This is a genomic window from Pedobacter sp. NO84, assembly GCF_059703915.1.
Genome location: NZ_AP046575.1, coordinates 1,211,099 through 1,672,471, shown reverse-complemented (window position 1 = coordinate 1,672,471; position 461,373 = coordinate 1,211,099). Strand labels below are relative to the sequence as shown.

The following is a 461,373-nucleotide window of genomic DNA, read 5'->3' as shown; positions in this document are numbered from 1 at the left end:
ATCTATTTTACGGTTATGGATCAATTTGTTGACCATTTCCTTTACTGTCCCATTAACAATACTAAAGGTAACGTTAGGCGTGTCATTGCCCGTTAAGTTTTCTTCCCGAATGATCTTTTCTGCATAATTCTTCATGTACTTTTCAGTGTCAGCAGAAAATTTTGCCTCATCACTTTGTGGCCATGCTGATAATCCGGCTGTGGCACTGAGTGGAGGCCTAACCATGGCATGGCAAAGGTGTAGATCCGCTTGGGTAATTCGGGCCAACTGAATGGCATAATGTATTGCGTTATCTGCGCAAACAGAGAAATCAACGGGAATAAGTATCTTTTTCATGATCAAAACTTTAATCACTAAGTTCGGTAGCATCGTGTTCCAAAAAGTGACGCTCGTCACTTTCTACCGTGATACTTTGCAAATAGGTAGATAAATTCCCGAAACTTATTTAAACTTGCCTACCTTACACTAATCGATGTAATCACTATTAATCGGTGTAATCATAATAATGGAGAGAGAAAAATTACTGATAGCTATTATAGAAAATGCTATTGATGGTATCATTACCATTGATGATCGGGGCCTTATAGAAAATATCAACCCAGCAGCGTTACAACTCTTTGGATTTGATAGGAGGGAAGATTTATTGGGTAAAAATGTGTCGGTTTTAATGCCCGAACCGGATAGACATCGCCATGATAGCTACCTTTCCAACTATGAACATACTGGGCAAAAAAAAGTAATCGGCATTGGGAGAGAAGTTACTGGCCAACGTAAAGATGGCAGCACCTTTCCTTTTAGATTAGGTGTAAGCGAGATTAAATTTAGCGATAGGCGCATTTATACAGGGTTTATCCATGATCTTAGTCAGCTCAAAGAGGATGAAAGAAAAATAAAAAGCTATACCGAAGAGTTGGAAATCAAAATTAAGGAGCGTACCAAAGAGCTGCTCAAAACCATTAACGAAGTAGAAACTGCCAAAGAAAATATGAGCATGCTCTTCGAGAAGGAGAAAGAACTTAACCTGCTCAAAACCAAATTTGTTTCCATGGCCTCACACGAGTTTAGAACCCCATTAAGCGCTATACAGCTTTCGGCCTCGCTCATTGATAAATATGCTACCAAGGAAGATCCGGTTAGCATTGCTAAACATACAGGGAAAATCAAGAACGCAATTAACAACCTTACCACTATTCTTAATGATTTTTTATCACTCGAAAAGTTGGAGGCAGGTAAGGTAGAAGCCACCTGTACCTGGTTTGATATTATTCCGTTTGCAGAGGAGATTGCCGAAGAAATGCAACTAATGAGCAAGCAGAACCAGTTGATCGTTTTCGAACATGGTGGAAATGTGGCAATGGTTTGCATGGATCAAAACCTTCTTAAGAATTGTATCATAAATCTTATCTCTAACGCGATCAAGTATTCGGGAGAAAATACCATGATCCAGTTTAATACCACAATTACCGAAACCCAACTTTTGGTAGAAGTAATCGATAACGGGATTGGGATTCCGGCAACAGAAATCAACAACCTCTTCGAACCCTTTTTTAGGGCACACAACACTGGTGATATCCCTGGAACTGGACTTGGGCTAAATATCGTAAAACGATATGCCGAACTAATGAACGGAACGGTTACCTGCGAAAGCGAACAGCACAAAGGCACCACATTTAAATTGATTTTAGATTTAATACAAACTGATTTATCATGAAAAAGATCTTGGTTATTGAAGACAGTGATGATATTAGGGAAAACATTGTAGAAATACTGGATTTGGCGGGATACCAGACGTTTGCAGCAAAAAACGGTAAAGAAGGTGTGGATCTTGCCATCGCTAATCTTCCCGATCTGATATTATGTGATATCATGATGCCAGAACTGGATGGTTATGGGGTGCTTTACCTCTTACAGAAAAATCTGGATACGGCAACTATTCCCTTTATATTTATGACCGCCAAGGCAGAAAGGTCTGATATGCGCAAAGGAATGGAAATGGGTGCCGATGATTATTTGACCAAGCCCTTTGATGATGTAGAACTTTTTAGTGCTATCGATAGTAGATTAAAGAAAAAAGCAAAATCTGCTAGTTCTGGTAATTCAAAAGCAAATAAAGAAACGGTTTTGGCAGAGCTGAAGAAAAAGGGTAAATCGAGGAGTTTTCCGAGTAAACAGATCATTTATGTAGAAAATGATGAACCAAGCAATCTGTACTTTATCAAGAAAGGGCAGGTTAAAACCTATCAGCGTGCTGCAGATGGACGGGAGCTCTCTTCCATGTTGTATAGTGATGGTGATTTTTTTGGCTATGAAAGTCTATGTAGCGGATCCAATTATGCAGACAATGCAGCAACATTAACCGATAGCGAACTGATATTGATTGCCAAATCAGATTTTATGGATTACCTTTTGAAACATCAGGAAATTGCAAACGCGTTTTTAAATCTGTTATCGGCAAGTATTAGGGATAAGGAGTCGCAGATGCTAAAATTGGCCTATTATTCGGTACGTAAACGCGTGGCGGAAGCAATGATTAAAGTTGCAGCTAAATTTGGAGATGGAATTTCTGATAGTTGTACCATCAAAATATCCCGTGACGACCTTGCCGCATTGGTGGGTACCGCAAGCGAAACAGTAAGCCGGATGCTCGCCGATTTTAAAGATGAAAAACTGATAGAGAAAAATGGCAATGCCATACAGATTATTTCTATTAAGAAATTGAGGGATATCAAACAATAATCCAATTCATAGTGCCTAATATTGTCACCCTGAGCGTAGTCGAAGGGCGTAACGATGTCTTCTGCTACCTGCTCGAAAAGCAGGCGGGCGCTCAGACCGACATTTTAGGGTTTTCTTTTTTAGTTTAATCTAGTTTGTCACCCTGAGCGTAGTCGAAGGGCTAAGGTTAGGTTGGTCTTCGACTACGCTCAAACTGACATTTTAGGGTTTTCGGTTTTAGTTTAATCTAGTTTGTCACCCTGAGCGTAGTCGAAGGGCTAAGGTTAGGTTGGTCTTCGACTAGGCTCAGACTGACATTTCGGGTTTTCAATCATAGTTCATTTTGTGACCAATATCATATTCTAACATAACACCTAACACCTTTGCATTAGGGAGGTTACGATAGCTTTGTGTATAAAGATATACCGTATGAAAGCTATTGCTTACCACATTTCGCCTCAGCAAAAAGAACTACTTATTGTAGCCAATCACAAAAAACACGAAATTACCGTAATCGGTAACCCTCTTAATATAGATACTCTTGCTTTTGCCGCGGGAAAGGAAGCACTGCTCATCTTTAATGAAGAAGTGCTGGATGCTTCCCTTATTGACGGATTAAAACGGCTTGGAATCAAATACTTGGCCACTGCTTCTTTTGCTACTGGGCACATCGACATTGTTGCTGCACAAAATGCTAATATGAAAATCTCTAATGTACCGTTTTCAACAGGAACCGAAATGGAAAACATTCGTCAACTCATCAAAAATCTAACTAATTGGAGTGCAGGTAAATGTGTAGGTAAGGCCTGCTGTTGTGCGGGAAGCTGTGCAGTTGATCCAATTTAGGTTTAAGCAACATTATTTTCTTTTAAGATGGCCTTTTAGTTTGTCACCCCTACCTATCGGCAGGCAAGCTGAGCCTGTCGAACGGCTAGATTAGGTTGGTCTTCGACAAGCTCAGATTAACATTTTTGGTTATGGTTCTGGGTGTTAATTAATAGGTTGTCAGCCTGAGCGTAGTCGAAGGGCTTAACGATGTCTTCGACTACGCTCAGACTGACAATTAAGGTATTTAGTTTGACCTCCAAAGCCTGTCGAAAGGCTTAACTATGTCTTCGACTACGCTCAGACTAACATTTTTAGGGATATTCTTCAGTATAATTTTAAAAAGTGATGAGTATCAGTTTTCTACCTATTGCCTATCATTAAACTTGGAGTAGAACAGGGTAGGTTTGACTAACAATTTAATTCAACAAATCCAGCCATGAAAACAGTAAACAAATACAACAGAATTATTAAAATCGCTATCCTATTAGTTATGCTCTCGCCTCTTGTAACACTAGCGCAAACCACATATAGGCTCTCCCAATCGAAAGATAATAACATTAAAGTGTTAGGTTCATCAAATGTGCACGATTGGACCATGACAGCGAAAGATATTGAAAGCGCTGGGACCTTCAAGTTCAACACTCGCGAGGAACTTATTGATCTTACTTCGCTCAAGTTCACCGTAGCCGCAAAAAGTTTGAAAAGCGAAAAGGCATCCATGGATACCAGGACCTACAAGAGTATAAAAGCAGATCAGTTTCCCAAAATCAGCTATCAACTCAGCTCTGCTACGGTAACGTCGGTACAGGGAAATAAATATTCCATTCAAACTACTGGAAATCTAACGATTGCCGGAAAAACACAAACCATTTCAATGAAAGTTATGGCCGTTGTTAACACTGATCGTTCGATTAGCTGCACCGGAACAGAAAAACTAAAATTAACAGATTATGGGATCGAACCTCCAAGCTTTTTGCTAGGTGCAATGAAAGTGGGCAACGATTTAACCATTCAGTTTGATTTATCATATACCAAATCTCTTAACGCCAAATAACACAAAGATTAAAATTAGAAATCATGAAAAATAAATTTACTACACTACAAGTTGCAACGATCGCTGTTGTACTAATTACCCTGTACTCCTTTAGTGTCCAGGCTCAGGTTTCCAATCTCCGTCCATATGATAAATCAGGGATCAATGTTTTCGAAGCCCCAAAAGATACCCTTACCATTTTTGATAAATTGAAGGTGCAGTTTGGTGCCGGTTTTACCCAGTCTTTTCAAGGTTTAAAACATGAAAATGCTTCAGGTGGCCTATATAAAATGTCTCCAGGATTTAATACCGCCAATGCCAATCTGTTTATGGATGTGCAATTGGCCGATGGAATTAGATTAAACTTAACAAGTTATCTTTCTTCACGTCACCATAACGAAACATGGGTTAAAGGTGGTTACATCCAATTTGATAAATTACCGTTTAAAGGTGCCATTTGGGACGAAATCATGTCGGTAACAACCATTAAAATTGGCCACATGGAAATCAATTATGGAGATCAGCATTTCCGTAGATCGGATGGAGGACAAACAATTTATAATCCCTTCATCGAAAACTACATCATGGATGGCTTTACCACAGAAATAGGTGGAGAGATCCTAGTGAGAAAGAATTCTCTATTCGGTTTGATCGGCGTTTCTAACGGAATGATCAAAGGTAATATCGATAGTTTGGTTGCTACCGCACAAGATGCAAATATTCATAAATCTCCAGCTATTTATGTAAAAGGAGGATTTGATAAGCAATTAAACGCTGATTTAAGAGTTCGTTTAGCAGCATCATTTTATAGCAACAATAGCTCTGGTGGCCAAACGCTATATGGTGGCGACCGTACCGGATCAAACTATTTTATGGTGTTAGAGAAAGTTGGTGCAGTAAGTACAACAAACGCTTTTTCTGGACGATTTAATCCTGGCTTCACCAAAAAAGTAAATGCACTCCAGTTAAATGCTTTCGTAAAACTAAAAGGATTGGAAGTGTTTGCTACCTACGAAAATGCAAAAGGTAGATCTAAAACAGAATTGAGCGTGAGAGGAGCAGAGCAGATTGCTATTGATGGTGTGTACAGATTCGGAGCAACAGAAAACTTCTTTATCGGCGCAAAATATAACGTAGTTACTGCGGCAATGGCCGATGTGGCAGCTGTTGGAACTACCCTAGCAATAGTCTATTCAAAAGATGTAAAAATTGATAGGATGGCATTCGCTGCCGGATGGTTCATGACCAAAAATATTTTATTAAAAGGAGAATATGTTAACCAAAAGTACAAAGATTTTCCAGTGACAGATTATCGCAATGCCGGAAAATTTAAAGGCTACGTAATCCAAGCCGTTGTAGGATTTTAAAATCCCAATTATGAACTAGGCAAAGGCGTAAGCTTTTGCCTTTTTTGTTCAACCTCCTTACTCTAACCGCCTTACGCTTACTGCCTTACGCTTAGCGCTTAGCGCTTCCCGCTTACCGCCTTACGCTTATCGCTTCCCGCTTCCGCCAAACGCCCCTAAACCATGAAAACCATCCTCAGCTTATTACTTGCATTCCTCCTCACCAGTTTTACTTCAGTTCAGGTCAGTTTGCCCTCTCGTTCGTCTAAATGGGTAATTAACCAAAATAGTAGGCTAGTTGTGAATGGCCGTACTAATATCAATAGATTTTCATGTGCCATAACAGATTATTCCAAAACAGATACGGTTTTTATTACTCAAGATAAAGCAAGTAAAATTATACTTTCTGGGGCACTCAATATTGAAGTTAAAAATTTTGATTGTAGTAATACGATGATGACCAAAGAATTGAGAAAAACCCTTCGGGAAGACAAGTTTCCGACATTTCGAATTAAGTTTTTATCGTTAAAGGAAACCCCGATCCTAAATCAAAAGAACAATTATATCAAAGGCCTTGTAGAGATCGTAATCGCTGGACTAGCAAAAAGATTTGAAATTTCTTATCAGGTAACTATGGATCGTAACTCGATGGTGTTAGTGGGCAATCAGCTCATCAATTTTTCTGACTTTAATTTAATAGCCCCTAGAAAAATTGGCAGACTTATTCAGGCGAAAGACGAATTAAATGTTGCTTTTTATCTCAAAATGGAACCTGTGGATTAAAAGTGAGCAGAACAATTTCGTCAGTTGTGTTGGCTATATCTGTAGGTGGTTAATCTTTAATTTTCAACATTCCAGCTCCCGAGAGCTATCGGGACAACTGTCCAACCTTTAACCTTTCAACCTTATTGTCTGGCCATTCTATATTTTAACGCTAAGGTCAGAACAATCTTTTTAGTGGTTTGTTGTAAAGCTATATTAATTTAATAGGCTATGGAAAGCAACGAAGAAAACAGCGTGGAAGGGCAAAATGTAAATAGTGATGAAACTTCTTTTCAACCGCACACTCCGGCAGGAGAAGATCATGAGAGCGGAAGTAGGACCGAATTTATACAGTTTAGGGTAGAAGTTGCTGATGGTGATCAAGGAAAAGTTTTTACTATCAGACCCTTGGGTAATGGTCGCTATGAAATTTTAGATGATGAAGGGAGTGTAGGAAGTATTATGCTCGACGAAAGTAATCATGCTCATTGCGAAAGCGTAGGCTGCGAGATCGACACACCACTTTTACACGCTATCAGAGATCAAATACAATTTCATGAAGAGTGGACACAAAAATCTTAATGCTTTATCTGGTATAATCTAGGAAGATGTGTTTTTAAAATCCATGGGGGTGACGGGCTTCAATCTTGTCTGCCAATAAATGAAGCAGATTCTCTTTTAGTTTACCGGGGTTCTGGCAGAGATGGAGGATTTGTCGCGCATCTGGCCTGAAACTGGCCACAAACTTTCCCTCTTGAAACACTTTAAATTTGCAGGTCTCTCCATCGTGATCAAGATAATCGCCTATTTCAAACTCATAAACCTTTTTGTCTAAACTAATGGTGATGGGATAGTTGGTTTCCATATTATTTTTCGGTTTGTTTAGGTTTGCTCTTACCTTTCATACTTTCGCGGGCACGTTTAAGCCCAGTAGCTATAGCGATTCCTTCGTCGCCACTTTCCTCGAGTATCGCATTTGCAATCTCCACTGCTTTTTCCCTTAAAGGCTTAGGCAGATTCTTGTAAGATGGGGGATATTCTCCTTTAGGCCAAGGCATATTTTTATGGTTAAGTTCTGGTTTTATAACAATTGCTATTAATTTATGTTTTGGGATTTTCCTATAACATACCGTTGCATTCTACTGTCAAATTTTCAGTCGTGAAGTGAAATTTTTTCAGCTTTAGCCGGATTAATAATGGCATTTTATCATTGGCACAAGGCTTGAGATCGCATTTTTGAGATTTTTTATAGATATACATTTTTTAACAAGAACTATGTCCATTCAAAATTTTAACCCAAGCGTTAATTTAGAAAACCAAGGCGGACTGATACCAAAAATACTTGTGGTAGAAGCCGATCCTGCCTTGGCAGAAATTCTCGCTGAGCTTTTTAGATCCTCTGGTTATAGCTGCATGATGGTGAGGGAATGTGAAAACATAATTCCGATAATAGAAAGCTATCGCCCCGATCTGGTGCTCACAGAATACCTATTACCAATTGTTAATGGGGGCGAACTCTGTAACCAGGTAAAGGAAGATCAACGCTTCCGCGAAATTCCGGTAATCCTTTATTCTGCCTATCCCCAGCTACTTTGGTCGGTAAGCGATTATGGCTGTGATGAATTTATTTCAAAACCCTTCGATCTTGATGAGCTGCTTCAAAAGGTAGAAAAATTGCTATCGAAAAGAAAAGAGAAAAGAAGGTTTTCGCTCCTTGCTGATGGACTTAAAAATCGCGTTAGCTACCTTGAACGGTTCTTAGGATGCTGATTTACAATAATTCCCCAAGGCTAATTAATGCGGATGGTAATGGAGTCGTTAGAGCCGAAGGGATAGAGCCGCACATTTAAATGCATATCGAAGTAGATGGTTTCTTGAATGTTATCGCAAATATGAACTATCAGCTCATCGAAATTATGATAAGGATTGGCAAAAACAACAAGATTGTTTCTCTTGTCGAATTCTGGTAATAGAATATCTTCTTCGAAATAGTTCAAGAATGCACTACGAAATAGTTCCATTTGTGGTTTATTGACCATTTTATTTGTTTTTTTCGTTAACAGCCATAGGCGATTTTTGTTTCATTTAAGCAAGGTTTTAATCTTATTGGACAAAAACAAAATTCATTGCCAGTGGTTATTTCTAAAACAAACTCAACTATATGGATCCATTTAATATTGTAATCAAAAAAGACGGTACGCAGCTTGGCCTTAATATTCACCCAAAGGATAAGTTAAGTTACATGGTGCTTTACGAAGGAGCTCTTGTAGGCGAGGTCTTTCTTGATGAGCAAGGTAATGCCTGGGGCGCTATACCGGCAAAAGAATTAATCGGAGGAAGTTACCCCGATTATCCCTGCGATGACTCGGTTGACTGTAGAGGCTTGCTTTTAGATGTCGAGATGGTTCAGCTCTTGGGAAGAGAAATCTCAAAGGTAATGAATATCACTTCTTAAAACTTTTTGGCTATAAATTGGTTTATCTATTAAAATCTATAACATGGAAAATAATCAAGAAATCATATCAGACCTTAAGGGTCTTGTAACCATCATCAATGATGGAAAAGAAGGGTATCAATCGGCATCAGAATCAACAGATAACGTTGAACTGAAAGCAGTGTTTTTAAAGTATGTAGCACAACGTGCTCTTTATGAAAACGAGTTGAAGGCACACATCCTAAAACATGGCGGCCATTCTGATAATGATGAAGGCGGTATCTTAGGAGCTATTCACCGTACTTGGATCGATATCAAAGAAGCATTGACCGATAAAAGCGAGACTGCAGTATTAGGTGCAGTTATAACCGGCGAAAATGCGGCATTAGAAAAATTTGATATGGCCATCAAAGATCACCAATTGCATGAAGACCATCTTAATTTATTAACCTCACAGCGCAACGGCATTGCAGAAGCCCTAAAAGAAATTGAGGTTTTGCAACAGAAATATAACTACTAATAATTAATATTTATTACGTTAAGAAAGACCCTAAATGGGTCTTTTTTTGTAAGGTCTGTTAACTCATCCAATCATTTTTTTTCCTAGTCGAGCAATGAAAAGTAACTACAGACGCACAGATTTCGAATCTGCGCATCTTTGCCTAATATTTGATTTTATAATATAGATTTTTGCATATCCCTCTATTCGACCCCGCTGGGGTCATTGTTTTATGGACGGGTTGCTAGATATATATGACCTCTCCGAGGTCAGAAGGTTCTGCAAATAACTGTCGGATATGGAAAAAGTCTGTGGCGATCCCGGGGATATTAGTCTTCCTTTTGAATGCCGAAATATATAAGTTTATAAACATCAATCCCGCAGGGGTTATATAGACTAGATTTTGGCATATCCCTCTATTCGACCCCTCTGGGGTCGTTGGTTTATGGACGGGTTGCTAGATATATCTGACCTCTCCGAGGTCAGAAGGTTCTGCAAATGACTGTCGGATATGGAAAAAGTCTGAAGCGATCCCGTAGGATATTCAGTTTTCCTTTTCAATGCCGAATATATAAGTTTACGAATATCAATCCCGCAGGGATCATATAGACTAGATTTTGGCATATCACTCTGTTCGGCCCCGCTAGGGTCGTGGATTTATGGACGGGTTGCTGGATATATCTGACCTCTCCGAGGTCAGAAGGTTTTGCAAATGACTGTCGGATATGGAAAAAGTCTGTGGCGATCCCGGGGATATTAGTCTTCCTTTTGAATGCCGAAATATATAAGTCTATAAACATCAATCCCGCAGGGGTTATATAGACTAGATTTTGGCATATCCCTCTAATCGACCCCGCTAGGGTCGTGGATTTATGGACGGGTTGCTGGATATATCTGACCTCTCCGAGGTCAGAAGGTTCTGCAAGTGACTGTCGGATATGGAAAAAGTCTGTGGCGATCCCGGGGATATTAGTCTTCCTTTTGAATGCCGAAATATATAAGTCTATAAACATCAATCCCGGAGGGATCATATAGACTAGATTTTTTCATATCCCTCTGTTCGACCCCTCTGGGGTCGTTGGTTTATGGACGGGTTGCTAGATATATCTGACCTCTCCGAGGTCAGAAGGTTCTGCAAATAACTGTCGGATATGGAAAAAGTCTGTGGCGATCCCGGGGATATTAGTCTTCCTTTGAATGCCGAATATATAAGTTTACGAATATCAATCCCGCAGGGATCATATAGACTAGCTTTTTTCATATCCCTCTATTCGACCCCGCTGGGGTCGTTGGTTTATGGACGGGTTGCTGGATATATCTGACGTTTCCGAGGTCAGAAGGTTTTGCAAATAACTGTCGGATATGGAAAACGTCTGTGGCGATCCCGGGGATATTAGTCTTCCTTTTGAATGCCGAAATATATGGTTATGCATACAATCCCGGAGGGATTATATAGATTAGCTTTGCATATGGCTTTGTTCGACCCCAGCGGGGTCGAATTATTTTAGCTTAGGCGCAATGATATTTTGTAGGATCTGGCGTAACCAGGTGTTGGTATTGCGATTATCTGTGATAGTCTGCTCAATCAGTTCTCCTTCAGTTTCTAGTTCTAGCGCACTAGCCATAGGATGAAGAAATTCATAATGTGCCAGTTTCTCATTTTGGAATTTTAAGGCAGTAGCGATGATTTCTAGGTCTTGCTCTGCACTTGCCTTTTTTAATTTGATGTTGGGTAATGGTTGTGCTACGTTAGACGAAACAGGCTTTTGATCAATAGCAATTCTTAATAGTTTTATTCTTGCAAGGTGCTGAATATTGTCCGTAGACACTGGTGAGAGGCATTTGGCAAGTTCACCGGCATATGCTGCTTTTTCCATTTTTTGGTAAAGCTTTAAAAAATGCTTTTCAAGCTTCTCAATAGAAAAAACACCTTCAGCAAATTGATTGAGGAGTAGATTTTTAACGATCGGCCTAGGCATACTGCTGTACTTTTTCTATTAAATAATGGATATCAAAGGGTTTTGCGATAAACTCCTCGGCCGGACATTCTCCTTTGTCCGACGAAAAATCACGGTGCGCCGACATCATGATAATAGGAATATTCTTGGTTTCGGTTTTGGATTTAACCTCGGTGCAGATTTCTATCCCATCCCCATCGGGTAACCTCACGTCCATGATGATGATATCGGGTTTTTCTGCAATCAGGCTCTGCTTAAACGAGGTAGCGGTGGCGTAAGCCTTAACATCATATCTTTCTTCTTCGAGTAATATGGTAAAGAGTTCCCTTAGAGAATCATCATCTTCTAGTACAAAAACACATTTTTTCATGGTATTATGGTTTGTTATTCCCTTAACTAAAAAACTAGAGGTTTAGTTTCGAGTTTTTTTGTTTTTCATATTCCAAATTTGTTTATACAAAAAAGGGATGCTGTGCGAGCATCCCTATGGTTAGTTTGTGTTAGGATTGAAAAGGCGGTCTCTTATTCAAATCGTTTGCGTCGTAACTGTTGGGGCGGTCATCGTTATTGATATTATCCGCGCCGAACTGGTTACTGTTCCAATCATCAATTTTCTTAGCTTCATTATGATGGGTCGCAGCTCCGGTTTCAACATCCGCTGCATGGTGATGATGTTGGTTAGACTTATCAATCAAATCATTAATAGTAGTTTCCTCTTCCATTCGGTTAGATAGCGAAGCCGTTCCAGAAATTTCCTGGCTTGCAAGGTTTTCGCTAGATCTTCCACGTTGATAAAATCTATCCTTGTCAAAATGATGGTGGGTATAAAATTCATTTTGATCAAATTCACTGATTGTTTCTTCAATGCGTAGAGCAGCAGGGCTTCCAATTACCGAACGAATGTAAACCTCGGTATCTGGTCCGATCTCTTCGTTGTTGTAAGCTGGTAGGGCATTAAACTGATCGATGTGAACGTTTGGTAAGATCACCTCATCATCACTGGTATGTAAATGGGCAATGCCGATAGGGATCATCACTTTTTTATCGTCGAGGTTCATTCCATTATCGTTTAGATCAACGATCAGGTATCTAACCGCTCGTGTTTCTGGATCAAACAATAGATCTTTTACTTCTCCAAGATAAGTATCGCTCTCGCTTTTTACTTTCCAATTAATGATGTTAGGTTCTCCCTCTACGATCTGAAAGTCGCTGTCTTTGAGGCTTTGCAAGCTTCTATAAGTATGTTGTTCCATTTTCTTTTGATTTTAGGTTGATGTACTATTCTAGTTTTATTTTTTCGGAAAGACTACAATAGATACATTTCTGTTCTGTTGACGTCCATCTTTGGTCTGATTAGTTGCTACAGGCTCGGTTTCTCCAAGAGATCGCACCGATATGGTTTCGCTTGGAACTCTTCCATTTGAGGTTAACCAATTTTTAACCGACTCGGCACGTTCCTTACCTAGTTCTTTGTTTTCGTTTGCTGGTCCGGTAGAATCTGTACTTCCAAATACCCCAATGGTTGCACCTTCAAATCGTTTGTTCAACACATCACTTATCATTTTTAGTTTTGCTTGTCCGGTTGCCGAAACATCATTTCCATCAGTCGGGAAAAGAATATTTTCGCCGAGGGTATAAATGGTATAAGATCCGTTTCCACGGGTTGAGATATCGCTATCTGTAATGTCTGCATCTGTGGTTGCCGCCGAGTTAAAATCAACACTGTTCCAATCAGGAACGGTTGCCGCAATAACTTTGCTAGAATCAACTGCCGCTGAGTCTGGGTTTGTTCCAGTGGTTTCGCTACCGCATTTTTTTAAGAGAATTGCGGCTAATGCTACAAGGATGATAAGTAATAATACCCAGATCCACCATGGACGTGAGGGTTTTGGTTCTACTTCTAGATGTGCCATAATTTGTTTTTAGGTTGATGAAATTTTCGTTACTTGTTGTGAGGCTAGAACAAGATTTGCCCGAAATAGTTTTTCTTATGTTATTCTATTTGAACAAAATTTGGGATGAATCGTCATTTGTTGCATCCTATCATCGATCCTTCCAATTTCGATGATCATCGTAGGGTCAGTCCCTACCATTTCAACTTAATCTGTTGTTCTCCCTTAATTATGCATTCCAAATGCCCTTGCTTTGTTTTTACAGCTTCCAGTTTTTCATTATCTAAAGAAAGGCCGAATTTGCCGATGCTGGTTTCTTTAGGGATAATCCTAAAACGGCACGCTATTCTGCTGTCGCCCGCGATGTTTATGATCAGGGTAGTGTTACCTTGCTTTCTTACAGAAGTAAGTGGGTAGTCGCAATAGAGCATAAACTTTTCATCGATAGGATGGTAATGGCGAGGTAAGATGCCAAAAGCATTTCCTGCGCCATAAACTTCTTGACCAACCTCTCCGCTTTTTTCCCAACCATCATGCAGATCTTCAAGCGCTACCCAAAGTTTTTTGTCCACTTCACCAACCTTTACTTCATCAGAAAGCATATCGTTTGGTAACATTGGCGGATAATAGAACGGGGCACGATCAACTAAATATCGAATGTATTCGCTGGCCAATAAGTTGATCGATGGCAAAATAGCAACCCCTTTTGCGTGTTCTAAATAATCGTGCAGCGCACAAAAAACTTCCTGCTCTTCATAAACGGCGGTATAGGGGGCGTCAGACAAAGGAAATAAGGCGAAAAAAGTGGGGAAGTTTTTCCCATAACCGTAATTACAGTCCCAAAGTTGCACGTTCTGGAAAACATTTGCCAAACACAGATAACTCAAATTGAGGTAAGTTTCATTCTTGGTCAGCTTATATAGTCTGAGTAGCGCACCCGCAGAGAAAGTGGTATTGTTGGCTTGATAGAACAATTTGAAACCCTTTCCTACTAAAGTTTTTGCCGCTCTTTCTGCTTCATTTAGGTATTTCTTTTCGCCAGTTAATTCAAATGCCTGGAGCATCACGTGTGCATACAAGCCCGCTACATCATGTTGTCCGCCTTCACCTTCTTTGGTCTCTGCCTTGATCACTTCTAAGGTATCCATCTTATAAAACACTGGCCACTCATAATTGAAACGCTTAGCAACCTTGGTGGCATAAGGCAGAGAATCCAGAAAAAGTTTTGAGGCTGTTTTATCGCCTTTAAGCGCAAGCCGCGAAAGGTTAAGCAGTGGATGGTGTAAATACCAGGAATCCATCACCATTGGTTTTTTTTGTTCCTCTTCTCCTTTAAGTTTGTCTTCTGCAGCGGGTAGCCATCTCACTATAGTCTTTAATTTCTTATCGTAGAATTCTGGTAGTCCCTTTTTAATCTTTTCGATCATCGGTAAATCCTTTCCGCTCCATTCCGTGTAGTCGAGAAGCGGTAGTAATACTGCTAGTTGCACCATTATCTCTGGTGGGGTATCATAATCAGATATATAAGCATTAAAGTAATGCTTGCCATCAACCTGGCACCAACAGCCTGGGGCTTCGGTAAGATCATGAAGTCCCTTTTGCAAAATATCTGGCCAATGTATATAAGTGGTTGTTGGTTTTGCAATTTCAACGTAAACGAAGGCTAAAAGGTTCAAGTACTGAGCCGTGAGGTCATTTTCCTTTTTAGCAGTACGTTCATCAAAAGCGACGATCGCATCGTTAATGGTATATTCTGTATGTGCTTTTAATGGATCATCTTTTGTTGGGGGTAGCATGAATCCTATTTCTGGCCATACCCCGCCAACAAGCTCTCCGGCAGAAGTCTTGGTATCATGATTATAATCAGCCAAAGAGGTCAGGTTCTGGAAATAAAGGACGCTCCCTGCATTTGGATTGTCTAGGCTCAAATGCAACAAGCCAGATCTGGTACCTACCTGTTTAACATGAATTGTTCCGGCGATATTTTCAGGATGTTGTTTATCCGGAAAAATGATATCACGCGGCCAAAAGGGAATATGTAGATTTTTATTAGGAGTAAGTCTGGTCTTATATTTTAAGACGGGATAATCACCTTGTGTCCATTCGATGTTCACCTTAAATGTGCCCATCGATGATTCTAATGTAAAATTAATTCCGTTTTCAGTCTCGGTTTTTCTTTTGATTACAAGGGCGTGGTCGGGAGAATAGATCGGCCTAAATGCCAGCCTGCCTTTTTTCCAATGGCAATCTATATATAACGCATCACTCGAAGATAGGACAGTAAAAGTATAATTGCCAATTGTCTTTTTTATTACAGTTGGCATTGCATCATCGGCAAGTGCAGCAGCAGCAGCAGCCTGCCATGGTGAGATTCCATTCATGTTAAAAAATTATTGGTAAGATGCTCCATGAACACGGTCTATATGGAATTGTTTTGTGTTTTTTATTTTTTTAGAACCATTCGTTATGCTTGCTGTTTTGCAATATATGAAAGACATTGCTCGTCGTTTTCCAACCAATCCGATCTTATTGCCAAAGGACATCAGGCCAAGCGACGAAGGGCTCCAGGTTATCTGTCTGCTAAACCCTGGAGTATTCCTTTATGAGGGAAAGGTTTGGCTATTGGTACGCGTGGCCGAAAGCATTGCTCAAAAAGAAGGGTTTATCTTCTTTCCGGTGATGAACGAACTGGGAAAGCTTGAAATTATTGAGGTTCCGCTAAATGATCCAGATCTTGTGGCAACAGATGCTAGGGTAATGAATTATAAGGGGCTTGACTATCTAACCACGGTTTCGCACCTCCGACTGTTATCTAGTAATGATGGAATTTCCTTTAAGGAGGAAGAAGAGTTTCGGGGAATATTCGGCAAAGGCGAATTAGAACGTTTTGGAATAGAAGATTGCAGGGTTACAGAAATAGATAATACCTATTATTTAACGTATACCGCAGTTTCTGATTCGGGAGTTGGTGTTGGCCTACGCAGTACCACCAACTGGAAAAATTTTTCTGAACCAGTACTGATGCTTCCTCCCCACAACAAAGATTGTGCAATCTTCTCTGAAAAGATTGATGGGAAATTTTATGCTTTGCACCGCCCAAGTTCAAAGGAGATCGGAGGTAATTTTATATGGCTCTGCGATTCGGTAGATGGTGTGAGATGGGGAAACCATAAATGTCTGATTAAAACCAGGGCAGGAATGTGGGATAGTGCAAGAGTAGGAGCAGGGGCAGCGCCCATACGTACAGATAAAGGTTGGCTAGAAATTTATCATGGTGCCGATGCTGTTCACAAATATTGCTTGGGAGCGTTTTTAATGGACCTTAAAAATCCTTCTAAGGTAATTGGACGGACGATCGAGCCGATTATGGTACCAACTGAGGCCTATGAGTTAAGCGGATTTTTCGGTCATGTAGTGTTTACCAACGGACATGTCGTAGACGGAGATAAACTTACCATCTATTATGGCGCAGCAGATGAGTTTGTTTGTGGTGCCGAGTTCTCGATTGCTGAAATCCTTAATCTTACCCTGATAAACGAGAATGCAGTTGATAATGACTAGCTTGCAAAAGCTATTGTTAATAAATATTAGTTTTAATACCAATGCAAAACAAGACAGAACAGATTAGCCAGTTGATCGAACTCAACGAAGAGCTTGAGAACTATTTTAGAAACACGATCATTCCACAGCTATTTGTAGATTCGCAATTGGTATTGAGGAAGTTTACGCCTCCAGCCATGAAGCAATTCAATTTAAAGGATGGTGATGTGGGCAGACCAATCGCAGAAATTAAAGAAAACTTTAGATTTCCCAGCATTATCGACAATATTCAGCATGTTATCGATACAGATGAAGTATTAGAAAAAGAAATCCAAACTACTGATCTGCGCTGGTACCAAATGAACATAATACCATATATCGTACGGAAGGACAAAAAAACGAATGGGGTAATCATCACCTTCGTTGAAATTACCATGCGTATAAAGGATCTTAAAGAGCAGGAAAAACTGATTTCAGAACACGAGATTTTATTGGACACGATTTCCCATGATATTAAAACGCCACTTACCAGTTTGAGCCTAACCATCGAACTGCTAAAGAAATTGCCCGAAAAAGGAATGGAAAGATTTCCTGTCCTTCTAGAAAAAGTAGAGAATAGTCTAAAAAAAATGCAGCTTATCATTCATGATCTAACCGATGCAAGGCAGAAGGAACATCGCTACAAGGCAGTGGAAGAACTGTTGAATTTTGAACATATCATAGAAGACGTGAGATTAACATTGGCTCAACAGATTGCTGAGTCTGGAGCTGTAATTAAAAGTAAAATCGGTCTTTCAGAAATTGTGTATATCAGAAGGAAGCTACGTAGCTTGGTATATAATCTAATAAACAATGCTATTAAATACCGTTCGCCAGATCGCAATCCCGAAATATTAATTTCTACAGCAGAAAAAGATGGGTATATGGTTATTAGCATAGCTGATAATGGTTTAGGGATAGATCCTAGCGATTTTAGGAAAATCTTTACCAAGTATCAGCGTATCTCTGAGTCTGTTGACGGGTCGGGGATAGGCTTGTATCTCGTTAAAGAAATCGTTCGTGCTTCTGGTGGAAAGATCGAGGTGGAAAGTGAACTTGGAAAGGGATCTACTTTTACGATTTACCTGAAGATCGGAACATGATTAAGACAATAGCCCCAAACGAACACCACTATTTTATATATTTTTTAGCTAAACATTAATGCTTGCACAACAATTTCAACCAATGCTTGTTTAGGGAGTGAGGTTAGAAATTAAATGAAAATCGAATTCGAAAATTATTATTCAGGTACCAGCGGATTACTACTTCCAGTACCCAATAAGCTGTATTATCCAGAAGAATTCCAAGATAAAAGTAGGCTCTGCTATTACGCGTCGTTAATGGACACCATAGAGATTAATAGCTCATTTTATAAAATCCCCCAGGTTTCTACAATGAAAAAATGGGCAGCAGATGTGCCCAACGAATTCAGGTTTACCTTCAAACTGTTCAAAGAAATTACCCATAATAAGGATCTAGCGTTTGATCCTGAAGTGGTTTCTCACTTTATGAGGGTGATAAATCACGTTGAGGAAAAGAAGGGATGCCTTTTGGTCCAGTTTCCACCTAGCGTTCGCATTTCCCATTTGATACAACTAGGCAGGCTGATGGCCGTTTTACGCGACAATGATCCGTTGATGGAGTGGAAGATTGCACTGGAGTTTCGCCACCCTTCATTATATGTGGATGAAATATACGAACTGTTAGAAACCTACCAATTTGGTATGGTGGTACATGATAAGACACCTGCAAATAGTCCTGTACTAGAAACGCATCCTGATTTTATCTATCTACGCTTTCACGGCCCGGGAGGCAATTACCGAGGCAGTTATGCGGATGATGTACTTTACGAATATGCCAGTTACGTTACCGATTGGCTTTCTGAAGGTAAAAAGGTATTTGTTTACTTTAACAATACCATGGGAGAGGCACATGCTAATCTGAATACCTTAAGGCAAATTGTTCGCGATACGTATTAAACGAAACCAACGCCCAACGCTTACCGCCAACCGCTTTACACCAAACGCTCCCCGCTCAGCGCCAACCGCTCAGCGCCAACCGCCCAGCGCCAAACTTTCTGAATGCTGGTTTGTTCTGTGATAAAATATCAAATTATGGCAAAGAAAAAAGAATCTTTTTTAGGTACCGTTCCGGCTAGGGACGGACTAGACAATACAGGAACCCAAGGCTACGACTCCTTAACCGACGATGCATTTACTGGTTCTTCAAAAAAGCCGGAAGAACATCCCAATGAAGAGGAGAGTGGTACCGGAAGCTCATCAGATGATTTTCACGACGCAAAAGACGAAAAGTAATCGAAGAAAACCACCTTAGACACCTAAGGCACCTCAGGGCAATGGTAGATTTTGCCGCAATTTAGGTGTCTTAGGTGGTAAAAATTTAAACGCAAAGCCGCGCACCAACATGTTGCAGATGATACAAACTATGCCTTATATGAGCCTTATATGTCTTATATGGTTTAAAAGCTTAGCTGTTCTAAGATGTCTAACTGCCTGCTGGCAGGAAGTAAAAATTCAAACGCAAAGGGCGCAAAGAATTCGCAAAGAACGCAAATCTGTACAGCAACCTGCTGCCCAATGATGCAGACAACGCCTTAGCTGTTCTCAGATGTCTGAGATGGTGAGATTAGGCGTATAGAGAACACTACTTAGGTGTCTAAGGTGTCTTAGGTGGTAAAAATTTAAACGCAAAGCCGCGTATCAACATGTTTCCCGATGATGCTAACTTCTCCTTAGCTGTTCTAAGATGTCTGAGATGGTGAGAAAATTTAGGCGTATAGAAACATTACTAGGTGTCTAAGATGTCTTAGGTGGTGAAATTACACGCAAAGCCGCGTATCAACATGTTGCGGAGTATCAATTACAACCCTTCTTCAGTCCTTTTCTTACCCATTCTTCATCTCCTAATTAAAAAGGTACGAAAAAATTCCTAAATAAATTTGGATGGTACGAAAAAATTCCTACCTTTGAATTAACAATGGATATGCAACATCAAAATAAACCTATAGAGCCCACAAAATCCGAACTCGAAATCTTACAGGTTTTATGGGAAATTGGACCAGCAACCGTACGTGAGGTTAACGATGGGTTGCTTAAAATAAAGGAAGTAAACTATACAACAACGTTAAAATTTATGCAGCTCATGGCCGAAAAGGGCATGCTAAAGCGCGATGAAAGTAAAATGAAACATGTGTATAGTGTAGTAGAAGAAGAGCAACAAACGAAAGCGCATTTGCTCAATAAATTTGTTGATTCGATGTATAAGGGCTCTGCCAGTAAATTGATGATGCAGTTACTGGGCAACAAAAACACTTCTCAAGAAGAACTGGAAGAAATTAAGAATATGTTAAAAAAATTCGAAGAATAATAACTACCATTTAAAGATATGGATTTTTTAATTTTTACTATTCCTGAACATATCATCAGAGCAGTTTGCACTAGCTTAATCTATTCGTTATGGCAAGGTTTGCTCCTCGCAGCCTTTACAGGATTAATAATCCTGTTTACACGTAAATCAAATCCTATAGTGCGCTATAATTTTTTGATTACAGGTTTATTAATTTTTTGCAGTGCCATTATTTTCACCCTGTGCTATCAGTTGAATAAAGAAAGTAAGGGTGGAACTGGAGGGGCGGCTGTTTCAACGATGAACTTTAGTAGTAATTCTTCAATTTCGCCTCTGGCCGATGCCGAAACCAGCAATAATCCATTTTTTGGGTTTTTAACTAACCATGCTCATACCATCGTTCTTATTTGGTTCCTTATCGTATTGGCACGAACTATACAGTTGGTAACCGGCCTTTATAGTTTGAGTGAGTTACGACGGAAAGCAATTTTTAACGTTGGATCAGACTTACAAAATAATGGACTGATTTTGGCTGCCAAAATGGGCATTAAACAAGGTGTCAAAGTCGCCGAATCGGCCCTAATAAAAGTGCCAATGGTGATTGGACATTTAAAACCCTTGATCTTAATTCCTGTTGGTTTGCTGATTGCTCTCCCTCCATCGGCCATAGAAGCCATTTTGGTACATGAGTTGGCCCATATCAGCCGGCGCGATTATTTAATAAACCTGCTGATAAGTGTAATAGAGGTAATCTTTTTCTTTAACCCCGCTGTACTTTGGTTAGCCTCGTTAATTAGAGCAGAGCGAGAGCATTGTTGTGATGACATTGTAGTAGCTCAAACAAGTAATAAAACCGAATATATTAAAGCGTTAATAGCTTGTCAGGAATATCATTTGGGGCTTCCAGCCTATGCTATGGCCTTAAACGGTAATAAAAATCACCTTTTAGGGAGGGTTAGACGAATTCTTTCTAAAAATAACCAATCGTTAAACTTAATCGAAAAATCGCTGCTCACGCTTTGCCTTGTGGTAGCGGGCATGTTAACGATCGCTTTTTCTAATGCAGAAAAAATAAATAAATTTGTTAATCCACCAGAAATTATAAAAGCCAAAAACGAAATAGTTGTTAACCCTGAAAAAAAGGAGAGGCCAGAGATAACGATAGCAGATATACCATTAACTATGTTATCCATAGCTAATGGTAATAATGAAATCCCTGATACTTCAAAATACCAAATCTATCTACCTTATCAAAGCGTTGATCAATCTGCACTACCTATTACCAATGGTAATTTTCAAACCGTTTTATTAAAACAGAACGGCATCACCTATCCTATTAATGCTAAGGAAGAATATACCCGTTCATTGCAGGTTAATGGCAATACAGTTCCAGTAACCCAATATCACAAGTACGTAACTATTATCGATTCGCTTCAACGTGAGAAAACAGTGTCACCAAAGGTAAGTTCCCGAAAAAATCGGCTAGATTATATTAACTATCAAACCGACTCGGCCAGAAAATATGAGCGCTCTAAAAACCAATATCGATCAAGTACAACTGAATATGGGGGCCGATTGGCTACACCATCAACGGTTGCACCCATCGCCGATGTTGCACCCATAGCAAATGTGGCACCGGAGGGCATAAAAATGGTTCATGGTACAGATAACTCTAAAAAGTTGGTTGAGGCTATGTTGAACGATAGTTTGGTAAGTGATGTCAAATCCTTCAGATTGTCTGAATCAGAACTGATTATCAATGGCAAAAGAATCCCTAACCTAGCTTATAGTGCATTTAAAGACAAAAACATTCAATCCTTTCAAAAAGGCACTACTGTTTATTACCATTTTGACACGAATACCGTTATAAATTAACACACAAACCCACAAAAAACACAAAAATCATGAGAATAAATATTGCGGTTTTACTACTCGCCTGGATAACTTTTGCCTCAACTTTTGCTTTTGCGCAAGCTGATTTGACCCTCACCGGAAAAATTATTGCCATGGATGGTAAAGCAGTTGATGGAGCTACCATATACTTGCTTAAAGCCACGGATTCAGCTGTGCTTAAAACTGCAATTACTGATATAAATGGCGCTTATCAATTTCAAAAAGTAATGCCGGGAAACTATAAGTTGAGTGTGATGATGATGGGCTACAAAACCTACAACGGAGCAGTTTTTACGGCTGATAAAAATCATAACATCGAATCGATCATACTCCAAGCAACACAAACTACATTAAATACGGTAAGTGTAAATGCTCAGCGTCCGTTTGTCCAACAAAAGATCGACAGGATGGTGGTTAATCCTGAAGTATTGATCAGCAATGCGGGAAGTACCGCCTTAGACGTTTTAGAAAAGGCTCCAGGAGTAATGGTTGATCAAAATGGTGCCGTTACGTTAAAGGGACAAAGCGTAGCTATCTTTATAGATGATAAACCCATTCATTTGTCGGGTAGCGACCTTGAAAGCTACCTACGGTCGTTAACCTCCGCTAGCATCGATCAGATAGAACTGATGTCTAATCCGCCGGCAAAATATGATGCAGCAGGAAATGGGGGTATCATCAACATTAGAACAAAACGCACAAAAATTAAGGGATTTAACGGAGCGTTTAATCTAAGTTATTCGCAGGGTAGTTATGGAAGAACCGCTAACAGCTTTAATTTCAATTATAGAAACAACAGGCTTAATATCTTTGGGAATTTAAGTTTTAATACCAATAATGGATATAACGACCTTACCATTAATCGCCACTTCGAAGATGCTGCAGGGAACCTGAAATCTAACTTTATTCAAAACTCTTTCAGTAGGGGCATCACCGAAGGTTATGTAAGCAAAATAGGAGCTGATTATTATCTTTCGGAGACTGCTACGCTTGGGATTAATTTAACAGGCATTTATAATGCCTATCAGAAGATAGCAGAAGTAACTAGCCAGTTTTCAAATGCACTAGATAAAGCTGATTCTACAATCAAAGCGCATAATGAACAGCATCAGGTGTTCAAGAACGGGGGCTTAAATCTAAACTATCGCCAGAAGCTCAATAAAAAGGGGACCGAGCTCACTGCTGATTTTGATTTCCTGAACTATTCTACTAATAATAATCAGGAGTTTAACAACAACAGTTATTTACCTATTGGTACCCTAAAAACTAACGACCTGTTAACTGGGCTGTTGCCGGCCGATATTACCATCTTTTCTGGTAAAACCGATTTTGAACATCCCTTTAAAAATGGGCTGAAGCTCTCTGCAGGTCTCAAATCAAGCTACACAGAAACCGATAATACCGCCAATTATCAGTATACAACCCAAGGTGTAACTGCGATAGATTATGATAAAACAAATCATTTCCTTTACAAAGAAAATATCAATGCTACATATTTAAACGCAACAAGGGATTTCAAAAAATTTGCTGTTCAAATCGGACTTCGTTTAGAAAATACCGTCTCCAACGGCCATCAATTAGGTAACATAAAGAAACCTGATTCTACCTTTAAACGTAGTTACACCAATTTATTCCCAACGGTATACTTGCAGTACAAATTGGATACAGCGGATATAAATGTATTTAGCCTAAACTATGGCCGACGGATTGATCGTCCTTATTATCAGGATTTAAATCCCTTCATGTCGCCCATAGATAAATTTACCTATTATACCGGTAACCCATTCTTAAAGCCCTCCTTTACTAATGAGTTAGAACTTTCTCATACCTTTAAAAGCAAATTTACTACCTCAATCAGCTACAGTAAAACATATAATGATGTAGACGAAACTATAGAGATTGTAAATGGAATCTATTACAGCAGACCGGGGAATATTGGCGAAAAAACGGTTAAAACCTTTGCTGTCAGTTCATCATTCACGTTTACTAAATGGCTTACTTTCAATTTTAATGGGCAGGTAGCTAACATTCACTCTGTGAGCGATTTTTACACAGGACTTCTAGATACTCAGGGCACTTATTTTTTCTTTAAACCCGTACTACAGTTCAAATTTCCCAAAGAGTGGACAGCCCAGCTCGACGGGACCTATCAGAGTAAATTGCGTAGTGCGCAATTTGATCTTGGTGCAAGAGGCAGGTTAAATGTTGCGGGCTCCAAAAAGCTGTCGCCAAGTACTACAGTTAGGATTGTTATTAATGACATCTTCTACACCATGAAAAACAAGGGAGTGATCAACAACCTCAATCAAACCAAGGCCAATTGGGTTAATCTAAGTGATACAAGAACAGCAGTATTTTCTTTGAGTTACCGATTTGGTAAAACCATTTCCGACCAAAGAAAACACAATGCCGATGGCGCTGCAGACGAACAGAATAGGGTGAAGAACTAAGATTCAGCAAAGTGAAATCGGTCCAGAAGTCCAAAAGCCAGAAATCGGTGCAAAACTGAAACAAAGCATTTGACCTAGCTGTTTGTTAAAGAAAAAATCATGGCAGTAGATAATAATGAATTTCCAGATAGATTTGCAGAAAGCGATATTAAGGGAGAAAAAATCATATTTGATATTCTGATCAAGGAAAAGTTGGCACATGTAATTGTGATCAAAGAGGGACGAAAATACCACATCAACCTGGATGGTGAAGATTTAGGCAGTTTTGAAAAAGAAACCGATGGAACAGTTAAACGTTTTGAACAACCGAAAGGAGCCCATCAAGATGATGAAAACTATTTCAAGCCGATAAAGGATAAACTTGATGAACTGAATAAATAAGACTTTCGCTTACAGGTTATTTATCGAATGGGTTTGCCTCTAAATTTTAGTATAAAGCAGGTTGAAACACGTAATGGTTGAAAGGAAGAAAATTAACCATTAAGGAATTAAGATAATTAAGTAGCTGCGATCTTAAATGCTCTTAACTTCTTAATGGTAAAGAAACCCAAAATCGCTTATCGTCCAGGCCTATCGCTCAGCGCTACATGCTCCATGCTTATCGCTCTAGAAACCCACTTATTGCGTTATGTAGGGGAGTAGGCATCTTCCATTCCAACCTACGATCTAATGGATGTTGTGCCGAATTGTATTTTTCGATAAAAGTACCGGTGCTCTGTTTAAACTTAAGGTAGCCCTCCTCAAAATATCTTTCCTCAATTTCTCCAGACGAATCCATTGAGGCAAAATTGAGCGCTGAGATTTCCAGACTTTCTTTTTCAATCTTCAGCCATTTAAATTTTTCTGAAGGATGCGCATGCTCTTTAAGGTCTGTTCTCTTGACCTCAACGATATACATGTTAAAGTTTTCAAGAAAATAAAGACATTCGAAAGTGGCCATTGGATTTTTGATCAGGAAAACTAAATTAAGCTATTGCATTTTTCTTATAGAATCAAGTTTTCAACATTGATTTAAAATTGGAAACCCGCTTAAAAATTTGTCAGCCTGAGGCTCTCGAAGGCAACGTAATCTAAAGTAACCTTACTAAAAGTCAATCTTCAAGGACCAAAATGCCTTCGAGAGCCTCAGGCTGACATCGAAGGGATATTAGTTTTAAAAATTTTAAGCCTCAGGCATAGCTAATTAATTATTCAAACCGTTGTTCCAAAAAACGTTTCGCATTTTTATACATCAACCTGTCTACTATCTCGTCTGCCGGAAGCTCTAGATCGATGTTAACTTCCGTTGCGGCATGCTGTAATGAAGTTTTTAGGGCTATAGCAAAAGAACCAAACTGAGACGCGTTTTTGCAACAGTCGATCGCCTCAACCAAGCCATCAAAGTCTGATCCTATGCAGATATGATCCCATGGCAAAGGAATATTATACCATTTTGTAATTTGGTATAAACGGATCAGGTGATTGACAACCAATCTTAAGTGGGGGTAATAATTTTCTCCTACTACGGTTTCATTGGTTTTATGCATCATTTCTTTAAGCTCTTTATCCGCATCTTGCATATCATCAAAGTCTGGTTGTTGTTGGTCGACAGTATTCATCAACAGATTTCCGTTATCAATATTTCCAGATTCAAAATCAGCAAATAGTGCTTCTATTTGTTCTTCGGCATTGTTACTATTTAAGAGTTCAAATTCTTCGATGCTTAAAAAGTCTTTCTGAGTTTCACCAAAATTCTCTTTCCCACCTAAAATCCTCACGTCTAAAGAAAGTCCGATAAGCCCTTTACTGTTCAGGATAGCTAAAATGTCTTCATTGTATAAATTAATAGTTAAAGGATAAAAAGAACTTCCATCAATAGCTCCTTTCTTTTTCGGTCGTTGGATCTTATACCAATAACTTTTTTTATCTGCCTTTTCAATGTCGTCTTTAAAGAGGTTCCAGCTTTCACCTGCTAAGCCTATATGACTGGCGATGATGGGTTTAGTTGGAAAGTATTTTTCATGATATTTATAAAAAATCCTCCTAGACACCAAACTCATATGCTTCACATCGATGAGGATATTTTTAGCATAGGCATGATCTATCAGCTTCTTGCCATGAGGCGTAATTCCGATCCCCTTTGGAATTAACGGACCCTTGGTTAGGATTTTGTTGCCGTAGGCATGAGTGATAAATTCGTTGGGTGTTAAATGAGTTGGAGTAAAATAGAGCGTTAAATAGCCTTTATTAATGAAATTAGTGAAGTTTTGAAGAACTTGATTGATATCTTTAACCTTGTTTTTTAGATCGTAAAAAGTATGCCCGCCTTCGATGTTAAAAACGATATGCAGGGTATCAAAGTCGTTTTCATTGTAATCACTCCATTTTTTGAGGAGTTTTATTTTTTTAACTGGATTTATTCCATCCTCAAGGCGTGGAGCAGCAGTGATATTTCGAAGTTCCTGTTCAAAGGTTTGTTGATAAGAACTTGTTAATGAAATCATCTCATTAAGTCTCTGCTTGTTTAAATAACTACTAAATAACAGTATAGAAGCTATTTTTAATAAAATCTGGTCTATCATTCCAACTTCTGGCGGATGAAGCGTTAAACAGATCAAATTGATGTTGCCCTCTTGCATCAATAATTTTAATGAAGCTTGCGATTCTAAAATATCACCAATCACATGATCATTCGGAGATATGGTGCGCCATGCTGAAATCTGGTTGCCGTCTTGCGGTAAAAATAATGTTTTTAGTCCTGGGTGACTATGGAGATCAAAAAATGCCATAATTGTTACTTTATTTAGTGAATGATTTATTGAATTAAGCTTTTGATTTTTGAAAATAACAGAGTGAGGAGTACCCATCCAACAAGGACCCATTTGATTGCTGAAGGGATGCAGGTACATAAATAGAAGTCTTCATATACATGGTTAAAATTATGCAGCAGAAACAAATTTTCAACAGTATCAGCAAGGCCGATCAGTACCGCTATAAAAAAGTTAAATCGGAGGATTTCATTGAGTAGCAGCCACTTCTCTAATTGCATCCTAGCGTTGCTGAGAATAAAAATTATTAGTACGTAAGAAATGATAAATACAAAGTCCCATTTGGTGCTGCTTTTCGCAATTTCTAAAAAATTGCTAGTCCCGTGCGTGCTTTCGGCCCACGATTTTATCATTTCCTTGCCTTCGGGCGCTTTTGCAAATGTTAATGAAACTAGGCTATATTTACTTTCAGACAAAGTGATGGTTTGCAGGGTGAGGTAAGAAAAAAGGATTAAAAAAATGATCCACGCTATTATCTTCATGGTAATTAAGGATTAAGATTTTTTACATAATAGACAAGGTCTTGGTTAGGATTATCGTTATTGATACATTGAATAAATGTTTTACCTGTTTTTCTGAAATGCTTAGGCAGGGGATGTAATTCGTCTGTCCATCCTTTATCGCCAACAGAGTCCCTGGAATCAATATGATAAACACAGTTGAAACCCATCTTGTCGCGAAATATCGCGCCGATCTCGATCATCATTTCGTTAAATAGGTAGATCATGGCATAAACAATATCTTTTTGTGCTTCAACATTTGAAATACCTCTCAGTTCGAGTGGGGTTTTGAGCCATGACCCATGTCCTAAAAATGTTCGGGCAAAGGGCTTATACCAACGCAATGGGTTCGGTCCAAACCCTAGATCTCTACAAGGAATGGCATAATCATAACCTTGGGTGATGATTTTAATTCCTGGAAATTTGCAATTGGTAGGGCTGTTGGAGCCCCCCATTAATATTCCTTTGAAAATAAAGTAATATTGCAGATGGAAGAAGCCTAAAAGTGCAAAGAAATCTTTCGATAAATATTTAATCCCATTATTAAACCTTGTTTCGTTGTAAGGAAGCTTATCTGGCCGCGACATTAAGAACTGCGCCCATTCACTCTTGTGGTATTCTTTTGAAGTTCCCGAACTATCTACCATAGCAGCTAACCTTCTGCTGTCCACCAAGTCGTTTCCTCCGCCACTGATAATAAACACGTCGGGTTTAATAGTTGATAGTTCCTCAATATAGCTTCTGGCGCTTAGCATATTAAGTAGCCAATCGCCACCGGCTGCTATACTATAAAGGGCAATATTGTCTTCCATTGCAATCCAGTCGATCACATCACTTAAAAGGATAGGGTAATTAAACCAGGAATCGCCTTCTACTAAAACGACCTTGTTTCCTTTAACATTTCTAAAATCACCTCTAACCTTCTTTAAGAATTTATGGTTTCGTTGGCTATTTTTTAAATTGTCAACTTTTTCCATGATAGGAGCTAAAGCCGCAATTTTTCTTACCTGTTCGGTATTAAGATCATAAATCCGTTGAATAATGATCGAGAGATCAACCTCGTTTACTTTCTTGGTTAGCTTATGAAAATCAATAATAGAAATTTCATTAGCAAGCAGCTCGTTAATCAGATCCGTTTTAGATTTGGCAGGTTTAACCATTGGTTGGATAGTTAAGTCAAGTTAAAAAATAGGAATAAGGTAAATGCTTTGATCCAAGCAAATAGGGCAGCGCTATTTTAAATAGGCATTTTTGCTTCGCACGAATAGCGAAGCTTGTTGGTTTTTGAGAACATATTGGGCTGATGAGAGGTTAATACTATTTTACATAAAGCAATTTAATTATTAATTATTTTAAAATCAAGAGGTTGTGGTAAAAAAGTACGCGCTTGCCGTTTGCAATACATAACGCATAAAATCACCACCTAAGGTACTAAGATGCCTTAGATCGTGATGCATTAGCAACCGCAACTTAGGTGCCTAAGGTGTCTGAGGTGGTGGAAATAAGAAAAGTTACCGCTTAAGCAGGTTAATTAAGGTGTCTAGGTGGTAAAAAAAGCAAGAACTTAATCCCACTTTTTATACCTAAAATCTAAAAATCCAACTATCAGTATCAATATAGCATATGCGGTAGAGAGCCACAAAACAAAAGGAATTCTCGAAAAATTTTCTTTGAAATATATGAAGCCCGAAAAGTTATAGAAATATTTGTCGGCAGCTATAACGGGGAAGCCAATCATATTAACCAAACCCAAGATAGATAACAATAAGCCAATCCCGATAGGCAATAAAAAGCTTTTGAAGCGGAGGCCCAACCAAAATTGCATGGCAGAAAGCGCCAAAATTGCTGCGTACATCTGCGAAATCAGGGTCAGAAGTTTCCGCCAGTCCAAACCATGGGCATAAAATTGAAATTTAGGGTGCAACGTATGAGACACCATGCCAGAAAAGCCTGTAAAAAGTAGGTTAGCAATTATAAAAACCACTATAAAAAGCTGGAATATGAGGAATTTAGAAATGTAAAGCTTTCCGTACGACTGTGGTGAGGCAAGTACTTGTTTCCACGTATGGTTTCGATACTCTATTTGTGGCAATAAGGTACTGATCAGAATCACAAACAGGGGTAAAAAAACAAAGCTGATCATTCCAACATCCTGATAATAATAAAAATCCCATGCGCCCTTGCTAATCCTTGCCACATCATCAGAGAGTTGCCCATCATGTTCTTCTTTGAAAACCACCAGCATAAAAAGTGGAGCAAAGGCGGCCATAGCTAAGGTTAATAACCATATTGGCGAGCGTTTCGTCTTTAAAAGTTCTGATTTAAGGGAAATAGCTAAGCTCATGCGTGTTGTGTAGTTAGGTCCATAAATAATTGTTCGAGGTTGTTCTGCTGTGGATGAAGCAAATAAATATCCAATTGCTTTTCGTGGAGCATTCTATTAATTGCTGCAATTTCTTTTTCGTTTTGGTATGAAACAGATAAAACCTCGCCTAGGTTTTCGGGATGGTAAGCCTTTAGAATTTGCATTGCGGCTTGGTTATTCGAGGTATGGACGAGCAGTTTAGATTGCTTTTTTTGGAGCAGGTTCAGTTGGGTTAAAGATCCCTGAAAAATCATTTCACCCCGCGAAATTATGCCTACTTGGCTTACCATTTTCTCGATTTCCGATAGTTGGTGGCTCGACATTAATATCGTCATGCCTTCTTCCTTGTTCAATTTTTTAATCAGTTCCCTCAGTTCAATAATTCCTGTCGGATCTAAGCCATTGGCGGGTTCATCTAAAATTAGGAGTTCAGGATTGGGTAAAAGTGCCAACGCAACAGAGAGGCGTTGTTTCATCCCCAGAGAAAATTGTTTAACTTTTTTGCCTCCGGTATCTGCTAGTCCCACAATCTTTAACACTTCATTTGCCCTAGCTTTTGATGCCCCATATACTTCCCGATAAATTTCGAGGTTTTCTTTAGCGCGTAAATGCCCATATAGGGATGGATTCTCGATCAGCGAGCCAATTTTCTTTAAAATTTGAAGTCGATGTGAGTTAAAATCTTTTTCGAAAATTTCGATCGTACCATGCTGTACCTTTAGCAGGCCTAGCAATAAACGCAAAGTGGTGGTTTTACCAGCTCCGTTTGGTCCAAGAAAGCCGTAAATGCTTCCTTTTGGCACCAACATATTGATGTTAGTTAAGGTTTTGGCCAATTTCGAATGGTAATGTTCTAGGTCAGTTGTTTTGATAATGTAGTTATCCATCTTTTATTAGGCGGTTAGTTAAAGGGTAGAACCTTCAGAGACATCGTTATTATTGATTCCTTTTTTATTTTTCTTGATGCTATCTTTCAATTTACCAAAGCGATAATTTAAACTAGTTGTAAAATTGCGTTGGTAATTCTGGTTATAGGTTTCTTGGGTAAAGTTTGGACCAGTGGTATAGTTAATTGCTTTTCTATACTTGTTAAAGGCGTTATTAGCAGCAAGAGAAAGGGTAAGTTTATTATTCAAAAAGTCTTTGCTTGCACTAAACGATGAATATATAAATGAGTTTGAGGTACCTTGTATCGAGAGGCTCGGCCCATTATAATTTACATTAGCACTCGCTTGCCAATTTTTGTTTGGGCGGTAAGCCAGAGAAGTAAAGGCACGCCTCATTAAACCCCTCTTCTCTAATGCCGAACCATTGATTTCGGCTTTTACAACCCCATAATTCGCCATGGCTCCAAGTGTACCCCTTAATTTGCTGTTAAAAGGATAGTTTACATTCACATTTAAACCAACTAAAATAGCACTTCCAGTGTTTGCAAAGCTGGTACGCGTAATTTGCGTAAGAGGATCTGTAACTGCACTTGGCATAATGATGTTAGTTCCATAAAGGGCCCGCATTCCAATATTGAGTGAAGCTTTTTTAAATCTACTATAACTAGCTTCTATACTATATCCTTTCATGGCTTTAAGCCCGGGGTTACCAGACGATTCGAAATTTGGGTTGGAACGATCAACGAATGGGTTCAATTGATTAATGCCTGGGCGTTGGATTCTAGACGTAAAACCAAAGTTAATACTGCTCATATCCTTAAATTTTCGGTTAACTGAAATAGAAGGAATCAGGTTTAAAGAGCTTTTATCAAGTTTTGTGGTGGTTCCGGTAAAATCAGCATCTATTTCGGTTTGTTCTGCTCTCAGCCCTGCTTTAACTCCCCATTTCTTAAGATTAAATTGATAGGAATTGTATATTCCATACACATTTTGGTTGTTATCAAATCCATTTGTCCTAGAAGGATCTGCGATAAAAATCCCAGAAGAATTGAGGGTTAGATACTCAAAATTACTCGTGTTATCCCTGAAAATCGCTTTAATCCCCGCTTCAATGGTAACTTTTTTTGAGGGATAGGTATAATCGATCTGAAAAGTGGATTCATCTGAGCCTCCAGTATTTTCTTGGTTGTAATCTGAAGCTGTGTAAGCAAAGGGATTAGAAATATCAACATTGTTAAATTGATTATTACTGAAACTATAATATCGATAAGAAAAGGTTAATAAACGGTTTTTGTCTTTCTTAAATCCAAGTTGATAGTTAACCGCGGCATCTATCCCGTTTCCTGATCCTTCTAAGGTATTTGCCAATTCATAGCTTTGCATTAATGAGGTCCCATTACGAAGTGCCGAGAATTGGTTGCTAAAACTGTCGTTTCGGTTTGCATTATAGTTAATTTGTCCAGAAATCAAATTCAGGGTATCAATTTCATAGCTTAGTTCGACGCCACCGTATGCACTTTTTCCCGAAAAGTCACGGGTTCCTGTTTGCAATAAGTTTGTAGGCGTTCCACCTTGGGTTAGTCTGGTAATGCTGTTATCTAATAGGGGCGAACTGTTGAGGCTTCCTCCAGCGCTAGCTGCAACTCCGAGCTTGCCATTTTTTAAAGTAAATGTTCCGCCGATACCCGGGCCTCCCACAGGGAAACGGTGATTTGCGTTAATGGTGCCATTTGATCCGTTATCAGCGTTTTTATGAGTAACAATATTGATTATTCCAGCTAAACCTTCGCCATCATATTTTGCGGGAGGTGTGGTAATTACCTCAATTTTTTCGATACTTGAAGCGGGCATGCTTTTTAAAATGTCTTTCGGATTTCTTTCCATCATGCCAGAAGGCCTACCATTAATCAAGATTTTATAGTTACTGTTTCCTTGAAGTTGAATATTATCATCGCCATCTACTGTTAATAAAGGTACTTTACGCATCATTTCTAGCACGTTATTTACCTTGCTTTCTGGATCGGCCTTCACATCATAGGCAATACGATCTATTTCTTGCCTAACCAATGGACGTTCTGACGTAACAGTTACTCCTTTTAATTGGGTAGGAGAGGCGGTTAGAGAAATGTTATCCATGGTTTTAGAAGTTTCTCCTAGCGTAACTGGGATAACTTTCGTTTGATATCCTACATTAACTACACTTAATACATACTTTCCGGCAGAAAGTCCTGTAAGGATAAAAGATCCATCCTTTGCTGATGCGATTGATTTTACCGGTACTTTTTTGTCGTTCTTAAGTACGATAGTAGCAAAGCTGATGGGTTTTTGCGCCACAGAATCAGTTATCCTACCACTAATTTGCAGGGTAGGGTTAGATTGACTAGTTGCGTTTAAGCTTATAAATAAGCAACAGAGAAGAAAAATTAAAGCTCTCATAATGATAAAGGTATGTTGGTTAATTAGTGTATTAGTTATATAGTACACAAGGATAGTGCAATTTTTTATTATTTCAAAATAAATGTGATAAATCATCAAAAAAATGTGATGGAATAGCGGTTATCAAAATTAAATCTAAGGATGTCCCCTTGTTTGGCTATTAAATCAGATGCAAATCTACAAAAGTACTTTGAATTACAAAGTAGTTTGTGTAATTTTTATTTTACATAAATGTTATGACGGAGATGTTTTAAAAACAAAGCCAAGTAACCCGTGTTGTATCCATACAATTGGGTAACGAGCTTAATGTTACCCTTTTTTTATAAATAAAATTATGGGCGATAGAACTTCATTGGTGCTTGGTATTATTTCTACTCTTGGTGGGCTTTTTGTGTTCTATACCATTTTTAAAAAAGAGAAAGAGAAGAAGTAGAGTTGGGATAAGGTAAGATGGAAGATGTGAGATGGAAAAGGGAAGATGGAAAAGGGAAGATGGAAGATGGAAGATGGAAGATGCCTGCCTGTCGCCTAATGTCACAACATCTATGTGATCTATGTTTCTATGTGGTGAAAGAAATAACTCCCAAAAACCTGCGCATCTGCGGCTATAACCACATAGACACATAGAAAACATAGCCGAAAAGCAGTTAATCTCACAATATCTATGTGATCTATGTTTCTATGTGGTGAAAGAAATGACCCTCTATAATCTGCGCATCTGCGGCTATAACCACATAGGCACATGGAAAACATAGCCGAATCTGTTAATTTAGCAATATGCATGTATTCTATGTTTCTATATGGTGTGCAGAGTTACACCAACCACACAAAAAAAGGGGATGATTTTTAAATCATCCCCTTTACTAAAATAGCGCTCACATTTACTCTATTGGATCTTCCAAATTCAATCCAGCGTATTGTCTAAAATCTGTCTGCTCAACATAAGCTTTAAAGTTTTGGATATCTTCCCTAATCATTCTTTCGAAAATTCCATTAAATAGTGATGTAATGCCACGGCCAACACTTCCCGCAGGTGGGAAATAATTGATTTCTACGTGTAGTTCGGTGCCAATGTTATTTAATGTATCGGTAAAAGTAACTTTCCCTGCGTTTTCTATCATAGAGCCCTCAATAGATTGCCAGCCGATATAACTGCCATCTTCCTCATGGGTAATTTCCGCATTCCAGTTTAAGCCGATAATATTACCCGGTGTATTTGCGGTCCAGTGCGATTCTGTTGCACTGGTTTCAACTACTACCTTCAAATGCTTCATAAATTTGGGTAAGTTGGATAGCTCACGCCAGAAAGCATAAACCTTTTCTCTCGAAACATTTACCGTAATGGTTTCGGTAATGTTGATGGCCTGAGGATCAGTAGTATCAATATTTAACCTTTTGTATATCGGGCAAATTCCAGTCGCGCCTCTATATAGTAGAAATCCACTAGCCGCCGCTCCATGAATTGCAAGTAAAGGGTGCTTGATGATGTTCTTTAACGATTTATAGAGTAAATAGCTTCCTCCAATAAGCGATAGGGCCCGTTCGCCCTGATCAATGTTGCCTTCTTTTGAGGATTTGATCTCGATATCCTTTAATGTACCGATGTTTTTTGCAAATGTGGTGTTCATGTCTTCCATAGGTTTATATAGAAGATGAACAGTTTTTTAAGACTAATGTTTGGATTTTCTAATGTTATTACTCAACTTTAGGATGACTTTGATGTGCTATTAAATACACCTATAAATAATTTGATATGAAAAGTAAAATAATTTTTGTGCTTAGTCTATTGTTTGGGTTAATGTTTATCATCATGGGCCTTAATAAGTTCTTTAATTATATGCCCATGCCTAAAGAAATGCCTGAGAATCTGGTAAAAGTAGGTGCCGCCTTTGCAGTAATAGGTTGGTTAATGCCGCTTGTTGGTTTTATTGAAGTCCTTGGCGGTATTCTTTTTATCATTCCAAAAACCCGAGCATTGGGTGCATTAGTTATATTTCCAGTTATGGTGGGGATCGTATTAACAAATACTGTTACCGAACCTTCTGGGGCACCTCTCGCCTTGGTATTGTTTGCGGTAAATTTGTGGGTGATTTATGAAAATAGAGAGAAATATCGCCCAATGATAAGTTGAGCTAATTGAATTACCTCTACTTAGATATCGGAATAATCGGTTGGATATAGAAATTTCGTGTCGTTCTTAGATACGTTATTTTTATAATTGGGCATAGCCGAAAGTTTTTTCCACTCTGCATCCGCCCCAAAGTTTTTCCAGTGTGCATCTCTATCCGCTCTATTTTCGAATGTGGTTAAATACATTAAATTGGGCATGCGACTGCCTGATATCACTTCTGCATAAAATACGGCGTTAAAATTAAGACGTTTAAATAAGGCAATTTCGCCACCTTTATTAAACATTTCAATTTTATTTTTGGAGATATACTCCGTATGGCTTTCATAACTTCTCAACTCATAAACTCTCTCTTTATGTGGAGAGCTGAGTCGTGGCATTGTTAATTTTGGATGACCTTCAAAAGCATTCAGAAGCACGACTTCTAATCTTTCGTATGGTGGATCAAGGTAAATAGCTTCGAGATAGGCTTTACCATCACCAGCATATTGTGGGTCTTTTGCCAGCTTTTTTTCAAGGCTGGAAAAATCACGATATGAATTAAAGGGAATGAATACATAGATCAATTTTTCAATAGGAGCCACATCGCCACTGGCAATTGGTTTAAAAACCCCAATATGTGATATTCCAGCTCTATGCAAAGCTGGAAGATATGCCCTCTGTAGAAAATTATCAACCATTTCTTCTTGTTGTGGTGTTTTGAGGTGATATATCTTTAACTGATAAAACTCTTTTTGTGGAGATAAAGCAGATAACTTAACAGTTAATAGCACCAGGAAGGTTAAGAAAAGCAAACTATTTTTTGACATGGGAATTGGTCTATCAGGTATAAATTTAAGCCATAAATGTAATAAATAACAATCTATTGGAGTTGATTAAAGGATAGGGAATAATCAAAAGTTAAAAATTCATATACATAACTGTTTGATTATTATTTTGTAAGAAAGTGATTTAACAAGAATAAAACTATGTGCTCTTAACGTTGTTTATGATAAAAAAATTAATAGCTTATTATGGAAAATCAGTTAATACCAGTACAAACGTCTGGAAGTGAGATGGATGCGATTTCTGAGGCAAAATTTGAAACCTTAGCGGAAGCAATTGTATTTTACGAACTTGCGAAAAGACGCTTGGCAGACGTGAGCAATTGGGCAAAAATATGCGGTACCGATTCAACCATCTTTGAATTATTAGATAGCAAAGGGGTGATTCCTGGAGAACTAGTAGAGGGCAACCTGATTAAAATTGATATTCCAGGTCCGGGTACGAGAGCCGGAGATGGCTATGATTGGGTTCGCATCGACGAAGTTGCAGAAGGAAATAATGTAAATGAACAATACTTTGGCTTTAGGGTTAAGCCTTGTGCTAATCCAGAAAAGCCTTTAGAAGGAACTGCACATTTCTTTAAGGATACCGCTAGTTCTACTTTTTTGATCCGTTTATCGGGCACAAGTGTTTTTGCAGAAATGCATGGTCGTAATGAAGAAGTAAATACCGTAGACCCTGATTTCTTTGATGGATTACGGAACATGGCGGTTGGTTATAGTGCTAAAATCGGACTTTCCTTTCCGCAATGGAAATTGCTCGTAGATGGACTTGTGAGTAAAGAACAAGCGCTTACTAATTAATCACTTATCATAGAGGTAAAGGAGAGATTATAAAATCTTCGTTCATCTGTGGTGACATGTTTACTTGGAATTGAGGGGAGATGTATAATAATATCTTTGTGCATCTTGAACATCTCTGGTGAAAGCTTAAATGCTAAACAATTTGTAGCTATTCTTGTGTTTTAAACATCCTCACCGTACCTTTATCTTATAAATTAGAAAATATGAATACTGAAAAAGCCATACTTGCTGGCGGTTGCTTTTGGGGAGTAGAAGAGTTATTTCGCCATTATCCTGGGGTAATTTCAACAATTGTTGGATATACGGGAGGGGATGTCCCCAATGCAACTTATCGAAATCACGGCACACATGCTGAAGCAATCGAAATTATATTTGATCCCGCTAAGTTAACTTACAAGGCACTACTCGAATATTTTTTCATGATCCATAACCCTACAACCAGGAATAGACAGGGAAACGATCTAGGCACTTCTTATCGTTCTGCTATTTTTTACAGTGATGAAACCCAACGTGAAACTGCTAAAGCCTTAATAGCTGAGATGGAAGCTTCTGGCAAGTGGCCCGGACAAATTGTAACCGAAGTTGTTCCTGAAGTTGATTTTTGGAATGCCGAAGAGGAACACCAAAATTATCTTCAAAAAAACCCTTATGGGTATACCTGTCATTACGAGCGACCTGAGTGGAAGCTGGAATAGGCTAATCTTCTTTGCCTTTGCGAGCTTTTCGAGAAGCAATCGTTCGTCTGGTTGAAATAAATTTTTAATTGATTATAATTGGTAGAATTTAGCTATAAATAGATTATGCATTATATAAATTAGAATGAATAAAATCTTAGGTGTTTTTCTAATGATATCTCTTTTGGCCTGCTTAAACAAAAAATCAAATGATGATAAAGGTAAGCAGCATTATGAAGTATCAGATAAGAAAACCGGTCCCGCATTACTCACTACGCAGTCGATTCACATTATGGACTCGCTAAATATTGTTAAGAACAAATTAGACAGTTTAATTAGCATTCAAAAAAATAATAAGAATGGTTACTATTATTTTCAAAGGGCTGATTGCCTAACTGCGATGGAAGATTTTAAAGCGGCCATCTCCGATTTGAAAATTGCTAAACAGTTAAATTACTTACCAGAAAGATGTAATGAATTAATTGAGTTCAATGGAAAGCTCCTTGAAATTAGGAACAGTTATAATTAGCGTTCCTTTGCGAGGCTTCATTCAAGCCGAAGCAATTTCCCGTCCGGTTAGCTACCTTATAACAGCAAGAGATTTCCGCGCCCTACTGATGGAGAAGGGCCCGAAAAGGCAACACCCCCGTCTACGTCAACCCTCTGTGTACTAAAATGTCAGTGGTGCTATCATCGGACTTCCCGACTCTCGGACTTACGGACTCTTGAACTCTACTTACATTCACTTAAATCTTTAGCAACCTGTTCATAGGTGTACATCCCCTGCTTATTGCCAAAAGAATTGGTGATATAAACCATCACTTGCGCAATATCAATATCCGCCATTTTTGGGAAATGCGGCATTTTTCCATCATATGATTTCCCATTGATTACCATAGGTATATGGGAGCCATTTTTAATGATACAGGCCAATTGCGCTTTATTTGCTTTTAAAAATAAACTATCAGTTAAGGGGGGATAGAGCTCTCCTAAACCGTTTCCTTTTTCGCCATGGCAATTCTGACAGTAGATTTTGTATAGATCTTTCCCGTTGGTGATATAAGTGGCCAGCTCTATCTCACTTGGGTTCTGACAAGAATAGACTATACTGATCAGGCTAATAAAAAAAACGGTGATTAGGATAATTTTCCTCATATTAATCTTCTTTTTCGGCCAATAAACTAGCTATATCCTTTTTCAGTTTTCCCACTTCAATAGAATCGGTACCGTTATAGGCTCCACGCATTCTTTTATGTTTATCGATCAGGGTTAACCAACCTTGGTGAATATACCCGTCGGGTGCGGTTCCATCTTCTTGAACAACAGTGAGGTAACTATGTTCAGCTATATGATAGATTTCGTCTTTCGGGCCGTATACAAACTGCCATTTCTTTCCATCGACACCTAATTTTTGCGCATATTTCTTTAAGACAGAGGGCTTATCATATTTGAAATCAATGGTATGCGATAGGAACATAACCTCAGGATTGTCCTTAAATTGATCATAGATCACTTTTAGGTTTCTATGCATAGTTGGGCAGATCGTAGAACAAGAAGTGAAAAAGAAATCGGCAACATACACTTTATTCTTAAAGGTGTCCTGCGTAATATAAATACTATCTTGGTTCAGGAACCTGAATGCTGGAATGGTTTGATATACGGTATCCACACTGGTACTGCCATCGGCATGTTTAATGGTTTTGGCTTCTCTCTCGCCATAAAAAGGGAGTTTTTTTTCATTATTGCATGAAACAACACTAATAAATAACGAAGATAAAATAATAAAACCTTTAATGTTTTTGATCATAATGGGCTAGAATTAAAACAAACTTACGTTAAACGCTTTGAAACATTTAACGTAAGCTTTAAATTGTTAAGATTTAAGTAAATAATACAATTGGTTAAAGTTATAGGTCACTCCTAAATAAACTTTGCCAACACTTTGCGGGTGGTCTGTGGTTGCCTGCCAGGCGTTCTTTTGAAACCCAACATTAAAAGCGATATTTTTAAAAAATAGATCTGCTCCAACTCCCGCCATAAAATTATTCATTTCATGTTCGCCAGTTTTAACGCCCTTATAAGTTTCGCCGGCAGAGTTTTCATAAAAAAATTGTACAGATGGCATTACCTGCCAGTTCTTACTCAAGCGCTGGGTTAAAAAGAAGTTTACAAAGGTTGTACTGCTGTTAGCAATCCCTTCTTGGTCTTCATTTTGTCCATTAAATCGATATGAGCTGTTGATGCTCATCCCAAATTTTTTATAGCCCAGTAAATAATTGGCATACACAAATCCATCCGTACTGCCTGTCCCAGGTTGCATTAAGGCCGAATATCGGTTTCCACCATCGGAGGTAATGCTGTTCTTGCCCGTGGCTAACTTAACTCCCGCTCCAACAATTAAGCGCTGGTTTACAGTTGCCCGATCTAATTTCCTTATCAGATGATAGCCCGCGTATAAGTTGATATCGCCAACGCCAGCAATCGTAGACACATTGCCGTTGGATTGTTCACTATTGCTGTTATAAGGTATTATCGCATTTAATTCGATCCGTTTGTGCAAAAAATACCTTCCCCTGATTTCCATGGTGCGGTAAACTTCATAATCGGTTGGATTACCGCTAGCCTCGCTTAAAGGTGCATTTTTAACTGTATTTGGGATAAAAAAATGGCTTCCTGTCGGAAAAACGGCATGTGGTTGGCCCGTATATCCGTTAAAAGAACGGTAACGATATAATAAACCGAAACTACTTTGATTGTCATAGGGCGTTAAACCCATAAAACAACCGCAGATATCACAGGCGTTTGCGGTGGTGCTCAGCATTATAAAAAGAAATAGAAGTTTAAGTCGTGGGAATTGGTTTTTGTTTAATAGATACTTCATTTTATGTAAATAGAAAGATAGGCCTAGCAAAGCTTAGGTTATCTTAGTTAATGTAAATGTTAATTGAAAATTCTGCGCTGAAATGCTAGATAAATTTAAGCGCGATACAAGAAACTAAACCTGTTGGGGCGGCTGGAAGATGGGATTTACCGCTTTTGTAGTTTTTTTGAGGAGATACTTGATAGTTAAATCTGCCAGAGATGCCCGATCATCTAACGTAAGAGAAAAATGCACAGGCTTAATCGTTTCGATCATTCTTTTTATTAAATCCTGATCCTGTTTATTTTTCTGCTCCAGTTCCCTCAGTTTTAGATGTAAGATGCATTTACCTTCGCAATGCGCTTCTGGGTGACTTCTATTAGCGCAAAGTACGGTCGAAATGTATTTCTTGTTTAAAGAATAGGAAGAATACAGAATCCAATAGCTGAAACAGTTGGTTAAAACCGCAACTAAAAGCAAGATTGCGATAAATTGCCTATAAAATTTCATCTTGCCAAAACTACGATTTTATAGGTTGATTATCTGAAAAATTGTATATTGATTCCGAAATTTGACATGATGATTAAACCCCTTGTAATTACTGCATCTCTAAGTCTGCTCTGCTTGGTGCTAAATGCCCAGGAGAAGATCGAAAATCAGGTATTAATTAACTCTAACGATAGTAAATCAGAGATTATTAGAAAAGCGGCCACTGTAAAACCATCAGTCAGACAATTAAGATGGCAACAGCTAGAACTCACCGCATTTTTTCATTTTGGGATCAATACGTTTACCAATAAAGAATGGGGGGATGGAAAAGAAGATCCAAAGTTATTCAATCCCACCAATCTGGATGCGCGTCAATGGGTTCGTACGATGAAAGAAGCTGGCTTTAAACAAGTAATCTTAACCGCTAAACATCATGATGGCTTCTGTTTATGGCCCAGTAAATTTACCGAACACAGCGTAAAAAGCAGCCCTTGGAAGGCCGGGAAAGGCGATGTCGTAAAAGAAGTTGCAGCAGCATGTAAAGATTATAAAATGGGTTTTGGGATTTATTTATCCCCTTGGGACAGGAACCATGCAGATTATGGCGATAGTAAAATCTATAATACTTATTTCGAAAATCAGTTAACCGAACTTTTAAGCAACTACGGTAAGATTGATGAAGTGTGGTTTGATGGAGCCAATGGAACCGGACCGAACGGTAAAAAACCAGAGTACGATTTTAATGCTTGGTATAAACTGATAAGAAAACTGCAGCCGGACGCTACTATTGCCGTTATGGGTCCAGATGTGCGTTGGGTAGGCACCGAAAGCGGATATGGCAGGGAAACAGAGTGGAGTGTTTTGCCTGCAGACGAAAATATGCTTACTGCAATTGCCAATAGCTCGCAACAAGAGGTAACATTTGTGCCGTTAGGCGATAAAATGAACGAAGATTTAGGAAGCCGATCACAAATTTTAAAAGCTAAAGGTTTGGTCTGGTATCCTGCAGAAACGGATGTATCTATCCGGGAAGGATGGTTTTATCATCCCGCACAGGATAAACAGGTTAAAACGCCAGAGAAATTAATGGATATTTATTTTGCATCAGTAGGGAGAAACAGTGTGCTCTTATTAAATGTACCTCCGGATATAAATGGTTTAATTAACCAAAATGATATGAAGAGCCTAAAAGAATGGGCATTTTTAAGGAATGAACTCTTTGCAGATAATCTGGCACAGCAAGCCAAAATTACGGTCTTAACTGGCACAAATGCAAAAGATATGCTTGATGGAAAGCTCTCTACATTTTACAGTACCAACACAAAAGATACCACAGCAACGGTTGATTTTACTTTTGTGAAACCCATCACTTTTAACATTTTATCGCTACAAGAAAATATAGCTATGGGTCAGCGGGTAGAAAAATTTACATTGAGCTATAAAGATGGTGCAGATTGGAAAATTGCCGCTGAGGGAACAACGATTGGATATAAGCGTTTGCTGAAATTCAAACCCATTACTGCAAGCGAAATCAAGTTGCACATTTCCTCCTCGCGGCTTAACCCTTTGATTGCGGAGTTTGGAATTTATAATAGTATAATTAATTAATAGCAGAAATTGAGAATTAAAAAACAGCTGATTTTAAGTAGTGTCTTTATTTTCTTTGTAGTTAAGGCTGAAGCCCAGCTTGTTCAAAAGATAAGCAACAATTGGATATTCCAACAAGAAAAAACGGCAAAATGGTATCCTGCAAAGGTTCCAGGAGAAGTGCACTTAGATTTATTGTCAAATAGGTTGATTCCCGATCCATTTTTTCGTGATAATGAGAAAAAAGTGCAATGGGTAGAGAAAAAGAACTGGGATTATAAGACTTCTTTCCCAGTGTTACCTTCTGTGTTAAGTAAAAAGCACACAGATTTGGTATTTGATGGACTAGACACCTACGCCGATGTTTACTTAAATGGTAAATTAATCTTGCAGGCTGATAATATGTTTCGACAATGGAAAGTAGAGGTGGGAAAATTACTTAAGGCGAAAAATAATGAGTTATATGTTCATTTTCGCTCTACGCAAAATACAGTTGATTCAATTGCGAACTCGAGACTTCCTTATTTCGTTCCGGATAATCCGAGGACGTACGTACGCAAGGCGCAATTTCATTTTGGTTGGGATTGGGGGCCAAAACTAACAGGATGTGGTATTTGGAAAGAGATTAGATTGGAATCCTATGATGTTAAACCTATTGAGAAAACTTTTATTCCTCCAGTTAAGGTAGAACTGGTACAGCAACCTGATGCTAGAGGAACTTCATTTTATTTTAAGATCAATGGGAAAGCGGTTTACATGAAAGGCGCAAACTATATTCCCTCAGATGCTTTTGTTACACGGATAACCAAAAATGACTATCGCAAGATAGTGATGATGGCGAAGGAAGCAAATATGAATATGTTGCGCGTTTGGGGCGGAGGGATCTATGAAGACGATTATTTTTATGAGCTATGCGATTCGCTAAATATCCATGTTTGGCAGGATTTTATGTTTGCAGGAGCGATGGTACCTGGGGATAAAGCATTTTTTGATAATGTAAAAGCCGAAGTGAAGTATCAAGTAAAGCGATTACGGCACCATAAAAGCATTGTTCTCTGGTGTGGCAACAATGAAATTGATGAAGCCTTTAATCGATGGGGCTGGCAAAAACAGTTCAATATCAGCGCGATGGATTCGGCAAGATTGTGGAATGATTATACCCGACTGTTTAGGGATAGCATTCCCAAATGGGTAAATGAAGTAGATGATAGTAGGCCGTATATCTCTTCGTCGCCAAAATATGGTTGGGGGGTAAACACGAGTTTTACCGAAGGTGATAGTCACTATTGGGGAGTGTGGTGGGGAGGTGAAGACTTCGAAGTCTTTGTAAATAAAACCGGAAGATTTGTAAGTGAATACGGAATGCAAGCCATGCCTAATTATTCGAGCGTATTAATTTACACGAAACCAGAAGATCGGTATCTATTTTCGGATGTGCTCCTTGATCATCAGAAAGCTGGAAACGGCTTTAAAAAACTGGAAGGCTATTTGAAAAATTACATGATAGATTCTACCAAAATTAATCAGCTTTCGGTAGAGAATTATACTTACCTCACACAATGTGTGCAATATTATGGCTTTAAAAATATGATCGCTATTCAAAGAAGCAAACCATACAACATGGGGACATTACTTTGGCAATTAAACGATTGTTGGCCCGTAGCGAGCTGGAGCATTACTGATTATTATTACAGAACACCAAAGGCTGCTTGGTACGCAGTAAGGGAAGCCTATCGGGATAATAGTGTACCCAAGAGAGATCTAGTACGTCCGAAGGACCTTAAATTAACTAATCCGAAAATTACGTTTAAAGTTAAGGGCAATCAGATCTGGTTAAAATCATCGGCCTTTGCCAAATACGTTTTTGTTGATATCGCAGGTTACAAAGGAAAATTTAGCGATAATTATTTCGATCTGGAGGCAGGCAAAGAGAAGATGGTCACCTTTGATAAAACGGATTTGAAAGCAAAACAAGTAATAATTAAATTAAAATCCCTTTGGGATATAAAATTTTAAGGCAGGAGAAAAGAAATTTAGATCAATCCGAATACAATAGGTAGTATTAAAATTTGTGGTATCCCTAAAATTTGGTTAACTTAATTTGATTGTAGCAATTTAACAAATCAAAAATTATATGACGTCAAACACAGTAACATTACACCGGGTCCTCACGGCAAGTCCCGAAAAGGTATTTCGAGCTTTTTCTGACACCAATGCATTCATATCCTGGCTTCCACCATATGGCTTTTATTGTGTGGCACAGCAAAGAGATTTTAAAGTAGGAGGTACCTACAAAATGACTTTTACCAATTTTACTTCAGGCAGCGACCAATCTTTTGGTGGAGAATACTTGGAAATTCGCACAAATGAATTTTTGAGATACACCGATAAATTTGACGACCCTAATTTGCCGGGAGAAATGATGACTACTGTAGTAATTAATAAAGTTATATGTGGCACAGAACTCAAAATCACCCAAGAAGGTATCCCTTCTGCTATACCAGCTGAAATGTGCTATTTAGGGTGGCAGGAATCTTTAGAGAAATTAAAAAAACTCGTTGAACCGAATATTCCAGATGCTTAAATTAGTGAGCAGATAAAATTTAAATTGACAAAGTAAAGTGGTTCCTTTAAATTATGACCAAAACAGAAATTTCGGGAATTGCTCCATTTTTCATCGTAAGGGATGTGCCTCTAGCTTTATCTTTTTACCGTGACAGTTTAGGGTTCGATATCACTTTTCAAGGACCCACAAACAGAGATATCTTTTTCGGCATCGTGCAACGAGGTGCAGCGATGATTATGTTGAAAGAAGTAGGGGTTGATCCGGTCCCAAACTATACTCGAGATGTTAAAAAAGGCATTGCCCGTTGGGATGCTTATCTGCATGTGCCAGATCCTGATGCGTTGGCAGTAGAATTCTTGTCGCGTGATGTCATATTTTTTCAAACACTTGCTAACAATGACGACGGTTTGAGGGGATTTGAAGTTAAAGATGCCGATGGATATCTATTGTACTTTGGCCGCCCGATTTAAATTGGAAAATGCTATTCAGTACTATGGCATTACTAGAATAATTTCCAGTAATCGAGCACATATTATTGACTTTATAAAGTGGAATGATAAGCAATATTAATTTAAAACAATAAAAATGAATATCATCATTATCATCGTACTAGTGGTTGCAGGCCTCATTATCTTGCTCTTAGTTATTGGCTTTTTTATGAAGAGAGAACATAGTGTTAATCGGGAGATCATTGTTAATGCTCCTCGGCAAAAGGTATTCGACTTCTTAAAACTGCTTAAAAACCAAGACCAGTTTAACAAACATGCAATGACGGCACCAGACAGGAATAGAGAATTTAAAGGAACAGATGGAACAATAGGCTTTATTTATGCCTGGGGAGGGAATAAGGAAGCCGGTGAAGGGGAAAAAGAAATCAAAAATATCATCGAAGGCAAACGAATTGAAATGGAAATCCGTTTTGTAAAACCTATGGTAACCAGTGCTAATATAATTCTGGAGACAGATTCTGTAACTGATAATCAGACCAAAGTATCTTGGAGCAATGCTGGTATATTAAAATATCCAGTGAACATTATGATACCAATGATGGAAAAACATGTAGCGAAAGATATGGATGCGAGTTTGTTAACTTTGAAAACCATTCTCGAAGAAAACTAGCAATCGGTTGCTGTATAAATAGCGTTGTTATAAACTTAATGCTTGAAACTTTCTGTGTAAATGACTATTAACAAAAGCTTTTTAAAGAAACATAAAACAACCCTAATTTACAGTTTAAGTTTAGCTGCCCTGCTATTTTTTCTCAAGTGGTTGGAACTTCGTTTCCTCATTTTTAACCATTTTTTTGAAATTTATATCGGTTTTATTGCCATCATTTTTACCGGATTAGGCATATGGCTTGCGTTAAAGCTGTCGAAGCCTAAAACGGAGAACTACCGTGTAGAAACGATCGTTGTTGAGAAAGAAGTGTATCTGATTAGAAAAGAGGATTTTGTTCTCAATACCTCATTAATTTCCCAATTGGAACTGAGCAAAAGAGAGTTAGAAATTCTTGGTTTAATGGCACAAGGTTACAGCAACGACGAAATTGGTGCAAAAATTTTCGTTTCACTGAGTACGGTCAAAACCCATATCCAGAACCTTTTTGTAAAATTGGATGTAAAGAGAAGGACACAGGCAGTTGAAAAAGCAAAAAGGTTAAATCTAATTCCCTAATCTTCAAAAGGGGAAAAAAATTGAGACGATAATAAAAAATGGCCGAAAGTATGAGTGATAAATGGCGCACAACAGTCATATTTGATCACAAAAATTAAATAAAATGAAAAAGAATATTATCATTTATGGCCTTATTGCTGGTGTTATAGTAACTACACTAATGCTTTTCTCTTTGAACTACTATAGCTATTGCAGTGGCAATGTAGACATGGTCACGAGTATGCTCATCGGCTATGCGTCTATGCTACTCGCCTTTTCATTAGTGTTCGTAGGCGTCCGCAATTACAGGGATAAGTACAATGGAGGGGTGATTAGTTTTGGAAAAGCTTTTAAATTGGGAGGCATGATTGCATTAATAGCCTCAACCTGTTATGTGGTTGCCTGGCTTATTTATTACTTTAATTTCATGCCTGATTTTGCCGATAAATTTGGAGCCCATGTAGTTGCGGATCTAAAGGCAAGTGGGGCAACCCAAACCGAAATAAACAAAGAAACCAAAGAAATGGCTGATTTTGCAATCAAGATTAAAAATCCTGTCTACAACGCCATGATGACGTATATGGAAATATTACCAGTTGGATTGATTGTAACATTAATCAGTTCCCTGATCTTAAGAAGAAGAGCAATTAATCAAGCATAAAATGAAAAAAACCATCTTATTACTAGTTGTAGCAGCTATTGCGTTCTGTTCCGGTTTCGCATTTAAGACAATCACAACTGCACCATCAACCGATAACACAAAACTCAAAAGGGTAACCGGTATTGGTGGAATCTTTTTCAAATGTAAAGACACCAAGAAAATGAAAGAATGGTATAAAACTCACCTCGGACTTAATACCGACCAATATGGGGCAGTTTTTGAGTGGCGACAAGCTAGCGATTCGACCAAAAAGGGCTTTTCTCAATGGAGTCCGTTTACAGAAAGAACAAAATATTTTGAACCTTCAACCAAGGAATTTATGATAAACTATCGCGTTGCCGATCTAACATCCCTTATAGAAGAACTCAAAAAAGAAGGAGTAACTATAACCGATACTATCGAAACTGCAGAATATGGAAAGTTTGTACATATTATGGATATCGAAGGCAACAAAATTGAACTTTGGGAACCCAATGATATCGAATATGAAAAATTAGGTAAAAAGATGGGGAGCAAGACCACTTATTAATCGCTGTTCGATGTGAAAACCTCATCTGGGTTGGGCGCATGGCGATAAGCGTTAGTAAAGCTATAAAGAATCTATATTTGAACACAAAGTGCTAACTAGTACTTTAAAAATGACATACATACATGGAAGAGCAAAAAAACGAAACAACAACTAACGATATCCCGAAAGTGACAGGGATTGGTGGGATTTTCTTTCTATCAGACAACCCAAAAGAGACTAAAGAATGGTATGCTAAAAATTTAGGATTTGAAATGAATGAATGGGGTGGAGTAAGTTTCGAGTCCCGAAACATTGATCGGCCAGATGTGATCATTCCACTTCAATGGACACTCTTTAAGAAAGGAAGCGAATATCTCGAACCTTCTAAAAAGGAATTTATGATCAATTACACCGTTCAACATATCGAAGAACTGGTTGAAAAGTTAAAATCGAATGGAGTAACCATTGTGGACGAAATTGTAACCTATGATTTCGGGAAGTTTGTTCACATCATGGATTCTGAAGGAAACAAGATAGAACTGTGGGAACCAAATGTAAATTAGACTTACGAAGTATTAAGACTTCGTAAGCTTTAATCTTGCAAATCGTTCATGATCACTTTTATCTTTTCCGCCAATTTAGTCTCTGTTGCTTTAAAATCAGCAGCGCTTGCTAATGGTGCGTTTACACTGCAATAGAATTTAATTTTAGGTTCTGTACCACTAGGACGTGCAGAGATGATGCTGCCATCCGCTGTAAAAAATTGCAATACATCTGATTTTGGAAAACCTAAATCTTTGCTTGATTTTGTCTTAATATCAGTTTCTTTATTAAGTTCGTAATCTTTTAATGTCACTACCTCCGACCCGCCGAGTGTGGCAGGAGGGTTGTTCCTGAACGTTTCCATCATCGCTTTGATTTCTTCGGCTCCGGTTTTCCCTTTTTTAGTAATCGATACCAAGTCTTCTTTGTACATGCCATAGGTTACATACATATCGATCATCGCTTGGTAAAGACTACTACCTTTGTCTTTGTAAAAGGCTGTCATCTCTGCAATAAATGCGCAAGAAATGATCGCATCTTTATCCCTCACTAAATCGCCGATTAGATAGCCATAACTCTCTTCGCCACCGGCAATAAAGGTTTTTTTGCCTTGTAAGCTTGTCATCACCTGTCCAATCCATTTGAATCCTGTTAAGGTGTTAAAATATTCAACTCCTTTCGCATCGCAAATGGCTTTGATTAAACTAGTAGTTACAATGGTAGACACCACATATTCATTCCCAGTTAATTTTCCTTTTTCTTCCCAGGCACTTAACATGTAGTTAATAAGCAGACTCCCAGTTTGATTTCCATTTAATAAAACGAACTCACCGTCATTGTTTTTAACCGCAATTCCAACGCGATCTGCATCAGGATCTGTGGCTAACACGAGGTCAGCATCTACTTCTTCAGCTTTTTTTAATGCTAAGGTTAATGCCTCTTTTTCTTCTGGATTAGGATAAACAACCGTAGGGAAATTTCCATCTGGTTTGCTCTGTTCCTCAACTATAGTAACATTGGTAAAACCAAATTGGGCCAATGCGGCTGGTACCATGGTAATACCTGTTCCATGAATGGGCGAATAGACAATTTTGAGATCATGCTGATTTTTAATCGCTTCAGGAGATACAGAAAGTGTGGTTATTTGATCAAGGTATAGTTTATCAATTTCATCACCAATTAACTTGATGTTACTTTCTACCCTTGCAAATTTAACTTCATCAATACTTTTTATCGCTGCAACTTCATCCATTACCATTTTATCATCTGGCGAAGTAAACTGGCCCCCATCATTTCCGTAGGCCTTATACCCATTATATTCCTTCGGATTATGCGAGGCCGTAAGCATCACGCCACTTTTACAACCCAATTGGCGGATGGCAAAAGAAAGCTCTGGCGTAGGGCGCAAGGCCGAAAAGAAATGCACCTCAATCCCATTTGCAGAAAATACATCAGCCGTTATTTGGGCAAAATAGTCGGAATTATTTCTACTGTCGTGAGCAATAGCCACACTAATTTTTTCGCCCTTATATTTCTTGTTCAAATAGTTAGCTAGCCCTTGAGTGGCCGTTCCGATGGTGTACTTATTAATGCGATTGGATCCAGCACCCATTATCCCTCGTAAGCCACCTGTACCAAACTCTAAATCTCTATAAAAAGAGTCGGTTAGTTCTGTATAAGCCTCTTGATCTAATAAAGATTGGATCCCTTTTTTAGTTTCTTGGTCGTAATTACCATTAAGCCATTTATTTATAGTAGCTAATGTAGATTCTTCTAGTTGCATATTCGATTGGATTGGATGTTATTTAAGACAAAACAGAATTAAAATTGTTCGAATCATTTTTTTTAAACGTAATCAGTATTTTATTTTGTCATTTAGTCGGAATTTAACGGTCTTTTCGTTATTTTCACGCCCCATTACAATAATAAGAAAAATACGCATTCTATAATTAAAATGAAACCTTTATAATTTTTTGTTTGAATAAAATTATAATAACCCAATGAAAGATCGGGGGGTAAAAATCATTAAATAAAAAGCAATATCTGAATAAATGAAAATATTAAAATTTGGTGGAACGTCTGTAGGAAGTCCAGAACGTATGAAAAAATTGTTGGATATCATTGATCCAACAGAATCGCAAATTGTTGTTTTGTCAGCTGTGTCTGGTACAACAAATAGTTTAGTAGAAATTTCAGCCAAATTATTAAAGGAAGATAAACAAGAAGCCACGCAATTAATTACTTCATTACGAGAAAAATACAACGATTTTGTAGAAGAACTTTTACCCAAAGGTGATTTTAGGGAACAGGGTGAAGAAATTGTTTCTTATCACTTTAATTTTCTTTTATCATTAGTTAATGATCTATTTACCAATATAGAGGAGAAGGTAGTATTAGCGCAGGGCGAACTGTTATCTACAACGCTGTATCACATCTATCTGAAATCTATCAATGTACCATCTGTACTTTTACCAGCATTGGATTTCATGAAAATTGATGAAGATAATGAGCCTGATATTGCCTTTACGACGCAACATTTGATCCCATTACTGGAAAGTCATACTTCTAGTAACCTGTTCATTACCCAGGGATTTATTTGTAGGAATAGCTTTGGAGAGGTTGATAATTTACGTAGGGGAGGAAGTGATTATACGGCATCTTTATTAGGTGCCGCAATTATGGCCGAAGAGGTTCAGATCTGGACCGATATTGACGGGATGCACAACAATGATCCTAGAATTGTGAAAGGTACAAAACCCATTTCTTATCTCTCATTTGATGAAGCTGCAGAGTTGGCTTATTTTGGAGCAAAGATTTTGCACCCGCAATCTGTGTTTCCTGCTCAAAAATACAAAATCCCGGTACGCTTGTTAAATACCATGGAGCCTAAAGCATTGGGTACGGTGATTAGCACAGAGAGCGAAAAAGGGAAGATCAAATCAATTGCTGCAAAGGACGGGATTATTGCGATCAAGATCCAATCGAGCAGAATGCTATTGGCTTATGGCTTTTTAAGGAGGATTTTCGAAATCTTTGAAAGGTATAAAACACCAATTGATATGATTACCACCTCTGAAGTTGCGGTTTCTTTAACCATTGATTTTACCGATAACCTGGAAGAGATTACCAAGGAGCTAAATTCATTCGGAACTGTTGAAATAGACAAGGACCAATCTATTATATGCGTAGTTGGTGATTTCGGAGCAGAAAAACATGGTTATGCCGCTAAGGTTCTGGATTCGATAAAACACATTCCAATCCGAATGATTTCCTATGGCGGAAGTGCCTATAATATTTCCCTATTGGTAGGAACCGAAAATAAGATAGAAGCATTGAGGAGTTTACACAATAGGATTTTCGAATAGGTTATTTTTTTCTTATCCAGAAATAAATAAAAGCCAGTAGGAACAAGAGGAGAATGGATAACCGTGTTCTTTTTACATATTCTTTACTGTTAATTCGTCCCCGTTTGAAATCGACGTAATTACCAATAAAAACAATTGATATAAATACCAAGAAAATTATAATTAGAAATTTCACAGCGTATGTTTTCCGATAAAGATATAGCACATTTTGCCAAATTAGAAACTCCATTTTACTATTACGATCTAAATCTATTAGAGCGCACCTTAAAAGCCTGTAGTGATGCATCTAGTGCCTCTAATTTTCATGTTCACTATGCGATGAAAGCTAATTTTAATCCTGTTGTATTAAAAAGGATTGAGAAATTTGGCTTTGGTGCTGACTGTGTGAGCGGAAACGAGGTTAAAAAAGCAGTTGAAATAGGGTTTAACAAAAATAAAGTTGTTTTTGCTGGAGTAGGTAAATCGGATAAGGAAATAAATTCGGCTTTGGATCTGGACATTTTTTGCTTTAATGTAGAATCTGTACAAGAGTTACAGGTGTTGAATGAATTAGCGGAAGCAAAACAAAAAAAGGCTAAGGTGGCGATCAGAATAAATCCAAATGTTGATGCCTATACGCACGCAAACATCACCACTGGTTTAGACGAGAACAAATTTGGAGTAAATGCCTGGGATTTACCGGCCTGTGTGGATATCTTGAACATTTCTTCCAATTTAGAATTTATAGGGATCCACTTCCATATAGGATCTCAGGTTACCAATCTGGAAGTTTATAAAAATCTTTGCGTAAGGGTTAACGAATTTGCCGCGTGGTTTGAGGATCACGGATTTAAGGTAACTATTTTAAATGTTGGAGGAGGCTTAGGGATTGATTACCATAATCCAAACGGACAAATTCCAGATTTTGAATCCTATTTTAAAATCTTTACTGATTTCTTAACAATCAAACCTTACCAGGAGGTTCATTTTGAGTTGGGTAGGGCATTGGTTGGACAGTGTTCATCGCTTATTAGCAAAGTACTCTATGTTAAAAATGGAAAGAAAAAGAATTTTATTGTGCTAGATGCTGGCATGACCGAGTTAATGCGGCCTGCGTTGTATCATGCTTATCATCAGATAGAAAATATCAGTTCTCAGTTGCCGGTTGACGGTTCTCAATTGGCGCTCGGTTTAACTAAGTATGATGTAGTTGGGCCCATTTGCGAAAGTACAGATTGCTTTGGTAAGGAAGTGCCTCTGCCTGAAACTTTTAGAAATGATTTAATAGCCATTAGAAGCACAGGTGCCTATGGAGAGGTTATGGCATCTCATTATAATCTACGGGAAGATGTATTGGTAGTTACGAGCGAAGAATACTAGGCTTTTTTCTTCGATCCAAGAAAAACCACCACTCCAGCTATAAGAACAACCCCACCCACATAAGGTGGCCAGTTTACTGATTTTTCTTTATCTGCAGATACTTGTATTGGCCCAGCGTCTATTACTTTTTCCTTTTTGGTGTACGTAAAACCTGTCCAAATTAATAATACAATACCGAGTACAATTAATATAATTCCAATTGTTTTTCCCATGGGTTAATTTTTTATAAAGGAAAAACAGTTAAACAAAGGGATATGTTTGATAAATTTAAAATGCATAGCCTAAAGTACATTTAGCTGCAAGGCCATTTGCGCCCCCAGCATCTAAATTCCCAAAAATACGATTCGATTTAAAATATAAGGTCCAGCTCCCTAATCCACCTAAGCCCTCATTATCTTTGGTGTTATAACTCTTTGCCAGTCCTAAGGTTTTGCCAACAGACAATCTGAGCGCAATCTGGGTATCCTTATTTTGGTTGGTATGCCAAATGAGTTCTGTTGACCACCCTGTACTGAAAAGTGTGGTCTTAGTTGAAGTGATGATGTTGGGATCGTTTAAAGCTGCAAGTTCTTTTCTAAGCGAAGCATAAGCTCCATTTTCGAAGCTTAGGGAATTCTCTAGGCTAAAAATTCTGAACTCTAAATTTTTACCTACTTTATCATAAAGTGCAATCGAAGTTCTTAATCCCGCGCCGGTAAACCCCCGATAAGAGTTTATCGACTGTGTATTGGGTTTTTTAAATTGATTATCGTATCTAGTTTCGCCGACTGCGCCAAAAGCCCCGTATGAAATGGTAATATATTTGAATGTGTTTGATCGGCTTACATTTAAAAGTCCCATATTAATCTGACCGGTTGAATAGGGTAACGTTAATCCAGCGAAACTTCCGCTCACATAATTTTTAGACTTAATAGAATCGGTACCCATGGGTTTGGGCATATAGGCCATGTTGTTTCCACTCAATGCGGGCGAAAAAAAAGACATCGTTGTGCAAGAACTGATGTGCATAGAAATTAAACAAATGATTAGGAGAGCGGCTAATTTTTTCATTTAAATATTGATTTTGTTATCGTAAATATAAAGGGCTTCTGTTAAGATAGCATTAATCTTTTTAATGGGTAAGTCATTTTCTACGTCAAATAAAAAGATTTTGATCCTCGCCCTATCTTCGGCGATCAGGTCCTCATTTTTAATTAAAAATCCATTATAAAATCCTAAATATGGCTTTTTAAATTTTTTATGGAACCAGATATAGCACAACAGTTTTCCTTTGTAGCAAAAGAATGGCAATTTATATTTCCATTCGTGCGTAATTAAAGGATTGTGCTTGAGGATTATTTCTTTAACTGCCAGTAAACAAGCCCTTGTAGGCTCTTCCTGTTCCAGATAAAACTGATCCAAATGGCTTAACATTTTATTCTATTTCAAAGAAATCAGCTAATCCTCCTAAAAAATATTCCTCAATTCCGGCCGTAAAATCTGCAAAATCATCAGCTGGAATATTTGTTTGCACAAATTCTAAGGAAGTACCTTTTTTATCTTCGTGCAATTTAATGGTAACAATTGATGGCTCCATTTGATCGCCAAAATACCATTGCTGCACAATTTTTTTAGGGGGATCAAACGTTATGTTTTTTCCAATAATATCACCTTCCCAAAAAGAAAATTCTGTACCGGCCTCTTCCGTGAACACCACTTCTGCACCAGTCCACAATTGGATGCTCTGTGCCTTAGTTAACGCTAGATAAACTTCCTCCGGAGGCGCGGGAAGGGCTAGATATTTTTTGTAATTCATACTGATTTTTAAGATTAAAGGATTGGAATTTTCGATTTTTGGATGGTTAAGTTGTTATATTGCCCAGATTAGTTTTGTTTTCTGGAGGTTGTGAATCTGTACTGGGTGTGGATTCTGTAGAATTCGGTTTTTCTGAAATAGATGGATCAAGGTTTGGAAAAGGAACATTAATGTTGGCAGACAGGTCTTTAATTAGTTCAGTTCTCCACGCATAACTTGGGTAAGTAAATACAAACGTTTGTTTAACTCTGGTTGATTTAAGAAAGTAAATAATCCAGATGATTGAAAAGGCAAGAGTAGTGAAAATACGGGTAAAATCAGCAATCATAGTAAACTTATTAACTTCATCGGTTGAAATTATATTTACAATTATCACATCAATTAACACGATAAGAAATGCCGCACTTCTAAAAATAATGTAAAATTTTGGAAATATTTTCCGCTTAGCAAAAAATAAAACAATAAGCAAAAGGCTCCCAGCTATTATAGCCACGTTCGCGACCACTTCCAAAGCAAATACCCATTTCCAGATGAGTGCAGCAGCTGATGGATAGTTAGAAAGGCTATCCCATGCGCTTTGACTGAACATATTTGAACTATAGGTAGTACGAATTAAATTAAAAGGACTAAAAATTAAGCCTATGGCAACTACAATGAGCCATCCACCAATCTTTGGGGCATGTTTTATTTCTTCTAAATTAAATGGTTGCTTATGGGTATAAATAAAAAATCCGCCGACCGCACAACCCAGAAATACAAGAATCGCTAATAGGGTCATCCCAAGATTTAGATCACTAGTTGTTTCATCTACCGGACTTCCATCCCAAGAAATACTATAGCTTATGGCATCATAAATGGCTGCTCTATCCTTTACATACTGTTTAGTTTCGGCACCTGAAATTTCATAGCTCTTGTTCTCGTACTGATAGTCCAAAATCAGCGTATCTAGGTTATAAAATCGGTGATAATTAAACCTATAGCCCTTTCTATCTATAGTAGTTTCCTTAGATTCTATGTCGGATTCAACAGGGATTAAAATTTTTAAAACTTGATGAATATTAACAGGATATTTTAGCGCAAAAGGAGTTGCTCTGGCCTTCTTTAAAGTTCTTAACTCCCCACTAATCATATCTCCATAGAAGTCGGCAAAGTATTTTGAGGATACAGAATCATCTTTTATCCAAATATTTTCAATGTCATAGTTTTCTTCTAATGAAATAATATTATTTTTTCTGTCATCATTGATTACTATATCTTTAACCTTGGCTATGTTCGGATATATTTTGGTGTAGTATTCCAAATAATCCTTTTCGATTTTATCCATACCCGATGAGCTGATATAGTCTCTCATATCATCTGCATAATTGGCCGTATATCTTGATTTTATGGTTACTTCTGCTTTCTTGCCATTAGCTGTATCGGGAAGTATGATAACGGTAGAGGAGCTTAGTTGACCAGTTGGACTTGGATTTATCCATTCTAACTTGTCGTTCCCGGGTTTAACTACCAAGACATTTGCCGCATAGGGAAAGTAATTTTTCTTGATCGATCCCCCTTGATCAGCAATGGTAGGGTCTATCCAAATTTTCCTCCCTTCAAATTCAACCAATACAACGGCATGGTTAAACGCCCCTGTGGTTGGCAGAATTTCTTTCGTTTTATCTTTGAGATAGGTGTTGATATAGACAGGGAACGCCGTAATTCCATTTCCGTTTAACAAGGCGATCAGTAGCAAAGATTTGTCTTTACAATCGCCATATCTTTGTTTCAAAACCTTTTCGGGCGAGTTGGGGCGATGTGAATATTCGCCCATTTCTATGCCCATGTACCTTACTTCATCCTGTACAAAACGGGTAGAAAGTTCCAAATATTTTTCTTTGCTACCGTTAGACTTAAGTTTAAAATCTTTGATCTTAGCACCTAATATTTCTGATTGGCTTAGACTATAAGTATTAAGAACAATAGACCAATCAACAATCTCTTTCCAACTTTTAAATTCGCTTACCTGTATTCTACTATAGGGATCGTACCACGAAGGCTCAAAATCTTCACTTTTAACGGTTTTGGTAAGGGTGCCTTGCCATTCATAGATTTTCAACCCATTTTGTTCTTTAACCTTTAGTGGCGGAACAGCATTGAAATTTTTAAATTGGATTGCTCTTTCCTTCTTTGTGATCAGATTAAAATATACGTTGGCTATTTGATTATCACCATCAAAATAAAACGTATCACTATATCGATTAGCAAAAACCGGATTTGCACCTTTTTTAGTAAAGGAATATTCAATTCTATCTCCTTTTCTAACATCGTCTAAAATTAAATAGGCGTCAAAAGTTCCGCTATAGATAAATTTTGATAGCTCCTTTTCGTTCTGCATCACCTTAAAATGGCTGGCATCCAATTTATCTATTGGCTTATTATTCCTCCAAATAATAACATTGTGAAAGGTAAGTTTTTCATAAGATGGATCGTAGGTTACACTTATCTCTGAACCATTTTGTACACCATTATCAGAAACGATCTCTCTAATTACATGGATGTACTGTTCCTGGCTTTCAACATTGTTCTGTTGTTCAAATAAAAACAGGTAAAAACCATCTTGGATGTCTCTATTGGCGGGCCTTTTATCAACGGTATTAACTTTTTGAAGCCAACTGGGGGTGGTTTTTAGCGTATAGAAATTTCTTTTTTGAGCAAAAGCAGAGATGGAGATAGCAATGAAAAAAGCGACTAAGAACGTTTTAGGTTGAAGTTTTTTAAACATTGGCGGTAATTTAGATTTGAGAGATTTATTTAAAAGCGTTTAGTCCTGTTACATCCATGCCAGTAATTAGTAAATGTACATCATGAGTTCCTTCATAGGTAACAACAGACTCTAGGTTCATCATGTGGCGCATAATCGAATATTCGCCCGTAATGCCCATTCCGCCCAACATCTGACGGGCATTTCTTGCGATGTCGAGTGCAATTTCCACACTGTTACGTTTCGCCATAGAAATTTGTTCGGCACTTGCTCTATTCTCACTTTTTAACACGCCTAATCGCCACACTAAAAGCTGGCCTTTGGTAATTTCTGTGATCATTTCTGCCAGTTTCTTTTGTTGCAATTGAAATCCGCCTATTGGTCTACCAAACTGAACCCGTTCTTTCGAGTAGCGTAGTGCAGTATCGTAACAATCCATCGCTGCTCCTAGCGCTCCCCATGCAATGCCGTATCGAGCTTGGTTTAAACAGCCCAAAGGGCCTTTTAGTCCTTTAATATCAGGAAAAATATTTTCTTTTGGAACTCTTACATTATCGAAAACAAGCTCTCCGGTAGCTGAGGCCCTTAAACTCCATTTTCCATGGGTTTCTGGGGTAGTAAATCCCTCCATGCCACGTTCAACTACCATTCCTCTTATTTTTCCCTCCTCATCTTTAGCCCAAACCACCGCGATATCAGCAAAGGGCGCATTAGAAATCCACATTTTTGCGCCGTTTAGCAGGTAATGATCTCCTTTGTCTTTGACGTTGGTTACCATCCCGCCAGGATTTGAACCATGATCAGGTTCTGTTAAACCAAAACAGCCCATTAATTCGCCTGTGGCTAGCTTAGGTAAGTATTTTTTGCGTTGCTCTTCGGTTCCATAGGCATAAATAGGGTACATAACCAATGAACCTTGTACTGAGGCTGTAGAGCGGATACCCGAATCACCGCGCTCTATTTCTTGCATAATAATCCCATATGCAGTATAATCCAATCCGGCCCCACCATATTCAACTGGAATTGTTGGTCCAAACGCGCCAATTTCACCCAGTCCTTTAATTAAATGTTTGGGAAATTCTGCCCGTTGTGCAAAATCTTCGATTATTGGGCTCACTTCCTTTTTTACCCAATCCCTTACACTTGAGCGAATTAATAAATGTTCTTCTGATAAAAGTTCATCCAATAAGTAATAATCTGGGGCTTCATAAAGGTCTTTCTTGGTTGATTTGTTCATGTTTTACACTATATTTGAAGGATTAATAGGTCGAAACCAAAGGTAATAATTTAGTGTAATGACTAGTTAAAACCGTGTAAAAATTTAATTTTAACGCAAATTGTTGCTTTAAATAATTTAAACCGAATGTTTATACAGACCGTTGCATTAAGAGACGTTAAATTTTATGCATTTCATGGATTTTATCCTGAAGAACAGCTTATAGGAAATCACTTTTTAGTGGATGCAGTTGTAACTTTTGTGCCATCGGGCGAAACGGAAGATATTTCTGCAACTGTAAATTATGAAATTATAAATGAGGTTATCAGTGCAGAAATGAAACAGACCCAAAAACTATTGGAAACCGTGGTTAAAAACATTCTTAACTCATTGAATGCTAAATATCCACATCTTCGTAGTGCAAAAGTTGGGATTACAAAGCTGAACCCCATTATGAAAGGTGAGGTGGGTAGTTCGTTTGTAGAGTTAAGTTATATTGCCCAACATTAGCTAATCAGCTATTAATTGTTCAAACTCCATCATCTTATTTCTTTCTTTAGTAGGAATGGCTGCAGGTTTTTTTAAGTTGTAATCAAATGCAACACAGACCGTTTTACCTCTGCTACAAATAATTTCTTTACCGTTAACATCTTTAACGATAAGATATTCAAGATCAAAACTGGTATTGCCTATCCGCGACGTGCGTACATACATACTCACTTTATCATCTAGAAAAATAGGCATGATGTAATCAATGGATGCCCGGCCAATAATAACCCCTGTAGCTTCCCAATTCCAATTAATGGCATGTTTCCAATATTTTGTTCTTCCAATCTCCATGTAGGTGAAATAACTGCATTGTTAACATGGCCCATCATATCCAGATCTGCAAATCGCTTCTCTATGATTGTTCTATACTTAAAATCGTCAGTATGACTAACAACAACTGACTTTTTGTCTGATTCACTTTCTTTTTTGCGCCAAAATGACTTAAAAAACATATTTATTTGGTTTGGAATGGGGTTTGAATATGAACAATTATAATTTAAAAAATAATAACGGAGGATATAAAAATGACTTTAGTAAAATTTAACAACAAAACCCGTAACACAGCACCATACTTTAACAATGTTTTTGATTCTTTGTTTAGTGAGGCATTGAATAAAAACTATGGTGTTAATAAGGTGCCTAACGTAAATATCTATGAAGGTACGGAGGAATATAAAATTGAACTGGCTGCCCCTGGTTTAGACAAGGAAGATTTTAAGATTGATCTTAAGAAAAATAATCTTTCTGTATGGGTAGAGAAAAAAGCAGCCGAAACCGAAACACAAAAAGATTATACCCGTAAAGAATTTAACTATACCTCTTTCGCAAGATCGTTTGTTTTGCCAGAAGGTATAGATACTGATAAAATTAGCGCAGCATATATCAATGGAGTGTTAAATATTACCATTGTTAAAGACGGAGCAAAACCAGCGCATAAAGAGATTGTAGTGTCTTAAAAGGAAATTTACGAAGTCTTTGATGCTCTTGGGCTCGGAAACTTTGTAAGTTTAATAAGTTGAGTGATTTTAGTTTTAAGGTTAAAAGGAGCCCATTGGATGATGGAGCTCCTTTTTTTTTGCGTTAATGGGCAAACGTTTTGCGATAAGCGAACCAACCGCTTTAGGCCATACGCTTTTCATTTTCTTGCCGCTTTTTTAGTTTATTAGCTCATTTGTTCACTTGTTCAGTAGTAGACGTATTGCAAAAATGAACTAATGAACTAATGAACGATTTTGCTATTTTTGTATCATGGAAAGAGAAATCTTAGATACGAAACGAAAAGCATTAAAAATAAACCTTAACGAAAAAATTTACGGAACTTTTGCTGAAATAGGTGCTGGACAGGAAGTTGCTCGTAATTTTTTTACTGCTGGTGCTGCTTCAGGAACCGTTGCTAAGACGATGTCGGCCTATGATATGACATTTAGTGATGCCATTTATGGTGCCGAAGCTTCTGGAAGATATGTAAGTCAGAATAGACTTTTAAGAATGCTCGACCACGAATTTGGTTTGTTAAATGAACGGTTGTCTGGAGAAAAATACGAGAGCCGAACGTTCTTTGCATTTGCTGATACCGTAACCACACTCAACTTTAAACGTACCAATGAGCCTCACGGTTGGGTTGGGATCCGGTTCCAAAATGAACCAGGAGGATTGGCAAATGAAATCTTTTTTCATATTCGTTTGTTGGATACCGACGTAAATATGCAACAACGTGTGTTGGGTATTATCGGGGTAAACTTGATCTATGCCGCATTTTATTTTCAGTCTGATCTAAAAATAATGATCGAATCTCTTGCAGATAATTTAACTGTTGGTTCGGTAGAAATTGATTTGATCTCTGTTAAAGGACCGGCATTTGGAGAGGTAAACAACACCTTGTTAAACCTTTACCTAATCATGAAAGACTTTTCGGCAGCGGCCATATTTGATGTAGATGGACATCCCCGCCAGGCAAAAGATTTACTCTACAAGAAAGATATCATGATTTTGCGTACCAAATATGGTCAGAAATCGAATCCCAATTTTAACTTGTTCAATAAAGCAACTGAACAATTTGTAAGGACCAATCACGTAGAGCCTGGAAATTTAAGCGTTATGATTGAGGTACTACTAACAAATGTGCTCACAGACGAACAGGAAACACCTGATGATATCGATTTGGAAGCTGTAGCCAAAAGAGCCGAAGATATGTGCAAAACAGGCAACTTAGTTATTGTTTCTAACTTCACGCGCCATAACCGATTAGCGAAATATTTGGATCGTTGTAAGCCAAAAAGTGTGGGGATTTCTACAAACATCAATAACCTTAAATTCGTGTTTAATTCAAGCAACTTTGGCGAAAATTATTCAAGTCAGCTTTTAGCTTATGTAAGCGATATGTTTACCAAAAACGTAAAGCTATTTGCCTATCCATTTTTAGATAAGGAAAGCAATACGGTAATTTCTACGGCTAATATGCCGGTTACTCCCGATGCTAAACCATTATTTGAATTTTTGTTAACTAATGGTTACATAACTGATATCAAGGATTACAGTGAAGAGGATGTAAAAACTGCTTAATGAAACCTGCCCCTGATAAGAATACGCTCCATCCGCGCAACAAACATCGATCTAGATATGATTTTAAAGCATTGATCAATTCTTGCGCCGAATTGGGAGTCTTTGTTTCGGTGAATAAATATGGTGATGAATCTATTGATTTTGCTGATCCCTTAGCAGTTAAAACTTTAAATAAAGCATTACTGAATCACTTTTATGCTATTCAATTTTGGGATATTCCCGATGGATTTCTTTGCCCACCAATCCCCGGCAGGGCCGATTACTTGCATTACGCGGCTGATCTACTAAGCTCTGGTAACAGCAAAAATATCCCAAGGGGGAATAAGATCAAGGTGTTAGATATTGGCACTGGAGCAAATTGTGTTTATCCGATTATTGGTCACCAAGAATACGGTTGGCGTTTCGTAGGTTCTGAAATTGATGAACTTGCGGTTCGCAACGCAAAACATATCGTTGAAGTTAATCCATCGTTAAGAAAGGCAGTCGACATTAGATTTCAGCCCCATAAAACAAAGATATTTGCAACTATTATCCATAAGGAAGAGCATTTCGATCTTGTAATCTGTAACCCCCCTTTTCATGCATCCGCAGAGGAAGCTTTGCTAGGTTCGCAAAGAAAGGTACGTAATTTGGGAAATAAAAATTATTCAAAACCAGTACTCAATTTCGGTGGTCAGGGCAGCGAATTATGGACTGAAGGGGGAGAAGTATCCTTTGTTGGTACAATGATAGTCGAAAGTAAATTATACAAAGACCAGTGTTTGTGGTTTACCAGTCTAATCTCAAAAAGTGAACACCTTGATGCAGTCTATGCTATGCTTAAACGGGCCGGAGTAACCGAAACAAGGACCAATGATATGGTTACAGGAAATAAAATTACCAGGATCGTAGCATGGACTTTTCTTACGGGGAAGGAACAAGAAGACTGGGTTAAAAGCTGGGAGTTGTAGTGTCTGAAAAAGGGGGGGGGTGAATATACTTTTCTCACCACCTAAGACACCTTAGGCACCTCAGTTGCCGTCTGACGGTCATTATTGTTACATCATATTCTAAGGTTTCTCAGGTGTCTAAGGTGGTGATTTTTTTGATATAGGTGGCAAATCTTTATTATCTTGCAGTATGAAACTCTTACGCACTGGCCTCATTCTATTTCTAGCCATACCCTTGTTTACCAACGCCCAAACATCGGGCAATCCGGTTTTCCCGGGATGGTATGCAGATCCCGAGGCACAAATTTTTGGCAAAACCTATTGGATTTATCCTACCTATTCTGCAAAATATAAGGAGCAGGTGTTTATGGATGCTTTTTCATCCAAAGACTTGATTACATGGACTAAGCACGAAAAGATAATCGATACCTCAAGTATTAAGTGGGCTAAAAAAGCGATGTGGGCTCCATCCATTACAAAAAAAGATGGAAGGTATTATTTATTTTTTGGTGCCAATGACATTCAGAGCGATCAGGAAATTGGAGGAATTGGCGTAGCGGTGGCCAATAAACCCGAGGGACCATTTAAAGATTACTTGGGTAAACCTTTAGTTGATAAATTCTACAATAAAGCACAACCGATCGACCAATTTGTTTTTAAGGATAAAGACAATCAATATTATTTGATTTATGGGGGCTGGTCGCACTGTAATATCGCCAAATTAAATTCAGATTTTACCGGATTTGTTCCTCATGCTGATGGTTCTATCTTTAAGGAAATCACTCCAGAAGGATATGTAGAAGGTCCATTTATGTTCATTAGAAATGGAAAATACTATTTCATGTGGAGTGAAGGTGGGTGGACAGGCCCTGATTATTATGTGGCTTATGCCATGGCAGATTCTCCGATGGGACCTTTTAAAAGAATCGACAGGATCTTAAAACAGGATCCATCTATAGCTACAGGAGCAGGTCATCACTCTGTAATCCGCGACGAGAAAAAAGATCTTTGGTATATCGTGTACCACCGCAGGCCATTAGGCGAAACAGATGGTAACCATCGCGTAACCTGTATCGATGAAATGAAATTTGATGAAAATGGATTAATCGTACCAGTTAAGATTACGAAAGAAGGGGTTAAGAAGAATAAACTGTAAAAGAATGTAAAATGGAAGATGGAAGACGGAAAATGTGGCAAAAATGCACTTTTTATCCTATTTCCATTTTACATGTACAGATATTGATGTAAGATCGAAAATGTAACCTAACACTAAAGTCCATCTTCCATATTACCTATTCCATCTTCCATGGTTAAGTAAATATCTTTCATCACAATCTCCATCCTTCTCTCAGGGGCGGCTAAAGATTTAAAACCAAATTGTTCGTAAAGCCCATGGGCGTCTAATGTACCTAACGTGTAAGTTCTTAATCCTTGAAGATCAGGGTGGAACATCATCAGCGACATTAATTTTTTAGATAGACCCAGACCCCGAAAGGGTATTTCGATATACACATCGCATAAATAAGCGAATGTAGCACGATCTGTAACCCATCGCGCAAAACCTATTTGTTTTTCGTCTTTATAAACTCCGAAACATAAAGAATTTGCGATCGATCTTTTTACGATTTCAAAAGGAATTCCTTTTGCCCAATACGATTCTTCACTTAAATAGCGATGAACTGTTTTTGCATCAATTAAATTGCTGTCGTCTGAAAAGATAAATCCGTTTTCGATGATTTCCATATTATAGCTAATTAGCAAATTAGTGAATTAGCTAATTAATTTCTCATGTTTATAAACTGCAAAGGCAATCCAAAATCTTCACTTTTACACAGCGCAATTACTTTTTGAAGATCATCTATATTTTTACTTTGCACCCTGAGTTGATCGTCCATAATTGACGCTTGAACCTTGGGGTTGCTTGCCTTTATCTTTGCTACAATTTTCTTTGCTGCTTCTTTGTCAATCCCCTGTTTAATCTCAACTTCTTTTCTGATCATATTCCCAGAAGCGGCATGTTCTTTTTTGAAATCCAAACTTTTTGGGTCTAAATTTTGTTTTACCATACGAGAGATGATAGAATCCGTTATTGCTTTTAAACGCATATCGTCTTCAGTTACGATAGTGATGATATTTGTTTTTTTGTCGAGCTCTACTGTACTCTTTGAACCGTTAAAGTCATAACGGTTTAAAATCTCTTTTTTTGCATTGTTTATGGCGTTATCTAAAGTTTGCGCATCTACTTTGCTTACGATATCAAAAGTTGGCATGATTGTTTTTAATGGATAAAATTAATTAGATTTAATATATTCTATTATAACAAACAAAAAACGCAAAAAAATATATGAAAACCAATAAAATTAAACCTCAGAAAAAAGCAGTTAAAAAGGCGGTTAAAAAGCATATTGAACATAATTTAACCGAAAGATTTTTAGAAGCTGTAAAAGGTCTTGGCCATAATGCCGAGCTTATTGCCGAAGATATTGCCAAATTAAGCAAGGTTGCCGCAAGGAAATTAGCCAAGAAGTACCGAGAAGTAAAGGCTTCTGTTGAGAATAAAATTGATGATACGGCGATTTCAACCAGAAACTTGGCCGTAAAAAAGGTAAAATTAGCTAAAAAAGACGCTTCTAAACTGATGAAAAAAGTAGATAAGTCGGTAACCAAAGTGGTTAAAAAGGCAGTTAAGAAAGCAAAACCGGTGGCTACTAGTGTAAAGGTAGAAGGTATCGCAACCGCACAGAAAGCTAAAGCTGCAATTAAACCCTCAAAAAATAGAGCCATGGCAACCAAATCAAAAACAACGAGCAGTGCTAATCTGCCATCTGGACAGGAAAAAAAAGCCGTAGTAAAAGCGGTGAGTAATAATCCTGTTAAAAAAGTAACCACCAAAGCCATCCCCGCAAAAAAGAATACTACACCTAAAAAGTAAATTAACCTGCGTAATTAGCTATTAATTAACATTAACTTAACAGTAAAATTTGCAGCTTTGAAAATCTCCAGATTATTCTGGAGATTTTTTTAATTTAATCGTTATTCATCGGGTGAGGTTTATCGGATGGGCAAAAAAAATGCATAGAGCCAATGGCTAAGAAGAAATTTCCATTTTTAAATAGAGAAATAAGTTGGCTATATTTTAATGAACGGGTTTTGCAGGAAGCTGCAGACGAGACTGTTCCATTAATTGAACGCATTCGATTTCTGTCTATTTTTTCCTCAAATCTGGAAGAATTCTATCGCATTAGGGTGGCCACCTTGAGCAGATTGGTTAACCTAAACGACAAAGCTAAGGCCTTACTTGGCTTTAATCCCAAAAAGGTATTAAATGAAATCAAGAATATTGTTGTAAAACACGAGCGCAAATTCGAAAATCTTTTTCAGGCCACCTTGATTAATGAGCTTGCCCAGAATAGAATTTTCATACTCAATGATACCCAGCTCAACGTAACCAGGGGCGAATTTGTAAGAAACCATTTCCGGTCTAAAATCCTTTCCAACCTCGTACCAATATTGCTCAATTTGGAAGATCCTTTTCCCGAATTAAAAGATAAATACCTGTATTTCTTTGTCAGATTGATAAAAAAATCCGGCAAAAAGAGCGAAAAATACGCGCTGATTGAACTTCCAGAAAATTTGCCCCGCTTTTTAGTACTGCCAGAAACTAATGATCTGAAATTTATCATCATGGCAGAGGATATCGTAAAGTACTGTTTGGACGATATTTTCTACATATTCAACTACGACCAGATCGATGCGTTTTCTATCCAGTTAACCAGAGATGCAGAATTGGATATCGATAAGAATATTAGCGATAAATTTATAGAAGAACTCAAAACTAGCCTGGATAAGCGTAAAAAAGGTAAGCCAATGCGTTTGCTTTACGACACCGAAATGCCATTCGAAATGTTGAGTGTACTGGTTAGTAAGCTCAAAATAGAGGCAGAAGGCTTAATTCCGGGTAATCGCTACCATCGTTTTGGGGATTTTATCGCTTTTCCTAACGTGGGTTCGCCCGAGTTGGAATATCCTGCCGTAGAACCATTGAAAGTAAAAGGATTGCACAGTACCGAAAGTATTTTCAATAAACTATCTGAACGGGATTACCTCATTAATTTACCTTATCAATCATACGACTACATCATTCTATTTTTAAGGGAAGCAGCTATTGATCCAAAAGTTACCGAAATTAATATCACCCTTTACAGGCTCGCGGAAAACTCTAAGGTGATCAATACCTTAATTAATGCTGCAAAAAATGGTAAAAAAGTAAACTGTGTGGTAGAGTTAAAGGCACGTTTTGATGAAAAAGCCAATATTTTTTGGACAAATAGATTGATGGAAGAAGGGGTAAACGTTAACTATGGGTTAACCGATTACAAAGTTCATTCTAAAATTTGTTTAGTTAAACGAATGGAGAAAGGTAGGGCTGTTTACTATGCCAATTTGGCGACTGGTAATTTTAACGAAAAAACAGCTAGAATCTATTGTGATCACAGTATTTTCACGGCCAAGAAAGAAATTACAACAGATCTGCTAAAGTTGTTTAATGCCCTAAATAAAAAATCAGTGGCTAAAGATTTTAAGCATCTGATCGTCTCCCCTTTAGAATCAAGAAATAAAATATATGCCTTGATTAACAGAGAAATCAAGTTTGCTAAAGCAAAAAAACCAGCGTATTTAATCCTTAAAGTAAACAGTTTAGCCGATGAAGGTATTGTTGAATTGCTTTATGAAGCCTCCAATGCGGGTGTTCAGATTAAACTCATAGTTAGGGGCATCTGCTGTTTAGTGCCTGGAGTGCCAGGATTTAGTGAAAACATTACGGTAATAAGTATTATTGATAAGTTTTTAGAGCATGCTAGGGTATTTATTTTTGGTAATAACGGAAAAGAGGAAATGTTTCTTTCATCTGCCGATTTAATGAGCAGGAATTTTGAGCATAGGGTAGAAGTAGGTTTTCCGGTTTTAGATGTGCAGGTAAAGCAGGAAATAAGGGATATCATCGAATTTCAACTTCAGGATAATGTTAAAGCTCGCGACATTAATAAATTAAATAACAATAAATACCATAGGAATCGTTTAAATGCAAAGGTTAGGGCGCAAGTTCAAACCTATCATTACCTTAAAAATAAACATCAATAGCCCATGTTGAGATACGCCGCCATAGACATTGGCTCGAATGCTGTTAGGTTGTTAATAGCCGATATAATCCAGAACGAAAAAGGATATACCTATAAGAAAAATACGTTGGTTCGGGTGCCTTTACGCTTGGGCGATGATGCTTTTTTAGATCACCAGATCTCTCCCAAAAAAATGGTTGATCTAGTAAAAACTATGACCGCTTTTAGAAATCTAATGGACGTGTATCAGGTTACAAAGTACTTGGCTTGCGCCACTTCCGCCATGCGAGAGGCTGAAAACGGAAAAGAAATTATCGAAAAAGTTAAAAATGATGCGTTTATTGATCTAGAAATTATAGAAGGACAACGTGAAGCAAACATTATTTACGCCAATCATATAGAACAAAATCTGGATCCAAACAAAAGCTATCTCTATATCGACGTGGGTGGAGGTAGTACAGAACTTTCTGTTTTTGTAAGTAAGCAGCTTGTGGCCTCAAAATCATTTAATATTGGTACTATTCGGATATTGGATAACCAAGATAAGGCAGAAACCTGGGATGAAATGAGAGATTGGGTTAAAGAGCAAACCAGAGGGCTTAAAAACCTGGCAGGTATCGGAACCGGTGGAAATATCAATAAATTATTCCGGATGTCTGACGAAAAAGAAGACCTTCCGTTAACCTACATGAAATTAAATTCACTTTATAAAGAGTTAAATTCTTACTCGTTAAAGGAGCGGATCACCAAAATGAAGCTTAACCAGGATCGGGCAGATGTAATTATTCCCGCTTGTGAAATTTATTTAACCCTAATGAAATGGACAGGGGTGAAGCAAATTTATGTGCCTAAAGTAGGTCTGGTTGATGGAATTATCAATTTATTGATCGAAGAGAATTTAATTAGCTAATTAATCAATTAGCTAATTTGCTAATCCTTTCAATCGTTCTAAAAGTTAAATTAATTCTTGGCTGATGGGTTAATTTTGTAGGAGGCAAGCGATGCAGCCAATGGGTTTGGGTGTTATCTTTCATCACTAATAAACTTCCATTTTCTAAGGTTAACGAAATCCGTTCCTTGGTCTGTTTATGTTTAAAAGAGAATTTTCTTACCGCACCAAAGCTTAAAGAGGCAATCGCACCATTCTTTTTCAGGTCTTTTTCTCCATCGCTATGCCAGGCCATACCTTCATCACCATTGTGATATAAATTGAGAAGGCAAGAATTATAGGTTTCTCCACTTGCCTGCTCACATAGCGCTTTTAATTCCAGCAGCTCTTTTGTCCATAATAAGGCTTGTTTGGTTACATTAGAATAGGTGTAAGAAAAAGTTTCGTCTGCATACCAAGCAACTTTTCTTTTGGTTAAAATGTGTTTTCCAAAAATCACAGCTTCATCGTTTTTCCACTCGATGGTTTCTAATAAGAGCGTGTAATACCGCTGTGCACTTTCGTGGGGCATTATTTTGCCATAATAGTTTACGGTTCCATCCTTAGGAAGCAGATTTTTAAAAACGTCTATTTCACTACTAAATAAATCCATGGACAAATCAATAAATGAGGGCGTTACATACCCAAAAAATTGGCTGCTTTTTCATCGGTAAACCAGTCTAAAGTTCCATTAACGGGCTTAATCAGCTGCGCTGGATAAGTTGAATAGTCTTTTTGCTCATCACCAATAACATGTTTAAGCGCTTCCGCTTTGCTTTCTCCGTAAGTAATAAATGCAACATGTTTGGCTTTATTAATTAAAGGTGCGGTTAGGCTTATTCTAAAGGTGCTTAATTTTTCGACCCATACTGCACAAACATTTTCTTCAGAGTTGTTTACTATATCGGTATGTGGAAATATGGAGGCAGTATGTGCATCATCGCCCATACCTAAAAGAATGAGGTCGAAAATAATGGGTTCGTTATTGAAATGAGCATCCAATACTTTTTTATATGCTTTAGCGGCCTCTAAAGGCTCAAGTGTAGTATCTACCAGAAAAATATGATCGTTTGCTATCTCTAGTTCATTTAACATTGTTTCTTTCGCCATAAGGCCATTATAGTCTTTATGGTTTGGCAAAACATTGCGTTCATCCCCAATAAAGAAAAAAACTTTCGACCAATCGGTTCGATCACGGTAAAGCGTTGCTAAATTCTTATAAAGCACTTTTGGCGAACTTCCACCAGTTAATACAAAATTAAAGCGCCCATTTATTGAAATGGCTTTATTGGCAATTTCGATTACATAATTGGCCAAACTCTCGTTTAACTCATCAATTGTTTTGAATATTCTTAGGTTCATAAGATTAATTTGTTTGGCGTGGAGCGAAGGGCGTAGAGCCTTTAGGATGCGTAATCGCCAAACGCCTATCGCTTATCTCTACTCCTTATCTTCTTTCAACGGCAAGGTAAACCAATGATATCCGTCTTTTGCAATTAGGGCCTCAGCGCTTTCTGGCCCCCAGCTATCGGCAGAATAATTTGGAAAACCCAACGACTTTTTACTTTCCCATGTGTCAATAATTGGCATTACCAATTCCCACGCTGCTTCAACCTGATCGCCACGCATAAACAAGGTCTGATCACCCGTCATTACATCCAACAACAAGGTTTCGTAAGCTTCTGGCGTATCCGCATCATAAGTTCCCTTATAATCAAACACCATATCAACGGGGTTTAATACCATTTTCAATCCTGGTCTTTTGGCTTGCACCTGCAAACGAATGCTCATTTCTGGTTGGATACTAATCACCAACCGGTTTTGTTGCCAACTTTCTGTTGCTCCAGACGAAAAAATATGATGTGGAACATCTTTAAATTGTATGGTAATGATAGAAGAAGTTTGGTTTAACCGTTTCCCGGTTCTGAGATAGAAGGGGATGCCCTGCCAACGCCAATTATCAATAAAGAATTTAACGGCGGCGAAAGTTTCGGTGTTCGAATCGGGATCAACTCCAGTTTCATGACGGTATCCTGGAACCTCTTTTCCTTCAACCCATCCTTTACTATATTGACCACGAACGGTATTTCCACTAATTTCTTCGGGTTTAAAGGGACGCATTGCTCTTAGTACTTCTACTTTACGATTTCTAATTTCATCGGCATCAAAGCTAATTGGAGCTTCCATGCCCACTAAACAAAGCAATTGCAATAGGTGGTTCTGTATCATATCACGTAATGCGCCAGCGCCCTCATAATAACCCCCTCGATCGCCAACACCCAATTGTTCGGTTACCGAAATCTGGATGTGTTCTATGTAGGATCTGTTCCACAAAGGTTCGAATAGAGAATTGGCAAAACGAAAGGCCATCATATTCTGCACTGTTTCTTTGCCAAGATAATGGTCTATTCTGTAGATCTGTTTTTCGGTAAATATCCCGCTTAATAGTTCGTTAAGCTCTTTTGCGCTTTCTAAATCATGGCCAAAAGGTTTCTCTATTACAATTCTACTATTATCAACATCCTGTGTTAGTTTGTATTTGCACAGTGATTCGGCAATAAGTGGGAAGAAGTTTGGAGCTACTGCCAGGTAATATATAATTTGCGTAGTTGCACCAAATTCTGATTGATATTTCTCGATGCTTGTTTTAAGGGTTTCAAAAGTTTTTGGACTATTGATATCAGTTGCACAATAGCGAACATTATCGCTAAAGGAGTTCCAACTGTCTTTTTTTACCTTGCCATTTCTAGAAAACTCATTCACACTTTCTAACAACACTTCTTGATATTTCTTGTCGGTAAATGTGGTTCTTCCTGTGCCTATAATAGCAAATTGGCTTGGCATATAACCCTCTGTAAACAAGTTATATAGAGCAGGGGCTAATTTGCGTTTGTTTAAGTCTCCCGTGCCTCCAAATATTACAAATATGGTAGGTTGGAGTTTGCTTTTCTTTTTCATTATTTTTTTAGCTAAAAGCTAAAAGCTGAAAGCTCAAAGTTTAGGCCTATGGGGCTTTTAGCTTTAAGCTGTGCTTTATGCTTGTTTATTTCTTTTGGTTCCAATCTGCGTGGAAAATTCCTTCACTATCTATTCTTTCAAAAGTATGGGCTCCAAAAAAGTCGCGTTGTGCCTGGGTTAAATTAGAAGGCATTCTACCCGTTTTTAGGGTATCGAAATAGGTAAGCGAGGCAGCAAAAGCGGGAATTGCGATGCCTGCATTTATAGCTGCACATACTACATTTCTGGTACCTTTTTCGCTTTGCTTAATTTTTTTCTGGATATTTTCGTCGGTATACAGATGTTGAAGATCGGGATGTTTTTTATAGGCCTGATAGATGTCCTCCAAAAATTCGGCCCTGATGATACATCCACCCCTCCAAATCTTTGCAATTTCTGCCAGGTTCAACTCATATTTATACTGGATGGACGCTTGCCATAATAAATGCATTCCTTGGGCATAGGCCGATGCCATGGCAAAGTAAAAGGCTTCTTCTAGGTCTGCAATAAAATCTTGATCTGCTTTTAGAGGATTAGATGGTCCAAAAGCTTCTCCAAGCTGTACGCGTAACGTTTTTAATTTTGAAAGGTTTCTGGTTGAAACCGCCGCATCAATGGTTGGGATGGGGAGTTCAAGATCCATAGCAACTTGTGAGGTCCACTTGCCGGTGCCTTTAGATTTTGCTTCATCCTTAATTTCATCCACTAATAAATTATCGGTTTTAACATCCTTGAACAAGAAGACATCTTTGGTAATTTCCATTAAAAAAGATTTCAGCCTACCGTTATTCCAGGTTTCGAATACTTTTTGAATTTGATCATTTTCATAATCTAAACCATTTTTTAGAATTTCGTAGGTTTCGGCCAAGAGTTGCATAATCGCATATTCGATGCCGTTATGCGTCATTTTCACAAAGTGGCCCGAGGCGCCTGGTCCGATATAGGTAACGCAAGGATCATTACTTACCTTGGCTGAGACTGCTTCCAACATATTCTTTACAACAGCATACGCGGTTTTATCGCCGCCTGGCATCATGCTCGGACCAAACCTAGCGCCTTCTTCGCCTCCAGATATTCCCATTCCAAAGAAATGAATTCCTTTATCTTTCAATTCTAAGGCCCTCCGGCTCGTATCGGTAAAGTGCGAATTCCCACTATCGATTATAATATCACCTTTACTTAAGAGGGGTTGCAATTCTGAAATTACACTGTCTACAATCGCGCCAGCCGGCACTAAAAGAATAATGGTTCTTGGCAATTGGAGGCTTTCCACAAAATCACCGATTTCGGAAAATCCTTTGAGCTGATGGGAGGCGCCTTCTTCTTCAAATATTTTAAGCATTTGCTCGCTTTTGTCGTAGCCCGTTACCTTAAAGCCGTTATCTGCCATATTTAATAACAAATTGCGTCCCATGGTACCTAAACCAATCATTCCAAAAGTGTATGGTGCTTTCTTAACGTTACTCATTTTATGATCTATTTATACTTTCTAAAATTATTTTGCTTTGCTCAAAACTTTGATGAACGTGAGCATTAATGCCCATTTGTTTGGCTATTGCCACATGAATTGCCCTATCATCGAAATAAAGGCAGTTGCCCGGTTTTTCTTGAGCAATGCCCAAGGCCAATTTAAAAATCGACGGGTCAGGTTTCGAAAAACCAACTTCACATGAAGAAATAAAGGCATCGAAACAGTCGTGCAGCCTAAACTGCCTGATCCTGTAATCGTTAAATTCTTTTCCCTCATTATTGATAGCAAAGATCTTAACGCTGTTCTTTTTTTTCCAATCGATTAACCAAGGTAAAAATTGAGGTAATTGCGCTGATTGGGCAAACATAAAATCGGTAAATTCTTGTTTAGAGAACGATCGCGGTACATTGAAAATTACGGCATCCAAATATTGCTCTAGAGTTAATTTACCATTTTCAAATAGAGGAAATGCTACTGCATGGTCCTTTTGGAACGGGATAGTGGCCAGTCCAAATTTATCTACTGCCTGCATCCTTGCGGTATGGTTCCATCCATCGCTCAATAGCACACCGCCGATATCCAAAAAAACAATATTGATCTTATCCATTTTTTATTTCGGGGTAGGTGGTAAAAATATGGTATTTTTCTTTAGCTAGCCATAATTTCGCGCCACCTTTTATGCCATCCTTATTAGAAACTAACGTAATGTTTTTATCTAGATCGAAATTAATTTCGTTCGAATTTCCTCCACCAATATAGAGCTTATCGTAATTGAAAACGGTCTTATAAATTTCTATGATATATTTTAATCGCTTATTCCACTTCTTTTTTCCAACTTTTTGAAAACCTCTATCGCCAATAAAATCATCATAATCCTCTTTTTTGTTTACGGGAAGATGCGAAAGCTCTAGGTGTGGAAGCAATTCGCCATCAAAGAGAATGGAAGTCCCAAAGCCTGTACCCAACGTAAAAACAATTTCTAATCCTTTACCGCTAACAATGCCCAAGCCTTGTTGATCAGCATCATTAATTAACCTTACAGGCTTTCCAAATAGGTTACTTACCTGTTGGGCGAGGTTAACGTTTGCCCATTTATTTTCTGCCAGATTTGGTGCGGTTTGCACAATGCCATTTTTTACATAACCAGGAAATCCAATCGAAATCTTTTCGAAGGATTTAAAACCTGAAGTTAATGTTGTAATTCCTTTTAAAACGGCTTTTGGGGTCGAATCTTTGGGAGTGGGAGTTTTTTTAAAATCTGTGAGTAGTTTCCCTTCTTCGCTTAAAAGACAGGCTTTGAGATTTGTTCCACCGATGTCTATTGATAAAATATCACCTTGTGGAACTGTAGTTTGAGCTGGCATAACTGGTTTGATTTTTAAAAGGTTTTTATCGCCTGTCAAAGAAAACAAAAATATAACCAAATAGTTAGCGCAGGGGCGAAATTATCGTTTAATTTATTAACAAAAGCACTAAGATGTTAATTAGCCAATTGGTGAATTAGCTAATTAACTAATTATAGATAACGCAACCACCACTGCGTATGACTAGCCTTGTATTTTTGAAACCAGATGCATGGCCGATATAAGAGGGCAACCACAGTTAACCATATCAGGTACGTTATGCCTAAGCTGAACCCCAAACTTTGTGGGTGGAACAAGAATGGGATCTGTGGGTTAGCAATGTCTTTCACACCATATCCACTTGCAAAAAATACAATTACTAATACCAGATGGAGCAGGTAAAAGTGGATTACATAATAAAAGAAAGGTACATTTCCATAGACCATCAATATTTTTGTGAACCTGTTTTTTATATTTTCTATCCCAGCTAATAGCATTAAAGAGATTCCTAGTGTCATTCCGTAATATTGCAATGAAGGTGGATACTTGCTTACGTTTAAGAAAGAGAAGAAGTTTTTGAGTGCATCAACATATTCTTTTCTAGGTGTTGGGTTGCCATATAAACTGAAATAACGTAGTACGATAAATGCAATAAATAAACCTAATCCACAATAGAATAAGTAGCGTTTGCGTTTCTCTGCACCAAAATCTGCATTATACCACTTGCCAATAGAAAAGCCGAGCAACATGGCTCCTGTCCACGGTAGAATAACGTAAAATATGCCCAAAAAATGATTTGCGCCTAAAGGGAGAAAAGTTCCGCTCGTCGTAAGTAATGATGAATAGATCACCCCAGCTGTAGAATTTGGATCAGGAACTGGAAGATAATTGGTTAAATTATGTCCAAAAAACAAAATCAAACCTATAATTAAAACTAAGCGATGAGAGAGGCGACTTAAAATTCCGAGTAAAATCATACTCCATCCAATTGCCCAGATCACCTGTAATATCAGTACATTATAGAATGGATTAAACGTTAAACCAAATGTAATTAATACTAATTCAACTACTATCAACCATAAGCCACGCTTAATTAAGAATTTACTAGCTTGTTTAGGGTCTTTGTTTCGTGATGATAGGTAAGCAGATATTCCAGATAGGAAAACGAAAGTAGGTGCACAGAAATGGGTAATCCATCTCGTGAAGAATAAAAAAATTGTGGTGGTGTCGGGGTTCATTGGGTCGGTTGTTAATCCGCCAACATAGAAAAAATCACGGGTATGGTCTAATGCCATGATGATCATAACCAATCCCCTTAAAATATCGATCGAAAGAATTCTTTTGTTTGTAGTTGTCATAAGAGAGCGGTTTTAATTGAGTACAGAGCATGGAGCATAGAGCAATGGGGCATAGAGCAAGTGAATATGAAGTATACGCTATATAAACTACCCTCCAAGCCCCATGCCCCATGCTTATTAAGCTTAAATTTACACTATTCCCCTGAATTTTAAAACTTTAGATTTGCCATTGCTCAGCGTTCCGATTAATTCTTCGGTAGTAATATCTTTAAAATACAACTTTTCTGATTTCTTAAATCCTCTTTTAATGATATAATAATGTTGCAAACAGTTGATCCAATTGGCTGCACTTATTTTATTTTCCCAGAGCTGGGGACTAAGAAAAATAGTGTCGTCTGTTAAACGGACCAATTCCTTTTTTTCTAGAGCACTAATAGTTGAAATAATCTGTGCCGTTTGTTGCGCAAGATTCCCTTTTTGAAGAACTTTTTTATTAGCGTAGATCATAATGTAACTATTGTTGGATTTATGTAGAACAAAAATAAATTAAAATCAGAATTTATCAATTCTTAACAGCCTTTAAACGTTGAATTAACGTTTAAAAGGCATTTTTGCTGAAAATCAAGATTAAAATATTGATTTATAGTTAAATAGCATTTTTAGAAACGCTTTGAAATATAATGAAAGAGAATGTAATCAGAATTTGAAAGTATTCACAATAGTTGTATTCTGCTTTTTTAGCTAAAAAATATCAAAATCCGTCATGACAGTGCATAACAGATAATACCATGCCTACTTATAGCTTTATCCTAACCAAATATAATTATTATGAGAAAAAATCTTTACAAAACACTCTATTGTAAAACATTAAGTCTAACTTTTCTCCTGTTTACATGTATCACGATGGCATTTGCTCAAGATAATTCGGGAACGGTAAGAGGAAATGTTTCAGACGACTCAGGTTTTTTGCCTGCTGCTTCAATTCGTGTAAGCGGAACAAACAATGGAACCACAGCCGATGCCAATGGAAACTTTAGTTTAAGGTTGGCTCCTGGAACCTATACGTTAACCAGTACTTACGTTGGCTATGCCACATTAGTAATTAAGGATGTTAAAGTAACTGCTGGGAAAGAGACCATCGTAAATTTTAAGATGCAGGGTAATACCGATCTTAAAGAAGTAGTGGTAAGTTATGGTAAACAAAAATCACGAGAGGTAACAGGATCGATTGTAACCATCAATGCTGCCGGTTTAGAAGATATGCCTGTAGGGCAATTTGCTCAACAGTTACAGGGAAAAGCAGCAGGTGTTCAAATAATGCAAAGCAGCGGTCAACCAGGCCGAGGTGTCGAATTTAGAATTCGTGGTGCTGCATCATTCTATGCCAACAACCAACCTTTATTTGTAGTGGATGGAGTTCCAGTAACGGGTAGTATAAACAACATTAATCCAAGCGAAATAGAAAGCTATAGTATTTTAAAAGATGCTTCTGCAACTGCACTGTATGGTTCAAGGGCTGCCAATGGCGTTATCCTTATCACCACCAAGCACGCAAAGGCCGGCGATAGTAAGATTGAACTAAATGCTAATTATGGCGTTCAGAAAATTCCTACGGGCAAACTCCCAAGACCGATGAATGCTTTAGAATTTGCCACATTCATGAACCAGAGAATGCAGGATGCTGCAAAATATGAACCTACCGTAGTCTTTGCTGCTGATTATCACGCTGCATACGATAATCCGGCTCAATACGGCGAAGGAACAAATTGGTTTGATCTGTTAACAAGATCAGCGCCTACACATAATTATGATTTAACCATCCAATCTGCTAGAGATAAATCTTCATCCACTTTAATCGCCGGATATCAAGAGCAGCAAGGTGTAGTAATCAACACCGGAACAAAATTATTTTCATTGCGCTTTAATCAGGATATTTCATTAATTAACAATAAAATGAAAATCGGATTTAACGTTGCTCCAAGCTATCGTTTAGATCATAACAATAGGTTAACAACCGATGGAGTTGGTGGCCTGTTTGAACGTTTTTTTGAAGCTAGCCCTTTAATTTCGCCTTATGATGCCAATGGCAACTATATCAGGAACGTAGCTTCTCCGGGAATGGTAACCTACGTTAATCCTTTAGCTACCCTTAATTTAACGAAAGATGATTATAAAACCACGCGTATTCTAGGAAATGCGTATTTGAACTATGAATTTTTAAAGGGATTAACCTTTAAGGCAAACTTAGGAGTAGATAAGGGTGCCGAATCCAATGATTATTTCCAATCCGGACAGGTAACCGGTACGGCTAATAATGCAACAGGTACAAGCAAATATGCTGATAATGGATCGTACACCGCCGAAGCTAACTTAATCTATAACAAAAGCTACAAGGAACACAATTTCGAAGCCTTGGTAGGTTATTCTATCCAAGAGTATAGTGGAACAAACAATACGCTCACAGGACTAGGATTTGCTGGAGAAGAAATTCCTTATCTTTCTGCTGCAACAAGTTTAACTGGAAGTAGCGGTTATAGTGCTTATCGTTTGCTTTCAACGATTGGTAGATTAAATTATAACTACAAAGGGAAATACTTATTATCTGGAGCAATAAGAAGGGATGGATCTTCTCGTTTCGGATTAAATGAACAGTTTGGTAATTTTCCTTCGATCTCTGCGGGATGGATTGCTAGCGACGAAAGTTTCATGAAAGGTTTAACATTTGTTGATCTTTTAAAAGTGAGAGCAAGTTATGGTATCACCGGAAATAACTTCTTTACTGGTAATTATGATGCACAGGCAACTATAGCAAACTATTATTATGATTTCAACAATGTAATTACGCAAGGATCTACCATTAATAGATTGGCGAATACCGAACTGCGTTGGGAAAGAAATAAGCAGTTTGATATCGGTCTAGAATTGTCTATTTTAAAAAACAGGGTTAATTTTACCTATGATTATTACCATAAAATATCTGATGGACTGATCCAGCAAAGACAGATCCCAAGAGCATCGGGCTTTACACAGATCTTATTTAATGTGGGCGAAGTAGAATTTTGGGGCCATGAATTTACCGTTAACAGTACCAATACAACCGGAAAATTAAAGTGGAACACCAACTTAAACGTTTCATTCGATAGAAATATCATCAATAATTTAGTAGATCCTGGCTTTATAAGAAGAAATACCGGGGTTACGTCAGATTACTTCCGCCAGCAGGTAGGCCATCATTTAGGTGAGTTTTATGGTTTTGTTTTCTTAGGCCTATACAAAGATGCAGCAGATTTAGCAAGTTCGGCCAAGTATTTGGCAACTGCGGCAAATCCTAACGGGATTTCGGATATTGGAACCATCAAAGTTCAGGATCTTAACGGAGACGGTGTAATTGATGATGTAAACGATAGAACTTTTATTGGTGATCCTACGCCAAAGTTTACTGGCGGAATTACTAATAATTTTAACTACAAAAATTTCGACCTTAACATTAGCATGGCATTTTCTGTGGGAGGTAAGATCTTAAATGCAGCTAAATGGGCGTATCAAACTAATTTGGATGGCTCTCGTTTGCCCCTAGCTGCTTCTGCAGACCGTTGGAGATCAATTGAAAATCCTGGATCTGGAGTTTATCCGAGAACTAAAACGGGTACAACCGTAATGGGACGAAATGTGAATACTCAATGGTTGGAAAATGGATCATACCTTACTGCAAAGAATATTTCGATCGGTTATAGATTTAACATGAAAGAAAATATGGCGCTTAAAAATCTTAGGATCTTTGCTTCGGTTCAGCAGGCATTTGTAATTACCGGTTTTTCGGGCCTCAATCCTGAAGTAAACCTTACCGGCTCAGATGCAACACTGGGTATTGGTGTAAATGAAGAGGCGTATGCGGTTCCAAGAACGTTTTCAATAGGCCTCTCAACAACATTTAAGTAATCATCTATTTAAACTAAAAAAATGAAAAAGATATATATCATCATTGCCCTGCTAACTCTTACAGTAACATCATGTAAGAAAAGCTTTCTGGAAATTTCTCCTGAAGACGCATATACAGATGTAACCTATTACAAAACAGAAGCGCAGTTTAAGGCCGCTGTTATAGCTGCGTATGCTCCACTTAGAGATGTGCTGCTCAATGATTACTTTACCTCCGAGATGCACTCAGACAATACCATTTACCAGCCTATTCCCTCAAACCGGGGCCAGGCCTATATAGATAGAGAAAATATTTCAGATTTTAGAAATACCTCTGGTAATGCTTACGCTGCGGCCACATGGCAACATAGCTACACCGGCATTTCACGTTGTAATATTGTAATTGAGCGATTAAAAACCGCATCGCTTTCTGCATCAGCAACAGCAAATATCGACGGGCAGGCAAAGTTTTTAAGAGCGTTAAACTATTTCAAATTGGTACGCTTATATGGAGGTGTCCCTTTATTTTTAAAGGAGGTGACAAAAGCAGACGATGCTTTTTTACCCCGTTCTTCAGAAGCTGAAGTGTATAATCAAATCATAGCCGATGCTAAAGATGCAATTACTGAGCTTGCAGCCCCCGTTTTTACTGGTAATAAACAAACTGGTGAGGCAACCAAAGGCGCTGCAACCATGCTCTTGGCAGAAGTATATGCTACACAAAAGAAATGGGTCGAAGCAGAGGCACAGTTGATTACCCTTGCTGCAATGGGCTATCAGTTAAATACAAATTATGGAGATGCCTTTACCGTTGCGAATAAAAACAGCAGGGAATCCCTATTTGAAGTACAGTTTTTAGAAGGTACTGCTACGGGAACTACACCTAATATTTTACCTACACATTTTTTACCACGTGCGTCGACCAATACCGCCTTGATTACAGGTGTTGCCGTAACCAATAGCTCAACAGGTGGTTGGAATACCCCCTCATCAGATCTGATCAATACCTTCGAAGCGGGAGACAAGCGCTTGGATCTGTCTATCGGAATTGTTGAAGGCAACTATAATGGAAGTGATCTATTTGTGTATTCGGCTAGCAAAAGCGTTGTGGGCTATGTACCTGCAGCGGGTAAAATTGGAGTGCCATACATTAAAAAATATTTGCTCAGTACTTTTGCCACTAATACAGGGTCGAGTGTTAATTTTCCTATCTACCGTTATTCTGATGCTCTTTTGCTATTAGCAGAAGCTCAAAACGAACAAGGTAAATCGCCATTAACGGCCTTAAATGCGGTGAGGACTCGTGCAGGCCTAGCAAATACCACAAGCACCGATCCGAATGTTTTACGTACGGTTATCGCCCACGAAAGAAGGGTAGAATTAGCATTCGAAAACCATAGATGGCATGATCTGGTAAGAACCGGGAATGCGATTGCGGTAATCAATGCATTTGGCGTAACAGCAAGAGCTCAGCTACCTTATTTGGCTTCAGACGCCTATGTGGTTGATGCGCACGATCTATTGTTCCCCTTACCACAAACAGACGTGGGCCTAAACCCGGCGCTAACCCAGAATCCTGGCTATTAATTAGTTAGTAACGTTCATTAAAATAATCATCATCTTTAACTAGGTGATGATTTTTACTTTAATCAGATTAGGAAGTACATCAGCGCATCATTTTCTCAAACAACTAAAATGAAAAATTTACCCAACCATAATTCTCTCAAAGCCTCATTAATAATTTGTTTAGGGCTGATTTCCATCTCCGCTTTTGCGCAACAAAAAGATGCCTTTCAAACGCCCCCAGCCGAAAACCGACCGGGTATATTTTGGGATTGGATGGATGACATGATTACTAAAAAAGGCATCACTTCGGATTTGGAAAGCTTTAAAAAGTTTGGACTTAATGGTACTTTGATCATGTTGGTTGGACGGGAGACAGGCAATTATCCCATGTGGGAAAAGCACAATATGCCCAATCCTGTAATTTCGCAAACGCCAGCATTTTTTGAGATGTGGAAATTTGCTGCCGAGGAATCCCATAGACTTGGCATGACGGTTACCACGCAGTTGGGCCCAGGTTGGTGCCATAGCGGTGGGCCATGGGTTAAACCCGATCAGGCGGTGCAACATTTGGTGTTTACAGAAACTGAACCCGTAAGTGGACCCTCAAAATTGGTATCGGTTACGCTTGGAAATGAAGGCGCAGAATTAGGAAATGCGTATCATTCGGCCATGCCCAATACCGAGACACCACATAGCATAGTGATCAAACTACCAAAAAAGGCAGTCATCACTGAGGTTATCCTGCACCCTTTCAAAAATGGGGAGATAGAAGATTTTGGATTTCCTAAACAGTTTATCATTGAAGTAGCCAACGAAGCAAATTTTAGCGATGCAACGGTATTCTATAAAACGAGTTCGGATTATCCTTCACCCAAAACAAAGAATGTATCCATTAAAGGCAAAGCTACCGGAAGATACGTAAGGTTAAAAACGATAAAAAACTACAGCGAAGTAAGGGCAGGAGCGCCAATTTATCTCCTCTCTATGGCCGAAATTGAAGTAATTGAGAAAAATCAAAATGTGGCGGCGCATGCCGAAGTTACGGCTTCATCTTCAATCGAAAAATACGATTATAGCGTTAAAGCCCTTACGGATAACCTGAATGCAATGAGTCGCCTATCCCAACAAAACAAATTCATTTTGGATAGGCCAGGCGGTCAGTATTTTACATCAGATATTTCTTTGGTTGCCTATCCGGTTAAATCGATTATCAAACCCGAGGAAATCATAGACCTTACCAAAAACCTAAAGAATAACCACTTAACGTGGAAAGTACCTCCTGGAAAATGGGTGATAAGAAGATATGCTATGCGAAATGCCCTGGCCTATAATCGCCCCGCGCCAATAGGAGGGAAAGGTTTGGAATGTGATAAGTTAGATGTAGATGCAATTGATGCCATGTTTGAGGGGATGGTTGGCCGGTATCTGAAAGAATCACCGGCTTTAGTTGGCAATACGATCAAGGCATTTGAGGCCGATAGTTGGGAAGTAGGCAACCCCGAATGGACCAAAAAGTTTAAAGCAGAATTTATTAAACGTCGGGGATACGATCCAACACCATGGATGATTACCTATAAAACAAAGTTGATAGTTGGAAGTGAAGAGCTTACTAAAAGGTTCTTAAATGATATGTATCTCACCCAGACCGACTTATTTGCCGATAATTTCTTTACCCATTTGGCCAAAAAGGCGGATAAATACGGAATGGATTTTATGACCGAACCTTATATGGCTCCCTTTGATCCGATCAGAATGGGTGGAAGAGTCCAGGTTCCTGTAGGAGAGTTCTGGGCAAGCGGCGATTACTTGAATTCGTTAAAATGGGCAAGTAGCTCAGCACATACTTATGGCAAAAAATATGTAAGCGCCGAATCATTTACTGGCAGATGGAATGATGGCAATTGGAAAATGGATCTGTTTGGCCTCAAACGTATAGGAGACCTTGCATTTTGTAGCGGAGTTAACAAAATGTTCTTGCATGGAACAGCAATGCAACCCTGGGGAAATGATGTGAAACCCGGTATGAACATGTTCTTTTGGGGCACAATGTTCGCACCACAACAAACTTGGATAGAACCAGGGCGTGTTTGGGTTGATTATCTCTCACGTTGCCAATACCTACTAAGCGAAGGGATAAACGTTGCCGATGTTGTTGGCCTGATGCCCACTTTAAATTGGCAAAATGCGATGCCTGGCGGTTTGCATAAAAAATACAATTACGATCTAATGGCCGAAGAAACCCTGTTGAACGCTATGGATTGGAAAGATGGTTTTTTCACTCTTCCTTCTGGCGCGAAATATAGGGTGCTGTTTTTGCCTAAAACAAACGGTACAATGGATATCGGGTTAGTAAAAAAATTAACCTTATTGGCACAAAAAGGAGGAATAATTGTCTGTCAGGATAAACCTTCGGCTACTCCAGGGTTAACCAATTATCCACAATGTGATATCGATCTAAAAAAAGCAGTACATATCCTTTGGGGCAACTGTGATGGAAAAATGCAAACCGAAAACAAAGTAGGAAAAGGAAAGCTTGTTTGGCTAAAACAGATCTGGACCGATGTTGAAGATCCAGAAAACAAATATTTTACAGATACGAGAACAGAGAAATGGACTTTTTACAGCAAGTTGCCATCAACAAACTACTGGTCGGCTGAATTTTTACAGCTCCTGAAATCGGTAACCCAACCTGATGTGGAGGTAACTTCTACCGGCGGAAAAGCAATGGCTTGGGGTGGATTTGAAGAAACCACTAGAGGAACAAGAACAGGAGAAAGTGCAATCGCATGGATCCATCGCAAGGCAGGGGAAAATGATATCTATTTTATTTCTAATCAGGTAGCAGTGGATAACCATGCGGAAATTACCTTTCGTATAAAAGAAAAAGTACCCGAATTATGGGATGCCGAAACCGGAAAATATTATAAACCAGAAAGCTGGACGGCTGATGGAGATCGTGTTAAGGTTAGCTTTACCTTTCGCCCTATGGCATCGGTATTCGTTGTTTTTAAACCTTCAGCAACTGCGCAAACAGATTTAACCGTATATAACAAAGTTGAAAAGGTAAAATCTACTATTGCGTTAAACAATAAATGGCAGGTTACCTTCCCAACGGGATATGGTGCCCCTGCCACTGCAGAACTGGAAACAGGTTCTTTAACTGAAAGTCAAATTTTCGGAGTTAAGTATTTCTCGGGTACAGCCACGTATCAAACTAATCTATCGCTAGTTGATGAGCAATTAACATCTGCAGTAATCTTAGACCTCGGTACCGTTAAAAAAATTGCCGAAGTGATTGTGAATGATAAGCCTGTAGAGGTATTGTGGAAGCCACCGTTTAAAACGGATATTTCTGCAATGTTAAAACCGGGAAACAATAAAATTGAGGTGAAGGTAACAAACACTTGGTGGAACCGACTGGTTGGGGATGAACAACTGCCTGAAGACTTAGTGTGGGGAAAAAGAATCAAGTATTCAGAAAATGATTATCGTGAAACTCCATTGCTGGAAATTCCTAAATGGATATGGACAGGAGAGCCCCGCCCTTCTAAAGATAGGGTAACGTTTGTTACGTGGAAATTTGCGTATAAGGATTCTCCTTTAGAACAATCAGGGTTGATTGGCCCGGTAAAGGTTTTATTGGTAGAGAAATAAGGAACTTTGTCGTCTTTGCGAGGGCTGTTCTTCACAGCGCGAAGCAATCTCCCTGCTGGCATGCGAGAAGTTAAACCTAAGCTGGGCAACGTTAAAACCTGAAAGGAGATTGCTTCTCCCGATGAAAAATCGGGATCGCAAAGGCGAATGCGCGCAACCGTTACTATTCTCCCTCTCAGTCTCCTATCCTAAACGAAATGGGAAGAACCAAAAGCAATTTCTTGTCTACCCCGTTTAATGAGGCTGGGCCTGAAAACTTAAACAGATTTACGATTCTTACCGCTTCTTTATCCAGTAAGATATTTACCCCTTTAATAACCTTAATATCCTCTACAGTTCCACTTTCTGAAATAACAAATCTTACCCAGACATTTCCTTGCAGTTCCTGTTGTATGGCCTTCTGGGGATAAGCAATGTTCCTTTGAACAAAGGTTACTAGTGAGGTTTCTCCACTGGTAAATCTTGGTCCTTTATAGCCTAAGCTATCCTTGTCTTCTAATGGATTAACATTATTTTTAATCTTGATAAATGATGCAGAATCCGACCTTTTTTCTTTAGGATCTCCGTACACCACAGTAAAATCATAATCTAATGTTCGTGGGTTTTTCTCCAAGCCTTTAAGCACCATCCACTTGCCAACAGGTTCTTCACCCTTGTAAGTTTCTTTTCTTATGATTTGTCTATTCATGCCTCTTTCTTCAATAGTTTGGGTTCCATCTGGATTTTGGATAACCTTTTCGCCTATTTTTTGAGCTTTGCAGATATTTGAAATGAACAGAAGCGATAGGCATAAGTAAATCTTCGGCAAGACTATTTTAGTTGTCATAGATAGTTGAGCTGGGTTAATCGATATCCGAATATAAAAAATACTACTGAAAAAATAAATGTCTCTTATGCAAAATAATAACTGCATGCCAATGCATCACTTTAGACTAAGAACTCCTATAATGTACATTCTGCTATTTTGGTTATACATTTTGATATTAATTAGCAGTATCGACCAATAATACGAATTGGATTAATAAATTTATGTTATTGCTTCGCAATTGAACATCAGCATAACCAAATATGGACACGTTTAGAAAATACATCAGAACCGAAGAACAGGTTGATGCTCAGCCAGACTGGGGCGTAAGTGTGCTTGATGTTGGGCATTATGTTCATGCAGCTGGAGCCCCATACCCCGATTCGCAGCACCCAGAAGACTACTTTTTCGAATGGTCTAAAGGCAGAATACTTAAAGAATATCAATTGGTTTATATCGCCTCTGGAAAAGGGACTTTCGAAGCTGAAGCGATTGGTAAGGTTGAGGTTACTCCCGGAACGCTGTTCTTTCTTTATCCGGGCACATGGCACCGTTTTAAGCCTGATGCAACGAGCGGATGGACGGAATACTGGGTTGGTTTTGAGGGGCATTACGCCAATCACTTGATGAACCAAGATTGTTTTAACCCGGAAAAACCCTTACTTCATATGGGTTTTAACGCAGAGTTTATTGCTATTTTTATTCAGTTAATTGATACGATAAAATTTGGCGGATTGGGAAGTAACCAATTGGCCGCTTGTTTAACCATACAATTGTTAGGTTTGGTATATGCTTCAGCTTTGCTCAAAGCTCAATCCCATAATCGTAAAACACAGTTGATTAACAATATCAAATATAGCATTCACGAAAACCTTAACAGTGATACCTCACCTGAAGAGCTAGCAGCAAACCATAATGTAAGCTACGCATGGTTCCGCAAGGCATTTAAGGAAATAACCGGACAGTCTCCGGGACAATACCAACTTAACCTTAAAATACAAAAGGCCTGTAGAATGTTGCACGAAACAGAATTGACCATTTCTGAAATTGCGTATCAAAACGGTTTCGAATCAGAATATTATTTTTCGCGTGTATTTAAGAGCAAAATGTCAAGATCTCCATCAAATTACAGAAAAGAATGCATCCTAAAAACAACCTTAAATGACTAAACACCCGTTTAAAATCGGATTATTTGGCATAGGCTTAGATACCTATTGGCCGCAATTTGATGGACTTGAGCAAAGATTAATTGGTTATTTAAATAAGGTGGAGGAACGCCTAGGTAGCTTCGGTGCCGAAGTTTTAAACCTCGGGTTAATTGACAACGCTGATAAAGCCTTTACTGCAGGCCACGATTTTAGAAAAGGCGATGTAGATGTAATATTTTTGTATGTAACTACATATGCACTTTCATCAACGGTTTTACCTGTGGTAAGAAGAGCAAAAGTGCCCGTAATTATTCTGAACCTGGCACCGCAGAAAGCTATCCACTATAAAACATTTAACGAACAAGATAATAGAACTAAGATGACGGGCGAGTGGCTTGCCTTTTGTTCGGCATGTCCCGTTCCCGAAATCGCTAATGTTTTTAAACGTTCTAACATTCAGTTACAACAAGTAACCGGAGTATTAGAAGACGAGAAGATTTGGGAAGAGATCCAAGAATGGGTAGAGGCAAGCAAAGTTGCTCATGTCATGAGTCATAATACCTTAGGCTTAATGGGCAACTATTACAGTGGTATGTTGGACATTTATACCGATATAACCCTGCAATGTGCTACGTTCGGTAACCATGTAGAGATTATCGAACCCGACGAGCTTTCGGCCATAAGAGAAGATGTTACAACATTGGAAATTAATGGCAAATTGGATCAATTTAAATCCGTATTCGAAATCGATCCTTCTTGTGAATCTTTAGAGTTAGAACGGGCCGCGCAAACCGCGGTTGCTCTTGATAAATTAGTAGTTAAATATGATTTAGGCTCATTGGCTTACTATCATAAAGGAACCGGCAACATAAACGGCGATACCATGAGCTCTATTATACTGGGCAACTCGCTCTTAACTGCAAATGGAATACCTGTGGCGGGCGAATATGAGGTGAAGAATGCCCAAGCGATGAAAATCATGGACAGTTTTGGTATAGGAGGCTCTTTTACAGAATACTATGCGATGGATTTTGAAGATGATATCGTTTTAATGGGTCACGATGGTCCTGGACATCTGGCAATAGCAGAAGGAAAGATTAAAGTAAAACCCTTGCAGGTTTATCATGGAAAAGTGGGTAGTGGCCTCTCGGTCGAAATGTCTGTTAAACATGGTCCGGTTACTTTACTCTCAGTAGTTGAAAATAAAGGCGAGATCGTTTTTCTTATCGCCGAAGGAGAATCTGTGGCGGGCCCTATTTTAGAAATTGGCAATACCAATAGTAGATACAGGTTTGATGGCGGCGCCCGTAAATTTGTAGAGAGCTGGAACAATGAAGGCCCTGCACATCATTGTGCAGTAGGAGTTGGACATATCAGTTCTAAATTAACAAAGCTAGCCAATCTGTTAAACATAAGGATTGTCCAAGTGTGCTAGGTTATGCGTAGGGCAATTAGCGTTCGGCATAACGAAAGCTGATAAGCGCCAACCGCAAGCATAACAGTACATGATGGATTATTACAGTTCGTAGTTTATCTTTAAATCAACCAAATATATTCTCAACCAAGTGTCAGTGAAGCCTATGACGAGATTATCTTTTTGGTTATTTTAACGTAATTATTAACCAAAAAATATACTTGATGAACACCAAAAAAGTCACTCTTTTTCTGTTTTTTTATTTCATTACCTCAGTTGTACTTGCAGTTGAAATAAAACTGAAAGCCCTTAAAACCAATTACAAAACTAATCCCGTTGGTCTTGATGCAGGATCGGTACGTTTTAGTTGGAAGTTAGAATCCCAAATCGCCGAAACCATGCAACAAAGCTACGAAATTCGGATTTCGACTAGTGAAAATGATGTTCTTAAAGGTAAAAATCTAATATGGACGAGCGGCAAGATAAACAGTGATCAATCAGTTAATGTGAGCTATACTGGTGGGGCTCTTAAAGCTAAAACACGATATTTCTGGCAAGTTAGGGTGGTAGATAACCATAAAAATTCTTCAAATTGGAGCGCTGTTCATTTTTTTGAAACCGGGATGCTAGGTCCAGGCGATTGGCATGCCAGCTGGATTGAAATGACATTGGTAACAGACGGAAAAGTGGGCGCTGCTCCAATTTTTGCAAAACAGTTTGATTTAGGCAAGCCAATTGCGTCTGCGAGGCTTTACGTTACCTCGCATGGATTATACGAGGCGACGCTAAATGGTCAAAAGGTGGGGAACGACTTTTTTACCCCAGGTTGGACTAGCTATCATAAACGCTTACAATACCAAACCTATGATGTAACACATTTATTAAAACGGGGGAGTAATCTTACCGCAGTAACCATAGGTGATGGTTGGTACCGCGGCAACCTGGAATTTAACAATAAGAGAAACCTTTATGGAAAGGAAGTTGCACTTTTATATCAACTGGAGGTTAAATTTACAGATGGTACAAGTACAACTATCGCTTCTGATGGAACATGGCTTTCCTCCTTAGGCGGGCCAATAAAAAAATCGGATATCTATAACGGTGAAACGCTTGATGCCAGGTTGGCGCAACCTGTAAATAATCTAAGCAGTACTAATTGGAAAGCGGCGAAGGAGGTAAATTACAGTAAAGATAACTTAATCGCCCCAGCTGGGCCAGCAGTAACTAAACATGAAGAATTTGTTCCTATAAATATTATTAATACCCCTAAGGGAGAAACAGTTATAGATTTTGGACAGAATTTAGTAGGGTGGGTAAAAGTAAGTATTGGCGGAACAGCGGGTGATACCATTACCATCAATCATGCAGAAGTATTGGATGCAGCGGGCAACTTTTATACCGACAATCTTAGGAACGCCAAGCAAGAAAATAAATATGTTTTTAGTGGAGCAGTAACGGATGTTTTTGAGCCTCATTTTACCTTTCAAGGGTTTAGATATATTAAAGTAAGCGGATATAAAGGAGCCATCACAAAAGATAACTTTAAAGCTATCGCAATCTACTCGGATATGCAGCCCACTGGCAAATTCAGCACTTCAAATGAATTGGTAAATCAGTTACAGCACAATATCCAATGGGGGCAAAAAGGAAATTTTTTAGATGTTCCAACAGATTGTCCGCAACGCGATGAACGGTTGGGCTGGACAGGCGATGCCCAGGTGTTTTTCAGCACTGCGGCATTTAACATGGACGTATCTGGGTTCTTCTCAAAATGGTTGGGCGATCTAAAGGTTGATCAACATGCAAACGGCAATGTACCGGTAGTTATTCCAGACGTGAGAACTATAACCAATGCTGGCTCCGCGGGCTGGGCTGATGTTTCAACCATTATTCCATGGAATTATTATTTGGCTTATGGCGACAAAGAGCTGCTTGCTAGGCAATACAGCAGTATGAAGGCATGGGTTGATTATGTAACCAGTGTTAGCAAAGACAATTTATGGAATTCGGGTTCGCATTATGGCGACTGGCTTTTTTATAGTGTAAACGATGATCGTGACGGAAAATCAGCAATCACAGATAAATTTTTAATTGCACAGATCTATTATGCGGCTTCAACCCAAAATGTGATCAACGCCGCTAAAGTTTTAGGAAATCAGGACGATATCAATAAGTATCAAGCTTTGCTTACTTCAATTAAAGCGGCCTTTATGAAAGAGTATGTTACTTCTTCGGGACGACTTACCTCAAACTCTCAAACCGCTTACGTGTTGGCTTTGAATTTTGATATGTTGCCAGAAAATTTGAGAGATCAAGCGGCAACGAGGCTCGTTGAGAATATTAACCTTTATAAAAATCATCTAACTACCGGTTTTTTAGGAACTCCCTATCTGTGCCATGTATTAAGCCGCTTCGGTTATACCGATGTGGCGTATAAACTCTTGCTTCAAGAAACCTATCCGTCGTGGCTATATCCTGTTAAAAAAGGAGCTACAACTATATGGGAGCGTTGGGACGGCATCAAGGCCGATGGAAGTTTTCAGGCCGTATCCATGAATTCGTTTAACCACTACGCCTATGGAGCAATTGGCGATTGGATGTATAAAACAATTGCGGGTATCAGGTACGATGAAGCCAGCCCAGGTTATAAACAAATTTTGATCGCACCGAAACTGGGTGGTAAGTTTTCGAGCGCTACTGCTCAGCTAGAGACCCCATATGGCCTAGTAAACAGCACATGGAAAATTGAAAACGATAAATTTATTTTTGACGTTGTTATTCCCGCTAATACAAAAGCAACTATTCAGCTTCCCTCATCGGCCAATTCAAAAATCAAGGAAAACAGCCCTACTGTACAGCAAAAAATTGATGCTGAAGGCGCATTAAATCCTACAAAAGACGTCAGCATTGCAGTAGGCTCTGGAAATTATCATTTCGAATATATACTTGCAAAGCCTATCTGAGTTCTAACCGCTAACATTATAAAACTATTTAATCCTACACTTATCCTATCATCCTTTAATCCTGCAATCCTAGTCCTAGTATGACATCAAGAAGAAAATTTATAAAAATTAGCGCCATTGCAACGGCAAGTATTCCTTTAGTAAATTTAGAGGGATTAGCAAATCCGTTAATTGCCCCGATAGAAAATAAAGTCGAAGCCTCAGGGTTAGAGCGCAACTTTTTTAGTCCGCCGCAGGCCAATAAATCTGCTTGTTATTGGTGGTGGTTTAATGCAAGGGTTGATAAAGAAGGGATAACAAGAGATCTCGAAGAATTTAAGAAGAAGGGTATTTGTGAAGTAGCGATGATCAATTCTTCGGGTGGTTTAAGTGGTGTTCCTTATCCAGCAGGAGTTCCTTTTCTGGGCGAAGAATGGAAAGAGCTATACCGTTTTGCCATGAAAGAGGCAAAAAGGGTTGGTATTGAAATCGGAATAAATATGTGTTCTGGATGGAGTATGGGCGGTCCGTGGATCAAACCCGAAAACTCTTGTCGTTGGTATCTACAATCACAATTGGAGGTAACCGGGCCAAAAAATTTTAGCGATAATTTACCTCTTCCAAATCCTAGGGATAGATATGATCATGTATTTAATCCTCCCGGATTTAAAGATTACATCGATTTGCCTTTAGATCAACTCGATTACAAGGATACAGCCATTGTAGCTATCCAAATCACAGATGAAATAAATAATAAAATTACAGGACCAAGGGCAAACGTTTTACCGGCGAAAAATAATCACAGAGATGCAACTAGCTGGTCGAGAGCGTCAGATTCGACTGGACCAACCTTATATCCATGGCAAAATAATCCCTTAGATAGGCCAATACCAGTTTCGCAGGTAGTAGATTTAACCAGCAAAGTGAACAATGGTCGGCTAAATTGGGATGTTCCCGCTGGGAGATGGGTGATTATCAGGACCGGGCATAGATTAACGGGTTCAAAGGTTATGGTAGCTCAGCCAGAGGGCGATGGATTATCGGTTGATTGGTTCGATCATAAAGGAGTTGACATTCAATTCCAAAATCTTGGAAAAGTTTTTCTAGAAGAGGCTGCAAAAGTTGGCAACAAGCCAAAATACTTCTGTGATGATAGTTTTGAAGACGGTTTCCCTAACTGGACACCAAAACTCCTAGATTATTTTAAAAAATACCGAGGTTACGACGCTTTGCCCTATTTGCCCGTTTTATTAGGCTTTAACATTGGCAGCGCAGAGATTTCTGATCGGTTTTTACATGATTATCGTAAAACCTTGGGCGATTGTATGGCCGATGAACACTACAAACATTTTGCAGAATTATGCCATAACCACGGAGTGTTGATGCAAAATGAATCAGCCGGTCCAAGTCGATCTTCAACCGTAAGCATAGACGGGTTAAAAAACCTGGGCCGCAGTGATTTTCCGATGGGAGAGTTTTGGTTAGGAATAAACCATGATAAGGAAGGTGGTTTAAGCGAAGAACTTTCGTTTGGATTAACCCGAATTGTTGGTGGCGCTGATGGGCAGAACATCAACTGTAAAATGGTTGCTTCAGCGTCTCATATTTACGGAAAAGCAACGGCATCGGCCGAAGCATTTACCAGCTATAGGCATTGGGTTGATGCACCAGGAAACTTGAAACAGGCCTTAGATCGTGCATTTTGCGAAGGTATTAACCGTATCGCCCTGCATACCTCTACAGCATCACGTCCTAGCGATGGGAAACCTGGATATGAATATGGAGCAGGAACGCATTTTAATCCAAATGTAACCTGGTGGGACAGATCAGAAGGATTTTTCAACTATGTTGTACGTTGCCAATACCTGTTAAGATCAGGAAAGTTTGTTGCCGATGTATTGTATTACAATGGTGATGGAGTCCCAAATCTGGTCGATGTAAAAAAAATTAATCCGGATTTAGGCAGTGGTTACGACTATGATGTGTGCAACGAAGAAGTGCTTTTAACCCGTTTAAGTGTTAAAAATGGGAAAATTGTCCTTCCGGATGGAATGAGCTACAGAATTTTGGTTTTGCCAGATAACAATAGAATGCCCGTAGCAGTACTAAAAAAATTGAAAACTTTGGTAAGGGATGGGGCAACAATCGTTGGCCAACAACCCATTATGGATACAGGGTTAAACAATTATCCGCTGTGCGATCAGGAAATAAGACGAATTGGAAGCGAACTATGGGGCAACGTTGATGGGAAAAAAGTAAAGCTCAATCATTACGGTAGTGGACGGGTTTTTACCGGCGTTACCACAAGAAATATCTTATTAAATGATGGTGTGGAAGCGGATTTTAGGTTTACGGGAAAGGATAATTTTATCGATTTTATCCACCGTACAACAAAGGAGGCAGAAATATATTTTCTAACCAACAGGCATAATGCTGCTGTAAAAACAGAAGTAACGTTTAGGATCAAGGGCCGCTCTCCACAACTGTGGGATGCGGTAACAGGTAAAATTTTAAAAGCTCCCACACACAAGGTTTCAACCAATGGAGTTTCGCTTTCATTGGCATTTGAAGCTTTCCAATCGGTTTTTGTGGTATTTCCTGCTCAAATTGTTTCTAAAGCCACAGCGAGTAGCGAGTGGCTTTTCCAAAATCCTGATCAGCTCACTGTTTTCGAAGACCTAACTGGAGAATGGGAAGTAAGCTTTGATCCCAAATGGGGCGGACCAGCTCAAGTTACTTTTCACACATTGGAAGATTGGAGCAAAAATGCTGACGTAGGAATTAAATATTATTCTGGAAAAGCAACATACACCAAGAAATTTGATCTACAAGCCATACCAGCTAAAGGAAAACAGATGTTTTTGGATTTGGGAATGGTGAAAGATATTGCTGGAGTAAAATTAAATGGATACGACTACGGAACCGTATGGACAAAACCATGGCGGGTAGAGATTACCAATCAACTTAAGAAAACCGGAAATATACTCGAAATTGAAGTAATTAATCAATGGCCAAACCGCTTAATTGGCGATTTATCTTTGCCTCCAGAAAAAAGATTAACCAATACGAATATTGTGTTTAAGAAAACCGATCAATTATTACCTTCGGGTTTGCTAGGCCCTGTAAGCATTAAAGCGAAAAATAGTTAAGCGTTAGGCGAATGGCGTTATGCGTTGCCAATAGTGCGGCCAAACGCCCAAACAAATTTTCATATATAAATGAGCTTTTCATAACAGTTCATAACAGTTACCACTTAATCAATTTTTAATTTCGAAAACCAAATACAAATAGATATGAATGCAATTTTAGGTGTAATCTTTCATTTTTTCGGGGGCTTTGCCTCTGGTAGTTTTTACATTCCCTACAAAAAAGTTAAGGGCTGGGCCTGGGAAAGTTATTGGATAGTGGGGGGTATTTTCTCTTGGTTGATCGTTCCTCTTTTAGCGGCATGGATAACCGTTCCAGGTTTCGTTGATATTATTAAAAACGCAGACACATCGGTACTTTTTTACACGTATTTAATGGGATTGCTTTGGGGAATTGGAGGTTTAACCTTTGGTTTGGCCATGCGTTACTTAGGAATGAGCTTAGGGATGAGCGTGGCATTAGGCTTTTGTAGCGCATTTGGAGCATTGGTACCCTCTCTATATTATAACCTATTTCCACAGGAAGGTAAAACTTCTTTCACCGATATGATTGCCACTAATAGCGGATTAGTAGTGCTATTAAGCGTGGTAGTTTGTTTAATTGGTATCGCAATTTGCGGAAAAGCGGGAATGCGTAAGGAAAAAGAACTCTCGGCCGAACAACAAAAAGAAGGTGTCAAAGAATTCAACTTATCCAAAGGATTAATTGTTGCAACTGTTTCAGGGATCTTAAGCGCATGCTTCAGTTTTGGTATCGAAGCGGGCAAACCTATGGCAGGAGTGGCGAAATTAGCCGCAGAGGCAGCGGGGAGCTCAACACTGTTTGTGAATAATGTAACTTTTGTAGTTATCCTATTAGGTGGGCTAACAACCAATTTTGTGTGGTGTATGATCTTAAATGCACGCAATAAAACCTTTGGTAATTATACAGACAATAAAGCTCCGTTAGCCTCCAATTATCTTTTTTCTGCTTTGGCCGGAACCACATGGTTTCTACAGTTTTTCTTCTACGGAATGGGTGAAACTAAATTGGGCAATGGTGCCAGTTCATGGATTTTGCACATGGCCTCTATCATTATCGTTTCTAACCTTTGGGGCATTAAATTTGACGAATGGAAAGGGGTGAGCAAAAAAACTTTTTCTACTTTGATTTTAGGAGTAGTGGTTATTTTAATCTCCGTAATTCTTGGCGGAATAGCCAAGTTGATCGATAATTAGCCTAGAGTTCCGAAGTCGAAAGTTTTGGCTCTACTCAAACAACAATATGACAATTCAACAATACAACAATAAAAAATATGCCGTTTAAAGAATATAAACATGTAAGTTACCTGTGGGATGATGGGGCTGCTGCTGCACTCGAAGGTGATGAAGTTGCCTTATTAATTTATCGCTCTAATTTATTGGGTGCTGATTTGCGATTAACCAATTATGGTGGTGGGAATACTTCATGTAAACTAATGGAAAAAGATCCGCTTACCGGCCTGCCAACCGAAGTAATGTGGGTAAAAGGTTCTGGTGGTGACCTAGGAACACTAAAGAAAAGTGGTCTAGCTGCGCTGTATGTAGATAGGTTAAGGAGTTTGAAAACTATTTACCGTGGAGTAGAGCATGAAGATGAAATGGTAGAATTATTTAACCATTGCATTTTTGACCTCAGCTCTAAAGCACCTTCAATAGATACCCCATTGCATGGTTTTTTGCCATTTAAGCACATCGACCACTTGCATCCTGATGCAGCTATCGCTATTGCAGCGGCCAAAGATGGAAAAAAAATTACCCAAGAACTTTTTAATGGTACTATTGGTTGGGTAGAGTGGAAGAAGCCAGGTTTTGAGCTTGGCCTACAATTAAAGCAATGTTTAGACGAAAACCCAGGCATCCGTGGCATTATGCTTGGCTCGCACGGACTATTTACCTGGGGTGATACCGCTTACGAAAGCTATTTAAATACCTTAGAAGTAATAGAAATTTGTTCTGATTACCTAGAGCAGAATTATGGCAAAAAAGGTCCTGTTTTTGGCGGACAAAAAATCGAAAGCGCCGCTGCTGACCAAAGAAAAAAACAAGCGGCGGCAATCGCGCCTGTTTTAAGAGGTCTTTGCTCTTCAAAACAGCATATGATTGGGCATTTTACAGATGACAGCCGAGTTTTAGAATTTATAAATTCAAATGACCTCGATCGTTTGGCCCCCATGGGAACAAGTTGCCCAGACCACTTTCTAAGGACTAAAATAAGTCCTTTGGTTTTAAGCCTGCCCAGTAATGCTGATCTTTCTGATGGAAAAGCACTTAGAGAGAGCCTTACACCGGCTTTCGAAGCCTATAGAGCAATGTACACCGATTATTATGAAACATGTAAACATTCAAATAGTCCGGCTGTACGCGATACTAATCCGGTTGTAATTCTGTATCCGGGTATCGGAATGTTTACCTACTCTAAGGATAAACAAACAGCTAGGGTTGCTGCAGAATTTTATATCAATGCTATTAACGTAATGAAAGGTGCCGAAGCAGTTTCTGAATATACGTCATTGCCGCACCAAGAGGCCTTTAATATCGAATATTGGTTATTAGAGGAAGCAAAATTACAGCGCATGCCCAAGCCTAAACCACTTACCGGTAAAATCGCCCTAATAACGGGTAGTGCAGGAGGAATTGGGAAAGCAATCGCTAAAAGGTTTGTTGCTGAGGGAGCTGTAGTGATTTTAAACGATATGAACGCAGAGCGATTAGCCGAGGCTGGAAAAGAGTTTGAAGCCCAATACGGCAAAGATGCCTATACAACCGTAACCTTAAACGTGACAAGTGCTGATGAAATTACCCATGCCTTCGATGCTGCAGCACTTGCCTTTGGCGGGATTGATATCGTGGTAAACAATGCAGGCTTATCCATCTCAAAATCTATTACCGACCATACCGATAAAGACTGGAACCTATTATATGATGTTTTGGTAAAAGGACAGTTCTTTATTACCCAAGCTGCAACAAATTCGATGCAAAAACAAAGTATTGGTGGCGATATCATTAATATTGTAAGTAAGAATGCGTTGGTAAGTGGACCAAATAATGCAGGTTATGGTAGTGCAAAAGCTGCTCAATTGCATTTGAGCAGGTTAAATGCGGCCGAATTAGGAGCTGATCATATTCGTGTAAATGTGGTTAATCCTGATGCCGTAATTAGTGATAGCAATATTTGGGCCGGTGGCTGGGCCGAAGGCCGAGCAAAAGCATATGGCGTTAAAGTAGAAGAATTACCAGCATACTATGCAAAACGTACACTGTTAAACGAAATCATCCTACCAGATGACATCGCCAATGCATGTTTCGCCTTTGTAGGCGGACTGTTAAACAAATCAACAGGTAATGTTTTAAACGTTGATGGCGGCGTTGCAATGGCGTTTGTGAGGTAGGAAGGAGCATAGGGCATAGAGCATAGAGCTTGATCAAGTTGAGCACTAAGTCTGATGCTAAACTATAAATTGGAAAAAGGTTAGGGTGATTGAAAGTCCATGCTCTACGCTCCATGCCAAAGAATAAATTGGGAAGGCTAGGGTTATCGAAACTCCATGCGCTACGCTCCATGCCAAAGAATAATTAATGAAAAGGTTAAGGTTATTGAAGTTCTATGCTCTCTGCCCTATGCCAAAGAATAAATTCAAGAAAAAGGGTTAATGCTATGAAGCTCTATGCTCTCTGCGCCGTGCCAAAAAAATAATATCGTATGAACATCCAAAAAAACCAAATCGAAACCCATAATGATTCGCTTTTAACCGCACATCAGCAAAGGTTAAACAACTTAAAAAGCGAATGGGCCAACAGTGATATAGAGCAGGTAATCCAAAAATTGGTCGATTTTCAGATCGCTATTCCAAGCTGGGCCCTTGGTACAGGGGGGACACGTTTTGGTCGATTTACAATTAATGGTGGAGAACCCCGAAATTTAGAGGAAAAAATTGCAGATGTTGGCCTTTTACATGCATTAAATAACTCGAGTGGCGCCATATCGCTCCACATCCCCTGGGATATTCCTAAAAGTCCAGAACAGATTAAAAAATTAGCTGCTGGTTACGGCTTAAAGTTTGATGCTGTAAATTCAAACACCTTTCAAGATCAACCAGGTGCTCCGGTAAGCTATAAATTTGGATCATTGCAACATATCGATAAAGCTGTTCGTAAACAAGCGATTGAGCATAATATTGAAGTGATAAAACAGGGTGTTTCTCTAGGTTCAGAATCCTTAACGGTTTGGTTAGCTGATGGTTCATGCTTCCCAGGTCAACTTAACTTCCGGCAGGCTTTCCAAAATACCTTGAGCAGTTTGCAGGAGATTTATGCCGCATTGCCATCCCACTGGAAAATGTTTGTAGAATATAAAGCGTATGAACCCAATTTCTACTCAACAACAGTTGGAGATTGGGGCCAATCTTTATTATATGCCAACAAGCTTGGAGATAAAGCCTTTACATTAGTTGATTTGGGCCACCATTTGCCAAATGCTAATATCGAGCAAATTGTGGCGCTTTTATTAATGGAGGGTAAATTAGGGGGCTTCCACTTTAACGATTCTAAATATGGAGATGACGATCTAACCACTGGAAGCATAAAACCATACCAACTGTTCTTGATTTTTAATGAATTAATAGAAGGAATGGATGCCCGTAATATGGATCATGCAACCAGTTTAGGTTGGATGATAGACGCTTCACATAATGTTAAAGATCCATTGGAAGACTTATTACAATCTATAGAGGCTATCATGATTGCCTATGCACAAGCTTTACTGGTGGATAGGAAAGCCCTAACAGCAGCGCAACAGAATAATGATGTAGTACTTTGCCAAGAGCTATTGCAGCATACTTTTAGGAGTGATCTAAGGGCAGTAGTGGCCGAAGCGAGATTAAGGGCTGGAGCTGCCTTATCACCCATTAATTTGTACCGAGAACTTGGCTGCAGAAAGGCATTAATCAAAGAACGTGGATTGGGTACGGTAGCAACAGGTTTATAATCAAGATCATGCCAATACCAGTAATTGCTATATTTGACGTCGGGAAAACGAATAAAAAACTTTTTCTGATAAACGAAAACTACACCATCGTTTACGAGCGTGCGGCGCGTTTTGTAGAAACTACCGATGAAGATGGCGAGCCTTGCGAAAACCTGGATAGTCTGATCTCTTCCGTGTACGATTCCCTACAGCAGGTACAGAAACTGAAAGAATTTGATATAAAGGCAATTAATTTTTCTACCTATGGTGCAAGCTTCGTATACTTAGACGAAATTGGAAAACCCTTAACTCCACTTTACAATTACCTAAAGGCCTATCCTGAAGAACTTAGTACTGCATTTTACGCGAAATATGGGGGCGAAGAACAACTTTCCCTAGAAACCGCGTCTCCTATATTGGGGAGTCTAAATTCTGGATTGCAGTTTTATCGTCTGAAGAAAGAAAAACCTGATATTTTCGCAAAGGTTAAGTACGCCTTGCATCTACCCCAATTCCTGAGCTATTTAATTACGGGTAAGGCAGTGGCCGATATTACAAGTATAGGTTGTCACACACATTTGTGGGACTTTCAAAAAAACGAATACCATAAATGGGCAGTTGAGGAGGGATTAGTAGAGAAATTTGGTGAATTTACCCCTGCTGATTCGAGTTTGCCCATAACATATGATGGGAAAAATTACCATGTGGGGGTGGGCTTGCACGATAGTTCTGCTGCGTTAATTCCATATTTAGCTAATTTTTCGACCCCATTTGTGCTGCTTTCTACAGGGACATGGTGCATTAGTTTAAACCCCTTTAATCAGGAACCTTTAACTGCAGAGGAACTTATACAAGATTGTTTGTGTTATATGCATTTTAAGGGTAAGGCGGTTAAGGCCTCGAGGGTTTTTGCTGGATATGAACATGAGCTACAGTTAAAACGTATTGCAGATCATTACGATAGGGCAGCTTACCTGTTTAAACACTTGAAATTTAACCCTGGGTTGTTTCTTAAGTTGGGCACTAAAATTCCTGATAATCAACATCCACAGACCACTTTTTCTGCACAATCGGCATTTGGCGAACGAGATCTAGCTCTTTTTAAGACTGCCGAAGAGGCCTATCATCAACTCATATTTGATCTGGTAAAACAACAGATCTATTCCTTAAAACTGATCTTAAATGAGGGTGTTCGAAGAATTTTTGTAGACGGCGGATTTGGGAAAAATGCTATCTATATGCATTTATTGGCTATTTCCATTCCAGATATCGAGGTTTATGCTTCCTCGGTTTCACAAGCAACCGCTATCGGCACCGCATTGTCCATTAACGATGTATGGAATTCGCATCCTGTGCCTACAGATATTATAGAACTGAAGTATTATTCGAGTATACAGAGAACTATTTAATTTGTAAATTCGTCGATTAGCTAAATAGCTAATTATTACATTCACTAATTATACTTTGAAACCAGAAGACCTTATAGCGCACATTGTTGTGGATGAATATTCATCTACCCCAAAGTATAAACAATTAACCAACGCGATTTTGTCCGCTATAGAGAGTGGTAAACTCAAGCGAAACAGTCTCTTGCCCTCCATTAACGAACTTAGCTTTAAGTTAGAAATTTCTAGGGATACCGCAGAAAAGGGTTATCGTCATTTGCGGAAGTTGGGTGTGGTAGAATCCGTTCCGGGAAAAGGCTACTTTATCGTAAATACAGATTTTGCCCAAAAACTAAAAATCTGTTTGTTTTTCAATAAGCTCAGTACCCATAAAAAAATTATCTATGATGCGTTTACAAAAGCAATTGGCGAACAGGCATTAATCGATTTTTATATCTATAATAATGATTTTGCGCTTTTTAAAAAACTGTTGATCAGCAAAAAAGACGAGTATTCCCATTATGTCATTATCCCTCATTTTATTGAAGGGGGCGAAAATGCACATGATGTTATCAATACTATCCCGAAAGATAAGTTGATCATTTTAGATAAACTACTGTCGGGTGTTACCGGGGAATATGGCGCTGTATACGAGAATTTTGCCCAGGATATCTACGCAGCATTAGAACAAGCCTTAAGTAGATTATCAAACTACCATACCCTAAAGATCATCTTTCCTAAAGACAGCTATTTCCCGAAAGAGATTTTGAGCGGTTTTTACAGGTTTTGCCAACAATATGCGTTCAACCACAAAGTGATACATAACATCAAAGAGGAAGAAATAAGTGTTGGTGAAGTATATATTAATCTGATGGAAGATGATCTAGTGATTTTAATTGAACGGTTAATTGCTTTGAAATTAAAAATCGGAAGGGATGTTGGTGTAATTTCCTATAACGAAACCCCACTTAAAACGATTATTCTAGATGGTTTAACCACCATTTCTACAGATTTTAGAGAATTGGGCGCTAAGGCAGCAGAACTAATATTAACTAAAAGAACAGAGAAGATCGAAATTCCTTTTTATTTAACGTTGAGGAAATCATTGTAATTTTTAACCACAAGTAACAGAGACGCAAAGAACCGTTAGTTAACTTGACTAACCTCATATTACCTAAAAGTAGTCAGTCTGAGCCTGAGGAAGAACAAGTAAAGCCCTTCGACAGCTCAGGGCGACAAACTTATTGGACTTTTGGACTATCGTACTATTTTTTTACCATCTAAGATATCTAAGAACAGCTAAGCATCTGCCAAACCAGCACTTTTATTTACCCCAAAATTGTCAATCTGAGCCTGTGGAAGAACAAGTAAAACCCTTCGACAAGCTCATGGTGACGAGCTTATTGGACTTCTGGACTTTCGGATCCTATGACTTTCCGACTTCCGGACTCCGCTCAATCTATTTAGGTATAAAATTCAAGAAAGATTGAAACTGTGACCGATGCTTCATTTTGTCGAGCTTAAAATAGAAAGCTCCTCTTTTTGAACTTGATTTATCCTTTTCTGCTTGTTTAATCAACAAACCACTCGCAGTAATCTTACGAATGAAATTTCTGTTGTCTATGGGCGAATCATAAACTTGCTCGTACAATGCTTGAAGCTGCGGAATCGTAAACTTTTTTGGTAAAAGCTCAAAAAGAATAGGGTGGAGTGCAGCCTGATACCTAATTTTATCCATGGCCGATCTAACCATTTCATCATGGTCAAAGATAAGTGTCGGAATTTCTTTTAACTTAAACCACTCTGCCCTATATTGATCATTGATCTGCTTGCTATATTTATTTATGTCGATCAGTGCGAAATAAGCTACAGAGACTGTCCGCTCAATAGGATCCCGATCAGGATCCCCATAGGCATGAAATTGCTCTAAATATACATCATGCAGGCCCGTAAGTTCTAAAAGAATCCGTTGCGCTGCACCATTCAAATCTTCGTTTTCTCCCACAAAACCGCCCATTAAGCTCCATTGGTCTTTAACGGGCTCAATGGCCCTTTTAACTACCAATAACTTCAATTGTTCGCCATCATAGCCAAAAACTATACAGTCAACAGCTATTAAAATGGGTTTTTGGTTAAGATATCTAGCCATGTTAAAATAGATAATTTAAAATAGGATCTTTGTAATCACTGATAAAAGCCAAGATATTATCAAAATTCCCGAATTCTTCTTTAGTGTGGGTAGTGGTAACTACAATACATTTCATTCCTGCATTTGCAGCTGCTTCTACACCTTTTGGTACATCTTCAAAAACTACACAAGCTAAAGGATTAACGTGTAAGGATTCGGCTGCTTTCAAAAAAGTTTCAGGGTGTGGTTTACTGACCTCAACATCATCTGCACTCACAATTGCGTCAAAATAGGGCCTAATATGGAGCCCATCCAAAATAAAATTAATGTTGAGAGGTATCGCAGCAGAACCGATAGCCATCTTGATTTCAGCATCCTTTCCCTTTTTTAGGAAATGATCCAGTCCCTCTATCAAAGCAAGATGGGGCAAAAAAGCCTCTTGATATCGGGTCTCCTTATCGGCTGAGATTTTTGTAAGCTGGTCGCGATCAAAATAATCCTTTCCAAAAACACGGGCCAATAACTCTTCGTTCTTCCCATACATTTCTTTTTTTACATCATCAAATGAAATCGATGAACCCAGATCATCCCTAAGAATAGCATGCCATGCTTCCGCATGAAAATTCATATCGTTGATCATTGTTCCGTTTAAATCGAAAATAAAAGCTTTAGGCTTAAAATTAAATTCCTGCATGGGCGTCTAAATTATAAAAATTGCTGCAAAGAAATAAAATTATTATCGTTATGATGACGTTAATTTATTTTTCTTACTTTAGTCCTAACCAAAATAGATCTCATGAAACATATCTTTAAACTCATTCCGGTTGCAGGTTGCATTTCCCTAGCAATTTTATCCTGTAATCCCTCTAAACCCCAAAGTGAGCAGTCATCTGCTTCTAACTCTTCTTACGATACCACGATTGCTGGCAAGAACGTGACCTTATATACACTGAAGAATAAATCAGGGGCCTCAGTTTCCATTACCAATTATGGTGGACGAGTGGTTTCACTTTTAGTGCCTGATAAAGATAATAAGCTAATAGATGTGGTTTTAGGATACGATAGCATTAGCTCATACGGCAAAAAAGGAGAGCCATTTTTTGGAGCTTTAATAGGTCGTTATGGCAATAGGATTGGAAAGGGTAAATTTACTTTGGAAGGAAAAGAATATCAGCTTCAGTTAAATGACGGTCCAAATACGTTACATGGTGGTACTGATGGTTTCTTTTCAAAGGTTTGGGATGCGAAGCAAGATGGACAAAAACTGGAACTTACGTATGTTTCTGCTGATGGAGAAGCAGCTTACCCAGGGAAGCTATCGGTAAAGGTAGTGTACACCCTAACTGATGAAAATGCACTTCAAATAGATTATACTGCAACAACCGACAAAACAACGATTGTAAACTTAACCAACCATGCCTATTTTAATCTAAGCGGAGAAGGAAACTCTACTATTTTGGATCATGAACTAATGATTGCTGCGGATGCAATTACTCCAGTTGATAGTACATTAATCCCAACCGGTAAATTACTTCAGGTTAAAGGCACAGCATTTGATTTTAATGTAGGTAAGGCGATCGGTAAAGATATAAATATGAAAGATGAGCAATTAACCTTTGGTAAAGGTTACGACCATAATTTTGCCCTTAAAACAACTGACGGCAATACAGCTGTTGCAACAGTTAAAAGTCCTGTAAGTGGCATTACTATGGAAGTTTATACGTCAGAACCTGGATTGCAGTTCTATTGTGGAAATTTTTTAACAGGTGTAGATAAGGATGGAAAAGGTGGAAAATCATATCCCCATCGCTCTGCATTTTGTTTGGAGACACAACACTTTCCAGATGCTCCAAATCATACAAATTTCCCCTCAACGGTGTTAAAACCAGGAGAAACGTATAAGACGAGTACTACGTATAAGTTTTTAAAGTAGCAGAGGGCATAGGGCAGAGGGCAAACTCCATGCGCTACGCCCTATGCTTATCCCTTTAGCAACCTTTCTGGAAACTGAGAAACTCTCTCAATAGTAACCTGTTGCATAACTTGGTACAAATGGGCCTTGAACATGTTAATGGTGTGTTCTCCGCCTTCATCGCCCAAGGCACCAACCCCATACATGAATGGGCGTCCCATAAAGTTAAAATCTGAGCCAACGGCATGCGCCCTTGCCAAATCAACACCGGAGCGAATACCGCCGTCTAACATGATTTTTAACTTAGAACGATAATGTTCATTACCAGCTAGTTTGATCAGCGAGTTGATAGATGACTCGCCTGCATCAATTTGCCTCCCTCCGTGGTTCGAAACAATTACGCCATCTGCCCCGATCTCAATAGCTGCTAGCATGTCCTCATCCGTTGTAATCCCTTTAAGTACTAATGGTCCCTTCCATATATCACGGATTGCCTTTACTTTTTCTATATCCACTTTTCCGGTAAATGTTCTATTCATAAATTGCCCTAATTGGGTCATATCCAAGCCCTTTTCCATGTAAGGTTTCAATGTTGCAAATGATGGAATTCCATGTTGTAGGGTTTTTATCCCCCATAACGGGCGAGCAACTGCCTGCAATACATTATTTATAGACATTTTTGGTGGGATGGACAGTCCACTTTTGATTTCCCTATACCTTAAACCGAAGGAAGGCACATCTACTAAGACCACTAATACAGGACATTCGATTGCCTTTAGTCTATTTAAGATATCATCTCTTAGTCTATTTTCTGTGGGATGATAGAGTTGAAACCATGCTTTACCATCAGATACTTCTGCAATTCGCTCAATACTACTGGTGGATACCGTACTTAAGGTGTAAGGAATATCGTATTTAGCAGCGGCTTTAGCTAAAATTTCGGGTGCATTTGGCCACATTAAACCTTGTAAACCTATCGGTGAAATACCAAATGGAGCGCTATATTTACGGCCAAACAATTCTACAGATAGGTCAATATCGCCCCCAACACGCAAATAATTAGGTTTAAGGTAGATATTGTCGAAGTCGCTTTCATTACGGGATAGATTTAACTCCTCATTACAACCGCCTTCTAAGTAGTCGAAAGCGAATTTTGGAATCCTTGTTTTAGCTTTACGCCGCAAGTCGGCTACGGAAGGGTATTGGGAATTATAAGTGAAAGTAATTTTTTGGCTCATGGTAAGTTTGTAATCCTACAAAAATAATTATTTTAATAATTAAGCTGTTATGCGCTGTTATGCGCTGTTTGGTAGTTTGCTCATCCGATGACTCATCCGATGAGGAGCTAATCATATTTTATAAAATCTTCTCGCATTCCCATCAAGTATTGCTTCTTGATCAGCTTTGCTAAACTGGCCAATATATTTTTTAACCAAATTAAACCACTCGGCATAGGGTCTACTGATTAACACAACTGGCCAATCGCTTCCGTACATTACTCTATCAGTACCAAAGTGCTTAAAAACTACATCAAAGCAATTAAAAATCTGCTTTTCGGTCCAGTTATGCCAATCAGCTTCTGCTAATAGGCCTGAAATTTTACAGCTTACATTGGGGTGTTCTGCAATCATTTTCATATGCTCCTCCCAATGTTTTAATGCTTGATTTTTAACATCGGGCTTCCCACAGTGATCTAAAACTAAGGGTTGATCGGCTAGTTTATCTACTAGTTTAATAAGTGTTGGCAATTGGTTGTGATAACATAATAAATCATACGTGTAGCCATACGCATGCAAGAGCCTAACTCCATTTGTAAAACCATCAGTCAGCATAAATTCATCTGGTTCAGCTTGGAGTATGTGGCGCCAGCCTTTAATCAACTTAAAATTAGACCAGTGATTTAATCTGTCTTCGAGTTGATCACTGCATAGATCTGTCCATCCTACAACACCTTTTATAATCGAATATTCTTGGGCTAAGGATAGGAGATAATCGGTTTCTGCTTCAGTTTGATTGGCCTGTACAGCTATACATCCATCAATTTGATGGTTATTGAATAAAACTGATAGGTCTTTGGGTGTAAAATTCTTGCGGATATTGCCCATATCCTCTGTTATCCAATTGTCTCTAACCGGATCGAAATTCCAGAAATGAACATGAGAATCAATCATGGTGTACTAAAGCTCGAAAATTTGATCCATCAATACCCACTTTTCACCGGGTTCAGACCATGGTAGCGACTGTTGGAAGTTCCACATCAGTTTTTCCCACTCCTGAACTTTAGAGTTTGATGAATCGGCTTTTGCTTTAGTTTCAAAAGAAAAGTCGTCATTAACATCCATGATCATAAAAAGTCGGTTGGCAACTAGATAAATCTCTAAATTTTCTATGCCCACTGCTTTAATGTTATCCTTAACTTCGGGCCAAACCGATCGGTGATACGATTTATAAGTGGAAATTAGTTTTGGATCATTTTTAAGATCGAGTGTGAAACAATATCTATCCATTAGGTTTCATTATTGTATGGTTTAACATGTTGTTTGCTACTTCCAAGTCCATCAATTCCTAATTCTACTACGTCTCCTGGCTTTAGGTACCACGGTTCGGGCTTTTGCCCCAATCCTACACCTGCAGGCGTCCCAGTGGTAATTACATCACCTGGTAAGAGTGTCATAAACTGGCTTAAGTAATGTACAATATAAGGGACATTAAAAATTAAATTCGATGTATTTCCATTCTGAAGTATTTTTCCATTCACGGTTAGCCACAAACGTAGATTATGCACATCCCCAATTTCATCTGGGGTAGCTATAAAAGGTCCGAGGGGAGCAAAAGTATCACAGCTTTTTCCTTTTACCCATTGTCCGTTTCGTTCAAGTTGAAATTCACGTTCGCTATAATCATTGTGAAGAACATATCCTGCAATATGGTGATAGGCATCTTCTTCAGAAACATATTTTGCCTTTTTTCCAATAACGATGGCCAATTCTACTTCCCAATCGGTTTTTTTGCTGTTTTTAGGAATCTCTAAATCATCATTAGGCCCAACTATTGCTGAGGTAGCCTTAAAGAACACAATTGGCTCTACTGGGAGTGGTGCATTCGTTTCTGCCGCGTGGTCTTTATAGTTTAACCCAATACAGATTAATTTCGAAGGCCTGGACATTGCCGCACCTAACCTAACGTTTTGGTCTACTGATGGTAAGTTACCCTTTTTTATATTTTCTGCTAACTGATGGATTGCATCGCCAGCAAAAAAATCTTCGTCGTAATCATTTACCAAATGGGATACATCAAAATACCTATCATTTATAATTACGCCTGGTTTTTCTTCCCCTAATTTGCCGAATCGTATTAATTTCATTTTATGTTTTTAGCAGACTTACGAAGTCTTAAGACTTCGTAAGTCTATGTTAGTTGTTTAATGTTGTAAATCCACCGTCTATAGGATAATCACATCCCGTTATAAAAGATGCTTCATCGCTGCAAAGAAATAAGGCTAATGCTCCAATCTCTTCTGGTTTTCCCATCCGGCCAATAGGCTGGGTCTTCGAAAGCTTTTCGAACATTTCAGGAATTTGATCAGGATAATTTTTCGCTAAAAAGCCATCCACGAATGGGGTATGAACCCGAGCAGGGGAGATAGAGTTACAACGTATATTCTCGCTGATATAATCTTTCGCAACACTCATGGTCATTGCCTTAACGGCACCCTTTGCCGCACTGTAGGCAAAACGATCTGGCAGGCCAATTAACGAAGCAATGGAAGCCATGTTTATGATAACCCCCCCGCCCGCCAATCGAAGCTGTGGGATAGCGGCAAAAAGACAATTATACACCCCCTTAACATTTACATTCATTACCCTGTCAAAGTCACTTTCGGAAGTGCTATCTGCTCTCCCTATGTGCGCAATTCCTGCATTGTTAACCAAAATATCGAGACTGCCAATTTGACAAAATGTTTCTATAACTAGCTTTTGTTCAGATACATCACAAGAATAACTAAAGCATTTGTTTCCATTACTTATAATTTCATCAACAGTTGAGGCCGCCAGCTCTTTAGCTATTTCAATGATGTGAACTTCAGCCCCCTGTTGGGCTAAAATAACAGCTATTGCCTTTCCGATCCCACTTCCGCCACCGGTAACAACTGCTTTTTTTCCTTGCAATGAAAACATATAGATTTTAATTATTCTAAGTTTTAATCTTATCCGAAAGATAGCATTTTGATCGCAGTTTTTGCTATAAAATTTTCCGTGTCCGAAATTAAATTAGATACAAATTAAACATTTCTCAATGATCTAAAATTGTATGTTATTAGCTAAGTATTGTGTTATATTGGCATGAAATTGAGCCAAGCGTTTGGCGTTGAGCGTTTGGCGATCGCAAGACGCTTAACGCTTAATGCCAAACGTCAATCAATCCTTTTTTATATGTTTCACATGACAATCGAGGAAATGGAAAATTGGAAGTCACAATTTGTGACTTCCAATTTTGACAAAATAAATATGGGTTTGCGAAAACTCCCCAATGTTTTTACAGAACAAGGTATCGCAATGCTGTCTAGTGTGTTAAAGAGTGATATTGCTATTGAAGTAAACATTCAAATTATTCGTGTATTTACACGGATTAGAAAGGGATTATTAGACCACAGCGAACTCCGTAACGAAGTTGAAAAGATCAAGAATAAACTAGACAACCAAGATAAAAATATCGAAGTGGTATTTCGATATTTAGATGAATTGATCGAGGGTAAAAAACAGCTAAAGTCTCGAAAAAAGTTTGGATATGAGTTTGGTCCAAAAGACTAAAGTTAACTCTAAGGATAGAAGTTGAACTACACTTAAGTATTTGACATTACGCCCTCGCTTAGCGCTCAACGCCCAACGCCTATATCTTGCATGCTAACATGCTACATAAAATTGAAGAAATGTTACAGTAAAAATACACGTGGTTTCGATAAATTTGGAATCTTATAGTTAGCCAAATATACTTAAGCTTAGATTTAAGCTATTCCTGATCCAATTGAATGAGAAATTTCTTAGTATTAATTTCCTTGTTATTCTTGTCCTCAACGGTTGCCTTAGCTGCAAAAAAACCGAATGAAATTAGAACCATAATCATCTCTGAGCAAGCTGGGCCTCGAATTGAATTTGGAATCAAGCGTTTAATGCATGCTCTTAATAAATCGGGTTTTGAGACGAAGATTAAAATAATTAATTACAATGAAAAGGTCTCTAACATTAGAGGAAATGTCATTGTTGCAAAAGTAAATGATGTAACTTTTAAAAATAAACTTCCTCAAGCAATAAAAGAAAAAGCATTAAAAGCTGGTAAAGAGGGTTTTAACATCTCAATTGCTGCCAATGGTACAACCTACATTATTGGTGCTGATGCGTCTGGAGCATTGTATGGTTGTTTAGAATTTATCGATCAAGTTAATCTAAAAGGTAAAATTCCTGCGCAATTCTCGTTTACCGACCATCCAGAAATGGTCTTGAGAGGTACGTGCATTGGTCTCCAAAAACCCGATTATTTGCCCGGTCGGGACGTTTATGAATATCCTTATACTCCTGAAACCTTCCCATGGTTGTACGACAAAACGTTATGGATTAAGTATTTGGATATGATGGTCGAGAACCGTTATAATTCGCTTTACTTGTGGAACGGGCACCCTTTTTCTTCCTTAGTTAGATTAAAGGATTACCCTTATGCAGTTGAAGTTGATGATGAAACTTTTAAAAAGAATGAAGAAATTTATCGCTTTATTACCAAGGAAGCCGATAAACGAGGGATATGGATCATCCAGATGTTCTACAATATCCTCATTCCAAAACCGTTCGCCGAAAAGCACAATTTAAAAACCCAGGATAGAAATAGGCCAATTTTGCCGCTCATTGCAGATTATACCCGGAAGTCTATTGCAGCTTTTGTTGAAAAATACCCAAATGTAGGTCTTATGGTTGCTTTGGGAGAAGCGATGGAAGGTGTTGGCCAAGATGATATCAATTGGTTTACCCAAACTATTATCCCTGGTGTAAAAGATGGATTAAAAGCCGCAGGCATTAAAGAAGAACCCCCAATTGTACTTCGGGCACATGATACCGATGCGCCAAGTGTAATGGCTGCCGCTTTGCCCCTTTATAAAAATTTATATACCGAAGCTAAATTTAATGGCGAAGCATTAACTACTTATGAGCCACGTGGAAGCTGGGCCGAATTACATCGAAAATTGAGCGCTATAGGAACCGTTCAGATCGAAAATGTTCATATCCTAGCAAACCTGGAACCTTTTAGGTATGGATCCGCAGATTTTATCCAGAAATCGGTAAAAGCAATGCATCAGATCTACCATTCAAATGGATTGCATTTGTACCCACAAGCATCCTATTGGGACTGGCCATATACTGCAGATAATGTACAGGGAAGGCAACTTGAAGTTGATCGTGACTGGATTTGGTACAAAGAATGGGCCCGGTATGCTTGGAATGCAAATAGAGAACGTCCTGCAGAAATTAATTATTGGGGAAACGAACTTGCTCAACTCTATGGAACCCAATTATCAGGAGGAAAAGCAATATTAAACGCTTACGAAGAATCGGGAGAAATTTCTCCCAAATTATTAAGACGATATGGGATAACGGATGGGAACAGACAAACTCTAACCCTAGGAATGTTGATGACACAACTTATTAATCCATACCGTTATGGACTTTTTACCCTTCTATACGAGTCGGAAGCCCCAGAGGGAGAGATGATCATAGCATACGCAGAAAAAGAATGGAATAAACAGCCCCACGTGGGAGAAACTCCCGTACAGATTGCTCAAGAAGTGGTTGTACATGGAAAAAAAGCCTTGGCCGCTATCGAGGTGGCTACACCTATGGTTACCAAGAACAAAGCAGAATTTAATAGGCTCAAAAATGATATGTATTGCTATGATGCAATGGCAAATTTTTATGCAGAAAAAGTTAAGGCATCATTATGGGTATTGCGCTATAAATACTCGAGTGATGTTGCCGACCTAGAAAAAGCCCTCCCGCTGCTTCAAAAAAGTCTAGATTTCTACGCTAAATTGGTTAAACTAACCGAAAACGATTACCTGTATGCAAATAGCATGCAAACCAAGCAACGTAAAATACCAATGAGAGGCGTAGATAAAACATTCATCACCTGGAAGGAAATGTTGCCGGTTTATACCAAAGAGCTTAACCATTTTAAAAACAGCATCGATTCACTAAAAGCGATCAAGCCAGGTGCAGTGGCTAAAATTATTCCTTTCAGCAATGCCGATGTAAAGATTTTAACTGCCAATGGCGAAAATTATCAGGTATCGAAAGCAACTTCTGCATTTACGGATACTTCGGCACTGATAATGGCAGTTACCGAGCAGCTAGTGGGTTTAAAGGGGCTTAAATTCTCAAAATCAGCACAAATAACTAATGGAACGACAATTCGGTTCAGTACCTCATCTGCTGTTAAATTGTTAATTGGCTTTTTTAATGAAAAAAACCCTAATTACCTGCCAGCCCCACAATTAGAAACGGACGCAAGTGCCAATAACTATGGGCAAGCTGAGATCAAGATTTCGAATGCACTTATGGTGAAAGGTTTTCCGCCAGTTAATGTACATGCTTATACCTTTGCTGCTGGCGAACATACTTTAACCTTAGGGAAAGGAGCGTGTATGGTGTTAGGTTTTATTGATGATAAACAGCAATTAAGGATCTATAATGCAGGTTTAGATGGAAAAGGTAAAGACATAGATTGGTTATTTGAATAATGATGAAGCGATTAAAATATATCTCAACTGGGTTGATGCTGATAATAGTTGTCAATGGCTATGCCCAAAAGAAAGAACTTTCTTCAAGCGCAAAGCTCAAAAAGTATGTGAGCTATTTTAACTCATTGGATACTGAGGCAGTTAAAAATTTTGTACCAAATGCGAATGCCTATGAATGGCTTTTGAAAAATATTCCCCTGTTGGAATGCCCAGATCAGGTTATTGAGCAAAATTATTATTATCGTTGGTGGACATTCCGTAAACATTTGGTTAAAACACCAGATGGTTTCATTTTCACAGAATTTATAGAGCCGGTAAAGCATGCCGGTAAGTACAATTCGATCAGCTGTGCTGCAGGGCACCATATTTATGAAGGCAGATGGCTGAAAAACACGAGCTATTTAAAAGATTATATTAATTTTTGGCTTTACAAAGCAGATGTTGGAGAAACCAAACCGCGTTTCCATCAATTTAGCAGTTGGGTTGATGATGCCGTTTATCAAAACCAATTGGTTAAACCCGACTTGAATTTCCTAAGGCACATTGCACCAGCACTTGATGCCGATTACACAAAGTGGGAAGCAGAACGATTGCTTAAAAATGGGTTGTTTTGGCAACATGATGTAAAGGATGGGATGGAAGAATCGGTGAGTGGATCGAGGAAGGACCAAAACAGCCGACCAACGATCAATAGTTACATGTATGGAAATGCGAATGCTATGGCTAAAATTGCTGCACTTTTAAAGGATGAAAATCTAAAAAATAAATACCAGGACAAAGCGTCCAAACTAAGAAAACTTGTTCAAGATAGCCTTTGGGATGCCAGTAATTCATTTTTTAAAACCAAATTGGCAAAAGGCGGATTAGCAAAGGCAAGGGAAGCGATTGGATTTATTCCTTGGGATTTTAATCTTCCAGCGGATCAACCCAATTATGCAACTGCTTGGGACCAGCTTTTGGATCCTGAGGGGTTTAAATCTCCCTGGGGATTAACTACAGCCGAAAGAAGAGAGCCCACCTTTAGAACCCGTGGATCTGGACATAGTTGCGAGTGGGATGGAGCGTTATGGCCATTTGCAACTTCACAAACGTTAAAAGGACTTTCAAACCTTTTAAACAATTACACTAATCACGGTAAAATGACTGCAGCAGTTTTTTATGAGGAATTGTATAAATATGCCTACTCGCACCAAAAAAATGGAAAGCCTTATATCGGCGAATATCAAGACGAAAAGAATGGAGAATGGCTAAAAGGAGACAATCCCAGAAGTAGTTTTTATAACCACTCTACGTTTTGTGATCTTGTAATTAGCGATTTGATAGGCATTAAACCCAGTACAGATAATAAATTAACGGTAAAACCACTTTTGCCAAAAGATAAATGGGCATGGTTTAAATTAAGCAACGTTAGCTACCACGATAAAACAATTACCTTGATCTGGGATAAGACTGGAAAAAAATACAATCAGGGTAAAGGATTTCAGATTTTTGTAGATGGGAAGAAAATCTATCAAAATGCTGTGCTGAAACAGGTTACCGTTGAAATGAACTAGCATGATTTTATATAATAACCACATAGGCACATGGAACGTATAGAATAGAGCACCAATGTGATCTATGTTTCTATGTGGTATACTAATAACGATGAAACCGAAAAAAGAAATTTTAATACTACGAATAGTACTCATTTTGTTTATGAGCGGAAGCATTACTGTAAATGCACAATCCTACTTTAATGTACTCGATTATGGTGCTAAAAATGATAGCTCTAAACTCTGTACAAATGCCATAAAAAATGCCATTGCAGCAGCGGTTAAAAAAGGTGGGGGAACCGTATATTTCCCGGCAGGAAAATATTTAACTGGGGCAATTGAACTAAAGAGCAATATCACCATATTAATTGATGCCGGTGCAGAACTCCATTTTAGCGATAATTTTGATGATTATCTCCCAATGGTTAAAAGTAGATACGAAGGGGTGGATGTAACTAGCTTTTCGCCCCTATTTTACGCTTACAAAGCCGAAAATATTGCTATCAAGGGGAGAGGAACGATTGATGGGCACGGCAAAAAATGGTGGGATTTTGTTGAAGGCTATAAAGATGATCAGCCCCGCTCTAAGTGGCAGCAAACTTTTGATCAGCTTAACAAAGATATTCTCTTGCCAGACGACCCTAAACAGATGAAAAGAGGATTTTTACGTCCTCCATTTATCCAGCCAATGTATTGCAAAAATGTACAGATCGAGGGCATCACCATAAGAAATTCTCCTTTTTGGACAATTAATCCCGAGTTCTGCGAAAACGTTACCATCCATGCAGTTACCATCACAAATCCACATTCGCCCAATACGGATGGCATAAATCCAGAATCATGCAAAAATGTACATATTTCAAATTGTTACATTAGCGTAGGGGATGATTGCATCACCATTAAATCTGGAAAGGATGGCCCGGGAAGAAAGATGGCGGTGCCCGCAGAAAACTATACCATAACCAACTGTACCATGCTTTCTGGTCATGGAGGGGTGGTTATAGGAAGCGAAATGAGTGGAGATGTAAGAAAAATCACCATTTCCAACTGCATTTTTGATGGCACACAACGGGGAATTCGGATTAAAACAGCAAGAGGTAGGGGCGGAATTGTTGAAGAAATACGGGTAAGCAATATTATCATGAAAAATATTCTTGATCAAGCCATCGTATTGGACATGCAGTATACCAAGACAACTCCAGAACCTATTTCCGAAAGAACACCTAAATTTAGGAATATCCACTTTAGCAATATCACAGGGGAGGTAAATCAAGCTGGATACTTAAACGGTTTGGAAGAAATGCCAATTGAGAATATCACGTTTAACGATATTAACTTTGAAGCAAAATCGGGTTTTAATATTTCGAATGCCAATCGGATAGAATTTCACAATGTGCAAGTGAATAGTACCATTGGAGCTTCTTTAACCGCAACGAAAGTAAATTATCTTGTGATAGATGGATTTAAAAGTTTTACACCGTTAGTTCGGTCGCCAATTATTGATTTGATCAATACAACCGATGTTTTTATTTATAATTCTTTCCCCATTGCTGGAACACAGGTTTTCTTAAGATTAAGCGGTCCAACTACCAAAAATATAACGTTAACCAACAATAATTTTAAGAGCGTAAAAACCCCCTTGTTAAAAGAAAAAGATATTACCGAAGAAATTGAAATAAAATAGATGATTATTCTTGCTAAGCCTTATCGTATTAAATGGATCCTAGGAGTACTGATTTTAAGTTTGGTACATACCGGTCTCCTTGCGCAAAACAACAATACTTTATGGTACGCCAAACCTGCCGAAAAATGGACCGATGCATTGCCCATTGGGAATGGCAGAATGGGGGCCATGATTTTTGGAGGAGTTAAAGTTGAGCACCTTCAGTTTAACGAAGAAACATTATGGTCTGGCAAACCTAGAAATTACAATAAAGAGGGTGCTTCTGCGTATTTGCCGATAATTAGGAAACTTTTATCAGAAGGTAAGCAACGAGAAGCCGAGGATTTAGCCCAAGCTAATTTTATGGGGTTACAAAGTGAAGCAGGTGATCGTGAGGAGTGGGTAGCATCAATTAAAGCAGGAAAGGGCATAACTGGCAATCCGGCTCTAGCAAATTTTGACGATCGGCTGTGGAGAACAATTGAAGTTCCGTCTTACGAAGGTTGGGAAACGGTTGGACTGAGCAATTTTGATGGCGCTGTATGGCTTAGGACAAGTTTTGATGTCCCCGCTAACTGGAAAGGGAAGGAGCTTGTTCTGGACCTAAACAGGATTCGAGATCAAGATTTCACCTATATCAACGGCAAACTCGTTGGGCATACTGATAGTACAGATCCCAGGAAATATACCATCCCTGCATCACTTGTGAACGTTGGAAGAAATACCCTTGCCATCCAAGTGCTAAATTATTTTGATAAAGGTGGAATTGCAGGATATAAAGACACCAAAAGAAAAATTGGCATTTATCCCATCGGGGGAGATGTAGAACATGGTGTATCATTGGTTAAGAAATGGAGATATAAGATCCAAAATTCCAACCCTCCAGCAGTTGCACAATACCAGGCAAGCTATCAGCCGTTTGGCGATTTAAACTTAAAATTTAACAATTCTACTGGTCCTATCCTTAATTATAAACGCTCATTAGATCTCAGTACCGCCATCGCACAAACATCTTACACTATAAATGGAATAAATTACCTTAGAGAATACTTTGCAAGCCAACCCAATCAAGCAATAATCATTCATTTAACTGCTTCTAAACCGAAAGCTATCAGCTTTGTGGCTGCATTAACAAGTGTGCATCACCAGATAGTTAAATCATCGCCAAACACTCATACCATTTCACTTAAGGTTAAAGTGAAGGATGGAGCATTAAAGGGCGAAAGTAGATTAACAGCAATAGTTAAAAATGGTACGATCAAGGTTATTAATAACGAAATTAATATCGTTAAGGCAGATGAAGTTACATTATACTTAACCGCTGGCACCAATTTCGTTAATGATTCGGATGTCTCAGGAAATCCTGCAAAGAAGAATACCGACGCATTAGCTCGTTTGCAGCATCAAACCTATGAGCAGATCAAAACAGCACACTTACAAGAATATCAATCTTATTTTAAACAGTTTAGCATCGATCTTGGCCACAGCCAAAATGAACAGTTGCCTACGGACGAACGAATAAACAGGTTTGCATCCCAAAGCGACCCGGCATTGGCCGCATTATACGTTCAATATGGGAGATATTTGTTGATCTCCAGTTCTAGACCTGGCACACAACCTGCTAATCTTCAAGGTATCTGGAACGATCTGTTAAGTCCGCCATGGGGCAGTAAATACACCACAAATATTAACTTAGAGATGAATTATTGGCCCGCTGAAGTGCTAAATTTATCGAAACTGAGTGATCCGCTCTTTAAAAAAATAGATGCGCTGGCCATAAAGGGAGCTGCTACAGCTAAAACTTATTATAATGCAAATGGGTGGGTTTTACATCATAATACTGATATATGGAATGGTACTGCACCAATCAATGCTTCTAATCATGGGATTTGGGTAACGGGGGCTGCATGGTTGAGCCAACACTTATGGGAGCACTATTTGTTTACAGGTGATAGAAAGTTTCTTGAAAGTGAAGCTTATCCAACCATGAAACAGGCCGCTTTATTCTTTGTAGACTTTTTAGTAAAAGACCCAAAAACGGGTTGGTTAATTAGCACGCCCTCAAATTCTCCAGAAAATGGGGGATTGGTTGCCGGACCGACTATGGATCATCAAATCATCAGAACGCTTTTCAGAAACTGCATTACTGCTAGTGAAAGGCTTGGGACTGATGTAGCATTCAGACAATTGTTAACCCAAAAGATAGCTGAATTGGCGCCAAATCAGATCGGCAAATATGGGCAATTACAAGAATGGTTAGAAGATAAAGATGATACTACCAATAAGCATCGCCATGTTTCGCATTTGTGGGGTGTTTTCCCCGGCAATGACATTACCTGGGATAGTGATGCGAAGCTGATGAACGCCGCCAAACAATCCTTGTTGTATCGGGGAGACGATGCTACCGGATGGAGTCTAGCCTGGAAAATTAACTTTTGGGCAAGATTTAAAGATGGAGATCATGCCATGAAACTGATCAAAATGCTGATTAAGCCAGCAACAGCTAATGGATCGGGTTCTTATGTTAATTTATTTGATGCCCATCCTCCTTTTCAGATCGATGGTAATTTTGGCGGAGCTGCGGGCATAGCCGAAATGATTATTCAAAGCCACGAAAAATACATTGAAATTTTACCTGCTTTACCTTCAGAACTGCCCTACGGCGAAGTTAAGGGCATTTGCGCCAGAGGTGGATTTGAATTGAATCTCAACTGGGCTGATGGAAGATTGATAAATTTAGAAATACGCTCAAAAAATGGTGGGTTGTGCATTTTGCGTTATAAAAATCAGAGCTTCAGTATCCAGACCGTAGCCGGAATAAACTATAAACTAAATGGAGAGCTAAAATTACAATGAGATTAAGGATTTATCTTTTAACGATCTGCAGCTTGGTAAGCTTATCCATTTTTGCACAAAATGGAGTGCGAAAAGAAATTTCTCTAAATTCAAATTGGTTAAGCAGTGCAAACGAAAAAAATATCAATGCCTTTAAAGGCTTCGAACAGCTTTCTTTTAACGATAGTAAATGGAAGAAAGTAAATGTTCCACATAATTGGGACCAATACGAAGGCTATCAGCGCAAGTTACATGGAAACAGACATGGCTACGCATGGTATCGAAAAAACTTTAAGATCAACGAAAATAAAGCTAACAGACGCTTTTTTCTCTATTTTGAAGGTGTAGGCTCTTACGCTACAGTTTGGCTAAACGGGAAAAAAGTGGGCTTCCATGCTGGGGGAAGAACAACATTTACTTTAGATGTAACGTCTGCAATAAAATTGAATAATGAAGCCAATTTGCTGGCTGTTAGGGCCGATCATCCTGCTCAAATCCAGGACTTGCCCTGGGTTGATGGAGGATGTTCAACAGAAAGGGGCTTTTCTGAAGGGTCACAACCGATGGGGATTTTTAGGCCCGTTCACTTAATCATCACCAATGAAGTAAAAATAGAACCATTTGGTGTACATATCTGGAATGATAACCGGATTTCCGAAAAATCAGCTGTGCTAAATGTAAATACAACCTTAAAAAATTATGGTGCTACGGTTCAGCAAATTACGGTAGTAAATGAGGTATTAACAAAGGATGGGCAGGTTGCTCAGACCATGAAAGAGAATGTTAGAATATCGCCAAAAGAAAATTTAACGATCAGGCAACACACAGCTGAAATTATTAATCCTAAGTTATGGTCTTTAACCGATCCATACCTTTACACTATTAAAACTACATTAATTACTAATGGAAAAACCATAGATGAAATTACTACCCCCTATGGCATCCGATGGATCAGTTGGCCTATCGGCGATACGAAATCAAAACAATTTTTGCTCAATGGTAAACCTGTTTTTATCAATGGGATTGCAGAATACGAACATCAAATTGGTCAAAGTCATGCGTTTAGCGATGAACAGATCAAAACAAGAGTTGCACTTATCAAGGCCGCTGGCTTTAACGCCTTTCGGGATGCCCACCAGCCTCATAACCTCCTGTATCAGACCTATTGGGATAAATTGGGCATCCTTAGCTGGACACAAATGGCCGCTCACATTTGGTACGATACCCCAGAATTTAGAAAAAACTTTAAGTTATTGTTAACAGATTGGGTTAAGGAGAGAAGAAATAGTCCATCGGTAGTTTTATGGGGATTAGAGAATGAAAGTACACTCCCAGAAGATTTTGCCCGAGAATGTACCGAATTGATTCGAACTCTTGATCCTACGGCCTCTTCACAGCGTAAGGTTACCACGTGTAATGGGGGTAGTGGTACCGATTGGAATGTGCCCCAAAACTGGACAGGAACTTATGGCGGAAATCCACAGACCTATGCAGAGGATTTAAAAAAGCAGGTATTGGTAGGCGAATATGGTGCATGGAGAACAATAGACCTACATACCCTAGACAGTGCATCGAAAGGGTATACGGAGAACCAGATGACCACATTAATGGAGACTAAGGTTAGGTTAGCAGAATCAGTTAAAGATGAGGTGGCCGGACATTTCTTCTGGTTGTTTAACTCACATGATAATCCTGGTAGGGTGCAGGGCGGTGAAGGTTTAAGGGACATTGATCGGGTTGGACCCGTAAATTACAAAGGAATGTTTACACCTTGGGACGAGCCCACCGATGCTTTTTATCTATTTAGAAGCAATTATGCTCCGAAAGAGACTGAACCTATGGTTTATATTGTTTCGCACACATGGCCAAACCGTTGGAATAAGCCTGGAATAAAAGATAGTATCATCGTCTACTCTAATTGCGATGAAGTAGAACTTTTTAATGATGTTGATGCAAGATCACTAGGTAAAAAGAAACGTGGTGGCGTGGGGACGCATTTTCAATGGGACAAAGTAAATATCGAGTATAATGTACTGTATGCCATCGGCTATGTGGACGGTAAGGCAGTGGCTAAAGATTATATCGTACTGCAAAATCTTCGCCAATCGCCCAATTTCGTAAATCTTATCGATGATCAAAAGGTAACAACACCAACCAAAGGATATCAGTATTTGTACCGTATAAATTGCGGTGGACCAGAGTATACCGATCAAAATGGGTTAAAATGGGCGGCTGATCGTCAGCTTACAAATAAAATGCATGTTGGATCATCATCTTGGGCAGCCAACTTTGTTGGTGTACCATCCTTTTTTGCTAGTCAGCGGAGAACTTTTGATCCAATAAAAGGCACAGCAGACTGGAAAATTTTCCAGACTTTTAGGTATGGAAGAGATCAGTTAAGCTACCATTTCCCGGTGCCCGATGGTGAATATTTGGTTGAGTTATACTTTATAGAACCTTGGTTAGGAACTGGAGGTGGATATGATGCTTCGGGAATGCGCTTATTCGATGTAGCTATTAACAGCAAAACGGTGTTGAAAGATGTGGATATATGGAAAGCAGTAGGTCACGATGCAGTCCTTAAAAGAACAGTTAAAGCTACCATTAGAGGTGGGAGCCTGGTTATTTCCTTCCCCCAAGTTAAATCTGGTCAGGCGGTGATTTCTGCCATTGCCATTTCCAGTTTAAAAAAAGACAGTAAGCCTGCCCCACAAAGTGAGTCGATTGTACAGGAGTCGAATGCAAAGGCTTTAAGTTGGCTAGACATTGGCGATCCGCAATTTGCTGACGCTACGATCAGTATTACTTCATTGCCTGCGAATTTATATGGGGCAGATTGGTTTCAAAGTTCATCAGCAAAACGCACACTAATTTTTAAAGTTGGTGCCTCAGCAGACGTTTTTGTTGCCCTATACGGAAATGATAAACCGAAAGTGCTACAGGATTTTGAAGATACAAAAACGAGTATAGTAAATAGTTTAGGGCAACAATATAAAGTTTATCGAAAAAGGTTTGAAAAGGGAAAACAAATTGTGCTGGGGGATTATGCTGTTATAGTAGCCGTTTTACCTGAAACTAATTTAGAACCAGCTTACGATTTAAAAACTACAGTTACCTATAAAGCTTCTGAAGCTGTTTTAACGGGAGCAAACGCTGTTAAGGAAGAACTAATGGGCAAGACCCGCGTTACGTTTAAGGCAGCAAAGGGCGCCGGACTAACGTTTAATGTGTCGGTTGGCGTTGCAGATACCTATTCCCTAACCTTGAAATATCATAATCCAACCACTGTTGATCTTAAAGCTAGATTAGAATTTACTCAAGCAGATGGTACGATACTGAAAGTTCAGGACATCATCCTTAATCCAACTAAGCCTGGAAAGTGGAACTATTTAACCACAACTACAGGCAGCATGATCAATGCAGGTAATTACAAAGTAACCATTGTTGCCATGGACGCGAAAGACCTAACCATCGATGAGCTAGCGGTGCAGTAGACCTAAGTTCATTCGTCACTATGACGCTCCAAGCCCCATGCTTTTAATACGAAGCGCGAAACTTCAATTAAACACTAAATCCCCTTTTTGCTAAATGGCTGGTAGCACCTAGTGCATTTGTCCCTTGGAATTTAGACAATTTCATTAATTCTTGCCTTTAGCTTTGTCTCAATTAGTGAAAGAGGAGAAGCTATACCATTGACGTATTGTACATTACCCTCCATTTTTCCTTCTATTGATAATTGAATAAAACTTGCTTGACTTTGAACGGCATTAACTTTAAATCTTTCAGCCTCATTGTCATAAATTAGATACGGAGACCCAGAAGAGCCAAACCTAAAATAGCCCTTAATTAGATATCGTGTACCGTCCATGGTGTAGATATTGTCAAGCACATCCTTTTGCTGGCTAAAGTTGTCTAGGATGCCTTCTATCCTTGCTTCATTGATTATTCTTCCCAAATTGTCGAAAGGAGCTGTCTGAAGGCAATAATAATTTTCTGTGCCCGTGTCATGTAACTGAAAATCCACTTCAACGGAAGGCAATTTATCTACTATGTCATTGTGAGTATTTACAATTTTATAAATTGCAAGGTCTTCATTGACACACTCATCCAGCAATTCTAGTTCAATTAAGAATGTGTATCTATTTAGACTTGGTTCATGGAATGAGTTGCTAGGAGAAAAATGCACATTTAATAATGGGTCATCACAAAAAGCATTATTTCTAAAAGTTGTAACAAGGTAGGGTTTACAACAATTTTCTGAATGTAATTTGGAAAATCTTCTGTCGACCTTCGCAAGATCTAAGATTTTCACTAACTGCTCAATCAAAGGTTGGTTCCCCCCTCCATTAAATACTCGTTTTGAAGTCCCTGGAATTGAAGTATAATGTTGGTTAAATAGTGGAAGGTCGTTTGGGCTAACTTTTAGAGTAAGTTCATTTTGGAAGAAAGTGTCCGAAATTAGAAGTGGGAGCCCGTCTAATGACCTTAGATTATGTGCTACGCTAATAACTAGACCGTTTCCAATATGAAACGCACAAATATTATTTGCAAATGCAATATTGTTTCCGTTCAAATTATAAACAGACATAATTCTAAAAAGAGGAGAGTTATTCTCGTCAATTAATTTAAGCTTTTTATCTTTCATGTTGTCGTTATTTATGCATTGGTCTTACCTTCCCCAGCCAGCCGAATTTAACGGTTAAGATAAATTTACTAAAAAATTGGAAAGGTAGAAGAGGGTTTCTCGCTAAGTTTTGCAAGCCTTTGTTAAGTGCGGCTAGCCTTTATTCTTGTTATTATCGGAGATGATTAGAGTACCAGTAAAGGAGTCCAGAAAATCAAATAGATTTAATTTACTTCTTCTAAATGGCCCCATAAAAAATAACGGTAAAACCCTATAAACTGTTCTTCCGGCGATTTGTCCTAAACTACATCTTTCACCAGCTCTATTTACTACTTTCGTTCTTGTTACATATTTACCCAAAGTTTTTTGGAAATTTAAATCGAGAATAATGAAATAAAGAAAATAAGGAGGAATTATAATAACGTACATTAATTGGTTAATTGTTTGTTCGCCAACATATGGTGTTAAATAATCTAATAAATAAGATAAAAGTAGGACTATTAGAATTATAGTAACTAAGTCTATAATGCAACTTATAGTTTGTAGATAATTATTAACTCTTCTTTGTAAAACTGTCTCTTCAATTGTTGATTTTTCTTCTTTTTCCGATGATAATTCAACTCTAAAGGTTTCGAATTCTTTTTGGTCGAGATTTCTATTGGATATTTCGCTTTTAGCGGCTTCTATGGCTAATGACTGGTAACTATCTCGGTTTACAGTCACAACATTAACCAGTTCTTTATCAGACATTGCTGACATAATTTTTGAGAACTCATTTATCATGTTTACTTAAATATTTTCTTAAAACTAGATTTATGGTATTAAGGAACATTAAATTTGTCCAAAAATGAAATAATTACTTCTTAAAAAATTACGGTTTTCCGTAAAGTATCCTTGTGCATAAATCATGTTTGAAATGCCTGTTAGTTTGTGTAATGAAAGGTATGCACCCTGCATTGCCACTAGCGCCCTGGGGCTTGCCGAAGTTGGTGGGCTTGCGTTAATTTTTTATGCAATATAACAGGTTGAAGATAAATTTCCCACCAATTTTGGCAAACCTTTGTTAGGTGCAGCTAAACCTATTGCGAATATGCAATTAATCATGTATACAAATCAGCTGTTTAATTTACTATTATTGTTAGTATAATAACTAATAATATTAGTATGTTTGTGCTTTTAAATAATGAAAATAGTTAGTTTTGTTCTTAAAGCAGATTGTTATAAGAATACTCTTCATTTTTTGTAATTTGCAAACAAAATTTATCCAAATAGAATAGTGGAAGTAGTAGAGAATTTACAGAAGGGATTACAAGCTATTGGTTTTCAGAGTGATAATTCTGAGAAGGCATCTATTGTTTTTGTTTCGGAATTAAATAATGTAAATCATTCCCTTTTACCACTCCAAATTCTTGAATTAGAAAAAGCATCGTTATTCAAAGCAGATGCTGTATTTTTTAGGTACTTTGAAGATGAAAGACCTCCACTTCCACAAGTCTATATTTATGATAACTCACATAATAATATAACCTTAGAATATTCTCAAATTCATAAAGACTTATGGAGTAACTGCCATATTCCTACATTTATAGTTGTTGAAAATGGAAAATTAAAATTTTTTGACTGTAGAAAACCTGTTAGCATAAATATAAACGGAGGGATTTCCACTAAAGAGGTTGCTTCAATAGATTTAAATAATATAGAAGAGTACGCAAGCGTAATTGAAAAGTATAATGCCGAAAAATTTAGGAATGGTAGTTTTTGGGAGAGTGAGGAAGCCCATAAGCATTATTTATATGGTAAAACTGCTTATACAAATTTAATAGATAAATTAAAGTCTTTAAGGAAGGGTTATAATCAAAGTTTCAGATTATCCTCTGAATTGTTTGATTATGTAATAATTATTTCAACCTTAATTAAATTTCTTGAAGAAAATGGAATTGATTCTAATGGCACGAACTTATCAAGTGCTTTTTTTCAAGAAGAGGTCCAATGTAATTCATTTATAGAAATCTTACAGCAAAATAAATTAGTACCAATTCTAGATAAATTAGCATTAAAATTTAATGGAGGAATTTTTAATTTATCGGATGCTCAAAAAACTGAATTGAGTAATGCTAACTTATCTAAAATCATTAACTTTTTTGATCCAAAAATTAATCATAGAGAACAGTATGTTTTGTGGGATTTATACTCTTTTAAACATATTCCTGTTGAGTTGATAAGTAATATTTATGAAGAGTTTTTGCCAGCAGAAGATAAAGGCGCAGTATATACACCACAGTATTTGGTAAATTTTTTAATTGATGAATGTTTGCCAGTTCCAAACCAAAACGACTTAAATAACTCTAAAGAATTATACAAAAGAACCATAGATGTCAGCTGTGGTTCGGGAATTTTTTTAGTGAATAGTTTTAAAAGATTGGTTCAGATATATAAAATCAATGAGTTTTACAAAAAGAAATCCCTACCTCAAAATATAAGCATAAATGTCCTTCAGAAAATATTACAAGATAATATTTTCGGAGTCGATGTAAATAAAAATGCAGTAGAACTAACCAAGTTTAGTTTGCAGTTATCACTTTGTCAAATGCTTTCTCCAAAACAAATTTGGACTGAATTGTCGTTTCAGGATTTAGGCAGCAATAATATTTTGCGAAAGGATTTTTTTGATTTCATAGTTGATGAAAATGTACATGGTAAATTTAATCTGGTAATTGGAAATCCACCTTTTAACCCACCGCCGAAAGAGGATGGGACAAAGTATAAAAATTCTGAATATTTTAATCAAATTGTTGATAAACACGATATTAAACCATATCCAATAAAGGATCATAATTTGGCATTATTATTTCTTCAATTGTCCACGAAGCTGTTGAAGAATAATGGTCTACTATGCTTAATTCAACCAGCAATACCACTTTTGCATAAGAAAAGCAATTACACTTTTAGACAAAAACTTTTCCAAGAAAATAATGTACTTCAAATTATTGATTTTACGACACTAAGAAGAGTTCTGTTCCCTTCGGCAACAGTTCCTACCTGTGCAATTTTTATAGAGAATACCCAAGATAAGAAAGGTGATATTATCCATGTTGTGGTTAGAAGAACCAATCCAAGTAAAGAAAGATTGTATTTTGAAATAGATAATTATGATATGCATTCTGTCAATCTTCTCGATGCAGCAAATAGTTTTAGTTGGAAAAGCAACTTGTTTGGTGGGTACAGATTACTTAATTTAATTCAGAGAATAAATTCCAATCCAGAAAATATAAAATTAGAGAAGTATATCAAGACACCTCATATTGTTAAAAAATACCTTGACTTAAAAGATAAAATAGATAATTCTAAAGGAGTTTATTTCGAGACAAAAATTACAGAAGGTGCTTTCCCAAAATATGTTAGCGCTAAAACAAAAGGCAATGCATTAATTTTAGGATTGCTAGAAAAGGAAGAAAAAATAAAATTTTTAAGAGAATATTTTGATAATAATTCAAGCTTACTTTCTTCTTTTATAGCAGGGACTAGTTCAAGACAAGGTTTGGATAGACCGTATGATGTTTTAGTCTCTGACTTTTTAAGTTTACCAATTTTGGACGATAGACAATCTTTGACTTTAGCAGATAAAATTTTAACAGATGACATCGCTAAATATAAAATTAGAGAATTTGGGCAAGGAGAAAATTCTTTAACCAATAAAGAAATTAAGGTAAAAAATGATAAAATTCCAAATGAGATAACTGCCTTTGCACAAGTTTACACAAGTGCTTTGAATTCCATTTATTCCAACACTGAGAAAATATCATTAAAGAATGTTTATAATACAACTGCTTGTTTTGTTTTACGTTTTGAATATGGCAAGGGAGGTCCCGATATTATCCAAGAGATTGAAAATAGTGATAAGAACTTTCTTTCTTTAATCAATGACAGTAATAGAAGAGACGTTCTTGTTAAGAAGATTTGTATAATCTATAGCCAGAATATAATTTTTATAATAAAACCTAAACAATTAAGATATTGGCTTAAATCTACCGCGTTATTAGATGTAGATACTACATTGACGGATATAATTAACCTTAATTTAGCTAAGAATGATTAGTAGAAGAGCGGAGGTAAATAATCCTGTCGGTGCAACAAGTATTCCCCTACAACCGCTTATTGAAAATATTTTAATATTTATAGATAAATATTTACCGCAATTTCCAACATCTTTGGTCAAATCCAAAACAGTTGGAGAAACAGAAGTAGAAAAATTACTCAACCAACAATTAATAGATTTTTTTAATGGCCATTCTCCTGATTTTAATCAATATTTAATATATCGTTTTATTTTTAGAAAGGATGACGAAAACAAAGGAAATAATTATAAGCCAGACATAGGTGTCACAATTTGGAACAAGGATCAATCATTTTCTGAAGTGAAATCATTCTTTCAGATAGAGTGTAAAAGATTGCCAACTCCAAATATTTCAAGTTCTAGAGGAGAAAAAGAGTATGTTATTGGGATTGAGGAAAATACAGGAGGAATTGAAAGATTTAAGAATAATAAACATGGTTCTCATCTTGAAGAAGCCGCTATAATTGGTTTTGTTCAAGAAGATGCACTAGAAGTATGGCATGATAGAATTACAGAGTGGGTAGGTTTTGAAATTACAAATACAAATTCTACTTGGAAAATACAAGACCATTTAATTTTGAATTATAAAGGTGCTATACTTCATAAGTATGATTCCACTTGTCATAGAGCAAAGGGATTGCCTATAAAACTTCATCATTTTCTTCTAAACTTAGTAAGCGAATAATGCTATAAAATTATTCGATTTTATCCGGTTATCTCCGACTAATTAAAATATAATTCCCATCTTTATAGTGCAATCTACGTTGGAGGAATCCAACAAATTTTCTTACTCACGATACACTCAGGCAAACTGGTGAAAGTCCAGCATCATTTCGGTTCTCCGACGTAGATTGCGGTGACCTGGGTGCGTGTTAAACTTTTTTTAAAATGCAATCTACGAAAAGTCAAGAATTGGGTTCAATCCCAACAGCCAAAATCATCCAAGAACTTCAACCAAACAAAACGTGCACATGCGGAGCATGTGAGCCGAGGAAACCTAAACGTGCAGATGGAAAACGTCGGCTCAAAGTTTCGCCAAAATTGGTTGTTCATCAACGAGCTTGGATAAAAGAAGATAGTGTTTATGATTATGTGCCACAAATTAGATTGGTAGGGCAGTGGTTGAGAAGCACAGGTTTTGAAAGTGGGCAATACGTTGTAATTTCTGCAAGGAAAGGAAAACTTATAATCGAAATTGAGAATGACTGATCTCTCGTTATGAACCCGTTGGCATTTGCTTACGGGTCATAATTTTTGAAAGAGATTAATTTTTTCTAGGATATCAACTAATTCTTTTTTGTCATTAATTCCGTCAATAATCAATTTATGGTATTCAAATCTATTAGAGAAAATTTGCTTAAGTTTATTAGCAGTCCATTCTCCTAATTTTCCTCTATTACTGTTGAGCCCAGGACTTTTTGGGAAGTATGTTTGAATAAGAAAAATTCTTGCATTAGGATTTTCCTCTAAATAAGGCCATAACTTTAAAACATTTGTATTTGGATGTTTTTGAGACGTTTCTATTTCTATAAATACGAATGAGTTTTTATTAATTTCAACCCACTTATCTACTTTTCCCCAAGTATTTAATTTGAATTGTTTTCCAGTAAACTCAATGTTTATTTGTTTCGCAATAAATTCAGAAACATGTATTTCATCCGGTAGACTCATTTTAATAGCTGAGGTCTTTATGCATCATTTTATTTACGATTGAAAGGTATGCGCCCAGAATTACTGCTAACTCCTAAATAGGCGAAACTACCATTCTGTTCATAATCTCCGTAATAATTTGAAATTAAAGGTTTTAAACAATAAATCCAATTTCATTTTTTATATTGTTTAGCTGGTACTTCTACGGAAGATGTTTTAATTACAATGTGATAGCTCGTTATGATAATATGATACAATAGCTGGCTAAAATATGAGATTAAATCTGTTCAGCTGGCGTTGATATTTGTTTTAAACCAATTATTAAATGGAATGCCCTTGGCATAACCCACTGTAAGTATGAAGGGTCTTCCTATTTTCGATCTTGCAATTATCGTGATCTACCTGTTGGGGATGATCTTGGTGGGCTTTTACTTTTCCAGAAAAAACAAAAACTCCGAACAGTTTACCAAGGCATCCGGCCTTATCCCCGGTTGGGCAATCGGCATGTCGATATATGCTACTTTTTTAAGCAGCAACACATTTTTGGGCGTACCCGGAAAAGCTTTTGGTGGCAATTGGAATGCCTTTGTTTTTAGTATCTCCATGCCATTAGCTGCATGGATAGCTTCCAAATACTTTGTGCCTTTTTATCGAAATACTGGAGAAATCTCCGCTTATACACATTTAGAACATCGTTTTGGGCCCTGGGCGAGAGCCTATGCCGTGATCTGCTTTTTGTTAACGCAATTGGCCAGAATGGGCTCCATTTTTTTTGGGATCGCTTTAAGTTTACAGGCATTAACAGGCTATTCGATGCAGGTAATTATGGTGGTGATGGGAATTTGCATCATTATTTATACGGTAATGGGGGGTATAGAAGCGGTAATCTGGACTGAAGTGGTACAAGCTGTGGTTAAAACCTTTGGTGCATTACTTATTCTATACCTCATTATTTCGAACATGTCTGGTGGAGTAAGTAAAATAATAGAAATCGGAAAATCAGCTGATAAGTTTAGCTTGGGCAGTTTTTCGCTTGATTTTAAATCCTCTTCCTTCTGGGTAGTACTGCTCTATGGCTTTTTTATTAATCTGAATAATTTTGGGATGGATCAAAATTACATCCAACGTTACCATACTGCTTCATCAAGCAAAGCAGCTTCTAAATCGATATGGTTATGCGTTTGGCTCTATATCCCTGCTTCTCTGCTGTTTTTTATTATAGGATCGTGTTTGTATGCCTACTACGAAGTTAATCCCGATTTGATTTTGGCCATTAAGCATCAGGTGGCCGTAGAACGATTGCCGATCACTGCATCAGCAAACGAAATATTAAAATTGCAGAATACCTTGGTGCCGGCAGATTATGGAGATAAAATCATGCCTCATTTTATGGTCAATAAGATTCCGATCGGATTGGTTGGTCTAATTGTATCTGCAATTCTCTCTGCCGCGATGAGCACCATCAGCTCTGGAATGAATGCTTCAGCAACAGTTTTTTCGGTTGATATTTATAAAAGATATTTCAAGCCCAACATTACCGATAAACAGAATCTCTCACTCTTGCATATTGCAACGGTCGTTTTTGGTCTCTTGGGGATGATTGCCGGCATAGCAATGATAGGGGTAAAGAGCATTTTAGATGTGTGGTGGGAACTTTCTGGCATTTTTGCCGCAGGGATGCTCGGTCTGTTTTTATTGGGTATCATTAGTAGGCGAACAAAAAACCATGAGGCCATTACGGCAACAATTATCGGAATCATAGTAATCATATGGATGACCTTATCTCATTTTCTGCCCCCAGCCTATGAGGCCTTCAGAAATCCATTACATAAGAATATGATTATTGTTGTTGGAACCTTAACCATTTTCCTAACAGGAATAATTTTAACGAAAGTAAAGAAGGGCAGAGAGCATGGAGCGAAGAGCGCCTAGCGCCCCATGCCCCATGCGCTCTGCAGACATAAATTTAACACCCCATGTGTTTTTCGATAAGCGTTAACTAGACGCTTATCGCAAGACGCCTAACGCAAAACTCCCAAAATGGAAAATTCACAAAAAGGTTTCATCCCGGTAATGCTTACCCCTTTTTTAAGCAACGGAAATATTGATTATGCGGCATTAACCCAGCTCACAGAAATTTACCTTCAGGCGGGTGCCGCCGGTCTTTTCGCCAATTGTTTGTCGAGCGAAATGTTCGAATTGAGCAACGTAGAACGGATCCAGGCCATTAAACATATTATAAATGTAGTAGGGGGCGAAGTACCGGTAATTGCTACGGGAACCTTCGGCGGACCAATAGAAAAACAAGCAGCATTTGTTAAAGAGGTTTATGATACCAAAGTTGAAGCAGTAATCGCAATTACCAGTTTATTGGCCGCAGAAGATGAATCAGATACAATTTTTAATGATCGGGTTTTTGAACTGTTAAGCCAAACAGAACAGATTCCAATGGGATTTTATGAGTGTCCGGTGCCTTATAAACGATTAATCAAGCCCACCCAACTCCAAGACTTTGTGGCTACCGGAAGAGTAATTTACCACAAGGACACAAGTTTGGATCTAAACCAGATCAAAAAGAAATTAGAACTCACTAAAGATCGGAAATTCGGACTTTATGACGCCTATATTGTTCACGCTGTCGATTCGCTCAAGGCGGGTTCGTCAGGCTTATCCTGTATTCAGGGTAATTATTTTCCAGAACTGATTGTCTGGCTGTGCGATCATTACAACGATGCTGATTTAGTAGCTGAAGTAGGCATCGTACAACAATTTTTAATTGATAATATGGATGTAATGCACAATGTTTATCCCATTGTGTCTAAATATTTTCTTCAAAAAAGAGGGTTAAAAATTTCGACTTTTACAAGGAGGGAAGTTGGTATGTTTACTCCTGCCATTGTTAAAGACGTAGAGAACTTATTTAAAGACTATACAGCTCTTCTGAGCGATTTTAATATAAAGGTTATAATTTAGATGGCTCTCCAATTGTGTCATGCTGAGGCTCTCGAAGCACAACTTACCCTCAGTTTTTAAGATGTGGGTTGCTATGGTTTCAGTTTAATTTATCGCTCATTTCGGTCTTCGAGAGCCTCAGACTGACATTTCTTTTATCGCAATGATCAATGCACCAATGAACTAAAGGTGATAATTTAAAAGGCTCTCCAATTGTGTCATGCTGAGGGTTTCGAAGCACAACTTACTCTAAGTTCAATTTATTGCTTGTTTCGGTCTCCGAGAGCCTCAGACTGACATTTTTTTGTTCATCGCTCAACGCTCTACGCTTATCGCCCAACGCCAAGCGCTTCCTCGCTATTCGTTCAAATACTTCCTCTTATAATCCAGCGGTGTCATCCCGGTTACTTTTTTAAAGTGCCTGTAGAAGTTAGACACATTATTAAACCCACAATTAAAACAGATCATCTCCGTGGGTAATTTATTTTCGATAAGGAACCTACAAGCATGGCTTACCCTAATCTCGATCAGAAAATCATAGTAGGTTTTTTTGGTCATTAGTTTAAAATAGCGGCAAAAAGAAGTGATACTCAAGTTGCTTAACGATGCCACTTCTTCCAAACTAATATCTTTTTTATAGTTGGTAAGGGTATAAGTGCAAATTTTGTTTATTCGTAAGGTTTCTGATTCATTAGATTGGTAAAAGGTATTTTTACTTGTGATAATCGCATACTCATCAGTTTCTGCCAACGTTTTTAAAATGGTTAGTAGGATGATGATTCTATCGAGGTTAGTGGCATGGATAGCTGTGCCCATCAGCTCCGCTAATTTGTCTTTAGTTTTCCCATGAATGATCATCCCGCTTTTAGCCTTTTCAAACAACTTCGGAATGAGATAGGCTTCAGGTAGATTAAGTAAATATTTGCCCAAACAATCCGGTAAAAAATGGATCACCATCGCCTCTACCTTTAGATCGGGATTATGCTGAAAATATTCGTCTTTACAACGCCAGGTGTGGGGCAGATTTTCGCCCAATAAAACCATTTCATCCGAAGCAAAATTACTGATGTTGTCTCCTATAAATCGGACCCCCTCGCCTCTGATATTATAGTGCAGTTCGAGCTCGGGATGATAGTGCCAAACGTTCCCGAAATCTGGCTTGATATCATGGCGAATACTGAACGAACTTTGCAAAGTAACCGGAACCTTATGAAAATGAGGTTTCATAATAATTTATAAATTTTAATTTTTTTTTGACTCGATCTTTTTGATGAAAATTAAATCCTATCGAGTTAAAGATAGCTCATTTTATGATAACATCCTATATAAAGTTGATAAAAACTAACAGAAATTAACGTTTTTGATTGCTGAGTTTTGTATATAGCCCTATAAGCTATAACCAAAATATAAACCGACATTCTATTTTTATATAAATAGCGTGTTCATTAATGAATATGAAACAGGGTGTACTAGGACAAATTTTACTCGTTTCTAGCGGAGATCTGAGGCTTTCGGCAAATCAAAATTGCTGGGCTGCCCAACTCCAAATGGAGCAGAATTTAACAGCAGCAATTGAGAGATTTGGCTGGACTGTTAAACGTGCCCATCCCTACAATCAAAATAAGAAACACGGCTTTATAGATTCACAAAGAATGGGCATGGATATTTTCCGTGATATCAACCCAGATCAACCCTTAATTGTTGCCGAAAGTGTATGGCAATATTCGCATCATGTATTGGCAGGATTAACCACCCATCGTGGCCCGATTTTAACGGTAGCCAATTGGAGCGGCCAGTGGCCCGGTCTTGTAGGCATGTTAAACCTAAATGGATGCTTAACTAAAGCAGGAATCAACTATAGCACCTTATGGAGCGAGGATTTTAAAGACGATTTTTTTGTTAACGGCTTACAAGAATGGCTTTCGACAAAAAAGATCAGTTATGATCAAAGCCATGTAAAGGATTTTAGCTTAAGTAAAATACCTCTTGCCGACGAAAAGAAGGGAAGAACCTTTGCCCGTGCACTAAAAGAAAGAAAAGTGATCATGGGAGTTTTTGACGAAGGTTGCATGGGAATGTATAATGCCATCATCCCCGACGAACTTTTGCACAAAACCGGATTTTTTAAAGAACGCTTAAGCCAGTCGGCACTTTACGCAGGTATGCTCAGCGTTTCAGATACGGAAGCCCAGTCGGTGTTGGATTGGCTTCTAAAAAAAGGGATGCAGTTTAATTGGGGAACCAATGAAGAAACAGAATTAACAAAAGCACAAACTTTACAGCAATGTAAAATGTATATCGCCGCTGTGCGTATTGCCGACGATTTTAGCTGCGATACCATTGGCATTCAATATCAACAAGGATTAAAAGATTTAACCGTGGCCAGTGATTTGGTAGAGGGACTGTTAAATCATTCAGATAGGCCCCCAGTTTTCTCTACCGAGGGAAAAGAACTATATGCAAAATCTGCCTTGCCTCATTTCAACGAAGTTGATGAATGTGCAGGGCTCGATGCCTTAGTAACCTACCAACTTTGGAAAGAACTGGGCATGACCGGCGAAAACACATTACATGATATCCGTTGGGGCGAGCACTATAAAGGTGAAGGCATCAACGAATTTGTTTGGCTTTTCCTTATTTCGGGCGCTGCTCCTGCTGCCCACTTTATAAATGGATATGCAGGTGCAAGCAGCGACAGGCAACCTCCTATGTATTTTCGCTTAGGCGGAGGTACGCTAAAAGGTATCAGTAAGCCAGGTTTTATTGTCTGGAGCAGGGTTTATGTACTAGGTAATGAACTGCATTGCGATTTAGGAGTTGGTGAAGTGGTGGCATTGCCAACTGAAGAAACCACACGACGCTGGAATGCAACAACTCCCGAATGGCCAATTATGCATGCTGTTTTAAAAGGAGTTACCCGAGATCAGATGATGGCCAGACATAAAGCAAACCATATCCAAGTAGTGTACGCCAATTACGAAGCTAGTGCCCACGAGGCCTGTAGGGTTAAGGCAGCAGCAATGGACGAACTGGGACTGAAAGTACATTTCTGTGGAGATGTAAACTTGATTAAATAAAAACTAATAAAAAAATAAGAAAATGAGATTTTCAGCCTTTTTGTTGCTAATATTAATAACCGTTACAAACACGTTTGCCCAAAATAATCCTGTGGCAGATAAAGAGGCTTATATCAAAACAATCACGCAGCGTGCGGATAAGATTGTAGCCGTGTTAGGAATACAAAATGCTTCTGTCCAACAGAAAGTAAGCAACACCATAAGAGACCAGTATAGTAATCTAAATGATATCTATGCTGTTCGCGATTCGAATATTAAAGCCTTGAAGTTAAAATATTCAGACAAAACAGAAAGAGAAGCCGCTTTAGTAAAAACCAACACAGAGGTGGATGCAAAACTAGCCAAGCTTCATGCCAAATACCTAAAAAAGTTAGCGGCTAATTTAAGCGATAAACAAGTTGATATGGTTAAAGATGGAATGACCTATAGCGTGCTCCCGCTTACTTATAGAGCCTATCAGGAAGAAATTTTGACATTAACAGACGATCAGAAGAAACAGATCTTAGCTTGGCTAACTGAAGCAAGAGAGCATGCAATGGATGCGGAATCAGCTGATAAGAAACATGCTTGGTTTGGAAAATATAAAGGCCGGATAAATAATTACCTGTCGGCCGCAGGTTACGATTTAAAAAAGGAGGGAATAGAATGGGAAAAAAGAAGAAAACTTGCCCGTCAAGCCGACGGGGTTGCAACTAAAAATAATTAACAGTCCGATAGGTATCGGGATCAAAAACTAACCAAATATAATATGAACTCAAAATTTTTACGCAAAATTTCATTGTCCTTGCTGCTTATGCTGCTTGCAAGTACAATTTTACTTGCCCAGGACCGAAAGGTTACTGGTAAGGTAACCGAGGCAGACGGATCTCCTATACCGGGAGCAAACGTGAGCCTAAAAGGTAAACCAAGCAACGTAAGTACCAATGTTGATGGGGTATATACCATCCAGGTGCAATCTGATGCTGATGTATTGGTGATTTCCTACATCGGCTTCGTAAGGCAGCAGATTACTGTTGGCACCAGAACTAGAATTGATGTAACCATGACGGCGGAAACAAACACGTTAAACGAAGTTGTGGTTAACGTTGGTTATGGTACCGCAAAAAGGGCTAACCTGGTGGGTGCTGTATCCAGCATTAAAGCCGAAGAAATTGAGGATTTACCAGTCGCTAATTTAGGTACTGCCTTAGTTAACCGTATACCAGGTCTGGGTGTTAGTGTTGCTTCAGGTAAGCCAGGTGCAACAACGTCTATTTCGATTAGAAATCCAACGCTATTTGCTGCTTCAGGAACTTTAGGTTTAACGCAAGATCCATTATTTGTAATAGATGGGCTAACCGTTACTAAGGCAGATTTTGATAACCTGGATGCAAGTTTGGTAGACAATATTTCCTTCCTAAAAGATGCGTCTGCTGCCATTTATGGAGCTGCTGGTGCAAAAGGTGTAGTTTTGGTTACTACTAAAAGAGGTAAACCGGGTAAACCAAGAATTAGCTACTCCAATTATTTTGGTTTTTCTGATGCAACCTATAAACCGGAGGTGCTAAGTGCATATGAACACGCAAAAATGTTAAATGATGGTTTTGAATTAAATAATACGCAAAATTCATCGAGATTCTCTCAAGCAGACCTTGATTTTCTAGCTACTAATCCTTACGAAAACTGGTATGATCAATTGTGGAAAACATCACACCTAACACGTCATACATTGAATGTAAGTGGTGGAAATGATAAGGTTACCTTTTTTGCGGGTGTAAATTACTATAATGAAGATGGTAACTTCGGGGATGTTTCGATTGATAAATATGGCATCCGTTCGGGAATGGATGCAAACGTTACACCGAGCTTAAAAGTAAGTGTAAGTTTAAACGCTGATTACTCAAAAAATTTCAGGAATACGCTTAGAACTGGAAGCAGTGAAACTGAAGATCAGTTTGTAAGAGCAATGTTTTTAACACCTGGATGGGTACCACTAACGATAAATGGTTTGCCTAATAACTGGAATGCGATTAATCCTCCGGGTGCGTGGAATCCTCTGGCCTTATTTGATTCGGGAATTTACGAGCGTAACAATACCCAAGCATTAAACCTGAATGCAAGCATGGTGTACAGCCCTAAGTTTATTCCTGGACTAACCGCAAAGGTTCAATTTGGTAAAACGAATAGAAATGGGAACAGTAAACAGTATTTCCCAACCTACTCCGTATATAACTTTACTCGCACTGGGCAAAACAGCTTGTTGTTTGGCACCACATTAACATCAAGTCCAACTTCAGCCGGAGCAAGTAGCAACCGTTTACAACAGGGAACAAATTTCAATAACAGCTATCAGATTATTGGACAGTTAAGTTATGCCAAAAAATACAAGAAACATGATTTGGATGTCTTGTTATTAACTGAACAATCTGAAAGTATTTCTGATAACTTTTTGTTGTATAGAGATGGCCAACAAATTCCAGGTGTTGATGAATTTTATGCCTATAATGCATCTGCAACAACCGTACAATTAAATGGTGCCTTCGAAAGTGGTAAACGTTCGTATTTGGCTCGTTTAAACTACATTTACAATGATAAGTATATTCTAGAAAGTGTAGCACGTTATGACGGTTCGGCTAATTTCCCGCCAAATACACGTTGGGGACTTTTCCCATCAGTGGGTTTAGGTTGGAAAGTGAGTGAAGAACCGTGGTTTAAAGATAATATCAAATTTATAAACTCATTCAAATTAAGAGCAAACGTAGGTTTGGTAGGGGATGATAGAATTCAAAGCTATCAATATATTGCAAGGTTTACCCAAACAACTGGTATGTTATTCGGTTCAACCGTAACCAATGGTTTGGATCCAAATCTTTATCCAAACCCAGATATTACTTGGGAGAAATCCTTTAACCAGAATTATGGTTTTGATGCTACCATGTACCAGGATAAAATTTCTGTTGGTGTAGATGTATGGCGCAGACATACCTATGATGGTTTTGATAACTTTAGTACAACAGGTTTGCCATGGACAGTTGGTATCACCTCTGGTTTACGTAATTATGCCGTACAAAATAACTGGGGTACAGAGATTAGTATTGGTTACAGAGACAAGATCAGTAACGATTGGGGCTTTAATGTAAATCTGATCTCAGGCTTTGGTGGAAATCAACTCGTGCAAAATTATTATGCAGCAAGTGTATTAGGATCACCAACAGAATATTCTAGTTTTATGATCGGAAAGAGTTCTGACACCTTTACCAGTTCAAATTACGGATATATCTCAAAAGGTATTATCCGCACACAAGAACAAGTTGACGCTATCCTGGCCGCTAATCCGAACTACAGGATCAATGGAGTAAAGCCTCAGGTTGGATTCTTAGACTATGAGGATGTAAACCACGATGGTGTAATTACAGAAAATGATATCACAGTAATGTTTGATAATGTGGCCTCAAAGGTAAACTTTGGATTAACATTGGGTTTAACCTATAAAACATTTAGGTTCAGCACTAACTTAAACTTAAATTTAGGTGGAAAGAAATTCTTCGATTCTGAAGCTAAAAAAGTACCAACAACAACTCAGTCTGCTCCAGCGTTCTGGGCAGACCATTGGACACCAGAAAACCCAAATGCCAAATATCCAAGAGCCGACGCACCTTTTGCGAAAGAAAACTCTTCTTTTTGGGCGGTTAGCGGAACAACAAGTAGAATTAATAATATGACACTTTCTTATTCGATGCCGAAACGCATCTCAGAAAAGTTCAGAATCCCGGATTTTAGGGCATATATTACCGGAACCAACTTGTGGAACATCTACAATCCATATGGTTACAAAGACGTTAGTACTTCAAATTTCGCAAATTATCCAACCTTAAGAACCATTTCTTTAGGTTTAAATGTTGGTATATAATCAGATTTTAAAAAAAAAATAAAATGAAAAATAATATCATTTCAAACATTCAAAAATGTCTATTATTTGTAATCACAGCTACACTATTGTCTGCTTGTACAAAAGATGTTTTTGACAAAAAAGATTTAAATGGGGTTGACCCCGGGATTTGGAATTCTGAATCAACTACCAATCTTTATATTAACAAGATCTATGATGTTGTAATGCCAAATTGGCCCGCTGCTGGAGCAATCCATAATACATCTGACGAAACGAATTCTGCAACCACCGCTTTATTATACGGACAATTAACCGAGGCTTCAGTTACAGATATTGCTTCAAACAATACTGGTGATGCCAATAATAAGTATTTTACCATCCGTAGAATTAACCTTGCACTTCAAGGAATTGAAGAAAGTACATTAGATCGTGCAGTGAAATCGAAACTTAAAGGTCAACTTTATTTTTTTAGAGCCTATATTTATTTCAACCTGGTAAAACTTTACGGTGGTGTGCCGTTATTGTTGCAATCACAAGATATCAGTAGTGATGACCTTGATGTGCCAAGAGCAAAATCAAGTGAGTGCTTTGCACAAATAGCAACAGATTTGGATTCTTGTTATGCATTGCCATATTCATGGTCAGCTAGTACAGATGGCGGTAGAATTACTAAAGAAGCAGCTTTAGCATTAAAAGGAAAAGCACTCTTATATTGGGCTAGCCCACAATTTAATCCAACTAACATCCAATCCAGATGGGAAGCTGCCTACCAAGCTAATAAAACAGCTTATGATAGCGGCCTAGCAAATGGGTTCGATTTAATTGCAAACTTTTCAAATATCTTTCTTGATGAAACCACTAATAATAAAGAAAGAATTATGTGGCGTACCTATGATGCGATTACCGTTAACCCCGGAAGAGGTACCAATATTGAGAATTTGTTAAGACCTTTATCTGAAAGTAATGCAGGTGGTGGTAGTTATCAGCCAACATGGAACTTGGTACAGGCATTTACTTTGAAAGATGGTGTGCCTATTACAAAATCGGCATCTTCTTCATTTGCGTATGATCAAACGGTGTTCTATGTAAACCGCGACCCTCGTTTTGACGCCACAATTGCTTGGAACGGCGCGGTTTGGCCATTGAGTAACAAAACTGGACGTAAACAATGGAACTATCTAAATGTTACGGAAGATAATAGCAAACAAACGGCTACTGGTTTTTATATTCGTAAAATTTCTAATCCAACAATTTCTGCAACCAATTCTTTATATAACAGCAATAGTGGTGGTGGTAGCGGAATGGATTGGATAGAAATGCGTTTTGCAGAAGTTTTGTTAAACCTAGCAGAATGTGCATCTCAAACCTCCCGCATTCCGGAAGCTAAAACATTGTTGACCAAACTACGTGTTAGAGCCGGTATTGTAGCTGGCACGCAAAATTACGGTTTGAATCTAGCCAATACACCTGCAGAGATGGCAACACTGATCTTGAATGAACGCCAGGTAGAATTTGCAATGGAAGGTAAACGTTATGACGACTTACGTAGAACCAGAACCTTTCATCTTTTAACGGGTACAACCCGATTAGGATTCAGATGGACGGTTAAAGCACCAAATACAGTGGCCACTTTAGAAGCTGTTCAGCCATCGGGCGCAAAGTTTAGAGATAATATTGATATGACAAATGCTGCTCAGGTAAATACGTATTTTACACTTTCAACCGTTAACCTCGACACAACACAGCCTATCAATTTTCCTACCACGTACTATTTCTATGCTTTCCCAGTAAATTTCTTATCCTCGTCGGTTAAGCTTGAGCAGACGATCGGTTGGAATGGCGGCACATTTGATCCACTTTTATAATCGAACAAAATTTATTCGACAAATTCAAAAAAGATGAAAACAAACAAAATCACTATACTCTGCACCGTCATAACCTTGGGCCTTTTATTTGGTTGTAAGAAAATAGACGTGCCAGTGACCAATACGGTAACCGTAACGCTAAATCCAAAAGCATCAAACTATTTAACAGCAGACGCTACATTAGCTCCAAGTACACCCTTTGGTCTTAATTTTACGATTACTAGTCCCTCAGACATGGAATACGTATACGTTTCGAGAAATGGAACCATCATTACCACAGATCAGTTAACCACCGACCATAGAAGTTTCACCGCAGATAAGAGTTTAACAGCAGATGCAGCGGCGGGGGTGTATACCTATCGTATTTGGGCTAAAGACAAAGCTGGAATTTATTTGGGAGAACGTAATATCATAGTAACCGTTACTGGTGATTTCTGGTACTACACTAATAAGCAAATCTATGTTCCAGATGCAACAAAAACAGTTGGCGCCTACTACTCATCGTCAACAAACCAGGTGTTCACCTACAATGAAGTTGGAACCAAAAGCAACCTGATAGACTTTGGTTATTTCTATGATCCTACTTTAACAGGCACGCCTGCTGCAGCAAACGGACATACGATTTATGCGCTAAATATCACGCCAGTACCTTCACAACTTGCTGTTTATGATATTACAGCATTTACTAAAAATGCAACGCTGCTTAAAAAAGTAACCGCACCTACATTTGCTAACGTTAATTCATCGGCATCACTTCAAACTGCTGGAGTGGCTAATTTAGGTTCGGGAACCACTACGAGCATAAACAAGCTGGCCACCGGTAACCTCATATTGTTTAAAACGGCCACCGGTAAATATGGGATGATCCAAGTAAATTATGTGAATCGAGATCTTGTTGACGCCGGAACATTCTTAAATTTTGACGTCAAAATTCAAAAGTAATTGCTAAAAAGGCCTACATAGCGAAATCTTGTTCGTTATGCATTTTAGTATATTTGGTTAAAGGGGTACGGAGGTACCCCTTTTTTTTATATGGAAATGTTACATTTATATATGAATACTTTAATTCATAAATGTTTATCTTGCATCATACAAATTTTAAAAAAAATCACAATGTGATGTTTAAGATAAGATGGTACAGTCTTTTGGGAATATGATAGACAAAAACTTCATTTTATCCATTTATTTTTGATAAGTAAATACTTTCTAACCAAAATAAATTACTCGGATAGAGTTTGGAATAAAACCTTTCTTTGGCCATAAAATCAGCAATGCTGATATGATCTTCGAAATATCCTAACTACTCCAATGAACAACCAAATATGAAAAAGAATTTAGTAAAACTGTTGATCGTTACCTCGATAACATTGTCAGTTAACCTCGCTTTTGCTCAATACCCCAATATTCCTGCCGATGTAAAAAAAGCATCTGATGATATGATGAGAGAAGCAACCCGTCAATCAGATATTGCTTGGGAAAAAGCTAAAATTATTATTGCTCAAGAAGCCAAACAGGGCAAGCCGTATATTCCATGGGCGGGCCGACCAACAGATTTGCCGCAATCAGATTTATTAGCTTTTCCTGGGGCTGAAGGTGGGGGTGCATACAGTTTTGGGGGCCGAGGCGGAAGGGTTATCGTGGTTAAGAATTTAAATGATACCGGTCCCGGTTCATTGCGTGATGCCTGCGAACAAGGTGGGGCAAGAATAATCGTATTTAATGTTGCTGGCATCATACGGATTAAAACCCCATTAATTATCCGTGCACCTTACTTAACCATAGCAGGGCAAACTGCTCCAGGCGATGGGGTTTGTATAGCCGGAGAATCGGTGTGGATCAATACCCATGACGTAGTTGTGCGTTTTATGCGTTTTAGAAGGGGTGAAACATTTGTAGGGAGAAGAGACGACTCTATCGGAGGCAATCCAGTGGGAAATATTATGATAGACCACGTTTCGGCAAGTTGGGGATTAGATGAAAATATGTCTATGTACCGCCACATGTACAATGACAGCACTGGAAAGATCGAAGATAAATTGGCAACAGTTAATATTACCATCCAAAATTCGATATTTTCTGAGGCTTTAGATACGTGGAACCATGCGTTTGGAAGCACCTTAGGAGGCGAAAATTGCACCTTCATGAGAAATCTTTGGGCCGACAATGGGGCAAGAAATCCTTCAATTGGATGGAACGGGATTTTTAACTTCGCTAATAATGTAATCTTTAATTGGAACAACCGGTCTACAGATGGTGGCGACTATACCGCTTTATACAATATCATTAACAACTATTATAAGCCTGGACCAGTTACCAATTTAAAAGACCCTATCAGCTATCGAATTTTGAAACCCGAATCGGGAAGGAGTAAACTGCCTTACGTGGTTTTCGGGCGTGCCTACGTAAATGGCAATATCATTGAAGGAAATGCCAAAGTATCTAAAGATAATTGGGATGGTGGTGTACAGGTAGAAGACAAAAAGGGAGAACTGATGAGCTATGAACACGCTCAAACCTATTTTGCAGCAATGCGCTCTTACAAACCTTTCCCTATGGCCAAAATAACGCTTATACCAACATTGGAGGCCCATAAATATGTGCTGACCAACGCAGGTGCTAACTTACCAAAACGCGATCCGGTTGATACTAGGGTAATTGAACAGGTTAAAACTGGTAAGATTACTTATATCGAAGGTGTTACACTGCCTGAAAAAGATTTCGAACACCGACGTTTACCGAAGGACTCGTATAAAATGGGAATTTTAACCAATATTGATCAGGTTGGTGGTTATCCAGTATATGCCGGTACACCATATAAAGATTCGGATGATGATGGTATGCCCGACAGCTATGAAATTAAAATGGGTTTCAATCCAAAAGATGCTTCAGATGCCGCTAAGATTAGTAAAAGTGGATATGCTAACATTGAAGAATATTTAAATAGTGTTGTTCCCTTAAGTTCTGTAAAGCCAAATTAACATGCGCAGATCTATTTTTTGCATCATTATATGCACTGCTTTTTTTAATGCTGCATTTGCCCAATATCCAGTTATTCCAGAGGCGATGGAGAAGAAAGCCGATTCTATACTTAGAGATATAGAGCGATTATCCGAACTTCAATTTTTAAAAGTTAAGGATAAAGTTGATATCGACGCCAAAAATGGAAAACCCTACATTCCATGGGCCGCGAAACCGAGCGACCTCCCACAGGCAAAACTGTTGGCTTTTCCGGGAGCAGAAGGCGGTGGTGCCTATACTTTTGGTGGCCGAGGCGGAAAAGTATATGTGGTTACCAGTTTAGATGATAGTGGAAAAGGAACTTTACGTGAAGCCTGCGAACAAGGCGGTGCAAGAATAGTGGTTTTTAATGTTGCAGGGATCATTAGATTAAAAACGCCCTTGATCATACGGGCCCCTTACATTACGATTGCCGGACAAAGTGCTCCCGGAGACGGGGTTTGTATTGCCGGAGAGTCAGTTTGGATAAATACCCATGATGTAGTGATCAGATTTATGCGTTTCCGTCGCGGTGCCACAGATGTTACCCGAAGAGATGACGCCATTGGAGGCAATCCTGTTGGAAATATCATGATAGATCACGTTTCTGCAAGTTGGGGATTGGACGAGAATATGTCTATTTACCGCCACGTGTACGACGCAAAAGACGGATCGAAACCAGAAAAACTTCCAACTGTAAACGTAACCATTCAAAACTCCATATTTTCTGAAGCCCTAGACACCTATAATCACGCATTTGGGAGCACTATCGGTGGATTAAACAGTACTTTTATGCGTAACCTATGGGCCTGTAATATTAGTCGCAACCCTTCTGTTGGCATGTATGGCGATTTCGGTTTTGTAAACAATGTTGTTTTTAATTGGTGGAATCGCAGTGCTGATGGAGGTGATAATGCCTCATTCTATAGCTTTGTTAACAATTACTATAAACCAGGGCCGATTACTCCACCCGGAGAACCCATCTCTTACCGGATCCTCAAACCAGAATCAGGAAGGGATGCGAAATTCAGGGGAACTTTTGGTAAAGCATACGTAACCGGAAATGTTATTGAAGGAAATGAAAAAGTAACCAAAAATAATTGGGATGGGGGGGTGCAACCGGAAAGAAATGGTGATAAACAAAAATTGTTGGATTCTATCCGCACAAACACTCCATTGCCAATGGCTAAAGTAAGCTTAATTAGTGCAACCGATGCCTATACCTATGTATTGGCAAACGCCGGATGTACGTTGCCCAAACGAGATCCAGTGGATATAAGAATTATCGAACAAGTTAAAACTGGAAAAATAGACTATGTAGATGGAGGTAAAACCGGATTGGGTAAATCTTATATCAAACGCCGTTTACCAGAGGACTCCTATAAAAAAGGAATAATTTCTGATATTAGTCAGGTAGGTGGATATCCAAATTACCAAGGAAAGCCTTATATTGATACGGATAATGATGGAATACCAGATGATTGGGAACTGAAAAATGGATTGAATCCCAAGAATGCAACAGACGCTGAAAAAATTACAAAAACAGGCTATGCAAACATTGAAGTTTACCTGAATAGTTTAGTGGATATTAAGAAAGTTAAACCATAAGCGATTAGCGTTCCAAAACGTCTAACGCCACACGCCTAACCATTACATTTTGGACAATAAACGTTATAACAACAGTAATAATTTTAAAAGTTTAATTAGCTTTTGGCTCATTAAGCCTATCACTTTTGTATTTTTTGCATTATTTATTTGTTTATCGGCTGTTGCACAAAATAAAAAGCCAGAACCTCCTAAACCTATTTTTAAGGGCAAGGATGGAAGATTTCAATACACTCCCGATTCATTAGGAAACCGCATTCCGGATTTTTCTTACAGTGGATACATGGGGGGAGACCAAGCCATCCCCTTTGGGAAAATTGAAACGGTTATAGGCAAAATAACTGGAGATGCTACCAACATCATCCAAACCGCATTAAATGATGTTGCTAAATTGCCGATTGATAAGAATGGCATACGCGGTGTAGTTTTGCTCGAAAAAGGCACTTATCAAGTTTCTGGAACGCTAAAGATAACTGCTTCTGGGGTAATCCTTCGCGGCAGCGGAATGGGAAGCGAAGGTACTGTGATCGTAGCCTCAGGTTTGGATCGTATTGGTGTAATCAGGATTTTGGGGCAAAACGATCGGAAAATAAACAATGAATTGCCAATTACCGACAACTATGTTCCGGTAAATGCTACTCAACTGAACATCTCTACGGCGAGCGGCTTTAAAGTTGGCGATCAGATAAGTATTCATAGACCGTCTACTAAAAATTGGATCGATGCACTTGGTACTGATCATTTTGGTGGTGGAATTACTTCTTTAGGCTGGAAACCTGGTCAACGAGAAATTTATTGGGATAGAAAAATAACTAAAATTGAAGGCAATACCATCACGCTTGATGCGCCAATTACTACGGCTCTTGATTCTAAATATGGTGGGGGATTAGTTTCAAAATATACGTGGACAGGACGTATCAGTCAAGTCGGGGTCGAAAATTTAAAAATACAATCTACCTATAACAAAGAAAATCCCAAAGACGAGTACCACAGATGGAATGCGATTTGTTTAGAAAATGTGCAGGACGCATGGGTGAGGCAAGTCGTTTTTGAACATTTTGCAGGAAGCGCAGTTAACATCTTAGAAACGGCAAAAAGAATTACGGTAGAAGATTGTAAATCATTAGCACCAGTTTCTGAGATTGGTGGCGAAAGAAGAAATACTTTTTTAACTACAGGGCAACAAACGTTGTTTCAACGTATCTATTCCGAGTACGGCATGCACGATTTCGCAGTTGGTTATTGCGCAGCAGGGCCAAACGCTTTCGTACAGTGCCAATCTTATTTACCCTTCAGTTTTAGTGGTGCCATAGATAGCTGGGCCTCAGGAATTTTATTTGATATCGTTAATGTAGATGGACAAGCACTAAGTTTTATGAATCGTGGTCAGGATGGTCAGGGTGCAGGATGGGCGGCAGCTAACAGCGTTTTTTGGCAATGTAGCGCATCTCGGGTAGATAATTTTCAACCGCCCACCGCTCAAAATTGGGCGTTTGGTACTTGGGCGCAGTTTGCAGGGAATGGCTATTGGGATATGTCTAATGAACAAATTCAGCCAAGAAGCTTATACTACGCTCAATTAAAAGACAGAATTGGAGACGCGGCTGAGAGTAGAACAGTGCTCTTCCCCCTAGAGACCGAAGCATCTAGTAGTCCGCCAGTTGATGTTGCTCAAAAGTTAACGAAAATTGCAATCAATCCCTTGCAAACCTTGGCACAATACATTGATTTAGCGCCAAAACGGAATCCTATACCCACAAAGACAGATGTAAGGGCCATTATTGATTATGCCTATACCCAAAGAGTAAATCCACCGCAAGCAACTGCATTGACGATCAAAAATGGAGTTCTTGTTCGCGGAAATCAACTCGTTGTTGGAAATAGACAAGAAGTACCCTGGTGGAATGGAAGCGCAAGACCCTATGGACTAAAAGGAACAAAATTTCATATCACTAGATTTGTTCCTGGTCGCTCAGGAAATGGTTTAACAGACGATTTGGATTCGTTAACCGAAACGATGAAAAATGGGAATATAAAGATTCTTGATCATAATTATGGCCTTTGGTATGATCGCCGTAGAGATGATCACGAAAGGATAAGAAGAATGGATGGAGAGGTTTGGGCGCCTTTTTACGAACTACCATTTGCAAGAAGCGGACAAGGACAGGCCTGGGATGGATTAAGCAAATACGACCTTACAAAATATAATTTATGGTATTGGGACCGTTTAAAGCAGTTTGCCGATTTAGCCGATCAAAAAGGCTTGGTTCTGATTAACCAAAACTATTTCCAACACAATATTATTGAGGCTGGTGCCCATTATGCAGATTTTCCATGGAGAACTGCCAACAATATCAACAATACCGGCTTTCCGGAGCCTGTTCCCTATGCAGGCGATAAACGCATTTTTATGGCCGAGCAATTCTACGATATCAGTAACCCCGAGCGAAGAAAGATCCATGTAGCCTATATCAGAAAGTGCCTTTCAAATTTTAAGGATAACACAGGGGTGATACAGTTAATAGGCGCCGAATTTACAGGTCCACTTCATTTTGTACAATTTTGGATAGATACCATCAAAGATTGGGAAAAAGAAACGGGCAAACATCCAATTATTGGGTTAAGCGTTACCAAAGATGTGCAAGATGCGATATTGGCTGATCCGGCAAGGTCTGCTGTGGTTGATCTTATCGATATAAGGTATTGGCATTATCAGGCCGATGGAACCGCCTATGCACCACAAGGAGGACAAAATTTAGCCCCCAGACAACATGCTAGATTATTAAAGCCAAAAAAGACATCTTTTGAGGAGGTTTATCACGCAGTTGCAAGCTACAGGACCAAGTATCCCCAAAAAGCGGTAATCTACTCTGGGGATAGCTATGATAGTTTTCCCTGGGCTATCTTGATGGCTGGAGGATCCTTGCCCAACTTAGCGGGCATTAGTAATGAAATTTTATCATCGGCAGCTAATATGAAAATAGTTGCTCTTCAAGGTAATAACGCCAAACAATATGGTTTGACAAATCCTGGTGTCGCGTATATTTTATACAATGCATCTGCGGAAGCGATTAATTTGGATTTGAGCAAAGTTTCGGGAACATTTCAAGTAAAAGTATTGAATAGCCGAAACGGACAAGTAATTAGTGAAGAAAAAGTTAGTGCAGGAACTATCGTAAAAATTAATAAAGTTTCAGCTGCTGATGAAGTTATTGTTCTTAATAAAATTTAACTATGAGTTTAACCGTAAAAAAGATAACATTCATATTTCTGGTTTTAATTACCTTTTTTGGCTGTACTGAACATAAATCAGAGCGAAAAATTTCTACAGACCCTAAAAGTCTTCAGCTTTCCCCTAACAGAAGATTTTTAATGACTGGTGACGGAAAACCTTTTTTTTGGCTTGGTGATACAGCATGGCTATTGTTTAATAGATTAACTAGAGAAGAGGCTGATCAATACTTGGAAGATCGTAAACAAAAGGGGTTCAATGTGGTTCAAGCCATGCTTTTGCATGATGTGCCTTCCAGAAACGTTTACCTTGATTCGTCTGTTGTTAGAGCTAATGTTGGCGAACCTGCGCAAACTCCCGGAACCGATTATAAGGATTCTCTGGCCTATGATTATTGGGACCATGTGGATTATATCATTAAAAAAGCTGCAGAAAAAGGGATTTATATGGCACTTGTTCCAGTTTGGGGAACAAATGTAAAGGACAAAAAGGTTAAAAATGATGCCGCTGGAAAATACGCTACTTTCTTAGCTAAACGGTATAAAAATCAATGGAATATCATTTGGCTTAACGGTGGCGATATTAAAGGCAGTGATGAAAATAAAATTTGGAAAACCATTGGACAAACCCTTCGCGATAATGATAAAAACCACCTGATTACGTTTCACCCCAGAGGTAGGACAGCATCGTCTGATTGGTTCCATAATGCAGCTTGGTTAGATTTTAACATGGTACAATCTGGACATAGACGTTACAATCAGGACACCACTAAAAATGAAAAAAACCATTTCGGCCCCGATAACTGGAAGTATATCGAAGTTGATTATAAATTGAATCCTATTAAACCAACCATTGATGGAGAACCTTCTTACGAAGATATTCCACAAGGTTTGCACAATACAAAAGAACCAAGATGGACAGCAAGCGATGTAAGGAGATACGGTTATTGGTCGGTCTTTGCAGGTGCATTTGGTTATACTTACGGACATAATTCCGTAATGCAGTTGTACAAGAAAACAGATAAAAACCCCGCATATGGGCCTCGCGATGAATGGAATGTAGCCATAAATGCAGAAGGAGCAAGGCAAATGATTTACCTTAAAAAGCTCATGTTGTCTCGCTCTTATTTTGATCGGGTTCCAGATCAATCGATTATTGCAGGTACAAACGGAGAAATGTATGAGCATGTAGTTGCCACCAGAGGTAAGGATTATATCATGGTATATACCTATACAGGTAAGGAATTTAGATTAAATTCTGGAAAAATACCAGGGGAGAAATTAAAAGTTTCGTGGTTTAATCCAAGAACTGGAATAACAAAATATCTCTATACTATCGATAATAAGGCAGGAACGATACACGGGTTTAAATCACCAGACGGTGAAAAAGAAGGGAATGATTGGGTATTAATTTTGGACAAAGTATAACGATGAAGATCAGGATCAAACTTACAAAGATGATGCGGTTAGCTTTTATAGCGCTATTATTCTTTGCAATAAGCTCCTGTTCAAAAAAGGCCTATCTCTTTACCTCTTTTCACGAACCTGCCAATGAAGGGCTCAGGCTTTTGTACAGTTATGATGCCTATCATTGGAAAGATTTTGGGAGGATATTTTTGAAACCAACTGTTGGAACACAAAAAATAATGCGTGATCCTTCTATTGTACAAGGGCCAGATGGTACGTTTCATTTGGTGTATACATGCAGTTGGAAAGGTGATAGAGGATTTGGATACGCAAGTTCAAAAGACCTCATTACTTGGAGCGAACAAAAATTTATTCAGGTATTGGATAAAGAACCCACAACCGTAAATGTTTGGGCCCCAGAACTGTTTTATGATGAGGTAAAGAAAGAATTTGTTGTAATCTGGGCATCCACTATCCCATTTCGCTTTGCAAAAGGAGTAGAGGAAGAGGATAATAACCACCGGATGTATGCCATTACCACAAAAGATTTTATCAGTTTTACGGAAACTAAGCTATTTCTTGACCCTGGTTTTAGCGTAATAGATGCCGTTATCGTTAAGAAAGCCTCAAGGGATTATGGGTTGGTACTTAAAGATAATACTAGACCGAACAGAAATCTTAAGGTTGCCTTTAGCGATGAGGCCTCAGGACCATATACCCAGGTTTCGGATGCATTTACGGGGAAGTTAACCGAAGGCCCAACTGTTGTTAAAGTTGGAAGCGAATGGCTAATCTATTTTGATGCCTATGGAGATAAAAAATATTCAGCTGTTGAAACAAGTGATTTTAAAAGTTTTAAAGATGTTACACCTTTAATTACCCTCCCCGAAGGACATAAACACGGAACGATAATTAAGGTGAAGAAAAAGGTAGTTGAGAATTTGAAGAAATAAAACATATAAGAAATAACAATAAAACATATAAGAAATATAAGTTCATATAAGAAGGCTGCAACTTATATGAACTTATTACTTATATGGTTAATAACAGGAACACGATGCAGCAGAATAGGTGTAGTTTGGGTCTGAGCGAAAAGAGATTAGTTGAGAATTTGAAAAATAAAACCACGTAGAATATAGAAAAACATAGGCATATGCCAAATTATGTGTACTATGTTCCTATGTGGTAAATTGAGAGATGTGATGAGCTTTGTTGAGATTTTTGCTATCTGTTTCTTTAAGAAATGGAATAGACAAACCATATAAGACATGTAAGTTCATTTAAGGAAGATAGCTGACTTATATGGTCTTATATCCCTTATAGGGTGAAACACTGTGAAATACTATGTTGTAAGAAATAAAGATTGATGAAGGGTTTAAAAATTTACATGATTTGCATTCTTGTATTTACCGCAAAAGTAAATGCCCAAGATACCGTGCGTTACATCGGGAAAACCTTGGTTAATGCAGATTATCACCATGGGCAGCTAACGCCGGTAATGGGGGTACATAACATTCAAACTTTTAGGGCTAATCGCGAGCATCCAGAATTAGCAGAAGGTTTTGGGTTTACCTATAATCACGCGCCAATGATCGCTTATTGGAACAAGCGGTTCTATGTCGAATACCTCAGCGATAAGGTTGGCGAAAGTATCCCTCCAGGACAAACATTGGTCCAAAGCAGTGCTGATGGGTATACTTGGACTAAACCCGAGGTAGTCTTCCCGATTTATCGAATTACGGATGGAACCAAAAAACCAGGTAGGGATGACGTTGCAAAAGATTTGGATGCAGTAATGCACCAGCGGATGGGGTTTTATGTTTCAACAAACAATATCTTTTTAGTATTAGGCTTTTATGCTATTAGTTTTGACGCAAAAGACGATCCTAATGACGGAAACGGAATAGGCAGGGCGGTGAGGGAAATCCTACCAGACGGCAAATACGGACCAATCTACTTTATTCATTACAACCCCAATTGGTCTGAAAAGAATACCCGTTACCCACTTTATACCAAAAGCAAGAACAAAGCTTTTGTTGATGCCTGCAACGAGTTGTTGGCCAATAAGTTAATGACACAACAATGGAATGAAGAAGCTGATCGAAAAGATCCTCTGATTACCCTGCAAAAGCAATATAAAGCCTTCAGTTATTATCATCTGAATGATGGAAGGGTGGTTGGACTATGGAAGAATGCCTTAACAGCTATAAGCAATGATAATGGTAATAGTTGGCCCGAAAATGCAAGCAGAGCTCCAGGATTTGTAAATAGCAATGCAAAAATATGGGGACAAAAAATAAGTGATGGTAGTTTTGTCACAGTCTATAACCCTTCAGAGTATAGGTGGCCCTTGGCAATTTCAACGAGTAAAAACGGATTGGAGTATACCAACTTACTATTGGTTAATGGCGAAATCTCGGCGATGCGGTATGGTGGAAACTACAAATCGTATGGGCCACAATACGTTCGTGGAATTGAAGAGGGAAATGGGGTTCCTCCTGATGGTAAATTATGGGTAACCTATAGCATGAACAAAGAGGATATTTGGGTGTCGTCTATTCCGGTTCCAATAAAAAGTACAGCCGACAGTGAAGTGAATGAAATTTTCAATCAAATGCCGGTTGGTAAAGAATTGGAGCTATGGAACATCTATAGTCCGCTGTGGGCGAAAGTAAGCGTAGAAAATGATGGTAGTAAACGTACACTGACGTTGAGGGATAAAGATACTTTCGATTACGCAAAGGCGGAAAGATTGTTTCCAGCAAGTTCAAAGGCGGATATTTCATTTGCAATTACACCAAAACAAGTTGATTATGGCTTGATGGAAATTGAGCTACAAGATGAAAAAGGAACAGCAGCTGTTAGGCTAACCTTTGATTCGACCGGCACAATAAGTGCAAAGGCTGGAGCCCGCTATAAGAATTTCATGAAATATAAAGCAGGGGAAACTTATGATTTCAAAATCAAATTAAATGTAGCCACGCGTTTTTACACGGTAAGCGTAAATGGAAAAGAGATTTTAACCAGCTTATCTTTCGTGCCTGTGGCCTCAGTTTCCCGAATTGTTTTTCGTACAGGAGATGTCCGCCGTTTCCCTGATGTTGACACACCGGCAGATCAAACATACGATTTACCAAAGGCAGGCGAGATGGGAAAAGAAGCAGTTTATCACATCAATTATTTAAAAACAGGAAGGTTTTAAAACATATGATAAAATCAATTAAATATCTAGTGTTCGGACTTCTCATGATAGGATTTGCAAGCTTAGCACAGGCTAAAGTTCTTTTACCACAAATATTGTCTAGTGGAATGGTATTGCAGCGTGATAAACCAATTAACATCTGGGGTTTTGCTAACCCGGGAGAAAATATTGTGGTAAACTTTGCAGGACAAACCAAAACAACTACAACCGACTTAAAAGGAAATTGGTTGGTGGTTTTAGCCCCTCTTAAAACTTCTGCCCGTGCAAAAATCATGATAATTGCAGGAACAAATAGAATCATATTAACTAATATTTTGGTGGGAGAGGTTTGGGTTTGTTCGGGTCAATCCAACATGGAATATGCCATGCGCAAACTGATAAAAATTCCTACACCTTTAAATGAGAAGTTGGGCTTCCCAAAAAATGAAGTAGAGAACGCGAAAAACCAACAAATCAGGATTTTTATGGTTAACCGTAAACAACTAGCCAAACCAGATTCGGTACATAAAAGTTGGAGCGTAGCCCAAGATTCGGCGTTGCGGGCATTTTCTGCAGTTGGTTACTTCTTTGCTAAAGAACTACAACAAAAATTGGGTATCCCTATTGGAATCATCGAATCAGCAGTGAGTGGAAGTGCTATCGAACCGTGGATCGATAAGAATGCCTTTGTAATGGACGAATATTTCAAGGATAAAAAAGTAAGCAACGATCCAGGAAAATTTTATACCCCAATGATCGAGCCTCTAGCATTGTTTAAAATACGAGGTTTTTTATGGTACCAGGGCGAAACTAATTGTTTTTTAAATGAAACGATCAGCTACTCGTATAAAATGAAAGCACTGATCAATAGCTGGAGAAATGCCTGGAACGATGGTAATCTTCCCTTTTATTTTGTACAGATTGCCCCTTTTAATTACTCAAAATCAAAAGGTACGATTTCGTTAAACGAAAATACTGAACCCGAATTCTGGGAAGCCCAAGCTCAACTCTTAAGGATGCCCAATACGGGAATGGTTGTTACAACAGATTTAAACGATTACGGAGACGATCTGCACCCCACCTATAAATGGGAAGTGGGCAGAAGACTATCGCTTTGGGCATTAGCTAAAACTTATAATCAGAAAATAATCTACAGCGGTCCGATCTATAAAAATGTAACTTATGCTGGCGCTAAGGCAGTGCTAGAGTTTGAGCATGCGGATGGGGGCTTAAAACTGATTAGTAATCAGTTATTATCGAGTTTTGAAATAGCAGGTAGTGATGGTAAATTCTATAAAGCAAATACCGAAATCACTGGAAATAAAGTAATAGTTAGCGCTATATTGGTAGCCAAACCCGTCGCAGTACGTTTTAACTGGACAGAAAGCCCAACTACAAATTTTTTTAATGGACTAAATCTTCCGGCTCTGCCATTTAGAACCAATAATCCTTTAACAGCTCAATTTAAAGTTTCAACAACTAATAAATGAAAGTAAAGATTATCCTTTTCATTAACCTATTGTGTATGTTTTGCTTTGAAATTAAAGCTCAGCAAACGCAACGGGTTTACCTTTCGGGCACTGGAAATGATAAGACTGTAAATTGGGATTTCTTTTGCTCATCGGGTATGAATGCTGGAAAATGGAACACCATTCCGGTTCCATCAAACTGGGAGCTGCAGGGCTTTGGTAAATACGATTATGGATTTGCCAAAGACAGCACGCGGGGGAAAGAATACGGCTTATACAAATATCGTTTTAAGGCCGATCAAAACTGGAAAGGAAAAATAACCAATATCGTTTTCGAAGGTTCGATGACCGATACAGAGGTTAAAATTAATGGACAACTTGCAGGGGAAATACATCAGGGCGCATTTTATGTTTTTAACTTTAATATTTCAAAGCTGCTAAAATATGGGGAAGAGAATTTACTTGAAGTTAAAGTAGCTAAGCACTCTGCAAATCAATCCGTTAATGAGGCCGAGCGTAAAGCTGATTTTTGGATATTTGGAGGAATTTTTAGACCTGTATATTTGGAGATTTTACCTGAACACCACATCAACAGGATTAAGATTAAGGCTGAGGCGAATGGTAGTTTTAAGGCAATTATTAATGCTTCGGGCGATTTTGACAGAATTGGCGTTAGATTAATTGATGGTAGTGGGAAACTCGTTGGGCCATCACCCGATTTAGTTGTTGTGCCGGGTACCGATAAGGATTATTTTTATGATTGGGATTTTAAAAACCCTAAGCTGTGGTCGTCGGAGTTTCCAAATTTATATACCGCAACATTTACTTTATTTAAAAACACCAAGGCCATCCATTCAATATCTAAGAAAATCGGATTTAGAACCATTGAGGTTCGGGAGCGTGATGGAGTATATGTTAATGGGGTAAAAATAAAGTTCAAAGGAGTAAATCGACATTCTTTTTATCCATCATCAGGTCGTACAACCAGCAAAAAAATTAGCATAGCGGATGTATCATTGATCAAAGAAATGAACATGAACGCGGTACGGATGTCCCATTATCCGCCAGATGGCCATTTTTTGGATGTTTGTGATTCATTGGGCCTATTTGTGATTGATGAACTAGCGGGATGGCATGGCAACTATGATACCCCAACAGGGACAAAATTGATAGACGAGATGTTCAGAAATGATGAAAACCATCCATCTATTTTATTTTGGGCCAATGGAAACGAAGGTGGACATAATCGTGAATTGGATAAATTATTTACAGCAGAGGATCTCCAGAAACGCCCCGTAATTCATCCTTGGGAGGTTTTTGGTGGCTTCGAAACTACACATTACCGAGAATTTAATTACGGTATCGGAAACTATGATCATGGACACAACATCGTTATGCCCACGGAGTTTTTGCACGGCATGTTTGATGGAGGCCATGGAGCAGGGCTCGAAGATTATTGGAATGCCATGTGGAGCAACCCTCTATCGGCCGGCGGTTTTTTATGGGATTTTGCAGATCAGGGCGTAGTAAGGACTGATAGAAACGGAGAAATAGATACTGATGGAAATCATGCGCCCGATGGGATCGTAGGGCCCTATCATCAAAAAGAAGGAAGTTTTTTTACCATAAAAGAAGTATGGAGTCCTATATTTTTTGAAAAACGGGAGATAACTCCTGATTTTGATGGTAATTTTAGGATTGAGAACAGGTATTCCTTTACTAATTTAAATCAGTGTACATTCAGTTGGACAATTAACCAACTGGGGACCAAGCCTGCAAACGATGTTCAACAGGGTACAGCAGTGTCTCCAAGCATTAAACCTCTAGAGAAGGGCTTGCTAAAAATTAACCTTCCTGCTAATTGGAGAAACTACGATGTAATTTACATCACAGCAAAAGATCCTAAGGGTAAGGTAGTATTTAAATGGAGTTTCCCGATAATAATGCCCCAATCTGAGGTTAAAAGGTTAGTTAATATCACAGGATCAAGCCAAGTTGATGTCAAGCAAACTACCACCAGCTTTGAGGCAATAGTTGGTGCAATGCATCTATTTTTTGATAAGGAAACTGGAATATTGAAAGAAGTAAGAAATGAAAAAGGCGTGGTACCATTTAATAACGGACCCATATTGCAGGAGGGAGTAAACAATTTTAAGAACTTCAGTTATGAAAATACACCTGAAGGGCTCATTATTTCTTCTACGTTTAACAAAAAAGAAAGTTATAATACCTTAAAATGGACCATTTATCCCTCTGGTATAGTGAAAATGGAAGTTAATTATTTCCCATCTGCTTATTTCACCACTTTTGTGGGACTTAATTTTTCGTATCCAGAAACAGAGATAAAAGGGGTGGAGTACATGGGCAACGGACCCTATCGCGTTTGGAAAAATAGGATGAAGGGCAATCAGTTCGGTGTTTGGAAGAAAGATTATAACAATACGGCAACAGGGGAAGCACCGTTTGAATATCCAGAATTTAAAGGTTACTATTCCAATTTATATTGGTGTAAATTTATAGGGAAAACGCAGAGCTTTAAAGTATTTACAGATAAAGAAGATATATTTCTTAGGTTATTTACACCTAAAAAATCAAAAGATACAGAGTATGATAATATGAGCCCAACGTTTCCTAATGGAGATATATCTTTTATGAACGGGATCTCTGCAATAGGTACAAAGACCCAAAAACCAGAAACCACCGGGCCGATGGGGATGAAAAACGTGTTTTATGATTTTGAAAAGGAACCTACAAGAGCATTGAATATGACTCTGTATTTTGACTTTAGTGGGAAAGAGTGATGTAAAATGGAAGATGGAAAATGGAACATGGAAGATGGAATACGGCCTTGGGCTTCACTCTTGATGATTCTTGTAGGGGACTCCTAAAGATGTCAACCTGAGCGTAGTCGAAGACAGTATAATCTTCATAATCCGAACAATTAACTATATGAACCTAAAAATATATATCGCATTCATTAGCATTTTGTTTCTACCTCTTCAAAAGGTAGTAGCACAGGTTACCCTACAAAACACCACCTGCGAGATGTTGGCTAATCCGATAGGGATTGATGTGGTTAAACCTCGGTTTGCATGGAAAATTGTGTCAGATGAACGAAACGTAATGCAAACTGGCTATCAAATTTTAGTAGCATCTTCCTTAGAAAAACTAAATGCCAATGAGGGAGATCTATGGAATTCGGGCAAGGTTGGTACAGAGCAATCAATTCATGTGAGATACAATGGCAAAGCCTTAACAAGTCGTATGCGCTGTTATTGGAAGGTTAAAATATCAACCAATGTTGGAAATACCGATTGGTCTGCTGCTAATTCTTTTTCAATTGGTCTATTGTATTATAAAGATTGGCCAAAAGGATGGATTGGTTTTGACCGTGCTTTTGCATGGGATAACATCAAAACCGATTCCAGATTATCTGCAAGGTATTTCAGAAAAGAATTTCAAAGCACAAAAGAGATAAGATACGCCACTGCCTCAATCATGGGGCTAGGGTTATATGAGCTGTACATCAATGGCAAAAAAGTGGGTAACGATGTTTTGGCGCCAACCGCAACCGATTATACCAAAAATGTTAAATACAACACATTTGATGTTACCTCATATATTAAAAGTGGAAAGAATGCAGTTGGAGCAATCCTCGGAAATGGACGTTTTTTCGCTATGCGCCAACATTCTAAACCATATAAGATCCAAACTTTCGGTTTTCCTAAAATGCTGCTCAACATCAACATTGTTTATACGGATGGAACAACAAGCAATATAGATACCGATGATAGCTGGAAAGGCACGGCCGATGGCCCTATCCGTACCAATAACGAATATGATGGCGAGGAGTACGATGCTACTAAAGAAATGCCCGGATGGAATGCCATAGGATTTGACGATAGCAAATGGCTGAAGGCAGAATTTGTTCAAGAGCCTACCGGAACATATGAAGCGCAAATGAATGAGAATATCCAGGTGATGAATACGCTTAGCCCGGTTTCCATCTCAAAGGTTGCTGGTGGGAAGTATATCTTAGACATGGGACAGAACATGGTGGGATGGTTACAGATAAAAGTGAAAGGTATGAAAGGCCAACAAATTAAGCTTCGCTTTGCTGAATCACTTCAGGATAATGGCGAGCTTTTTACCGCTAACTTAAGAGATGCTAAATGTACCGATCTATATACCATCAAAAGCTCAGCGCAAGAAACATGGGAACCTACTTTTGTTTACCGCGGATTTAGATATGTTGAACTCACAGGATACACCTATCAACCCCCAAAAAATGATTTTATAGGTAAGATGATTTACGATAACATAAAGACCGTTGGTACCTTCGAAACTTCTGATGCCCTAACGAACCAAATTTTTAAAAATGCCTGGTGGGGCATCGCAGGAAATTATAAAGGTATCCCGCTTGATTGTCCACAACGGAACGAAAGGCAACCTTGGTTGGGAGATCGAGGCGCAGTATCATACGGTGAGAGCTTTATTTTTGATAATGGCCGGTTTTATGCCAAGTGGTTGCAGGATATCCGCAACTCGCAAAAAGAAGATGGTGCAATTCCGGATGTAGCCCCAGCCTTTTGGAGATATTATAGCGATAATATGAGCTGGCCCGGAACACTATTGCTCGTGGCCGAAATGGTTTACAAACAATCAGGTGATGTGACGGCAATTACTGCTAATTATCCGGCCATGAAAAAATGGCTGGCTTATATGCAGGCCCGTTATATGAAAGACTATATCCTAACTAAAGATAGCTATGGCGATTGGTGTATGCCACCTGTTACAATTGAGTTTGGGAGAGGGAAAAGTGCCGACAAAAAGTACCCGTCCGAATTGATATCCACCGCTTATTATTACCACTTTACACAGTTGATGATGCAGTTTAGTGAGGTGGTAGGGGAAAAAGAAGACTATCAAGAGTATCAACTTTTAGGTAATAAAATTGCAGATGCCTTTAACCAGAAATACTATAACGACAAAGGTTATTATGCTACAAATGCGCTAACAGACAACATCATTCCCCTTTATTTTAAAATTGTTGATAAAAAGAATGTGGAGAAGGTGTTTAAAAATATCACCAACACAGTCGAAATCACAAATAAGGGGCATTTGAGTAATGGTTTAGTAGGAATCCAGTGGTTAATGCGGTGTTTAAACGACTATGGTCGTCCGGACTTAGCGTATACCATTGCCACCCAAAAAACCTATCCTAGTTGGGGATATATGATTGATAACGGAGCAACTACGATTTGGGAGCTGTGGAATGGGAATACTGCCGATCCAAAAATGAATTCGCAGAACCATGTTATGATGTTGGGCGATCTGTTGATATGGTATTATGAAAACCTGGCGGGGATAAAAGCAGATAACGCCGCTTTTAAAAAGATCATTATGAAACCTGAAATAATTGATGGGTTGAATACCGTAAATGCGAGCTACAATTCGGCATACGGGTTAATTAAAAGCAGTTATAGCAAAACTGCAAGTCAGTTTAATTGGAAAGTTACCATCCCGCCAAACACAACTGCTTTAGTGTACTTGCCAGCAAAGGAAGGAGATAAGGTTTCAGAGGAAAAATCATCAATTGCAGCTTTAAAATTTATTAAAAATGAAGAGGGACGAGCGATTTATGAAGTAGGTTCAGGCAATTATTCGTTTATCGTTAATAAAAAATAGTGATGATCCGTGTCTCACCAACCGTTTATATTCATGGTAAGTAAATAAAGTTAAAGTAAAAAAATGGTTCGTGGAACACGAACTATGGCGACACGAACCATGGCATCAAAATTAAAAATTATGAAAAAAATATTCTTATCAGTTATACTCATTTCATTGAGTATAATCACTTTAAAAGCGCAAACTGTAACCCCGGATGTAGAAATCGAAAAAAAAACTGCAGAATGGGTAGCTGCTTTAAACTTAAATGACGCACCGAAGGAGGCAAGAGTAATAACGGTTGTGTCAAATCATCTAACAACCATACGCAACTGGCATAATGAACACCCGGCTATAACGGTACCAGAGGGCATTAATCCAGTTACAGGAAACAAACTAAATGAATTGGATCGCTCCATTATCGCTGATTCGGCTATGCCTGCTGTGGTTCATCAAAACCTAATGGATGGTTTGCGCAAGGATTTAACTCCTGAGCAAGTTGAAGCCATACTGGATAAATATACCATCGGTAAAGTAGCGTTCACCATGCAAGGCTATAAAGCAATCGTACCCGATTTAACAGCTGATGAGGAAGCAAAAATCTTAGCCTTTATGAAACAAGCCAGAGAGCAAGCCGTAGATTATAAGAACATGAAACAGATTTCCGCAATTTTTGAGATTTATAAAACTAAATCGGAACAACTTTTAAATAATAATGGTCGTAGTTGGCGAGCACTATACAGTGCATACACAAAGAAGATCAAAGAGGAAAAAGCAGCAAAAGCGAAACAGTAATGAGTTAGGGAGGTGGCAATTTGGAGTTTGGAGTGGGATGTACCCTAATTTGTCATCCTGAGCCTGTCGAAGGACAAGTTAAACGATTGAGATTAAATACCCTTCGACAGGCTCAGACATAATTGTATATAAAATGAAAAAATTAAATATCACCATTATAATCATGTTAGTTGGATACCTAGCAGTAAAGGCTCAAGTCACTAAATGGCAAAAAGGTATCGTAAAAGAAGAATTCCTTTACGACAAAGCTCCATTCCCTTCTTGCCATTCGGCAACTTTGGCCGAAACACCAACTGGATTGGTAGCATCCTATTTTGGCGGCACCAAAGAGCGTGACCCTGATGTTGAGATTTATATCAGTAGAATGGCTGATGGACATTGGCTAGCGCCGGTTTCGGTTGCAAATGGCATCCAGCCTGATGGGAAGAGATTGCCCACTTGGAATCCGGTACTATACCAAGTGCCCAATGGCGAGCTCCTGTTGTTTTACAAAATCGGACCAAAACCATCAGAGTGGTGGGGGATGATGAAGACTTCTAATGATGGGGGAAAAACTTGGTCGGAAGCCATAAAATTACCAGATGGAGCCATTGGCCCTGTTAAGAATAAGCCCATCCTGCTAAGTAATGGTAATTTATTTGCGCCTTCTAGCAGGGAAGGAAATGGTTGGAAAATCCATTTCGAGGTTACCAATAACAATGGGAAAACTTGGCGTAATATTGGGCCGATTGAGGGAAACGGCATCAATGCCATTCAACCCAGCATTTTACAGCATAAAGATGGGAGATTGCAGATTTTGGCTAGAACACAAAATCGTGCCATTGCCGAATCCTGGTCGCTGGATAATGGAGAAACTTGGTCGCCATTGGCAAAAACCAATTTACCAAACAACAATTCTGGTACTGATGCATTAACTATGAAAGATGGGCGGCATGTTTTGGTATATAACCACGTATTGCCACCGGGAGACCTGGCGAAAGGCCCGAGAACACCTTTAAATGTGTCTCTTTCTAAAGATGGGAAAAACTGGTCGGCAGCGTTAATTCTTGAAGATTCGCCAATTAGCCAATATTCTTATCCAGCAGTAATCCAAACCGAGGATGGGCTACTTCATTTTATTTATACCTGGAGGAGAGAAAAAATTAAACATGTAGTTGTTGATCCTTCAAAATTAAAGTTAAAACCCATTAAAAATGGCTTGTGGCCTAAACTGAAGGAATATACGGCACCGGTAATTAAAGAAACCAAAAATGAGGAGGGTTAATTATGTTGATTGAAGCTTACAATCTAGCACTTTTTAAGAAAGCAATCTTAATGCAAAAGAAAGGCTTAATTACATTAATCGTATTACTTTTTATAAGCAGTACGGTATCCTTCGGCCAGATGCCGAACACCGATAATATGTACAGAAAACCCTTATTGGTAGTACTCCAACAAATAGAAATTCGGTTTAAGGTTAAAATTAAATATACAGATGCTCAGGTTAAAGATCGTTGGGTTAACTATGCAGACTGGCGTTTTAGATCAACTGTTGACGAAACCCTGGATAATGTGCTTAAGCCCTTGGATTTGAAGGTTAACAAAGAAAAAGATAATGTCTATAAGTTAAAAGAATACGAATATTACCGATGGGAGGTTAAAGATGGTTGGGCATTTTTGGATAGTTTAGCTACTAAATATCACGATAAAGAAAGCTGGGAACAACGAAAAGCCTTAATTAAACCAGCGCTCTACGAAGCATTATTGTTAGCTCCATTGCCTCCGAAACCAAACTCAAAACCAATAATAACCCCTAAAAGGACATTTGACGGGTATACGGTAGAGAATATCGCCCTTGAAATTATGCCTGGCTTATATGTTAATGGCTCGTTGTATAAACCACTTATCATCAAGGGAAAAATTCCTGTGGTTTTAAGTCCTGACGGGCATTGGGAAAAACAGAGATACCGTGCAGATTGCCAGACAAGATGTGCTATGATAGCTAAAATGGGTGCAATGGCAATTAGTTACGATCTTTTTGCATGGGGCGAATCGATGTTACAGTTTAAGTATGAAGACCATAGAAGGAGCCTAGCACAAACCGTTCAAACCTTGGGGGGTATTCGAATCTTGGATTACATGTTGTCGTTACCAGAAACAGATCCTAAGAGAGTGGGCATTAGCGGAGGGTCAGGGGGCGGAAGTCACACTGTTCTAATGGCTGCGATGGACGAACGGATTACACTTAGTGCGCCTGTGGTTTCTATGTCGTCGTATTTTTACGGAGGTTGTCCCTGCGAAAGCGGTATGCCCATCCACCTCTGTGCGGGTGGTACAGACAACGTTGAGCTAGCCGCGATGGCAGCACCTAATCCGATGTTGATCGTTTCTGATGGAGGCGATTGGACAGCTGAAACACCATTGCATGATTTTCCTTACCTACAAAAAATGTATGGTTATTACGGCGTTGGCAACAAAGTTGAAAATGTGCATCTCCCTACTGAAAAACATGATTTTGGAATCAACAAAAGGATTGCGTTGTATGATTTTCTGGTTAAGTATTTCAAGCTAAATCCCATTAAAGATAAAACAGGAAACTACGATGAAACTAAAGTAACCATAGAGCCCGAAAAAGCTTTATTTGTTTTTGGAGATAAAGGCGAAAAATTGCCAAAAAATGCAATTATGGGATATCCACAGTTAGAAAAACTATTTAAAATCACCACATCAAAATAATGGAGCATTTAACTTATAACAGAAGATTTTTTATCTCTAAGTTAAGCTTATTAGGGGGTGGCCTTCTTATACCGCACGCTTTTCGCTCTGCGCCTAGAGCCCCAAGTCCCATCCCCCATGCTCCCCGTTCCTCCTACAAGATCGCCGTGATTGACCTTATGATTTTAAAGCGCCAGAAATTAGGAGCGTTTCAATTGACCAAAGATATTGGGGCCGACGGACTGGAAGTAGATATGGGCGGTTTGGGCGATAGGGAAACCTTTGATAACCAACTCTCGAATGCTACTGTTCGTCAACAGTTTTTGGATAAGGCAAAAGAACTTAACCTAGAAATCTGCTCGTTGGCTATGACAGGTTTTTACGCCCAATCCTTTGCCAAACGACCAACCTATCAAAAAATGGTACAGGATTGCTTGGATACCATGAAGTTAATGAATGTGAAAGTGGCTTTTTTGCCTTTGGGTGTTCAGGGTGATCTGGTTAAAAATCCGGAATTAAGAGCACCCATTATCGAGCGACTAAAAGTGGTGGGAAAAATGGCCTCAAAAGCAGAGGTTATCATCGGAATAGAGACTGCATTGGATGCAAGGGGCGAACTCGCACTATTGAAAGAAATCGGATCTAAATCCATCAAAAGCTATTTCAACTTCTCAAATGCCATTAAAAACGGTAGAGATTTACATGAGGAACTTAAAATTTTAGGCAAACGGAATATCGTCCAAATTCATTGTACCAACGAAGACGGGGTTTGGCTGCAAAACGATCCTAAAATAAATATGATCAAAGTAAAAGAAACCTTGGATAACATGGGATGGAGTGGATGGTTGGTTATTGAAAGATCTAGAGATGCAAACAACACCAAAGATGTGAAGAGAAATTTTAGTGCCAATACGGTTTACTTGAAAAGCATATTTCAACGCTGATGGAAAAAATGAGACCTTTTTATTTGAGCTTACTTTTTAACGTCATGCTAACGTTTGTAAACGCTAGCGCCGCTGATATCTATGTTTCGACCTCTGGTGCTGATACGAATAAGGGATCTAAAGACAAACCTTTGGCTACACTTCATTCCGCTTTGCGAATGGCAAGAGAGTTACGACGTTTAAATGACCCATCCATTAAAAATGGAATTCAGATTTGGATGGAGGATGGTTTTTACCAATTACAGGAACCTGTTTTACTTCATCATGAAGATTCTGGAACCCAAGATAGCCCTACAACAATACTTGCGCAAAACAATGGAAAGGTTATTTTAAGTGGCGGACAAGAGTTGAAGGGCTGGAAAAAACTTGATAAAAATGTTCAAGGCCTGCCTAAAGAGGCAATTGGAAAGTGTTGGGTAACCAATGCATCTAGTCTAGCCGATGGATCGTTAACTTTTAGGCAGATGTGGGTTGATGGAGAAAAGGCGGTTAGAGCTAGAGATCAAAATGGAGAACAAATGGGCAGGATTTTAGCTTGGGATTTTGATAAGCAGACCTGTCGGATTCCTAAATCAAAAAATATCGATTATACAGCACTTAAAGGCACAGAAATGGTTATCCACCAATGGTGGGCCATCGCCAATCTTAGGATAAAAACAGCCAAAATTAGTGGTGAAACCGTTGAACTTTCTTTTATGCAGCCCGAAAGTCGCATTCAATCTGAGCATCCTTGGCCAGCGCCTTGGATTTCGAATGAAACCGGAAACTCAACCTTTTATTTAACTAATTCCATTCAATTTTTAGATCGGCCCGGCGAATGGTACGAAGATCTTGTTAGCCATAAAGTTTATTATTGGCCACGAAAAGGAGAGCAGTTGCAGAACGGAAGGGTTGTAGTTCCATTATTAGAAACATTAATTAAAATAGAGGGTTCGATAGACCATCCTGTTGAATATGTTAATTTAAGAGGTATTTCTTTTCAGCATACTACTTGGCTAAGGCCATCAAAACTGGGGCATGTACCGCTCCAAACTGGTATGTTTTTATTAGATGCCTATAAACTCCAAACTGCAGGAACAATAGATAAGGCTACCTTAGAAAATCAAGCGTGGATTGGGCGTCCTCCTGCTGCTGTTGAAGTGAAATTTGCTACCAATACGAGTTTTGGATCGTGCAGATTTGAGCATTTGGCCTCAACCGGGTTGGATTATCAAAAAGGTACAAGAAATAGCCAGATTAGCGGCAATCTCTTTAAAGATATTGGAGGTTCTGGAATATTAATAGGCCTATTTTCTGATGAAGCAACCGAAACCCATATTCCTTATTTACCTTTCGATCAAAGAGAGGTTTCTACAGATGATAAAATCGAAAATAATTTAATTACCAATGTAACCAATGAAGATTGGGGTTGTGTAGGTATTGGAGCAGGTTATGTGAAAGGAATTAAAATAACACACAATGAAATTAACGAGGTTTCGTATTCAGCAATAAGTTTAGGCTGGGGTTGGACTCCTACACGAAACATAATGGAAAATAATGAAGTTAGTGGAAATAAGATCCATCATTATGGGAAACATATGTATGATGTAGCTGGTATCTATACGTTAAGCGCACAACCTCAATCAAAAATCGAAAGTAATTATATAGACAGCATTTATAAAGCTCCCTATCCGCATTTGCCAGACCATTGGTTTTATATGTATACCGACGAAGGAACCGCCGGTTTTAGCATCAAAAACAATTGGACGCCATCTCAAAAATACCTGCAAAACGCCAATGGACCAAACAATATCTGGCAGAACAACGGCAATACTGTATCGGTTATGGTCAAGGAAAGTGCTGGATTGCAAGAACCGTTTCGTTATTTGTTAGCCTATAATGAATACGGAAAAACCAAGCAGCCGATTAATGTGGCCAATCAAAAAGTTATCCTTGAAATCGTTTCGAAAAAGGAAGAGAAATCAACTATTGACTTGATTAATGATTTTTGTAATAAAAATCATATTCCTTCAACTACGGTTTATCAATGGCAAAGTCATATCATTATTTACGCCACTACAACCAATCCCGCGGCTTTGCAATCCCAATTGTCTTTAAAAATCCCTAATGCCGAAGTAAAATTGTACGATAATATTTTTTATGATTTTAGTCGCCAAAGAAATTGTTTACTGGAACCTGCAAAAGAATGGGACCATATCATTTTATCAGCCAATTTAGTCAAGGATGAAAAACTGCAGCAAGAATATTTAGACCATCATGCCACACAATTCGACAAATGGCCAGAACTTTCAAAAGGTTTTTGCAATGCCGATTTTCAACAATTGGTAATCTATAGAAATGGTAGACAGTTGATGCTTGTTATTAGCATCCCGAAAGGTGCAAATTTAGATGAATTGAATCCAAGAACTACTTTAAACAACCCACGAGTAGAGAAATGGAATGCAATGATGAAGAAATATCAAGAAGGAATAGAAGGAACTAAAAAAGATGAGGTGTGGGTGTTTTTTAAGCCAGTGATCCGATAAACCAGTCATCGGATGACTAATATAAAATTTATGTTAAAACTAGCAATATTAGGTTTAGGAGAAGGAAGAAGTACCATATCAGCTGCGCTGGCAAGTGATGCTTATGAATTGGTAAAAATTTGCGATGTCAATTTAGAAACCTGTGAGCAAAGGGCAAAGGAATTTGATTTCCATCACTATACTACCAAGTATCAGGAACTGCTTGATGACAAAGCCGTTGAGGTTATCGCTATTTATACTCCCGATCATCTTCACGCCGAACATGTAAAACTTGCCTTATTGCATGGAAAACATGTGATTTGTACGAAACCATTTATCGACGACCTGTCTCATGCAAACGAATTATTGGCTTTAAGCGAAAGGTCGGGTAAAAGAGTCTTTATCGGACAGAGTTCTCGGTTTTTTGAGCCTGCCATGCGCCAGCGGAAAGACTTTGACGCGGGATTATTGGGCGAACTAATTACCATTGAAGCTCAGTATCATGCAGATCACCGCTGGTTTTTAGAGAAAGGTTGGTCCTTAAAGCAATCCTTCAAATGGTTATATGGGGGATTAAGTCACCCTACAGATTTTGTCCGATGGTATTTGCCCCGAATTGAGGAAGTGATGGGCTATGGTATGCTAAGCAGCAACGGTAAGAATGCAGGGTTAAAAAACCAAGATACCATGCACTTTATTTTTAAGGCAAGTGATGGAAGAATTGCCAGAGTGAGTGGTGCTTACACGGGTCCCACACAACCTGCCGCAAGAGATAGTGGCATGAGTACCATTTTAAGGTGTACCGAAGGCGCATCTCAGGCTGATTATCATGAATTGCGCTATGCAATAACCGATAAAAGCGGAGAAGAAAAGATAGTAACCTGGGGAGATTCAACGCTGAAGTATTACTTCCGTTTCGAAGGCCAGAGCCACCATGCAGGTGAATACCAAAACTATTTAGAATATTTTGCTCAATCCATTAAAAATGATACGATTGCCTACCCTGATTTAAAGGAAGCAATAGGGACCATAGCGCTTTTACAAGCCATGGATAGATCATTGGAAACAGGTGCACCCGTCAAGATAAACGATATATTAAGGGAATTTAAGATAAATCTGGATTACAGTTAGCAGTTAACAGCTTTCAGTTTTCAGTTGAGAGCTGGCAGTTTTAGATGAATAAGTTTAAGTCGTCCCGCTTCCTCCTTCAGGAGAGGCTTGATGAGGTAATCATCTCAATCTGTGTAATCATCTTTCAATCAGTGTAATCAATCGCGAAGCGTAATAACAATGAACTAATGAACTAATGAACCAATGAACCAATGAACAACATCATCTCTCGTTTAACCACATTCGACTATCTAATTGTAGCGGCCTACCTTATTATTTTAATTATAATCGGTTATCGCGCTAGCTTTTCTAAAAAGAATAAGGATAAAGATGAAACCTTATTTTTAGCTAATAAATCATTGGGGTGGGCCAGCATCGGATTTAATATGTGGGGCACCAATGTGGGGCCTTCCATGCTGTTGGCCTTTGCGAGCATTGGCTATACCACAGGCATTGTAGCCGTTAATTTTGATTGGTATGCATTCATCTTTCTATTTCTTTTGGCTATCGTTTTTGCGCCCAAATACTTAGCTGCTAAAGTAAGGACCATGCCACAATTTATGGGCAATAGATACGGGAGTTCGACACAAAATATATTGGCATGGTATGCGTTGATCAAGATCTTGATTTCATGGTTGTCGCTAGGGTTATTTGCTGGCGGATTGTTAGTTAGGCAGATTTTAGGGATTCCGATGTGGAAATCGGTTACCGTGTTGGTAGCTTTCGCTGGATTATTTGCTTTTGTTGGCGGATTAAAAGCTATCGCCAAAGTTAATGTCTTTCAAATGATCTTACTCATCTGTGTATCCCTTGCTTTAACTTTCCTTGGTTTACAAAAAGTAGGCGGCATTAGCGCATTATACGCACAAACCCCACATCATTTTTGGAATTTAGCCCAACCTGCTAGCGACCCACAGTATCCATGGTATGCTATTTTATTGGGTTATCCTGTCTCAGCCATCGCATTTTTTTGTACCGATCAGTCCATGGTGCAATCGGTTTTAGGGGCTAAAAACCTAAAGCAGGGACAATTAGGAGTAAGTTTTATCGGCTGGCTTAAAATTCTATCTCTTCCATTATTTATTATAACAGGTATTTTGTGTTACGTGCTCTTTCCAGGTTTAAAAGATCCTGATTTGGCTTATATGACCATGGTTACTAATTTATTTCCTCCCGGGATGAATGGTTTGGTGATTGTAGTGCTGATTGCTGTTCTGGTAGGAACCATTGGTTCTTCTTTGAATTCGTTAAGTACGGTGTTTACAATGGATGTTTATGTTAAAAATATTAATCCAAAAGCAACCAATAAAGAGATCATAAGGATGGGCCGATTAACGATTATCGTGGGTTGTATTTTTGCTGTAGGAATGGTTCTGGCCATCGATAATATCAAAGACCTTAAATTATTTGATATCTTTCAGGCGGTACTGGGCTTTATTGCTCCACCACTATCGGTAGTATTTTTATTGGCCGTATTTTGGAAACGAACAACCAGCTTGGCAGTAAACTTCATACTCTCAATAGGTTCGGCCATGAGTTTAGGTACAGGAATTCTCTATCTATGGGTATTTCCCGGAGCAACTTTTTGGCCACACTATTTAATCTTATCCTTTTTGATATTTGCAGGCTTAATGATTATCGCAATCCTAATTTCATTGCTTGATACGAAACCTTCGGTATACCAAATAAACAAAGAGCACCAAGCAAATATCGAGAAGCCCAGCAAGGTAGTCTGGATCTCTTGGGCGGCTTTGGCTGTGATCATGATTGCTTTATACATTTTCTTTAACGGACATTAATTTTCTAAATATGAAATCATTTTATGCTTTAAAAGCAAAATTTTGGCTGGTTTTAATTTTACTGATTGCTTTATCGTTCACCGAACTCCATGCCCAAAAGGCAACATGGATCTGGTATCCCGGCGATTTTGATATCTATATGAGCAATATCATGCAAAATCGACGCACCGAAAGAGGATCATTCTTTCCCCCATTTTGGAAGATGGATAGCCATTATGTGCTAGTTGATTTTCATAAAGATTTTAATTTGGCAGCAGCCGAAGAAGTTAAACTGTATGTTGAAGGAACGTATAATGTAAAGATTGATGGTCAAGCTTTTATGGGTTTTCCTAAGTCGATTATAATCCCGGCAGGAAAGCATAAATTGAGCTTAAAAGTATACGGGCAGGATAAGGTCCCTGCTATTTTTGTGGAAGGAAAAACGGTAGTATCTGATGCGAGTTGGCTAACAACCTTTGAGGATAAAGAATGGATTGATGCCAGCGGAAAGACGTCTGATAAATCGGGAACTACATTTGTGAGTGCAGGCACATGGAACTTAACTGATCCTCTAACTCCACCATCGAAATTTAAACTCCCAGTTACACCTATGTTTACGGCAAAAACCGAGAAGGTAAATAACGGCTTCATCGCCGATTTCGGAAAAGAAACTTTTGGATTTATTAAACTTCATAACCTTAAAGGAAAAGGCAAATTAACCATCTATTACGGCGAATCGAAAGAAGAAGCGCTGTCAACCGATAAATGTGAGACACTGGATCTTCTAAATCTAGATGTAAAAGGGAGAAAAGATTCGGTTATGGAACTTTCAAAGGCATTTAGATATGTTAATTTTCAATATGATGGTACCGTTGCAATGGATTCTGTATCCATGTTGTACGAATATTCGCCGGTAGTAGAACGGGGCAGTTTCAACAGTTCTGATGCAGAGCTAAATAAAATATACGAGGTAGCGAAATATACCTTCCATCTAAACACCAGAGAATTTTTTATTGATGGAATTAAACGCGATAGATGGGTGTGGAGTGGGGATGCCTACCAAAGTTACCTCATGAATTATTATTCGTTTTTTGATGCACCAACCGTGAAGAGAACCTTATTGGCACAGCGTGGAAAAGACCCGGTTACAGCCCACATCAATACCATTATGGATTATTCTTTTTACTGGTTTTTAGGGATTTACGATTATTATAAATTTACTGGCGATCAGAAATTTGTTCAAGAGGTTTATCCCCGGATGCAGACCCTAATGTCGTATATCGATAATCGAAAAAATAAAAACGGGTTATTAGAATGGATGCCCGGAGATTGGATTTTTATAGATTGGGCTGATAAATTAAGCAAGGAAGGAGAGGTAAGTTTTGAGCAGTTATTATACTGTAGGAGCTTAGAAACGATGGCTTTATGCGCCAAATTAGCAAATGATCCTAGTGGTGCAGCGATGTACAGTAAAAAAGCGGCTACCTTAAAGGCCAAAATCTTTGAACTCTATTGGAATCCAAGCAAAAATGCCTTGGTACATAGCAGAATTAATGGAAAGCAAAACGATAATGTTACCCGTTATGCCAACATGTTTGGGATATTTTTTGATTATTTTACTCCGGCACAAAAACAGGCTGTTAAAACCAATGTATTACTAAACGATAAAATTAATAAGATTACCACTCCATATATGCGTTTTTACGAATTGGAAGCACTTTGCGCCATGGGCGAACAGCCTTATGTACTGAAAGAAATGAAAAGCTACTGGGGCGGAATGCTAAAACTAGGGGCTACCTCCTTTTGGGAAGAATACAATCCGACCAAAAAAGATACCGAACATTTGGCCATGTACGGAAGACCTTTTGGCAAGAGTCTTTGCCATGCCTGGGGAGCCAGTCCGATCTATTTATTGGGCAAATATTATCTAGGAGTTAAGCCTTTAACCGCGGGTTACAAAACCTATAGCATTGAGCCTAACCTAGGTGGATTAGCTTGGATGGAGGGTAAGGTGCCTACCCCAGAGGGTGAGATTGAGGTGTTTTGTAATGCAAATTCGATTACTGTAAAATCTGCGGTAGGAGTGGGTAAATTGCGTTTTAAAAGCAGTACCAAACCATTAGCAAATGGGGTCTTAACAGAAATCTCGAAAGGTATGTATGAGCTTACCATCCAAAAAGGGATGGCTTATGAGGTTAAGTATACAATCTAGGTTTTTTCGTATTTGCGAGGAGGTACGAAGGAATCCCCTTGCCTATTTGTATTCGATGACCATAAAATCTGGGACCCAACTACAAACCAAACACCCCGATCCGTTGCTCAATTTTTTTAACACATTTGTTCGCTTCGGTTAAAATTTGTTCGGTATTAATGTGTTTGTTGCTATTTAAAGTACTTAACATAGAAATGGTTAAGCAGGCGATAATCCCTTCTTTACTTTGTTTGCCAATGGGAAGCGAAATGTCTGATACCCCTTCGGCTAGATCACTGGGCTTGAAATAAGCCCCAGTCTCTTGAATATGTTGTAATGAAGCCATAAACTCATCGCGTTTGGGCTTCGGATATTTTTTAAAAATATCATTGCTTTTTAAAATGGCAGTTCTTTCTGCATCGGGCATATAGGCTAATAAAACCTTGCCAGAAGCTGTTAATGGTAATGGAAAAAGATTGCCCTCTTCAATGGAAAGGGCGATGGGACCTGGGCTTTTAGCATGAATGATGACCATCACCTTGTTCATATACAAAATACTCAAGTGGCATGATTGACGAACAGAATCAGCTAACTCTTCTAAGGGAAATTGTGCCGCCTTACGTAGTTCATCAACCGGTGAGTGGCGGTGCGACAAATAAAATAACTTTAGTGAAAGCCGGTATTTGCCCGAAACCTCATCTCTTAAAATATAGCCCCTGCTCTCCAAACTCATCAACATTCTGTAAATTTCATTCGGCGTTTTATCAATCCCAATGGCCATTTCAGATTGCGAAAGAGGAACAGACTGAGCTGAAAGGTATTCCAATATATCAAGTCCTTTATCTAAAGCCGGAGCCTGATATTTTGATTCGTTTTCGTTCATTTTATTAATTATTGAAGGGGTTTGTTATTTCAAACATACAAAATTTATAATTTAACCTATCTGTAATTTTTTGGAGATAAATATTTTCATATTTAAAAAAAACATTTATATTTGAATTTAAGCTTATTGAGCATTTTTAAATATTTTAACGAATAAAAATATTAAATAAGTCCTAACCATTTATAAACCAATGCTAATCCATATTAGTATTTAGCGTACCAACGCTAGTTTTTGTACAATGAACAAATTGAGCTGTTTCTTCTGGTTATACTTTTTGGCGATACCTGTTTTTGCTCAACAGCTAAAAGTTGGGGATTTGAGTTGTGAGTACAAAATTAATCCACTCGGTGTAGAAACCCAAACCCCAAGCCTAGGATGGAAACTTCAAAGTACAGGGTATGACGTTGTTCAAATCGCTTATCAGGTGCTGGTTAGTGATAATATGGCTGATCTGACCCAAAACAAAGGCAATAGCTGGGATTCGAAAAAAATAACAAGCAACCAATCGCTTCAATTGAAGTACAAAGGAAAATTATTAGGTGCCGCGAAAACTTACTATTGGAAAGTTAAAGTGTGGGATAATCAAAATCATGCCGCTTGGAGTAGCATCGCTACTTTTCAAATGGGTTTGCTAAGTGAGGCAGACTGGAGCGGAGCAAAATGGATTGCCTACGAAAAATTGGCAGATACGAATGTAAATATTCTTCCCACTGATGGGAAAAAGGACAAATATAATGGTAGTAATACCTTGCCTCTTTTACGCAAAGCATTTAAAGTAGCAAAGCCGATCAAAAATGCAACCGCATTCATCTCAGGCCTTGGGCATTTTGAATTGAGTCTTAACGGACAAAAAGTAGGCGATCATTTTTTGGATCCGGGGTGGACCAAATACGATAAGGAAGCGTTGTATGTAACTTTTGATTTAACTAAACAGCTGTTAAATGGAGAAAATGTGCTTGGTGTAATGCTGGGCAATGGTTTTTATTATATTCCTCCAGTTAAAGAACGATACCGAAAACTTAAGGTGGCTTTTGGCCTTCCTAAAATGATCTGTAAAGTGTTGATCCAATATACTGATGGCACTTCTTCAACAATTATCAGCGATCAGACCTGGAAAACAGCGCCCTCTCCAATTACTTTTTCGAGTATTTACGGAGGCGAAGATTACAATGCCAATTTAGAACAAAATGGTTGGGATTTCCCGAAATTTAATGATTCCAGATGGAAAACTCCAGTACTAGTGGATGGTCCGAAACTAAATTCACAAAAAGAAGAACCGGTTAAGGTATTCGAAAATTTTTCGGCTAAAACCTTAACATCAACCGGAAAAGATTGGGTGTTCGATCTTGGTCAGAATGCCTCAGCGATTATAGAATTAAAAGTAAAGGGCAAAAAAGGCGATACAGTACGTATCATCCCAGCCGAATTGCTAAAAGCAGACGGAAGTGTAAATCAAAAGCCAAGCGGTAGCCCGGTTTATTACAATTATATTTTAAAAGGGCAAGGGGTTGAAATCTGGAGACCGCGTTTTACCTATTATGGGTTTCGTTACCTGCAAGTAAAAGGTGCAACACCTATCGGGAAAGAAAACAAGGAAAATACACCCATTATCATGGATTTAAAAGGCTTGCACATCAGAAACGCCGCTACATCCGTTGGAAAATTTGAAAGCTCTAATGATCTCTTTAACAAAACCTTTAACCTGATAGATTGGGCTATCAAGAGTAATATGGTAAGCTTATTTACCGATTGCCCACAACGTGAGAAGTTAGGTTGGCTAGAAGAATTGCACTTAATGGGAAGTTCGGTTCGCTATAATTATGATGTTGCGCCATTGTTTAGAAAGAGTTTGCAGGACATGAAAAACTCTCAAACTGCCGAAGGATTGATTCCAGAAATTGCACCAGAATATGTAAAATTTGAGTACGGTGGAAACAACATGTTTCGCGACTCTCCCGAATGGGGAAGTAGTGGTATCTTAATGCCGTGGTACGTATATCAATGGTATGGGGATGAGGAGGTTTTAATTGATAATTATCCCATGATGAAACGTTATTTGGCTTATTTGGCAACAAAAGCAGATCATCATATTTTGAGTCAAGGCTTAGGAGATTGGTATGATCTTGGTCCAAAGCCCCCTGGTGTATCACAACTCACCCCCATGGGCATTACGGGCACAGCTATCTATTATTACGATTTAAAAATCATGTGTAAGATTGCCGAACAGGTAGGAAATCCTAAAGATGTTGCTGATTATACTAACCTTTATCTTGAAGTTAAAAAAGCCTTTAACACAAAGTTTTTTAATAAAACTACAAGGCAATACGGTACGGGCAGCCAGACAGCTAATGCCATGGCTGTTTACATGGGTTTGGTAGAGCCTGAATATAAAGAAGCTGTTATTGCAAATATCATTAATGATATAAGGGATAGAAATAACGGTTTAACTGCAGGAGATATTGGATACCGTTACGTATTAAGGGTTTTGGAGGATGCGGGCAGATCTGATGTGATTTTTGACATGAACAGCCGTTACGACGTGCCGGGCTACGGTACGCAGCTCGCAAAGGGCGCCACCGCACTTACCGAATCATGGGCTGGCTTACCAAGCGTTTCTAATAATCATTTTATGCTGGGACATCTAATGGAGTGGTTCTATAGTGGTGTGGGTGGCATCAGAATGGATGATGAGGGCATAGCTTTCAACAAAATAAAAATTCATCCTGAAATAGTGGGCGATTTAACCTCGGCGAAAACAAGCTATCAATCTCCCTATGGTTTAATTGCAACGAACTGGAATAAAACGAGCAAGGGTTTATCTTTAGAAGTAACTATTCCGGTTAATACTAGCGCAACAATTTATCTTCCTGCTAAAGCTAATCAAATAATTACAGGAGTAGATAAGGCCTTAATTAACGTTATTGGTAAAGAAGGTGAGCGAACCATTATTAGGATTGGTTCAGGTACCTATAAATTTAAAGTAGAATGAGGAATTTGATATCAACCCTATTTTGCTTTATAGGTTTAGTATTTTCTGTGAAAGCACAAAAAACGAATGAGGTTTCTGCTTCCCAAATGGAAAAAATTTATCAGAAAGTTAAAACTCCTTATAAATATGGACTGGTGATGGTTCCTAGAGATGCAGCCCACAAAATGGATTGCCCAACTATTTTTAAAAAAGGTAAGGAGTGGTTTATGACCTATCTGGTGTTTAGTGGAAGAGGTTACGAAACTTGGTTGGCCAGGAGTAAAGATCTATTGAATTGGGAAAACAAAGGTAAAATTTTATCTTTTTCTGATAGTGCAGCTTGGGATGCCAATCAAAAAGCAGGCTATAACGCCTTAACCAGTACCGAATGGGCTGGGAATTATAAATTAAAACAATACAAGGGCAAATATTGGATGTCTTATTTTGGTGGTGCAGCCAAGGGTTACGAAGTAGAGCCCTTAGCTATCGGGATGGCCTATACTTTACAAGATCCATCCACTGGGCACGAATGGCAAAGGTTACCAAATCCTGTATTGAACTCAAGCGATGCTGATGTAAGGTGGTGGGAAAATAGGAACAAACTTTTTAAAAGTACGGTAATTGAGGATAGGGACCGTTTAACAGGGCACCGCTTCGTGATGTATTACAATGCCGTTGGTGATTCGCTGATTAACAACAAAAAAACACGCTGGTACGAACGGATTGGAATGGCTGTTTCTGATGATATGCAGCGCTGGCAGCGATTTGGTACCAATCCTGTAGTACACCACCCGGTTGGAATAACAGGAGATCCTATGATCCAAAAAATCAATGATACTTGGGTAATGTTCTATTTCGGTGCTTTTTGGGAAGATAGAAAAGGGGCTTTTAACCGTTTCGCAGCTTCAAAAGATCTAGTAAACTGGACAGATTGGACGGGGAACAATTTGATAGAGTCATCAGAAAAATACGACGAATTGTATGCACACAAGTCTTTTGTGCTTAAATATGAAGGTGTTGTCTATCATTTCTATTGTGCAGTAAACCAAAAAGACGAGCGGGGGATAGCAGTTGCTACTTCTAAAGACCTTGGAAAAAGTAAGTTAAATTTTGTTGCGCAATGATTACTAAAATTACACTTAGAATTAAATTGTGGATATTGTTCTTAGTTATTGGGAACTGTTGCCTTGCGCAATCGAGAATAAGTGCAAATTTTAATGCCGATTGGAAGGTTTTTTTGGGAGACCTCAGTACAGCAAAAGCTGAAGATTTTGATGATTCGAAATGGAGGAACCTGAATTTACCTCACGATTGGAGTATAGAAGGAAGATTTGACGAAAAGAACCCCGCAAAACCCGAAGGTGGGGGATTACCAACGGGAATAGCATGGTATAGAAAAACTTTTATTGCCCCACTTAATTTCAACACCAAGATTGTTTCCATAGAATTTGACGGGGTATATAAAAATAGTGAGGTTTATCTGAATGGTCAACTTCTGGGAAAAAGGCCTTATGGATACATTTCATTTTCCTATGAGTTAAATAAATACCTTAAATCGGGTAAGAATACAATCTCAGTAAAGGTTGATAATTCTGCTCAACCTGATTCTAGGTGGTATTCGGGATCCGGGATTTACAGGAATGTGAGGCTAACCACCACGGCTAAACTTGCAATCGCACAATGGGGCATAGGTGTAAGTACCACAAATGAAACCTCTGCAAGTGGAGCTTTGGTGAATATTAAAGCTAAGATCGATAATAAAACCTTGCAAGATCAACATGCCTTCTTGCAGAACGAGGTGTACGATTTTACCGGAAAACTGGTTGCGAAAAGCAAAATGTTAGCCTTTAAGTTAGATACAGCTGGATTAGATATGGTTACCGATATACAATTGAAAAACCCTGTTCTATGGTCGATTGATAATCCAAAACAGTACACGCTCATCACCAAGATTATACAAAACGGCAACGTTATTGACGAGAAAGTCACCTTTTTTGGTGTTCGCTATTTTAATTTCGATGCCCAAAAAGGATTTTCATTAAATGGGAAACGCTTAAAAATTCTTGGCGTTTGTATGCACCACGATTTAGGCGCTTTAGGGTCGGCCATTAACGTGCGGGCTATGCAACGGCAATTGGAGATATTGAAAGCAATGGGTTGCAATGCTGTCAGAACGGCGCATAATCCGCCAGCACCAGAATTTTTAAAGTTGTGCGACGAAATGGGATTTTTGGTAATGGACGAGGCATTTGATATGTGGATAAAGAAGAAAACGTCAAAAGATTATCACCTCGAATTTGACCAATGGCACAAAAGAGATTTAGAAGATCTGATTAAACGTGACCGAAATCACCCATCCATCATTTTATGGAGCATTGGTAACGAAATTAGAGAGCAGTTTGATAGTTCAGGCGTTGCGATTACCAAAGAGCTTGTGAAACTCATCAAAAACATAGACCAAACCAGACCAGTTACTTCTGCCTTGACCGAAACCGATCCTAAGAAAAATTTTATTTATCAGGCAAATGCCCTTGATATCTATGGTTTAAACTATAATCATAAACTGTATAAAGATTTTCCTTTAAATTATCCGAATCAGAAATTTTTAGCCACAGAAACCACTTCGGCGTTGGCAACCAGAGGATATTACGACACAGCGGATAGCATCAGGCGCTGGCCAAAAGATGGGAAAACCAAGTTCACCGAAGGCAACAAAGATTGGGCGGCATCAGCCTATGATAATGTCTCGGCATATTGGGGATCAACGCATGAAGAAACCTGGAAGGCCGCGAAAAACCTGGATTTTCTTTCTGGTTTATTTGTGTGGACCGGCTTCGACTATTTAGGCGAACCACTTCCTTACCCTTGGCCCGCACGGAGCTCATATTTCGGAATAGTGGATTTGGCAGGCTTCCCTAAAGATGCTTATTACATGTATCAAAGCGAGTGGACTACTAAGCCTGTGCTCCATATCTTACCACATTGGACTTGGGAAAAAGGAAGGAATGTTGAAGTGTGGGCCTATTATAATAATGCCGATGAAGTAGAACTTTTCCTAAATGGCAAGTCTTTAGGAAAACGACGTAAACAGGTTGATGATCTCCATGTAATGTGGAAAGTGCCCTATCAATCTGGTACGCTAAAAGCCGTATCTCGTAAAAATGGAAAAGTTGTTTTAGTTAAGGAGATTAAAACCGCTGGAAAGCCGACCCAAATTCAACTTTTAGCAGATCGTAGCAATATTAAGGCTGATGGTACCGACCTATCTTTCGTTACTGTTAAAATTTTAGATGCCAATGGAAATATAGTGCCAACTGCTAATAATTTGGTTGAATTTAAAATTAACGGTGTTGGCTTTATTGCCGGAGTTGATAATGGATATCAAGCAAGTTTGGAGCCGTTTAAAGCCAATTATCGAAAAGCATATAACGGATTGTGCTTGGCCATAATTCAGGCAAAAGAAAAAGTAGGAACAATTAAGTTAACTGCCACATCCGTGGGATTGAAAAGTGCGGTAATAGACATACATGTCAGCAAGTGAGAAGATAAATGAAAACAAAGGGCCTTTGCGCCTTTGTGTTAAAAAAAACAAAATCAGCTCTGCGTTTTTCGCAGTTAAAAAAGAATAAAAGTGTCAGAACAAATAATTTTAAAAGGTATAACTTGGAATCACAGTCGTGGATTATTACCCATGGTGGCCACGGCACAGCGCTTTTCCGAACTTAATCCTTCAATTCATATCACCTGGGAAAAGAGAAGCTTACAGGCATTTGCCGATTTCTCTATCCAAGAATTAGCAGAGCGATTTGATCTTTTGGTGATAGATCACCCTTGGGCAGGCTTCGCAGCAAAAACACAGTCGATCATACCTTTAGATAACTATTTAACTGCGGATTATTTAAAGGACCAAGCAATAAATGCGGTGGGGGCATCCCATGAAAGTTATAACTATCATGGCCACCAATGGGCATTGGCTATTGATGCTGCAACACCAGTAGCTGCAAGTAGACCAGATTTGTTAGCCGAAAAAGGGCTACGCTTGCCCGAAAATTTCGAGGAGCTACTGGCTTTGGCTGATCAGGGCGGCGTAGCATTTGCTGGCATCCCCATAGATGTGCTAATGAACTTTTATACCATTTGCTGTTCTCTTGACGAAGATCCTTGCCAAAATGATGAGTTCGTGATTTCTTCTGAAATTGGAACACAAGCCTTGAAGATGTACCGTCAATTGGCAAGTAAAATAGAGAGGGCAAACTTTAGCAGAAATCCTATTCAAGTTTATGAAGCCATGAGCAATACTGATTCGATCATATATTGCCCATTCGCCTACGGATATTCCAACTATTCGCGAAATGGATATGCTCGTAAGGTTCTTCATTTTCATGATATGATTAGCTTAAATGGCAAAACTAACCTCCGTAGCACATTAGGAGGCACAGGTTTAGCTATTTCTTCCAAGTGTGTAGCAATTGATGCGGCAGTTAATTATGTTTCATTTGTGGGTTCGCCCAACTGCCAACAAACACTTTATTTTGAAAGTGGAGGACAACCAGGCCACTTAACCGCATGGGCAAATGATGAAGTAAATAGACAAAGCCACAATTATTTTGCTAATACCTTACCTGCCTTACAACGTGCCTTTCTTCGTCCGCGATACCATGGCTCCATGTTTTTTCAAGACCATGCAGGTGACGTGATTAGAAATTACTTGATGAATGGGGGTAGCGAAGAAAAAGTATTAAACGAAATAAATATCATATATCGTAAATCTAAAACTTTAACAACATGAGGAAGCCATTAGAAGGAGTTTTAGTATTAGAGTTCTGTCAATTTTTAGCGGGACCTTCGGCAGGTTTAAAATTGGCCGACCTTGGGGCTAGAGTTATTAAAATCGAACGCCCAAATGGGGGAGATGCCTGCAGACAATTAGCGATCAAAAACATATTTGTAGATGATGACAGCCTCCTTTTTCATACTATAAACAGAAATAAGGAATCGTATGCGGCCGACTTAAAGAATGTTGAGGATTTAGGTCAGATAAAGAAATTAATAAATCAAGCCGATATCATGATCCATAACTTCAGGCCCGGAGTAATGGAAAAAATAGGATTGGACTATCAGAAAGTGCAGTTAATTAATCCGAAAATAATTTACGGGGTAGTTACTGGTTATGGCAATGTCGGGCCATGGGCTGGCAAACCCGGCCAAGACTTATTGGTGCAGGCCATGTCTGGATTAACTTATTTATCGGGCAGTAAAACTGATGATCCCGTTGCCTTTGGACTATCAGTTTCTGATATAATGTGCGGCAATCATTTAGCACAGGGTTTAATGGCAGGCCTAATTAAAAGGGCTAAAACCAACAAGAGTGTTTTAGTTGAGGTAAGTCTGCTCGAATCTATCCTAGATGTGCAATTTGAGGTGATCACTACTTATTTAAACGATGGAGGTAAATTGCCTGTAAGAAGTGCCGTTAAGGGCAGTGCACATGCGTACTTAAGTGCTCCTTATGGTATTTATCAAACCTTAGACGGGTACTTGTCGTTGGCCATGGGCGATTTGAACCTCATTGCCGGGGTTATTGGGTGCGAAATTTTAGACCTTTATCAGCATTCGAATGATGCTTTTGATAATCGCGACGAAATTATGTTGCGTTTAGGGGCAGTATTCATTACCAAAAGTACCGCAAATTGGCTAGTGCTTTTAGAAAGTAAGGGGATTTGGAGTGCGGCAGTTAACGATTACGATGTAGCTACTTCGGCCGATGCCTACAAAAACCTTGACATTCAACAAACGTTGAATTTAAAAAATGGAAGAAGCTTAAACACAACGGTGAGTCCAATTCGCTTGGATGATCAAAAACTATATGCCCCTCAATCTGCTCCAAAATTAGGAGCAGATAATGATAAAATAGACCTAGAGTTCGAATTAAATTAGCTTATGCAACCACTTGAAGATTATTTAGTTATAGATTTTAGTCAATTCCTTTCAGGTCCATCTGCAAGTTTACGATTGGCGGATATGGGCGCGAGGGTAATTAAAATAGAACGTACCGGTGTTGGGGATATTTGTAGAACATTGTACACCTCAAATCTAGTGATGAATGGAGAATCATCCGTATTCCATGCTATAAACAGAAATAAAGAGAGCCTCGCGGTTGACCTTAAAAAGGAGGATGATTGCGAAATTGTCCGCGAACTGCTTAAAAACGCTGATGTTATGATCCATAATTTTAGGCCAGGGGTGATGGAAAGACTTGGATTTGATTATAAAACTGTGCAAAAACTCAATCCAACCATAATCTATGGCGAAATTTCAGGCTATGGTACAACTGGCGACTGGAAAAACAAACCCGGACAAGACCTGCTGTTACAGTCTGTAACCGGAATTACATCTTTAACTGGCAATGCCGATGATGGACCTGTTGCAATGGGTCTATCTATTGTTGACATGTTGGCGGGTACTCATCTTGCACAGGGGATTTTGGCTTGCCTTTACCGTAAGGCCATTCAGCATTGCGGCGGCTTTATCCAGGTTAGCATGATGGAATCAGCATATGATTTTCAGTTCGAAACCATTACTACTTATTTCAATGACGGGGGATCTCTGCCAGAAAGATCAGTAAAAAACAACGCAAATGCTTATCTAGGTGCACCCTATGGGATATATCAAACCAAGGATGGTTATTTAGCTTTGGCAATGGCTTCTATTCCGCTACTAGGAAATCTTCTTAAATGCGATGCCTTGTTAAACTACATTGAAATTAAAGACGCATTTGAACTTAGAGACGAAATAAAGGAAATCCTAGCGAAACATTTATTAACTGCAACAACAAAAACTTGGCTTTCTGTATTAGAACCTGCAGATATATGGTGTGCAGATGTGTTAAATTGGAATCAATTAATGGCTCACGAAGGATTTAAAGTATTGAATATGGTTCAAGAAGTGGAAATGGCAGATGGTTATCGATATAAAACCACCCGATGTCCTATACGGATCGATGGAGAATTATTAACTTCAAGTAAAGGATCGCCTAAATTAGGCCAAGATAACGAGCAGCTCATCAAAGAATTTACCCAATTAAATACATCCGCTAATGCATAGTAAACAACCATTCAGAATTGCGGTTCGTAAGTTCGGACCATTCGAATCAGCCATGCAGAAATTTTGGAACAGCTATTGTCTTTTTTCTGGTTGCGATCTCGAATTAGAACTGGTAATCATGGATTTGCATGAGCTTCATCAGCGCACATTAACCGATAAAGGCTTAGCCAATGGAGATTTCGATGTAGCCCATATCAATACCGATTGGCTTTATGAAGGGCATACCTCAGCATCATTTGAAATATTAAATGACTATATAGAAAAAAACCCGCCACACCACTATCCCAATGGCTGGAGTCCATCATTATTAGGTTTGCAAAAATTTGAAGATCAGATTGTAGGTTTACCTTTTCACGATGGTCCCGAATGCTTAATTTATCGCAAAGATTTGTTCGAAAATCATCAGGAACAAGCTAATTATCTAGCTAAATATGGCAAACTGCTCATGGTGCCAAAAACTTGGGATGATTTTTATAACATCGCACGGTTCTTTAATCGCCCTGCGCAAAATTTATATGGAACTATTTTTGCCTGCTACCCAGACGGCCACAATGCGGTATTCGACTACTGTTTGCAATTGTGGACCCGAGGAGGAAATTTAGTGGATGAAAACGGCGCTATCAATATAAATACTTCCGCGTCCTTAGAAGGATTAAACTTTTATAGAAAAATTGTAAAAGATCAATCTGCAGTACATCCGGGCTCCGAAAATTTTGATTCGGTTGCGGCCGGCATCGCTTTTAGTCAGGGAGAAGCGGCAATGATGATTAATTGGTTCGGTTTTGCTGCCATGAGCGAAGTTGCTGCAAATTCAAAAGTTAAAGATAAGATCTATGTAGACCTACTTCCCGCCAATCCTGATCAAAATTCTGCATCGCTAAATGTATATTGGCTCTATACCATCGGCAAAGGAAGTAAAAACAAGGAAGTTGCCTACGACTTTCTTCGCTTTGCGACAAATGCTGTTAACGATAAATTATTAACTCTAGAGGGAGGGATAGGGTGTAGGATTTCGAGTTGGAATGACCAAGAAATTAACAGGGTTATTCCATTTTACCATAAACTTGATGCTCTACATGTGGTAGCAAAAATGCTTCCTCAGCGTAAAAATTGGGCTCAAATTGCCGTTGTGATTGATCAAATGGTAATGGATGCCATACATACCGATCAGTCATCAGAAATGATTTTATCAATAGCCCAGCAAAAGATTAATTTAATTGATAAATGAGCATTAACTTAAACTATAAGCCAATACTACCAAAAACGGTACAACCTATCATCATAATCGGTGCGGGCGGTATTGTAGCTGATGCCCATTTGCCAGCCTATAAATTAGCTGGGTTTAAAGTGCATGGAATCGTAAACCGAACCAAAGAAAAAGCGCAAAAATTAGCGAATGACTTTAGTATTCCCAATGTGTACAATTCTGTAGATGAGGCTGTTAAACTCGCTCCATCAAATGTGGTGTACGACTTAACCATTATGCCAGAGCAGTATCTAGAAACGTTAAGAAAACTGCCTGATGGGAGTGCGGTATTGATCCAGAAACCTATGGGTGATCACTTTGCCCAGGCCAAAGAAATCCTAGAATTGTGCAGAGCGAAAAAATTTAAAGCTGCAATTAACTTCCAATTACGTTTCGCACCATTTACTAGTGCAGCAAGAAATTTAATTAATTCGGGATTAATTGGTGAATTGTATGATATGGAAGTTAAGGTAACGATTAAGACACCGTGGGAGCTGTTCCCACATGTAATCATCCATCCCCGGTTGGAGATCCAGTACCATAGCATTCATTATATTGATTTGGTTCGCTCATTTTTGGGCAATCCCAACAGTGTTTTGGCAAAAACATTAAAACATCCTGCGAAAAACCTTTCCTCATCTCGATCAACCATTTTGTTCGACTATGGTGATACGGTGCATGCTGTAATAAATACAAACCACGATCATGATTTCGGACCCAAAAACCAAGAAAGCTATATCAAATGGGAGGGTTCTAAAGGTGCAATCAAAGCAAAAATGGGCTTATTGATGGATTATCCCCATGGGGTACCAGATCAGTTCGAATACTGCCAAATAGAAGAGGGTAAGGAGCCAACTTGGCAAGTTATTGATTTGGAAGGTTCGTGGTTCCCAGAGGCATTTATAGGTACAATGGCCAATTTAATGCGCTTTGTTGAAGGCTCTACCCCTAAATTGGAAACGAGTGTTGAAGATGTGATTAACACCATGGCTGTTGTAGAAGCAGCCTATATTTCGAGCGATAAAGGTGGGATTAAACCTGTTTTAACGCATTGACTTTATCAAAGATGAACTAAAAATTAACAACACTCGTCCTCGTTTATAACGAGGATGGGCGAGAAAGGCGATTGTATCGCCAGTGATAAATAGAAAAAGAACAAGGGTATTTTAATCAACATTTTTGGGAAGACTACCAAATAAACTAAAAAGTAACAGGGCTCGTCTTCGTTTTTAACGAGGATGCGCGAGAAAGGCGATTATATCGCCAACGATAAAATAAAAAAGAACAGATGTATTTTAAATCAACATTTTTCGAAGACTACCAATTAAACGACAAACGTATTACCTTAGGTCGTACCATCACAGAAACTGATTTTGTGGTACACGCTGGTCATACGGGAGATTTTTTTCCTCATCACATGGATGCAGAATGGTGCAAAACCCAGCCCTTTAAACAGCGAATAGCCCATGGAACGATGGTTTTTAGTATCGGCATCGGACTAACGGCATCAGAAATTAACCCAGAAGCAATGTCTAAGGGCTACGATCGCTTGCGCTTCATTAAACCTGTTTTCATCGGCGATACCATTCATTCTGAAGTTACTATTTCAGAAAAAGCAGATGGGAAGAAACCTGAACTAGGCGCAGTAACTGAGCATGTAGAAATTATAAACCAACATGGAGAAGTGGTGTTGGTTTGTGATCATCTATTGGTGGTGAAGAAGAGATGAGTTTAAAAATGTTTTGTCAGTCTGAGCGTAGTCGAAGACAAAAAAATTTTAATGTAAGCAGGCAGTAAAAGTAAAGCATAATACAACTTAGTACCCTTCGACTACGCTCAGGGTGACACTAATAAAGAACCAATTAAACAGACCAAATATGAACCACAACAACCAACCAGAAATTATTACGGAAGAAAATCCCTCATCGGGAAATAAGTATCTTCTACCATTTATCTTAGTTGTAAGTCTATTTTTCCTCTGGGGAATGGCGCATAACTTAGATTCGGTGCTCATTCCTCATTTAAAAAAGGCATGTAACTTAAACAACAGGCAATCAACCTTAATTGATACTTCAGTATTTCTGGCTTATTTTTTAATGGCTATTCCTGCGGGTATGATCTTGAAAAGATGGGGTTATAAAGCAAGTATGATCACAGGCCTTTTGGCATTTGCCGTTGGCGCATTTTTATTTGTTCCAGCTGCAAATGGACTATCTTACGCTACGTTTTTGATTGCTTTATTTATCATAGGTTGTGGCCTTACTATTTTGGAAACATCGGCAAACCCATATGCTGCAGTGCTTGGTGATCCTAAAAAAGCGACATTTAGACTTAACTTAGCAGCTACCTTTAATGGTTTGGCCGCCCCAGTTGCTACGGCGGTAGGCGGATTTATTTTGTCAGGAAAATCTTATTCTAAAGATGAATTAGCGGGAATGACAGAGGCGGTACGTAACAATTATTTCTTAACAGAAGCCTCAACAGTCAAAATACCATATATTATTTTAGGAAGTGTACTGATCCTTGTAGCCGTACTTTTTTACTTCATGAAGCTTCCGGAGATTAAAACTAAAAGTATTGATGGGGAGGCAAAAGGAAGCTTTATTGGAGCCTTAAGACATAAACATTTGAAATGGGCTGTTGTAGCACAGTTTTTTTATGTTGGCGCACAAGTTTGTGTAACCAGTTTTTTTATTAGGGCAGCACAACAAGGAGGTGGATTTGACGAATTTACAGCCCTTAAATTTCTTGGCTTGTATGGAACATTGTTTTTAGTTGGTCGTTTTGTAGGGACCATTTTTCTTAGATATATTGCTTCACATAAGTTGTTGGCGATTTATGCGGTAATTTCTATTTTACTTAGTATGGTTGCAATCTTAGGTAACGGAGCCTATGTGGTTTATGCACTAGGTGGATTGGGATTTTTTATGTCGATCATGTTTCCAACTATTTTTGCACTAGGAATCGAGGGAATTGGTGATGATACTAAGCCTGGCTCTTCTTGGCTGATAATGTCAATAGTTGGTGGTGCAATTCTACCTTATGGAATGGGCACATTAATAGATCATTATGGAGATAAAATCCAAGTTGGCTATAGTATTCCATTAGTTTGTTACCTAGTTATTTTATTTTTTGCCCTTAAAGGATATAAAATCGAACATAAGAGAGACTAGCGTAAAGCGATAAGGGCCGGGCGATAAGTGTCCAACTTAACAATATAGCAATTCAACAATATAGCAATTCAACAATTCAACAATTGAATCAGTGAACTCAAGATTTAAAATATCATCTCTAATTCTCATTTGTTTTTTCAGCTTTGCTGGAAGGGCCTTTGCGCGGCAGCATGATTCTTCTAAACCTTGGGTATTCTGGTATTGGGTGCAGGGAGGAGTTTCCAAAGCAGGCATTACGGCCGATTTACAGGCCATGAAGGATTCTGGGATTGGCGGTGCATATTTAATGACGATCAAAGGTCCCGCCAAAGTTCCCCTTTATGAACCCGCAGTGCAACAACTAAGGCCCCAATGGTGGGAAATGGTAAGGTTTGCCATGGAGGAGGCCAAAAGATTAAATCTAAAGCTTGGAATGCACGTAAGCGATGGTTTTGCTTTGGCAGGAGGTCCGTGGATTACACCCGAACTTTCGATGCAGAAGGTAGTTTCTTCTAAGGTAAATGTTAATAGCTCAGTTAAACGGATCATCCTTCCTAAGCCAACTACAAACGAAGGTTATTATAAAGATATCGCGGTTTATGCTTATCCATCGCCCATTGGCACGAATAAAAACACTAAAGTTATTGTTCCCAAAGTTACAACAAGTACTGGCGCTGATGCTAGTGGATTGGTTAAAGTTGGTAATAAACAGAATTTTAGCTCAAACGAACCCTGTTGGATCCAATATGAATTTGAAAAACCATTTACCTGTAGCACCATACAAATTAAAACAGCAGGCAATAACTATCAGTCGCAACGCTTAATTATAGAGACCAGCAACGACGGTAAAATCTTTAACAAGGTAACCCGATTAGAATCGCCCCGTCATGGTTGGCAAGATACCGATGAAGATTTTACGAACTCCATCGTTCCGGTTACCGCTAAGTTTTTTCGATTCGTGTATGATAAAGCCGGCTCAGAACCTGGATCTGAGGATCTAGATGCCGCAAAATGGAAACCATCCTTAAAAATCTTAAATATCCAGCTTGACGCTGAATCGTACATTAATCAATTTGAAGGAAAAAATGGCTCGGTTTGGCGAATAAGTAGTAGAACAACAGCTCAACAGGTGCCAACCAATAACTGTGTACCTCTTGCCAAAATAATTAATTTAACCAATAAATTAAATCCGGATGGGAGTTTAAACTGGAGCCCTCCCGCTGGACAGACGGGTTGGACAATTTTAAGGATTGGCCATACTTCAACTTCACATAAAAATGATACCGGTGGAGGAGGAATAGGGTTGGAGTGCGATAAATTTAATCCAGAAGCTATAAAATCGCAGTTTAATAGTTGGTATGGGGAAGCTTTAAAACAGGGCGGACCAGAAATTGCAGGTAAAATCCTGAATACGTTTCATGTTGATAGTTGGGAGTGCGGAAGCCAAAACTGGTCGACAAATTTTAAAGCCGAGTTTTTGACGAGAAGAGGGTATGATCTAACGCCCTATTTACCAATAATGACGGGTTTACCAGTTCAAAGTGCAGCGGTATCAGAAAATTTCCTTTACGATATACGAAAAACTATTTCAGAACTGGTAGTAGCTAAGTTTTACGGAACATTGGCAACGTTGGCCAAAGAAAAAGGGGTGATCTTTAGTGCAGAAAGTGTAGCCCCCACCATGCAGAGCGATGGCCTAATGCATTATAAGACCGTAGATATGCCAATGGGCGAATTTTGGTTAAACAGCCCTACACACGATAAGCCTAACGATATGCTAGATGCGATCTCAGGAGCTCACATCTATGGGAAGAACATTGTTGGAGCCGAAGCTTTTACTACCGTTAGAATGGATTGGAACGAACATCCGGGCAATATGAAAACCTTGATGGATCGAAATTTTGCCCTAGGAATAAACAAGATGGTGTTCCATGTATTTACGCATAACCCGTGGAAGGATCAAAAACCAGGGATGACATTGGATGGAGTTGGATTATATTTCCAGCGCGACCAAACCTGGTGGAAACAAGGGAAAGCTTGGGTTGATTATGCCGAACGCACATCTAAATTACTTCAAGAAGGACATCCTGTAGTAGATATTGCCGTTTTTACGGGAGAAGAACTGCCAAGCAGAGCAGTATTGCCAGATAGGTTGGTGCCTATTTTACCCGGAATTTTTGGGACGGATGTGGTTGAAGCTGAAGCAAAAAGGTTAGCTAATGTAGGTGAACCTTTAAGATCTAAACCAGCAGGGGTAAGCCATTCGGCCAACATGGCTGATCCTGAAAATTGGGTAAACCCACTAAGAGGCTATGCTTATGATAGTTTTAACACTGACGTTTTGAGTACCGCGATTGTTAAAAACAAAGAAGTAGTATTTGAAAGCGGTGCAACTTATAAACTGCTGATCGTTCCGGGAAAAACGGCTTTAAATCCGAACTATCAATACATGAGCTACACTACTGCTAAGAAACTATTGGATTTGGTAAAAGCTGGCGCAACGATTATTGTTGCTGAAAAACCACTTTATCAAAATGGACTAAAACAATTCAATAAGGCTGAATTTGATGAGGCAACAAGTCGGATTTGGGAAGGTAAATTTATTGAAACTAAAGATTACAATAGCTCTATTTGGATCAAGAAATTAGGATTGGGGAAAGTCGTTAAAGCTCCATATTTCGCTGACAGCTTTAAACAACTAGGGATTGATAAGGATTTAGACATTAGATTTATTCCATCTGTATTTAGCTCACTTTTAATACCGGCGGATAAAGTTGCTTATACGCATAGATTTGATGGTAATAAAGACATTTATTTCATTTCAAATCAAGTAGATAGTATAAGAGAATTATCTTTTTCTTTCAGGACTCAAGGGAAAAGCGCCCAAATTTATGATGCCGTTACAAATAAGTTTATGCAATGGACTGGTTTTTATATTAAGGATGGAACGGCAAATGGTTTCCTAGAGCTATCAGCCAACGGATCAATAGTTGTCATTTTCGAAAAATCTGGTCAAAATGAAAATACACAAGAATGGAGAAGATTTGAGAGGTTCAAGACCACACTTGATCTTTCTAACAATTGGAAAGTACAATTTAATCCTGCTTTCGGTGGCCCGTCAAGCCCTGTTGAATTTAAAAATTTAACCGACTGGACGTCAAGTGAAAACGATCAAATAAAATATTATTCAGGGACGGCGGTTTATAACAAAACATTCAATTTTAACGGAGATACGTCTAAAGATCTTTGGCTCGATTTAGGAAATTTCGAAAACATAGCGGAAGTTAAACTTAATGGTATTTCTTGCGGTGTTTTATGGACAGCTCCTTTTAAAGCAACTATTAGCAAAGCGATCCGTCAAGGCGAAAACCAACTTATCATTGAAGTAACTAACACTTGGGCCAATCGTTTAATTGGAGATCATAAGTTACCTGAAGACAAAAGGTTAACTAAAACTACCGCACCTTTTCGTTTAGAAGGAAAACCGTTGAACCCAGCAGGTTTATTAGGCCCAATTACTATTCAACTAGAAGAAAAATGAGATGAAAAATATTTTAAAGCTAAACTTCGGACTCTCGGACTTATTTACTTTCGGTCTCCTAATAACACTCTCCCTTGCGCTAACCGTAAAAGCGCAAGATAAAGCTCTTACCAACAACTCAGAAAGCAAATATGCTAAATTAAAGAGTTTAAACATGCAAGATGTTAGGTGGACGAAAGGATTTTGGGCCGACCGCTTCAAAGTTGCAACAGAGACTATGGTACCTAATATCTGGAGAATTTACAACGATCCTAAAATCAGCCATGCGTTTAAAAACTTCGAAATTGCTGCAGGTTTAGATACCGGTAGCCATAAAGGGCCATCTTTCCATGATGGTGATTACTATAAAGCACTTGAGGCAATGGCAAGTTTATATGCGGCAACGGGTAATCCAAAGTTAAACGAGATGATGGATAAGGCAATTGCTGTGATCGCTAAGTCGCAACGCGAAGATGGGTATATCTATACCAAAGCGATGATTGAGCAGCGAAATACGGGCTCTAAAAATCAGTTTCAGGATCGATTAAGTTTCGAATCATACAATATTGGGCATTTAATGACGGCGGCATGTGTACATTATCGTGCAACAGGAAAAACAACCTTGTTAACTGTGGCCAAAAAAGCCACCGATTATTTGTATGGATTTTATAAAAATGCATCGCCCGCACTGGCAAGAAATGCTATCTGCCCATCGCATTATATGGGAGTGATAGAAATGTACCGTACTACTAAAGATCCGCGATACTTAGAATTAGCCAAACATTTAATTGCAATAAAAGGTAAAATAGACGACGGAACAGATGATAACCAAGATCGCATTCCCTTTTTATCGCAAACAAAAGCAACCGGTCATGCAGTAAGGGCAAGCTATTTGTACGCTGGCGTGGCCGATTTATACGCAGAAACTGGAAACGACCCGTTAATGAAATCGCTAAACTTGATGTGGAAAGATGTAAATCTTCATAAAATATACGTTACCGGCGGTTTAGGATCATTATATGACGGCACATCGCCCGATGGCACTTCTTACAATCCTAATGATGTACAAAAAATCCATCAGGCATTTGGTCGAGATTTCCAGCTACCCAACCTTACTGCACATAACGAAACTTGTGCAAACATCGGTAATGTACTATGGAACTGGAGGATGCTTCAGTTAACAGGTGATGCAAAATATGCAGATGTAATGGAATTGGCGCTCCATAATAGTGTTTTATCGGGCATTAGTTTAGATGGTAAGAATTTTTTATACACCAATCCACTTGCAGTAAGCGATAATTTACCTTTTAAGCAACGCTGGTCTAAAGAGCGGGTGCCCTATATTTCTTTGTCTAACTGTTGCCCGCCAAATGTAGTTAGGACCATCTCAGAAGTAAGTGATTATGCCTATAGCATTTCAGATAAGGGCATATGGTTTAATTTATATGGTGGAAACAAAGTACATACCAAATTGGCAGACGGTTCAACACTAAGCTTAGAACAGGCAACCAACTATCCTTGGGATGGAAACATCAAAATTACTATTCACGAAACCAGTTTAAAAGCTTATTCGTTGTTTTTACGTATTCCAGCCTGGACACACGACGCTAAATTAAGTATAAATGGTAAGCCCCTTGCCATGAAATTAACTAATGGATCTTATGCCGAAATAAATCGTAATTGGAAAAATGGAGATGTAATTGATCTCATTTTACCGATGGATGCTACATTGGTGGAGGCGAATCCCTTGGTAGAAGAAAATAGAAATCAGGTAGCTATTAAACGTGGTCCAATTGTCTATTGTCTCGAATCTTCAGATTTACCCGGTAAAAGCATTTTCAACATCTTTATTCCCTCAGCTATTCAGTTAAGCGCTAAACCAATTACCATAAACGGTGCAAATATGATGAGCTTGGTAGGAAATGCAAAAATGGTAAATCCTACATCATGGGCAAATACCTTGTATCGCTCTATTTCTACGGTAAATACCACGGTGCCCATCAAGCTAATACCCTATTTTGCATGGGGCAACAGAGGTCATTCGGAAATGTCTGTGTGGTTGCCCTTAAGTCGATAAAAGTTATGTAATCCTAGTCATCCTAGCAATCCTAAAATCCAAGTGGAAAGATTAACTGCAACATATTATATAGAAACCCCGCTCGATTTAGAAAAATCAGCAGAAATTCTGGCAGGCGAGCAGTCGTCGGGAACATTTATCGCCATTCCAGGAGAAACAGACGAGTTAAAACAACGGTTTGCTGCGAGGGTAGAATCAATCACAAAATTGGACTCTGCTACTTCGCCTGCAATTCCTGGGGTTGAGGTAAACGGAGGTAGTTATCGAAGAGCAATGATTGAGGTCTCTTGGTCGATAGAAAATTTTGGTTATAATTTACCCGTTTTAATGTCAACTGTTCAGGGAAATTTGTATGAGTTAACGCAGTTTACCGGCTTGAAATTGATGGATCTAACCTTACCACCTTCATTTTCCACAGCATTTAAAGGTCCTAAATTCGGAATTGAGGGCTGCCGTAAACTCACAAATGTTTACAATAGGCCATTGATTGGTACGATTATCAAGCCGAGTATCGGATTAACTCCTACGCAAACGGCGAAATTGGTTAATACATTGGTCGAAGCAGGAATAGATTTTATTAAAGATGACGAATTATTAGGTTCAACAGCTAATTCTCCTTTTAACGAACGCGTGGATGCGGTAATGAACGTAATCAATGCGCATGCACAAAAAACTGGGAAAAAAGTAATGTACGCCTTCAATATCAGCGATGAAATAGATCAAATGCAGCGCAATTATGATAAAATTGTACAATCAGGCGGTACCTCAGCGATGATCAGTTTAAATACTGTAGGCTTAGCTGGGGTAAAGAAAATAAGTGATAACGGTCAATTGGTAATTCATGGGCACAGAAATGGATGGGGAATGTTAAACAGACATCCGTTGCTTGGAATTGACTTTGCTGCCTATCAAAAATTATGGCGTTTGGCCGGGGTGGATCAGATTCACGTAAATGGAATTCAAAATAAGTTCTGGGAATCTGACGATTCGGTGGTGAAATCTATCGAAGCCTGTCTGGCTCCCTTATTCAAGCCGGCCTCCCATCCCGATAGCTATCGGGACCCAACTTCCAACTCCTTTTCAGTCCTTCCGGTGGTATCTTCTGGTCAATGGGGAGGCCAAGCACCTGAGACTTATAGACGTACAAAAACTGTAGACCTTTTATACATGGCTGGTGGGGGTATAATGGCGCATCCGAATGGGCCCGAAGGGGGAGTTGTTGCTTTAAACCAGGCGTGGCAAGCGGCAATTGATGGCTTATCGGTTGAAGAGGCTGCTGTAAAATACGCCGAATTTGCTCAGTCAGTTAAACTATTTGGTAAAAAATCGAGGTGATGGAAGATTTGAGCAATAACCGTTTGTTAATGGCCTTTTATGGAGACGATTTTACAGGTTCAACAGATGCCCTAGAATCGCTAACTAATGTTGGTATCAAAACGGTGTTGTTTATTGATTGTCCGGGCCCTCAACAACTGAGTAGATACAACAACCTCCAAGCAATAGGTATTGCCGGAATTAGTAGATCTCTATCGCCATTGGCAATGAATGAAATACTAGAACCAACATTTAAAGCAATATTGTCTCTAAATCCGAAACATGTACATTATAAAATTTGCTCTACGTTCGATTCTTCTCCAACGATTGGAAGTATAGGCAGAGCCATAGATATTGCGGCTGAGGTATTTAAAACCACGGTAGTGCCATTATTGGTGGCTGCACCCATCCTAGGCAGATATTGCTTGTTTGGAAATCTATTTGCTCGAATGGGGATTGGAAGTGATGGCGCAATATTTCGTTTAGATCGCCATCCATCAATGAGCAATCATCCAACAACCCCTGCTGATGAGAGCGATTTGCGCTTACACCTTGCTAAACAAACTAATAAAAAGATCGGACTTTTTAATATTTTGGAGCTACAGAACTATCGAGAAAACAATGTTGAACCTGATTTTTCTGCCTATGAAATCGTATTATTCGACGCTTTAAAGCAGGAAGACTTAACAACCATAGGCCAATTGATCGATTTGCAAAGTAAAAGCAATAACATCGTTTTCTCGGTAGGATCATCAGGGATAGCAATGGCCTTAGGCGCTTATTGGAAAGAAAAGAAATTGATAATCAAGAAACAAGAATTTATAAATGCCCCTGCAGGAGGTCCGATATTGGTGGTCTCTGGCAGTTGCTCGGCTGTAACATCGGCTCAGATCAATTTTGCACTTAAGGCCGGATTTGCCGAGATAGCCATTGATACGGCATCATTAGCAGGTGAAGCTGAAATCATCGATTTTGAACAGGATTCTGCATTGATGGATAAAACTGCCCGTCAGTATGCAGATCTTGGTTGTGAATTCATTAAACAGGGCAAATCGCTGATTATCCATACCAGTTTGGGAAATCCCGATGAACGGATCGCAGCTACAGACCGAATCTTTAAGCAAAAAAACTTTGATAGAGAAACCACGGCTAGGCTTTATGGAAACTTGCTTGGCGCGATTGTAAGATATATTGCCGAAGCTACCAACGTACAGCGGATTGTTATTGCAGGTGGAGATACCTCAAGTTATGCGGCCAGGGCGATGGGGATCGAGGCGGTAGAAATGATGGCGCCATTATCGCCCGGAGCTCCGATTTGTTTGGTTCATGCAGCTAGCTCGCCTTTAGATAAATTGCAGGTGGTTTTTAAGGGTGGCCAAGTTGGAAAGCCTGATTTTTTTGTGAACGCACAACAAGATATACATAGTGATAGCTAACAATTTAATTAACCTTAGATAAATTAAACATGATAAAAAAAACTCTAGGCCTTGTGCATACCTCCGCTACGTTGGTTCCTGTTTTTCAGCAACTATGTAGCGAATATTTGCCTAATGTTAACGTATTTAACATGGTTGATGATAGCTTGATAAAAGATGTAATTGCACGTAACGAACTAACTAAGTTAACTGCAAGACGCGTCGTTGATCAAGTGGGTTCGGCAGCCTCAGCAGGGGCTGATTTCATATTGGTAACGTGTTCGTCTATCGGTGCTGCAGTAGAAACTGCCGCAGGTTTAACTGCTGTACCCGTTTTAAGAGTAGACCAGCCTATGGCCGATTTAGCGATTAAAACCGGGAAAAGAATAGGTGTAATTGCCACTTTAGCTACTACCCTAGGTCCTACAAGCGATCTGGTGAAACGTAGGGCGGCTGTTGCGGGTAAAGAAATACAACTAATATCGTTATTATGTGAAGGAGCATTTGAAGCCTTAATGAGCGGCAATGCAGCCAAGCACGACGAGATGGTGGCTAAAGCTTTGATCGAGCTTTCTTCAACTGTTGACGTAATTGTACTGGCACAGGCATCCATGTCTAGAGTTGTTGATGGATTAAGCAGTAGTGATAAAAAAATTCCAATTCTATCTAGCCCTACGTTGGCTATACAACATATTGCCAGTCTTTTAAATCCTTGATAATGTACAACTTCAGAAAGGTATGTTTAGGTATCGCTTTAATTGCGTTTATGGTGCTAATTTTTGGGCTTTTGCAAGCAAACTCCAACATTTGGCAGCCAGCAGCCACGCTATTAGCGGTGACTTTGGCTATAGGAATTGGTGCTGTTGATGTCTTAAAAAATTACCAGTATACCGCATGGATAATTACTGCTGTTGTGGTGGGAATGATTTATCCAGCAGCCTTTTTAAAATGGGGAAATGTTAACCTCCGCGATAAATGGCTTATTTTGGTAGTGGTGCAAATGGTGATGTTTGGTATGGGTGTTCAGATGAGCATCCGCGACTTTACAGGCCTTGCTAGTACAGGAAAAGGAGTAATCATTGGTCTGCTATGCCATTTTTCTATTATGCCTTTGATGGGTTTGTTATTGGTTAAGGTATTTCATTTTGAAACCGAGATTGCAGCGGGCATTATTTTAATTGGTTCGTGCTCTAGCGGGTTAGCATCTAATGTAATGGTTTATATTGCAAGAGCAAATCTTGTCCTTTCTGTTACGGTTACTGCAATGGCCACCTTAATTGCTCCGTTAATGACACCATTATTAATGAAGTTACTGGCCGGAACCCTCATCGAAATTAAGTTCTTTAACATGATGATTGAAATCATAAAAATTGTGATCGTACCCATAGTGGCGGCGTTAGTACACGATTATCTCAAGCGTGCAACGCCTCAGGGAAGCAAAAACCTAAAGCTAATGGCTGTTGCGAGCTTGATCTGGTTGATTATACTTTTAGTAGGGCTGTGGGGTTACTTAAAAACCGTAGTAGCCGAATATGTATTATCGTCTATAGAAATTTTAAACTTTTTTGCCGGAGCGTTGATAGTGGGGCTGATCTACCACCTAGCCACCTTGAAATTTCGTAAATTAGACGAGATAATGCCCTATTTCTCCATGTTTGGAATTGTGTATTTCACTACGGTAACCACAGCAGCAGGACGGGATAACCTTTTGACGGTAGGATTTTTACTGTTCTTAGCTTCAGTTATACATAATGGGGCAGGTTACCTATTTGGGTATCTATTAAGCAGAATGTTTGGATTGGATAAAAAATCATCAAGAACGGTTGCCTTTGAAGTAGGTTTACAAAATGGCGGAATGGCTTCTGGCTTGGCCGGAGCGATGGGCAAATTGGGTACAGTAGGCTTGGCGGCGGCAGTATTCAGTCCGTGGATGAACATATCTGGGTCTATCTTAGCAAATTACTGGAGAAAAAAGGCTTTAAAGGAAGAAGAACTAGAAAGATTAAATCTTACAAAGGATAGAGATATTTATTTAACTCATAATACTGAATGATTTTAACCAGCAATATACGATGTGCGCTAAGTTGGAGAAGGATGTTCTTAGTATTCTTTGTCTTTTTGTGCCTTAATTACCAAGGGACTTTTGCGCAGGATAATGAACTACATCGCAATAATTTAATTTGGACTTCCCAAAGTAAAAATTCAAGTGAATCAATGCCCTGTGGTGGTGGAGATATAGGCTTAAATGTATGGGTAGAAAATAATGAGGTATATGCTTACATTTCGCGTAGCGGAACATTTGACGAAAATAACACCCTGCTAAAATTAGGAAGAGTAAAGTTAAAGTTAACTCCAAATCCTTTTGAGGGGGGTAAATTTAAACAAGAATTAATTCTTAAAGATGGATATGTTCAACTAACTGGTACGAAAGGCAAATTATCCGCTCAGGTAAATATTTGGGTGGATGTGTTTAATCCTATTATCCATTTTGATGTAAAAGCCAACCAAAAGGTAATTACCGAGGCCAGCTATGAATCATGGCGTTTCGAAGATCGGATCTTAAAGGGAAAGGAGAATAACCAAAATTCGTACAAATGGGCACCACAGGGGGTGGTAAAGACTTGTAAAGATAATATTTCTTTTAAAGATAGAAATGAAATAGAGTTTTATCACCAAAATAAGGATACTAGCGTTTTCGACATTGCTACTAAACAACAAGGCTTGGTATCATTAAAAGACCAGATGTATAATCCATTAAAAAATTTAATTTTTGGTGGATTAATAATCGGCAAAAACATGATCCAGGACGGAAATTATACTGGAACATACCTTAATACTCCATTTAAAGCATGGAAGCTGAAAAGTAGAGTTCAGACAACGCAAGCACAGCTCATAGTAGTTTTAAATACACAAAAATCATCCTTAGACCAATGGAGGCAAGGATTTTTAACGACTTTAATAAAGCAACTTCCGGGTTTAGTTGATGTTGCAGCAAACAACAAACAATGGTGGAACAACTATTGGGATAGGAGCTTCATTTTTATTAACTCAAAAAATAAAGAAGTAAATCAGGTTAGCAAAAATTACCAGTTGTTCCGTTACATGCTAGGTTGTAATGCCTCTGGAGAATGGCCTACTAAATTTAACGGTGGTCTCTTTACCTTCGATCCTATATTAACCGATACTTCACTAAAATATACACCTGATTTTAGAAATTGGGGAGGAGGTACCCACACGGCGCAAAACCAACGTCTGGTATATTGGCCGATGTTAAAGAGTGGCGATTTTGAGATGATGAAGCCCCAATTTGATTTTTATTTGAGGATATTGAAAGCCGCTCAACTGCGTACCGAAAATGCTTGGGGACACCGAGGTGCTAGTTTTACCGAGCAGATAGAGAACTTTGGCTTACCAAATCAGGCAGAATATGGTTGGAATCGCCCTAAGGGATTTGATGTTGGACTTGAGAAGAATGCCTGGCTCGAATACGAATGGGACACCGTGCTCGAATTTTGCATGATGATTTTGGAAACTGAGCGTTACAATGGAAATAAAATTGATAAGTATATTCCGCTGATCGAAAGTTGTTTAACTTTCTTTAAAGAACATTACAGTTATTTGGCAACTAAAAGGGGGGATAACCCATTAGATGTAAAGGGTTACTTAGTATTATACCCGGGCTCTGCGGGAGAAACCTACAAATTAGCAACGAACGCTACCTCAACTATCGCGGCTTTACAAACCGTGTTGGAACGTTTAATTACGCTCCCTGATTTAACAGATGCCCAACGAAAAACTTGGCAGGATATGCTCAAGACCATTCCTCCACTTAATTTTAGATCATTTAACGGATATCCAACCATTTCTCCGGCAAAAAATTGGGAGAGAATAAATAATGTTGAAAGTATGCAGTTATACCCTGTTTTTCCATGGGGAAGGTATGGTATTGGCAAAGCCGGATTAGATACCGCTATAAATACCTACAGCTATGATTCAGATGTAATCAAGTTTAGGAGTCATATAGGTTGGAAACAAGACAATATCTTTGCTGCCCGATTAGGGCTCACAACCGAAGCGGCTAGATTAACTCTCTTAAAATTGAAGGATTCTGGAAGACGTTTTCCTGCTTTCTGGGGACCAGGATTTGATTGGGTACCCGATCATAATTGGGGAGGAAGCGGTATGATTGGCCTTCAAGAAATGCTGATGCAGTGCGATGGAAAGAAAATATATCTTTTTGGAGCCTGGCCTAAGAATTGGAATGTACATTTTAAATTACACGCACCTTATCAAACCACGGTAGAGGGGGTATTGAAAGATGGAAGAATGGAGCTGCTAAAAGTAACTCCCGAAGAGAGAAAGAAGGATGTGATCCTATGTAAGATGTAAGATGTAAGATGTAAGATGGAAAATGGAAGATGGAAAGTGATAATGGGTTTAGGCTTAGCTGCCCCATGCTCACGCTCTACGCTTAACTAAAGAAATATGAATTTAACCTAAATTTAAAATATCGTGTAGTTTGCCGTTCGGAACAGGAATAATTGGTTTAACCTTGATCGCCCCACGCCCTTCGCGCTACGCTTAACTATTTAGACATATGAACCTAAACTTAAAAGACAAGATAATCATCATTACTGGCGGTGCAAAAGGCATTGGCAGGGGCATAGCCGAAGTATTTGCGGCTGAAGGTGCGATAGCTGTAATCGTTGGTAGAAAAGAAACCGACAATTTAAAAGTAGTGAACTCAATAGAACAAAATCAGGGGAGGGCTTTTCAATTTGTGGCAGAATTGGCCAATCCTGAAGACTGTGAGGGGGTAGTTAAAGCAATTGTGACTCGATTTGGAAGAATAGATGGCTTGATCAACAATGCTGGGGTAAACGACGGCGTGGGCTTGGAACATGGAAATTATTCGGATTTCATGGCATCCTTACATAAAAATGTGGTTCATTATTATTTGATGGCTCATTTTGCACTTCCAGAATTGATCAAAAGCAAAGGTTCTATTGTTAATATTACATCTAAGACCGCCGAAACCGGGCAAGGAAATACTTCAGCTTATGCTGCTGCAAACGGTGGTAGAAATGCATTAACGAGAGAATGGGCAGTAGAACTCTTAAAATATGGAATTCGGGTAAATGCTATTGTAGTAGCCGAATGCTGGACCCCGGCTTACGAAACTTGGATAGAAACATTAAGCAATGCGGACGAAAAGCTAAAAGAGATTACTGCTAAAATACCGTTGGAGAACAGGATGACAACGGCTGAAGAAATTGCAAATATGGCTGCATTTTTAATGTCTAGCAAATCAAGCCACACCACTGGACAGATCATCCACGTAGATGGGGGCTATGTGCATTTGGATAGGGCCTTAGCTAATGCATAATCAGTTAACAGTTTACAGTTAACAATTTACAGTTAACCAATTAACCAATTAACCCGATTAACCAGTGAACCAATTCTCATTCAAATTAGCCCCAAATGAAAACCCTAATCTGCACCACACCAGGTAAACTAGAATATGCTGAGGCCGAGAGGCCCGTATTGTTAAAGGACCATGCTCTTATTAAGATAAAAAGAATTGGGATTTGCGGTACTGATCTGCATGCCTTTGAAGGGACCCAGCCATTTTTTAGTTATCCCCGCATTTTGGGACACGAGCTGGCTGGAGAATTGGTAGAAATTGATGGTACTACTGGATTCAAGATCGGTGAGGCAGTAACTTTTATTCCATATTTTAATTGTGGCGAATGTATAGCCTGCAGAAATCACAAACCTAACTGCTGTGTAAACATGCAAGTTTGTGGCGTTCATGTTGATGGGGGAATGGTCGAGTATCTTAACGTTCCCTCAAAAACACTTTTACATGGCGAAGGCCTAAGTTTTGACGAATTGGCCCTGGTAGAACCATTAGCCATTGGCGCGCATGGAGTGAGGCGAGCAGGAGTACTCAAAGATGAATTTGTGCTTGTTATTGGTGCTGGTCCCATTGGTTTAGGTACCATGGAATTTGCTCGGATTGCTGGCGCAAAGGTAATTGCGTTAGATATTAATGATACTCGGTTGTCTTTTTGTAAAGAGAAATTAAAAGTAGACCATGTGATCAATGCACTCTCAGACGATGTGTTAGAGCAGCTAAAAGAAATAACAAACAACGAAATGCCTACTGTAGTGATAGACGCTACCGGAAATCAAAAGGCAATCAATAATGCATTCCAATACATGGCACATGGCGCTCGTTTTGTGCTTATCGGCTTGCAAAAGGGCGAAATTTCATTTAATCACCCTGAGTTCCATAAAAGAGAAGCAACCTTAATGAGCAGCAGGAATGCAACTATCCACGACTTTGAACATGTTATAAAATCGATGAAAGAAGGTTTGGTTTCGCCTACAACATACATCACACATAAAGTGGGGTTTGATGAAGTTAGGGACGAATTTTCGGGTTGGCTAGATCCAACTAATGGGGTGATTAAAGCAATGGTAGTGATAAAATGATTACACCGATTTTAAAATGATTACACCGATTTTAAGATGATTACACAGGGATGTGTTGGCGGATTGCATACCAATGGCTATCGCTACCGCAGTTCAAAGGGTACACAACTCGTCCTCGTTTGTAACGAGGATGCATGAGAAAGCCGATTGTATCGCCAAAGGAACATCCTAAAGTATTAATCCAAAAGGTACCCAACTCGTCTTCGTTTGTAATGAGGATGCATGAGCAAGGCGATTGTATCGCCAAAGGAACATCCTTAAGTATTAGTCCAAAAGGTACTCAACTCGTCTTCGTTTGTAATGAGGATGCATGAGCAAGGCGATTGTATCGCCAAAGGAACATCCTTAAGTATTAGTCCAAAAGGTACTCAACTCGTCTTCGTTTGTAATGAGGATGCATGAGCAAGGCGATTGTATCGCCAAAGGAACATCCTTAAGTATTAGTCCAAAAGGTACTCAACTCGTCCTCGTTTGTAACGAGGATGTAAGAACAAGGCGATTGTATCGCCAAAAGAGCCTCTAAACATCCAGCAACCCTTGTTGCTTTCACCGACTTCTGGTAACTAAACCTGATGGGAGCGGGCACGGAGCCAGCGAAGTAAAGTAAACAGCTCCAAAGAGTCCCTTTAGGACAGGGCTAACATCCATCGCTGCTTCTGTCCTTGCTTTTCTAGATCCACTATTTATACATCCAAACGCCAAAACCTTCCAACCTCAATAAAAAATGCGATAACCTTTGCAGATTATCGCATTACTAATTAATGATTTGTAACTACCAGAACCTCACATAGATCATAATGAGAATTAATAATGTAATTACAATCATTGCCATAATTCCTGGCGAAACCTTAAACATGGTTTTATCAATCTCAAATGCTTTTGGGTTAACTTTTGGTCCAGCCAAGCTTAATCCGATCATAATTAGCATGGTAAAGGCAAATGCCCATCCCATCCAAATTAAAAAGGGAATTTCATACACACCATTGCTGTTTATGTAAGCGGTGTATAGCCAGGTTTCGTGGCCAAATAATTTGGTGGCAAAACTGTTGAAAAAGAATGAAAAAGCAATTCCTGAGATCAGACCTGCTACTGCGGCAGTACCTGTAGTGCGTTTCCAAAACATTCCCAAAATAAACATGGCAAACACTCCCGGACTAATAAATCCGGTATATTTTTGGATAAACGTAAATCCACCTTCGCCACCAATTCCCAATAGATCTTTCCAAGTTAGGATGATAGAGATAGCCATTGCGGCAAAGATTGCAACTCGACCCACATACACCATTTTCTTTTCATCCGCGTTTTTATTCAGGTATTTTTTATAGATATCCAGCGTAAAAATGGTGGAAATGCTATTTGCCTTACCCGCTAAAGAGGCTACGATGGCGGCAGTAAGTGCGGCTACTGAAAGTCCTTTTAATCCGGTAGGTAAGAAGCCTAGGATAGCAGAATAGGCATTGTCGGCCACAACATGACCATTTGGTGCCATCTGGTGCTGTAAACCACCATTTTTGTGGAGAACATAGGCTGCGATACCAGGTAACATTACGATAATCGGCATTCCCAATTTTAAGAAGCCAGCAAATAAGATCCCTTTTCTAGCGGTTTTTAAATCTGCTCCTAAAGCTCTCTGGGTGATGTACTGGTTACAGCCCCAATAATTTAGGTTTACGATCCACTGACCTGCAAAGTACATCGCAATGCCTGGGAGTGATAAGTATTTATTAACATATTCTTGGGTAGAATTTGCATCCGGTTTGGCCAAGATCATTTTAAAATGTTCTGGCGAATCCGTCATCAACATCTTAAAACCGGCTATGGCATCTTTGCCCATTCCGAAACGATCGCTCACTAAGGTAAGGGCAATGTAGGTGGTGGCTAAACCACCAATAATGAGTACTACCACTTGAATTACATCGGTAAAACCGATAACTTTCATGCCGCCTAAAGTAATGATCAGGGCAAACACTGCTAGTCCGCACATTACTAAACCAAAATATTCTGGATTAACCATGCTACTAATGGCAATGGCTCCTAAATATAAGATTGAGGTTAGGTTAACGAAAATGTAAAGAAATAGCCAAAAAATAGCCATAATTAAGCTTACCGTTTCATTATACCTAGTTTGCAGAAACTGAGGCATGGTAAAAATCTTATTCTTTAAATAGATTGGAATAAACCAAACGGCCACGATAATAAGAGCGATTGCGGCAATCCATTCGTAGGCAGCTACCGCGACACCTACCGTAAAACCTTGCCCGCTCATTCCAATAAACTGCTCTGCGGAAATATTTGAAGCAATTAATGAGGCACCAATGGCCCACCAAGTCAAAGAACCTTCAGCCAGAAAGAAGTCGTGGCTTCCTGAAACTGCTTTATTCTTTTTGCGACTATAAATCCAATAGCCATATGAGGCCACTACGATAAAATAGAAGATAAACACGGCATAATCTACCGCTGAGAGATTATTCATAATAGTTTAATTTGGTTTAGTCCCGAGAGCTTCAAGAGAGGCTTGTTGTTATCGGGAAGGTTAATTATTTGTAATATACTTCATTCCAATGCAATTCATTTCTAAATTGGTTAATTTTTGTTTCGGCTCCAATATTTATATACTCTAATCCGGCAATATTTGCAAAATCGAGCAGATGCTCCGTTGTTAAATTCTGACTATAAGCGGTATGGTGCGCACCACCAGCATAAATCCAGGCCGCACAACCTGTTTTCATATCTGGCAGTGGCTTCCATAATACTCTAGCAACGGGTAAATTTGGCAGTTCATTCTCAACCTCAACGGCCTTCACCTCATTAACCAATAATCTAAATCTATTACCCATGTCAATCAGAGAGGCATTTAGGGCATCGCCCCCGGCTACATTAAATACTAAACGGGCGGGATCGGCCTTGCCACCAATGCCTAAGGGATGTACTTCGAGGCTTGCTTTTCCTTTTGCCAATGAAGCATCAATTTCTAGCATATGTGAACCCAACACCATTTCGTTGGCTGGATCAAAATGATAGGTATAATCTTCCATAAATGCATTTCCGCCAGGTAAACCTGCGCCCATTACCTTGCAGGCACGTACTAAAGCTGCAGTTTTCCAATCGCCTTCTCCAGCAAACCCATATCCTGAGGCCATTAATCGTTGCGCAGCTATTCCTGGTAATTGCACCATTCCGTGCAGATCTTCGAACGTATCAGAAAAGCCCTTGAAATTTCCATCTGCTAAGAATTTTCGAAGTCCGACTTCAATTTTAGCCGCTTCATACACTGAGGCATGTCGGGAACCACCAGTGCGGAGATCAGAAGCCATGGTGTAGGTTTCTTCATACTCGCTCAACAATTCTTTAACCGTTTGATCGCTGCTGCTATTGATAATTTCAACTAGATCGCCAATGCCATAGGTGTTAACCGAAAATCCGAATTTCATTTCAGCTTCTACCTTGTCGCCATCCGTTACTGCCACATAGCGCATATTGTCTCCGAAGCGAGCAAATTTTGCGCCCTGCCAGTCGTTCCAACTCGCAGCGGCTCGGCACCAGGTATTGATTTGATCGATTACTGCTTCATCCTGCCAATGCCCAACCACCACCTTGCGATCTTTACGCATTCGAGATACCATGAAACCAAATTCACGATCTCCGTGTGCACTTTGGTTTAGGTTCATGAAATCCATATCTATTTTGCTCCAAGGAATATCACGGTTAAATTGGGTATGAAGGTGTAGTAAGGGCTTCTGAAGGATATTTAGTCCTCTAATCCACATTTTAGCCGGAGAAAAGGTATGCATCCAGGTAATTACCCCGATGCAGTTTTCAGCAACATTTGCTTTTTGTAGAGTTTCAAAAATTTCTTCTGGTGTTTTAACTATAGGTTGATAAACCACGTTAACCGGAATTTTAGTATGCTGATTGAAAGAATCCGCAACTTGTTGCGCATGTGCCGCCACTTGCCTTAGTGTTTCTTCTCCGTATAAGTGTTGTGTTCCTGTAATGAACCAAACCTCGAGGTTTTTTAGATTTATCATAATTTGATTGTTAAGCATTAGGCGTGAAGCGATAGGCGACGCTAATCGCCAAACGCTCAACGCTATTCTTGTCCGTAATAAGCATCAGATCCATGTTTTCGCTCAAAATGTTTTTGGATGAGCGAATCCTTCAACCTTGGTGCTTGTAAGCTAATTTGTTGGGTAAGCATGGCCATTTGTGCAATCGCCTCTAAAACGGCACTATTGTAAACTGCTTTCTCGGCCGTTTTTGCCCAAGTAAATGGAGCATGATTGCCCACTAGGATCATTTCTACTTCCTTATGGCTTAGGCCTAAATCTTTAAAATGGTTAATGATTTGGAAGCCTGTTTCATATTCATAATTTCCTTTGATCATGCTATCATCCATTGGGGGAGCACAGGGGACATCAACCGTTAAATGATCGGCATGTGTGGTACCGTATATCGGGATAGGCAGTTGTGCCTGTGCCCATGCGGTGGCGTAGGTAGAATGGGTATGTACTATCCCTGCAATATCGCTCCAATTTTTATATAAAACGGCATGGGTTTGGGTATCAGATGATGGGCGTAGCATTCCTTGAACAGTAACACCCTCAAAATCTACGATAACCATACTGTCAACCGTTAATTGATCATAAGGTACACCACTGGGTTTTATCGCAAATACACCTTTATCGCGGTCTGCAGCACTTACATTTCCAAAAGTGAAAAGAACCAGATTCAATTTCGGCAATTGCATATTTGCGGCATACGCTTGTTCTTTTAAGTATTGATAGCTCATGATAAATAGGGTTTTACATCTTTCTTGCTATACTTTTCTATATATCTTCCTAATGCCAAATACTGCTTATAATGTTCGCGGTACATTTTTTTCTTTTTAGCATTTGGTTTGTATTCCTTTTCGAAACCTGTGCCCATCCCCTCCATGGCATCTTCTATAGTAGGGTAGATGCCTGCAACAACTGCAGCAAACATCGCGGCGCCTAAAGCACATGTGTGCTCAAAACGGTGCACTCGGATTGGCATTTCAATAATGTCGGCCATCATTTGCATCACGTATGGCGATTTTTTGGCCACACCCCCAATTCCAATTATTCCTTTTACGGGAATCTGTTGTTCTTTATAGCAGTCTACAATGCTTTTAGCGCCAAAACAGGTGGCTTCGGCCAATGCCCTAAAAAAACGTGGAGCATCGGTGCCTAAATTTAAACCCGTAATTGCACCCTTTAATTCTTGATTTTGGATGGGTGTTCTTCTTCCGTTTAACCAATCTATGGCTAATTCAGAATAATCTGCATCCCCTAAAGCTGCTGCTTGTTCGCTTAAAGTACCGATAATTTTATCTTCCATTTCAGCTACTAAAGCTGCTTTAGTAGAGTCATCGATTAGACTTGATTGGCTTAGTAAATTGTTAACGGGCCAGCTAATGAGGGTTTTAAACCACGCGTACACATCACCGAACGCTGATTGGCCCGCTTCTAATCCAACCATATTTGGTATGATAGAGCCGTTAACCTGACCGCAAATTCCTTTTACCAATTTCCCGTCCATTTCATTAGAGGGAATAACCATCATATCACAGGTACTGGTACCAATAACCTTACTTAAAAAATAAGGCTCAATCTGCCCGCCTACAGCTCCCATATGCGCGTCAAATGCACCTACTCCAATTACAACATTGGTGTGCAGGCCCAGTTTTTCAGCCCATGCGGGCGATAAGTTACCCGCCGCAATGTCCGAAGTATAGGTGTCTGTAAATAATTTATCCCTAAAGCCTTTTAATAAGGGGTCTAATTTGATGAAAAATTCCTCGGGAGGAAGGCCGTTAAATTCTTCTGCCCATAATGCTTTATGTCCGGCTGCACAGCGACTTCTTTTCATTTGCCTCACATCCGTTTCTCCGCACAATAAAAAAGGGATCCAATCGCACTGCTCTACCCAGGATACCATGCCTTTTCGTACTGCTTTATCTTCACGGAGTACATGAAGTAGTTTAGACCAGAACCACTCTGAGGAATAGATCCCTCCTGCATATTTTAAATAATCGATTTCAAATTTCTCGGCAGTGGCATTAATCTCATTTGCTTCTTTAATGCCTGTATGGTCTTTCCAAAGTACGAACATCGCATTTGGATTTTCCTCAAATCCACTTTTTAGAGATAGGGGAGTTCCTGTTTCGTCAACAGCAATCGGAGTTGATCCCGTGGTATCAACCGAAATACCTTTGATAAAAGCAACTATGTTTTGCCCGCCAGCCTTTTCTACACAATCTTTAATGGTCTGTTCTAGTCCTTCAATGTAATCTAAAGGGTGCTGTCTGAATTGATTTTCTGAAGGAATGCAGTATAACCCTTGTTTCCATCGGGGATAAAAGAATACCGAAGAGGCTATTTCCTTACCATTTGCCGTATCTACCAGTACTGATCTCACCGAATCTGTTCCGTAGTCTACACCAATTACATAGTTTACTTCGCTCATACAAATAATAAATGTCTAATTAACGTTTATTTTTTTAAAATAAAAAATTTTGTTACAATTAATTAAAGAAAAGATAACAAATTAGTTTCTTTAATGCTGTTTGGTTAAATACTGCCTGAGGAGCTACCATGCTGTCATTGAGTAAGGATAAACCTAGCCGCGGAGAGGGGTTTGTAAAACTTCATAATTTTTAAAACCGGATGCTTAAAATGTCCGTATGTATAGAGTTTGTAGTTTCTACACTAATAATGTTAGTTAAAATATTACACTTAATCCTTTAAACAGAGCAGTTGTAATATTAACATCTTACACCAATCCAGCAACTATCGTTTAAAATTACTTCATCGATTAAGGTGATGTGAGGTCGTCAAGTAACTATTTTGTTATAAAACGGCTTGCCAATAATTAAATAAAAGATTTAACGTTCGCCGTGGCATCTGCTTTGCACCTTACAATATAAATAGGGTTTAAAATTAGATCATCCTTTCTTTTAGAATGACCTCCTTGTCATTCACTGGGCCTTCACTGAAACTAAACTTAATTCATAATGAAAAAAACGATTACTTCGAATGAGGTCAATGCCTTTTTGCGCCAACCTCCGCGCTATTTTAAAATTTTTGCTCTCCTAATTTCCTTCTTAATGTTATCCGCAACATTCTTTTTAGGATGTAAGAAGGATAATTTTGCCGATGAAGTTGCAGGGCTTTGTCCTGTTGTTACTACTGATCCTATGGATAAGGCTGTTAATGTGGTTCTGGATAAAGTAATCACCATTACTTTTAATACAGAAATGAACCCAGCTACAATAGATAACTCCACTTTTATGATCAAACAGGGATCAACTTTAATCGCGGGAACTATCGCGGCAACTGCCAGTCCTAAAATATTTACTTTTAAGCCAAATGTTGCACTACTTCCTTTCGTAGTGTATTCAGGTACAGTTACTACGGGTGCTAAAGATACGTTCCGTACGGGGATGGTGGCCGACTATACATGGACGTTCACAACCATTCCTGTAGTTACTATAAGTGCACTTCCATCAACTGGAGGAGTAGTTACTGGTGGTGGAGGCTACGCGCAGGGTTCACTTGCTACAGTGGTAGCAACGCCAAACGCCGGTTTCACCTTTACAAGTTGGACAGAAAATGGTACAGTAGTTTCTACGAGTTCAAGTTATCAGTTTACGATGGCCGGAAACAGAACGTTAGTTGCTAATTTCACGGCTGTTCCGGTTGGAACTATCGCGATCGTTCTTTCTTCAAGTCCTGCTGCGGGAGGTATAACTACGGGTTCAGGCGCATATGCTCCTGGTTCTACGGTAACAGCAACTGCTGCGGCGAACGCTGGATATACGTTCTTAAACTGGACAGAAGGTGTAACGGTAGTATCTACAAGTGCGAGCTATCAATTTACTGCAACTACCGCGAGAACTTTGGTTGCTAACTTCAATATAATACCTGCCAGTCAGTTTGCAGTGATTTTATCTTCTAATCCAGTAGTGGGTGGTACAACCAATGGAGAAGGTGCTTATGCAGCAAATACTTCGGTTACTATCACAGCTGCTGCGAATGTAGGCTATACCTTTACCAATTGGACCGATAAAACTACTGGTGCTATCGTATCTACCAGTTCTGCCTATACATTTGCTATTACAGCGAATAGGAGTTTCGTAGCTAATTTCACGCTTAACACATACACGTTAAATGTTACTGCAGTAAATGGTTCGGTGGTAAAAAACCCAAATCAGGCAACATATAATCATGGTACCGTGGTAACGCTTACCGCAACACCTAATTCTGGTTATACCTTTACTTCTTGGTCTGGAGATGCTACAGGCTCTACCAACCCATTAAACGTAACCATGAACGCCAATAAGAATATAACGGCTAATTTCACTGCAATTGTTACGCCGCCGTTGTTCAGTTCTATATTCGCAGCGTTTGGTCTTGCAGGATTAACCAATCAGGGTGTCTTTACAGTGATCAATAATGGAAGCATTGGTACTCCTGGTGCATCTACCACGGTTACCGGATTTCATGATATGACCGGCGACAAATACATCGAGACTCCATTAAATATTGGAAATGTAAAAGATGGCAGGATCTACACTGCTGGCCCGCCACCAATAATATTTGGCCCTGGTGGACCATTCGGAGGTAATGCTACAACAAAAGGCATTGCAGATGCAGGTCTTTTAAGTGCAACTAATTTTTATAACAGTATTTCTCCTGCCAACAGGCCAGGCGGTATTGTACAGGCACAAGAACTAGGTGGATTGACATTGCCTCCAGGTACTTACAAAGCAGCGAGCGGTCCCTTTGAAATCATAAATGGTGATCTTACACTCGACGCTCAAGGTAATCCAAACGCCGTATGGGTGTTCCAAGCACCTAGCAGTTTAACCGTTGGTTCTACAATACCAAGGAGTGTTAATTTAATCGGAGGAGCACAATCTAAAAATGTGTACTGGTATGTGGGTAGTTCAGCCGTTATTAACTATGCCGGTGGTGGAACTATGGTAGGAACTATTTTATGTAGCGCTGGTGGAACTTTATCATCTCCTGCAAATAGTACAAACACACTGGTTCAGACGGTATTAAATGGTAGATTGATATCAATAAATGCTTCTGTTACCATGGTAAACACTATAATTAATACACCTTAATAACTCCTATAAATCCTCCTTCGGGAGGATTTATTTAACCTTCAATTAAATAATTTAAAGAAAAATATATGTCAACGCTAAATAAAATATTAAAAAAAGCAATCGGCTGTAGCTTAATCGTGCTATTGGTGCAGGTTTCTTTACACGCACAAACTACAGAACCAAAATGGTGGTTCGGTGTATCTGGAGGCGCTAATGCTAATTTCTACGATGGGACTACCCAGCGACTTGATAATACAATTATTGTTCCTACAGCTTTTCACAAAGGAAAAGGAATACGCCCATTTGCCTCGGCACTAATCGAATATCGTCCTTCACATACATGGGGCGGTGCATTAAACCTAGGTTTCGATGACCGATCGGCAAAATTTAAAGATGTTGTTGCGCCGTGTAATTGTCCGGCTACGTTAACCACAAACTTGAGTTATTTTACGATCGAACCCGCATTACGATTAAACCCTTGGACCGGAAGCTTTTATTTGTTCGCTGGACCAAGAGTTGCGGTGAATTTGCTTAAAGATTATACCTACACCCAATTAAATGCCCCAGATGTATCAGGTGAATTGACCAGTATAAGAAAAACGTTGGTTTCAGGACAAGTAGGGATGGGATTTGATATTCCAATTTCAGCCCCAACTAGTACTACTAGAGTTTTGCTTTCGCCATTTGTATCTTATCATCCTTATTTCGGACAAGATACAAGATCGATTGAAAGCTGGACTAACACTACCGTGCGAGCGGGTATAGCACTTAAATTTGGTAAAGCAACAAAGGTAGTAACACCAGTAGTTACACCTCCAATAGTGGCTCTTCCTGATGTTGCTTTCTCTGTTCGTGCTCCAAAGCCAATTCTTGTTAAGAGAGAGATCAATGAAACTTTACCATTATTAAATTATGTTTTCTTTGATGAAGGATCATCGGCAATACCTAGCCGTTACACTCTTCTTTCGGCTGATCAAGCTGCCAACTTTAAAGAAGAACAGCTCCAAAATGAGCAACCTTCTAATGTAACTGGGCGATCAGCACGTCAATTGGGCGTTTACTATAATGTATTGAATATTTTAGGCGATAGATTAAGAGCTAACCCTTCAACAGCTATCACCTTAAGTGGAGCATCACTGAATGGTCCAACAGAAGGTCTGGCTTTCGCTACCAATATCAAAAAATACTTAGTGGATGTTTTTGCTATCGCAGATTCTAGAATCAGTGTTAACGGACGTACCAAACCGGCTATGCCATCAGAACAACCAGGAGGCAAAAAGGAGCTTACGTTATTAAGAGAAGGCGATCGTAGAGTAGATATCCAGAGCAATTCTTCTGCATTGATGATGCAAGTGGGCGGTGGGATGATGAATCCAGTAATGATTAATGCTACTCAAGCTGATCCTATGGATAGTTATGTTATTTTTAACGTAGCTAGAGCAAATGAAGCACTTCAATCCTACACCATCGACTTAACTGATCAAAATGGTAACGTGAGCCATTACGGACCGTTTACTAAAGATCAGGAAAGTGTGCTTGGAAAAACCATTCTTGGTAGCAATAAATCCGGAGATTACAAAGTTCAATTAATAGGAACAACTAAAACTGGAGCCATCATCAGAAAAGAAAGTAACGTTCACATTGATAGCCAGGAAGAGATGGTTGAGAAAGGTATGCGTTATAGTATTCTGTTTAATTTCAACAAATCTTATACCGTTGCAGCCTATTCGCAGTTCCTTAAAAATGTTGTAGTTCCATTAATTTCAGATTACTCGACAGTGATTATCCATGGCCATACTGATGTAATTGGTACTGATGCCTATAATTTGAACTTATCGCAAAATAGGGCAAAAGATACTCAACAATTGCTTCAAAATGCATTGAATAGTGCGGGTAAGACCAATGTGAAGTTTGAAACATCAGGTTTCGGCGAAGAACAAAGTCAAGCGCCTTTCAATAATAGCAGACCAGAAGAACGTTTTTACAATAGAACAGTAATTATAGATATCAATCCTAAACAGTAATGATAGCTTAAAAGTTAAAGATGCCATATCCTAAGTTAGGATATGGCATTTTTTTTTAAGGTTAATGTTACTATGCGAGATCTAAAAATCCATGGCAGTTGGAAGTCTGAGACACTTTGTGAGGCCAAATAACATACAAACCTCCATAAACTATACGACCCCGCTGGGGTCGCAGATAGCCGATGCGCAAATCTAGGATATATAATCCCTACGGGATTACACGTTTTTTGGCTGAAGGAGAACACCGGAGCGATAAACGCCAATCTATTTACAGATTGACAACGACACTTTTTGCGATAATCAGAAGACCTCGGAGAGATCAAATGGATTATATAATTCTTACTGGATTACACATTTTTTTGGTTGATGAATAACACTGGGGCGACAAACGGGAATCCATTTCTAGTTGCGAACGACACCTTTGCGATAAACCAGAAGACCTCGGAGAGGTCAAATAATATAGAAAATGTGATAAAGATTTCGACCCCAGCTGGGGTCGAATATTTCATGCGTAAATCTAAGGTATTTGTTAATCGCGGGATTAATTGAGTAAGGCATAGTTAGCCAAATAAAGCTCATGTTACCATTTTTTAAGTTTAGGAGTAGCAAATCTTGACTAAGGATTGTGAAAGGTTTCGGATATAAATTCTAAAACTTTTGGCAAGGCCGCGCGCCAATAGACCCAACTATGACCGCCATCTCGCACACGGTATTCGTGAGGAATGTTTTTTTTCCGCATCATAATGTGTACCATGGCGTTTCCTTCATATAAGAAATCGTCATCGCCACAATCGATATACCAACGTACCGCATTCTTTTGGTTATTCGGCATACTGCTGATCTTCCCAATTATGGTTTGACTATTAAAAAGTTTTAAAATGAGGGAATCAGGTATGCTCTTATCTTTAACTCGAGACTTAAATTCATCATAACTTGGTGTGCCTACAGAAGCACTTAGTGGGCATGATGATGAAAACATATCTGGATGTTCGAGCGCATAGATAAAGGCACCGCCACCGCCCATTGATAGGCCTGCAATTGCCCTAAATCTCTTGTCGGTTTTAACCCTATAGTTTTTTTCGATAAATGGGATAAGCTCCTTAAAGAAGAAATCTTCGTAATTCCACTCGGGTGCATTGAAATAACCTTGATTTGCCCCTCCGGCATCGGGTGTAACAATAATCATAGGGGAGGCGCCGCCTTCTAAAATTGCTTTGTTGGCGATGGTGAGCAACTCTCCATATTGCGTCCAACCGCTTTGATTATCGCCCGCACCGTGTAATAAATAGAGTATGGGATAAGTTCGATTGGATGTCTCATAATCCGGTGGCAGATAAATCGCAAATTTCCTGTCCATTTTTAAAATTTTGCTTGGCAACGATAGCTGATCGAATACTTTACCCGACTGCGAGAATGTTAAAGTTGAGCTAAGTAGGAGGAAGGAGGTGAGAATTACAGTTAATTTCTTCATCGTATTTATAATTGGTTTATTAAAGTTAATATTTTTATGTATAAATGTATGGACATTCATTTAGAAATTCAATGCCAGCAATCCATGTGTTTATCGGCTATTGCTCTAAATTTTTATCCTTATACACCACGTAATGGTGATAATGACGACAACAGCAAGGAATAATGTAAATTTTTATTGCTCTGTTATAGGCTCTTAGCCACTTTTTATAAAAAATACCAGTTCATAGTTTGCAGATTTAAACAGAGTTCGTACTTTTGCGGCGGAGAGTTGGCAGAGTGGTCGATTGCGGCAGTCTTGAAAACTGTTGACTTGTCAAAGGGTCCGCGGGTTCGAATCCCCCACTCTCCGCCAAGAAAATGTCTTCAACCGAATGGTTGAAGGCATTTTTTGTTTGTGGCAAGCTCAAGCGCAGCTTGAAGGCGCGCAAGCAAACAAAAAATGCGTCACGAGCGTAGCGAGTGCATTTTCTTGCGTCAAACCCACATTCAGGGGATCACCGTAGCGAAGCGGAGGTAATCCCTGGTTTCATAAAGATTTCTCTTCGAGCCCGTCAGATAGACAAGAAAGTGGATAGGAACGAGTGCATTTTCTTGCGTCAAACCCACATTCAGGGGATCACCGTAGCGAAGCGGAGGTAATCCCTGGTTTCATAAAGATTTCTCTTCGAGCCCGTCAGATAGACAAGAAAGTGGATAGGAACGAGCACATTTTCTTGCGTCAAACCCACATTCAGGGGATCACCGTAGCGAAGCGGAGGTAATCCCTGGTTTCATAAAGGTTTCTCTTCGAGCCCGTCAGATAGGCAAGAAAGTGGATAGGAACGAGCACATTTTCTTGCGTCAAACCCCCCATCAGGGATCACCGTAGCGAAGCGGAGGTAATCCCTGGTTTCATAAAGATTTCTCTTCGAGCCCGTCAGATAGACAAGAAAGTGGATAGGAACGAGCACATTTTCTTGCGTCAAACCCCCATCCAGGGGATCACCGTAGCGAAGCGGAGGTAATCCCTGGTTTCATAAAGGTTTCTCTTCGAGCCCGTCAGATAGACAAGAAAGTGGATAGGAACGAGCACGTTTTCTTGCGTCAAACCCCCATTCAGGGAATCACCGTAGCGAAGCGGAGGGTAATCCCAGGTTTCATAAAGGTTTCTCTTCGAGCCCGTCAGATAGACAAGAAAGTGGATAGGAACGAGCACATTTTCTTGCGTCAAACCCCCATTCAGGGGATCACCGTAGCGAAGCGGAGGTAATCCCTGGTTTCAAAAAGGTTTCTCTTCGTGCCCGTCAGATAGACAAGAAAGTGGATAGGAACGAGCACATTTTCTTGCGTCAACCCCCATTCAGGGGATCACCTAGCGCAGCGGAGGTAATCCAGACTTCTAGCTAAATATCAATTAAAACCTGACGGAGATTGCTTCGCCACGATGAAGGATCGGGCTCGCAAAGAGCGCAGAAGCTCCCTACATTAACCGAAATGGCTAACTGAATCAGTTTTTCTCCAACTTATCCTCAACAGGAAGTGGGTTTTTGAATAGATTAAAGTTGGGCCGGATAATTTTTACACTTCTTTTAGAAAGGTCTACACTTGCATTTAACTCAAATCCAACCAATAGAATAAGCGAATTTAGGTATAACCAGATCATAACAACAATCAAGGTTCCGATAGATCCATAGATCTTGTTGTATGAGCTAAAATGATTAATGTAGAACGAGAATCCCCAAATGGTTAAAAAGGCCAATATTGTGGCTAACCAGGATCCTGCACTAAAAAACTTCCATTTTTTTGCATGAGCAGGCCCATATCGATATAAAATAGAAACGGTAATAAAATAGAGCACACCCAGTAAAGCCCATTGTGTAAATAAGATCACATACACCGTTAATGAGCCGTTATAATGGATTTCCTCCTTTAAATAATTGAGCAACAATGCGCTTATCGCCATCGCTGCAATGCAAATAATCACTGAAAAAGCAATGATCACGGTTAGAATGAGGGCAACCAATCTTTGTTTCAGCCACGTCCTTGTTTCTACTACCAATGATGATTTGTTAAATGCAACCATCAATTTATGAACGCCATTGGTTGAGAAAAAAAGCGATAAGAAAAAACCCAAAGACAATAAGCTTCCGTTTTGGATATTTACAATTTCATTAATGGTAGTCTCAAACGCTATAAAAGCATTATTTGGCAATACCAAGGCAAGTAATGACATTAATGTTTCCTGGAAACCTATGCTTTTAGGGATGTATGGAATTAGTGTAAAGAGGAAGATAATCGCCGGAAAAATAGCCAACATAAAATTATATGCCAAGGAGGAAGCTTTATTAACCAAGGCTTCCTTGCCAATTTCCCTAAAGAAAAAGATGGCAACGGTGTACAGCGGGAGTGGACTAAAACCAGGCAATACACAAACTTTTGTCCATTCGATAAATAGACGATAGATTTTAAGCTTTAATAACTGTTTGTGTATCCAATTCATTTTAACTAAAATACTGCCGAACGTTTTTCATAAAATTTTCTGGCGGTGCACAGGGCCTTCTGGTTGCTTTATTTACAAAAACCAATGTCGTTGTTCCGGTATTGATCAGCTCATTTGCTTCATTATAGATTTCATAATAGACATTAAGTCTAACAGTGGGTAGTTCTTCTACAATCGATTTAATGGTTAATACTTCGTTATAATATGCTGGTTTTATATACCTCGATTGCAATTCTAAGATAGGCAGCATCACCCCCTCGGCCTCCATTGTAGCATAGGTCATGCCAGAGCAGGCTTCAAAGCATTCAGTTCTTGCCAGTTCGTAATATTGCGCATAATTACTGTGATGAACAATACCCATTTGATCTGTTTCAACGTAACGAACCCTTACCTTGCTTTCGTATACGAACATTATTTGTAGATATTACGTTTGTTCAAAGCTTCTCTATATTTCTTGGCATTAATTTCATGCTCGGCAGAAGTTTCTGCAAAATTGTGGTATCCTGAAAAATCCTCTTTGGCACACATGTAAATGTAGTTGTTTGCTTGCCTGTTCAAAACTGCATCGATAGCATTAATACTCGGCATCATAATTGGTCCTGGAGGTAAACCAGCAAATTTGTAGGTGTTATATTTAGAGTTAACGTTAAGCAACGTATTAGTAACACGTTTAACCGTGAAATCATTATTGGCATAAATTACCGTAGGGTCTGCCTGCAATAGGATACCCTTGTTTAGGCGATTTAGGTATAGCCCAGCAATGATTGGCATTTCTTTATCGTAGAGTGCCTCAGAATCTACAATAGACGCTAAAATAGATACCTGGATTGGAGTTAGGTTTAGGCTTTCTGCTTTCTGCTTTCTACTTTCTGTCCAGAATTTGGCATATTGCTTCTGCATTTTTTCAAAAAAATCGGTTGGTTTGGTGTTCCAATAAATTTCATAAGTATTTGGAATAAACATGGTGTATACATTTTCGGTAGTAAAACCATATTTTTCTACCAAAGCTGCAGAATCCAATACTTTAATAAATGCCAATGAATCGGCTTCCATGTTTTTAGCGAGATACGCTGCAAAGTTCTCTTTTTTGCGAATGTTCTGGAACTTCAGCTTAACCGCGTCTTGGTTGCCCGCTTTTAATTTATTGATTAATGTACGATTGTTCATGCCTTCGGTTAGTGCGTACCGACCTGGTTTTAAGCTATTTGCCAAATTCATTTTGCTAGCTGCTTCCTTAAAGGATTCAATATTTTTAACGATATCTTTATCGGTTACTTCTCGTAAGAAATCATCCACAGAAGATCCTGTTCTAATGTAAATGTACTTTTGACCCCCATTCACATTGGGTGCGAAATACAATGCATAAAATTTCATCCCAAAAAAACCAACAATGATTAGGACGATTAGTGCTACCGCCAATATAATTTTCGTACTTTTTTTAACTTCTTTATTCGATTCTAAAATCATGCTAAGGTTTAGTTTTTTGGTTTGTTAGAAAGTGTAATATTTATTGGTGTACCAATCTTCACTTTGGTAACTGTATCGGCCGTTAAAGGAAACTGCATTACAATTACTGCATTTGCTGAATCCGTGATTTGACCCTCATAAGTAATCTGCCCCACCGTAAGCATGGCTCCTTTTAGAGAGAATTTCGCTTCATCAATGGTTAAGCCTACCAGATTTGGCAATTCAACTTCTTCATTTCCCCGACCATCACCAAGAGTGAGGTTAATTCTTGATCCGGTAGGTAAAATTTCACCAGTTTTGATGGGTTGACCACCAAAAAAAGCTTCTAAAACCACATCTCTAGCTACATCAGGTTTATAAAGAGTATCCCCTAATTTTAAGCGATAGCTTTCTAAAATGGCTTGTGCTTCTCGTAATGATTTTGATTCGATGTCAGGAAACTTCACATTTGGTGCCTGCGAAGTATTAATGGTTAAATAAATGGTTCTATTTCCTTTTACGAACGTATTAGCGTCAGGATCCTGATCCGTTACAATACCTGGGGGTTTATCCATTACATAAACCGAATCAATCTCGTACCGAAGTCCGAGATCTTCTAATGTACTTACTGCTTGTGCTAATGGCAGTCCTTTTAATTCCGGAACATTTAGGCCTTCACCATGTTTGGTGTAAAATCTTAAACTAAAAAAAGCTATCAATAATAGGCAAATAACGGTAGCAATAGCGGCTAAGAGATTATTTCTGAAAGATTTTGTTTTAAGGTACGATGTAAAGTTGCCCATTTATATTTTTCTGATAGAGGTATTACCCTCCAAATTTAGTTTAAAAAAATATTTTATCTCAATTAAAATCAAATCTGCATCAACTAATTTATATTTTTGGACATAAAATTTAAATGATGAAGAAAATAATTGCATTATTAACCGGTGGTACTACTGGCGAATGGGTAGTGTCGGTAAAAAGTGCGGTAACGATTGCCCAAAACCTCGATTCAACCAAATTTGAAGTGTACAAGATCATGCTAACAGAAAATGGTTGGTTTTATGAACCTTCGGATTCGGTTAAAATTGCAATCGATAAAAACGATTTCTCCCTCACACTTAGTGGAAAAAAAATAAAATTTGATGGTGTTTTTATCGCAATTCATGGCTCCCCAGGTGAAGACGGAAAATTGCAGGGCTATTTTGACATGATCGGACTTCCTTATACCACATGTAATGCACTTACCTCAGCCATTACCATGAATAAAGGATATACCAAAGCAATAGTAAATGGAATACCAAAATTGCATGTAGCTAAGTCTGTTCAGGTCTTTAAAAATACGGCTTTTAATATTGATCAGCTTAAAACTGATTTAAAGTTGCCCTATTTCGTGAAACCAAATAGCGGTGGAAGTAGCATCGGTATGAGCAAGGTTAAGCATACTGCTGATCTTGAGAACGCCCTAGAAAAAGCATTCAATGAAGATGATCAGATTTTGATAGAGGAGTTTGTATCGGGACGGGAATTTTCTGTTGGAGTTTTTAAGGCCAAGGGCGAGGTAATTGTATTGCCTGCAACCGAAGTTATCCCATCCAATGAATTTTTTGATTTTGAAGCAAAATATACACCAGGTGCTTCAGAAGAAATTACCCCAGGAAGGATGAACGAGGAAGAAAAAAGTAGGGTAGAGGAGATAGTTGCCGCCATTTATCAGAAACTGGATTGTAATGGAGTGGTGCGGATAGATTATTTCTTAGAACACGAGACAGGAGATTTTTACTTTATCGAAATAAATACCATTCCTGGACAAACCATTACCAGTTTTATTCCACAACAAGTGGCAGCAGCTGGCATGGGATTAAAAGATTTTTATACCTTGATTGTTGAGGAGTCGATTTAAGTCATCGGATGACTAACAGTCATCCGATGACTGGCTTAAACAACCTTATTCTTCCACTTCCCTTTTCTAAATAGCACAAAAGCAGCAATAGTAATTACCGTTTCTGCACACGGAATCGCGATAAATACTCCTTTTGGACCTAGATTTAAATACTTCGCTAGGAAATAAGCAAACGGAATTTGAAATACCCAAAAGGCAAAAAAGTTTATCCATGTAGGTGTTACTGTATCTCCTGCTCCATTAAGTGCACCGGTAAGCACCATTCCGATTCCGAATAGGATCATTCCGGCACTCAAATATCGGAGGGCCTCGGCAGCAACCTGTTTTATTTCTTGGTTGGTAGTAAAAAATGAAGCAAAGAAATTTCCGCAAAAGAAAAATAAGATAGATACAAGTCCCATAAACACAATGATGTATTTCATAGTTTTATAAACGGATTGTGTTGCTCTATCCAAATGTCCCGCACCCATGTTTTGTCCAACCAATGTGGCAGCCGCATTACTCAATCCCCAAGCGGGGAGAATAAAAAATATCATTAATCTGATTGCGGTTTGATATCCGGCTGAACCGATTTCACCCCCTGTTTTTGCCACTAATTGCGACAGAAAGATCCAACTGCAAGAGCCGATCACGAATTGTAGTGTACCCGGTGCAGCAATTTTTACAATCGCTTTAATTTGGTCCCAATGCGGTCTAAAATAAGATAGTTTGATTTTTAGGGCACTATTTCCTCTGATTAAATGAAAAAGCTGATAAGCCACACCCAAGCTTCTTCCCAATACAGTAGCCATTGCAGCTCCGGTTAAGCCAAAAGCTGGGATAGGCCCCAGCCCTAAAATAAATAAAGGGCACAAGATACAGTTGGCAATATTTGCAATCCACAGGCTCTGCATCGCGATAGCTGCATTTCCAGCTCCCCTAAAGATCCCATTGATCAGGAATAGCAACATGATGATCGTACTGCTTCCCATCATAATGCGTATAAAATTTGTTCCATGGGCTGCAGTTCCCGTGCTTGCACCCATCAAAAGAAGAATGTCTCTGGAAAAAATTAACCCAACAATGCTAATAATTACAGTTAAAAACAAGGTAATTACGATAGTCTGCATTCCTGCTTTTGCAGCTGCAGAAGGATTTTTTTCGCCAATTCGCCTTGCTACTACTGCCGTAGCCGCCATGCTCATCCCTATGGCAAGCGAATAAATAATAGTGAGTACCGATTCTGTAAGCGCAACAGTTTGGATTGCACTGCTGCTATTGGGGAGATGACCTACAAAATAAAGGTCGACCAGTGCAAATACCGATTCCATCATCATTTCTAGCATCATCGGGATCGCTAAAAGGACTATCGCCCTGCGGATGCTGATTGAAGTATAATCTGTTTCCTTGCCCTTTAAGGCCTCAACAATGAGCGTATAAATAGAAGAAAGACTAACTGAAGTCTTATTTACTTGCGACATAAAATAAAAATTGTATAGAAAAACCATGAGATGCACAGAAAATGCATCAAAAAATTGAATTAGAGAATGGGTGTACTAGCTTAATCTAGCCTGTGCGTACAACGAGGAACCTCATAGTTCGTAAGAATTGATGTTGTAAAAATAGAAAAAATATCATAAACACAAATTATATTTAAAAACTCCATCAGACTTAATATAGACCTGATAATTAAGCCTGCCGTCTTTGCGATCCCGATTCTTTCTCGGGAGAAGCAATCCCCTTGCCGTTATTCACAATAAACCCGAAATGCGATTGCTTCGGCTGTGAAGAACAGGCCTCGCAAAGCCGAATAGCTAATGCTTCATCAATTTAAAACCTCTTTTTTCTAATCAGCTTTGCCTTTTATCTCCATACTCAAATCTCACTACCAAAATGTAACATCGGCAGCCTAAACTCATCAAACATAAAAGCTAATCTAATGAACCTAAGTCTGTCTAAGATCTACAAACAATACGGGAGCCATGTTGTGCTCCAATTTGATGAATGGAAAATAACAGACGGAATTTATTGGTTAAAAGGCGGTAATGGAACCGGTAAAACTACACTGTTTAGGATTATTTCTGGCCAGACGCCTTTTGATGGCGAGGTATTATTGAACGGAACTGATTTGAAAAAGCAGCCCATTAAATTTCGATCAATGATTAGCAATGCCGAAGCTGAGCCTCAATATCCGCTGTTCATAACCGGAAAGGAACTTCTCACCTTTTATATGGAAGTGAGAAATGCGCAACAGTTTGAAGTGGCCGAACTGACCGAGCTTTTTGAACTAAACGATTTTTTAACCCAAAAAATAGGAGGCTATTCGAGCGGAATGCTCAAAAAGCTTTCACTGATCTGTGCACTTTTAGGCAATGCCGAACTTTATATCCTAGATGAGCCTTTGATCACCATCGATGCCAATTCTGCAGCTAAACTGTATGGGCTGATTTCTAGTAGGGCCAAACAGGGCAAAAGTTTTTTGTTGTCTTCACATCAAGAAATTGATAATGAAAGATTAGCGATCGCAGGGGTTTTCAAGATTGAACATAAACAAATTATAAGGTGTTAAAGCTTATTTTAAGAACAATCGGCCTTACCTTTTACCAGCAACATACGGGCCTGTTTTTGGTGTTTTTCTATTTGCTATTCGGCATGATCCAAGGAAAGGCGCTCATCGATTTCCATATCGCCCTATTAATTGCAATCTGTTCATCGCCCGTAAACCTGCTCATGCTTTTCGGCGTCTGGCTTTTGTATTCGCTCAAATGCTTGTTCTTTGTAAAACAGAAATTAAACTTAGCCGAATATCAGTTTACGAAAGCTATTACTGTTAAGCCTCAGGAAAAACAATACCTGATGTGGCTAAAACTGTACATTTTTTTACTGGTTCCCATTGTTATATATGCCGGGATTATAGTAGTTGTGTCCTTAAAAAACCAGTATTACATGAGTTTTTTTGCCACATTATGCGTAATAGCTGCGCTATTAGTTTTACTGGTTGGGTCTACCTTTAAACTTAGTAATTTCTCCTTTAATGATTCCAAAAATTGGGTTCGTTTACCTCGAGTGTCACTTAAAAAACCATTTTGGACTTGGCCTTTTTTCTATCTATTTACCGAACAGCGCATTATGCTTTTAATAGTAAAAGTGGTTTCTGTTTTATTTTTTAAAGCTATTTTATTGGTGTTTGCAGATGTAGGGAATGATATAAGAGTGTATTTAACAGCACTGCTGGCGGTTGTTTTAAGTCATGCGATATTAGTTTTAAACCTCGTGAAATTCGATGCCTTTTATGTTTCATTCGCTAAGAGCCTTCCTATTACTACGTTAAAACGCTTTGCTTGTTGGATTTTGATCTTCTCATTACTGCTGGTTCCGGAACTGATTTTATTGTATTGGTTAACTGCAATTGATATTATACAGCTATTTTACTGTGCATTTTTTGCCATTGGGGCGATATTGTTCCTCCAAACCTTAGTTTATTTACTAAAAGCAAATAGTGATCGCTATATGCAATACCTCTTGTTTTTCTTTTTTGGAGCCATGTGGGCGATTTTGGGCGGATATTTCCTACTATTTAGTGTATGTTGCTTATTTTGTTCTTGTTTTATGTATCTTGTAAATGCTAATAAAACGGATTTAAAGGAACTTGCCTAAATATAAATGGATATTACTCTCGTTTTGGGATTGGCCGCGTTTGGAGCAATCTTCTTACTTATAGGGATAAATAGCATGATTAAACGAAAGAAATTTGAGGCATCTGGCTTAAATGTCGTTGGTAAGGTTGAAGGCATGGTGACAGATTACAATCTAAATTCGAAAACTTACTATCCAGTTATTAATTATACCACAATAGATGGAAAGGAAATTGAAAAACAATATCACCTTGGATCCAATCCCGCTGCTTTTAAAAAAGGTGAAGAAGTTCAAGTTATTTATTTACACGATTCGCCGAAAGATTTTATAATCGCCGGCAAATTTACGAATGTAATGGGAATTATTTTTAACCTAACCGGATTTGTATGTATAATGGGAGCAATAATTCTATACATTATGAAAGTCTAACTATTGTATTTTATCATCTACTCGTCTATTTTTAAGAACTTATCTGCATCCAAACCCAAAATCGCTAACCGCCAATCGCTCCTCTTAAACACTGTAAGCCTTAATCATTTCATCATTAACCTTACAAGAACGTTGGGTTTTTAGATCAATCATGACATAATCGAAAATGCCATCTGAGGCCACTTTCCCGGTGGCTTTATTAATGATTTCAAACTGAACATTACTTCCTTTTTCATTCATCTCCAAAATTCCGGTGCGTACCAACAGCTGATCGCCCAGTTTAAGTGGTCTCTTGAATGAGATCGTTACTTTAGCTACAACCCAGCCATAGCCTTGTTCTGTGAACTTCTGCCAGCTCATGCCATAAAATTTATCCATCTGCTCATAGCGAGCGGCAAGCACATAATCCAGGTATTTACTGTTATGTACGTGGTTAAACATATCAATATCATCTGGGCGTACGTTTAACTCGGTTTCGAAAATGCTGTATTGGTTTTTGATCATTGGGGCAAAGGTAGGTAAAATTAGACTTACGAAGTCTTAAGACTTCGTAAGTCTAAACCCGATCTTAGCGAGAAATATTTTTCAAGTTAAACTTACGAAGTTTTATTGTTATCGTTGGGTGTTACTATCGCTCTCCACCCAACGCTCCGCGCCCTTGTTTATTACAAAAACTTCCCTTATCTTTGCACCGCAATTAATTAATTTATACACACTTTAGTATCATTCAAGAAATGTATTTAAGTAAAGAAAAGAAAGCCGAAATCTTTAAACAACACGGCGAAGTAGAAACCAACACGGGTTCTGCAGAAGGTCAAGTAGCGTTATTTACATACCGTATTGCGCATTTAACAGAACACTTAAAGAAAAACCGTAAAGATTTTTCTACTCAGTTGTCACTTCAAAAATTAGTAGGTAAACGCCGCGGTATTTTGGCTTATCTATTTAAAAAAGATATTGAGCGCTATCGTGCTATCATTAAAGCTTTACAGCTTAGGGATATCATTAAATAAGAAGCTTTTATCAATAAAAGCCATCAGCCAACAGGCAGATGGCTTTTTTAATTTAATACTCAAAAAAATATATATAAACAAGGTCTATTAAAAAGAGGAAAAATAGGCCACAACTATTAGTAAATGAATGTAATAAAAAAATCGTTCGATTTGGGCGATGGAAGAATTGTAGAAATTGAAACAGGTAAATTAGCTAAACAAGCTGATGGATCTGTTGTAGTAAAAATGGGAAATACAATGTTGTTAGCAACAGTTGTATCTACAGTTGGTGCAAAACCAGGAACAGATTTCTTGCCTTTATCGGTAGATTATCAAGAGAAATATGCGGCTACTGGTCGTATTCCAGGTGGATTTTTACGTCGTGAGGCAAGATTATCAGATTATGAGGTGTTAATTTCTCGTTTGGTTGATAGAGCTTTACGTCCGATGTTCCCTTCAGATTATCACTCTGATACACAAGTGATGATTTCATTGATCTCGGCTGATAAAGATATCATGCCTGATTGTTTAGCTGGTTTGGCGGCATCTGCAGCTTTATCAGTTTCTGATATTCCTTTTAACGGACCAATCTCTGAAGTACGTGTTGCTAAAATAGATGGTAAATTGGTAATCAACCCATTAGCTAGCGAATTAGAGCGCGCAACTTTAGAATTTATGGTCGCTGGTTCTGCAAATGATATCGGTATGGTTGAAGGCGAATGCGATGAAATTCAAGAAGATGAAATGGTAGAGGCCTTAAAATTCGCACATGCGGCAATTAAGGTTCAATGTGCTATTCAGGTAGAATTAACCGAAGCTACAGGCAAAACTGTAAAACGCGAATATAACCACGAAGATCATGATGCTGATCTAAAAGCTAAAGTTTATGCTGATACTTATGATAAAGTATATGCAGTAGCAAAAGCTGGTGGCGATAAAGACAAACGTAAAGATGGTTTTACGGCTATCATTAATGAGTTTTTTGAGGCAATGCCAGAAGATACCGCAGATCTTACAAAAGCAATGGCTAAACATTATTACCATGATGTTCAGTATGATGCGATTAGAAATCTATTATTGAATGAAGGAATTCGTTTGGATGGTCGTGCAACTACACAAATCCGCCCAATTTGGAGCGAAGTTGGTTATTTGCCTGCTGCCCACGGTTCGGCCGTATTTACTCGTGGTGAAACCCAATCTTTAACTTCGGTTACTTTAGGAAGCAAAGACGATGAGCAAATGATTGATGGCGCTTTCTTTAACGGTTACAATAAATTCTTGCTGCACTATAATTTCCCAGGTTTCTCGACAGGTGAAGTTAGGCCAAATAGGGGTGCTGGCCGTAGAGAAATTGGTCACGGAGCATTGGCTATGCGTTCTTTGAAAAAGGTATTACCGCAGGGCGAAGAAAATCCATATACTATCCGTATTGTTTCTGATATTTTAGAATCAAACGGATCGTCTTCAATGGCCACAGTTTGTGCAGGTACATTGGCATTAATGGATGCAGGTATTAAGATCAAAGCGCCAGTATCTGGTATTGCGATGGGTTTAATTACTGATGAGAAAACCGGAAAATACGCTATCCTTTCAGATATTTTAGGTGATGAAGATCACTTAGGAGATATGGATTTTAAAGTAACTGGTACCGAAAATGGTATTGTTGCTTGTCAAATGGATTTAAAGATCAACGGATTATCATACGAAGTACTAACTAAAGCCTTATTACAGGCAAAAGAAGGTCGTTTACATATTTTAGGTGAGATGAAGAAAACCATCGCTCAACCTAATGCCGACCTTAAACCACATGCACCACGCATCGTTTCATTAAGTATCGATAAAGAATTTATTGGTGCTGTTATAGGCCCAGGTGGTAAAATTATCCAAGAAATGCAACGCGAAACCGGTGCATCGATCTCTATCGAAGAAGTTGGTAATAAAGGTATCGTTGAAATTTTTGCTGATAATAAAGCTGCGATTGATGCTGCTGTAGCACGTATCAACGCTATTGCTGCCAAACCAGAAATTGGTGCCATTTACCAAGGAAAAGTAAAATCAATCATGCCATTTGGTGCATTTGTTGAAATTATGCCCGGTAAAGATGGATTATTGCATATTTCAGAGATCTCATGGGAACGTTTAGAAACTATGGATGGCGTATTGAAAGAAGGCGATAAAATTGAGGTTAAACTATTAGATGTAGATAAACAAGGTAAAATGAAACTTTCTCGTAAGGTTTTATTACCAAGACCAGAAAAGCCTGCTGTACAGTCTAGCTAAGACTTACGAAGCTTCTAAACTTCGTAAGTCTGGTAAGAGCCCTTTCATTAAATTGGAAGGGCTTTTTTTTTGCTCATCCGATGGCTCACCCGCTCACTCATCCGATGAGCATTAACTTTCGCACTTTATTCTAATTTCGTATCTTAGTCATCGGATGACTAGAGTCATCCGATGACGATATGAAACACATCCTTTCCCCATCCATCCTAACAGCTGATTTTGCCAACCTGCAACGTGATATTGAAATGATCAATAATAGCGAGGCCGACTGGTTCCATGTTGATGTAATGGATGGTGTTTTTGTACCTAATATCTCCTTCGGTTTTCCTGTAATCAGCGCAGCTAAAAAATATGCAAAAAAGCCATTTGATGTGCACTTGATGATTGTTAATCCTGACAAGTACATCCAAGAGTTCGCAAACGTAGGCGCTAATGTAATTACGGTGCATTATGAAGCGTGTACGCATCTCCACCGGGTGGTGCAACAGATTAAGGCAACTGGTTGCAAAGCAGGAGTAGCCCTCAATCCACATACACCCGTAATTTTATTGAAAGATATTTTAACAGAATTGGATCTAGTGCTCATTATGTCGGTAAATCCGGGTTTCGGCGGACAACAATTTATACCTCAAACTTTCAAAAAAATAGAGGAATTACGAAGCATGGCGAATGCGGTAAATCCAGACCTTATTATTGAGGTTGACGGAGGAGTGAATATTTTTAATATAGAATCATTGATCAGGGCTGGTGCAAATGCCCTGGTTGTTGGAAATGCAATCTTCGCTGCAGAGAATCCTGTTCAGATGATCTCAGATTTAAAGAATATCGATGTAAATTTACAAGCAATTTAAGTACTTTGATGCTCAAATCAGCGCTGATCATATTTGCTCTTTGCTCTCTGCTCTTTGCCCCATGCCTTCTTAGGGCACAACCTTTGGTAAGAGTAACTGGTGTGGTGCTCGATTCGAAATGGAGTCCACTGCAACAGGTTACGGTTTCTGTTCTAGGGCAACAAGAATCAACGTTAACAGATCAGGATGGAAGTTATACCATCTATTCCAAAACAACATCTTTTACACTAAAATACAATCTGTTAGGCTATAAACCAGTTTTATTAAGGATCAACGAAAAGGGCGCCGGCAGAATTACACGAGACGTAAATTTAACGGTAAACATAAACGAGCTCGAACAGGTAACCGTTACTAACAAACAAAATCAATTAAGTAATACCAGCACCATTAATATTGCCGATCTCTCGTCTTTACCCTCCGTATCCGGGAACTTTGAGGCCATTTTAAAAACACTCCCCGGAGTTTCTACCAACAATGAACTGAGCTCGCAATATAGTGTAAGGGGAGGTAATTTCGACGAAAACTTGGTGTATGTAAATGATGTGGAAATAAGTAGGCCAATATTGATCAGAAATGGGCAACAGGAGGGACTGAGTTTTATAAACGGTGATCTGGTATCGAGAGCAAAATTCTCTGCTGGAGGCTTTGAAGCACGTTATGGAGATAAATTATCATCGCTGCTGGATGTAAAATACGATAAGCCAGATAGCAATCAATATGTACTTACCACCGGTTTTTTGGGTACCTCTTTTAGTGCGAAACAATCAGGTACGAATAATTATTTTTTGTTAGGCCTTCGCTATAAAAACAACAGTAGTATCCTTAATAAACAAGACAACAAAGGGAGCTATAATCCTAATTTTGGCGACCTTCAGTTGGTTTATCAGTACAAACTTACCAATGCATTTAGTTTAAGCGCCATGGGAAGTTATAACCTTGGACAGTTTAAATTGGTGCCCGAAGACAGAGAAACCCAATTTGGAACACTTGATACCCAATTGAGGTTAAATGTGGCCTATAATGGGCAAGAAATAGATAGCTACCGAACAGCAGGTGCGGCGATAACCGCTACATTTAGTCCTAAGCCCAATCTGGTAATTAAATGGATAAACAGCTATTTTGATACACGGGAAAGGGAACGTTTTGACATTGAAGGAAGGTATGTGTTTGATGAATTGGAAACCGGTTTCAGTTCTTCGGGCTTTACAGCTGTAAGGATAAATCGAGGGATTGGTACCTACCTTAATTATGGACGTAACAATCTAAACTCTAAAACAATAAGTTCAGAAATCAAAGCGGATCAAAATCTGGATAACCATGTGTTTTCTTGGGGGTTAAGGGCCGAACAAAACAAATACAAAGACCAATTAAACGAATATCATTTAACCGATTCAGCTGGATATATTCTTCCATACGATGCTAAAAAATTCTATCTCGAGCAATCTATTAAGATTGCAAATAATGTAGATATAAATAACTTTACAGCCTTTATTCAGGACAGCTATAGTTTATCAAAAAATACAGATTTGCAGTTAGGGGTTCGGGCTAGCCTAAATTCCTTATCCGATCAGTTGTTGATCAGTCCCCGTTTATTATTGGCCTATAGACCTCCTAGCAACAACAAAATCCTTCGTTTCTCGGCAGGTGTTTATCAGCAGCCACCTTCTTATCGCAGCATACGGGCCTTTGATGGGAGCTTAAATTTAAATCAAAAAGCACAACGATCTTACAATACTTCGGCCGGTTTTGATTATGCCTTTGACGGCTTGGGAACACGATTAAAATTTAGCGGCGAAGCCTATTTTAAATATGCCGACCAATTAATTCCTTACATAGTAGATAACATTCGGATTAAATACCTGGCTTCGGAAGTGGCAAGAGGCAGAACCTATGGTGCAGATTTTAGTATTGGTGGCGAGTTTGTTAAAGACCTCGTATCTTATTTCAGGCTTTCTCTAATGAAAGCAGACCAGGATATTATCGGCGATTCGTATTTCGGAAAAGATCTAAACGGACAAGCCGCACTCATCCATCCTGGCTACCTGAAACGTCCAACAGATCAACGTATTAATTTTTCAGTCTTCTTTCAGGATAGGTTGCTTAAAAGTCCGACTTATAAGGTGCACTTAACGATGTTGTATGGCTCAAGATTACCTGTGGGCGCTCCACAGAGTGATCATTATTCTGATGATTTTAGAATTCCTGCCTACAAAAGGGTAGATATCGGTTTCTCCAAAGATTTCTTGGATGATTATGCGCTAAGAAAACCCAAAGTACTGGAGCGATATTTTAGTTCGTTCATCGCGTATTTTGAAGTGTTTAATTTGCTCAACATCAACAACACCGTATCTTATTTGTGGCTTAAGGACGTAGACAACGTTCAATATGCCGTACCTAACTATTTAACAGGCCGACAATTCAATTTTAAATTGATTTTAAAGTTCAAAAACCAAAAATAATTGCGACTGATTTACTAGATTTACGCGTATAAACCGAGCTTGCGAGTTCATTAATGCCATTAAGACAAAGATTAAAATATTAATAAATTTTAGATAAGAAATGAGACACAATTTTGGAGCAGGCCCCTGTATTTTACCACAAGAAGTATTTAAACAAGCCTCTAGGGCGATTTTAGATTTTAAAGATGGCTTATCAATTTTAGAAATGTCGCACCGTAGCCCCGAGTTTGAAGAGGTAATGGCAGAGGCAACTAAACTGGTGAAAGAGCTGTTGAATGTGCCGTCGGGTTACTCCATTTTGTTTTTACAGGGAGGTGCAAGCATGCAGTTTGCCATGGTTCCAATGAATTTATTGCCCGAAGGAAAATCTGCTGCTTACCTAGAAACAGGTGTATGGGCAAATAAGGCGATTAAAGAAGTTAAATTTTTTGGCAAGGCCGATATTGTGGCATCTTCAAAAGAGGCTAATTTTACCTATATTCCTAAAGATTATACCATTCCAACTGATAGTGCTTACTTCCATTGCACATCCAATAATACGATTTACGGTACAGAGATCTTCAATTTTCCTGAAACTAATGTGCCTGTAGTTTGCGATATGTCATCTGATATCATGAGCAGGGTAATCGATGTTTCGAAATTTGATCTGATCTACGCTGGGGCACAAAAAAATATTGGTCCTGCAGGGGTTACCGTTGTCATTGTTAAAGATGAAATTTTAGGTAAAACAGGCAGAGCTATACCCTCTATGTTAGATTATAAAATGCATATTGAAGGGGGCTCGATGTATAACACTCCACCAGTATTCGCCATCTACGTGGCTATGCTTAATCTTAATTGGTTAAAATCTAAAGGGGGTGTTGCAGAGATAGAGAAGGAAAATAAATCCAAAGCACAGGCCTTATATACCGAAATAGATAGAAATACCTTATTTAAAGGGACTTGTGCAGTTGAAGATAGATCGAGGATGAATGTTTGTTTTGTAATGGAAAATCCTGAATTGGAAAAGCCATTCGCAAAATTTGCGGATGATAATGGCTTTGAAGGTTTAAAAGGACATAGGAGTGTGGGCGGCTTTAGGGCCTCGATTTACAATGCACTGCCAATTACAAGCGTGCATGCATTGATAGATCTAATGCAAGAATTTGAAGAGAAACATTCAAAAACAAATAACTCATCGGATGACTATAGTCATCCGATGAGTACGTAAAATAAATTTGATATGATTAAGATCCTAGCCAATGATGGCATAGACCCAATTGGGAAAAAACTACTAGAAGATGCAGGTTTTGTAGTTGATACTGAAACCATCCCTCAAGATCAACTGGCCCAAGCCTTATTAAATTATGATGCCATAACCGTAAGAAGTGCCACAAAAGTTAGGGCGGCACTGATAGATGCTTGTCCGAATATTAGCTTAATTGGTAGAGGAGGGGTTGGTATGGACAATATTGATGTGGATTATGCAAGAAGTAAAGGGGTAAATGTGGTTAATACACCTGCTGCCTCCTCTTTATCTGTAGCCGAATTGGTATTTTCGCATTTGTTTACTGGAATTCGGTTTTTACATGATTCTAATCGTAAAATGCCGATAGAGGGAGCAACAAAGTTTAATGATCTTAAAAAAGCATATGCCAAAGGAGTAGAACTGAGAGGTAAAACCATTGGTATCATTGGTTTTGGGCGTATTGGTAGAGAAACTGCCACCGTAGCTTTGGGGCTAGGTATGAATGTGTTGGCATATGATCTTTTCCCTTTTATTGGCAATATTTCTTTAAAATTACAAGGTGGAATAGAGGTTAACATTCCTATAGAAACAGTGAGCCTAGCCGAAGTCATTGCACAGAGTGATTTCATTTCGCTACATACGCCGTTTGCCGATAAACCAATCTTGGGGATTGAAGAATTTGAAGCCATGAAACCTGGTGTTGGAATTGTAAACTGCTCTAGAGGAGGTACCATAGATGAATTAGCATTAATTGAGGCCTTAAACTCAGGAAAAGTAGCGTTTGCTGGATTAGATGTTTTCCACAATGAGCCTACACCACTTGCCGCCTTATTAACCCATCCTAAAATATCCTTAACACCGCATATTGGTGCTGCAACCAATGAGGCTCAAGAGAGAATTGGGGCTGAATTAGCAAATTTGATTATTGATCACTTTGACAACCTTTAGAAGGTTGTCAAAGTTGGTTAAGAAATAGAGCTAATCACTAATAATTAAGTTAGCCACAGATTAACAGGATTAATACTCTTGAAATCTGTCTCAAAGGGATGACCATTTATTTAATAAATAAAGAGTTAGCCACAGATTAAAAAGGATAAAATCCTCTTAAAATCTGTGGCTTTTTAATTTGTATGTATTTTCTACCCACAACTTGCGCATTTTAGGCCATTCTGATCGTCCTACCCAAAAAAAGAAAGTTAGTTATGTCAACACACCTTTTTGGAACAGATTAAAAAAATAAATCTTCTTAAAATCTGTGGCTGTTAAATTTATAGTTGTTAAATGGGATTGTGTAACTCCCTTCCCACTAAGCCCCTGTTCTTTCATAAACCTTGATCTTTTTCCATTGCATATAAAAAAAATAGCCTAATACAGCACAGCCGATTATGAATATAAACATAAATGAATGGGCAGTTGCACTGGCACTTTCTGCTCGATCTAGCTTTTCGCTCAGCTGTTGATTTTGGGTTTGCAGGTCCTTAATCGTCTTCCTATAGTTTAGAATACTTTCCGTGCTATTGTTGATGGTTGTTTTAACCTGTTCTACCTGTAAATCTTTATAATCGAGCAATATTTTTAGTTCCTTAAAGATATTATTATCATTTATGGCGATTTGTCTTAAAATGTCATTTGAATTTCGAATATCCTTTTTGGTTTGAAAGCCGAAAATCCCTGTTTTTTCATTTAAGCTCTGATCATATTGCCCAAATTTTGCGCTTCTTTCTGCCAACAATCCATTTATTTTTAAACGCTGGATTTCATATGCGGTAGTGTCTTGCGCTAAAATAGGAGACGAAATCACCAAAAAAAGAAGTAAAGATTTAAAGAAATGTTTCATTTTTTTAAGTTTAAATAATTAGATGATTAGCTAATCTCTTCCAAGCTCCAAGCTTCGGCCTTGCTTAAAAAGTGGGGCTTAACTTTAGCCCAGGTTTGCGCAAAAAGCTCAGATTTCCGATAGTTCTCCAAATGTTGTGCCGACTGCCAATAACTAACCGTAAAAAATACCTGGCCATCCATTTTGTCTTGTAATAATTTGACGCCTTCACAACCCTCAAAATCAGCAATAAATGATCGTGTAGCTTCGAAGAGCGATTTAAAATCATTAATATAAGTAGGTGAGAAGTGCATTTTTACAATACGAGTAAGCATGGGTGAAGATAAGGAAAAATTTAAGATGGAAGATCGAATGGAAGATGGAAGATGGAAAATGGAAGATGGAAGATGGAAGATGGAAGTGAAAAGTATAGCGCGTTTAATTCAATCGGTGAAATCATCTTCATCCCCGCCTACCGGCAGGCAGGGGTGCAATCATCCGCGAAGCGAAAAGTTGAAGTAGCTGAAAGGTTTGGAGTGGAAGAAATAACTAAAAATCGGTGTAATCCATTTCCTGATAGCTATCGGGACTGTTTAATCATCCGCGAAGCGAAAGTTTGAAGAATAACTAAAATCCGTGTAATCCTTCCATCTGTGTAATCATCCGCTAAGCGAAAGTTTCAAGAAACTAAAATCGGTGTAATCCTTTCATCAGTGTAATCATCCGCGAAGCGAAAGTTTGAAGAATAACTAAAATCTGTGTAATCCTTCCATCTGTGTAATCATCCGCGAAGCGAAAAGTTAGAATCTCTATCGGTGCAATCATCTCCTAAGGATGAAACTCAACCCTTACAATATCACTTAAATGTAGCCCCAACAATCCGCTTGCTTTCCCTTTATTTATAGCAATTTCTAGGTGATTGCTGATTCCAAACAAGCACAATTTTTCGCCTTCTGGAACTTCGTTATAATGCCAACTTAACTGGGTGATAGTCTCACTTTTTCTAAAGTATAAAGTGAAGTCGCGGTTGCGCTGGATCTTCGTAAAGAGATCTTTGGTAATATTGGTAATTACATTGCAAAAAGTATCGATGTAAATTACGCTTCCCCTGATGATATCTCGCTCTATAACAGGGTGCAAAAGCATTCGTTGCTCAATATCTCCTGTAGGTATTCCAATATCTTTTAATTTGCCTCCTTTAGCTAAATGTATGGCAGCTTTTACAAAAATATCAACCAGGGGAAAGTGTAGATATTTGAGGTCCTGCATGATGTTTAGTTCTACGAGTTCATCGGGCTTTTCGTCTAAAAGCAGGGAGAAAATGCCATTATCTGCACCCACAAAATAGTGTTCTTTATAGCGCAGTGCGATGTATTTGGTATTTTCGTTAAATACAGAATCTATCCCGATAAGGTGTACTGTATTTTTAGGAAAGTAAGGGTAGGCATTTTTAAGTACGAAAGCGGCATAAGAAATATTAAAGGAAGGAACTTCGTGGGTAATATCAACAATGTTAGCTGTAGGTAAGATACTCAGGATACTGCCTTTTAAAGCAGCCTGATAAAAATCCTTGGAACCTAAATCTGTTGTTAATGTAATAATGGCCATTAAAAATTCAATATTTATTCTTATTCTTGCGTAGAGGCAAATCGCCTACAAATATTCAATTTTTAAATCAAAATATACACTTCTAAATAAAAATACAATATTTTGAACGAACTAAAGCTAACACTAGAAACAACAGACCAGGTACAATTTTGGGGCGCCAACAATGAGCATTACGAGTTAATCAAAAGTGCTTTTCCAAAATTAAAAATCGTAGCAAGAGGAAATGATGTAAAGGCACTTGGAGATGAGGCCGAATTGAAATCATTTGAGCAAAAGTTCGAACAATTAGTTGCCCACCTAGAAAAATACCGCACGCTTTCGCATAACGATGTAGAATCAATCCTCGGTGCCAAAAGGACCACAGCCAAAGCCGATGAGGCAACTGCTGTTGCGGCTAACACCGGAGAAGTAATTGTTTTTGGCAACCATGGCCTACTCATTAAGGCTCGTACTGCTAACCAACGTAAAATGGTGGAAAGCATAGGGAAGAATGATGTATTGTTTGCTATCGGCCCTGCCGGAACCGGAAAAACCTATACAGCCGTTGCGTTAGCCGTTAGGGCATTAAAAAACAAAGAAATCAAAAGGATCATACTAACACGGCCGGCAGTAGAGGCCGGAGAAAGTTTGGGTTTCTTACCGGGCGACCTGAAAGAGAAAGTAGATCCTTATCTGCGCCCGCTGTATGATGCGCTGGATGACATGATCCCGCCGGAAAAGTTGAAATTATATTTAGAAAATAGAACAATTGAAGTTGCACCATTGGCATTTATGCGTGGGAGAACGTTGGATAATTGTTTTGTAATCTTAGATGAAGCTCAAAATTCAACAGATCTTCAACTAAAAATGTTCCTAACCAGGATGGGTCCAACGGCCAAATTTATCGTTACCGGAGATATTACCCAGATCGACTTACCTAAAAAAGCACAATCAGGCTTGCATAATGCCCTTAGAATCCTTACGGAAATTAAAGGAATTGATGTGATTTACCTAAATGGCGACGATGTGGTAAGGCATAAATTGGTGAAAGCGATTTTGAAGGCCTATGGGGATATACAGTAGTAGGTAGTCGACAGTCCATAGTCGATAGTCCATGGATTGGATGCATAGCCACTCATCTATGAACCATGAACCATCAACTATGAACTATGAACCATGAACTATGAACTATGACCAACCATGAACCATCAACTATGACTAAAATTAACCTAAACAATAAGCTTACTTTATTTATTGAGGCATTGGATAAAAGGATTAGGCTTATTGTGTCAGAAGCTGATGTGGAATTAGCGTGCAGAAAAGAAACAATTAAGAAATTAAATCAATTTTTAACGACGGATGATTCCCATCTTTTTAAAGGTCGCTTGCAATTGACCAAGAAAGGTGAGTTGGTTAAGGTGATACTAAAAAATGAGACAATTGGTGCTTTTTCTTCGAACCAATTAATGGAAGCGCTTATCTAATACCCTTTGTTTTTATATTGTCACCCTGAGTTTGGCGAGGGTACGACTGAATTTATACTGCTTGTCGAAGGGCGTAACTTGTCTTCGACTACGCTCAGACTGACATCTTTTAGATAATCTATTTTAGTACTCCAAATATTGTCGCAAAAGGGGTACAGGCTTACAAACTTTTTATATCTCCCCACTAGGTATCTAAACCATTGCCCATGGTCTATCAGCCATCAACCAAAAAGTAAATAGCTATTTAAGGTAAAACCCATCGACATCCCGGCTATCAACCATGAATTAGCTAAACGTTTTCTTATTTTCTTTTAAAATAGTACTTTTACCACACATGAAAGCAATCAAAGAAACCCACTTTAATTTCCCCAACCAGACCAATTTCTACAAAGGAAAAGTACGTGACGTGTATACGATCAACGATAGGTTGATGGCAATGGTAGTTACCGACCGCATTTCGGCATTTGATGTGGTTTTACCCGAAGCTATTCCGTATAAAGGACAGGTTTTAAACCAGATTGCTGCCAAGTTTTTGGCTGCTACGCAGGATATTTTGCCAAATTGGGTAGTGGACATACCTGATGAAATGGTTACGATAGGAAGGATTTGTGAACCGTTTAAAGTTGAAATGGTAATTAGGGGCTATTTGGCCGGTCATGCTTGGCGTGAGTACAGTGCCGGTAAACGCAGTGTTTGTGGTGTAGAGTTACCCGACGGATTGAGCGAGAACGATAAATTACCCAAACCAATTATTACGCCTACCACAAAAGCCGCTGTTGGGCATGATGAAGATATTTCTAAACAAGATCTTTTAGCCAAAGGGATTGTTTCAATGGTCGACTATGAAAATCTGGAAAATTACACCCACGCCTTATATCAACGCGGTACCGAAATGGCTGCCGAACGTGGACTGATCCTGGTAGATACAAAATACGAATTTGGTAAGGTAGGAGATACCATTTACTTGATAGACGAGATCCATACGCCAGATTCTTCCCGTTATTTTTATGCTGATGGATACGATGAAAGACAAAAAAACAAAGAAGCACAAAAGCAATTATCTAAAGAATTTGTCAGAAAATGGTTGATCGAAAATAATTTTCAAGGTAAGGAAGGGCAGGTGGTTCCGGTGATGACGCCAGAGATTGTGAATTCTATTTCAGAGCGTTACATCGAATTGTATGAGCAGATTACTGGCGAAAACTTTATTAAAAATCCCTCAGCAAATATTTTGAATAGAATTGAGGAAAATGTAAAAAACGCAATAGCTAACCTATAATCACGATAATTATCGTTACTTTCGTTTTGAATTAAAAATACAAGGGTCATGAAATTCTCTACTGATAAACACGAAAAATATGTTGTTTTAAAATTGGACGAACCGAGGTTCACCAACGACAATACACCAGCTTTAAAATCTGAGTTTATCTTATTAAACACAGAAGGCTACCGCAATATTGTGCTCGACTTATCAGGTGTTGCGGAATGTACAGATTCGCAAGATTTAAGTTGCCTATTAGTAGGAGACAGGCTATGTAAAAGCGCAGGGGGCATTTTTGTAGTTTCGGGCGTTACCAATAGCATTGCAAGTATCGTAAAAATGTCTAACCTGCATCAGGCAATAACTTTTGTAAATAAATTAGATGAGGCTACCGATCTGATTTTTATGGAGGAAATAGAGAAAGAATTACGTGGCAGCGTAGATAAAGGCTAAAGTTAATGACCTTTGAAGTAACCATTTTGGGTAGCAGCTCTGCTACTCCGGTATACAGCAGAAATCCTACAGCCCAGTTATTAAATTGTAACGAAAAATTTTATCTGATCGATTGTGCTGAAGGCACTCAGCAACAACTCATCAAATTCGGACTAAAAGCTTCTAAAATAGATTATATCTTTATTAGTCACCTTCATGGTGATCATTATTTCGGATTAATTGGGCTGCTTTCTAGCATGCATCTCAATGGACGGATAAAACCTTTATATATTTATGCGCCACAGGCGATCAAGGAAATCCTATCACTCCAATTTAAACATTCAGACACCAAATTAAAGTACGAACTCGTATATTTTTCGATCGACCCTACTCAATCAGCGGTGATTTTCCAAAATAATGATGTTACGGTAGAAACCATTATCCTTAACCACCGCATTCCCTGTACTGGATTTAAATTTACCGAGAAAAAACGTTTGCGCAAACTGCTTATAGAAAGATTGGAACGCGATGAGATTGCGCTCGAACTTTATCCCTTATTAAAAAGAGGAGTTGATCTGACCTTGCCTAATGGTAATATCATCAAGAATATAGACTATACCACAGATTCTGCAGAGCCAAAATCTTATGCTTATTGTTCGGATACCTTAGTTGACGAACAGTATTTTGAAAGTATAAGAAACTGCGATACCCTATATCATGAGGCTACTTTTATGCATGATATGATCGAGAGAGCAAAAGAGACTCATCACACTACCGCTTTACAGGCCGCAGAAGTAGCTAAAATGGTTGGCGCTAAGAAATTACTAATCGGACACTTCTCGTCTAGATATAAGACCTTAAATGGCCTGCTGGAAGAAGCACAAACTGTTTTCGAAAAAACCGAACTAGCGATAGAGGGGAATACCTATCAGATATAAACATGTAATAGGGAATACGGAAAATGGAAGATGTAGAGCTAATGACACCCATCTTCCATCTACCATTTCACATTTTCCATTATTTGTCCGTCTTATTACCTCCTCCAAAAACAGAGAAGTGAACGTAACGCTTAGGATTTGCTTTCAGATCAATCATTAAATTATCAAGGTTCTTGGATGCATTGGTCAGGTTATCGTACATTTTAGTATCGTTTAACAACAAACCTAAACTTCCTTTACCCCCTTTTAGATCAGATACCATTCCTTGAAGATCAGCGATAGCTTTATTCGCATTATCCACTGTTTGCTTGAAATTTAAAGCTGCAGCTCTATCTGTTACGGTGTTCAAGTTGGCTAGAATGGCATCAATCTTAGCGCCATTATTTTTAAAGTTAACCGTTATCGCCTCAACATTAGATAAAATGCCCGAAAGTTTAGAACTTTCTGAACCCACTAAGGCATCAACTTTTTTGGATGTTGCTTCTAACGATCCAAGGGTAGAGGCTATGCTGGTAAAGCTTCGATCCACATTTTTCTGAAAATTTGGATTAAGGATCGAATTAACGCTGGTTAATATCGAATCCATTTTGGTAATAATCAGCTCTGCTTTCTTTTGCACGGGCTGTACCGATTCCATTAAGCTTTTTTCTACGTTCGCATTTAAGGTATAACCGTCTTGCGCATATTCCTTGCTATTTCCTAAAACCATAACAATTGCCTTACCTCCAAGTAGATCAGTACTTTCTAATCGGGCAAGAGTATTGATAGGAATTTGGTATTCATCCTTAATTTTCAAGGTTGCAATGATGCTTCCGTCGGGTTTAAGTTCAAGTTTATCAACCCTTCCTATCTGAAAGCCATTAATTAAAACAGGTTTTGAAACCCCTAAGCCATCAACTTGCGTGTATCTGGCATATAATACTGTTTCGCTAGAAAATATAGAATTCCCTTTCAAAAAATTATAGCCAATAATTAATAAGGCAAGAGCAAATGCAGCTAATACGCCTACTTTGGTTTCGTTTTTTATCTTCACGTAGTTTGATGTTTATTTAATTCTCAACTTCTTTTTTATACTGTTTGATCGCATTTACAATTGCACTTACAATTTCTTCCTGACCACTTTCAGAGTTGATATAATCCTCTTCAGTGGGATTTGATATAAACCCGATTTCGGTAAGCACAGAAGGTACGGCAGCTCTTTGTAAAATTAGCAATCCTTGCTCTTTAACACCCCTGTTAACCCTTTTGTTTACTTCCGTATAGTTTTTTTGGATCTTCTTAGCCAGCAGCAGACTTTTAGCTCGGTAAAGAGATTTGTACAAAGATAACAAATTTAACTCTTCAGGGTCTGTAGGATCGTAAGTACCTGCTTTTTTATAGTTTTTATCTTTAATAATCTCCTCATTCTCCCTGATCCCTGCATCCATTTCGTTAATTCTACGGTAAGCACCTACAAAAGTTTCTGTTCCTCTTGTAGTTCTATCGCTACCACCCATTGAATTACAGTGGATGGAAATAAAAAGATCAGCTTTTGCCTCATTAGCAATTTCAGCCCTGCGGTACCAGTCTACGTCTACGTCTGATTTACGGGTTTGGATAATTTTGATCTCAGGCAATTCTTCATTCAACGCCTTCCCTAATTTTAACGCCACCTTTAACGCTACATTTTTTTCTAGTGAATATTTCCCGGCAGCGCCCGGTTTTACGCCACCATGGCCTGCATCAATCACAATGGTTTTAATCTTATATCCCTGGCCAAAGGCAGCATTGACGCTAAAATAACAGGAAATAATAGTGAGAGCAATTAGAGCGTTCTTAAATTTCATCTAAAGTATTTTGCACAAATTTACAATAAATATCCTCAATTATATTTCAACGCTCATTTTATAGGCCTGAATTGCTTTCAGTAAACAAGTAGTAATTTCAATTTGTCCTGCCTCAGAATTCATGTAATCTTCTTCCCCTTGGTTGCTAATGAAACCGATTTCGGTTAAAATAGCAGGCATTCCGGCACGTGCCAATACAGCTAAACTTTTTTCTTGTACACCTCTGTTGATCCTGCCCACGCTCACGTACTGGTCCTGAACCATTTTAGCTAATTTTAAACTCTGCGTTCTGAATGTGTTTTTCATCAACGAAAGGATGATTACACTTTCAGGGTCATCGGGGTTAAATCCATCGTAATTTTCTTTATAGTTATCCTCTAAAAAGATAGATGCATTTTCTCTTTTAATCGCAGCATCTTGTTCATTTACCCTTCCACTCCCAGATACAAAGGTTTCTACCCCTTTGGTTGAGGTACTTTTGGCATATCTGGTTTTGTAAACGGGAATTTTTTTGCCCTTTTTACCTCTGGTGTACCCACTGATATAGCGGGTGCTATACACTGGCATATCGTTACAGTGTATAGAAATAAAAAGATCAGCTTTTGCATTATTGGCAATGGCAATACGTTCGTAAAGCGGGATAAAAGTATCATCACTCCGGGTAAAGATCACTTTAACGTCTTTGATATTTTCTTCGATTAATTTGCCTAATCTCAATGCCGTTTTTAAGGCCACATCCTTTTCGGTAGAATATTCTCCACGAGTGCTTCCATCTTTACCACCGTGACCAGCGTCAATCACAATTGTTTTTATTTTGTATTCTTGCGCAAGTAATTGATTATCAATAACTAATGATAATAGGGTACAAATAAGTACCATCAAAATTGCATTTGGCCTAACCAATGGTATATTTTTCATTAATTTTGAACGTTTTGGGATAAAGATTATTGCAAAAATAACATTCACACACAAATTTGAAACTTTTAAGGAATATCATTTTCATAATTAGCGCTCTTTTATTAACAAACGTTAGTAATCGGGCAAGTGCATCTTCTAGCTTCTTTTTTCAGCAGGTAATTAAACAACAAGATTCTGCTAAGAAAGATACGACTAAAATTGTGAAAAAAATGTACAAGAGCTCATTAGATGAGAAACTCGAATATTCTGCAAAGGACTCGGTGCGGTTAGACAGGAAAAATAAGGTAATGCATTTATATGGAAATGCCCGTGTTATTTATGAAGAATTTCAGCTTGACGCTGCCTACATCAGGTTCGACTCCAAAACAAATACCCTTTTTGCAAGGGGCGTAAAAGATAAGGCTGGTAAATATACCAATCGACCAATTTTTAAAATGGGTACGGAAGCAGCTTCCAATGCCGACTCCATTTCTTACAATACCGTAACCAAAAAAGGTTTAGTGAGTGGTGTTTTTACAGAGCAGGAAGGTGGTTTTTTTAGTGGCGGAATAGCTAAAGTTCAACCTGATAATGAAATACATTCGTTCCAACAGCGTTTTAGCACCTGTAATTTGCCGGAGCCCCATTTTGATATACACTTTACAAAGGCGATTATCACAGAGAATAAAATTATTACTGGTCCATTTTATATGGAATTTGAACAAGTTCCCTTACCGATTGCATTTCCTTTTGCCTTTTTCCCCAAACCCAACAAAAAATCATCCGGCATTTTGTTGCCCACTCCAGGTGAAGATGCTACGCGGGGGTTTTCTTTAACAAATGGGGGCTATTACCTGGCACTAAATGATTATTGGGATGCTAAGATTACTGGCAATATCTTTACAAACGGCTCTTATGATCTGAATTTAGCAACCAATTATACCAAACGTTATCTCTATGGTGGTAATTTTAACCTCTCTTATTCTAGCAATAGAAATGGGTTAGAGGGTACAGCAGAGTTTAAGCCTAAAAAGGATTTTCATATTGGATGGACCCATTCCCAAAATCCACTTGCCCGCCCAGGTACAACCTTTAGTGCTTCAGTTAATGCGGGTACCAGTAGTTATTTTGGAAATACTGCGGCTAATGCAACTTATGATTTAGATCTGATTGCAAGTAACACAATGAGTTCAAGTATCGCATACGGCAAAGTTTTTGGAAACGGGTTATTTAACTTAACCACGTCTTTGGCCCATAGCCAAGAAACAAGGGATAAAACGATTACCCTAAGGTTGCCCGATATAAGCTTAAACATGGCATCCATTAGTCCGCTAAATTCAAAAACCAGTGTAGGCACCCAAAAATGGTATCAAAAATTAACTGTTGGTTATAGTTTGGCTGCAAGTAATACCGTGGCAACAAAAGAAGATCTCCTTTTTCAGAAAGATGGTTTAAAAAGATTTACCAATGGGGCTATGCATACCATTCCCATTAGTTTACCCTTTAATTTACTTAAATATCTAAACTTTAACGCAAGTTTAAATTATACCGAAAGATGGTATCTTCAAACCGTTCGACATAAAAATATAAAGCTACCTAGTGGATTGGATACTTTATTGATTGATACCGCTAAGGGTTTCCAACGTGCAGGAGATTATACATTAAGCATGGGGATGTCTACCAAATTATATGCAAAAAAGGAATTTAAAAATCTCGGTAAATTCAAAGCCATTAGGCATGTAATGACACCATCGTTCAGCTTTTCTTACAAACCCGACTTTTCTAAATTAAGTTACGGCTATTATAAAGAGGAAGTTTATTATACCAATGATTTGAGACCAGGTAAAAGCATTCCGATCAGCGACGATGCCAGCAGGTTTAAGTACGATAGTTTTGGAAAGGTGGCTAAGTATTCTATTTTTGAACAGGGCATATATGGCGGTCCAAGTGGAGGAAAATCAGCATCCATCGGGTTTGGGATAGATAACAATGTAGAGCTGAAAGTAGCCTCAACAAAAGATACGTTGGGTGATGGGGAGAAAAAAATAGCCATTATTCAAGGACTATCCATTTCTGGATCGTACAATTTTGTAGCTGCAGATAAAAAGTACCTATCCCCACTGGGATTTAGCGGGAGATCTCAGTTCTCAGAAAAACTTGGGTTTAACTTTGGAGGAACACTAAATCCCTATCTGGTTGAAGATACGACGCTAAATAGTACAATCGCTGGGATCGCCCCCACAAGAAATTATTATGAATCAGCAAATTTAACTTTTAGTAAAGGTAGGCTGCCAAGGCTCGTAAGCTTTAACATGTCTTTTGATTATAGTTTTAATCCCAAAGCAGCGAAGAGCAGAAACGACAACTTACAAGGCGTGCAGAACCAAGTACTACAAGCAGGAAGAACAGATGAACAAAGTGAGCAGCTAGCTGCAATTAGTAGGGATCCCAATGCATTTGTAGATTTCAATATCCCATGGAACATCAATATTTCTTATAGCTTTAATTATAACAATCCCCTGAGTATCCGAGCAACCCGAACCATTAGCAATACACTTAATTTTAATGGTGATTTTAATTTAACTCCGAAATGGAAAATTCAATTTACCTCGGGATACGACTTTAAAGCAAGAACCATTGCTGGTACAACTTTTCAAATTTACAGAGACTTACATTGTTGGGATCTAAGTGCGCAATGGATCCCATTTGGGGCTTACCAAAGCTATTCAATAGACATTAAAGTTAAAGCCTCTATTCTTCAAGACCTTAAACTAAGCAAGCGCAAAGGTTACTATACTAAATATCAATAATATGTTTGCAGAAATAATTACCATAGGTGATGAAATCCTTATTGGTCAAATCGTAGATACAAATTCTGCATGGATGGGCAAGGAACTTAATAAAATAGGGGTAAGTGTAAAGCAGATCACTTCAGTTTCTGATAATGCCGAGCATATTATGGCAGCCTTAGACGAAGCTCAAAAACGTGCAAGCATTATTCTGATTACAGGCGGATTGGGCCCAACCAAAGATGATATTACCAAATTAACTTTATCCAAGTATTTTAATATGCCCCTAAAAAGGGATCAGGCGACATTAGAAAATGTTGAAGCTATTTTTGCAAAGTTCAATAGACCAATGATTGATGTGAATATTAGACAAGCTGATGTACCTGAAGGATGTACCGTTATCCAAAATAAAAATGGTACCGCTCCATGCATGTGGTTTGAGGTAAATGGTAAAATAGTGGTTTCCATGCCTGGCGTACCTTTTGAGATGATGTATTTAATGGAGGATGAAATCTTGCCGAGATTGCAACGTTCTTTCAATTTGCCATACATCATACATCAAACCATTTTAACAACTGGTATAGGAGAGTCTTTCCTAGCACAACAGATCGAAAGTATAGAAGATAGCTTGCCACAGCATATAAAATTGGCTTATTTGCCCAAATTAGGGCAGGTTAGGTTAAGATTATCAGCTAGCGGTACTGATGAAGATACATTAAAAAAAGAGGTGAATGATTTTGCGCAACAAATAATAAACCAGATCAAACCTTATGTAGCAGCAACCGAAGATATTGCACTCGAAAAAGCAATTTTGGATCTGATGAAGTCCAACGGACTAACGCTTTCTGCAGCCGAGAGCTGCACAGGAGGATACATTTCGCATCTAATAACACAACATGCGGGCTCATCTGCGGTTTTTGCCGGTGGTGCAGTTACCTACTCGTACGAGTTAAAAGAATCTGTACTAGGCGTTAAAAACGAAACCTTAACCACGTTTGGGGCGGTAAGTGAGCAAACGGTAAAAGAAATGGCTCAAGGTGCAATTACCCAGTTTAATACCGATTATGCAATCGCGGTAAGCGGTATTGCTGGTCCTGATGGTGGAATGCCCGGAAAGCCGGTTGGAACGGTGTGGATTGCTATCGCGAATAAAAATAAGGTGACTGCCAAATTATTTAACTTTACGAATAAGAGAATCCAAAATATAGAACGCTCAGCAACAGCAGCTTTAACCATGCTTTTAAATCTCTTGAAACAAGATTTGAATTAAGTGCATAAAAAGGTGTATTTTTGCCGTTGAGACCAAAATAAACAGATAATTGCATATGGCACAATACGAATTATTGTTACCAAAGATGGGTGAAAGCGTTGCTGAAGCTACAATCATAAAATGGACAAAGCAACCTGGTGATACCATTCAGTTAGATGATACCATCTTAGAAATTGCTACCGATAAGGTCGATTCTGAAGTTCCATCTCCTGTAGCTGGTAAATTAGTGAAACAACTTTGCGCCACAGATGATGTAGTTCAAGTTGGTGCCGTAATAGCGATTATTGAAACAGAATCTAACAATAATGGACAATCTCCTGCTGAAAGCCCAGAACCGGTAATCGATTCTATCCCACACATGGTGGAAGAAAAATCACCTGTAATAACTGCTATTCCAGGAGTTAGCCAATTGTCCGATACAAAAATTGAAGAAAAACCTTATCTCGATTTTAAAAATTCAGATCGCTTTTATTCACCTCTGGTTAAAAATATTGCAGCGCAAGAAAATATATCAATTGATGAATTGTCTCAGATTAAAGGAAGCGGTGCTGATGGTCGGCTAACCAAAGATGATTTATTAAGTTATATCTCTAAAGGCCGAGGGCAGGGGGCCAAGAGCGAAGAGGCAACTCCAACCTCTCGGCCTTCAAACGTTCCAAGTCACCAACCTGCAAACCTTCCAACATCAAAACCGTCCAACCCGATAGTTTCAGTTTCTGGTGGCGATGAAATAATAGAAATGGACAGGATGCGTAAGCTTATTGCCGAACACATGGTAATGAGTAAGCAGACCTCACCGCACGTAACCTCGTTTGTAGAAGCTGATGTTACGAACATGGTAATGTGGCGCGACAAAGTGAAAAAGGCATTTGAGCAACGTGAAAATGAGAAAATTACCTTTACGCCCATATTTATCGAAGCGGTAAGTAGGGCTATCAAAGATTTTCCCATGATTAATGTTACCGTTAATGGAAATCAGATTATCAAAAAACGCGACATTAATATTGGTATGGCCGCTGCTTTGCCTAGTGGAAACTTAATTGTACCGGTAATCAAAAATGCGGACCAACTAAATCTTGTAGGATTAACAAAAGCGGTGAATGATCTGGCGATGAGGGCTCGTAACTCTAAGTTAAAACCAGATGAAACACAAAATGGAACATTTACATTAACTAATGTGGGCTCTTTTGGGAATGTGATGGGTACTCCAATCATCAACCAACCCCAAGTTGCCATTCTTGCAGTAGGGGCTATTAAAAAGAAACCAGCGGTTTTAGAAACCGAGTTTGGTGATGTAATTGCGATTAGACACATGATGTTCCTATCCCTTTCTTATGATCACAGGGTAGTTGATGGTGCGCTTGGAGGTTCTTTTGTTCGTCGCGTAGCTGATTATCTAGAAAACTGGGATATCAATAGGGAGATTAGTTAATTAAACACAATTTTTCGGCTTTGCGAGGAGGCACGACGAAGCAATCGCCTTGCTGCTACAGTTTAATTATGTCATAACCTAAAAGGGGATTGCTTCGCGCCATGAAGGATGGCTCTCGCAAAGGCGTCAAGCGAAAAAGCAAAAGCCCCGATTTCTCGAGGCTTCTTGCAAATCAAAACAAAACAAAAAATAAAATTAATTCGCTAATACGGCCTCTTCGGCTATGGCTGCAATATCTTGCTGGCTATACGTTAATTTACCAGTTTGGGCAATAAACACGTCTTTATTTAAAAGGAGATCGCGGTTTGCGATTAGATTTTTTAGACTGATACTTCCAATTACATATTTGTAATCGTTGCGAGAAAAACGTTCCGAGATATTTTCTACCTGTAGTTTTTGTACAGTGTACTCGTGTACATAGCGTAGATACACCTCGATACTCACCTTGTCGGTATGGATTAGACCATTTTGTTGATTGTATTTTTTATACTCGTACCGATAATCATAACGTAGCGCAGCGATGTCTGAAAGTACTGCGGCGCCTGTTGGATGCCCGCCTGCACCTTTACCAAAAAAGAACTGTTTATCAGCAAAGGCGGCCTGAACAGTTACACCATTATATTCGTTTTCTACATTGTAAAGAAAATCATCAGCCTTCACAAACTTTGGTAACACATAGGTTACCACCTGTTTTGTGCTTATTTTGCGGGCAGTTGGCACTAACTTTATCTTGTAGTTTTTCTCTTTGGCATATTGGATATCGGCCTCTGATATGTTTTGGATCCCAATATTTAAAATCTTATCGGGATGAATAAATAACCCATAAGCATGGGCTGTTGCTATCGTTAATTTATATTTGGGATCATAACCACCTACATCTAAAATTGGATCGGTTTCTGCAAAACCCAAATCTTGTGCTTGTTTTAGCGCAGTTTCATAGGCTAATCCTTCATTAAATATCTTCGACAAAATGTAATTCGAGGAACCATTAAAAATTCCACTAATTCCATGCAAAAGTTCATTGTCATAATATTCTTCCAGATTACGAATAATGGGGATACTTCCGCATACCGCACCTTCGTACAGTAGCGACGTACCGTTCTCGGCCTGCAAACGTACAAGTTCTTCTAAATGGGTAGCAATCATTTTCTTATTGGCCGATACCACATTTTTTCCCAACTTCAGCGCCGTTTTTACAATCTTAAAAGCGGCATCTGCATCGTCTATTAACTCTACAATAGTGTTAATCTCTGGATTATTTAAGATTTCTTCATGCGATGTGGTGAAAAGATTGGCATTTAACGTACGTTTCTTTTCAGGGTTTTTGATCGCAATCTTTACCACTTCCAAATTTAGGTTCTGACTACGGATGATGTCGTTTAATCCTTGTCCTACAACCCCAAATCCAAATAATCCTATTTTTAATTTCTTACTCATAATATGTATGTTAAGCGCATGGCGCATGGCGCTGCATAACGCTTATCGCGCAACGCCTATCGCTATTCACTATGCTGTTCTAAATTTTATAATTTTCTTGTTGCTGCTTTCCTTCAAAAAATTGCCGATGATATTGGTGAGCTTATCGGTTTCAATTAAAAACCCATCATGCCCATATGCACAATTAATGGTATTGAATTGCGAATCTGGTATATGATTGGCCAAGAACTGTTGCTCGATAACTGGGAACAGGATGTCGTTTTCAATCCCAATTACCAATGTATTGGCATTTATTTCGCGAAGTGCTGCTGTAATACTTTTTCTTCCTCTACCCACATTGTGGCTATCCATCGCCTTGCTCAAATACCAATAACTATAGGCATTAAACCGTTTACATAACTTTTCTCCCTGATAATTTTGATACGAAGAAGCCCTAAAGCCGGTAGTTTTATCGTTATTGCTTTCTAATTGAGTATCGGCATAGGCCTGATAGGTTCTGTAGGAAAGCAGAGCGATACTTCGTGCTACTTTTAAACCTTTAGATCCACCTTGTGGCTGATTGGAATAAAAAGTACGATCGGCACTGATCGCCAAGCGCTGACTTTCATTAAAGGCAATGCCCCAAGGAGAATGAACCGCATTTGTGGCAACCAGAATTAGGTTCTCAATGTTCTCGGTTTTGGCCAACGTCCACTCTAATGCCTGTTGGCCTCCAAGTGAACCTCCAATTAAAACCTTGATATTTTTTATATCCAAATGCTGTGCTAACAAGTGATGTGCTGCAGCTAGATCTCGGATGGTAAACTCAGGAAAAGAAAGGTAGTAGGGCTGCCCTGTAATTGGATTTAAGCTCAATGGATTTGAAGTGCCATAATTGGAACCCAATATGTTTGCGCAAATTATAAAATGTTCTTCTGGATTAAATAATGCATTACTTCCAAATAATCCTTTCCACCAATCCAATACATCTGCGTTGGCTGTTAACGCGTGACATGCCCAAATTACATTATCTTTTTTAGCATTTAACTTGCCGAAAGTTTGATAGGCAATTTCTAGATTGCGCAATTTCTTGCCGTTTTCTAATTTGAAAATTTTAGTGTGTTTGTATGTAATTACTGATGACATTGACGTAAAGTTGGAAGGTTGGAAGATTAAAGTGTTAGCATGTTGAAATGTTAGAATGAGGGGAGGAACAAATCCTATAATCCCATAATCCTACAAATCCTAGTACAACAAATTCTAGTACAACATTTAATCTCAGCAATAAACTTTAACCCTTTGGGCTTTACGTGTGAGGGTTCGCTAAAGAGCGAAATTGAATTTAAATTTTTCATCTTCTAATTTATATTTCCAATTAACACCATGCTAATCGGTCAGGAATTGGCACCTTCTCCATTTGGGAGGGTTGCCAGTGGGTCTAAGAGCCTGTCTCTCGCCACTTCTTTATAAATCAATACTGTGAAGTAATTGACTTTTATCTCGCTTTCGCCAAATAATATTCCAAATATAGGATTGTTAAATAATTATTGCAAAATTTAATTTTGATTTAAAGTTAAGTATCTGTAAAATAGGTATATAAATTTATTTTTATGTGTAATCAGGATTAATTCCTTCTACCACCTCCTAATTTTTGTAACAAAATATTCATCTATTGTTTACCCGACATGATTAAACCGATGTTAATAAACGGTGCAGAATAATATTTGGTTAGCTAATTCTCAAGGGTATTATGATAACCCATCCGATGAGTCACCCGATGAGCCATCCGATAAGCCGAATAAATTTTATATCATTGCCTTAAATTTTAGTAAATGTATATCGCGGTAACCATCCTTTTAATCCTATTCTTAGTAAGCTTTTACATCACGCAGTTGCCCGTTTTTGGAGAAAGTCCTAAAGGCGAAAGATTGGAAAGGATACAGTCGCAAGAGTTATATGTCAATGCGGCGTTTCAAAATCAATCTCCAACACCCATGCTGCCAGCCGAGGTATCGTATTGGACGATGTTCAAAAAAATGATCGAGGGCAATGAGAACGGTAGGCCAAAAAAAACGCTTCCACATGCTCAACCTGATTTTAATTCCTCTCAAGATTTCAAGATTACCTGGTTTGGTCATTCTTCTTATCTTATCCAGGTTGACGGATTCAATATATTGGTTGATCCCGTGTTTTGCGAAAGGCCGTCACCATTCCAGTTTATTGGAACAAAACGATTTGAGGGAACCGATTTTGTTAAGGTAAAAGATCTTCCAAATTTAGATTTGGTTTTAATTACACATGATCATTACGACCATTTAGATTACCAGGCAATCTTAGAATTAAAAGAAAAAACGGCTCATTTCATCACCTCTTTGGGGGTAGGAGCCCACCTAATGAGATGGGGTATTACAGCGGATCAGTTAACAGAATTAGCTTGGAATGAGCAAACATCGCCTTTGGCTAATATTAATTTTACGGCCTTACCCGCCCGTCATTTTTCTGGCAGACAGTTTAAGCGAAACCAAACCTTATGGTCGTCTTTTGTACTAAAAACTAAAAATCATCAAGTTTATTTGGGTGGGGATTCTGGTTATGATGATCATTTTAAGAAAATTGGCGAAAAATATGGTCCGTTTGATTTGGCTATCTTAGAATGCGGACAATACAATAAAATGTGGCCATTGATCCATTTATTTCCCGAACAGGTGGTTGATGCTAGCTTGGACCTAAAAGCGCAGCAACTGATGCCCGTACATTGGGGCAAATATAAATTAGCGCTGCACGATTGGGATGAGCCCATTAAACGATTGATAAAGGCAGCATCAGAAAAAAATGTGAAGGTAATTACACCATTATTGGGGGAGGCTTTTTATTTAGATAAAAACCAGCCCACTACAGCATGGTGGTTAAATTTATAGCTTGTATAAATAAACAATTGGTGTAAATTAGTGTTGTATAGCTATCAAATTAAGGCTTGAAATGAACAGCTACATGTTTAAAATAATCATAAGCAAAAATGGTAAGATTATTTAAGCATCAAAGATTCCCTGCCTGCCGGGCGGGCAAGAGATCTTACAGTTAAAAACCTAAACCGAGCTTATGAGCTCATTAATACCAATGCAAAACAATAACTCTACATTAATAAAATAAAAAGATGAAAACAGACCTGGTAGAAATTTTTCAGATCATTAGGGCAAATCTGCAACCATATACCGCAAATGGCTTTGTAAATCGCTTAAATAGCGATACCGTTTATGATGTATGGGGAACAAAGGAAATAGATATCCAAGATAAAAAAAGAGACGTGGTTCGCTTCGCAAGCGTTAAGATCGAGCAAGATCACGTGGCTTTCTGTTTAATGGCAATTAAGGAAGAAGCAGAATTGAAAAACATTATCCATGCAGATTTATTAAAATTATTGGATACGGATGTGTGTTTTAAGATCACTCAATTGGATGATGCGGGAACTGAGCAGATTTCAGATGCACTTGTTGCCGGCTTTACCTTGTTTAAACAAAAGGGGTGGGTTTAAATCCCCTTTGGCAGGAAGATGTTTTTTTAACTGTGCAGGATTTTTATCATCAGGCAGAGATTTTACAGGCTGAACCCTATTTTATTATTCAATGTACGCATCAATTGGTCATCCATTTAGTGCCAATTGACCAGCAATTTATGCCAGAAAAACTGGTCCAATTGCAGGAATACTATCAACAGTTGGGCGTTCAATTGGTACACCTTTGGGAAGATATTTGGATTGCCAAAAGGGCTCAGGTACTAAGTAGGATACGATCATTTTTAGGCCTCAATAAAGGCTTACACGGGCGTAAAGCTAAAATCGAGCTCATTTCTAACAAACAAGCCGAACTGTTTTTAACTCAATATCATTTGCAGGGCTATGTAAAAGCCAAATATAACTATGGCTTAATTATCGGTTCTGATCTTGTGGCCGTTGGTAGTTTTAGCGCAACCAGGGTGATGAAAGATAAAGGTGCTCAGTATCAATCGGCAGAGCTGGTTCGCTTTGCTTCTAAAGATGGGGTTACCATCGTGGGTGGATTGAGCAAACTGATCCATTATTTTTGTAAACAAGTGAAAATTAACGATCTGATGAGCTATGCTGACCGGGATTGGTCGGTCGGAAAAGGCTATCAAAAATTAGGCTTTACGCTAAGTAATATTACACCTCCAACTATTATCTATTTGAATAGGGAGAATCTGAGACGATATTTCCCTCATCGCCTGCCCAAAGAAGTATCGAATGATTTTTTAGCACAAAAAGAACTAAATTTGGATGATTTTTTAGCGAATAAAGGTTACTCGAAACTATTTAATACCGGCAACATGAAATACCATCTCTATTTATAAATGTCTCCACAACCTTTACTTATAATTTTAGGTCCAACAGCATCGGGCAAAACCAAATTAGCGGTGGCGATAGCTCAAGAACTGAATGGAGAAATCATGAGTGCAGATAGTAGGCAGGTTTTTAAGGGTATGGATATAGGTACGGGCAAAGACCTGGAAGAGTACACAATCATGGACCAATTCATCCCATATCACCTTATAAATATTAAGGAGGCTGGAGATACCTATAACGTAAATGCTTTTAAGGACGATTTTTACAGGGCATATGATCAAATCATTCGTAAGAATAAACTTCCTATTTTATGTGGAGGAACAGGAATGTATGTGCATAGCTTACTTCAGCAACATGAACTAACTGCCGTACCGCCAAATGAGGAATTAAGGCCGAAACTCCAATCGCTAACAAAAGAAGAGCTAATTCATCAATTGGAAGCGTTTCCTTTGGTGCTTAGATCCACCGCTGACTATTCATCCACAAAAAGAATAATTAGGGCGATTGAAATAGCAACATATTTGAGCAACAATCAATTAGAAAATAAACTACGTCCAACCTTAACGCCGCTCATCATCGGTCTTCAAAGTAAACTAGAGGTAAGGCGGGCAAGAATTCTCGAACGACTTGATTTTAGGTTAAAAAATGGACTAATTGAGGAGGTAAAAAAATTGATTAAGAAAGGAGTGTCCATGGAAAAATTAATTTTTTATGGTCTCGAATATAAGTTTGTGGCCGCTCATATTGCAGGCGAATTAACACTAAACGAGTTAACGGAAAAGCTAGGTATCGCAATTTGCCAATTCGCAAAACGTCAGATGACTTTTTTTAGAAAGATGGAAAAGGATGGTGTGCAAATCCATTGGCTTGATACCGATCAAGGTATGATGCAGTTAAAACAAACAATAATTAACTTGTTGGCGGATAAAACTGGTTCAAATTAATTGCATATTCGCCCAATGGATAAGAAAATAAGACCCATAATTAAATGGACCGGAGGGAAATTCAATGAATACGTCTTTTTTGCTTCGGACATCCCCAAATATGAACGATATATCGAGCCTTTCTTTGGGGGCGGAGGAGTGTTCTTCGCCATGCAACCCCAAGTTAAAGCACTAATTAACGATAAAAGTACTGATTTAGTAAATTTTTATAAGTTAATTGGAAATCCATCGCTCCAAAATGAATTGACAAAATATGCGAATGCTTGGTCTCAAATAGGTGATCTGAGTACCGTGCTGTGGAGTATAGTAAAACCACTGTATTTGGATTTTATCCACCACAGCGCAGACTTACAGGAAGTAACGGCATTATTTGAGCTTAATTTAACCAGAGAGCTTAAAAAATTTCCTTTAATTAATGATGATGGTTTTCTAATCAACTTTGTTGCCTTTAAAGAAAAATTAATAAGCAGCATGGCTGATAAAGCAAAACGGATTAAAAGGATCAATGAGAAGGAAGGTCGTGATTTTAACGAAAGCGAACTAGCTGTACATTTTGAAACTGGTATTCGAAGTGGGACTTATCTTTTTTTTAGATCGATTTTAAATGCGCATTACCATAAAAACATAACCCTAACTGAAGAAAAGGCGGCGGCAAACTGGTATTTTGTGCGTGAATTTTGCTACGGTTCTATGTTTAGATTTAATGCTAAGGGCGATTTTAACATTCCATATGGCGGCATAACCTATAATAAAAAGAACTTTGGGCAAAAAGTTGACCACATATTTAGTTTACCAATAGTTAATCTTTTTAAGAAAGCCACAATCTACAATCTTGATTTTGAGGTCTTTTTAAATCAAGTGGATGCAGTTTCAAGCGATTTCATATTCCTAGATCCACCGTATGATAGCGAGTTTTCTGAATACGATCAAAATGCGTTTACGGCAAAGGATCAACAACGTTTAGCAAATTTTTTAATTAAAACTAGAGCTAAGTGGATGGTTGTAATAAAAGAAACGCCCTTTATAAGAGAGATCTATACCCATCCCCATATTAAGATTAAAGTATTTCTTAAAAATTACACCTATAATGTTCGCGGCAGGAACAACAGAAATGTGCAGCATTTGATTATAACGAATTATTAGACAAAATCGCGACTTGCCCAATAATCATTAGCCATTTAGTTAATGGGTTTCATAAAGTGCTCAATTCTATACAGAATCGCACTTTAATTCATCTTAGCAAGTTGTGAAAAAATATGAATGTATCTTCCTAAATGTTAATATGTTATTAATTAATTCATTTTTCATATTGTCTTGTGGCATGCAATTTGTTTAAATTTGATATATCGGGTAATAGTACTCGGTATGAACATAAAAACTTAACCATAGTATTTAAAAAAAATGAAAAACTCTACAAAATTTTTAGCTTCTGCAGTAGCTGCATTAGCTTTATTTGTTTCAGTAAATGCAAATGCACAATCTCGTAAATTTGGTATTGGATTAAATGCTGGTATTCCAACAAGCGACGCTTATGGAGTTGCACTTGGTGGTGATCTTCGTTATCAATTTGATGTTAGCAAGCAGCTTTCAATTCCAATTACAGCTGGTTTTACTAACTTAATGGGTAAAGAAATAGGAAGTACTAATGTTGATTACCCTGATTTTAGCTATATCCCTGTAAAAGCTGGTTTAAAGTATTTCTTCGATGAAACCGGATCAGGCTTATATGGTTTAGCTGAAGCTGGTGCTGCTTTTAGCACTGGAACTTATAGTGGAACCAACTTTGTGTTTTCTCCAGCTTTAGGTTATTCTTGGAGCAATGGCGTAGACCTAGGTGTGAAGTATGAAGGCGTATCTGCAAGTGGTAGCACTACAGGTTATGTTGGATTACGTTTAGCTTATGGTTTTAAATTGTAATTAATTTAATTTAAATAAAGCCCCGATCAATAGTACTGATCGGGGCTTTTGTTTTTTAAGGATTTAATGTAGCTTTATCAAAACGCAAAATCTTTGGCATGAAACCGTTAAATCTATTTATTGCCACCCTCATTTTCCCTTCTATCGTCTCAATAACAGGAGTTAGCGCTCAATCTAACCGAAATCAAAACAAAATAAATTTGGGATTTGATGCCAGCATCGGCATTACCACCCATAAATCTCCGTTTGGATATGGCTTAGGACTAGACATATTTGCAAAATATAAAGCTTCTGATGAACTTAATGTGATTGCCAGTGTGGGATATGGGCGCTTACTCACCAAAGATACCAGTCCGACTGCAGATTACGATTTTATTCCGGCTAAAGCTGGGGTAAAAGTATTTCCCATTCTTGAACCCGTTTATCTATTAGGTTCCATCGGAGCAGGATTTGGGTTAAAAACGGATTCTAAAACAGCCTTAATTTTTGGAGGTGGGGCGGGATACGAATGGAATAATGAATACGATCTTTCACTGAGATACGAAGGATATCAACAAAATAAAAATTCTGCTACCTATCAACCCTTAAACGGACAATTTATGCTGGTTTTTAGTTACAATTTTTAACTTAAACGCAATACCAAGCTCCTATAAATGTTAAACTCCTTTTGTTAATTTCAAATTATAATAATAATCTAATATTATAAATTACCCCTTAATTTGTCTTGTCTTTTTTGTTAATATTAAAATTATAAATGCTAATTTGAGCAAAAAACGAAATCTATGAAATGTTTGCTCAGATTACGGAAACACCATAGACCTAACAAAAAACAAATGAAAAATTATTCAGCACTAATCGCCATACTGCTCCTCACTGCCTGTACTACTCCCGAAAAGAAATCAACTGATACCAAAGTCACAGCTACTACAGCCAAAGTAGCTGTTGCTGAATTTAAAGACGATAAATTAAAATCAATTTTAACTTCCTATTTGTCGCTTAAAGATGCTTTGGTAGCATCGAAATTTGACTCGGTAAAAGTTGTGGCCAAAGAGTTGGGCGAGCAACTAAAAACCTACACAGGATGTGAAAATACTTCGCTTATTGCCGTTCAAATGGTTGATGCTAAGGATATAGCAGCTCAACGCAAGGCTTTTACAGGTTTAAGCTCTGATGTTATCGCCTTATTTAAGCATGCTGATCTTACCTCTGGAAAAATTTATGTCCAACATTGTCCGATGGCAAATAATGGCGATGGTGGCGATTGGTTGTCAACAGAAAATAAGATCAGAAATCCATATTATGGAAGTACGATGTTAGAATGTGGTGCAGTTATTGCTGAAATCAAAGTGAAGTAGCACCTGAAATCTTTGTAATGTTACCTTCCAAAAAAATAACAACAATTTAACACCATTATCGGCATCAAAAGCCGCTTTTTACAAACAGAATACCTATTTTTGTTTTTATATAAATTATAAAATATATGTCAGCTATTGCAGAGATTAAGATAGACGGTAAAACGTATGAGTTCCCGGTTATTACTGGAACAGAGGGTGAGAAGGCCATCGATATTTCAAAACTAAGAGACCTTACTGGTCATATAACCTTAGATCTAGGTTATAAAAATACAGGCTCTACTAAAAGTGCTATCACTTTTTTAGATGGGGAGTTAGGAGTTTTAAAATACAGGGGATATCCAATTGAACAATTAGCAGAAAAATCTACTTTTTTAGAAGTTGCTTATTTATTAATTTATGGTGCATTACCGACGAAAGAAGAACTAACTGATTTTCAGTCGGTAATAAGCAGACATACGCTTATCCATGAAGACATGAAAAAGTTTTTAGATGGATATCCTTCTAAATCACATCCAATGGCTCAAGTAGCTTCATTGGTTTGTTCATTGTCTACTTTTTATCCAGAATCATTAAACGCCAATTCTTCTCAGGAAGAAATGGATTTAACAATGATTAAATTGTTGGCTAAATTTCCAACCATTGTATCTTTTATCTACAAAAAATCATTGGGTCATCCATTAATTTATCCCAAAAATAAGTACGATTATGTAACCAATTTCATGAATATGATTTTTGGGCAACGTACCGAAGAAATAGAAATAGATCCTGTTGTAGTAAGTGCAATGAATACCTTGTTGATCTTACATGCAGACCATGAGCAAAACTGTTCTGCTTCTACGGTAAGAATGGTGGGATCGTCAGATTGCAATCTGTATGCTTCTGTTTCTGCAGGTATTTCTGCGTTATGGGGCCCTCTTCATGGAGGTGCAAACCAAGCAGTGATAGAAATGCTAGAACTGATTAAAGAAGATGGTGGTGATACTAATAAATGGATCAAAAAAGCAAAAGATAAAAACGATCCTTTCCGGATGATGGGATTTGGACATCGGGTTTATAAAAACTTCGATCCAAGAGCTAAAATTATTAAAAAAGCGTGCGATGATATCTTAGAGAAATTGGGCATCAACGACCCTGTATTAGAAATTGCCAAAAAATTGGAGGAAGCTGCATTAAGTGATGCTTATTTTATCGACCGTAAATTATACCCTAATGTAGATTTTTACTCGGGTATCATTTATAGAGCTTTAGGTTTCCCTACAGATATGTTTACCGTACTTTTTGCGCTAGGCCGCCTTCCGGGATGGATAGCTCAATGGAAAGAAATGCATGAAAATAAAGAGCCTATCGGCAGACCACGCCAAGTTTATGTAGGTGATGTAGATATGGATTTTGTTGATATCGATAAACGATAATTTAACTAAACTTACGAAGTTTAGCAAACTTCGTAAGTTTTGCAAAGCCGATTCAAATTATTGAATCGGCTTTGTTGCTTTACTGAATTTTCCTTGAAATATGCGATAGAACAGGAGAATTAAGAGCAATGGTAGAAAAAAATAGATACCCGGTATGAGATAATGATAATAACTGATTGGGAATTTGGACGTGATAAGGCCACTAACAACGATCCCGATAAAAAAAACAAGAATAAGTATTGCTTTGCCAAATAACTTCCACTTGATTTGAAAGATCCAACAAAGCGCAAAGATTAAAGCTGCAATGAGTGCATAGGCCGTAGGTAAAATATAATCACCACTAGCAAAAGCAATGTTAGGCATAACTACTAAAGCGATGACGATTCTCTTTAACATTCGCAAATGCCACTAAATTGCAGCATAATATATCACATTGATAATAACCATTTCTGATAGTTTAAAAGCTATTCCATAGAGGATCACGATCCAAATCATGCGACCGATAATTACCCCATTTCTGCGCTGGTAAAATATTTTCAGGCTTTTAAACATGTACCAAAAAACCCAGGCCAATAAGCCCAGTTCTAGAACAAGCGAAAAATCACTTCCATTAAATAGTAATTTTTTTATAGGCAGAGCAACAGACATTATAATAAAAAAAGCGGTCATACCATGAATAGTAAAAATCAAATGATCCAAATATTTGATATGGTTTTTTCTGAAATTGATCATGATAAAAAGAGCCATTAAGGGCATGAGCAAGAAATATTGTTTCGGTCTGTTATGCTCTAATTGATCTTGGATGATATCCGATTTTTCTCCAATCTCAATTCGCCTTTTGGCCATGAAACGTTCAAATATATTATCTTTTTTTTCAGGGGTCAATGTTTTTTGCCGGACTAAGTAGGCAGCATACGTACTATCATTTCTAACTGTATGGATACCCTGTAATCTTTCGATCTTGTTCGCTAGTGAATCAGATTTATGGAGTTGATAGTACTGCCGTAAAAATTTAAGGGCAGTATCCTGCTGTTTAAAAGTCAGTGCACGAAATGTCTTCTTATCGAAGCTTTCGTCAATTTTTCTTTGTGTTTTAGCTATAAACCCTTTATCCACAATACCAGAAAGAGGAGTGGATATGCTATCCAAAACAGGACGTTGTTTGGCCAACTCCCTTTCAGCTCTTGCTATTTTAGCAGCATTCTCTTTAGGTTTTGGTGCATAGACAAGCAAAAAATAGACAATCGATACGAATATATACATGCTCACCGGATTGATATACCTCGCCCTTTTCCCAGCTAAATAATCTAAGGTAACCTTTCCCGGTTTAGTGATGAGCGGTACCAGAGTTTGAAAAAACTTGTTATCAAAATGGAAATAATGGGCTATACTATGGCTAATGAACTGCCAAAAATTTTCATCGAGCTCTAAATTTGGTTGCCCACACCTACTACAATAATGTTCTTCTACTTGGAAGCCACAGTTTAAACAATTATGGTCTTTTCTATATTTGCCAGACATGAAAGGTTAACTTTTCGATATAAAATCCTTCCTTTAATGCTATATCATTGCAAAACTAACTGCTATAATTATTAAAAAGCAGAGTGTTAATGCAATATTATAACAAAAGAAAAGGAAGAACATTTTTAATACAGTAATCCATCTCGTGCTGCCATAAAATGATCGGAGCGAGCGATAGATATACCAAATGAGATAAATAATACAAAGGAGCGATAGCAATTCGGATAAATTATAGACAAACCCTATAACCCAGGATAGCAGCATGGTGAAGAGGATTGCCAAAAACATAGCCGAATGTACATGGAATGAGTAGATTAGGTGCTCATAGTAATAGCGGCCCTTTCTTACGTAAGCCAATTTTAACATTAAAGCGAATAAAGGCAATAGCAAAAACATCATTTTCGGGACATTATGCATTAAATCTTCGTTAAATTTTTGCTCCGGATTTGGGTATTTCCTCAGTTCAATGCCTCGTTTAGCCAAATAATGTTTTATAAAGCCATCTTTTTCTTTAGCCGGAAGTGCCGCTTGATGTTTTTCATAATCGGCTAAGGTGGTATCTTTTGAAAAGAACTTGCCAAAAAATCCATTTTGACTCTCTCTTTTACCGGTGTAAAGATTAATATTGGTTGATCCGTATCTTTTGAAATCTGCTTCAGCCACTTTGTAAATGCTATCTTTTCTTTTAGCGTCACCAGGGATATATTGCATAGCCTGCTTTAGCTTAGCCAGTTTCTGTAGTTGCTTAGCGGTAAGTTTTTTTGAAGCAAGTGCTTTGGGGTTTACTTTGGGTAGTTCCTTTTTCTGAGTTTCGCCACTCAGCACCACTAAAAAAAAGATAATACTAATAAAAATGTAAAGCCGAATGGGGTGGATATAAGAGGCTCTCTTTCCGGCAACATAAGATTTGGTTAATTGGCCAGGTTTTAAAAGTAAGGGTTTAATTGTGCCGAAAAACTTGTGCTCAAAATGAAAATAATCAGCCACTGCATGGACGGTCATGTGGAAAGCATCTTCTTTAACCTCGATGTTTTCTTGCCCACATGCCGGACAAAAATGTTTTTCTACAGTCTCGCCACAATTAAGACAATTATTCTCTTTTCTTAGTTTAAATGATGACATATATCTGCTAAGACTTTGGTATAATGGTTAATAACCAATGAATGAATTAATGATTAATAGCCTCAATTGCTTCTACTTCAGCTCTAGTATGCTTATGTTTAAAGAAAATCATAAACAAGATAGTAATTGCCAAGGCATACAGGGTGAAAGAGAGCCATATATTATGCCAATCTTTAACATCTAATGCTCGGCTCAAGTCGCCATTTCCAAGTACGCTAATTCCCTTATCTCCTAAAAATTTAAGGAGATGTTTGTTATCGGTGGTAGAGCCAACGTGTTCTGCTAGGGCATGGACATTGGTGTAAGCTGTGGTAAAGTATTTTTGAATCATCCACCCAGAAACAATACTACCAAGAACGGCGCCAAAACCATTGGTCATCATCATAAATAGACCTTGTGCAGAAGAACGGGTTTTAGCTGTAGTAGAAGTTTCTACGAATAGAGAGCCAGAAATATTAAAAAAATCGAAGGCCATTCCGTAAACGACACAGGAGAATATAATCATCCATAAATTACCAGAAGGATCGCCATATGCGAATAATCCGAAACGAAAAACCCAGGCTAACATCGCAATAACCATTACCCTTTTAATACCAAACCGTTTAAGGAAGAATGGGATAGCCAGGATAAATAAGGTTTCAGAAACCTGTGAAATAGACATGATGATTGTAGAGTATTTTATTACAAATGATTCAGCGAATACCGGAAAGAGTTTAAATTCATCCAAAAATACATCCCCATAGGCATTTGTTAACTGTAATGCACCGCCTAGAAACATAGAAAAGATAAAGAACAAGGCCATTTTATAATTAGCAAACAATTTGAAGGCATCTAATCCAAATTTCTGAGTTAACGTTGCTTTCTCCTCTAATAATTTAGATGGCAGGCATTTTGGTAACGTGAAAGAATATAAGCCAAGCCCTAGAGCGGCAACTCCAGCAATATAAAATTGATTGGCATTGGCCTTACTTCCCGTTAGGTTGGTAATCCACATGGCAGCAATAAACCCTATTGTACCCCAAACTCTAATAGGTGGGAAGTCTTTAACCACATCATAATTACTCGATTTTAACGTGGTATAGGAGATGGAGTTACTTAAAGAAATTGTGGGCATGTAAAAACACATCGCAAGAAATATGACCCAAAAAAATTCGTTCGGAGTTTCTACTTGGGGGATATAAAAGAGTGTTGCTGCGTATAAAATATGCAATATGGCATACAATTTTTCGGCATTAATGTATTTATCGGCCAATATACCGGTAAGGGTTGGCATAAATAAAGATGCAAAACCCATTGTTGCGAAAATTAACCCAAATTGTGCTCCATCCCATTGTTTTGTACCGAACCAATAATTTGCGATGGTAATAAGCCAAGCGCCCCACACAAAAAATTGCATGAAACTAACTATGGTTAGCCGAAATTTAAGATTCATATAGTTTGTTGTTTGTTTAGTTTAAAAGCACTGTAAGTTAAAAATAATTAGCTAATTAAAAAATTAGCTAATTACTTCAGGTTCCGCTTCGAGATCTCATCCCTAATCCGAGCGGCTTTCTCATAGGCCTCTTCGGTTAGTGCTTCTTCCAACTTTTGTTGTAATTCTTCTATGGTTAGCGATTGGTATCCAGAAACTGGGATGGAAGTAGGCATATCTTCAGAGCTCTGCTCTTTGGTAATTGATTCCATGTTTTCGAGGAACAAAAAATCATTGCCTTCAATTACGATCCCTGCAGAAGATAGGATAAATTCGTAGGTATAAATAGTGGCATTAAACCGCACAGCAAGTGCAATGGCATCAGACGTTCTAGCGTCAATTTCTTGAGTAGTTTGTCCATTGGTACAGAGTAATTTGGCAAAGAAAACTCCATCAACCAAGTTGTAGATAATAATTTCGGTAACCTCGATTTGATAAGCCTGTGCAAAAGATTTAAAAAGATCATGCGTAAGGGGGCGGGTAGGGGTCATCTTCTCTATTTCGATCGCGATCGCCTGCGCTTCAAAAGCACCTATGATGATGGGCAGTCGTCTCCTACCATTTACTTCACCAAGCACAAGGGCATAAGCTCCTGATTGGGTCTGACTGTAAGATAAGCCTACAATATCGAGTTTTACTTTTTTCATATTTATTTAACCGAAATAGACTTACGAAGTTTTAAAACTTCGTAAGTCTATTCGAGACTATCCTTTATGTGCTCTTAATGCTGCTATAATTTTCGGGACTACTTCAAAGGCGTCTCCAACAATACCATAATCCGCCACTTTAAAAAATGGAGCTTCTGGATCTTTGTTGATTACTACTATTACTTTACTAGAACTAACACCAGCTAAATGTTGTATTGCGCCAGAAATACCAATGGCAATGTATAAATTCGGACTAATAGCTATACCTGTCTGGCCAACGTGTTCTGAGTGAGGTCTCCAATCTGCATCAGAAACTGGTTTTGAACAGGCAGTTGCAGCACCTAATAAATCCGCTAATTCTTCAATCATTCCCCAATTTTCGGGTCCTTTTAATCCTCGTCCCGCCGAAACCACTAATTCTGCGTCAGGCAAAGACACTTTATTGGTTGCCCTCACAATTTCTTTTACAATTGCTGCTAGATCTGTAGATTTTATTTCCGGACTAAAGACTTCAATAGACGCATCAACCTTATTTTCCTTTACCCCAAAAGCATTCGGGTTTAAAGCAATTACTTTATGTGTGGAGGTTAATGAGGTAATCGCAAATGCTTTTCCTGAGAAAGCTGTTTTCTTCACCGAAAATCCACCCTCAAAATTTGGAAGTTCAACCGCCCCATCAATTAACCCTGCCTTAAGCTTTACTGCAACTCTTGGCGCTAATCCCTTGCCAGAAAAAGAGTTAGATAAAACTACTATGTTTGCATCTTCTTTTTTAGCGGCTTCGGCAATTACTGCGGCATAAGCCTGGTTTACGAAACTTTTTAATTGATCGGCACTAACATTGAGTACTTTTGATGCACCATATTTGCCTAATTCCTTTAGTTCCTCATCAGCAACATTGCCAATAGAAACTGCAGTTAAGTTTGTATTTTGATTATCGGCGATAGCTTTTGCATAAGAAACTGCTTCATAAACAGACTTCTTAAATTTACCATCGGCTTGTTCTACATATACTAGTACTGACATTTTGAGTTCTTTAATAAATACTTAATTATTTTGGGCATAGGACATAGGGCATAGTGCAAAGCGCTCCAGGCTCCAAGCTCTATGCTAGATTACTTTCGCTTCACTATGCAACAATGAAATTAACTCTTCTGCATTTTCTGCAGGGATTAACTTCACAGCGCCACGAGGAGCGGGGGTTTCAAATTTAGTTACCTTGCCTAATTCTTCAATTGCGGCAGCTTCCACAACGGTTAATGGTTTGGTTCTAGCAGACATGATCCCTCTCATATTTGGAATTTTTGCCTCTGCAGTACCTTCCGCACAGCTCGCTACAAATTTTCCAGTAACGCTAACCACTTCTTTACCGCCTTCAATCTCTCTTTCTATTGTTGCTGTGGTACCATCATAATCTAATTTTTTAATGATTGAGATAGAGGGGATATCTAAAAATTCACCAATCATCGCAGCTACCTGCGAACCATTGTAGTCAATTGATTCCCTTCCACATAGAATCATATCAAATTCATTGGCTTTTGCGTATTCTGCAATTTGGAAAGCAGTAAAATAGGCATCTCTAGGTGCTGCATTCACACGAACAGCATCATCAGCCCCAATGGCTAACGCTTTCCTAATAGTAGGGTCTGTAGCGCTTTCTCCCACATTGATCACCGTTACCGTCCCTTTTCCACCTTCACAAAGCTCAATAGCTCTAGACAAGGCAATCTCATCATAGGGATTAACAATAAATTGTACACCTGCCGTATTGAATTGTGTATTATCGTTGGTAAAAGTTATTTTTGTGGTTGTGTCTGGCACATTACTGATACAAACTAATATTTTCATAATTTATATTGATTTTTAAAGATAATGAACCAAAGATTTAGCACATTTATGCACTTAAAAAGGATTGGTTCCTTAAATTGTCTTGGTGCAAATCTAATTAAAAAAGCAGGGATTTAAAATGCAAAACACGCGATTAGCTAAGTTATTGGAATTTTTAGCAAGCGAACCTAATGATAGCTTTGTATTATATGCTTTAGCTACAGAATATAACTCGTTAAATGACACAGAAAAAGCCTTTACCTATTATTTAAAATTGGTTGAGGAACATCCCACCTACATTGGCACCTATTATCATTTGGGAAAACTGTATGAAAAAGAAGGTCACAAAGATAAGGCCATTCAAATTTACCAGGATGGGATGACCGCCGCACGTACTAAAAGAGATATGCACAGCCTCTCAGAACTACAAAGTGCCTATAACACCGCTGCAGGTTTAGACTACGAAGATGACTAGGGGCTAGGATTACCAGGATTAATAAGATTATAGGATTACACGACTAGGATTAATAAGATTAAGGGATTACAGGATTTATGACTAAGATTAATAAGAAATTTTGCGGTATGCAATGGTCTTGTGCGTTAGGCGTCCCTCTTCGCTCATCGCTTATCGCCACACGCTTTTAGGACTAGGATTAAAAAGATTAAAGGATGTAAATGATGATTGACATCGATCACAAACGCTTAACGCCCACCTCTACACACTAGACGCAAAATGGGAAAACGACAACTCTTATTTATTAGAAACGTGGTGTTCTTTACTTTTTCTGCCTTTGGAGGAGCTCAAGCGCATGTTTCTTTGCTATTGAGGTATTTTGTTAAGAATACTAAATACGTGTCTGAAGAAGAGCTATTAGAGCTAAACGCTTTGGCACAGGTTTTACCCGGACCAGCTTCTACGCAGACCTTGGTAGGTATTGCCTATAAAGTTGGTGGTCTTAAACTAGCTATACTCACTTTTTTTATATGGATCCTACCTTCTGCAATATTAATGACATTAGCAGCCATAAGTTATTCGGTATTAGATCAGAAACAGAAATTTCAGGAGATCATAGAATATATCCATCCCATTACCATAGGGATAGTAGCTTATGGCGCCTATAATTTTGCAAAAAAAGCCTTGGATAATGAAATTAGCATTTTATTGGCCATATCGGCTGTTATTGCTACCCTCATTTTAAAACAGGCCTACGTTTTCCCAATTGCCATTTTAGTGGGAGGGATGATTTCGTCTGCAATAGGAACCTCTAAAGAAGAAACCCAGATCAGGGTAAATCTATTTGCTAATATTAATCCACGAAAACTGAGTTATTTTATTGGAGTATTGTTATTTATGGCAGTATTGGGTGCTATTATCAACCGAACATCGCCTTTTAGTTTACCGATCAGGCTGTTTGAAAATTTCTATCGTAATGGCATGTTTGTATTTGGTGGAGGCCTATCCTTAGTTCCCTTAATGCTTACAGAATTTGTTCAGGCGAAGGCCTATCTTTCGCAATCTGATTTCCAATCTGGATTTGCCTTTCAACAGATCCTTCCTGGCCCCACATTTTCATTTACAAGTTATGTAGGTGCATTGAGCATGAAACACGGTAATTATGGGATAGCTGGCCAAACCTTGGGTGGTTTTTTAGCAGTATTAGGGATTAACCTGCCGGGCCTTATTTTAGTCTTGTTTATCGTTCCATTTTGGGATGACCTTAAAAAAATTACCCGAATAAAACATTCCTTATCAGGCATCAATGCAGTTAGCGTTGGCTTTATTATTGCCGCTTTGATTTTATTGGCCAGACCCATCGGGTTTCACTGGATGCCAATCTCTATTGTTATCTCCACGTTTTTGATCTTGAATTTTACTAAGGTTAGTCCGCCGATAATTATTATAGCGGGGATAGTTTTGGGGTACTTATTCTAAAATTTAGCGTGAAGAACACAAAGGTGATTTTTCAGTTTCCCAAAAGTGTGTCACCCTGAGCTTGTCGAAGGGTATAGTTTGGTCTTCGACACGCTCAGACTGACAACTAGGGATGATATCTAACAAGTGCTATTGGCCAGAATAACCGACTTCAATTTAGGTGTCTAAGGCGCCTTAGGTGGTTAAAGATCGAGATCATTTCTGCGATAACGTTGCCAAGAGTTCTTCTAGATTGTCTATACTCATTGTAAAACCTTCTTTAAAGCCCATTTCGATCATTTTTTCAAGACGGGCAAGGGATTCGTTTTTAATAGTTATACTCACCTTGGTGATCCCGTTCTGCTCGCTGAATTTATAATCCCACTCAGAGCCCGGCAGTTCAGGATTTTCATTTTCGTCTGCAAAAGCATTATACATTTTAAAATTAGTTTTTGGCGTAATGGAAGTGTATTCCTGAATCGACCAACGCTCTAATCCTTCTGGACTTACCATAGCATAAAACCTTTTTCCACCAACTTCGAAATTCATGTACTTTGTTTTTGATGACCAGGGTCTAGGTGCCACCCATTGGTCCAATAATTCCTTTGTAGTAAAAGCATCCCATACCAGGGAAAGGTCGGCAGCAAATTCTCTGTTAATGTATACTGTTTGTGAAGGTTTGTCGACTGTAAAATCGAATAGCAGATTGTTTTTCATCTTTTATTGTTTTTTATGGTTAATAATACTTCGTCTAACTGATTGAACTGGGTTGCTAAAATATTTTTGAATTGCTCCAACCACTTATCAATCTCTTTGAGTTGATTTGAATTGATGTGATAGTAAATTTCTCTTCCTTTTTGTTCGTGTTTCACCAAGTCACATTCTGTAAGGATCTGGATGTGCTTTGAAACCGCCTGCCTACTCGTATTAAATTCTTCTGCTAGTGTATTGGGGGTCATAGCATGGGAGGCAAGCAACAGCAAGATTGCTCTCCGTGTTGGATCAGCAATGGCCTGAAATACGTCTCGTCTAGTTTTCATGAGAATAGATAATGCAACTATTTGATTGCAAATATAAGTGCAACGATTTAATTGCGCAAATTTATTTTGAATTATTTTAGGGAAAGGTGTGGAGGCTGAGGAAGTTTAGATTGGAATAGCCATTTAAAGGTATCTATTCTTATAGAATAAATAATGACTTAATCCTATAATTGGTATTATTGGTAGTAAATAAGCAAAATGGTACCAAGTAGGGTAGTCTGCCCATACCCTAAAAATATGAATATAAGCTGCTGTACAAAAAACTACTGCTCCTACAAGCCAAGCACTTCTTCCTTCTTCTTTTCCTATTCTTTTCGAAACTAAACCGGCAAAGACAGCAGCAACTATTCCGACCAATAATCTGAAAAACAGCATTTTAGTTGTATATGATTTATCCAAACTTGCCTGGGCGTAGTTGGGCCAACATATACGCAGTAGATACAAACCAGCTGAGCCTACACTTACATACATAACTAGGCCGGAGAGTATGCCATAAATCTTATTTTTTCTATTTGTGAATTGATTTGGGGTGTTTTTCATTTCTAATCCTCTACTCAATCCTAAATATCCCGGTTATCTTCATCTTAGTTGTTTTAATTTAAAGAAGAAGATGATGCATTTTTACTTGTATTAGTCTTCTAAAAAAAAAGTTCGTAGTTAAAATTAATGATACCTGCAACATTCTTGATCCCGCCAACCCACAAATAAAAACTGTAGATATTCATTAGATAAATAATGAAAACTAATATCGCCTTGGAAATCAAATTTTTATCATGTTTAGGTTTTTGGCTCACTTTGGTTAGCCATTCGAAGCCAACTATCAAAAAGAAGAATGTAAACAGTAAAAAAGGAATAAAGAGCACAAAAAAACTAAAGGCTTCTAAGATGTTAAAAGAATCTGTTTTTCGTGTAAGGTACATTTTCTTATAGTTAAACATCTGAAACAATTTAGAATTTGATAAAGATTGAAATGCATAATTTTCTGCTATAAGTCTTTTTATTGCTGTATCTGCTTTTTCACTACTATCTAAAGCTTGCGGATTATTGTTTAACACACTTGTTTTTATTGACTTAGATACATTATCACTTATTTCAATAATTAAATTTGTTTTGGACCTAATTGTAATCCCTAACGACACGTGTATTAAAGTAGTGATAACGGTAATGTAAATTAGTTGCTTCCTACTAATCTTAAAACCTAAGATGTTTAGTTCGTTATAGTCGTCACTGTAACTGCTAGGTAATGCGCTATTATTCTTTTTAGAAAAATATTTTAATTTAAAATACGGTATATAGGGAATAAATAAATACGCACTAATAATGGTCACAAAGAGAAATAAGGAGTCCAAAAGTCTTAGATCCTTATCAATACCTTCTAGTGTTATCGTTACTAAATCTTCTGGGTTTATATATGAAAATATGTCTACTTGCATAAAAAGGGCGTTATAATATGTATATAAGAAATATATCTGGTTTTTTTTGCCGCGAGAACTATTTTTTAGGTTTCAAATAGCATTCATTTTTTAGCAAAGCTGTATTATTTTACACTATCTAATTTATAAAAAAAATACATAATCCATATTCAAGATAAAACAGATAAATTTACAGCCACTAAAATGATGTGGCGTTGTTTGGCCATGGGATGTGCCTCTAAGAAACAAGTTCTGTTGGAGTTTTGATAAGCATTAATTAGCTCTTAAACGTCTATTTATCGAAATAATAGAATGATTAATTAACTAGGTTCTAAGTGCTTTACTCAGACACTCTCGTTAGCGATTTAACATTACTTTGTCATACAGTGGCTTTAGTTGAGTGTCGCCAAATCCATAAATGCTTTCTCTATTCCAAAATTCCATGAATACCTTTTCAAAGACGGTAGAACCATTTTGTATAATGTCTTCAATAACTTGTTCAGGTCTTCCTTTTGTCCCATCTTTTGGAAAACGGTCTACATGAGCTTTAACTATCTCTTGCAAATAGGGGAAAGCAGACGGTTGATTTTTTGCAATATGAATTAATTCCTCAAGATTGTTACTTTTATAAGCCGTCCATAAGTCTTGTCCAAAATGTAAATCAGTAGGATTTAAAGGAGTTCGGTTAACAAAACAAGTTTTAAGCTCGCTTGAATCTGCTTGTCCAAAACCATTCCAAAACTGTTTACTTGTTTTGTTTAGATGGGAAGTATAAACAGCATAAACTTTTTTCTTTATCGTCAAACTATTGATAATTGAAATCACGAACCACATATTAACCTGACAGAACAAGTCGTACTCGAACCAAAGGTTAAATTCGGAATTGTCGGGAGCGTTCATTATTTTTTCAAATTCTTTTACAACACTGTCGTGATATGCTGCTTCAGGGATTCCTATATATTTAGCCCTTGAATCCCAAAAGTCATGTAAATTATCGCCTGATAAGCTTCCATCGATAAGTGCTTCTCTAACAACGATTATATCTCCTGAAATTTTTGCATCGGGAAAACTGTAAGCAAGAGAATCTCCATTTAGAATATGATAAACCATGTTGTATGTTTTTTCGTCATTTTAGCGGCACTTATTTTTGTTTGAGCATCGCTCTAACTTGAGGATGTATAGCTTTAGGATCTATTTTGTCTGTAAGTTTAAGGTATTTATATGCGCTGTCTTTTTGGTTAAAATAAGAATAAGCAGCCGTTAATTGCGCTAATATTCTAGGATTGTTTTTGTCAAAGCCATTTGCCTTGTATAATGAGCTTATGGATTTATCTAGTAAGCCACGTTGCTTTGTGACAAAAAATAATTGTCCATAGCTTGTGGCAAGCCCTTCGTACACCCTGGAATTATTCGGGTTAATCTTTAGTGATTTTTCAAAGAAGGGAATTGAGGCTTTAAATTCACCTTTTTTTCCTAACAAGTTAGCAAACCCCCAATACACATCGGCGTTTAGGCTGTCGAGTAGCCAAGCTTGATTAAAGCGTTTCATTGATGTTTCTAAATCATCCTTATAAAAATATTCCCAAGCCTTTTCAACAAAAGCAACAGCTGCAGTTTTTCTATCTGGGAATTTGGACGTAGTGCTAGAAATAAAAGTTTTATCTAACGCTAGTTGTTCATCACATTTGTGTACGTTTCCATACATCGGAAGCAGATTAATCCCTTCCTTGCATTCTTGGGCAGAGGTGCAGGCAATAAAAGAAGAACAAATCACAATAATTAGTAGCGCTTTTTTCATAATGAGTTATCAAATCTAATTCATTGAGGATTGACTAAGTTGGTGTATTTGAGTCAAATTCCTATGCTATATAATAGGGTAGAGTTAAATTCTCCACCAATTTTGTAAAAGCGTTGTTAGCAGTTCGTCTTCTTCTATTTAGACTGCTAGTTTATCTCGTCAAAAATTAAAGGCAAATATTTTTCAATAAATTTAGTAGAATTTTCAATTCCAGTTTCAGTATCATGATTGTAATTAATTCCAATAACTGAATTTAGATTGGGAACAATGAAAATAAATTGCCCACCATATCCCATTGCATAGTCTAAATTTTGCCCTTTGTATTTTGTTGAATACCAACAAAGTCCGTGCAATGAATTTCTTATTCCCCAAGGTGCTTTCAACTTGTTTTCTTTCCTAAAGAGTTCCGAAACCCATTGCTTCGAAACTATTTGAGTTTTATTGAATTCTCCACCGTGCAATAATAATTGCCCAATTTTAACCAAATCATCCGTTTTCATCCAAAGCGAAAGGCCACCACCATCATGGTATCCGTCATTTAGTTTTCCCCATTTATAATTTTCGATCTTAAGCGGTCTAAATAAATTTCTATCGGCAAAGATTGCAGTTTCCATTTTTGCTGCTTTAGAAATAATTACCGAAAGTAAGTGTGTTCCAGCGGTGTTATACTGATAGGTAGTACCTGGATCAGACACCAATGGCTGGGATATAATCAAACTTGAAGGATTGGGATCCACAAGCCATTTTTCGATTCGAGGGTATTCAAAATCTTTTAAACCGGATGTTTGATTTAAAAGGTGCCGAATTGTAATTTCTTTCTTTTTAGGTTCTTTGTCAGAAAGAATTTGTGGGAAAAAATCCGAAATTGGTTGGTCCAAACTGTTGATAAGGCCTTTATCAATAGCTATTCCTACCAGAATTGCAATAATGCTTTTGGTTTCGGATTGTATATTAAAGAGGTCTTTCTGTGTTTTACCATTATAGAACTCGCGAAAAACTCGTTTATCATCTGTAGTTATGATTACCGAGTAAATTTCTTTTTCCTTACCAAGCTGGTCTAAAAAGGTGGTTTTTTCTCTACATGATGTGAAACTAAAAGAAAATAAAATCAATATTATTAAGTGTTGTTTCATGAGGATATGGTTGTTTGATTTTTTGTCGGCTCATAATAAAACACTAGTGCACCTGAGTTTAGTAATTTTGTCTTAATGAGTTTTAATAAAATCCTGTCCTTAATTTGGTCAAATAATAGCTGCCCCTTTCCTTGTATGACAGGATGAATACAAATTTGAAATTCGTCTATAAGATTACTGTTTAAAAGTTGAATAATCAAACTCCTACTTCCAACAAGAATGTGTTGTTGTGACTGTTTTTTGAGCTCCAAAACTTCTTCTTCGAGAGGTCTGTTTGCAAGTTTTGCACTATCCCAGTCGGTGTTTTTAAGTGTGTTTGAGAAAACAAGTTTTTGAATTTTGTCGATTGAAATTGCAAAATCGTCCATTGATTTTTCACCGGAAGGATGTTGTACTAGTGTTTGCCAAAATTGCATAAGTTGGTAGGTGATCCGTCCGTATAAAATAACTCCAGCATTATCTATTAGTTCAGCATAATGTTGATGTAGTCCTTCATCAGCAATTCCTGCCTCATGATCGCAAACCCCGTCAAGTGTCATATTGAATGCTGCAATTACTTTTTTCATATATTATCTAATGTCTGTATGTTCTTGGGTCGTTTTATAATGATTGCTAATGCTTTGGGGTTTAGCGAAGTTTGGTAGGTTCGGTTAAAATTACTAGAAATCTGAACGGTACAGAAAAAATCTCCACCAAATTTTGCCAACCACTGTTAGCTGTTCTTGCTATTACCCATATGAGGCTTAGACTTTGTTCTAACATTGGCTGTCAGGTTTTTCGTACGCGCTTTTAGAAAATGGATAAATTCTTTGTCTTCTATTTCTGTTTAAGGTTTATTTATCTGCGATTATTTCGTGTTAAAATAGGTTTCGTCTTCGCGTCTTTTACACCACTCTTCGCAAGTATAAACATCGTTTTTACCCAATCCTTAAACGCCTTGTCAAAATCGTTACCTGGAGGTGAATATTTCTTAATCAGATCAAAGTAATCCTCAGAAAAACTTTTCTTAATATCCATGTATGAATAAGCTGATGCCTCCTTAAAGAATGCGGGAAGATTCCCTTTATTTTGAAGATATAGCATAAGATAGCGACTATATGCATAATTAAAGCTTTGATTAGCCTCATATTCGTCGACTTTATTAAAAGATTCCCAGTCAAGTTCAATGATGTCCATAACATTGGTGCCCATCAAGTTTCTGTTTATTTTATTTTCGTTTAAATATTCCCAATGCCCGCCAAATAAAAAATCGATTCTCCAGTTATTGATGCCCACCACTTTATTGCCTCTCAATTCAGAAGCTTCATAAAGCGAGGCCATACCTTCTTCCAGCCAGGCTGGCAATGTTGAATAATTGCTTTTGGAAAGTATATGGAATAGTTCGTGACATGTGGTACCAAGTATTGGTTTTTTATTGACCTCAGGGGCTATCGAGACAACGCATTGGTCATCTAAGCTTGAATAGCCAAAATTATGAGAAGGTAGAACAAAACCATGCAATTTTTCTGAAAAGTACCGAAATTCATTAATGTTTTTCGCCAGAAATATAGTAATATAATCTTCCGGCATTATCATCCCATACATTTGAGCATAAAAGGATAAATAGGCATTAAGTTTTATTTCTGAATCCTTATAATTAGTCATTGAATCCGAGGAAGTAGTTACAATGATAAATTTATCAAGCACTTTTATCCTATAATTAGTAAGGCCAATAGAATCATATAACCGTTTGTAAAAAATTCCAGCATCTATGCCTTGCCCTCTCTTAAGTCTCCTTTTGTTTAAGTCATCATCAGTAATGTATCTAAGTATCTTTAAAGTGTCTCCATGATTGATATTATTTGATTGTGATGTTGAATAGCCCAATTTCCCCCTTGTCCGGGCAAACTGGTTGCTGGTGCTTAAAGTATAGTTCTGAGTTAATTTGTTAATATTGATCATGCTGCTACAATTTGCGCTTAGCTTTTCAATTATTGCTTTAGCTTCTTCCGAAGCACGGTAACTTTTTTTTAGTAGATCAAAACATTGTTTAGGGTTGGGATTGGTGCTTCCTGTGTTGCATAAACTCGTGACCATGAGGATATCTAGCATTAGTGTATGCTTGCTTTTATTCCCTCCATAATAATCATTAATGGCCGAAATAACTTTGTTATATCTTTCTTCACGCCAATACCCCACGATCTTCTCTATTTCTGGCTCTTTTTGGGCAAACAGTTTTGATATACTGATCAATAAAAATATCATAGTGAAAATTATTTTCATGACAAAGTTTATTTTTTAAATGGGTCTTCAATTGCCGTATCGGGTTTTATATGTCCAATTGAATCACCTGATAACCGTTCAATTAGGGAATCAATTTGGTACTTAGAAAGAACCAATTTTTGCGTAGGAAAGTAGACGGAAGTATCGGTCTTTTCAATATACTGATGTGTAAAGATCGTAGATAGTATAAGCAGTGTGCCAAAACCAGCAATGATTATTCCAGGCGAATGAGATTGCAATCCAAATTTAGAACTACCCGAGCCAGCATTAAATGCATTTGATTCTTTATCGCTAAGCTTGCCAAGAATAAATATAGACCCAACAATGCACAGGATCATTCCAGTTACAAAACCTAGATACTTAATCCATGTGCGACTTGTCATTAAGTATTCTGCATTTTGCTGCCTTGCTTCTACTACATAAGATTCAAAATAGCACTGGGCAAGCCATTGCTTATCTTCTTTTGATAAGGGTTTTGCAAGGGCATTGTCGATCGTGTATTTGTCTAAAAATTTGTTGATATCGATTTTGTCACTTTGCTTATTTTTTTGAGAAAGAGAATTAAATTGGTAAACAGAAGCGGCGAGATAAAAAACTGTAAGCAAAATGATGATAATTTGCATAAAGGGAAGTAATTTTATTTGCCAGTTAGAATCCGACTGTGGCATAAGTTTTGATTATGTAATAAAAAATGATCGTTTGAGTTTGAATTTCTGCCAATTTTGCAAGCACCCATGTAAAGCAGTAATCCTGTTCATCAAAAAAGATGTGGTCTAACGTTAATTAGCTACCAAAACAATTGAAATATGGCAACAGAAACTACTGCTTTACCAAAGCTATTCATTGGCATTGACATTCACAAGAAAAGTTAGTCGGTTCATTTGCATAGCGTTAAGACCTTAAGAGTTTTACAATTCCCGCAGACCCCGAGGCTGTCTACGGTCACGTAGTTTGGAACGTTCCCGAACATGAGTTAGCCTTACCAACGATGCATGGTGTACTGTGGCTATGGTGCAGGGTATTTCCTGCAGATGGGCTGGGAGGTTACCTTAGTAAACCCTACGGCATCAAAAAAATAAAGATTCATAATGCAACAAAGGTAGTGGTCCCGATATTAGCGGTAGAGAGCATTGCCCAGCATGTAGCTGTATTATAACCATCGGGTGTTTGTAGTGTTTATCTTAAACAGCCACACATACCTGCCTGCCTGCGGGCAGGGCAGCCTGGTCTTTAAAATTACCGAGGTTTGAGGAGCATTAATTTAGCCCCCCCAAATGTCCATTTATTGGAATAACAGAAATGAATTATTACTCGGTTCTAGGAAAACTGTTATACATAGGAATCCTTGTTAGGTGCAGTTTGTGTTTAAGAGTGGTCTTTAGTTTCAGCGAAGAAGGGAAAATTGATAATGAAGTTGAGCAGGCATAAGCAAAAAGCCTGTCGGCAAATCTCGGCAGGTTGCTTATAAGTTTGCAGGTTTGCACCATGGGGTATGCGCCCAGAGTTGCACCTAACGTTCCGGCTTGGCGAAGCTTGGTAGCTCGAGTAAAGTTACTAGAAAACTTGAACGGTCAAAGAAGAACTTCCACCAATTTTTACTTCGTAGAGCTACGCCTGCGGCTCCGGTTTGCCAAACCCTTGTTATATGCAGGCTAGCTCGTTTCGGTTTCAATGTTCTTTACAATTGTTCTCACTACGCTGTGAAGGATATCAGTATTCCAATCGTTTAGGTAGTTAAATATTTTGTTTTTATTTACAGGATCGTCTGTTGAGTAGATTGCAAAATAAGTTTGGTAATCTCTAGTTTGGACTTTATTCCATTCAATTTCTTTAATTTCTTCCTTTAAAATCCCTTTATTTTTTAAGCTTAGATTTTCTCTATTAAATGTTACATCACAGATTCTAAATTCTTGATTGTCCCAAAATTTTTGAAGATAGCCATTTGCAATGTCACGAAAATAAAAGTCCCAAAGTTTGCTTAATATGTCTGCATAGAGATTATGAGAAGCAATTTTCTTTATTCCATAAAAGCTTTTAAAATTAAGTTTTAAGACTTTGTCCTCATTATCCCTGATGAATATTTGATATTCCCTTCCAATGGTAAACTTGTATCCATTAATCCACTTTACGCCAAAACGATATTCCTTGATTGATGCTTTATCAAATTTTATATATCGGTCTGAAGTTCCATTTCCTGATTCAAACTGTATAAATTCTGGATGGATAATCAGCTCCCTTAGTTTGCTGTCTATAGGTCCACGCTTTATTGTAAATACAGCTTTTTCAGAATTTTCTAGGGTTTCCATTTGAGAGACATATTGGCATAAATCTACATAACATATTTATTATACAGAAAGGTAAGCTAAATGCTGGCACATTTTTAGAATAATACCGGTTTGCGCAATAAAGGGTCTCCGATTTTAATGGATGATCACCATTGAGATTTTGCAGGTTTGCAAGATGAGGGGTATACGCCCAGCATTGCACCCAACGTCACTGGGCTTGGCGAAGCTTGGTGGCTCGAGTAAAGTTACGAGAAAACTTGAACGGTCAAAGATGAACTTCCACCAAATTTTGCCAAACCCCTGTTAGTGGCAGGCTATAAGCGTGGGATAGGGTTTTTTATGTGCAGTCTTTTCACGATGTTCATTACTGCTTCTGCACATCCCCATGATAAACTAAATCCTGAACCTCCATGTCCATAATTGTGAATTACTGGAATAGAAGTAGAAATTTCGTCCAACTCCAAACGAACTCCTGAAATTCTACATGGACGAATTCCAACCACTGGCTTTATTACTTGCTCTGTAGGTAAACATTGTTTAAGCCATGGAATATAAAGTCCTGCTCGTTTCACTGTTTCGTCCCATGTCAAAGTCAATTCTAAATCTTCAAGATTTTTTTCTGCGCAACCTCCAATCAATACCTCTCCTAATCTAGGAATCATGTAGGCCATGCCTCTCGGATGGTCGTCATCACCTATATATGTTTTTGGTGAACTGTCATTACCTTTGATTACAAAGTATTGCCCTTTGTAAACTTGAAAATCTGAATCTTTAACTAATTCTCTTGCACCAAAACCCGAACAGTTAATTATTAAATCAAAGCTGTCTGCAATTTCATCTAATTTTTCAATACGTTTCTCAATTATTTTGACGCCAATAGCTAAAACTTTGCTTTCGAGCCAAGATAAATATTTCATCATATCTGCTGCTGGTGCTTGTATATGGTAGCCCCACAATACAGGTTTCTTCTTTAAAGAAAAAATTTCTTCTGATGTTAGATTAAAATTTCTATAGTCATTGAACGTTGCAATTTCATCAACAGAAAGCAACTTGAAAAGCGATGGAATGTGTGACCAAGTCGGAATTGTTGGTCGACTATTTCTAAAAAGCTCAATACCTTTTACAAGTTCAATACCTGTGTTTTTACCTATCAATGATAAATTACACAATTTTTCTAAAGTGTATTGAGCCCAACTTAAAGTTAATTCTGTTTCTGGAACTAAATACACATGCCAAATTGCAGTTGCTTTGTGAGAATCGCTTTTAACTCCAATTTTGTCCGCAATAATTGTTACATCATAATCAGGTGCTAAAACATCCGCACAAGTAAGTCCTATAACTCCACCACCTACAATAGCGATTTTTTTTTTGGGATTAACTGTTGACATATATATGATTTGAATGCTTTAAAATATATTTGTAAATGAACTTATTTTGCTTCTTCGAGGTAAATACACTTGGAGATTCATTGCAAAAAATAAAGTATTGCTGTCATCAGAAGTTGCGCAAATTTAATTGAGCAAACATCTTGATATTTTATTTTAATATTTCAAATTCTACTTCTATTTTGGATCAATATATTACGATACGAAATCCTAAATCACTGTATGCATTGTACGGTGGATCATAACTTCTAAAAGTAATTTGGGATGATTCTTCCTCTGATGAAAGCCATGAAGAACCTCTTGCAATCCTATCTTCCATTCCTGTTACTTCAATTGCTTGATTAAAACTACTTGCAGAATATTTATGGACCTTTGATGCAGTCCATTCCCATACATTTCCAACAAGGTCAGAGATGGGTAACTTTGTCTGTAAGAAATCAAAAAGCCCTACACCGCACGACCTAATATGTGCAGATAGAAAAGAAGACTCACCTTCTCTGTTAAATGCACTTTTAATTAAAGCAGAATTGAAAGGTTCTCCATCAATCCAAGCGTAGTCATTTCCATCTCCACATAATCTTGCTGCTGTTTCCCATTCTGCCTCAGTTGGTAATCTTATATTTTTTGATTTTGAAATATTATCATCCTTTTTAAGCATTTCTTCTAACCAATTACAATATGCAGTTGCCTCCCACCAATTGATTCCAACAATTGGCTGATTAGGACGATTAAAGGCAGGATCTGACCAATACATTGGAAGATTTCTTCTAATTGTCTGAACACACCTTTCATCAATTTGGGTAGCTAAAACCATGTTACCTGCTAGCTCACTAGTTAAATGTAGTCTACCAACTTTCTTGGCTTCAGTAACAAGGTGTTCTAATATTATTTCGTCACCCTGAGCCCATTTCCAACCAATTGAATCAGTCCAATATTTCTCAGTCTGATATCCATCAGCCTTTATAAACTCATTGAACTCTTTATTTGTCACTAGATAATTTCCTAAGCTATATTCATTCAATGCTCCAGATGTAATAGGGGTAGCTGGGCAATCTTCATACTTTTTACTAATACTTGTCTTATGAATTTCTGAACGGCCTACGCTATATGTTCCTGTTGGGATTTGTGTTATTCTTTTTTCAATAGGTAGTAAAAGTCTTGGGTCACCAAGAATTGAAAGTAAGTCTCCAATTCTAATTCGTTGCACAAGAGAAAGATTGTTTTTTGCAAGTAATTCACATAACTTATTACTTATATTTTCAATATGATCTTTAATGTCTTGCGTGATATCATCAGATTTTACACAACAAACTACCTCAACTAACATTTCAGCACAAGCTGTAATAGCAGCAATATTTTCTTTATAATTTGGTTGTGATAATTGATATACAAACGAACTTATAGTATAAAGCCCTTCTCCGGTTTCAGTTGATTTAAAACCTGCCCAATACCTGATTGGATTATGCCAACCACTATTCAATGCGTAGCTACTAAGTTCATTTATCCGTTTATTTAATAACCATCGGCCTGCGGCAACCTCTCTAAATACATTATGAACAAAGTCAAATTCGACTTCGTCATTACTTGAACGATTTACTAATATGCCATGTCCACGCATTAAGAAAAGATGCACTTTTGTTATGCTATTTTCAAATTCAGATTGGTCAAACTTTTTATCTAACTTACTTACCTTAAAACTTTTCTCTATAATTGCTCTTAACTCATGTTTTGTAAAACGAGTAGTCTTACTGTTAACCTCTCTATCATGGATTTGAGAACCAATTTCAACGATAGCTGATAAAATACATTCTTTAAAATCCTTAACCAATGCTACGATTTCACGTTCAAAGTGTTTATCAATAAAAAACCAATAAATAGCTCTCCAACATAGTTTACTAACGGAAGTAGGCAAATCCTTGGCATTTTGATTAACTGTTTGAAAGGCATTTAGCATGAACGGAGTTTGACATATTTTCGCTAAGTCAGAATGTTCTCGCAATACACTTAGAATCTCAATCTGTCTTGTTGAGATATTTGGAACTTCACTATGATTATTATCGAGTGTTCTTATTTTTTCGATAGCTGCACTATGCCAATTTACAACTGCTTCTTTCATTTGATCAGAAGAAAATTCAGTCATTATTCTAGTTTGAATCCTTAGCTTGCTGTTTTCATCATATCCATTATAGTCAACCCTTCTACATAATACAATATATCGTTGCACCACGTTTCCATTGGAGATAATATATGCATTGGTTTCAAGATTATTGATAAATGTTACTACTTCACTTCTGATGGCAAATCGATTTTCCGTTGTTCTATTTGAAGGACTAGAAGGTAATTCGTCAAATCCATCAAAAATTATGCAAGCACTAAGTATGTTTTTTGAAAGTTCGATTAGGACTTCTTTATCCTTTTCTAAGTTAACAAATTCTGCTGCACAAAACGCAATTTCATCTCCTATATTACCTTCAGGCTTATTGAAAATACTTAATGGTACAAATATTCCAAAATAGTCCTGTTCATTTGAAATATACTTTTTTATATAGTCGCAAGTGAGAAATCTCGATAACGTTGATTTACCACAACCTGGGTCAGCAAGAATTAGTTGGGGAACTGATTCATTTATAAATTCATTGAAAGCTACATCTTCTTGTCTGCCGTCAAATTTTTTAAAAACGGGTGGAACCCATATTAAACCTAAAGTAGTTTTTGTAACATCAATTTTGTGAACACTTCTCAAATAATCGGAAGGGTCACCAAACTCTAAAGAATCTAGTTTTTTAGTTACTGCTTGAAAGTATTTTGATAGTCCTGTTGAAATGATTCGGTTCTTTTTTTCTATAGATGGGACTTTGTTAACTTTGTATTCGTCAGGCCGTCTCTTTTTATTATCTTCTGCCATATTGCTTAAATGATTTAGGAAGCATGATTACAAATGATTTCTTTGTTAGTTACCTTTAGGAGTTCACCCTTAACTGTTCTACTCCAAAAATTACCCGATTTGGATTCAAATACAATCTTAGCATATGGCGAGTTGCTTGGTTCAATTTCATCAAAAAATGGAAGATTAAAAGGATTTTCATTTGGCAACAGAGGTTTTTTTTGAAAATTACATAAATGATTTTCTTCTCCTTCAAAACTAATTGTCCAGTTATAAATAGGAGATTTTGTGGCGTTAAGAATATTGATCGTCCATTGCCAACCTACATGCTCGTCTGTTGCTTCATCTCTGTCTTCTATTGGAATTAACCAAATAAATACGGAAGTTTCATCTTCTTCTTTTCTTCTGTCTTCACCTGCTTGGTAATTGCTTCTTACAGTAATTAGATTAGCTAAACCAATTAAGAAAGCTATTGTGGTTCCAATAGCTGAAACCGTTTGTCCCCATGTCCCAAAACTAGAATGGTCGATTACTCTGCCAAATAAAGTTAAGCCCCAAGCTTGTAACATAACCAAATAGCACAATGCTAAGAATAGCAATACGCATAGTAACCATGAGATAAGTTCACGCTTTTTCATTTTAAACTGCTAGAAGTTGGAAAGGTTAATGAAATTATTTATTGTTTACTATATACTTATCATTTCCAGTATTAATAATATTGATTATTGATTGTGTGGCCAATTTCGCCATACCGTCACGGGCTTCATGGGTAAGTGATGCAATGTGTCCAGTAACCATAAGTTTTTGAGGAATTAAACTTTTTAACTTTTCTAATTCAGCTGTTGTACCTTCATAAAATCCATCAAGTGCCGCGTATTCAATTTGCCCCGCTTCAAGTCCAGCTAATAATGCGTTTGCATCAATAATCTCAGGTCGTGCAGTATTAATAACAGTTGCTCCCTTTTTCATTTTGTTAATTTGTGCTTGCCCAATCATTCCTGTTGTCTGTTGTGTATTGGGTGTCATTAGAATTAACACATCAACTTCACTTAAAAGCTGATCAAGTGCTATATAAGTAATACTTAATCTTTTTTCTTCACTCTCTTTTCTTGTTCTTGAAAAATAACTCACCTTAGCACTAAAACCATTTCTAAGAATCTCTGCTATTCTAGTTCCGATACCACCTAAGCCAATAATACCAATATGTAAGGCTGAAATGTCGTGCTGTTTTTCTTCATGCCCAGTGTGTCCTTTTGAATTATCAATAGCATATCTATATAATTTACGGGTGCTGTTCAATAACAAACCAACTGTAAACTCTGCAACTGAGTTGCTAAGTGTTCCTGGCGTATAGGTTACTGGAATGCCTTTTTCATTTGCCCCGTCGATATCAATGAATGATTGGTACCCCATGCCAAGAAAGGCAATAACTTTTAAACCGTCTGCTGTTGAGAGTGCCTCTTTACTAGCAAACTCATCACCACCTAAAAGGTAGCCAGCAGATGTTTTTAAATATTCTTTTAATTCTGCTTCAGTCAAAAGATGGGTTGGATTTTCAACTTCAAAGCCAGCCTCTACAAGTGGTTGAAGTAAATCAACTCTAACGCTTGTACCAGTTATAAGAATTTTATTTTTTTCCATATTGTTTGATTTTATTTTCTTATTTCTTTAAGTAGTGAATCATAGTAAGAAACTCGTGCAAATACTCCATCCTTAGCGCCCCTTAAAAAGTCGTTTTTGTCAAAACCCAAAGCAGCTAATGAAGCAGCAGCATCCCCGATAAGCCGTGAATGAACTTCATCTTCTTCAATGTTAGCATGTAAAAAATCTTTATAATCTGCTTCGGGACAGGCAACATCAAAACAAGCTTCAACTGCGGAATATTCTGCCAAAAGCATTAACTCATTTCCAATCCCTAGAACCCCTAAACCATACATAGGATTTTTAGCAGAATTGGAAAGGATTTTTATAAAATCAATAATTGCCTGTGTTGGTTTGATATCCTCTGCTTTAATGTCTAATGAACGGCATAATCTCCAAATCAACCAAGGATGCGATTTACTTGCTGTTCCTTCTTTTACTTTACTGTGTTCGCCGCCAACAACTGGTATAAGTATAGAACGCACATGAACATTTTTTACATTACTAATTAATTGAAATAAAATTTGAGAAAAAGGATTTGTAACAATTGCTTCTTGACTTGTCCAAAGAATCATTGCATTACGACTATTCTTTGCGCTAGCAAAGAATGGATGATTTTCAATTTTTGCATCTCTTTCAATTTTGTTTGCTACATCAACAAACGAACGGTCAGGTTTTTCTTCGAGAGGCTCAAAGTATTCTCTCATTTTTAAGTTTGTAAAATCAATATTCATATTTCAAAAAGTTATTTTTTCAGATATCATTTTTAAAGTGAAAGACCAATTACTTAAATAAGTAATTTTATAATTTTCTGCTTTACAACATTCTCTAATATCGTTCAGGATGATCATGGTTTCTATCAGGGTATATAACTTTCATCAAGAATGCTTTCTAAAACTGCGAAACAATCTAGACAGATTGAAATTCGCGCTTTAATAGCACCTCATTCTTTTTTGATTTAAGTTAGTATGGCTTGATGGAGAGCGAGTTTTTAACTTCCAGTTTTATATTTTCTGACATAAGATAAAGAGCGTTAAGTATATATTTACATTTTATATAAATGTAAATATATTTCTCTAAAATAAAACCAAGTAGAATTACCTGATTTTATCCGTTTATCTCCGACTAATTAAAATATTATTCTAATCTTTATAATGCATAATTCGTTGGAGCAATCTAGCAACAATTTTATTTACAATATCCTAGGCGACCCAGTGTAAGTCCGGTTATCTTTCGGTTTTCCGACGACCTAGGCTTTTATTTTTCAAAAATGCATAATTCGAAAAATCAAACAGAAGGTTCTCAAAGGAAACGGAAAGTTATCCAAGAACTTCAACCTAACCAAATCTGTAAATGCGATGCTTGCGAGCCAAGAAAACCTAAACTCCCAAATGGAATGCGAAGACTCAAGATTTCCTACAAAGCAGGCTGTACAGATACAATTCCAGTAATTTTGCTACAGGGCGAGTGGATACGAAAGCTTGGGTTCAATGTTAAAGACCATGTTTTTGTTTGGGAAAAAAGAAAGGGCAACTGATTATCAACCTAGAAACGGAATAGTTATCCTAAAACTGTTGGCACAATAAAAGTGTCGACAGTTTGCATAAAAAATTGGAACGGTTTGCACCTTGAGAGGTATGCACCCAGAATTGCACGTAACGCTCAGGGGCGTGGGGAAGTTGGCGGTTATGTTTAATTCTAATGCAATAGAACAGGTTGAAAATGAATTTCCCGCCAATTTTGCAAAACCTTTGTTATGTGCAGATAGCTTGTTTAATCGTATGTCCATTCTGTTATTGCCAATATCCCTTTAAATTTATTTATATAGACAATTAAGAAGTAATAACTATAAATTTCAAATTCTGATTGTCTTATTTTTTGATCCTTAGCATTGAACCATTCTTTGTTGATTAAATAGAAATCACTTTCATCGTAATTTTTGTGGATTTCAAAGTACTTATCCAATAAATTAGAAAATCCCATTCTATCTTCGCCCCAATCAGGTTGATTTAAAAAGTCAATAAGAAATTTTGCAATGCCTGATTTTTCAAATCTTTTAAAATCGCTAGAAGATATTTCCTTTGATTTAAAAAGCGGTTTAAGGTATTGTTTTTCTTCAGGGTTCTCTTTTACTACATTTGGAAGACTATCATAATTAAAACTAGTTGAATTAAGAAAGGCATTTAAAATTTGTCCATTTGTCGCTTGATCACTTTCAAAATTAAATTCCGACAGGCAAAATCCTTGAAAATCGGCATTAACTTCTAAATGTTCTTTAAGATTGAAAATTATCATTTTAATGTTGTATTGGCACGTTATCGGTATGCACCCAGAGTTGCACATAACACCACGGCGCTTGCCGAAGTTGGTGGGCTCGCGTTAAATTTCTATACAATATAACAGGTTGAAGATAAATTTCCGCCAATTTTGTAAAACCTTTGTTATGTGCAGTTGGCTATCCCCAAAATTGCCACCATGGTTTTCCTTGTTTTTCCGCCGCGATATTTATTGTTATATCTCCTGATTCGTCAACCTCCCATATTGAAGCGTTTGCAATGTTAATTGCATTTAGATTAATGAAAGAATCTATTTTTCCTTGTAGCTGTTCCTCGTCTTCAAGCTCTCCTAATCTTGGCAATGCAAGTATTGTATCATCGTTATGTTCAATTCTTTGAATTCGATCTGCCAACAAAACCAACGTATTAGCGGAATAACTTGCTGTCGTATCCTCATTTACATCGAAATTTTCATCAAATAGAAAATAATCAGTAACTAGAATAGAAAAGAATTGTACGTCACGCTTATCAAAGTAGAATATTTCTTGTATTCGATCGGAAGAAGCTGTGAACCCAATTTTGAGCCAGTTTTCAATTTGTTTTTGTTTCATCTCGTTATTAATGGGCAATTGTTATTGGTTATTGTAGGTATGCACCCAGAATTGCACATAACGCTCCGGGGCGTGGGAAAGTTGGCGGTTATATTTAATTCTAATGCAATAGAACAGGTTGAAAATGAATTCCCGCCAATTTTGCAAAACCTTTGTTATGTGCAGCCTAACAATTCATGCCCTAGATTTTACTTGCTGATTTAGTTTTAAATATGAAAATTATTCTTTCAGCCAACAATGCATAAAACATACAATTTAAGAGCAACCCAGTAAAATAAAACAATACACCATTCTCACTAAAAAATGACCAGAGTAAGGTATGGGTGGGAAATCTCAATACTGAGAATATTTGGGAAAGCATTATAACCAGAACACTAGAACCAGCAGTTCCTTCCTCTTCTGCCCAAGCTCCAAAGAAAGACGGAATCAACAGAATTATAATAATTGTCAATGATATTATAAACGTAAATATTTTGAATTTTTTCATAGGCGTTCTTACAGGGCGTCACGAGTTGCATATAACGCCCCGGGCTTGGCGTAGCTTGGTGGGCTTGAGTTAAATTTCTATACAATATAACAAGCTAAAGTTAATTTCTCCACCAATTTTGGCAAACCGCTGTTATATGTAGTTTAATACTTATGTCCATAAAAATTTCCGCACATTAACTAATCGAATAAGCATTGCATTATCTTCTCCAATTGTTCTTTCTCTAGATCGTTAATGCTATCTAGGCAGTCCAATGTTTTTCTTGTTGTCCACCAATTGTATAGTACTTGAATTTCACGTTTGGCTTCTTTATGCAATTCGTCGTTTTCCCAATCAACATGAGAAGTAAAGGCATTTTCATTTTCAACAAAGTCTGTTAGTAATTGAAAACATGCATGTAATAAGATAATGTCTTTATCACACCATTCTGCTGTAAGAGTTTTTATTTTTAAGATTGATGGTTTTTCCATGTTGTCAGGTATGGGCCTAGTATTGCACATAACTCTTAAATAGGCGAAATTAAGAATTCCAACAAATATGGAATAAGATATTAAAAATTAAAAAGTTAGCGCACATTTTCTATTTCGTATTTTGTATTGTTTTTATGGAAGAAAATTAGAAATTTAATTGTGCTTGCAGTGTTCTGCCCATAAAATACTTCCCGTTTGAGCATATCCACTTCGACTACGCTCAGTGTGACATTATTTAAAGATTAAATTAACCCTACATCTTTCCGCTACTAAGGGCACTTGCAGCAGCAAGGAGATTGTACCATATGCACTCCTGCGGAGCTTCGTGCCTCGCAAAGACGAGCAGTTGCAAGCTCAGTATGAAATTATTTAAAGACCAAAATATCTACCTCTTCCTTTCTGGCTAAGGTACAAATAGTAGCAAGGATTAAATCCTTCTATCTTCCATTTTACATTTTCCATCTTCCCGGCCTGTCGGCAGGCAGGCATCCCTAAAAAGGCGGTTCATCCTCAAGCATATCATTCATGCTTGATGGTCTGATGATTACATTTCCTGAAGGTTTTTCGAAATTTTGAGAAGGGGCGAGGCTGCTCTCTGAAAAACTGTTTTGAGGCATAAAACTTTCTTCCAGATCGGCAAATTTTACATATTTTCCGATGAAACGTAGCGGTACAATCCCGGTTTCCCCGTTTCTGTGCTTGGCAATAATTACTTCACCCACACCCGCTAAAGATCGGCCTTGCTCATCTTCTGTTAAACCATAATATTCAGGGCGATACAAGAACAATACCATATCGGCATCCTGCTCAATTGAGCCTGACTCACGCAGATCGGATAATAAAGGCCTTTTCCCATTCGGACCAGGTCTGTTTTCAACCGCTCTACTTAATTGTGAAAGTGCCAAAACAGGAACATCCAATTCTTTGGCCACCGATTTTAATGCCCTAGAAATGCTACCAATTTCCTGCTCACGGTTTCCCCCACCACTTTGGCCTTCGCCCTTACCGTGCATTAACTGCAAGTAATCGATAATTACCATTTGAATATCGTACTGCGACTTCAATCTTCTACATTTTGCCCTAAATTCAAAAATATTTAAGGCAGGGGTATCATCAATCAGGAGAGGAGCTTCTGTTAATGTTCCTATTTTACTGTGCAGTTGTTGCCATTCCCACTCGGCCAGGTTTCCCTTTCTGATCTTTTCCTGCTCAATTTCGGTCTCCCCAGAAATTAAACGATTAACCAACTGTACAGACGACATCTCTAATGAGAAAACAACCACGGGTTTTTTAAAATCTACCGCTGCATTACGTGCACAGGTTAATACAAAAGCGGTTTTACCCATCGCCGGACGGGCAGCTATGATCACCAAATCAGATTTTTGCCATCCACCGGTTATCCGGTCTAAATCGGTAAATCCTGAAGGAACTCCGGTTAAGCCATCTGTTTTTGTACGCAATTCTTCGAGCGTAGCCAAAGATTGTTTGATAATTTCGTCCATCTTTTGCGTATCTCTTCGCAGGTTGTTCTGGGCAATATCAAACAGGTTTTTTTCTGCATGGTCTAAAAGATCAAAAATATCAGTGGTATCTTCGTAAGCATTAGTGATAATTTCGGTTGAGATCCTAATCAGTTCACGCTGAATATATTTTTGTGAAATAATCCTCGCATGGTATTCTATATTTGCCGCAGAGGCAACACGATTGGTTAAATTTGTGATGTAATAAGCCCCGCCTACAATTTCTAATGTTCCCTGCGAGCGCATTTCGGAAGTAACGGTTAAGATATCAACAGGTTTTGATTTTTGAAACAATTGCTGAATGGCTTCAAATATTTTTTTATGCGCCTCTTGGTAAAATACTTCTGGTTTTAAAATATCGATTACGGTAGATAGAGCATCCTTTTCAAGCATCAGCGCACCTAAAACAGCTTCCTCCAAATCAATAGCCTGAGGCGGTATTTTGCCCATTGTATTCATTGAAGTGCTTAAGCGTGCTTTTCTAGCCGAAGTAGAGAATTTTCCTTGTCCTTGAGAATCGTTATCCGTAATCATGAAACAAAAGTAATTAAAAGATAAGCTTTTGTTTTAATAAGTTTTACGTTGTTTGTGGATAAGTTTTTAGAGGTGGTGTGGATAAGCATAGAGCATGGGGCCTAGGACTTACAGTGACATGCCTAGGGCTATAAATACCAAACAATGAGTTAAAAAAAACAACAGCTGGATAATTATTGACGCCAAATTTTAGCCAAAACTATACTTTGACAATCTTTTGCAGATTGTCAAAGTTTTAGCGTTAAATTAGCTCATGGCCAAAGAACAGCACTATTTTACAAAATTTGAAGAAGGAAATTTCTATCACATTTATAACCGCACAATTGATAAAAAACCAATGTTCAAAAACGATGATAATTACCTTTATTTCATGAAGAAGTTTAGCCGTTACTTAAACGATGTGATTGAGGTATATACGTATTGTTTATTAGACAACCACTTTCATTTTTTAATTCGGATTTTGGAAGATTTAACAAATTATAAAATTTCGAATAGAATAGATATAAATGTTTCTGCCCATGAAATAGTTAGTAAGCAGTTTAGAATTTTTTTTCAAAGCTATGCGTTATCCTTCAATAAGCAACATAACAGATCCGGGACATTATTTCAAACTCCGTTCAAACGGGCATTAATTACTAGTGATAGTTATTTAACACAGATTATCTATTATATTCATTCTAATCCTCAAAAACACAAGCTAATTAGCGACTTCAGGAATTGGAAGTGGAGTTCTTATCATGGTATTTTAAGTGATAAGTCCAGCCATCTAAAAAGAAAGGAAGTGATAGATTGGTTTGGTAATAGAGATCAATTTATAAACTTTCATGCCAACGGTAAACTCCTATTAGATGAAAAATACACTATAGAATGAACAACGACAATCTTAACTATTGTTAAAGTTTAAGTATTTATCCTATCAACTTTGTCAATCTAAAAAAAGATTGACAAAGTGAGCCTTGTGGAAAGCATGGAGCGGAGAGCATAGGGTAGGGAGCTGGGAAATTACTATGATACAATATAGCTCTTTGCCCCATGCTCCATGCCTAATTTTTCCTACTTTTGTAACCATGGATAATTTTAGAAGACCACAGCGTGCAAAAGAGAATAACGAATTTGTTTTTGGGATTAGAGCAGTAATCGAAGCGATTAAAGCCGGAAGGGATATCGAAACCATCTATTTACAGCGTGGCCTATCTGGCGATCTTTTTACCGAATTGAAAACCTTGCTTAACGGTACATTAATTCCCCTCAGCGCGGTGCCGATAGAAAAATTAAATCGCATGTCGCAGAAAAACCATCAAGGGGTAATTGCGGTAATATCCCCAATCACTTACCAAAATATTGAAGATATAGTTCCGGCAGTTTTTGAGCGTGGAGAAACACCATTAATTTTAGTATTGGATAGTGTTACCGATGTGAGAAATATGGGCGCTATTGCTCGTACTGCCGCTTGTGTGGGAGTACATGCCATCGTTGTTCCTTTAAAAAATGCGGCTCAAATTAATGCTGATGCCATTAAAACTTCAGCAGGAGCACTCTTTAATATTCCGATTTGTAGACATGCTAACCTGCATAAAACCTGTTTGTTTCTGCAAGACAGTGGTTTACAGCTTGTAGCCTGCACAGAAAAAACAAACGATCTTATTTACACGCCCGATTATACCTTGCCAACCGCGATCATTATGGGCTCAGAGGATGAAGGGATTTCTAACGAGCTCTTAAGGGTAGCCAATTACCTGGCCAAAATTCCTATGGCAGGGAAAATAGAATCGTTAAACGTTTCTGTTTCGGCGGGGGTAATTTTGTATGAGGCAGTGCGACAGAGACAGTAGTATTGAGTAGTGAGTAGTGAGTATTGACGGGATGCATATTGCATGACTCAAACTTGCGTTCAAGTTAAACAAATCGCTCCACGCTCTTCGCTCCACGCTCTAAATATATTTATTCCCAAACTTCACCTTCACATCGGCTACTATATTTTTGATGTTCTGTTCTTCAGAACGGGGACAGATAACTAGTGTATTGTTTGATTCGACAACGATATAATTGTGTAAGCTCTGCAAAATCACCAGTTTTTTACTGGGCACATTTACCATACAATTAGACGAATCGAACATCATCACATGGTCTGCGGGCATTACAGCATTGCCTACGTAATCTTTTTCGGCCATTTCGTAAATAGATGCCCAGGTTCCTAAATCAGACCAGCCAAAATCAGCAGGCAGCACATATACATTTTCTGCTTTTTCCATAATGGCAAAATCAATCGAAATATTGATGCACTGCAGATAAGCATTCGCGATAAATTCTACTTCTTTCGGAGTGTTATAAAAAGCGTTTCCCTGTTGAAATATTTCGTGCATATCGGGAAGGTGTTTCTCAAATGCCTGATTAATTGATTTCGCCGTCCATATAAATATCCCAGCGTTCCATAAAAAATCGCCGCTCTGAATAAAAGATTGTGCGAGCTCTAAGTTTGGTTTTTCGGTAAAAGTTTTAACCTTATGGATTTGTGGGTCTGAACTGAGTGTTTCTTCCGCATATTGAATATAACCATACCCCGTATCAGGCCTGTTTGGTTTAATACCCAAGGTAACCAAGCACTTGTTTTTAGCTGCAGCCTCCATAGACTGTTCTATAGCCTGGATAAATCCATTCTGATTAGCAATAGTATGATCAGAAGGAGCCACAACAATTACCGCGTTAGGATTTAATTTAGCAATTTTCGTAGACGCATAAGCGATGCAGGGAGCGGTATTACGCATAATGGGTTCTGCCAAAATCTGGTTAGAACCGATGTTAGGGAGCTGTTGCTTAACTAGATCAACATAAATATCATTGGTAACGATGAAAATATTTTCTGATGGACAGATTTGTAAAAACCGCTCGTAAGTACTTTGGATAAGTGTTTTGCCAACCCCAAAAAAGTCGATAAACTGTTTTGGAAATGAGGTTCTGCTCACTGGCCAAAACCTACTTCCGACGCCACCAGCCATTATTACTGCATAGTTATTTTTATTCATGTGTAGTTAAGATAATTAGTTTAGATAATACCTTCTTGCAATAGATCGTGTAGATGGACCATTCCATAATAGGCCTCGCCATTGGTTACTAAAAGCTGCGTAATGTTGTTCTCCTTAATTATTTCCAAAGCTAATAATGCCAGCTCATCTTTATCAATCTTTTTCGGATGGACATTCATGATATCTTTGGCCTTAATATTTTCGATGTTCGTATTTCTTTCGAGCATACGCCTAATATCGCCATCCGTAATTATGCCTTCAACTTTACTATCGGCAATAACAACAACCGCCCCCAAACGGTTTTTACTAATTGCAACGATCACATCTTTAACCGAAGCACTAGGGGCGATACTTGGTTTTTCGTTCTTTATGGCCAGATCTCCTGTTTTGAGGTATAAACGTTTACCCAATGATCCACCCGGATGATACCGGGCAAAATCTTGCGTATTAAATTCCCTGCTTTCCAATAGGCATATGGCCAAGGCGTCGCCCATGGCCAATTGTGCTGTTGTACTTGTAGTTGGCGCCAAATTATGCGGACAAGCTTCTTTATCAACACTGGTATTTAAGGTATAATCAGCCTGTTTTGCCAAATCAGAATCCATAGCGCCCAACATTCCGATCAAGGCGTTGCCGGATTGTTTTAATAATGGAGCCAAAAGCTTTATTTCTGGGGTATTGCCGCTTTTAGAAAGGCACATCACAATATCATCTCGTTGTATCATTCCCAGATCGCCATGAACAGCATCAGCAGCATGCATAAATATAGCCGGGGTACCGGTCGAATTAAATGTTGCCACAATTTTTTGGGCTATAATGGCACTTTTTCCAATCCCCGTTACGATAACTCTTCCCTTACATGCTAAAATTACATGTACAATATTCACAAAATCGTCGTTAATATGCTGTATGAGGTTGTTAATAGCTTCAGATTCGAGCTTCAACGTAGCAACAGCAGTTTCGATAATAGATTTTTTACTTTTCAAAGAGAATTTATTAGTATATTAATGCTTTAATTACTGCAAAATTATGTTATTTTGAACAATAATAGCACAGAATATTTGATACAAAAAATGGACGTGAAAAAGTCGTTATTTGATAATTTACAAACTTTCTTCGGTTTTGATAATTTTAAGGGTGATCAAGAACCGATTATTACCAATATTTTAGAAGGAAAAAACACATTCGTAATTATGCCAACTGGTGGCGGTAAGTCTATTTGCTACCAATTGCCGGCTTTAATGAGTGAAGGTACAGCAATTGTAATTTCTCCATTAATTGCCCTAATGAAAAATCAGGTTGATCAGTTACGTGCTTTTGGAGGTAGTGATAGCATCGCACACTTCTTAAATTCATCACTCAATAAAACCGAAATTACCCAGGTTAAAAACGATCTGTTAAACGGGCAGACCAAACTTTTATACGTTGCTCCAGAATCACTTGCAAAACAGGAAAACATCGAGTTTCTACGCCTACTAAAAATTTCTTTTGTTGCCGTAGACGAAGCACATTGTATCTCTGAATGGGGGCACGATTTTAGGCCAGAATACCGCAAAATTAGACAGGTAATTAGTGGGCTGGGCGAAGAAATTCCGATTATTGCACTAACCGCTACTGCCACTCCCAAAGTTCAGCAAGATATTGTTAAGAACTTGCAGATGACCGATGCCACTCTGTTCAAATCTTCGTTTAACAGGCCTAATCTTTTCTATGAAATCCGCCCTAAAAGGGATGTGATCAAAGAAATTATTCGCTACATTAAATACAATACGGGAAAATCAGGCATTATTTATTGCCTAAGCCGTAAAAAAGTAGAAGAAGTAGCAGAAGCCCTAAACCTAAACGGAATTAAAGCACTCCCTTATCACGCGGGGCTGGAACCGAAAGTGCGGGCCGAAACACAAGATAAGTTTCTGATGGAAGATGCTGAGGTGATTGTTGCCACTATTGCCTTTGGAATGGGAATTGATAAGCCAGATGTTCGTTTTGTAATCCACCATGATATACCAAAAAGCATGGAAGGCTATTATCAGGAAACGGGTAGGGCCGGTAGGGATGGAGGCGAAGGGGTTTGCTTGGCATTTTATGCACAGAAAGATGTAGATAAACTGGCCAAGTTTATGAAAGATAAACCTGTAGCAGAACGAGAAATAGGTACTCAAATCTTAAAAGAAGTAATAGATTATGCCGAATCAGGCGTATGCCGAAGAAAGCAGATCTTACATTATTTCGGCGAAAACTTTAACGAAACAGGTTGCAATTGCATGTGCGATAATTGCAAAAAGCCAAAACAGCTTTTTGAAGCAGAGGAGAATTTGTTAACCTTCCTGAAACTAATTCAATCTACCGGTGAGAAATTTGATGATGCCCATTTGCTTAATATATTTATGGGCAGTGAAACGGCACAAACTATTGCTTACGAACAACATACCTTACCAGAGTATGGACTAGGAAAGGTGGATGGAGAAATTCTCTGGAAATCATTGATTAGGCAAGCCGTACTTAATAATTTTGTTTCTAAGGATATCGATAACTACGGTCTTTTGCGTTTAACGAAAGCCGGAAAAGAGTTTATTGAAAATCCATACAGCATTAAATTTATTCTTAACGAATTAATAGAAAGCGCAGCTGATGATGATGAAGACGACGTAAAACACGGTACAGGAGCATTGGATACACAGTTGTTACAGTTGCTAAAAGATCTCCGCAGAAAGATTGCCAAGCAGAAAAGTGTGCCTCCATTTGTGGTATTTCAAGATCCATCATTAGAAGAAATGTGTACGCATTATCCTATAGCTATGGATGAGTTGAAACAGATTTCTGGGGTGGGTAACGGAAAGGCACTAAAATTCGGCGGACCATTTATAGAACTCATCAAGAAATATGTGGCCGACAATGATATCGAACGGCCAATTGACCTGGTAATCAAAACCCAAGCAAATAAATCTGCGTTAAAGGTGTCGATTATCCAAAATATCGACAGGCAGATTGGACTAGAAGATATTGCCCGTTCAAAAGGGATTACCTATTTCGATATACTTAAAGAAGTAGAAGCGATCGTTAATTCTGGCACCAAGCTCAATCTATCCTATTTTGTGGATGAACTAATTGATGAGGATAGGCAGGACGAAGTATTCGATTATTTTAGAGCGGCTGATAATGATTCGATTGATGAAGCACTTAGCGACCTCGGCGAAAGTGATTATACACGCGAAGAAATCCAACTGATGAGAATTAAGTTCATGAGTGAACTAGGAAATTGAACGCAATGTAAGATGTAAGATGTATGATGGAAAAGGTGAAAACCCAACACTCCATCTCCCTTCCATCTTCCATTTTACATAATAACGAATGTTTGAAATAGATAAACTTAAGCATACCCAATCCAATAACTTCTTTTTAATGGCTGGTCCCTGTGCAATAGAAAGCGAAGAAATGGCGCTTAAAATAGCTGAAAAAATTGTAGAACTTACGGATAAGCTAAGGATACCCTTTATTTTTAAAGGTTCATACCGAAAAGCGAACAGAAGTAAAGGCAGTTCTTTTACAGGTATTGGTGATGAAAAAGCACTAAAGATTCTCGAAAAAATAGGCCATACATTTGATGTGCCCACGGTAACCGATATCCACGAAAGTGGAGAGGCAGCAATGGCCGCTGCTTACGTAGATGTTCTCCAGATTCCCGCCTTTTTATGCCGACAGACGGATCTGCTTATTGCAGCAGCTCAAACCGGTAAAGTGGTTAACGTTAAGAAAGGGCAATTCCTTTCAGCAGGGTCTATGAAGTTTGCGGTAGATAAAATTATCGATTCGGGAAATAATAGAGTTATTTTAACTGATAGGGGCAATACGTTTGGTTATCAAGATCTTATTGTTGATTACCGGGGCATTCCCGAAATGAGAAGTTTCGGGGTTCCCGTAGTAATGGATTGTACCCACTCTTTGCAACAGCCCAACCAAACTAGCGGCGTAACGGGTGGCAAGCCCGAACTAATTGCTACAATAGCAAAAGCTGCAATTGCCGTGGGGGCTGATGGCTTGTTTATTGAAACACATCCTGATCCGGCCAATGCAAAATCAGACGGAGCAAACATGTTAAATTTGGCTTTATTGGAAGATTTGCTGGTGAAATTAGTAAGAGTACGGGAAGCTATAATTTGAACCACTCATCGGATGACTACAACTCATCCGATGAGTAAACCCAAATCAAATCCGATGATAATCTCCCCGCCAATTTTTAATTGCCTGTTTAATTTCCTTTGACGAAAGGTTTTCTTTCACTGTTCTTTCAACCAAAGCTACCAGCTCTTCATCGCTTGCAAATCTCAATGCCAAAATCTGGCCTAAACCTAAATTAGCAGGGAGCATTTTTTGGGTTAAAATGTAATAACGTAATCTTTCATCGGCCCTTGCCGCGCGATCCTGGTTTCTTAAACCGAACCAACGAGAGAACATGGCTACAGTGCAGATCAGTGCAAAGGCCAAGACCAATAGGCCATTTACCGAATCGGGCCAATGGTAAAAATTATAAAGGGCATAACCTTCTCCCAATACCATTAAAGGAATGGCAATAAAATGATAGGGTAGGTTAAACCGGACGTGATTCTGATAGTTTTGAGGTGTCATATATGGGTTAAATTTTTGTTACTATAAATTCTGTTCTTCTGTTTTGTTTTCTGCCTTCTTCGGTAGCATTATCGGCTCTTGGTTTGCTATCTCCATAACCTCTATAACTTAGTCTAGTTGATGCTATACCCTGGTTGACCAAGAAATCATAAACCGATTTCGCCCTATTTTCAGAAAGTTTTGCGTTTAATTTAAGGTCGCCCACGTTATCCGTGTATCCCTGGATCTCGATCTGAAGGTTGGGATTATTTTTAAGCAGATCCATTAAAATGTTTAATTCGGCCATAGATGGGGGCAATAGTTCGTATTTGTTGGTGTCGAAAAATATATTTTGAAGGGTCACATAACTGCCTACTTTAATTTTATCCAATAAAATCTCCAATTCATAAGGTTTATTGGTTTTGTTTTCTTTTAACGCAAAGTGTTGAGAGTTGAATAGATACCCATCAGCATCAACATTCACGTAATAATCGCTTCCCAATGGCATTACAGCTAGAAAATCACCAGTTTCAATAGAGGTAAAATCGTTAAAAATGGCGTTATTGGTCTTCAAATCTATAATTAAAACATTAGCTTGTAAAAGGGCTTTGGTTTCTCGATCCTTAACCACGCCCTTGATATACGTAACCGGCAGTGGCTTGGCTTTTTCTGGCAACTTAAAATGGTAAATATCCAGTTCGCCGAATCCTCCGCCCTGAATGTTAGAGGAGAACAGGCCCTCTGTACCATCTGCGCTTACTGTTAGCCCTATTTCTTCGTTAAAAGTATTAATTGGATAGCCGAGATTTATGGGTATCGAAAACTGTCCATCATCGCCTATGCGTGAAAAGAAAATATCTTTATCGCCAAAACCTGGCCAGCCATTAGACGAAAAGTAGAGCGTCTTACCATCTGCGTGGATAAATGGGGTGCTTTCATCAAATGGGGTGTTAACATTCGGCCCCAGGTTTACAGGGTCTGTCCAGCGGCCTTCGTCTGTTAACATGCTTTTCCAAATGTCGTATCCGCCGATCCCACCTGGCCTATTGCTCAGAAAATACAGTGTACTTCCATCCGGACTGATAGAAGGTTGCGATTCCCAATATTCAGAATTGATGGTTCTACCTAAATTTAGGGCTTTACCCCAGTCGTTGCCTTCTTTTTTTGAAACATAAATATCACATCGGCCCATGCCATCAGGGCGATTACAGCCCGTGAAAAATAAATATTTCCCATCTGGGGAGATGGATTGGGCACCTTCATTATATTGAGGTGTATTAATCGCAGGACTTAATGGTTTTGCCCTTAGCCAATCAGTAGCACCTTTTTTGGAGATATAAAAATCTTCATTACCGTTTACAACTCGGGTAAAAATAATAGTTTCACCATCGGCAGTTAACGTAGGAAAATACTCTTTATTTGCACTATTGATATAAAACCCCATGTTGATGGGTTCATATTTGCTAGGTGATTTTATAGCGGTAATGGCAAAATCACAATCCAGCAGATATTTTTTCGTTTTTTTAATAAACTCCTGATCGGTTCCTATGTACTTTTGTTGGAATACCAAGAAGTTAGTTTTGGCATTCGTATAATCACCAGATAAAAGTTCACTTTCAGCTAATACATAATAAATTCGGGTTTCTACATTAGGTGCAGCATTGACCGCCTTTTGATAATTGCTCTTTGCCCTCGGATAATCTTTCAATCTTCTATACACATCACCCAGCTGGATATAGGCCAGCTGGAATTTTGGATCCGCTTTCACGGCTTCATCCAAAAATTTAATGCCCTCATCATAGATGTTCTGCCGTAAATATTGTTGTGCATCCTCAAAACTTTCCTGTGCTTTTTTTACAGTTGAATTTTGGGCACTAACAGATAAAGCAAAGAAGCAAAGAAAGAAGAATAAGTAGTTGTTCATGAGCCATTCTGGTAATAGCTAATGTACTGAAATTATTGGATATGTTAAGGAATATTAAGGAATTTATGCGTTTGAAGTGAGATTTCCCATCTTGGATTTGCCATTACATAAGCAACAATTAAGGGCGTAATCTCTTTCGCTTTAGACCATTCGGGCTGAAGGTATAATTTACAGGTTGGTGAAACCGTTGCTGCATACTTTTCGGCCCATTCGAAATCACTTTTATTAAACACGATCACTTTTAGCTCGTGGGCAAAAGGAGTGATGTCTGGCCGTGGGGCCTTAAATTTTTTCGGAGATAAACAGATCCAATCCCATGATCCCGAAAGTGGATAAGCACCTGAGGTTTCAATAAAAGTTAAAATTCCTCTTTCTTGAAGCTTTTGGGTAAGGTAGTCCAAATTATATATCAGCGGTTCGCCTCCGGTAACAACTACAGCTTTGCCCGGAAATGTATCTGCTTTAGCGGCAATATCGTCCGCTAAGGTTAAAGGGTGGACCTCTGCATCCCAGCTCTCTTTAACATCACACCAATGACAGCCTACATCACAACCTCCTAAGCGAATAAAATAAGCTGCTTTTCCCGTATTGAATCCTTCGCCCTGTATGGTATAAAATTCTTCCATTAATGGAAGTAATGTGCCGTCCTCTGGTATTTGATGTGCCATAAATTAAGGTGCAAAAGTAAGAAAATGTAGCGGATTATTATGAATATGTGTATCTTGTCAAAGCAATATTTACGCTCATGAAAAACAAAATCTTACTGCTACTTCCTTTTTTATGCCTTTTCTTAAGCTCATGTTTTGAGTTAGAGGAGACCTATAATTTAAAAGATGATGGTGCTTACGAAGTGAATTATGGGATTGATCTAAGCAAATTGATGGGGATTGCCGCCATGCTGAATCCGGATTCAGCAGCATCAATGGCTAAAAGTATGCTGGTAAAGGATACGCTAATTAACTTAGGGGCAACAGCAAACAACGCCAATGAAAATCTAACGGATCAAGAACGAAATTTGCTTGACCGTACCGTAGTGAGAACCCAAATGGATATGCCTAACGGACTTTTCAAAATCAGTTTCAATAGCAAAGGAAACTCGATTGAAGAACTGAAATATTTTTTGTCGAATTTTAGTTCGACTATAAAAAAGAGAAAGACCGTTGAAATGATCATGTCTCCGCCACCAGGCGCTAAAATTTCGAAAGGGAAGTCAACAGAATCGCCATATCAAGACAAGGAGTCGGATCTGCCATTTAAGAATGAAGAATATGATTTCGTTATTACCTCCAATTCTTTTGAACGAAAAGTGCGGCCTGAGCTAATTGCAGCACAAAAGGAAAAGAATGAAAAAGCGTTTAAGGTATTGAAGATGATGGATATGAAAATGACAAGTAAAATTATCATTAACTTGCCTCGAGCAGCAATATCAGTAGATAATGAGAAAGCTACTTTATCGCCTGATAGAAAACAGTTCAAGCTTGAAATAGACATGATAGAAGCAATGTTACATCCTGAAATGTTAAATTTTAAGGTCAATTATTAACGATGAACTGGGTAAAAGTTGATATTAACCTACCCGATAATGATGTTGTAACGCAGGTTAAAGTAAACGGCAAAAAACTTTGCCTCATTAAATACGACCAGAAAATCCATATCGTTCAAAATACCTGCCCCCATGCCGGTGGTATCTTGAGTGGAGGATGGTGTAAACAAGGTAATATCGTTTGCCCTATCCATCGGTACGAATACAATTTAACTACTGGAAGAGGAGCGGAGGGGCAAGGCGATTACATTACTATTTATCCTATAGAAATACGGGAAGATGGACTTTATGTTGGATTTAGGGAGAGTTTGTGGAAAAGGATGTTTAGGTAGAGAGCAGAGAGCATGGGGCAGAGAGAATGGAAAATTAATTGTTCATCGATAACTGCTGCTCAAAAAACTCCGTACAGCTTGATAATCTTTGGTAAAATAAAATAGCGGTCTTTAGATTTGTGCGATACAATCGCACTGTTCACGCATCCTCGTTACAAACGAGGACGAGATGGGGAGCATGGGGCAGAGAGAATGGAAAATTAACTGTTCATCGATAACTGCTGCTCAAAAAACTCCGTACAGCTTAATAATCTTTGGTAAAATAAAATAGTGGTCTTTATATTTGTGCGATACAATCGCACTGTTCACGCATCCTCGTTACAAACGAGGACGAGATTGGGTTGAGAGATGGGAAAATAATCAATTGTTCACCGATAAATGCTGCTCAAAAAACTCCGTACAGCTTGATAATCTTTGGTAAAATAAAATAGCGGTCTTTATATTTGTGCGATACAATCGCACTGTTCACGCATCCTCGTTACAAACGAGGACGAGATTGGGTTGAGAGATGGGAAAATAATCAATTGTTCATCGATAACTGCTGCTCAAAAAACTCCGTGCAGCTTGATAATCTTTGGTAAAATAAAATAGTGGTCTTTATATTTGTGCGATACAATCGCACTGTTCACGCATCCTCGTTACAAACGAGGACGAGATGGGGCAGAGAGAATGGAAAATTAATTGTTCATCGATAACTGCTGCTCAAAAAACTCCGTGCAGCTTGATAATCTTTGGTAAAATAAAATAGCTGTCTTAGATTTGTGCGATACAATCGCACTGTTCACGCGTCGTTACAAACGAGGACGAGATGGGTTGATAGAAGGGAAAATTAATTGTTCATCGATACTGCTGCTCAAAAAACTCCTTACAGCTTAATACTTTCACTTCTGCGAAATAAAAATCCGCTTTGTCTTCGGTGATGATATAGTTGCATTTGCTTTCCATGGCTGCATAATACTCCAATCCATCTTCAAAATCATTGATTTGAGGGTTATTTATCGTGGCGGAAACGCCTGCACTAGAATTCTCCGCGACTTGAATATGTTGACAAAGTAAAGCAATCTTCTTTTTAGCTAACGATGTGTGACTTTTTTTTTCCGCAAAGTAAAAAGCAATAGCCAAACACAGGGGAGAGGTATAGACTTCAAACTGGGGATGAGCAGCTAAACTTAGTATCCGCGAAGAAAATGTAAATAAGGGATATTCCTTGTTCAATACGGATACTAATACATTAGCATCTAAAAACAACCTTTGCTTATTTTTTTGAAGAGAAATATTCACTTTTACTTTCTTTGCGAGTATGAGCCTTATCTGATGTTTTGTACTCGATTTCTCCTTCAGATACCATGCTTACCCAATCCGAAATCGGAAAATCTTCTAAGGATTTGTATTGCTTTGCCGTAACTTGAGTAAGCAGGTGCTCTATTAACCTAGATAAACTAATGTTATTATCCGCGGCATATTTTTTAGCTTTTGTAACCACCTCCTGGTTAAAGCTTAAGGTTAATTTGGTATCCATGGCGACGCAATAAAATGAATAATCAAAGATAATACAAATTACACGTATTAAAAAATATTTTTATACGTAACTAAAGTTAAAGATTTCTCTTTTAATTTGGGCTATATCTGTGTAATCATCCGCGAAGCGGAAATCATATTAATCTATTAATAAATTTCTTTCTTAGCAGATGCTAAGGTGTTTTTCAATAAGCCCACAATAGTCATTAATCCGACGCCACCAGGTACAGGTGTAATCCACGAAGCTTTTGGGGCTACATTTTCAAAATCTACATCACCGAATAATTTGTAACCAGATTTAGTTTCGGTTGATGTTTCTCGATTGATCCCAACATCGATTATAATTGCTCCTGGTTTAACCATATCAGCGGTTACAAAATTCTTTTTACCGATAGCGGCAACTATGATATCGCCCTGCAAGATCATTTCTTTAAGGTTATGGGTTTTGCTATGGGTTAACGTTACCGTGCAGTTCCCCGGATTGGCGTTACGTGCCATTAACACACTCATCGGACTACCAACGATATTGCTTCTCCCAACAACTACACAATGTTTCCCGGTAGTATCAATATTGTAGGCTTTGAGCATAAGCAAAATTCCATATGGAGTGGCCGGAATAAAGCAAGGCAGATTACGCATCATCCTGCCTAAGTTAATGGGGTGAAATCCGTCTACATCTTTCCGATAATCGATTTTTTCGGTAACTTTTTCGGGATCGATATGTTTGGGCAAGGGCAATTGCACAATTAAACCATCAACTCCTTTATCCTGATTTATTTCTTGGATCTTGGCTAGGAGCTCTGCTTCGCTAACTGTATTATCATATCTAATCAACGAGGATTGAAAACCTACCTTTTCGCAGTTTTTCATTTTGCTAGCTACATAGGTCTCACTTCCACCATCATTGCCTATTAATATGGCAATTAAGTGTGGCTTACGTCCGCTCTGCGCTAAAAATGCTGCCGCTTCATCAGCTATTTCATTCTTTATTTTTTCTGAAGCGAATTTTCCGTCGAGTAGTAACATGTAGTATTGCGTTGGGCGTTGGGCGTAGAGTGTAGGCGTTAACTAAACGCTTATCGCTCAGCGCTTAACGCTAATCTAATTTAAGCACAGCCATAAATGCCGTTTGTGGAATTTCTACATTCCCTACCTGGCGCATGCGTTTTTTACCTTTTTTCTGTTTTTCAAGAAGTTTACGCTTACGTGAAATATCACCCCCATAACATTTAGCGGTAACGTCTTTACGTAAGGCACTCAATGTTTCGCGGGCAATTACCTTAGCGCCAATAGAAGCTTGGATTTTAATTTCAAATTGTTGGCGAGGAATAAGTTCTCTTAATTTCTCGCAGATCTTTTTACCAAAATCATACGCATTACTTCGATGTATTAACGATGAAAGTGCATCAACCGGCTCCTCGTTCAATAATAAATCTAAGCGCACCAAATCAGATTTTCTGTATCCAATTTGATGGTAATCGAATGAGGCGTAGCCTCTTGAAAGCGTTTTTAACTTATCGTAAAAATCGAATACAATTTCGCCCATTGGCATCTCAAAAACAAGTTCTACACGATCAGAAGTAAGGTAAGATTGATGAGTGATCGTTCCTCTTTTTTGAATGCACAGCGACATGATTGGACCAACAAAATCTGCTTTGGTAATAATGTTTGCTTTGATATAGGGTTCTTCAACCGAATCCAATTTACTTGGATCTGGTAGGTCGGAGGGATTATTAACGATAATTTCATCGCCCTTGGTGGTATATGCAATGTAGGATACGTTGGGCACAGTGGTAATTACCGTCATATCGAACTCGCGTTCCAGGCGTTCCTGGATAATTTCCATGTGCAACATACCCAAGAAACCGCAACGGAAACCAAAACCCAATGCTGCCGAACTTTCTGGTTCAAAAACAATGGATGCATCATTGAGCTGCAATTTGTGCATGGCTTCTCTCAATTCTTCGAACTCATCCGTATCAACCGGATAAATTCCGGCAAATACCATAGGCTTTACTTCTTCAAAACCTTGGATCCCATCCGCTGAACCATTTTCTACGGTAGTAATGGTATCTCCAACTTTTACTTCCCGTGCTTCTTTAATCCCCGAAATAATATAACCTACATCACCTGTTTTAACTACACTACGGGGCGACATGTCGAGTTTTAGGATCCCAACTTCATCAGCCAGATATTGTTTGCCTGTATTAATAAATTTAACTTTATCTCCTTTTTTAATCTCTCCGTTAACTACTTTATAGTAGGCAATGATCCCTCTAAAGGAATTAAAAACACTATCAAAGATCAGCGCTTGCAAGGGTGCCTTCGGATCGCCAACCGGGGCAGGGACGCGATCTACAATAGCTTGTAAGATCTCTGGAATACCCATACCTGTTTTTCCGGAAGCCGGAATAATTTCTTCTCTTTTACAGCCGATAAGGTCGATAATCTGGTCTTTTACCTCTTCGGGCATCGCCCCCGGCAAATCCATTTTATTTAAGATGGGGATAATCTCTAAATCGTGCTCCAGCGCGAGATAAAGATTGGAGATGGTTTGTGCCTGAATGCCCTGTGATGCGTCTACAATTAACAATGCGCCTTCGCATGCGGCAATAGAACGGGATACTTCGTAAGAAAAATCTACGTGACCAGGGGTATCGATGAGGTTAAAATTGTATTCCTGGCCGTCAATCTTAAAGTTCATCTGTATGGCATGACTTTTAATGGTTATGCCGCGCTCGCGCTCTAAATCCATATTATCAAGCAATTGTGCCTGAGATTCGCGTTGACTAATGGTGTTGGTATATTCTAACAACCTATCGGCTAAAGTGCTTTTACCGTGGTCGATATGTGCAATTATGCAAAAATTACGTATGTGCTTCATCTTTGTGCAAAGATAGCAAAAATGTCAATTAGCTAATTAGCTATTTATCGAATTAGGTAATTAACTGTAAACGGTCAACTGAAAAATGATAACTGTGACCTGAAAAGGAAAGAAAATGTCACGGTTACTCCTCAGCCTCCTTATGCAACTGTTCTATATCGGTATGTTCTTTGAGCTGTTCTAGTTCTTTATCTTTATCTGCGATTCCCATTTCCTTTTGGATACTATGAAGCATTTCCAAAACCTTGGTAATTTTCATTTCAGACTTTATATTAACCTCAAATTCTACTTCTTGACCAATTTTTTCCAACCTTGCCTGTCTTTTCTGGCTAATTAATACGGATATGGTGAGCACGATGGCGAATACAGATACAACCATTTGTAGTTCTTGGAAAGGGAATGGATCGAAAGGGGTAATCTGGTCAAAAAAGCCCAAATTAATACAGACCCAGGCTATTACAAAAATCGCAAATGCTAGTAAGAATACAATAGAGCCAAAAGTGTTAGTAATAAATAAAGAAACACCATCCCTACGCTTTTTATGTCCGGTGAGCTTAGAATTTTCTATTGGTTTTGATTTGGTAGTTGCTGAATCTTTCATAGGTATGGAGAGGTTTCTTTCTCTAATTTAGGTAATTATAATTATTTACGTGCTTGGTAATGATTTGGTTTAGCGCAGCTAGGTCTTGGCGTTAAGCTAGCTCCCAACTGAAAACTCTCAACTGAAAACTCCGAACTACTTTACCGTTATCTCATCAAAAAACGTATGTGCTTTTCCACCAGCGCCTTCGTGCCACGAAGGAAGGGTACCGTAGTTTTTCGCCACTATTTTAATATATCTACAATCGGCATTTACCTTTGTGGCCAATTCCTTGATCTGGATCGTATAATCTTTAGCATCAGTCGGTGCTTTAACTGTGGCAATTAACTTAAAGTTTAAATCTGTTCCCGCAACATAGAACTCGGTTTCGGGTGGGAAAACAATCCAGGCATTGGTATCCTGCAAGGCACCAATGCTTACCTCATTAACTGTTTGGTTTTTTCCTAAATCTAAAATAGCCTCAAAATCCTTGCCCCAGAAGCCTTGCCAACGGTTACCAACACGCCAGTTGACGGTTCCTCGAACCCCATCTATTAAGGCATCATTACCGCCACCAGTAAAGCTTTTATTAATTTCACTGTCAATTTTGATGGTATAATTAGTTGAGATTTGTTTGTAGATCGCTGTACTAACATAACTTGCTTTGAAGCCTGTTTTATAAGCAATTGATTTTATGGTTGTACTTTTATCAATGGCGAAGGGAGCACTATATCTTAATGATTCATCTGTTGGTAGTTTTCCATCTAATGTATAATAAATGGTTGCGCCAGGGAGGGCAGAAGTGAGGCGAATCGTTGCTTCATTCTTAAATGTTTCTTGCGGACCATCGATTATCGGATTAGGAACAATCAGGTTGGTGCTGATCTTAACTATTGGTTTCTGCAAGCTGTTTAGATATTTCAGATTTGGTTTTGCTGATAAGGCAAAGGTTAAATTTGCCCCATTTTTTATATCATCAAAGTTCAGGTATAATTTTTTATAGGATTTTTCATTTAGCGAAATGCCATTTATATAAAAGTTGTCGTTATTTCTAGGTGGTGCCTTTATAAAGATCTTTTTCCCATTCTCTAGACTAATAGTCATCTTTTTAAACCAAGGGGTACCAAAAGTGTACATATTATTTCCGGGAGAAACTGGATAAAACCCCATAGCACTCATTACCAACCATGCGCTCATTTGTCCGCAGTCTTCATTGCCCGCCAAACCATCGGGAGCATTCTGGTACTGCTCGTTCATGATCTTATTGATGTAATACTGTGTTTTCTCTGGGTGATTGGTATAGGCAAATAAATAGGCCATATGATGACTTGGCTCGTTTCCATGTGCATATTGACCAATTAATCCTGTGATATCACTCTGGTCTCGTCCGGTTAAACCGAGTTTCGTAGTAAACAATTCATCCAGCTTTTGCTGATATATTTTTTCGCCGCCCATAAACTCCATGTGGCTATTTATGTCTTGCTGTGTACTAAAACTGTAATGCCATGAATTACCTTCGGTATAATTGTTGTTTACCTCTGTTGGATTAAATGGTTTCCACCATCCACCATTATTCCTTGCTCTTATATGAAGCGTGCTAGGATCAAAGACGTTTTTCCAGTTTTGGGCTCTTTTACTATAAACCTGATAATCGGCTTCTTCGCCAATCATCTTTGCAAACTGTGCAATACACCAATCATCATAAGCATACTCAACTGTTTTAGAAGCGCTTTCATGCTCCATGTCAGCCATTACTGCACCATACCTTGCATAATCATTAATGCCAAACTGATTTCTATTTACCGCATGTTTCATCGCGGCCAAGGCCAACTTTGTATCAAAACCTCGAATTCCTTTAGCGTAGGCATCCGTAATTACGGGAATAGAATGATTGCCAATCATACAATAGGTTTCTTCATTGGCAAGTGGCCAAATAGGGAGTAATCCTCCTTCTTTATCCATGGCTAAAAAGGTCTTGATGAAGTCTAAGGCTCTTTTCGGATTAATTAAGGTTAACAATGGATTTTCGGTGCGATAGGTATCCCATAAGGAAAAAACGCTATAATATTCAAAGTCCTTGGCGGTATGGATTTTATTGTCCAGACCACGATATCTACCGTCTACATCCATATACAAATTTGGATTAAGTAAACTATGATAGAGCGCAGTATAGTAAGTTGTTAACTGGTTTTTGTTACTGCTTTCTACATCAATTTTAGCTAATTCATTGTTCCAACTACTTTTGGCTGCTGCCCATGTTTTAGAGAAGTCGAAGCCCAGTTTTTCTGCATCTAGGTTTTTGACTGCACCTTCACCATCCACCGGAGAAATGGCTACCTGAGCTAAAATTTCTTCTTCGGCCGAAGTTTCAAATTGAAGAATGAGTTTAACCCCACCATTACTCTCAAATTTCTTTACACGAGCATTAAAAATATTTTCGTTTTCACTCCTCCATGATTTGAAAGGTTTATTAAAACGCAAACAAAAATAAAGTTCCTGCCCTTTTGCCCACGCGCTCGATTTACGATAACCTCTGATTTCTTTATCACCAACAACTTCTATCCAACTCGCTAATGTTTTATCTCGGTGACTAAGATCAACTACAATATTTGCCTCATTTGATTTAGGATAGGTAAAACGATATAAGCCAGCTCTTCGTGTAGCCGTAACTTCTGCCTTGATTTGATACTTATCTAAAAATACCCTGTAATACCCTGGACTTGCTTTTTCATTCTTTTTCTGAAATGACGAAGCATACTGTTTGTTGTTAAATTGAGGTTTTCCCGTAGTTGGCATCAATAGAAAATCGCAATAGTCTTCTATGCCGGTTCCGCTTAAATGGGTTTGAGAAAAGCCATACAACAGCGAATCGGTATAATGATAACCGGAACACCCATCCCAACCGTTTAAGCGTGTATCAGGACCGGGCTGGATCATGCCAAAGGGGAGTGCGGGCCCAGGATAAGTATGTCCATGACCACCAGTGCCGATAAATGGATTTACATATTGGGTATACTCTTTTTTGTTTTGCGCAAATGCAAAATTTACAAGGAAAATAAGCCCTATTGATATTTTTAAAAACTTCATTAATCTAATTTGTAGTGGGTGTAGAATCGTTTTTTTTCATTCTGGAGAAGGGGTAACCGTTGCACCCTGTTTTAGGGTTTTGCCTATCTGCATAAGCGGTTTCTTCTGCAATCTTATCGGTTTCTGCATCGTAGGCTGTTAAACAGAAGCCCCAAAGAAAAGGTTCCATGCCGCTAAATGTCATATAATCTATGCGGGTATATTTATTTTTATCTGTGGGATTGCCCGAGTCATTTTTAGCTACTAAATACTGCTTTTCTGGATTCCATTTAATGATATGGTATTTGATGTTTGGATGTTGGATCCAAAGGGTATCGTTAATGGTATAGGCGATCTTGTAGTCGTCTGTAAAATTACCCAAGGTAAAAGTTGGAGCACCCATTTTAGGGTTTTGTGCCTTTACTAAGGCAAAACTGCAGATTAGTCCAAGAATTAAGCTAATTTTTTTCATGTTATGTTATGGCCTGGATTAACTGACTAACCAACTTTGATGAAGTTTGTTCGTACTCATATTCTTCAGTAACGCTACCCAGTGTGCTTTTAGAACCTTTATAATACATTTTACTCTGCACTTTTATACGAGCTGATGAATGAAATACCTTAGCACCGGTGTGGTTTTGAATAGTTTTAATATTGGCCGGATTTATTCCAGCACCAGGCATAATTTCGATCCTACTAGCTGCTTGTTTAACAAGACGTGTTATTTTTTCCATTCCTAGAAAGGCATTTTCGGCTCCGCCGGATGTGAGCACCCTTACAAAGCCTAATTCGATTAGTTTTTCAAGGGCGATTTCCATGTTGTTACACATATCAAACGCTCTATGAAAAGCGATGGGCATTGGAGAAGCTAATTTTATGAGTTCCGCACATCTAAGCTGATCTATTTCGCCATTGGCTAATAAAATTCCAGTAACAACACCATCACAATTTAAATTTTTACACAGGGTGATGTCGGCCTTCATGATTTCAAATTCATCATCGTTATATAAAAAATCGCCACCACGAGGTCTAATGATTGGCCACACTTCAAGATTTAATCTTTCTTTGCATAATCTGATTTGACCATAACTTGGTGTGGTACCCCCCTCTGCCATGTTTTCGCAGAGTTCTATACGAAAGGCACCTCCAAGTTCAGCTTCTTTTCCGGACATGTATGAATTGGCACAAACCTCCAAAATGATCGTCATATTAACATCGCATATTTACACCTAATGGGCGGGAAGGATTTTGCGAACGCCAAACGCTTTCCGCTTAACCCCAAACCTAATAATAACTTTTCCCTTTAATTACTAAATCTTGTTTTTCGGTGTTGCAAACTGCATAGGTGAAGCCCTTTTGAATGGCATATGCACCGTATTCGCCCTTTTTGTTCATCGCTAAAAACCCTACCTGAATATTCTTTGCGGTTTCTGGTTTCCTTTTGATGATCCTCATCACTGCCTCTTTGCAGGCATCTTCTGGAGAATAGCCTTGCCGCATCAGTTCTACCACCAAAAATGAGCCTACATTTCTTACCACCTCTTCGCCAACACCTGTTGAGGTTGCTCCCCCAATTTCGTTGTCGATGTATAGTCCGGCGCCAATAATGGGGCTATCACCTACACGGCCGTGAAGCTTATAGGCCATCCCACTCGTGGTACACGCTCCTGATAGGTTTCCATGGGCATCTAACGCAATCATGCCAATGGTATCATGGTTGTATTTATTTCCTGGCAATTTATCAGGCGCAGCTTTATTGTAAAGTTTATTTTCAATATTAACTGTAGGCTGATATTTTGCAGTTTTTAACCATTCTTTCCATGCTTTTACACTTGCTGGCGTTAATAAGCTTTGTTTTTTAAATCCTTGTTCTAAGGCAAATTGAAGGGCTCCACTTCCAGCAAGCATCACATGTGGCGTTTTTTCCATTACTTTTCTGGCCACCGAAATGGGATGTAAGATTTGCTCGAGAGCTAAAACCGCTCCACAGTTACCTAGATCATCCATAATACAGGCATCAAGGGAAACGATCCCATCCCGATCAGGCAATCCGCCCAAACCAACAGATTGATTTGTTCCCTCAGCCTCTGTAATGCGTACACCTTGCTCTACCGCATCTAATGCCCTTCCATTTGTATTTAGTACTTTCCATGCCCCAGCATTTGCAGCTACCCCAAAATCCCAGGTCGAAATTACTATTGGCTGATTTAACCTCTGCGTTTTTGTCGGAATTATCTCGGCCATACCTTGTTTGCTTACCGCTATTAACGCCGTGGATAGGGCAGTGGACTTGATGAATTTTCTTCTATTGAGCATGAAAAGGGTAGTTGGTTATTTGTTGAATGGGTTAATTGTTGAATTGGTTAACTGGTTAATTGTTGAATTGTTGAATTGTCGGACTAACTCCCAGCTTTTGTTATGTTATTGTTTGAACGTTGAGAGTAGCTTCCGAAAACCGTTCCAACTCTCAACTTTTATTATCAGTTAGGTTAAACTTATCAGCATCTTGTAAAAAAGGGAATTGTCTTCTGATTTTCTCGAGATCAGGATAATTGATACTAAAGGTATAAAGATCTTCATCCTCTGGTTTATAATAAACAGTATTGCCGTGTGGGTCTATGCACATCGAATGGCCACTGTGATACACTTGATTTCCATCATGCCCAACGCGGTTAACCGCCACAACATAGCTTTGGTTTTCAATTGCACGGGCATGAATTAATGTTCTCCAGTGCGAAGAGCGTTTGTCTGGCCAACTGGCTATCAAGAGTAAGATATCGTATTCTGTATTTTTATTGCGCAGCCAAACAGGGAAACGAAGGTCGTAGCATACGGCAAGCCTTATTTTCCATCCTTTTAGTTCTACAATTACTGGTTTTTGTCCGGCAGTAAATTTTTCGTCTTCATCGCCCATTCCAAACAAATGGTGTTTATCATAGTATTGATAGTCGCCGTTTGGTAGCATCCAGATCATTCTATTATAGAATTTTTCACCTTCTTTTATCATCAGGCTTCCTGTAACCACACAATCATAATTTGACGCGGTTTTTTTAAGCCACAACATGGTTTTACCTGTCATTTCTTCGGCCAATAGCTCGGCGTTCATAGAAAATCCGGTGTTAAACATTTCGGGCAATACAATAAGGTCGGTTTTTTCTCTAACGCCCCCAGATAAGCGCAAGGTTATATTTTGTAAGTTTTTATCGGTATTTTCCCAGAATAGGTAAGCCTGAAAGACGGTAATCTTTAAGTTTTGAATGTTCAAATATTGTGGACTTTCCATTTTATTATTGTTAGGAGTCGAATTTATATTTTCATTAATCTTTCAACGGCTTTCTCTAAAGTATCTTGTTCTTTAGCAAAACAAAATCTTAAAATCTTTTCATCCATTTTTTTGGTATAAAAAGCCGAAACGGGAATACATGCCACTCCAACCTCTTCGACCAATCTTAGTGCCATTTCTGTATCTTTTTCTGTGCTGAGGTCTTCATAGCTTACACATTGAAAATAAGAACCTCTACAAGGTAATAATTTAAATTTGGTCTCGCTTAAAAGTGAGCGGAACAAATCTCTCTTTTGCTGAAAAAAACCGGCAAGGTCTTGATAAGCATTTTCACTTTTAAGAAAGTTGGCAATCCCCATCTGCATCGGTGTATTTACACTGAACACATTGAATTGATGAACCTTCCTAAATTCAGCCATTAATTTGGCTGGAGCAAGGCAATAGCCCAATTTCCAGCCTGTGGCATGAAGCAATTTACCAAAAGAGGCGATCACAAAGCTTCTTTCCCTCAATTCTGGATATTTCGATACACTATGATGTTGGACATTATCATAGATTAAGTGCTCGTAAACTTCATCACTTAAAATTAGAATGTCTGTATTTTTGGTTAATTTTATTAAGGCATCTATATCTTTTTTTTCTAGAATACTCCCAGAGGGGTTCTGGGGGCTATTAATAATGATCATTTTAGTGTTCGCAGTAAAGAGTTTCTTTACCATTTCCCAATCAATTGCATAATCGGGAGCATGTAACTCGAAGGGTTTAACAAGACCTCCGAACAACTTGATTGTGGGTGCATACGAATCATAGGCGGGCTCGAAGATAATCACCTCATCACCCGGGTTGATTACTGATGCTAGAGCCGTAAAAATGGCCTGAGTTCCGCCCGCAGTAATAGTTACTTCTGTATCAGGATGGTATTGGGCGCCATGCAGCGCTTCAACTTTTTCTACAACAAACTCACGTAGCTCGAGTAGGCCTGGCATAGGGGCGTATTGATTATGTCCATCCCTCATGGCATCGGCTACAAATTTGATTAATTTATCATTAGTAGCATAATCAGGAAATCCTTGTGAAAGGTTTATCGCATTATGTTCTTGGGCTAATTTAGACATTACCGAAAATATGGTAGTGCCAACGGCTGGTAGTTTCGAATTGATCAATATCATGCCTTACGAAAATAGGAAAGATTTGCTCAAGAAAGAAATTTGAAGGACGCTGGGTGTTAACCTTAAATAGAATTTAATGTAAGGTTAATGGATCATGGATGATGGACAGAATGCAGCTGGGCAAACTTTAAATAGAATTTAATGTAAGGTTGATGGTTCATGGATCATGGATGATGAACAAGATGCAAGAGGGTTTAACTTTAAATAGAATTTAGTGTGGGGCTGATGTGTGATGGAATTAATAAACCCTCACTCGAGTTAAACCTTATGCGTCCAGACCATTGACTATCGACCATGAACCAAATTATGACTCTCTCTTGAGCTAAACTCCATACGCGCAGGCTATGAACCATGGACTATTAACCAACAAACACCTCATAATCCTTCATCCAAAACGGGCCTTATCTTACCTTGCCCAACTAAGAGAAAAGCCAATCCGATAAAGGCCGCACCTGTCATTACTGCAGGCATTGGCCAGGTTACATTGGTAGCAAATAAGCTAATAACCGCAGAAGCTAATGCTCCCAAACCCATTTGTAATGCCCCCATTAAGGCTGATGCACTGCCGGCATTCTTTTTAAATGGTGCTAAAGAAAGTGCCGAAGCATTTGGATTGATGAAACCTAAGCATCCTAAAAATAAAGCGATAAAACCGATTGTAAGGTATAGATCCAATAAATTGTTCAACGCCGCGATTAGAAACAAGAGGCTGAAAACGCATTGGAGAATTAATGCCCATAACACAATTTTTTTACTGGTAAACCACCGTAAAATAAAACTGTTTACCTGGCTAAAACCAATAAAAAACACTGATAGTAGGGCGAAAATCCATCCATATCCAGTTGGGCTTACTTTGTATAGATCCATGAAAACGATAGGTGATGAAGAAACATAAGCAAATAAACCACTAAAAGTGACGGCGCTAACCGTGGCATAGGTGTAAAAACTGGGCTGTTTTAGCACTAACAGAAAGTTAGTTAGGATTGGCTTGGGCTTTAACGAATAGCTTGGATCGGGTGTAAAGCTTTCTGGTAACCACCAGATCGTAGCCAGCACCATAAGTAATGCCATCCCACTTAGAAAAATAAAAACGGATTGCCAACCGAAAGCGGTGATAAGGTACCCGCCAGCAGTTGGGGCTAACATTGGGGATAAAGCGATAACCAATAATAGAGATGCAAAAACCTTCGGACTTTCTTTTACCGAAAACAAATCTCTAACCATTGCTATTGATGCAACAGCAGCTGCACAACTTCCAATGGCCTGGATAAATCTTAAAATAATCAGTTGATCTATAGAGCTCACCAACAAGCAGCTTAATGAAGAAATAATGTAGAGGGCTAATCCGAAAAATAATGGTTTCTTTCGTCCGAATTTATCCAACAAAGGGCCATAAAGTAATTGGCCGGCAGAAATACCTACGAAAAATGAGGCTAAGGATAAAGATACCTTTGGTACATCAGTGTGCAAATCTTGGGCTATGGCCTTAAACCCCGGTAAATACATATCGATAGAGAAAGGGCCCAAGGCTGCCAACGAGCCTAACAACAAAATAATGAAAAAAGGTTTCTGCTTTGCCATGAACGATTAATTTGCGCAAAGATGTACAATTACAGCTTCTTGGCAGTCGGTTCTTTGTAAAAATTAACGTGATTATTAATTCAAAACCATTCATATCATTTTGATTATATTAAAATAATTGTATTTTAGCTACCATGACTTTTAAAACCAAAGAAAGCCGATTGCTACTTGTTCTAGGTGCATTTTTTGTTGCCAATGCAATACTCTCTGAATTTATCGGTGTTAAGATTTTTTCGGTAGAAGAAACCTTAGGATTTAAAAAGTTTGCTATTAATTTATTTGGTGTTCCTAATCTATCATTTAACATGTCGGCCGGGGTATTAACCTGGCCTATTATTTTTATAATGACAGATATCATTAATGAGTATTTCGGGATCAAACAGGTTCGTTTCCTTTCTGTTTTAACAAGTGTGCTGATTGGTTTTGCTTTTTTTGTGGTATGGTTGGCAATGAAACTTCAGCCCTCTGATTTTTGGATAATGCAAAATGTAGATGGGCAGCGGATTAATATGTTTGTTGCTTTTGACGCAATTTTTGGCCAGGGAATGTGGATTATCATAGGATCAATAACCGCTTTTTTAATAGGTCAGATGGTTGATGTATTGATTTTTCATCGCATCAAAAAATTTACTGGCGAAAAAGCGTTATGGTTTAGAGCTACTGGATCAACCTTGGTTTCGCAACTGGTGGATAGTTATGTGGTAATATTTATCGCCTTTTATTTAAACCCTAACTACCACTGGAGCTGGCAAATGGTTGCTGCCATCGGGTTTGTGGGTTATGTCTATAAATTTATTGTAGCCTTAGCAATGACACCTATTTTATACTTGGTTCATGGCCTAATAGATAGATATCTGGGAAGAGATCTAGCCCATAGAATGATAAAAATGGCTGGAAGAGGGTAGGTTGAGTGTGGAGCTGATTGATTAAAGCCAAACAGTTCTCAGTTAGCAATGGTCAGTTTAAACAGTTAAACAATTTAACAGTTAAACGTTAACCAGATTCAATTTTCCCCGTTGTGAGATAACCGTGGAAGAACTTAAACAATTTCAACACAATTAGAGCTATCGGCTGTTATCTAAATGGTTATGTCTGGATAATTTATTAATTAACAGAAATCATCACCATATTTATTAGATTAACTGACACTCAGATAGCAAATTACCCATATTTTTTTGTATCTTTGTGCAAATTTTTAAACATTAATGAAGATATTTATTACAGGCCTTCCTTTAGAAGTAGGGGAAGATGAACTAACAGCCGTATTTGGTGATTTCGGTCAAGTAAAATCACTTAGAATTATTAAAGACCGTGAAACAAATCAGAGCCGGGGCTTTGGCTTTGTTGAAATGCCTAATGATGATGAAGCAAGAGAAGCCATCAAAAGGATGAACGGTGGAGATTACAACGGTAACAGAATTAAAGTTGCTGAAGCACAAGAGAAACCAAATACAGGCGGTAACACTGCCGGCGGTGGTTTTAAACGTAACAACAGCAGAGAGCGTAGTTTCTAATTGTTATGTCCCTTTGGCAAAGCCTTAGGGAGCTTTATGATTACTATTCTACACGGGATTTATTCTACAGGACTGAGAGCCAAATAAATTACGTACCTATAAAAATGATTGTGGATTTTGTCCGCAATTTTTTTTGCTTGATTTTCAAGCTTTTTGTAAGTAATCTATTTCAATCGTGGACTAATTCCATAAAAAAATGTATTTTGTAACGTAATGCAGTAAGCGTTTGCAGAACATTGCCAACGCAGAACGCCAAACTAACACATGAAAGTAGACTATATTGCTTTATCTGTACCCGTTTTCTTCCTTCTTATCGGAATAGAGTTGGGATATGCTTTTTATAAAAAACTCAACTATTTTCGTTTTAATGATTCTATTTCAAATTTAAGTCAAGGGATTGGCTCTCAAATTACAGGCCTGTTTATGAAAACAGCCCTTTTTTTTGGCTATAAATATATCTTTGAACATTGGCGTTTATTAGATCTCCCTGATGCTGTTTGGGTTTGGATTGTCCTCTTTCTGGGGGTTGATTTCTGTTATTATTGGTTTCATAGAATGAGCCATGAGATTAATGCCTTATGGGCCGCCCATATTGTCCATCATCAATCTGAAGAATATAACCTTACTGTAGCGCTTCGTCAATCGTGGTTCCAAAGTTGGTTTGCTTGGGTTTTTTATCTGCCTTTGGCATGGATTGGATTTGATCCGCTCATGTTTGTAACGCTTAGTGCATTTAATACCTTATATCAGTTTTGGATCCATACCAGAACGATAAAGAGCATGGGATTTTTAGAGCATATTTTAAATACCCCATCACACCACCGTGTTCATCATGGTTCAAATCCAAAATATATAGATAAAAACCATGCGGGCGCTTTAATCATCTGGGACAAACTATTCGGCACTTTCCAAAAGGAGGAAGAAGAGGTTTATTACGGCATTACCACTCCTTTGGAAAGCTGGAACCCAGTTTGGGCAAACGTACACTATTGGTCCGAATTGTGGCATACGGCAAAAAAAACCGATCATTTAACGGATAAAGTTAAAGTATTCTTAAAACCTCCGGGTTGGTTTCCAGCGCAGTTAGGCGGATTTAAACCAGCTCCTGAAATCGATGTGGCCAACTATAAAAAATACGATTCTAAGTATGGAAGAAACTTGATTTTATATGTTTTCTTTCAATTTTTAGTGGCCTTGACATCGGGCTCATCCTTATTATTTCTTTACTATAAATTGGAATTTTTACAGATAGTTTTAGCCGCTACCTTTACTATTTTCACTTTGTTATCTTGCGGAGCATTACTTGAAAACAAGCCATGGGTAAGACATTTTGAATTCCTAAGATTAACATTGAGTATGATTGGATTACTCGCTTTTGTTACTCTACCAGTTTTCAAAATACTTACAATAGGTTTGGTAACCATTCAGTTGTGCTCCATTATCTGGTTCTACTATCTTCAAAATTCTACGTCTAATGATACAGAAACATCTACAGTTTAGCCTTGCTTTTGCCATACTTTTAATCGCGCAGCTTATAATGGCAGCGGATCCAAGAACTACCATAGCGGTTCTCGGACATTTTCAATATGCCTTTAAGCCCTTGATCACCATTTCATTAATGGTTTACCTTACCTATCATACACAATTAAAAGGTAGGTTTTCTAAACGGATTTTTACGGGCTTAATCTTTGGCTTAATTGGAGATAGCTTATTAATGTTTACCGATGTTCATGAAACCTTCTTTTTAGGCGGACTGATAGCTTTTTTACTGGGTCATATAGCCTACATTACCGCATTTTATATCGATTATAAGTGGCAGGTGTCAATCAATAAAAAGGCGACATTAATAGCTATAGGCTTCTTTACGCTATTTTTGGTTTGCTTTTTCTGGACAATTGGACCTAAGTTGGGATCATTAAAGGTTCCTGTTATGATTTACGCTTTTGTAATTTCAATAATGGCAATTATGGCCGTTAATAGAAAAGGACGTGTAAATAGCATTAGTTTCAATTTCATTTTTTACGGCGCACTTTTGTTTGTGACCTCTGATTCGTTTTTGGCCTATAATAAATTTGTTAGCCCAATTAGGCTTGTAGGGATTTTAGTTTTGGTAACCTACACTGCAGCTCAGTACCTGATTACAATAGGAGCGATATTGAGGAAACTAAAAAAACATTCGATAATTGAGATAGAAAGGGAACTTTAGTTCCGTTGTCAGTTTTCAGTTGTTAATACAGTTAACCTCCCGATAGCTATCGGGATAATCAATTAACCAGTTTACCCTAACTAGAATTTAAAACGCGAATGCTATTGTTTTTCCTTTTCGAGAACAGTAAAAACTTGCACTAATCGCTCTCCTGTGTCATCAACCAATGTGAGTACATGTTTGCCGGGGAGAGGACTTATGGCAAATTGATGGAAGGAGGTGGTAGTACCAATGTAATTATCATCTATATGCCAGAAGATTTTTGCATGTGGGTTGCGATGAGCGGCGTTTAAAATTACTTTCCCTCTGGTACCATCCAATTCTAATGGAATATAAATGGTGGCATTGTTTTTTGGATAGATCATGTCCATCACACTAATAGTTCCAACGGCATTACATCCCTTTTTAAATGGCGGGAGGGGCTTGTAATCCATATTTTTTACCTTGTAATAATATTCCATCGTAGCGGGCAAAACAAACCAGCTCTGGTGTTTCATGCTGTTAGGACTTTCACATTGATCGGTAACACGGTATCTGGCAGAAGCATCGAGATGAATGAGTTTGTGGTATGGGCAAAGTCCAGTCCGGTCTCCTAAAGGGGGCGCCAATTCTGCAACTTTATCCGTACAGAATTCACCTGCTTTGAAGCCGCTTTTTTTGCATACCATAATTGTTTTTAACTTAGTTTTAGGAATTTTAAACCAGTTGGAAGCGGGAAGTTCCCTAAAAATATCAAACAGCACGGGGGCTGCGGTTTCAATTCCGATTAGCCCAGGTCGCCCTTCACCATCGGCATTGCCTACCCATACACATACCACATAATCTGGGGTTAAACCAATTGCCCACGCATCCCTGAAACCGAAACTGGTCCCGGTTTTCCAAGCCACTCGTTGAGCGGAAGAGAACTGTTCCCAAAGACCCTCGTCTCCCGGCCTCATTACTTCTTCCATTGCGTTAAAAGTAGCCCAAATGGAACCCTGATCAAAAATACCGCTATTGGCTATTTCGGATTTATGAAATGGTTTCTTTCCTGATTTAACATAGGTTGGCGCCTCATAATCAAAAGGATTGTACTTTCCCTGATAATCGTTGAAGTGATTTAATGTTCGAGCCATCCCCATGTAACTTGTTGCTAAATCCCACATCGTAACTTCACAACCGCCCAAAATCAAAGATAGTCCGTAATGATCTGCTGGCTGGTTTAGGGTACTAAAGCCTAGTTGCTTTAACTTATCGTAAAATCTTCCATATCTATATTGTTGCAACATTTTGACCGCGGGGATATTTAACGATCGGCTTAATGCCTTATCCGCAGGGATAGCTCCATCGTAACCAAGATCATAGTTTTGCGGTGTGTAGCCTGCAATTTGTGTAGGAACATCGGCAATCAAGGTATGAGGCAACAACAATCCATCGTTGAGCATACTGGCATACAACAAAGGCTTTAATGTACTTCCCGGACTTCTTGGCGCACTGATCATATCTACATAACTTTCAACTGAGGCATTTTCTGGTTGGTAAAAGTTACCTACATAACTTTTTACCGTTCCTGTTTTCACATCCAGTATGATGGCGGCTATATTATTGATGTCATTTGCTTTATAGCGATTGTTATATCGTTTAAGCAATTGATTAATTTTTAATTGAAGATCAATATCTATTGTTGAGGTTAACCTTGTACTCTGTATGTTGAGCTTTTTTCGTTCAAGTTTAAAGCGGTTCAGCAAGTGCGGTGCATTTTGAGGTAATGGGAGAGGCTTGCTAGGAATAGGTTCAAATTTAGATAAGGTTGCTGTAGCTTGATCAATTACCCCAACCTTAGCCAATTTGTCTAAAAGATCGTTTCTTTTTTTTATCAATTGTTCAGCATTCTTACCGGGATGAACTAAGGACGGGCTGTTTGGTAACACGGCTAATGTTGCCATTTCGCCCCACGACAAATTCTCGGCTTTGCGGCCATAATAACGCCAACTTGCTGCTTCTAAACCTACTACATTACTTCCGAATGGTGCGTTTGCAGCGTATAAGTTGATAATTTCTTTTTTGGAATAGGAAAGCTCTAATCTTATCGCAAGGAAAATTTCAACTAATTTTTGCCACAAATTTCTATCTCTTTTTCTCGACAAACGAATTACCTGCATGGTTAGTGTACTGCCTCCACTTACAATGCTATTGGCCCTAAAATTCTGTCTCATCGCTCTGCCCATTGCCACAGGATCCACTCCAAAATGCATGAAAAACCGTTGGTCTTCATAAACGGTAATGCATTTTACAAATTTATCCGGGATGGTATCAGATAGGGGGAAGCGCCATTGCCCATCACTTGCAATTGACGCGCTCAATAAGTCGCCATTACTTGCTTCAATTACATAAGATGTAGGAGATACAAATAAATGTTGCGGCAATGAAAATAAAAATAATAGAAACCAAAAAATGCAAATACCATCGGAAATTAATATAGATTTTACCTTCATTTTATCTTAGAATGGTAACATTGTTCAACATAAATTGATATATAGGCAAAATTAATTTCTATGGAAAGATTAATTACGTTCTTAAAATTTTCAGCTGGATTTGTCCGCTTTTTAGTTTTAACTGTTTGGCCACGTTTTTGAGTTTTGAGTTGGGAGTTTGGGGTTAGAGCTAATTATTTAACTTACTCCCAACTCCCAGCTCTCCACTCCAAACTCACTTCACCACCTGAACCCATCTACCAGGCAGGGTAGCGCTAATATTGTTATTATACATGGCTTCGCATTGTACTGCTGAAAGATAATATTTACCGATATAAGACGCATTTAATAAAACTTTGTAGCTTAAAGTTTGATTTTCTCGAATGTTAAAATAGGTAAACACCCGATCGTCCCTTATGTCTTGATAGGTAAACGGAGCACTGGCCAAGATGCCTTCATTATCATTTAATCTGGTATTGATAATTTCCCATCCTGATGGAAAAATCTGTGTTAATGCCATTTGCTCGTAAAAACCTAATTTACCTGGATTCTTAATGGTTACTTCTGCATAGAAATCCGTTCCCTGCTTTAATGAAGTTGGATCTAAAACCCGCCCTTTAAGGGTTTTGTAATTTACATTCATTATCAAAGCATTAGGATTATTAGGCAGAAAGTTATTTTGACCCGCCGCTGGCTGGCCCTGCAAAATTAATCGAGCAAATAAGACGCCACTACCATTATTTGTAACGCTGGCTACATTGTTTTTAAAGTTTATTGGCACGGTATTAAGGTATTGGTTACTGCTTACGTTACCATTTTTACCGTTCAGCGCATAACTGTACTGCAACAATGTTGATGAACTGTTTTGACCACAGAATTTAGCGATAGCTAGCAAGCTATATGCAGTAGTTTGCGTGCTGTACCAGGTATCTTTGCCCAAATGGTTGGCAACGGTTAACAAGAGCTGTGCTGCTCTAGCTTTTTGACCCATTAAAGTTAAGGTTTCCATAATCATCGCTTCATCCCTAAGTTCGGAGCCATAGGTGCCTCCCAATTGATTGTAGGGTTTAATCGTTTGCGTTAAACCGCTGATTAAACTATTTGCTGCTGCAGTTTGACCGGCCAGCTGGTAGGCAGCTGCTAATCGCCATTTTGCACTTACAGAGAGGTATTGAAATGCTTTTAGCCTATTCATTGCGCCTAGTTCAGGTTTTTTGGCCAAGGCCAGAACATATAGGCGATAGGCCTGACTTAGATCACCTCCGTAAAAATTTGAGCTGTTTGGTACCCAGTTATTCGCTTTTGTTTTTTGGAAGTGGATTAATTGGTCCATCATACCGGGTGGAATGGTGTAGCCAAGATTTTGAGCTTCGATTAGGAAATGTGCAGCATAATTTGTTCCCCATTCATCACTACTACTTTCACCTGGCCAATAACTTAATCCCCCCTCTACTGTCTGGAAACCTTTCAGACGATTTATTCCTACCCTAACATTTCTTTCAATTTCTGCTTTTCTTTGAGGGGTTAAAGGTGTTAATCTTTCTAACACCAATTGCGGAAAGATACTCGAGGTAGTTTGTTCTACACAGCCATGTGGATAGCTGATCAGGTAGGACAAACGTTTATTTAAATTAATAGGAGGGATAGAGGATATTTCAACGGTTCCTGTATTTGTTCCTTCCACGCCAATGGGAAGATACTTGATGTTCCAACTTTGTTTAGGCTGGATGGTAGCCGAAACTACATTAGTGATAAATGGATTTGGGTTACGGATGTCTATTTCGACATCATATATTGCTTTTTCTGCACCACTTTGTACAGTTACCTTAGCTTTTCCAACTCCGATCAAATTTGAGGGGGTAACTTTAAAATAGGCCATTTCCTCTCCTGGTTGTTTAAAAGTTACCTGTTGATTTGCATTGCCATCAACCGTAAGATTTGAAGTCTGCAGTTTTATAGTTACTATTTTTAGATTGGCATCAGTTGCAAAAACAGTAATAGGTAGAATGAAGCTTTCTCCAGGTCCAATAACCCGAGGTAAAGTTGCCAATACCATGAGTGGTTTTTTAACTTCAACCGCTTTTTCGGCAAAGCCATAAGCTCCATCCTGACCAGCAATTACCATAGCTCTTACCGATCCAATGTAGGGAGGGAGTTTGAACTGATGTGTTTTATTTTCGCCCTTGGCCAAATAAAAAGGTCCCATAAATTTAACTACGGGTTTAAACCTGTTCGACTTAGAGGGATTTAAGTTTCTATTTATCGAACCATCGCCGCCAATGCTTAAAATTCTTTCTAAATTGCCACCCCAAGCTCCTAAGACCTGATCAAATAGGTCCCAAGTTTTTACCCCCAAACCTTCTTTGGCATAAAATGTCGCATGCGGGTCTGGAGTTTTAAATCGGGTAAGGTCTAACAGTCCTTCATCAACCAAAGCGATGGTATAGGTCATTGCTTTTCCATTTTGCTCCGCTACATTTATACTACTTTCTACCTCTGGTCTTATGCTGTTTGCCATTTTTATCACTGGCCTTAACATGGTTTGTGGGTCTTCTATAATTAGCGGAATAGCTCCATACATCCGAATAGGCAGGTCATTTGATGTTTGTGCATGTGGTTGCAACAAAGTGATATTGGCAAATACATTTGGGGCCATATTGGGTTCTGCCTTAAAGGTAAACTGAGTTTGTCCTTTTTTGGTATCAACCCAAAACGTCCTAAGTACCCTGCTTCCATTTTCTATCGAAACAAGGGCCTTTCCATTTTCACCTGTAGGGATGGTTAGCGTAATATCTTCGCCTACACTAAATTTCTGCTTATTTGCTGTAAAAGATAGCATGGATGCTTCTGTTGGATTGCTAGACTGCTCTCTCTGTGCCCAGCCCGGCCAATCAACATAGATAGATTTACCTGTAGTATGGCCACCATTTTCGTCTCTGGCTAATATGAGATATCTTCCCCATTCTGGCTCATTAATCCTGAAGTTAAACGACCCTTTTCCATTATTTAAAGTAATTGATTGTTTGGAAACCAATTTATTGTATTCGTTCTGTGTAAAATTGGCATAATTTTCTTGGTTGTCTTGTTCCCACCACCAACGCCACTGTACCTTGTACACTTCTATTTGCACTTGTTTGCTTCCACTGGTCAATTTGCCCTCATTATTTACACTTACAACCTCAATTTTGTGGTTTTTGTCTGTTAAGATCATCCCACTAAACTTATCGCCGGCAGGTGTTTTTAATCCCAAGTAACTTTGATATACATGATATGGAATGCTAAAATTATCGATACTAAAATTACCCCCAGGTTCGAATACTTTTATCGTGAAATTTGCTTTTAATACACCGGGTGCTGTATTAGTCTCGTTTAGATTTGTATTTACAAGCGCTGTTCCTGCAGTGTTTAGCGAGCCCTCAAAAATAGTTTTGTTCTGTGATTCGAAGATGAGTGTTGGGTTATCAAAAGTATATTCGTCAAAACCTTTGAACTTGGTTTGCATAGTGTTCAGATTTACATCAACCTTAGCCTTTAAGAATTGTGCAGGCGTTCCAAAAAGCCATTTTGCAGATAGGAGAGTAGCTGATGTTGCTCCATTTCCCAAGTAGGTTTTTTGGCCAAGATCAAAGCTTATTTTTAAGCGGTTGGGCATGATGGTTTCTACCTTAATGGTTTTGGTAAATGTTGCGCCACCAACTTTTACTTTGGCTAACCAATTGCCTGTAGGGTCGGTATTTTCTGTGTTTGTTTTAAAGGTATAAAATCCGTTTAGTGCCTGTGTGCTTATCAGTCTTTTTGCCAATTGGCCTTTTGGATTAAAAAACTCTAACGTTACTGGATAATTAGCTGGAAGTTTCTTTAGTTTATCTTCCAGTAAAAATGAAAGGTAAACGGTATCTCCGGGGCGCCAAACCCCACGTTCGCCATAAATAAAACCTTTAATACCGTTTTGAACGATGTCGCCACTTACATCGAACCTGCTTAAGGGTAATGAATTTCCATCATCGAGTTTAAGGTATCCTCGCTCATTTTTGTATTTTGCAACCAATAGGAAAGGCTTTTTCTTAAGGTCGAAACTTACTAGACCATTACCATCGGTTTTTTTGGCGGTAAGGATTTGTTGCTGGTAGTTTAAAAGATTTACCATTACGCCGCTTAAGGGTTTGGCCGTGAGTAGATCGGTTGCTACAACGAGCATGCTATTGTCGTTCCCTCGCTTTGCTACAAGGCCAATATTGGAAGCCAAAAGGTTTCGGCTTGCCCATCGCTCATTGGTATAATAGGATGGCGTACAAGGATTATCCTTATCATTCCAGCTGTAATGGTTAGGGTAGTAGGAGCTATATCTTTCCCAAAATTCATCATCTTCATCTATTTGTTCGGAGTAACTATCATATACGTCTTCCTCGTCCTTACTCACGTCTGGTGTGGTAGTTTCCACACAATTGTAGGTGGTATAAGCATGCCTAAAGCCGATGGTAACCCGGTACATGGCGCCTGGTTCTGTACGCATCAATTTATCTAAATCTAAGGTAAAGCGTGTTTTCTTATGTAGATTAATAGTTTTGTCGGCATCCAAACGGATTGTTTTTTGAACTACAGGCTTGGCAACCCGACGTAACTCGTACCCACCATCATAGTTGTTTGTCTGAAAAAATTGAGGGATATTATTTTCATAAATTTTGATTACCGTAACATCCACTGCTTTTAGGTTGATGGCGTCAAAGGGCAAGACCAATTTTCCGGATGTTGGCAAAATGGTGCCCGTACCAGCAATGACAACCGATGGAAGTTTATCTTCGAATGTTATCGTAGCGGTTTTGCCACTTTCGAGATTTTTATTTTCGAGATTGGTAACGGCAGCACTCACCGTTACCGTATAATTTCCCTGAAGATCTTGTGGGGCGTATACTTTAATCTGACTGCCATCTATCGTAAATCTGAGGTCTTTAAAATCGCCGAATGTAATTAGTCCGTTCAGGTCTTGTCCAACATTTAAAGGCTCAGCGCATTGAATTAGAGCATAATCCTCTGTACCTTGAACGGCTTTTATATCTAATACTTTGAAAATCGTTTTAGCGGGAACAGTAATCTTTTCTTCTCCTTTATCACTAGAATTAATAGATGAACCATTCCATTTTACAGTTAGCAGCTGTTCGCCAGCTGTTTTTTTTATGCTATCGATTACAAAAGTCGAATGGTTTTTTTCTGGCTGGTGCTGCCATTTTATTTTAAGGGGTTGATTAAAGTGGAGACTTAGTGTTTTCTCAATATTTTGTTGTTCTTCATAATCAGCAGTATTAATTTCACCAATTAATTTCATATAGGTTAGCGCGGTATTGTTTTGGGAAACCAATCCATTTTGTGCTATACTTAAACCTGGTTTAATTATTTTAAAATCGAAATCAAATTCTTCGAAGCCTTTCTCAGGCGTGGTAATTTGCTCGAGATTTAATGTTGCTTCGTAAGTTTGATCTGGTTTAAGCTGTTCATCTGGCCTAAATTCTACCGTTTGTGCATCTATCCAATATGTTTTTCCTTTAATAGATGGCGAAAATTCGAAAAGTTTACGTTCATCGGCCTTGCCTAGGTCGACCATATTCTTAACGGCATTTGCTAAGTGTATTCTAATGTAACTTTTTTTAGAGATCGTTCCAGAGGTATAAGATTCAATATACTTCGCAAAAGCATTGGGATCTTTATGTCTTTTTTTCTTAACTATAAAGATTACAGCTAAAGCTAAAACAATGGCTAGGATGCCAAATACAATAAATCTATTGTTTTTTTTGAGCGAAAATTTAGAGGCGTTATTCATACAATTTGCAAGCGTAAATGCTGTATGAAATTTAGCGAAAAAACAAATCAGAAAAAGAAATTATTTTTTGTTTTTGGTGGGCGTTTAACATCGCTTAACGCTAATCGCTCAACGCCTAACTATTTAATCATCACCCCTGGTTTATTTAGGATAGGGATTCGAATCAGGTTACTGTCTACAATACTTTCTGGCAAGAAAATAAACTTTTTATCATAAATCTCTTTTCCTATATAGTAGCTTAACCAATATTCGTTGGTTAGACCAAAAACGGCAGGATCTATAGCTTCAACTCCAGCGTACGCATTTGCAGCCAAATCGCCGATAAAATGCCTTAATAGCGATGTTTTAACCTGTTTTCCATCCTTTTCTCCATAGCCTTTAGAAGTAATGAGTACGTTTGTAATCGGCTCTTCCTTAAAATTAACAATATAAACGGTCCAGTTTTTTATTTCGGGCGTTTCGCTAATTAATGCTACGGCAATGCCTACATCTTCGACTATATTTTCTGGAAGATCTTTTTTCAAAATGCAAATTAACTAATTGATTAACAACTATTTCTTCTTCGCAGCCGCTTTCTTCTTAGCTGGTGCTTTTTTCTTTTTAGGCTCAAAGGCTTTTGGCATTTGCGCTACTATTAATTTTTTAACCTCTTCCAAAGAAATTTCCGCGAGTTCTTCGGCGGTATATTTCTGTTTGCTAGTAGGGTTGTTTCTCAATTTAAGCATTTCTTTTCCGAAACGGATGAATGGTCCCCAACGTCCGTTCTCAATTGCGATTTTGTCTTCATCCCACTGTTGGATATAGCGGTTACTCTCTTTCTCAATTTTCTTACCAATCAATTCTTCGATATCTTTTTTGGATAATTCTTCGAAATTGTATGCTTTTGGAACATTAATAAATAAATTGTTCCATTTAATAAAAGGACCAAATCTTCCGGTTCCTTTAGTCACAGGTAAACTTTCATATTCAGCTACAGGTGCATCTGCAGATACTTTTTCGCCAATAATTTCAATGGCCCTGTCTATATCAACGGTTAATGGATCCTCATTTTTCGGAATAGAGATAAACGCTTCGCCCCATTTAACATACGGACCAAATCTTCCAACACCAACGGTAACTTCCTTACCTTGGTAATCTTCTAGCTGAAACGGCAACTTAAATTGATCTAGCGCTTCCTCAAGCGAAACTGTTCCTACCGATTGGCTTTTGGCTAAACTTGCATAGCGAGGCTTATCATTTTCGTCATCACTAATTTCTCCTATTTGTACCAATGGCCCATACCTGCCTACTTTAACATATACATTTTTACCAGATCCTGGATCAACGCCTAATAACCTTTCGCCATTGGCCCGATCCGCATTTTCTAGCGTAGTTTCTACTTCACTATGGAAGGGGGTATAGAATGAATGCAACATTTTAGTCCACTCTTGCAGGCCCTGAGCAATTTCGTCAAACTGTTTTTCAACTTTTGCGGTAAAATTAAAGTCTACAATTCCTTTAAAGTGTTCAACCAAAAAATCGTTTACCACTTCACCGATATCGGTAGGGAAGAGCTTAGATTTTTCGGCCCCAGTAATTTCAGATTTGGTAAGTTTAGTGATCTTTCCATTTGCCAAAACCAGGCTTAAGAAATCACGTTTCCGTCCTTCCTTATCTTCTTTTACCACGTATCCACGATTTTGTATGGTCGAAATAGTTGGCGCATAGGTTGACGGTCGGCCAATGCCCAATTCTTCCAATTTTTTAACCAAGCTAGCTTCGGTATACCGTGCTGGCGGACGAGAAAATCGTTCTGTGGCCGCTAATTCTTTCAAAAACAGCTCTTGTCCTTTTGCCAAAGGCGGAAGAAGGCTATCATTATCGTTTTCTTCATCTTCCTCATCGGTTGATTCGAGATAAACTTTTAAGAAACCATCAAACTTTAAAACTTCACCTTCGGCTATTAATTCTTCTTTTCGGGTATTGATTTTGATAGTTGCCGTTGTTTTTTCAAATAGGGCCTCACTCATCTGAGAGGCAATGGCCCGTTTCCAAATAAGTTCATACAGGCGCTTTTCGGCATTATCGCCCTCCACACTGTGCTGATTGAAATAGGTGGGCCTGATGGCTTCGTGGGCTTCTTGGGCACCAGCGGATTTGGTTTTATACACCCTAGGCTGATGGTATTTATCGCCCCAGGCCGATCTAATCTCAGCGGATGCAGCGGCGATAGCAGTTTCTGATAGGTTTACCGAATCAGTACGCATGTAAGTTATTTTACCGCTTTCATACAAACGCTGGGCTACTTGCATGGTTCTGGCCACCGAATAGCCAAGTTTACGAGATGCTTCCTGCTGTAAGGTTGAAGTTGTAAACGGTGCGGCAGGATTTCGCTTTGCGGGCTTAACCTCCAAACCATTAACTTCAAAATTTGCCGAAACACAATCTTCCAAGAATTTTTCGGCTTCGCCAGCCTGCTCAAAACGATGGGGAAGCTCGGCCCTTACTATTTCGCGGCCTTTTCCTGTAGTAAACTGGGCTGTAATTTTGAAGGCGGCGGATGCGTTAAATTTATTCACCTCACGTTCCCTATCAACAATTAACCGAACGGCAACAGATTGAACACGTCCGGCAGATAGGGAAGGTTTAACTTTTTTCCACAGCACTGGCGAAAGTTCAAAACCCACCAATCGATCTAAAACACGACGGGCCTGTTGGGCATACACTAGATTGTAATCGATTGTACGTGGGTTTTCAATTGCTTTTAAAATCGCAGGTTTGGTAATTTCATGAAAAACGATACGTTTGGTATTGCCTTCTTTCAGGCCTAAAGTTTCGTACAGATGCCAAGAAATGGCTTCTCCCTCACGGTCCTCATCGGACGCTAACCATACCATTTCGGCTTCCTTAGCAAGCTTTTTAAGTTCGGCAACAACTTGTTTCTTATCAGATGGGACTTCGTAAGTTTGGGAAAAATTATTCGCTGTATCAATTCCCATATCTCCTTTTACTAAATCGCGGATATGACCATAACTAGACTTAACCAAAAAATCTTTTCCTAAATACCCCTCTATTGTTTTAGCTTTTGCAGGTGACTCGACTATTAGTAAATTTTTTGCCATTCAGAACGTTTTTCTGCAAATAAAACTATAAATAAGTCTAAAATCAAAATTGGTATGGCAATTATTTTTAAAAAGACATAGGATGATGAAGTTTAATTTGCCCTTTTACTTTACTTAACATCCATTCAAATCACTTTTATTAATTTTTAAAAATATCAACATCTTTACGTTAAAATTATATAGCGACAACCGTTTTGTAGTTATCTTCGTAAGTAGAAGCGCTGAGCGCAAAGCGCGGAGCGTTTAGTGGAGGGCGTTTGGCGGACCGAGTTAACTTTATAACTCCCGATAGTTATCGGGATCAACTTTACAACAATTAAACTTAAAACAATGATCAATACCTTATTACTATTACTTAATTTATGGATTGCACCCAATCCGCCAAAATCAGTTTATGATTTTAAGATCAAAACATTGGATGGTAAAGAAGTCAAATTGTCGAAATTTAAAGGCAAGAAGATTTTAATCGTTAACACCGCATCGAAGTGTGGTTATACGCCACAATATGAAGACCTAGAAAAATTGCACAAACAATATGGGAAAAATGTGGTACTCATCGGTTTTCCGGCGGGGAATTTCAAAGAACAAGAATTAGGATCAAGTGCTGAAATTAAAGCCTTCTGTACTGAAAAGTATGGCGTAACTTTTTTGATGAGTGAGAAGATAAGCGTAAAAGGTGATGATATAAACCCTTTGTTTGCCTATTTAATTTCACAGGATAACCCAGATTTTAAAGGGGATATCAAATGGAACTTCGAAAAGTTTTTAATTAACGAGAAAGGTCAGTTGGTTCATCGCTACCGCTCCCCAGTAAAGCCTTTAGACCCAACGATAACGGCAAATCTGTAATTGGTTGATTAGCGAATTATCCAATTAGCTAATTACTAAGAACATCTAAATCCCAAAACTTAACTGTTTTGGGATTTTTTTATAATATGTTAAACTATAGTTCTGTTATCCTGTTAATAAACTATGAATTTATATCCCATTATCTTTTTAGTCGCTCTAGTTTGCGTTGCCGCATATTTTATATTTCGCAAAAAGAAAGTTGATCCAGTGATCATTTCTAACCAAGAAAAGGCCTTGTTAACCGAAAATGTTAAGTTTTACCAGCAATTGGATGATAATAAAAAACGATTGTTTGAGCAAAAAGTTGGTGTATTTTTGGGCTCAGTTAAAATTGAAGGTGTAGGTATAGACATCACACCATTAGATAGGATTTTAATTGCTGCTAGTGCGGTAATCCCAATTTTTGGATTTGGAGAGTGGACCTACAAAAACCTCAGCAGCGTGGTTTTATATCCGAACACATTTAATAGAGACTTTATAACTGATGAAGGTGAAAGAAATGTATTAGGTATGGTGGGTAGCGGCTTTATGAACGGTCAGATGGCTTTATCTCGATCGGCACTTTACCATGGCTTTTCTAAAAGTGCAGGGAAGGAAAATACGGCTATCCATGAGTTTGTACATCTAATAGATAGTGCTGATGGGGCTACAGACGGCATTCCAGAGCATTTAATTGCTCATGAATATACTGTTCCCTGGTTAAAAATGATGCACGAAGAGATGGAACAGATCGAGAAAAATAAATCTGATATCAATCCCTACGCCCTAACCAACCAGGCCGAGTTTTTTGCTGTAGCAGCCGAATATTTTTTCGAACTTCCAGAATCGTTAAAAGAAAAGCATCCTGAGCTTTATGAGCAAATGAGTGCTATTTTTGGCCAGGATTTAGCGAAGAGCTAGAGTTTAGATAATAGCCCATTAGTTGTCATACTGAGCCCTTCGTCAGGCTCAGTATAAACTTAAGTCGAAGACGTGTTTAACTATTAGGATGTACCTTAATACTTCGACTATGCTCAGCGTGACATTCTTATTTTATAGTTCAATTCTCTATCTTCGTTTTACATCTCCATCAGTATGTTTCTAAAAACGAGAATTTACCTTTTTGTCCTAATCGCTGTTATTCTTAGTGCCTGTAATACCCATTATCAGGTTGTTAAATCAAATCGGGAAGAGTACCATATCAATGGTAAAGTTGCTGTTGACAGTACAATAATCAAAACTTATCTGCCCTATAAAGTTCAGGTTGATGCGGAGATGAGCAAAGTTATTGGGTGGACAGATGTAGCGCTAACCAAAAGTTCAACCGTTCCAGAATCTGTACTCGGTAATTTCTTTGCAGATGCAGTAATGCACCAGGTAAAAATGATTGATCCAACTATTGACTTTTCAATCGGCACCACCAAAGGAGGTTTGCGTAATGATATTGCCCAAGGACCAATAACCGTAGCTAATATTTTCGAATTGATGCCTTTCGAAAACCAATTGGTATTATTTGAATTGAGTGGCAATGATGCATTAAGCCTGATTAAATTTATTGCTGCTACTAACGGTCAGCCAGTTGCTGGGTTAAAGATGAACATAAAAGATAAACTACCTGAAAATATCTTGGTTAATGGGAAACCATTTGATGTAAGCCGAACCTATAAAGTGGTGGCATCAGATTATATTGCTAGCGGTGGCGATGATGCGCAAGGCTTTACAAATCCAATTTCTAGAAAAAACCTTGATTTATTGGTTAGAACAGCACTCTTAAACGAGGTTGAAGATATACAACGAACAGGTAAAAAGATTAATGCAAAATTAGATGGAAGAATTACTAAAAATTAATCGTCGTAACTTTATTAGGGCTGGCGGTATAGTTGGTGCTGCAGTTGCTCTCAACTTAAATTCTCTGGATACTTTTGCTAACGGAAGGTTACAAAAATTAACCATTTTACATACCAATGATGTGCACAGTAGGATAGAACCTTTCCCTATGGATGGTTCAAAAAACCAAGGTTTAGGCGGAACGGCCAGAAGAGCAGCGTTGATTAAGAAGATACGAGCTGAGCAAGAAAATGTACTTTTATTAGATGCTGGAGACATATTTCAGGGAACTCCATACTTCAACAAATTTGGCGGAGAACTAGAAATGAAGTTAATGAGCATGATGCAGTATGATGCCTCAACATTAGGTAACCATGATTTTGATAATGGGGTAGAGGGCTTTTATAAGCAGTTGCCCCATGCTAATTTCCCCATTTTAATTGCTAATTACGATCTTACCAATACAGTACTCTCCAAATCTACACAACCTTATAAAATCTTTAAAAAAGCAGGCCTAAGCATCGGAGTTTTTGGGTTGGGAATTCAGCTTAAGGGACTAGTGGATCCAAAAAATTATGGTGAAACAAAATACCTGGACCCTATTGCAAAAGCCAATGAAACCGCAGCTATTTTAAAGAACGATTACAAATGTGATCTTGTGATCTGCCTATCTCATTTAGGCTACTCGTACCGCAGTGCCATGGTTTCTGATAAGGTATTAGCAGCCAGCACAAGAAATATTGATCTGATTATTGGCGGTCACACGCATACCTTTATGGAAGTACCAGAAGATGTAAAAAACTTGGACGGAAAGATCACCACCATAAACCAGGTGGGCTTTGCAGGGATAAATCTTGGAAGAGTAGATTATTACTTTGAGCCCTATAAAAGTAAAAAGATGAAGGTGGGGACTCCTTATTTGATTAACAAGTTATCCGATGACTGGTAGTCACCAAGTCATTCGATGACTGAGAGTCATCGGATGACTTTGTTTGGTTAAACCAAAAAACCACCCCCCAACAAATCGTTTCCTTCATAAAAAACAGCTGATTGTCCCGGTGCAATGGCCGAAACGTGATGATCAAAGACCACACGCATCTGATCTTTTTCTTGAACAATGGTACTTAACATTCCCGCATCTTTATAGCGGATCTTGGTAATTACATTATCCATTGGTTCGTTAATGTTTTCATATTTCACCAGGTTTATATTTCTCACCATCGCCTCGCGACGTTCCAATTCATCGGCCCTGCCCAATACAACGGTGTTGCTTTCTGGTAAAATTTGGGTAACAAACATGGGTTCGCCAAATGCAACACCTAAACCCTTGCGTTGGCCTATGGTATAAAATGGGTAACCTTTATGCTGACCGATAATCATTCCATTACCGTTAACAAAATTACCGCCCGCCACTCTGTCTTCCAAATCTTCCACCTTGTGCTTTAAAAATGCTCGATAATCATTATCTGGAACAAAACAGATTTCATAGCTCTCACTTTTCTTCGCTAATTCTTCCTGACCCATATCCATCGCCATCTGGCGGATATCCGCTTTAGCAAAACTGCCTAATGGAAATTTGGTACGGGAAAGGTTTTCTTGCGAAACACCCCAAAGCACGTAAGATTGATCTTTATTCTCATCCAAACCTTTGGAAATCACATATCTGCCACTATCCTGTTTACGGATGTTTGCATAGTGCCCGGTGGCGATAAACTCGCAATTTAATTTATTGGCACGTTTTAATAATGCTTCCCACTTGATGTGGGTATTGCACAAAACACAGGGGTTTGGGGTACGTCCAGCAAGATATTCATCAACAAAATTATCGATTACAAAATCTCCAAACTCATCCCGAATATCCAGAATGTAATGAGGAAAGCCGTAGTTGACAGCTAAAGTACGCGCATCGTTTATACTATCTAAGCTACAGCAACCCGTTTCTTTGCTGCTTCCTCCCGAAGTTGCATAATCCCAGGTCTTCATGGTTAGGCCAATTACCTCATATCCCTGCTCGTGCAACATCACTGCTGCAACAGAACTATCCACCCCGCCACTCATTGCCACCAGAATTCTACCGTGTTTGCTCATTACTAAAATATTAAATTAAGCATAGAGCATGGGGCAAGGCGCTCTAAGCTCCATGCTCCATGCTCTATGCTCTCTGCATAATTGCAAAAATACACTAAGATTAATAGGATTACAAGAATTAAGGATTATTATGATACTAAAATGAATAGACTTTGAAATTTAGAATTGCTGGATTGTTATATTGCTATATTGTAGGGTGGCGACAAGGAACAATTTAACAATTAAGCATCCTAACGAATTATAGGCTGTATTGGAAACATGCAACAATTAAGCAATTTAACAATTCATATTAAATATTACTTTAATCTTAAACCTATAATCTTGCTAATCCTAGTCCCTCTTAGTCGATGCTCTAACCTGGATCTGGGTGTCTAAAATGATAGTCTCGAACGTATCATTATTTTTTCCATTTACTAGAGACAGTAACTGTTTTGCCGCTAAACGACCAATTTCGAATGCGGGTTGATGGATAGTACTTAAGGGTGGGTGTAAGACATCGGCCAGATCTGAATTGCTAAAACCTATCAGCGCGATATCTTTAGGGATTTTATAGTTAAGTTGGTTTAGTAACGACAGGCATTTGGTACTTAGTTGATCAGTAGCAGTAAATAAGGCGTCTGGCCTATTGGTTAGCGACATCAGTTCTGTTATTGCCAATCTTACATTGTTATTTAACTGATCGGGGGTAATGGTATCACAAAACTTAACTAATTCTTCCCTATAGGTAATTCCATGATCACCTAACGCTTTTTTATAGCCCTCAAATCGCTCGGTAGCTATATTCAATTTCGTATTGCTATTGATATGGGCAATTGATTCATAACCGCTCTTAATCAGATGAGCAGTAGCTTCGTAAGCCCCTTTAAAGTTGTCGGCACCAACCTTATGGGTGTTGATCTGCTTGCTCAACCTATCAAACAACACTACTGGCATCCCTGCTTGTTGCAAGCTAATTAAATGATCAAAATTGGTGGTTTGATAGGATGGGGAGATTAAAAGCCCATCAATGCCGCCCGCATACAACAGATCTACACAGGTTTTTTCTTGCTCTAAAGACTCCTTGCTCTGCATAATTATTAACTGATAATTATTATCAGTACAGTGTTGATCGATACCATCCAGCATTTGCGCTACGAAATTATTGTCGATAGCACAAACCACAACACCAATAGACCTACTCTTGCCTTCTTTTAAGCTTCTCGCCATACGATTTGGCACATAATGATGCTCTTTGGCATAAGTTAATACTCTTAATTTGGTTTCATCACCAATTTGATAACTATCAGTTAATGCCCTAGATACCGTAGAAACCGATAAATTTAGAGCTTTGGCAATATCGCGAAGAGTAATGGTGTGATTCATATATATTGGTATTCAAATATATTAAGGATTATTATATTTTAAGTTAAACATTTGTAGGATCGGCGAAATAGAATGGAGATGGGTAGTCCATAGTCCATAGTTCATAGTTCATAGTTCATAGTTCATAGTCCATAGTTCATAGTTCATGATTTAACATATCAAGTTACCTAAAAATCGGTGAAATCATCCGCAATCGGCGAAATCATCTTCAATCTGTGAAATCATATTTATACCTTAGCTCTCCTAATCTATTCGCATAATTAATTATGAAACGTACACTTTTTTATTACCTGGTCTTCATTTCTGTTTCGGTTAGTGCTCAACAAAACCTGGTAAAATATGTGAAACCTTTAATTGGTACCGAAAAAATGGGGCACACTTATCCCGGAGCAACCGTACCTTTTGGCGCAGTACAGCTAAGTCCAGAAACAGATACTATTCCCTACGCCGTTAATGGAAAATACAATGGTGATGTATATAAATATTGCGCTGGGTATAAATATGAAGACAAAACGATTGTAGGATTTAGTCATACCCATTTTAGCGGAACGGGCCACGCTGATCTTGGCGATTTTTTAATTATGCCAACACAAGGTAAGCTTCAGTTAAATCCAGGTACGGCCAACGATACAAAAAGCGGTTTTCGCTCTGCATTTTCACATGCCAATGAAACAGCAGAGGCAGGGTATTACAAAGTAAAATTAGACGATGATAACATTACCGCAGAAATGACTTCTACCACACGTGTGGGGATGCATCAGTACACTTTTCAAAAATCTGATCAGAGCCATATCATCCTAGATCTGATGGCGGGGATTTATAATTACGATGATAAAACAGTTTGGACCTATGTTCGTGTAGTTAACGATACTTTAATTACGGGCTACCGCCAAACTAACGGCTGGGCCCGTACCAGGACGGTTTATTTTTCGATGAGTTTCTCGAAACCTTTTAAAAGCTATGGCCAGAAGAATTATGACGTTGCACAGCCTTATCGTGGTTTTTGGGGCAAATTTAACCAGAGCAAGAATTTTCCCGAAATTGCAGGAAAGAAGTTAAGAATGTACTTTGATTTTGATACCAACGAGGGTGAAAAAGTTAAAATAAAATTTGCATTATCGCCTGTAAGTCAGGCAAATGCTCTAGAAAATATGCGTTCGGAAATTACAGGATGGGATTTTGACAAAGTGAAGGCGCAAGCACAGGCAAGTTGGAACAGAGAGCTAAACAAAATCGAAATTTCTGCGTCGAACGATGATAAAACTAATTTTTACACGGCTATGTATCATGCCTTTATTAATCCAACCACCTATACAGATGTGAACGGACAGTACAAAGGGCTAGATCAGGATGTGCATACCGCAGTGGGTTTTACCAATTATACTACTTTCTCTTTATGGGATACCTACAGGGCCCTGCATCCTTTTTTTAACATTGTTCAGCCTTCACGCAATAACGACATGGTAAAATCTATGTTGGCGCATTATGAGCAGAGTAGTTTACAAATGCTACCCATATGGTCGCACTATGCAAACGACAATTGGTGCATGAGCGGTTACCATAGTGTTTCTGTAATAGCAGACGCCGTGGTTAAAGGAACCTATACCGGTGATGCAAACAAAGCGCTTGATGCCTGTGTGGTTACGGCAAGTCATAGAAATTATGAAGGCATTGGGTATTACATGGATATGGGCTATATTCCTTCAGAACGAAGTGGAGTATCGGTTTCAAATACCTTGGAATACGCGTACGACGATTGGTCCATCGCCCAAATGGCTAAAAAGCTGAACAGAATGGACGTTTACGATCAATTTATGAAACGATCTAACAACTGGAAAAATAATTATAATAATGCCTCTGGTTTTATGCAACCTAAATTGGCAGATGGAACCTTTAAGAAAGGATTTGACCCCTTAAGTACTAACGGACAAGGTTTTATTGAGGGAAATAGCTGGAACTATAGCTTCTTCGTTCCACAAGATCCTGCAGGGCTGATGGAGTTAATGGGTGGCAAAAAAAGATTTGCCCTACGATTGGACACCCTGTTTACCATGCATTTGCCAGATGAATTTTTTGCAGAAACCGAAGATATTACACGTGACGGCATTATAGGAGGATACGTACACGGAAACGAACCCGCACACCATGTTGTTTATTTTTATAACTGGGCAGACCAAGCCTATAAAACCCAGGCGCAGGTGAGGCATATCCTTAAGATGCAATATAAGCCAACACCAGATGGTTTGGGAGGTAATGACGATTGTGGTCAAATGAGTGCATGGTATATGTTCTCTTCTTTGGGTTTTTACCCCGTTTCTCCTGGGGGCTTAACCTATGCCTTAGGATCGCCCTCTGTTGATAAAGCCAGTATAGTTCTTGAAAATGGAAAGACATTTACAGTTGAAGCAATCAACCAAAGCGACAAAAATGTATATGTAGAGAAAGTGTTATTGAACGGCGTTGTGTTATCTAAGCCCTTCATTAATCATGAAGATATTACTAATGGAGGAAAATTAACCTTTTACATGAGTTCTAAGCCTAAAAAGTGATAAAATGCTACGTGATCAACTGAAAAAGGAATTGGTTTGGGTGCTAAGTATTTTTTTACTAGCCCTACTTATTTATGGGCTGATTAACGTACAAACCTATTTTGGCACAAATGAGGCCGCAAATTATAAAGATTTGATGGCCAATTTTTATACACTTACCTTTTTTCCGCATATAACTATTATCCTTTTTTTTATCATCTATCTTTTAAAAATCATACAAGAAAATTACCAGAATTTAATAGCTAATTTGATCTTTTCTATAGTTAACTTAATCATATTAATTTTTTTAATCGATATGATATTATTTCTAAACAGTTATAAAGGAGAGATCCTTTATCCACCACTATCGGCAATACCTCAACGAGTTGAACATGCAGTAGGGAAGTTAAATCAACTGCTTTATTCGTCAATCGTGTTTTGCATAATACTAAGTATTTTACAGCTTTATATTTTTTTAAAGATGGTGAGATCTGCCGGGAATTTTAGAAAAATAACAGTTTAACTAGCTTTATCTTCTATAAGTCCTACAAAGAGCTAAAATAGTTCATCATTTCCCAATTCGGCCGATAGAATTTTCTGATATTCCCTATTTTTTATCCTATTTTATGAGTAATTTCTTTTAAATAGTGTTATTATTATAAAAAATTAGAGTTTTTGTTTGTATTTTAATCAGAGATATGGAGAATATAGAATATTTTAAGAAATATCAAACAATAGATGGGGTTTTTGATGAGATGAAAGTGGCCCAAGAGGTTAGAAAACACTATGATTCCTTCATGGCTGCTTTTCAAAATATTGATGCTGCAGAAATGACCCTCAAAGATGAGCTGGCGAAGAAACTTTTTTTAACTCAGGGTATAACATTTACTGTATATAGTAGTGGAGAAGGGATCGAGAAAATTTTTCCTTTTGATATCTATCCTAGAATTATTCAGGCCACAGAGTGGGATTTTATAGAACGCGGCATCAAGCAGCGTTTAAAAGCCTTAAATATTTTCTTAAAAGACGTCTACCATCAGCAATTTATCATTAAAGATGGAATTATTCCTGCGGCGCTGATTTATTCAAGTCCTAACTACCTTCGAGAAATGATGAATGTAGATGTTCCTTTCGATATCTATACCCATATCAGCGGCATCGATCTTATCCGTGATCATGATGGCTCTTACTATGTATTAGAAGATAATCTTCGAACCCCATCTGGCGTAAGCTACATGTTAGAAAACAGAAACATCAGCTATCGTTTGTTCCCCAATCTTATCCCCGCCAATAAAGTAAGGCCGGTTAACGATTATCCTGACCTGTTAATGAAAAATCTGTTAGGCTTGGGAAACAGACATACCAGTAGGCCCACGGTGGTGTTGTTAACGCCCGGGATTTATAATTCTGCTTACTTTGAACATACCACCTTGGCCAGATTAATGGGCATTGAACTGGTAGAGGGAAGAGATCTCGTTGTTGACAACCACAAAGTATATATGCGCACAACAAAAGGCTATAAAAAAGTGGATGTCATATACCGTAGAGTAGATGATGAATTTTTAGACCCTTTAATATTTAGGCCTGATAGCATGCTAGGAGTACCTGGTATTTATCATGCCTATAGAAAAGGAAATGTAGCTATTGTTAACGCAATGGGAAATGGCGTGGCCGATGATAAGGCAATTTACGCCTATGTACCTGACATGATCAAATATTACTTAAACGAAGAACCCATCCTTAAAAATGTGCCCACCTATCGGATGGAGAATGTTGACGAGCGAGAATATACGTTAAAAAATCTCAATAACATGGTGGTTAAACGCACCAATGAAAGTGGTGGTTACGGTATGCTGATCGGAAACATCGCGAGTGATCAGGAATTGAAAGAATTTAGTGAAGAAATTGTAAAATCACCCAGACAATTTATTGCTCAGCCAATCATTAGCCTTTCCTCAGCCCCATGCTATATTGATGGAAAATTACAGCCAAGGAGGGTTGATTTAAGGCCCTTCGCACTGAGTGGACCAGATGGAATTGAAATTGTACCTGGCGGATTAACGCGTGTTGCACTAAAAGAAGGGTCTATAGTGGTAAATTCATCACAAGGTGGAGGGAGTAAAGATACTTGGGTGGTAGACTAGAGAATTGCGATACACGTTTGGGGTTAGGCGATTAGAACGCCAAACTCTCAACGCTTAGCGCCTAACAAACAAAAGAACAACGAATATGCTGAGTAGAGTTGCAGAGAACATATTTTGGATGAGCCGTTACATGGAGCGTACCAATGTACAATTAAGAATTTTAAGGACGTATTATATTGCTTCGCAAGATGGTGTTCCGTTTGTTAAATGGGATGATGTATTTAGTTATTATAACCATGGAAAAGCGCCAGAGCAAACCATGAGTGCTAATGAAGTGCTTCAATTTATCTTGTTTGATAAAGAAAACGATAGCTCTGTAGTAAACAATATTTTTAGGGCACGAGAAAATGCTCGAAGCGCCCAAGATCACATCACAAAAGAACTGTGGCAATGCTTAAACGATTATTATCACTTGATCAGGGATACGGGCTTACAAAAGCAGGTTTTTAAAGGAGATCCGGTTACCATTTTCGATCAACTGATCAGACAGTGCATGTTGTATTACGGTGTAGTTGATGTTTCGATGTTTAGGAGCGAAGGCTTCAATTATTTAAACATCGGTAAATTTATCGAAAGGTTATTACAGTGTATAACTGCACTAAAAATGCAGATAAGTCGCACAAATGGTTTGATATCAGACAGTTTAGATATTGTAAGTTGGCGCTATTTTTTGGTATCTATATCTGGATATGAGTATTATTTGAAGGCAAATTCTGGGGCGGTAAAGGCTGATCTAATTTTTAAACAGGTACTTTATGAAAGGGATTTCCCACATTCTATTGCCTATGGCCTAAAGCAATTGAACCGGTATTCACAGCGATTAAAACAAGATAGTCTGGAAGAAAGCTTCAATAAAATAGAATTTGCTATTGGTAAGGCAGCCGCAATCCTAAAGTACAATAGCCCGGGATCAGATACCGATGCCCAACTTGTGCTATTAAATTCTATAGAAGATAATATAATGAATATCGTTCAGTCCTTAAATCAGTATTATTTTGGCATATCAAGCTAATCAATTTCTCCCGATAACTATAAGGATGGCAGTTTTCAGTTCACCCATTAACCTTCCGATAGCTATCGGGATAACCATATAACCCAATCCAAATGCCTACATACCACGTTAAACACACCACTAAATACATTTATTCCTCAGCGGTAATCGATAGTGCAAACCAGATTATCTTAAGTCCGCCATCGGATAATTATCAAGACATCATTAAACACGAGATTAAAATAAGGCCAACGGGCATTGTAGATAGTTATTTTGATTATTTTGGGAACAAAGTAGGGGTTTTTAGTATAGTTGAACCTCATACTGATCTCGTGATCACCGTTGAGGCCGAAGTAGAGACCAAACCCGTACCTATCCCGTCAGACTTTTGGTCGGCAAAAAGCCAATGGGAAAGCATTGATAAAATTAGTCTGGAAGTAGACTATTTGGATTTTGTAAAGTTCGGCAACTATCAGTCGCTATCAGCCATTAAAAGTGCGATTTCTACTATTGCCAATAGGGAAAAAACGGTTTTAGAATCAGTGAAGGCACTTTCATCTTATGTTTTTGATCAGATTACTTATCAACAAGGGGTAACAGATGTTGAAACAGATATAGATACGATTTGGGAATTGAAAGCAGGCGTTTGCCAGGATTTTGCCCACCTGCTGTTAGAAATGTTAAGGATATCAGCCATTCCCGCAAGGTATGTAAGTGGTTACATCTGTCCGATGGGAAATGAACTGAGAGGAATTGGAGCTACACATGCGTGGGTTGAGGCCTACATTCCAGATTATGGGTGGATGGGGATAGATCCCACCAATAATTGCTTGGTTAGTGATAGACACATCCGCATTGCTTTTGGCCGAAATTTTAACGATTGTACTCCAGTGAAGGGAACTTATAAAGGTTCTTTCGCGCATACATTAACCGTAGCTGTGGTGATTACGAACGAAAAAATTAAAGCCGAAGAAGAATTGGCGATGCAACAAGCTCCAGTATATGTTCAGGAAACCGTTGAACCCATTGTCCTAACCAATTCTTATCAGAAATTTATCGAAATGCAACAACAGCAACAGCAGCAGTAGGAGTTTGGAGTTTTCAGTTTTCAGTTTCAACGCCCACAATTGTCATCCTGAGCGTAGTCGAAGGACGGTGTAATCATCCGCGAAGCGTTATTAAATCAATCTATGTAATCATCCGAGAAGCGTGGTGTTGATATCTTCTTTCCCCTGGTATCAATCTTTTTAGGTTATTTAGCGTTCTAAAAATCTAGCCTCAAAGATGAAAATTATAATTGCCGAGAAACCTTCTGTTGGACGTGAATTGGCCAAAGTATTTGGTGCTACCACTAGAAAAGATGGGTATATTGAAGGGAAGGACTATTCGTTTACATGGGCTTTTGGACATCTGTTACAACTTGCACCTCCGCAGGAATATGGTTTTATTGGTTGGCGTAGACAGCATTTACCAATGTTGCCGGCAAAATTTAAACTTTCTATTCGAAAAATTAAAAGCAAGGATGGTTTTATTGAGGATCCAGGGGTAAGAAAACAATTGGATGTTATTAAAAAACTCTTTGATGAGGCCACAGAAATTATTGTTGCTACAGATGCCGGACGAGAGGGGGAGCTTATTTTTAGGTATATCTATTACTTTCTTAAATGCAAAAAACCTTTCAAAAGACTGTGGATTTCATCACAAACCGATGAAGCAATTAAGGACGGATTCAGGAATCTAAAACCTGGAACAGATTACGATACCTTATTTAATTCGGCACATTGTAGGTCAGAATCTGATTGGTTGGTTGGCATGAATGCAACGCAAGCTTTAAGTATTTCGGCAGGATCAAAAAGTGTACTTTCTTTAGGCAGGGTCCAAACGCCCACCTTAGCAATGATTTGTGCCAGGTTTCTAGAAAGTAAAAATTTTGTTCCCCAAACCTATTATCAAATTAGTATCCAGTTAGATAAAGCCGGACAATTGTTCAAGGCAATCTCAATCACTAATTTTAAAACACAGTTTGAGGCACAAGAAGTTTTCGATAAAGTGGAAGATGTTGCGTCGGGATTTGCAATGGGCGCCCAAGTTAACGCAGTAGAAGCGAAACCTAGAAAAGAACCGCCACCATTGCTGCATGATCTAAGCAGTCTGCAACAAGAAGCGAATAAAAAAAATGGATTTACGGCTGATCAGACACTAAATTTATTGCAAAATCTATACGAAAGCAAACTAGTTTCCTATCCCCGTACCAGCAGCCGATATATTGGCGATGATGTGTTTGCAAACGTGCCGAAATTGATCTCTACATTTATCGATCATCCAGAGTTTGCTAAACAGGCTTTTTTTTTGCAATCTGCTGTGCTCAATAAAAGAAGTGTAAATGCAAAGAAGGTAACAGATCACCATGCTATTTTGCCAACGGGCGAAAAACCTTACAATTTAAGCAAAGACCATCAAGCCGTATATGATATGGTTGCTGGAAGGATGTTAGAAGCGTTTCACCAGGAATGTCTAAAAGAAATAACTAAAATCACCATAAAATCGGGTTCGCTATTCATCGCAAACGGCACTGTTATCCGTTCTGCGGGATGGAGATCCGTATTTAATGAAGCTGATGAAGATAAAAAAGATGAGGATAACCCCTCGCTGCCCAAGGTAGCTGTTGGAGAAATGCTGCCGATCACAGAAAAAATCTTGCTCGAAAAGCAAACGAAACCTAAACCTTTGTACAATGAAGCATCGTTGCTTAAGGCGCTAGAAACCTCAGGTAAAGAAATTGAAGATGAGGAACTCCGCTATGCAATGAAAGATAGTGGATTAGGTACGCCTGCAACTCGTGCAGCCATTATAGAAACCCTATTAACGCGTGAATACATTATACGTGATAAACGTAACCTGGTTCCAACCCACAAGGGACTTGCCGTTTATGAGGTGGTGAAAGATAAAAAGATTGCCCAAGCAGAATTAACTGGTCAATGGGAAAAACGGCTAGAAGAAATTCGTTCAGGAGCCTCGGTAGCCGATTTTAAAGCAGAAATTGCCGATTATACCAAAACGATCACACAAGAATTGTTAGTGGCAGGAGTAGGGCTATCTAAACAACTCGATACCGCAGTATTAGGATAGCTAATTAGGAATCATAATCATTTCAAACAAAGCGCCGTAAACTTGGTTACCTACATACAAGTCACCTAGGTTCCATTTTTAATTTTAATTGCTTGTACGATGATAGGTAGTGATGATTTTGAAAGCATAAAAGCGCTATTCGCTAATTCAAAAACTTTTTACTTAATAGCTGTAAACATGGATAGCAACTATGCTTACCTTAATGATCACTATGCAAATGCATTTAAAAACTGCCACGTAGAGCTGCTCGGGAAGCATTATTCAATTACTATCCATGAAGAAGATATAGGAATTTGTGGTATAGTTGCTGAAGAATGCTTTAAACATCCCGATCAGATTTTTCCAGCCACTATCAGGAAGCACAACGGGGAAGGCGGGTACATAGCCACCCAATGGGATTATAAAGCCATGTTTGATAACAATTCAGAACCTCTGGGAATATTTTGTATCGGGTATGATATTACTGAATTTATGAAGAATGCGGCGGCTCTCTCTCAATTAGAACATATGAAATCGCACGTTATCAGAAAACCAATCGCCAACTTAATGGGATTGATAGATGTGATAAAAACAATGCCTTTGAGCTTAGAATTGACCAATATTGTTCAAATGCTTGATTTAAGTGCAAGTGAATTAGACCAAGCGCTAAGGGATAGGTCGCGAAAGAGCCTAAACTAACATCGCTTTGTACTTTTTTAGCCAATAGGTGTACTATGTTTCTTTGTGGTTATTATTATCTTAGCCTTGGATTATGCTGAGCAAACCTTTGATTAGGTTTATGCACTAGCAAGAGCCCGTCAAAGTTAACCGTGTGACATGAACCGCAAATATTTTCTTTCCCTTATTCCTGCTTCTCTGCTTATAAACCCGCTTAAAAGTTCGGCTGCTGTTAATCTTCTCACAGAAAGTCCGAAGCGCGCTAAAATCCCTCCTTACCTTTTACCGGGAGACACCATTGGTATTACCTGTCCGGCAGGGTACATCACCCAAGAAGAAATTGAGCCCTCGGTAATCCAAATGAAAAGTTGGGGATTTAATGTAATTGTTGGTAAAACTGTAGGAGCAAAAGATTTTACTTTCGGCGGCACAGATTTAGAACGCTTAACAGATATGCAGCAGATGTTGGATGATCCAACCATTAAGGCAATCATGTGTGCAAGAGGGGGCTATGGAGCAGTTAGAATTATCGATCAACTAAATTTCGGTAAGTTTATCACATCGCCTAAATGGCTGATTGGTTTTAGTGACATTACCATTTTTCATTGCCATATCAATACCAATTATCATATTGCCACCCTCCATTCTAAAATGTGTAATAGTTTTCCGTCCAATTGGTCAATGGCCGAGCCCATTCAGGTAGAAACCATTAATTCGATCCAGCAGGCGCTGAAAGGAGAACCAATGAGCTATCGGGCTCCATCCCATGAGAGAAACAAACTAGGTACGGTAACGGCAGAGCTAATAGGAGGCAATTTACGTTGTATCGAAAACATGGCAGGAAGCAGATCGGAGATAGAGACGGAAGGAAAAATATTATTTGTAGAAGATACGGGGGAGGAATTGTACAGTGTAGACCGTATGTTTTATAATCTGAAAAGAAGTGGCAAATTAAAGAGGCTAAAAGGATTAATTATTGGGGGATTTAAGCTTAAATCAGATGAGGATGGCAGTTTTGGAAGAACCTTGGTGGATATTGTACTTGATGTAACCAGAGAATATGCTTATCCCATTTGCTTTGATTTCCCCGTAGGCCACCAAAAAGCAAATTTCGCACTTAAATGTGGGGTTAAGCATAGGCTTGAAGTGGGAGCAGGGGGGACAAAGCTTGAAGAGGCGTAGCGAATAGCGTTTGGCGTTAAGCGCTGTTGGATTCAAAGATTAACATTACGAATAGGTAGTCTGTCAGGCTGAGCGTAGTCGAAGCCAAAAGTGAATTTAAAGGAATTAAAGCTTGACTTTCTTAGTTGCACCAATGGTTGGTGTTTTCATCCACGCCAAACGCTCCACGGCTCACGCTCTCCTCTATAAAATAAACCGGTGTTTCTTGAAGCCTTGACGCCACGATGATTTCGGTTCCATCGGCATGCGTGTTAAATAGTTCACTTACCAGGTCTGGGCAGTTGTTATCTTTGCTTAAATGGGATAAAAAGAGGTGGCTCATCTTGCTCGACTTATGCATCATGAATAAAGCTAGTGCTTGTTTGTTTGATAAATGGCCGTTACCACTCCTGATTCGATTTTTTAAAAAATAGGGATATCGGCCCTTTTCTAGCATTTCATCATCATAGTTAGCTTCCAAGAATGCCGCATTGCACAATTTAAAATTATTAATCACGTGGGTACAATGATCGCCTATGTCTGTAAATACACCAACAGTAACGCCTTTACAGCATACGATAAAACTATGGGGCTCTGCAGCGTCATGTTTTTTAGGAAAGGCAATAATTTTTAAATTTCCGAGGAGTATTGGCGTATATGCAGTAAATGAGTTGATAAGGTGGTATGGAAGCTGTTGTTTTCCTCCTATTAAAGTATGATGCGTGATGTAAACCGGAACTTGGTATTTTTTAGCAAGTACGGGTAAGCCGCGAATATGGTCGCTGTGCTCATGGGATATAAAAATAGCCTTTACCTTGTCCATACTTAACGAAAGTCGCTGTAAACGCGTTTCCGTTTCTTTGCATGATAATCCAACATCAACTAAAATAGCTTCATCATCATTACCAATGTAAAAACAATTGCCATTACTGCCTGTATTTAATGAAGTGATAAATAGTGCCATTAAATACAAAGGAACTGATTTTATAATATCTCCTCAATATTACTTATAAACATTATGTGGTTAACTGTTTAACTAGGTAGATGAAGATTAAACCCCTTAATTAACCTATCAACCAGTTACACAATTAACCAATTAAGCAATTAACCTATAGTTGAAACAACTTTCCCTTATTTCTGTTTTTTTAGTTAAATTAGACTTATGGAATTCAAACACAATAATGCTACACCACAACGTCCAGAAGGCGCACGGATATTAGATGCAGGAATTATCCCGATTAATATTCCAAAGTATATAGCGCAGATTAAACAAGAAGAAGCCTACGGCAAAAACGGGAAAAATGCGATTACTGTTTATAAATCTGAAACCGTAACCATTACCATCGTAGCCCTTAAACAGGGAGAAAGCATTAGACCTGGAAATGATAAAGAGGAAGCCCAGATGAGTTTACAGGTAATAAGTGGTAATTTATTTTTCGAAAGTTTAGGTAATGAGGTTTCGTTAAATGATGGGGAATTGATTACTCTTCACCAACTATTATCGTTTAAGGCCGAGGCATTAAGTGATAGTATTTGCCTATTAACCATGATTAAATAGGTTTTAACCATGTTTTTCCACGCTATTTTTAATTAAACCGTTTTTCGCTAACAAATTGCGATTCAGGCTTTTTAGCAAAAAAGTGGCTTTATGTACTTGAAAAAGCAATTATAAATATTTTAAATCTACTTGTTTATTGGGTTTAAATGATATATTTGAAATCAAATTAAAACTAAAAACATGGAAAAATTCTCAAAAGTTAAAGAAGTAATTGCTGCGATTGAAGCAGATGCAGAAAAATTTTATAATGGTGGCAATGCAGCAGCAGGTACAAGAGTACGTAAAGCAATGCAAGACCTTAAAGGTTTGGCACAAGATATCCGTACTGAAGTAACCACTAAGAAAAATTCGGGTAAATAGGCTTTTGAGCTAAAGATTAAAAGAGACTTGCTTAGGCAGGTCTTTTTTTTTGGAGCAGCCCTACGCTTTACGCTTAGCTCTCAACGCTGAACGCTTCGCTCATCCCTTGGATTTTAGCAAATTTTTGTACATTTAGCACATAATACTAATGGCAGATAAAAATGATCTCAGTAAAGGTAAACTATACGGTTAGACCCGAATTTGTAAATCGAAATTGCGTAAATATCAGCGCTTTTTTAGCAGACTTTAAGAAACTAACTTCATTAAATTTTTTATACAATGTGTACTTACAAGAAGATGGGGTTACTTTTTTACATATGGCCATGTATGAAAATGAAAAGGTACAACAAGAAATTCTAAACGTACCTTCCTTTCTGCAATTTCAAAAAGAACGTGATGAAAGTGGACTAAACGATAGTCAAACCATAGAAAAGTTAAAGTTAATCGGTTCTTCTCTAGGGGTATTGTCTTAGTTAGTTAAGCACAAAGTGGCTAGCCCAGGTAAAATTTAAAGGTATGTTAACTCAATGTTAACAAAACTTAATGATAACGTAATATTGGGTTAACATGAAGTCCATACATTCATGGTATGAATTATCCCGTATTTATTTTCCATGAATTGGTGCTTAGATTTTCGGATATCAATCGAGGCATCGGTAGGTACATCTCCAGTACCATTGAGAACGGTGAGTGCCTAATAAGAACTACCAGTGGCAAAATCAAGATTACTTTAGGCTTGCTCGAAAAGCAGTATTATGATCCAAAACAAATTTCGAAAGAAGAACTGCAGCAACTTGCTAGTGGGTTTCAGGTAGAATAATGAATTCCGCTAAGCTTTTGTGTGTACTTCCTTAGCAGACTGATTGTTTAGTGCGGTAGTCGTTAATGATGGATCAACTGGTTTTGACGCCATTTTTGAGAGCTTTTTAGAAAGTTGCCCAGCATTTTTTTTGATCAGCTTTGCTACTTTTTTATTTTCAACAAAATTAACCGCTATCGGTTCTAAAGCGCTGATGATTTTGGTGGTAAGTTCTACTTTTGCTAATTTTCTTGCTTCTTTTCTAATTTCTTTCTGTTTCTTCTTTTTCATGAGCTTAAATTTTTTCCAAAGCTATGTTATTACTCCATTATGTTTATATTATGTTTATGTTAAGTAGACATTCGCATTTAACATAAGGGTCTTAACTCACTCAGCGGGTTAAAGACAAAAGTTTTTTCAACATTTTGATAGCGGCTACTTTAACAGTAGCTTTATAATCCAAAATTTTACGATGAAATCCATATTCTTCCTCAGTTTACTTTCTTTTTGCCTTTTTAGTATATGCGTGCAAGGTCAGAATAAGCCAATAACCGTTTATCCATTCCAATTTTCATATCTACAAAACGAATCGTCAGATTGGTTAAATATCTTAGGAGATAAACTAAATAATACCGAAATTATTGGTCTTGGAGAAGTTACGCATGGCACAATGGAAACTTTCCGCATTAAAAATAAACTAATACAATATCTTATAGAGAAAAAGGGATTTCGGATGTTGATTTTAGAATATGCAGATCCACAATTGCGCGTTTTGGATAACTATCTTTCTGATAATTCAAGAAATGACCCGAAGAGTCTGGATTCGCTTTATAATAAAACGTTTTCATCTAGTGGGCAAAGGTCTACATTAAACAATACAGATTTTAGAGAGCTGTTTATTTGGTTAAAGGGTTATAATCTAAACCATCCGCAAGACATGGTTTCTTTTAGAGGTATGGATATTTCAGTAGAATGGGGCACTTTTTGGAACGGCTGGATGAACGAAAGTTCTAAGAAAAGTATTCGTGATGTTTACGGCAGACGTGACCTTACCCTAGATGAGTCTAAGGATGTCATTAGCAATTGGTATCAACTAGAAAAACAAAAGTTTAAAGATAGTCTAAATGAAAAATCTTTCCACTTACTTGAAATGGATGTCAGAAATTATATGGAATATTTTAAATATATTAAAAATGGCGAGAATAATAACATCTCCATGATCAGGCTGCGTGATAGTCTGATGAGTGAAAATATTATGCAAATAAAAAATAAAAAAGCCATTATACATGCCCATAACTTACATGTTAGCAATTCGGGCTTTAGTGCTGCACAATGGAATGCTAAAATGTTGGGCAATTATTTAAGAGATAGGTATGGTGAGAAATATTATATCATACTAACAGATTTCTCTGTGTCTGCTGATGTAAACATATTTTCAAAACCACATAACTTTAGCGTTAAAACATTTCAGAGCAACCCTAAAACACTATCCTATATCCTTAATAACAAATTTAATATAAGTGAGGGTTTAGTATTTGATGAAGACCTTCAAAGTATGGGCGATATTAAATTAAACAATATAGGATTGACAGGTGACAGGTTGCTTATTTCCGCTCCGCCAAAATCTTTTAATGCACTAATTTTTTTTAAAAATCTATCTCCGTCTTTATTAAGATAATTAATTTAGAAGATAGCTCAACCTCTACAAGTATCATAAGCTACCAAAAAAATGTGATGTTAAACGTCGTGGTGCCGATGGAATTTCCCTCAACTGCCCGCCTGACGAATAGGGATGGCCCTCAGGATAAACCTCTCATCACCGGGTTAAAACAAAAACACCTCTTCATTTGCATAAAGAGGTGCTTGTGATCCCGCTGGGATTCGAACCCAGGACCACTACATTAAAAGTGTAATGCTCTACCAGCTGAGCTACGGAATCATTCCTTTTGTTTAAGGAGGTGCAAATATAGAAATTAAAATGTATTTGCTGAATTTTTTATGAAAAAAGTTGTGACAATGTTTTTTAGGCTGATCAATCCTTATACACTATTAAACTAATGGCTAATAAGCTTTGATATTTGTAATTAACGTGCAATACTTTTGTACTAGCCTTTTCAATTGATAAGGTTATGATAACTTTACCTTACAAAACTAAAAACGATGATAGAAACTAAAGGATATGCTGCACAAAGCCCTGAAACAGATTTAGCGCCTTGGCAATTCGAACGCAGAGAAGTAGGCCCACACGATGTTCAGATTGAAATATTATATTGTGGAGTTTGCCACAGTGATCTCCACCAAATTAAAAACGATTGGTTTCCTGGCATATTTCCGATGGTACCAGGCCACGAAATTGTAGGAAAGATTATAAAAGTGGGCGGTCATGTTAAAAATTTTAAAGTAGATGATATCGCAGGCGTTGGATGTATGGTTGATTCATGCCAGGTTTGTGATAATTGCGTTGAGGATTTAGAACAATATTGCTTCGAAGGAAATACCCAAACCTACAATGACAAAGGAAGAGACGGAGTTCCAACTTACGGAGGCTATTCAAATACCATTGTAGTTCGTGAAGAATTTGTATTGCACATTTCAGAAAAATTATCGCTTGCCGCAACAGCTCCACTATTATGTGCTGGAATTACTACCTATTCGCCATTAAGACACTGGAAAGTAGGCAAAGGCCATAAACTAGCGGTTTTAGGGCTAGGCGGATTAGGGCACATGGCAGTTAAGTTTGGCGTTGCGTTTGGCGCTGATGTAACCGTATTGAGCACCTCAGCATCGAAAGAACAAGCCGCTAAAGACTTAGGAGCCCATCACTTTGTGGTAACTACCGATGCAGAGCAGGTTAAAGCAGTGGCAAATACCTTCGATTTTATTCTTGATACTGTTTCTGCAGAGCATGATATGAATATGTATTTATCACTCCTTAAAACAAACGGAGTTCATATTTGCGTAGGTGTACCCTCAGAGCAATATGCCATCCACCCATTTTCATTAATCGGAGGAAGAAAAAGCGTAGCAGGATCTGGTATTGGAGGCATAGCCGAAACTCAGGAAATGCTTGATTTCTGTGCAGAGAACAATATTGTTTCTGATATTGAAATGATCGATATTAAAGACATTACCGAAGCCTATGCTCGAATGATCAAAGGTGATGTAAGGTATCGCTTTGTAATCGATATCAAAACGTTAGGTTAATTTTAAATTAATAAAAACATTTTATACCATTAGCTGTTCAATTAAAAAATTAAACACATCAACTATGGGATTTATAAAATCAGCGTTAATTGGAGCCGCAGTATACGGAGCCATTAAATATATTACTAAGAAAGACGAACTAACAGGCAGATCTATTGTAGATGATCTTGTTGAAAAAGCTCCTGAATGGATTGATCAGGCTAAAGGATACAAAAGAGATCTTGAGAATAAATTCAATGCCGTAGACGGAGAATATTAGAATATAAGTTGTAAAACGAAAAAGAGGTCGCCAAAAGTGACCTCTTTTTTATGTTGCACAAACTTGAATTAACCACCTAAGAGATCTCAGACGCCCCAGTTTTACCCCCAGTTCGTCATTCAGATGCTCTCGAAGACCAGGTTAAAACCTTAGAAGATTAGTCAACTGAAAACTGAATACTACAAACTCCAAACTAAATACTAGCTATTTAATCCTTCCATTTTCATTTTCCAGGGCCGAATTTCTGGCACGAGGCCCTTTTACCGTTGCATCCGCAAATTTATAAGAGAAATTTAAACGGATCTGTCTCGTTTCATAATAGGCATAATTACGCATGTAAAAGCCTTCAAAATTTTGTTGCGAACTCGATTTGCTTCCCTTATAGATGTCGCTATAAATTAAGCGCAATGTAGCCCTTTTGCTTAGAAGGCTGCGCTGTAATCCCAAATCAAGAGTGTGCGTAGCATCCATTACTTCATTTGCACCAATTAAACGCTTAGAATTATAGGTGTTAAACAACTCGCCCGTAACTTTAAAAGGGAGCTTAAATGTTTGTTGGAGGCTAATTCTACCCGCGTTTTGGGTTAAGTTAAAATTCCGATATTGATCAAATACAATCTGGTTCTGCAGTCGGTAAAGCGTACCGTTTAATGTAATATCCCACCATTTTGTGGGTGTTATGAGCTGTGTCAGCGTTAAGGAATAATTTTGTTGCCTGCCCACGTTCTTTGGAATAAGCACAATTTTATTTACATCGATCGTATCTGTGATATTAGCCTTAAAATTAGTCGTATAGGCGTAATTAAGACCAATGATGGTAGTGCTTTTATGCACATACAACAGATTTACACGATGGCTTAACTGAGGCTTTAAAAATGGATTGCCAGACCAAAAAGAAAGTTCGTCCAGTAAATAAACAAAAGGATTGAGATCTTGGTAAGCCGGACGGTCTATTCGTCGTGAATAACCAAAGGATAGGTTATGGTTTTTATTCCATTTAACAGATACGCTTGCAGAAGGAAAAAGATTGATATAGCTTCTTTTAATATTTTCTGACTTTTCAGCTCCGCTTAGTTGATAAGATAAGGCGCCATTAGACGTCGTATTCTCTAATCTTAAACCAGCTTGTACTACCCAATTTCCAATAGGTTTTTTGTAATTGGTATAAGCCGAAGCAATTTCTTCTTTAAAGTTAAATTGGTTAGATTTTCGTTCATCCAATGATTCTAAAGTGGAGAGTACATGGTAAAATTTCGAATCATTAAATGTGGCGATCGAAGAGTATTTAGCACCAGTTTCCAGTTTTCCCTTCCATAAATTAGCGGCATAATCCACTTTGATTGCATTTAGATCAATGCTTGCGCCATTAATGGTGCGGTAAATGTTTTCGTTTAATAGTTGTTGTTGAACATTGGTATAGCGGTTGTTTTGAAGGTTTTTATTGTCTTTTTGATAATAACCATAATCTGCATCAATGTTAAAAACATGCCCTAATGTATCTTCATATTTATAATTTACGTTCGCATTGTAGCGCTGGGTCTTTTGATAATAATAATCGTTTATGGCATCGAGATTTTGTTGGAGGTTCGTGAGTTGCGTATGGGTATCCGTAAGTCCGCCACCAAAAATAAAATTGCCCGAAAGTAGGATTCCGAGGGTATTTTTACCATCCAAGCTATAATCCATTCCCAATCTACTCCCCATTTTCTTTCTTTTATCGGTATCATCGGTATCGCTGATATAATTGGAGCCACCTTGCATCCGATCTGACCCATAGAGATATTTATAATTTCCGATAAAATGATTGTAACTGCCAAAAACATTCACCTTATCTTTGCGATAATTAAAGGACAAATCCTGATTTTGCTTAATTAATTCTCCATAGGTTAATCCAGTGGTTAGATTTCCATTAAAGCCTTTTATGGTTGATTTCGAGGTCTTTATATTGATGAGGCCTGCAGTTCCGGCAGCATCATATTTTGCTGAAGGACTGGTTACAATTTCTATAGATTTTATTTGCGAAGACGGCATCGATCTTAAGAGATCGGCAATTTCTTTACTCGACAGGTAGGTTTGCTTTCCATCCAATAAAATCATGGCACCAGATTTTCCGTTTAGTGAGATAGATTCATTGTTATCAACGAATACTCCGGGGGCTTTCTTAAGTACATCCAACGCATTTGAACCTTGTGCACTGATGGTTTTGGATACGTTAAAAACTAAGGTATTGCCATCCAGGGTAACTGGATTTTGTTTCGACTCGACCACAACTTCATTTAAATTCTTGGTATCGTTTAATAAGGTAATTGTACCAAAATCTTTAACAATGGGATCAAATAGGGCAGAGATATAGGTCTTGAATCCAGTATGCGTAACCTTTAACTTATATTTAACTTTCACGGCTATAGAAAATTGAAACTGCCCCTCATTATTGCTTAAGGTCATTGCGAGCTGAGATTCTTTTTCATCTAGCAGCAGTACCGTTGCTTCAGCAAGGCCATTCTTATTATCGTTAACAATTTTTCCTTGAATAGCTATTTTAACCTGGGCCAACGCAAAATTTATCGGGACAACTAAATGAACCAGTAGAATAAAAGCAATTAATTTACTATGCTTTATTTTGAGCATTTTTGCAGGTTTGTGAGGTTTTACTAATATGATTATAAATAATTAATCTACAAAATTTGTATGATTATTATTTGAGACATTAAAAATCCATAAGGATAATTTCAATTCACGCAAAAAGCCGCATTGCGATAGCGGTGTGGCTCTAAAATAAATGCACTGTTAGATCTAACCGTTTACTCAGTCATTTTATCCTACAATAAGCAAATAACATCGGTTACGCAAAGCCCTATGGAATAGTTAATACATTGTGTACATTTAAGTATAATATTCCGATATGCTAAAAGCATTGCTTGTTGATGATGAGGTTAAAAATCTAGCGAGTTTAGAGTTTTTATTGCATAATGATTGCGATGGGGTAGAAGTTATGTATAAAGCACGCAGTGCCAAGTTGGCAAGAGAGTGGTTAAAATCCCATAGTGCAGATGTAATCTTTCTCGATATATCCATGCCTGGTGAAGATGGCTTTCAGTTTTTAGAACGTATAGCTTCAAAAAACATCAAGGTTATTTTTGTTACTGCCCATAATGAATATGCGCTCCAGGCTATTAAGGCTAGTGCTGTGGATTATATTCTCAAACCAGTGCATATCAGTGAGTTGCAAAAAGCGATCATAAAATTACAATTGTCTTTAGATAATCCACTTGCAACAGAGCAGAACCAATTATTGATTAAACACCTTTTGGCCTCAGTAGACAAAAAGATTCCGCTGAAAAAAATAGCCGTCCCCCAATTGGGAAGTATCAGATTTATAGATCTTGATGAAATTGTGTCTTTACAGGCAGATAGTAACTATACAATTATCCATTTAAAAGACATGCAAAAATTGGTAATCAGCAAAACGCTGAAAGATTTCGAAGAATTGTTAGACGAGAATCAATTTGCCAGGATCCATAAATCTTATATTGTAAATCTCAGTTACATTAAAGAATACAGCACTATAGACGGCGGGGTAGTAAAAATGAGCGATGGCAATCAATGGAGCATCAGCAGAAGACAATTGGATCTGTTTTTAGAAAAGATGAAAATTGCCACGGTTATGTTCGGAAAAAACAAGTAAACAAATCAGATGGATGTTGCCTTTTAAAATAGCAAATAAGTGGTTCTTAGTTCTTCTGTTGTTCCTATTACTATGGGATAAAGGGTACTCCCAACAACAATATACTTCACTAACCATTAAAGATGGTTTGCCCAGCAATTATGTTTACAGAACTTTAGAAGACAATCACGGCTTTTTATGGGTGGCTACCAATGCCGGTCTGGCACGGTTCGATGGAAAGCGCTTTCAGGTATATACTAAAATACATGGCCTCCCAGAAGATGAGGTACTTTCTATATCGATGGAAAAAAATGGCAGGATCTGGGTAAACTGTTTTAAGCAAGAGCCCGCCTATTTTGATGAAGTGCAAAATAGGTTTGTGGAGGTATTAGACAAAAAGAGCCTCAAAAGCATTACAAGTACCCTGAATATGTATTTATATTCCCTAAACGACGGGGGCATAATGTATGTTAACAATGCCGGGAGTTACGTTTTTGTTGATAAGAAAATGACCGTTTACGGTGCTATAACTAAAGGTTTTGAACCCTTATTCATCAGAAAAAATAAAGATGGAACCGAACTGAGGTGGGGATCTAGAGTAGACGATAAGAAAAACATCATCTCATTTGGTATATATCAGATCAAAAACAAGAAGATACTTGATAGTAGTATCATCTTGAAAAAAAAAGTGATCAAATTCTCGTATCTGGCAACCGATGAGGATAAGCTCTATACAGTTGACCTCTTCAACAAATGTATAATATATTCTGATCTTAAAACCACACCCATACGATATAAAACAGATTCCCTAACCGTTCCCGAAGCCTATAAAATTTTATTGTTTACTCCTACAAGCTTGTATTTTGTAGGGGTATCTGGTAAAATCTATGTTTATAACAAACATACGCTTAAGCAAACTGATATATTAAGTGGCGACTATCTGCCCAATTCGTACTTTGATGATAGCAAGGGAAATAAATGGATATCCACTATCGATAGAGGATTGGTGTTGTATAAAAAGAAGCCATTACAAACGCTAAGCATGCCTGTAAACTATCTGCGAAGCAATTTTTTAAGCATCGCCAGAAAAAAAGACGGATCAATACTGGCTGGCAACTATTACGGCGAAGTGCTGGAAACAAAAAACGGGAGATCAAGATCCCACCTTATCACCAATATGGTAACCTCTAAGGTGAGAAAAATACTTTTGGCGGGTAACGATATCTTTACTTTTTCAGAAGATGGAACATTCTATAATTATAAAAATAGGGTTATCCGGCCAGACCACAGACCGCATAGATCCAAGACAGCGATCCTATTCAATGACAGTTTAATTTTAGTGGGTACGCATTACGGACTGGATGCCATTAATACAAGAACAAAGCATGTCAAATTCCTAAATCCAAAGAGGATTCGTATTACAGCACTTGTTAAAAAAGATAAGCGTTTTGTGTATTTCGGCTCGCTCAACGGCCTCTATAAATATGATATGGTAAAGGATACCTACAAATCGTTAGGATATATAAATGATGCACTTAACGACAAGATAACCGCGCTTTGCTTCACGGAAGACAATATATTATGGGTAAGTATGTCGGGCAACGGCATTATGGCCCTAAAGGAGGATAAAATATTGCCATTGGTAAACATAAACAGCAATATTTATAATGGCGAATACCGAAATCTCATCTCCCCAAGAAAAGGACAATTATGGGCAGCAACACCTCAGGGAATTAACGTACTTAACTATCAATTAAAAGATACCAAGTTGCGTTATACCACCAGTAACCTAACTACAAATGATGGCCTGGCAAGTAACGATATCCAGGAAATGATCTATCAAGACAATCATATATATGCAGCCACAAGTAATGGTATTTCTATCATTCCTGGGAATTTTGTCTTGCCTAAGTTTGATATTCCTACCCATTTGGTTCACATGAGCGTTAACCAGCGGGATACTATTTTATCCAAGTATTACGACCTAAAATACTACCAGCAAAATGTGCAAATGAAATTTGCGGGCATAGATCTTACAGGTCATTTCAAAAACTTTCAATATACGTTGGATAAAAATAAGAACTGGATTAATTTAGACGAAAACACGCTTACTGTTCAGCTCAATAGCGGCCAACACCTGCTTCAGATCAGGGCGGTTGATGTGAGCGGAAACATAAGTAAGCTTATCCTCAATATCAAATTTAATGTTGCCACGCCATTCTGGAAAACCGTCTGGTTTTGGTGTGGATGTGGATTAATCCTTCAGCTTTTGCTTATTTATTTGATTAACAAGCGACAAAAAAAGTTGAAAGAAGCCCGGTTATCCAAAAAACTGGTCGCAGTACAAACGGCCGCTTTAGAACAGCAGGCCTTTACCTCTTTAATGAATCCCCATTTCATTTTTAATGCGTTAAATAGCATCCAGCATTACATAAATGTTCAGGATAGACAAAATGCCAATCGTTACCTGAGTGATTTTGCCTCGCTGATCAGAAAGAATTTCGAAGCCTCACAGCAATCTTTTATTCCTTTGGAAGAAGAAATAGAAAACATAAAATTATACCTCAATCTTGAGCAAATGCGCTTCGATGATCGGTTTAACTTCCAGGTAAAAATAGATAAAGACGTGGATGTAGAAGACTGGATGATCCCTACCATGATCTTACAGCCACTTTTAGAAAATGCTTTGCTCCACGGGATAATGCCATCGCCTATTGGCGGCAAAATAACGCTTAATTTTAAGCGCAAGGATGAAAGTTTATTAATTGTAATTATCGATAATGGTATCGGATTAATTAATAGCAATGCCCTAAAAGGGGGCAGCACCCATAAAAGCAGGGGGATGGAGTTGATAAAAAAACGGATCCAGGCCCTTTGTGGATTTGGTTCACAACCACTCATCATTACCATGGAGCCCGCATTTAAAAGCAAAAAAAATCCAGGAAATAAAATTACCCTCCTCATACCTATGGCATTGCACGATGCTTGGCGCATGGCAAAACATTCCTAAAGTTTTACCGTAAACTAATCCATTGGACGTTAACACACAATTGTACGGCATGGTTACACGCTGTGGGTTGTCTCTTTATTTAACTGAACTTATTTTAACGTAAGTAATTCATTTTAATTCAGACAATTAACGGTTCTAAATCAGCAATGTAATGAGAAAATTCATCATGTTCTTTTTGGTTATAGTAGGCCTGCAGGCTGCTGCACAAACCAACCCAATTACTAGCATCACTATTTCTTTGCCATCTAATCCCGATGCCAACACTGCAAATTGGGGGAGTGGTACAGCGTTATTAAATATTTCTGCCAATACCAAAGCCGTGAACGGAAGGGTAGAGGGCTTTGTACAGGAAAGCAAAATACTGGTGATCATTAAAAAAGGAGGTGCTAAAATATGTGGTTCTTATACTTCAAGTTCTGCTCCTGCATCTAATTTTAACACCATTGTGAAAGTTTGGAGCGGTACTAATGCCGTGGCCTTGCTGGGTCAAGGTTGTATTTTGCCACCGGGCGATTATGAATTGAGTGTACAGTTTTTTGGCTATAGCAACGGCAAAACCATCGCTTTTAGTGAAGAAAAAGTAAGGGCATTTACCATTCGAGGAAATGAGCAACAAACCTATCAGTCGCCTCAACTCATTTTGCCATTAGCAAGCCATGTATTTGGAGAAACAGATGTAGTTAAACCAATTACTTTTCGCTGGACACCACTCATCCCTCGTCCTCAAGAGCCTGTAACCTACCGTTTAAGGGTTTGGCAACTTATGCAAGGACAAAATGGTACCCAAGCACGATCGGTAAACCAACCTATCATTACCAAAGATGTAGACAACCTCAGCCAGGCCATGGTAACTGGCATCCTTACCGGACCATGCAAGCCACCATATTTATGCGATTTTGTGTGGAACGTACAAGCACTGAACAGAGAGGGGAAACCCATTGGCGAAAATAATGGAACTAGCGAAACCTTTGGCTTCAGATATCAGGGTGCCACAACCGTAAATAACGGGACCTTAAAACTTTTATCTCCATCTAATGGCAATACCATAACGGGAACCCAAACTCAGCGTTTTTCGTGGACCACGGGAAACCCACAAGGTGATGTACCAGTAGGATATAGGCTAAAAATTGTTGAAATCATTGGCGATCAATCTCCAGAACAGGCATTCCGTGGCAACAAGCCCATTTTTGAAAAAGATAGTTGCTGTTTGCTCCGAACAAATAAACCCATTTTCGAAAAAGACAGTGGAAATTGGATAATCGCTACCAAACCGTTCGTTACAGGCAAAAAATATGCATGGAACGTACAAATGATTAATAGGGAAGGAAAGCCCATTGGTGGTAACAATGGAACCAGTGATACCTTTAGTTTTAATTTTAAAACCGCAAAAAACGAGGTTCCCAAGCTGTCCGCTGTTAGCCCTACATATGGAGGAACGTTTGGGGATGGAGAAAGTCCGAAATTTAAATGGACAACATCTGGAACTAGCTCTCCAGAATCTGTTGTTTACAAACTTACAATTGTTGAATTAAAGGGAAACGAATCACCAGAAAATGCATTTCGGACAAATAAACCTATTTTTGAGAGAGATACTCCATATATCCGTACCAATAAGCCCATTTTTGAAAGAGACAGCACCTTAGAATTCAACTATCCACCATCAGCTCCTGCTTTTAAAAATGGACAAAAATATGCATGGGTGGTTTCAATATTTGACAAATGGGGAAATACGGTAAGCAGTAAAGTTTCAACCTTTGTTGGAACTTCAAATAGATGCAGCTGTGGCACATGGAAACCCCTAGTTATATCGAGAACAGCCTATGAGTGTGGATCTAGGATTAATTGGAATTGTCACAAACCCTTTCAGTTTACCGGTAATTTCCAATGTGTGGGCTCTAACGAAAACTGTAGGGCAAAAACCAGTTGGGAAATCAGTAAAAATGGAAAGATAATTAAACGAGGAAGTGGAGGCAGTACAATTACTGATACGTTTACGCCTTTAGAAAACGGACAATACACGGTTACATTGAATGCCACATGCGGCGATCAGAAATGTTCACCCTGCATATACACTATCGATATAAGTGATTGCAGAAAATAAACGCTCCTATTCTTATTCAATAGGTATTACCGGTCAAAAAGTATAAAACGTAAATGAAAAACCTGCTCAAAGTTAGTACTGTTCTGTTTTTGTTAGTTGCACTAAATGTAAATGCCCAACAAGTTTCCACGCGAATCAAATTAAGTGGTGATTTGGGCATTTGGTACGAAGGCTATGGATTAGACAAAAACCCAAATCAGCCGATTCCGGATTTTTATGCATCACGTAGGCCTTGGAATTTGGTGAGATACTCTTTTAATCCCACATTTTCGGTCGGCAAATGGAGCATACCCCTAAACTTTAATTTTAGCGCTATGGCAACTAATTTCACCACTCCAACTACAGGCGGCAAACAGGATATCTGGCAATTTATAACCAATCCAGCCAATAATTTTGGCATTAGGCCAAAGGTAGGCAGCACCGAGATTTTATTGGGAACACAAACACTTCAATATAGCGACCTCAGCACCGGCGATATAGGGATATTTGGGCTTGGAGTAAATCTGTCTCCAGGTAAATTTAGACTTAAACTATTCAGCGGTGCTTCACAACGACCGATAGATTACATGTCGGCCATACTTTCTCCGCCTAATGGCATTATTGGGGCCTATAAACGCAATCAGTGGATGGCACAACTGGGTTTAGAAAGCGAGGGAAAGTATTTTGTGGGTTTCAATTTCGTCAAATCATCAGATTCAAGAACCTCTGTTGCCTCCCCGCCACTAACGCCTATAGATCCCCAAGAAAATGTAGTGGTTAGTTTTTTGGCTAAAGTAGAAACAACGAATGGATGGAAGTATCACGTAGAATTAGGTCAAAGTTTCTTTACCAGAAATTTAAATACACCTTATTCTAATCTCTTGATAGCCGACTTTAAACCTTTTGCTAATGCGCGTACTTCTTCTAACAAAGACAATGCAGTTATGCTTGGCTTGACAAAAAAGGGATCAGATTGGGAGGTTGGGGCTAAACTTAATTATTACGGCGCAGGATATTATACTGCGGGCTATCCATATATGAATAATGATAAGGTAGAATATCTCGCCAATACAAGGTTTAATGCTTGGAAAAAGAAAATCAACGTAGTGGCAAGTTTAGGGCAACGTTTTGGCAATTTGAGTAAAGTGTCGGGCCCTAACACTACAAAGCAGCTGATTGCCAATGTAAATGTACTTACGCAATTTACGGATAGGTTTAGTCTTAATACGAGTTTCAACAACTTCGGATTTAGTGCGGCAAGTATTTCAGGATATAAAAGTGTAAGCAACGAGTTGAGCATTAATCCATCCTATACATGGAATAATGCAAAAATGAGTCATTTGATTAGTGCAACCTATACCCAAAGCAAGTACGATGAAACCGTACTGTTACCACCCCTAACCACTTCACATAACAATACCCAAACTGCGCTGATTCTATATGTGCCTACATTTTTTGAAAAGAAGATCAGTCCAGATTTTAGTTTAATGTGGTTCAGTAACAAAGCCCCTTCTTTAGAGCTTACGCTATTGAGCGCTACCGCCGGAATGACCTATAAACCAAAAGATAAATTTAGCTTAAAGGGTCAGTTACAATATAGCCTCAGTACTTTATCACCTTTTTCGGCAAACAGAAATTTATTGGCCACTACAGGGTTTGATTGGGAACTTTATAAAAAATTAACCTGGCAATTTTCTTTTACAGCTAATTTATATCAGTACGGTACCGAATTACCAGGAAGTTCAGTAACACCAGCAATAGCAGGTTATCCCACTTATTTAGAAAGTACGCTAAGAACAGGTTTACAGTATAGATTTTAATTGAAAGATAAAATGAAAAAACAGTTGATCATGCTTGTACTAATTTCGACGGTATTAACCGCAAGCGCACAAATTAACGTAAACCTAGCCTTGTCCAATAGACCCCAACCCTGGCCAAGCGAGTGGGCAAATCCAATTAATGGTCAATTGATCATTAGTTTTATGCAAGGCCCGATAGCTGCTGACCCGAACATTAAACTTAGAACTACATTAATTGATGAAAGTGGGACGATATTGGCCATTTCAAACACGAGTTCGGCTAGAATTTATAGGTTAAGGGATGGCGCAAACCAATTTAGCATAGCTGATGTATTACAACTGGAAAACCTAGCCCTATTTGGAAGTGCAAAAACGCTGTTAGAGCGAACAGGAAGACTTGCAGCCGGCCAGTATCAATTAACAGTGGAGGTACTGAATACCGCAGGTGATGTAGTTCGAGCCAAACAAACCAAACCTTTCTTTATCACTTCTTATCAGTTGCCCCTGTTAACATCACCGCAAAATGAAGCTAACCTGGATGCTAGAATTGCGCAGAATACCATTGTTTTTAGATGGACATCTTTGGTTCCGGGCACACCAGAATTACCCATCTATAGGGTACAGGTCTTTGAAATCTTGCCCGGACAAACACCTTTGCAAGCTTTTAGGGGCAATAGACCCCTATTAAACGATGTTGTAACAAAAGGCATGACCCAGTATATATGGCGTCCGAACCTGCCAATGCTTGATAGTACAGCCAACAAACGGTTTATATGGACCATACAAACCATAGATAAAAATGGGATGCCAATACCGGGATTGGACCAAACCGTACAGGGCAGAAGTGAGCCTGCCATATTCAATATCATAAGGACAAAAACACCAGGCAAACAACTTCACGCTACCGAAAATTAAACCTAATGAAGAAGATTATTTTATTCGGATATTTTTGTATTTCGTTCTTAAGCCTCGGCGCTCAGGAAAATAACCTTAAAAAGCCATCATCATTGGCCTTCCATTTATTCTATTACGATTTTAAAACCGCACAGCAAATTAAGGCCACCTCGTTAAATAGCGTATTAAAAAATGGTAATTGGAGTAGTTTTCGGAACATGCAATTAGGCTTAGGCATTAATTATTTAAGAGGTGTATCCAAAACCATCGACTTTGTTGCCACAGTGGATGGGAGTGGGGTAGACTATCTTTTTAACGATGGAACTACAAACGGAAGCAGTAAGTTTTTGTTGGATCTTAATGCAGGGATAAACGCGAAGCTATTTAATGATGAGAAACCTGTTGCACCCTATATTTTTGGTGGCGTCGGGTTTTCTCGATACACCAAAAAAAACGGGATTTATCTGCCTATCGGTTTAGGTGTACAATTTCATCTATTTAACGAAGCATTCTTACTTACCAATATGCAATATCGGGTAGCCGCTACAGACCAAGTAAATGATCATTTCTATTATACTGTTGGCATTGGGCTTAGTATCGGAAAGAAAAGCAAGGCGGCGCCGATAATAACCGAACGTAAACAAACGCCTGTAGTGATTGCAACGGTTGAGGCCACGGTGAGAAAAAAGGACCTTCTGATCAAGGTCGTGGATGAGCAAACAGGATTGGCACTAACGGGTGCAACTGTTGTAGTAAAAGGTGCTAATGGCGAATTTAAATCAGTTTCTGATGCCACTGGAACTATAGTTTTTAAAGACGTACCTGCAGATAACTATGAAATTAAAGGAACCTTAAATACTATTTCTACCAACACCAGCTCTGTTCAAAGTAGCAATTTTGAGGGTAGCGACCCAGCGTTAGTAGTACTGCTTACCCATAACGACCCTAGATTTACCTTGGTGGGTATCGTTGAAGAAAAAAGTACACATAAGCCTACTGCAAGTGCGTTTATTCAAGTTTTAAATCAAACAACTGGAACTAAAGATGCCTATCAAAACAACCCAGATGGTACTTTTAACATCCAGTTAAGTGGTGGAAGCGACTATATTATTTCTGCCAAAAAGAACAATTACATCTCTGATATTAATGCATTAAGTACCAAAGGATTGAACAGATCTACCACCTTATCTATAAAACTTTTATTGGGGGTTGATGAAGCCAAGGAAAACACTATTATCGCTTTACCTAATATCTATTACCATACAGGCAGTATAACCCTTAATGGTGAAGCTTCGTCTGATCTGGATAAATTGGTATTATTTTTAATGGATAATCCAAGCCTTAGAATAGAAATCTTATCACATTCTGATAGTAGGGGTGATGCGGCAAAAAATCTATTGCTAAGTCAACGCCGGGCACAGGAAGTAGTTAATTATCTTCAAAAACAGGGTATTAGTGGCAATAGGTTAATCCCTAGGGGATATGGTGAAACAAGGTTGCTCAATGGCTGCAAAGATGGAGTTAATTGCATAGAAGCACAACACGAGCAAAATAGACGAACTGAATTTAAAATTATAGCTAATTAATGAAGACTTCTTCGGCACTGCCGAAATAAAATTCGTTGCTAGAAGGATCGTACCGATAATCTTTGGCCCATTCGCTAAAATGGATTGCAGTTTCCTCAATCGCATCCATAATAAAGTTAACCTCCGCATCAGTCATCGTTGGATGAAATGAGAGTCTAATCCATCCCGGCTTGGCTGATAGATTACCCAAACTGATTGATCTCCATATTGCATTCGACTTTCTTTCTGATACTTTTAAGAGCCGATGACCATAAGTACTGGCACAGGAACATCCACCACGTGTTTGAATACCAAAACGATCGTTTAGTAATTTAACGATCAGGTTATAATGGGCATCTTTGATCAAAAATGAAACTATACTCAATCTGTTGGTTATGCCTAATGCAAGCACAACCACGTTTTGTATCTGTTTAAAACGGTTAAAACAGATGGCCAATAATTCTTTTTCTCTTTGACGGATACGACATGTACCCATGGCTTCTTTCAATTTAATACATAGTGCAGCTTTAATTCCTTGCAATATGGGCGGTGTGCCCCCATCTTCACGCATTTCTATGTCTTGCACATAATGGTGAGTGTTCCAAGGATTACTGTACGCGATTGTTCCACCACCTGGTTGATCGGGCACTTTATTGGTGTAAAGCTCGCGGTTGAAGATTAGTACACCAGGAGTGCCAGGTCCACCAAGGAACTTATGCATAGAAAAATATATCGCGTCAAGTTGCTCCTCCTTCCGAGCGGGATGCATATTAATGTCTACATACGGCGCTGAACAGGCAAAGTCTACAAAGCACCAACCACCTTCTCTGTGGATCATCTTTGCGATCTTATGGTAAGGCGTTTCAATTCCCGTTACATTTGAACATGCTGTTATTGCGGCTATTTTATGGAGACGGTGCTGATATCGCCCTAAAAGTTGACTTAAATGCGCCAAATCTATATTACCACGGGGATCACTACCTATTATTTCTACAGTAGCGATAGTTTCTAACCAACTCGTATGGTTGCTATGGTGTTCCATATCAGAAACAAAAACTACTGGCCGCAAAACTTCATCGATCTCGGCGAGCATCGTGCCCGCCTTCATGTATTCGTTTAATCGTTCTGAAATGCGGATGCCAAGGATTCTTTGCAATTTATTAACTGCTGCAGTCATGCCGCTTCCGCAAAAAATGAGCGCATCACTTTTGTTTGCATTAACGTGTGCCTTTATCGTCAACTTCGCTTCTTCATAAGCCGAAGAAATTACATTGCTAGTATAGGTTAAACTGGTATGAGTATTGGCGGCATAAGGCAAGATATTGGTTTGAAGAAAATTTTCTATCGGTCCGTAGGCACGCCCACTGGCGGTCCAATCTGCATACAAAATCTTTTTTTCACCATACGGTGAATGAAAGGTCTGTTCCCTGCCAATGATCTGATCCCTGAAAACGGAAAAGTATGCTTCCAGAGTCATTTGTTTTTGATTTCTCTGTTTGTAGGTCCGAACATTCCAAACATGTCATAGGGCTTTTGCCTAAAATTGGCATTAAAAAAGTAAACGATTAAAAAGATGTAACCGATAAATAGTGCAACAATAAAGAGTTGTGTAATCGAAGTCTTCTGGATGTCTTGTCTATCTTTTATTGTACATACTTCACCTGGACAATATTGCACTTTTGTTTTATAAACTGCTGCATAAATTTTACAGGCCAAACAAATCCCGAAAGCAGATTCGAAAAACAGAAAAACCATGCATAGCAAGCATACTATTCCTGTAATTGGACTAAATGAGTTAACGATAACCATAAAAATAAGCATCGTTAAAGAGAGGATTACCCCAATGATCCAGGCAAATCTTTTTTGCTTAGCACCAACATATTCGGGTACTTGGTTGCGCACAATCAGCCTACCTATGATTAGCGCTGGTGAGAAACGAGGACTCACAAAAACACGGATCACGAAGTCTGTGAAGAACAGCGTGATTGCATATTTGGCAAGCACAAAATCGCCATTAAGTATAATTAGCAAATAAGCAGTAAAGATTACCAAAAATAAAATCCCTGCTGCTGCGCGAATTTCCCGTTCATTGAGGACTGGGATATCAAAGCCTTCGACCTTTTCGCCGAATTGAATTATTTTTTCCATTTCAAGATTGTTTAAGTTTCCATTTTTCAACATTTACACCCTTAAATAGCAGCCAAAAGGCGAAGGATAGTTCTGCGAAGAAACAAGGTACCATTAGCCAAAGTCCTATCTGCGAGGCCACAGAAGGCAACAACAATAACATAAAATTGCTGGTTAGATAGCAAAATCCTGCCAGTTGCAGCAGGATGCCAATGGTTTTTGGGAGATAACCTGAGCGTTGGATGAGGAAACCGTTAAGGATACAGGTAACGCCGAAAAATAAGAGACCAATGCCAAAACCAATGTCGTGCAAACGGATAGCTAAGTAACTTTGGGTGTATAAATATTGTGGATTGACAGTCTTTAGATAACCATTGCCCAATAAAGGCAATAATGCCGCTACAAGGTTTAGCTTATTTGCTACCAATACCGCAGTTTGGACGAGATTAAAAAGTAGTGCCAACAGAGCAGTACGGAAATGGGTTGGTCGCAACAACACAAAAACAAAGAGCATAACGGGAATATCGCAAAGGTGCATCACCAGATCGCTGGCCATCCCCGCTCGCCATAAGCTCTCATGAGTGATCAATTGAAGTGCTGTTGATGCCGGATCTCCAGGTACGATTAGCCGATCGCGAACAAACAACACACTGAACATACCAGCGACAATAATTACCAGATAGAGAAATCCAGCAATACGGCTAGAAGATTTTAAAGATAGATCCATGCTTTTGATTTGCTATTTGAGACAAGGTTAATGATTTAAACCATTGGATGATTCGCTGGTCAACAGACAGCAGAAATTGGTCTATGAACAACAGAAATGCGTCAACTGCATTTGAGCGGAAATACCTAATTTTACATTTCAACTTATGCAGATCGGGATCAACAAATCACTATTCAGGTTTTATGTACAAACCACCTTAGCATATTTGCTTCTTTGGCTAGTTATTGATACTACCAATGGGCCAGGTTCAATGTGGCCAAGACTGTTTAACAATTTGTGGTTAAGTCTTTATATCGCCGTAATTAATTTTCTGTTTTTTGAACACGTTCTATCGTTTTTAAGACAAAAACGCCATGCTTTTTCAAGGGCACTTTGGTGGCTATTTATATGTTGTTGTTTATTGTTGCTGTTCTCTTTTGGTCTTTACGCTTGGCGTTTTTTCGGAATAGAGCTGCACATCTACACGGCATTGATAGAGTTCAAATCCATAAAGCAAGGTACCGGCTATATTGTGCCGCACGGCCTCTTATCCGTTTTCTTTTTCGGAATGTTGAAGTATCGTTATAATCACCAACAGCTAAAATTATCGGCACAGCAATTACAACTCGAAAAAAGGGAAGCCGAGCTGAACTATTTACGAGCGCAGACCAACCCTCATTTTCTGTTCAATACGCTCAACAATATTTATGTGCTTGCCCGCGATAAAAGCGATTTGGCGCCTCAATCCATCCTGCGTCTCTCTGGCATGCTGCGCTTTATGCTCTATGAAACCGCTGGTGATTTTATTGCCATCGAAAACGAAATAAAAATTATTAGTGAATATTTGGAACTGGAAAAACTGCGTTACGATGATACGCTTCGGATCAACTTTAATTACGATATTGAGGATATGAAACAAGCCATCCCGCCATTGTTGCTCATACCCCTGGTAGAAAACGCCTTTAAGCATGGCGTTTCTGAAACAAGAGAGAATCCTTTTGCTACTATTCATCTTTCTGTGGGCAAAAGACAACTTGTTTTTGTAGTCAAGAACTCAACCGAACCTACTGAAGTTGAGGCCGCTGTTCGCGAAAACATAGGCCTATCTAACCTTCGGCGTCAATTGGAGCTGCAATACAGCGATTACAGCCTTATGCTTAAGCAAGAACCTACAGAATTTGCTGCTACCTTAAAAATTAATTTGGCAAGCCATGTCTGAAATCAAATGCATTATTGTAGAGGATGAGCCACTTGCGGCAAAGGTGCTTACAGAATATGTGGCACAATTGCCATTTCTGCGGCTGATGGGCACTTTCAAAGATGCGCTCCTTGCAGCCACCTATCTTAAGCATAACCAAACAGATTTGATGTTTCTGGATATTCATTTGCCTAAATTAAAAGGCATTACTTTTTTGCGGGCGTTAGCGCATCCGCCAGCTGTAATTGTTACTACGGCCTATCATCAATATGCCGTTGACAGTTTCGAACTAAAAGTAACCGATTACCTAATGAAACCTTTTGCGTTTGAACGTTTTCTGCAAGCAGTTAACCGGATCAAAGATCCTCTTGAGCAAACAAAGGAATTTCTGTTCCTAAACGTTCAGCACAAAAAAGTAAAAATCTGCTTTGCAGATATCCTTTATATTGAAAGTCAGAGAGAGTATGTAAAGATCGTTACCACTAAGCAAACCTATCAGGTAAAGATGGGTACTCAAGAGATAGAAGTCCTGTTGCCATCTCCTCTATTTGTGCGTGTTCATCGCTCTTTTATTGTGGCTATCGAAAAAATAACTGCTTTTACTTCCGAAATGCTCGAAGTTAATGGCTTGGCGGTTCCAGTGGGCAGAACTTATCGCGATAGCATAGAGAAGTTGTTGTTTTAGTTGGGGATTGCCCTCTCCCAGTAGGAGCAAAAAATGAAAATTCTTGAAAAGGAGAGAAATGTTGTTATACCACAGGAGATAAACAACAGCTAATGGAGTTAATTTTACAAAAGCCAATTAAGTTAGCCATATTCTAAATGCGGAAAAATACCGCAATTTGGGGGATTGCGAATTCATACAGAGCGATTTACTTTTGTATTTAACCAATCCAAAATCCATTGTGACTAAAATAAACTATGATTTCCAGTTTAAAACGACTAGAAAATTTATCTTAATTCTTCTCGGTTCTTTATTTTCTATAAGCGCGAAATCCCAGCTTTCTTTAGGGTTAAATACAGGGTATACGCACAATGAGTTTTACACCAATATTGGGCAATATTTTAACAATTATTATAAAAAGGAAGGTAGCTATATAGTTTCCGCACCCCTGCAATTCGCAATTAACGACTGGTTTGCTTTACAAGCAGAACCGGGTCTCATACAAAAGAGTTTTTCGCTAGGGCAAACTCTTCAAACAACTCAACCTACCAAACTCACCAGCCGTTATAATTACGTACAACTTCCGGTGATGGCACAATTTAGTTTTGGGGGCAGTAAACTGAGAGGTTTTGTATCTCTAGGCGGCTATGTTTCCTATTGGTTGTCTGGAAAAATCAAAGGTTCCCTTGCTGATACATATAATCAGGCAGACTATCAAGTTCCCGTTTATTCTATCCAAGAAGTGGATGGAAAGTATGAATTTAATAGCACAAGAGACAGACGACTACAGTTTGGCTGGCTCGCTGGCGGCGGATTGACTTACAAATTGAATACCAAACTGACTGTGCTAAGCGAGTATCGTTACTATGGGGACCTAACCGATCAGCAAAAAAATTACATGTTGAACCAGATCCCAAAATATAATATCACTACTGCTATCACAGTGGGTTGCTTGTATAACTTTCGCTAATTAGTGTTTCATTAAATTTTTACCTTTCAAACTATGCGTTCCCAAAAATTGATCCCAATAACTTTGACAGTGCTTTTGTCTATCGCAGCCTGCACCCTTGGTTGTAGAAAAGAAATGCCCGTGGTGAGGGATCCAGAATCCGGCTACGCTAGTTCCTTTAGCGATGTTTTTGATCGTTTTTGGAATACCCTAAATTCTAATTACCAGTTTTGGGACAGTGATCCAACCGATTGGGATGGTGTGTACGCACATTACCAGCCCCTTTTTGCAAAATTGGATATCCATAACGAAGATGATCAGCGAAAATCTGTCCAGTACTTCAATGAAATGCTTACCAATAATGTTGATGGACATTTATTTATCAGTTTTAATGCTACTGCGATAGCAAATGAAAGTGTAGACCCAAGGTATGAGCAGGACATCAGTTTGCGAAATCCTAACGTATTGATTGGTGAATCACAGCGTACTCCCGAATATTTTAGTTTCACTTATTATGGATTGGATGCTGCAAATTATCTTGATGCCGGTAGTACCTCAGGAATATACAGCGATAAGGTTCTAGGAGAGTTGCAGGTGCTTGGAGGAACAATTAACCAACATATCTTATATTTAGGCTTCAATGGAGAAGTGTTTAGCTCGGCACTGACAGATCCTGCTCCAAATGCATTTAAAACTGCATTCAATTCATTCAGCAATGCTTTGAAGAATGATACCCAGCTCAAGGGCGTGATTATTGATATGAGAGGAAACGGAGGCGGTTATGGTACAGATGCCAATCTCTTAGCCTCTATAATGATCGAAAAACCACTGTTGATAGGTCAGGTGCGTTATAAAAACGGAACCGGTAGACTTGACTACACACCTTGGAATAACACCTATATTAATCCAGTGGAAGGGGCAAAAACCATTAGGGTTCCAATTATTATTCTTACGGATATTCTAACATTTAGCGCAGGGGAGGTGGTTACTGCCGCACTTCACGCTTTGCCTGGAGCAATTACCGTGGGTACAGCTACTGGTGGAGGGATAACAGGAAGTAGGCTATTAGCTAATTTGAACGGTAAAGGCTTTACCACAATCAAGACAGACTTGGGTGATTTTATGACCATTGGCATGTCTACAAGCGCATTTAAAATGCCAAATGGCGAACAGCCGATCTGGGGTATCACGCCTGATTATCTTGTGCCGTTTGATCCTAAAGCAATTAATGCCGGGCATGATCCCCAATTAGAAAAAGCACTGACATTGATAGGAAAATAGCCTCTCATCGGTTCTACCCACAAATTTCCCTCAGGTAGAATTTCTTACCATAAAGGCGGGCAGTTGGACTTCGCTTATTTTTAGAGGTTGTTTAAATTAATTCAAGAGAAAAAAACATGGGTAGATGTCATTGCCATCGATAGTAAAAGGATCACAATTATCCAAAAGCAGAAAACCATCTCTACTGGAGCTCGGGCAATTCCAAATGCTAAATAAAACTACTATATTACTATAGACGTTGCAACGCTTGTTTAACCGTTTCCTTGTTTGGTTTAGAGACAGGGATTTTTTCTCCGGACGTTAAGAGTAGAATACCGCCGTCTTCCTTTAACCAGCTTTTTACATATTTTGGATTTACCAGATGGCTTTGATGAGTTCTTAAAAATCCGTTGGGACGTAGTAAATCCGCATATTCCTTCAACGATTTAGAAACCAATATTTTCTCGCTATTCGCCAGAAAAAAATACGTATAACTATTGTCTGCTTCGCAACGTATAATTTCCGATAAAATAACATACCTTATTTCGCTCTGCATCTGTAGGGCTATTTTATTAAGGTTCGTTTCTGGCTTTTTTAGTTGTTGCAGTAAAAAATCGAGCTGGGAAGTCTGTCTTTGTGTTGCAAGTTTATACTCGGCTTTATTTACCGCAATTATCAATTCTTCAATATCAATTGGTTTTAAAAGATAATCTAAGGCCGCAAACTTTACAGCTTGTATGCCATATTGGTCATAGGCAGTAACAAAGATAACTTCGAAATTACGCTCCGGAAGCAGTTTGAGCACATCAAAGCCGGTCTGCTCGCCCATTTGAATATCCAGAAACACTAAATGGGGGAAATATTTTCCAATACCATCCACCGCATCATTTACATTTTGCGCGGTTGCCACTATAGCTACCTGCGGACAATGCTTTTCCAGTAGAGCCTGTAGGTTTTCTAAGTTGGAAATTTCGTCATCTATTAAAATTGCCTTCATTATATTATAGCCAATCGGTTAATGTTAACCTTATTTCAGTGCCATTAGTGGTGGATTGTATATCTAAAGTAAAGCGATTTTCTTTATAAATACTATTTAGGAGTTCTATTCTACTATCGCTTAATGGAAAGCCCAAACCATTGCTATTTTTGTCGGTGTCGAATCCATTTCCATTATCAGTAACGGTTAACACCAGGTCATTTATTTGCTTAATACATGTAATCACAATTTTTCCATCTGAAGCTTTTTTCGATATGCCGTGCTTTACCGCGTTTTCTACAAAAGGTTGCAGCAGCATGCTGGGTATCTCTATGTTTTCCAAACCTAAGTTTTCGGAGTGATTAATTTCGTACGTGAAGCCAAATCGCAACTGCTCCATTTGTAGATAGTCGTCTAATAATTTTTTTTCCTGCGATAAACTTATCAGTTCTTTATCATCCAATACGTTGCGTGTTAGCCGAGCAAATTTAGAAAGGTATTTATTGGCATTGTCTATTTCGTTTTTGTTCATTAAATTCTGAATTCCAGAGAGTGCATTAAACAGAAAGTGTGGGTTTAACTGCGAACGAATAGCGTTTAGTTGAAGTTTTGCCGTATTTTTTTGCTGCTCTTTTTCTGCCAACTTTTTTTTGTTTCTTTTTTTGATGAAGTAAAGCATAACAAGAAAGGCTAGTCCGATGGCAAATGCCGCGACAAGCGTCCATATCAAAAGTTCTCTTTTTGTATAATTTTCTTCATCTAACGTGATAAAGAGCGTATATCGGGTAGAATATTTTTCTATATCTCTTGCCGAAGTATTTCCTTTAATAAATGGCTGAATGATAATTTCATACTCTCCTGATTTTTTGAAAATGTTTCTGTCGATTTTTACATAAGGTGAAAACTCATGTTCTTCATCAACGTAGCCGCCATATTCCCAAGCAGTTGATTGGAAAATTGTTTTATTGGTTTGCTTATCTATTATTGAGGTATAATAAAGATAATCAATATCTGATCGGTTTTTAACAATTGTTAATTCATCATCTTTTTTGGTAAGAATAAGGTCTGTTCTGTGCTTTGGGTCCGTAATCCAATTGTAATCAACGCCTTTATCAGTTTCGAAACGCTTTGAAAAACCTTTGATTTCGGCTTTTGGAATAGGCTTTCCGTAAAAGACAGATTTGTCGATATCGAGAGGCTTTTCGATGCTGTAGATTAAAGTTGTAATGATTTTGCCACGTATAGGAAAAGTACCAAGTGTTGTAGAGCTGAATACTTCGTCTGGCATGTCAACATCTTTTAGTTGTGCTTTATCGATAGCCTTGTTTACCACTATCGGCTTATTATCGATTAAAATGGTGTATCTATAGTGCTGTACATTGTTTGTCTTTCTTAAATAAATCTGGATACTTAAATTAGTTACATCTGGTAAATAATTAAAGGATGTACGGGGCTGATTTGGGAACTTATTTGAATAGAATACATTTTTGGCCGAACTGTCTACACACATGACAAGTTTCCCGCCAGCAGCGTAAATGTGAGAAAAATTAATGCCTTTTTGCGCATTTACTGTAGATAGCGCTGTAATGAGGCTGAGAAATATGAGGATTATCTTTTTCATAATGTGAAGTTTAATTTTTATCAAACTTGTAGTAATAATAGCGAAACTAAAACCATAAAATAGTAAAGGCGGTGGTTGAAATAGTAGATGTATGGTTTTGTGCAGTATTTGAATATTACCAAGAGTTAACCTACCGATAATGTGGTTTAGGGTTAAGATGCATATTCATGCTTCTAATTGGTACACCGCTCAATAGCATTATCTAAGCGCGAAAATACGGCGGGCAATTTGAGGGGAAAGCCCTTTAAACAAAAACACCCTTTCATTTGCATAAAGAGGTGCTTGTGATCCCGCGGGGATTCGAACCTAGTCGAATTTTTAGCGTTTATTCAATATCTGGGAGGTTTTGGATTTAGTACTCACCGAATCACTCACCTTTTTATTATACGTTTTAGCTGCAAATGCTATAGATTAAAGTTAAGAAAAATTACAAAGATCACCCAAAATATTTTTTCACTAATTTTTAAGCAATGTTATGGCTCGACAATTATTATAATAACTAGGTTTATTTACATGAGATTTAATTCTCACTTAATAATTTATTGATTGCCTGCCAAAGCAACTGCCTGTTTTTGACATCTTCTATCAAATGTCCCTCGTTTTCAAACAACAAAATCTTACAAAGTGTATTTTTCTTCGCTGCAGCTTCATAGAAAGCCTTTGCATTAATATCATATGGAATCTGTGTATCTGTTTTACCAGCAACGATCAGGAATGGTTTAGTTAAGTTTTTTATATTTTCGATGGGAGAATAATCAAGATATTTATCATGGAGTTGTGCTGGATCTCCCCCCATCCCAGCAGGTAAGCCAGACATTCTTTTTAATTCAGCCTGCTTGATCCAATCTGCGGCACCATTGATCGCTATTCCGCCGGCGAAAGTATTTGAATGCGTTAAATAATAGTAGGCCATTGTCGCACCGTGGCTATGCCCCATTACCCATAATCTGCTTTTGTCTATCCTGAATTCATTTTCCGCCTGGTCTATCAATAGCTCGGTATCCTTCAATTGAACTTTTCCATATTCATCTTTTTGAACCTGGGAACTGATGCCCCTTGTATTTGGAAATATAATGATATAGCCCTTTGCCAGGTATTCAAACAAGTGCTCATATAAGAAGTACTCCAACTTGGGATACTCATCTCTGTAATTACCATAAGGAATAACTATTACCGGATGCAGGGTCCGGTCTTCATTGTAGTTTGAAGGCATATAGATATAGGCAGATGACATTCCCCCATCACCATCCTTATACAATTTGGTGACATAATTATAGCTGCCCAGTGGGTTACTTTGGGCAAAGCTTTTTACGAGCGTACTTTTTTTCGACCGAAGCTCTTTTCGCCAGATAGCTTTAGGTTGGGTTCTTGATTCCCTAAAGTAAAGCATGTCCTCTTTGAATTTGTCAACCTGATTGCCCAGGTAGGTTTCATTCTGTGACAGGACAATAGTTTTGCGATTGCTTGATAGTTTGAGTATCCCTGTCTGTTTGACCCCTTTCACGATCTTTGTGAAAACGATACTGCTATCATCATAAAAACCTGTCGCCGTTTCGCCATCATCGAGTTTGATGGTAACCCTGGTCAAGGTTTTATTCAGCGCATCCATGCGGAATAGCATTGCTTTGTTACCTTCAGCCACCGCCAACAGAAAACGACCGTTCCTCGACCAGACTAGCTTCCTAAAGAACGTATCTTCAAAACTGATCGGTGGGATGATTGCAGAGCCGTTTTGATTCGTGACATGCAACACAGATCGGGCACTTTTGTTTAGATAACGATAACTTGAATAGGCCAGGAAATGGCCATTATGGCTTATGCCTACATTTCCAACGCTGGCGGTATCACTGGTAAGTGCTGCAATGGTCTGAGCTAAAATATCTATCCTGAACAACTGCAGGGTTTTGGCACCGCCATCTTTTTGCTCGGCAGAGAAATATAGTTGTTGCCTATCATTGATAGCAGCTTGCTCTATTTGGTAGTTGGTAAACAGGATCAAGGAATCTTGTAAGCGGTGCTTTATCTTCTTCAACACCCGCGTTTGCACGCTGAAAACAAATAGCTCCGAGTTTTTTTCGAAGATCAAAAACTTTCCATCCGGTGTCCAGTTTAAGAACCGCTGGTTGCCATTGTCATTCAGACCTTTATCGATGTAGAGGCGTTTTTGGGGTATGGTCATGTTTTCAATAAACAATGAATCACTCTGCAAATAGGCCATTTTACCGTTTTTTATGGTAATATTATTGACACTTTGTGCAAACGTGCCGCTGCTAATGAGCAAGCATAACAAACTGGCTATATATTTATAAACTATCATGGTACAAAATTATCTGCCAGCGAGATAAGTAAGTACTAATCGGCGTTAAGCAGTGTTAATTAGTGTTAACTAGTATAGATTGACCGGGACAGTTCGTAATTTGCAGGGAGATGCGAAACAAAATAAATCTGACCATCCTGTTAATGGCATTTTGCACGCTTTTTTTAGTAGGTCTGCAATTACATTGGAACTACCAATCCTATAAAAGCGATAGCAGGGTCTTTAAAAGCAATATCAACAGCTCACTGGAAAAAGCGGTTGTTGGACTAATGGACCTCCGCCGTGCTGATTTCACGGAAAGGTATAAAAAATGGCTTAGCGATACCAGCTTGATTGAAATATCCTGCCATTACAACGACACGGCTCAATCGACCGTTTTCTATATTAAAGATAAACATCCCCCCTATAAAAACAGGCCGCCGTTTCCAATAGGCCTGGAAGATTTTAACCAGCACCTGAAACAGATTACACCTGCAGCAAAAATGTATTTCATAGATCATTTTACCAAAACACTTCTTCAACGTGACCTTAAATCTGGTTCAGCATATTTTTATACAGAAAGATTGGGTGATTCTTTAGCAAGGGCATTTCGAACGGACAAGATCAACGTCGCCCAACTGATAAAGCTTTACAACCGTGAACTTAACCACATAGATATCAATAATGAATTCAATATAGAATTGACAACATATGAGTCTAATGGTTTTGCCACTAGTAATAATGTCCGACAGGAAGGGACTTATTCAACTCAAATGTTTAAGTATGGCTTTAGCACGCCTTTCTGGGCAGTGAAAGCTATTTTCCCTGATCCGAACCTCATTTTTTTAGAAAAAATGAAATGGGTACTTCTTAGTTCCATGATTTTGATCGGTATGACGATAGCCAGTTTCACCCATACGGTTAAAACCTTGCTGTCTCAAAGGAAATTAACAGAGCTGAAAGATGATTTTGTAAACAACATGACCCATGAATTGAAAACACCGGTAGCAACTATCAGCATCGCAGCAGAGGCGATGCAGGATCTTAAGCTGAGTAGGGTATCAACAGAAGAATATTTAAGTATCATTCGCTATCAGGCAAGAAACCTGACCAACCTCATTAATCAGATATTAAAAAGCATGCTTAGTGAACAAACGATGATCCACCTTAACCGTGTAGTTATTTCATTATGGGATGTTTTAAACACTTGTATCGAGCAATATCAGCCACAATTGAAAGCGGCCAATGTATCTATAAACTTAGATGTGAGAGAAAAATTTATTTTGGTCAAAGCAGATGCAGCTCATTTAGCAAATGTCATCGCAAATCTTTTAGATAACGCTATAAAGTATGGCGAGCAAAATCAGGTAATTCAGGTTCAATTGTATAGTAAACAGCAGCAAGCTGTTTTAAAAATCACTAATACTGGCCCGTGCATTCCCGAAAAATACCAAAATAGAATTTTTGAACGTTTTTTTCGTGTACCGATGGGGAACATCCATGATGTCAAAGGCTACGGACTTGGTTTAAGCTACGTAAGGGACATCATCAGCCAACACGGTGGTAGCATCACGGTCAATAGCCAGTTTGCTAGAACTACATTTACTATTCAACTCCCATTAGCAAGATGAGAACAGCCCGAATATTATTGCTTGAAGATGAGATGCAACTCGCCAAGATTGTAAGCGAAACTTTGCAACATCATGGTTTTTCAGTCATGCATGCAGAGAACGGCCGTATCGGTTTGGAGATCATCTTTCAATCTACTTTTGATCTTTGTGTCGTAGACGTGATGATGCCATTTATGGACGGTTTTACTTTTGTAAAGGAACTCCGGAAGACCGAAAAATATATTCCAGTCTTGTTCCTAACGGCTCGTTCACAGGATAAAGATGTTATAGAAGGTTATCATATGGGCGGGAATGATTACCTAAAAAAACCTTTCAGCTTGGAAGAATTGGTCTTGCGTATCAAAGAATTGCTGCGCCGCAATAGCGACAACGAACCAGAAACAACACAACCTCTGACCATTAATAGTTTTTCTTTTTTCGTCGCACGACAGGAACTAATTGACGGTAACCAAAATGTTATAAAGCTGTCTCACAAAGAAAGTGAACTTTTATATCTACTGGTTCAATACAAAAACCAGTTATTAGATAGGAAAATAGTTTTGAAGAAGCTATGGGGAGAGGATAATCCATATAATGCCAGAACAATGGATGTTTTTATAACTAAGATTAGGAGACATTTACAAACAGATCGCTCCATCGAAATCATTAATCTAAGGGGATTTGGCTATAAGTTATTGATAAATAGTTGACTATTTTACGAATTCCCATCAAGTCCAAAGACTCTTAGTAAGTTAAATACAATCCAGACAAATTGAATTGATTTATTTAAATAAATATCAAAACATAGAGTTCAATTAAATCATGTTTATATGTTAATTTTCTTCACGTAAAATTAGCTTTGCAGGATGACGTTTACAAGATGTACAGTTACTGAACTAGTTGTAATACAATTAGTTATAACTTATTCGGTGACTCGCGAACTTTTCTAAAACTACTCACCGAATCGCTCACCATTTATAGGGGAATTGGTGCATGTTTTAGTGTTTTCCCTAAAACCAAAAACCTGCAATCATTTGATTTGCAGGGTTTTGTGTAGTTTTGATATTGAATCTGGTGATCCCGCTGGGATTCGAACCCAGGACCACTACATTAAAAGTGTAATGCTCTACCAGCTGAGCTACGGAATCTACTTTAAATTAAAATGTTTCGTTTGCCTTAAAGTGGTGCAAATATAGGAGTATGCGAGTTGCCATGCAATTTTTTTTTAGGCTATTAGCGTAGTCTATTGATTTATAAGGGTATTAATTGTAGATTCAAGTTTGAATGTAGATATACGCGCTTTTTAAACTATAGAAAATTGTAAATTGATACGCTTTAATTGTTCACATTAATTCAAATCCCATGTTTCGCTATCTTCTTTTTTTCGCTCTCCTATTTGGATCTCCTTGTTGCTTTGCGCAAAATGAACCGTATTTAAATCAGCAATTGCCGCTAGAAACAAGGGTCAAAGATCTGCTCAAAAGAATGACGTTAGAAGAAAAGGCGTTACAGATGAATAATAATGCGCCGGCAATAGACAGGCTAAAGGTTCCGGCATATAACTGGTGGAACGAAGCCTTACATGGGGTAGCAAGAGCAGGATTAGCTACTTCATTCCCTCAGGCTATTGGTTTGGCCGCAACTTTTAATGAAAAAGGAATGTTTACCATGGGAACAATGGTGAGCGATGAAGCTCGTGCAAAACACCACCAATTTGTAAGAGAAGGAAACCGAAAAATCTATACAGGTTTAACTTTCTATTCGCCCAATATTAACATTTTTAGAGATCCACGATGGGGACGGGGCCACGAAACCTTTGGCGAAGACCCTTACCTTACCGGTAAGCTCGGGGTTGCCTTTGTACAAAGTATGCAGGGCGATAATCCCAGATATTTCAAGACCATTACAACAGCAAAGCATTTTGCAGTGCATAGCGGACCAGAGCCGCTTAGGCACGAATTTGATGTTGAACCAAGTAAACGAGACCTCTGGGAAACCTATCTGCCAGCCTTTAAAATGCTAACCCAAGAAGGCCATGTGTATTCTTTTATGTGTGCCTACAATAGCGTTTATGGCAAACCTTGTTGTAGCAACGCCTTTTTATTGAATGATATTTTGCGCAATAAATGGGGCTTTAAAGGTTTCGTAGCTACCGATTGCGGTGCAGTATACGATTTCTTCATGTTCCACAAAACGGCAAAAGATAGCGTAGAAGCGGTAGCTCAGGCCATTAGAGCGGGTTCAGATAACCAATGCTGGGGTTATGGAAGCTCCGTAATCCCTGCCATTAAACAGGGTTTATTAAGAGAAAGCGAACTCGATACCGCTGTCGCCCGTTTATTGCGTGCAAAATTTAAACTTGGGGTTTTTGATTCTGAGGATTCTAATCCTTATTCGAAAATTCCTTACTCGGTGGTTAATAATGAAGCTCATCAGTTACAGGCACTTCAAATGGCCAGAGAATCGATAGTGTTGCTTAAAAATTCAACCAATTTACTTCCACTTAAAACCAACCTAAAAAGCTTGGCCGTGATTGGGCCCAATGCCAATGATGCACAAATTTTGTTGGGCAATTATAATGGTACTCCTAAACACATCGTTACACCCCTAGAAGGGATCAAAAATGCTTTTAAAACTACTACTATACGTTATGCGAAGGGATGCAATGTAATTGATACACCAAATTATAAGTATCAGAAAGATTTCGCTGATGCGATCTCTGCTGCAGCAAATGCGGAAGTTATTGTTTTTGTGGGAGGAATTTCACCTCGACTAGAGGGCGAGGAACTCAAACTAAAAGTACCTGGTTTTTTGGGAGGAGATAAAACCGACCTTAATCTGCCAGCCATCCAAAACAAATTACTCCAAGAGCTTAAAAAGTTAGGTAAGCCCATTGTTTTGGTATTGCTTAATGGAAGCGCACTATCCATTAATTGGGAGCAGGAGAACATGGATGCCATTGTAGAAACTTGGTACGGAGGCGAGAGGGGTGGCGAAGCATTAGCAGATGTGCTTACAGGTAAATACAATCCCGCTGGGAGGTTGCCCATTACCTTTTATAAATCCATTAATGATATCCCCGCTTTCGAAAATTATAGTATGGAAGGCAAAACATACCGATATGTTAACAAACCCGTACTTTATCCATTTGGCTACGGATTAAGTTATACGCAATTTAAGTATAGCGATTTAACTCTTTCGACGCCTATACTTACTGCCAAGAAACCTTTGGAGATTAACTTTAACTTAACCAATATAGGCAATTACAATGGCGATGAAGTGGTACAGCTTTACATCAAACAAGTGGGTAAAGATATGCCACTTAAAGAACTGAAGGGCTTTAAACGGATCTATTTAAAAAAGAATGAAAAACAACGTGTTTCATTCAAATTAACTCCTGCTGATATCCAGCATTATAATGCTAGCAAAGATGAGATGCTTACACAATCAGGCAAGGTACACCTCTTAATAGGCCCTTCATCAGCTAAAGCGAGCTTAATTGGGAGTTTTGAGTTAAAATAACCGATTAAGATCTGAATAAGGTATTCATTACGTAGAGGCCAGAGCTATCAAAGCCTCTATGTGTTCTATGTTTTATGTGTTTGAATACGGATGCGCGCTACACTTCTTCCCGCTTTTTCATCCCAATATTGTACAGCGCAAATCCCATAAAGAGAAAGAACATCACCCCTAAAATCTGATAACCACCCTCTCCAAACCACCTTATAGAATCAGGACCAATGTCTATTTTGCTCAAATTATCGCGCACCGCCGGAATAACCATCAGAACAGCTACAATTACACCTGCAATAGCACCCCCAGCAACCAGCCCCGTGGCAAATAAATTTCCTGGAGCTATATCGTCATCTTCATCTGCTTTATTTTTTTTCTTTTCACGCCAGTTTACTAAACTTTTAATTGCACCGCCAGCAAAAATCGGTAGCGTAGTAGATAGGGGCAAGTAAGCACCCACCGCGAATGAAAGGGCATTAATGCCGCAAAGTTCTATCGTAATGGCTATAAAAGCACCGATTAACAATAATTGCCATTCAGGTTCATTCCCTAAAATCCCTTTAACTAATGTGGCCATTAAGGTTGCCTGTGGGGCCGAAAAGGCTTCTGTTCCAATCGCGTGATGTATGCCCTGACTAAGCATTTGAGCTGTTGGTGTATCTAATATTTTTACCGTAAAACCAATTACTATCGAAGATACAATAGCACCAATAAATAGGGCTATCTGTTGATATTTTGGAGTAGCCCCAACCAAATATCCTGTTTTTAGATCTTGAGAAGTAGCGCCGGCATTTGCAGCTGCGATACAGATCATTCCACCAACTACCAAAGCCATAGGTTCGTATAACTTACCGGTCCACCCAACGGCAATAAACACTAAACACGTGCCCATAATTGTAGCAATGGTCATTCCCGAAATGGGATTGTTACTATTGCCAATCAAGCCAACAATCCGACTTGAGACTGTTACAAAAAATGCTCCGAACACGATCACAAGTACGCCAATGATCAATTTGTTGAGGATGCTATCACCAGGTATCTGCGGCAAAACTGCCATTAAAATAATCAACATCAGACTTCCAATGGCCACTACTTTTAGCGACAAGTCTCTATCGGTTCGTTTGGCAACCTTTCCTGCTTTCACCTCCTTAATAGAAAGCAAACTCTCTTTAAATGATGAAATAATGGTGGGGATGGTTTTAATCAAGGTTATAAATCCACCAGCCGCCACTGCGCCCGCTCCAATCTGTTTTACAAATGCCTGATAGATTGCCCGGGGGTAATCAGCAAAGGTTTGTGTTATTGGATCCCAATTTCCTGCCCCTCCAGGTTTGGTTAGATCTGCCAGCAATCCTAATTTGTATAATTGTTTGGCAGCAGTTAACGGATCTATTAAGGTAGACAATAGTGGAATTAAGGCTAACCAGGCCAATACCCCACCAGCAACCAATATGCCCGAAATTTTTGGCCCGATAATATAGCCAATACCCATATATTCAGGAGTAATTTCGCCGCTAACCTGGGCAGATGGCAAGTATTTGCTAGTTTGTTTCGATGCCCATGTGGGTACTTCGGCAATTACATGGAATACCTTTTGTAGCAGCGCATAGGTTAAAGAAAACCCTAAGCCCCAGAATGCGGTTCGAGCAAAACTGCCGCCTTTCTCGCCAGCCTGTAATACCGACGCACAGGCGGTTCCCTCTGGATAAGGAAGGTTCTCGTGCTCTTTTACGATTAACGACCTGCGCAATGGGATCATCATTAGCGTTCCCAAAATCCCGCCAAGGATAGCTAGGATCAAGATGGCCATGTAATTAAAATATACTTCGCCAGAACTCACCCCATTTGAACCTGCACTTAAAAATAAGAAACCGGGTAGGGTAAAAACTACACCGGATGCGATCGATTCACCAGCAGATCCAGTGGTTTGAATAATATTGTTTTCTAGAATAGTTGTTTTGAAAAATTTTTTGCCCAATGTAATAGCTAAAACGGCAATCGGAATAGAGGCCGAAACACTTAGTCCCGCTTTTAGTGCTAAATAAACTGTTGCCGCTCCGAAGATGATACCCGCAATTGAACCTAATAAAATAGATTTTATGGTAAATTCTGCCATATTGCTTTCAGCGGGTACAAATGGCTTAAATTCTTCCTTACTCATGTATGATTAGTTTAGTTAAGATAAACTTACTAAAAATAAGCAGAAAGCGAAAAGTAGATGCAAATGCTAAAGTTTGTTTTATGTACATAAAGTGTGAAAAGTAGCCATTTTACTCGTTTTTCGGATTTAGTCTTTTAAGCTTAAATAAGTATCTTCGCCACAATGAAAAACAAGGCCATATTTTTAGATAGAGACGGTGTGTTGAACCATGAAATTTACGATTACATCTGTAAAGTTGAAGACTTTGAAGTGTTGCACTATCAAATTCCCGTACTCAAGCGTTTTTATGATGAGGGTTATATACTAATCGTGATTACTAACCAAGGCGGAATAGCGTTGAACCGTTATACTGAAGAAACATTAGCAAAAATGCATCAAATTCTATTTAGCGCTTTTGAAGCTAAGGGAGTAATTATTACTGCTGCCTATCATTGTCCACACCACCCATCGGTTTCGGTCTGTTTGTGCAGAAAACCTTTACCTGGAATGCTTTTGGAGGCCATTCATGCCTATAATATAGATCCATCTTTATCCTTAATGATCGGAGATAAGCCACGAGATCTTCTCGCGGCCGAAAAAGCGGGTGTGAAAGGGATTTTAATCCAACCTGACGAGCAATTAAATGAGGTACAAATCAGACAAGTGTTAAACGACAAACTCTTTTTAGCGAAAACTTAATTTTTTTTTAAAAAAAATTAGGTATTCGATTTTTTCTATTTGTACATTCGAGATGCTTTTTATAAATCTGTGCTTCATCAAACAAATAATTATTTCAAATGTGCGGTATTTCCGGGATTGTAGGTAAGGGAACGAGCGAACAGCTTGGTAGGATGGTATGTGCCATGCAACATCGGGGCCCCGACGATGATGGGGTTTGGGGAGAAGAAGGAGTGCAACTTGGGATGGCAAGATTATCTATTCAGGATCTTAGCATGGCAGGCCATCAACCCATGATTTCAGACGATGGGAGATATGTGATCGTATTTAATGGAGAAATTTACAACTATCACATTCTTAAAAAAGAGTTTTTATCAGGCGAACAATTTAAGTCCAATTCGGATACTGAAGTTCTTTTAAAACTTTATGCAAAGATGGGCAAAGATTTACTTCAGCATTTGAGGGGGATGTTTGCTTTCACAATATGGGATAAAGAAACAAAAGAACTGTTCGGTGCCAGAGATAGAATGGGAATAAAACCCTTTTTATATTACAAAAAAGACGGTCTTTTTGTCTTTGCCTCAGAGCTTAAGGCGATTCTCTCTTCTGGATGGGTCAAAAAAGAGATCAATAAAAAAGGACTTGCTGATCTCTTTTTATATGGTGCGGTTCAATGGCCTGATACCATGATAACTGATGTGATATCTCTAGCGCCTGGAAATTATTTTATATATAAAAACAATAAATTAACTATAGTCCCATATTGGGAATTTCCTACTACCATCAACACATCCATTTCCTTTGAAGAAGCCATAGAAAAATTCAAAAGCTTATACGAAGAGTCTGTAAAATTAAGAATGATTTCTGACCGAAAGGTGGGTATTTTTTTAAGTAGTGGCATAGACAGTGTTTCTATGTTAGCCAACTTGAGGTCACAAAATATCGATAATATACGAACCTGTACCATCGGATTTGAAGATAAACACAAAAGATTTTTTAGTGAAATAAAAAAAGCAAAAGAACTTTCTACTCACTTTGGCTATGAAAATGATGCCGTATTGATAGGGTATGAGGATGTGAAAAAAGATTTCGACAAATTTATTTTTGCACTGGATCAACCCTCAGTGGATGGGTTGAACACATATTTTGTTTCTAAAGCTAGCAAGGATTACCTAACCGTGGCCTTGAGCGGACTAGGTGGAGATGAACTAATGATGGGTTATCCCAGAAATCTCAATGCGTACAATTTCCTTTCCAGAAAATCAACCACCAATATATTTGGGGATTCGCTCTTAAGAAACAGATTGTTCCACGATAAAAACACTAAATTTTTAAACCATATTAATAATTTAATAGGGGGGAGCAAAAACGAAAAATTTCAATATTTGGGACACCGCTTTATCATTTCGCCCCATCGGGTTTCAAAATTATTAAATAATGATTATGAATTAACCGAACCCAATCTAATCAAAGATTTTTTCAAATTTGATAATGGTAATTCAATGTCGCTGAGCAATAAACTTTCCTATTATGAGATAAGGTCATATATGCTAAGTCAGTTGTTGAGAGATATGGATACCGTTTCAATGTCCCAATCAATAGAGGTAAGATTTCCTTTAATAGACCATAAGATAGTAGAACTACTATTCTCTTTGCCATCTGAGTTTAAGTTCAGAAAAAGCAATAAGGTAAATCACAGTACAAGCTCTCAAAGTTATGAAACTACGGGCAATAAACGTATTTTGATCGAAGCCTACCGATCAGAATTACCAGCAGGTTACCTTGATCAACCTAAACAAGGTTTTCAGTTACCTGTGTATGATTGGGTTGCCAAAGCTTTAGATTCAGAGATAATTTCAATTCTAAATGAAAAAGAAAGTAGCGAATACTTTAATAGAAATGCTATTCAAGAAAAAGCCGACCAATTTATGGCAACCAAACAATTAGATACTGAAACATTTCTTATAGTTGTATTTTTGAAGTGGCTGAAAATGATCAATCAATTGTAGTTCCGCGCAGAAAATCTAAACGATTAGCAGGGAATTTCTAATTTTTTTTCAAAGCCTATTTTTCCAAGCAAATACCGTCAAGATCTTTATAATGACCAAACTATCTTCTTTATTTAAGAAAACCATGGAGACGCTTGAGACCCTTAAACAACAGGATGCTGTTTGGTACAAGGGTTTAAACGTTGGAGATCTGCTAGTTGCCGAAATCATGGCAAATCAATTGAATAAGAAAAAAGACGGTCCAGGATTATTCTTTAAAGTTAAAAATGTAATTAAATCCAAGAAAGATAGGTATGCACTTTCTTTTAAAGAGAAATTGCCGGATAACTATATGCTCGTTTTTGTGAATGAGACCTCCCAGTGGAATAACATCTACCCTGTAGTGCTAGATCTAGAAAAGCAGCATATTAAAGTTGTTGTCCTATCTACCAAGCCAAAATTGGTAAATAAGCTTATCGGTTCGGGAATTAGTGCAGGATTAATTAAAGGTTTTTCTTATAAAATATCTGAATGGTTAAAACCGAACGTTTCAAAAGATGGACCTTTGGCTACTATCCAATATTATCTTCCCCAGGTTAGATTTCTGGAGAAATATATAACTAAACTATTTTTGGCAAAGCGCCCAAACTATGTCTTAATCGGCAACGACAATACTTTCGAAGGGAGGCTCTTTGCCAGTCTTGCAAAGAACCATCATATTCCTACTGGTATGATCCAACATGGGGCATTAGATAGAATAAATCCTTTAAATGGTCGTATTCTCGTTGATCAAATCTTCGTTTACGGCCAAAAAGCTTCGTTAGAGCTAGAGCATCTAGGTATTCCTACTTCGAAGATAATAATATCCGGATGGCCCCAAAAAGGCCAGCAGATCAACCAAAATGACGAAAGTCCTTTTTCATTTTTTAAAGATTTTGTAGTTACAACCTTTAGTGGTCATGGCCATAGCGTCAGTAAAGAACATCATTTTTTAATCATCGAAAACCTAAAAAAGTTGCAACAGGAACTTAATCTAAATATGTGTATTAAGCTGCATGCAAAAGATGATAAAAGTAATTACGTAGGCTTTGATCCCAAAAAGACTCTTATTTTAACCAATGATGATCTGATAGACCAAAACATATCTTTTTATGGTTTATTAGCCCAAGCGTCAATTGTAATTACAGGTGCAAGTACCTCTGTTCTCGATGCCTTATTAATTGGCACTCCGGTAGTCTCGCTCGACCTTCTTAATGAATATGGGGATGTGGGGTTCATCAAAGACGGATTAACATTTCATGCCAGTAATTATGACACATTTAAACAACATGTTAAACATTTACTGGATTTAAAATCTAATGGAACAGCTGATATCTTAGGAGAAAAGAAAGCACTTATAGAGAAATATTATTATAAATTTTATGATAAAAATTATGCTCCAGAGGAATCTATAAGTAAAGAAATTTGTTTAAAAGCCGGTTTAAATTGATTTTCGTTTAACAGCTAATACTTAACAGTATTCAGTTGGCAATGCATTTTTCCGCATTACAACTAAGGGCGTACACTTAGGTGTCTAAGGCGTCTCAGGTGGTGAAATACCAGCTGTGCTAAGATGGATATATCTATTATAAAAAAGCCCCGGAATTTATCCGAGGCTTTAAATATCTATACGAGGACTTAACAAGCCTCCGGGAACTCATTAATTACTTTCCAGCTCCTTTTGCATGATCAGCTAAAAATGTAGCTAAACCACTGTCCGTTAAAGGATGTTTTAATAGGGCGGTTATTGCAGATAACGGGGCAGTAATCACATCAGCACCTAATTTAGCACAGGCAACAATATGTAATGGACCACGGATTGAGGCTGCTAAAATCTCTGTTGGATAGCCATAATTATCAAATATCAAACGGATATCCTCAATTAATTGAAGTCCATCAGTAGAAATATCATCTAGGCGACCTAAAAAAGGTGATACATACGTAGCACCGGCTTTTGCTGCCAATAAAGCCTGTCCGGCCGAAAATATTAACGTACAGTTAGTTCTTATTCCTTTTTCTGAAAAGTATTTAATTGCCTTAATGCCGTCTTTTATCATCGGTACCTTAACAACAATCTTAGGGTTCAATGCAGCTAAAGCTTCACCTTCTTTTATGATACCATCAAAATCAGTGGCAATCACTTCAGCACTAACTTTATCGTCAACGATATCACAAATGGTTTTGTAGTGTGCTATTACTTTTTCTTCACCAGAAATCCCTTCTTTAGCCATTAAACTCGGATTAGTGGTAACACCATCCAAAATGCCTAAATCTTGTGCTTCTTTAATCTGATCTAGATTTGCTGTATCAATAAAAAATTTCATAATCCCTTAAATTCCCTTAGGAAATAGTTAATGTGAGAAGAATCCCTGATTATTACGTCGCCCCTTCAGGGGGTAAGGGGAAAAAAATGGGCAAGCAACTTTTATCGCACCGCTACAACCTTCTACCCTTGCTGTGTTCCCACCCTGGGGGAGTTCAAAGGGAGCTGATCGTAAAAGACTTGCCCGGCACAAAGGTAGAAAAAGCAAGCGTTTTACGAAAAGAAATGTGGTAAATTTTAAATCAATTCTTATTGAATTGATTTATAGATGATTGGCATGGAGCATGGAGCAAGAGGTATCAGAAATGTAGCTTAAATCAAGGTATTCCATTCTAAAAAAGAAAGGTTTTGCGATAACTGAGCTCCAGGTCCCATGCCCCACGCTAATTACTATGCATAAATAGTATTATTCCATTTTATCAAATTTATAATTGACATCGATTTCATTTAACAAAATGACAAATATCTAGTACGATATGATACAAAATATGATTATATCTCAAAAATATTACCGATAACGTAATTTGCAATTAAATTTGATTATCTTAGTGTTTCCTATACACTAACTACTAAACCAGAGAGAACACAGATGGAAAGCTTGAATGAACACCAAGGACTATACCGTAAAAGTTTCGAACATGATGCCTGCGGCATTGGCTTCGTAGCGCACGTAAAAGGGCGAAAATCGCATCAGATTATTTCAGACGCCATCACCATTCTCGAAAACCTCGACCACCGTGGTGCCTGTGGCGCCGAAACAAATACCGGAGACGGCGCGGGAATTATGATCCAAGTTCCCCATGAGTTTCTTTTTGATGAATGTTTAAGAACAGGTTTCAGCTTGCCTCCGTATGGAGACTATGGTGTAGGGCAACTTTTTTTGCCAAAAGAAATTAGAGCTAGAGAAGAATGTAGGGAAATTATCTATCGCACTGCAGAAAAATTAGGACTTGAGGTATTAGGATTTAGAAAAGTACAAATCGACACTACTGATATCGGTGATATGGCGCTCTCCGTAGAACCAGAAATAGAACAGGTGTTTGTAGCAAGACCCTATCATATCGCCGAAGGAGCGGATTTTGAACGTAAACTTTTTGTACTTAAAACTTATCTCACTAAAACCATCTATAATACGGTGGCGGGAAGTAAGGAAGATTTTTATATCGTTTCCTTTTCTTCACGGACGATTATATATAAAGGACAACTTACATCTTTACAAGTTAGAACCTATTTTACAGAATTGAGTGATAAACGCATGGTTTCCGCATTTGGACTGATCCATTCGCGTTTTGCAACCAATACTTTTCCATCGTGGCGTTTAGCACAACCTTTTCGTTTTATAGCCCATAATGGCGAAATCAATACCCTTCAAGGAAATTTGAACTGGTTTAGATCCAGCGTTAAGTCTTTCGCCTCACCGTATTTTACACCCGAAGAATTGAACATGATTCTTCCCGTTATAGATGAGACACAATCAGATTCTGGATGTTTAGACAACGTAGTTGAATTATTACTCCATGCCGGACGTTCTTTGCCTCATGTGCTTATGATGCTTATTCCAGAAGCCTGGGATGGAAATGATGATATGGATCCGATCAAAAAAGCATTCTATCAATTCCACGCTTCGTTAATGGAACCATGGGATGGGCCTGCTGCTATTGCGTTCACAGATGGACGTTTAATCGGTGCCACATTAGATCGCAACGGTCTTCGTCCATCTCGTTATGTTTTAACCAGCGACGACCGGGTAATTATGGCTTCAGAATCTGGAGCATTGGCTATCGATCAGAGTACGGTGATTGAGAAAGGAAGGCTTACTCCAGGCAAAATGTTTGTTGTAGATATGCAACAGGGCCGCATTATCAGTGATCAGGAAATTAAACAACAGGTTTGTGGTCGCAGGCCATATGCCGACTGGATTAATCAATATCAGATTAAATTAGAAGAATTGCCAGAGCCAAGGGTAATGTTTACCAATTTGGCCGAGGACTCGATTTTTAAATACCAACAGGTTTTTGGCTATAGCCGGGAAGATATTGATATGCTCTTAAAACCTATGGCGATAGAGGCAAAAGAGGCAATAGGTTCGATGGGAACAGATACACCCTTAGCCATACTATCAAAGCAGCCACAACATCTATCAAATTACTTTAAACAGTTGTTTGCACAGGTAACTAATCCGCCTATTGATCCTATTCGCGAAAAAGTAGTGATGAGTTTGGCCGGTTTTATGGGAAACAATGGTAACTTACTAGAAGAAAACCAGATGCAATGCCATTGTGTAGGCATTAAACATCCCATTTTAACCAATCTCGAACTAGAGAAACTCCGAAGCATCGATACGGGTCTATTTCAATCTAAAACCCTACAGATGTATTTTAGGGCGAACGGAAACCCTGGCGCCATGCAAAAAGCGCTAGATCGCCTATGCCGTTATGCGGTTGATGCGGTTGAAGACGGTTTTCAGGTAATTGTACTATCCGATCGCGCAATAGACTCGGAACATGCCGCAATACCATCGCTTCTGGCCGTTTCTTCGGTACATCACCACCTGATCAGAAAAGGATATCGCGGCGCCGTTGGAATCGTAGTTGAGGCTGGCGACGTGTGGGAAGTCCACCATTTTGCTACTTTAATCGGCTTTGGTGCCACTGCAGTAAATCCTTATCTGGCCTTAGAAACCATTCGCAGGTTTGATGCAGAAAACGGAATAGCCCCAGAAAAACTCATCGCCAATTACATCTATGCGGTTAATAATGGATTGTTAAAGATTTTCTCTAAAATGGGAATTTCAACCCTTCAATCTTATCACGGAGCACAGATATTTGAAATATTAGGCATCAATGAACAGGTGGTTAACACACATTTCACCGGAGCGGTTTCCCGCATAGGCGGACTAGGACTGGATGAAATTGCACAGGAAACATTAATCAAACATCGCCGTAGCTTCGGACCAAAAACGCAGGCGGAACCTATTTTAACAGCAGGTGGAACATATAAATGGCGTAGAAGGGGAGAAAAACACTTGTTTAACCCAGAGACGATCCATTTATTACAGAGTGCCACCAGAAAAAATGATTACGCAACCTTTAAGCGGTATTCGAAATTAATTAATGAGCAAACACAGCAGGCCTACACCATTCGAGGATTGCTTGAGTTTAATTATAGTAGACAAGCCATAAGATTGGAAGAAGTAGAATCAACCGAATCGATCCTAAAAAGATTTGCAACTGGCGCCATGTCATTTGGATCAATTTCTCACGAAGCCCATTCTACCTTGGCAATTGCCATGAACCGCATAGGCGGAAAAAGTAATACTGGCGAAGGAGGTGAAGATGAAATGCGCTATCAACTGCTAGAAAATGGCGACTCGATGCGCTCTGCTATTAAACAGATTGCTTCGGCACGTTTTGGAGTTACCAGTTATTACCTAACCAATGCCGATGAGCTTCAGATCAAAATGGCACAAGGGGCGAAACCAGGTGAAGGCGGGCAACTACCAGGGCACAAAGTGGATGATTGGATTGCTAAAGTTCGGCACGCCACACCAGGGGTAGGACTAATATCGCCTCCACCACACCACGATATTTATTCTATCGAAGATTTAGCACAGCTGATATTTGATCTTAAAAATGCCAACAGAGCTGCCAGAATTAACGTTAAGCTCGTTTCTAAGGCAGGAGTAGGTACCATTGCCGCGGGTGTTGCCAAAGCCCACGCTGATGTAATCTTGGTTTCTGGTTACGATGGGGGAACGGGTGCATCCCCACTAACATCTATACAACATGCAGGTTTACCATGGGAATTAGGCCTTGCCGAAGCCCATCAAACCTTAGTAAAAAATAGATTAAGAAATAGAGTAGTGGTGCAAACCGATGGTCAGCTTAAAACTGGTCGTGATATCGCTATCGCTGCGTTATTGGGTGCAGAAGAATGGGGAGTAGCCACAGCGGCATTGGTAACATCTGGATGTATCATGATGCGTAAGTGCCACCTCAATACCTGCCCGGTTGGAGTGGCAACACAGGATCCCGCATTGAGAAAACTATTTACCGGCGATGCGGATCATGTAGTTAATCTGTTTTATTTCTTGGCCGAAGAACTTCGTGAAATAATGGCCGAATTAGGTTTTAAAACCGTTAATGAAATGATTGGTCAGTCGCAAATGCTCCAAACACGAACAATAAATGATGCGGATTGGAAGTTAAAATACGTTGATTTAGCACCCATTTTATATAAAGAACCAGATCATGGCTTGCCATTATATCAAACAGAATTCCAGGACCATGGATTGGATGCTGTTTTAGATCATCAGTTGATTGAAAAAGCACAACCAGCTATTTTAAATAATGAGCCTGTATTTGCCAATTTTGAAGTGAAAAACACTGACAGAGCCTTGGGAACGATGTTATCCAATGAAGTCTCTAAAGTACACAAAGGAGCAGGGCTACCGCAAGATACCATCAATTTCAAATTTCATGGCTCTGCCGGACAAAGTTTTGGTGCTTTTGCAGCGAAGGGTTTAACTTTATCACTAGAGGGTGAGGGTAATGATTATGTAGGCAAAGGGCTTTCAGGGGCCAAACTAGTAATCTATCCTTTCGGGAATATCAATTATGTACCCGAACAGAATATCATAATTGGAAATGTGGCGCTATATGGCGCAACTTCTGGCGAATTATATGTAAGAGGAAAGGCAGGGGAGCGATTTGCGGTACGAAACTCGGGCGCAACAACTGTTGTAGAAGGGGTTGGCGATCATGGTTGCGAATACATGACCGGTGGCGAAGTGCTGGTAATTGGAGAAACCGGCAGTAATTTCGCAGCAGGAATGAGCGGAGGAATAGCATGGATCTATGATGTAACCAAAACCTTTGCGAAAAAATGCAATCCAGAAATGGTTGATCTTGATCCCCTTCAGGCAGAAGATGAAGAACGCATTGCGGTTTTACTAAAAAACCATATCCGATTAACTAACAGTAGGGTTGCAGAGTTTATATTAAGTGATTGGGAAACACAATCTTCTCACTTTGTAAAAGTATTTCCTAAAGAATATAAAGCAGTTCTCTTACAACGTCAACAAGTTAAAATCAATTAAGATGGGAAAAGTGACAGGATTTATTGAATTCGAAAGAGTTTCGCCTTCGAAAGAAGAGCCCACCATACGCGTACAGCATTACAATGAGTTTTTAGACCCGCTCCCAGCAGAACAACTGAACAAGCAAGCTGCCCGATGCATGGATTGTGGAGTGCCTTTTTGCCAATCAGGCTGTCCGTTAGGCAATGTAATTCCAGAATTTAACGACGCTGTTTATAAAGGAGATTGGCTTAATGCTGCAGAAATTCTGCTTAGTACCAATAATTTTCCAGAATTTACAGGTAGGATTTGCCCAGCGCCCTGCGAAAGCGCATGTGTGTTAGGGATTAACAGATCACCAGTTTCTATCGAAGAGATTGAAAAACATATTATCGAAATTGCGTTCGATAAAGGATATATCAAACCAAATGCACCATTAATTAGAACGGGCAAAAAAGTAGCTATAATTGGTTCAGGTCCGGCAGGCTTAGCTGCGGCAGCACAATTGAACAAGGCTGGTCATGAGGTAGTTGTTTTTGAACGCGACGATGTTCCAGGGGGATTATTACGTTATGGAATTCCTGATTTTAAGCTACAAAAGGATGTGGTAACACGCAGAATTAACTTAATGGAGGAAGAGGGGATTGTGTTTAAATGCAATGCAAATGTTGGAGAAAACATTGAACTAAGTACGCTTTTGAGAGATTATCACGCTTTGGTTCTAGCCGGCGGCTCTACCATTCCACGTGATCTGAATACGTTACAGGGCAGATCAGCTAATGGGATTCATTTCGCCATGGATTTTTTAAAGCAGCAAAATAAACGTGTTGGGAATAGGGAAATACTAGAGAAAGAGCTAAAAGCAACAGGTAAAAACGTTATTGTAATTGGTGGTGGTGATACAGGTTCTGATTGCATCGGAACTTCGAACAGACAGGGAGCAAGATCGGTAACGCAGTTTGAGATTATGCCGATGCCACCGATAAGTAGGACAGAGCACATGCCATGGCCTCAATATCCAATGCTATTAAAGGTAACCTCCTCACATGAGGAAGGTGCTCATCGCAATTGGGCCGTAAATACGCAAAGATTTAACGCTGATGAAAATGGAAATCTAAAATCATTAAGTGTAATTGAAGTACAGTGGGAGATCGACGCAAATGGGAGGGCTCTAGGATTTAAAGAAGTGCCCGGCACAGAAAAAGAGTACCCTTGCGAGTTGGTATTATTGGCAATGGGCTTCTTGCACCCCCAAAAGCAGGGTTTATTAGAGAAATTAGGTGTTGAACTTGATGAAAGAGGAAACGTAAAAGCCATAGAAGGAAACTATCAAACCAATATTCCTAAAGTTTTTGCTGCTGGTGATATGCGCCGCGGACAGTCACTGGTAGTTTGGGCGATCTCAGAAGGAAGAGAAACTGCACGTAAAGTGGATGAATATCTAATGGGTTACAGCAAACTGCCATCAAAAGATGCGGTTGCGTATGCGTAGGGCGATACGTGTTTGGCGTTAAGCGATACGCGTTGGGGGTAAAGCGGTATTTGAGTTTGGCCGCAGATGAGCAGATCTGGTTAATCTAATCTGTGAGCGTTGGTCTAGATTTGAAATCCGACCTATGAACTGCGGTCCCGATAACTATCGAGATGCAATCCTCACAGTATTGCTGAGGGGAAACTGTCCTTCCCAAGCACCACTGTCTTTGCATTATAAACCTTATTGAAATGGAAAGCCTTTTTGGCGTTTGGGTTAGAAGGCAACCCAAAAAGCTTGGAATGAAAAGAAGGACTGTTTTAAGCGAAAAAGCCCAGGGCTTGATTTTCTTAGCTTCTATCAAAGTCAACCCTAAGGCATCATGCCATCTGCATTAAAATGCTCAACTCCAAGCGCCCACCCTAGACTCCTTCTAAATTACTCATTCCGTTTTAAACTCAATTCTTAATCCCGATATTAGAGCAATAACCTTATACCTGTTTGATTATGCCTAAAATCGACAATCCACACTCTGGGGATACACGCCGAGATTTCCTAAAGAAAACCTCGTTATTTACAGCCTTATCTTTAACACCACTAACGGTATTAAAAGCAGCGGATAACAAAGTTGATGAAAGGTTCGCTGAACTTTTCGAGAAAATCCCTTTAAACCTTAAAGTAAACCATAAATCCTATGCGTTAAAAATTGAACCAAGGGTTACGTTATTGGATTTGTTAAGAGAAGAGCTGCATTTAACGGGAACGAAAAAAGGCTGCGACCACGGACAATGTGGAGCCTGTACCGTACATGTTGATGGCAAAAGGATTAACTCTTGCTTAAGTCTTGCGGTAATGAATGAGGGAAAAAATATCACTACCATCGAAGGGTTAGCAAATGGTGAAGAACTTCATCCTATGCAGGCCGCATTTATTAAGCATGATGGTTTTCAATGTGGATATTGCACACCAGGGCAAATTATGAGCGCTGTAGCTTGTGTACGAGAAGGGCATGCCAATTCGAAAGAAGAAATCAGGGAATATATGAGTGGAAATATCTGTAGGTGTGGAGCTTATCCAAACATAGTTGATGCTATTGTTGAAGTTAAAGAGAAGGGAGCGCAACTATGATCAACTTCCAATACCTCAGAACTGCGGTAGTTAAAACGGCTATAGGTTTAATGGCCAAAGACCCAAAATCAGCATTCATAGCTGGCGGCACAAACCTCGTTGATCTTATGAAAAGAGGGGTAACTGCCCCAGAAAAACTGATTGATATCAATAATTTGCCTTTAAAGAAAATCGAGCTCATCAACTCTATTTTGCATATCGGAGCGTTAACTACCAATTCAGATCTTGCTGAAAATGCGCTGGTAAAAGAAAAATTCCCTTTGTTAATGTTAGCACTACAATCGGGTGCTTCGGCACAGTTGCGAAACATGGCTACCGTAGGGGGAAACGTAATGCAACGTACCCGATGCGGCTATTTTTACGATACCACGATGCCCTGTAATAAACGACAGCCCGGCAGTGGTTGCGCTGCGCTTGATGGTTACAACAGGATGCATGCTATCTTCGGCACAGCTCCAGAAAGATCTTCTTTAGAAAAATCGTGCATCGCGGTGCATCCAAGTGACATGTGCGTAGGTTTAGCGGCTTTAAATGCACAGATCGTAATAGCATCTGCCAAGGGCGAAAGAAAAATCAATTTCACCGACTTTCATCGCTTGCCTGGGGCCATGCCTGAAAAAGATAATAATTTACAAAAAGGAGAATTGATTGTTAGATTAGAAATTCCGGTTAATAATTTCAATAAGAATTATCATTATTTAAAAGTAAGAGACCGTTCATCCTATGCTTTTGCCTTAGTTTCGGTCGCGGCAGCACTCGAGTTAAAAGATAATACCATAGTTAATGCCAGATTGGCAATGGGTGGTGTGGCACATAAGCCTTGGCGGCTGACCGAATCCGAGAATTTCTTAAAAGGAAAAACAGCTAATCAGGCTAATTTTGAAGAAGCAGCTAGATTGGCGATGATTGGGGCTAAAGGATTCGGAGAAAATAATTTTAAGCTAAAATTAGCACCAAATTCCATCGTAGAAGCATTAACTGTTGCTAAAACTAAAGCGTAATGAGAGATTTATTTAGAGACGAAAATGATCGTGTTGATGGCATCGAAAAGGTAACCGGAAAGGCGAAATATTTTGCCGAGTATCAAGTACCAGGCTTAACCTATGGTGTGTTGGTTACAAGCAGCATTACCAAAGGGAAAATTACCAGCATCGATAGTAAGGCCGCATCTAATGCACCTGGTGTTCTAGGAGTATTATCGCACCTTAATAAACCTGCGGCTCCGGCTTACGAGCAAACTACCGGTTCGCCATTTAAAATATTTTACACAGACGAAATCTTTTTTAATGGTCAGCCTATTGCGATGGTTGTGGCCGACACCTTCGAACGGGCTACCTATGCAGCATCGTTAGTTAAGGTTGCTTATCAAAAGGCCGAATTTAACACCAACTTCGAAAAAAGTGTGATGGATACGGGTGCAAAGAAGCTTCAAGGCAATCCACCCTATGTTAGGGGCATAGCCGATGCTTACAAAACCGCAGAAGTTAAATTAGAGCAAACCTATACCATGCCCATAGAAACGCATAATCCGATGGAATTGCATGGTATGATTGCCGATTGGCGAGCAAACGATCAGGTTACCGTGTATGCTAAAACCCAAGGGGTGGTTTCAACCCAATCTACAATTGCCAGGGTATTTAACATTCCAAAAGAAAACATTCAGGTGAATGCTGAATTTGTTGGCGGAGGATTTGGGATGGCACTTAAAACATGGCCATTGGAAATAGCAACCGTAATGGCTTCTAAACATCTAAAACGACCGGTTAAATTAGTGATTACGCGGGATCAGATGTTCACTATGGTAGGGAATAGACCAGCCGCACATCAAACCATTGGCTTGGGTGCAACAAAAGATGGGAAAATTACGGGCATTACCCATACTGCTTTCGGTCAATCGTCAACATACGAAACCTTCACAGAGGGAGTGGTTAATATGAGTAAATTTATGTACCAATCTGATAATGTGAATACTAATTATTATGTTGTTCCATTAGATACTAGCGTTCCAATTTGGATGCGTGGTCCTGGTGAAGCTACGGGTGCTTTTGCCCTAGAAAGTGCTATAGATGAAATGGCGCATGCTTTGGATATGGATCCATTAACCTTTCGTATAAAAAATGATCCTGAAAAAGATCAGTCACAAAATAGGCCCTTTTCAAGCAAGTATATTAAAGAAGCATATGAACTGGGTGCAGAAAAAATTGGTTGGAAAAATAGAAAAAATAAACCTGGAAGCACTATTGATGGGCAATGGCAGGTAGGTTATGGTGTTAGTATCGGAGTTTTTAATGCAGGGCGAGGCAGGGCAAGCGTTAAAGGGATCTTAAAAGCGGATGGAACGTTGGTACTTCAAAGTGCGGTAACAGATATTGGTCCGGGAACAGGAACAGGAATGACCTTAATTGCAAGTAAATTAATGAATATTCCAGTAAACAAAATCAACTTCGAGTTGGGCGATTCTTCACTACCACCAGCGCCTAGTCAAGGTGGATCGGCTACACTTTCTACGGTTGGTACAGCAGTAAGTGACGTTTGTATGGCTTTAAAGGCTACTATAACAGAATTGGCTGCTAACTCCAATATGGATGCAACATCCAACTTTGTGGATGTGCTTAAAAAGAATAATTTACCAATGATTGAGGTTACAAAACAATCTCAGGCCAATACAGAAGGGAAAAACTATGCCATGTATTCGTTTTCAATCCATTTTGTGCAGGTAAGAGTACACCAATTAACGGGTGTAGTTAAAGTGAGTAAAATTGTATCTGTTGGCGATTCCGGTAAAATAGTTAGTCCGAAAACTGCCCGGAGTCAAATGATTGGCGGCGCAGTTGGCGGAATTGGTATGGCACTAACAGAAGAAGCGATTCTGGATAACAGGTATGGAAGATATGCAAACAACAATTTTGCCGACTACCATGTTCCCGTAAATGCCGATGTACCTGATATTGATGTGATTTTTATTGATAAGCCCGATCTAATCGTAAATCCTATGGGCGCAAAAGGAATGGGAGAAATAGCCTTGATCGGTTTTGCAGCAGCAGTGGCCAATGGTGTCTTTAATGCCAGCGGTAAAAGAATTAGGAGCCTACCGATTACGCCAGACAAGGTTTTGTTGGCTTAGTTTAAGTTGCAATTCATTATTTTTCACCACCTCAGGCACCTAAGGGCATCTAAGTTTACTTCCCCGAGCTGTCGGTCTGAGTTTGTCGAATAACTGAATACTGGAAATTGTTAACTGTAAACTTTTTCACCATCTCAGACATCTAAGGGCATCTAAGTTTCTTCCCCAAGCTGTCGGTCTGAGTTTGTCGAATAACTGAATACTGGAAATTGTTAACTGTAAACTTTTTCACCATCTCAGACATCTAAGGGCATCTAAGTTTACTTCCCCAAGCTGTCGGTCTGAGTTTATCGAATAACTGAATACTGGAAATTGTTAACTGTAAACTTTTTCCCCATCTCAGACATCTAAGGGCATCTAAGTTTGTAGGTTACCATTCGACTCTTGGGCTTCTGGACTTCCGGACTTTCTGACTCCCCTACAAACTACTTTTCACTAGGGTTTTTCTTTCCTATCGCTAATTTTTCCACGGTTTTTTCGATACGATCTAATCTAGTCTTTTCCTGTTTTGCAGTTAAAACCCATAGTACGTATTCTTTGCGGTTAGAGTAGGAAAGCTGTTCGTAAAAGTTTAATGCAAGCGGATTTGTTGTAAGAGCCAATTTTAGATCTTCAGGTAAGATTACGGTTTTGTTGGTAACGTCGATATAATTTCCAAAATCACTTTGTGTGATCTGGGCATTACCCTGGCCGGAGCGTTTTGTAGCGCTTTCTGGTTTTATCCTTATGGCGGTCCATGTTTCATTAATTGCTGCTGATGCACAAGGAGTGAGGTTCAATGCTTTTAATTCGTCCCAGCTTTGCATTAGATTTAAATCGCCAGCCAATTTAGATTTTGCTTTTGGGTATAAAATCCAGCAAATCAATTTTTCATCAATTAAATTTATTTCTGCCGTCAGGGCATCAACCATATCCTGTTTGTTTATTGCAAAAACAAGAAGGGCATTCATGTTTGTTGATTCATCAAAAGAAAACCCAATATCCCCAGGTACTGATCCGAAAATTTCAGTAAAATTAGCTGGGGAGTTGATGATGTTAACCCAGAAGCCTGACTTGATGTGAAGTTTCTTTAAAAGTAAGTTTTCCATAAGGGATAAGCGTTAGGCGTTAAGCGATAAGCGTTAGGGGTTAAGCGTTAGAGTAAGTTATTACCCATCATTAAAATATTCTCATATCTCTTGTCTCATATCTCATATCTAATTCAGCTTCAATTTCGCGAAAAAGTCCCATAAAACAATACCTGCGGAGATTACGATATTAAATGAATGTTTGGTTCCAAACTGGGGTATTTCTATACAATGATCTATTTGTTGCATTGCCTCATCACTTACCCCATTTACCTCATTACCAAATATAAGGGCATATTTTTGATCAGAAGATGGGGTAAATAAATTAAGCATGGTACTATTTTGAGCCTGTTCTATAGCAATGATTACATAACCGTCTTGCTTTAATGAATCAATGGCCTTTAAGGTATCATCAACATATTCCCAATCTACAGCAAGAGTAGCCCCTAAAGCGGTTTTCTCTATTTCACGATGTGGAGGCTGCGCTGTTATTCCACAAAGCACTACTTTTTCGATTGCAAATCCATCCGCAGTGCGAAATACCGATCCAACATTGTGCATACTCCTTACATTGTCTAGCACCACTACAACCGGCAATTTTTCCTGTTCCTTAAATTCTTCGACATTTACCCGATTAAGTTCGTCTAGTTTCAGCTTTTTCATCACTTTTTAGCTAATTCGTTGAACTCCATTTCCAATCTGATGGATATAAATTGTAGTAGGATAGCCAATCCTCTCCACATAATAATCGGTTAGTTTCTTTGCAAAATCCTCTTCGGTGCCTTTTTTAAGCAAGGCTATAGCACAACCACCAAATCCTGCGCCTGTCATCCTTGCGCCAATTACATTTTCGTAATCCTTACAAAAATCAACAATCGTATCAAGTTCTACTCCTGACACTTCATACAGTTCTCTCAGCGATTGATGAGAGGCGTACATTAACCTGCCAAATTCGTCCAAATGGCCCGAATTAAGCGCTTTAGCTGCCAAATTTACCCTATCATTTTCTTTAACAACATGGGTAGCTCTTTTTAAGATCACTTCATCTTTAATCAGGTAACTGTGCAGCGCGAATTTTTCGGCGGTAAGCTCACATAAATTATTGATATTAATTTCTTGTTGGAGTGCTTTTAAAGCTACCCCGCATTGTTCGAACCTCTCATTATACTTTGATTCTTCTAATTTTCTGCTTTTATTGGTATTGATGATAGCCAACACATAATCGCCTAGTTCACAATCTACCACTTTATATTTTAACGTATCACAATTTAGAACCAAGGCTTTGTTAGCTTCGCCAAATGCTACTGCGAATTGGTCCATAATGCCAGAATTTAGTCCTATAAAGTTATTTTCAACTCTTTTGGAGAGCTTAACTAACTCCAGTTTATCATGACCAAGGTGATAATAATCATTTAATGCATAGGCAGTTAAAACCTCAATAGAAGCTGATGAAGATAAACCCGCACCTATTGGAATATTGCCGTAGTACAATAAATCCATCCCACCAGATAGCCAATCAAACTGATGTAGTTCATGAAAAACTCCCAGCGGATAATTAAACCAGTCGTTCCCTGTCTTGGTATAGTTTTGTTGAATTGGAAATGATTGCTCTTCTTCAAAATTAACACTACTAAACCTAATAACCTGGTCATTATTGGGTGCCATCAATAACCATGTCCCGGCGGTAATAGCGCAAGGCATTACCAAACCACCATTATAGTCGATATGTTCTCCGATTAGGTTTACTCTGCCAGGAGCAAAATAAGTTGCCGCTGGTTGCTGTTTATATTTCTCTAAAAATGTCTCAATTAATTGGTTCTCCATAAAAAATATTGGCAGATTGAAAGTTAAAATTGTAAATTTAGCCGATGGCCTAAGATACAATTTATGATCCCGACATGATTAAATTGTTATAAAAAAAATAGATGGAATAAGTAATTGCCATTCCGACCAAAATAAACCATAGATGAAAGTAAAGCAAATAAATACAGGGATTTTTATTGAAGAAAAAGAGGTAATTGCAGTAGAACTAACGAATGATAAGGGTAGCTATGTTAAAATATTTAATTACGGTACTATCATTAGCCACTTTATAATTAAAAACGCCGAAGGAAAAACACAGGATATTGTACTGGGATTCGATGAATTCGAATCATATATCAGCCCTGCGTACAAATCGAACTATCCTTATTTAGGTGCAATAATTGGCCGCTACGCCAATAGGATAGCGAATGCAAAGTTTAGCATTAACTCAAACGACTATCAGGTAGCTAAAAATAATGGCAACAATTGTTTACATGGAGGAAACTCTGGTTTTGATAGTAAAATATGGGACATTATTGAAGTTAATGAACCTCGGGCAAAGGTTACATTTCAGTATTTAAGTTTAGATGGAGAAGAAAATTTTCCTGGAGATTTAGGCATCCAGCTTTCTTTTGAGTTAACAAATTTCGATGAGCTAATCCTAAGCTACACAGCAGATACCGATGAGGCCACTGCAGTAAATTTAACTCACCATAGTTACTTCAATTTGTCTGAAAGCGGCGGAAAGATCACTAACCATATCCACTATATGAATGCCTCCCATTATTTAGAACAGAATTCTGATTCGGCAGCAACGGGAAACCTGATACCGGTAGATCATACGCATCACGATTTTAGAGAGGGAAAAGCAATAGGCGAGGGCTGGGATGAGGAATTAGGGTATGATCAATCCTATGTATTAGATAAGGAGTATGGGGCATTAACTTTGGCAAGTAAAACCATAGAACCTAAAACCCGACTTACTTTATTGGTATACAGCACCGAACCCGTTGCACATTTCTATACAGCGAAATATTTAGATGTTGAAAACGGAAAACAAGGTAAACATTACCATCCATTTGAGGCCTTTTGCGTAGAAACCCAACATCATCCCAATGCAATAAACATTCCTCACTTTCCAAATACGATATTAAGACCTGGCGAAATTTATACTCAAACTACAATTTATAAAGTTGTAGTATAAGTGTCTTTGTTTGTTTAACTTAAATTTAAAAAGTTATGTTCACCATCGAAGAAATCCAACTAGCAAAACAACGCATGAACTCTGGTGCAGATTTCCCCAAATTTGCTGCTGAGCTGAAGGCAATGGGCGTAACCAGATCAGATACCTATGTTATAAATGGCATGGCTATTTATTTTGGTCAAGGCGATGAAACCGTTGAAGGCCACCCGGTCTACGAAAGTTTATTGATCGAACCAACAGTTTCCGTGCAAGAATTTAAGGATGCCTTAAAAGCCAACCAACAAGGCGAAACAGATTTTCAGACTTTTTGCAGAGAAGCCGCCTCTTCAGGGGTCGAAAAATGGATTACCGATCTCAACGCAATGACAGTTACTTATCTGGATGCTGCCGGAAATGAGGTGTTGAAAGAAAATATTCCCCTACAGAGAATAATTGTAACAAATATGTTGGATAAATAATATTTTTTGTTCAAATTGGGATGAATCTAATTTCTTGATGAATTACTTCATTAGATCAACAGAGAATAAATGCGCTCAAAATCTATATTCAATAATATCATTAACTTTTTATTCCATAAACGCACTATCATTTGTGTTTACATCCTGTTGGCAATTGTTTCTACACTTAAACAGTATTTGCACGGATCGTACAACAATTACTTGATTTTTAAATATGTCTTTTGGCATACATGGGAGCAAAAACCACTTTATAATTTGGATACCGAATACTTGGACATGAACCATTATGGTCCTTTTTTTTCGATTATAATTGCGCCCTTTGCTATTTTGCCCGATTGGCTAGGTACACTGCTATGGAATATAGCAAATACTGTGGTTTTATTGATAGGAATTTTTTCGCTGCCCTTACCCAATAAGTACCTTAAATTGATCGCATGGATCTGTGCGCATGAATGTTTAACCTCTCTATTTTCGTTTCAGTTTAATGTAGGGATAACGGGCCTAATTCTCTTGTCGTTTGCTTACATGGAGAAACAAAAAACTATTAAAGCGGCTTTTGTAATTGCAGTCGGTTTTTTGGTAAAATTATATGGCGTTGTTGCCCTTGCTTTTTTCCTATTTTACAAAAAGAAACTCAATTTTATGGTTTGGCTGCCAGTAACATTGATTGTACTCTTCTGTTTACCGATGTTGATTTCAAGCCATTCTTTTATTATCAAGAGTTATCACGACTGGTTCCTTTCGCTCACTGCAAAAAATTTGGATAATGAAGTTAATCTCATGGCAGATATCTCGTTTCTAGGCTTTGTGAGGAAAACCTTTGGATTACACATCCACGTTTTATATGGTTGTGCATTTGCAGGCTTACTCTTATTAATAGTACTAATGCGTACTAAAATGTATCAATTTAAAACCTATCGTCTATTAATTTTAAGTTATGTGCTCTTGTGTTTGGTGCTCTTTAATACAAACGTAGAGTCGCCAACTTACATTATTGGATTTTTAGGTTTAGCCATATGGTTTACCCTCGTAGAAAAATCAGCTTACACCTACTTTTTATTGATCTTCGCCATCATTCTAACGAGTTTTTCCCCATCCGATCTTTTTCCAAAGTTCATAAGGCAAACCTATGTTATTCCCTATGCGCTAAAAGCAGTACCATGTATCCTAATTTGGTTTGATATCACCTATAGGTTATTATTCATTAAGTTTAAAGAAAGACAAGAACTGGAACCCACAAATGCATAATACTGGGCAAAAAAATACCACTTGGGAAGCATTTTGGAAGAAAAATCCAACTGGATTTAATTCTACTATGGCACAATCAACTTTGTTCTTTGCGAAAAAGTTAAATGAGGTTTATCCAATAAAGGATACTGATCGCTTTTTGGATATTGGCTGTGGACCGGGATTTTTGATTGATTATTTAAAAGACAAGTGCGAGTTTGTTCATGGAACAGATATTTCCGAAAAATATATAGAAATATGTGAAAAGGCTTTTGCGCCTTATAAAAACACGAAGTTTAGTTTAAGCAAGGTTTATGATTATAGTCAATATCATACCCTCATAGTAGATGAACACATAAACAGGGTAATTTTTTTAAGTATTCTTCAATATTATTCCTGTAAAGAAGAAATTAAGAAATTGATAGAGAGTTTAAAGAAAGCTGCAGAGCAACAGCCCTTTAGTTGTTTGTTGGCAGATATCATTCCAACCAAACATTCAACATTTGGGGATATCTTTAGTATTGTTAAACATGCCATTAAGAATGGATATACCTTAAAATTTATTCGATTTTTAGCTTATGCGATGTTTTCAGAGTACAGGAATATTAAGAAAAATGGTTTTTTACAAGTTGAAGAATCCTATTTTATCCAGATAGCTGAGGAAATGAAAATAGACCTTAAAATTATAAAAGATTTAACCATGCATACAGGCAGATATAGTGTTTTAATAGATTTTAAATGAAGAAACTAGTATCCATAGTAATTCCGGCCCATAATGAGGAAGAAAATATTATCGTTATTGTAGATAGGATCGATAAGGTGTTTCAAACTTTAACTTATGATTATGATATTTTAGTAGTTGATGACGGTGGAACAGACAAAACCCTTGCGGTAATTGAGGAATTAGCTAGAACAAAAAGTAATTTTTATTATATCGAGTTCTCCAGAAATTTTGGCCATCAACCAGCGCTAAAAGCCGGCCTAGATTTTGCCCAGGGCGATTGTGTAATCTCATTAGACGCGGATCTACAACATCCACCAGAGCTTTTTAAACAAATGCTAGAGAAATGGGAGGAGGGTTACGAAATTGTTTATACCCGTAGAAAAGAGGATAAATCATTATCTCTAAAGAAAAGAAAATCATCCTATTATTTCTATAAGCTGCTTAATTCTCTATCTGACATTGAGATTGAACCCGGAACCGCTGATTTTAGGTTAATCGATAGAAATGCCGTAAATATTTTTAAAAACTTTAAAGAAAATGATCTCTTTATTAGGGGATTGGTTAAGTGGCTTGGGTTTAAACAATATGCAATAGATTACGTTCCTGAGAAAAGATTCGCTGGTGCCAGTAAATATAATGTTTCTAAAATGAGGCGTCTGGCTATCCAAGGTGTAACTTCATTAAGTGTTAAACCATTGCATACCGCAGTTTATCTCGGCTTCTTTTTCTCTTTTACCTCTTTGTTTTACGTACCTTATGTGTTCTATTCAATTTATATCGGACAAGAGGTTAGTGGTTGGGCATCTTTGATAATGACGGTTGCCTTTTTCGGCGGATTACAATTAATTATTTTGGGAATTATTGGTATCTATATTGGAAAAATGTTTATGCAAACTAAGAACAGACCTAATTATATCATCCGATCATCCAATATTCCAGGTATCATTCAGTGATTTTATTAAGTTTTGATATTGAGGAATTTGATATGCCATTTGAGTATGGTAAAACGATTAGGTTCGAAGATCAGATCAATATCTCCGTTACCGGAACACACGCAATTTTAGATCTTTTAAAGAAACACCGGTTTAAGGCTACATTTTTTTCGACGGTAATCTTTGCAGAAAATGCCCCGGAGGTGATGCAAAGGATCAAAACCGAAGGTCATGAATTAGCTTCACACAGTTATTTTCATTCACAATTCGAAATTAAAGATCTTATAGGTTCAAAGCAAAGGCTCGAAGAAATCTTTAATGCGCCAATTTATGGCTTCCGAATGCCAAGAATGATGCCCGTTGACGAGAGGGAAATCGCTACCGCGGGATATGTGTACAATAGTTCTATCAATCCAACTTTCCTTCCCGGAAGGTATAACAATCTGAATATTTCCCGTACGTACTTTAAGAATGAAGGAGTGCTTCAATTACCCGCATCAGTTAGCCCATCGCTAAGGATTCCCTTGTTTTGGCTCTCATTTCATAATTTTCCGTTGTGGTTTTATAAATATTTAGTGGGCAAAAGCATTAAAAAAGATGGCTATTTAAATATTTATTTTCATCCATGGGAATTTACCGATCTAAAGGATAAACAACGTTTTGGCTTTCCGAGTTATGTGAGCAGAAATTCGGGCCATAAAATGATTGAAAGAATGGATCTGTTTCTCTCGTGGCTTAATAAAAAAGGTTACCCCAATTGCACTATTTATGAGTTTGTTAAAAATTTGGAAAGCACTTAACGCCAAACGCTTATCGCTTTACGCTTAACGCAACCGTTCACTTCACCGTCTTAAAGGAGAAATACGTCTGATAAAAATAACTAATCAGTGATAAGAAGATAATGATAAATGCCTGTGATAGGGTAGGCCAAAACTTAAGATAGCCAATTAGCAAGTGCAATAAAGAATAATCTAAAAATACATTGGTTATGGCTAGTGAGGCATACCTAACGAACTGGGTTTTGCCCTGAAGATTAGATTCCTGAAATACAACGAATTTGTTTAAACAAAACCCTACCGGAAAACTAATAGAAAGGGCAACCATATAAGCAGAAATATATTGCGTAATGGTAAATCCAAAAATACCGATGGTGTAACGGTCAAATAAGAAGTGGTAGCTAAGATGAAAAACAAGTAGGTTCAACAGTGCATTACTTCCTCCACAAACCGCATATCTAAAAGTTTGTAATCCAATGTACTTTCTAAATGGCGGGTAAAAGAAGTCGATGAACGTTAACAATGCATTTTTAACTCTCATTTCGATTACGTTAATCTTTCCAATACCGTTTGGATTGCTTTTTCTACAATTTCATTAGGGTTACTGCTAAACTCGAAATTTACTCTACTCGCCAAAATAGCATTGATCGACAGTGCTTTATGTCCTAAGGTCTTGGCCAATGCATAAATTCCTGCAGTTTCCATTTCGAGATTAGTAATTCTATATTTTCCCTGCTTAAAACTATTTAACTGACCGATAAAATTAGGAACTGCATTTTTAGCACGTACCTGCCTTCCTTGTGGAGCATAAAATCCAGGAGCCGTAATGGTGATTCCCTGTTCCATACCAGCGCCGATAGTTTGGAGCAATTTATCGTCTGCAGCAGTTAAATAAGGATTAATTCCTTTAATATGAGAGAAATGCGATTTAATACTGTCAAGCAAACTATGTTCATCGCCAGAGATCTGGTGGATATAATAGTTCATCAGGGCATCAAACCCCAAACCAAATGAAGAGGCCAGAATTGTGCCCATAGGGATGTCGGGTTGTACTGCCCCAGAAGTACCGATACGGATAATATTCAATGATTTTAATTCATCTTTAATGACCCTTGTTTTAAAATCGATATTAACCAAAGCGTCCAGCTCATTTAAAACGATATCGATATTATCGGTGCCAATACCCGTAGAGAGAACGGTAATACGTTTTTTACCAATATAACCGGTATGTGTAATAAATTCTCTTTTACCTTTCTTTAATTCTATGGAATCGAAATATTTACTTACTTCGCTTACCCTGTCTAAATCGCCTACCGTAATCACTGTATCTGCAATATCTTCGGGCAATAAATTTAAGTGGTATATGCTTCCGTCTGGATTAATGATCAAATCAGCTTCTGATAGTTTCATAATATTAAAGTTAAGTGGGGTAGTCCATGGACCATGGTCTATGGACTATCGTCTATTGTCTGTAATATATCAAATTGTAAACAAATAGTTAATGGTTATTCCTTCAATTTTTTCAAGTTTCCCTATAACTTGGTTTAGATTTGCCTTTCTAATTTCAAGTTTCAATGAGCAATGGTTATTAAAATCTTGCTCCATTACCGTTAACTGTTCGGTTTTTACAATGCTCATTACGGCGTTCATCGCTTCATAATCAAACTTTAGTTCATACACATCGTTAACGGTTTTGCTGATGATCTCATTTGCACGGATTGCTTCAACCGTAGCCATTTTATAGGCATTAATTAATCCGGGCACACCGAGAAGTGTTCCACCAAAGTAGCGGACAACAACAACTAACACATTTGTAATTTCTAATGATAAAAGTGTATTTAGAATAGGTCTCCCTGCAGTGCCCGAAGGTTCTCCATCATCATTTAACTTAAATATGGTTCGATCTGGACTAAGCCGCAAAGCCCAACAAAAATGTCTGGCTTTTGGATGTTGTGCTTTTAGGTCTGCTATAAGATTTTTAATCTCGGCTTCCGTTTTTATGGGGTAAGAGTAACCTATAAATTTACTGCCTCTATCCCTAAAAACACCTTCTGAAACTGTTTTTATGGTTTGATAGGTATCATCGAACAGCATGTAATTTAGACAAGGTGATTAAGGTTATAGCTACTAGAGCTAATAACAAACCAAAATAGTTGAGCTTGGTTAGTCGTTCTTTAAAAGCAAAAATTCCGATTATGCTTCCCAAAATAATTACTCCGATGTTCATTGTAGCGAACACAATAAAGGGTTGATCAGCCATTTCTCGGTGGGCCTTTAGGTAGAACAAAATGTTACAAAAATTAAAAAAGCCGAGCACCCCACCACAAAAGAAATTTACAAGTTGCAGCTTGGTTTTTTTTATAACAGCGAGATATAAAATATAGGCTAGGGATAGTAGAAAAGCCAAACAAAATATTAGAAATAGTGAGGTAGTGTACGATACCGTTGTTATTTGGCTTACAAATTTAAATAGCACATCGATTACACCAAAACCTATAAATACCATGAGTAAATAAAGCCAACTATTTTTAGAGGATAGATTTTCACTTTTTCGATAAAGCGTACATACAATGGCTACAAATCCAAAAATTAATCCCACATATTTTAACCGATCAAAATGCTCATTAAACAGAAAATAAGCGGCGCAGAGCGAAATAAATAGCGATAGACGTTGGGCAACATCTGTTCTCGCAAGTCCTGATTGTTGAACCGCTTTACTTTGCATTAAAAAAATAAAAGGGAGCAAAATACCGAGTGCTATAAAAACAAATAAGAAATTACCAGCGGCGATTGAAGAAAAATCAGGTTTAAGAAAGAAAATGCTCAATATAATAGCGAATAGGTAATTCCATGTAACTGCTTGCATTACATTAATCTGATAGCGCTTTGCTAATTTTAACAAAACACCAACAATTACACTGCTAATAATACTTAATACTAAATAGATCATGATTTTGAGAGTGGCGTAAACACCGTTAGTTTATCCTCGCCTAATTGTAATTGGCTCGCTATAGTTCCAGTTAATTCTGGGGCTTTAATGCCTTCATTCCATGATGCTTTAGCCGTAAAGACCCTCGCTTCATCCCATAGTTTGGCAGTAATAAATTGATTTAGAATTTGTGTGCCCCCTTCAATTATTACAGACTGGATATCCATCAAATATAACTGAAAAGATAATTTTTGTGCAAGATAGTAATTCATATCTTCCATTTGCACAAAATGAACAGTACCATTTACCTCTGTTTTTATTTCATTAAAGATAATGGTTTTAGCTTCATCATTAAAAATATGATATGTATTTGGGACGTCCAGGTTACGATCTATCACTATCCGGGTGGGATTTTTTCCACTCGTGGTGCGGTTAGTTAACCGAGGGTTATCAATTAAAGCTGTTCGTTTACCAACCAATATGGCATCTTCTTCACCTCGCCAGTGTTGCGAGAATTGTTTCGCTTCTTCACCCGTAATCCATTTCTGTGAGGGATTTAGTGGAGCAAAAAAGCCGTCAGTAGTTTGTGCCCATTTTAAGATTATAAATGGACGTTGAGAGTTGACTCTCGTAAAGAATCTTCTGTTTAAGAAGCTACATTCTTTTTCCAAAATACCTGTTGTTACACTTATTCCCGCGGCTTTTAGCTTTTCAATGCCTTTCCCGTTCACGTCAGCAAAAGGATCGGTATTGCCGATAACTACTTCTTTAATTCGATGTTTAATGAGCAGATCTGCACAGGGCGGAGTTTTCCCGAAATGGGCACATGGTTCTAAATTTACGTAAACAACCGCATCTTTTAGCAAGGATGGAGCAAGGTCTCCGAATTTGGCAACTACATCATGGATGGCATTTACTTCGGCATGGGCCTCTCCAAATTTTTGATGATAGCCTTCCCCAATAATTAAACCTTCATTTACAATTACACAACCTACCATTGGATTTGGACTTACATTTCCCATTCCCAATGCGGCCAGCTCTAAACAACGCTGCATGTAAAGTTCATTCGTCATTAAGCAAAAGTAATTTAATTATCACTACACAGGTTTAAATATTTGTATTATGATAAAATAAGTTTCTCTATTTTTACACCAATGACATTAAGAGATGTAGCATCAAAATTTAAAAGGGATTTAAGCTCAATTTATGGCGATGAAGAAAGTTTTTCGTTGTTTTTGATTGCAGTTGAATATCACTTGAATTTAAATAGAAATGCGTATCAATTAAAGAAAGAAGATAAGGTTTCGGAGGATGGGGTTATCAAGTTAGAACACTTGCTCAATAGACTTCTGACCGGTGAACCAATTCAATATATTTTAGGCGAAACCCAATTTTATGGCCTAAATTTAAAGGTAAATCCAAGCGTTCTTATTCCCCGTCCGGAAACTGAAGAGCTTGTAGATTGGGTGCTAGAGAAGGTTAAGAGGTGGGTCCCGATAGCTATCGGGATGGGAATCCATGAACGCTTATCGCTCAGCGCCCAACGCTCCACCATTCTCGACATTGGCACCGGCAGTGGATGCATCGCTATTTCGCTCAAGAAAAATCTTCCTCAAGCATCCGTTTCTGCATTGGATATTTCATCAGCAAGCATTGCGACAGCGAAAGAAAATGCAATCCTCAATGATGTTGAAGTTGAATTTATAGAACAGGATATTTTCGATATCCAAATCGCTAATCGCTATGCGCCATACACGGTTATCGTTAGCAATCCACCTTACATAAAAGAAGAAGAAAAAGCACAGATTCACCAAAATGTGTTGGCTAACGAACCGCATCATGCTTTATTTGTAAGCGATGATAATCCTTTGCTTTTTTATAAAGCAATTGCAGATTTTGCCTTAAAAAATCTTGAACCAAATGGATTGCTATTTTTCGAAATTAATGAATATTTAGGTAAGGAAACCGTAGATATGCTTAAGGATAAGCAATTTAGAAACATAGAGTTAAGAAAAGATATGCAGGAGAAGGATAGGATGATTTGCTGTAAAAAGTAATCCATACATTTAATAGATGAAAAAAAATTTAGCGAACATATATAAAGAATCTGTCCTAGAAAATTTAAGCTGGGCGATGTCTATTATATTAACTTTAGTTATAGGATATTTTTTTGTTTTTAATTATCCCAAACTTAAATTTTTTGGTGATTATAAGTTTTATTATTTAATTCCATTGCTAATTGCAGGAATAATACGCATATGGAAGCCAAAGTTTGGCTATGTGGTTCATCTCTTAATATGTTTATTCATTCTTGGGTATCTAATCTTTTCGTAGAACGCATCAAATTAGCTTCCGCCATCCATCTCACATCTCCCATCTCATATCTCAAATCTCTCTAAGCTCTAGGATGAAAAGTGGTGATTACCTCTTTCAAATAATCCCGCTCTAGATGGGTATATATTTCTGTAGTGGTAATACTGGCATGACCAAGCATTTCTTGCACAGCGCGCAAATCGGCACCGCCTTCTATTAAATGGGTGGCAAAAGAGTGCCGCAGGGTGTGTGGGCTGATGTTTTTATGGATGCCAGCCCTTTCTGCGAGCGACTTTATAAGTGTAAAGACAGAAATTCGCGACAATCGGCTACCCGACCTATTCAAGAAAATATAATCTTCGTGACCTTTCTTAATGGTCAAATGAACTCTAATCTGACTTACATAGATTTCTAATAATTTAAGGGCCACACTCCCAATTGGCACTAATCGCTCTTTATTTCCTTTTCCAACCACTTTTATAAATTCTGTTTCGGCATAAATATTCGAAATCCTAAGTTCAACCAGTTCAGTAACACGTAGGCCACAACCATACAGCATTTCAATAATTGCCTTGTTTCTCATCCCTTCAGGCTTTGAAGCATCAATTGCAGCTATAAGTTGATCAATCTCGTGAATATTAAGCGTGTCGGGCAATTTTCTGCTCAATTTTGGCGCCTCAAGTAGTGAAGTTGGATCTTCTACAATGATATTTTCCTGCATCAGGTAGGTGAAAAAGGATTTAATTCCAGAAATTACCCTGGCCTGGGTATTGGCTTGCATTCCTATTTCATTTAACCAACTCACAAAGGCGCGTAAATCAGCCAAAACAACTTTATTTAAAATTAAATCTTTATCTACGGCTAGATAATACTGGATCAATTTATCTACATCTGTAAGATAAGCCTGAATAGAATGCTCAGACAATGAACGTTCTAATTTTAAATAATCCTTAAAACCTTTAAGATAAGATAGGGTATTCATTCTTTTATTCAGTTTTTTTTATAACATTGTATCGTTATCTACTAGGGCTACTATAAGGTAATATTAAAGCACTCAAACCGCGAATGAAAATACAAATAATTAATGGTCCAAATTTAAACCTTTTAGGCTTGCGTGAACCAAGTATTTATGGGGCTGAGGGCTTTGATTCTTATATTTCTAAATTAAAAGAATTATTTAGCATCCTAGAAATAGATTATTACCAAAGTAATGTTGAAGGCGAGCTGATCAATAAGCTACATGAAGTAGGCTTTTCCTATGATGGAATCGTATTAAATGGGGGCGGATTTACCCATACTTCAGTGGCTTTAGCCGATGCCATTGCAGCTATTAAAACGCCTGTTGTTGAAGTTCATATTTCTAATATCTATGCCAGAGAAGAATATCGCCATATTTCTTTAACCGGAAAAAACTGTAAAGGGGTACTAACCGGATTTGGTTTAGATGGATACCGATTGGCAATCGAAAGTTTTTTGATTTAGATTCCGAGAACAGCTAAGTTAACCCAATTTTTCACCACCTAAGGTACCTCAGACGCCTAAGCGCCATTGCCACAGATGCACAGATTTTCTCCTTCAGTTAACATTTCCACAATGCGAGAGCAGCTAAGTTTCAGGAACTTCAGCCTTTGCGTTCTTGGCGCCCTTTGCGTAAAAATTTTTCACCATCTTAGACATCTTAGAACAGCTAAGTTTGATCAATTTTTCACCACCTAAGGTACCTCAGACGCCTAAGAGCGATTGCCACAGATGCACAGATTTTCTCTTAAGTTAATATTTCCGACATGCGAGAGCAGCTAAGTTTCAGCAACTTCAGCCTTTGCGTTCTTGGCGTCCTTTGCGGTTTACCATCGCCACAGATGCACAGATTTTCTCCTTCAGTTAATATTTTCACCATGTGAAAGCAGCTAAGTTTCAGCAACTTCAGCCTTTGCGTTCTCTGCGTAAAAATTTTTCACCATCTTAGACATCTTAGAACAGCTTAGTCCCTCACTCGAGTTGTCACCCTGAGCCTGTCGAAGACCTTCGACAAGCTCAGGGTGACAAACTTTAAAATTAGCTAACTGAATTGCCTTTGCGTTAGAAATTTTTCACCAACCTGTGTCTTTGCGTTCTCTGCGAAACCCTTTGCGCTCTTTGCGTTAATTAACCACATTAATTACCATTTCAAGTCGCTGTATTTTTTTAGCTTTTTAACAAAATAGCTCCAAACTATACTACTGTTATATACACCCGATAAATTTTTTAAAGGAATTTGCTCCCCTGTTCTTTTTGATCCAGTCTTCGTTAACTCTCTAAAAAAATGAAAGTGCGCCTTGGTGATTGCCATCGCAAATTTTCCCTTTCCACTAAGTAGAAATTGGAGCCAGGCCGCAAAATCGAACCATATTCTTGCCAGTATTTTTAAATAAGCCTCATTTTTAGGCAAATTCTTCTGCATAATCATCAGGTTATTCCTGAAATTAAGGTAAGTTTTGTAAGGATTAGTTGCATTTAACGTACCTCCGCCAACATGGAAGACCTCTGAGGAGGTGCAACACACAATCCTATATCCACAATTTTTTAAGCGCCAGCAAAGGTCAATTTCTTCCATGTGCGCAAATAGGTCGGCATCGAAACCCTTAACCTCGTTCCATCTGCTGCGCTTAATGAATAGTGCCGCGCCACTAGCCCAAAAAATATCTTCATCTTTATCGTATTGGCCATTATCCATTTCAAGGTGGTCGAAAATTCTGCCTCTGCAAAACGGAAAGCCATACCGATCCATGTAACCGCCAGCAGCCCCAGCATACTCAAATTTTTCTGGATGCAGCTGCCATTTTATCTTTGGCTGCGCAACGGCAATCATCTCATCGCTCTCCATTAAGTTGATCACCGGGGCTATCCAATTTCTTGGCACTTCTACATCAGAATTTAACAGAACGAAATAATCAGCGTCTACTTTTTCAAGAATATGATTATATCCGCCAGCAAAACCATAATTCTGATCGTTTATAATGACTTGAATTTCTGGATAATGCGTTGCTAAAAAAGGAACAGAATCATCCGTTGAAGCGTTATCTCCAATAATTATCCGAAGATTTGGGTATTCGGATTGGACAACGCTTGGTAAAAACTGCTCGAGTAAGCTTTTACCGTTCCAATTTAAGATTACCACTGCTACGCTGGGTATATGCTTATTAGCCATTTAGTTTCCACCTCCTATGGCTCCATAACCAGAAAGCTGGATCTCTATTTATGGTTTTTGTTAGCATCTCAAAAAATCGATCGGTGATTTGATGATCTTTGGTGCTCTTTGGATCCAAGCACAATGGTAAACAATCCACTACATAATAACCGGGCTTAACACTGGTTACATCAAAGTAAAAAACTGGTCTATTGGTTTGTAGCGCTATTTTTTCTAATCCTAACAGTACCGCAGTAGGCTGATTAAAAAAATTCAAGGTATATTGAGTTTCCTCTCTAACCGGGGTTTGATCACTAGCAAAACAGAACATAGTTGGGATATCCTTTGTGGCTACTACCGTTCTCAGTGTTTGGCGCATTGCAACAAATACATTGCCATAACGTGTTCTTATTTTATGGAACCACTTTTCGAACACTTCATCTGCTAGAGGCTTATAAATTACGTATTCTGTAGCGCTTGCATTTATGCCCAGTCCCAACATACAGAGTTCCCAGTTACCATAATGGCCTGTGCAGGCTAAAACACTTTCGCCCTTGTTAAAATAGGCTTCGATACGGTCGAGATTATTAAATTTTACACGTTTCTTTAACTGCGACCTCGAAATAGTCGACATTTTAATGATTTCGAAAATCAGGTCTGCAAGGTATTTAAAAAAGGTTTTTTCTATAGCAATAATTTGAGCCAAAGACTTTTTTGGAAAGGATTTCAGGAGATTATCCCTTACTACTTTTCTACGGTAGCAAATGATATAGTAGAGTGGGTAATACAGAATTTGAGCGAAAATGTGCAGTATAGGTAATGGCAAGAGCGATAAAAGATATAAAAAAAATATACCTATGTGCGAAAAGCCTTTTTTAATCATTAATTTGGACAACTAGAATGCAAACATAAAATATCAGATGCAAAGTTTAGCTATTTTTCCACTTTTTTATCTTCCTCCCGTAGCGTATTTTTCTAGTTTAAAAAGCCATAATTTAGATTTTTTGTTTGAACATCACGAGCACTTTCCAAAGCAGACCTACCGTAATAGAGCCAGCATCGCCTCACCCGATGGAATATTAGACCTTATCGTTCCCGTTGTGAAAGGAGCTAAAGTACATACCCCAGTTAAAGATGTTAAAATTAGCTACGATTTAAAATGGCAGCGATTACATTGGTTAAGTTTACAAACCTGCTACCGAAGTTCTGCCTATTTTGAATTTTATGAAGATGGCCTCGCACCGTTTTATCAAAAAAAATTTGATTTCCTGTTCGACTTTAACTTAGAACTCTACACTTGGATCCTAAAACAATTAAAGTGGCAACAAGAACTTAAATTTACTTCAGAATATACGAAGGACATTCCTGGAGAATTAGATTTCAGGACAAAATTTAACAAGAAAGAAATTCATTTAATCGAAGCAAAAGAATACTTTCAAGTGTTTAGTGACCGAAATTCATTTATTCCTAACCTTAGTATTTTAGATTTGTTATTTAACCAAGGTCCTCAAACAAAAACCTATCTCTAATGGGAAAAAATCGGCATAAACATAAAAAAAATTATTCACTGCCCTTACCAGGTACAAGTCCTGGAATGGTATATATAGATGAGAATTCCCTAAAACCTGTTATCAACCTCCATGCTTTTAATGCCCAAAGTTACCAAGTAAATACGTTGGATAATCTCCATAATCTTGCTGGGCAAACAAGTGATACCAATTTTACCTACTGGGTTGAGGTGAAAGGTTTTAACTCTGAAGATATGTTCGAAACCTTAAGTGTGGATTGGAACATCAATAAATTAATCTTAGAAGATATTACCAGAACATACCAACGGCCAAAATATGAAGAATATGGTAACTACGATTTCGCCGTTAGCAGAATGCTTTACTTAGATCAGGAAAATAACTTAGAAAATGAACAACTCTCTTTCATATTAACTAAAACTATATTATTTACTTTTCAAGATCAATACGGGGATTGCCTGAATCCCATTAGAGAACGTTTAGCTAGTGGGAAAGGTAACATACGGATAGGCGGCACCAGTTATTTAATGTATGCTTTAATGGATCTAATTGTTGATGAATATTTTGCTGTCTTAGGCAAATGGGGCGATGATTTGGATAAGATCGAAGATCGCCTGTTCGACAAACCCGACAAATCTATTATGTACGATACCCAGTTGATCAAACGTAACCTGATCACTGTAAGGCGCATTGCCTGGCCTGAAAGGGATAAAATGAACGATATTCTAAGAACAGACAGTCCACTAATAGATGAACAGGCTAAAGTTTACATTCGTGATGCCTATGATCATTGCATCCAGATTATAGATATGGTCGAGTCACTTAAAGAAATTTCGGCAAGTAATATCGACATGTACCTATCCATTATCAGTAACAGGATGAATGAAATTATGAAAGTACTGACCATTATTTCGTCGATCTTTATTCCGTTAACCTTTATAGCTGGTATTTACGGCATGAACTTTAGTAGGGAAGACCCTGTTACCGGTAAAATAATGCCAGAAAATATGCCGGAACTGTACCAAGAACACGGTTATGAATACACCATGTTTATAATGGGCTTAATTGCAGTGGTGCAAGTTCTTTACTTCTGGCGAAAAGGGTGGTTTAAGTAGATAGGAGTTTGGAAGATTGGAGTTACGAGTGGAGTTGGGGAGATGTCAGATAATTCCGTAAAAAAATTCCATCAATTATTCGGTAGATTGTGGGTGGGTAGGCATCATGCTATCCCATTCTGGAGGGAGGAACGTCGGGCAATGTGAAGGGAGGATTAGAATACTGTAAATTTTTTTAGGCGGTACAATTTACATCCACCCCCTTTTGATTCGCACGCCAGCGGGGGACACTGGGCGCCTACATTGAAGTACAAAAAAGCTAATCCTGATGCCTTCGAGAGCCCAGCCTGACATTGTTTAGACTCTTATAAATGGACTTAGTTTAACAAAGGAGTTAATGAGCGATATGCCCCAGCGTAACCGAAAAAAGTACCGTTTTAGCCAAAGATTAATACCTCTCTTTTTCGCACGCTATCCTTCGTATCTTTAGGATAAAAATTACCCATTTAGTTAATGAAATGGCGTTTCTTAACTGTTCAAAAATAAATTATTTCTATCTTAGCAACAGATGCAATCATTTGATTTAGACAAAACAGACGTTTCTAAACTAAAGCAGGCAATAAGTGGTGATAATGAGCTGCTTAAAGCTACGCTAGGGGAGTACCATGCCTCAGAAATTGCCATCTTATTTGAGAGCATCACAAAAGAAGATCGTCAGCGGATCATTAATTTGTTGGATGTAGAGACTGCTTCAGAAATCATTTCTGAAATGCACGAGGAAGCGCATCCGGAAGAACTGCTCTTGCAACTGCATCCTGATAAGCGTGCAGAAATTGTTGAAGAACTCGATTTTGATGATGCAACAGATATTATCTCGCAACTCGAAGAGCACGAACAGAAAGAAATTCTTGAGGATCTAAGTGAAGATAACGCATCAAGTATCCGTAATCTATTAAGTTACGACGAAGAGACTGCGGGCGGTTTAATGAATACCGAGGTAATCCGGATCAACCTAAACCTTACCAAAAAGGATGCGATTGACGAAATTATCCGCCAAAGCGAAGAAATCGAAGAATTTTATACCGTTAACGTAGTTGATGACAACAATATTTTTAAAGGCATCGTATCTTTAAAAGATATAATTAAAGCCAAAGGTAATGCCAAGATCACCGATATGGTAAATGCCGATGTGGTGTATGTAAAGGCTGATACGGATCAGGAAGAAGTGGCAAAACTTATTTCGCAGTATAATTTAACCAGTATCCCAGTAGTTGATGATGAAATGCGGCTTCTAGGACGCGTTACCTTTGATGATGTGATCGATGTACTGGAAGATGAGAATACCGAAGATTTTCTAAAGATCTCTGGGGTTTCTGAGGATGAAGAACTTAGTGGTAACTGGATCGAAGCGGTAAAATCTCGACTTCCATGGCTCATTATTAATTTAGGAACCGCATTTTTGGCCTCTGCGGTTATCAGGCATTATGAATATTTGACAAGTTCGCTGCCGGTACTCGCTGCATACATGGTAATTATTGCAGGAATGGGGGGAAATGCCGCAACCCAAGCATTAGCGGTTACGGTAAGACGTATTTCGTTATACGACTTAACCGATAATCAAGCCTATAGAGCGGTATTGAAAGAATTTACCGTAGGATTAATTAATGGAGCAGTTACCGGATTAATCGTATTCGTTTTTGCCTATTTCTTTGATTCAAAGCCCATGTTGGGATTAGTGATATTTTTGGCCATGACAGGAAATTTGGTGATTGCAGGAATTGCAGGCTCAAGTATTCCCCTGGTACTAAAAAGAGTTGGCATTGATCCCGCTATTGCATCATCGATCATTATCACGACATTTACTGATGTCTTTGGATTTTTACTTTTATTAGGACTAGCAAGCAAGTTATTACTCTAAACTAAATTTTTTATCATTTTATGCAAGAATTGAGACACGATTGGACCACTGAAGAGATTACCTCTATTTATAACAAGCCTTTTTTGGATTTGATATACGAGGCGGCGAGCATCCATCGTGAAAATGACGATTATTCGGAGGTACAGATCAGCTCCTTAATCTCGATAAAAACAGGCGGTTGTGCCGAAGACTGTGCCTATTGCCCTCAGGCAGCACGGTATCAGACCGATTTGGATGTACAAGCACTGATGAAAGTTGATCAGGTAATTGATGCGGCAAAATCAGCCAAAGCTGGAGGTGCTTCTCGTTTGTGCATGGGCGCGGCTTGGAGAGAAGTGAGAGACAATAGGGATTTTGATCGCGTTATCGATATGGTTAAGGCCGTAAACGAACTGGATATGGAGGTTTGCTGTACCTTGGGCATGTTAACCGAAAATCAGGCGCAACGCTTGGCAGATGCGGGTTTATATGCCTATAACCATAATTTAGATACCTCAGAAGAGGATTATAAACGGATTATTTCTACAAGAACTTATGATGACCGTTTAAATACCATAAAAAATGTGCGCAAAGCGAAATTAACCGTTTGTAGTGGTGGTATCGTCGGTTTAGGAGAAACTGTGGCCGATAGGGTTTCTATGCTGCAAACCTTGGCGAATATGGAAAAACACCCAGAATCTGTGCCAATTAATGCATTGGTACCCGTTAAAGGAACTCCTTTAGCTAATCAGCCCCGAATTGAAATTTGGGATATGGTGCGAATGATTGCCACCGCAAGAATTATAATGCCCAAATCTGTAGTTCGCCTCTCAGCAGGAAGAAATGAAATGAGTACCCTCGAACAGGCTTTTTGCTTTATGGCAGGTGCAAACTCTATTTTTGCTGGCGATAAATTGTTAACAACACCAAATCCAGCATTTGTGGATGATATGGCTATGTTTGAACTCTTAGGACTAAAAACAAGGGCTGCATTTAAAAACGGTCGGCCAGCTCCTATAACTAAAGACCAAGAAATGTTAGCGTAACAAATCTGATTGGCATTTATCAAATGAGGGTATAAACCAAATATTTTCAATTAGCGCAAAAAAAGGCATGGATAGCATAAACATTAAGAAATTAGCGCAAGCCTTAAATCTCTCTACATCAACTATCTCTAGGGCTTTTAGAGATAATAGTGATATTAAGGCGGCTACTAAAGCATTAATTTTAGCAAAAGCAAAAGAGCTTAACTACCAGCCAAATCATTACGCTAGTAATCTAAGAGAGCAAAAAAGTAAGACCATTGCAGTTATTATTCCTGAATTGGCCAATAATTACTTCTCGCAGGTTATCCATGGTATCGAGCGCATAGCGAGGGAAAATGGATATCACATTCTTATTTATGTTACCGATGATGATTTTACCAGAGAAGTGAGCTTTATTTCCCATTTACACAATGGCAGGGCCGATGGGATTATCATGTCTGTTTCTGGAGAAGCCAACGACCACGGTTATCTAAATAAATTTGGATCAAAACGCTTGCCGCTGGTATTTTTTGATAGAATCTACGAGGACATTTCTACCCCTAGGGTAATAACAAATGATTACGATAGCAGTTTTTTGGCTACAGAACACCTTATAGATCAGGGATGTAAGCGAATTGGATACTTCGTAATCAATAAAGCACTATCCATCGGAAAAACCAGGATGCAAGGATATACAGACGCCCTGGCAAAGCACAATATCGCATTTGATGAGAGTTTGATTGTAGACTGCAGCAACAGTTATGATGAAAACAGGATAATTATAAAAGAAGCGGTTACCAGATTAAAATTTGATGGAATTTTTACTTCCGTTGAACGTTTGGCCTTTGCAACCTATTATGTTTGTTATGAATTGGATATCAAGATTCCTAGTCAACTAAAAATCATTAGTTTTTCTAGTCTGGAAATTGCACCATTACTCAATCCATCTTTAACTACCATCACCCAGCCAGCCACCGCGATAGGTGAGGAGGCAGCCCGTTTATTGTTCAAAATCCTTTCGGGAAAAGTCAGTAAAAACGAACCAAATCAGCTCGTTTTGAACTCTAAAATCATACCTAGAAATTCAACTTCAAGAGGCCAAATATAGGCGTATAATTAGGGTATTTTCAAGTCCTTAAAAATTCAAAAAATTTAGTCACTTAGTGTAAAATACGCCGAATTTCGAGTCATTTTCGGGAACGTTCCCGAAAATTCATCGACTTTTTATGTTGAAAACTCGGGAACGTTCCCGAAAATAGGGGTAAAATATACTTAGTGTAAAAGTAACACTCTATATTTGAATTTTTAATTTTTAACTGCTTGATTAATAATTATTTATAAATTTTATTTTGTTAAATACAACAAACTTTTTTCGAAAAAATAGACACAAATTCTGCAATTTTCTAGTGCTAAAAATCGTTGAAAAAAAATAATTTCAAATTTATTTTGATTTATAATTAACAGGTGTAAATTAGACAAGTGTGTAAAACACCATAATATCTAACCAAATTTATAGACTTAAAAAAGCGTTGAACATGAAAGTATTTTACCTGTTAAAACAGGGGCTTTTATTGCTGTTAATTTTTTCTGCAATAATCGTAAAAGCACAAACCGGAACAGTGTCTGGAAAAGTGCTCGATGAAAAGGGATTACCTTTACCCGGCGCCTCTGTAGCAATTAAAGGAACAACAAAAATTACCTCTACAGATGCAGCTGGTAATTATGCAATCAATGGCCTAAGTGGCAGTGTAACATTAACTTCAAGTTTTATAGGTTACATTACACAAGAACAAACCGTAACGGTATCAGGTAACACCACCCTAAATTTTAAACTTGCAGTTGATCCAAAAGATCTTAACGAAGTTGTAGTTATCGGATATGGTACCGTACAGCGTAAAGAATTAACCGGCTCTATTACTACCGTAAGTTCAAAAGATTTCCAAAAGGGGACGATCATTACCCCCGAACAACTTATTCAAGGTAAAGTTGCAGGTGTGAACATTACCCAAAACAGCGGTCAACCCGGTGGTGGAAGCCAAATAAGAATCAGGGGTGGAGCTTCGCTAAATGCGAGCAACGATCCTTTGATAGTAATTGATGGGGTTCCCTTCAGCGGAAATAGCATCGGCAATGCGCCAAGCCCATTATCATTGCTAAATCCTAACGACATTGAAACCTATACCGTATTAAAAGATGCAAATGCTACTGCAATTTATGGTTCAAGGGCTTCTAATGGAGTAATCTTAATCACCACTAAAAAAGGAACAGCGGGAAAAGCTGCTTTCAGTTTTAGTACAAATAATTCGATAGCCAATGTGGCCAAAAAAGTAGATGTGCTTAGCGCAGATGAGATCCGTGCCTATGTGAATACAAATGGTACAGCCGCTCAAAAAGCTTATTTAGGTACCGCAAGCACCGATTGGCAAGATGTGATTTACCAAAATGCTTTTACAAGTGATAATAATTTGGGTATTTCAGGCACGTACAAAAAAATGCCTTATCGCTTATCTTTGGGTTACTTGGATCAACAAGGTTTATTGCTTACCGATAAGTTGCAAAGAGGAACCGCTGCATTAAATTTAGCTCCTCGATTTTTTGCCGATCACCTAAAGCTAGAATTGAACGTTAAAGCAGCTATAAGCAAGTCTAACTTTGCCAACAGTGGCGCAATTGGCAGCGCTATCCAATTCGATCAAACCCAGCCAATCTACGCAACCAATGTATTTGGTAACTATTTCGAATGGATCCAAGCAGGCGTTCCTAATCCAAATGCACCGAGAAATCCACTTGCTTTAATTGAGCAAAAAGCTGATATCGGTAATGCAAGAAGAAGCTTTGGTAATCTTAAACTCGATTATTCTTTCCATTTCCTACCAGAACTACATGCCAATTTTAACTTAGGCTATGATGTATCAAGAGGATCGGGATCAACTACGGTTCCTGATATAGCTGCACAAAGCAACTCAACAAAAGGATTCTTTCAAGATCGTTTAAACCGAGAATTCAGTAAAACATCAGAGTTTTATCTTAACTACGCACACACCGTGGCTAGCATTAATAGCCGTTTTGATGTAACTGCTGGTTATGGTTATTATGATATTAAGAACACTGATTATTTTTATAATTCATATAATGCTGCAGGTGGGCTTTTAGTAGCAACTACTTTCCCTTTCGCCGTGCAACAAAATAAACTTCTATCGTATTACGGAAGATTGATCTATACATTGGATGAAAAATACATCTTATCTGCAACAATGCGTGCTGATGCTTCATCAAAATTCTCGGAAGATAACCGTTGGGGATATTTCCCATCTCTAGGTTTTACTTGGAGAGTAATTAGCGAAGACTTTATGAAAGACAGCAAAGTTTTGTCTGACCTTAAATTACGTCTAAGTTATGGTGAAACAGGGAATAAAGACGGTATCGGAAATTATGAATACCTATCAAAATACTATGCCAACAGCACTACGGGCCAATATCAAGTAGGAAGTACATTCTACAACTACTATAGTCCAGCAGCATACGATCCAGATTTGAGATGGGAAAGCACAACCACCTATAATGCTGGATTAGATTATGGTTTCTTAAAAGGTAAAATTACAGGTGCACTTGATTTTTACTATAAAAAAACTAAGGATCTGTTAAGTTCAGTTGATATCCCGGTAGGTACAAACTTTAGCAATAAATTAACTACCAATGTTGGAAACATGGAAGTAAGGGGTTTTGAGGCGAGCATAAACTATAACGCAATCAATAACACCAATACCAATTGGGATTTCGGTTTCAACTTCGCCTACAATAAGAGAAAAGTAACCAACCTAACTTTAAATCCAAATCCAGGTGCTTCTTTGGATGCTGGAGATTTAACCGGAGGTACAGGAATACACTTGAAATACAATTCTGTAGGATACACTCCTGGATCATTCTATGTATACAAACAGGTTTACAATACTGCTGGCGCACCTCTTGAGGGAGTTTATGCGGATTTAAACGGAGATGGCGTTATTAACAGCAGCGACCAATATTTCTATCACTCACCTGATCCTAAAGTAACGATTGGCTTTAGTAGTTCGTTTACCTATAAAAAATGGTCTGTTAATACCGTAATCAGATCTAACATTGGAAACTACGTTTACGACAACGTTTCTTCAAACTTTGGCGTAAAATCTAACATCCTAAGTACACAGAGCATTATTAATAATGCTTCTAGAGATATTTATAATACAAACTTTGGGAATAACCAATACTTAAGCGATTACTATATGAGAAATGCCTCTTTTGTTAAAATGGACAATTTGGGCTTAGGATATAATTTCGGAAGGTTTTCGCAAAACAGTAAAGCCAACTTAAGGTTATCGGCCAACGTACAGAATGTATTTGTAATCTCTAAATACAAAGGGTTGGATCCTGAATTAACCTCTGGAATAGATTATAATCTATATCCAAGACCAAGGACATTCACTTTGGGAGTAAACGTTGGATTTTAATTAAGAATTAAATAAATAATGATGAAACATTCATATAAAATCATTTTGACATCCAGCATCTTTCTGATGTCATTAAATGCGTGTAAAAAAGACGCATTAAATTTAAAACCAACCAATGATGTAACAGCAGACAAGGTCTATGCCGATGCTGCAGGATACAAAAGCGGTTTGGTAAAATTGTACGCAAGTTACGCTTTAACCAGCTCTACCGGTTCTGATAACAGTGATCTAGGAGGTATTAACTCCGGGTTTTCGGATTTTTTCAGATTATACTGGACTTCTCAGGAATTAACTACAGATGAAGCAATTTGCGCTTGGAATGATACCGGTATCCCAGAATTGGATAATTCTACCTGGAATGCCGACAATCAATTTCTAAGAGGATTGTACACCAGGAGTTTATACGTGATTACTGTAGCCAATGAATTTATTCGCGAAAGTACACCAGAAAAATTGGCAAGTCGCAACATTACCGGTACAGATGCAGCAACAATTGCTAAATATCGTGCCGAAGCCCGTTTTATAAGAGCATACCATTACTGGGTACTGCTTGATGGTTTTGGTAACCCGCCGTTCATCACAGAAAATGATAATATTGGTAAGGATGCACCAAAACAAACTACTAGAGCCGCCATATTTGCCTATGTAGAGTCTGAGTTAAAAGCAATCGAACCTGATTTGGCAGATCCGCGTACCAATGAATATGGTCGTGCGGATAAAGGTGCAGAGTGGGCCTTGCTTGCCCGCCTATATCTTAATGCACAGATTTATACTGGAACCGCAAAATATACCGAGGCGATTACCTATTCTTCGAAAGTAATTGCTGCTGGCTATGCATTAAAATCTAACTACAAAGATTTGTTCTTGGCTGATAACAACCTTAATAATCTCGAGACCATTTTAACCATTAACTATGATGGCTCCAAAGGCACTAATTATGGAGGTACAACTTTCTTGATCAATGCAGGTATTAACGGGGATATGAATCCTACAAGTTACGGAGTACCAAATGGGGGATGGGGTGGTAACAGAACCCGCCAGAACCTTCCAAATCTTTTCCCAGATCCAAATGGAACACTAGATAAAAGAGGTATTTTCTTCGGAACAAAAAACACTGTAGATGATATTGCGGTATTTAATGATGGGCTAAGAGTAACTAAATTTAAAAATGTTACCTCAACAGGCACGACACCAGCATCGTTAAATGGAACATTCAGTTCATTAGACTTTCCATTGTTCAGGTTGGCAGAACAATATCTAATTTATGGTGAAGCCGTTATGCGTGGTGGCGCTGGAGGTAGCACAGCACAGGCCTTAATTTATGTAAATAATTTGCGCTTACGTGCTTATGGAAATGCAAGCGGTGCGGTAACCACCTTAACAACCGACTTTTTCTTAGACGAAAGAGGCAGGGAATTATATTGGGAAGGTCATCGCCGTACAGATTTAGTACGTTACGCCAAATTTACAGGCTCGTCTTATTTATGGCCATTTAAAGGTGGTGTAAAAGCAGGGACTGGAGTGGCAACATTCCGTAATCTTTATCCAATTCCATCGGCAGATTTAACTGCAAATCCGAATTTGGTACAAAACACAGGTTATTAATTAAGTTTATTTATAAGAACATGAGATCAATTGTTTTAAAATCATTAGCCTTAAGTTTCATTGCTTTATCGCTATGGTCGTGTAAAAAGGATGGCATTGAAGCTACCGCAACAGACGGTACACCTGGCACGTTAAAATCTTCTGCTACTTCGGTAGTACTGGATAAATCAATGCTAACAACCAATGTGGTTACGTTTACCTTAACCAATCCTAACTTTGGATATCAGGCAGCCGTAACCAATACTTTACAAATCTCACCGAAAGGTCAGGCGTTCGCTCCTGCAAAAACCAAGGAAGCTATTTTAGATGCTAATACCACAATTAAAAGCTACAATGGTTTCGATTTCAATAACTTATTACTTTCATTGAACTTACCAACAACGGCTAATTCTGATGTAGAGATAAGAATTAAATCAACCATCTCAGCTAACGTACCTGCAACTTATAGCAACGTGGTAACCATGAGCGCCAAGCCCTTCCCGCTAACCTCATGGGTATATGTTCCTGGCAACTATCAAGGTTGGGATCCAGCGTCTGCTGATAGCTTGGTTTCTTTAACCGGAAACGGGGTATATGTAGGGATCATTAAGTTTGATGGAAGCAATTTTAAGATAACCCCTGCAAAAAAATGGGATATCGCCTATGGAACTACAGGTGGAGGTAACTTAAGCACATCTGGTGGCGACATCAGTTCTGTGTCTGCGGGATTGAAAACCCTTACTGTGGATCTTAATGCCAATGTTTACACTATTGATGTTGCTAAAGTTTGGGCCATAATTGGCGATGCAACACCTGGCAATTGGTCTGCAGATACTGATATGAAATACATCAATGATGGCAATGGCGCATGGAAAATAACCGCCAATTTAGTGGTTGGTGAAATGAAATTCAGACAAGATCATGATTGGGCTGTAAACCTAGGTGGTAGCGGAGGTAATTTAACAGCTGGTGGTGCAAACATTCCGATAACTGCCGCTGGTAACTATACCATCACGTTAAATCCGACAACAAATAAATACACATTAGTTAAAAACTAGTGTATCTCAATCCCCGTGGTTTCCCTAAAGGAACTACGGGGTTTTCTAGAAGATTGATTTTTTAGCATGGTCAGATTCCCTTTTATAGCGTTCTTACTTATCGTATTTCCCTTTTTAGCTGATGCTCAAAATAATCCGGTACTTGCCGCTGGTAACATTACGAGTGTTACTATCGAACAACAGAAAATTACGTTCACTACTCCCTCTGCCTTTGGCGAAATTAATATTTACAGTCCCAACATAGTTCGCGTTAGATTAGACAAAAAGAAATTAAACGCAGACTTTTCTTATGCGGTGATTGCTACGCCTAAGCCCACCAAAACTACGATCACTCAAAATGATAAGGAGATAGAAATCCGCACCGATTCTTTAAAGGTTATTGTGAGCAAAAGCCCTTTCACTGTTGCTTTTTATTCAAATGATGGTCGTGTAATTAATCAAGACGAAAAAGGTTTACAGCACAGTTGGGTGGGAGAAGAGGTTACGTCTTACAAGCACATGCAGCCGGGAGAGCGTTTTATTGGTTTAGGAGAAAAAACGGGAAATCTGGATAGAAGAGGAGAGGGTTACACCAACTGGAACTATGATGCCTATGGATATGCCACCAATCGCGATCCCATTTATTCGTCCATCCCTTTTTATATCGGCATCCACGATGAAATCAATTATGGCATTTTCTTAGATAATACGTTTCAGACTGATTTTAATTTTGGAGCAAGTAATAATCGGTTCTCCTCGTTTGCGGCACAAGGAGGCGAAATGAACTATTACTTGATCTATCACAAGAAACTCGCGGATATCATAACTTCTTACACTGCATTAACAGGAAGAATGAAATTACCTCCATTGTGGAGCTTAGGCTATCAACAGAACCGCTATAGCTATTACCCTGAAACTGAAGTATTGCGGATAGCCCAAACCCTGAGAGAAAAAAAGATCCCGGCAGATGGCATTACGCTTGATATCCACTACATGGATCAGTATAAACTTTTTACTTGGGATAAGTCGCGTTTTCCTGATCCTCAGGAAATGAATAAAAAATTAGGGGCTATGGGTTTCAAAACCACTGTTATTGTAGACCCAGGAATCAAAGTAGAAAAAGGATATGACGCCTACGAAGACGGATTAAAGGAAGATATCTTCGTGAAATACATGGACAGTACCAATTATACCGCTCAGGTTTGGCCGGGCTGGTGCCACTTTCCGGATTTTACGAGTCCAAAGGGAAGAAATTGGTGGAAAGAAAAAGTTAAGTTCTTTTCTTCAACCGGGGTTTCAGGAATATGGAACGATATGAATGAAATTGCTAGTTGGGGCCAGAAAATGCCCTCTAATATTTTGTTTAACTATGATGGCGCGATGGCAAGTCATAAACAGGCCCATAATGTATATGGCATGCAAATGGCAAGATCAAGCTTTGAAGGCATGATCGAGGCCACCAATAAAAGGCCATTTAACCTAACGAGGGCAGGCTATGCCGGGTTACAACGTTATACAGCAATATGGACAGGTGATAACCGTTCTGAAGACGATCACATGCTACTCGGAGTTAGATTATTGAGTAGTTTGGGGTTAAGCGGTGTTTCTTTTACTGGTATGGATATTGGTGGCTTTACAGGTAATCCATCTGCAAATTTATATGCCCGCTGGATTCAGATTGGTGCATTTAATCCATATTTTAGAAACCATACCGCAGTAAATACCAAATCTTCAGAACCTTGGAGTTTTGGAGAGGAAGTAACTGAAATAGCGAGAAACTACATCAGCCTACGCTACAAATTATTGCCGTATCTCTATTCTACATTTAACGAATCGGCACAAAATGGTTTACCCGTAGTGCGAAGTTTAGCGATAGAAAATACATTTGACCCTAAGATCTATGATCCGCAATTCCAGAATGAATATTTTTTCGGTTCCTCTTTTTTGATCGCCCCGTTTGAAAGCACCAAAGATTATGGCAACATTTATTTTCCAAAAGGACAATGGTACAATTTGTACACTGGTATAATTGAACAAGGAAATACCGAAAAAATTGTTCGTTTAAATTTACAAAAATTGCCGGTTTATATTAAGGAAAGCAGCATTGTGCCCATGCAGTCTTTAGTACAAAGCACAGCTGAAAAGCCAACCGATACACTCTCCATCCATATTTACAAAGGATTGATCAATAACAGTTTTCTATATTATGAAGATGATGGAGAAAGTTATAATTATGAAAAAGGTGAATTTTATAAACGTCTAATTACTTATGATGCACTAAAAAAATTGATTACGATTAACAAAGTGGATGGGAACTTTAAATCAAAATTCAATAAGTTAAAATTAATTTTTCACGGATTCTTAGCTAGCGATCAAATTAATGCAGGTGGATCTTTGGAGGATGACTGGGCTTCGTTCTTAATTCCAGTTTCAAAATTTGATCCACAAGGCTCTACAAATGCAATGGAAGGATACAAAGTAAAAAGTGTAGTAATTTCAAATTCTCCAAATAAAATAGAAATACACTATTAACCTAAGCGACAAAAATTAACATGAAAAGAATATTCATTCTATCCTTTTTATTATTTATTTCAATCCATCTTTTGGCGCAAAAACTGGAACGCATTGAACCTATGTTTTGGTTTGCACAAATGCAAAATCCTAAATTGCAGCTGTTGGTGCACGGAGATCAGATTGGATCTACCTCCGTAAGCTTAAGTTATCCTGGAGTAAGACTAGTAAAAGTAAACAAGGTCGAAAATCCAAATTACCTTTTTTTGGATTTAACTATCGCGAAAACTGTTAAGCCCGGAAAATTCAACATCAGCTTTGCCTTTAACGGCCGAAAAATAGTTTATACCTACGAGTTAAAAGCAAGAGATAAGCGTCCAAACCGGTATCAAGGGGTAACCAATGCAGATTTAATCTATCTTATCATGCCAGATCGTTTTGCCAATGGCGATAAAACTAACGACGTCGTACCTGGCATGCAAGAGAATACCTTAAACCGTGATAGCATGTATTATCGTCATGGAGGCGATATCAAAGGAGTTATCAATCATTTGGATTATTTGAAAGATTTAGGCGTAACTACACTGTGGCTTAATCCTGTGCTCGAAAATAATCAGCCCAGAACCTCTTATCATGGCTATGCAAATACTGAAAATTATAAAATAGACCCGCGTTTTGGCACGAACGAACTTTATAAACAATTAGTCGAAGAATGCCACAAACGTGGGATGAAAATGATTAAAGATTTGGTGCACAACCATGTAGGTACAGAGCATTTTACCGTTAAGGACATGCCTATGAAAGATTGGGTACACCAATGGCCAAGCTTTACTAAAACAACGTATCGGGAGCAAGTTCACATGGATCCCTATGCTTCTAAAAAAGATAAAGACTTAATGGTAAATGGATGGTTTGATAATCATATGCCAGACATGAACCAGTCAAATCCCTATGTGCGCAATTACATTACCCAAAGTCATATTTGGTGGATTGAATATGCCGGATTGGATGGTTTTCGTTTGGATACGTATGCTTACAATGATTTGGGATATATGGCAGAGTGGGCCAAAGCCATTAAACGAGAATACCCAAAGTTTACTTTTTTTGGAGAAACTTGGGTACACGGCGTTCCTAATCAAGCCTATTTCACACAAGGAAATAAAATTAATCAGGGATTTGATACCCAACTTCAAGCCGTAACCGATTTTCAGGCGCTTTGGGGAATCAACGAAGCATTAAATGGAAAATTCGGTTGGATGGATGGGGTGGTTAAGCTATATAATACCTTCGCCAATGATTTTCTATATGAGGATCCGACCCGAAACGTGGTTTTTTTAGACAACCATGATCTAAGTAGATTTTATTCGGTAGTTGGCGAGGATTTTAATAAATACAAATCTGGAATCGCTTGGTTATTAACTACAAGGGGAATTCCTCAGCTTTATTATGGTACTGAAATCCTGATGAAAAACTTCGCAAATCCCGATGGTTTGGTAAGAGATGATTTTCCTGGGGGATGGGATGGCGACAAAAAGAATAAATACGGTGCGGCCGATAGAAGCACAGCCGAAAATGAGGCGTTTAATTATGTAAGAACCTTAGCAAATTATAGAAAAAATAATAGCGTTCTACAAACTGGCAAAATGATGCAATTTGTTCCTGAAGATGGGATATATGTGTATTTCAGGTATAACAACCTAAAAACAGTAATGATGATCATGAACAGCAATGCAACAGAAAAACTGCTTAATACCGAGCGTTTCAAAGAAAGAATCTTAACTGCAAAAAGCGCTAAAGATATTGCATCGGGACAATTGATTAATAACATTGAGGAAATTAAAGTTCCGGCAACCACTACATTAATATTAGAACTACAATAAAATGCAGGATCGAAATCATATGCTAGGCCCAATAGCCGAAAACAAGATTAAAGCCTGTCTTTTTGATTTGGATGGCGTACTCGTGGATACTGCAGTTTACCATTATAAGGCTTGGAAACGCTTGGCGAATACCATGAATTTCGACTTTACCGAAGCGCAAAATGAAGAATTAAAAGGTATCAGTAGGATAGATAGTTTAAATAAAATATTAGGATGGGGGAAAGTAACAAAAACGGATGCGGAGAAAGAAGAGCTGGCTTCGCTTAAAAATAGCTGGTATGTAGAGCTAATTACGAAAATGACCCCTGCAGAAGTGTTGCCAGGTACGGTTAAATTCTTAACAGCAATTCAAAAAGAAGGTTATAGGGTGGCGCTTGGGTCGGCAAGTAAGAATACGTCCATAATATTGGAGAGAACAAATTTGGCGCATTTTTTTGAGCAGATAGTAGACGGAAATAAGGTTTCAAAATCAAAACCCGATCCGGAGGTATTCTTAAAAGGAGCTGAATTACTGGGAGTTGAGCCCAATCATTGTGTAGTTTTTGAAGATGCATTAGCTGGAATAGAGGCTGCTAAGGCCGGTGGGATGAAAGCGATTGGTATTGGAGAAAAATCGGTGCTAACCCAAGCTGATTTAGTGGTGAGCGGGCTAGACAAATTAACAGTAAAGGATTTAGAAAGTTTATAGTATCAGCTCTTATACCTGATACTAAATACGATATACTTAATAATATGAAGAATTACATTAAAGCAGATGAGTGGAATATAATTGAAGATGGCTTTGATCCGCATTTGAATAAAATTTCTGAAAGCATATTTAGCTTGGGCAATGGCCGAATGGGTCATCGTGCCAACTTTGAAGAAACATATACCGGCGAAACGCTAAGCGGTAATTATGTTGCGGGAGTATATTATCCCGATAAAACACGCGTTGGATGGTGGAAAAACGGTTATCCAGATTATTTTGCCAAAGTATTGAATGCCGCTAATTGGATTGGTATTGAAATTAAAATAGAAGACGAAATTTTAGATCTGGCTACTGCCGAAGTGAGTGATTTTAAGCGCGTATTAAATATGCGTGCGGGCTACTTAGAACGTAGTTTTACCGCAAAACTCAAAAATAACAATATCGTAAAAGTGACTTCAACTCGTTTCTGTAGTATAGTTGATGACGAAATCGGAGCCATTAAATACCAGATTACACCAATCAATTTTGATGGGAAAATTACATTTACACCATTTATAGATGGCGATATTAAAAATCAGGATAGTAACTACGACGAAAAATTCTGGGAGCTCGTAGCCGATGATATCACTCACACCGAAGCCTATCTTACCTTAAGAACCAAAAAAACCAATTTTGAAGTATGTACAGGAAGTGTGATCGAAGTATATCAAGGCAACCACCCTGTTCCTGTTAAAACCACAGCTATTCGGAAAGATAAATTTGTTGGCCAACAATTTACAATAGAAGGTAAAGCAAATAAAGAAATTAGCCTAATCAAAATCGTTGCGAACCTATCATCGCAAAACCATCCCAAAAATGAGCTCATTTCTCGATGTAGGTCGACTATTTCTTATGCGCTGGGTAAAGGTTTTAAAAATTTATTAGCTGAACAGTCAAGGGCCTGGGCACTTAAATGGGAGGAAAGCGACATTATTATCGCAGGTGATGTTGCCGCACAACAGGGCATTCGTTTTAATATTTTTCAATTATTTCAAACCTATACAGGAAAAGATGATCGATTAAATATTGGACCAAAAGGCTTTACCGGAGAAAAATACGGTGGTTCTACGTACTGGGATACAGAAGCTTATTGCGTTCCTTTTTACCTTGCAACCGCACCACAGGAAGTAAGTAAAAATTTGTTGATTTATCGTTACAAGCAATTGGATAAAGCCATTGAAAATGCCAAAAAGTTAGGTTTTTCTGGCGGAGCGGCCTTATATCCCATGGTAACCATGAATGGTGAAGAGTGCCATAACGAATGGGAAATTACTTTCGAAGAAATACACCGTAATGGTGCGATAGCGTATGCCATCTACAATTATGTTCGTTATACCAATGATCAAAGGTATTTAGCAGATTACGGGTTGGAAGTGCTTATCGGCATTGCCAGGTTCTGGAAACAGCGTGTAAATTGGAGCGAAGAAAAAAAACAATATGTGATGTTAGGCGTTACTGGGCCAAATGAATACGAAAACAATGTAAACAACAATTGGTATACGAATGTATTGGCTTCATGGTGTTTAAAATATACCGCTGAAACTATAGAATTGTTAAAGCATCAAGAACCACGAAAACTTCAAGATCTTTTAAAAGCGGTAAACTTCGATCCAAAGGAACTAAAAATTTGGGCTGAGATTGTAGAAAAAATGTATTATCCAGCCGATGCTGAAAAGGGAATTTTCTTACAACAAGACGGATATCTCGACAAAGAACAAATTCTGGTTAAAGATTTACCCTCTAGCGATAGGCCAATTAATCAGAAATGGAGTTGGGATCGAATATTAAGGTCTTGTTTTATTAAACAGGCCGATGTTTTGCAGGGTCTTTATTTCTTTGAAGACGAATACGACATAGATACGTTGAAAAGAAATTTTGATTTTTACGAGCCAAGAACCGTTCATGAAAGTTCCTTATCACCTTGTGTACACAGTATTTTAGCATCAAAGCTGAATGACGAAAGCAGAGCATACGAATTTTATCTGCGTACTGCCCGCCTAGATCTAGACGATTATAATAATGATACAGAAGATGGCTTGCACATCACTTCTATGGCAGGTACTTGGATGAGTATTGTTGAAGGCTTTGCTGGAATGAGAATTAAGGATGGAAAATTAAATTTTAATCCCTTTTTACCAAGCAAATGGAGTTCGTTTGCGTTTACCATCGGTTTTAGAGGTGCCAATTTGAAAATTAAAATTTCCGAAAATCGAATCCTCATAAAAAATCAGAGCAAGGTAGATCTTGAAGTAGTAATTTCTGGTCAACCTTACCAATTAGAGGGAAACACAGAAATTTATAAGGAAAACGTAGAATTGGTATGATTGCAATCATCAAAAGAATAAGGGTTCTGCTATTTTTAATTGGCATTTTATGTGGCTATACTCAAGCATTTGCCCAAGAAAGAAATATGACTAAAACTCCTGAGAAAATAGTGATCTATCAGTTATTACCCCGTTATTTTGGAAACAAAAAAACTACTAATATCCCATACGGAACCATTGCACAAAACGGGAGTGGTAAATTTAACGATATCACCGAAAAAGCGCTTGATGGGTTAAAAGAACTGCATGTAAATTATATTTGGTATACTGGAGTAATTGCTCATGCCAGCTTAACTGATTATTCTCCATATAAGATCAAAACAGATGATGCAGATGTGGTTAAGGGTAGAGCAGGTTCGCCCTATGCCATTAGAGATTACTATGACGTTGACCCAGATCTTGCTGTGAATGTATCCAACAGAATGGCCGAATTTGAGGCATTAATAAAACGTACGCATACAAAAAATATTAAAGTTCTGATGGATTTTGTGCCCAATCATGTGGCCAGAGGATATCACTCAAATGCCAAACCAAAAAACGTGGTTGATTTTGGGGCCAATGATGATACGTCAATACCTTTTAGTCAAAGAAATGATTTTTACTATATCCCTGGCCAACATTTTCAAGTGCCCATAAACCTTGCCGAGGCAAATAGCCCTTTAAAACGGATGATGGATGGAAAATTTGACGAATTTCCTGCAAAAGCCACTGGAAATACTGTTTTTTCTGCAAATCCAAACCCTTCAGATTGGTACGAAACCGTGAAACTGAATTATGGTATCGAATATAAAGATGGAAAAGAAATCAATCATTTTAGCCCCATCCCACCAGTGTGGACAAAAATGCGGGATATCTTAGTGTATTGGACCAAAAAAGGAGTAGACGGTTTTAGATGTGATGTAGCCGAAATGGTGCCTGTAGAATTTTGGGAATGGGTAATCCCACAGGTTAAGGCCTACCGCCCAGGAATGATCTTTATCGCTGAAGCCTACAATCCAAAATCTTATGAAAAATATTTAACTCAAGGAAAATTCGATTTTCTATATGATAAAGTTGGTCTATATGACGGGTTAAAGAGATTGATAAAAGACGAACCTACTGCGGATGTGAATGATATCACACACGTGTGGAAAGAAGAAAGTGCAAAATTCAGTAAGCATATGCTTCGTTTTTTAGAAAATCATGATGAAGAACGGATTGCCTCAAACGCGTTTGCTGGCAAAGCCGAACTTGGTATCCCTGCAATGGTGGTTTCGACACTATTAGGCGGTGGCCCGGTGATGTTATATTTTGGGCAAGAAGTAGGAGAGAGTGCAGGTGTCTCTGAAGGGTTTATGGGAGATGACAATCAAAATGCCAGAACTACCATATTCGAATATTGGGGAGTGCCAAACCATCAAAAATGGATGAATAATGGACTATTTGACGGAAATAAATTAAGTCCATCTCAAAAAAAGCTAAGAAATTTCTACCAGAAATTGATGAAGATAGCTACACAAAGTGATGCTGTTTATAATGGAAACATCTTTGAAGTAAAAGAAATTGCAGCTGCAAATAAGAAAATGTATGCTTTTATTCGTTATACGGATAAGCAACGATTATTGGTCATAACCAATTTTGATAGCGAAAAAACGCTGATAACGGATCTTAAAATCCCAGAACAAATTACTACAGACAAGTTGCCACTAACAGTTACCGATTTATTGGCAAATCAACAAATTACCACTAAAATGGGTCGATTTATACCCATAAATTTACCACCTTCTACAGCTAAAATCATCCAATTTTAAACCCTAACCAATGAATTTAAAAGCAATAGTTGAAAACCCAAGATTAACCCTCGCTCAAATTATCAATATGAGTGTTGGTTTTTTCGGAATCCAGTTTGGCTGGGATTTGCAACGGGCAAATATGGGCCGCATCTACGAAAACCTTGGGGCCAATGCGGATCAGGTTCCATTATTGTTCTTGGCGGCACCGCTAACAGGGCTATTGGTTCAGCCGATTGTGGGCTATCTCAGTGATCGAACCTGGCATCCGAAATGGGGGAGAAGAAGGCCCTATTTTATGATTGGGGCTATTGTAAGCAGTATTGCGCTTCTTTTTATGCCACATAGCAGTACCTTATGGATGGCCGCAGGATTATTGTGGGTTTTGGATGTTTTCGGAAATATTGCTATGGAACCATTTAGAGCCTTCGTAACCGATAAGCTTCCAGATAGCCAGGTTAACAGAGGTTTCATTATGCAAAGTATGATGATTGGATTAGGCGGGAGCGTGGCTTCTTCATTGCCCTGGTTGATGAAAAACGTTTTTCATCTTAGCAATACCGCAGAACTGGGTCATATTCCCGAGAACGTAAAATTCTCTTTTTATATTGGTGCATTTTTCTTCTTTGCTGCCGTACTCTATACGGTTTTTACTACTCAGGAATACCCACCTTCTGACGTAAATTTTAAAGAGAAGGTGCTAGAAAGCAATAAAGGCTTTGGTGGTGGTGCAAGAGAGATATTTAATGCCCTGGCCAACATGCCCAAAAGGATGAAAATTGTTTCCCTGGTTCAGTTTTTTACCTGGCCCGGCCTGTTCCTGATGTGGTTTTATTATACCACCGCAGTAGCCGTAAATGTATTTGGTGGTAAAGATGCCAGTGACCCTATTTATGCACAGGGAGCTGATTTTGGGAGTTTGACATTAGCGTATTATAGCGTGGTCACCTTTTTATTTGCCCTGGTTCTACCAAAAATAGCTGATTTCTTAGGGAGAAAAAATACGCATGCGCTCTGCTTGATATGCGGAGCAATAGGATTGATCAGCGTGGCCTGGGTACACGATAAGCACATGCTTTATCTATGTATGACTGGCGTGGGAATTGCTTGGGCCAGCATTCTTTCTATGCCTTACGCCATGTTAAGCGGTTCGCTACCAAGGCATAAAATTGGCATTTACATGGGAATTTTTAATTTCTTTATTGTGCTACCAGAGATTATTGCCTCTTTGGGATTTGGGTGGCTGATGAGGAATGTGCTACACAATGATCGTTTGTTGGCCGTACAATTGGGTGGCGGACTAATGATACTAGCAGCTATTATCTGTTTCCTATTTATTAGAGAATCTAAAAACACCGATGAGGTATTAACGGCTCAACTTGAAGTAGAAGAAAATAGATCGGTTTAACGGAATTAAAAAATTTAATCATGAAAAAAATAACATACGTATTACTATTGGTTACGCTCTCTTTTGTAGCATGCAAAAAGAGTCCGAGTGGCCCAGTTGTAGAACCTAAAGAGGAACCAAAACCCGCTACTGCTACCGACCTTCCCGCAGGTGCGAAAGATGGGGTTGCTTTCATTAACAATGGAACTTCTGCAATTGTAACCTTGTTTGCACCAGGAAAAAGCACTATTTCACTTATTGGCGATTTTAATGCCTGGTCGGCCTCGGCATCGCCGATGAAAAAAGCAAATGATGGGAGTACCTGGTGGATACAGATTGACAATTTAAACCCCAACACAGAATATACCTATCAGTTTTTGGTAGATGGAAATTTAAAAGTTGCCGATCCCTACTGTGAAAAAATATTAGATGAGGCAAATGATAAGTATATTAATCCAACCACTTACCCCAATTTGATAACTTATCCAACGGGAAAAACTACTGGGATTGTTAGTGTAATGCAGGCTAACCAGCCAACCTATGCTTGGAAAAACAATTCGTTTGTAAGACCTGATAAAAATAATCTGGTTATTTATGAATTACTGATCAGGGATTTTACAGCAGAACATAGTTATGCATCGACTTTGCAAAAGCTAAGTTACCTTACTGGTTTGGGTATAAATGCCATAGAGTTGATGCCCGTAAACGAATTTGAGGGTAATCTCAGTTGGGGCTATAATCCATCGTTCTATTTTGCTCCAGATAAATATTATGGCACTAAAACTGCACTACAAAATTTTATCGACGAATGTCATGGAAAAGGGATTGCTGTAATACTGGATATGGTTTTAAACCATTCATTTGGCCAATCACCCATGGTACAACTGTATTTTGATGGCAATAAGCCTACAGCAAATAGTCCATGGTTTAACGTAGATCCAAAACATCCTTACAATGTAGGCTATGATTTTAATCATGAAAGTGCGGCCACTAAATATTTTTCTAAGAACGTAATCAAATTTTGGATGCAGCAATATAAGATTGATGGCTTTAGATTTGATCTTTCTAAAGGATTTACGCAAAACCAATCGAGTAACGATGCCACAATGAGCGCCTTGGATCCGAGCAGGGTTGCCATCTGGAAAGAATATAATAGTTTCATTAAAGGTGTAGACCCCAATAATTTTTATGTGATTTTAGAACATTTTGCTGATGCTGCCGAAGAAAAAATCCTTTCTGATGATGGAATGATGTTATGGGCAAACCTAAACTATAACATGAACGAAGCCACGATGGGTTGGATCCCTACTTCTGATTTTTCGTGGGGATTTTATACGAAACATGGTTTTGCAAAGTCTGAAAATTTGGTAAGCTTCGGAGAAAGCCATGATGAGGAGAGGTTAAATTATAAAAATATATCCTTCGGAAATGTAGCGGGCAGTTATGCGATAAAGAATAATTTAGTTACTTCCTTAAAAAGAGAAGAAATGGCTGCTGCATTTTTGTTTAGCATCCCAGGCCCGAAAATGGTATGGCAATTTGGGGAACTTGGTTATGATATTTCTATAGATTTTAATGGAAGAACAGGTGATAAGCCTATTAAATGGGAATACTATACCGATCCAAATCGTAAAACATTATATGATGCCTATGCTAAATTCATCAAATTGAAAACCAATAACAGTATTTTTAATTCTACTAATGTGGTTTATAATTTAACTGGAGCAATAAAATATATCAAGTTGGTAGAAGGGAGCAATACAGTTGTTGTAGTAGGAAATTTTGACGTAACGAACCAAACTGCAGCTATTGATTTTGGAACTACTGGTACATGGGTAGATGCTGTGGGAGCTAGTATGAATTTAAGCTCAAGCACTTATTCTAGCACCTTACTTCCTGGAGAATACCATATTTTTAGCAAGATTGCCTTAAAATAAGCATAAAAAAGCCCTATAAATTGCGTAAAAAATTTATAGGGCTTTAAATTAAATTGCGGTAACTCTTACTTCAATATTACCTTTGGTAGCTTTAGAATAAGGGCAGGTTTTATGCGCCAAGTCTGCCAATCGTTGGGTTTCATCGTTGGATAAACCAGGAATATGAACATCCAGGTCTGCAGATAGCGAAAACGATTTTCCATCTTTATTAAAAGAGACCAACACATTTACAGTTGCTCCACTTGCTTCAACACCTTCATGCTCAGCTATGCTGCCTAATGCGCCTAAATAACAAGCTCCCCAAGCGGCGGCAAATAATTGTTCAGGATTTGTAGCACCACCTTGGCCACCCATTTCTTTAGGCCTTTTCAATTCGAAATCTAAAATTCCATCAGTTGATTTCGCATGCCCATCTCTACCACCAATACTGTTAACATTGGCTGTATATAATTTTTCCATTCTTAACTAACAGTATAGCGAGCCTATTGTTTTTTATATCGCCCGATCCAAACGTCTCTTAGAATTTATATCGAATATTTGAATAATCAACTACCTGATACGAAGATATTTAATAACCTGTTCGATTAAACTAATTAGGAATAATAACTTATTTATAATTATATAATAATTTATTAAATTTGTTGTTGTAGGTTACCTATCTATTTTGAAAAATAAATTAATAACATTCTTAATCGGTTGTTTTTTAATAGGAAACAACATTGCACACGCACAGGAATGTCCGGCTAATATTGGTTTTGAGACCGGCGGTTTTACCAATTGGAAAACCTTTGTTGGTTCCGTTGCATTTAGTAGCAGTGGTCAAAATGTAATTACATTAAATCCTTCAGCGCCTACACCCAACCAACATACCATAATGACTTCGAAAACTGCTGTGGATCCATGGGGGCTATTTCCTGTTCTGGCGCCAAATGGGAGTGATTTTTCAGTTAAATTAGGGAATGAGGGTACACAGCGGGGTGCCGAAGGTATTTCATATCTCATAACTGTTCCAGCTGATAGGCCATCATTTGTAATTACTTATCAATATGCCGTTGTTTTCCAGGATCCCGGTCATACTGCAGCTGAACAACCACGATTTACGGCTAAAGTGCTTGATATAAGTACAAATACCTACATAAACTGCGCTTCATTTGAATATATTTCTACTTCCAATTTACCCGGCTTTAAAGCATCATCACGCTCAGGAGGGGTACTGTACAAAAACTGGACCCCAGTTACAATTAACCTAAGTGGTTACCAAGGAAAACAGTTGTTGTTAGAGTTTAACACTGCAGATTGTACCCGCTCAGGACATTTTGGATATGCATATGTAGATGTGAATGAAAATTGCAACAACATTATTCAAGGAAATTCATCCTGCGTTGGTTCGATTGAAACTAATTTGAAAGGACCAAGTGGCTATGAAACCTATAAATGGTATAATGCTGATAGAAGTATTTTTTATGGAGAGGGTGAAAATATAGCCATTAGTCCACAATTAAGAGTCGGTGATGTTGTAGTATTGGATCTCATCCCATTCAGTGGTTTCGGATGTGTGAATACGGTGTCTACCACAATAGTGCAGGGCGAGTTTGAACTGAACGTTACACCTTTGATCAATGCCTGTAAAGGCGAGGTACTCGATCTGTCGTCCAGTTCCTATATTCTTAACAAGCATCCACAGGTTATCTATAAGTGCTATACCGATGCACAACTCAAAATACCAATAGACATTAAAAGTATTACCACGAGTGGAACTTATTACGTTAAGGCCATATCGCCCATAGGCTGTACCACAGCCAAATCAATTCAGGTTATCTTTAATGAAATAGCTGTTGATGTAACAACTGAGGTTAAAGGTTGTGCAGGGACCGTTATAGACCTTACTTCAAAATTAGTACAAAAAAGTGTGCAATTAGGACTCACAGTAAGTTATTTTAGCGATGCAGCGTTAACCGTTCCCCTTCCTGATCCAACAACTATTACCGTAAATGGCGATTATTACATCAAGTATCAATCTATATTTTGTACTATTTCTAAAAAGGTTAACGTAGAGATCTTTCCTCTTCCCATATTGAAATTAACTGATCCGGCTCCCATCTGTTCTCCAGCTACAGTAGACCTTACCAATGCTGCAATTACTGTAGGGAGCGATCCAGATATAACGTATACGTATTATAAAGATGCCGCCTTAACCCTAGCAGTAAGTAATTCCAAAACCATTGCGGCAACTGGAGATTATTACGTTAAAGCAGTTAGCTCAAAAGGCTGTGTAAGTTCTGGAAAGGTACATGTTGAAATTTATTCACTACCAGTTCTGACGATTACAAAACCCACCCCAGTTTGTTTTCCAAAAACAATAGACATTACTAATACTGATTTATACGTGGGAACAACGGCTGGTGTTACCTTTACCTATACAGATGATAAGAGTGCGGTAGTTAGCAATCCTCAAAGTATTTCCCAAAGTGGAACCTATATTGTAACCATTCAGAATGCAAATGGGTGTAAGGTTTCTAAAACAATTGAAGTGGTAATTTACCCTCAGCCTGTTTTGGTAATCAATCAGCCCAAAAAAGTATTCTTAACGCAAAGTGTTGATATTACTAAAGCTGATGTTATTAAAGGAAGTTCGGGTTACAGTTTTGCCAATTACTGGTATGATGCACAGATGACTCTTCCACTTGATAATCCAAAACAGGTTACTAAATCAGGTCAGTACTATATTTCGCTCACCAATACCAATGGCTGTACCCAAGTTGCCATGGTTGAAGTAATCACAGTAGAGTGGCCAAAAATTATGGTTCCAACAGCGTTTACACCATTAAAATCTACCAATAATATTTTATATCCATTCTACGAAGGCATTAAGAAACTCAATAGTTTTAAGATATACAATAAATGGGGAAACCTGGTATTCGAAACCAATAGTATGGATCCTGCAAAAGGGTGGAACGGTACTTTCCGTAATTCCATTCAACCCTTAGAAACCTATTCGTGGTTTGCTGAGGGCGTAAATTTATTGGATGAAATCTATACGACCAAGGGAAAAACGATACTCATTCCGTAATGAAAAGGGCATTGGTTATTTTTTTAGTATGCCTTCAATCTTTGGCAAAAGCTCAAGATCCGAAGTTTTCGCAGTATTTTGCTTCGCCTCTCACGCTTAACCCGGCATTAACCGGATATTTTGATGGCAGATATAGGGTTGCGATCAATACCCGACAACAATGGGCCAATGTGGGGGAAGCCTACAATACTTATAGCGCTTCAGGAGAATTTAAATTTCAGGACGAATATTATTACAATGATATCTTTAGTATTGGACTTAGTGGGCTTTACGACGAATCGTTTAATAAAATCTTAAAGTCTAACACCTATAGTATTAGTATGTCTTATTATAAGTTTTTAGATCCAGACCACAATTTTAAGTTGGCTTTAGCGCCACAAGTATCATACATTTCTAAAAAGTTAGATTATGATGCCTTAACTGTTGCCTCTCAGTTTAACAACGGGGGCTTCGATTTATCTATCCCTAACAATCTTGGCTTAGATAATGATAAGTTAACTTATTTCGACTTCAATGTAGGTGCAAATTTAGCGTTAACATTAGATCAGATCTCTGCTTCGGTAGGTTATGCTATCTTCCATTTAACCCGGCCACAAGGCTCTTTATTTAATGATGTTAACCTGAAACTTCCTTATAGAAACACCTACAATGCAAGTTTTAGGTATATGTCTAATGATTTGGTAGATTTTAATCTCAGTACCCATTATATGACAGAGGGTTCAAGTTCTGATTTAATTTTTGGCGGGGTGATGGGTTTTAAACCTAACTTCGAGTCGAACATGAAGATAAACGCAGGTTTATGGTACAAAACCAATGAGCAATCATATTTTCCCTATGTAGGATTCGAGTTCTCAAACGCTTCCGTGGGGATAAATTATTCGTTGGTTACAAAAAGTATTGCCGGATATAAACCTCGTACATTTGAGCTTTCATTAATATTGAGGGATAGAAATTTCACTAAATTTAAAAACACTTGTAAATTTTAATATGCAAAAGGTTATTTTATTTCTCGCTGTTTTCACTTCATTAACAACTATCTGTGTTGCCCAGGAAAGTAGAAAAAGAATTGATTATCAATATAAAAGGATTGATGATAATTATCATGCCTATACAGCATATGTCGGAACAGAAGCAAATACCGCTGATTTAGCCATTGTATCATCTTATAATTTAACCGGATTAAAATCAATTCACATTAAATCGGAGAAAAATACAGTTAAGGTACCCTTTAAAAAAATCACCCTTGATTTAGGGGATGATGATGAAACGCTGAATAAACTAGCTGTTTCAGTTAATCTGGAAAAGATCTTTAAGTTGCCTTGTGATTGTACTATAGTTTTTACCATGGATAATAATGTGACCATTGAACTCCCGCTCAACGGTTGCCTGTTTAAAGAATACCTATCCAAGAACTAAATCTTTAACTTCTCAGCAAGTTTGTAAATATCATATGCTACTTTTTGGATCAGGTCAAATTGTTCGGCGATGATCATGTTCTCATTCTCAGCGTCCAGTTCCAAGTTCTTTCTGCGGATTAAGGGCACATTATTAACTTCATCATTATGCTTATTTAAATGGTCGGCAGCCTCATTTAACAAGTAAATGGTGTTATCCGAAACTGGTTTCAGCTCTTCGAAATTGTGATAAACAAAATCATGTTCTTTATTATATAAGGATAAAGTAGCAATGTACGAGGATAACAAATGATTGAGTACCGTAAATTGATGCAGCTCTTTAATGTGTAGTTGTTTGCTTTTTGGTTCAGAAAACATTCGCTGAAACAGCGATGCTAAATTAGAAGTATTTACAAATACTTCTTTTCTGGCTACCTTATAATTGGTTAAATTATGGGTTTTTTCAAAGTAGAGTAGGGTTACCTGTTTAAAATAGTTGCGATTTGCGGTAATGATATCCACCATCGCTTCCTTCAGTTTTTCATGCTCCCAATTTGGAAATAAAGAATAACTGGCAAGCAGAGCGATACCAGACCCAATTAGGGTATCGTAAATCCTTTCTCTGGCCACCGAGAAACCTCCCATGCCCAAAAAATCAAAAAGAACCAAGATGTAAGGGGTCATAAATAAAACACTTACCACATAGTTCTTTCGTTGGAAGCTATAACTCCCGATCATGCAGATCAATAAAATTACAAAAAGCGAATGTTTATCATGGATATACATTAAAATACCCATGCCAATAAACGCACCCACAATGGTACCGATCAATCTTTGGTAGTTTCTTTCTTTTGTTAAACTAAAACCTGGCTTAGAAATCACCAGAATGGTTAAAAGAATCCAATAACTGTGTGCAAAATCTAAACTCTTGGCCACAATAAAACCGATTAGCATTACAATGGCCACCCGAATGGAGTGTCTAAAAGTGGATGAACTAAATGTTAAATTATCTAATAATAACTTAACATCCATATTCTGCTTGGTTACAAATTTTTCAACATCAATATCTCTGCTTTTTAGATTTTTCTTTTCCTTCTTATTAAAATAACTATTGATTGTTTTTACTCTCCCAACAATATTTTCGATATTAACTTCAATATTTTTTAAAGCAATTAACCCAAGTGTACTGTATTTCTCGTAGCCATTGGTTTCTAATGCGGTTATTTCTTCTTTTAATTTAACTACATCTTTAATCAGTGAAGGAGAGAAGGTAGGAGTGCCACCGCTTTTAAGGGCGAAAGCAATTTCATCAAGCGCTAAGGCTATTTTATTTATTACGTCTTCATATTGAGGTAAGATACCAACAGAATCAAACTGTTCGTGCAATTGCTTATAGTTATAATAAGTAGACATCACCTGTTCAAAAAGATCAACCATATCTACAAAAACCAATAAGAGAAACCTACCTTCAGGAGTGGATTCGCTTACAATTTCCCTGGTTCTAAAGAGTACGTCTCTTACTTCATCCTGTTTTCCGTGTACAAGGACCTGTAATTGAAGTAATTCTGCGTAATTTTTATCATAATCTGTTTTCTCACGATAGAATTTAGCTTTTGCCCTTAAAAAAGTACTTACTTCTAAAATGGAATCACTTAAGATTTGTTGTACCAATCGGTACGGACGCAACCGATAAAAAAAGTAGCTCAATAAGGTATACCAAATACTCCCGGCTAAAATTAGCAGTGTATAGAGAAGAACCTCTTTCCATGGCCTTATGTCGTCTATACTTAACACCATGATTAATAAAACAGAGGTTCCAACAGCAGCAGCTCTGTTTCCATACAGAAAAAACATGGAGAAAATAAAGCTAAAGACCACCAAGAGCAGGCCCGTGAAATAAATACTCTGGTTAGTTATGCCAACGATAAGAGAAGTCAGGGAAATTAATACCGTGGTAATTAACATGGCATTTCTGCGATGGGTAATCGGTCCTGGAGAATCAACTACACTTATGCAAAGAGCACCTAATGAAAGTGTCATCCCATATTGGAGCATTCCAAATTGAGCTAAAATAAGAGAGGGGCAAAGCACACCTATTGTAATCCGCAACCCATCGGCAAAGTAAGTACTGAGCAAAAAATCTTGGATATTTCGAATTGGCCGGTGGAGCATGGTGCAAATTTACATTTTTTGAACCTCAAAATATGCCCATTTTTTAAGATAAAAATTCTTAAAAAAAATTATAAGCAACAAAATTAAGCAGAATCAAGAGGTAAAAAAATGTTCTATTTGTTGCTTAATGTGAATAAGAAAATCGCTGAGATTGTTAATAACTGTGTTCATTTTTTTGCCATATGGTATCTAAACTTCATCCAAGGCGCAAATTCTTAATTTTACCTATGTTAACAACTCACATTTGATGGTGTATAACTTGTTAAAAAGAAAAAAAGATTTTTCTTGACATATGTTACTTCAGACGCTAATTTAGATGATATCAATAACGAAGTACTTTGACAGTCTGGTAGGATAATCCAAAACAAAAATTAAGTCGCAAGACAGCAATCTTTGGGAATATCCAAGTTAAAATCAAATTCGATTAGCGTCGCAAGATGCAAAATCGGTTTACATTAAGAAGTTTTAGAACTACTGATGTTGGGATTAAGTAATTATTGCCTGATCACTCGCAAGAGCAGATAGGTTTACGGTAACTAACAGGTCGCAAGACCTAATGATCTATTTGACTAAAAGAAATTCGAGGCGCATTGCAAAATGCAAATCGGCAAATTAAGAGGCCGCAAGGCTGATTAATTTAAGATCAAGAACGATCATCAAATTATTCGCAAGAGTAGACCGATGTGAGGAGCTTAGCGGTTGAAAAACCAAGATCTATGACTAAAATCAAATTCGATGCGCATTGCAAAATGCAAAATCGTCGCATTCAGGAGTGATATTACGGTTAGCATGTAAAGAATAGCCATTTAGCCCAATTGCTCGCAAGAGTGTATAGGATTTAAAAGAGCCACAGGTTTCAAAACCTATATTAGTTTATTTAACATATCAGACATTATTGCTAATTGCAGCATTTTACGGAGTGAGGCAATAACGGTAATAATTTATTACGGGTTTCGGAATTCGCAAGATGACCGCTACTACGAACGAGGTTAAGTATATTCCATTGATGCCATAATTTTAACTACGGTTATAATTAAGGTTAAAACGGAGCACCAAATCGCAAGAAGAGGTCTCCGTTTTTCTTTTTACTAGGATTATCGGATTGCGAGATTGAGATTTAGAGTAATTATCAAATAAACTATAATCTTTAATTGCTAAATGCTAATTTTATGGCGTCATGGCTAAGAAATCACAATTGGAAGATCATCAGGTTAAAAAAATATTCGTTTTAGATACTTCCGTTATTCTGTATGATCATGATGCCGTGAATAATTTCCAGGAGCATGATGTGGCAGTGCCGATTTTAGTTTTAGAAGAGCTTGATAATTTTAAAAGTGGTAATGATACCAGGAATTTCGAAGCAAGAAATTTCATTCGCTTAATAGATCAGGCATCGAAAAATCATTTGATCAATAAATGGTTTACCTTAAAAAAGAGCAGCTTAGGTAAATTCAAGGTTGTTTTGGATGAAAACCCTAAGAAAATTAATGCAGAAAAGCTTTTTGGAGAAGGGAAGTTCGATAATCGTATCCTCAATGCTGCTCTGGCGCTAAAAGAAGAAAATCCTAAAAGAAAAGTAATTCTTGTTTCTAAAGATATTTGCCTAAGGTTAAAAGCCAAAGCTTTGGATCTGTATGCCGAAGATTATGAAACTGGTAAAATTAAAAATGCTGATGAGCTCTATACCGGTAAAACCGAATTAATCGATTTTGATCCAAACATAATCGATGATCTAAAAAATAATGGAACAGTGGATGCTTCAGCTTTAGATTTACCATATACCGATTCAAATCATTTTTATATTTTAAAAAATAAAAAGAAAAGTGCCATTGCGTTTTATTTTAAGGTGGATAAAACACTTCGATTAATTAATCAAGAAGAAATTTTCAAAATTTCACCACGCAATGCCGAGCAGTCTTTTGCCATAGATGCCTTATTAAATCCGGCGATTAAATTGGTAACTATTCAGGGAAATGCGGGCACAGGCAAGACTTTACTGGCCTTAGCAAGCTCATTAGAGCAGCGTAAGGATTTTAGGCAAATTTATATCACCAGACCAATAGTACCGTTAAGCAATAAGGAAATCGGTTTTTTACCTGGGGATATTAATGCAAAAATAGATCCTTACATGGCACCGATATGGGATAACCTCAAATTTATTCGCGAGCAGTTTGTAAATGATGATAAAATGCTCTTTAAGATAGATGAACTGATCAGGACTGAAAAGATAGAAATCGCTCCTTTAGCATTTATCAGAGGTAGAACCATTACAAAGATCTTCTTTATTGTTGACGAAGCACAAAATCTTACCCCACACGAAATTAAAACTATCATTTCGAGAGCAGGGGAGCACACCAAGATTGTTTTTACAGGTGATATTTATCAGATTGATACTCCATATCTAGATTCTGAAAGTAATGGATTATCTTACCTGATCGAAAATGCGAAGAAAAACCAACTTTATGCACACATTACCTTACAAAAAGGGGAACGAAGCGAACTGGCAAATTTAGCAATCGAACTGCTTTAGTGATGTTTTCTTAACGCTTTAAGGGCGATAAATAAAGCAATGATCGTAAGCAAAACACTAAAGATAAAGGGTGCTCCCGGAAAATAAATCTCCGTATCTTTTCGGATAAAATGCGCAAATATAAAAGCCATTGCAAATGGACCTAGTATAGCTCCAAGACTTTGCATACTCGTAACAATCCCCTGGATTTCGCCTTGGGAATTGTCTGGAACCTGATTGGAGATAATGGTTTGCATAGCGGGATTCCCAATTCCTGCCAAGCAATAAGGAACAATAAAGATCATCATCATTAATCCGTTTGGCGCAAAAGCAAAGCAGGTAAATCCAACAATGTAAAGCGTTAAGCCAAGAATGATGGCATTTTTATTTCCTATTTTTGGAATTACTATCCTAATTAAACCACCTTGAACAAGGGCAACAGCCACTCCAACTACACTTAAAGAATAGCCAATCATAGATGGGTCCCAATTAAATTTTTCTATCACATAATATCCCCAATTGGATTGCACAGAGTGACTGGCAATACACAATAACAATAAGGCAACAACTAACCCAATAATTGCTGGATATTTAGAAACACTGATAAGCGAACCCACTGGATTTGCTCTTTTCCAAGAAAATGCTCTTCTCTTGGCCTTTGCTAATGATTCTGGTAAAATAAAATACCCATATAGCCAATTAATAAGCGCTAAAGCAGCTGCCAACATAAATGGGGCCCTTATGCCAAACTTACTAGCAAACGCACCTAATAATGGTCCAACGATAAAACCAATTCCAAAGGCTACCCCAACCATTCCGAAATTTTGGGCCTTCTTTTCTGGAGTACTAATATCCGCAATATAAGCCATGGCTGTTGTAAAGCTCGCTCCGGTGATGCCTGCAATAACACGCCCAACAAATAACCAACCAATTGTTGGAGCAAATGAAAGGAAAATGTAATCGATCCCTAAACCAAACAACGATATCAATAAAATCGGACGTCGGCCATATTTATCACTTAAGCCGCCTACCACGGGCGAAAATATAAATTGTGCTGCTGCATAGGCAACCAATAATAATCCACCATATTCTGAAGCCACAGAAAGTGATTTCCCCGAAATTTCCTTAATTAAGTTTGGCAGTACGGGGATTATAATTCCAAAACCAATACAATCTATTAATACAGTAATAAATATGAAGCCTAGGGTTGATTTTTTCTTATCCATTTTGAGCGTTTATTTGCAACAAGTATAGTTTTAAAATAGGGATTCTAAAATGATTTATTCAAATTAAAATAATTTCAGTTGTTTGCTTGACAGAGGTTTAGCATCTCCAAATACAGTTTTACCTCCATATTTCCACGAATCTGCTCTTTCTTTAGCTATAAGTTCATCAAAGTTTCCATTGGGAATAAAATCATTCTCCATATTAGCGGCAATTTTACTCAACTGTTTAATGGCCTGACTTTTATCACCACTACCTAATTTAGATCGTTGAATAGCGTTTTGTAAGGTTTCTAAGGTTTCATCATATACTTTTAAAGGCACAGGGAATGGGTGACCATCTTTTCCGCCATGGGCGAAAGAAAAGCGAGCAGGATCTTTAAATCGTGCCGGGCTGCCGTAAATTACTTCGCTAACTAATGCCAATGACTGTAAAGTGCGTGGACCAAGGCCTTCTAATAATAGCAATTCATCGAAATTATTTATATTTTTTTCTTGCGCCAGCCACAATATTGCGCCCAAACGTTTCATATCAATATTTTCGGACCTTACATCATGATGTGATGGCATTACCAATTTTTTTATCTCTGCGATCATACGATCAGGAGATTCTGAGGTAATACTGAGCATTGATTTTTTTAGAGGGCTTGCATTTTTATCGGTAAGATTTAAAATCTGACCTTGGTTTTGACCATAGATAAATGTGTGTGGTTCTTCTGTAAAGGATTTCAAAGCTGAGGAGTGCCAATGATACCTTCTAGCGGTAGCATTTGCATTGCTCATACCTTGTTGAACAACCGTCCAATTTCCTTCATTACTAACAATAAAATTATGTTGATAGAGCTGAAAACCATCTTGAATAGCAGTATTGTCAACTTTTGCGCTAAGTTTACTACACTTTACCAAATTAAATGAATCCAAACCGTTATGATCAGCAAACTTAGAAAGCTCAAGCGGGGTTTGCCGTGAAAGCTTACCTTTACCACCACAAATATAAATTCCAAGTTCTTTAGCATGGGGATTTATACTTCTTTTAAGAGCGCCCATTACCGAGGTGGTAATGCCTGAAGAATGCCAATCCATACCCATTACTGCTCCTAGGCTCTGAAACCAAAAAGGATCGCTCATACGTCGTAAAAAGTCATCCTTACCCTTATTAGCTATGATTTCCTGCGTAATTGCTAAGCCTAGTTTACCCATTCTTTCGGCGAGCCAAAGCGGGACGTGGCCATAGTGTAAAGGTAAATCTGCGTAGCCAGCTCTTTTCATAATACTAACAAAATTAGTAATAAAGAGGAGATATGCAAGAAAATTCTTATAATTTTAGCGGGGGAGCAAGGGGCATGGGGCATAGGGCAGGGGCATAAGAAAAATGGATATGTCCTGTCCTTTTTTCCTTTTGCCTTATAAAACTTTACTCTTGGCCGAAATAAGCTTTACTTTATAATTGGTATTTTTATACCGTTTTACTTTAGATGAAACTTTTAGAATCTGAGTGGGTTTAATTTCTTTTTTGATGGTAATTTCTTCTTTATTTATTTCTTTTTCTTCAGGCGAAAAATAGGTAATTTCTATTTTGATATCATGATAAGTAGCTGCTTTTGCGTCATTTTTTAATGCAATGTTAATGAGATAGCCTTGATGTTCGGCTTTAACGTTTTTCTCAACCTCTTTGTAAACAGGTCTGATTACAGCTCTCTGCGCTAAAACTAAATGTTTATGGATTATTGGATAATTAAGTTCGTCGTTCTTGATCGAATCCAGATTTGGACTTTGGGATGCTGAAGGATGAACGCTTGGGTTATTTGTACAAGAGAACGAGATTGAAGCAAAAAACAGTGCAGAAATTAGTAATCGAGAGTAGTTTTTCATAATAAAGATGCGCATATAATTTTTAACCTAAAATAATTAAATAATTGGAATTTGATTAGCTTATTGCTCACATCAGTTTACCATTAAATTTGCTTAGCTAATTTGGAGATTTGATATTAGCTGATTGCCTACATCACTTCATCAAGGAAATTAAGATAATTACGACTTAATGATCTTAATTTCTTAGTATTTAATATTTCTTGGTGTAGCGATACCTATGCAGTTGAGATATTGAACCATAAAAATCGCATGAATTAATTTGTCCTATAATTAACATTATGTTAAGTAGTAAATTGAAATCCCTCTATCTTCCTCTGCAATTGAACTAAAATTCGTTTAATTTTCTTTTAAGCTCTTGGACTTTATCGAGCCTATTTTTCCTCGTGTAGATTTCGATGAGCAATTGAACGGTATTTTTATCGTTCTGATTGATCTCGTGGGCACGCAGTAAAATTAATTCGGCTCTATTAATAGATGAGCTAAATTTCTGTGTGCTTTTTGCTTTTAAAGCGTCATTTGCATTATCAAGATAAACCAAACCTAACTGATAAAGTGCATCAAAATAGTTCTGATCTAGATCCAATGCTTTTTTATAGGCCAATTCTGAGGCAGTATTATTATGCTGAGACGTTTGTTGCAGGTATCCATAAAGGAACAAAAGCAATTTATTTCTTTTTTCAGTAGCAATCGACCCTTCAATAATTTTTAAGGCCTCCTCGTACTTTTCGTTATCTAATAATAAATTAATGTAATCGTTTGTTAATAACGGATTATATGGGTTTAATTTTAGTCCTTCTTGAAGTGTTTTAATGGCTAATTCACTTTCGAATTTTGAGGCATAGATACTTGCAGTGCTTTGAAACACATAGGGATTTTTAACTCCACTATCTTTGGCGCGTTTAAAATATGTAAGCGCTTCGTCGTAATGTTGTATATTTTGAGCACAGATTGCTACATTTAACGCTATTGTGGTATCTTTTGGCAAATAATCGCTTACCTGTTTCAATAAAGTGTAGGCATTTACAAAATCATTTTGTTGATAGGATAAATTGCCCTCTTGCAGTTTTTTAATGTTAATGTTATAGCTCGCAGCTTTGATCAGATCCGAATTAGCTTGGAATTTATCAAGATTAATTGCCTTTTCTAAAGCTTCCACAGCAAGTCCATAATATCGATCTGAATTTTCGCCGTTATCAATTATGGAAACATAAGAACTTAGGTATGCTTTTGTAGCCCAGGTTTCGGGCCAATTTTTAGTTCTTTTATCACTCTGTGCCGCTTCGATAGCTTTAATGCCCTCCCCTATGATAGTAAACTGCTTTTTTACCTCATCTTTATTGGCAATACTTGCCTGGAGTTTGCCTACACTATTTTGTGCAAGCTGTACTTGAGATTTTTGGGCACTTGCTTTTAAATTTAGAATAAAGACGAAAAGCAGCAGATATTTAAACTTCATGTGATTATAATCTTTGCCAAAAATACAAAAAAAGAGGGATAAATCGCTTTATCCCTCTTCACTAGCTTAAAAATTGGTTATGGATTAGCTTGTACAGCTTCTAGCTTTTTCTTATACTCTTCATACATTTTTGTATCTCCCTTAAAAGCATAGATCCTTGCCATGGTATCTAAAGCAGGCGCCAGTTTGGGATCAACTTCCAGTGCTTTTTTATAAAACGGAATAGATTGATCAATTAGTGCCATCATTTTTGCGCCAACCGCATCATATTCTTTTACTTTTTTCGAATCAATTTTATCTCTAACCGCTTGTAGGGCAAAAGCTTGTTTATAATAGGTATCGCCCAACAAATAATGATAAACGGCTTTACTTGGATCTTTTGCGATCAATTTGGTTAATAGCTCCTGAGATTTTGCAACATCACCTCTAGTAATATAAATATCTGTTTCTATACCTGTAAAATAAGGATCATCTGGGAATTTTAAGGATGCTTCTTTGATAAGATCTAAGGTAACGGTTGTATCTTTTAAATCGTTTAAAGCAATAGCTACAGTTTCTTGGTAAAAGCTTTTTGTTTCTGGCAAATTAAAGCTGATTACCTTTCTAAAGTATTTAACGGCATCGGGGTATTGTTTTAATAGTTTAGAGGTTACACCCAGGTTAATATACATCGGTGTATCCAACGGATTGATCACGATGAGTTCGTTAAATCCTTTCATTGCAGCGGTATAATCTTGCCTATTGTAAGCTCTCACTGCTCTACCATTAATGGCGTTACGGATATTTATTTTAGCAGTTTTAATGTTTTCAATCTCATCGCCTTTTGGCCCTATACTCTCTGCCTTGGCAATAGCATCTAACGCTAATTGCTGGTTTTGAATAGAATTATCCATGTTTAATGTATCTACCAATGCAATGGTTGAGGTAAACAGGGCTTTATACATATAGGGCTCTACCAATCCTTTTGTTTTTTCGTTCGCTATGGCATTATCAGCATGCACCATAGCATCTTTTAAACTAGCGATTTGGCGTTCGATAAATGTACCTGTAGGCGCACTTTTCGATTTGCTGGGTTCAGGCGCTGTTCTTGCGGGCATATCAGATGCTCTATCTCCATCAAAATCTTTAGTTAGATCACCTTTTCTTACGGATCCTTTACCATCAGCTCCTAATCCACCGGTTGAAGCTGGACCAGTATTCACTTTCTTTTTAGGAAAAGATCCAGTTTTTGGGGCGTTCGGATCTACCATCATCGAGAACTGAAAAATACCCCATAATCTTTTTGCTTCTGCAAGTTCACTCTTTTGAGCATTTGCAAGTGTGGCTATACCCACAAATAGTATACTTAAAAGTACTTTTTTCATATTTATTGTTTTTTTCGAAATTATATAATTCTAGTTAGTTTCTTCTTCGGTATCAGAATTGTTATCTTCTTGAGAAGATTCGTCTTTTGCGGGATTCTCTTCTTTAGAATCTTCATCAGTTGGTATTGACCCTTCAACAGTTTCTTCTGACGTTTGATCTTCTAATTCTGCTTCTTCTTCATCTTCATGCTCAATTTTGGCCACTGAGGCAATCTCGTCATTCCCTTTTAAAGTGATTAAACGAACGCCTTGAGTTGCTCTTCCCATCACCCTCAACTCGCTCACTACAATTCTAATTACAATACCAGATTTATTAATGATCATTAAATCATCAGCGTCTGTTACATTTTTAATCGCAACTAATGCCCCAGTCTTATCGGTAACATTAATAGTCTTAACACCTTTGCCACCTCTATTAGTAACGCGATAATCATCTATATCAGTACGTTTGCCATAACCTTTTTCAGAAACCACCAATATTGTTGCATCACTATCGTTAACAGCAATCATACCCACAACTTCATCTTTATCATGCGCTAAGGTTACTCCCCTCACTCCTGTTGCGGTTCTTCCCATTGGCCTAACGGTACTTTCATTGAAACGAATAGCTCTTCCAGAACGGAGTGCCATTACAATTTCACTGTTACCAGTAGTTAAACTTGCTTCTAATAGTTGATCTCCTTCGTTGATGTTAATTGCATTGATACCATTAACCCGGGGGCGAGAATAAGCTTCTAAAGATGTTTTTTTAATGGTACCCTTTTTGGTACACATAATGATAAAGTTATTTTGAAGATAATCCTGATCTTTTAGGTTTACTACTTTAATATAAGCTTTAACTTTTTCTTCTTTAGGTATATTGATAATGTTTTGTAAGGCTCTTCCTTTACTCAATCTACTTCCTTCAGGGATTTCATATACCCTTAACCAGAAACATCTTCCTGCTTCGGTAAAGAACAACATATAGTTATGGTTTGAAGCAATGAGCAGGTGTTCTATAAAGTCTTCGTTTCTAGAATCGCTTCCTTTTGAACCTTTTCCGCCTCTTCCCTGTGTTCTGTATTCTGAAGCTGGGGTACGTTTAATGTATCCTTCATGGGAGATGGTAATTACAACTTCTTCGTCTTCAATAAAATCTTCCATGCTCATATCTTCGGCCGAGTGAACAATAGTTGTTCTACGTTCATCGCCATATTTTTCAAGCATGTCAGCCAGTTCATCTTTGATAATCTGCATACGTAAACCTTCGTCGTCTAAAATAGATTTCAGGTATTCGATGGTTTTCATTAGCTCGGCAAATTCGTCTTTAATTTTATCACGCTCAAGACCTGTTAATCTACGTAAGGTCATGTCTAAAATTGCTCGAGCTTGGATATCGCTTAGACCAAATTGCTCCATTAATCCAACTCTAGCTTCTTCTGGGGTATTTGAAGCGCGGATTAATTTAATTACTTCTTCGATATGATCTAGAGCGATGAGTAGGCCTTCGAGGATATGTGCCCGTTTTTCTGCTTCAGAAAGTTCAAATTTAGTTCTACGAACAACTACATCATGTCTGTGGTCTACAAAGTGACGAATGAGGTCTTTCAGGTTTAACATTTGCGGGCGTCCGTGCACCAATGCAATATTATTTACGCTAAAAGAGGTTTGTAGGGCAGTTTGCTTATATAGATTATTTAAAACGATACTTGCATTAGCGTCTCGTTTAATTTCATATACAATACGGATACCGTCTTTATTTGATTCGTCTTTGATGTTAGAAATACCTTCCAGTTTTTTCTCGCCTACCAGTTCGGCAGTACGTTCGATCATCATCGCTTTGTTAACCTGGTAAGGTATTTCGGTAACGATAATTGTCTCACGATCTTTAACTGTTTCGATTTCGGCCTTGGCACGCATTACAATCCTACCCCTACCGGTTTCAAATGCTTCCTGCACACCCGCATATCCATAAATAATCGCTCCTGTTGGAAAATCAGGACCTTTTACATACTTCATTAGCTCTGGGATGGTAATTTCGGTATTATCGATATACGCAACCGTAGCATTTATAACT

The 461,373-nt window shown here is 38.3% G+C and carries 368 protein-coding genes, 3 tRNA genes, 1 other RNA gene and 1 riboswitch (2 of these 373 only partly in view); of the genes, 218 read left to right on the top strand and 154 right to left on the bottom strand.

Translation table 11 applies throughout. The features are described 5' to 3' along the window. On the bottom strand, nt 1-336 hold the 5' end (the start) of the coding sequence (locus tag AC6H0V_RS07225) for a universal stress protein (RefSeq protein ID WP_497563049.1). It extends 543 nt beyond the left edge of the window; 336 of the gene's 879 nt are visible here — the first part of the coding sequence; it begins with the start codon at nt 334-336; the stop codon falls past the left edge of the window. Nucleotides 337-505: 169 nt separating this feature from the next. On the opposite strand from AC6H0V_RS07225, the gene AC6H0V_RS07220 reads away from it, so the two are divergent. The 7 genes from AC6H0V_RS07220 to AC6H0V_RS07190 all read left to right on the top strand — a co-directional run bounded on the left by AC6H0V_RS07220 (nt 506) and on the right by AC6H0V_RS07190 (nt 7,266). Then, nucleotides 506-1,711: a PAS domain-containing sensor histidine kinase gene (locus AC6H0V_RS07220; RefSeq protein WP_497563048.1), complete on the top strand. Its 1,206-nt coding sequence runs from the start codon at nt 506-508 to the stop codon at nt 1,709-1,711. Then, a complete protein-coding gene (locus AC6H0V_RS07215; protein ID WP_497563047.1) occupies nt 1,708-2,736 on the top strand; it encodes a response regulator in 1,029 nt (342 codons plus the stop codon). The genes AC6H0V_RS07220 and AC6H0V_RS07215 overlap by 4 nt, the downstream gene beginning before the upstream one ends. A 408-nt stretch (nt 2,737-3,144) precedes the next feature. After that, nucleotides 3,145-3,561, top strand: coding sequence for a lactate dehydrogenase (locus tag AC6H0V_RS07210; protein ID WP_497563046.1), 417 nt, complete (start codon nt 3,145-3,147; stop codon nt 3,559-3,561). Between the two features lie 418 nt (nt 3,562-3,979). After that, nucleotides 3,980-4,597, top strand: a complete 618-nt coding sequence (locus AC6H0V_RS07205; protein WP_497563045.1) for a YceI family protein — start codon at nt 3,980-3,982, stop codon at nt 4,595-4,597. A 23-nt stretch (nt 4,598-4,620) separates the two neighbouring features. Continuing rightward, the gene (locus AC6H0V_RS07200) at nt 4,621-5,943 is read left to right on the top strand and encodes a hypothetical protein (protein ID WP_497563044.1); all 1,323 of its coding nucleotides are present in this window, start codon (nt 4,621-4,623) and stop codon (nt 5,941-5,943) included. A 162-nt stretch (nt 5,944-6,105) separates the two neighbouring features. Beyond that, entirely contained in the window at nt 6,106-6,705 is a 600-nt protein-coding gene (locus AC6H0V_RS07195; RefSeq protein WP_497563043.1) for a YceI family protein, read from the top strand. Nucleotides 6,706-6,915: 210 nt separating this feature from the next. Further along, on the top strand, nt 6,916-7,266 hold the full coding sequence (locus AC6H0V_RS07190) for a hypothetical protein (protein WP_497563042.1): 351 nt from the start codon (nt 6,916-6,918) through the stop codon (nt 7,264-7,266). A gap of 34 nt (nt 7,267-7,300) precedes the next feature. Here AC6H0V_RS07190 and AC6H0V_RS07185 read toward each other — a convergent pair whose 3' ends face one another. Together AC6H0V_RS07185 and AC6H0V_RS07180 are read right to left on the bottom strand one after the other, a co-directional pair. After that, complete coding sequence (locus AC6H0V_RS07185) at nt 7,301-7,549, bottom strand: hypothetical protein (protein WP_497563041.1); 249 nt, start codon at nt 7,547-7,549, stop codon at nt 7,301-7,303. A gap of 1 nt (nt 7,550) precedes the next feature. After that, nucleotides 7,551-7,742, bottom strand: coding sequence for a DUF2188 domain-containing protein (locus tag AC6H0V_RS07180; RefSeq protein WP_497563040.1), 192 nt, complete (start codon nt 7,740-7,742; stop codon nt 7,551-7,553). A 217-nt stretch (nt 7,743-7,959) separates the two neighbouring features. Between AC6H0V_RS07180 and AC6H0V_RS07175 the strand changes: the two genes are divergently transcribed. Beyond that, on the top strand, nt 7,960-8,454 hold the full coding sequence (locus AC6H0V_RS07175) for a response regulator (RefSeq protein WP_497563039.1): 495 nt from the start codon (nt 7,960-7,962) through the stop codon (nt 8,452-8,454). Nucleotides 8,455-8,474: 20 nt separating this feature from the next. Here AC6H0V_RS07175 and AC6H0V_RS07170 read toward each other — a convergent pair whose 3' ends face one another. Continuing rightward, on the bottom strand, nt 8,475-8,705 hold the full coding sequence (locus AC6H0V_RS07170; RefSeq protein WP_497563038.1) for a hypothetical protein: 231 nt from the start codon (nt 8,703-8,705) through the stop codon (nt 8,475-8,477). 140 nt (nt 8,706-8,845) lie between these two features. Here AC6H0V_RS07170 and AC6H0V_RS07165 point away from each other — a divergent pair, with 140 nt between their 5' ends. Together AC6H0V_RS07165 and AC6H0V_RS07160 are read left to right on the top strand one after the other, a co-directional pair. After that, entirely contained in the window at nt 8,846-9,139 is a 294-nt protein-coding gene (locus AC6H0V_RS07165; protein ID WP_497563037.1) for a hypothetical protein, read from the top strand. A 43-nt stretch (nt 9,140-9,182) separates the two neighbouring features. Continuing rightward, entirely contained in the window at nt 9,183-9,638 is a 456-nt protein-coding gene (locus AC6H0V_RS07160) for a ferritin-like domain-containing protein (RefSeq protein WP_497563036.1), read from the top strand. 1,478 nt (nt 9,639-11,116) lie between these two features. Here AC6H0V_RS07160 and AC6H0V_RS07155 read toward each other — a convergent pair. The 5 genes from AC6H0V_RS07155 to AC6H0V_RS07135 all read right to left on the bottom strand — a co-directional run bounded on the left by AC6H0V_RS07155 (nt 11,117) and on the right by AC6H0V_RS07135 (nt 15,848). Further along, nucleotides 11,117-11,596, bottom strand: a complete 480-nt coding sequence (locus AC6H0V_RS07155; protein WP_497563035.1) for a DUF892 family protein — start codon at nt 11,594-11,596, stop codon at nt 11,117-11,119. Continuing rightward, nucleotides 11,589-11,945 (bottom strand): response regulator transcription factor, encoded by a 357-nt coding sequence (locus AC6H0V_RS07150; protein WP_497563034.1) that lies wholly within the window; start codon nt 11,943-11,945, stop codon nt 11,589-11,591. Before AC6H0V_RS07150 ends, AC6H0V_RS07155 begins: the two co-directional genes overlap by 8 nt. A 130-nt stretch (nt 11,946-12,075) precedes the next feature. Next, entirely contained in the window at nt 12,076-12,828 is a 753-nt protein-coding gene (locus AC6H0V_RS07145; RefSeq protein ID WP_497563033.1) for a PRC-barrel domain-containing protein, read from the bottom strand. A gap of 36 nt (nt 12,829-12,864) precedes the next feature. Then, a complete protein-coding gene (locus tag AC6H0V_RS07140) occupies nt 12,865-13,488 on the bottom strand; it encodes an OmpA family protein (RefSeq protein ID WP_497563032.1) in 624 nt (207 codons plus the stop codon). A 173-nt stretch (nt 13,489-13,661) separates the two neighbouring features. Continuing rightward, on the bottom strand, nt 13,662-15,848 hold the full coding sequence (locus AC6H0V_RS07135; protein WP_497563031.1) for a hypothetical protein: 2,187 nt from the start codon (nt 15,846-15,848) through the stop codon (nt 13,662-13,664). Between the two features lie 85 nt (nt 15,849-15,933). Here AC6H0V_RS07135 and AC6H0V_RS07130 point away from each other — a divergent pair, with 85 nt between their 5' ends. The 8 genes from AC6H0V_RS07130 to AC6H0V_RS07095 all read left to right on the top strand — a co-directional run bounded on the left by AC6H0V_RS07130 (nt 15,934) and on the right by AC6H0V_RS07095 (nt 25,136). Continuing rightward, complete coding sequence (locus AC6H0V_RS07130; protein ID WP_497563030.1) at nt 15,934-17,028, top strand: glycoside hydrolase family 130 protein; 1,095 nt, start codon at nt 15,934-15,936, stop codon at nt 17,026-17,028. 41 nt (nt 17,029-17,069) lie between these two features. Continuing rightward, nucleotides 17,070-18,149, top strand: a complete 1,080-nt coding sequence (locus tag AC6H0V_RS07125; RefSeq protein ID WP_497563029.1) for a sensor histidine kinase — start codon at nt 17,070-17,072, stop codon at nt 18,147-18,149. A gap of 114 nt (nt 18,150-18,263) precedes the next feature. Further along, nucleotides 18,264-19,025: a DUF72 domain-containing protein gene (locus AC6H0V_RS07120; protein WP_497563028.1), complete on the top strand. Its 762-nt coding sequence runs from the start codon at nt 18,264-18,266 to the stop codon at nt 19,023-19,025. A gap of 135 nt (nt 19,026-19,160) precedes the next feature. Continuing rightward, nucleotides 19,161-19,361 (top strand): hypothetical protein, encoded by a 201-nt coding sequence (locus AC6H0V_RS07115; RefSeq protein ID WP_497563027.1) that lies wholly within the window; start codon nt 19,161-19,163, stop codon nt 19,359-19,361. 688 nt (nt 19,362-20,049) lie between these two features. Next, nucleotides 20,050-20,433: a BlaI/MecI/CopY family transcriptional regulator gene (locus AC6H0V_RS07110; protein WP_497563026.1), complete on the top strand. Its 384-nt coding sequence runs from the start codon at nt 20,050-20,052 to the stop codon at nt 20,431-20,433. Nucleotides 20,434-20,451: 18 nt separating this feature from the next. After that, on the top strand, nt 20,452-22,287 hold the full coding sequence (locus AC6H0V_RS07105; protein WP_497563025.1) for a M56 family metallopeptidase: 1,836 nt from the start codon (nt 20,452-20,454) through the stop codon (nt 22,285-22,287). Between the two features lie 29 nt (nt 22,288-22,316). Beyond that, the gene (locus AC6H0V_RS07100) at nt 22,317-24,755 is read left to right on the top strand and encodes an outer membrane beta-barrel protein (protein ID WP_497563024.1); all 2,439 of its coding nucleotides are present in this window, start codon (nt 22,317-22,319) and stop codon (nt 24,753-24,755) included. A gap of 99 nt (nt 24,756-24,854) precedes the next feature. Continuing rightward, nucleotides 24,855-25,136, top strand: a complete 282-nt coding sequence (locus AC6H0V_RS07095; protein ID WP_497563023.1) for a hypothetical protein — start codon at nt 24,855-24,857, stop codon at nt 25,134-25,136. A 217-nt stretch (nt 25,137-25,353) separates the two neighbouring features. On the opposite strand, the gene AC6H0V_RS07090 is transcribed toward AC6H0V_RS07095, so the two are convergent. From AC6H0V_RS07090 to AC6H0V_RS07055, 8 genes are all read right to left on the bottom strand, one after another. Further along, the gene (locus AC6H0V_RS07090) at nt 25,354-25,695 is read right to left on the bottom strand and encodes a hypothetical protein (RefSeq protein ID WP_497563022.1); all 342 of its coding nucleotides are present in this window, start codon (nt 25,693-25,695) and stop codon (nt 25,354-25,356) included. 247 nt (nt 25,696-25,942) lie between these two features. After that, nucleotides 25,943-27,523 (bottom strand): hypothetical protein, encoded by a 1,581-nt coding sequence (locus tag AC6H0V_RS07085; protein WP_497563021.1) that lies wholly within the window; start codon nt 27,521-27,523, stop codon nt 25,943-25,945. 26 nt (nt 27,524-27,549) lie between these two features. Next, entirely contained in the window at nt 27,550-28,044 is a 495-nt protein-coding gene (locus tag AC6H0V_RS07080) for a hypothetical protein (protein ID WP_497563020.1), read from the bottom strand. A 5-nt stretch (nt 28,045-28,049) separates the two neighbouring features. Continuing rightward, the gene (locus AC6H0V_RS07075) at nt 28,050-29,222 is read right to left on the bottom strand and encodes a hypothetical protein (RefSeq protein WP_497563019.1); all 1,173 of its coding nucleotides are present in this window, start codon (nt 29,220-29,222) and stop codon (nt 28,050-28,052) included. Between the two features lie 404 nt (nt 29,223-29,626). Continuing rightward, nucleotides 29,627-30,406, bottom strand: a complete 780-nt coding sequence (locus AC6H0V_RS07070; protein ID WP_497563018.1) for an ABC transporter permease — start codon at nt 30,404-30,406, stop codon at nt 29,627-29,629. Then, on the bottom strand, nt 30,403-31,314 hold the full coding sequence (locus AC6H0V_RS07065) for an ABC transporter ATP-binding protein (RefSeq protein WP_497563017.1): 912 nt from the start codon (nt 31,312-31,314) through the stop codon (nt 30,403-30,405). The genes AC6H0V_RS07070 and AC6H0V_RS07065 overlap by 4 nt, the downstream gene beginning before the upstream one ends. 18 nt (nt 31,315-31,332) lie before the next feature. Then, complete coding sequence (locus AC6H0V_RS07060; RefSeq protein ID WP_497563016.1) at nt 31,333-33,750, bottom strand: TonB-dependent receptor; 2,418 nt, start codon at nt 33,748-33,750, stop codon at nt 31,333-31,335. 881 nt (nt 33,751-34,631) lie between these two features. After that, nucleotides 34,632-35,378: an SRPBCC family protein gene (locus AC6H0V_RS07055; protein ID WP_497563015.1), complete on the bottom strand. Its 747-nt coding sequence runs from the start codon at nt 35,376-35,378 to the stop codon at nt 34,632-34,634. A gap of 125 nt (nt 35,379-35,503) precedes the next feature. Here AC6H0V_RS07055 and AC6H0V_RS07050 point away from each other — a divergent pair, with 125 nt between their 5' ends. After that, on the top strand, nt 35,504-35,881 hold the full coding sequence (locus AC6H0V_RS07050) for a MauE/DoxX family redox-associated membrane protein (RefSeq protein ID WP_497563014.1): 378 nt from the start codon (nt 35,504-35,506) through the stop codon (nt 35,879-35,881). 20 nt (nt 35,882-35,901) lie between these two features. Here AC6H0V_RS07050 and AC6H0V_RS07045 read toward each other — a convergent pair whose 3' ends face one another. Then, nucleotides 35,902-36,687, bottom strand: coding sequence for an NIPSNAP family protein (locus AC6H0V_RS07045; protein WP_497563013.1), 786 nt, complete (start codon nt 36,685-36,687; stop codon nt 35,902-35,904). A gap of 204 nt (nt 36,688-36,891) precedes the next feature. On the opposite strand from AC6H0V_RS07045, the gene AC6H0V_RS07040 reads away from it, so the two are divergent. From AC6H0V_RS07040 to AC6H0V_RS07030, 3 genes are all read left to right on the top strand, one after another. Continuing rightward, nucleotides 36,892-37,506 (top strand): hypothetical protein, encoded by a 615-nt coding sequence (locus AC6H0V_RS07040; protein WP_497563012.1) that lies wholly within the window; start codon nt 36,892-36,894, stop codon nt 37,504-37,506. Between the two features lie 203 nt (nt 37,507-37,709). Continuing rightward, nucleotides 37,710-38,201 carry a peptide-methionine (S)-S-oxide reductase MsrA gene (gene msrA, locus AC6H0V_RS07035; RefSeq protein ID WP_497563011.1) on the top strand — a complete coding sequence of 164 codons (492 nt, stop codon included), beginning with the start codon at nt 37,710-37,712 and terminating at the stop codon, nt 38,199-38,201. A 124-nt stretch (nt 38,202-38,325) separates the two neighbouring features. Beyond that, nucleotides 38,326-38,709 carry a hypothetical protein gene (locus tag AC6H0V_RS07030; RefSeq protein ID WP_497563010.1) on the top strand — a complete coding sequence of 128 codons (384 nt, stop codon included), beginning with the start codon at nt 38,326-38,328 and terminating at the stop codon, nt 38,707-38,709. A 203-nt stretch (nt 38,710-38,912) separates the two neighbouring features. Here AC6H0V_RS07030 and AC6H0V_RS07025 read toward each other — a convergent pair whose 3' ends face one another. The 4 genes from AC6H0V_RS07025 to AC6H0V_RS07010 form a co-directional block, all read right to left on the bottom strand. Continuing rightward, on the bottom strand, nt 38,913-39,335 hold the full coding sequence (locus tag AC6H0V_RS07025; protein ID WP_497563009.1) for a c-type cytochrome: 423 nt from the start codon (nt 39,333-39,335) through the stop codon (nt 38,913-38,915). A gap of 1 nt (nt 39,336) precedes the next feature. Further along, nucleotides 39,337-39,987, bottom strand: coding sequence for an SCO family protein (locus tag AC6H0V_RS07020; protein ID WP_497563008.1), 651 nt, complete (start codon nt 39,985-39,987; stop codon nt 39,337-39,339). A 66-nt stretch (nt 39,988-40,053) separates the two neighbouring features. Further along, entirely contained in the window at nt 40,054-41,061 is a 1,008-nt protein-coding gene (locus AC6H0V_RS07015; protein WP_497563007.1) for a hypothetical protein, read from the bottom strand. Between the two features lie 114 nt (nt 41,062-41,175). Then, the gene (locus tag AC6H0V_RS07010) at nt 41,176-41,550 is read right to left on the bottom strand and encodes a hypothetical protein (protein ID WP_497563006.1); all 375 of its coding nucleotides are present in this window, start codon (nt 41,548-41,550) and stop codon (nt 41,176-41,178) included. A 66-nt stretch (nt 41,551-41,616) separates the two neighbouring features. On the opposite strand from AC6H0V_RS07010, the gene AC6H0V_RS07005 reads away from it, so the two are divergent. From AC6H0V_RS07005 to AC6H0V_RS06965, 9 genes are all read left to right on the top strand, one after another. Next, on the top strand, nt 41,617-43,137 hold the full coding sequence (locus tag AC6H0V_RS07005) for an alpha-L-fucosidase (RefSeq protein ID WP_497563005.1): 1,521 nt from the start codon (nt 41,617-41,619) through the stop codon (nt 43,135-43,137). Nucleotides 43,138-43,146: 9 nt separating this feature from the next. Further along, entirely contained in the window at nt 43,147-45,132 is a 1,986-nt protein-coding gene (locus AC6H0V_RS07000; protein ID WP_497563004.1) for a glycoside hydrolase family 2 protein, read from the top strand. A 118-nt stretch (nt 45,133-45,250) separates the two neighbouring features. Beyond that, the gene (locus AC6H0V_RS06995; protein ID WP_497563003.1) at nt 45,251-45,700 is read left to right on the top strand and encodes an SRPBCC family protein; all 450 of its coding nucleotides are present in this window, start codon (nt 45,251-45,253) and stop codon (nt 45,698-45,700) included. Nucleotides 45,701-45,753: 53 nt separating this feature from the next. Beyond that, nucleotides 45,754-46,152, top strand: a complete 399-nt coding sequence (locus tag AC6H0V_RS06990; RefSeq protein ID WP_497563002.1) for a VOC family protein — start codon at nt 45,754-45,756, stop codon at nt 46,150-46,152. Between the two features lie 115 nt (nt 46,153-46,267). Continuing rightward, on the top strand, nt 46,268-46,801 hold the full coding sequence (locus AC6H0V_RS06985) for an SRPBCC family protein (RefSeq protein WP_497563001.1): 534 nt from the start codon (nt 46,268-46,270) through the stop codon (nt 46,799-46,801). A 60-nt stretch (nt 46,802-46,861) separates the two neighbouring features. After that, complete coding sequence (locus tag AC6H0V_RS06980; protein WP_497563000.1) at nt 46,862-47,356, top strand: response regulator transcription factor; 495 nt, start codon at nt 46,862-46,864, stop codon at nt 47,354-47,356. Nucleotides 47,357-47,459: 103 nt separating this feature from the next. Next, nucleotides 47,460-47,996 (top strand): DUF4199 domain-containing protein, encoded by a 537-nt coding sequence (locus AC6H0V_RS06975; protein WP_497562999.1) that lies wholly within the window; start codon nt 47,460-47,462, stop codon nt 47,994-47,996. A 1-nt stretch (nt 47,997) separates the two neighbouring features. Then, nucleotides 47,998-48,525 carry a VOC family protein gene (locus AC6H0V_RS06970; RefSeq protein WP_497562998.1) on the top strand — a complete coding sequence of 176 codons (528 nt, stop codon included), beginning with the start codon at nt 47,998-48,000 and terminating at the stop codon, nt 48,523-48,525. A gap of 122 nt (nt 48,526-48,647) precedes the next feature. Continuing rightward, nucleotides 48,648-49,067, top strand: a complete 420-nt coding sequence (locus AC6H0V_RS06965; RefSeq protein ID WP_497562997.1) for a VOC family protein — start codon at nt 48,648-48,650, stop codon at nt 49,065-49,067. Nucleotides 49,068-49,096: 29 nt separating this feature from the next. Here the strand turns inward: AC6H0V_RS06965 and AC6H0V_RS06960 are convergent, their stop codons facing one another. Then, nucleotides 49,097-50,830, bottom strand: coding sequence for a phospho-sugar mutase (locus tag AC6H0V_RS06960; protein WP_497562996.1), 1,734 nt, complete (start codon nt 50,828-50,830; stop codon nt 49,097-49,099). Nucleotides 50,831-51,098: 268 nt separating this feature from the next. On the opposite strand from AC6H0V_RS06960, the gene AC6H0V_RS06955 reads away from it, so the two are divergent. Together AC6H0V_RS06955 and lysA are read left to right on the top strand one after the other, a co-directional pair. Then, nucleotides 51,099-52,412: an aspartate kinase gene (locus AC6H0V_RS06955; RefSeq protein ID WP_497562995.1), complete on the top strand. Its 1,314-nt coding sequence runs from the start codon at nt 51,099-51,101 to the stop codon at nt 52,410-52,412. A gap of 180 nt (nt 52,413-52,592) precedes the next feature. Then, nucleotides 52,593-53,771, top strand: coding sequence for a diaminopimelate decarboxylase (lysA, locus tag AC6H0V_RS06950; protein WP_497562994.1), 1,179 nt, complete (start codon nt 52,593-52,595; stop codon nt 53,769-53,771). Here lysA and AC6H0V_RS06945 read toward each other — a convergent pair. The 6 genes from AC6H0V_RS06945 to AC6H0V_RS06920 are packed head-to-tail and all read right to left on the bottom strand — an operon-like array spanning nt 53,768 to nt 59,546. After that, nucleotides 53,768-53,983, bottom strand: a complete 216-nt coding sequence (locus AC6H0V_RS06945; protein WP_497562993.1) for a hypothetical protein — start codon at nt 53,981-53,983, stop codon at nt 53,768-53,770. The genes lysA and AC6H0V_RS06945 overlap by 4 nt on opposite strands. Before the next feature lie 55 nt (nt 53,984-54,038). Continuing rightward, the gene (locus AC6H0V_RS06940) at nt 54,039-54,821 is read right to left on the bottom strand and encodes a hypothetical protein (protein ID WP_497562992.1); all 783 of its coding nucleotides are present in this window, start codon (nt 54,819-54,821) and stop codon (nt 54,039-54,041) included. Continuing rightward, a complete protein-coding gene (locus AC6H0V_RS06935) occupies nt 54,822-55,184 on the bottom strand; it encodes a DUF1801 domain-containing protein (RefSeq protein WP_497562991.1) in 363 nt (120 codons plus the stop codon). It lies immediately after the preceding gene. A gap of 1 nt (nt 55,185) precedes the next feature. Next, complete coding sequence (locus AC6H0V_RS06930) at nt 55,186-55,566, bottom strand: SRPBCC domain-containing protein (RefSeq protein ID WP_497562990.1); 381 nt, start codon at nt 55,564-55,566, stop codon at nt 55,186-55,188. Nucleotides 55,567-55,612: 46 nt separating this feature from the next. Then, nucleotides 55,613-58,330 carry a DUF3857 domain-containing protein gene (locus AC6H0V_RS06925; protein ID WP_497562989.1) on the bottom strand — a complete coding sequence of 906 codons (2,718 nt, stop codon included), beginning with the start codon at nt 58,328-58,330 and terminating at the stop codon, nt 55,613-55,615. A gap of 25 nt (nt 58,331-58,355) precedes the next feature. After that, nucleotides 58,356-59,546, bottom strand: coding sequence for an acyl-CoA dehydrogenase family protein (locus AC6H0V_RS06920; protein WP_497562988.1), 1,191 nt, complete (start codon nt 59,544-59,546; stop codon nt 58,356-58,358). Nucleotides 59,547-59,672: 126 nt separating this feature from the next. Here AC6H0V_RS06920 and AC6H0V_RS06915 point away from each other — a divergent pair, with 126 nt between their 5' ends. Continuing rightward, a complete protein-coding gene (locus AC6H0V_RS06915) occupies nt 59,673-60,035 on the top strand; it encodes a dihydroneopterin aldolase (RefSeq protein ID WP_497562987.1) in 363 nt (120 codons plus the stop codon). Here AC6H0V_RS06915 and AC6H0V_RS06910 read toward each other — a convergent pair whose 3' ends face one another. Beyond that, nucleotides 60,036-60,365, bottom strand: a complete 330-nt coding sequence (locus tag AC6H0V_RS06910; RefSeq protein WP_497562986.1) for an acyl-CoA thioesterase — start codon at nt 60,363-60,365, stop codon at nt 60,036-60,038. 233 nt (nt 60,366-60,598) lie between these two features. Here AC6H0V_RS06910 and AC6H0V_RS06905 point away from each other — a divergent pair, with 233 nt between their 5' ends. From AC6H0V_RS06905 to AC6H0V_RS06890, 4 genes are all read left to right on the top strand, one after another. Then, nucleotides 60,599-61,030, top strand: coding sequence for an Hsp20/alpha crystallin family protein (locus tag AC6H0V_RS06905; protein ID WP_497562985.1), 432 nt, complete (start codon nt 60,599-60,601; stop codon nt 61,028-61,030). A 292-nt stretch (nt 61,031-61,322) separates the two neighbouring features. Then, nucleotides 61,323-62,636 (top strand): nicotinamide mononucleotide adenylyltransferase, encoded by a 1,314-nt coding sequence (locus tag AC6H0V_RS06900; RefSeq protein ID WP_497562984.1) that lies wholly within the window; start codon nt 61,323-61,325, stop codon nt 62,634-62,636. Then, nucleotides 62,636-63,586, top strand: a complete 951-nt coding sequence (gene rlmF / locus AC6H0V_RS06895) for a 23S rRNA (adenine(1618)-N(6))-methyltransferase RlmF (RefSeq protein ID WP_497562983.1) — start codon at nt 62,636-62,638, stop codon at nt 63,584-63,586. The genes AC6H0V_RS06900 and rlmF overlap by 1 nt, the downstream gene beginning before the upstream one ends. A gap of 169 nt (nt 63,587-63,755) precedes the next feature. Then, entirely contained in the window at nt 63,756-64,721 is a 966-nt protein-coding gene (locus AC6H0V_RS06890; RefSeq protein WP_497562982.1) for a glycoside hydrolase family 43 protein, read from the top strand. Nucleotides 64,722-64,834: 113 nt separating this feature from the next. On the opposite strand, the gene AC6H0V_RS06885 is transcribed toward AC6H0V_RS06890, so the two are convergent. Next, nucleotides 64,835-65,308: a GNAT family N-acetyltransferase gene (locus AC6H0V_RS06885; RefSeq protein WP_497562981.1), complete on the bottom strand. Its 474-nt coding sequence runs from the start codon at nt 65,306-65,308 to the stop codon at nt 64,835-64,837. 35 nt (nt 65,309-65,343) lie between these two features. Further along, entirely contained in the window at nt 65,344-65,835 is a 492-nt protein-coding gene (locus AC6H0V_RS06880) for a YajQ family cyclic di-GMP-binding protein (protein WP_497562980.1), read from the bottom strand. Nucleotides 65,836-65,909: 74 nt separating this feature from the next. Here AC6H0V_RS06880 and AC6H0V_RS06875 point away from each other — a divergent pair, with 74 nt between their 5' ends. The 3 genes from AC6H0V_RS06875 (at nt 65,910) to AC6H0V_RS06865 (ending at nt 69,595) form a co-directional block, all read left to right on the top strand. Next, nucleotides 65,910-66,497: a hypothetical protein gene (locus AC6H0V_RS06875; RefSeq protein WP_497562979.1), complete on the top strand. Its 588-nt coding sequence runs from the start codon at nt 65,910-65,912 to the stop codon at nt 66,495-66,497. Between the two features lie 152 nt (nt 66,498-66,649). Then, on the top strand, nt 66,650-68,707 hold the full coding sequence (gene ppk1, locus AC6H0V_RS06870) for a polyphosphate kinase 1 (RefSeq protein ID WP_497562978.1): 2,058 nt from the start codon (nt 66,650-66,652) through the stop codon (nt 68,705-68,707). 3 nt (nt 68,708-68,710) lie between these two features. Next, nucleotides 68,711-69,595: a Ppx/GppA phosphatase family protein gene (locus AC6H0V_RS06865; protein WP_497562977.1), complete on the top strand. Its 885-nt coding sequence runs from the start codon at nt 68,711-68,713 to the stop codon at nt 69,593-69,595. Nucleotides 69,596-69,599: 4 nt separating this feature from the next. On the opposite strand, the gene AC6H0V_RS06860 is transcribed toward AC6H0V_RS06865, so the two are convergent. The 8 genes from AC6H0V_RS06860 to AC6H0V_RS06825 form a co-directional block, all read right to left on the bottom strand. Further along, on the bottom strand, nt 69,600-70,226 hold the full coding sequence (locus AC6H0V_RS06860; protein ID WP_497562976.1) for an alpha-ketoglutarate-dependent dioxygenase AlkB family protein: 627 nt from the start codon (nt 70,224-70,226) through the stop codon (nt 69,600-69,602). A gap of 23 nt (nt 70,227-70,249) precedes the next feature. Beyond that, nucleotides 70,250-70,975, bottom strand: coding sequence for a 6-phosphogluconolactonase (pgl, locus tag AC6H0V_RS06855; RefSeq protein WP_497562975.1), 726 nt, complete (start codon nt 70,973-70,975; stop codon nt 70,250-70,252). A gap of 78 nt (nt 70,976-71,053) precedes the next feature. Continuing rightward, nucleotides 71,054-72,571 (bottom strand): glucose-6-phosphate dehydrogenase, encoded by a 1,518-nt coding sequence (gene zwf, locus AC6H0V_RS06850; RefSeq protein ID WP_497562974.1) that lies wholly within the window; start codon nt 72,569-72,571, stop codon nt 71,054-71,056. An 85-nt stretch (nt 72,572-72,656) separates the two neighbouring features. Then, nucleotides 72,657-74,078 (bottom strand): NADP-dependent phosphogluconate dehydrogenase, encoded by a 1,422-nt coding sequence (gene gnd / locus AC6H0V_RS06845; RefSeq protein ID WP_497562973.1) that lies wholly within the window; start codon nt 74,076-74,078, stop codon nt 72,657-72,659. A 1-nt stretch (nt 74,079) separates the two neighbouring features. Then, on the bottom strand, nt 74,080-74,688 hold the full coding sequence (locus AC6H0V_RS06840; protein ID WP_497562972.1) for an HAD-IA family hydrolase: 609 nt from the start codon (nt 74,686-74,688) through the stop codon (nt 74,080-74,082). Continuing rightward, nucleotides 74,681-75,445, bottom strand: coding sequence for an ROK family protein (locus AC6H0V_RS06835; protein ID WP_497562971.1), 765 nt, complete (start codon nt 75,443-75,445; stop codon nt 74,681-74,683). The genes AC6H0V_RS06840 and AC6H0V_RS06835 overlap by 8 nt, the downstream gene beginning before the upstream one ends. 152 nt (nt 75,446-75,597) lie before the next feature. Then, nucleotides 75,598-76,782 carry an acetyltransferase domain-containing protein gene (locus tag AC6H0V_RS06830; RefSeq protein ID WP_497562970.1) on the bottom strand — a complete coding sequence of 395 codons (1,185 nt, stop codon included), beginning with the start codon at nt 76,780-76,782 and terminating at the stop codon, nt 75,598-75,600. A 129-nt stretch (nt 76,783-76,911) separates the two neighbouring features. Further along, nucleotides 76,912-77,229 (bottom strand): hypothetical protein, encoded by a 318-nt coding sequence (locus AC6H0V_RS06825; protein WP_497562969.1) that lies wholly within the window; start codon nt 77,227-77,229, stop codon nt 76,912-76,914. 321 nt (nt 77,230-77,550) lie between these two features. Between AC6H0V_RS06825 and AC6H0V_RS06820 the strand changes: the two genes are divergently transcribed. The 3 genes from AC6H0V_RS06820 to AC6H0V_RS06810 all read left to right on the top strand — a co-directional run bounded on the left by AC6H0V_RS06820 (nt 77,551) and on the right by AC6H0V_RS06810 (nt 85,860). After that, nucleotides 77,551-80,661, top strand: a complete 3,111-nt coding sequence (locus tag AC6H0V_RS06820) for a SusC/RagA family TonB-linked outer membrane protein (protein WP_497562968.1) — start codon at nt 77,551-77,553, stop codon at nt 80,659-80,661. A 21-nt stretch (nt 80,662-80,682) separates the two neighbouring features. Next, entirely contained in the window at nt 80,683-82,227 is a 1,545-nt protein-coding gene (locus tag AC6H0V_RS06815) for a RagB/SusD family nutrient uptake outer membrane protein (RefSeq protein ID WP_497562967.1), read from the top strand. Between the two features lie 108 nt (nt 82,228-82,335). Further along, nucleotides 82,336-85,860 (top strand): glycosyl hydrolase, encoded by a 3,525-nt coding sequence (locus AC6H0V_RS06810; RefSeq protein WP_497562966.1) that lies wholly within the window; start codon nt 82,336-82,338, stop codon nt 85,858-85,860. Between the two features lie 175 nt (nt 85,861-86,035). On the opposite strand, the gene AC6H0V_RS06805 is transcribed toward AC6H0V_RS06810, so the two are convergent. Continuing rightward, complete coding sequence (locus AC6H0V_RS06805; protein WP_497562965.1) at nt 86,036-86,686, bottom strand: energy transducer TonB; 651 nt, start codon at nt 86,684-86,686, stop codon at nt 86,036-86,038. A 242-nt stretch (nt 86,687-86,928) separates the two neighbouring features. Here AC6H0V_RS06805 and AC6H0V_RS06800 point away from each other — a divergent pair, with 242 nt between their 5' ends. The 9 genes from AC6H0V_RS06800 to AC6H0V_RS06760 all read left to right on the top strand — a co-directional run bounded on the left by AC6H0V_RS06800 (nt 86,929) and on the right by AC6H0V_RS06760 (nt 102,795). Beyond that, nucleotides 86,929-87,834: an AraC family transcriptional regulator gene (locus tag AC6H0V_RS06800; RefSeq protein ID WP_497562964.1), complete on the top strand. Its 906-nt coding sequence runs from the start codon at nt 86,929-86,931 to the stop codon at nt 87,832-87,834. Beyond that, complete coding sequence (locus AC6H0V_RS06795) at nt 87,827-89,248, top strand: arabinose isomerase (RefSeq protein ID WP_497562963.1); 1,422 nt, start codon at nt 87,827-87,829, stop codon at nt 89,246-89,248. Before AC6H0V_RS06800 ends, AC6H0V_RS06795 begins: the two co-directional genes overlap by 8 nt. Before the next feature lie 203 nt (nt 89,249-89,451). Further along, complete coding sequence (locus tag AC6H0V_RS06790; protein ID WP_497562962.1) at nt 89,452-92,190, top strand: family 78 glycoside hydrolase catalytic domain; 2,739 nt, start codon at nt 89,452-89,454, stop codon at nt 92,188-92,190. Nucleotides 92,191-92,270: 80 nt separating this feature from the next. Beyond that, nucleotides 92,271-95,318, top strand: coding sequence for a glycosyl hydrolase (locus AC6H0V_RS06785; protein ID WP_497562961.1), 3,048 nt, complete (start codon nt 92,271-92,273; stop codon nt 95,316-95,318). Nucleotides 95,319-95,462: 144 nt separating this feature from the next. Next, nucleotides 95,463-96,533 (top strand): L-rhamnose/proton symporter RhaT, encoded by a 1,071-nt coding sequence (rhaT, locus tag AC6H0V_RS06780; RefSeq protein ID WP_497562960.1) that lies wholly within the window; start codon nt 95,463-95,465, stop codon nt 96,531-96,533. A 77-nt stretch (nt 96,534-96,610) separates the two neighbouring features. Then, on the top strand, nt 96,611-98,725 hold the full coding sequence (locus AC6H0V_RS06775) for a bifunctional aldolase/short-chain dehydrogenase (RefSeq protein WP_497562959.1): 2,115 nt from the start codon (nt 96,611-96,613) through the stop codon (nt 98,723-98,725). Between the two features lie 311 nt (nt 98,726-99,036). Further along, nucleotides 99,037-100,320 (top strand): sugar isomerase, encoded by a 1,284-nt coding sequence (locus tag AC6H0V_RS06770; RefSeq protein WP_497562958.1) that lies wholly within the window; start codon nt 99,037-99,039, stop codon nt 100,318-100,320. Nucleotides 100,321-100,325: 5 nt separating this feature from the next. Next, nucleotides 100,326-101,708: an FGGY-family carbohydrate kinase gene (locus AC6H0V_RS06765; RefSeq protein ID WP_497563366.1), complete on the top strand. Its 1,383-nt coding sequence runs from the start codon at nt 100,326-100,328 to the stop codon at nt 101,706-101,708. Nucleotides 101,709-101,763: 55 nt separating this feature from the next. Next, nucleotides 101,764-102,795 (top strand): GntR family transcriptional regulator, encoded by a 1,032-nt coding sequence (locus AC6H0V_RS06760; protein WP_497562957.1) that lies wholly within the window; start codon nt 101,764-101,766, stop codon nt 102,793-102,795. A 348-nt stretch (nt 102,796-103,143) separates the two neighbouring features. Here the strand turns inward: AC6H0V_RS06760 and AC6H0V_RS06755 are convergent, their stop codons facing one another. Together AC6H0V_RS06755 and AC6H0V_RS06750 are read right to left on the bottom strand one after the other, a co-directional pair. Next, complete coding sequence (locus tag AC6H0V_RS06755; RefSeq protein ID WP_497562956.1) at nt 103,144-103,833, bottom strand: NUDIX hydrolase; 690 nt, start codon at nt 103,831-103,833, stop codon at nt 103,144-103,146. Nucleotide 103,834: 1 nt separating this feature from the next. Beyond that, complete coding sequence (locus tag AC6H0V_RS06750; RefSeq protein ID WP_497562955.1) at nt 103,835-104,506, bottom strand: HAD family hydrolase; 672 nt, start codon at nt 104,504-104,506, stop codon at nt 103,835-103,837. 102 nt (nt 104,507-104,608) lie between these two features. On the opposite strand from AC6H0V_RS06750, the gene AC6H0V_RS06745 reads away from it, so the two are divergent. After that, the gene (locus AC6H0V_RS06745; RefSeq protein ID WP_497562954.1) at nt 104,609-105,745 is read left to right on the top strand and encodes an aldose epimerase family protein; all 1,137 of its coding nucleotides are present in this window, start codon (nt 104,609-104,611) and stop codon (nt 105,743-105,745) included. A 47-nt stretch (nt 105,746-105,792) separates the two neighbouring features. Here the strand turns inward: AC6H0V_RS06745 and AC6H0V_RS06740 are convergent, their stop codons facing one another. From AC6H0V_RS06740 to AC6H0V_RS06720, 5 genes are all read right to left on the bottom strand, one after another. Continuing rightward, the gene (locus AC6H0V_RS06740) at nt 105,793-106,962 is read right to left on the bottom strand and encodes an alpha-hydroxy acid oxidase (RefSeq protein ID WP_497562953.1); all 1,170 of its coding nucleotides are present in this window, start codon (nt 106,960-106,962) and stop codon (nt 105,793-105,795) included. Between the two features lie 111 nt (nt 106,963-107,073). Beyond that, a complete protein-coding gene (locus AC6H0V_RS06735) occupies nt 107,074-107,895 on the bottom strand; it encodes an amidohydrolase family protein (RefSeq protein WP_497562952.1) in 822 nt (273 codons plus the stop codon). 6 nt (nt 107,896-107,901) lie between these two features. Further along, nucleotides 107,902-108,231 (bottom strand): L-rhamnose mutarotase, encoded by a 330-nt coding sequence (locus AC6H0V_RS06730; protein ID WP_497562951.1) that lies wholly within the window; start codon nt 108,229-108,231, stop codon nt 107,902-107,904. Next, nucleotides 108,231-109,088: a fumarylacetoacetate hydrolase family protein gene (locus AC6H0V_RS06725; RefSeq protein ID WP_497562950.1), complete on the bottom strand. Its 858-nt coding sequence runs from the start codon at nt 109,086-109,088 to the stop codon at nt 108,231-108,233. Before AC6H0V_RS06725 ends, AC6H0V_RS06730 begins: the two co-directional genes overlap by 1 nt. 49 nt (nt 109,089-109,137) lie before the next feature. Further along, nucleotides 109,138-109,902: an SDR family NAD(P)-dependent oxidoreductase gene (locus tag AC6H0V_RS06720; RefSeq protein ID WP_497562949.1), complete on the bottom strand. Its 765-nt coding sequence runs from the start codon at nt 109,900-109,902 to the stop codon at nt 109,138-109,140. Between the two features lie 165 nt (nt 109,903-110,067). Here AC6H0V_RS06720 and AC6H0V_RS06715 point away from each other — a divergent pair, with 165 nt between their 5' ends. The 6 genes from AC6H0V_RS06715 (at nt 110,068) to AC6H0V_RS06690 (ending at nt 123,031) form a co-directional block, all read left to right on the top strand. Continuing rightward, nucleotides 110,068-110,535, top strand: a complete 468-nt coding sequence (locus AC6H0V_RS06715) for an ORF6N domain-containing protein (RefSeq protein ID WP_497562948.1) — start codon at nt 110,068-110,070, stop codon at nt 110,533-110,535. A gap of 218 nt (nt 110,536-110,753) precedes the next feature. After that, nucleotides 110,754-113,507: an alpha-d-galacturonidase gene (locus tag AC6H0V_RS06710; RefSeq protein ID WP_497562947.1), complete on the top strand. Its 2,754-nt coding sequence runs from the start codon at nt 110,754-110,756 to the stop codon at nt 113,505-113,507. Further along, complete coding sequence (locus tag AC6H0V_RS06705; protein ID WP_497562946.1) at nt 113,507-115,060, top strand: MGH1-like glycoside hydrolase domain-containing protein; 1,554 nt, start codon at nt 113,507-113,509, stop codon at nt 115,058-115,060. The genes AC6H0V_RS06710 and AC6H0V_RS06705 overlap by 1 nt, the downstream gene beginning before the upstream one ends. Before the next feature lie 91 nt (nt 115,061-115,151). Next, a complete protein-coding gene (locus AC6H0V_RS06700; protein WP_497562945.1) occupies nt 115,152-116,723 on the top strand; it encodes a glycoside hydrolase family 28 protein in 1,572 nt (523 codons plus the stop codon). Then, the gene (locus AC6H0V_RS06695) at nt 116,724-119,558 is read left to right on the top strand and encodes a glycoside hydrolase family 95 protein (RefSeq protein WP_497562944.1); all 2,835 of its coding nucleotides are present in this window, start codon (nt 116,724-116,726) and stop codon (nt 119,556-119,558) included. Next, a complete protein-coding gene (locus tag AC6H0V_RS06690) occupies nt 119,555-123,031 on the top strand; it encodes a malectin domain-containing carbohydrate-binding protein (protein WP_497562943.1) in 3,477 nt (1,158 codons plus the stop codon). The genes AC6H0V_RS06695 and AC6H0V_RS06690 overlap by 4 nt, the downstream gene beginning before the upstream one ends. A gap of 131 nt (nt 123,032-123,162) precedes the next feature. Here the strand turns inward: AC6H0V_RS06690 and AC6H0V_RS06685 are convergent, their stop codons facing one another. Both AC6H0V_RS06685 and AC6H0V_RS06680 read right to left on the bottom strand, forming a co-directional pair. After that, nucleotides 123,163-124,182 (bottom strand): hypothetical protein, encoded by a 1,020-nt coding sequence (locus AC6H0V_RS06685; RefSeq protein ID WP_497562942.1) that lies wholly within the window; start codon nt 124,180-124,182, stop codon nt 123,163-123,165. A gap of 132 nt (nt 124,183-124,314) precedes the next feature. After that, nucleotides 124,315-124,911, bottom strand: a complete 597-nt coding sequence (locus AC6H0V_RS06680) for an RDD family protein (RefSeq protein ID WP_497562941.1) — start codon at nt 124,909-124,911, stop codon at nt 124,315-124,317. Nucleotides 124,912-125,437: 526 nt separating this feature from the next. Between AC6H0V_RS06680 and AC6H0V_RS06675 the strand changes: the two genes are divergently transcribed. The 3 genes from AC6H0V_RS06675 (at nt 125,438) to AC6H0V_RS06665 (ending at nt 129,484) form a co-directional block, all read left to right on the top strand. Further along, nucleotides 125,438-128,257, top strand: a complete 2,820-nt coding sequence (locus AC6H0V_RS06675) for an HsdM family class I SAM-dependent methyltransferase (protein ID WP_497562940.1) — start codon at nt 125,438-125,440, stop codon at nt 128,255-128,257. After that, nucleotides 128,250-128,960 (top strand): hypothetical protein, encoded by a 711-nt coding sequence (locus AC6H0V_RS06670; RefSeq protein ID WP_497562939.1) that lies wholly within the window; start codon nt 128,250-128,252, stop codon nt 128,958-128,960. The genes AC6H0V_RS06675 and AC6H0V_RS06670 overlap by 8 nt, the downstream gene beginning before the upstream one ends. 203 nt (nt 128,961-129,163) lie before the next feature. After that, entirely contained in the window at nt 129,164-129,484 is a 321-nt protein-coding gene (locus AC6H0V_RS06665) for a SymE family type I addiction module toxin (RefSeq protein WP_497562938.1), read from the top strand. Between the two features lie 36 nt (nt 129,485-129,520). Here AC6H0V_RS06665 and AC6H0V_RS06660 read toward each other — a convergent pair whose 3' ends face one another. Continuing rightward, on the bottom strand, nt 129,521-129,946 hold the full coding sequence (locus AC6H0V_RS06660; RefSeq protein WP_497562937.1) for a hypothetical protein: 426 nt from the start codon (nt 129,944-129,946) through the stop codon (nt 129,521-129,523). A gap of 336 nt (nt 129,947-130,282) precedes the next feature. On the opposite strand from AC6H0V_RS06660, the gene AC6H0V_RS06655 reads away from it, so the two are divergent. Both AC6H0V_RS06655 and AC6H0V_RS06650 read left to right on the top strand, forming a co-directional pair. Next, a complete protein-coding gene (locus AC6H0V_RS06655; protein ID WP_497562936.1) occupies nt 130,283-131,857 on the top strand; it encodes a sodium:solute symporter family protein in 1,575 nt (524 codons plus the stop codon). Between the two features lie 108 nt (nt 131,858-131,965). Continuing rightward, nucleotides 131,966-132,898, top strand: a complete 933-nt coding sequence (locus AC6H0V_RS06650) for a dihydrodipicolinate synthase family protein (protein ID WP_497562935.1) — start codon at nt 131,966-131,968, stop codon at nt 132,896-132,898. 336 nt (nt 132,899-133,234) lie between these two features. Here the strand turns inward: AC6H0V_RS06650 and AC6H0V_RS06645 are convergent, their stop codons facing one another. Then, a complete protein-coding gene (locus AC6H0V_RS06645) occupies nt 133,235-134,104 on the bottom strand; it encodes a helix-turn-helix domain-containing protein (RefSeq protein WP_497562934.1) in 870 nt (289 codons plus the stop codon). 221 nt (nt 134,105-134,325) lie between these two features. On the opposite strand from AC6H0V_RS06645, the gene AC6H0V_RS06640 reads away from it, so the two are divergent. From AC6H0V_RS06640 to AC6H0V_RS06535, 22 genes are all read left to right on the top strand, one after another. After that, nucleotides 134,326-135,954, top strand: coding sequence for a fucose isomerase (locus AC6H0V_RS06640; RefSeq protein WP_497562933.1), 1,629 nt, complete (start codon nt 134,326-134,328; stop codon nt 135,952-135,954). A 22-nt stretch (nt 135,955-135,976) separates the two neighbouring features. After that, nucleotides 135,977-136,660, top strand: coding sequence for a DUF3826 domain-containing protein (locus tag AC6H0V_RS06635; RefSeq protein WP_497562932.1), 684 nt, complete (start codon nt 135,977-135,979; stop codon nt 136,658-136,660). Nucleotides 136,661-136,702: 42 nt separating this feature from the next. Continuing rightward, nucleotides 136,703-139,843: a SusC/RagA family TonB-linked outer membrane protein gene (locus AC6H0V_RS06630; RefSeq protein WP_497562931.1), complete on the top strand. Its 3,141-nt coding sequence runs from the start codon at nt 136,703-136,705 to the stop codon at nt 139,841-139,843. A 23-nt stretch (nt 139,844-139,866) separates the two neighbouring features. Next, nucleotides 139,867-141,687 (top strand): RagB/SusD family nutrient uptake outer membrane protein, encoded by a 1,821-nt coding sequence (locus AC6H0V_RS06625; protein WP_497562930.1) that lies wholly within the window; start codon nt 139,867-139,869, stop codon nt 141,685-141,687. A gap of 33 nt (nt 141,688-141,720) precedes the next feature. Continuing rightward, on the top strand, nt 141,721-142,629 hold the full coding sequence (locus AC6H0V_RS06620) for a hypothetical protein (RefSeq protein ID WP_497562929.1): 909 nt from the start codon (nt 141,721-141,723) through the stop codon (nt 142,627-142,629). A 380-nt stretch (nt 142,630-143,009) separates the two neighbouring features. Then, nucleotides 143,010-144,665 carry a pectate lyase family protein gene (locus AC6H0V_RS06615; protein ID WP_497562928.1) on the top strand — a complete coding sequence of 552 codons (1,656 nt, stop codon included), beginning with the start codon at nt 143,010-143,012 and terminating at the stop codon, nt 144,663-144,665. 1 nt (nt 144,666) lies between these two features. After that, complete coding sequence (locus AC6H0V_RS06610) at nt 144,667-146,292, top strand: polysaccharide lyase (RefSeq protein ID WP_497562927.1); 1,626 nt, start codon at nt 144,667-144,669, stop codon at nt 146,290-146,292. A gap of 49 nt (nt 146,293-146,341) precedes the next feature. Beyond that, nucleotides 146,342-149,521: a DUF6298 domain-containing protein gene (locus AC6H0V_RS06605; RefSeq protein WP_497562926.1), complete on the top strand. Its 3,180-nt coding sequence runs from the start codon at nt 146,342-146,344 to the stop codon at nt 149,519-149,521. 2 nt (nt 149,522-149,523) lie between these two features. Further along, nucleotides 149,524-150,948: a glycoside hydrolase family 140 protein gene (locus AC6H0V_RS06600; protein ID WP_497562925.1), complete on the top strand. Its 1,425-nt coding sequence runs from the start codon at nt 149,524-149,526 to the stop codon at nt 150,946-150,948. Nucleotides 150,949-150,950: 2 nt separating this feature from the next. Next, on the top strand, nt 150,951-151,880 hold the full coding sequence (locus AC6H0V_RS06595) for a glycoside hydrolase family 43 protein (protein WP_497562924.1): 930 nt from the start codon (nt 150,951-150,953) through the stop codon (nt 151,878-151,880). A gap of 434 nt (nt 151,881-152,314) precedes the next feature. Then, complete coding sequence (locus AC6H0V_RS06590; RefSeq protein WP_497562923.1) at nt 152,315-154,129, top strand: six-hairpin glycosidase; 1,815 nt, start codon at nt 152,315-152,317, stop codon at nt 154,127-154,129. Nucleotides 154,130-154,134: 5 nt separating this feature from the next. Continuing rightward, complete coding sequence (locus tag AC6H0V_RS06585; protein ID WP_497562922.1) at nt 154,135-155,598, top strand: sialate O-acetylesterase; 1,464 nt, start codon at nt 154,135-154,137, stop codon at nt 155,596-155,598. Next, nucleotides 155,595-158,378, top strand: coding sequence for a glycoside hydrolase family 2 protein (locus tag AC6H0V_RS06580; protein WP_497562921.1), 2,784 nt, complete (start codon nt 155,595-155,597; stop codon nt 158,376-158,378). The genes AC6H0V_RS06585 and AC6H0V_RS06580 overlap by 4 nt, the downstream gene beginning before the upstream one ends. A gap of 148 nt (nt 158,379-158,526) precedes the next feature. Beyond that, nucleotides 158,527-161,265: an alpha-L-rhamnosidase gene (locus AC6H0V_RS06575; RefSeq protein ID WP_497562920.1), complete on the top strand. Its 2,739-nt coding sequence runs from the start codon at nt 158,527-158,529 to the stop codon at nt 161,263-161,265. A 120-nt stretch (nt 161,266-161,385) separates the two neighbouring features. Then, nucleotides 161,386-162,039, top strand: a complete 654-nt coding sequence (locus tag AC6H0V_RS06570; protein ID WP_497562919.1) for a DUF3826 domain-containing protein — start codon at nt 161,386-161,388, stop codon at nt 162,037-162,039. 133 nt (nt 162,040-162,172) lie between these two features. Then, the gene (locus AC6H0V_RS06565) at nt 162,173-163,303 is read left to right on the top strand and encodes a sialidase family protein (protein ID WP_497562918.1); all 1,131 of its coding nucleotides are present in this window, start codon (nt 162,173-162,175) and stop codon (nt 163,301-163,303) included. Nucleotides 163,304-163,353: 50 nt separating this feature from the next. Next, the gene (locus AC6H0V_RS06560) at nt 163,354-164,754 is read left to right on the top strand and encodes an acetylxylan esterase (RefSeq protein ID WP_497562917.1); all 1,401 of its coding nucleotides are present in this window, start codon (nt 163,354-163,356) and stop codon (nt 164,752-164,754) included. A gap of 158 nt (nt 164,755-164,912) precedes the next feature. Beyond that, nucleotides 164,913-165,677, top strand: coding sequence for a sugar phosphate isomerase/epimerase family protein (locus tag AC6H0V_RS06555; protein WP_497562916.1), 765 nt, complete (start codon nt 164,913-164,915; stop codon nt 165,675-165,677). A 44-nt stretch (nt 165,678-165,721) separates the two neighbouring features. Continuing rightward, entirely contained in the window at nt 165,722-168,202 is a 2,481-nt protein-coding gene (locus AC6H0V_RS06550) for an L-rhamnose mutarotase (RefSeq protein ID WP_497562915.1), read from the top strand. A gap of 30 nt (nt 168,203-168,232) precedes the next feature. Then, nucleotides 168,233-169,312: a Gfo/Idh/MocA family oxidoreductase gene (locus AC6H0V_RS06545; RefSeq protein WP_497562914.1), complete on the top strand. Its 1,080-nt coding sequence runs from the start codon at nt 168,233-168,235 to the stop codon at nt 169,310-169,312. Nucleotides 169,313-169,503: 191 nt separating this feature from the next. After that, nucleotides 169,504-171,090, top strand: a complete 1,587-nt coding sequence (locus tag AC6H0V_RS06540) for a sodium:solute symporter family transporter (RefSeq protein WP_497562913.1) — start codon at nt 169,504-169,506, stop codon at nt 171,088-171,090. A gap of 10 nt (nt 171,091-171,100) precedes the next feature. Then, nucleotides 171,101-173,281 (top strand): alpha-L-rhamnosidase-related protein, encoded by a 2,181-nt coding sequence (locus tag AC6H0V_RS06535; RefSeq protein WP_497562912.1) that lies wholly within the window; start codon nt 171,101-171,103, stop codon nt 173,279-173,281. 79 nt (nt 173,282-173,360) lie between these two features. Here AC6H0V_RS06535 and AC6H0V_RS06530 read toward each other — a convergent pair whose 3' ends face one another. Next, the gene (locus tag AC6H0V_RS06530; RefSeq protein WP_497562911.1) at nt 173,361-174,143 is read right to left on the bottom strand and encodes an IclR family transcriptional regulator; all 783 of its coding nucleotides are present in this window, start codon (nt 174,141-174,143) and stop codon (nt 173,361-173,363) included. 238 nt (nt 174,144-174,381) lie between these two features. On the opposite strand from AC6H0V_RS06530, the gene AC6H0V_RS06525 reads away from it, so the two are divergent. From AC6H0V_RS06525 to AC6H0V_RS06430, 20 genes are all read left to right on the top strand, one after another. Then, nucleotides 174,382-177,132, top strand: a complete 2,751-nt coding sequence (locus AC6H0V_RS06525; RefSeq protein WP_497562910.1) for a family 78 glycoside hydrolase catalytic domain — start codon at nt 174,382-174,384, stop codon at nt 177,130-177,132. Continuing rightward, nucleotides 177,129-178,235 carry a glycoside hydrolase family protein gene (locus AC6H0V_RS06520; protein WP_497562909.1) on the top strand — a complete coding sequence of 369 codons (1,107 nt, stop codon included), beginning with the start codon at nt 177,129-177,131 and terminating at the stop codon, nt 178,233-178,235. The genes AC6H0V_RS06525 and AC6H0V_RS06520 overlap by 4 nt, the downstream gene beginning before the upstream one ends. Beyond that, on the top strand, nt 178,232-180,652 hold the full coding sequence (locus AC6H0V_RS06515) for a glycoside hydrolase family 2 TIM barrel-domain containing protein (RefSeq protein WP_497562908.1): 2,421 nt from the start codon (nt 178,232-178,234) through the stop codon (nt 180,650-180,652). The genes AC6H0V_RS06520 and AC6H0V_RS06515 overlap by 4 nt, the downstream gene beginning before the upstream one ends. Nucleotides 180,653-180,742: 90 nt before the next feature. Then, nucleotides 180,743-181,900, top strand: a complete 1,158-nt coding sequence (locus tag AC6H0V_RS06510; RefSeq protein ID WP_497562907.1) for an ABC transporter substrate-binding protein — start codon at nt 180,743-180,745, stop codon at nt 181,898-181,900. Further along, nucleotides 181,897-183,048, top strand: coding sequence for a CaiB/BaiF CoA transferase family protein (locus tag AC6H0V_RS06505; protein WP_497562906.1), 1,152 nt, complete (start codon nt 181,897-181,899; stop codon nt 183,046-183,048). The genes AC6H0V_RS06510 and AC6H0V_RS06505 overlap by 4 nt, the downstream gene beginning before the upstream one ends. 3 nt (nt 183,049-183,051) lie before the next feature. After that, nucleotides 183,052-184,215 (top strand): CaiB/BaiF CoA transferase family protein, encoded by a 1,164-nt coding sequence (locus AC6H0V_RS06500; RefSeq protein ID WP_497562905.1) that lies wholly within the window; start codon nt 183,052-183,054, stop codon nt 184,213-184,215. Continuing rightward, nucleotides 184,208-185,443, top strand: coding sequence for an extracellular solute-binding protein (locus AC6H0V_RS06495; RefSeq protein ID WP_497562904.1), 1,236 nt, complete (start codon nt 184,208-184,210; stop codon nt 185,441-185,443). The genes AC6H0V_RS06500 and AC6H0V_RS06495 overlap by 8 nt, the downstream gene beginning before the upstream one ends. Next, the gene (locus AC6H0V_RS06490) at nt 185,440-186,516 is read left to right on the top strand and encodes a Gfo/Idh/MocA family protein (RefSeq protein WP_497562903.1); all 1,077 of its coding nucleotides are present in this window, start codon (nt 185,440-185,442) and stop codon (nt 186,514-186,516) included. The genes AC6H0V_RS06495 and AC6H0V_RS06490 overlap by 4 nt, the downstream gene beginning before the upstream one ends. A gap of 233 nt (nt 186,517-186,749) precedes the next feature. Further along, on the top strand, nt 186,750-187,190 hold the full coding sequence (locus AC6H0V_RS06485; protein ID WP_497562902.1) for a MaoC/PaaZ C-terminal domain-containing protein: 441 nt from the start codon (nt 186,750-186,752) through the stop codon (nt 187,188-187,190). 148 nt (nt 187,191-187,338) lie between these two features. Next, nucleotides 187,339-188,634 carry an L-fucose:H+ symporter permease gene (gene fucP, locus AC6H0V_RS06480; RefSeq protein WP_497562901.1) on the top strand — a complete coding sequence of 432 codons (1,296 nt, stop codon included), beginning with the start codon at nt 187,339-187,341 and terminating at the stop codon, nt 188,632-188,634. Between the two features lie 91 nt (nt 188,635-188,725). Further along, nucleotides 188,726-192,154 carry a glycosyl hydrolase gene (locus AC6H0V_RS06475; RefSeq protein WP_497562900.1) on the top strand — a complete coding sequence of 1,143 codons (3,429 nt, stop codon included), beginning with the start codon at nt 188,726-188,728 and terminating at the stop codon, nt 192,152-192,154. A gap of 1 nt (nt 192,155) precedes the next feature. Continuing rightward, complete coding sequence (locus AC6H0V_RS06470; RefSeq protein WP_497562899.1) at nt 192,156-194,210, top strand: aceric acid hydrolase; 2,055 nt, start codon at nt 192,156-192,158, stop codon at nt 194,208-194,210. Nucleotides 194,211-194,252: 42 nt separating this feature from the next. Continuing rightward, entirely contained in the window at nt 194,253-195,545 is a 1,293-nt protein-coding gene (locus tag AC6H0V_RS06465; RefSeq protein ID WP_497562898.1) for a ribulose-bisphosphate carboxylase large subunit family protein, read from the top strand. Next, nucleotides 195,545-196,960: a four-carbon acid sugar kinase family protein gene (locus tag AC6H0V_RS06460; protein ID WP_497562897.1), complete on the top strand. Its 1,416-nt coding sequence runs from the start codon at nt 195,545-195,547 to the stop codon at nt 196,958-196,960. Before AC6H0V_RS06465 ends, AC6H0V_RS06460 begins: the two co-directional genes overlap by 1 nt. A gap of 29 nt (nt 196,961-196,989) precedes the next feature. Then, nucleotides 196,990-197,655 carry an aspartate/glutamate racemase family protein gene (locus tag AC6H0V_RS06455; RefSeq protein ID WP_497562896.1) on the top strand — a complete coding sequence of 222 codons (666 nt, stop codon included), beginning with the start codon at nt 196,990-196,992 and terminating at the stop codon, nt 197,653-197,655. 2 nt (nt 197,656-197,657) lie between these two features. Beyond that, nucleotides 197,658-198,992, top strand: a complete 1,335-nt coding sequence (locus AC6H0V_RS06450) for a bile acid:sodium symporter family protein (RefSeq protein ID WP_497562895.1) — start codon at nt 197,658-197,660, stop codon at nt 198,990-198,992. Nucleotides 198,993-199,033: 41 nt separating this feature from the next. Beyond that, nucleotides 199,034-201,328, top strand: coding sequence for a DUF5703 domain-containing protein (locus AC6H0V_RS06445; RefSeq protein WP_497562894.1), 2,295 nt, complete (start codon nt 199,034-199,036; stop codon nt 201,326-201,328). A 208-nt stretch (nt 201,329-201,536) separates the two neighbouring features. Then, nucleotides 201,537-202,325 carry an SDR family oxidoreductase gene (locus tag AC6H0V_RS06440; RefSeq protein WP_497562893.1) on the top strand — a complete coding sequence of 263 codons (789 nt, stop codon included), beginning with the start codon at nt 201,537-201,539 and terminating at the stop codon, nt 202,323-202,325. Between the two features lie 95 nt (nt 202,326-202,420). Then, nucleotides 202,421-203,437: a zinc-binding alcohol dehydrogenase family protein gene (locus AC6H0V_RS06435; protein WP_497562892.1), complete on the top strand. Its 1,017-nt coding sequence runs from the start codon at nt 202,421-202,423 to the stop codon at nt 203,435-203,437. Between the two features lie 134 nt (nt 203,438-203,571). Next, nucleotides 203,572-203,751, top strand: coding sequence for a hypothetical protein (locus AC6H0V_RS06430; RefSeq protein WP_497562891.1), 180 nt, complete (start codon nt 203,572-203,574; stop codon nt 203,749-203,751). Nucleotides 203,752-204,209: 458 nt separating this feature from the next. Here AC6H0V_RS06430 and AC6H0V_RS06425 read toward each other — a convergent pair whose 3' ends face one another. From AC6H0V_RS06425 to AC6H0V_RS06410, 4 genes are all read right to left on the bottom strand, one after another. Beyond that, nucleotides 204,210-205,910 carry a sodium:solute symporter family transporter gene (locus AC6H0V_RS06425; protein WP_497562890.1) on the bottom strand — a complete coding sequence of 567 codons (1,701 nt, stop codon included), beginning with the start codon at nt 205,908-205,910 and terminating at the stop codon, nt 204,210-204,212. Nucleotides 205,911-205,974: 64 nt separating this feature from the next. Next, nucleotides 205,975-207,465, bottom strand: coding sequence for an L-arabinose isomerase (gene araA / locus AC6H0V_RS06420; RefSeq protein WP_497562889.1), 1,491 nt, complete (start codon nt 207,463-207,465; stop codon nt 205,975-205,977). 62 nt (nt 207,466-207,527) lie between these two features. Continuing rightward, the gene (locus tag AC6H0V_RS06415; protein WP_497562888.1) at nt 207,528-208,226 is read right to left on the bottom strand and encodes an L-ribulose-5-phosphate 4-epimerase; all 699 of its coding nucleotides are present in this window, start codon (nt 208,224-208,226) and stop codon (nt 207,528-207,530) included. Further along, on the bottom strand, nt 208,223-209,923 hold the full coding sequence (locus AC6H0V_RS06410) for a ribulokinase (protein WP_497562887.1): 1,701 nt from the start codon (nt 209,921-209,923) through the stop codon (nt 208,223-208,225). The genes AC6H0V_RS06415 and AC6H0V_RS06410 overlap by 4 nt, the downstream gene beginning before the upstream one ends. Before the next feature lie 547 nt (nt 209,924-210,470). On the opposite strand from AC6H0V_RS06410, the gene AC6H0V_RS06405 reads away from it, so the two are divergent. Both AC6H0V_RS06405 and AC6H0V_RS06400 read left to right on the top strand, forming a co-directional pair. Continuing rightward, complete coding sequence (locus tag AC6H0V_RS06405) at nt 210,471-212,588, top strand: InlB B-repeat-containing protein (RefSeq protein WP_497562886.1); 2,118 nt, start codon at nt 210,471-210,473, stop codon at nt 212,586-212,588. Between the two features lie 68 nt (nt 212,589-212,656). Beyond that, complete coding sequence (locus tag AC6H0V_RS06400) at nt 212,657-214,594, top strand: OmpA family protein (RefSeq protein WP_497562885.1); 1,938 nt, start codon at nt 212,657-212,659, stop codon at nt 214,592-214,594. A gap of 616 nt (nt 214,595-215,210) precedes the next feature. On the opposite strand, the gene AC6H0V_RS06395 is transcribed toward AC6H0V_RS06400, so the two are convergent. Further along, the gene (locus AC6H0V_RS06395) at nt 215,211-216,065 is read right to left on the bottom strand and encodes an alpha/beta hydrolase (protein ID WP_497562884.1); all 855 of its coding nucleotides are present in this window, start codon (nt 216,063-216,065) and stop codon (nt 215,211-215,213) included. A gap of 264 nt (nt 216,066-216,329) precedes the next feature. Between AC6H0V_RS06395 and AC6H0V_RS06390 the strand changes: the two genes are divergently transcribed. Continuing rightward, nucleotides 216,330-216,419: transfer RNA gene (locus AC6H0V_RS06390), tRNA-Ser, on the top strand. A gap of 1,134 nt (nt 216,420-217,553) precedes the next feature. On the opposite strand, the gene AC6H0V_RS06385 is transcribed toward AC6H0V_RS06390, so the two are convergent. Genes AC6H0V_RS06385 through AC6H0V_RS06370 form a run of 4 tightly spaced genes read right to left on the bottom strand, consistent with a single transcriptional unit; the run spans nt 217,554 to nt 220,795 of the window. After that, nucleotides 217,554-218,546: a YihY/virulence factor BrkB family protein gene (locus AC6H0V_RS06385; RefSeq protein WP_497562883.1), complete on the bottom strand. Its 993-nt coding sequence runs from the start codon at nt 218,544-218,546 to the stop codon at nt 217,554-217,556. Between the two features lies 1 nt (nt 218,547). Then, entirely contained in the window at nt 218,548-218,958 is a 411-nt protein-coding gene (locus AC6H0V_RS06380) for an acyl-CoA thioesterase (protein WP_497562882.1), read from the bottom strand. Then, nucleotides 218,958-220,013 carry an endolytic transglycosylase MltG gene (mltG, locus tag AC6H0V_RS06375; RefSeq protein ID WP_497562881.1) on the bottom strand — a complete coding sequence of 352 codons (1,056 nt, stop codon included), beginning with the start codon at nt 220,011-220,013 and terminating at the stop codon, nt 218,958-218,960. Before mltG ends, AC6H0V_RS06380 begins: the two co-directional genes overlap by 1 nt. A gap of 8 nt (nt 220,014-220,021) precedes the next feature. Continuing rightward, nucleotides 220,022-220,795: a PASTA domain-containing protein gene (locus AC6H0V_RS06370; protein ID WP_497562880.1), complete on the bottom strand. Its 774-nt coding sequence runs from the start codon at nt 220,793-220,795 to the stop codon at nt 220,022-220,024. Between the two features lie 116 nt (nt 220,796-220,911). On the opposite strand from AC6H0V_RS06370, the gene AC6H0V_RS06365 reads away from it, so the two are divergent. Then, nucleotides 220,912-221,895, top strand: coding sequence for a D-alanine--D-alanine ligase (locus tag AC6H0V_RS06365; protein WP_497563365.1), 984 nt, complete (start codon nt 220,912-220,914; stop codon nt 221,893-221,895). Between the two features lie 35 nt (nt 221,896-221,930). On the opposite strand, the gene AC6H0V_RS06360 is transcribed toward AC6H0V_RS06365, so the two are convergent. Then, entirely contained in the window at nt 221,931-223,355 is a 1,425-nt protein-coding gene (locus AC6H0V_RS06360; RefSeq protein ID WP_497562879.1) for an MATE family efflux transporter, read from the bottom strand. A 458-nt stretch (nt 223,356-223,813) separates the two neighbouring features. On the opposite strand from AC6H0V_RS06360, the gene AC6H0V_RS06355 reads away from it, so the two are divergent. Genes AC6H0V_RS06355 through AC6H0V_RS06345 form a run of 3 tightly spaced genes read left to right on the top strand, consistent with a single transcriptional unit; the run spans nt 223,814 to nt 225,939 of the window. After that, nucleotides 223,814-224,443 (top strand): ABC transporter ATP-binding protein, encoded by a 630-nt coding sequence (locus AC6H0V_RS06355; RefSeq protein ID WP_497562878.1) that lies wholly within the window; start codon nt 223,814-223,816, stop codon nt 224,441-224,443. Beyond that, nucleotides 224,437-225,531, top strand: coding sequence for a hypothetical protein (locus tag AC6H0V_RS06350; protein WP_497562877.1), 1,095 nt, complete (start codon nt 224,437-224,439; stop codon nt 225,529-225,531). Before AC6H0V_RS06355 ends, AC6H0V_RS06350 begins: the two co-directional genes overlap by 7 nt. A gap of 6 nt (nt 225,532-225,537) precedes the next feature. Next, a complete protein-coding gene (locus AC6H0V_RS06345; protein WP_497562876.1) occupies nt 225,538-225,939 on the top strand; it encodes a DUF3592 domain-containing protein in 402 nt (133 codons plus the stop codon). Nucleotides 225,940-226,023: 84 nt separating this feature from the next. Here the strand turns inward: AC6H0V_RS06345 and AC6H0V_RS06340 are convergent, their stop codons facing one another. Beyond that, nucleotides 226,024-226,443 carry an acyl-CoA thioesterase gene (locus tag AC6H0V_RS06340; RefSeq protein ID WP_497562875.1) on the bottom strand — a complete coding sequence of 140 codons (420 nt, stop codon included), beginning with the start codon at nt 226,441-226,443 and terminating at the stop codon, nt 226,024-226,026. Nucleotides 226,444-226,673: 230 nt separating this feature from the next. Here AC6H0V_RS06340 and rpsO point away from each other — a divergent pair, with 230 nt between their 5' ends. The 6 genes from rpsO (at nt 226,674) to AC6H0V_RS06310 (ending at nt 234,697) form a co-directional block, all read left to right on the top strand. Further along, nucleotides 226,674-226,952, top strand: a complete 279-nt coding sequence (rpsO, locus tag AC6H0V_RS06335) for a 30S ribosomal protein S15 (RefSeq protein ID WP_379091784.1) — start codon at nt 226,674-226,676, stop codon at nt 226,950-226,952. 123 nt (nt 226,953-227,075) lie between these two features. Beyond that, entirely contained in the window at nt 227,076-229,211 is a 2,136-nt protein-coding gene (gene pnp, locus AC6H0V_RS06330) for a polyribonucleotide nucleotidyltransferase (RefSeq protein ID WP_497562874.1), read from the top strand. Nucleotides 229,212-229,390: 179 nt separating this feature from the next. After that, entirely contained in the window at nt 229,391-230,062 is a 672-nt protein-coding gene (gene rpe / locus AC6H0V_RS06325; protein ID WP_497562873.1) for a ribulose-phosphate 3-epimerase, read from the top strand. Between the two features lie 8 nt (nt 230,063-230,070). Then, entirely contained in the window at nt 230,071-232,521 is a 2,451-nt protein-coding gene (locus AC6H0V_RS06320) for a TonB-dependent receptor (protein ID WP_497562872.1), read from the top strand. A 100-nt stretch (nt 232,522-232,621) separates the two neighbouring features. Continuing rightward, entirely contained in the window at nt 232,622-233,731 is a 1,110-nt protein-coding gene (gene serC / locus AC6H0V_RS06315) for a 3-phosphoserine/phosphohydroxythreonine transaminase (RefSeq protein ID WP_497562871.1), read from the top strand. A gap of 12 nt (nt 233,732-233,743) precedes the next feature. Beyond that, complete coding sequence (locus AC6H0V_RS06310; RefSeq protein ID WP_497562870.1) at nt 233,744-234,697, top strand: NAD(P)-dependent oxidoreductase; 954 nt, start codon at nt 233,744-233,746, stop codon at nt 234,695-234,697. Between the two features lie 358 nt (nt 234,698-235,055). Here the strand turns inward: AC6H0V_RS06310 and AC6H0V_RS06305 are convergent, their stop codons facing one another. Beyond that, on the bottom strand, nt 235,056-235,586 hold the full coding sequence (locus AC6H0V_RS06305) for a hypothetical protein (RefSeq protein ID WP_497562869.1): 531 nt from the start codon (nt 235,584-235,586) through the stop codon (nt 235,056-235,058). A gap of 26 nt (nt 235,587-235,612) precedes the next feature. Further along, entirely contained in the window at nt 235,613-235,900 is a 288-nt protein-coding gene (locus AC6H0V_RS06300; RefSeq protein WP_497562868.1) for a putative quinol monooxygenase, read from the bottom strand. Between AC6H0V_RS06300 and AC6H0V_RS06295 the strand changes: the two genes are divergently transcribed. Continuing rightward, nucleotides 235,899-236,087, top strand: coding sequence for a hypothetical protein (locus tag AC6H0V_RS06295; protein ID WP_497562867.1), 189 nt, complete (start codon nt 235,899-235,901; stop codon nt 236,085-236,087). The two genes, AC6H0V_RS06300 and AC6H0V_RS06295, sit on opposite strands and share 2 nt — an antisense overlap. Before the next feature lie 306 nt (nt 236,088-236,393). Here the strand turns inward: AC6H0V_RS06295 and AC6H0V_RS06290 are convergent, their stop codons facing one another. Continuing rightward, nucleotides 236,394-237,173: an SAM hydrolase/SAM-dependent halogenase family protein gene (locus AC6H0V_RS06290; RefSeq protein ID WP_497562866.1), complete on the bottom strand. Its 780-nt coding sequence runs from the start codon at nt 237,171-237,173 to the stop codon at nt 236,394-236,396. A gap of 102 nt (nt 237,174-237,275) precedes the next feature. Between AC6H0V_RS06290 and AC6H0V_RS06285 the strand changes: the two genes are divergently transcribed. The 5 genes from AC6H0V_RS06285 (at nt 237,276) to AC6H0V_RS06265 (ending at nt 241,267) form a co-directional block, all read left to right on the top strand. Continuing rightward, nucleotides 237,276-238,235, top strand: a complete 960-nt coding sequence (locus tag AC6H0V_RS06285; protein ID WP_497562865.1) for a PhoH family protein — start codon at nt 237,276-237,278, stop codon at nt 238,233-238,235. A gap of 131 nt (nt 238,236-238,366) precedes the next feature. Next, nucleotides 238,367-238,636, top strand: coding sequence for a hypothetical protein (locus tag AC6H0V_RS06280; protein ID WP_497562864.1), 270 nt, complete (start codon nt 238,367-238,369; stop codon nt 238,634-238,636). Between the two features lie 334 nt (nt 238,637-238,970). Further along, complete coding sequence (locus tag AC6H0V_RS06275) at nt 238,971-239,915, top strand: phosphoribosylaminoimidazolesuccinocarboxamide synthase (protein WP_497562863.1); 945 nt, start codon at nt 238,971-238,973, stop codon at nt 239,913-239,915. A gap of 48 nt (nt 239,916-239,963) precedes the next feature. After that, nucleotides 239,964-240,350 carry an STAS domain-containing protein gene (locus AC6H0V_RS06270; protein ID WP_497562862.1) on the top strand — a complete coding sequence of 129 codons (387 nt, stop codon included), beginning with the start codon at nt 239,964-239,966 and terminating at the stop codon, nt 240,348-240,350. A 5-nt stretch (nt 240,351-240,355) separates the two neighbouring features. After that, nucleotides 240,356-241,267, top strand: a complete 912-nt coding sequence (locus tag AC6H0V_RS06265; protein ID WP_497562861.1) for a ribonuclease Z — start codon at nt 240,356-240,358, stop codon at nt 241,265-241,267. A gap of 79 nt (nt 241,268-241,346) precedes the next feature. On the opposite strand, the gene AC6H0V_RS06260 is transcribed toward AC6H0V_RS06265, so the two are convergent. From AC6H0V_RS06260 to AC6H0V_RS06250, 3 genes are read right to left on the bottom strand one after another with little or no spacing between them, the layout of a single operon-like run. Next, complete coding sequence (locus AC6H0V_RS06260) at nt 241,347-242,300, bottom strand: MlaD family protein (RefSeq protein WP_497562860.1); 954 nt, start codon at nt 242,298-242,300, stop codon at nt 241,347-241,349. Between the two features lie 16 nt (nt 242,301-242,316). Further along, nucleotides 242,317-243,093, bottom strand: a complete 777-nt coding sequence (locus AC6H0V_RS06255; protein WP_497562859.1) for an N-acetylmuramoyl-L-alanine amidase family protein — start codon at nt 243,091-243,093, stop codon at nt 242,317-242,319. Nucleotides 243,094-243,132: 39 nt separating this feature from the next. Beyond that, nucleotides 243,133-244,011 (bottom strand): N-acetylmuramoyl-L-alanine amidase family protein, encoded by an 879-nt coding sequence (locus AC6H0V_RS06250; protein ID WP_497562858.1) that lies wholly within the window; start codon nt 244,009-244,011, stop codon nt 243,133-243,135. Nucleotides 244,012-244,220: 209 nt separating this feature from the next. On the opposite strand from AC6H0V_RS06250, the gene AC6H0V_RS06245 reads away from it, so the two are divergent. From AC6H0V_RS06245 to AC6H0V_RS06235, 3 genes are read left to right on the top strand one after another with little or no spacing between them, the layout of a single operon-like run. Next, entirely contained in the window at nt 244,221-246,800 is a 2,580-nt protein-coding gene (locus tag AC6H0V_RS06245) for a putative LPS assembly protein LptD (RefSeq protein ID WP_497562857.1), read from the top strand. 1 nt (nt 246,801) lies between these two features. Next, entirely contained in the window at nt 246,802-248,049 is a 1,248-nt protein-coding gene (locus AC6H0V_RS06240) for a competence/damage-inducible protein A (RefSeq protein WP_497562856.1), read from the top strand. A 55-nt stretch (nt 248,050-248,104) separates the two neighbouring features. After that, complete coding sequence (locus tag AC6H0V_RS06235) at nt 248,105-249,481, top strand: dihydrolipoamide acetyltransferase family protein (protein WP_497562855.1); 1,377 nt, start codon at nt 248,105-248,107, stop codon at nt 249,479-249,481. A gap of 195 nt (nt 249,482-249,676) precedes the next feature. On the opposite strand, the gene AC6H0V_RS06230 is transcribed toward AC6H0V_RS06235, so the two are convergent. Both AC6H0V_RS06230 and AC6H0V_RS06225 read right to left on the bottom strand, forming a co-directional pair. Next, the gene (locus tag AC6H0V_RS06230; RefSeq protein ID WP_497562854.1) at nt 249,677-250,918 is read right to left on the bottom strand and encodes a homoserine dehydrogenase; all 1,242 of its coding nucleotides are present in this window, start codon (nt 250,916-250,918) and stop codon (nt 249,677-249,679) included. 69 nt (nt 250,919-250,987) lie between these two features. Beyond that, nucleotides 250,988-252,043 carry a homoserine O-acetyltransferase family protein gene (locus tag AC6H0V_RS06225; RefSeq protein WP_497562853.1) on the bottom strand — a complete coding sequence of 352 codons (1,056 nt, stop codon included), beginning with the start codon at nt 252,041-252,043 and terminating at the stop codon, nt 250,988-250,990. Nucleotides 252,044-252,257: 214 nt separating this feature from the next. Beyond that, nucleotides 252,258-252,370, bottom strand: a riboswitch (SAM riboswitch). A gap of 359 nt (nt 252,371-252,729) precedes the next feature. Here AC6H0V_RS06225 and AC6H0V_RS06220 point away from each other — a divergent pair. The 9 genes from AC6H0V_RS06220 to AC6H0V_RS06180 all read left to right on the top strand — a co-directional run bounded on the left by AC6H0V_RS06220 (nt 252,730) and on the right by AC6H0V_RS06180 (nt 260,882). Beyond that, the gene (locus tag AC6H0V_RS06220) at nt 252,730-253,815 is read left to right on the top strand and encodes an MBL fold metallo-hydrolase (RefSeq protein WP_497562852.1); all 1,086 of its coding nucleotides are present in this window, start codon (nt 252,730-252,732) and stop codon (nt 253,813-253,815) included. 236 nt (nt 253,816-254,051) lie between these two features. Continuing rightward, nucleotides 254,052-254,429, top strand: coding sequence for a hypothetical protein (locus AC6H0V_RS06215; RefSeq protein WP_497562851.1), 378 nt, complete (start codon nt 254,052-254,054; stop codon nt 254,427-254,429). Then, nucleotides 254,420-255,262 carry a hypothetical protein gene (locus AC6H0V_RS06210; RefSeq protein ID WP_497562850.1) on the top strand — a complete coding sequence of 281 codons (843 nt, stop codon included), beginning with the start codon at nt 254,420-254,422 and terminating at the stop codon, nt 255,260-255,262. Before AC6H0V_RS06215 ends, AC6H0V_RS06210 begins: the two co-directional genes overlap by 10 nt. Beyond that, complete coding sequence (gene miaA / locus AC6H0V_RS06205; RefSeq protein WP_497562849.1) at nt 255,263-256,198, top strand: tRNA (adenosine(37)-N6)-dimethylallyltransferase MiaA; 936 nt, start codon at nt 255,263-255,265, stop codon at nt 256,196-256,198. Nucleotides 256,199-256,213: 15 nt separating this feature from the next. Further along, nucleotides 256,214-257,341, top strand: a complete 1,128-nt coding sequence (locus tag AC6H0V_RS06200) for a DNA adenine methylase (protein WP_497562848.1) — start codon at nt 256,214-256,216, stop codon at nt 257,339-257,341. Between the two features lie 258 nt (nt 257,342-257,599). Then, on the top strand, nt 257,600-258,115 hold the full coding sequence (locus AC6H0V_RS06195) for a hypothetical protein (protein WP_497562847.1): 516 nt from the start codon (nt 257,600-257,602) through the stop codon (nt 258,113-258,115). Between the two features lie 98 nt (nt 258,116-258,213). Continuing rightward, nucleotides 258,214-258,741: an outer membrane beta-barrel protein gene (locus AC6H0V_RS06190; RefSeq protein ID WP_497562846.1), complete on the top strand. Its 528-nt coding sequence runs from the start codon at nt 258,214-258,216 to the stop codon at nt 258,739-258,741. Between the two features lie 207 nt (nt 258,742-258,948). Then, complete coding sequence (locus tag AC6H0V_RS06185; protein WP_497562845.1) at nt 258,949-259,470, top strand: DUF3347 domain-containing protein; 522 nt, start codon at nt 258,949-258,951, stop codon at nt 259,468-259,470. Between the two features lie 125 nt (nt 259,471-259,595). Further along, the gene (locus AC6H0V_RS06180; protein WP_497562844.1) at nt 259,596-260,882 is read left to right on the top strand and encodes a citrate synthase; all 1,287 of its coding nucleotides are present in this window, start codon (nt 259,596-259,598) and stop codon (nt 260,880-260,882) included. A gap of 408 nt (nt 260,883-261,290) precedes the next feature. Here AC6H0V_RS06180 and AC6H0V_RS06175 read toward each other — a convergent pair whose 3' ends face one another. From AC6H0V_RS06175 to AC6H0V_RS06150, 6 genes are all read right to left on the bottom strand, one after another. Beyond that, nucleotides 261,291-262,403: a DUF3667 domain-containing protein gene (locus AC6H0V_RS06175; RefSeq protein WP_497562843.1), complete on the bottom strand. Its 1,113-nt coding sequence runs from the start codon at nt 262,401-262,403 to the stop codon at nt 261,291-261,293. 39 nt (nt 262,404-262,442) lie between these two features. Further along, complete coding sequence (locus tag AC6H0V_RS06170; RefSeq protein ID WP_497562842.1) at nt 262,443-263,525, bottom strand: DUF3667 domain-containing protein; 1,083 nt, start codon at nt 263,523-263,525, stop codon at nt 262,443-262,445. A gap of 46 nt (nt 263,526-263,571) precedes the next feature. Continuing rightward, nucleotides 263,572-264,957 (bottom strand): nucleoside permease, encoded by a 1,386-nt coding sequence (locus AC6H0V_RS06165; RefSeq protein WP_497562841.1) that lies wholly within the window; start codon nt 264,955-264,957, stop codon nt 263,572-263,574. A 71-nt stretch (nt 264,958-265,028) separates the two neighbouring features. Beyond that, the gene (locus AC6H0V_RS06160; RefSeq protein WP_497562840.1) at nt 265,029-265,643 is read right to left on the bottom strand and encodes a bifunctional nuclease family protein; all 615 of its coding nucleotides are present in this window, start codon (nt 265,641-265,643) and stop codon (nt 265,029-265,031) included. Between the two features lie 57 nt (nt 265,644-265,700). Further along, complete coding sequence (locus tag AC6H0V_RS06155) at nt 265,701-266,669, bottom strand: electron transfer flavoprotein subunit alpha/FixB family protein (protein ID WP_497562839.1); 969 nt, start codon at nt 266,667-266,669, stop codon at nt 265,701-265,703. Between the two features lie 84 nt (nt 266,670-266,753). Continuing rightward, nucleotides 266,754-267,491: an electron transfer flavoprotein subunit beta/FixA family protein gene (locus AC6H0V_RS06150; RefSeq protein ID WP_497562838.1), complete on the bottom strand. Its 738-nt coding sequence runs from the start codon at nt 267,489-267,491 to the stop codon at nt 266,754-266,756. A gap of 118 nt (nt 267,492-267,609) precedes the next feature. Between AC6H0V_RS06150 and AC6H0V_RS06145 the strand changes: the two genes are divergently transcribed. Continuing rightward, a complete protein-coding gene (locus tag AC6H0V_RS06145) occupies nt 267,610-267,945 on the top strand; it encodes a tetratricopeptide repeat protein (RefSeq protein WP_497562837.1) in 336 nt (111 codons plus the stop codon). 258 nt (nt 267,946-268,203) lie between these two features. After that, complete coding sequence (chrA, locus tag AC6H0V_RS06140; protein ID WP_497562836.1) at nt 268,204-269,403, top strand: chromate efflux transporter; 1,200 nt, start codon at nt 268,204-268,206, stop codon at nt 269,401-269,403. 195 nt (nt 269,404-269,598) lie between these two features. Here chrA and AC6H0V_RS06135 read toward each other — a convergent pair whose 3' ends face one another. The 10 genes from AC6H0V_RS06135 to AC6H0V_RS06090 form a co-directional block, all read right to left on the bottom strand. After that, a complete protein-coding gene (locus AC6H0V_RS06135; RefSeq protein ID WP_497562835.1) occupies nt 269,599-270,099 on the bottom strand; it encodes an SRPBCC family protein in 501 nt (166 codons plus the stop codon). Next, nucleotides 270,096-270,422 (bottom strand): ArsR/SmtB family transcription factor, encoded by a 327-nt coding sequence (locus tag AC6H0V_RS06130; protein ID WP_497562834.1) that lies wholly within the window; start codon nt 270,420-270,422, stop codon nt 270,096-270,098. The genes AC6H0V_RS06135 and AC6H0V_RS06130 overlap by 4 nt, the downstream gene beginning before the upstream one ends. A gap of 123 nt (nt 270,423-270,545) precedes the next feature. Continuing rightward, the gene (locus AC6H0V_RS06125) at nt 270,546-270,962 is read right to left on the bottom strand and encodes a hypothetical protein (protein ID WP_497562833.1); all 417 of its coding nucleotides are present in this window, start codon (nt 270,960-270,962) and stop codon (nt 270,546-270,548) included. A gap of 98 nt (nt 270,963-271,060) precedes the next feature. Then, complete coding sequence (locus AC6H0V_RS06120) at nt 271,061-271,855, bottom strand: hypothetical protein (protein WP_497562832.1); 795 nt, start codon at nt 271,853-271,855, stop codon at nt 271,061-271,063. Between the two features lie 336 nt (nt 271,856-272,191). Next, nucleotides 272,192-272,944 (bottom strand): hypothetical protein, encoded by a 753-nt coding sequence (locus tag AC6H0V_RS06115; protein ID WP_497562831.1) that lies wholly within the window; start codon nt 272,942-272,944, stop codon nt 272,192-272,194. A gap of 31 nt (nt 272,945-272,975) precedes the next feature. Then, nucleotides 272,976-273,632 carry a tetratricopeptide repeat protein gene (locus AC6H0V_RS06110; protein ID WP_497562830.1) on the bottom strand — a complete coding sequence of 219 codons (657 nt, stop codon included), beginning with the start codon at nt 273,630-273,632 and terminating at the stop codon, nt 272,976-272,978. A gap of 146 nt (nt 273,633-273,778) precedes the next feature. After that, nucleotides 273,779-274,765 (bottom strand): serine hydrolase domain-containing protein, encoded by a 987-nt coding sequence (locus AC6H0V_RS06105; protein ID WP_497562829.1) that lies wholly within the window; start codon nt 274,763-274,765, stop codon nt 273,779-273,781. Beyond that, nucleotides 274,762-275,331, bottom strand: coding sequence for a dihydrofolate reductase family protein (locus AC6H0V_RS06100; protein ID WP_497562828.1), 570 nt, complete (start codon nt 275,329-275,331; stop codon nt 274,762-274,764). The genes AC6H0V_RS06105 and AC6H0V_RS06100 overlap by 4 nt, the downstream gene beginning before the upstream one ends. A gap of 271 nt (nt 275,332-275,602) precedes the next feature. Further along, nucleotides 275,603-277,027, bottom strand: coding sequence for a hypothetical protein (locus tag AC6H0V_RS06095; protein WP_497562827.1), 1,425 nt, complete (start codon nt 277,025-277,027; stop codon nt 275,603-275,605). 8 nt (nt 277,028-277,035) lie between these two features. Beyond that, nucleotides 277,036-277,650: a hypothetical protein gene (locus tag AC6H0V_RS06090; RefSeq protein WP_497562826.1), complete on the bottom strand. Its 615-nt coding sequence runs from the start codon at nt 277,648-277,650 to the stop codon at nt 277,036-277,038. A gap of 365 nt (nt 277,651-278,015) precedes the next feature. Here AC6H0V_RS06090 and AC6H0V_RS06085 point away from each other — a divergent pair, with 365 nt between their 5' ends. Continuing rightward, on the top strand, nt 278,016-278,183 hold the full coding sequence (locus tag AC6H0V_RS06085) for a hypothetical protein (protein WP_497562825.1): 168 nt from the start codon (nt 278,016-278,018) through the stop codon (nt 278,181-278,183). Nucleotides 278,184-278,679: 496 nt separating this feature from the next. Here AC6H0V_RS06085 and AC6H0V_RS06080 read toward each other — a convergent pair whose 3' ends face one another. From AC6H0V_RS06080 to dnaB, 10 genes are all read right to left on the bottom strand, one after another. Continuing rightward, entirely contained in the window at nt 278,680-279,333 is a 654-nt protein-coding gene (locus tag AC6H0V_RS06080) for a hypothetical protein (RefSeq protein WP_497562824.1), read from the bottom strand. A gap of 293 nt (nt 279,334-279,626) precedes the next feature. Next, nucleotides 279,627-280,700, bottom strand: coding sequence for an FAD-dependent oxidoreductase (locus AC6H0V_RS06075; RefSeq protein WP_497562823.1), 1,074 nt, complete (start codon nt 280,698-280,700; stop codon nt 279,627-279,629). A 184-nt stretch (nt 280,701-280,884) separates the two neighbouring features. Further along, complete coding sequence (locus AC6H0V_RS06070; RefSeq protein ID WP_497562822.1) at nt 280,885-283,602, bottom strand: SUMF1/EgtB/PvdO family nonheme iron enzyme; 2,718 nt, start codon at nt 283,600-283,602, stop codon at nt 280,885-280,887. A gap of 14 nt (nt 283,603-283,616) precedes the next feature. Next, nucleotides 283,617-284,219, bottom strand: coding sequence for a hypothetical protein (locus AC6H0V_RS06065; RefSeq protein WP_497562821.1), 603 nt, complete (start codon nt 284,217-284,219; stop codon nt 283,617-283,619). A gap of 34 nt (nt 284,220-284,253) precedes the next feature. After that, entirely contained in the window at nt 284,254-285,222 is a 969-nt protein-coding gene (locus AC6H0V_RS06060; RefSeq protein WP_497562820.1) for a 2-hydroxyacid dehydrogenase, read from the bottom strand. An 11-nt stretch (nt 285,223-285,233) separates the two neighbouring features. Continuing rightward, complete coding sequence (locus AC6H0V_RS06055) at nt 285,234-285,956, bottom strand: iron-containing redox enzyme family protein (protein ID WP_497562819.1); 723 nt, start codon at nt 285,954-285,956, stop codon at nt 285,234-285,236. Between the two features lie 1,039 nt (nt 285,957-286,995). Then, nucleotides 286,996-287,517 carry a hypothetical protein gene (locus tag AC6H0V_RS06050; protein ID WP_497562818.1) on the bottom strand — a complete coding sequence of 174 codons (522 nt, stop codon included), beginning with the start codon at nt 287,515-287,517 and terminating at the stop codon, nt 286,996-286,998. 160 nt (nt 287,518-287,677) lie between these two features. After that, a complete protein-coding gene (locus AC6H0V_RS06045; RefSeq protein WP_497562817.1) occupies nt 287,678-288,109 on the bottom strand; it encodes a hypothetical protein in 432 nt (143 codons plus the stop codon). Nucleotides 288,110-288,775: 666 nt separating this feature from the next. Beyond that, nucleotides 288,776-289,066 carry a hypothetical protein gene (locus AC6H0V_RS06040; RefSeq protein ID WP_497562816.1) on the bottom strand — a complete coding sequence of 97 codons (291 nt, stop codon included), beginning with the start codon at nt 289,064-289,066 and terminating at the stop codon, nt 288,776-288,778. A 491-nt stretch (nt 289,067-289,557) separates the two neighbouring features. Then, on the bottom strand, nt 289,558-291,120 hold the full coding sequence (dnaB, locus tag AC6H0V_RS06035) for a replicative DNA helicase (RefSeq protein ID WP_497562815.1): 1,563 nt from the start codon (nt 291,118-291,120) through the stop codon (nt 289,558-289,560). A 253-nt stretch (nt 291,121-291,373) separates the two neighbouring features. On the opposite strand from dnaB, the gene AC6H0V_RS06030 reads away from it, so the two are divergent. Together AC6H0V_RS06030 and rlmB are read left to right on the top strand one after the other, a co-directional pair. After that, a complete protein-coding gene (locus tag AC6H0V_RS06030) occupies nt 291,374-291,991 on the top strand; it encodes a transposase (RefSeq protein ID WP_497562814.1) in 618 nt (205 codons plus the stop codon). 196 nt (nt 291,992-292,187) lie between these two features. Next, complete coding sequence (gene rlmB, locus AC6H0V_RS06025) at nt 292,188-292,952, top strand: 23S rRNA (guanosine(2251)-2'-O)-methyltransferase RlmB (protein WP_497562813.1); 765 nt, start codon at nt 292,188-292,190, stop codon at nt 292,950-292,952. Between the two features lie 99 nt (nt 292,953-293,051). Here rlmB and AC6H0V_RS06020 read toward each other — a convergent pair whose 3' ends face one another. After that, entirely contained in the window at nt 293,052-294,143 is a 1,092-nt protein-coding gene (locus AC6H0V_RS06020) for a mannose-1-phosphate guanylyltransferase (protein WP_497562812.1), read from the bottom strand. Between the two features lie 20 nt (nt 294,144-294,163). Continuing rightward, nucleotides 294,164-295,129 carry a KpsF/GutQ family sugar-phosphate isomerase gene (locus AC6H0V_RS06015; RefSeq protein ID WP_497562811.1) on the bottom strand — a complete coding sequence of 322 codons (966 nt, stop codon included), beginning with the start codon at nt 295,127-295,129 and terminating at the stop codon, nt 294,164-294,166. Nucleotides 295,130-295,216: 87 nt separating this feature from the next. Between AC6H0V_RS06015 and recQ the strand changes: the two genes are divergently transcribed. Next, the gene (recQ, locus tag AC6H0V_RS06010; protein WP_497563364.1) at nt 295,217-297,406 is read left to right on the top strand and encodes a DNA helicase RecQ; all 2,190 of its coding nucleotides are present in this window, start codon (nt 295,217-295,219) and stop codon (nt 297,404-297,406) included. 88 nt (nt 297,407-297,494) lie between these two features. Beyond that, nucleotides 297,495-298,304 (top strand): 3-deoxy-8-phosphooctulonate synthase, encoded by an 810-nt coding sequence (gene kdsA / locus AC6H0V_RS06005; RefSeq protein ID WP_497562810.1) that lies wholly within the window; start codon nt 297,495-297,497, stop codon nt 298,302-298,304. Nucleotides 298,305-298,349: 45 nt separating this feature from the next. Here kdsA and AC6H0V_RS06000 read toward each other — a convergent pair whose 3' ends face one another. From AC6H0V_RS06000 to AC6H0V_RS05990, 3 genes are read right to left on the bottom strand one after another with little or no spacing between them, the layout of a single operon-like run. Further along, nucleotides 298,350-298,769 (bottom strand): DUF6526 family protein, encoded by a 420-nt coding sequence (locus AC6H0V_RS06000; RefSeq protein ID WP_497562809.1) that lies wholly within the window; start codon nt 298,767-298,769, stop codon nt 298,350-298,352. A gap of 7 nt (nt 298,770-298,776) precedes the next feature. Then, the gene (locus AC6H0V_RS05995) at nt 298,777-300,672 is read right to left on the bottom strand and encodes an OmpA family protein (protein ID WP_497562808.1); all 1,896 of its coding nucleotides are present in this window, start codon (nt 300,670-300,672) and stop codon (nt 298,777-298,779) included. A gap of 44 nt (nt 300,673-300,716) precedes the next feature. Further along, nucleotides 300,717-301,340: a 7-carboxy-7-deazaguanine synthase QueE gene (locus AC6H0V_RS05990; RefSeq protein ID WP_497562807.1), complete on the bottom strand. Its 624-nt coding sequence runs from the start codon at nt 301,338-301,340 to the stop codon at nt 300,717-300,719. 77 nt (nt 301,341-301,417) lie between these two features. Between AC6H0V_RS05990 and AC6H0V_RS05985 the strand changes: the two genes are divergently transcribed. Together AC6H0V_RS05985 and AC6H0V_RS05980 are read left to right on the top strand one after the other, a co-directional pair. Further along, entirely contained in the window at nt 301,418-302,215 is a 798-nt protein-coding gene (locus AC6H0V_RS05985) for a hypothetical protein (RefSeq protein ID WP_497562806.1), read from the top strand. A 2-nt stretch (nt 302,216-302,217) separates the two neighbouring features. After that, the gene (locus AC6H0V_RS05980; protein WP_497562805.1) at nt 302,218-302,547 is read left to right on the top strand and encodes a Rieske (2Fe-2S) protein; all 330 of its coding nucleotides are present in this window, start codon (nt 302,218-302,220) and stop codon (nt 302,545-302,547) included. An 837-nt stretch (nt 302,548-303,384) separates the two neighbouring features. Here the strand turns inward: AC6H0V_RS05980 and AC6H0V_RS05975 are convergent. The 12 genes from AC6H0V_RS05975 to AC6H0V_RS05920 form a co-directional block, all read right to left on the bottom strand. After that, nucleotides 303,385-303,828 (bottom strand): PIN domain-containing protein, encoded by a 444-nt coding sequence (locus tag AC6H0V_RS05975; protein WP_497562804.1) that lies wholly within the window; start codon nt 303,826-303,828, stop codon nt 303,385-303,387. Then, nucleotides 303,803-304,066, bottom strand: a complete 264-nt coding sequence (locus AC6H0V_RS05970; RefSeq protein ID WP_497562803.1) for a DUF6364 family protein — start codon at nt 304,064-304,066, stop codon at nt 303,803-303,805. Before AC6H0V_RS05970 ends, AC6H0V_RS05975 begins: the two co-directional genes overlap by 26 nt. 146 nt (nt 304,067-304,212) lie before the next feature. Further along, nucleotides 304,213-305,091, bottom strand: a complete 879-nt coding sequence (locus AC6H0V_RS05965; RefSeq protein ID WP_497562802.1) for a bifunctional 5,10-methylenetetrahydrofolate dehydrogenase/5,10-methenyltetrahydrofolate cyclohydrolase — start codon at nt 305,089-305,091, stop codon at nt 304,213-304,215. A 70-nt stretch (nt 305,092-305,161) separates the two neighbouring features. Then, the gene (lepA, locus tag AC6H0V_RS05960) at nt 305,162-306,949 is read right to left on the bottom strand and encodes a translation elongation factor 4 (protein WP_497562801.1); all 1,788 of its coding nucleotides are present in this window, start codon (nt 306,947-306,949) and stop codon (nt 305,162-305,164) included. 124 nt (nt 306,950-307,073) lie between these two features. Further along, a complete protein-coding gene (locus AC6H0V_RS05955; RefSeq protein ID WP_497562800.1) occupies nt 307,074-307,550 on the bottom strand; it encodes a DUF1003 domain-containing protein in 477 nt (158 codons plus the stop codon). Between the two features lie 135 nt (nt 307,551-307,685). After that, a complete protein-coding gene (locus AC6H0V_RS05950; protein WP_497562799.1) occupies nt 307,686-310,616 on the bottom strand; it encodes a GH92 family glycosyl hydrolase in 2,931 nt (976 codons plus the stop codon). Nucleotides 310,617-310,620: 4 nt separating this feature from the next. Further along, nucleotides 310,621-311,067 carry a hypothetical protein gene (locus tag AC6H0V_RS05945; protein WP_497562798.1) on the bottom strand — a complete coding sequence of 149 codons (447 nt, stop codon included), beginning with the start codon at nt 311,065-311,067 and terminating at the stop codon, nt 310,621-310,623. A gap of 1 nt (nt 311,068) precedes the next feature. Then, nucleotides 311,069-311,803, bottom strand: coding sequence for a copper homeostasis protein CutC (locus tag AC6H0V_RS05940; RefSeq protein WP_497562797.1), 735 nt, complete (start codon nt 311,801-311,803; stop codon nt 311,069-311,071). Between the two features lie 76 nt (nt 311,804-311,879). Then, entirely contained in the window at nt 311,880-312,911 is a 1,032-nt protein-coding gene (locus AC6H0V_RS05935; protein ID WP_497562796.1) for a glycosylasparaginase, read from the bottom strand. Nucleotides 312,912-313,062: 151 nt separating this feature from the next. Continuing rightward, nucleotides 313,063-313,878 carry a nitrilase family protein gene (locus AC6H0V_RS05930; RefSeq protein ID WP_497562795.1) on the bottom strand — a complete coding sequence of 272 codons (816 nt, stop codon included), beginning with the start codon at nt 313,876-313,878 and terminating at the stop codon, nt 313,063-313,065. Nucleotides 313,879-313,901: 23 nt separating this feature from the next. Next, the gene (locus AC6H0V_RS05925; RefSeq protein WP_497562794.1) at nt 313,902-315,047 is read right to left on the bottom strand and encodes a methionine aminotransferase; all 1,146 of its coding nucleotides are present in this window, start codon (nt 315,045-315,047) and stop codon (nt 313,902-313,904) included. Nucleotides 315,048-315,422: 375 nt separating this feature from the next. Next, complete coding sequence (locus AC6H0V_RS05920) at nt 315,423-316,628, bottom strand: multidrug effflux MFS transporter (protein WP_497562793.1); 1,206 nt, start codon at nt 316,626-316,628, stop codon at nt 315,423-315,425. A gap of 134 nt (nt 316,629-316,762) precedes the next feature. On the opposite strand from AC6H0V_RS05920, the gene AC6H0V_RS05915 reads away from it, so the two are divergent. The 4 genes from AC6H0V_RS05915 (at nt 316,763) to AC6H0V_RS05900 (ending at nt 320,348) form a co-directional block, all read left to right on the top strand. Continuing rightward, entirely contained in the window at nt 316,763-317,533 is a 771-nt protein-coding gene (locus tag AC6H0V_RS05915; RefSeq protein ID WP_497562792.1) for a queuosine precursor transporter, read from the top strand. Nucleotides 317,534-317,833: 300 nt separating this feature from the next. Then, entirely contained in the window at nt 317,834-318,142 is a 309-nt protein-coding gene (locus AC6H0V_RS05910) for an RNA recognition motif domain-containing protein (protein WP_497562791.1), read from the top strand. A gap of 264 nt (nt 318,143-318,406) precedes the next feature. Beyond that, nucleotides 318,407-319,642, top strand: a complete 1,236-nt coding sequence (locus AC6H0V_RS05905) for a sterol desaturase family protein (RefSeq protein WP_497562790.1) — start codon at nt 318,407-318,409, stop codon at nt 319,640-319,642. Then, complete coding sequence (locus AC6H0V_RS05900; RefSeq protein WP_497562789.1) at nt 319,617-320,348, top strand: lysoplasmalogenase; 732 nt, start codon at nt 319,617-319,619, stop codon at nt 320,346-320,348. Before AC6H0V_RS05905 ends, AC6H0V_RS05900 begins: the two co-directional genes overlap by 26 nt. Nucleotides 320,349-320,449: 101 nt before the next feature. On the opposite strand, the gene pbpC is transcribed toward AC6H0V_RS05900, so the two are convergent. From pbpC to topA, 4 genes are all read right to left on the bottom strand, one after another. After that, the gene (pbpC, locus tag AC6H0V_RS05895) at nt 320,450-322,822 is read right to left on the bottom strand and encodes a penicillin-binding protein 1C (protein ID WP_497562788.1); all 2,373 of its coding nucleotides are present in this window, start codon (nt 322,820-322,822) and stop codon (nt 320,450-320,452) included. A gap of 214 nt (nt 322,823-323,036) precedes the next feature. Then, nucleotides 323,037-328,616, bottom strand: coding sequence for an alpha-2-macroglobulin family protein (locus AC6H0V_RS05890; RefSeq protein WP_497562787.1), 5,580 nt, complete (start codon nt 328,614-328,616; stop codon nt 323,037-323,039). A 119-nt stretch (nt 328,617-328,735) separates the two neighbouring features. Next, nucleotides 328,736-329,140: a hypothetical protein gene (locus AC6H0V_RS05885; protein ID WP_497562786.1), complete on the bottom strand. Its 405-nt coding sequence runs from the start codon at nt 329,138-329,140 to the stop codon at nt 328,736-328,738. A 27-nt stretch (nt 329,141-329,167) separates the two neighbouring features. After that, nucleotides 329,168-331,717 (bottom strand): type I DNA topoisomerase, encoded by a 2,550-nt coding sequence (topA, locus tag AC6H0V_RS05880; RefSeq protein ID WP_497562785.1) that lies wholly within the window; start codon nt 331,715-331,717, stop codon nt 329,168-329,170. 330 nt (nt 331,718-332,047) lie between these two features. Between topA and AC6H0V_RS05875 the strand changes: the two genes are divergently transcribed. From AC6H0V_RS05875 to AC6H0V_RS05860, 4 genes are all read left to right on the top strand, one after another. Beyond that, on the top strand, nt 332,048-332,566 hold the full coding sequence (locus tag AC6H0V_RS05875; RefSeq protein ID WP_497562784.1) for a glutathione peroxidase: 519 nt from the start codon (nt 332,048-332,050) through the stop codon (nt 332,564-332,566). A 123-nt stretch (nt 332,567-332,689) separates the two neighbouring features. Beyond that, a complete protein-coding gene (locus AC6H0V_RS05870; RefSeq protein WP_497562783.1) occupies nt 332,690-333,466 on the top strand; it encodes a M90 family metallopeptidase in 777 nt (258 codons plus the stop codon). A gap of 174 nt (nt 333,467-333,640) precedes the next feature. Further along, nucleotides 333,641-334,393 (top strand): 5'-nucleotidase C-terminal domain-containing protein, encoded by a 753-nt coding sequence (locus AC6H0V_RS05865; protein ID WP_497562782.1) that lies wholly within the window; start codon nt 333,641-333,643, stop codon nt 334,391-334,393. Next, complete coding sequence (locus AC6H0V_RS05860) at nt 334,371-335,321, top strand: metallophosphoesterase (RefSeq protein ID WP_497562781.1); 951 nt, start codon at nt 334,371-334,373, stop codon at nt 335,319-335,321. The genes AC6H0V_RS05865 and AC6H0V_RS05860 overlap by 23 nt, the downstream gene beginning before the upstream one ends. A gap of 47 nt (nt 335,322-335,368) precedes the next feature. On the opposite strand, the gene mnmA is transcribed toward AC6H0V_RS05860, so the two are convergent. Both mnmA and AC6H0V_RS05850 read right to left on the bottom strand, forming a co-directional pair. Next, nucleotides 335,369-336,460 (bottom strand): tRNA 2-thiouridine(34) synthase MnmA, encoded by a 1,092-nt coding sequence (gene mnmA, locus AC6H0V_RS05855; RefSeq protein WP_497562780.1) that lies wholly within the window; start codon nt 336,458-336,460, stop codon nt 335,369-335,371. 330 nt (nt 336,461-336,790) lie between these two features. After that, entirely contained in the window at nt 336,791-337,822 is a 1,032-nt protein-coding gene (locus tag AC6H0V_RS05850) for a LacI family DNA-binding transcriptional regulator (protein ID WP_497562779.1), read from the bottom strand. A gap of 266 nt (nt 337,823-338,088) precedes the next feature. Between AC6H0V_RS05850 and AC6H0V_RS05845 the strand changes: the two genes are divergently transcribed. The 8 genes from AC6H0V_RS05845 (at nt 338,089) to AC6H0V_RS05810 (ending at nt 348,453) form a co-directional block, all read left to right on the top strand. Continuing rightward, nucleotides 338,089-340,371, top strand: a complete 2,283-nt coding sequence (locus tag AC6H0V_RS05845; RefSeq protein WP_497562778.1) for a GH92 family glycosyl hydrolase — start codon at nt 338,089-338,091, stop codon at nt 340,369-340,371. Between the two features lie 4 nt (nt 340,372-340,375). Next, nucleotides 340,376-340,873 (top strand): hypothetical protein, encoded by a 498-nt coding sequence (locus AC6H0V_RS05840; protein WP_497562777.1) that lies wholly within the window; start codon nt 340,376-340,378, stop codon nt 340,871-340,873. Between the two features lie 175 nt (nt 340,874-341,048). Continuing rightward, a complete protein-coding gene (locus tag AC6H0V_RS05835) occupies nt 341,049-342,494 on the top strand; it encodes a circularly permuted type 2 ATP-grasp protein (RefSeq protein ID WP_497562776.1) in 1,446 nt (481 codons plus the stop codon). An 85-nt stretch (nt 342,495-342,579) separates the two neighbouring features. Next, nucleotides 342,580-343,506: an alpha-E domain-containing protein gene (locus tag AC6H0V_RS05830; protein WP_497562775.1), complete on the top strand. Its 927-nt coding sequence runs from the start codon at nt 342,580-342,582 to the stop codon at nt 343,504-343,506. A 92-nt stretch (nt 343,507-343,598) separates the two neighbouring features. Further along, complete coding sequence (locus tag AC6H0V_RS05825) at nt 343,599-344,573, top strand: transglutaminase family protein (protein WP_497562774.1); 975 nt, start codon at nt 343,599-343,601, stop codon at nt 344,571-344,573. A gap of 196 nt (nt 344,574-344,769) precedes the next feature. Then, nucleotides 344,770-346,614, top strand: a complete 1,845-nt coding sequence (locus tag AC6H0V_RS05820) for a DNA topoisomerase (protein WP_497562773.1) — start codon at nt 344,770-344,772, stop codon at nt 346,612-346,614. A 99-nt stretch (nt 346,615-346,713) separates the two neighbouring features. Then, a complete protein-coding gene (locus AC6H0V_RS05815; RefSeq protein WP_497562772.1) occupies nt 346,714-347,292 on the top strand; it encodes a PAS domain-containing protein in 579 nt (192 codons plus the stop codon). A gap of 138 nt (nt 347,293-347,430) precedes the next feature. Next, a complete protein-coding gene (locus tag AC6H0V_RS05810) occupies nt 347,431-348,453 on the top strand; it encodes a S66 peptidase family protein (RefSeq protein WP_497562771.1) in 1,023 nt (340 codons plus the stop codon). A gap of 121 nt (nt 348,454-348,574) precedes the next feature. Here the strand turns inward: AC6H0V_RS05810 and AC6H0V_RS05805 are convergent, their stop codons facing one another. Then, nucleotides 348,575-349,396 (bottom strand): MBL fold metallo-hydrolase, encoded by an 822-nt coding sequence (locus tag AC6H0V_RS05805; protein WP_497562770.1) that lies wholly within the window; start codon nt 349,394-349,396, stop codon nt 348,575-348,577. Between the two features lie 198 nt (nt 349,397-349,594). On the opposite strand from AC6H0V_RS05805, the gene AC6H0V_RS05800 reads away from it, so the two are divergent. From AC6H0V_RS05800 to AC6H0V_RS05785, 4 genes are all read left to right on the top strand, one after another. Continuing rightward, nucleotides 349,595-349,990 (top strand): cupin domain-containing protein, encoded by a 396-nt coding sequence (locus tag AC6H0V_RS05800; RefSeq protein WP_497562769.1) that lies wholly within the window; start codon nt 349,595-349,597, stop codon nt 349,988-349,990. A 180-nt stretch (nt 349,991-350,170) separates the two neighbouring features. After that, nucleotides 350,171-350,350 (top strand): BF3379 family histone-like protein, encoded by a 180-nt coding sequence (locus AC6H0V_RS05795; protein ID WP_497562768.1) that lies wholly within the window; start codon nt 350,171-350,173, stop codon nt 350,348-350,350. A 161-nt stretch (nt 350,351-350,511) separates the two neighbouring features. Continuing rightward, a complete protein-coding gene (locus AC6H0V_RS05790; RefSeq protein ID WP_497562767.1) occupies nt 350,512-350,823 on the top strand; it encodes a hypothetical protein in 312 nt (103 codons plus the stop codon). Nucleotides 350,824-350,939: 116 nt separating this feature from the next. Continuing rightward, on the top strand, nt 350,940-351,170 hold the full coding sequence (locus AC6H0V_RS05785; RefSeq protein WP_497562766.1) for a hypothetical protein: 231 nt from the start codon (nt 350,940-350,942) through the stop codon (nt 351,168-351,170). A 9-nt stretch (nt 351,171-351,179) separates the two neighbouring features. Here the strand turns inward: AC6H0V_RS05785 and AC6H0V_RS05780 are convergent, their stop codons facing one another. Next, nucleotides 351,180-351,440 carry a hypothetical protein gene (locus tag AC6H0V_RS05780; protein ID WP_497562765.1) on the bottom strand — a complete coding sequence of 87 codons (261 nt, stop codon included), beginning with the start codon at nt 351,438-351,440 and terminating at the stop codon, nt 351,180-351,182. 181 nt (nt 351,441-351,621) lie between these two features. On the opposite strand from AC6H0V_RS05780, the gene AC6H0V_RS05775 reads away from it, so the two are divergent. Continuing rightward, on the top strand, nt 351,622-352,827 hold the full coding sequence (locus AC6H0V_RS05775; RefSeq protein ID WP_497562764.1) for an erythromycin esterase family protein: 1,206 nt from the start codon (nt 351,622-351,624) through the stop codon (nt 352,825-352,827). Nucleotides 352,828-353,015: 188 nt separating this feature from the next. Here AC6H0V_RS05775 and AC6H0V_RS05770 read toward each other — a convergent pair. Continuing rightward, nucleotides 353,016-353,088 (bottom strand) — tRNA-Lys (locus AC6H0V_RS05770). A 221-nt stretch (nt 353,089-353,309) separates the two neighbouring features. Here AC6H0V_RS05770 and AC6H0V_RS05765 point away from each other — a divergent pair. Further along, nucleotides 353,310-354,353: an NAD(P)-dependent alcohol dehydrogenase gene (locus tag AC6H0V_RS05765; protein ID WP_497562763.1), complete on the top strand. Its 1,044-nt coding sequence runs from the start codon at nt 353,310-353,312 to the stop codon at nt 354,351-354,353. 64 nt (nt 354,354-354,417) lie between these two features. Beyond that, entirely contained in the window at nt 354,418-354,612 is a 195-nt protein-coding gene (locus AC6H0V_RS05760) for a YtxH domain-containing protein (protein WP_497562762.1), read from the top strand. 204 nt (nt 354,613-354,816) lie between these two features. Here AC6H0V_RS05760 and AC6H0V_RS05755 read toward each other — a convergent pair whose 3' ends face one another. Then, nucleotides 354,817-357,240, bottom strand: a complete 2,424-nt coding sequence (locus AC6H0V_RS05755; RefSeq protein WP_497562761.1) for a TonB-dependent receptor domain-containing protein — start codon at nt 357,238-357,240, stop codon at nt 354,817-354,819. A 274-nt stretch (nt 357,241-357,514) separates the two neighbouring features. On the opposite strand from AC6H0V_RS05755, the gene AC6H0V_RS05750 reads away from it, so the two are divergent. The 6 genes from AC6H0V_RS05750 (at nt 357,515) to AC6H0V_RS05725 (ending at nt 367,645) form a co-directional block, all read left to right on the top strand. Then, nucleotides 357,515-358,297 (top strand): LytR/AlgR family response regulator transcription factor, encoded by a 783-nt coding sequence (locus AC6H0V_RS05750; protein ID WP_497562760.1) that lies wholly within the window; start codon nt 357,515-357,517, stop codon nt 358,295-358,297. A gap of 58 nt (nt 358,298-358,355) precedes the next feature. After that, nucleotides 358,356-361,286, top strand: coding sequence for a sensor histidine kinase (locus tag AC6H0V_RS05745; protein ID WP_497562759.1), 2,931 nt, complete (start codon nt 358,356-358,358; stop codon nt 361,284-361,286). Between the two features lie 151 nt (nt 361,287-361,437). Beyond that, entirely contained in the window at nt 361,438-363,387 is a 1,950-nt protein-coding gene (locus AC6H0V_RS05740) for a hypothetical protein (protein ID WP_497562758.1), read from the top strand. 53 nt (nt 363,388-363,440) lie between these two features. Then, the gene (locus AC6H0V_RS05735) at nt 363,441-365,186 is read left to right on the top strand and encodes a hypothetical protein (protein ID WP_497562757.1); all 1,746 of its coding nucleotides are present in this window, start codon (nt 363,441-363,443) and stop codon (nt 365,184-365,186) included. A gap of 12 nt (nt 365,187-365,198) precedes the next feature. Continuing rightward, nucleotides 365,199-366,080, top strand: coding sequence for a hypothetical protein (locus AC6H0V_RS05730; RefSeq protein ID WP_497562756.1), 882 nt, complete (start codon nt 365,199-365,201; stop codon nt 366,078-366,080). Between the two features lie 5 nt (nt 366,081-366,085). Next, the gene (locus AC6H0V_RS05725) at nt 366,086-367,645 is read left to right on the top strand and encodes an OmpA family protein (protein ID WP_497562755.1); all 1,560 of its coding nucleotides are present in this window, start codon (nt 366,086-366,088) and stop codon (nt 367,643-367,645) included. On the opposite strand, the gene AC6H0V_RS05720 is transcribed toward AC6H0V_RS05725, so the two are convergent. Genes AC6H0V_RS05720 through AC6H0V_RS05710 form a run of 3 tightly spaced genes read right to left on the bottom strand, consistent with a single transcriptional unit; the run spans nt 367,638 to nt 370,478 of the window. Beyond that, the gene (locus AC6H0V_RS05720) at nt 367,638-369,101 is read right to left on the bottom strand and encodes an aminotransferase class V-fold PLP-dependent enzyme (protein WP_497562754.1); all 1,464 of its coding nucleotides are present in this window, start codon (nt 369,099-369,101) and stop codon (nt 367,638-367,640) included. The two genes, AC6H0V_RS05725 and AC6H0V_RS05720, sit on opposite strands and share 8 nt — an antisense overlap. After that, nucleotides 369,098-369,772: a DUF4395 domain-containing protein gene (locus AC6H0V_RS05715; RefSeq protein WP_497562753.1), complete on the bottom strand. Its 675-nt coding sequence runs from the start codon at nt 369,770-369,772 to the stop codon at nt 369,098-369,100. The genes AC6H0V_RS05720 and AC6H0V_RS05715 overlap by 4 nt, the downstream gene beginning before the upstream one ends. A gap of 1 nt (nt 369,773) precedes the next feature. After that, the gene (locus AC6H0V_RS05710; protein WP_497562752.1) at nt 369,774-370,478 is read right to left on the bottom strand and encodes a DUF4386 domain-containing protein; all 705 of its coding nucleotides are present in this window, start codon (nt 370,476-370,478) and stop codon (nt 369,774-369,776) included. Between the two features lie 145 nt (nt 370,479-370,623). Here AC6H0V_RS05710 and AC6H0V_RS05705 point away from each other — a divergent pair, with 145 nt between their 5' ends. The 4 genes from AC6H0V_RS05705 to AC6H0V_RS05690 all read left to right on the top strand — a co-directional run bounded on the left by AC6H0V_RS05705 (nt 370,624) and on the right by AC6H0V_RS05690 (nt 374,549). Then, the gene (locus tag AC6H0V_RS05705; protein ID WP_497562751.1) at nt 370,624-371,676 is read left to right on the top strand and encodes a sensor histidine kinase; all 1,053 of its coding nucleotides are present in this window, start codon (nt 370,624-370,626) and stop codon (nt 371,674-371,676) included. Beyond that, nucleotides 371,669-372,340, top strand: coding sequence for a LytR/AlgR family response regulator transcription factor (locus AC6H0V_RS05700; RefSeq protein WP_497562750.1), 672 nt, complete (start codon nt 371,669-371,671; stop codon nt 372,338-372,340). Before AC6H0V_RS05705 ends, AC6H0V_RS05700 begins: the two co-directional genes overlap by 8 nt. A 220-nt stretch (nt 372,341-372,560) precedes the next feature. Next, nucleotides 372,561-373,289, top strand: coding sequence for a porin family protein (locus AC6H0V_RS05695; RefSeq protein WP_497562749.1), 729 nt, complete (start codon nt 372,561-372,563; stop codon nt 373,287-373,289). Between the two features lie 33 nt (nt 373,290-373,322). Continuing rightward, nucleotides 373,323-374,549, top strand: coding sequence for a S41 family peptidase (locus tag AC6H0V_RS05690; RefSeq protein WP_497562748.1), 1,227 nt, complete (start codon nt 373,323-373,325; stop codon nt 374,547-374,549). A 229-nt stretch (nt 374,550-374,778) separates the two neighbouring features. Here the strand turns inward: AC6H0V_RS05690 and AC6H0V_RS05685 are convergent, their stop codons facing one another. From AC6H0V_RS05685 to AC6H0V_RS05675, 3 genes are all read right to left on the bottom strand, one after another. Further along, the gene (locus tag AC6H0V_RS05685) at nt 374,779-375,525 is read right to left on the bottom strand and encodes a LytR/AlgR family response regulator transcription factor (protein WP_497562747.1); all 747 of its coding nucleotides are present in this window, start codon (nt 375,523-375,525) and stop codon (nt 374,779-374,781) included. Nucleotides 375,526-375,529: 4 nt separating this feature from the next. After that, nucleotides 375,530-377,125, bottom strand: a complete 1,596-nt coding sequence (locus AC6H0V_RS05680) for a sensor histidine kinase (protein WP_497562746.1) — start codon at nt 377,123-377,125, stop codon at nt 375,530-375,532. Between the two features lie 520 nt (nt 377,126-377,645). Then, on the bottom strand, nt 377,646-379,442 hold the full coding sequence (locus AC6H0V_RS05675; RefSeq protein WP_497562745.1) for a S9 family peptidase: 1,797 nt from the start codon (nt 379,440-379,442) through the stop codon (nt 377,646-377,648). Between the two features lie 110 nt (nt 379,443-379,552). Between AC6H0V_RS05675 and AC6H0V_RS05670 the strand changes: the two genes are divergently transcribed. Next, nucleotides 379,553-381,052 carry a sensor histidine kinase gene (locus AC6H0V_RS05670; protein ID WP_497562744.1) on the top strand — a complete coding sequence of 500 codons (1,500 nt, stop codon included), beginning with the start codon at nt 379,553-379,555 and terminating at the stop codon, nt 381,050-381,052. Further along, a complete protein-coding gene (locus AC6H0V_RS05665; RefSeq protein WP_497562743.1) occupies nt 381,049-381,741 on the top strand; it encodes a response regulator transcription factor in 693 nt (230 codons plus the stop codon). Before AC6H0V_RS05670 ends, AC6H0V_RS05665 begins: the two co-directional genes overlap by 4 nt. A gap of 362 nt (nt 381,742-382,103) precedes the next feature. Here the strand turns inward: AC6H0V_RS05665 and AC6H0V_RS05660 are convergent. After that, a tRNA-Lys gene (locus AC6H0V_RS05660) sits at nt 382,104-382,179 on the bottom strand. Nucleotides 382,180-382,516: 337 nt separating this feature from the next. On the opposite strand from AC6H0V_RS05660, the gene AC6H0V_RS05655 reads away from it, so the two are divergent. Continuing rightward, nucleotides 382,517-384,553 (top strand): glycoside hydrolase family 3 C-terminal domain-containing protein, encoded by a 2,037-nt coding sequence (locus AC6H0V_RS05655; RefSeq protein ID WP_497562742.1) that lies wholly within the window; start codon nt 382,517-382,519, stop codon nt 384,551-384,553. Between the two features lie 97 nt (nt 384,554-384,650). On the opposite strand, the gene AC6H0V_RS05650 is transcribed toward AC6H0V_RS05655, so the two are convergent. Continuing rightward, nucleotides 384,651-386,705, bottom strand: coding sequence for an OPT family oligopeptide transporter (locus tag AC6H0V_RS05650; protein ID WP_497562741.1), 2,055 nt, complete (start codon nt 386,703-386,705; stop codon nt 384,651-384,653). A 162-nt stretch (nt 386,706-386,867) separates the two neighbouring features. Here AC6H0V_RS05650 and AC6H0V_RS05645 point away from each other — a divergent pair, with 162 nt between their 5' ends. The 3 genes from AC6H0V_RS05645 (at nt 386,868) to AC6H0V_RS05635 (ending at nt 390,839) form a co-directional block, all read left to right on the top strand. Next, nucleotides 386,868-387,383 (top strand): D-glycero-alpha-D-manno-heptose-1,7-bisphosphate 7-phosphatase, encoded by a 516-nt coding sequence (locus AC6H0V_RS05645; RefSeq protein WP_497562740.1) that lies wholly within the window; start codon nt 386,868-386,870, stop codon nt 387,381-387,383. Nucleotides 387,384-387,481: 98 nt separating this feature from the next. Continuing rightward, nucleotides 387,482-389,371, top strand: a complete 1,890-nt coding sequence (gene asnB / locus AC6H0V_RS05640) for an asparagine synthase (glutamine-hydrolyzing) (RefSeq protein WP_497562739.1) — start codon at nt 387,482-387,484, stop codon at nt 389,369-389,371. A gap of 91 nt (nt 389,372-389,462) precedes the next feature. Beyond that, on the top strand, nt 389,463-390,839 hold the full coding sequence (locus AC6H0V_RS05635; protein WP_497562738.1) for a hypothetical protein: 1,377 nt from the start codon (nt 389,463-389,465) through the stop codon (nt 390,837-390,839). Between the two features lie 214 nt (nt 390,840-391,053). Here the strand turns inward: AC6H0V_RS05635 and fsa are convergent, their stop codons facing one another. Further along, nucleotides 391,054-391,713 carry a fructose-6-phosphate aldolase gene (gene fsa / locus AC6H0V_RS05630; protein WP_497562737.1) on the bottom strand — a complete coding sequence of 220 codons (660 nt, stop codon included), beginning with the start codon at nt 391,711-391,713 and terminating at the stop codon, nt 391,054-391,056. Nucleotides 391,714-391,798: 85 nt separating this feature from the next. Continuing rightward, nucleotides 391,799-391,898: signal recognition particle sRNA small type (ffs, locus tag AC6H0V_RS05625), an RNA gene on the bottom strand. A 403-nt stretch (nt 391,899-392,301) separates the two neighbouring features. Here ffs and gltB point away from each other — a divergent pair. The 5 genes from gltB (at nt 392,302) to AC6H0V_RS05600 (ending at nt 402,512) form a co-directional block, all read left to right on the top strand. Next, nucleotides 392,302-396,810: a glutamate synthase large subunit gene (gltB, locus tag AC6H0V_RS05620; RefSeq protein ID WP_497562736.1), complete on the top strand. Its 4,509-nt coding sequence runs from the start codon at nt 392,302-392,304 to the stop codon at nt 396,808-396,810. A 1-nt stretch (nt 396,811) separates the two neighbouring features. Further along, nucleotides 396,812-398,281, top strand: coding sequence for a glutamate synthase subunit beta (locus AC6H0V_RS05615; protein WP_497562735.1), 1,470 nt, complete (start codon nt 396,812-396,814; stop codon nt 398,279-398,281). A gap of 486 nt (nt 398,282-398,767) precedes the next feature. Continuing rightward, on the top strand, nt 398,768-399,388 hold the full coding sequence (locus AC6H0V_RS05610) for a (2Fe-2S)-binding protein (RefSeq protein ID WP_497562734.1): 621 nt from the start codon (nt 398,768-398,770) through the stop codon (nt 399,386-399,388). Then, nucleotides 399,385-400,389, top strand: coding sequence for an FAD binding domain-containing protein (locus AC6H0V_RS05605; protein ID WP_497562733.1), 1,005 nt, complete (start codon nt 399,385-399,387; stop codon nt 400,387-400,389). Before AC6H0V_RS05610 ends, AC6H0V_RS05605 begins: the two co-directional genes overlap by 4 nt. Continuing rightward, on the top strand, nt 400,389-402,512 hold the full coding sequence (locus tag AC6H0V_RS05600) for a xanthine dehydrogenase family protein molybdopterin-binding subunit (protein ID WP_497562732.1): 2,124 nt from the start codon (nt 400,389-400,391) through the stop codon (nt 402,510-402,512). The genes AC6H0V_RS05605 and AC6H0V_RS05600 overlap by 1 nt, the downstream gene beginning before the upstream one ends. A gap of 425 nt (nt 402,513-402,937) precedes the next feature. On the opposite strand, the gene AC6H0V_RS05595 is transcribed toward AC6H0V_RS05600, so the two are convergent. From AC6H0V_RS05595 to AC6H0V_RS05585, 3 genes are all read right to left on the bottom strand, one after another. Then, a complete protein-coding gene (locus AC6H0V_RS05595; protein ID WP_497562731.1) occupies nt 402,938-403,600 on the bottom strand; it encodes a YdeI/OmpD-associated family protein in 663 nt (220 codons plus the stop codon). A 108-nt stretch (nt 403,601-403,708) separates the two neighbouring features. Further along, nucleotides 403,709-404,242 carry an RNA methyltransferase gene (locus tag AC6H0V_RS05590; protein WP_497562730.1) on the bottom strand — a complete coding sequence of 178 codons (534 nt, stop codon included), beginning with the start codon at nt 404,240-404,242 and terminating at the stop codon, nt 403,709-403,711. Between the two features lie 6 nt (nt 404,243-404,248). Then, nucleotides 404,249-405,403, bottom strand: coding sequence for a galactokinase (locus AC6H0V_RS05585; RefSeq protein ID WP_497562729.1), 1,155 nt, complete (start codon nt 405,401-405,403; stop codon nt 404,249-404,251). A gap of 142 nt (nt 405,404-405,545) precedes the next feature. Here AC6H0V_RS05585 and AC6H0V_RS05580 point away from each other — a divergent pair, with 142 nt between their 5' ends. The 6 genes from AC6H0V_RS05580 to AC6H0V_RS05555 all read left to right on the top strand — a co-directional run bounded on the left by AC6H0V_RS05580 (nt 405,546) and on the right by AC6H0V_RS05555 (nt 410,727). Then, nucleotides 405,546-406,586 (top strand): aldose epimerase family protein, encoded by a 1,041-nt coding sequence (locus AC6H0V_RS05580; protein ID WP_497562728.1) that lies wholly within the window; start codon nt 405,546-405,548, stop codon nt 406,584-406,586. 35 nt (nt 406,587-406,621) lie between these two features. Continuing rightward, on the top strand, nt 406,622-407,044 hold the full coding sequence (locus AC6H0V_RS05575) for a DUF1398 domain-containing protein (RefSeq protein WP_497562727.1): 423 nt from the start codon (nt 406,622-406,624) through the stop codon (nt 407,042-407,044). Between the two features lie 69 nt (nt 407,045-407,113). Continuing rightward, nucleotides 407,114-408,292 (top strand): glycosyltransferase family 87 protein, encoded by a 1,179-nt coding sequence (locus tag AC6H0V_RS05570; RefSeq protein WP_497562726.1) that lies wholly within the window; start codon nt 407,114-407,116, stop codon nt 408,290-408,292. After that, the gene (locus AC6H0V_RS05565; RefSeq protein WP_497562725.1) at nt 408,285-409,013 is read left to right on the top strand and encodes a methyltransferase domain-containing protein; all 729 of its coding nucleotides are present in this window, start codon (nt 408,285-408,287) and stop codon (nt 409,011-409,013) included. Before AC6H0V_RS05570 ends, AC6H0V_RS05565 begins: the two co-directional genes overlap by 8 nt. Continuing rightward, nucleotides 409,010-409,948, top strand: coding sequence for a glycosyltransferase family 2 protein (locus tag AC6H0V_RS05560; protein WP_497562724.1), 939 nt, complete (start codon nt 409,010-409,012; stop codon nt 409,946-409,948). Before AC6H0V_RS05565 ends, AC6H0V_RS05560 begins: the two co-directional genes overlap by 4 nt. After that, nucleotides 409,945-410,727 (top strand): polysaccharide deacetylase family protein, encoded by a 783-nt coding sequence (locus AC6H0V_RS05555; RefSeq protein ID WP_497562723.1) that lies wholly within the window; start codon nt 409,945-409,947, stop codon nt 410,725-410,727. The genes AC6H0V_RS05560 and AC6H0V_RS05555 overlap by 4 nt, the downstream gene beginning before the upstream one ends. Nucleotides 410,728-410,764: 37 nt before the next feature. Here AC6H0V_RS05555 and AC6H0V_RS05550 read toward each other — a convergent pair whose 3' ends face one another. The 5 genes from AC6H0V_RS05550 to ribD form a co-directional block, all read right to left on the bottom strand. Beyond that, on the bottom strand, nt 410,765-411,244 hold the full coding sequence (locus AC6H0V_RS05550; RefSeq protein WP_497562722.1) for a GtrA family protein: 480 nt from the start codon (nt 411,242-411,244) through the stop codon (nt 410,765-410,767). A 5-nt stretch (nt 411,245-411,249) separates the two neighbouring features. Next, on the bottom strand, nt 411,250-412,113 hold the full coding sequence (locus AC6H0V_RS05545; protein WP_497562721.1) for a nucleoside phosphorylase: 864 nt from the start codon (nt 412,111-412,113) through the stop codon (nt 411,250-411,252). A 69-nt stretch (nt 412,114-412,182) separates the two neighbouring features. Next, nucleotides 412,183-412,797 carry an IMPACT family protein gene (locus AC6H0V_RS05540; RefSeq protein WP_497562720.1) on the bottom strand — a complete coding sequence of 205 codons (615 nt, stop codon included), beginning with the start codon at nt 412,795-412,797 and terminating at the stop codon, nt 412,183-412,185. Then, complete coding sequence (locus AC6H0V_RS05535) at nt 412,784-413,653, bottom strand: EamA family transporter (protein WP_497562719.1); 870 nt, start codon at nt 413,651-413,653, stop codon at nt 412,784-412,786. The genes AC6H0V_RS05540 and AC6H0V_RS05535 overlap by 14 nt, the downstream gene beginning before the upstream one ends. Beyond that, entirely contained in the window at nt 413,650-414,705 is a 1,056-nt protein-coding gene (ribD, locus tag AC6H0V_RS05530) for a bifunctional diaminohydroxyphosphoribosylaminopyrimidine deaminase/5-amino-6-(5-phosphoribosylamino)uracil reductase RibD (RefSeq protein WP_497562718.1), read from the bottom strand. Before ribD ends, AC6H0V_RS05535 begins: the two co-directional genes overlap by 4 nt. Before the next feature lie 81 nt (nt 414,706-414,786). On the opposite strand from ribD, the gene prmC reads away from it, so the two are divergent. Further along, nucleotides 414,787-415,689, top strand: a complete 903-nt coding sequence (gene prmC / locus AC6H0V_RS05525; protein ID WP_497562717.1) for a peptide chain release factor N(5)-glutamine methyltransferase — start codon at nt 414,787-414,789, stop codon at nt 415,687-415,689. A gap of 338 nt (nt 415,690-416,027) precedes the next feature. On the opposite strand, the gene xerD is transcribed toward prmC, so the two are convergent. After that, nucleotides 416,028-416,927, bottom strand: a complete 900-nt coding sequence (gene xerD / locus AC6H0V_RS05520; RefSeq protein ID WP_497562716.1) for a site-specific tyrosine recombinase XerD — start codon at nt 416,925-416,927, stop codon at nt 416,028-416,030. Nucleotides 416,928-417,010: 83 nt separating this feature from the next. Here xerD and AC6H0V_RS05515 point away from each other — a divergent pair, with 83 nt between their 5' ends. Beyond that, nucleotides 417,011-417,427, top strand: a complete 417-nt coding sequence (locus AC6H0V_RS05515) for a type II 3-dehydroquinate dehydratase (protein WP_497562715.1) — start codon at nt 417,011-417,013, stop codon at nt 417,425-417,427. Between the two features lie 676 nt (nt 417,428-418,103). Here AC6H0V_RS05515 and AC6H0V_RS05510 read toward each other — a convergent pair. Continuing rightward, nucleotides 418,104-419,132 (bottom strand): glycosyltransferase family 2 protein, encoded by a 1,029-nt coding sequence (locus AC6H0V_RS05510; protein ID WP_497562714.1) that lies wholly within the window; start codon nt 419,130-419,132, stop codon nt 418,104-418,106. Then, nucleotides 419,125-419,994, bottom strand: coding sequence for a lysophospholipid acyltransferase family protein (locus AC6H0V_RS05505; RefSeq protein WP_497562713.1), 870 nt, complete (start codon nt 419,992-419,994; stop codon nt 419,125-419,127). The genes AC6H0V_RS05510 and AC6H0V_RS05505 overlap by 8 nt, the downstream gene beginning before the upstream one ends. Before the next feature lie 37 nt (nt 419,995-420,031). Between AC6H0V_RS05505 and AC6H0V_RS05500 the strand changes: the two genes are divergently transcribed. The 15 genes from AC6H0V_RS05500 (at nt 420,032) to AC6H0V_RS05430 (ending at nt 444,257) form a co-directional block, all read left to right on the top strand. After that, nucleotides 420,032-420,640 carry a WbqC family protein gene (locus AC6H0V_RS05500; RefSeq protein ID WP_497562712.1) on the top strand — a complete coding sequence of 203 codons (609 nt, stop codon included), beginning with the start codon at nt 420,032-420,034 and terminating at the stop codon, nt 420,638-420,640. Beyond that, nucleotides 420,640-421,752 (top strand): magnesium/cobalt transporter CorA, encoded by a 1,113-nt coding sequence (gene corA / locus AC6H0V_RS05495; protein ID WP_497562711.1) that lies wholly within the window; start codon nt 420,640-420,642, stop codon nt 421,750-421,752. The genes AC6H0V_RS05500 and corA overlap by 1 nt, the downstream gene beginning before the upstream one ends. A 508-nt stretch (nt 421,753-422,260) precedes the next feature. After that, nucleotides 422,261-423,610: a magnesium transporter gene (gene mgtE, locus AC6H0V_RS05490; RefSeq protein WP_497562710.1), complete on the top strand. Its 1,350-nt coding sequence runs from the start codon at nt 422,261-422,263 to the stop codon at nt 423,608-423,610. A 20-nt stretch (nt 423,611-423,630) separates the two neighbouring features. Beyond that, nucleotides 423,631-424,635 (top strand): biotin synthase BioB, encoded by a 1,005-nt coding sequence (gene bioB, locus AC6H0V_RS05485; RefSeq protein WP_497562709.1) that lies wholly within the window; start codon nt 423,631-423,633, stop codon nt 424,633-424,635. A gap of 67 nt (nt 424,636-424,702) precedes the next feature. Beyond that, nucleotides 424,703-425,722 (top strand): LacI family DNA-binding transcriptional regulator, encoded by a 1,020-nt coding sequence (locus AC6H0V_RS05480; protein ID WP_497562708.1) that lies wholly within the window; start codon nt 424,703-424,705, stop codon nt 425,720-425,722. 427 nt (nt 425,723-426,149) lie between these two features. After that, a complete protein-coding gene (locus AC6H0V_RS05475) occupies nt 426,150-429,101 on the top strand; it encodes a SusC/RagA family TonB-linked outer membrane protein (RefSeq protein ID WP_497562707.1) in 2,952 nt (983 codons plus the stop codon). A gap of 18 nt (nt 429,102-429,119) precedes the next feature. Continuing rightward, nucleotides 429,120-430,706 carry a RagB/SusD family nutrient uptake outer membrane protein gene (locus AC6H0V_RS05470; RefSeq protein WP_497562706.1) on the top strand — a complete coding sequence of 529 codons (1,587 nt, stop codon included), beginning with the start codon at nt 429,120-429,122 and terminating at the stop codon, nt 430,704-430,706. A gap of 20 nt (nt 430,707-430,726) precedes the next feature. Beyond that, on the top strand, nt 430,727-431,743 hold the full coding sequence (locus AC6H0V_RS05465; protein ID WP_497562705.1) for a SusE domain-containing protein: 1,017 nt from the start codon (nt 430,727-430,729) through the stop codon (nt 431,741-431,743). A gap of 66 nt (nt 431,744-431,809) precedes the next feature. Continuing rightward, nucleotides 431,810-434,254 carry a glycoside hydrolase family 31 protein gene (locus AC6H0V_RS05460; protein ID WP_497562704.1) on the top strand — a complete coding sequence of 815 codons (2,445 nt, stop codon included), beginning with the start codon at nt 431,810-431,812 and terminating at the stop codon, nt 434,252-434,254. Nucleotides 434,255-434,274: 20 nt separating this feature from the next. After that, a complete protein-coding gene (locus AC6H0V_RS05455; protein WP_497562703.1) occupies nt 434,275-436,113 on the top strand; it encodes a glycoside hydrolase family 13 protein in 1,839 nt (612 codons plus the stop codon). A gap of 19 nt (nt 436,114-436,132) precedes the next feature. After that, a complete protein-coding gene (pgmB, locus tag AC6H0V_RS05450) occupies nt 436,133-436,801 on the top strand; it encodes a beta-phosphoglucomutase (RefSeq protein WP_497562702.1) in 669 nt (222 codons plus the stop codon). 44 nt (nt 436,802-436,845) lie between these two features. Then, entirely contained in the window at nt 436,846-439,164 is a 2,319-nt protein-coding gene (locus AC6H0V_RS05445) for a glycoside hydrolase family 65 protein (RefSeq protein WP_497562701.1), read from the top strand. After that, the gene (locus tag AC6H0V_RS05440; RefSeq protein WP_497562700.1) at nt 439,161-440,954 is read left to right on the top strand and encodes an alpha-amylase family protein; all 1,794 of its coding nucleotides are present in this window, start codon (nt 439,161-439,163) and stop codon (nt 440,952-440,954) included. The genes AC6H0V_RS05445 and AC6H0V_RS05440 overlap by 4 nt, the downstream gene beginning before the upstream one ends. A gap of 10 nt (nt 440,955-440,964) precedes the next feature. Continuing rightward, the gene (locus AC6H0V_RS05435; RefSeq protein ID WP_497562699.1) at nt 440,965-442,341 is read left to right on the top strand and encodes an MFS transporter; all 1,377 of its coding nucleotides are present in this window, start codon (nt 440,965-440,967) and stop codon (nt 442,339-442,341) included. A gap of 20 nt (nt 442,342-442,361) precedes the next feature. Then, entirely contained in the window at nt 442,362-444,257 is a 1,896-nt protein-coding gene (locus tag AC6H0V_RS05430; RefSeq protein ID WP_497562698.1) for an alpha-amylase family glycosyl hydrolase, read from the top strand. Nucleotides 444,258-444,305: 48 nt separating this feature from the next. Here AC6H0V_RS05430 and AC6H0V_RS05425 read toward each other — a convergent pair whose 3' ends face one another. Further along, nucleotides 444,306-444,716 (bottom strand): organic hydroperoxide resistance protein, encoded by a 411-nt coding sequence (locus tag AC6H0V_RS05425; protein WP_497562697.1) that lies wholly within the window; start codon nt 444,714-444,716, stop codon nt 444,306-444,308. Nucleotides 444,717-444,921: 205 nt separating this feature from the next. Here AC6H0V_RS05425 and AC6H0V_RS05420 point away from each other — a divergent pair, with 205 nt between their 5' ends. From AC6H0V_RS05420 to AC6H0V_RS05410, 3 genes are read left to right on the top strand one after another with little or no spacing between them, the layout of a single operon-like run. Continuing rightward, complete coding sequence (locus AC6H0V_RS05420) at nt 444,922-447,327, top strand: hypothetical protein (RefSeq protein ID WP_497562696.1); 2,406 nt, start codon at nt 444,922-444,924, stop codon at nt 447,325-447,327. Then, a complete protein-coding gene (locus tag AC6H0V_RS05415; RefSeq protein ID WP_497562695.1) occupies nt 447,327-448,313 on the top strand; it encodes a PorP/SprF family type IX secretion system membrane protein in 987 nt (328 codons plus the stop codon). Before AC6H0V_RS05420 ends, AC6H0V_RS05415 begins: the two co-directional genes overlap by 1 nt. Nucleotide 448,314: 1 nt before the next feature. After that, the gene (locus AC6H0V_RS05410; RefSeq protein ID WP_497562694.1) at nt 448,315-448,743 is read left to right on the top strand and encodes a hypothetical protein; all 429 of its coding nucleotides are present in this window, start codon (nt 448,315-448,317) and stop codon (nt 448,741-448,743) included. Here the strand turns inward: AC6H0V_RS05410 and AC6H0V_RS05405 are convergent. Beyond that, nucleotides 448,740-450,893 carry an FUSC family protein gene (locus AC6H0V_RS05405; protein ID WP_497562693.1) on the bottom strand — a complete coding sequence of 718 codons (2,154 nt, stop codon included), beginning with the start codon at nt 450,891-450,893 and terminating at the stop codon, nt 448,740-448,742. The two genes, AC6H0V_RS05410 and AC6H0V_RS05405, sit on opposite strands and share 4 nt — an antisense overlap. Before the next feature lie 1,177 nt (nt 450,894-452,070). Between AC6H0V_RS05405 and AC6H0V_RS05400 the strand changes: the two genes are divergently transcribed. Continuing rightward, on the top strand, nt 452,071-453,423 hold the full coding sequence (locus AC6H0V_RS05400) for a PhoH family protein (RefSeq protein WP_497562692.1): 1,353 nt from the start codon (nt 452,071-452,073) through the stop codon (nt 453,421-453,423). Here AC6H0V_RS05400 and AC6H0V_RS05395 read toward each other — a convergent pair. The 6 genes from AC6H0V_RS05395 to gyrA form a co-directional block, all read right to left on the bottom strand. Continuing rightward, entirely contained in the window at nt 453,420-454,628 is a 1,209-nt protein-coding gene (locus AC6H0V_RS05395; RefSeq protein ID WP_497562691.1) for a TCR/Tet family MFS transporter, read from the bottom strand. The two genes, AC6H0V_RS05400 and AC6H0V_RS05395, sit on opposite strands and share 4 nt — an antisense overlap. Nucleotides 454,629-454,691: 63 nt before the next feature. Next, complete coding sequence (locus tag AC6H0V_RS05390; RefSeq protein WP_497562690.1) at nt 454,692-455,894, bottom strand: DUF763 domain-containing protein; 1,203 nt, start codon at nt 455,892-455,894, stop codon at nt 454,692-454,694. Nucleotides 455,895-456,029: 135 nt separating this feature from the next. Continuing rightward, a complete protein-coding gene (locus AC6H0V_RS05385; RefSeq protein WP_497562689.1) occupies nt 456,030-456,497 on the bottom strand; it encodes a hypothetical protein in 468 nt (155 codons plus the stop codon). A gap of 325 nt (nt 456,498-456,822) precedes the next feature. After that, nucleotides 456,823-457,953 (bottom strand): tetratricopeptide repeat protein, encoded by a 1,131-nt coding sequence (locus AC6H0V_RS05380; RefSeq protein WP_497562688.1) that lies wholly within the window; start codon nt 457,951-457,953, stop codon nt 456,823-456,825. Nucleotides 457,954-458,030: 77 nt separating this feature from the next. Continuing rightward, on the bottom strand, nt 458,031-459,317 hold the full coding sequence (locus AC6H0V_RS05375; RefSeq protein WP_497562687.1) for a tetratricopeptide repeat protein: 1,287 nt from the start codon (nt 459,315-459,317) through the stop codon (nt 458,031-458,033). 30 nt (nt 459,318-459,347) lie between these two features. Beyond that, on the bottom strand, nt 459,348-461,373 hold the 3' portion of the coding sequence (gene gyrA, locus AC6H0V_RS05370) for a DNA gyrase subunit A (RefSeq protein ID WP_497562686.1). 581 nt of this gene lie beyond the right edge of the window; the window shows 2,026 of its 2,607 coding nt (coding positions 582-2,607); its start codon lies beyond the right edge, outside the window; it ends in the stop codon at nt 459,348-459,350.

Coding starts and splice junctions, on each gene's coding strand:
- pgl (WP_497562975.1), bottom strand. CDS start 70,975: ATGAACCTAAGAATATTCAAAACAATTGATGAGTTAAACGAGAGTTTG.
- AC6H0V_RS06935 (WP_497562991.1), bottom strand. CDS start 55,184: ATGTTAAGCCATTTGGATCAGTTTTATCTGGAACAGGAAGAGCCTACA.
- AC6H0V_RS06725 (WP_497562950.1), bottom strand. CDS start 109,088: ATGAAATTAATACGATTCGGCAAATTAGGGGAAGAAAAACCAGGCGTA.
- AC6H0V_RS07050 (WP_497563014.1), top strand. CDS start 35,504: ATGAAAAGTAAAATAATTTTTGTGCTTAGTCTATTGTTTGGGTTAATG.
- AC6H0V_RS07180 (WP_497563040.1), bottom strand. CDS start 7,742: ATGCCTTGGCCTAAAGGAGAATATCCCCCATCTTACAAGAATCTGCCT.
- AC6H0V_RS06130 (WP_497562834.1), bottom strand. CDS start 270,422: ATGAAAACTAGACGAGACGTATTTCAGGCCATTGCTGATCCAACACGG.
- ribD (WP_497562718.1), bottom strand. CDS start 414,705: ATGACGAATGAACTTTACATGCAGCGTTGTTTAGAGCTGGCCGCATTG.
- AC6H0V_RS06580 (WP_497562921.1), top strand. CDS start 155,595: ATGAAAGTAAAGATTATCCTTTTCATTAACCTATTGTGTATGTTTTGC.
- AC6H0V_RS06180 (WP_497562844.1), top strand. CDS start 259,596: ATGTCAGCTATTGCAGAGATTAAGATAGACGGTAAAACGTATGAGTTC.
- AC6H0V_RS07030 (WP_497563010.1), top strand. CDS start 38,326: ATGAATAAAATCTTAGGTGTTTTTCTAATGATATCTCTTTTGGCCTGC.
- AC6H0V_RS06435 (WP_497562892.1), top strand. CDS start 202,421: ATGAAAACCCTAATCTGCACCACACCAGGTAAACTAGAATATGCTGAG.
- AC6H0V_RS06490 (WP_497562903.1), top strand. CDS start 185,440: ATGAGCATTAACTTAAACTATAAGCCAATACTACCAAAAACGGTACAA.
- AC6H0V_RS06630 (WP_497562931.1), top strand. CDS start 136,703: ATGAACTCAAAATTTTTACGCAAAATTTCATTGTCCTTGCTGCTTATG.
- AC6H0V_RS06195 (WP_497562847.1), top strand. CDS start 257,600: ATGAAAAACTCTACAAAATTTTTAGCTTCTGCAGTAGCTGCATTAGCT.
- AC6H0V_RS05730 (WP_497562756.1), top strand. CDS start 365,199: ATGAAAAAACAGTTGATCATGCTTGTACTAATTTCGACGGTATTAACC.
- xerD (WP_497562716.1), bottom strand. CDS start 416,927: ATGAATACCCTATCTTATCTTAAAGGTTTTAAGGATTATTTAAAATTA.
- AC6H0V_RS06900 (WP_497562984.1), top strand. CDS start 61,323: ATGGAAAGAGAAATCTTAGATACGAAACGAAAAGCATTAAAAATAAAC.
- AC6H0V_RS06080 (WP_497562824.1), bottom strand. CDS start 279,333: ATGGAAACCCTAGAAAATTCTGAAAAAGCTGTATTTACAATAAAGCGT.
- AC6H0V_RS06100 (WP_497562828.1), bottom strand. CDS start 275,331: ATGAAAAAAGTAATTGCAGCATTCAATATGACACTTGACGGGGTTTGC.
- msrA (WP_497563011.1), top strand. CDS start 37,710: ATGAATACTGAAAAAGCCATACTTGCTGGCGGTTGCTTTTGGGGAGTA.
- AC6H0V_RS05655 (WP_497562742.1), top strand. CDS start 382,517: ATGACGTTAGAAGAAAAGGCGTTACAGATGAATAATAATGCGCCGGCA.
- AC6H0V_RS06370 (WP_497562880.1), bottom strand. CDS start 220,795: ATGGGCAACTTTACATCGTACCTTAAAACAAAATCTTTCAGAAATAAT.
- AC6H0V_RS05635 (WP_497562738.1), top strand. CDS start 389,463: ATGACCAAACTATCTTCTTTATTTAAGAAAACCATGGAGACGCTTGAG.
- AC6H0V_RS06625 (WP_497562930.1), top strand. CDS start 139,867: ATGAAAAATAATATCATTTCAAACATTCAAAAATGTCTATTATTTGTA.
- AC6H0V_RS06470 (WP_497562899.1), top strand. CDS start 192,156: ATGAAAAATATTTTAAAGCTAAACTTCGGACTCTCGGACTTATTTACT.
- AC6H0V_RS06800 (WP_497562964.1), top strand. CDS start 86,929: ATGGACACGTTTAGAAAATACATCAGAACCGAAGAACAGGTTGATGCT.
- AC6H0V_RS05675 (WP_497562745.1), bottom strand. CDS start 379,442: ATGATAGTTTATAAATATATAGCCAGTTTGTTATGCTTGCTCATTAGC.
- AC6H0V_RS05515 (WP_497562715.1), top strand. CDS start 417,011: ATGAAAATACAAATAATTAATGGTCCAAATTTAAACCTTTTAGGCTTG.
- AC6H0V_RS06175 (WP_497562843.1), bottom strand. CDS start 262,403: ATGTCTGGCAAATATAGAAAAGACCATAATTGTTTAAACTGTGGCTTC.
- AC6H0V_RS06635 (WP_497562932.1), top strand. CDS start 135,977: ATGAGATTTTCAGCCTTTTTGTTGCTAATATTAATAACCGTTACAAAC.
- AC6H0V_RS06355 (WP_497562878.1), top strand. CDS start 223,814: ATGAACCTAAGTCTGTCTAAGATCTACAAACAATACGGGAGCCATGTT.
- mnmA (WP_497562780.1), bottom strand. CDS start 336,460: ATGAGCAAACACGGTAGAATTCTGGTGGCAATGAGTGGCGGGGTGGAT.
- AC6H0V_RS06165 (WP_497562841.1), bottom strand. CDS start 264,957: ATGAATCTTAAATTTCGGCTAACCATAGTTAGTTTCATGCAATTTTTT.
- AC6H0V_RS05750 (WP_497562760.1), top strand. CDS start 357,515: ATGCTAAAAGCATTGCTTGTTGATGATGAGGTTAAAAATCTAGCGAGT.
- AC6H0V_RS07010 (WP_497563006.1), bottom strand. CDS start 41,550: ATGAAATTTTATAGGCAATTTATCGCAATCTTGCTTTTAGTTGCGGTT.
- AC6H0V_RS06945 (WP_497562993.1), bottom strand. CDS start 53,983: ATGGGAAAAACAATTGGAATTATATTAATTGTACTCGGTATTGTATTA.
- AC6H0V_RS05425 (WP_497562697.1), bottom strand. CDS start 444,716: ATGGAAAAATTATATACAGCCAATGTTAACAGTATTGGTGGTAGAGAT.
- AC6H0V_RS07185 (WP_497563041.1), bottom strand. CDS start 7,549: ATGGAAACCAACTATCCCATCACCATTAGTTTAGACAAAAAGGTTTAT.
- AC6H0V_RS05820 (WP_497562773.1), top strand. CDS start 344,770: ATGAAAATTATAATTGCCGAGAAACCTTCTGTTGGACGTGAATTGGCC.
- AC6H0V_RS05465 (WP_497562705.1), top strand. CDS start 430,727: ATGAGATCAATTGTTTTAAAATCATTAGCCTTAAGTTTCATTGCTTTA.
- AC6H0V_RS06185 (WP_497562845.1), top strand. CDS start 258,949: ATGAAAAATTATTCAGCACTAATCGCCATACTGCTCCTCACTGCCTGT.
- AC6H0V_RS06385 (WP_497562883.1), bottom strand. CDS start 218,546: ATGAATTGGATACACAAACAGTTATTAAAGCTTAAAATCTATCGTCTA.
- AC6H0V_RS05790 (WP_497562767.1), top strand. CDS start 350,512: ATGATCTCAGTAAAGGTAAACTATACGGTTAGACCCGAATTTGTAAAT.
- AC6H0V_RS07205 (WP_497563045.1), top strand. CDS start 3,980: ATGAAAACAGTAAACAAATACAACAGAATTATTAAAATCGCTATCCTA.
- AC6H0V_RS06970 (WP_497562998.1), top strand. CDS start 47,998: ATGAAAAAAACCATCTTATTACTAGTTGTAGCAGCTATTGCGTTCTGT.
- AC6H0V_RS05990 (WP_497562807.1), bottom strand. CDS start 301,340: ATGGCACATCAAATACCAGAGGACGGCACATTACTTCCATTAATGGAA.
- AC6H0V_RS05470 (WP_497562706.1), top strand. CDS start 429,120: ATGATGAAACATTCATATAAAATCATTTTGACATCCAGCATCTTTCTG.
- AC6H0V_RS05395 (WP_497562691.1), bottom strand. CDS start 454,628: ATGGATAAGAAAAAATCAACCCTAGGCTTCATATTTATTACTGTATTA.
- miaA (WP_497562849.1), top strand. CDS start 255,263: ATGTCTCCACAACCTTTACTTATAATTTTAGGTCCAACAGCATCGGGC.
- AC6H0V_RS07115 (WP_497563027.1), top strand. CDS start 19,161: ATGGCAAAGAAAAAAGAATCTTTTTTAGGTACCGTTCCGGCTAGGGAC.
- AC6H0V_RS06310 (WP_497562870.1), top strand. CDS start 233,744: ATGATTAAGATCCTAGCCAATGATGGCATAGACCCAATTGGGAAAAAA.
- AC6H0V_RS05600 (WP_497562732.1), top strand. CDS start 400,389: ATGAGAGATTTATTTAGAGACGAAAATGATCGTGTTGATGGCATCGAA.
- AC6H0V_RS06795 (WP_497562963.1), top strand. CDS start 87,827: ATGACTAAACACCCGTTTAAAATCGGATTATTTGGCATAGGCTTAGAT.
- AC6H0V_RS06575 (WP_497562920.1), top strand. CDS start 158,527: ATGAACCTAAAAATATATATCGCATTCATTAGCATTTTGTTTCTACCT.
- AC6H0V_RS05890 (WP_497562787.1), bottom strand. CDS start 328,616: ATGAATAACGCCTCTAAATTTTCGCTCAAAAAAAACAATAGATTTATT.
- AC6H0V_RS05805 (WP_497562770.1), bottom strand. CDS start 349,396: ATGGCACTATTTATCACTTCATTAAATACAGGCAGTAATGGCAATTGT.
- AC6H0V_RS06875 (WP_497562979.1), top strand. CDS start 65,910: ATGAAAACCAATAAAATTAAACCTCAGAAAAAAGCAGTTAAAAAGGCG.
- AC6H0V_RS05570 (WP_497562726.1), top strand. CDS start 407,114: ATGCGCTCAAAATCTATATTCAATAATATCATTAACTTTTTATTCCAT.
- topA (WP_497562785.1), bottom strand. CDS start 331,717: ATGGCAAAAAATTTACTAATAGTCGAGTCACCTGCAAAAGCTAAAACA.
- AC6H0V_RS06000 (WP_497562809.1), bottom strand. CDS start 298,769: ATGACACCTCAAAACTATCAGAATCACGTCCGGTTTAACCTACCCTAT.
- AC6H0V_RS06655 (WP_497562936.1), top strand. CDS start 130,283: ATGAAGGGTCTTCCTATTTTCGATCTTGCAATTATCGTGATCTACCTG.
- pnp (WP_497562874.1), top strand. CDS start 227,076: ATGAATGTAATAAAAAAATCGTTCGATTTGGGCGATGGAAGAATTGTA.
- AC6H0V_RS06835 (WP_497562971.1), bottom strand. CDS start 75,445: ATGCCAGCTCAAACTACAGTTCCACAAGGTGATATTTTATCAATAGAC.
- AC6H0V_RS05825 (WP_497562774.1), top strand. CDS start 343,599: ATGCCTACATACCACGTTAAACACACCACTAAATACATTTATTCCTCA.
- AC6H0V_RS07160 (WP_497563036.1), top strand. CDS start 9,183: ATGGAAAATAATCAAGAAATCATATCAGACCTTAAGGGTCTTGTAACC.
- AC6H0V_RS06995 (WP_497563003.1), top strand. CDS start 45,251: ATGACGTCAAACACAGTAACATTACACCGGGTCCTCACGGCAAGTCCC.
- AC6H0V_RS05410 (WP_497562694.1), top strand. CDS start 448,315: ATGCAAAAGGTTATTTTATTTCTCGCTGTTTTCACTTCATTAACAACT.
- AC6H0V_RS07100 (WP_497563024.1), top strand. CDS start 22,317: ATGAGAATAAATATTGCGGTTTTACTACTCGCCTGGATAACTTTTGCC.
- mltG (WP_497562881.1), bottom strand. CDS start 220,013: ATGATTTTAGAATCGAATAAAGAAGTTAAAAAAAGTACGAAAATTATA.
- AC6H0V_RS06160 (WP_497562840.1), bottom strand. CDS start 265,643: ATGAAAAAAGTAAAACTCGATATTGTAGGCTTATCTTACAGTCAGACC.
- AC6H0V_RS06320 (WP_497562872.1), top strand. CDS start 230,071: ATGCTCAAATCAGCGCTGATCATATTTGCTCTTTGCTCTCTGCTCTTT.
- AC6H0V_RS06960 (WP_497562996.1), bottom strand. CDS start 50,830: ATGCAACTAGAAGAATCTACATTAGCTACTATAAATAAATGGCTTAAT.
- AC6H0V_RS06045 (WP_497562817.1), bottom strand. CDS start 288,109: ATGAAACAAAAACAAATTGAAAACTGGCTCAAAATTGGGTTCACAGCT.
- AC6H0V_RS05665 (WP_497562743.1), top strand. CDS start 381,049: ATGAGAACAGCCCGAATATTATTGCTTGAAGATGAGATGCAACTCGCC.
- AC6H0V_RS06505 (WP_497562906.1), top strand. CDS start 181,897: ATGAGGAAGCCATTAGAAGGAGTTTTAGTATTAGAGTTCTGTCAATTT.
- AC6H0V_RS06615 (WP_497562928.1), top strand. CDS start 143,010: ATGAAAAAGAATTTAGTAAAACTGTTGATCGTTACCTCGATAACATTG.
- AC6H0V_RS07125 (WP_497563029.1), top strand. CDS start 17,070: ATGCAAAACAAGACAGAACAGATTAGCCAGTTGATCGAACTCAACGAA.
- AC6H0V_RS06275 (WP_497562863.1), top strand. CDS start 238,971: ATGAAAGCAATCAAAGAAACCCACTTTAATTTCCCCAACCAGACCAAT.
- AC6H0V_RS05610 (WP_497562734.1), top strand. CDS start 398,768: ATGCCTAAAATCGACAATCCACACTCTGGGGATACACGCCGAGATTTC.
- AC6H0V_RS07060 (WP_497563016.1), bottom strand. CDS start 33,750: ATGAGAGCTTTAATTTTTCTTCTCTGTTGCTTATTTATAAGCTTAAAC.
- AC6H0V_RS07165 (WP_497563037.1), top strand. CDS start 8,846: ATGGATCCATTTAATATTGTAATCAAAAAAGACGGTACGCAGCTTGGC.
- AC6H0V_RS06805 (WP_497562965.1), bottom strand. CDS start 86,686: ATGACAACTAAAATAGTCTTGCCGAAGATTTACTTATGCCTATCGCTT.
- araA (WP_497562889.1), bottom strand. CDS start 207,465: ATGATAAATCTAAAAAACCTCGAGGTTTGGTTCATTACAGGAACACAA.
- AC6H0V_RS06610 (WP_497562927.1), top strand. CDS start 144,667: ATGCGCAGATCTATTTTTTGCATCATTATATGCACTGCTTTTTTTAAT.
- AC6H0V_RS07190 (WP_497563042.1), top strand. CDS start 6,916: ATGGAAAGCAACGAAGAAAACAGCGTGGAAGGGCAAAATGTAAATAGT.
- AC6H0V_RS06300 (WP_497562868.1), bottom strand. CDS start 235,900: ATGCTTACTCGTATTGTAAAAATGCACTTCTCACCTACTTATATTAAT.
- AC6H0V_RS05545 (WP_497562721.1), bottom strand. CDS start 412,113: ATGAAACTATCAGAAGCTGATTTGATCATTAATCCAGACGGAAGCATA.
- AC6H0V_RS06235 (WP_497562855.1), top strand. CDS start 248,105: ATGGCACAATACGAATTATTGTTACCAAAGATGGGTGAAAGCGTTGCT.
- AC6H0V_RS06750 (WP_497562955.1), bottom strand. CDS start 104,506: ATGCAGGAATTTAATTTTAAGCCTAAAGCTTTTATTTTCGATTTAAAC.
- AC6H0V_RS06230 (WP_497562854.1), bottom strand. CDS start 250,918: ATGAGTAAGAAATTAAAAATAGGATTATTTGGATTTGGGGTTGTAGGA.
- AC6H0V_RS06255 (WP_497562859.1), bottom strand. CDS start 243,093: ATGAAATTTAAGAACGCTCTAATTGCTCTCACTATTATTTCCTGTTAT.
- AC6H0V_RS06415 (WP_497562888.1), bottom strand. CDS start 208,226: ATGAGCTATCAATACTTAAAAGAACAAGCGTATGCCGCAAATATGCAA.
- AC6H0V_RS05590 (WP_497562730.1), bottom strand. CDS start 404,242: ATGAAAAAGCTGAAACTAGACGAACTTAATCGGGTAAATGTCGAAGAA.
- AC6H0V_RS06965 (WP_497562997.1), top strand. CDS start 48,648: ATGGAAGAGCAAAAAAACGAAACAACAACTAACGATATCCCGAAAGTG.
- AC6H0V_RS06745 (WP_497562954.1), top strand. CDS start 104,609: ATGAAACATATCTTTAAACTCATTCCGGTTGCAGGTTGCATTTCCCTA.
- AC6H0V_RS05945 (WP_497562798.1), bottom strand. CDS start 311,067: ATGAAAAAAATTAGCTTAATTCTTGGACTAATCTGCAGTTTTGCCTTA.
- AC6H0V_RS06540 (WP_497562913.1), top strand. CDS start 169,504: ATGAACAACATCATCTCTCGTTTAACCACATTCGACTATCTAATTGTA.
- gnd (WP_497562973.1), bottom strand. CDS start 74,078: ATGAGTAACGTTAAGAAAGCACCATACACTTTTGGAATGATTGGTTTA.
- AC6H0V_RS05560 (WP_497562724.1), top strand. CDS start 409,010: ATGAAGAAACTAGTATCCATAGTAATTCCGGCCCATAATGAGGAAGAA.
- AC6H0V_RS05700 (WP_497562750.1), top strand. CDS start 371,669: ATGTCTGAAATCAAATGCATTATTGTAGAGGATGAGCCACTTGCGGCA.
- AC6H0V_RS05615 (WP_497562735.1), top strand. CDS start 396,812: ATGGGAAAAGTGACAGGATTTATTGAATTCGAAAGAGTTTCGCCTTCG.
- AC6H0V_RS05645 (WP_497562740.1), top strand. CDS start 386,868: ATGAAAAACAAGGCCATATTTTTAGATAGAGACGGTGTGTTGAACCAT.
- AC6H0V_RS05415 (WP_497562695.1), top strand. CDS start 447,327: ATGAAAAGGGCATTGGTTATTTTTTTAGTATGCCTTCAATCTTTGGCA.
- AC6H0V_RS06215 (WP_497562851.1), top strand. CDS start 254,052: ATGAAAACAGACCTGGTAGAAATTTTTCAGATCATTAGGGCAAATCTG.
- AC6H0V_RS06455 (WP_497562896.1), top strand. CDS start 196,990: ATGATAAAAAAAACTCTAGGCCTTGTGCATACCTCCGCTACGTTGGTT.
- AC6H0V_RS06280 (WP_497562864.1), top strand. CDS start 238,367: ATGACTAAAATTAACCTAAACAATAAGCTTACTTTATTTATTGAGGCA.
- AC6H0V_RS06135 (WP_497562835.1), bottom strand. CDS start 270,099: ATGAAAAACAATCTGCTATTCGATTTTACAGTCGACAAACCTTCACAA.
- AC6H0V_RS06565 (WP_497562918.1), top strand. CDS start 162,173: ATGAAAAAATTAAATATCACCATTATAATCATGTTAGTTGGATACCTA.
- AC6H0V_RS06240 (WP_497562856.1), top strand. CDS start 246,802: ATGTTTGCAGAAATAATTACCATAGGTGATGAAATCCTTATTGGTCAA.
- AC6H0V_RS05965 (WP_497562802.1), bottom strand. CDS start 305,091: ATGTTACTACTCGACGGAAAATTCGCTTCAGAAAAAATAAAGAATGAA.
- AC6H0V_RS07040 (WP_497563012.1), top strand. CDS start 36,892: ATGGAAAATCAGTTAATACCAGTACAAACGTCTGGAAGTGAGATGGAT.
- AC6H0V_RS05780 (WP_497562765.1), bottom strand. CDS start 351,440: ATGAAAAAGAAGAAACAGAAAGAAATTAGAAAAGAAGCAAGAAAATTA.
- AC6H0V_RS05860 (WP_497562781.1), top strand. CDS start 334,371: ATGGAAGAATTACTAAAAATTAATCGTCGTAACTTTATTAGGGCTGGC.
- AC6H0V_RS06200 (WP_497562848.1), top strand. CDS start 256,214: ATGGATAAGAAAATAAGACCCATAATTAAATGGACCGGAGGGAAATTC.
- AC6H0V_RS06085 (WP_497562825.1), top strand. CDS start 278,016: ATGCATGGTGTACTGTGGCTATGGTGCAGGGTATTTCCTGCAGATGGG.
- AC6H0V_RS07140 (WP_497563032.1), bottom strand. CDS start 13,488: ATGGCACATCTAGAAGTAGAACCAAAACCCTCACGTCCATGGTGGATC.
- AC6H0V_RS06930 (WP_497562990.1), bottom strand. CDS start 55,566: ATGAATTACAAAAAATATCTAGCCCTTCCCGCGCCTCCGGAGGAAGTT.
- AC6H0V_RS05435 (WP_497562699.1), top strand. CDS start 440,965: ATGAATTTAAAAGCAATAGTTGAAAACCCAAGATTAACCCTCGCTCAA.
- AC6H0V_RS06220 (WP_497562852.1), top strand. CDS start 252,730: ATGTATATCGCGGTAACCATCCTTTTAATCCTATTCTTAGTAAGCTTT.
- AC6H0V_RS06775 (WP_497562959.1), top strand. CDS start 96,611: ATGCCGTTTAAAGAATATAAACATGTAAGTTACCTGTGGGATGATGGG.
- AC6H0V_RS07220 (WP_497563048.1), top strand. CDS start 506: ATGGAGAGAGAAAAATTACTGATAGCTATTATAGAAAATGCTATTGAT.
- AC6H0V_RS05865 (WP_497562782.1), top strand. CDS start 333,641: ATGTTTCTAAAAACGAGAATTTACCTTTTTGTCCTAATCGCTGTTATT.
- AC6H0V_RS07090 (WP_497563022.1), bottom strand. CDS start 25,695: ATGGCCACTTTCGAATGTCTTTATTTTCTTGAAAACTTTAACATGTAT.
- AC6H0V_RS05680 (WP_497562746.1), bottom strand. CDS start 377,125: ATGAAAAAGATAATCCTCATATTTCTCAGCCTCATTACAGCGCTATCT.
- AC6H0V_RS06155 (WP_497562839.1), bottom strand. CDS start 266,669: ATGTCAGTACTAGTATATGTAGAACAAGCCGATGGTAAATTTAAGAAG.
- AC6H0V_RS05765 (WP_497562763.1), top strand. CDS start 353,310: ATGATAGAAACTAAAGGATATGCTGCACAAAGCCCTGAAACAGATTTA.
- AC6H0V_RS06535 (WP_497562912.1), top strand. CDS start 171,101: ATGAAATCATTTTATGCTTTAAAAGCAAAATTTTGGCTGGTTTTAATT.
- AC6H0V_RS05800 (WP_497562769.1), top strand. CDS start 349,595: ATGGAATTCAAACACAATAATGCTACACCACAACGTCCAGAAGGCGCA.
- rhaT (WP_497562960.1), top strand. CDS start 95,463: ATGAATGCAATTTTAGGTGTAATCTTTCATTTTTTCGGGGGCTTTGCC.
- AC6H0V_RS06115 (WP_497562831.1), bottom strand. CDS start 272,944: ATGGTTTATCATATTCTAAATGGAGATTCTCTTGCTTACAGTTTTCCC.
- serC (WP_497562871.1), top strand. CDS start 232,622: ATGAGACACAATTTTGGAGCAGGCCCCTGTATTTTACCACAAGAAGTA.
- AC6H0V_RS05690 (WP_497562748.1), top strand. CDS start 373,323: ATGCGTTCCCAAAAATTGATCCCAATAACTTTGACAGTGCTTTTGTCT.
- AC6H0V_RS06770 (WP_497562958.1), top strand. CDS start 99,037: ATGAACATCCAAAAAAACCAAATCGAAACCCATAATGATTCGCTTTTA.
- AC6H0V_RS06685 (WP_497562942.1), bottom strand. CDS start 124,182: ATGAAAGATAAAAAGCTTAAATTAATTGACGAGAATAACTCTCCTCTT.
- AC6H0V_RS06665 (WP_497562938.1), top strand. CDS start 129,164: ATGCAATCTACGAAAAGTCAAGAATTGGGTTCAATCCCAACAGCCAAA.
- AC6H0V_RS06250 (WP_497562858.1), bottom strand. CDS start 244,011: ATGAAAAATATACCATTGGTTAGGCCAAATGCAATTTTGATGGTACTT.
- AC6H0V_RS07175 (WP_497563039.1), top strand. CDS start 7,960: ATGTCCATTCAAAATTTTAACCCAAGCGTTAATTTAGAAAACCAAGGC.
- AC6H0V_RS06710 (WP_497562947.1), top strand. CDS start 110,754: ATGAGAAATTTCTTAGTATTAATTTCCTTGTTATTCTTGTCCTCAACG.
- AC6H0V_RS05775 (WP_497562764.1), top strand. CDS start 351,622: ATGAAATCCATATTCTTCCTCAGTTTACTTTCTTTTTGCCTTTTTAGT.
- AC6H0V_RS05720 (WP_497562754.1), bottom strand. CDS start 369,101: ATGACTCTGGAAGCATACTTTTCCGTTTTCAGGGATCAGATCATTGGC.
- AC6H0V_RS06380 (WP_497562882.1), bottom strand. CDS start 218,958: ATGTTCGTATACGAAAGCAAGGTAAGGGTTCGTTACGTTGAAACAGAT.
- AC6H0V_RS06425 (WP_497562890.1), bottom strand. CDS start 205,910: ATGAATAATCTCTCAGCGGTAGATTATGCCGTGTTTATCTTCTATTTT.
- AC6H0V_RS06525 (WP_497562910.1), top strand. CDS start 174,382: ATGAACAAATTGAGCTGTTTCTTCTGGTTATACTTTTTGGCGATACCT.
- AC6H0V_RS07130 (WP_497563030.1), top strand. CDS start 15,934: ATGCTTGCTGTTTTGCAATATATGAAAGACATTGCTCGTCGTTTTCCA.
- AC6H0V_RS06295 (WP_497562867.1), top strand. CDS start 235,899: ATGGGTGAAGATAAGGAAAAATTTAAGATGGAAGATCGAATGGAAGAT.
- AC6H0V_RS06400 (WP_497562885.1), top strand. CDS start 212,657: ATGTCAACGCTAAATAAAATATTAAAAAAAGCAATCGGCTGTAGCTTA.
- AC6H0V_RS06705 (WP_497562946.1), top strand. CDS start 113,507: ATGATGAAGCGATTAAAATATATCTCAACTGGGTTGATGCTGATAATA.
- ppk1 (WP_497562978.1), top strand. CDS start 66,650: ATGGCTAAGAAGAAATTTCCATTTTTAAATAGAGAAATAAGTTGGCTA.
- AC6H0V_RS06700 (WP_497562945.1), top strand. CDS start 115,152: ATGAAACCGAAAAAAGAAATTTTAATACTACGAATAGTACTCATTTTG.
- AC6H0V_RS05405 (WP_497562693.1), bottom strand. CDS start 450,893: ATGCTCCACCGGCCAATTCGAAATATCCAAGATTTTTTGCTCAGTACT.
- AC6H0V_RS06170 (WP_497562842.1), bottom strand. CDS start 263,525: ATGTCATCATTTAAACTAAGAAAAGAGAATAATTGTCTTAATTGTGGC.
- AC6H0V_RS05940 (WP_497562797.1), bottom strand. CDS start 311,803: ATGACGATCATTTTGGAGGTTTGTGCCAATTCATACATGTCCGGAAAA.
- pbpC (WP_497562788.1), bottom strand. CDS start 322,822: ATGAAGGTAAAATCTATATTAATTTCCGATGGTATTTGCATTTTTTGG.
- AC6H0V_RS07095 (WP_497563023.1), top strand. CDS start 24,855: ATGGCAGTAGATAATAATGAATTTCCAGATAGATTTGCAGAAAGCGAT.
- AC6H0V_RS06890 (WP_497562982.1), top strand. CDS start 63,756: ATGAAACTCTTACGCACTGGCCTCATTCTATTTCTAGCCATACCCTTG.
- AC6H0V_RS06975 (WP_497562999.1), top strand. CDS start 47,460: ATGAAAAAGAATATTATCATTTATGGCCTTATTGCTGGTGTTATAGTA.
- fsa (WP_497562737.1), bottom strand. CDS start 391,713: ATGAAATTTTTTATTGATACAGCAAATCTAGATCAGATTAAAGAAGCA.
- AC6H0V_RS06040 (WP_497562816.1), bottom strand. CDS start 289,066: ATGGAAAAACCATCAATCTTAAAAATAAAAACTCTTACAGCAGAATGG.
- AC6H0V_RS06670 (WP_497562939.1), top strand. CDS start 128,250: ATGATTAGTAGAAGAGCGGAGGTAAATAATCCTGTCGGTGCAACAAGT.
- AC6H0V_RS06955 (WP_497562995.1), top strand. CDS start 51,099: ATGAAAATATTAAAATTTGGTGGAACGTCTGTAGGAAGTCCAGAACGT.
- AC6H0V_RS06640 (WP_497562933.1), top strand. CDS start 134,326: ATGAATATGAAACAGGGTGTACTAGGACAAATTTTACTCGTTTCTAGC.
- AC6H0V_RS06485 (WP_497562902.1), top strand. CDS start 186,750: ATGTATTTTAAATCAACATTTTTCGAAGACTACCAATTAAACGACAAA.
- AC6H0V_RS07215 (WP_497563047.1), top strand. CDS start 1,708: ATGAAAAAGATCTTGGTTATTGAAGACAGTGATGATATTAGGGAAAAC.
- AC6H0V_RS05925 (WP_497562794.1), bottom strand. CDS start 315,047: ATGATATTGATCAATTCGAAACTACCAGCCGTTGGCACTACCATATTT.
- AC6H0V_RS06395 (WP_497562884.1), bottom strand. CDS start 216,065: ATGAAGAAATTAACTGTAATTCTCACCTCCTTCCTCCTACTTAGCTCA.
- AC6H0V_RS06830 (WP_497562970.1), bottom strand. CDS start 76,782: ATGACAACTACAAACAAAAGAATTCTTTCGATCGATATTTTAAGGGGA.
- AC6H0V_RS05910 (WP_497562791.1), top strand. CDS start 317,834: ATGAAGATATTTATTACAGGCCTTCCTTTAGAAGTAGGGGAAGATGAA.
- AC6H0V_RS07075 (WP_497563019.1), bottom strand. CDS start 29,222: ATGGTTAAACCTGCCAAATCTAAAACGGATCTGATTAACGAGCTGCTT.
- AC6H0V_RS06125 (WP_497562833.1), bottom strand. CDS start 270,962: ATGAAAAACACCCCAAATCAATTCACAAATAGAAAAAATAAGATTTAT.
- AC6H0V_RS05430 (WP_497562698.1), top strand. CDS start 442,362: ATGAAAAAAATAACATACGTATTACTATTGGTTACGCTCTCTTTTGTA.
- rlmB (WP_497562813.1), top strand. CDS start 292,188: ATGGATAATTTTAGAAGACCACAGCGTGCAAAAGAGAATAACGAATTT.
- AC6H0V_RS05580 (WP_497562728.1), top strand. CDS start 405,546: ATGAAAGTAAAGCAAATAAATACAGGGATTTTTATTGAAGAAAAAGAG.
- corA (WP_497562711.1), top strand. CDS start 420,640: ATGGGAAAAAATCGGCATAAACATAAAAAAAATTATTCACTGCCCTTA.
- AC6H0V_RS05985 (WP_497562806.1), top strand. CDS start 301,418: ATGAAAAACAAAATCTTACTGCTACTTCCTTTTTTATGCCTTTTCTTA.
- AC6H0V_RS06755 (WP_497562956.1), bottom strand. CDS start 103,833: ATGGCTAGATATCTTAACCAAAAACCCATTTTAATAGCTGTTGACTGT.
- AC6H0V_RS07085 (WP_497563021.1), bottom strand. CDS start 27,523: ATGGCATTTTTTGATCTCCATAGTCACCCAGGACTAAAAACATTATTT.
- AC6H0V_RS07195 (WP_497563043.1), top strand. CDS start 6,106: ATGAAAACCATCCTCAGCTTATTACTTGCATTCCTCCTCACCAGTTTT.
- AC6H0V_RS05740 (WP_497562758.1), top strand. CDS start 361,438: ATGAGAAAATTCATCATGTTCTTTTTGGTTATAGTAGGCCTGCAGGCT.
- AC6H0V_RS05755 (WP_497562761.1), bottom strand. CDS start 357,240: ATGCTCAAAATAAAGCATAGTAAATTAATTGCTTTTATTCTACTGGTT.
- kdsA (WP_497562810.1), top strand. CDS start 297,495: ATGTTTGAAATAGATAAACTTAAGCATACCCAATCCAATAACTTCTTT.
- AC6H0V_RS06500 (WP_497562905.1), top strand. CDS start 183,052: ATGCAACCACTTGAAGATTATTTAGTTATAGATTTTAGTCAATTCCTT.
- AC6H0V_RS05785 (WP_497562766.1), top strand. CDS start 350,940: ATGAATTATCCCGTATTTATTTTCCATGAATTGGTGCTTAGATTTTCG.
- AC6H0V_RS06365 (WP_497563365.1), top strand. CDS start 220,912: ATGAAGAAAATAATTGCATTATTAACCGGTGGTACTACTGGCGAATGG.
- AC6H0V_RS07070 (WP_497563018.1), bottom strand. CDS start 30,406: ATGAGCTTAGCTATTTCCCTTAAATCAGAACTTTTAAAGACGAAACGC.
- AC6H0V_RS05970 (WP_497562803.1), bottom strand. CDS start 304,066: ATGGATACCAAATTAACCTTAAGCTTTAACCAGGAGGTGGTTACAAAA.
- AC6H0V_RS06720 (WP_497562949.1), bottom strand. CDS start 109,902: ATGTTTTCATTGCAAGGAAAAAAAGCAGTTGTTACCGGTGGCGGAAGT.
- AC6H0V_RS06650 (WP_497562935.1), top strand. CDS start 131,966: ATGGAAAATTCACAAAAAGGTTTCATCCCGGTAATGCTTACCCCTTTT.
- AC6H0V_RS06690 (WP_497562943.1), top strand. CDS start 119,555: ATGAGATTAAGGATTTATCTTTTAACGATCTGCAGCTTGGTAAGCTTA.
- AC6H0V_RS05535 (WP_497562719.1), bottom strand. CDS start 413,653: ATGATCTATTTAGTATTAAGTATTATTAGCAGTGTAATTGTTGGTGTT.
- AC6H0V_RS06840 (WP_497562972.1), bottom strand. CDS start 74,688: ATGGATAAGATCAATATTGTTTTTTTGGATATCGGCGGTGTGCTATTG.
- AC6H0V_RS06460 (WP_497562897.1), top strand. CDS start 195,545: ATGGAAGATTTGAGCAATAACCGTTTGTTAATGGCCTTTTATGGAGAC.
- AC6H0V_RS05915 (WP_497562792.1), top strand. CDS start 316,763: ATGACTTTTAAAACCAAAGAAAGCCGATTGCTACTTGTTCTAGGTGCA.
- AC6H0V_RS07150 (WP_497563034.1), bottom strand. CDS start 11,945: ATGAAAAAATGTGTTTTTGTACTAGAAGATGATGATTCTCTAAGGGAA.
- AC6H0V_RS05670 (WP_497562744.1), top strand. CDS start 379,553: ATGCGAAACAAAATAAATCTGACCATCCTGTTAATGGCATTTTGCACG.
- AC6H0V_RS06290 (WP_497562866.1), bottom strand. CDS start 237,173: ATGGCCATTATTACATTAACAACAGATTTAGGTTCCAAGGATTTTTAT.
- AC6H0V_RS06030 (WP_497562814.1), top strand. CDS start 291,374: ATGGCCAAAGAACAGCACTATTTTACAAAATTTGAAGAAGGAAATTTC.
- AC6H0V_RS05400 (WP_497562692.1), top strand. CDS start 452,071: ATGGCTAAGAAATCACAATTGGAAGATCATCAGGTTAAAAAAATATTC.
- AC6H0V_RS05900 (WP_497562789.1), top strand. CDS start 319,617: ATGATACAGAAACATCTACAGTTTAGCCTTGCTTTTGCCATACTTTTA.
- chrA (WP_497562836.1), top strand. CDS start 268,204: ATGGGAAAACGACAACTCTTATTTATTAGAAACGTGGTGTTCTTTACT.
- AC6H0V_RS06095 (WP_497562827.1), bottom strand. CDS start 277,027: ATGAAAATAATTTTCACTATGATATTTTTATTGATCAGTATATCAAAA.
- prmC (WP_497562717.1), top strand. CDS start 414,787: ATGACATTAAGAGATGTAGCATCAAAATTTAAAAGGGATTTAAGCTCA.
- AC6H0V_RS06120 (WP_497562832.1), bottom strand. CDS start 271,855: ATGCAAGTAGACATATTTTCATATATAAACCCAGAAGATTTAGTAACG.
- AC6H0V_RS06075 (WP_497562823.1), bottom strand. CDS start 280,700: ATGTCAACAGTTAATCCCAAAAAAAAAATCGCTATTGTAGGTGGTGGA.
- AC6H0V_RS06225 (WP_497562853.1), bottom strand. CDS start 252,043: ATGTCATCAGTAATTACATACAAACACACTAAAATTTTCAAATTAGAA.
- AC6H0V_RS06940 (WP_497562992.1), bottom strand. CDS start 54,821: ATGAAAAAATTAGCCGCTCTCCTAATCATTTGTTTAATTTCTATGCAC.
- AC6H0V_RS06915 (WP_497562987.1), top strand. CDS start 59,673: ATGTTTATACAGACCGTTGCATTAAGAGACGTTAAATTTTATGCATTT.
- AC6H0V_RS06560 (WP_497562917.1), top strand. CDS start 163,354: ATGCAAAAGAAAGGCTTAATTACATTAATCGTATTACTTTTTATAAGC.
- AC6H0V_RS06555 (WP_497562916.1), top strand. CDS start 164,913: ATGATTTTAAAGCGCCAGAAATTAGGAGCGTTTCAATTGACCAAAGAT.
- AC6H0V_RS05445 (WP_497562701.1), top strand. CDS start 436,846: ATGAAGAATTACATTAAAGCAGATGAGTGGAATATAATTGAAGATGGC.
- AC6H0V_RS05830 (WP_497562775.1), top strand. CDS start 342,580: ATGCTGAGTAGAGTTGCAGAGAACATATTTTGGATGAGCCGTTACATG.
- AC6H0V_RS06550 (WP_497562915.1), top strand. CDS start 165,722: ATGCTAACGTTTGTAAACGCTAGCGCCGCTGATATCTATGTTTCGACC.
- AC6H0V_RS06360 (WP_497562879.1), bottom strand. CDS start 223,355: ATGTCGCAAGTAAATAAGACTTCAGTTAGTCTTTCTTCTATTTATACG.
- AC6H0V_RS05540 (WP_497562720.1), bottom strand. CDS start 412,797: ATGCTGTTCGATGATACCTATCAAACCATAAAAACAGTTTCAGAAGGT.
- AC6H0V_RS06880 (WP_497562980.1), bottom strand. CDS start 65,835: ATGCCAACTTTTGATATCGTAAGCAAAGTAGATGCGCAAACTTTAGAT.
- AC6H0V_RS06055 (WP_497562819.1), bottom strand. CDS start 285,956: ATGAATATTGATTTTACAAACTTAAAAATGAGAGAATACTTTGAGCCT.
- AC6H0V_RS05375 (WP_497562687.1), bottom strand. CDS start 459,317: ATGAAAAAAGTACTTTTAAGTATACTATTTGTGGGTATAGCCACACTT.
- AC6H0V_RS07155 (WP_497563035.1), bottom strand. CDS start 11,596: ATGCCTAGGCCGATCGTTAAAAATCTACTCCTCAATCAATTTGCTGAA.
- AC6H0V_RS05815 (WP_497562772.1), top strand. CDS start 346,714: ATGATAGGTAGTGATGATTTTGAAAGCATAAAAGCGCTATTCGCTAAT.
- AC6H0V_RS06645 (WP_497562934.1), bottom strand. CDS start 134,104: ATGAAACCTCATTTTCATAAGGTTCCGGTTACTTTGCAAAGTTCGTTC.
- AC6H0V_RS05735 (WP_497562757.1), top strand. CDS start 363,441: ATGAAAAACCTGCTCAAAGTTAGTACTGTTCTGTTTTTGTTAGTTGCA.
- AC6H0V_RS06270 (WP_497562862.1), top strand. CDS start 239,964: ATGAAATTCTCTACTGATAAACACGAAAAATATGTTGTTTTAAAATTG.
- AC6H0V_RS05380 (WP_497562688.1), bottom strand. CDS start 457,953: ATGAAGTTTAAATATCTGCTGCTTTTCGTCTTTATTCTAAATTTAAAA.
- AC6H0V_RS05650 (WP_497562741.1), bottom strand. CDS start 386,705: ATGAGTAAGGAAGAATTTAAGCCATTTGTACCCGCTGAAAGCAATATG.
- AC6H0V_RS05935 (WP_497562796.1), bottom strand. CDS start 312,911: ATGCTCAATAGAAGAAAATTCATCAAGTCCACTGCCCTATCCACGGCG.
- zwf (WP_497562974.1), bottom strand. CDS start 72,571: ATGAAAAAGAAAAGCAAACTCCAACCTACCATATTTGTAATATTTGGA.
- AC6H0V_RS06070 (WP_497562822.1), bottom strand. CDS start 283,602: ATGGCAGAAGATAATAAAAAGAGACGGCCTGACGAATACAAAGTTAAC.
- AC6H0V_RS06515 (WP_497562908.1), top strand. CDS start 178,232: ATGATTACTAAAATTACACTTAGAATTAAATTGTGGATATTGTTCTTA.
- AC6H0V_RS07065 (WP_497563017.1), bottom strand. CDS start 31,314: ATGGATAACTACATTATCAAAACAACTGACCTAGAACATTACCATTCG.
- AC6H0V_RS06785 (WP_497562961.1), top strand. CDS start 92,271: ATGACATCAAGAAGAAAATTTATAAAAATTAGCGCCATTGCAACGGCA.
- AC6H0V_RS06620 (WP_497562929.1), top strand. CDS start 141,721: ATGAAAACAAACAAAATCACTATACTCTGCACCGTCATAACCTTGGGC.
- gltB (WP_497562736.1), top strand. CDS start 392,302: ATGGAAAGCTTGAATGAACACCAAGGACTATACCGTAAAAGTTTCGAA.
- AC6H0V_RS05725 (WP_497562755.1), top strand. CDS start 366,086: ATGAAGAAGATTATTTTATTCGGATATTTTTGTATTTCGTTCTTAAGC.
- AC6H0V_RS05565 (WP_497562725.1), top strand. CDS start 408,285: ATGCATAATACTGGGCAAAAAAATACCACTTGGGAAGCATTTTGGAAG.
- AC6H0V_RS05705 (WP_497562751.1), top strand. CDS start 370,624: ATGCAGATCGGGATCAACAAATCACTATTCAGGTTTTATGTACAAACC.
- AC6H0V_RS05795 (WP_497562768.1), top strand. CDS start 350,171: ATGGAAAAATTCTCAAAAGTTAAAGAAGTAATTGCTGCGATTGAAGCA.
- bioB (WP_497562709.1), top strand. CDS start 423,631: ATGCAAGAATTGAGACACGATTGGACCACTGAAGAGATTACCTCTATT.
- AC6H0V_RS05500 (WP_497562712.1), top strand. CDS start 420,032: ATGCAAAGTTTAGCTATTTTTCCACTTTTTTATCTTCCTCCCGTAGCG.
- AC6H0V_RS06265 (WP_497562861.1), top strand. CDS start 240,356: ATGACCTTTGAAGTAACCATTTTGGGTAGCAGCTCTGCTACTCCGGTA.
- rpe (WP_497562873.1), top strand. CDS start 229,391: ATGAAACACATCCTTTCCCCATCCATCCTAACAGCTGATTTTGCCAAC.
- AC6H0V_RS05550 (WP_497562722.1), bottom strand. CDS start 411,244: ATGAGAGTTAAAAATGCATTGTTAACGTTCATCGACTTCTTTTACCCG.
- AC6H0V_RS05475 (WP_497562707.1), top strand. CDS start 426,150: ATGAAAGTATTTTACCTGTTAAAACAGGGGCTTTTATTGCTGTTAATT.
- AC6H0V_RS07145 (WP_497563033.1), bottom strand. CDS start 12,828: ATGGAACAACATACTTATAGAAGCTTGCAAAGCCTCAAAGACAGCGAC.
- asnB (WP_497562739.1), top strand. CDS start 387,482: ATGTGCGGTATTTCCGGGATTGTAGGTAAGGGAACGAGCGAACAGCTT.
- AC6H0V_RS05875 (WP_497562784.1), top strand. CDS start 332,048: ATGATCAATACCTTATTACTATTACTTAATTTATGGATTGCACCCAAT.
- AC6H0V_RS06925 (WP_497562989.1), bottom strand. CDS start 58,330: ATGTTTAAAAAACTTCAACCTAAAACGTTCTTAGTCGCTTTTTTCATT.
- AC6H0V_RS05870 (WP_497562783.1), top strand. CDS start 332,690: ATGAATTTATATCCCATTATCTTTTTAGTCGCTCTAGTTTGCGTTGCC.
- AC6H0V_RS06740 (WP_497562953.1), bottom strand. CDS start 106,962: ATGAGCCAAAAAATTACTTTCACTTATAATTCCCAATACCCTTCCGTA.
- AC6H0V_RS07080 (WP_497563020.1), bottom strand. CDS start 28,044: ATGAAGATAATAGCGTGGATCATTTTTTTAATCCTTTTTTCTTACCTC.
- rlmF (WP_497562983.1), top strand. CDS start 62,636: ATGAAACCTGCCCCTGATAAGAATACGCTCCATCCGCGCAACAAACAT.
- AC6H0V_RS06905 (WP_497562985.1), top strand. CDS start 60,599: ATGACTTTAGTAAAATTTAACAACAAAACCCGTAACACAGCACCATAC.
- AC6H0V_RS06865 (WP_497562977.1), top strand. CDS start 68,711: ATGTTGAGATACGCCGCCATAGACATTGGCTCGAATGCTGTTAGGTTG.
- AC6H0V_RS05995 (WP_497562808.1), bottom strand. CDS start 300,672: ATGAACAACTACTTATTCTTCTTTCTTTGCTTCTTTGCTTTATCTGTT.
- AC6H0V_RS06790 (WP_497562962.1), top strand. CDS start 89,452: ATGAACACCAAAAAAGTCACTCTTTTTCTGTTTTTTTATTTCATTACC.
- AC6H0V_RS06065 (WP_497562821.1), bottom strand. CDS start 284,219: ATGAAAAAGCGTGAACTTATCTCATGGTTACTATGCGTATTGCTATTC.
- AC6H0V_RS05710 (WP_497562752.1), bottom strand. CDS start 370,478: ATGGATCTATCTTTAAAATCTTCTAGCCGTATTGCTGGATTTCTCTAT.
- AC6H0V_RS05950 (WP_497562799.1), bottom strand. CDS start 310,616: ATGAAGTTTTTAAAAATATCAATAGGGCTTATTTTCCTTGTAAATTTT.
- AC6H0V_RS06050 (WP_497562818.1), bottom strand. CDS start 287,517: ATGATAATTTTCAATCTTAAAGAACATTTAGAAGTTAATGCCGATTTT.
- AC6H0V_RS06445 (WP_497562894.1), top strand. CDS start 199,034: ATGTTCTTAGTATTCTTTGTCTTTTTGTGCCTTAATTACCAAGGGACT.
- AC6H0V_RS06495 (WP_497562904.1), top strand. CDS start 184,208: ATGCATAGTAAACAACCATTCAGAATTGCGGTTCGTAAGTTCGGACCA.
- pgmB (WP_497562702.1), top strand. CDS start 436,133: ATGCTAGGCCCAATAGCCGAAAACAAGATTAAAGCCTGTCTTTTTGAT.
- rpsO (WP_379091784.1), top strand. CDS start 226,674: ATGTATTTAAGTAAAGAAAAGAAAGCCGAAATCTTTAAACAACACGGC.
- AC6H0V_RS06815 (WP_497562967.1), top strand. CDS start 80,683: ATGAAAAAGATATATATCATCATTGCCCTGCTAACTCTTACAGTAACA.
- AC6H0V_RS07120 (WP_497563028.1), top strand. CDS start 18,264: ATGAAAATCGAATTCGAAAATTATTATTCAGGTACCAGCGGATTACTA.
- AC6H0V_RS06920 (WP_497562988.1), bottom strand. CDS start 59,546: ATGAACAAATCAACCAAGAAAGACCTTTATGAAGCCCCAGATTATTAC.
- AC6H0V_RS06820 (WP_497562968.1), top strand. CDS start 77,551: ATGAGAAAAAATCTTTACAAAACACTCTATTGTAAAACATTAAGTCTA.
- AC6H0V_RS06345 (WP_497562876.1), top strand. CDS start 225,538: ATGGATATTACTCTCGTTTTGGGATTGGCCGCGTTTGGAGCAATCTTC.
- AC6H0V_RS05585 (WP_497562729.1), bottom strand. CDS start 405,403: ATGGAGAACCAATTAATTGAGACATTTTTAGAGAAATATAAACAGCAA.
- AC6H0V_RS06570 (WP_497562919.1), top strand. CDS start 161,386: ATGAAAAAAATATTCTTATCAGTTATACTCATTTCATTGAGTATAATC.
- AC6H0V_RS06105 (WP_497562829.1), bottom strand. CDS start 274,765: ATGAAACAACACTTAATAATATTGATTTTATTTTCTTTTAGTTTCACA.
- AC6H0V_RS05850 (WP_497562779.1), bottom strand. CDS start 337,822: ATGAATCACACCATTACTCTTCGCGATATTGCCAAAGCTCTAAATTTA.
- AC6H0V_RS05510 (WP_497562714.1), bottom strand. CDS start 419,132: ATGGCTAATAAGCATATACCCAGCGTAGCAGTGGTAATCTTAAATTGG.
- AC6H0V_RS05455 (WP_497562703.1), top strand. CDS start 434,275: ATGAAAAGAATATTCATTCTATCCTTTTTATTATTTATTTCAATCCAT.
- AC6H0V_RS06600 (WP_497562925.1), top strand. CDS start 149,524: ATGAGTTTAACCGTAAAAAAGATAACATTCATATTTCTGGTTTTAATT.
- AC6H0V_RS06090 (WP_497562826.1), bottom strand. CDS start 277,650: ATGCAAATTATCATCATTTTGCTTACAGTTTTTTATCTCGCCGCTTCT.
- AC6H0V_RS06860 (WP_497562976.1), bottom strand. CDS start 70,226: ATGGATTTATTTAGTAGTGAAATAGACGTTTTTAAAAATCTGCTTCCT.
- AC6H0V_RS05980 (WP_497562805.1), top strand. CDS start 302,218: ATGAACTGGGTAAAAGTTGATATTAACCTACCCGATAATGATGTTGTA.
- AC6H0V_RS06810 (WP_497562966.1), top strand. CDS start 82,336: ATGAAAAATTTACCCAACCATAATTCTCTCAAAGCCTCATTAATAATT.
- AC6H0V_RS06590 (WP_497562923.1), top strand. CDS start 152,315: ATGATTTGCATTCTTGTATTTACCGCAAAAGTAAATGCCCAAGATACC.
- AC6H0V_RS05760 (WP_497562762.1), top strand. CDS start 354,418: ATGGGATTTATAAAATCAGCGTTAATTGGAGCCGCAGTATACGGAGCC.
- AC6H0V_RS06660 (WP_497562937.1), bottom strand. CDS start 129,946: ATGAGTCTACCGGATGAAATACATGTTTCTGAATTTATTGCGAAACAA.
- AC6H0V_RS05385 (WP_497562689.1), bottom strand. CDS start 456,497: ATGAAAAACTACTCTCGATTACTAATTTCTGCACTGTTTTTTGCTTCA.
- AC6H0V_RS06910 (WP_497562986.1), bottom strand. CDS start 60,365: ATGGAGATTGGAAGAACAAAATATTGGAAACATGCCATTAATTGGAAT.
- AC6H0V_RS07210 (WP_497563046.1), top strand. CDS start 3,145: ATGAAAGCTATTGCTTACCACATTTCGCCTCAGCAAAAAGAACTACTT.
- AC6H0V_RS07200 (WP_497563044.1), top strand. CDS start 4,621: ATGAAAAATAAATTTACTACACTACAAGTTGCAACGATCGCTGTTGTA.
- AC6H0V_RS06145 (WP_497562837.1), top strand. CDS start 267,610: ATGCAAAACACGCGATTAGCTAAGTTATTGGAATTTTTAGCAAGCGAA.
- AC6H0V_RS06735 (WP_497562952.1), bottom strand. CDS start 107,895: ATGATTGATTCTCATGTTCATTTCTGGAATTTCGATCCGGTTAGAGAC.
- AC6H0V_RS06110 (WP_497562830.1), bottom strand. CDS start 273,632: ATGAAAAAAGCGCTACTAATTATTGTGATTTGTTCTTCTTTTATTGCC.
- AC6H0V_RS06730 (WP_497562951.1), bottom strand. CDS start 108,231: ATGGATAGATATTGTTTCACACTCGATCTTAAAAATGATCCAAAACTA.
- AC6H0V_RS06545 (WP_497562914.1), top strand. CDS start 168,233: ATGTTAAAACTAGCAATATTAGGTTTAGGAGAAGGAAGAAGTACCATA.
- AC6H0V_RS06410 (WP_497562887.1), bottom strand. CDS start 209,923: ATGAGCGAAGTAAACTATGTAATTGGTGTAGACTACGGAACAGATTCG.
- AC6H0V_RS06595 (WP_497562924.1), top strand. CDS start 150,951: ATGAAGATCAGGATCAAACTTACAAAGATGATGCGGTTAGCTTTTATA.
- AC6H0V_RS06305 (WP_497562869.1), bottom strand. CDS start 235,586: ATGAAACATTTCTTTAAATCTTTACTTCTTTTTTTGGTGATTTCGTCT.
- AC6H0V_RS06440 (WP_497562893.1), top strand. CDS start 201,537: ATGAACCTAAACTTAAAAGACAAGATAATCATCATTACTGGCGGTGCA.
- AC6H0V_RS06985 (WP_497563001.1), top strand. CDS start 46,268: ATGAATATCATCATTATCATCGTACTAGTGGTTGCAGGCCTCATTATC.
- AC6H0V_RS07020 (WP_497563008.1), bottom strand. CDS start 39,987: ATGATCAAAAACATTAAAGGTTTTATTATTTTATCTTCGTTATTTATT.
- AC6H0V_RS07135 (WP_497563031.1), bottom strand. CDS start 15,848: ATGAATGGAATCTCACCATGGCAGGCTGCTGCTGCTGCTGCACTTGCC.
- AC6H0V_RS05685 (WP_497562747.1), bottom strand. CDS start 375,525: ATGAAGGCAATTTTAATAGATGACGAAATTTCCAACTTAGAAAACCTA.
- AC6H0V_RS05480 (WP_497562708.1), top strand. CDS start 424,703: ATGGATAGCATAAACATTAAGAAATTAGCGCAAGCCTTAAATCTCTCT.
- AC6H0V_RS06680 (WP_497562941.1), bottom strand. CDS start 124,911: ATGTCTGATAAAGAACTGGTTAATGTTGTGACTGTAAACCGAGATAGT.
- AC6H0V_RS06585 (WP_497562922.1), top strand. CDS start 154,135: ATGATAAAATCAATTAAATATCTAGTGTTCGGACTTCTCATGATAGGA.
- AC6H0V_RS05505 (WP_497562713.1), bottom strand. CDS start 419,994: ATGATTAAAAAAGGCTTTTCGCACATAGGTATATTTTTTTTATATCTT.
- dnaB (WP_497562815.1), bottom strand. CDS start 291,120: ATGATTACGGATAACGATTCTCAAGGACAAGGAAAATTCTCTACTTCG.
- AC6H0V_RS05575 (WP_497562727.1), top strand. CDS start 406,622: ATGTTCACCATCGAAGAAATCCAACTAGCAAAACAACGCATGAACTCT.
- AC6H0V_RS05955 (WP_497562800.1), bottom strand. CDS start 307,550: ATGAAAGATTCAGCAACTACCAAATCAAAACCAATAGAAAATTCTAAG.
- lysA (WP_497562994.1), top strand. CDS start 52,593: ATGTTTTCCGATAAAGATATAGCACATTTTGCCAAATTAGAAACTCCA.
- AC6H0V_RS06020 (WP_497562812.1), bottom strand. CDS start 294,143: ATGAATAAAAATAACTATGCAGTAATAATGGCTGGTGGCGTCGGAAGT.
- AC6H0V_RS06990 (WP_497563002.1), top strand. CDS start 45,754: ATGACCAAAACAGAAATTTCGGGAATTGCTCCATTTTTCATCGTAAGG.
- AC6H0V_RS07105 (WP_497563025.1), top strand. CDS start 20,452: ATGGATTTTTTAATTTTTACTATTCCTGAACATATCATCAGAGCAGTT.
- mgtE (WP_497562710.1), top strand. CDS start 422,261: ATGCAATCATTTGATTTAGACAAAACAGACGTTTCTAAACTAAAGCAG.
- AC6H0V_RS05845 (WP_497562778.1), top strand. CDS start 338,089: ATGAAACGTACACTTTTTTATTACCTGGTCTTCATTTCTGTTTCGGTT.
- AC6H0V_RS05930 (WP_497562795.1), bottom strand. CDS start 313,878: ATGGAAAGTCCACAATATTTGAACATTCAAAACTTAAAGATTACCGTC.
- recQ (WP_497563364.1), top strand. CDS start 295,217: ATGGACGTGAAAAAGTCGTTATTTGATAATTTACAAACTTTCTTCGGT.
- AC6H0V_RS06340 (WP_497562875.1), bottom strand. CDS start 226,443: ATGATCAAAAACCAATACAGCATTTTCGAAACCGAGTTAAACGTACGC.
- AC6H0V_RS07045 (WP_497563013.1), bottom strand. CDS start 36,687: ATGTCAAAAAATAGTTTGCTTTTCTTAACCTTCCTGGTGCTATTAACT.
- AC6H0V_RS05715 (WP_497562753.1), bottom strand. CDS start 369,772: ATGGAAAAAATAATTCAATTCGGCGAAAAGGTCGAAGGCTTTGATATC.
- AC6H0V_RS06695 (WP_497562944.1), top strand. CDS start 116,724: ATGATTATTCTTGCTAAGCCTTATCGTATTAAATGGATCCTAGGAGTA.
- AC6H0V_RS05390 (WP_497562690.1), bottom strand. CDS start 455,894: ATGAAAAGAGCTGGCTACGCAGATTTACCTTTACACTATGGCCACGTC.
- AC6H0V_RS05605 (WP_497562733.1), top strand. CDS start 399,385: ATGATCAACTTCCAATACCTCAGAACTGCGGTAGTTAAAACGGCTATA.
- AC6H0V_RS06150 (WP_497562838.1), bottom strand. CDS start 267,491: ATGAAAATATTAGTTTGTATCAGTAATGTGCCAGACACAACCACAAAA.
- AC6H0V_RS06520 (WP_497562909.1), top strand. CDS start 177,129: ATGAGGAATTTGATATCAACCCTATTTTGCTTTATAGGTTTAGTATTT.
- AC6H0V_RS05460 (WP_497562704.1), top strand. CDS start 431,810: ATGGTCAGATTCCCTTTTATAGCGTTCTTACTTATCGTATTTCCCTTT.
- AC6H0V_RS06060 (WP_497562820.1), bottom strand. CDS start 285,222: ATGGAAAAAAATAAAATTCTTATAACTGGTACAAGCGTTAGAGTTGAT.
- AC6H0V_RS07025 (WP_497563009.1), bottom strand. CDS start 39,335: ATGAGGAAAATTATCCTAATCACCGTTTTTTTTATTAGCCTGATCAGT.
- AC6H0V_RS07005 (WP_497563005.1), top strand. CDS start 41,617: ATGATGATTAAACCCCTTGTAATTACTGCATCTCTAAGTCTGCTCTGC.
- AC6H0V_RS06430 (WP_497562891.1), top strand. CDS start 203,572: ATGAGAAAGCCGATTGTATCGCCAAAGGAACATCCTAAAGTATTAATC.
- AC6H0V_RS07110 (WP_497563026.1), top strand. CDS start 20,050: ATGCAACATCAAAATAAACCTATAGAGCCCACAAAATCCGAACTCGAA.
- AC6H0V_RS06245 (WP_497562857.1), top strand. CDS start 244,221: ATGTACAAGAGCTCATTAGATGAGAAACTCGAATATTCTGCAAAGGAC.
- AC6H0V_RS06190 (WP_497562846.1), top strand. CDS start 258,214: ATGAAACCGTTAAATCTATTTATTGCCACCCTCATTTTCCCTTCTATC.
- AC6H0V_RS07170 (WP_497563038.1), bottom strand. CDS start 8,705: ATGGAACTATTTCGTAGTGCATTCTTGAACTATTTCGAAGAAGATATT.
- AC6H0V_RS05810 (WP_497562771.1), top strand. CDS start 347,431: ATGAACCGCAAATATTTTCTTTCCCTTATTCCTGCTTCTCTGCTTATA.
- AC6H0V_RS06980 (WP_497563000.1), top strand. CDS start 46,862: ATGACTATTAACAAAAGCTTTTTAAAGAAACATAAAACAACCCTAATT.
- AC6H0V_RS06715 (WP_497562948.1), top strand. CDS start 110,068: ATGAAATTGAGCCAAGCGTTTGGCGTTGAGCGTTTGGCGATCGCAAGA.
- AC6H0V_RS06405 (WP_497562886.1), top strand. CDS start 210,471: ATGAAAAAAACGATTACTTCGAATGAGGTCAATGCCTTTTTGCGCCAA.
- AC6H0V_RS07055 (WP_497563015.1), bottom strand. CDS start 35,378: ATGAACACCACATTTGCAAAAAACATCGGTACATTAAAGGATATCGAG.
- AC6H0V_RS06825 (WP_497562969.1), bottom strand. CDS start 77,229: ATGATCTACGCTAATAAAAAAGTTCTTCAAAAAGGGAATCTTGCGCAA.
- AC6H0V_RS05905 (WP_497562790.1), top strand. CDS start 318,407: ATGAAAGTAGACTATATTGCTTTATCTGTACCCGTTTTCTTCCTTCTT.
- AC6H0V_RS07015 (WP_497563007.1), bottom strand. CDS start 41,061: ATGAAGTATCTATTAAACAAAAACCAATTCCCACGACTTAAACTTCTA.
- AC6H0V_RS05840 (WP_497562777.1), top strand. CDS start 340,376: ATGCTACGTGATCAACTGAAAAAGGAATTGGTTTGGGTGCTAAGTATT.
- AC6H0V_RS06450 (WP_497562895.1), top strand. CDS start 197,658: ATGTACAACTTCAGAAAGGTATGTTTAGGTATCGCTTTAATTGCGTTT.
- lepA (WP_497562801.1), bottom strand. CDS start 306,949: ATGAAGCACATACGTAATTTTTGCATAATTGCACATATCGACCACGGT.
- fucP (WP_497562901.1), top strand. CDS start 187,339: ATGAACCACAACAACCAACCAGAAATTATTACGGAAGAAAATCCCTCA.
- AC6H0V_RS05595 (WP_497562731.1), bottom strand. CDS start 403,600: ATGGAAAACTTACTTTTAAAGAAACTTCACATCAAGTCAGGCTTCTGG.
- AC6H0V_RS06530 (WP_497562911.1), bottom strand. CDS start 174,143: ATGAACGAAAACGAATCAAAATATCAGGCTCCGGCTTTAGATAAAGGA.
- AC6H0V_RS05920 (WP_497562793.1), bottom strand. CDS start 316,628: ATGGCAAAGCAGAAACCTTTTTTCATTATTTTGTTGTTAGGCTCGTTG.
- AC6H0V_RS06885 (WP_497562981.1), bottom strand. CDS start 65,308: ATGGAAATCATCGAAAACGGATTTATCTTTTCAGACGACAGCAATTTA.
- AC6H0V_RS05440 (WP_497562700.1), top strand. CDS start 439,161: ATGATTGCAATCATCAAAAGAATAAGGGTTCTGCTATTTTTAATTGGC.
- AC6H0V_RS05835 (WP_497562776.1), top strand. CDS start 341,049: ATGGAGAATATAGAATATTTTAAGAAATATCAAACAATAGATGGGGTT.